This window comes from Lysinibacillus sp. JNUCC 51 (assembly GCF_015999525.1).
GTDB classification, from domain to species: Bacteria; Bacillota; Bacilli; order Bacillales_A; family Planococcaceae; genus Lysinibacillus; species Lysinibacillus xylanilyticus.
In genome coordinates this window covers 4,564,143-5,025,515 of sequence record NZ_CP065545.1, presented here as the reverse complement: position 1 = coordinate 5,025,515, position 461,373 = coordinate 4,564,143, and the positions used below count along the sequence as shown (strand labels likewise).

Here is a 461,373-nt window from a genome sequence, read left to right as displayed (position 1 = left end):
CGAAATCTTCACGTGGTAATCAATATCGCTTATACCGTCCAAATATGGAGGAAGTCAATGATAAGTGGTTATTACTTGAAACAAAATTACATCAAGCACTAAAAACAGATGTTTTAGAATTACATTATCAGCCTAAAATCAATTTAAAAACGAATACAGTGATTGGCATGGAGGCATTACTTCGCTGGCATGACCTAGAACTAGGTCATATGCCACCTGATCGCTTTATTCCATTTGCTGAGCAATGTGGGCTCATTAATGATATAGGAGTATGGGTGTTAAGAAAAGCATCTGCCCAAGCACGCACTTGGAATGAAGTACATAATTTAAACTTACGTGTTGCCGTGAACATTTCTCCGATTCATATTAGTACAACAGGTTTTGTAGAAATGGTACAAGAAGTTATTGCAGAAACAAAATTAGATCCGCACTTCTTAGAAATTGAGATTACTGAAATGAGTATGTTGGATTATACGGAAGACTTAATTAATACAATCAAGCAATTAAGAGCACTTGGTATTACGATTTCATTAGATGATTTCGGAACTGGTTATTCGTCGTTAAATTACTTAAAGACTTTCCCAGTAGATGTTTTGAAAATTGATCGTGCATTCGTTCGTAATATTGTGCCTGAAAAATCAGGCATTGCTATGATTTCAGCAATGATCTCTTTAGCGCATGCCTTAAATCTGCAAGTAGTGGCTGAAGGCGTCGAGGAAGAAGCCGAATTAAACGTTCTTCGGGAACATGGCTGCGAGTACGTTCAGGGCTATTATTTCAGTAAGCCGTTATCTGTAGGGGATTTTACGAGGTTTATAGTAGATAGTTACATGTAGACAATGTGGAGGATCTTGTCCTTATTTGAGGGCAGGATCCTCTAAGTGTTTATAATTATTTTAAAAAAACACAATACATATAGCCAATCCAATCTCTTTTAGGTTCATAATCCTTCGAAACTATTACAGATTTTGTTTCGCCTATTTAATAAATATAATTTATCAAAGGTAATTTTTTAATTTAACTAATTTTTGAAGGTAAATGGAAAATTTATGTTAAAATTTATTGTGGATTATTAACGTCAATTGGAGGGAGCGGTGACTTGAAGAAAAAAGTAATAATTATTGTTTCTTTCCTGGGTGTAATTATATTGTTGCATTTAACACCAAGTATGGCATTAAGAACACATATATTTTTTATGGGTTATCCAAAAGCCGCAATTTCTTCAGGAATTATTGAAGATAAAGAACATAATGAAGTAGATAAAGAGAGATTTGCTGAATTAAATGCCAAAGCATACGCCCTGACAAATCCTCCAGTAGAAAAAGCTACTCAGGGCGAATTAAGAAATTATCTTGTGAGGAAATTTGGATTTTTACATTTCGCAGAATACTTAGGTAATACTTAATAACCTTCGTATCATACGGGAGCTTTCGTATTATATAGTTCAGCCAGAACCTTGGTTGAACTTTTTTTATTTAGATTTAATCTGTCAGTAGCCAAGGTAAAAATGCACGGGGACGCCGGAAGTTCAATTGCTCAGAAATATTTATGTATTATGGCTAGTTAGAAGAAATTTAGTTACGGAAAAGTAAATTAAATTTTCTGATATTTCCCGAAAAATAATTGCATTTAATTAATTGTTTGAAATCATTTAACTGTTTTGATAAAGTTATATAAAATATTAATTGATGATGTGGCCAAGTAAGAAAGAATTGTGAAACAGAGAATATAGCATTTGCTGAGAGCTATATCACCGCTTCTTATCTGAAACCTACCACGGAAATGTTATGCAAACATAACCGAGTCGTTTTCGTTACAAAACGTTAGAGGGTTTTAAGTTTTTCTTAAAACTAAAATCAAGGTGGTACCACGTTAAGTCGGCACAAAGACGTCCTTATTTTTGAGGACAGCTTTGTGCTTTTTATTTTTTCAGTAGGTAAAGTTACAGAAATGGAGGAGAGAATATGACAACACAACAAAACGATTTTTCAAAATGGTACATTGATACAATTCAAAAGGCAGATTTAATGGATTATACACCAGTTCGCGGCTGTATCGCATTTAAACCAGATGGCTATGAAATTTGGGAACATATTCAGGAAGAGATGGACCGTCGCTTTAAAGAAACAGGTCATCGCAACGCCTATTTCCCTATGTTAATCCCTGAATCCTTCTTCCAAAAAGAAAAAGAGCATATCGAAGGTTTCTCACCTGAGCTTCCTTGGGTGACAGAGGCTGCAGGTGAAAAATTAGAAGAACGTCTAGCGCTTCGTCCAACTTCTGAAACGATGATTGGCCATCTCTATTCAAATTGGATTAAAAGTTACCGAGATTTGCCAGTCTTAATTAATCAATGGGCAAATGTTTTTCGTTGGGAAAAGAAAACACTTCCATTCATTCGAACATCTGAATTTTTGTGGCAGGAGGGTCATACAGCACATATTGATGAACAAGATGCACGTCAAGAAACGATGCAAATGTTAGCTATATATAAGGAAGTAGTAGAGGGTTTACTTGCCATTCCTGTTTATGATGGACAAAAAACTCCTTCTGAACGTTTCGCGGGCGCAGTTGATACATTTTCTATTGAAGCTATGATGAAAAATGGAAAGGCCGTTCAAGCAGGTACCTCTCACTATTTAGGGACAAAATTCGCCGAAGCCTTTGAAATTAAATATTTAAATAAAGCCAATCAGCATGAATATGTGCACACAACATCCTGGGGGACTTCCACACGTTTAATAGGTTCAGTAATTATGGTTCACGGTGATGAACAGGGGCTTATTTTACCGCCACGAATTGCACCAACCCAAGTTGTCTTAATACCTGTAGGTCCATGGAAAAAGACCCCTGAAATTATAGAGAAACTAGATGACCTTTTTGCGGCCCTTAAGAAGAAGGGAGTTCGAGTACGTCTTGATGATTCGGACCAATCACCTGGCTTCAAATTTAATGAATGGGAATTAAAAGGTGTGCCAATTCGTATTGAATTAGGACCTCGTGACTTAGAGAAAAATCAGGCATTGTTAAAAGCACGAGATGAAGATGAGAAACAATCCGTTGACTTGAATGACATTGTTTCAGCAATTGAAGCGGAACTAACAACAATGCAATCTCGATTATTTGAAAAAGCACGCAAATTCCGGGATGAAAACGCTCATACAAATATCGATACACTGAAAGATTTACAGCAGCACATTAACAATTCCAAGGAAAACGGATCTATTCCGGGCTGGGTTCTTGCTGGATGGTGTGGAGATGATGCATGCGAAGAAAAAGTGAAAGAAGAGACAAAATATACTACTCGTAACATTCCGTTTAACCCACCAACTACAAAAACGTCTTGTATTTGCTGTGGAAATGAAGCGAAACATACAGTTTGGTTTGCTCAAGCATACTAAAAAACTCTTGTTGTTTAGTTTTGTATAATTGTTCTGTTTGTTTCGATTTCGTCTGAACGATAGGCTGTTTATTAAATTCCTTGAAGATAGAGGTCATCTATTTGCGCTTGAATGGCTCGTAATACATCTTCTGTGATGTCCTCTATACTCTTATTGTGTCTTGTGCATTTCCAGCTATATTTGAATTACATGAGTAAAACAAACGTAGTAGGTATATACTTTCAATCCTGTTTTTGTTTGTTTACGGCTCGTTTTCCCCTGCATTTCTAGCTGAAATTGCAGGGTTTTTATCTTAATTGGGCCATATTTTTTCTATGTTTTCAAAAAAATGTTTGTATGCTAGAATAAAAACAGAACATATATTCTTTTTTAAAGGGTGAAAACAATGAGTTATGATTTAATGGTCTTTGATAAAGAGCAAACTCCAAACAATAAAGAAACATTTTTGCAATGGTATGATGAACAAACAAAGTGGGCTGAACCACATGATTACGCAACAATATCAGTTACAACACCAGCATTACAAAATTGGTATCAGGATATGGTGGAACATTTCCCCAATATGAATCTAGTGGATGAGGAATTATTGGATGAGGATGAAGATAACGAGTTAGAGAGTTATTTGACTGAATATAGTATTGGTTATGCCATAATTTACACAGCTTTTGCCTGGTCTGTAGCGGATGAAGCATATAGTACGATGAAGGAACTTGCAAAAAAACATGGTGTCGGCTTTTTTGATGTGAGTGGTGAGGGGGAGATTTTCTAAATCATTAAATCGTATGTCGAAAGGTGGATAAGAAATGACAGAAAATCTTAATGCACAATGGCAAGAGCAAAGAAAAACGTTTGATGCAAAGAATGCCAAAGCAATTAACGCCATGCATAAGCTAATGAAGCAAGTAAAAAAAACGGAGCCAACAGAGGTAAATTTGCGCATGCTTGTCGAAATTTTCTGCATGTTGCAAATGTATGAAGAGGCATACAAAATTTTTACGTCCGTCATGGATTTACGCAATAAAAAAGATCAGAAAAAATACGGGGCGATCAAATATTGGATTGACAATCCACAAAATGTAAAGTCATTATCACCACGTGTCATACAGGAGGAAGCAGAGATGAAAATACCATTACCAACATTTAAATATATGCCAAATCCAATACAAGCGAATATTTTTAAAACGGGTGAATTAGTTGTTTGCGACTGCTGTGAACAAGAAGTGAACATTTATTGTACAAAAGGCATTTACGCGATTGAAGAGGTTGAATATCTTTGTCCAAGCTGTATTCATAGTGGGCTGGCTGCGCAAAAATTTGATGGTCAATTTCAGCAAGATTTATTAAATTCCGAGCTTGTAAAGAATGATGACTATACAGATGAAGTGTTGCATCGAACACCTGGCTATATTAGTTGGCAAGGAAATGATTGGGTAGCCCACTGCACGGATTATTGCGCATTTATTGGTTATGTCGGCTGGCAAGAACTAGTGGAGATGGGCATTACGGAGGAGTTTGAACATTTTAATGGTCATACCAAAGAAGAGCTAGCTGCTACTTTGCGTAATAATGGCTCGCATCAAGGTTATCTATTTCAATGCTTAGAATGTCAGCAATACATTCTGTACTCCGACTTTGATTAAATCTAGGTTACATGGGTGAAATATGGGGGAGTTGATCTTGAATATGGAGAAATTGTACGAGAGCTACTACATTAGTTAGTGCGGAAGGTAATTAGAGGTACAAGGCATGTCATTTCTTTTTCATTGGTATATGTAGTCGTAACTTCATCCAATACCAAAATAAGAGAAGAGCAAGCTTTATTGCTCAGACACTTAAACTTCAATGATTATTTATATATTTTTTGACAATACGATTGGATAAAGAGTGGTGTATAGATGAAACAGAAAATTAAATTAGCCGTACATGAAGCCTACACGGCTATGTATGAGACTCTAGAGGACGAACAGATATATGCAGTTGTGCTAGTGACAGACGGTGATTGTGGTAGCCTCTATTTAACAATGGGAACGGAAAAATCACTTCTTCAAATCGGAGAAAGTTATGAGGACAACCCAGAAAACTATCGTTTTTTGAAAGATGAATTTTTGCATGAAGATGATACAGACTTGTTACAAAAAGTGAGCCGTGAGCTATTAGATAGAGCATTAAATGCTGGTGAGCACTTTGCAACACATAAAGTGGAAATTCATGAGGCAATGAGCAATACAATGTATGAGTTAAAACAAGAGGGCGTTCTTGATGAAAGCATTTTTGCATTTATTTCGGTAACGGATGATGCTGACGAGGAAAGGTTGGAAATAGCATCAGCCAAACGCTGTAATCCGAATCATCCATCGCTCCCTGCCTTTTTGCTTAATTGGCAGCAATAATTCATAAGAATTATCCGAAGCCATTTTTGGACACCCCTTTTACGATTAATAACTGCAGGAACAATGATTTTAGCAAAAAATTAATAGAAAAGTTAGGGCTGTTAAAAAAGATATTCCTCTTTTTAAAGGGAGGACAATACTGTGTTACGAAGTTGAGATTGTTTGTGTTTCTTACTTTAACTCTACAAAATTTAGCGTAAGGAACTGAAGCATTAGAAGATATTCAAGCGAAGAAATCATGACTGATTTTTACTGATTTAGAAGATGAATTTGATGCATAATGACCTTGAAACGGTCGCATGAGATAGTATTGCTAAAACGGTTATGGATATATTGCAAGGATACAATATTGAGTTGGATTTAGAAAACGCTTTAAGAGAGTATGAATGGTAATTGAGGGAGGAGCTACGAATATGGAAAAATTACGTACTGTATTACAAGATTTTGAACTTAAAGAAGCCGCAGATCAAATATTACATTTCGCTAAAAATTCAATTCGCGCTAAAGCGACACTAACTGCGGATGCAGAAATTCGAATGGGTCATTCTAAAATTGGAGGAGCACCTGATACACCTACAGATTTTGTATGGCCACAAACAAAGAGTGGGCAACCGCTCTATTTTCTTTGCCAGCTAAATTTAGCGGAGATAAAGCCTTTTGATTCGAATCATTTACTTCCTACCGAGGGGCTATTATCCTTTTTCTATGATGCTGTCGAACAGCCTTGGGGTTATGATCCCAATGATGAAGATGGCTTTCATGTTTTCTACTTCACGCAAGCAAATTTTCAGAGAACGGAACAACCCACAACTTTAAAGGAGTCTATTAATAGCGCGGCACTATCCTTTAAAAACGAATGGACACTGCCGTCATGGGAATCGCCTGATGGTCAAAAATTAACAGCCCTTTTAACTGAAGAACAGGCAGATGCTTATGATGACTTCTTGTGGAGAGATGAAACAGACATTACGGCACATCGCATAGACGGATATCCTAATACGATTCAAGGGGATATGTACTTACAATGCGAGTTAGTGACGAACGGTTTGTATTGTGGCAATTCCACAGGCTACGAGCACCCTTTGCGCAAGGAGCTAGAACCTAACGTAAAAGATTGGCAACTACTATTACAGCTTGATTCTGAAGATGATCTCGGCTATATGTGGGGCGACAGTGGAAGACTATATTTCTGGATTCGCGAGCAAGATTGTAGAAATAAAGCCTTTGACAAAGTATGGGCCATTTTACAATGTTATTGAAACTACTAGAAATTGTAGTAGTGATTTGAAAACTATTTCAATAAATAATTATGGGGGACAAGTGAATGAAAGCCGAACAATTTATAGAAAACGAAGCATTATGGCAACAGCTAGCACAAGAGCTCCTTGAAAAGCAATATACAATTGATAAAGAGGGCCATTATCCCGCTAGCATTCGCACGACCTCTTTTGCGCTTGATGCCTTCGACTTAACAGAGGTACTTTGCCATTACCAACAACTTGCATTATTAGAAGTATTACGTCAGGAGCTTGACTTTGAAACACAGCGCTACTGTCTTTCTCGTTTCACGCAAAAACAAAAATCTGTAGCATATTTGCCTTTGCTACGCTATTATGCCATCAATTTAAGAAAGTACGGTGCAAACTTTGAATCGTTAACGGTTGAGGAATTGTTGCGAACGATTAAGGAATTAGATGCGGAAACGTATAACAATTTACTCAAAATTGGCTCTGGCGATTTGCCAATCAATAAGCAACGAGCTGAAACTGATCTTATATATTGCTATGCAAATGATGTGCTAGCTACCATCTTGATTCATATTAAAGTAGAAACAGAGGAAGCGTATCGTGAAGCCATGCACTATTTAAATGCTTTATTGGAGGAGGATTTCCCGAAAAGCTATAGCATTCTCTATGAAGGGGAAAGTGATTTAGTGCTGCCAATTGAGCGTTTACCTGTCACACGTTCCCATCATTTTTTTGCAAAGGTATTGAGCTATCCAAGCCTACATACCGCGCTAGTGGAATATAGCTACAAAGCAATGGCTGAGTATCATTTTTACGGGGATGTTGCGGATGAGGAAGCGGCAATGCCAAGCACGTTTGCCGTTTTTGGTCTTGGTTTATACGATAAAAGTTATAGCAAACTCATTATCGACTATATGGAAATATGCGATGCTGATCATTCACCACCGACTGAATATTTTGCGAAAGCCTATGTGGAAAGGTGGGGGCTAACACCTGAAACATTGCCAATCTTTGCTTACATTGTTGCAACCGTGCCAACTGTTCCATACGAACCTTTCTTTGAACAGGCAATGAATACAGATGAAAATTTACAATGGCTTGAAAAATATATGACAACACCCTTTATCGAGCTTTGTCCAGTGATTTCACCTGAACAAAATGAACGTATGGAAGAATATAAAGATATGGATGTAGCATCATTACTGTATGCTTGCTTTGAAATTGTCCATTTGAATGACTTCACCAACCCAAAATTTATGCGGATTTTATCGCCATATCGTGAACGTTTTGAGGAAATATTGAAGGAGCTCATATCATGACAATAGAAAAAAATCATACATCGAACGAAAGAAACACTCGTTGATTTAGTCCATCAACATCAAGAGTAATTGAAGGAAAAGAATATATTTGATGATGAAATGTCGGCATTTGTATAGGAAAGCATTATTATTAACCAAACATCACAAAAGATACAAGATACTTGTTTAGCTAAAAAAAGTTGATTGAGAGGGAGTGAGATTATGCCAAAAAAATTATTGAATATGTTAGAAAAATGGTATGAGGAAAATCAACATGACAAAATTGTAGAAGCAATTGAACAATTGTCTAAGTCAGAGCGAGATTATGAAATAGTAGGTCATTATGGTCGTGCGCTTAATAATTTAGGGCGTTATCATGAAGCGTTGTCCCAGTTATACACAGTTAAAAAAAAGGGACAACAAGATGCGGATTGGCATTGGCGCGTAGGCTATGCCTATTTCTATATCCAGGAATGGCAAGAAGCACTGGCTGCATTTGAAAAAGCGAAGGAATTACAGTTTGATACTAGAACTGAAGAGTATATAATAGCGTGTCGAAATATTTCGAAAAATTCAGCGAAAGCGCTAGATGATATCAAGCTTGTACCTTTTCATGAGCGTGATTTCAGCCAATTTTGGGAAAAAAGCGATTATGCGGACAAAAATTATGTAGAAGTATCCCCCACTACTGAAATGATTGCTTCAATAGAAGAGGAACTTGGCTATAAATTGCCAGCAGATTATATTTGGTTTATGCAACAACAAAATGGAGGTATACCAATAAACACTTGTTTTCCAACGGCTATGCCGACTTCATGGTCGGAAGATCATGTGGCGATTACAGGAATTATGGGCATTGGTCGCGAAAAGACTTATAGCTTGTGTGGCAGTTTGGGAAGCAGATTTATGTTGGAGGAATGGGGCTACCCAAATATTGGCGTTGTCATAGCCGATTGCCCGTCAGCAGGCCATGATGTCATTATGCTTGATTACCGTGCATGTGGTGCAGATGGTGAACCTGCTGTTGTACATGTAGACCAAGAGGCAGATTACTACATTACTTTCCTTGCACCGAACTTTGCGACTTTTATTGTAGGTTTGGTGAATGAGGAAGTATTCGATACATCAGAACAAGATAAACTTGACGATTTGGATATGGTGAAACATGTACCATTCTCTCCTTTGTTACAGTCGTTATGTGAGAAAGCTGGAGAGAGAAATCAGATAGAAACAGTTATTCGAGGTATTTGTACGCAAATTGTAGAGGACAAAGGCTATTTTGCTTTACATGCTGATGAGCTATCCATGCTGATGTATGATATCCAGTTTTGGTTGTACACTGCTGCTAATCCGAAAGTGACACAAGCGCAATATTTAGCGGATTACGAGAATATCATTGCACTTGCACAAGGTTTCAGTACAGGAGGGTATGCCCCGGATTTTGTTTCAAGTTGGTTAAATGAACGCATAGAGCAGGGTGAAATTGTAAGTCAAGAGGGCTTATTAAGTTTTACAGCGGATAAGGTAGCTAATCTACATGCTCAAATAATGAATGAAGAACTAAAACCATTTAGATGGTTAGAACATGATAGTGGAAATATTTCATTCCTATTAGAAGCAGGCATTTATAAACAGGAGTTGTTTGAAACACGGGCAGACGAAGGATTCCAAGGTAACGGCTACGATTGGTGCTCGCTTGCGGATGTGTATTTGCAAGAGAAGTTGCCAGAGCTAGAAGGCATTGTGCGTTTCGACCCAGAAGCAGATATGTTCTGTGCATATGCCTGCGAAAAGGACGCTTTGTTGCGATTCGCTGTTGGATTTAAACAAGCATGTGAAAATGATGAACTGATACATGATTTATTTTCTAGGGCGATATTGGATTAATAAAGGGGAAAAGTAACTGGTTTTATTTGGATATTATTGAAGAATAGTAGATTTATTGGGGGAGTATAAGATGAAAGAAATCATTTTTTTAAAGGAAATGTATCAAGATAGTTATTATCCTAAATTTTTAGTTGATAAAATTAAAGATTTGTTGGAGCAAATTGTCCGCTATTTAGAGCAAGGTCCCTATCCATTAGAAGATATACAAGTAAAATTTGATGAAATTACACTTGCGATAAATGATTTAGAAGACGAGTTCTTAGAACATGACAGTGAAATTGAAACGGTTGCACGAGATAGTATTGCATTAACTGTTATGGATATATTGGATGTATATAACGTGAAGCTTGATATTGAAGACGCATTAAGAGAACGTGAATGGTAGTGTGTTTTGTTTAAAATAAAAGTTACGATGCTAGCCAATACACTATATTAAAAAAGTTTTTCAAAGAGGTTTTTTATTAATTAGAACTCAAGATAAAGGGGAATGGCCTATGCAAGATATTCGACCGACGTCACGCTGGCGCAATGCTAAAAGAAAAGAAGAGGAAGAATATACTGCTGGATTGATTGAGAAAGATGACTGTATTTACGCGGAATTGTTTCCAGATAGTTTTATTCATCAGACGGAAATGGTGCTAGAGCAGTATGCTGCATCCATTGCGAAACTGCCAAATCACCCAGATAGCTATCCTGCAATTATGAAATCTATTGAAACAGCGGTACTTGCCCTAAATGAGATTAATGAAGTAGGTGGAGGAGGATTAATTGAAACTGAAGAACGAGAGGAGCTTTGCGACTATTTTGACCAAGTGCTGATTCATTGTGGATTTGATATTGATGACCTTACTAAAAGCCAGAACCTTGGACGTTATGAGTTAACAGATGATTGGCGTGAGTGGTAATTAGAGGGAGGTGTACGTTTTGCTTGAATTGACGAGTGCAGTATGCGGAAAATCTTACAGGACCAAAGGGCTCTGGAGAGAATGTGCCAGCGTTAGTCAACAAGAAATAGACGGATTATAGCAAGATTGACCAGTATTTGGAGTAACGAGATACCGAACCGTTCATATGTGACGGAAGTAATTGATGAAGTAAAGGTTATCAAAAATATTTGTTAGAGACTCTTAGTTTGGTAGCTGTTGAGTATTCTAAAAGACAAACTCGATTGCTCTAGTTGGTCCTGCGCCCCTAAAGTTAGATTTTTAACTCTAACTTTAGGGGTGCAGGACCGTTTCGGTTTGTCTTTTTTTAGATGTTATCAAAAAATCGAGTAATCAGATGGAAAGCTTCATGAATGCCATTAAGGCTTTGACTTCTTGGGGAGGAGAAGCTCAGCAAATTTTATTCGTTTTAATGATCGGAGAATAAAATTAATGCAAATATCTCAAAATAAAAATTGACTGGACACTAAATGGTGTCATATAATTAAGACACCAATCAGTGTCCAATTCAAAAGGGGGAGGGGATTTTGAGCGACAAGACTCAAGAGCGTGATGTTTATGCTGCTATAGCTGATCCAACAAGACGTCAATTAATACGCTTGTTGGCAGATGCGGAAGAATTACCTCTTCATGAATTAACGTCTCAATTTGAAATGGGGCGTACAGCAGTTTCTAAGCATTTGGCTATCCTTAAAGATGCTGATCTCGTAATTGCTCGAAGGGTTGGTAGAGAAACGAGGTATCGGTTGAATGCCGGTCCATTGAAGGAAATTCAAGATTGGGTATCGTATTACGAAGGATTCTGGAAAGCAAGAATGGCTATATTAAATCTTATATTGGAGGAAGAAAAATGAAAGCAGATGTATCTTTAGATTATCAATTTACAAGTTCAATTGAGAAAGTTTGGAACGCATTAACGGATTCAGACACTCTTGCAAAATGGATATGGAAAAATGACTTTAAACCAATCGTAGGACATAAATTCCAATTCCGAGCTGAGCCAAATGAATGGTGGGATGGAATTGTCAATTGTGAGGTACTCAAAGTGGAAGAACCTCATACATTATCTTACATTTGGGCAAGTGCCGGAGAAACTACTACAATTACATGGACGTTGACAGAAGGTTCGGATGGAACTACACATTTACATCTTGATCAAAGCGGATTTAGTGAAGCAACAAAAGCTCGTCAAGGAGCAATCGAAGGAGCTAAATACGCTTGGATTAACAATGGTAATCAGCTCGAAAAAGTGTTAGCAGAGCTGTAAAAAAGATTTCTTCATTTTCTATGTTACCTACTTTTCAATAGGAACCTTTTAAGCAGGTAACACAGAATTTACATTAATTGTTGGACGCTTTTCGGAACACGGGAAGCGTCATTTTTTTTACTTCTTTCAGCAAAGGCTGAAATAGAGGAACTCAGTCTAAGTGCGCCACATCCTGTGGCAATTTATCTGTGCGAAAGCGAAGCGACAGCAACACGGTTTTATCTGTGCGAAAGCGAAGCGACAGCAACACGGTTTTATCTGTGCGAAAGCGAAGCGACAGCAACAACACACGACTGAGTGACCAACATCATGTTCCTGTCGCTGCGTTAGCACTACGCTTTCGCACAAAAAACATCTGTTGGCCTAAAGCCTCCGGCGGATGTCACGGAATCGGAAAGGAGTACTTTGTGCTTGCACAAAGCCTATTGCGGACACATTGTTTATCTGCGCGACAGCGGCAAGTGTTTTCTGCGCGAAAGCAAAGCGTCAGCTACAATTATGCCGAGGCATAATTGATTGTCATTCCAACACAACAAATACAGTTGAAGTTGTGCTAACATGACAGTACTAGATGGAATGGAGAAATTATCCGATGAAAATAAATCAATTAATTGCTAACAATCTAAATCGTTTAGATGTCGAGTTGCCAGAAGATCTATCTTTAGGAATTGCTGGTTTGTCTGGATCTGGTAAAACTACATTTTGTCAAACAATTGGTGAAGAATCTAAGAAGCGTCTCGTTTCTTTATTGCCAAAGGCTGAATATCAGTATTTGTTCCCAAATATTATGGAAACGAATTTCAGTGCCATCAAGATGGAACAAATGCCTTTAGTTCTTTTTCTCGGGAAGTCATCAATTTCTACTAATCCACGTTCAACAGTTGGTACTCATACGGGCGTTTTTAAAGAGGTTCGTGAAAAGCTTGCAGATAAGTTTGATCTTTCACCAGAGGTTTTTTCCTTTAATAATGCATTAGGATGGTGTACTGCTTGTAAAGGGCGTGGCACAACCAAAAACGTCGAATGTAAAAAGTGTGAGGGCAAGCGTTATAGTCCGGAAGTTGAACAATATAAGCTAGAATTACGGAATCAACCACACAGCATTTCCGATATGAACAACTTAAGTATTGAGGCGATTTATTCCCTTTCAGAGGAATTAAATATTAGTGAAGAGAGACAACATATTCTTAAAAATATTATCGATATGAATATTGGTTACTTAACTTTAAATCGGATCATGGGGACCTTGTCTGGAGGTGAATTAACTCGACTGTACTTGGCAGAATTTATGGCCGCTAGTGAAAATACCGTGATAATTATTGATGAAATATCTGTTGGTCTTGACCACCAAACTCTCTTGAAAATTTTAGAACAGATCAAACAATTGGGCTATAAAAATCAAATTTGGCTTATTGATCATTCTGATACAGTGCTCGATACATCGGATGAGCAACTATTCTTTGGACCTGGTAGCGGGAAATACGGCGGCAAAATCGTCGAAGAATCACCTCGTCCAGAGCCAATCCATTGTGAACGAAACCAGGCAATGCCTACAGAATACTATCAATTTCATGATCTGTACTGTCGTAATATTGAAATGGCTGAAATTCAAATTCCTAAAAATAGACTAGTAACCGTTACAGGCGAGTCTGGCTGTGGGAAATCGACTCTTGTCAATGAGTGTATCTCCAATGATTTCTTAAAACGATATCCAAAAGATAAACTGGTTATGGTAGGACAAGACCGAAACCAATCGATAACTAGCAGATCAACTGTTGCAACGTTTCTTGATATCAAAAAGAAAATGACGAAATACAGTGACGATATTGACGATATTTTCCAACGTTCCATTGAAGACATTATTGAGGAGCTTCCAAATGACGATATCGCTCATAAGCGCTTAAGTTTATTAATTAAACTGGGTCTCGGTTATTTAACGTTGGAAAGAAAAACACAATCTTTATCGACAGGTGAATTTCAATGTGTTCATTTAGTTTCTGAGCTGTTTTCGAACTCAAGAAACCCACATACGCTGTTTATTTTTGACGAGCCTTCAAAAGGTTTATCACAAAACATATTAAATCAATTCATTGATAGTGTGAGGGATATTCTCCAAGATGAATCTGTCTCTATTATGATGATTGAACATAATGCTTATATGATTGATAGCTCTGATTTTATCGTTGATTTTGGAAAAAGACAGCAGGAACCTATTCGACAACTTGATGTTGTTAGTCATGATGATTTTTTTAGTCAACATAACAGTACAAACAGTGATGCTCCATTGCATATATCTTCAACATTAACTTCAAAAAACGGCATCCATTACTTAGAAGACAATCATATTAGCTATTTTAAAAATGCCGAAAACATCTATAAAGGCGGTATTTTAAAAAGCTTATCATCAATGGCCCGTTTGATATATGGAGAGTATGAATCTGCAACAATTGCACCGGTCGTCGCCATTGATCTAGAAAGACACTTGTATAGTCAGTATAGTTTTTTATATGAAATCGGTGGCCTAATTAACCATATAGTGGCTGCACATCCGACGAATAAAGATACAAGAAGCTTCGATTTCTTTAGTCAGGAAAATCATTGCCCTAGCTGTTCCGGTCGCCTGCAAATTGAAGAATTCGATATTGATATAGTCATTCAAGACAAAACAGTGCCATTCTGGGATGGTTTATTACATCCAGACGTGATGGAAGTATTAAAATATTATCAATATCCGAAATTACAATTCCTTTTTGATGAGATCAAGAATGAACTAGGTCAAGATATTAGTAAAAGCTACAATGAGATGACAGAAGAAGAAAGACATACATTCCTATATGGCTATTGGGAAAAATCATTTTATGATAAAGCAAGTAAGTCTTCGAAAAAATGGGAAGGTTTTAATTTTATCCTTGGACGTTATATGGTTATTTCAAAATCAATTATTAAGGAGCAAATGAAAGAATCCAAAAAAATGATTGGCTGTCCAATCTGTCAAGGAGCCGTGCTAAACCATAAGAAAAAACTAACATTTGGGGACTCTGATATTCGTGAGCTTATTCATCAACCTCTCGACCAAGTCATAGAAACAGTAGGCAACCTACCACAGCTTGAAAAACTAAAAGCAATTGTTGGTGGCGATATGACTCTTACAGAAGATGTCTCATTACTTCAAAGAGAAACACAAGTGTCGTTAAAAATGCTTGAATTAGATCTAGCAAGCTTTGCGGGTTATGAAATAGTACTAAATAATGTTTTACCATTCTGGGACAAAATTAAAGATAATATCGAAGTAATAAGTAGCAAAAATCTAATTACAATCTGTGATTTTGCCAACATTGACGAAACGAGAGAAACCATTATCGATAAGTATTTCACTAATGGAAAATACAAAAAATTAACTTACGTCTATGAAGCATTTGGCTACAAAAAAATAGTGACACAAATTAATAAAATTAAAGCAAGCCATAAATGTCCATTCTGTAATGGAAAGAAAGTCATTTCAGAAGACAATCTCCATGATGGTGTCTATAAATTATCCGTACCATGTGTTAGTTGCTCTGCAAGTGGCATTAATGATGAAGGACGGAAGGAAATTGTCGAAGGCGTAGACTTACAAACATGGCTAACTGGCAAAGTAAGCGACGTTGTAGATGAAAGCTTACTCACGGAGGCTGTTGCAGATATTCCAATTTTCAACCGTATCCGAGAGTTGAATAAACGAGATATGATGGCAATTTATCAATGCCTTGAGCAAAATAATTAAAGCAAGCCATATGTAAGCTACCTATGACAGACTCATTTGTAATGATAAAATTGCAAATGAGTTTTAACATCTTTCAGCGGGAGTCCAAATATCTCTGTACCTGACGCTACGCTTTTGGTACAAAAAACATCTGCTGCTGACGCTACGCTTTCGCGCAAAAAACATCTGTATCTGTCGCTATGCTTTCGGTACAAAAGACATCCGCCGAAATAGAGGAACTCAGTCTAAGTTCGCCACGTCCTGTGGCAATTTATCTGTGCGAAAGCGAAGCGACAGCAACAACACACGACTGAGTGACCAACATCACGTTGGCCTAAAGCCTCCGGCGGATGTCCAGAATCGGAAAGGAGTTCTTAGGGGATGTTAGCCTAAAATCATCGCATCCATGCGATAACGGGTAACTGACCTGCATCGTGCTGCTGACGCTACGTTAACACTCCGCTTTCGCGCAAAAAACATCTGCAGGCCTAAGCACAAAGCCGATTCCGGACGCAATTATGCCGAGGCATAATTATAATTGATTGTTATTCTAAGAAGGAGCTTAGAAAAGTCATTAAAAAGGGGAAAGATTTGAATGTCAGAAATATTGGATTGGAAAAATAATGCTCAAGGGCATAAATTTATAGCTTCATTTAGTGGAGGTAAGGATAGTGTCTTAGCGTTATATAAAGCAATGAAGGTTGGAGAAGCGGTTGGATTAATCGTTATGCTGGAGGAAGAAGGGGAACGGTCCAGATCTCACGGAATGCCTCCGGAACTCATACGTGCTCAAGCGAAATCTATAGGTTTACCTGTTTATACTGCAGCAGCAAGCTGGATAGAATATGAAAGAGTATTTATGAGTCTTTTAGAAAAAGCTAAAAATCATGGTGCAGAAGTTTTAGTAACAGGAGACTTAGATATGCCTGAACATGGCTGCTGGCATGACAAGGTTACGAAGAATGCTGGATTAAAACTAGGCATGCCTTTATGGGAAATGTATCATCGTGAAGCTGTTGAAGAATTTATAAACTTAGGATTTGTTACAATCATTGTAACTGTTAATTTATCTTTGGGGATGCGCGAGGAAGATTTAGGGCGGACGTTAACCCATGAATACATAAAGGAGCTTGAAGCTCGTGGTATTGACCCTTGCGGAGAAGGTGGAGAGTTCCATACTACAGTATTAGATGGGCCAATTTTCAAACAACCTATTCCAGTTCGTAAATGTGAGATTATTAGAAATGGTGAATATGCTTTTTTACCTTTAGAACTTGCTCAAAGTGCTGAAAATCATAGGGAAATAGTGGAATAAAAACATACGGAGAATTACATGGGCATCATCTATCTATTTGAGGTGGGGTCTCATGTTTTTTTGTCTGCTTGCAAAAAATGTGTTAGGTGTCTTCGTTATCCTACGTGTCACCGACAAACATATGCTTAACCCTGTACTAGATTGAATGAAAACACAAACTTTTTAGTGTCTCTATTATTTTCAACTGACTGTATATTAAAGTGTTTTCTACATCTCAAAAACGTCACTCAGTCCCAAATCAGATGCGAATAATTAAAGGGTCACCGGAGGAGTGTGACCCTTTGTATATATTAGAAGGGAAAGGATAACTTTATATTATCCTAAAAATTATGAGCATTGGTGGCGGTATTGGGTATTAATAGAAGCCAATGAAGCTAGTGCCGACAATAATCAATAGAATGAATAGAACAACGATTAGCGCAAAAGCTGAGCCATTACCATAACCGCCGCCACTACCGCAGTATTCAGACATAGTTATTACCTCCTTTCTACAATATATAATATGATTAGTTGTTAAATGGAATTGCGATATTTAACTACTCATTGAATTTAAATTTTTTTAAAAGAATCCCCTAGTAGTTGTTCTGTCTATTTTATCTTGCAGGGATACAATTGAATATATTTTGCTTCAAAATCTTCCATGATTTCAAATAAACACTTAGTACTTCGACAATTTTATCAATCTGAAGTGATAACAACTGATTTTGCGTATTTATACACTACCTTTCTTTATACCTTAACTATGCCAAAAAGGGGAAATTAATGTATATATTGACCATTTGATTTTGCTTATATTAGTAAATTAACTAAATACTGATGCAATTGCGCAAGATATTTAAATAATACTCACTATGTGATATGATGGGAATGTATGTTTGGTTATTACAGGGTAGTAAAATTTAGGGGGAGAAATAATTGGGCGAAACAAAGTATAGGCAAGTATGGAACTTAGATAGTCTGTTCCAAGGTGGAAGTCAATCATCTCAATTACATGAACATATAAGATATTTAGAAAAAGAAATTTCGGAATTTGAAGAAAAAACAAATTTCTTAGATCTTCCACAAAGCATAAATGAATCAATTAATGTTGCTGTTTTAGTGGAATACATAGGAGATATTCGAACTAATATATCTCAAGCAAGTTCTTTTATAACCTGCCTTCTTGCTCAAGATTCTAAAGATCAGGATGCTATAATTTTGCAAGGGAAAATTACGATCCTAAATACTCGTTTTGAATCTGCATTAAAAAAAGTGAAAAATACGCTGGTAAAAATTGATCTTCATTTGTGGCAAGATTTATTGAATACTGATGTTTTAGCAAATTTTAAGTTTATCCTGAATGAATGGCGTGAAGATGGTGAGACAACCCTTTCAGATGGAGAACAAAATTTACTATCAGACCTTATGGTAGATGGATATCATGCTTGGGGGCAATTTTATAATTCTTTTATGAATACTATTACGATTAAAGTTCAAATAAATGGAGAACAAAAAAATTTATCAGTAGGTCAAGCTATCAACTTACGTTCACATCCTAATGAAGATGTTCGTAAAGAAGCCCATAATGCTTTAGAAGATACGTGGAAAGAAAATGAAGAACTTTTTGCGAAAATATTAAATCATATTGCAGGCTTTCGATTACAAGTTTACAAGAAGCGTGGTCTGGATAATGTACTACAAGAATCTTTAAATAAAAATCGTATGAAGGAGGAGACACTTGATGCGATGTGGTCTGTAGTTAATAAATTTAAAAAACCCTTCACTGACTACCTAAATCAAAAAGCAAAAATAAATGGCTATAAAAAGATGCAATCATTTAACTTTTGGGCACCTATTACAACAAAAAATCAAAAAATAGAGTACGAAGATGCTGTTAATTTTATTTTGGAGTATTTCAGTGAATTCGGAACAGAATTAGAAAATTTCTCTAGAAAGGCATTTAGTAAAGGATGGATAGAGGCTGAAGATCGTGCAAAAAAGTCAGCTGTTGCATTTTGTTCAGGATTTCCACTTTCGAAAGAATCAAGAGTTTTCATGACATTTGGCGGTACAATTACTGATGTTTTAACACTTGCTCATGAATTAGGACATGCCTTCCATAACGATGCAATGAAATCTATTAATGGAGTGAATAAACAATATCCAATGAGCGTTGCTGAAACTGCTTCAACGTTTTCAGAGATGATTATATTAGATGCAGCAATGCAAAAAGCTAAATCTACTAACGAAAAATTATTTTTACTTGATGAGAAATTAAAGCGTAGTGTCATGAATTTCATGAATATTCATTCTAGGTTTTTATTTGAAATGAAATTTTATGAAGAACGTAAAGAAGGAATTGTTTCATCTTCACGCTTAAACGAAATTATGCAAGAAGCAATAGATGAAGGATATGATGGTTCTCTTGATAATCCTTCACTGCATTCATGGATATGGACACCACATTATTATATTACACAATCTCCTTTTTATAATTTTCCATATTCATTCGGATATTTGTTTGCATTGAGTTTATTTGCAAAGGCAAAAGAAAAAGGTAAAGAATTCGAAAGATGTTATTTGAATTTGCTTCGCGATTCAGGGAGTATGTGCACAGAAGATTTAGTGATGAAACATTTAGGTGAAGATATCACTTCGGAAGCATTTTGGATAAAAGGAATTGAATTATGCATTAAAGATGTGGATGAATTTATCAAATTAAGTAGTGAGTGTAACATTATTTAAAGATAACGAAACCTTAATGATAAAGAAAATAAACCACCTTCATTAGTAAGTAGACTTTCCTGGTGGACTTATTGAATATGGTGAAAACATTATCTCGATGGTACTGGTGTTCATAGTATATTAAAGATTAAATTTCGAGATAAATAACGCTGCCTGGTCTGTGAGGTGTAATCAAAAAGAATACGCTATTTTGATCAATCTAACGGCATTTTATTTGTTAAGAAGAGTGGTGATAAAGTGGAATTGATATTTATTCGTCATGGCCAAGGTGAACACACACTAGCTTTTCCAAATAGCTTGCAAGTAAATAATCCTTCATTAACAGCATTAGGAATAAGTCAAGCGAAGTTGTTAAGGAAAAAGTTCACCTTAACGGAAGAAGATATTATATTTATTAGTCCTCTTAAAAGAACGCTGGAAACTGCACTAATTTGGACTTCGCATGTTGATTGTCGTAAGATAGTAAGCCCATTTGTTTCCCCACGAATATTTCCTTTCCACCCAAATGGAAAAACATTGCCTTGTGATAAAATCATTAATTTAGAAACAATCAAAAAGGATTATCCGAATCTAGAAATCGATATGAATGTGCCTCCTGATTTGTGGTCAGATGGTATAAATACTATGCCAGATAGTGATTTCAATAACATTGCACAACAATTTATTGCAAATTTGAAGTTATTGAAAAAAGATAAGATTTTTATAGTTTCACACGATGGTACTATCACTTCATATCGTCAATTGATTTCTGGCCAAACGTTATCCAGAAGGGACTTTCCTGATGAAACAGGATGGTTTCAAATTAATGTTGACTAATAACTATTACATTGTAATGAAAACAGGAGCTATTATTGAGAAATGGCGCAGGGAATAAAGTTTGATAAAAAGGGTCACGGGTTCATTAATTTTCGACCGGGCGAATGTAAATCCATGATACCTAGGTTTTACAGAGTTTATTGGCGTGCAAATCCGATATCTAGGGCTGGAGGGGTTGCAGCGAATTTTAACCGAAACCTCGTGGGTTATAGAAGATTCCCATGAAATTGATAAAGATCTATATTCTGTTTTCATTGAAGAAAGCTGAAGTCAAACAAGGCCAGGTTTAAGCTCCTGGCCTTGTTATGTTAGTCATTATTTATTTTGTGAATTTTATTATATTCAGAAAATAAAATTGACGCGAACATTAGAGCATGTTATGTTTAATACTAATTTCATAGCAATCATTACAAGTTTGAGTGAGATAACTTTCATTCAATTAAAAGGAAAATGGGTGTAAATCCCATGCTGTCCCGCAGCTGTAAATGAGGAGTTTTGTTTCGATTACCACTGAGTGATTACTTGGGAAGGTGAAGCAAAATCATGATTCATGAGCCAGAATGCCTGCTTGTAAAGAGATTCATTGATGATCTACGAAAGATAGGGAGATGGATGGGAGTTTACTCATAGTAAGTTATTCTGTCCTTATTCTTTTGAAATAAGGTTTTTTTTATGCCTTCTTTTAATAAGTAGATTCGTGCACCGCAAACAACGATAGGAGACAGAAAATGAGATTGACTAAGTATTTACTTCCTTTCATGCTTGTTTTGATCTTCAGTTTACTCACTGGCTGTACAAGCACTGATCATGAAAAGGGAGAGACAGCATCGAAACAACAGACAGACGAAAAAATGATAACGATTGGGTGGCCATTAGATGTAGGTCCATTAAATCCCCATACATATTTACCAAATCAAATGACAGCACAAGCAATGGTCTATGAATCATTGGTTGAATATAACGATGACGGAACAATTACGCCGAAACTAGCGGAAAGTTGGGACATCTCAGAGGATAAAACCTCTTATGTTTTCCATTTGAGAAAAGATGTTAAGTATTCTGATGGAACGGCTTTTAATGCAGACAATGTGATTCGTAACTTTAATGCAGTTTTAGCTAATCGTGATATGCATTCTTGGATGGGCATGGTCAATCATATTAAAGACGTTGTGAAAGTGGATGACTTTACAATTCGTTTGCAATTGGATGAACCCTATTACCCTGTATTAAACGAACTTGCCTTCGTAAGACCGTTCCGTTTTTTAGGGGAAAATGGATTCCCTAAAGGTGATACGACACAAGATTCAATCAAAGCACCAATTGGGACAGGCCCATGGGTATTAACAGAATACAAAAAGGATGAATATGCTTTATTTAGTCGAAACGAAAACTACTGGGGTGAAAAACCTCTTGTAGATAAAATAAAAGTAAAAATTATTCCTGATTCAGAATCTATTTCGTTAGCATTTGAAAACGAAGAATTAGATTTAATATATGGTCGTGGCATCATTAGTTTAGATAACTATACGTATTTAAAAGATAGTGGAAAATATAAAACCGCTACGTCTGAACCTTTGTCTACGCGAGCGCTGCTTTTTAATACACAGTCTGGACCATTGGCAGAATTAAAGGTACGTCAAGCGATTCAATATGCAATCAATAAGGAGCAAATGGTTGACAGTATTACACATGGTACAGAAAAAGTTGCCCATACACTATTTTGGGATGCTATACCATATGCCAATATTGATTTAGCTCCAATTTTATATAATCCGAAAAAAGCGCAGCAATTTCTTGATGAAGCGGGATGGACGCTACAAAAGGGTGAAAAAATTCGCTCTAAAGACGGACAACCACTAACATTAGATTTAATCTACATTGCAACAGATGCGATTCAAAAACCAATGGCGGAACTCATGCAAGGTGAACTAGCAAAAATAGGGGTACAGTTGAATTTAGAAGGCGCAGATGTGATGGTGGGTCTTCAAAAATTAATGGATAATCAAGTCGATATTAATTTCTGGCGTACAAATGGACCACCAACAGATCCACATAGCTTTGCTAATGAATCAGCTACACCAAACGCTAATGGTGTCTATGAAGCGAAATTAGGCTTACCAAATGCCAAAGAAATCGATAACAAAATTCATCAATTATTAGTAGGTACAGATGAAAAAGAGAGAGTGCAACTTTATACGGATATTTTAACCATGTTCCATGACCAAGCACTATTCTATCCTATATCTTACGAAACTAATAGCGTGATTTATCAGCCATATATGAAGGATTTTGCTCCACGTGCATCTGAATACGATATTCCATTTGCACAAATGGAGAAAGAAAAATAACTGTAAAAGAGAGAGTATGTCGATAAAAGACAACTCTCTCTTTATCATAGGATTGATTAGGAAGTGACAGCATGTATGAATCGACATGGATGTTTTGTTTAAAAAGAATTTTAACATTACCGTTTGTACTATTGGGTGTATCCATCCTGACCTTTGTATTTATTCGTTTCGTCCCAGTAGAACCTGCTGAGGTCATTCTTAGATTAGCAAGAGTTGCACCAACAGCAGAAGCCATTCAAACTTTACGAGAAGAACTTGGAACAGACAAACCTTTTTTTATTCAATATTTGCTATGGATAAAAGGCGTTTTGCATTTAGATTTTGGTACATCTTTTGTAAGTAAATTACCTGTAGCACATGAGCTATTCGCTAAAATACCCGCAACCATTGAATTAGCAGTTGCTGCATTTGTCTTGATTTTAGGAATAAGTATGCCATTAGGAATAATAAGTGCATTGTATAAGCATTCCATCATCGATAAAGTAATTAGACTATTTACGGTCATGAGTGTATCGATTCCAACATTTTGGTTAGGTTTTTTACTATTATATTTATTTAGCTTGAAATTAGGAATCTTCCCGACAAATGGGAAAGGTACACTAGCTCATCTAGTTTTACCTGCATTCGCATTGGCTTTACCAACGATTGGACTGTTCGTTCAGTTTATTCGTTCAGCTATCATTGAAGAATTACAACAGCATTATGTTCAATATGCACAGCTAAGAGGATTAAAAAACTCAGTTATCCTCGTCCATCATGTTTTGAGAAATGCTGTTATACCGCTATCTACTTTGTTAGGTATGACGCTTGGTAATTTACTAGGTGGTGCAGTAATTGTGGAGCAGGTCTTTAGTTGGCCAGGACTCGGTAGATATTTAATAGAATCCATTATTAATAGAGATTACCCAGTTGTACAATGCTATGTATTGATTATAGCTGTCATTTATGTGCTTACAAATTTATGCACAGATGTATTGCATCGTCTATTGGATCCTCATCTTATGATGAAGGACAGGAGAGATTGAAGTGAGCCTATTACGAAAAGAAAGAGCAAATATTAAAAGATTATTTAGTCTAACGATACTGCTAGTCATTGGCTTATTGGGATTGTTTGCGCCAGTATTAATGCCCCATGACCCTATAGCAGTTGATATATCAAAGAAATTTTTAGCCCCTTCATGGGACTATCCATTAGGTACAGATCATTTAGGAAGATGTGTTTTCTCACGAATGCTTTTAGGTATTCGCTATTCTTTAGGATCAGCGCTCGTCATTCAAATAGTAGCTATTCTTTTAGCTATCTTAGTAGGTGCTTTCGTTGCGCTAAAAAGAGGCATTGTAGATTATCTATTTATTCGAATATGTGATATATTATTAGCTTTTCCTACACTTGTCCTTGCATTTGGACTTTTAGGTTTATTAGGTCCTAGCTTAAAAAATGTGTTAATCGCACTTATTTTTACGCAATTTATTTATTATTCAAGATTGATAAGAGGTTTATTTATTGGGATGAATGAAAAAGATTTTATTCAAGCAGCAAGAATCAGTGGCACTTCAGGCATCAAATTAATCATACGCCATTATATCCCCAATTTACTGCCACCTATTGTTACAATAGTTGTTTTAGATATAGGAAAGGTTATTTTAGAAATCGCAGGCTTTTCCTTTATTGGACTTGGTGTGCAGGCCCCTATTCCTGAATGGGGAATGATGGTGAATGAAGGGAAACAATACATCCGTCAACATCCTGAATTAATGCTTTATCCTGGACTTGCCATCGTCCTTGTTGTGCTATTATTGAATCATTTGGCAAGTAGTTTTAAGAAGCTTGACTAGTAAAGGGGTAATTATGGAGAAAGTTTTAGAAGTGAAAGACTTAACTGTAAAAATCGGTGAGAAAAATATATTAACCTCAATCAATATGACAGCCTATAAAGGACGTGTCTTAGGGATTATAGGTGAAAGTGGTAGTGGAAAGACAATGCTTTGCCACGCCATCATGCAATCTTTACCGGCTGCGGCGCAAATCACCCATGGCCAAATCATCTACCAACAAGAAAATTTATTGAATGTATCAGCCTCTAAAATGAGAGTGTATCGCGGAAGGCATCTGTCTATGATTATGCAAAATCCGTCTACAGCTTTTGATAGTATTCAAACAATCGAAAGCCATTTTCGAGAATCATTAAAAGCTCACTTTGTGATGACTAAAAAAGAAATAAGACAGATTGCTATTGATGCCATGTATAAAGTCAACTTACCCAATCCAGAGAAGCTTCTGCACTATTATCCTTTCCAATTAAGTGGTGGAATGTTACAGCGAGTAATGATTGCTTTATCATTGGCGATAAAAGCTTCTATATATATTGCAGATGAGCCAACGACAGCCCTTGACACAGTCAATCAAAAACAAATATTAACACTTTTTGATCGTATTCGCTCAGAAGCAGAGGCTACTATTATTCTTGTGACACATGATTTAGGTGTTATTGCTGAACTAGCTGACGATGTGGCTGTGATGTATCAAGGCGAAATAATTGAGCACGCCAATGTCTATGATTTTTTTGATGAACCTCAGCATCCCTATACAAAGAAACTTTTACAATCAAGAATAATGTTTTAGAGGTGAAAAAATATGACGCTACTAGAAGTGAAAAATATAGAGATGCAGTATGCTCAAAGACCATTCATGTTCAAACGAGGACAGGAAGCTCCTGTATTACAAGGGGTGACATTTTCACTTCAGGAGGGCGAATGTTTAGGAATTGTTGGTCAAAGTGGTTCTGGCAAAAGTACATTAGGGCGCATTATTTTAGGAATTGAGCGACCAACAAAAGGTGAGGTTCTATTTCAAGGTATTAATCTTTACGAAACAACAAGTAAGCAAAAAAAAATAATACGTAGAGATTTACAGGCTGTCTTTCAAAACAGTTATCATTCATTTAATCCAAAGCAGACGATTTTTGAGATAGTAGAAGAACCTCTCCTTAATTTCGAACAGTTCAGCAAAACAGAGAGGCAGCATAAAGTAAAGGAACTGCTAGACTGTGTGGAGTTAGAAAGTACAATTGCTGAAAAAAACCCTTCGCAACTTAGTGGAGGGCAACAGCAACGTGTCAACATCGCAAGGGCTCTTGCTTTAAATCCAAAATTGATTGTATTAGATGAAGCCATTAGTAGTCTTGATATGATCCTGCAGAAGCATATTATACAATTACTACAAACACTGCAAAAAGATATGCAGCTTGCTTACATTTTTATTTCTCATGATTTACAAGCGACACGTTATATGTCAGACCGCATCGTCGTGATGGAGAACGGACAACTAGTTGAGGAGATTGGGAAAGATGTAGCATACAAGCATCCCGCATCTCTAGAGCTATACAATGCAATTTTGCCATCACATCCTCGAGAAAGAACTAAGAAATTTTTTCGATAATGAAGCGGGAAAGTTATTTTTACAAATATTATTGTTATAATAAGGAAAAATCTTATACAGTTGATAATGGAGGTATGGCATGAGGAAAGGTCAAATTCGAGCCATTGCTATTTGTGTATTTAGGAAAGGCGATTCAATACTTGTCGCTGAAGGCTTCGATGAAGTAAAGGGAGATCATTACTATCGGCCAATTGGCGGAGGAATTGAATATGGGGAGACAAGTTCTCAAGCAATAAAGAGGGAAGTACTCGAAGAAATCGGGGCAACCATAATGAACTTAAACTATTTAGGGACAATCGAAAACATATTTACATATAACGGTGACCTCGGACACGAAGTAGTTTTTATATATGATGCAGAGTTTATTGAAAAGTCCTTTTATGAAAAACCTTCTTTTTTCGGACAAGAAGATAATGGTGCAATCTTCAAATTGCTTTGGAAGCCAATTAGCGATTTTACAAATAATAAATTAGTATTAGTTCCAGACGGATTAGTCGATTTGCTTTAGATTACTAAATGAGTTAAGAGCCTTCTTACTTGTACATTGGGTAGTATACCTGTAGGTGGAGGTAATAATTCGATAAGGGATATTAGAATAATCAAGCTTTATTAAAAAGAAACTCTATTTTAATATGGTACCTGTAGATAGGACACTTGAAAAATAGTCTTTTATCTTCCTAAAAAATGATCAAACAACTTGAATAATTTTTTAAGTCAGTACAATTAGTACTGGCTTTTTTATATGTATAGTGATTATGAGGTTGGGAGAAGTGTGAAATAATATTGCTTAGAAGCAAATGAAGAAAAAGGTATCTCATCCATAGATGAAACACCTTTTCTTGAAGTTATTGAGCTAATCGTTGGATAAAGGCATCTAATTGTACAAGTGTAACATTGTCGTTCACTCCGAAAGTATTGTCACCTTTTCCAACTGTAACTTTATTGGAAGCTAGAATTGATACATAATTGTAAGCCCAATGCGTACTTGAAACATCATCAAATTGTACTGCTGCTCCTTGTTGTTTTAAATGGAATGCTTCCACTAAAACTTTCGATAATTGACCACGTGTCATCGGAGAACCAGGATTGAATTTTCCATTTTCATCCCCGGTAAAGACGCCGATTTTTTTAAGTGCTTCCGCAGCACCCGCATATTTAGACGTTGGTGTTACATCAGGAAAACTTGAATTAGTATTACTAGTATCTAAATGTAATTGTTTAGCTAGTTTAAGAGCTACCTCTCCACGCGATGCATAAACGCTAAAGTCGATTTCCTCACCTTTTACTTCTCCTAAATCATTTTCAGTGAAGTTTGCTACGCGTTTTGCCCCTACGTAACGAGATCCCCAGTAATAAGGATCATTGATTTTATCAATTTTAACCCCAGAGCTTGTAGTAGCTGAAATAAAGTTGCTGTCACCTATGTAAATGCCAACATGAGAAACACCGCTTCCCGAAGTATTAAAGAATACAAGATCACCAGACTTCAACTGATCTTTAGCAATCGAAGAACCTTGCTGATATTGAGCTGTAGATGTACGTTGTAGTGAAATCCCTAACCTAGAATAAACGATTTGTGTATATGCTGAGCAATCTATACCTGTCTTAATATCTGTCCCTCCATATTGATAAGGAACACCTATATATGCTTTTGCTGTATTTGTTATATCTGCTATTGTTGCCGCTTTCGCTTCATGAACACCCATTCCTGTAAAGAACATAAACGATGCGAAAATGGGTAATAATATTTTTTTCTTCATAACCTTACTCCTTTCAAAAAGCTTTTGTTTTTGAATAAAGTAAGAATAGCATGAAACAGGCATGAGTTATTTTTCATTAATATTACCGATTACTCTTAAACAGCAAAATTGAAACCTTATTTTTAACTGTGTAAAACTTCTGCAATAATCATGGGCAATTTTACTAAAAATTGTAGGAATAATTGGACGAAAAGGGTCTATAGTGTTAATTTGGATAATTAATATAACTAAATATTACCAGAACTCCAGTTAAGAATGACCTCTCGATTATTAACTGGTGGATTTTTATACTTTAACACCTATATTTTCTTTACAAGCTTTTCGACCATCTGCAAGCTGTCATTCATTTTTAGGCTGATTCGTAAAGATTGTTGCTATTAATACACTTTATATCTTTTCTTAAATAGTCTGTGGAATAAATATAAAATGACAGTTAATAGGCTCAGAATAAAAAATTGTATTGTTGATGTCAAAAATATTAATATAAGATCTGTGCCTAAAACAAGCTCACCTGGTGGCAATTCTTTAGCGGGCGAAGGGAATAAGAATATAAAGGAATAAATAAAGACAGAAGAAAAGAATCCTATATATATAGAAAGTAAGTATTTGTGGAATTCCAAATTAAATTTTATAAGCAAAAAGAAAATATAAATAGGTACAATGACAAAAGGAAGAAGAAGTTGCAAAAGTAACGAATTCAATAAATACTTGAGCAAAGCAAGCAATAGCAATATATGAGATAGATACTATTGCGTAGTTTATGTTATTCATTTTCATCCTCCACGATAAAATACATACAACACTTTAAATCTTAAAATCAACCTACTTTATAGTAAGACGAACGAAATGGTATGATGTTCCAATTACTCCTTCACCTAAGCTGCGCTATTAGAGAAGAAACATCAATCTTTGAGAAAACAGCTTTTTTTAAATTCAAAGAAAACGGATAATCAATAATATTGAAAAACAAATTAACATTATTGATTATTTTTATTCAAAAAATTAATTTTAATGTTCACATTTTTAATTTCTTGTTGTATAATCAAATCAACTAAAAGGAAAGGACTTCATTATGGCTTATAAAGTAATTACAAATTGTCCTGTCTGCAGTAAAACATTGAAAATTACAAAGTTGCAGTGCTCTCATTGTCACACGACGATTGAAAATGAGTTTGAATTATCTAAGTTGGCATCCTTATCGAAGGATCAGCTTCATTTTGTGGAAGTATTTTTAACATGCAGAGGGAATATTAAAGAAGTTGAAAAGGAACTTGGGATTTCGTATCCAACAGTTCGAGGCAAACTAACAGATATCATTTCATCCCTTGGATATGTGCAAAAGAAGAAAAATGAAGTAGACGAGAAAAAAGTTGTTACTATGTTGGAAAATGGCGAAATCACACCAGAAGAAGCCATAAAACTCTTAAAAGAAGAATAAGGAGGAATTTATCATGAAAGAGGAAATCTCAAGAGTGTTAACAATGGTTCAAGAAGGTAAGATTGATGCAGATAAGGCATCCGAACTGATTCAAGTATTAAAAGAGAAAGCAGAAACAGATGATAGCCTTTTAGAAACACCTACTAAATATTTAGATAAAACTTTAAAAATTCGTGTTGTATCAGCCGAAAATGATAACGTTACAGTCAATTTGCCATTAAAGCTTGTGAAGGTCGTATTAATGGCTGGACATAGCATCGCAGCGAGTATTCCTCAATCGGAAAAATACGTTAAAGATATAGATATAAACCTTATTATTGAAGCAATCGAAAACGAATTAGATGGCCAAATTGTTGATATTAAATCGGCTAACGGGGATACCGTTTCAGTCATTATTGAATAGTGATTGGCTTATGATGTACGTAAAAGTGAAAGCAAAAGACGTTCGGTTTACGATTCCAGTTCCATATGTTTTTCTAAACGTTGCTATTTCAATCTTGTCATCTAAATTTATTCAGCAATCTGCAAACAAATGGACAAAAGAGCACTTCGAAAGAAAAAATATAGACTTTACCATTCCCCTAATAGACAAAAAAACGCTAAAGCCTATCGTCCAGGAACTGAAGAATTATAAGGGAATCGTTCTAGTTGATGTTAAAGCTAAGGACGGTACTGAGGTTAAGGTTAGACTTTAAAGTTAACACCGACCAGTAAAAAGCCTAATTTATCTCGCTTCCAAAGCCGAGATAAATTAGGCTTTTATTTACTTTATAATAATTTGAATAGGATATACAAAATAAATCTTTATAAAGGATTCCTTTGATAACATTCGGTACTATGGGACATTCTACAAATAAGTGATAGCAGCACATGAAGCGGATAATCCTTAACAATTCAACGAATGCAGACCACTAATGTTGAAAAGAGGGCCGTTTTAGGTTCCTCCATCAAACGTCTTCAAATCCTCCAGCTTGTTACTTCAAAGACGTATCTCCTTTATAGAAACTAGCTGAGGTTCACTTAATATTAAACATACGAAAATGAATGGCTTTAACAATAGCGTTTAGAATGCTCTTTAGTACCCACTCAATTTGTTGCTTTATTATTGTACATAAATGAAATGTATCACCGTCAAACGTCAAAAAAATGTATTGCAATTATTGTTTAACATGCATAATATAAGTGTATAGTTATATATTAATTTATCACCTATAATTAGTTTAGGTGGTTTTATTTCAAATCATATATAAGTAAATGATTATATAAGGAGAGCATACATATGGAAAATACACTAATTGAAAAACAATTAAAAGCAGCAGCAGATTTGAACCGCATTAAATTACTTGCTTGTATGAAAAACGGGGAGGTTTGTGTATGTGATTTTGTGGATGTTCTAGGAATTTCACAACCTGCAGTTAGTCAACACCTAAGAAAATTAAAGGAGGCAGGAATTATTACTGAACGAAAGGTTGGGACATGGAAACATTACCGTTTAGTCGAGGAACAAACGCCACTTATGAAAGGTATTTTAGAACAAATTGAGCCTGTTAAAGGATGCACTTGCGGCTCTGACTGTACACCCATAAGGGAGGAAAATTAATGGGTAATGAATCTTTAACAAAACAGCTTTCATTTTTAGATCGCTACCTTACTCTTTGGATTTTTGTGGCGATGGGTATTGGCGTTTTATTAAGTATCACAATGCCCAATATTGGTGAAGCATTAGAATCCATGTCAGTTGGTACAACATCCATACCTATTGCTATAGGGTTAATTGTGATGATGTATCCACCTTTAGCGAAAGTTAAGTATGAGGAAATGTGGCGAGTATTTAAGGATTGGAAGGTACTTTTACTATCACTTTTTCAAAATTGGTTACTTGGACCAGTCTTAATGTTCTTTTTAGCGATCATCTTCTTACGTGACTATCCAGAGTACATGGCTGGGCTCATTATGATTGGTTTAGCTCGATGTATTGCGATGGTTATCGTTTGGAATGATTTAGCGCGTGGAGATCGAGAATATGTAGCTGGTCTAGTTGCTTTTAACTCCATTTTTCAGATCTTAACATATTCGATTTTTGCTTACTTTTTCTTAAATGTATTACCCGGTTGGTTTGGTTTAGAGAATTTTAATGTGTCCATTTCAATGTGGGAAATTACAAAAAGTGTTCTTATTTACTTAGGAATACCATTTGCTGCCGGAATACTAACACGATGGATAAGTATCAAAACAAAAGGGAAACAGTGGTATGAAGAAAAATTCTTACCAAAGATTTCACCACTTACTTTAATTGCACTGCTGTTCACAATAGTCATGATGTTTGCATTAAAGGGTGAGAAACTAGTGGAATTACCACTCGATGTTGTACGAATCGCTATCCCATTATTTATTTACTTTGTTGTGATGTTTGCAGTTTCATTCTTTTCTTCACGTAAAGTAGGTGCATCTTATCCCGTTACAGCGGCCCTTTCTTTTACAGCTGCTAGTAACAACTTTGAGTTAGCAATTGCTGTAGCTGTAGGTGTTTTTGGCCTTCATAGTGGAGTGGCCTTTGCCGCTGTTATTGGTCCACTTGTCGAAGTACCAGTACTCATCGGACTTGTTTGGGTTGCATTGCGCTGGCAGAAAAAATATTTTAAGAACATTAAATTATAAGAAGCACTAATATGATTAGCACACATGTTTCTTATGTACAGAGAACCCTTGCTATTAGTCAAATGGCTGACTTTCAGCCTAGTCCCAATTCGATAAAGTTACAAAAGAAATAAGGAAAAAATCGTGTGAAAATTAAGTATGATAATTGCATCAAATTAAATTACGTCTAGCTTGATGCTAGACGTAAAAAATACACTGTATATAAGGGAATGCTTATATTAAAAAATTTATAGAAAAGAAGGATTTATTTATGAAAACATTTTATGAAATTAAACAAAATAGTTCTTGCTGTACTACCGCTAAAGACATCGAGGTACAAGAAACCTTTAATGATTTAACTAAGGTATTACCTATTGTAATAATTGGTGCTGGTCCAATCGGGTTAGCTGCGGCAGCTCATTTAGTGGAGAAAAATCAATCCTTTATTTTATTAGAGGCTGGGAGTGAAATTGCTCATAACATTCGCACTTGGGGTCATGTTACACTATTTTCTCCATGGCGATATAACATCAATAAAACTGCTAAAATCTTACTCGAGGAAACGGATTGGCATGAACCTATCTTGGAAACATTACCGACTGGACATGAGTTAATTGATCTCTATTTAAAGCCTTTAGCAGAGTTAGCACAAATAAAACCTTTCATTCAATTAAACTCAAAAGTAGTAGGTATTTCACGTCAATTGAATGATAAAATGAAATCAAAAAATCGAGAAAATCAGTCCTTTAAGATTTATGTTGAAAAAGGGGACGACATAAGTATTATTGAAGCTTCAGCAGTGATTGATGCAACTGGTACATGGGGAAACCCTAACCCGGCAAACTCTACAGGTATTTGGCTACAAACTGAAAAAGCTTTAGCAGAACATATTGAATATGGAATACCAGATATAAAGGTGAACTCTTCGAGATACACAAATAAGAAGATTGCTGTTATTGGAGGCGGTCATTCTGCTATCAATACTTTATTATCTTTGGTTGAACTACAAAAAGAGAATCCTTCAACGAAACTTGTTTGGATTATGCGTAAAAACTCTGTAGATGAAGTATATGGTGGGAAAGAAAAGGATGCATTGGAAGCACGTGGCGCTCTAGGTATTCGTATTCAGGAATTAGTAGATACAGGGAAGATAGAAGTAGTTACACCATTTTATATTTCGATGGTGAAAAAGGATAAAAAAATAAATATAATTGGTACTTTAAATGACGAACAAACAGTATTATCAGGATTCGATGAGCTTATTGTAAATGCAGGAAACCGACCAGATTTTACAATTAATAACGAACTACGTCTTTCCATCGATACTGTAACAGAGAGTGTGCAAGCGTTAGCACCACTAATTGATCCGAATGTGCATAGCTGTGGAACTGTACGAGCACATGGAGAAGAAATTTTAAGACAGCCAGAAAAAGATTTCTATATTGTAGGCGCAAAAAGTTATGGCCGTGCACCAACATTTTTAATGGCAACAGGTTATGAACAAGTCCGATCAATAGCAGCCTATTTATCAGGTGACGTAGAAGCTTCGCAACGAATGGAATTAGAACTACCAGAAACAGGCGTGTGCAGCAGTAATCTTAATAAATCAAATACATGTTGTTAAAATATTCGACTGTTAGCTTTCTCTAGCAGTCCTTTTCTAAAAGGGGAAATTGAATGGACACAATTCTAATTCGTAAAATGGCACAAAAAGATTTAAAAGAGGTATTAAAGATCTATCAAGAAGGAATCGATACGGGGATGGCTACCTTTCAAACAGAAGTGCCAAGTGAATATGAATGGGATAAAGGACATCATGATACTTTGCGTTTTGTAGCAGAAGAACATGATGGAGTGGTTGGATGGATTGCCATTTCGCCTGTTTCTACCCGTGCAGTATATTGTGGGGTTGGGGAAGTAAGTGTTTATATTTCTAAAGATAGTAAAGGGAGGGGTATTGCCTCTAAATTGTTTAAAATACTAATTGCCGAGAGTGAAAAAGCAGGTTTTTGGACGCTTCAATCATCTATTTTCGCTATCAATACGTCCAGTATACAATTACATAAAAAAATGGGTTTTACAAAAGTTGGTACGAGAGAAAAAATTGCTCAATTACATGGGAAATGGCATGATACTATTATAATGGAAAAAAGAAGTTCAAAAATATTATAATTCAGTAAATATATTAATTATGTACTAGCCTTCTAATCTATTTAGTAAGGCTTGTTTTTGTATCATTTATTAATGATTTAGAGGTGAAATTTAGATATGGAGTACAGAATTTAAAAGCTTAGTACATTGCTCTTGATGATGAACTATATTTTATCATCTATACTATGTTCAGAGACTTACGATCCCCAAAATAATCTTAAAATCACTCCTGTTTTTCTTTGTTTTTTTTATGCCATCCTTAGAATCAACGATAAGTACTGTTTTTCTTATCCAAATTCTAATGTATACCGATTGAAATTTTATTGGAAAGGAGATTCCTTTTTCTTCGATTTCGCTACCATCACTATACTCTGTTTCTGTCCGTAAAAACCACTTATTGCCTATACCGATCTCTATAAATTTCAATTGTGCCTCCTTACAATTACATAATAAATTGATGCTCAGCTCCATTAGAAAAAATTACTCCGTTTTATTTCTTTTTTACTAACCATTGGTCGCAAATAGTTCCAGCGTGGTTGATCGCTAAATACAGAGGTTGGTATGTCCTAAGTTTTTTATATCTTTTGAAAATACAATATATACCAATTGTAAATCCTCACTTAAAAGTTTGCAATTACACTTCATTTAAAGGATATTCTGTATTAGAAAATCACGGTAAATCCGAGTTAATAATTTGGTCTCAGGAAACTTATTTTTATGCTCTAAATTTATTTAGTAATGGTAAAAAAGGTTGTTGTAGACCCACTCGATATTCGTCTGATATCATAGTTGAGTATTAATTAAAGGTAAAAGGTTAAGGGTATTTGAGGGGAATTTCTTCCCTCATTTTTAGTAAATAAACTCTTAATCGGAGGAGAAATAAATGGTTAGTGAGAGAGAACAAATCAGCAAAAAAGTTGCATGGATTGCACTTGTATCCAACCTAATTCTAATGATAGGTAAAATCTTCTTTGGTCTTTTTGGGGGGAGTGAGGCTGTATTTGCAGACGGGATTCACTCTGGTGCAGATGTAGTAGCTTCGATTGCTGTGTTAGCAGTTGTAGGTATCTCTAATAAGCCACCTGATAAGGATCATCCCTTTGGGCATGGTAAGGCAGAGGTTATTAGTGAAGCGATCGTTGGAATTATTTTAATAATAGTATCAATATATATATTAGTAGAAGCAATTTTAGCATTTTTTGATAAACCCGGTGTACCACAGTACAGTGCATTGATTGCAGCTATAATTTCTTACATAGCGAAAGAAATATTGTATAGATACTCCATTAAACAAGGGAGAAAATGGAATAGCAAGGCTATTATCGCAATTGCATATGATCATAAAGGTGATATTGTTGCTTCCCTTGCAGCATTTATAGGAGTCCTCTTAGCGATAATAGGAAATGCAATTGGATGGACATTTTTGTTATACGCGGACGCTATTGCAAGTGCTTTAGTAGCTTACTTTGTTTTTAGAATCGCAATGGAATTAGTTAAACCTTCTGTTGATGTTTTAATGGAAAAAAGCGTAGATCAAGATCTTTTAGACGGATATGAATCTACTATTCATGAATTTTATCAAGTAAAACGAATAGACAGACTCCGCGCAAGAGAACACGGTCACTATAAGATTCTAGACGTGCGTCTTTCACTTAATCATGATTTAACAATTAAACAAGGCCATGATATAGCTCGTGATATAAAAAATGAAATATTAAATAAATACCCAGATGTAGGGGAAGTCCTTATTCATATTAATCCTTACTATATACCTGATCAAAACTAACTTACAAAAAATTGCAGTTAAAAGCGTTAGTATTAAAGTGCACAGGGGAAATCTGAATGCTATCGATGAAATGGTTAAGTACCATACTGTCTGAATCCAATAAAACATAAAGTTGAATAATAATTAAAGAGCATGCTTTTTACTACATAAAGTAAAGGCCATGCTCTTTTTCATTTTATTAGAAAGAAGGTGCTCAATATTATCTTTTAAAGTCCTTTGGAAGGTGAGCGATTGAAGTGATATTTAGTTAGAGACGATTGTTCCTTACAAAATGTAACGTGCAAACTATTTTACATAAAACGTTCCGAAAGTTCGTAAGTAGTGAAAATGCTATTCGTTCACTATCTGGATACTTAATCAATTGAATAAAACAAGAATATTATACTAGTCCCAATGTTAATGAAACCTGTTCAGAACATCACAGACTTGATGTTGCTAACAAATTAAACATTAAGCTCCTTCCTCAATAAAAAACGTGGATGATTACATTCTTTATCGCCAAATAGCGGTTTTAAATCCTTTATTGTTATAGAGTCGGGTAGTTTATCATCGGTCTTTGCTGACTCAAACAAGTACTTAAAATTATAAGCAAGGAACAAAGAAGGTATTTTTCGGTTCACCAAACGAGGTTTTTTTTAATAAATTGATATTGGATATAGCGACGTAGTTGGGTCTTAGTAATTTCATTTAAACAGGTCGAACAACCATGATTCGTTAAATAGGTTAAGAGGGCTTTAAATCGTATCCATGACTCGTGACCGTATTGACTTAGTAATTTTTTCAATATCAATATATTAAACAAATTCATCAATAGCCACACATTTATTGATTGAACATTTATGGAGATAATCGGTATAATAATTAAAAAATTATATTTCTTTCATATTTTTACTCAATCTTACATTTATTATTATTTGAGGATTGGAGGCGGAATAAATAAAGAAGAAATTATTTTTTATATGTTTAGTTTTATTAAGTATTTTTCTCGTTGCTTGTAAGATAAATAAACAAGTTGATAATGAGGACTCGACGATTACTAAAAAGGTGAATGGACAAGAATTCATTCCAAAGGAGATAAGTCCTGGTAATTTTAGTGAATACGATATTAAACTAAAGATGGGGAACGATGGGAAATTTCAGCTAGAATCAACCGTAGTAGTCAAAAATTTATCTACTGATGATTGGGGACAATTAACTTTTTATTTTGTACCAAATATGTTTACAAAAAGTGTATCACCCGAACTAGAATATCCATCGACCGTCGATTTTTATAACATTTCAATTGATGGAAAAAAGGCAGAATATACACTTGAAGAAGATACATTAAACATTCAGCTTATGGAAAAGTTAAAACCTAATCAAGAAATTAAAGTTTATTTTTCCTATGTACTAACTCTTCCTAAAGAGGGGTTAAGATTCACAAAGAGTAATGTTGATAATTACCATTTAGCTCAATTTTATCCGATGCTTGCCACATATAGAAACCATCAATGGAACAAGGAAAAGTACCTGTTTAGAGGAGAGACCTATCATAACACATATAGCAATTTCAAATTAACATATGACATTCCTAAAGAGTACACCTTGGTATCTTCATTTGATCAAGAAGTATACCCAAGTCCAAACAAAGGTTTACTTGAAGTTGAGAATGTGAAGGAAATATTTCTTGCTATTTTAAAAGATCCAATACTAGTGGAGAAAAACGGAGGAACATCCATTAGAGTCTTTGGATTTGAGAAGCATAAAGAGGAATTATATCGAGAAATAGCGAACGAGGCTACAACCGCATTTAATTATTTTGAAGAAATAATAGGACCTTATCCTTTTAAACAATTAGATATTATTATAGATGGATTGGGGATGGAGTATCCAGGAATTGTGACAGCTCATACGATTTATAATAGTGATCCTGTCAATTCTGAGGCGCTTAAAAGTATGGTGGTTCATGAAATTGCTCATCAATGGTTTTATGGGATGATTAACAATGATCCTTTTTATAATGCATGGTTAGATGAAGGCTTCGCTGTATTTGCCACTGATCTATTCGCGTTTAAAAAATTGAACCTTAGCAAACCTTATACGAAGTACAGTATTGATCCTAATATGGTGCTTCCAGTGAATTTACCACTTGATCAATATGAATCAAAAATGAGTTCATATATCTATGGTAAGGCTCCCACAATGCTATGGGAATTATTTAATAAAAATGAGGGTTTAAAAGAAATTGAACAATTTTTAAAAAGTTATTATCAATTTTATAAATATAAAGAGATCGATTCCACAGAATTTATGAGATTCGCAAAATACTATTTTGATTTAAAAGATGACTCCATATTTGAGGGGTGGTTAGAATTTGAAAAGACTCAAAATGAATAATTAATTAACATATTTTAGATAGTTATAATTTGAATTTTAATATTTTTTATCTACATTTTAATCAAATGTAGAGGTTTTTGAGATTGTATTACAAAAACCTATTGATATGAGGGAGGACTTATCAAGCCTTATTAAATAAGTAAATCATTAAAAAGTTAGGTTAATTTTCAGATTATAGTATGCACATAAAATTTTAAGGAGCTATCAAAGATGAAAAAGATATTCACAGGTGTTTTCCTTGCTTTGATTCTAATCATTTCATCGTCACCTGCTTATGCAGCAAATGCAAACATTAAAATAAAGGTTGACGGTATAAAAGTTGTAACCGATGTGAATCCTGAAACCAAAAACAATCGTACAATGGTACCTTTACGTGTAATCAGTGAAAATTTAGGAGCTACGGTCAATTGGTCGGATTCCCAAGTGACACTTACTAAAAGCGATATACGAGTAATCTTAAAACTGAACAGTAATACAGTTATGAAAAACGGTAAAAAGGTGTTACTTGATGTAAAACCATATTTAAAAAATGGACGCATCTTCGTTCCACTTCGATTTCTTGCAGAAACATTTGATTGTAATGTCGATTATAAGGATTTGACAGTAAATGTCATTACAAAACCACTAGTTATAAATGGTGTAGAAGTGAAAGCAGTGCTTTATGAATACCATATGACTATGGGTGGAGTAGTAGAGCGAATAAAAGGGAATGCCTATGTAGAAGAAATGCATAATATTTTTGTAAAAAACAAAGGAAGTAAGGTAAAAGAGCCTTTAAATTATACATGGTCTGTTCACAGCACTACTCCAGGTGGTTACTATAAAGGTGGTCAATTTGATTTTATAGACCAAGAAGGGAAAAGCATAAAACAGTTTGATCTCTATACTTTAGTTCAAACTTTCGATGAAACTTTGCCTGACCCAAAAGTTTTGATTTATGATGCTACTGATGATCAATGGTATTTGTTTAACGATGCATCAAGTAATTCTATTTATCAGTTAATTGATACCGCTGCTAAGAACGGTTTTAAGACAACTATTGAAAATACAGTTCCATAAGGTAGATAAAAATGTATTTCTGATGCAATTAAAGGATGGTTCAAATTACGATAATTTGGTTGAAATTGAAGAACCTAATGGTGTTTCTCCTACAAGATATAGATATTTTACAATATTAGTAAAACAAAAGCCCTTATTCGTTTATAAGGGCTTTTGTTGTTTTATTCAAATTAATTACATACTCTTATAAAAACTACCTGAAAGGGGATGTTAATTTGAAAGGTACAAAGCTTACACTTTTTATAGCAAGTTTAGGTGTACTGTTACTGTTTTATTTGAATAACCAAATGACTGTGAGGCCAGGCACTATTTCAGGCAATGGAAATCCAGCATTGATAGTTGGTGCTTCATTGCTCCCGCTATTCATTTTCATGGTTATATTATGGGGAAGAATTTTTCAAGTGCATTCAATAAGTCAAAGCTTTTCAATTGCTGGAATAATTTTGACTTTCGTACACTTGATAATTGCTTTTATTTATCAAAAAATTTCTCTAGCAAATTATCGCGAAATTATTAAAGATGCATATCTGAAAAGTATGGGGAAGTAGATAGTCAATATCTACAACAAATTACAACAGGATTAACTATTCATGTAAACAACCAATATTTTAATGTCAATACATTCTAGATGTTTATCAGTTTTTGCAATTTTAATCGCCTTAGCTCTTTATTTAAGGGATACTCAAGAAAATAAGGTAGTAAATAGAGATGAAAAAGGGTGAAATACTTTTTATTTAAAAAGAAAACTATTTTAACAGTGAATTAAACCTCCCCTTATTTAGAGTAAAACCAGAAAAGCTAGCTCCCGAAAAACATGGATTTTTCTTAGACTGTCATCCCTGAGAATCATTAGAAAAATTACACGCTATGAATCAAAAGAAACGGCGATTATTGCTTGCAATATGAAACCACTCCAAATGAATATCTATTCCTACGAAATTACAAACTTTAAATAGAAACCTTTCAAATGTAAGAATTGTAAAAATATTCATAATAGATTATCATATTACGTAAATGCATTGATTGCAAAGGGAGGAGGATGACGGTGTTAAGAGCATTAAAAGTAGGTCTAGTTATTGAGCGAGCGAATCGGAAAAATTTAGTCGCACTTGTCGCAGTTGTTATTATCGTTTTCGGCTTTATGTTTTATATAAATGCACAAGCTCTTGGTAATCAACTTGTCGAGAAAAAGGGTGATTACTATTCAGCACAAGCTATACTTTCAAAGTTTCAAGTTAAAGATGCTTCAGAAACAGGTGACGGAAGCGAGTTATATAAGAATTTAACCAAACAAAAAAGCAATATTGCTTTACAAATAGCAGCGTTAACGATGGACAAACTATCTATGTATTATGAAACTTCACTTCAACTCGCAGAATTAAGAGAAGAGGCATTCGAATTAGAAGGATATGAAAATGTTGCAGAATTATTACCTTCTAAATTGCAAAATTCTATGGACTATCTTTATTTTAAGAGGATGAATGATGAGGGAAAGGATACAATATCCGATTTATTTCAGTATATGCCGTTTTTATTATTTTTCTTTATTCATGTTGGAGCTGGCTGGTACATATTTATAAGCTTCCATACAAGTTCTATTTTGCTTGATGACTTTGAGCATTCTAGTATAATTCAGGGCTTTCCTGTCCGATTTGATCACTATATTTTATCTAAATGTATTATTACTTTTTTATCTATAGTTACAAGCATTTTGCTCATTTTTATTTGTGCAATTCCATTGTGGCTATTAAATGGACTTGGTAACCCATTAGAGCCTGTAGCGATATATCTAGGAAATGCCACATTAATATCTACGATTCAATATATTGCAATGAGCATTGGCTATATGATATTTATTTCAATTTTTGTAATGCTGTTGTCGATTATTTTAAATGTGTTACTGAAAAATATGTATTTAACATTATTTGTACACTTTATTTTATTCTTTTTACCTATGATTTTCCCATCTCTTATTAGTTTAATTCCCTATAATCCTTTTAATTTCATGAACTTCAATGATATTTTACGAGGCTTACCTTTAGATTTAGCGAAGCCTGTTGATCTTACTATGAATTTAGGATTAATCATCATGTCTATAAGTATCATTTTAATGTTATTCGTTATTAAAACATTTTTCTCAACAGGAAAAATCAAAAGGGCATAGGGGAGGTATTATTAGATGTGGAGTTATTTTAAATTTGAATTCAAGCAGTTTTTTACGAATAAGAAAAACTTAGCAATCTATTTTTTGCTTGCTTTTACAACCTTTTTTTATGTATTTAAAATAGCGCCAACTTACAATCCGATTGAAAGTGTTGACTATGATGAAATTGAGGCGCGCTATTTAACACGTCAGGAATTTTTAGATCATATGGAGGGACAAGATTTAAACACGCTTCATCCTTCCGTTATTTATGCTATTGAAATATTTAAACAAGTTAACCCTATCGATAAAAAAAGATTAGATGCATTAGATGAGGGAAATTTAAAAAAATATGCAGATTTAACTCGTGATTGGTACTACTTTACGAATTCGTTTACATATAGAAACGAGGCAATTTCATATAACTCAAAGTATTTTATAAAAAATAACAAGTATGCTGAAGATGATGCCTTTTACGCCTATTTAGAGCAGGCTGTCCGTTATGATACTTATTCGAAAGCAGAATATGAATTATCATTGGAAATTTTTGAACAACGTACAGCACTTCAAACGTTCGAACGCCTATTAAAAGGAGTACTTCCTATTATTTTGATTGTCTGTGTACTTCTTTTATCAATTGATATAGTAAAAAAAGATCAACGTCATCCATCTATTTTAAAGGGATTTCCAATTAGTGATTGGAAAAAGCTACTTGTAAAAATGTTCGTTGCACTACTAGGTAGCGTGGTATTATTTGTACCGCTTATAGTTGGCATCTTTATCATAGGCTTACAATCCGGTTTTGGGAATTTCAATTTACCATCTCCAGTGTATGCAGCTTATCTCGATTGGCGTGTGGATGGTAAATTTGAAATGATGACATTAGGTACGTTTTTAGGACAATCCTTAATTTTGCTTTTCACCTGGTTTATCGTCATTATCAACGTTGTGCTATTTAGCAGTATTATTTTCCGCAGTGAGATGGTAAATTTCGCTGTTTGCTTGTTCCTTATTTTCGGTGAGAATTTTTATTCCAGCCGTTACATCGGTTATTTTTGGGACGTTCAGAACTATCCGACATCTTACATTCAAGTCGGACAAATTATTTCAAAAAGACGTAATTTTTATTACTTTAACGACCAATTAGATTTTACTTTAGGATTACAGTTGTTACTTGGACTAGCAGGGATTGTCATTTTTTTAATGATACTTATTGCATTAAATAAGCGATTTAAGCTCATTAAATAGGAGGGATAAAGTTGATTGAAATTCAAAATATTACCGTGCAATTTGGGGAAAGTAAAGTGTTAAATGATATTTCAATGACATTTGAGCAAGGTGAAATGATCGGGCTTGTCGCACCAAATGGAACTGGAAAATCCACATTTATGAATGTGTTAATGAATTATTTGAAACCGATGAATGGAAAGGTAGTTTTTAAAGATGGCCTAAGTTACTCGAATAAATCAAATGAAGTAAAAATTCATAAATTCGTGTCAATGATGCCAGACCAAAGCGACTTATATAATCACTTAAGTGGGCGCGAGCATTTAAAAATGTTTGCAACAATGTGGCAATCGGATTTAAAACTGATTGATGAAACAATCGAAGCATTAAATATGGGGCATTATGTGAATAAAAAAACAGGCACATATTCCCTTGGTATGCGCCAACGACTATGCTTTGCAATGCAAATTGTCACAAATACGGAAATTATGATGATGGACGAAGTAATGAACGGTCTTGATCCAAATAATGTAGAAATCATTTCGAAAATATTATTAAAGAAAAAGGCGGAAGGTAAGATTATTATTATTGCCTCCCATTTACTTGATAATTTAGAGAAATATGCAGACCGAATTTTCTTATTTAACAACGGGAAGCTAGTTGATACCAATCAAGTAATAGAAGGTTTTAGTCAAGCGCATATTAAAACTATTCGAGTGAAAAATCTGGAAAACAACACTAAAAAACAACTTCATGAGCTATTTCCAAATTTAGAACTTCAAACACTTACTAATGGAATGTCACTAATTCATTTACCAAGTTCTGAAGCAAGTTTATTAAGTACACTTACATCTTTTTTAGTCGAGAGAAATGTGGTGGATTTTGCATTTGGTAAAGTTACATTAAATGATTTGTATACAATGTATTATCACGAAGATAGCAATGTGACAGCGAGTTAAAAAGAACAACTACTATAATTATTATGACTAGGAAAGAGGTTGTAGCATTCTTAGTTATTACACTAATACAGACTTCCCAGGTTTAAGGGGGTGTTTGTGTCATTGACTTTTTACACAAACACCCCCTATGTCGAGGTTTTAGATCTCGCTTCTATGAGTGATTGGGGTAAGACGGATTGCTGTACATAATATAATGGGAAAAAAGGTAGTACTGTGAAAACAACAGAAAATTTTACCGACAAGGCAGACATATATGCAAAATATCGCCCTAGTTATCCTAATGAATATATAGATTATTTGTTTTCAGCTAATCAACTAAAAGGGGATCGGATTGTGGCCGATATTGGTTCAGGTACGGGGATATTTAGCCGCCAGCTACTTGATAGAGATTTAAATGTTATTGGAGTTGAGCCAAATGATGACATGAGAAAGATGGCTGAGCAATCTTTAAAACTATATTCTCGTTTTAAATCAATAAAAGCAACTGCTGAAAATACCACTTTAAAAGGGAATAGTGTGGATTTAGTAACTGTTGCCCAGGCATTTCATTGGTTTGATAAAAAAGCGTTCAAAATCGAATGTCAACGGATTTTAAAACAAAATGCAAATGTTGCTCTTGTTTGGAATAGCAGAGATTTAAATAGTCCGATTATTAAAGAGAATGCAGAAATTTGCCAAAAGACCTGTTCAAATTTCAAAGGATTTAGCGGTGGAATAGAGGAAACTCCAGAAGTTTTTAACAGCTTTTTTAAAGATGGAAATTATGAGTTTAAAAAGTATCAAAATGATTTGCTTTTTGATTATGAAGGTTTTTTGGGAAGGAATTTGTCATCATCCTATGCTCCGAAAAAAGATGATGAAGAGTATAAACGTTTTGTTTTTCTTCTGTCTGAGTTATTCGAAAAATACAGTAAGAATGGAAAAATTTTTCTCCAAAACATTACGCGAAGCTATCTAGGCAATATCTAAACATCCGAACATAATAATTTAGTATAGTGAATTATCTTATCCATAATATAAAACGGGGTTATGATTGTTTGAGCCTTTCAACTTAACTTTTCACACCTACATTTTTTGTTTTTGAGATAAATTGTTTTATTAATATGCCTAAAGGATATTGCAAATATGGATAATCACCGGCCTTTTCTACATCATTTTTATCCCTTTGATCTATTTTATGGCTGTGTAACCGCCATCTACTAACAATGTAGCACCTGTCATAAATTCATCTGAACATATATACAAAATATTAAATTTAATTCTACATATATTTGAATACTCTATCGTTTGTTTGGATAACATATTTTACGAACACCAAAATATGTAGTGGAATATAAATATTTACTTTTTGGCACATTATAACAGAGGCAAAGAAAGAGTCAAAAAGGATATCACACCTAGCAGTACTATTGTCAGGTGTTCCTGTTGTAATCCGGCATGGTCTTTAAAAATGAAAATGCCGTTTGAAGATTCGATTTTGTAGGAAAAAATCTTGGAGTGACAGATGCAATATGTGTAACCAACAATTACAGTAAATTAGGAGGACGAAAATATGACAAAAGATTTCTACACTACACTTAAAGAAAGACGTACTTATTACGGGATAAATAAAGAGGTAAAAATATCGGATGAAAGAATTAAAGAAATTGTAGAATTTGCTGTGAAATATACTCCGTCAGCATTCAACTCACAAACTGCACGTATTGTAGTATTATCAGGTGAGGCACATAATAAATTATGGGACATCACAACTGAAACATTAAAAAAAGTAGTTGGAGATAGAGATTTTTCAGCAACTCAACAAAAAATGGATTCCTTTAAGGCTGGTTATGGAACAGTATTATTCCTAGAAGATGAGGCTGTAGTTAAATCGCTTCAAGAGCAATTTGCTGCATATGCTGAGAACTTTCCAATTTGGTCAAATCAAGCATCAGGTATGCACCAATTAGTTGTGTGGGCAGGATTAGAAGCAGAGGGATTAGGAGCTTCTTTACAACATTATAACCCACTAATTGATGATGCAGTGAAAAAAGAATGGCATATTCCTGAAAATTGGAAGCTTATTGCGCAAATGCCATTTGGTAATCCGACGGTAACACCAGGTGAAAAAGAATTCCAACCACTTGAAGAGCGAATGAAATTTTACAAGTAATGTATAAGATATATAAACAGCCAGTACCTTATTGGAACTGGTTTTTTTATGGAGATCAACTCTGTAAATACAATAGTTTCTTTAAATAAGGAAGCATTCAATCAAACTTCATTTTAAACCCAACAAATTTTCTTTCGGTTTTCAAGAAGCCCCTACGTTTAAAGAAGTTAAATTTTCACAATATTCATTGATGCTTTTGTGATAAATAATAGCATAAATAAAAACTTGCATTGGAACCTAATGGGCATTCAAACCCCTTCCAATGCTTTATTTGTAGGAAAACAAAAAGCTTGTAACTTTTCCTAAAAAATTATGTTTTTGGATAGGAACTTTAAAGTGCCTATATCACTTTTTTCTTACTATAAAACTTAAAAGTGCGTACTTACTTTTATAAAGCACACTTCTTATAATACATTTGTAGATAACTTCTACTAGAGTTTTTTAAAGACAAAAGAATGGAGAATGATCCATAGTCTTTATGCTTAAGCTCTCTTTAAAAACTTAGTTTTCCAAGCTTAATATTTTCAAATCAGTAGGTGCGGCTTACTATGATTTAGCTGTCGCAAAAGGGATATTTCAAAAGGCTAAGCAGCAAGGAATTGGCATTGAAATTGATGTGTAATGGTAGAGTAAAATAATAAATTACAAAGCTCGATGTCTTTTAGATCTACTAATTGGTGAAGCTACTAAGGGTTAAGGGGTTGGTTCTTTTCCATTTAGTTAATCTGCCCCCATTCAAATAAGAGCATGTTTTGATCAATCTTTTTCAAAACATGCTCTTTAGATTTGTTCTCATATCAAGGTTACGATTTAAGTTGTAATTATTCAGTAAAGGACACGCCATAAATAAAAGGTAGCATATGATTCCCAGTTTTTCCATGGCAACGATATTTCTAAGATTTCATCCTTCGTAGGCTTTCGGTTCATATTATTTAATATTTTTATCGAATTAATAAGACCTACATCATCTATTGGAAAAGCTGTCTGGAACCTGAGGCAGCGCATCAGCACATAATTGGCTGTCCAAGGACCAATTCCTCGTATTTTAATTAAGTATTTTTCAGCTTCTTTAAAGTTCATTTTCATTAATTTTTCCCTCGATAATTCTCCACTTGCCATTAATCTAGCAATTCCTATGATATATTCACTTTTTCTTACCGTCATTTTAATATCCGCTAGGTCGGTAGGTGTTAACTGTGCAATTCGTTCGTACGATGGGAACACCCAATACTTTTTACCATTCCATTCGATGGAATCGCCAAATCCTTCTACAAATTGCTTCTTTAAGGAGTATGCGAAGGCTAAGTTAATTTGTTGCCCTAAAACTCCCCAACATAAAGCTTCAAATAAATCGGGAATGCCGATAACTCGCAAACCATTGAATTTTCGTGCAGGCATTTTAAGTAATGGATCTGCTTTTGCCATTTCAAAAAATGGCGTTAAATCGTTATCAAGATCAAACCATTCATGAATATATTTTACAATCTCTTCCCGTTGCCACTTTTCACTAGGTCTAGACTCCTTTAGGAATTGAACAACCATTTGTTCATTATTGACAACGCTAACCCGTACTAAGGACCGAATTTCCCCAATGGCTATAACTTTTGTAATTGTATCGTTCTCTATTTCATACATGCATTCATTTTTTTCCCTTGTTAGATAGCCTAGGTTTGCATTCATATCGAAATTTTCAGGTAATGTAATTACAATATCATCATTGACTTCATGCCATGTCACTTTTTCATTCTCCTCATCTTATTACGATTTTCTATTGTAACTTTACTTTATCACATAATAATCTTTACTAATTTTGTAATCTTGCTATTACATTCTAAACACCTTATTTTTTTCTAAATATGAGGTTATAGTGTTAGTTATTAAGAATGCAAAATAGGAGTTGATAAAAATGGTCCAAGATATAAAAACCCGTGTCGAAAACTTAAATTGGGATTCAATTCAACATGAATTAGATGAGCAAGGATTCGCAAAGCTTCCAGCGATTTTAACAAAAGAGGAATGTGAATTCTTCATTGAATCTTATCGTGAGGAACAGTCATACAGAACGACAATCAATATGACGAGATACCGCTTCGGGAATGGAGAGTACAAATATTTTTCCTATCCATTACCTGAAATCATCCAAAGTTTAAGAGAGTCCTTTTATCTCGAATTAGCCAAAACAGCCAATCGGTGGTTGGGTTATTTAAAGAAAACAGAACAGTTTCCAGATCATCTTCACGATTTTTTGAACACCTGTGAAGAATATGAACAAACTAGACCGACACCTTTAATATTAAAATATGAAACAGGTGGGTTTAATTGTTTGCATCAAGATTTATATGGCGATATATTTTTCCCGTTTCAAGTAGTATTTGTATTAAATCAACGAGATAAAGACTTTTGCGGTGGAGAGTCTCTATTAGTGGAACAAATTCCTCGTGCTCAGAGTAGGGGACATGTTATTACTTTAGAACAAGGCAGTGCGCTGATCTTTCCTACTAACCATAGACCTGTTCTTGGTAAAAAAGGATATTATAAAAATAGGGTTCGTCACGGAGTGAGTACGGTTACTTCTGGAGAACGATACGGTCTTGGAATCATTTTTCACGATTCTAAATAAAGTGAAACTTTGATCAGTGGGGGTTTTCTTCATCCCCCACAGATCATTAGTTAAACCAATCGGGCTTTTACGGGCTGTTCATCTCCCACCTAAACTTCTCCGATTTCTCTATGGTTTGAGGTTGGAGTCTTACAGCCCGTAAATGCGGAATAAAAAAATTAAATTTTATTATCTTGCTATTCTATTCCCAGAATTGTACATTCTGAATTTATAGATAGTATATTGTAAGGAGAGGTGAGATTAATGCCAGATAGTATCAATAACGGACATATAGAGAGCCATGATCATAGAGTTTCGAATGATGTGGAAATGATAACGGATGAAAAGTGGCAGGCAATTATAAATAATGATACAGCGTATAATAATCTATTTTTCTACGCTGTAAAGTCGACAGGGATATTTTGTAAGCCATCCTGTAAATCTCGCGTTCCGAAAAAAGAAAATGTATGCATTTTTCAAAACGCAGAACAAGCTCTACGTGCAAATTTTCGCCCTTGTAAACGTTGCAAACCCACTAATGAAAATCTGCCTGATAGCGAGTGGGTTGATGTAATTACGGAATACATTGATAAAAATTTCACAGAAAAATTAACGCTAGAATCGTTAGCAAATATTTGTCATGGGAGTCCGTATCATATGCATCGAACCTTTAAAAAGATTAAAGGCATCACGCCGGTTGAGTATATTCAACAAATTAGAGTACAAGCAGCTAAAAAGTTTTTGATTCAGACAAATAAAGCGATTGGAGATATCGCCATATGTGTGGGTATGGCTAACGCGGCTTATTTCATTACTTTATTTAAAAAGAAAACTGGACAGACTCCAGCACAATTCCGTCAAATGATCAAAATGGAGGAAAAGAACAATGGAAACAAAGAATAAACCCACCCTTTATTGGTCTTTACTAAAGTTTAAGGATTGGAATTTTTATATTGCATCAAGCTCAAATGGGCTTGTATTTGTAGGTTCACAGAACAATCCATTCGAGGAGTTGTTCGAATGGGCTAAAAAACGCTTTCCAGGAAGTCCTCTTGTTGAAGATGATGAAAAACTTGAACCCTATGTCGTTGAAATCACTCAGTATCTAGAGGGAAAGCGAAAAACCTTTACTGTTCCATTTGAATACGTAGGTACACAATTTCAGCAAGCAGTCTGGAATGCACTTTGTGAAATTCCTTATGGACAGACCAAATCCTACTCCGACATTGCAAATGATATAAATAAACCAGCAGCTGTTCGTGCAATAGGTGCGGCTATTGGGGCTAATCCGGTATTAATTACCGTACCGTGCCATCGTGTAATAGGAAAGAATGGCTCATTAACTGGCTATCGAGGAGGATTAGAAATGAAGACGATGCTCCTCGATCTAGAAAAGCAAGCATCATCTAGCAAAGAGTAGTTATTTCCGTACATTGAATGGAGGTTCCGTCATGAAAAATGATTTATTTTATAAAAGCCCGAAAACCATTCTGAATAAAGGGACTGGCTTTCTTTGTGGATATACTCATTCACTAAATCCTTATACAGGCTGTTCATTTGGGTGTTCCTATTGTTATGTTCGCCAAATGCCTGTAGCACTTTTTCGAGAAGAGGAATGGGGAAATTGGGTCGATGTTAAAAGCGGTGCTGCTAGTTTATTAAAAAAGGAGCTCCATCGCGCCAAAGCTAAAGGGAATGTCACTATATTTATGTCATCAAGTACAGACCCGTATCAACCAATTGAGCATAAGGAAAAAGTGACGCGATCTTTACTAGAAGTTATGGTAGAAGATCCCCCTGATTTCTTATTTGTACAGACTAGAAGTCCACTTGTAAGTCGAGATATTGATTTGCTACAACATTTTAAAGATAAAATTAGGGTAAGTATGACAGTAGAGACTGATAGGGAAGATATTCGCAAACATTTTACGCCCTATGCTCCTCCTATTCCAGCAAGGCTTAAAACACTCCAACTACTTACTGATTCAGGTATTCCTACACAGGTTGCCATCGCACCTGTATTACCAAGTAGCGAGCGATTTGCAGAAATATTGCGTCCTTTAGTAAACCGAGTATGTATTGACGATTATTTTATGGGGGACGGCAGTGGTGGTAAACGAACACACAAGATGGGCTTACAAGCGTTATATAGAAATTTGGAAATGGAAGAATGGTATGATCCATCCATCTATCAAATGGTATATAAACGAATGCGGCAGTATTTTTCAGAAGATGAACTATTCATTAGCCAGAAGGGTTTCGAACCGTAGCGTTATAAATAGTAATGAAATCGCTTTTATAACAGGTTTTGAATTTTTAGGTGATAAAAACATTAGATGAAATTATAGGGGTGTATTATGAAAAATAACAAACAGTTTAATTTTCACAGGCTTTGGCTAGGGCAGTCTATAAGTTTGTTAGGTACCCAGTTTACAGTAGTAGCTTTGCCTCTTTTTGCATTACAGGTACTAGAAACAAGTGAGGCGAATGCTGCCTTACTTCGTGGGATTATATTCATACCCTACCTACTTTTCGGATTAGTAGCCGGCGCTTTGATAGACATCCTTCATAGAAAAAAGGTTTTGCTAATTTGTAGTATATGTCAGGGCATTTTATTTTTATCAGTATTCATACTGACTGTAACAAATGTAATAACGTTCCCTTTATTAGTATTAATCATGTTTTTAAACGGAATATTTACTACGTTTTACAATATTGCAATACCTTCTTTCTTACCGGAAATATTAACAGATAAAGACAACTTAAAAAAAGGAAATGCTCAGCTAGCCCTTTCGGAGTCTCTTTCTATTGTAATTGGTCCTATGCTAGCAGGAATAGTTATTACTCTAGTTGGATTAACAGGCTTATTCACTGTTGACGCAGTAACGTATTTTGTTTGTTTTATGTGTGTATTATTTATTTCAAGATATAAACCGCATACAGAAGGCTCTTTGAAAAATGTAAATATAACATCGATATATAAAAACATATATGAAGGTTTGATATATTTTAAAAACCACCCTGTCTTGGAACCAATTGTAAGCTGTGGCGCTGTTTACGGGTTTTTTAAATACATATTAAATAGCATTTTAGTAATATTTCTTTATAAGGTAATGGGTCTATCTGAACTTGAAATAGGCTTTGTTATAGGCTCGGCAGCAGTGGGATTTTTAATAGGTAATTCGATACTCGTAAAAAAAAGTCAAAAATTTAATAATACAAAAATGCTTATTTATAGCGCTACTGTATCAGTTATCGGTCTGTCCTTCATACCGATAATGGGATATTTAGGAACCGTTTACGGAATAGTAGCTGCAAGTATTATACATGGTATGGGAGAAGGTGTATTTGGCCCTTACGCTGCAACCATACGACAACTTGCCTCACCAAGTCACATGCTAGGCAGAGTAAATGCTGTTCAGCGTACACTTAATTGGGGAGCTTGGGCATTAGGAAGTTTTGCTAGCGCATTTTTAGTTTCTATAGTTGGGCTTCAAGCTACGTTATTTATAGGGGGCTTCGGAACAACATTGTGTTTAATAGTGTTGTTAAGGCGAGGCGTAATAAAAGGAACCAACATTGAAAATACGAGTTCAATTTAGAGGAGATGATTATGATGTATAAGGTATCAAAAGGAACTGAAAAGGAAAATACACCACACGTTTTATTTATAGGGGGATGGACAAAGCCAATACAAGATGCTCTAGACAGGGGCTATACTGTTTCGTATATAGGATCTTACACTAAACACATATATTTCGATGGAACTATCTTAGAAAAGTGTTTCTTTAAAAAAGAAATAGACACAACAAACATACCTGTGTGTGTGTACTATGCTGTAGAATTGTACAAAGAGAAACCGTTTGATGTGGTTGTATCTTTCAACGAAGTAGCCTTAGATACAGCTTCTATAATTGCAAAGATTTTAAATGTTAAAGGATTTTCTTACAACGCTAATATGATAACCCGCAATAAAGACATGATGCGTGAAATTCTAGAAGGCAAAGACTTTTCGATAGATTCTATAGTTTGCAAAAACATAAAAGACATTGATGAATTTTTGAACAAAAAAGATAGTATTATTATAAAGCCCCCCATTGGCGCTGGTGGTAAAGGTGTATCTAAGCTAGACATAGGAGATGACGTAGAGGTATTTATTAAAGATAACGGGATTCAACTACCTATTTTAGTGGAAGAGTACGTTGAAGGAGACGTAGTTTATACAGTCGAAGCCGTTTCATATAACAAAAAACATTCTATACTAGCTATATCAGCTGAAATATTTAAAGAAGATACGTTTTTAATAAACTATACTATTATGCCGGCACCTATAGATGAATCTCAAAAAAAGTTAATCATTGAAAAAGTAATGCTATTTTTGGACGATATCCAACTGGAAAACGGCATTACTCATACAGAGGTAAAGATAGACAAACAAAATAAGCCAATAATCATAGAGTCTCAAGTTAGGATAGGAGGAGGCAATATTTGGAAGATGGTAGAACTAACAACCGGCATATCTCAATTCGGATACTATTATGATGCATTAGCTACTGAGACTATAGATGAATTTAGATGTGTACCTTCAAAGTGTCAAGCGATGTCTTTAAGCTTGATTCCAAAAACAGGTTGCTTAAAAGAAATCAAGTATGAAGGGTTAGCTAACATATCCGAGATCGTATTAATTGATTTATTAGTAAAAGAAGGCGACACCATACCAACTATTGTAGACAGTACAGGGCGCAAAGGATATATATTATTTACGGCTAATGATATAAAACATATGTACGAAGTTGCAGATAAAATATGTGACAATATAACATTTGTTTATCAGGATTTGTCTGAATGGAAACCTTCGTTTAAAAAAATTTAAAAGGATTGTGGCACATGACGGGTCTATTGTGGCTTTCTCGAATACTAATATTTATTTAGTAAATACACGAGAACCACAATCATGGGGGAGAGATTTAAATAATGTACGATAAAATCACATTAATTGATTGGCATTCCGCAACGATTAATCATTCGGAATATTTCGAACCTTATGGCGTGACGTCATTTAGTACCCGGAGGAGTTAAAAATTTAACGAACTTAATACAGCATGCCATAACGATCTTTTTGTAAATTATAAAAATTGCAGTAGTGACCATTTGTTTTCAAGACTTCCTAAAAACGGAAGGCTTTTATTTTACGCTGTGAGAGCGATCGAGATGGGCAACAGTACGTGTTAGTGAATCTCGATTACTCTCACAGCGTTATTTTTATTGTAAAAATTAGTAAATGGAAATTTAATAGAGTCAAAATTTAATTGTTATAATTAAGGGTGAAATGAACATTAAACTGCAAACTTACTAAAGAATAAATATTGATTTTAAACAAAGCCAGAATCCCAACTAATATAAGGTAAAGACATTTGTCCAAAAAAATAAAAAATGTCTTGAAATTCTTGTCCTCATATTTTCTAGATGTAATTTATTTTACTCTTCGATACTTAATTTCCTCTTTTTAGTTAAAAAACAAAAATAGAAAATAAGTATTATTATTACATTAGTGATATAATATAGTTATTTGAGTTTATAGAATGGAGACATGTTATGTTAAAACGATTATTCTTTGTAAGTTTTTTATTTTATCTATGTTCTTTAATTTATATAGGAGGTGGTAGCTACGCATATGCAAAAAATGAAGTAGTTTTTTTGGATGGTGGTACAGCCATAGATGGTAGAACTATGTTACCGATGAGAGGTATATTTGAATCATTAGGTGCAACTGTTGCTTGGGATGCCTCTAGCCAAACCGTAACAGCGAGTAGAGGTAAAACAACTATTAAATTAAAGGTAGGTTCTAATAAGGCAATAGTTAATGGTAAGGAATCTTTTCTAGATAGCCCAGCCAGAATTATCAACTCCACTACATTGGTACCAGTAAGATTTGTTGGTGAATCATTAAATTTACCAGTTGAATGGAATTCAAAACTAAGAGTAGTTAATATAAACACAGCAGGGAAAAACATTTTTATTTATGTTAATGATCCTACAATAAATACAGATAAGAATTCTAATGTTAATAAGTATAACCAATTGGTGGCTTTACATAATAACATTTTAGTTGTATATCAAAATTTAGAAAGGCAAGAATCATTATATCCTACATATTCTCAAGAATATCGTAATGTATTAGAGAAAGAGTCAAAGTTGCTCGAACTTCAAATAAAAGTAAACCAAAGAATGGAAGCAATATTAAATGCAATTATAAGACAAGGATAGAAAAGACATATTTTAATTACATTTATTCTAAATTATCTAAGCTTTAAACACCTGAAAATATTTTTGATAGATTTTGCTGGTGCTAATGCCGTTAACTCGAAATGGTATGCAAATTCTTATCCTGTTATTGTAAAAGTATTGCACAAATAAAAGGGAATAGGATAAATGATTAGCGATAGTTAGCTCTTGGCAACCAACTATCATTAATCTAAAGCTTGATAACGAAACAATTATTGAATTCGAAATGGCTAGAAGATAATTCCATTGTTGTGAAATTAGAAGATTTACAACATCAAATACATTCAACAAATTTAACAAATAATGAAGTCGTTGCGCTAAGAGATGAACTCTCGTGCAACGACTTCATTATTTAGATAAGAATGTAGTTACTAATAATTTAAACATAAACATTAACTCATTCCGCATTGCAAGACATGATTGGTTGTGTTCATAATAGCCAAACTTCCACGCCAAATAATAGAGAGCTTTCTACTCGAATGGAATTTATAGTATGCTAACCATAAGGAGGAGAGGAATTTTATGGTTAAACAATTGATCATCAGTGACGCAACTTATGAATTGGCAACTACTCGTCGCATTTTGGAACGCTTGCCCGAGGAGCATATGTCATGGAGGCCACATGAGAAATCAATGACACTTGGCGGGCTGGCCACGCACCTAATCAACCTGCTGAACTGGCAAATCGCGATTTTTCAGTTCGCGGAGTTTGAACTTTCGACCGTTCCGCAGCGACGGGAACCTTTGGAAAAACGATCTGACGTTATGGATGAGTTTGACGCAAACGTCTGCAAGCTTGAAAAGTTGCTCGCCGAATGTGACGAAAATACGCTCCGCGAAGAATGGACGCTACGCCATGGTGACCATATCATCCGCCGAGAGCCGCGAGCGATGGCATTCCGTATATTCGGATTAAACCACATGATCCATCATCGGGCACAGCTTGGGGTTTACTTGCGCCTACTTGATATTTCAGTGCCAGGCATTTATGGTCCCTCGGCCGATGAGGAAGCCAAATGAACTAGATTTTTGATTTGATAGGTGCAATAAACTTTTGTATAACACTCATTTTTTGTGCAGATGTATGTCACCATTTTAAGTACCTTGGACAAAAACTTTGATCAATAGTAAGTTGTAGAATAGCTAACCAAAACACTAGAGCAATTGCCATCAATCGTTTATCTGGACACCACAGCGATTGATGCGATCATGATCAGATAAGATTCTGAGGTACAAAAAAATAATGATTTAAATTATGATAGCAATAGCGCCCCCTGAATAACAGGTGGGCGCTTTTGGCCGTTTACATTTATCCTTTCTGTGCTTTAAAATTGTGCTGCTTCCCTCGGATGAATCCTCATCATTTGATATAATAACAAATAGATTTTTTAGAACGGAGCGATTTATATGAATGTAGCGCAAAAAGCGTATTTTGAAGAAAAGGAGCGTTCACTTGGCGTTCGTCTGAATGATGTACAAACGCAGGCGGTGTTGCAAACGAATGGACCGCTGTTACTATTGGCATCTCCCGGTTCAGGAAAAACGACGACGATCATTATGCGTATTGGCTATATGATTGAGGAGCTTGGTGTGAAACCTTCTCGCATAAAGGCTGTCACGTTTAGTAAGGCATCGGCAGGTGATATGAAGGCACGTTTTGCAAAGTTTTTCCCACATTTGCCACCTGTTGATTTTTCGACGATTCATAGTTTAGCATTTCAAGTTGTACGGCAGACACTTGAACGTCAGGGCATTACGTACGGCATCATTGAAGAATCGGACAAGCCTGGTGTTATTTCAAAAAAGGGAGTGCTTCGAGAGATTTTTGAACAATTAAATGGCTCAAAAATTACCGAAGATCAGTTAGACGAGCTAATGACGTACATAACATTCATCAAAAATAAAATGCTGCCAGAACAGGAATGGGAAATTGCAGAAGTAAAGGTGCCAAAAAAAGTTGAGATTTTACGACGTTATGAGGATTATAAACGCACAGGTAGTGAGCGTTTGTTAATTGATTTTGACGATATGCTATTAATGGCGAATGATATTTTCACGAAAGATCGAGGGGTGCTGGCGCAATACCAACGCCGTTACGATTATTATTTAACCGATGAAAGTCAGGATACATCACCTGTTCAACATGCAATAATTGCCAAGCTCGTCGCAGTCCATCATAATTTATGCGTCGTAGCGGATGAGGATCAGGCCATTTATAGCTGGCGTGGTGCAGAGCCAGATTATTTGTTGAATTTCCGTAAGACATATCCGGAAGCGCATGTTTTACTTATGACGCAAAACTATCGTTCATCTGCATCGATTGTAGAGCCAGCCAATATATTCATTCAGCGTAATAAAAAGCGTTATAACAAACAAATGTTTACGGAAAATCCTGCAGCAGAGCCAATCTCGTTTAAAATCCTAGAGAATTACAATTTACAGGCCAAATATTTAGTGGATCAGTTGAAAAATCTGTCTAAGCATGGTTCAACGGCTATTTTATATAGAAATAATATGTCAGCCATTCCGCTTATGGACGCGCTTGACAGAGCAGGTTTGACATTCTATATGAAAGATTCCACGATTCGCTTTTTCACGCATTGGGTCGTGGAGGATGTTATGAACTTCATGCGTCTAGCGTACAATACAAAAAATATCACGGTATTTGAAAAAGTTTACAGAAAAATGAATGCTTATATTACACCAACGCAATTGAAAGCACTGCAGAAAGTGCCAGGAGATGGGTGTGTATTCACAAAGTTATTAGAGCATGTTGAGTTAAAGGATTATCAGCCTGAATATATTAAACGGATTCGCAAAACATATTATAGCATTCAATTTGATAAAACAACGCCAACAGCCATGCTAGAGCATATCCGTTACGACTTTGGATATGAGCGTACTTTGAAGAATATGAGTGAGAAACTTGGTTTTAATTATGAAAATTTACTAGATATTGTAGACGTACTTGGTTTAATTGCTCGTCATACGTCAACAATGACCGAATTTGCAGGTCGTTTAATGCAACTTGAAAATTTAGCACGTTCGTCTCATACGAAAAATGAATTGAATGCAATTACACTGACAACGTTGCACAGTTCAAAAGGCTTGGAATTTGACCGTGTGTATTTAATTGACTTGATTGAAGGGATTTTACCTAGTGAGTCGGAAGAAGAAAGCGAGGAAGAAGCGCGACTCTTTTATGTCGGTATAACGCGTGCGATTCGCCATTTGGAATTAATTTCGTATAATAAGCGCTTTAAAACAAACGTAGTGCCATCAATTTTCATGAAGGCGCTAAAACAAATCGTCTCACCGGAGGAATTGCCAAAAAAAGCGCCAAAAAATCCGAGGAAAGCACTTAAGCAGTACCGAAATGAGCAGACGATTACAAACGAGTCAACGCTAATCGTTGGCTCAAAAGTAAAGCATATGGTTTTTGGAGAAGGGGAAATATTAGCTGTTTCGAGTAGCACGATTGAATTGTCATTTGCTTCAGGGATTAAGAAGTTTTTGATTGATACATGTTTAGAGCAAGGCTATTTAGAAGCGGTGGTAGATTGAATGAAGCGTATTCGGGATATTTTCGAATACGCTTTGTTATAGTAGTTCTATTTTGAAGGGGGAAAGGCGCTACAACTAAAAAAGCTGAGACGCATCAAGAATCAATAAAATGTACAGTCGCTTATCTCAATTGCTCTCATAGCCCAAAATAAAAAGCACTTAAAATACACGAACTATTTCCAGTGAATATAATTGAATAATTCGTGTTTGAATAGCAAAAATGCTATTCGTCCATCAGCTGGACACTTCACGATTCGAATAAAACACGAACATTGAAGTATCTATTAACGTAGCAAATAAAGATGTTTTCACTAAGAAACTCACCTTGAGAGATAATCATTTTAATCTTATTCTTATTATGGTTTAGTCAAAGTCAACACTGATGAAGGTCGTTTTAGAACAAATTCAGGCCTTATATATGTGCATTTGAGTTATGATTGTTGCCGTAAGGTTAAGAAGAGCTGTAAATAGTATTCATAACTTGTAACCGTATTTTTAAGTAATTTTCAATATACAAAACAAATTCTTTAATGGCAGCATTTAGTTGCAAGTATATAACCTCCAAATATAGTATTAATCATTTAATATTATCTGTACAAAATCATGCCATTATCGTAAAAATTAGAATATCTGGACATTCTTTTCTAAAATCAGATACAAGAATATCCAGACAAACATGTTAAATTTTTTATATAAACCAAAAAGAAATAGTTGTTGATGGATAAGACCAATATCAGTTGGATAAAATATTTGTGAACTTAAAGAGTTCAAATTTTCCAAGGATTGGGAGGTCTATATATGTCATCTGAAATGGGAGAAATACATCGTACTGGTCAAGACATTAACGACGAAATAGTACATTTTGGTGGGCAAGCTGAGAGTGTTTTTAGTTCATTAGCTGAACAAGGTCGACTTTCAATACAAAAGAAAGCAGACGAATTAGCTACACAGTATCTTGAAAGTAATCCTAATCCAGACTATTATGATTGTGTTAATTTTGTAGCAGAGGGAGTTTTGACAGCTGGGAGCGAAATAAAGGCTAGCAGTGGTTCTTGGGGAGAATCAGTAGAAGCAGCACTTGGTGCTGGTGTTGATGTTCCAGCAGCAAAAATAGCTTGTAAAAGAATATCGATGCATTAATTTTTGAAAAGCGTAGGCGTAAAAAGCTTATGCTTTTTGATATTTATTGATTTCTTTTATCCTCAAAATGTGGACTGCAAACTTCATATTTGGCTAGGGTTGAAAGAAGAGCTTAAATATTACCATTCAAACCTTAGAAAAGATTACATAGGGTTTGGAAAAATACCAAGTGTAAAAATTCTGTCATGAAAAATAAAATATCTTGGGTGTTAACCGCTACATAATCACCTTAGTAGTTCGTATTAGGATTTTTTCTCATGTAACAATCGGTCCAGTTTTGTGTAGTAGTCAAAGCCCAATTTCTCTTCTACAACTTCGAAATTGGGCTTTTTTATTTTTGGGTTTTCTTAACAAAGAATATTAACAGAACTTAGGAGAGGAACGCTGAATCCGTTAATTCATAAAAGAGAATTACTTGCTTAAATAGAAATGCATCGATTTTAACAATCTTTGATCTTCCACAATATCTTCTAACTTAAACCATTTTGATATTCTAAAAAAGGACGCTTTACTTAATCTTCAACAAATAGTGCAGCATTCTTGTTTGAAGGTTGTTTTAGTTATTTCGTTTGATGCTTGAGTGTCAACAACCGTTGACCCATCAACAATCATCAGTTCCTGGTTTAGCTGATGTGACAACAGTTGATTTACTAACAGAAGTAGGAAGCTTTTCATTTTTTATGAAAATCCACCCCAACTTAAAACTAGAATAAGTTTATTATTCAAAAGCGTTATCATCCATTAAACGTTTTGCAATAGTATATCCAATTAGGTATGCAGATGCAGACGTGTTACCATCTACTGTAAAAGGAATGGTTTGTGCATCAGCAACTATTAAATTATTGACGCCATGTACATTGCCATACCGATCTACAACTCCACCTTTATCAATAGGGGCCATTCGAAGAGAGCTTTGTTGATGGTGATTATGATCAAAATTTTCTTTAATAAAGTTTTCAAGTTCATCATCATTATCAATGGTCGCAAACGTTGGATTAACAAGCTGATAACTTGGGTCGAGTTTTGGAAGTTTCTCCGCAATACCTTTAATATAAACTCTATAAATAGACTTAATTGCTTCTAGGTCATATTCATTTTCTAAGAAACCTTCATCCGCAAGTACAATTTTTAAAGGGTCGTTATTTTGTATTTTAATGGATCCTTGACTTTTTGGTTGTAAAAATAAAATAGCAATAATTAAACTTCCTTCTGCAACAATCCCAATGAGTTGAACTCCTCTGCAGTGATTGTTATTAATATTAAGTGGATTTGGTAAGAAGGCGCCTCCTGTATAAAGGGAAAATGGATCGTTTTGAAGCTGAGGGATATCTTTTGGATTCACACTAAATGTAGCAGTGTTTAAGGTATGATTAGTCAAATGTTTCCCTACATTTGGATTGTTAAAAATAACGGGGATACCGGCCTGATGTAGGTTATTTGAAGGTCCGATTCCAGATAACATTAAAAGTTGCGCACTGTTTATACCTGCTGAAATAATTACTTTTTTACGGGCAAAAGCTTGGACCTTTTTACCTTCCTGTAGATATTCAATACCTATTGCTGTTTTCTCCCTAAATAAAATACGAAGTCCGGTTGACTTATAAACTACCCTTAACTTACGTCCATTCACCCCGTATCCACCAGGAGTCATAATGTCTGAAGATAAAAATGCGGTAGAAGAGCTTTCACGTTCTCCATTAATCTTTTGAAATAGTTGCCATTGAGTAAAAGGACCAATAGGGGTTTTTGGGTTATTATAGTCAAGAATTTGTTTATAACCTGTTGCTAGTTCGATCGCTGAAACTAATTTTTTCGTTATAATTGGTGGATTGTTTGGGGCTTGCCTGATATTTAAACGACCATTGAAGCCATGAAATTCAGGATTACTTGTTTCTCCATGAAAATTTTCTAACTGTTTAAAGCTACGAAGTGCTCGTTCAGGGGACCATAAGTTCCCTAAAAGACGTTCCCATTCTTTTAAAACAGCCGGTGTAGGTCTAACATACTGTTCACCATTGATTGAAGATCCGCCCCCAGAAAGCCGCCCCGTTGTCCATTCAAATTTTCTGTCATCTACTTCAGGTTGAGGCACTCCTTCACCTTGCCAAAAATATTCTGTGAAAAATTGCTCTTCTAGTTCAGGAGCGAATCTAGAATCTCGAATTGGTTTATCTCTATCATTGTTTTCTCCTGCCTCTAGGACTAAGACTGAGGTTTTTTTATCGTCTGTTAGTGTTTTAGCTATAACTGCCCCAGCTGGTCCCGTCCCGACAACAATAAAATCAAATGTATTGTTTGAATGTTTAGAATCCACTTCACTATCTCCATTTCTATTTTTATTTATCTTATGTAATCTGGAGGGGAAGAAGTAGGTAAAGTAAATCATACTATTAAAGTTAAAAAGGATTTGGGGATAGATAGAAAAAATTTTAGAATAAAAGGCGCTTGACGGTATAATTCCCAGCCACATTACGCACTTGTGAATATATTATTACTATAAAAATAAAAGGAGGTGAATAGATTGGAGCATGATAATCATTCACAGTCAGAAAAAGATTGCAGTTGCGCAAGTCCGATAAATTGTCAACGACTTGCTAATATCATCGGTGGGGAAGTTATTACTTCAACACCTGTTTGTGTTGTACAGCGCCTTCGCGATATTAAAGCTACCATTCTTGGACGAACTACTCGATCCCCTCTCGCACTTCCGTTTGCCCTATCTTTTGAAGGTATTTTGGCTAATACACTGAACCTTGGCGAGTCTGTTGTACTTCAGGAAGAAATTAATCCATTTATGAAAGAGCTTCAAAGGAGAGGACTTATTGTTACAGCAGTGCATAACCATTGGCTTTTTGATAATCCTAGATTAATGTACATGCATTGGGAGAATGTCGGGGATCCAACTGAATTTGCAAGAAAAAGTTTTAATGCAGCAGTTGCAGCAGGCTTATTTAAAAAGGAAAAAGGGTCAATATCTTAATGGTATATAAACAACAAGGCTCAATAGTATGTTCCTGTTATTCTCAATATGTTTTAGAGGCTACTAATTTGGTAGCCTCTTTTCAAGTGAGTATTGAATATTAATAGCGAAATGAATCGATTTATTAAGGAAAATATGTTACTTGGTACAAGTCAATTCTTAGAAAATCTAGAGAGTGGTTTATGAAGATGCTACGGACAATCGTTCAACGTTTTGGAAAGGACGGATTGGTATTGCACACAAAACATTCTGAGAACAGAAATTATAAAAGGGTCACTGAGGGTGACCCTGAATGAGGGAGGATGTGACGGTCAACCAACGCCACAACCGAATAAGTGCGTGCGATACACTCAATATTAATTTGTGCAGGTAGAGGTTACTTATACATAAAAAAAACGTAGCGTCGTCACACGCTACAGCTAAATAATATTAGGATGAATAATCAAATGATATTGTTCAGAAAAATTATGGCTAAATGTGATGTTTGTAATAGAGAGTTTAACAAGGATTATGTAGTTAACATCCATTGCAAAACATTCTTTTTGAAGAATTTTATTATTTTTTAGGAATATTTTATTATTACTTAATATGTGAGCTAATAAGAATAAGTGTAATTCCCGTAAATAGGCAAATAATTCTCGCCACAGGAATTTTATCAGCTAGTCCAAATAATGCAATTGCAGTCGTTACGATTAAAACTGTTGGACCAACCAAAGCAAGCATTGTATTAATATAGAATGCTTTTTCTAAATTATTTAACTTTAGCATCAACAATCCAGCACTTACTTCAATACTTCCAGACAATACACGTAAAATAACCATAGCAAGAACCGATTTTTCAATAATTGTCATCATCCAATCTTTATAAATAATTTTCGCTTATATTATAATTCTATCATTAGAATAATTATAGACTTTTGATTTAATGAAATATTAAAATCAATATATGTATGTTTCGTATCAAATATTCTATTATGTTTTATAGTGTTAGTTAATAATGATTTTCTAGTTAAATGTTCAAGGAATTTATTAATTGAATCAATTTCATAAATCCATTTTTTGTTTTTGAAAGTAAATAGTATAGGTGCATATAATAAAAACATAAGGATTTATGGGATTAAATACAAAATTGTTGCCCTAATTAGCTTCGAAAGATTCAAATTCTAAATTGTATATGCACAAGAACTTTTGGACATTTATATTTTTAATACGTTTATTTTGGAATGGTAATCTACGATAATGGATGGAATGGGATACATACATTTTGGCGTATAGATATTATTTGTTTTTAGAAAAAACGCTGATTTCTCCAGAATAAAATAATATAAAATAGGGAGGAGTAGCTGAAAAATGCTAAGATGCTCCTTTTACTATCGAAGGAGATTGCTCTATTTTTATTTAATTAAAAACGCTTAACGGCGCAATATAATCCTTAAACAATTTGAGTAAAAACAATTAGGGGGAAACTAATATGACAAAGAAAAATAAGGAGTTATCACTAGAACAACGTGAGGAAATACTCAGTACTTTGAAAGCCCGTTTTGAGAAAAACATGAACCGCCATAAAGACCTTGAATGGGCTAAAGTACAAGCTAAGCTCGAAACTAATACTGAAAAACTGTGGTCGCTCAATGAAATGGAGGGAACTGGCGGTGAACCGGATGTAGTTGGCCATGATAAAAACACGGGCGAATACATTTTCTATGATTGTTCAGTGGAAAGTCCTAAAGGTCGCAGAAGTGTTTGTTATGACCGTGAAGCACTGGAGTCAAGGAAAAAACACAAACCAGAAAATAACGCTATTGATATGGCAACTGCCATGGGCATTGAACTTTTAACAGAAGAACAATACCGGGAGCTACAGAAACTTGAAAATTTCGATATGAAAACGTCGAGCTGGGTGAAAACACCTGCTAATATTAGAAAGCTCGGCGGGGCCATCTTTTGTGATTATCGCTATGAAACTGTTTTTGTGTACCACAATGGAGCAGATTCCTACTATGCTGCAAGGGGCTTCCGCGGCTCACTAAGGGTCTAAAAATTTTGCATAGACAGAATAAATATATATTGTTTAGTGATGTGTCTTCAGGTCAACTACTCTGACTTGTAGACACTTTTTTTATTCATGTAAAAATTTCGCTCTATTTGGATAAATGACTGTTGATAAGGGAATAACTATTCACACTATTTAGGCGGTGAGTAATTAATGATTTCATCCATAAAAAGGCTTTTAATCGGAAGACCTTTGAAATCCAATGAATTAGGAGAACAGAAGCTCAACAAAACAAAAGCATTAGCGATCCTTTCTTCTGATGCTCTGTCATCAGTGGCATATGGTCCTGAACAAATTTTAATAGTATTAGTTACAGTCAGTACAGCAGCATTTTGGTATTCAATCCCTATCGCAGTTGGCGTAATAATTCTCTTAACAGCTCTGATCTTATCTTATAGGCAAATCATCTTTGCTTATCCTCATGGGGGCGGAGCATATGTGGTTTCAAAAAGTAATCTAGGTGTAAATCCAGGCTTAATAGCTGGAGGTTCTCTATTGGTGGACTACATATTAACTGTTGCTGTTAGTGTGTCTGCTGGCACTGATGCTATCACATCTGCCTTTCCCACCTTACATGGCTTTAATGTAGAAATTGCCATTGCTTTTGTGATTTTTATTACAATTTTGAATTTAAGAGGAGTAACGGAGTCTGCTTCCATATTAGCATACCCCGTCTACTTATTCGTTTTAGCGTTGTTAATATTAATTGGGGTGGGTATTTATAATATTCTAACAGGAGGAGTTTCGCCCGAACTACACACTCCAATTGGTACACCAGTGACGGGAATCAGTTTATTTATCCTGTTAAGGGCATTTGCTTCAGGAAGCTCTGCCTTAACAGGGGTTGAAGCCATATCGAATGCCATTCCTAACTTTAAAGACCCAGCTCCTAATAATGCTGCTAAAACATTAATGGCAATGGGAACCTTGCTTGCCATATTGTTTTCAGGAATCGTATTTTTAGCCTATTATTACGGAATTGCGCCAAGTGGAAAGGTAACCGTTGTTTCCCAAATTGCTGAAGAAACTTTCGGACGAAATTTTATGTACTTTTTTATTCAAGGAACTACAGCATTGATATTAGTCCTTGCAGCAAATACTGGTTATTCTGCCTTCCCATTGTTGGCGGTTAATCTCGCTAAAGATAAGTTTATTCCCAGAATGTTTCTGATGAGGGGAGACCGGTTAGGATATTCAAATGGGATCATCATACTTGGAATTGCTTCTATCATTTTAATCTTTGCTTTTCAGGCAGAAACAGAGCATCTTATTCCACTTTATGCAGTTGGAGTATTCCTTCCATTTACTTTGTCTCAATCGGGAATGATGGTTAAATGGCTGCGCGAAAAACCTAAAGGGTGGATTTCAAAATTCTTAATCAATACAACGGGTGCCGTTATTAGCTTTACGGTCACAATGATATTCTTATTAACAAAATTCTCGCAAGTTTGGTCAATTTTAATTTTTCTACCTATCATTGTCTTTCTCTTTCATCGAATTAGAAAGCATTATGAAGATGTTGGAGACCAACTTAGGCTCACAACTTGTGAATCATCAATAACCATTGAAGGTAATGTTATGATAGTGCCTGTTGCTGGCATGACTCATGTTGTAGAAAATTCCTTGAATTATGCTAAATCCCTTTCTCCTGAACATATTATTGCGGTATATGTGGCATTTGAAAGAGAAGACGAGCATAAGTTTGAAGAAAAATGGAAGAAGTGGCAACCTGATGTAAGATTAGTAACACTGCATTCTCATTACAGAAGTATCATCAATCCACTTTCCAAATTTGTTGATATTGTAGAGCATAAAGCGAGGGAAGGAAATTATAAGGTAACGGTTGTCATTCCACAATTTATTCCTAAAAAAGGCTGGCACAATATTCTTCACAATCAATCAAGTCTACTAATTCGTGCCTTCTTGTTGTATCGGAGAGACGTAGTAGTAACAACTGTACCTTATCATTTAAAAAAATAAAAAAACGAGACTTATTATCTCAGTTATTTGCATAAATACGGTTCCAAGATATTTTTGATCAAACTATTTTAAAGCCACAATAATTTGTGGAAAATGATAAGGACGATCAAATAGTTGAATTTGTTGAGGAAATAGACGAGGAATTTATGTCTGTTATTTATCGATTAAACGATAGGACATGAAGAGCATTAGTTAATGTATAATTTGTTTAGACAATCATATCTATATTATTTATTTGAAAAAATGAGCTGTCTGGACATTCTTATCCAAAATTTCTGTAGAATCTTGCCCATATACAATATAGAAACACTTACAAATACGAGTAATCCCATGATAATACCAGAAGAAATATTTTAATTAACTAAATAAATCATAACCCCATTCTAAATTAGAACGGGGTTATTTTATTAAGAAATGACATTTTGTAGCTCTTTCGCATTTTTCACTATTCCGCAATCTGGCGCTTTCCTGGAAACAAGGAAAGTGCCTTTTTGATTAATTAGAGTTCGAAACTATCAATATATTTTTTAGTTTGTTGAATATCCTTGTATGAAAAAATTTTTCAATGAACATAATAGAATATAGAATTAATAGATTTATAGGTGGGAGAGTGAAATTCATTAGGGCGGGTTTACTAAGGAGGCAGATTGATTAATTAAAGTTAGAAGTAGCAAATATAAATGTACCCCCAGGTCAATAGAAAAAGGTACTTTTGCAATAGAGCGACAAAAGTACCTAAACGCTTTATTTAAGGTTTTAAAACCACTTTAATACAGTCTTCCTGTTTTGTATCGAATATTTCATAACCATGTTTTGCTTTTTCAAGAGGGAGGACGTGTGTAATGATATCACCTGCGTTCACTTTACCATCAGCGATTAAGTTATAGACATGAGGCATGATATGAACAACTGGGGCTTGTCCAGTACGAATCGCTACATTACGCTGGAAAATATCTCCGAGTGGGAAGGCGTTGTATCGACCACCATATACACCGGTAATTTGGATAGTTCCTCCTTTACGTACAGCTTGACTGGCTGTGACAATGGCTCCCATAGCACCACTTTGAAGTTTTACGCCACTTGCAAGAAATTCGAGAGGCGTCATTTTTCCGCTCATCCCGACACAATCAATGACAACGTCTGCACCGCCCTTGGTAATCTCTTTCAGATATTCACCACAATTTTCATGGTCTTCAAAATTAACGATTTCGACGTTATTTGTCTTCTTTGCATGTTTAAGACGATACCCGATGTAGTCAACTGCTATTACTCTTTCTGCTCCTTTCAACCAAGCAAATTTTTGTGCTAATAGTCCAACAGGTCCGCAGCCAAGAATAACAACAGTATCTCCTTTCTTTACACCAGCATTATCTACACTCCAAAAAGCAGTTGAGGCAGCATCGGCAAGGAGAACTAGACTTTCATCAGGAACTTCAGATTTCTCTGGAATTTTGAAAGGGATAAAATTGCCATAAGGAACTCGCATATACTCTGCCTGTCCTCCTGGAAAACCGCCTGTTGTGTCTGAATAACCAAAGTAGGCACCCATTTCGCCATTATCGTTTGCATTATCACATTGACTTTCCAAATCATGATTGCAATACCAGCATTCCCCACATGCGATATTAAAAGGAATGACAATTCGGTCACCCTTTTTAACCTTCGTCACACCCTTGCCAACTTCTTCTACAATGCCCATCGGTTCATGGCCAATGACATAGTCCTGTCCAATATTTGGAATCATCCCGTGGATCAAATGCAAGTCTGACCCGCAAATGGCAGTAGTGGTTAAACGAACAATAATATCATCGGCTTTTTTTATTTTAGGGTCTTTCACTTCTTTAACCTCAACATTTTTTATACCTTGAAAAGTGACAGCTTTCATTAAAAAATCCCTCTTTTTCGTTTATTTTTTCGGTGGAGTAGGGAACATTCCTTTTCGATTCATGCTTTTAGGGAATAAATCCAACTGTGCAATACTAATCGCATTTTCGGCAGATTTAATATCCAGTTCTTTTTGACCTTCTAGATCATAAGGTTTTAACCATTCTTTTTTTAACATCAGTTCAGAAATTTCAAAGTATAAATCAACCATGACATCCAGCTGAGTTTTCATGATTTTCTGAAGAGCAGGGGAAGCTGTTTCTGTTAAGGCAATTGAAAGATTTCTAATACCCGTCTTGGTTGTTAGTAAAAACTCAAGAGCAATCCCCGAATCAGTTAGTTCAGGCATTCCAATTGAATTTATAGGATCTAAATAGTCTTCCATACAATTGTCCTCCTAATATTCTAATTCCGATTTAGAGTAGAGCTTAATCATAGCAGTGAGTGCTGGGGTAGATAATTTTACATTTTTGTCCAATAACGCTCTTAAATCATCATCAAAGACCACACCTTGACTCAGCTTCGATTTAAGTAAACTAGTTGTCATAAAGTTAATGACTTCATGAAATTCCATTGTTTCATGAAGTGCTAATTTTTTCTCAAACACGTAATTCGCACCTCCAGAATTTTCTTTAAAAAGTCTACCCTGTAGCAAGTCTATTTATACAAATTCGACTTGGATTAAATTGTCTTTCTAAAACTATATTGATAGCTAGAAAATTAAGGTGGTTTGATTGAAATAACTGTATGAAAAGAGAAGAGAACTTTGATTTAAAATTGAATTTCCTCCAGGGACGTCAATTGCATTTTAATCTTCTACTTTACCGAACGGGCTAAATACATTAACATATGGAACTTTTCATCCTTAACATGATAATCAAAAAAAGGTCCAGGATCTGTACAATAACCGATATTATCGCTTTGTGTTATTTGAAAGCCATTGACTAATAAATTCTCCTCTATGTAATGTGGATATAAAATGTGTTGGTGAGAATCTGGATATATGGATGAAATATTTTTCAATGAATTGGACGAACTTTCGTAATAAGAGTAACCCCCAACGATAATTGAATCGCTGTGGAAACGGTCTTTTAGAATAGGTATAGGAAACTGTGGATTGAGTAATGAAAAATCATTTGTTGTAAAACTGTCCACAAAAACATCGATACTAAGTGGTTTTAATGGAAGGTTTAAATCGGAATTCAAAATATAAAGTACGTTAAGTAAAGGATTGATACATTCAATCCTTTTTCTAACCTTCTTGAGCATCTCAAGTGAGTAGCCACTGAATACATAGGATGCACTCAAGTCAAAATTATCACTAAATTTGGGTAGTGTCACAAAAGCATCTATGTTAGTTTCCACAATTAATTTGTTTTTCAAATCTATATTTTGCAGTATTTTTTGAAACCAAAAGTTACTTTTTTCAAACAAATTTATCATCCCGTGATTCATCTCTTTAATTGTTTGTATGTCGTAAAAATAGGACGGGTATGGAGAAATCTCATACAAGTTAGCGGTGATGATAATACCTTCTTCAATAACTGCTTCGTAATCACAAGTACAAGTTAAATAACCTTTTTGAATGGAATTATTAATAATCGACACATCTTTCATTTCAAGTGGGATGTGGCACTTTGGACAATAGAGAATATTTACAAAGGATAGCGGGACACCTTTTAAATATTCCTTTTCGGACGCAGAATTTTTGGTGTGAATCGATTTATCAATTAATTGGATTGCCTTTGATAACTCGTCTTTTTTCTGGATTAACTGGTCCTTTTTATCGATTAGCAAGGTATTGTAGTAGACGAGATCTTCATGGTCCATGAAATTTGTAACACGCTGATACGATAGAATTTGTTGTATTTCTAGCAGTGAAAAATGGAGCTTTTTTAGCTTAGTAATAAAAGTCATATCATCGTGGCTCGATTGATTCATTTGATACTGAGTGTTTTTTTTGTCTGGAAGTAACAAACCAAGTTCGATGTAATAACGAACAGTATCGATTGAAACATCGAAAATCTTTGCAAATGTACCGATTTTCATAGATTCCCCCCAGTAAAAAAGTGGAGTAACTCCACTTTTTTTTTTGAAATGTGTCTAAAAAGTGAAAAAAAGACTATTGACCTTGAGTCAGCTCCAAATATTATGATAACTCCAATAAGTTTAAATAATCAGAATATTGTTGTGGTAATTGTAACATATCAGCCAACAAAGGAGAATTACTATATGGATAAAATGGATCGAATGGATACACTTTCATTGTGGAAAGCGACTGAAAACAGCTATAAAAAAGAGAATTCTCTTGAAGGAAATCAAGAGGCAGATGTCGTTATTATTGGCGCAGGATTTACAGGTCTTTCTTCTGCGTATCATTTACAAAAATTAGGGCGAAGCGTTATTGTGCTTGAACAAGAATCGATTGGATATGGTGCTAGCGGTCGTAACGGCGGAATGGTCTTACCAGGCTATAAACCAACAATGCAGGAGCTTTCTAAAAAATATGGGTCTGTCGAGGCGGAACAACTAAATAATCTTTCATTACTTAGTGTTGAGCTAGTAAAAGAAATAATAGAAGAGCATCAAATTAACTGTGATTTTAGAAGGACAGGTCATATTGTAACAGCTTTCAAGGCGAAACATTTTGAAGGGTTGAAAGCTGAAAGCGAATACTTAAATAAAAATTTCGGATATGAATCAAGTGTACTTGATAAAAGTCAGTTACATGAAGAGATTGATTCTCCAATTTATCATGGTTGCTTAGTTGACAATTCAAGCTACTCATTCCATCCGTTGAACTATGCAATTGGTTTGGCAGAAGCCGCTAAATCAGTTGGTGCGAAAATCTTTGAGTTTTCGAAAGCGCTATCAATTGAATATGACCAATCAAGTGTGAAAGTTGTAACAGCAAATGGGATTGTTACTGCGAGGGATATTATTGTGGCTACAGATGGCTACTCCGGGAAAATCGTAAATGAGTTAAACAAAGGTGTACTCCCTATTTCAGCACGTATTATTGCTACAGAACAGCTTCCGGAATCACTGTTAAATGCCATTATTCCTAAAGATCGTATGGTTTTCGATACAAGCAATTTTTTATACTATTTCCGTCGTACACCTGATAATCGAATGATTTTTGGAGGGGGGGATATCCGACCCAACTTAGGAGATAGCGTCTACCAGAGTGTTTATAATGCTATGGTTACAACTATGCCAAAATTGGCTGGAAGCAAGATCGATTACCAATGGGGTGGATTTATTGGCGTAACTATGGACACTTTTCCGGTTATAGGTAGATCTAAAGAAGGTGCCTATTTTGCAACAGGTTATTCTGGACATGGAGCATCGCTTAGCACTTTGTTCGGTAAATTATTGGCTCAATGGATTGTTACGGGAGATGCAGGAGGATATCGTTTTGAAAAGGAACGTTTAAAAACAATCCCATTTTATAATCAAAAAACGATGTTGGTAAACCTCGCACATATCGGATTCAAAGTGCTAGATAAAATTAGATAAGGGGGAGATACAAATGAAAATTGATATGTTTATTGATGGGAAATGGAGAGAATCGTTATCAGGTGGAAGAAAAGACATTTTAAATCCAGCAACTGGAGAGGTAATGGCTTCGGCTGCTAGTGGAACAGTAGAAGATACAAAATTGGCAATCAAGGCAGCTCGTGTAGCGTTTGATAGTGGCATCTGGTCAAATTTATCAGCAGATGAAAGAGCGAATTATCTTTATAAGATAGCAGATCGTCTTGAAGTAAAGGCGGCAGAAATAGCACTCTTGGAAACGGAAAATAACGGTAAGGTTATCCGTGCAACGACAAATGTGGATATTCCCGCTACTATTCAAATCTTCCGCTATTATGGAGACCAGATTAAACTTATTAAAGAGAAATCCTATAACCGCGAGGATTCTTCGGAAACGATTATTACTCAGGAACCGATAGGTGTTTGTGGTTTAATTGTCCCATGGAATTTTCCACTTATGATAGCTGCTCAGTCTATTGCTCCGGCCCTTGCCGCAGGAAATACAGTTGTACTTAAGCCTGCTGAAGTCACTCCTGTAAGCGCATACAAATTATTTGAAATTTTCGAAGAGGTCGGTCTTCCAGCAGGTGTGGCCAATTTGATTTTAGGACCTGGATCCAAAATGGGGAACGAGCTTGCTGAGAGTTTTGAAGTTGACCAGGTAACCCTTACCGGCGGAACAACAGCGGGACAAAGCATATTGAGAGCTGCTGCTGGCAATATGAAAAATGTCACGCTTGAGCTGGGGGGGAAATCACCACTGATAGTATTTGATGATGTGGATTTTGAAACGGCAGTCGAAAATGCAATGTTCGGCATTTTCCACAATGCGGGTCAAGTTTGTACAGCCGCTTCACGTTTACTAGTACACGAGACTATTTATGGTAGTTTTATAGAGAGATTGGCAGAACGTGCAAACAAAATTGTAATTGGCAATGGGGAAAGTGAGGTCATTGAAATGGGGGCACTTACAAGTGAGTCCCATATGAATGAGGTTTTACAATACATTAAAGTTGGAATTGAAGAAGGCGCAAGATTAGTATGCGGTGGTAATCGCATAACGGAAAATGGGCTTGATAAAGGATTTTTTGTCGCTCCAACGATCTTTGCAGATGTAAATTCGAACATGCGTATAGTTAAGGAGGAAATTTTTGGTCCAGTTCTTGTTGTAGAGAAATTTAAAGATGAGGAGGAGGCAGTCCAAAAAGCGAATGATTCCATTTATGGATTAGCGGCTGCTGTATTTACGGAAGATATGGATCGCGCAAGACGTGTGGTTAATAAATTGCGGGCAGGAATTACTTGGATAAATAGTTATCACTTAGCTTATATTGATAGCCCTTGGGGAGGGTATAAGCAAAGTGGAATTGGCAGATCATTGGGGGTTTCTGGACTAGAACACTTTATGGAATTGAAGCAGATTAATATTCATCAGAAAGCTAAGCCTGTAGGTTGGTATGAAAATTAGAGTTAACTTGCTAATAAAATTGAATATATAGGGGGATATGCCTATGGGGGATAAAGAAAATCGCCCTTCTCTAAAGAAAGATCAAGGAGAAGTATTAAATAACCTGGAGAAGGATTCAATACTAGGAACAAAAAGTATTCCTTCACTGTATTTTCGGTTTGCTTTAGCGGGAATCATGGCTAACTTGATTCTGGGGTTTTTTGCCCTTATTGATGGTCATTTCGTCGGCTTTTTTTCGGTTTTAGAAATTGAAGGGATCGGAATTGGTTTCACAGTCATGGTTATTACTCGTATGGTAGGGATTCTTTTTGGAGTAGGAGCAGGAGCAGTTATTTCTCTCCGACTAGGTAAAGGGAAGGTCGAAGAAGGTAGATCAATAATGGGTCAAACCCTATGGTTCACACTATTCGTCTCTACTTTGATAGCTGTATTAGGATTGATCTTTGAAAAAGAATTGATGCTATTATTTGGTGCGAGCAGTGAGTCTCTTCCTTATGCGATAGAATACAGCCGCCTATTATGGATTTCACTGCCATTAACGATATTAGCTGTTGTACTTAGTATTTTAACTACTATCGATGAAAAACCTATATTATCCATGAACAGTTGGTTAGTGGCTGCTGTTGTTGCCGTAGTTGTAGAATGGGTAATGGTTACGCAACTTGACATGGGAATGATGGGGTCGTCATGGGGCAACACAATTGCTCAATCAATTCCCGCCCTACTAATATTATATTTTTGGTTTGGTAAAACAAAACTGAAACCAAAAATGAAAGATATTAAGATTCAACTCAAAAAAATCGGTGAAGTGGCTTGGACGGGATTTGCCTCTTTCTCGGGTCTAGTTATGATGTTTTTTGCCATAATATTCATGAATAATTTACTTCAAGAACACGGTGGTGGGTTGCACGTAGCCGCTTTCACTATTCAAAACGGATATATTACAAACCTGCTTTCCTTAGCAGCGCTCGGTGGAATGACAGGACTTCAACCAATCATTAGTTATAATTACGGTGCTGGTAATTTTGATCGTGTTAAAGAGGCCATCAAGTTCGGACTCATTTTTACGACAATATTCTTTGTAATTTCTACTACTATGCTTATCATTTTTGCGGATCCAATAGTGGCGTTTTTCGCCAGCGGAGATTCAGAATTACATCAACTAGGTGTTTGGACAACTATCGTCTTTAATTTATTGTTTACATTTAATGCGATTAATACGCTTATTTCTGGCTATTACGAAGCACAGGAGCGAAACTGGACGGCAACATTTATTGTAGCAAGTAAAATGCTAGTGTTTATGATCCCGTTAATGTTTATACTTCCGAAATTCTGGGGTGTTGAAGGTGTTTGGTACTCAGCCCCTGTTGCAGAAATACCTGGTGTACTCATCGCCCTTTATTTTATAAGAAAAGAATTTAAATATTTAAATGGAATGAGTGCGAATAAAGAATTCAAATATTTAAATGAAATGAATACGAAAATAAGCTAAGTTTATAGAACTCTGCTAATCTATCAAACGAAAGAAGGTTGTTAAAAATGTTTTTTGCGAAAGAAGTAACAGAGGAAGAAGCTAAACAACTAAATGTTGATACGTGGGAACCATGGGTAGGTGAAACGGATAAAGGAATGTGGCACTTAGAAGAACAAGAGGTATTCTATGTAACAGATGGAGAAGTGTTCATTACGGTTGACGAAAAAAAATATCATCTTACGAAGGGATGGGTGGCTTCTTTAGCTAAAGATCTTGTCTGTGAATGGGATTGTCCTGTCCTTGTAAAAAAGAATTTTATATTAAACCAAGAAATTGATTTGAAATAAATATTGGAGGTGTACTATGGGAGTATCAAAAGTGGAAGCTGAAGTTGTATTTATTAATGGAGAAGTAATCACAGTAGATCAAAAGAATACAGTAACAGAGGCTGTAGCTGTTAAAGATAATCACATTATTTTTGTAGGTTTAAATAGTGAGGTTAATAGTTTTATAGGAGAAAAAACGAGTGTCATCGATTTGCAAGGAAAAACACTTCTTCCTGGATTTATAGATTCTCATATTCACTTAACGTATTATGGATTGAATCAATTGGCGATAAATTGTAAAGCTGAGCATATCGATTCCATTAAGGTTTTATTAGATGATTTGAAAAAGAAATCCTTAGAGACTCCTAAGGGTGAATGGATACGGGCTTTTGGATTCAATGAAACCGCTGTAAAGGAAATGAGGTATCCAACAATCGATGAACTGAATGCAGTTTCAGTAGAACATCCAATTATGATATCGCGTACTTGTAACCATATCAGTGTTTTAAATAGCAAAGCACTTGAACTAGCGCAAATAAACGAAAATACACCAGATCCTGACGGGGGAGTTATTGAAAGAGATCTTGAAGGGAAATTGACAGGAAAATTAATTGAAGCAGCAAATATGGAAATGAGCGATGTTGCAAGACATACAGAAGATGAACAAAGACAGGCTGTAAAAATTGCATCAGATCATTTCATTGCTTCGGGCTTAACAAGTGTACATGATGCTGGAGGACAAGGACCTGATAGTTTCCGCATACTGCAACAGGCTGTGAAAAGCAGGGATATTCGCGTCAGAGTATACGCAATGATATGTCAGATAAATAACTCCCAAGAATTTGTCCATAAAATGATGGAATCTGGTGTAGTAACTGGTACAGGAGATGAAAGATTTAAAGTAGGACCGGCAAAAATGTTTACAGATGGAAGTAGCACTGGGCCTACCATTGCGACCCGTAAGCCATACGACAGTGACCCAAACAATTATGGCATTCTATATCAAAGTGAGAAAGAAATTTACGAAGTTTTAGGAGAAGCACATAAAAAAGGATATCAACTCACTGTACATGCACAAGGTGATAAAGCCATTGAAATGTATTTAAATTGTGTGGAAAAGGCGATTGAGGAATCACCAAGAACAAACCATCGCCATCGAATTGAGCATGCGGGAATCTCATCGCCAGATTTACAAGAACGAATGAAAAAACTTGGAATTATACCGATTCCAAATCCTCCATTTCCGTATGAATTCGGAGAGATTTATGTAAGGCATTACGGTGATCGCGTTCAACATATGTACGCTGCCCGTGATTATATTGATCAGGGGATCATAGCAGCAGCTGGATCAGATGCGCCAGTTACTGATATTAACCCTTTATTAGGAATTCATGTTGCTGTTAATAGAAAAAGCCAGTCGGGTATGGATATTGGTTCCAGTCAATGCATAAGTGTTATGGAGGCTATAAAACTATATACTTGGAATGGTGCTTATGCGAGTTTTGAAGAAGATATAAAAGGGAGCATCGAGGTTGGTAAGTTAGCCGATTTAGTAGTCCTTAATGACAGCATTTTAAAAGTCAGCCCAGACCAAATTAAAGATTTAAAAGTAGAAAAAACTATGATCGATGGTGAAATTATCTATTCTAAAGAAAATTTTGTGGAACTAAATCGAGTATAGATTATTTGCTGAATACTCCTATACGCCAGTTTGTATGTATAAAAATCAAGTGATTTGTACCTATTAAATTATCACGGTGAACCTTACTATGAACGAATCCCCGAATAGTGGACCTAATCGGGGATTTTTGTGTTATTAAAAGGCAAAATCCCATTATACTTTCATTTGAGAATTTATTTTCCCAAAACGGTTGCATAAGTATAACCTCTTTTCATAATTAACTGTAACTCTCTTAGCAAAGAAATTATAACATGGTAAAATATAGATTGGTATATATATGGTAAATGAAGTGATTAACTATATTCAAAAATCTAATATAAGGAGCGAAAATACATATGGTGAGGAAGAGAAAAACGTTACCGAAAAATTTTAATGAACTAATTGAAGCAGGTGATATTGCGGCATTACAGGAGGTATTTACAAAGTGCGAGCTAGATGCATATGGTGGTTATAGTAAAACAACAGCCTTAAGCTTTTTCAATGTACCGGAAGAATTGGTTCGCTGGCTCGTGGAACAGGGGGCAAATATAAATGCGAGAGACAATTACAAAAGGTCGGCTTTACATAATCAGGCAATAAGTTGGCAGGGGAATATTGAATTGCTTCTTGAGTTAGGTGCAGATATAGAAGCCTTGGATTATCAAAACGAAACACCTTTATTTGCTGCGGCTACTTTTTTTAAACCAAATGCGGTGCGCACATTGGTTTCTAAAAGCGCAAATATTAGCGCGGTAAATATGATGAATGAGACGCCTTTGGACAAAGCTTTAGCAGTTTGTAGAAATATAAATATTGTTGATCTAGTGGAAGTTTCTGAGATTTTCCTGAGCGCTGGTATAGCTGTAACACCGAAAATGAAAAATTCTATTAAGCGAATTGGAAAAGACTTTGAATTTCACAGAGAAGGTTTTAATAAAGAATATTTGAACGAAACGGATGAGGCACTTTCCCGTCTTTATGAGCTATTTGATGTTCCACCAGTAGAGAAGCGAAAAACGCATGATGGTATGTCTCCAATAACAGTATGTACTAAGGGCTGGCAGGCGCAACATAATGAACTTTGGGATTTACTAATTCCTTCGCAAGGATATGCGCAAACTGTACAAGGAGAGGTTATTCGTATTACTGGTAAAGTCTCATACGAAATTTTAGATAACGGCGGCATTAACTGGGATAATGATTTTCGTAAAATGCTCAAAAGTTTGAACCATTACTTTAGCTTAGGTACGCCATTACATCCCGGTGCACTTCAGGAGTCTATCACTTTAGCGAAAGAACTTGACAATGGTGATGGAGATGAGGAACCTGCGAGACTATGCGAGTTGGCAGTGCAATGGGTACTTAGCAATCCGAATCCGATTATTTTAGAAAGCCCGAATATAAGCGCTAACATATTTAACGAATCCAATAAACATTTTTATAAACAATACTATCCCTTTGCTAAGCACTTAACGGCTAAGAAAAGGGGATAGTATGCCGTATTTGAAAGCAATGCTGCAATAATTATCAAATCTTTTAAAGAAAAATTCCTTGCTAAAAGTGAATTTAGATTTTTTTTACGTTTAAAGTTATCAGGAATGTTTATTGGTTCTGTAACATTAAGGAACATTGATTGGGAAGGAAAGACCGCTGAGATAGGATATTGGTTAGATGTTGATTATCTAAATAAAGGTTATATGTATGAAGCAACTAATTTTTTGTTAGACTATGCACAAATAAAATTAGGATTATTAACTGTTAATGCAATTACTTATGTAGATAATGAATCTTCAATAAAATTATTAAAGAAGTTAGGATTTGAATTTGAACAAAATATAAAAGACTATCCAAAAGAAATTTCTATTTATTCTAAACATTTATAAGGGAGTGAATTTTATGGAACTAGGGTTAGAAAGAAATAAAGTAAAATTGGTACCTTACGACAAAGATTGGAAAAAGGAATTTGAAAAAATAAAAGAAATAATTCATAATTCGACTGGTATTGAAAATGATAAGATCGAACATATTGGAAGCACTGCTATAAAAAATATAATGGCAAAACCATTAATAGATATATTGGTAGGTGTAGAGAACATTAGTTGCATTGAACCTGATTTGATAAAGAAATTAAAACAAATAGGTTTTTATAAATTAAAAGTGGAAAGGCAAAATGAAATTGTATTTGCTAAATTTACAGATGATACATTTAATAAAAAAACACACTTCATTCATCTAGTCAATTACGATGGGGAAATATGGAGAAATTTGATCTTTTTTAGAGATTATTTAAATTATGACGAGTCTTCGAGAGAAGCTTATGAGAATATTAAAAAGAAATTTGTTGAAATTCAGTCAGTAGGGATTGAAGAATATACTGATTCAAAAGAAGAATTTGTAAAGTATATATTCTCCAAAAGAACATAATAAGAATTAAACAAATCAAAACTATTATTTTTTGCATGTAAAAAGTACATCTTATATCAAATTTGTAAAAATTAAGAATGAAAAATTCCAAAATAATTCAATGCACCCTTATAAATAATTCAAGGTAAAAAGACTTTACACTCTATATAAAATAAATAGCCTAATAAGAGGTTGTGTTTTCAATAGTAGAGGGAAGATTATAATTACTAAAAGCTTCATAAATAAAAGCATGCTGTATCAGGCATGCTTTTTTGATTTTCAAAAATGTATGTTCTCATAAGTTATATAGACATTTAGATCAGTATATTTTATCTTTTTAACCAATCGAACAATGAATATATACATTTTTTATTCACTTTATAATAGTATAAATTACCGCAAAATAGAGTGGAATTTATACTATTATAAAAATATCGAAATGAATAAGTGTGTAATCTTTGTGTCCGAATATTTTCGAATTTAACAATAAATTAAGGATGAGCGTACTTTGTGTCCCGAAATGAGACATCTTTGTGTCCTTGTACATATGGGTAGTTGACGTATCCAAGCCCTCCTCCACGCAAAATAATTTTAGTTTACATAATATAAATTATAGGAAGTTACGTATCAGTGAAAAGTATACTAATAATAGTGAGACAAAACTTCTTTAATTGACCATAATTTAGACTTCGATAAATAAATCGTCATTCTTAAGTCTTAAGTATTCTTAAGTTCAATTAAAAAGAATCCATTTTCAAAGCTAGGCTTGATTAAAATGGATTCTTCTCAAGCAAATTCACATCTACTTGTTAAACATGCGATTACAATTTCAACGAGTAAATCTTTTATAAGAGTTTCAGCCATTGATCTGGCCCAATTCGCATTTTACTACCTCAGGATACTGATATGTACGCTGTAATTGATTAGCTTTTAGATTCTTAAGTAAATATATCCAGCGTTCATGTAGACACTTTTTTTCAAACAGTACGACTTTATTTCAAAGACACAACGATCTTACTACACGCTTTTTATTTATCCCACAATCTCATCTGCTACTATTTTTTATTACCAAATTAGCCGTTTCACTCGGATGGTTAAGAGGAAAATGATGACCATATGGAACAAAATCAACCTTACCAAGATGCGAAGGAGCAGAATAACCTCTGTCATAATCCCCCCAAATAATGTGAAGATTATACTTTGTTACTTCATTGAAATTACCTTGAACGTTTTTCAATAGTAAACTGTTAAGCTGAACCGTAGTATTTAAAATTCTAGGAGAAGTAAAACTGTTACTTATTTTTTCAATATAATGTTCAGGGATGCTCTCCGTACTTTCAAATAAACCATTACTTAATAAATAACGCTCTATCAAATTAGTAGTTGCCAATTTCAATGTCCATTTGTTTATAAATTGAGGAACATTTATCGATTTAGCATTTTTTTTAGCAACAGGTGGCTGAAGTAAAGTAATTGTATACTTCTTATCTATGTGCTTTTGTACTAATGCTTCCAAAAGAATATACGCACCAAATGAATGGCCAATTAGATGAGCACCGTTAGTAGCTTTCTCCAATAACTTTTTCACTACATTTAAATAGATATTTAAAAGATTTTTCTCTCGTTTAAAAGGAGAACGTCCCAAACCTGGAAGGTCCATAATCCATACAGGTCGACCCGTTTTTTCATGAAGCTCTTTCCCTAAAGGAAATAAATCCTCTCCATCACTTAATAAACCATGTAATAAAATAAACGGTTTACCCTCTCCTTGTGATTGGTAAATGGTAGTATTATTACATAATGTTCGTTTAAATAAATGACTGTACGGGCCATTTTGATACATCATGCGATAATCCAGATCAGCTATTACGGCTGGTAAAAATTTCATTACATTTGTCTCCTTAAACCAATCTTCTCCCATAATTTTTTTCGCTGAACCATTTGAAAATGTTCGATTTGTAATAAAGTTCAGCCCATCAGTAGGAATTTGGGTTATTTTGCTTACGCCACTATTCATAAGTGCTTTCATAAATGGCAATGGGGCAGAAATTTTAGGTGCAGTCATATTCATACTTTCTGACATAGCATCTAATAATTCTGAAATATTCTGATCATGTTGTTTATCTTCAACAAGTGTATATGTTTGTATAGCTGGTTGCTCCAATCTGAAAACCTGCACAATAAACTTTGCTAGTTCATCGTTTGCAATAAGTGGTAATCTATATTCCTTCCCTCCGGGAATCACTGGCATGAGCCCTTTTCGCATACTCATCACAAGCAAACCTAAGCCTCCTGTTTGCTCCGTACTCCCTGTTTTACTACTACCAACTACAGTTGGTGGATTAATTACTGAGAGCGGATAACCTACTGTTGATGCCTGCTGACGGATATAAAGATCTGCTAAAAACTTTGTTCTTTCATATGGATTTTTTATTTTCAAAAAATTGTTTCCTTCTTTAAACACATCTATCGCAATCTTGCTATTTTCATCATCAAAGGGACTCATATAGCCTACAACATGAATAAATTGTTGCAATCCCTTCAATTGATGAATATTTTTTGCGAATTCACTAATATGTTGGGCACCATTCAAAAATACGGAAGCTGCCTCTTTGCTTGTCGCTTGAATATCCATGGGGCCTCCTGCGTGAATAATCACATCCGTTTTCAATACCAACTCCTTATCTTCAGCACTTAGACCTAAGTCTATTTTCGTCAAATCACCTTCAATAAAGTGCATAACTGCCTCTTTTAAGATGCCTCTTTCTTGATAAATGCGTGTTGCTTTATTTTTCGATCTCACTAATAGAAGAATTGTAACATGCTCTTTGGCTAATTCCTTCACTAATTCCTTTCCAATAAAACCTGTTCCACCAGTTAAAAATACTGTTCTCATATAAATCCTCCTTTTAGTACTATTCAGTACTAATTTGATGTAAAAAAAATGCTTCTTTTATCGAAGCAAGTTAAAAAAATGATCTGCTGTTTTCATGATTACAGTTGCATCCTCCAGTGTTTCTGAAATAAATAGCGCTCCTTCTAGATTTGTAATAAAAAGAGATGCAACCTCGTCAATATTAATTGTCTTTCTAAATTCACCATTCTCTACCCCTTGTTTAAGTAATAGAGAAACTTTCGTTTGTAATCCTACAAAAAAAAGACCTATTTTTTCTTTTACTTTTGTGGCATTTGTAGGGCTTTGAATATAAAGCGTAATAAATGGACAGCTCCCCTTATATTCTCTCGTCTGAACTCCTTGTGATAATTGCTTTAAAAACAGTTGGATACGATCTTCAACTAATAATTGGTTTTGAGATAGTAAGCCATCAATTGCAGATTGATACATTTCAATCCAATAATCAACGACCCCTTCCAACAATTCTTCCTTATTAGAGAAGTGATAATACACATTAGACTTTGAAACTTTGCTTACACGAACTAATTCATCCATGCTTGTATAAGCAAACCCTTTTTCTAAAAATAATGTTGCAGCTACTTCAATAACACGTTTTTGATTCATTAATTTTACCTTTGTCATAATTAGTACTGTACAGTACTATAATAGGTATTGCAAGTATTTTTGTTAGTTTTAAAAAAAATTGGTCAAAAAAGCTATACTTTAATTGATTTTACTGCTAAAAATTAATCTCATTTTGAACAAAGTTGAACTGAACCCCAAAACTGTTTTGGATGGCTTGCAATTTTTCACTTGTGTTTTAACGCTAGGTTCATAATCCTTTTATATAAGCATTTATAAGACATTGATTATGTCCAAAACTAATTGGCTTTTTACAGCTTTAAATGACCATAATTTAGGGTTCGATGACTTCGTTCACTACTTAAATAAATTGTCACCCTTATAGTTCAATTAAAAATAATCCATTTTCAAATCTAAACTTGATTCTCAAGCAAATTCACATCTACTTGTTATAGATGCGATTACAATTTCAACGAGTAAATCTTTTGTAAGACACCTCGTTTCAGCCATTGATCCGGCCAGCTGCGGGGATTCTTTCTTCTTAACTTAATTGGTTTATATCCCAATGTCATCCTCAACGACTCAAAAGCAATTTGACCTAAACTCCTTAAGAGTATGTCCAATTGCTTTTGACACTTTTTAAAAATATAATCGCTAAAAATATTATACAACCGTTATTATTGAAGGTTTTCAACTGTTTTCTCATTTGTAGTTTCATCATTTTTACAAGTTACTTTCCTTGTAAACACACTAACAATTAAACTTACTAAAATATTTACACTTAATGCTAGGAAACCAATGTTGATATCTTGTATGTAAGATGGCCAGCTTGGAAACAGCTTACTTAGATGAGCACCAGTAGCTGCTTGCCAACCTACAATCGTGACACCCACAATAATCCCAGCAAAAACACCTTGTACAGTTAATGGATTTTTCTTCAAAAGACTACATACAACCGCTGGTACAAATTGAGTAACTAATCCGTACCCCATTAAGAATAATAACGTAATTGCTCCACCACCACTAAAAGTAAAGTAAAGTGCAACGAGTGCAATCACTGGAACTGAATAGCGAGCAATGATACCAATTTGTTGATCAGTAGTTTGAGGTCGAATAGGTTTTACAACATTTTTTGCAAGTAAAGTAGCTGCAGACATCAAAATCAATGAACCAGGTACAATTGCGGTTAATAACCCTGCTGCTCCAATAAAGCCAACGATGACTGGATTAAATGTTTGCGTCGAGATTTTAAATAATGCTAAATCCACAGCTCCTCCTTCTAACTCACGAACTTGTAAAATTGCTGCTGCTCCAACAAATATGATAAATAATAAAAATAATGCATATATAGGAAGCATAATCGCATTTTTTCTTAGTGCATTTCCACTTTTCGCTGAAAAAGTAGCAACAAATGTATGCGGCCACATATAAAACCCTAACGATGTTAACATTATCGTTGAGATATACCATGAGGCACTAAATCCTGTGTCTGGAAGCGTTAAAAATCCTGGTTTAACAGCTTCAATTGCTTCCCACATTGGTTCAATCCCACCATAATAATGTATAGGTAAGTAGATACCAAGGAATAACACAACACCAAGAATAAGAAAATCTTTAATAACAGCTGTCCAAGCAGAACCATGAATGCCTGAAACCATAACATAAGCAATCATAGCAATTGTACCAATCCAAATTGTTATTTTCGGATCAATCGTTCCATAGGAAGCTTCAGAAACTATAATGCCAAGTCCTTTTAATTGAATGACTAAATAAGGGATTAAAGCTGCTAACCCTACAATTGCTACAAGTGTGCCGAGAATTTTACTATTATATGCTTTTTCAAAAAAGTCCGATTGTGATAATAAACTATGTTTCTTTCCATAAGCCCATATTTTAGGTGTTAACCAGTAAGCAATTACATAGTTCAGCATTGCGATATTGTAAAATGCTACGCCACCTTTTCCATACATCCAACCACTTACCCCTAAAAATGCATTAGTTGTATAAATTTCACCGGCCATTAATAAGAAAATGAAGATAGATCCAAATCCACGGCCTCCAACACTCCATTGTTCAAGGCTCATATCTTTACCTCTACTTGCAGTAATACCTAAAAATAAAGCAATCACTAAGAAAATTGCAATGATTCCAACTGAAATGATCATATTATTCCACCTCCTCTTCTGTATCAGGATTTATACGATGAACTATAATCATTAAACCAGTTCCTAAAAAGATCCATAAAACCATCCAAAATAATAAAAACGGGAGACCCAAAATATATGGTTCGGCACTTTTAATAAAAGGAACTCCTAAAGGCATTCCAAAATATGCAATGAACGTGAGTAAGTAACAGACCTTTTTTTGTGTCATTTTTCCTATCTCCTTTGTATTCAATGAAATTTTACTCATTTATTAATTGTTGGAATCCGTTATCAATAAATAGACTATTTATATCTCTTTTATCAGGAGTAAAATTAACTTGTTTTTCACTATCTAGAAAATCAATTGTGTATTGTATAGTAGCCGCCACACCTAGTTTTAAAGCATCTTCATCTAGGTCAAAGTAAACATTATGATGTTCTGCCCCAATCCCTTCTTCGAGGTTTTGTATGCCCACGAATGCAAACACACCTGGGAAGTATTTTTCATAAAACGCAAATGATTCTGATGCCATCCATGCAGGGATTGAATGTAATGCATCTGTACCAATTGAATTTTTCACTGCATTAATCGCAATTTGTGCACAATCATTTTGGTTGTAGACAATTAAATCCGATTCTTTAGGCTCTGAAATAAATTCATAGGTGCAATTATGCAGGTCACAGACTTTTTCTAGAATTCTCTTAAATTCTTTTGCAGCATGGGCACCTTGGTTAAAATCTAAATATCTAGCTGTTCCTGAGAACTGTAAACTTTCAGGAATAATATTTGCTGCTGAACCTGAATTAATCGTTCCAATTGAATAGGTAATTGTATTAAAAGGATCTAGATTATTTAATCTCATCGCTCTTAAATTGTTATAAAAATCGGTAAAACAATCTAATGGAGCAACTGACAAATCTGGTCTAGAACCATGTCCACTTTGTCCTTTTATTAAGACATCAAAAACAAAAGAAGCTGCCATCCTTGGGCCTGGTTCAACAGATATTTTCCCAGTCGGTAGATCAGATTTTAAATGGATACCCCAAATTCCGTCTCCTCCAATTTCGTGTAATCGTTTACAGAGATTGTAAATTCCTCCACCCATTTCTTCCCCTTGTTCAAAAGCGAGAAGCACTCTCCCTTTAATATTGTTTTGGTGTTGAGTTAAGATTTTCGCTACACCCAAAAGCATCGCTGTATGTCCATCATGCCCACAAGTATGAGCTGCTTGGTCAGACTCTGAAAATACTACTTTTTTCTTTTTTAAATTATTTTTCTCTTCCTTCATCGGAAGTGCATCTAAATCTGCCCTAAGAATTAAAGTTTTTCCCGGTTTTTCACCTTGAATATAACCAATAATTCCTCCATTAGGGACCATTTCGTAATGAATGCCTAATTTAGTTAACTCCTCTGTAACCACTCTCATTGTTCTTACTTCTTGTAATCCGATTTCAGGATGTCTATGAAGATCTCTTCTTATCTCAATTACATAATCTTCTATTTCTATTGCAGCTTTTAATGCATTAATCTCATATTCGATTGTTTTCATTATCTTACACCTCTTCCAATTGATTTTTAGATTCGATTTCTTGAAATTCTATAGCGATTCTTTCAAGTGCTTCTTTTATAAGTGGTCTTGGTGAAGGGATACAGATTCTTTGGAAGTCTTCACCTTCTATTCCAAACAAATGACCATCCTCAAGTAACACATTGGCTTTGTTATAGATACGATCATGAACATCTTGAGCCGGAATACCATATCCACTAAAGTCCATCCACATAACGTATGTTCCTTCAGGAATCCTAACTTTAACTGTAGGCATTTTTTCAGCTAAGTAATTTTTCACATACTCCATTGTGTCGTCCATATATTCTGTTAGTTGCTCTAACCACTCTTCTCCTTCGTTGTAAACAGCTATCAGGGCAGAAATTGTAAACGGTGATGGTAACTGCATCCCCATTGTGTCACTAAATTTTTTTCTAATTTCTGGGTTTGAAATAATAACATTTGTACAGTGCAGACCTGCAACATTAAAAGTTTTGTTGATCGCTGTGCACGTTATAATATGGTCGGTACTTTTTGAAACTTTTGCGATTGGTATGAATTTTTGGTTTCTTCTAATGAGATCTCCATGAATCTCATCAGCTATAATAATCACATTATTTTCCTCGCATATATCTGAAAGCCTTTTTAATTCTTCGCACGTTAAAATCCTTCCGGTCGGATTGTGTGGGTTGCAGAGAATGAACATTGTTGTATTTTCTTCTTTTGCTCTCGCTTCAAAATCCTCAAAATCAATTGAATAGTAACCTTCAGCATCAAATTTCAACGCGTTATTTCGAACAACTCTCCCGTTACCTTCTATCGCAGCTGTGAACGGCGGATAAACTGGACGTTGAATAATGATACCTTCATCAGGTTTAGTTAAAGCTTTTATAGCTGTATTCAAGGCATGTACTGTTCCAGGGCTATATACAATCTCTTCTCTTTTGATTGTCCAATCATGTCTCTTTTTGAACCAATGTTGAATTGAATCAAAGTACTCATCTGGAAAAACAGAATATCCAAAAATACGATGATCAACTGTTTTATGTAGTGCATCTATCAATGGTTGTGGTGCGGGTAAATCCATATCTGCTGTAAATAGTGGAATGGTCTCACAGTCATATCTTTCTGTATAACCCATTGTTTTGATTAAATCTTCACCATCCCACTTTAAGGAATAAGTATTTCTGCGATCAACTGCTTCATCAAAATTATATTTCAATGTTACTCCCCCTTTTGTTGTACAAACATTCTACTTAATCGCATTTTTCGACACGTTTAGATTATTTTTTTCTCAGTTTAACACCTTAACTGTAAAAACGTCAATATAGATTTCAGAATATTTCTAAAATTAATTAGATTCAAAATGGAAGTTAAATATAGATTTCCTATATGTTAAAATTAAATTGGCTACCAATTATGGGGAGGAGGATTCATTGTGGATAAAGAGAAGATTTTTTATGAGCTAATGGAAACGATTTATGAGACATCTAGACTTATTAGTTCATACGAAAATATTCCAAGAAAATATGGAACAGAAGATGAATTGTATATGATAGAAGTTCATACACTCAACTTAATTGGAGAACAAGTAAAAACTACTACTTCTGAACTTGCAAAAATTAAAAATTGTACAAAAAGTGCTGTTTCTCAAATGGTTGATAAACTAATTAAAAAGGATTTAGTAATTAAATATAGGAATCTGGACAATTATCGAGAATTTCATATTGAATTAACACCAAAAGGCAAAATAGTTTATGAATATCATAAAAATCTAGATCTTGAGGAATATCAGAGTCATTTGAAGAACCTCGAGCAATTTACAGCAGAGGATTTTCAAAAGTATATTACAGTCTTAAACTTAATTAATCAAAGGACACAAAGCGTGCTTAATGACAAGAAATCAAAGGCGTATTAATTTTTTTGATTCTCTATACTATTTGATAATAAAAGGAGTGTTTCAAAGTCTAAATTGAACTTTGAAACACTCCTTTTTTACGATATAAATTGCTGTCATTTTTGCTGAAATCTCTAGCGCTTGTTTTAAACGAAGAATTCCTTTCTGGTGGCCGCTTCTGGTACAGTTAACGCCCTATTTCTTTCAATTAACTAATTATATTTATAATTTTCTGTTGCGCATCTTCCGCTTCAGGAAATGGCATAACAACAAACACATGATTCATTTTAGGATAAACAAAGGTTTTGATTTCAATTTCTTGTTCCGTTAGTTGTTCATCAAGTTTTATTGCATCTGGATACAAACATTCATGTGTTCCAATAAAATGAGTAATCTTCCCAAGTCCTTTAAAATCACCGTACATTGGACTAATCAATGAGTCTTTTAAATCTTTATCAGCTGCCCAAATCTTTGTAATGACTTCCATTCCTTAACTAGCTAACATCGGATCATTTTCTTCATATTCAGATATAAGAGGATTTTCAAAACTCATATCAACACATGCTGACAATAAAATAATATCTTTCGGTTGAGGTAAATGGTTCATTTTTAAAAGATGAGCCAGGCCAAGTGATATATTTCCGCCTGCTGAATCTCCCATAATCGTTAATTGATTCGAATTTTCAACAGTTGCAAGCATTTCTTTATATAGATTTAGAATTTTTGGATAGGTATCTTTATAGTTAAAATGAGGCACTTTAGGATAAATGGGAGCAATTATTTTTGCATTCAAAGATTGCGCCATTTTATCAAGGAACCACCAATGAAAATTTAAAGGTTGATTCGACCAAGCACCACCATGTAAATATAAAATAACTTTTTGCTTCAAAGACTCTTGATCATTTAATGTGAAAACCTGCATATCCTCGAATGCCCGCTCCTTGACATCGCTTAAAAATTGAACATCATCCCCAATTACATAAGGTTTACTATTTTCAGTTCCCCTTAGCTCCAAAAACTGTTTGGTGTTTTCAATACTAGTAAATCTCTCCTTATTACTTTCGTAAGTTAACAATTTTTCAAATTGAATACTTTCATCAGAACGTTCTCCGTTATAATTTTCTATACTCATTTTTTATTTTCTCTCCTTTAAACATTTTTATTGTTCATCTTGTTGATTCATAACACGGTATGATTTGAAATAGCTATTTATCTCATTATCAAAAGTCTTTAACAAGTTGGATAGATTTTCTTAATTTAACAAAGGCGTTTAATATCTATACCATCGTTTGCAGTTTAAAGATTTAACTATGCTTTAAGGTTTAAATAAATTATTTTAATTTCCCTTTTAAACTATTTAACAAATGTACCCCCTGAATTTTTCCATTCAACACTTGAAAGGCTTGTTTCTTTTTTTAGGCTGTTTTCTAAAAAATTGTTGCTGTGATTACGTAAAAACAGAGTCAAACTACAAAATGTGTAGAATCAACTCTGTTTTTATGTTTGATATTTCGTAAATCGATTAATTAACAAAAGCCCCTTATAATCATTTATTTGGATTTCCATTCATATTGAATATCAGCTAAATTTTCTTCATTTTCATGTCCTCTACCTATGATTTCAAATCCTTGCTTTTCATAAAATCGTTGTGCATTTTCATTTACTTCAAATGTGTATAATGTTAATCTCCCACTTGATTGTGCTTTTACTTTATCTAGTAATGTGTGACCTATACCGAGTCCTTGATAATCTATATGAATATATAGTTGGCTTATTTCCCTTTCATTATAGGCAATCATTCCAACTACTTTTTCATCAATTAACGCTAAATCTATTTGAAACTGTTCAGTTAATATATGATTTAAAAAATAAACGTGACTTTCAAAGCTATGAATTTCTTTCTGACCAATAGCTTGTTCCTTACTATCTCGCCACATTTCCACTGTTTGTTCAGCGTATTTGGGGCTATACTCAGTAATTATCATTTTATGTTTGTTCACTACAATACCTCCTCAAATTTTGGATACTGCTTTATATAATGTTTTCCTGATTTGAATTTAATGAATACTACCTGTTGCAGGTATATAAGCATTTATAAAACCATTTGTTAGTTTCTTTCACTTACCTGTCTCGTAAGTTAAATAGCAACAATCCTATTAGAAAACAGCCTTCTTTTATTTGTAGTTGTTCTCTCTCTTAATGTTACTGTATGAAACTTACTAGCTTAGTTCCCTCTTTAGCTCGATTCCGCTCAAACAAGAACATATGTTCACTACCCGTAAAATGGGCATTTTTCTTAAAAATTTTAAAAAAGGCAGCGAGTTTTACATTTACGGTAAGATAACTTTCCGTGTTGAAAGTATAGTGAACACTCACCCAATCATACCAAGACTTCAATGAGATTCATATTCCTCAGGCTTGTACTTTGCCTTCAGCTTAATTCTGATTCCACGTCACCACAGACCCATTGCTACCGATTTTCATACCAGCATTGTTAAGCGCTGTGGATCGTTTTCGTCGAATAGGAGTAAAAAACGTGGATAAGTAAGTTAAGTAGATAAAACTGAAGAAATATAAATATTAGATAAGCGCAAGAAATCAACGTTTCTAAAATTGATTTCTTGCGCTTTTTAAGGTTTTGTCCCGTTATGTCTATGCCTCTTTATTTTGTTAATGCTGAACGGTCTTTATCAATCACCGCTTCAATAGCCTGTAATTAACCAGTCTTCATGGTATACGTGTATATCGCCCCCACCATATGAAATAACAATCGTATCATCGATTAAAGGCTTTCGTTCATTCCATGAATCAATTGTGGTTCTGATGAAGGTACAACTTGTAAGTATTAACACCTGGCATCTTCTAACATCGTGATGCCTTTTCTTTTAAACATGTCACTTCTTCTTCTGTTTTCCCCTTCAAATCTACTCCACACTTTTTAACGATTCAATCATATTTATTTTGGTAACTTTTCTTCTAAGAAGTAAGTTAGAGATAATAGTCAGTAAGAACGAAAGTATTATAGAAACTACTATGATTAAAAGATTTAATTTATTTGGGATTTGTTGATGGGTACTTGATAGAGCCTTTACTATAATTTTATAGACATAGCCACTGATCGGTAAAGCAACAATTACTGCAAATGTCGTTAGGATGATGTTTTCTAAAAATATTAGTCTATTTATTTTATTTTTTTGATAGCCTAGAACTTTAAGTGTTGCAAGCTCACGATTCCTTTCATATATGTTGATGGAAGATATCGTATAGATGGCGCCAAAGGAAAGTATGATGGCGCTTGTAATAAACATGATAAATACAAAACTGTTTTGCTTCACAATATATTGAGCCGATTTTTTTAAATCATTCTTATCTGCAATTGAATCTACACGGCGATCTTGTTCAAAAAACTTACGAGCGCTCATTACATCTGTAGAGTTATATGCTTCAACTAAAAGTGAGGTAGGATTGTAGTCTATGTTAAAGCTCTTTAAATACTCTGGTGTAATATAGAATGATGGATTCGAATACTGTGTAGATATATTTAATACCTTCATATCTACTGAAGTATTTTTAAGCTCTGGCGCTGTGAACTTTATGTTGATAGTATCTCCTTGAGAAATATGATATTTGTCAGCGTAAGATTTGGGTACAAGCACACCGTTATTATTTAAAGATATCCTATCTTCATTTTCGTCAAAGAAATGAATGAGATTGTTTTCTTTTTCTGTAACAACTAAATTGGCGCTTTCTTTTTCATTATCTTTTATGAATTCAATAGGAAAAGTGGATAACAAATAACTATTATTAATTTCAGAAGGTAGTTTTACCCCATTAGAATTTGTGCCCATTTTGTAATCTACTCTTAGATCATAGGTATAAACATCTTCAATTTGATCTGCTACTTTTAGCAAGGATGCTTCGGTACCGAAAGCAGTAATCAATAATACGGTACTTACTACAACACCAATCGAACTTGCTAAGGCTTTTCGTTTATTTAAAAATATATTTCTCAAAATGAGTTTATAACTGTAGGAAATACGACTCCATAGACCTGGAATTCTTTCTATCAGTAGCTTTTTCATCTTCTTTGGCGGTTTAGGACGCATAGCCTGAGCTGCATGTTCCTTTAATATAGTTCTACCACTTAAGTAACATGCGAGTACCCCAAAAGCACTGGAGAAAATAATCGGTGGAATGATTGAAAATATAGAGAGTGAGAATTTAATATCAGGCAACGAGTAGGCTCTTGCACACGACATAGTTACTAAAGGAATAAATACTAAAGCGGCAATTATACAGCCTATGATTGAGCCTAGTATACCTGCCAGTACAGGGTAACCCATATAGTGAAGCATGATGTTGCTGTTTTTTACTCCTAAAGCCTTCATAATACCAACTTGATTGCGTTGAGAATCGATAGTTCTCGACATGGCGAGAAATAGAATAATCGCTTCAATCAAAAAAAGTACTATAGGTATAACCTTACTCATTAAGTTATTATTATTAATCGTTTGATTGATTTTAGAATAATTGAAAGTCCGTTCTTTACTTACTTGATCTAAATAACTAAGCTGCTTGGACTGTTCTTCAATTGATTTGCCTAATTTTTCAATATCGTAACCTTCTTTAGCATCAATGATGATTTCATTATAGTAAAAACCTTTTATGATTTCAGGTATTGTCTCTTCAGCAATATAAGCTACTCCGTACGTTTTATGGTCTTGAATTTCGTTCTTTTTTGCATATTCGACATTTTCACCTAAACCACTAATTGTAAAGTTAAAACTGCTTTCATTCGCATTTATCGTGATTTGTTCGCCGACACGATAATGATGTTCTTTTGCATAATGAGAATCTAATAAAATCTCATCCTTTTTTGATGGTATATTTCCTTCAGTTAAAGTAGGCGTATTTATTTCATTGTTTTCAGGGATCGAATGAATTTTTAATGAAGTCTTGTAATCTTCAAAGGTTTGCGTACCTTCAAAGGTATAACGTCCTTCGATTTTATTGATACCTTCAATTTTACTTAACCGAATCACATCATTTTTAGAAAGATGACTAAAATACACATTTAAATCGCTTAAATTATGTTTTTGAAAGTAATCTTTTGTATAAGCACTAAGGTTATTGCTGTAGGTTACTAATCCAGCGTAGAAAAAAGCACCTACTGCGACCACTAACAATATGGCCATAAATTGCCCCATAGACTGTTTTGTGTCCCTCAATAACTTTAAAAACAATTTCATGATTACCACTCAATCCCTTCAACACTTTGTTTATCCTCATTTATCGTAATACTTTCGATTATTCCGCTTTTTACTTTAATAATTTTGTCAGCCATAGGAGTAATGGCTGAATTATGTGTGACTAAAACGACGCATTTCTTCGTTTCCCTGTTTAAATCTTGCAGAAGCTTTAATACAGACTTGCCAGTTACATAATCCAAAGCGCCGGTTGGTTCATCACAGAGTAAAAGTAAGGGATTTTTCGCAACAGCTCTTGCTATAGCGACTCTTTGTTGTTCTCCTCCAGAAAGCTGGGAAGGGAAATTTTTAATACGATTCTCTAAACCAACTTTATGTAAAATATCTTTAGCATCCAGATGGTTTTTACATACTTCAGTGGCAAATTCAACATTTTCAAGAGCATTTAAATTCGGAATTAAATTATAAAATTGAAAGACAAAGCCAATCTTCTCACCACGATATTCTGTTAACTTTTTTTCGTTTAATCTTGTTATTTCTTGATTCCCTACAAACACTTGACCTGAGGTAGCAGTATCCATACCGCCAAGAATATTCAAAATCGTACTTTTACCAGCACCACTAGCTCCTAAAATAACGACGAATTCCCCTTCATTTATGGAAAAATCAACACCGCTAAGAGCCTTGATTGGGACTTCTCCTATTTTGTATTCTTTCGTTACGTTAATAAATTCAATCAGCTTTTTCATTTATTACATCTCCTCAAAAAATAACTCTAAAATAAACAACATTTGTCGTATATTTTAGAGTTACTGTTTATTTTCCTTCATTTTTTTCGATACACTTTATCAAGAAATCGTTGAGACAGCAAAATATTAGATATTTAAATCAAATTAAAAAGGATCTCAATCTACCGTTCTGCAGTTTCAATCACACTAAACATGGCGGTTCATCACTCTCCACCAGCTTCCATCCAATTGATGGACTATATGCATCAGCATAATTTTGTCCCTATTCGGTCGAAAGCAGTTAAATCTTTCTAATAATATATAAGCCGACCGTAATAAATATATACACATTTGGTAAAAAATACATTTTGTATTCCTGTATTTAAAAATAGATGCTTTATAAAATTTCATAAAGTCGAATTATTCGTTTTGGTTATTTAGTAGACATAATAAAATTATTTATTAAACAAGGCTGAATGATGAGTTATGAAGATCGGGGCTTAAAATATGTTATTTAGTTATGATCACTATTTCGATGAATTCTTTTATTATACTTAAGCATAGAAAAAGACACTTAAGCAAAATGCTTCCGGTGTCCTTTGACATTTTATGCAAGTTGGCAATTGAATGTTCGATATTTTTCCTCTTGTAGCCATAAAAAATAACTCAGAAGTCATTCCAACCTCTGAGTTATTTTTTGTTATTTAGTTAACGCCTTCATATCTGCCACAATCGTCTCAACTGGTACATCTGTTGTACCTGAATAATCCTTCACTACAATCCCATCAGCATTTACTAAGTAATAACTTCCCATATGTATAACTTGGTCCGAATTAGGATCGTTCTTTACTACTGAATTAAATGATTTCATTGCAAACTGTTCAATAAACTTTTGATCATAGCCAGTTAATAATTGCCATTTGCTTTCATCAGGTACTGAATATGTTTTTAAATAATTCGTTAAGACTTCTGGCGAATCAACCTTAGGATCAACACTAAAAGCTAGAATTTGATAGTCTTCCACGCCTTTATCCTGAAGTGCCTTTTGCACCTCTGTCATGTTATACGTCATTGGTGGACAAATGGAATTACAATTAGTAAAGATGAACATCACTAATGACGGTTTGCCTTTCATATCATTAAGGCTAACCTTTTCATTTTTTTGATTTATAACCGAAAAATCCTGTACTTCTATGTTCATTTCTGGTTCAAATTTATAACTTCCACAAGCAGTTAGAATGCTACTTAATATTAGTATCAACACGAGCAGGACACTGTTCCTTTTCATTTATTTGCACACTTCCCTTCAATTTACCATCGTTATTTATTGTATAAATTATCGTTACTTTATACAAGATATGAGCTTATCCTTTCATTTTTTTATGTCAATTCAATGTATATTGTACGATTTTGGTATATTACTTCCCTGTATTTTCTAAACAATTCACACTTTTTAAAAAATATTTTAAAGCTGTTTTTTAATATTTCGGTTATTTCCCAAGACATCACACAATTGTTATATAACAAAGATTTTCTCTTTTCCAAGCAAATCTTCCATTTGAAAATAAAATAACAAATTCTAAAAAATTCTCTTTCACGTTGAAATTTTCTCCTACATTCAAAATTATTATCATTACGCTATTATATGAATATTATTCTATGCAACAATCTCATTCTCTTTCATGCGGATTTTTTCTATTAAATCCTTATTATTTCTATGTTATTTTCACGTTCTAAAAAATGATTAAAAATTATAAAAACTCAAAATTTAGTATTGCATTATAAGAATCTTCCCCATAAAATAAGTGAATATAACGACGATGGATAAAGAAATATGTCGTTTGAAACAGAAATATATCACTTTAGGGGGAATAATATTGGCAAACATTTCTGGGAACAAAAATATAGATTCAGTTGACTATACTGCAATTGAAGCTATGGAATCGTTCAACACGTTCGTAAAAAAGAAGAATACCTTCCTTTTCTCGATCACAGCAGTATTTTTAACGCTTTATATTTTGTTACCAATCCTCGCTTTCCAACCTGTACTACAACAAAAATTTGTCGGAAATATTACGGGTGTTTGGGTTTATTCAGCAGGATTATTCATTATGACAATCGTTCTATGTACAGTATATGTGAAAAAAGCTGCTTCATTCGATAAAGCTGCGGCAGCAGTACTAGCTGAGTATCAGGCGAAAGGTGGAAAATAAATGAACTTAGTATCCGTTGGTTTCTTTTTAGCAATCGTTAGTTTAACTCTTGTAGTAACATATATTGCAGCGAAACGTACGTCTTCTGCAGCTGATTTTTATACAGCTGGCGGTGGTCTTAAAGGTTGGCAGAATGGCTTTGCGATCGCTGGTGACTACTTATCTGCCGCTGCATTTCTTGGAGTGTCCGGTGCGATTGCATTAACTGGTTTTGATGGATTCTTCTTCTCTGTCGGCTATGTAGTGGCTAACTTAGTTCTTCTTTATGTAATCGCGGAGCCAATGCGTAACTTAGGTCGTTATACTTTAGCAGATATGCTTACTGCTCGTTTTAATGAAAAACGCATTCGTGGGGTTGCTGCGTCAGGAACAATTATCATTGTAATCCTATATATGATTGCACAATTAGTAGGTGCAGGTGCCCTTATTAAACTATTATTTGGTATTGAGTACTGGATTGCGGTTTTAATCGTAGGTGTAATGATGACTACTTATGTATTATTCGGCGGAATGACAGCTACTTCTTGGGTGCAAATTATTAAAGCTAGCCTTCTTTTATTCGGGACAGGCGTATTAGCTACATTAGTATTAATTAAATTTGATTTCTCTCTTATGAAAATGTTTGATACAATCGCCACTGATCATGGTGAGAAATTCCTTGTACCAGGGATTAAATATACAAGTACAATTGATTCGGTTTCCATGATGATGGCGCTTGTTTTAGGTACATCTGGGTTACCTCATATTTTAATGCGCTTCTTCACAGTTAAAGATGCCAAAACTGCTCGTTCTTCTATTTCATGGACGACTTGGATTACAGCTATTTTCTTCTCATTAACTATTTTCTTAGGCTTCGGAGCATTAAATTTTGTAGGGATCGATAAAATTCTTGCTGAGAGTAAAGCTGGGAACACTGCAGCCCCACTTCTAGCTAATTATTTGGGCGGAGATGTGTTAATGGCATTTATCGGTGCAGTAGCATTCGCAACCATTCTAGCAGTTGTTTCGGGCTTAGTTTTAACAGGTGCTTCTGCGATTTCTCATGATATTTATGGAGAAATCATTAAAGGTGGTAAATTAACAGAAAAGCAACAAGTTGTAGCAGCTCGTACTGGTTCGATTTCTATTGCCATTGTATCCATTATCCTTGCACTATTTGCGCAAAACCTGAATGTTTCGTTCTTAGTGTCCTTTGCATTTTGTATCGGTGCTTCAGCAAACTTACCAGTTATTCTTTACACAATTTATTGGAAAAAGTTCAACTCAACAGGTGCTGTAACAGCGATGGTAACTGGTTTAGTATCATGTTTAGTTTTAGGGGCCATGGGGCCAAATGTATGGAGTCCAGTTGAAGGTGCGGCAATCTTTGTTGGTAATCCTATCGTACCGTTAGCAGTTCCAGCGGTTATTACAATTCCACTTGGTTTTATCGCAGGTTATTTAGGCACTGTACTATCTTCTAGCAAAGTACCACAGGCAGAAGCAGATCGTATTTATAAGGAAATTCGCGTGAAAGCAAATACAGGTGTATCTGTTTCCGATATCTCTCATTGATCGCTTTCTACAAGCCAAATAATTGTAAAAGAATATATCAATCGTCCTATCCTATATAATAAAAATAACAAGTTAAAAAACTCGATTTTCCATCGGGTTTTTTAACTTTTTTTGTAAAATTTTTACCAATTTATTTATCTAACAATACTATTCTCTTTCAAAAAAAGTTGATTTTCACTGAGTAAATAGTGTTTATTTTTTATAAAAAACCATTTTCTTTTTGAAATTTCATCCTAATTTCTTTCCTAAAAAATCTAGAAATGACCTAACTCTATTTACTTATCAGAATTTTCCGAAACCCTTTTATTTCTCATATTTGTCATGTATATTCTCTTTTAAGACTATTTTTCCAAAAGCTATTTTTTCATAATTTTTTCTGAAAAGTATTGCAATTTTGTGAACTCTCTCATAAAATGAAGATGTGAATTCACTAAACTAGCAAAATTAAGTATTTAAGCAGTAAAAATAAACACAAAATGGGGAATGTTAATGGGGAAGAATCAAGGCAATAAGGGCATCATGATTGACTATGATGCGATTGCAAATCAAGAATCGTTTAAAGCACTTGTGCGGAAAAAGAAATCATTTCTTTGGTCAATGACTGTATTCTTTTTAGCAGCGTACATGTTGCTTCCAATTCTTACTTCGTACACGAAAGTACTACACCAAAAGGCATTTGGGGAAATTACTTGGGTGTGGGTATATTCAGCAGGGCTATTCATCATGACTTGGTTCTTATGTCACTTATATGTAGCAAAGGCAAATAGCTTTGATAAAGAGGCAAAGGCGATTATCGCTGAGTACGAGAACGGAGGTGGCCGCCGATGAATAACGGAATGAGTTTTACAGCTATATTCTTCTTCGTAGCCATAGTTGGTTTAACATTAGTTATTACATGGTGGGCATCTAAACGAACTTCTTCTGCAAGTGATTTCTATACTGCAGGCGGTGGGTTAACAGGCTGGCAAAATGGACTAGCCATCGCTGGTGACTACTTATCAGCAGCATCTTTCTTAGGGATAGCCGGAGCGGTTGCATTATTTGGATTTGATGGATTCTTCTTCTCTATCGGTTATTTAGTAGCTTACTTAGTGGTTTTATATATCGTAGCTGAGCCATTACGTAATCTTGGTAAATTTACTTTAGCTGACATGATCACAGCGCGTTTTGATAGCTCTAAAGTTCGTGGTACAGCAGCTTTAAGCACTATTACAATTGTATTATTCTACATGATTGCACAACTAGTTGGTGCAGGAGCACTTATTCAATTACTTTTAGGGATCGACTATTGGGTTGCAGTTTTAATCGTAGGCTTTATGATGACGACTTACGTACTTTTCGGTGGTATGACTGCAACATCTTGGGTACAAATTATTAAAGCTTGTCTTTTAATGTTAGGTACCGTTATTATTTCATTCTTAGTATTAAAAGAATTCGGCTTTAGTATTGCAACGATGTTCAAAGAAATGGAAACTGCTACTGATAGCGGTGCAGCTTATTTGAACCCAGGTCTTAAATATCAAAATGGTATTGATACTATTTCAATGTTAATCGCTTTAGTATTAGGTACAGCTGGTCTTCCACATATCCTAATGCGCTTCTTTACAGTAAAAGATGCGAAAACTGCTCGTTCTTCAGTTATTTGGGCTACTTGGATTGTAGGTATTTTCTACATTCTTACAATCTTCTTGGGCTTCGGTGCAGCTAAATTCGTTGGTAAAGAAAAAATTATCGAAGCAAATGCTGCTGGTAACATGGCTGCTCCACTTCTTGCGGATGCGCTTGGTGGGGACATCCTATTCTCATTTGTATGTGCGGTAGCATTCGCAACAATCTTAGCGGTAGTAGCTGGTCTTGTACTTTCTGGCGCATCTGCCCTATCACATGATATTTACGGTCAAATCATTAAAAAAGGAAAAGTTACAGAGAAAGAACAAGTACTTGCAGCTCGTATCGGTTCTATCACAATCGCTGTTATTTCAATCCTTTTAGCACTTGGTGCACAAACATTAAACGTAGCGTTCTTAGTATCACTTGCATTCTGTATTGCAGGTTCAGCTAACCTACCTGTAATCATCTATACAATCTACTGGAAACGCTTTAATACAGCTGGTGCTATTACAGCAATGTTGACAGGTTTAATCTCTGCTTTAATTCTAGTTGCAGTTTCACCAAACCTTTGGAATCCAGTTGAAGGAAAAGCAATTTTCGTTGGTAATCCGTTAATTTCGTTAACGAACCCAGCGATAATCTCTGTACCACTTGGCTTCCTTGGAGGTTTCATCGGAACGTTGCTTTCTAAGGAATCAGATGCTAAGAAATATCGTGAAGTGGATGTTAAAGCAAACACAGGTATTTCTGTACAGGACGTATCTCACTAATATAATAGTGACCTCGTAAGTTAATAATACTTACGAGGTTTTTCTTTTTATTAACTTTTGGCCCTATGAGATTTAGCTGAAGTCCCCCAGTAAAGCGTACAGCCTGAACGGAAATAAATCCCACGTTATGGTATATTTACAATAACAAGGAGGAATGACAATGACACAATCAAAAGCAAAAAAGAAGCGCTCGCATATCAAGCGTACGAAAGGGAAAGACGTTGAAAAAAATCGCCAGTTCTCCCCTTTCAGTACACATGAACGTGTAACGAAAACTAAAAAAGAAAGCCTTGAACAAAATTTTACAAAATATAGAAAACACAACCACACCGAGGATGATTAGTGGTTGTGTTTTGCTTGTAATGAGACATCTTGATATTTAAATGTAATAAGCTTTGGAATAAAGTACAACGGATAAAGTAAAAGAAATAGGTTTGGTATCCACCACATAAGATCAAAATCAAGCTTTATTGTCCAAAAAGCAATCGCCTGTAGTCCTGAGCAAAAAGTTAGTGCAAGAGATAATAAGGCAAACGCTCTCCACTTTTCATTTTTATTTTAAAAAGGTAGAAACTTATAAAACCAGTAATTGAAATTAAAATATCTAAGGGAAAAAACGACCAATTCCATATTACTAATAATTCATTTTGATAATCCTGATATAAATACTCTTCTGGAATCAAATGAAAAAAAGTGACTAGCCAATAGAGTATAAAAAAGAAATCTGTAACTAAAAATAGTAGTCTTAAAGTTTTACTCATCTACAGCCCCCATTTAATTTTCTTTATGAACGTTTTCTTTAAGAATCCCAAGCATCAGAATGTCCACCATTTCCTGCATTGTATCCTGAAGCGAAATCATATTTCTGTTTTTTGATGCATGTTCCATCAATCGATAAAGCCCTCCAACATAGACTTCTATAAATATCTCTTTATTAAATGGACGTATTTGATTTGCAGCAATCCCTTCATCAATTAACGAAAAGATTCCTGTCCATTGCTCATGAATAAATTGATCGAGTATTTCCCATTGCTTAGGGTAATATCGTTGAAGCTCCTCTAAATATTGGAGCTGAGCAAATTGAAAATCTGCTGGAATGAGTACAAGACATTTCTGTAGTTTCTCTAATAGATTTAAAGCTGAATCATGCAATATTTCTTCCTCTTTCATCTTCAGTTCATCAATTGCAAGATTAATCATTTCATTTAGAAGTTCTTCCTTTGAGGGGTAATATCCATACAATGTTTTAGTACTCATACCCAGCTGTTTTGCTAATTCCCCCATCGTAAATCTGAAGCCTTTTCGTTCAGCTTCACTTATTGATACCTTTAAAATTCTATCTTTCAAGCTGATCACCTGCCTATAGGAAAACGAAAAAATATTTCCATTTTCCTTATTTTCCACTTAATGATAGTATTAAATGGAAATAATGTCAATGTTACGACAGTCTAACAAAAGTTAAATAACCCCAAAAGAATACCCCCGTCCTGTTTTGGATGGGGGTAAAATAAAGTTTTATTCTTTATATGAAATTACTTTTTGTAACTGATCATTAATATTTACCTTAGTTAATCCTCCGTGGTAACAAACCAAAGATTCAATATCGAGGTCTAGATATTTCTTTAAAGAGAGACGAGCCTCTTTTAAATCCAGTACGGTTGGTACATGAATTCCCCCAATTATTCCGTCAACACTGTACATCGAATCCCCGGCAATCAGTGTTTTACTTTGTTTCAAATATAGACTGATATGGCCAGGCGTATGCCCCGGTGTATGAATGACACGAATCCCGCCACAATACGACAGTTCTTGGCCGTCAGTCAAGGTACCATTTACTTTTCCCTTCGGTGGATTCTCTATGTGTCCATCTTTCAAAAGAGGTAAATCCCCCTGGATATAAGGCTTATCTAGTTCGTGAGCATAAACTTTAATATTCCTTCCATACTCCTGTAATATCTCAGGAAGACTACCTATATGATCTATATCCTGATGCGTCAAAATGATAACTTTTAGTTTGTCGAACGACACTCCTACTTTTTCCATTGCCACGCGTAAATCCTCTATTTGTCTAGGGAAACCAGTGTCGATTAGAACAGCCATTTCTTGATCCCATAAAAGAGTTGGATGAATAATATTTCCGTGAAATTCAAGCTGGAGCATCTCTACTCCCTTAGAAATTTCCATAACATTAGGCTCCTTTATAATTAGATTTTATTGATGTAAAAGAGTGGGTTTAGTTACATAAGAACGTCGAATGAATAAAGCTAATTTTGTATGTAATATTCTATATTACACAGTATTACTAATTACCACACTAACCTACAAATTAATTGAATAACACAAACATGCTATTAATTTTGACTCGCTACATAAAGTTGCTGCTGTTCTTCAACAATCTGTTCCAATTCCAGCGTAAATTTGAATTTACTGGAACACAAAATCTAGCAAGTTAATTTTTAGCATCCTGAAGAACGGTCCCGTTCCTCAAAAGCAGCTTCCGTAATGTTTCGAAATTGACTAGAACCGTTCCTACAATAATCGTCAAAGTTCCCATGCCTGTTAGCCAAGAAATATATTCATGATAAACGGTAACACCTAACATAACGGCAATTAATGGTGAGATATACAGCCATGTAGAAGGAAAAACAGGATTTGTTCGTGAGACAAGCCAATAATAAATGCTATGGCCGATCATTGAACCAAAAATAGTTAAATAAAGAAGAGAGCCAATTGAAGCTGGGCTTAAAAGATAATCAAGCTGAATGTTCTCCGTAAAAAATGATAAAATCATTAATAAAATCCCACCATGCATCATTTGCACTGCATTTAAAGCAATCGGTGATGACGTTTCAAATTTTCGGATGACATGCTTTGAATAAATCGTTCCGGATGCGTAAAAAAATTCACCCAATATAATGGCGAAACAACCAACCATCCAGAAGGGACTAATCTCAATCGAAAAACTTGGTAGGATCAAGAGCGTGACACCAATGACTCCGACGACACAACCTATGAATGATTTCCAACTTCCTTTTTGCTTCAATATGAATGTCTGAATAACTATGATCATCATTGGACCTGTAGCAGATAAGACAGCTGCAATCCCTGATGTCACATACTGTTCTGCCCAGTATAATGTGGTGAACGTCCCAAAGGTTAACCCTATTCCTGTAAAAAACATCTCTTTGCGAAATAATAACCGTATTGTCGTTTTTTCTCTCCAAACCATAAAACTAAATAGCAGCAAACCAGCAATTAAAAAACGAAGTCCAGCTGATAAAAATGGAGGCCCTCCCGCATCAACCCCAATTTTAATCGCTAAAAATGTCGTTCCAAAAATCAAACACATAAAGAAATAATTAATTATAACCATATAAAACTCCTCCTCTTTTTCTATCATAAAAGAAAGACGGTAGAACAGATTGAATAAGATAGAACAGATTACATTGGATCGTGGTACAATCGTCTTGAATAGGAGGAATCGATGTGAGTAAAGCGATTCAAAATGGAGATTATCTTTTTAAGAAAGTATATGATTATGTTTTGGACCGAATAGAACGTAAAGAATGGAAAGAACATGAAAAGATTCCCTCCGTCCGCCAATTAGCATCTGAAATGAATGTTCATCGATTAACTGTATTAAAGGCTTATCAATTACTGAAAAAGCATGACAAAGTTTATGTAAAAGATAAAGCAGGCTATTTTGTCCAATCAAGTGTGACGAAAAATCTTGAATATCTACATTTGGACAATCCAATTGTTTCTGCATACGTTCAAAAAAATCATTTATCTGAAATTCATCAATTACCTGTTTCCTATCATTTTTCTCAGGCATTAATTGATCCAAATCTTTTGCCTAATCATTATTTTTCAGATTACGTGAAGAAAGTGTTTGACCTTTATCCAAAAGTACTTGCAACCTACTCAACTGTGCAAGGTGATTTAGAGCTACGTGAAACACTCACTCAATATTTTATTAATCAGTATAAAACTCATCTTAATGCAGATGACCTGTTAATCACTTCTGGCTCACAGCAAGCGATTCACTTAATCGCTCAAACTTTCATTAAGCCAAGAGACGTCGTTTTATTTGAACGTCCAAGCTATAGTTCTGCAATTGATGTTTTTAGAGCACAAGGTGCCCAGATTGCAACGGTTGATATCCATCCAGACGGGTACGATTTAAAGCAGGTTGAATTATATATGAAACAATATAAACCACGCCTATTTTATCTCAACCCAACATTCCATAACCCAACTGGTTATACTGTTTCAGTTGAGCAGCGCAAAAAATTAGTAGAATTAGCTGAACAATATCGATGTCTATTAATTGAGGACGATGCCTATCACGACATATATTTTGATCATGCCCCGCCTCCACCAATTTACACATATGATACTGCTGGGACAGTCATTTATATCCGGAGCTTTTGCAAATATATATCACCTGGATTGAGAATTGCGGCTGTTATTTGTCAATCAACATTAATGAATTCACTACTAACAGTAAAATCGTTAGCTGATAATGGCTCACCACTTCTCAATCAAAAAATTTTCCTCCATTACTTTTCATCACTAAGATTGCAGCAGCACTTGGAGAAAATCCGGATCGCCCTACAGATTCGAAAGGAAATTATGGAGGAAGAGCTGGCAGTAACAGATTGGAAATGGACCAGTCCAAAAGGCGGGCTTAATTTATGGGTGCAACTCCCAGATAAACTTTCAACTGAATTATTATTAACCAAAAGTATTGAACAATCTATATCCTTTGTGCCAGGTCAAGTTTGTGATCCATTAAAACAACTTTCATCCTGGATACGTTTAAGCTATTCTTACACAAATGAAAAACAACTAAGAGAAGGGGTAAAAAGGTTTGTTGCAGTGGCGCAATCTCTTTAGGAGAGGGTCTTGGATAGTTTGCAAGGCTATATCAGGGCTTGCCTTCCTATTTTGCTCTACGAAAGTTGAGTTAATAAATAGATCATTTTTTAAACTTTCTCTTAAAAGTGGACGTTCTTTTTATTATTTTCATCAGCGATTCTGGCATTTTATAAAGGCTGTTTTCGTATAGATTGTTGCTGTTAAAAATTAAAAAGCAAGTTGCTTCTACACATTATGTAGATCAACTTGCCTTTTGTCTTTTGATTTTCAGTAAACCACCATTCAAATACAGCATCATACCTTGCCAGTAATCCAAAATAATAATCCCCCAATAGATGTGACCTTAATACGCGTTATTTTGATAGGGGTTACCATTCCCATAGAGGTACGATTCCAATTCTTTAACCTTGTTCCCGTCTAATTGGCGTGTAAGCCCGAATGTTTCGCCCTTTCCATCGTAATTTATTATAATGTCGAGATCGTGAAGTAATTCAGTGAAATACTTGAAAGTCTGTTTTAAGTCGTTATTAAACCTTGGTCTATCAGAATCTGGCGTGTCCGGTCTCGATAAAACATACTCAAGATGTCCCATCCAAATTTGAAGAACATTCAGGTTTTCAAAGTCCTTTTGAAGGTCATCGCCTTGAACCCGAAAATATTTCATTTCAGAAGTGAGTCTATCTGCCTTCGGATAATATTCGTTCACGTCGGTTGTTTTGGTAATATCTTTAGCGTGATAGGCAATCCAAGCTTCTAAAGTTGGTTCGATTCCATAATCGTTAAAGCCTTCGGGGGTTGAAACATCCTTCCACAGCTTCGCGTTGTTGACTTTAGTTTCTTCCGGCTTTACTTTTTCAATTTTAGATTCTTCCGGTTTTACCTCTTCGATTTTAGTTTCTTCCTTCGTACATCCTGTTAATAAAACAGTTACAAATAATCCTGTATATGCTATTTTCGTTAACTTCATAATTCGGCTCCTTCTATAGATGAAAAATCTCACCCTAATTACATCTATATTATAACTTAAAAACCAAATAATACCTATACTACCTAGTTAGTTAGATAACAACAATCTTTAAAAAAACAACCCTTAAAAAAAACACAGCTACTCTTTAATAGAACAGCTGTGTTTTTTACTATAAATTATAAAATATTGTCGTATTTCTTGTGATGATGCGTGCCGCTTCCTTTGTTGTAAGCCCCTTTATCGATGCAATAACCTCTACGGAATGATCAATCATCCACGGAGATGTTCGCTTATTGTCAAAAGGACCTTCAAAAGGCCATGGTCCATCTGTTTCTACCATTATCAGTTCGATTGGATATTTTTTAAGAAGCTGTTGAATCTCAGTCTCATACGTACAATCAGGCGTCACAGAAATGAAATATCCATTAGAAATCATCCGTTCAATCACTACCTCATCGCCTTTAAACCAATGGAAATGCGCTTTCGTTACTTGATGTTTTTCTAGCAAATCACAAACAATCCCCGCATCTTCATAAACAGCATGTAACACAATTGGTTTATTTAATTCCTTCGCCAATATTATAAACCGTTCTAACAATGCCACATACGGACGATCATCAATCGCCTTCTCCTGCCTCAAATAATAAGGCAACCCTACCTCTCCAATCGCCACCATTTCATCTGAGTGTTGGCGTATCCACTTGAATAACATCTCTTCCTCCGCAACACTAGGTAACGGTTGTTCAGGATGAAAGCCAAACGCTGCCTTTACCTTCGTAAAAGCTTTTGACAGCTTTAACGTCCTCTCGCACGATGGAAGATTCATACTAACCGCAATGACATGTTCAGCTTCCTCAAGCAAAGTTGGTATGTCTTGTTCCTTATACTGATCTAAATGAATATGTGCATCAATCAACATTCGCCTCATCCTTTTCTTCTTTTAAATACGTGAACAACTGTTGCTTCAAAGCCGTAAATGTAGCGGAATGGCGAATTTCTTCTTGTCGTGGCCTTGCAAAAGGTACTATCATTTCCTTTTTAACCGTCGCCGGACGTTTCGTGAGTACGATAATTCGATCAGCTAAAAAGAGAGCTTCCTCAATACTATGTGTAACGAACAATATAGATTTTCGATCTTTCTCCCATATCGATAATAGCCACGCCTGCATTTCAAGCCTTGTAAACTCATCCAGTGCAGAAAACGGTTCATCTAAGCATAAAATGGGCTTATTACTGACAATTGCGCGAATAAACGATACCCGCTGTTGCATACCGCCCGACAGCTCATTAGGATACGCATGTTCAAACGCTGCGAGCCCTACTTTATCTAACCATTCCTTGGCAAGTTCAACATTTGGTTTTCGATGAAGCTCCTCGACAATCGCGACGTTTTCTAATATCGTACGCCACGGTAGTAAGCAGGGCTGCTGAGGCATATAGCCAATCGTCCCTCTTTTTTGCTGGATATCTGTATCGTTTAATAAAATAACGCCCTTATCAATAGAAGTAACACCACCAATTAATTGAAAGAGTGTACTTTTTCCACTACCTGACGGACCGATAATCGCAACAAATTCCCCGTCCTTCACCTCAAAAGATAAATTGCGAATAACCGGAAGAGCATCAAAGGATTTATCAATGTTTTGAATGCTTAACATGGCGTCCTCTCCCCTTCACAACAAGTTTTTCTAATAATTGAATAGCACTAAATAATAATAAACTTAAAAATACGATGGCAAATATCGCTACAAACACTCGATCTGTTCGAAATGAAGATTGTGCTAATGTCATATAGACACCAATCCCCTTTTTCGCACCCAACCATTCCGCAATTACAGCTCCCATAACGCTATACGTTGCGGCAATCTTAATGCCTGAAAAAATCGCCGGGTACGCATAGGGCCATTCTAGCTTCCAAAAGGTTTGTGCTTTCGTAGCCCCAATCATTTCAAAATAATGCTTGAGTTCAGGCGAAGTTTGACGAAAGCCATCCATTGCCGAAATAACAATTGGGAAAAAGCACACAAGACAAATAATAATAAGCTTTGGCAATAAACCAAAGCCAAACCAAATGATTAAGAGCGGTGCTAGGACGAGCACAGGGACATTTTGTGACATAATGAGAATAGGATAAAACAGCTCTCGCACAAATGTAAAACGATGTAATAGCACGGCAACCGTTAGCCCACATAATATTCCGATGGCAAGACCTAGAAGTGCTAATTGAATAGTCGCTAAAGCATGTGGCACAAACGTCTCATACGATTGAAAGCCTTCTTTCAAAATGGAACTTGGTGTAGGCAATAGCCAATGTGGCACGTCTGCAAAACGGACAATAAGTTCCCATATGAATAAGAGGAAGGCGATAAAAATTATCGTCCTTCCTTGTTTAACAGCTTGCTTCATCACTGGTATTTCTCCGTTAGCGTATCCATTGTAATACCTGATGGCTTATATAAAATTTTCACTTGCGTAATGACATTGATAGCGCCAAGCTCAATCATCTTGTCATTCATTTTTTCAATGATTTGTAGTAAAGTCGATAGCTCGCCCTCCATTGTCGTTTCTAACGGATGAACTTCATATTTCACCCCTGATGCGTCTATAACAGCAATCGCTGCATCGACATACGGGATAACATCTTCATATTTTTCAGTTTTCGGGATAATTTGTACACTAATTAATGAGTTTGCCATACTACTTCGTCTCCTTTTTCGGTAAAAAGTCGTTTGTAAATGCTTGTTTTGCGTTAAATTCGCCCTCTAAAACTTTGTTATCTGTCATCCATTTCGCGTAGTTTTCCCAAACAGATAGCTTTTGCTCGCCCCATTGTGCAGCGTCGTCTTGATACTTATCTGCTAGCCATTCCTGACTTTTATGGACAAGGTTCTTATCTAAATCAGGTACCGCTTCAAGTAAAATATCAGCTGCTTCTTTTGGATGATTTATCGCATATTCATAACCCTTTGCTGCAGCAGCGACAAATGCTTTTACCGTCTCAGGATCATCCTTAATCATTTTTTCATTTGTAGCAAGTACAGGTGTGTAATAATCTAACTGATCGCTATAATCTGTTAAATATAGCATGTTTAGTTTTTCGCCACGCAATTCTGCTTCAATACCTGTCCATGCATAATAAATCCACGCAAAATCAATATCTTTTTTCATCATTGTGAAGAAATCTAAATCTCCCGCATTGACAATATCTAACTTATTAATATCTGCATTTTTTGTTTGCATTAGTGATTGTAGTACAGCCTTTTCAAGTGGTGCACCCCAGCCACCGTATGTTTTACCTTCAAAATCCTTTGGTGACGTAATGCCTTTTGATGCAGTGGATGCGAAGCCAGAAGTATTATGTTGAATAATCGCTGCGATCGATACTAAAGGTACATCCTGCACACGTGCCTGTGTAATCCCTTCCTGATAACTTACTCCAAACTGAGCCTTGCCAGACGCCACAAGCTGATCGGCTCCCGTTTCGCCAGGTAATAAAATATCAACATCTAAGCCCTGTTCCTTAAAGTAGCCAAGTTTTTTCGCTACATATAAACCTGTATGATTTGTGTTCGGTGTCCAATCAAGAACGACTGACACTTTCGTTAATCCTTTAGCATCCTTTTTAACCTCTTTTTCGCTACAGCCCACTAAAGTTAAAAGTACAGCCATCAGGATGAATAACCATTTTTTCATGCTGAATCCTCCAAGTAAGTAATGTGAAAGTGTTTATGAATGATGAATGTTTTTACCAGAAGAAAGCGAAGTCTGAAAACATAAAAAACGCCTAGGATTCTTCCCAGACGTTTTGCAAACAATATCAAAAACTTTTACTTTTTGAATAGATGTTCCCTACGCTGGTACGAGCCAAATCAGGTTCAAAGGGTCAGCGTCTATCGGACACAATCTCAGCTGGCAACACCAGCCCCCCTACATTCTTTCCATATGAACTTTTCGTGATTATTATACCCATACCTATCCGGAAATGACAAGGCTCGATTTACTGAAAGCGCCATAAATATTTTAACTACCTGTAAATATAGAAAAAAACCCTTTATTATATTGACAATGGAAACAAATTACAATAAAACTTGATTGATTAATCAATCATTTATTATGAAAGGAGTAACAAAATGAATTCGATACTTACTAATGATGAAAAAAAGAAAAGAAAAAGATCTACAATTTTAAATGCCGCAATTAAATTATATAGTGAAAATGACAAAAGTGGCCGAAATTGCTAAGGCAGCAGGAGTTAGCTTTGGCACCGTATTTACGTATTTTAATTCAAAAGAAGAACTTTATGAAGCGGCAATATTGGAACCCTTGGAGGAAATCAAACCATATTTTATTGAAATAGAAGAACGCTTTACAGGTGAGCCTCTTGAAATAATTAAGAAAATGATAGATTGTCATGTGCAACTTTTTGCAACGAGAAGTGAATACCTACGATTAATTCAACAGGTTCTTGCAAGACCTGAACGATTTCCAAAGCTTTTTAAAGAACTAGATGATTTTGTTAAATTATTCATAGACTGTATTTATCCGGTTATTGAAGCAGGTCAAAGGCTTGGTTACTTTTATGAAGAGTCACCTTCATTAATTACTTAGTCATACCTATCCATTTTAAACGGAATGCGTTTAACGTTTATCGATGAGTATACAAACAGGGTGTGGAAGGATATAACGAGACAAGCCCTAAGATTATTTGGACCTATCTCTAATTCATAAGCCTTTTCCATCCTTCTCATGTACCCAATAAAATTAGGAACCTCAAAAAACTGGGCGGCATCTATAGACAATATTTTTTTCCACATGAAAAATAGTTTGGATGATTTCCTTTTTGACTCCCCTAGCTATGCAGGCCTCAATTAGGAAAACATAAAAAGAGTAAATGAGACCACCACTTCCTTTATCGGAAAAGCGCTTACTTATTATACGAGGAGTGATTTATATGAAATTGAGAGATATCCATCCCAACATCAAACTTCGCCTAGTCATGCAATTTCTAGGCGGCCTTATTTCTATGGCTGTTATACCTTTTCTGGCAATTTATTTTACTCAAAATATCGGAGCTACTAAAACGGGTATTATTCTTATAATAATAGTGATTAGCGGGGGCATTGGAGGATTTATCGGAGGGCATATTTCAGATAAAATTGGGCGAAAAAAAATAATGATTTATGCTTAAATTGGTATATTGCTTTCGTATCTGTTTATAGCACTTTGTAATTCACCTTGGTTTAACCTTCCATATATTTCTGCCGCATTCTTTATCATCAATATGTTTTGTGGAGGAATGTTTCAGCCAGCCGCACAAGCTATGATTATTGATGTTACTAATTCCGAGTCGAGAAAGCTTGTATTTACAATTAGCTACTGGTTGGGGAATTTATCAACTGCAATTGGAGGAATCATTGGCGCATTTCTTTTTAAAAACTACTTATTTGAGCTATTTATTGGGATTTCACTAATTTCATTGCTATCTGTATTCATGACCATATTCTTTATCACAGAAACCTACTTACCAGAACCTTCATCTAAGACTTCTTCTACTCATAAGAAAGAATTTTCACTAGTAGAGATGTTTCAAACCTATTCAACCGTTTTAAAAGATAAGCTGTTTATGTTTTATATTTTAGGAGCAATCTTGATCTTTACCTTGGAACAGTCTTTATCGAACTATATTGGGATTCGTCTTGATAAAGATATACCCCAGCAATCAGCTTCATTGTTTGGTATTGATTTCATCGTGGACGGCACAAAAATGCTTGGTTTTCTCCGAACAGAGAATACTATTCTTGTAGTTCTCTTATCAAGTGTTGTATTATTCTTATTTAAAAAATGCAGTGATCGCTGGACTCTTGTTACAGGAATGCTAATTTTTTCAATATGTTTTAGTGTTTTGCTTCTTCAAATAACCTGTTGTTTCTTTTTATCGCCATGTTTATTGGAACAATTGGTGAGTTGATGTATATCCCTATTAAACAGGCGATGATAGGAGAACTTGCCCCATCAAACGCTCGTAGCACCTATATGGCTTTTAATAGCTTGACTATGTACGGAGCAATGATTATATCTTCGTTATTAATCATTATTGGAGAGTGGATTCGCCCCATATATATGAGCGGACTACTCCTTATTCTCGGATTAACTGGTACATTTTTGTACTACATAATAACAAAATCGCTATACGCTAAAGTTAGTGAACAGAATGAAAGAAAAGTACCTGTTTCATCTTAAAGGTTGTTTTTCCACCTATTTCGGAAATCGGTCGATATTATGTAATAAAACTTAGATTTTCTAACGACTTTATTGTTTTATTTAAGTTCGGGAATTTGTAACATTACAATCCCCCTTCTTAGATTGTAATATTACACTAGCACCAAGCTCATCGGTTTCCATATAACTGAAAATAGCCCAGTGCTCAAAGGAGCATGGGCTATTAATGTTATTTCTCTTCTTTTTTGACCGCAAAGACATTTGAAATGGCACCGTCTGTAGATATATCCACTTTAAAGGAGCCATTTGAATGGCGATCTGCTCGAGTTAATGCTTGCACATCAAGGATCTCTTGCATACCTTTTTCCGTTTCAATCATTAACTGTTCCTCATCAGTTACCTTAACTACAGCTACGATACGATGTGGGTTCGCTTTTAATTCTGTTAACACTTTTAAGCCGCGTTTTGCACGACTCGTCATCTCTACCTCGGCAACATTCATTTTCTTCACAGCACCGCGATGCGTCACAATCGCAACATATGCCGTGTCGTTTGGCGGTAAAACATTGACGCCGACTAATGCTTCTCCGTCTTTCAGTGTAATCCCTTTGACGCCACCTGTTTTTACGCCAGTTACCGGTAATTCCTCCATTGGGAAACGAATAGCATAGGCAGTATCTGTCGTTAACATTAATTCTGCATTGTCTGTCACAATACCTGCAAATATCATTTCATCGCCTGACTTAACATTCATCGTTTTTATTGGCTTCGAATAACGTGTAACAGCGTAATCCGCTAAAGGTGAACGTTTGATTTGTCCATCTTTCGTAGCCGTTAAAATATACGTATTGGCCTGTTCGAATGTCTCAAATCCATATACAGCTATAATAGATTCATCTTCCCCAGTCGGCACAATACTTGAAATATGCTGCCCAAGATCCTTCCAACGAATATCAGGTAGTTCATGAACAGGCTGATAAATATAATTGCCTCGATTTGTGAACAGCAGAAGATGATGCTGTGTATTTAAATTGGCTTCATATAATAAATAGTCGGAATCCTTCATCGCAAAATCCTGACCATTCGAAGCTGCATGTGAACGTGTAGATGTACGCTTAATATAGCCATCCTTTGTGACAGTCACTACAACCTCTTCACTTGGGACAAGGACATCTAACGTAATTTTGATTTCTTCAATTTCTTGTTCGATTTTTGAACGACGTGGCTCCGCAAAGCGCTTTTTAATGTCGAGTAGTTCTTGTTTAATAACACGAACAAGTTTTGCTTCACTATTAAGAATACCTTCAAGCTTAGCAATCAATTTATTTAACTCTTCCTGTTCAGCACGTAATTCTGTAATATCCGTATTTGTTAAACGGTATAATTGTAAACTAACGATTGCCTCTGATTGTACTTCTGTAAAGTCAAACTTCACCTGTAAATTCGTTTTCGCATCTCGTTTATCATTAGAAGAACGAATTGTTGCAATGACTTCATCTAAGATGGACAGTGCCTTGATCAAACCATCAACAATATGCGAACGATCTTTAGCTTTTTGCAAATCGTAAATGGAGCGGTTCGTCACGACTTCCTTTTGATGGGCTATATAAGAATCCAGTAACAATGGCAATGTCATCATTGTCGGACGACGATTATGGATAGCAATCATATTAAAATTATAAGCTACTTGTAAATCAGTTGTTTTGAACAAATAGTTTAATATTCCTTGGCCAGGAACCTCTTTTTTCAGTTCAATGACAACACGTAGGCCTGTACGATCCGATTCATCACGAATTTCCGCAATTCCTTCAAGTCGTTTATCTACACGTTGCTCATCGATTTTCTTCACAAGATTTGCTTTATTAACGTCATACGGTAATTCCGTAATAACAATTTGCTCTTTACCACCTTTAATTGGCTCAATGACTGCTTGCGCACGTACTATGATTTTACCGCGTCCTGTTTCGTATGCTTTTTTAATGCCATCAACACCTTGAATGATACCACCTGTAGGGAAATCAGGCCCTTTAATAACGGTCATTAATTCATCAACAGTAGTATTTGGGTTATCTAAACGCATAAGAACACCGTCTAGCACCTCATCAAGTGCGTGAGGAGGGATGTCCGTAGCATAGCCTGCCGAAATACCCGTTGAACCGTTGACTAGTAAGTTCGGGAAACGAGCGGGTAAAACAGTTGGCTCCATATCCTGATCATCAAAGTTTGGTACAAATTCAACAGTTTTCTTGCCAATATCGCGTAGCATCTCCGCCGCTATAGCAGACAGTCTTGCCTCTGTATAACGCATCGCTGCTGGTGGGTCACCATCAACGGAACCGTTATTTCCATGCATTTCGATAAGCATATGACGCGCCTTCCAATCCTGACTCATACGCACCATTGCTTCATATACTGAGCTATCACCGTGTGGGTGATAGTTACCTATAACATTACCGACAGTTTTTGCTGATTTACGGAATGGTTTATCGTTCGTATTGCCCTCTGTAAACATCGCAAATAAAATACGTCGTTGCACAGGCTTAAGACCGTCACGTGCATCAGGCAACGCGCGGTCTTGAATAATATATTTACTATAGCGACCAAAACGGTCACCCATAACTTCTTCTAAAGGTAAATCTTGAAATTTTTCCGTACTACTCATGCTTGGTCCTCCTCTTGTTGGATGAATTCATTATCTAAAATATTTGAATCATCCTCCATACCGAAGTCTACATTCGCTTCGATCCATTTACGGCGTGGCTCTACTTTATCGCCCATTAATGTTGTCACACGTCTTTCAGCACGTGCACCATCCTCAATTGTTACACGAATTAATGTACGCGTTTCAGGGTTCATTGTCGTATCCCACAGCTGGTCAGCATTCATCTCACCAAGCCCTTTATAACGCTGTAATATGTAACCCTTTCCAACTTTTTTAATGGCCGTTTGTAAATCATTTTCGGTCCAAGCATATTCAATCACTTCTTTTTTTCCAGTGCCTCTTGATATTTTATAAAGTGGTGGTAGTGCGATAAATACCTTTCCAGCTTCAATCAAAGGTCGCATATAACGATAGAAGAACGTTAACAGCAGCACTTGAATATGCGCACCGTCAGTATCAGCATCGGTCATAATAACGACTTTATCATAGGATGAATCCTCGACAGAGAAATCTGTTCCGACACCAGCACCAATGGCATGGATAATCGTTGAAATCTCCTCATTTTTCATAATATCCTGCAGCTTTGCTTTTTCCGTATTTATAACTTTACCACGCAATGGTAAAATCGCTTGGAATGTACGGTCTCGACCTTGTTTTGCAGAGCCACCTGCAGAGTCACCTTCGACTAAATACAGCTCGTTTTTCGCCGCATTTCGAGATTGTGCAGGTGTTAATTTCCCTGAAAGAATCGTACTGCCTTTTTTGCTTTTTTTGCCGTTTCGTGCATCTTCACGCGCTTTACGAGCCGCTTCACGTACTTGTTGCGCACGAATAGCTTTACGCACAAGAGATGCAGACAATTCAGCGTTTTCCTCAAGCACATATAAAATTTGCTCCGAGACAACACTATCTACTGCCGATCGTGCCTCACTCGTCCCTAACTTACCCTTCGTTTGCCCCTCGAATTGTAGTAAATGTTCTGGTATACGAACAGAAACAATCGCCGCTAAGCCTTCTCGAATGTCTGTCCCTTCAAGATTTTTATCTTTATCTTTTAACAGACCAATTTTTCTTGCATATTCATTAAAAACACGTGTTAACGCTGCTTTAGCACCTGTTTCATGTGTCCCACCATCTCGTGTACGTACATTGTTAACAAATGAAAGGATTGTTTCTGAGTAACCATCATTGTATTGGAAGGCGAATTCTACTTCAATTTCGTCTTGAATCCCTTCAACATACTTTACAGGATGAAGTACATCTTTCTCCTCATTCAAATACGCAACGAAAGCTTCAATGCCGTTCTCATAAAAGAAAACATCGCCTTTGCCTTCCTCGCGTTCATCGATTAACTCAATTTTTAAGCCTTTTAATAAAAATGCTGACTCACGTAAACGTTCTGCAAGCGTATCATAATTGTATTTTGTTACAGAGAAAATCGAATCATCCGGTAAAAAATGGACAAGTGTTCCTGTCTGTTTTGTTTGTCCAATTTCTTCTAATGTCGTCACAGGATGGCCACCGTTTTCAAAACGTTGACGATACTTTTTACCATCGCGGTGAATCGTTACTTCTAAATAAGTGGATAGAGCATTAACAACAGAAGAACCTACACCATGTAAACCACCACTTGTTTTATAGCCACCCTGTCCGAATTTACCACCAGCATGTAAAACAGTGAAGATAATCTCTGGAGTTGGTTTCCCCATTTTATGCATACCAGTTGGCATTCCACGGCCGAAGTCTCGAACGCTGATACTTTGATCTTTATGAATTTTGACAATGATATGAGAACCAAAGCCAGCCAGTGCTTCATCCACCGCATTATCGACGATTTCATATACAAGGTGATGAAGTCCACGGCCATCTGTAGAACCGATATACATGCCGGGTCGTTTTCGTACCGCTTCTAATCCTTCTAATACTTGAATGGCGTCATCATTATAGACGCTTGGTGACTGTTTATTCGCCAAAAATTTCCCCTCCAAAAAAACAAACGCATGTTCTATTTATATTCTCTACCTAATAATAATAGCATTTCCTGTCAATAGCTAGTGACAGGCCCAATAAATTTTAAAAATTTCTTCACAGCTTTATCGTTTTGAGCTTTTTACCGGAAGAAAAAGTTGCAATAGTTGTTTCAATATGTATTACTAACTTTCCTATTCCCCTTGACGCAGGATTATAAACATTAGTTGCATAAATAAAACAACATATGACTAACTTCTGCTCATCACTCTTTTTCAAAACGATACTAAACGCTGAAGGCTTTAACTTTCATTCAAAAGCATTTGAATATTCTCTGAAAAATATACAGGTACAGTAATAGATGGGTTTCTTCTGTCTAAAGAAGATTCATACTAGCTTACTCTAGAAATTAAAGATAGACTTCTATTCTACCAAAGGAATGAGTGATTGACAAAATTGCCATTTTACCTATATTTTTAGAAAGTGCTTTCATGCTGACTACATAAATCATGTCAAAAAGACTAACCTACATTCAAATACATCTAAAAATCCTTGAAAGATAGTTATCTTTTGTAATGAATTCAAGATACACTAAGAAATCTCCTTCATGACATTGTAGATTATACAGAAAAAGTGTAGAATTATTGATACATATTATTAGTACCAAGTAATAATCAATGAATGAAAGGAGTCCAAATATGCTAAATGGACTTATTATTTTATGTGCTTATCTAATCGGCTCGATCCCTTCTGGGTTATGGGTAGGCAAAATTTTTTATAAAACTGATATTCGTCAACATGGAAGTGGTAATCTAGGTGCGACAAATACTTTTCGTATTTTAGGAAAAAAAGCAGGAATAGTCGTAACGATTATGGATGTCTTAAAAGGTACAGCAGCCGTTTTACTCGTAGCTCTTCCTATATTCTCTGATGTCTCTATCCACTCACTAATACTTGGACTAGTAGCCGTAATCGGTCATATGTTCCCGATTTTTGCTGGTTTCCGTGGAGGAAAAGCGGTAGCAACATCAGCAGGAGTTCTCTTAGGATATTCATGGCCTCTATTTGTCTTACTATTTATTGCTTTTATTGTAACATTAAAAATAACGAAGATTGTAAGTTTAACTTCAATGATCGCCGCTTTAGTAGCACTTATTTATTCAATCGTTTATTATTTTGTTACAGGCGACTTTGCGCTGGGCATTTTAGTAGCTTGTTTATTTACCTTTATCATATACCGTCACCGAGCAAATATAGCACGCATTAAAAACGGTACTGAACCAAAGGTGAAATGGCTGTAACAAAGAGAGGAGCATTCTAATGAATATCGTACTAACAGATGAAGCCCTACAATGGTTTAAAAATGAGATGGAAGTAGAATCCGGAGATACTATTCGTTTTTATGCAAGATACGGTGGTTCCAATCCTTTTCACGAAGGCTTTTCTCTTGGTATGACACGAGAAGAACCAATCAACATTGGTGTAAAGACAGTTATTGACGATGTTACCTACTATATAGATGAAAAAGATTTATGGTTTTTCAATGATCATAGTTTATATGTAAATGTGGATTCTACAAATGACGAATTAAAATATGAGTATAAAAAATAAAGCAGTGTTTCCTTTCGTTCATACGAAGGGAACACTGTTTTTTTTATCAATTATGCCTCGGCATAATTGTGTCCAGAATCGGCTTTGTGCTTAGGCTTGCAAATGTTTTATGTGCGAAAGCGCAGCGGCAGCAACAAATGTTTTTTGTGCGAAAGCGCAGCGGCAGCAACAAATGTCTTTTGTGCGAAAGCGTAGCGGCAGCAAAGTGTTTTTTTCTGTGCGAAAGCGAAGCGACAGCAACAACAGGATGTAGGTCAGATAGCCGTTATCGCATGGAAGCGATGATTTTAGGCTAACATCCTTTTAAGAACTCCTTTCCGATTCAGTGACATCCGCCGTAGACTTTAACTTCTTTCGGCGGTTGTTTGGAAACCCACCCGCTGAAAGAAGTTAATTGAATTCTATTCCAACCTTGGTTTATCTTCTCTCAAAATTGTACATTCTATAGTTATGTAAATCTTGAGGAGGAATGAAAATGTCTATTTCTAAAATTACTGATACCTCCCAAAACCACGACGAACTGTATAGTTCTCTTTCTCAAAATTTGAAGATAATTAAAAATGCACTCGGGAATAGTGATGACCTGATCATACGAGAAATTACCGTTGGAAAAGCTGAAAAATATGCGTTCGCGATCATCTATGTAGATGGCTTAACCGATAAGATAAGCATTTCTGAATCTGTAATTGATAAACTAATGCTTGATATTGAGGCAAGTCAGGAGACAGAAACAGACAAGATTATTCGCTATTTAAGGGATTCTTGTTTAACAGTCGGCGATGTGAATGATATTTTCAATTTTTCAACACTATACAATTCGATTTTGAATGGTGATACGGTCATCTTATTAGATGAATCTTCAACTGGTATCGTGACAAGTACAAAAGGTGCTAAAGATAGGGCTGTTATGGAGCCTTCAACAGAATCGGTCATTAGAGGTCCAAGGGAATCCTTTACGGAAACATTGCGTACAAATACGGCTCTAATTCGTCGGAAAATTAAAAGTCCTAATCTATGGATTAAGTCCCGTATTGTCGGTGAAGTAACAAAAACAGATGTTGCTGTTATGTATTTAAATGACATTGCGAATGAAAAAATAGTTGCAGAGGTTCTTTCTCGATTAGATCGTATTAATATTGATGGTATTTTAGAAAGTGGCTACATTGAAGATTTCATTCAAGATTCCAAATTCTCGATATTCCCTACAATTTATAATTCAGAACGACCTGATGTTATTGCTGGTGAAATATTAGACGGAAAAATTGCAATTCTAGTGGACGGTTCACCGTTTGTCTTAGTTGTACCAGCTCTATTTACATCCTTTTTACAATCTGCTGAGGATTATTATCAGCATTGGATGATTAGTTTCCTTGTACGTATATTAAGGTTTTTCGGAATTAGCCTAGCTTTGGTGGCACCATCGCTTTATGTAGCTATCACCACCTTCCATCAAGAAATGCTACCAACTCCTATGCTGATCAGTGTTGCATCTCAACGAGAAGGAGTCCCCTTCCCCGCTGTTGTAGAGGCACTCATTATGGAGGTTGCATTCGAGGTGTTACGAGAAGCGGGTCTTCGAATGCCTAGAACCATTGGACCAGCTGTATCCATTGTTGGAACATTAGTGATCGGTCAAGCTGCCGTAGAAGCTGGAATTGTATCAGCCGTAATGGTTATTATTGTAGCATTAACAGCCATTTGTAGCTTTTTATTCCCCGCTTATGGCTTATCTAATACCGTTCGTGCTCTTCGTTTTCCATTAATGATTTTAGCATCAATTGTTGGATTGTTTGGTGTAATGTTAGGCCTTATGATCATCATCCTACACATGTGCAGCATACGATCTTTCGGTGTTCCATATTTAAGTCCATTCGGCCCATTAATTTTACAAGATCAAAAAGACGCGCTAGTGTTGTTCCCTCGTAGAGCATTATTGACTCGACCACGTTTAATTAGTCAAAAAAATACTGTCAGGGGTCATAAATATTTTAATACGAAAAAAAGGAATCAATCGAATATGTAAATGAGGAATAAACCATGTCAAAAATTAAGGCGATATGTTTACTAATGATTCTTTCTTTGCTTTTAAGTGGTTGTTGGAGTAAGCGGGAACTCAATGAATTAGCGATTGTGGCAGCATTAGGAATAGATAAAGTAGATAATGAATTTAAAATAACTGTTCAAGTTGTGGTTCCTGGTGAAATTTCCTCTAAACAGCCTTCTTCAGGACGATCACCAGTTATTACCTATCACTCAACAGGTGCGACGGTCTTTGAGGCAATTAGAAAAATGACAACAGTAACAGCTAGAAAACTTTATTTTGCTCATCTTCAAATAGTTGTGCTCGGAAACCAATTGGCAGAAGAAGGAATTAACGAATCGTTAGATTTGATTTCAAGAGATCATGAATTCAGAAATGATTTCGAAGTTATCGTTGCCCATGAAGCAACTGCCGATGAAGTTTTAAATGTATTAACACCTATCGAAAAAGTACCCGCTAATAAATTACTAAATTCTCTAAAAACGTCAGAGAAAACTTGGGGTACAACCGAATCCATTAAAATTGATGAATTAATCAATACTATAAATAATAAAACAACAAGTGTAGTCATTTCTGCCATTGAAATAGAAGGGAATAAAAGTGTTGGAATGGAGCAAACGAATGTTAAACGATCGAAATCTCCTGTGCTATTAAAGTACAAGGGCTTAGCTGCTTTTAAAAAAGGTAAACTCATTGGGGTTTTAACGGAAGAAGAGAGTAAAAGCCTAAGTTTTATAAGGGACAAAATACAAAGTACAATTGAAATTCTTGCTTGCCCCAAAGGAGATACGTTAGCAACAGAGATTACGCACTCGAAGACGAAAATAAAAGGTAAATTTGAACATGGGGCTCCCAAAATCGAAGTTCTTATAGATGTTAACCAAAATGTTGGAGAAGTTCTATGTAAAATAGACCTTACGAAAGAAAAATCGATTCACCTCATAAATAAAAAAACAGAAGAACTTATAAAAAAACGAATCGAAGAAACAATCCGTTCAGTTCAGCAAAATTACAGGGTCGATATTTTTGGTTTTGGTGAAGAACTTCATCGCACAAATCCCAAAGAGTGGAAAAAAATTAAAAAAGACTGGCTAACGATATTTCAAGAACTACAAGTGAAAGTTGATGTACATGTCAACACAGAAGGAGTAGGAACGATGGAAAACTCATTAGTGAGTAAGACGAAGGGAGAATAAGCCATGATTATGACGATATTCATACTAATAATTTCAGTTGTTATTGCCTTTGTCTTCATTCCAAAATTAAAAAAAAATAAAGAAACGAAAACGATTGTTATTTTTTCGACTTTTTTATTGATCGGCGCTGCATTAAATATTGCGGTCTCATTAAAGGTAAAAATTCCAAGCCCCCTTGATTTGATTACCTTTATTTTTTCACCTATTAAAGATTTAATCGTCTCCCTAACAAAATAATAAGAAACTTTATGTTAAGAGAAAGGGGTATCGTTCATATGGAAAAAGAAATAATTAGTTCAAGACAATTTATGATCATTACCCTTCTCTTTTCAATTGGGACAGCCATTCTATTTCTCCCTGCTAGTGTAACAATCGAAGCAAAGCAAGATGCATGGATTGCAGCTATCATTGGTGTCGTTTTAAGTTTACCATTATTAAAGCTTTTCGTTGCTTTCGGAAATAGAACACCCACCCTTACATTTGTAGAGGCTAATGAAAAGATATTAGGTCGTTTTTTCGGAAAATTTACTTCGATTGGCTTTATTCTTATATCCCTTCTTTCTGCAGGTGAATTATTATATTTCATTGGATTATTCATGAGAACGGAAATTATGCCAGAAACACCTACGATGGCTTTTGCATTTCTGTTCAGTATTATAATTATTTATGCTGCATTTCTCGGAATTGAAGTTTTTGCCCGTTCTGCAGAAATATTATTTCCTATATTTATGTTAATTTTTATTTTCTTTGTAATTTGTATTTCACCATCCATCAAGATTGAAAATTTACAACCAATAATGGAAACGCCAAAAAAATCAATATTCTTTAGTATGATTCGATTTATAAGTCTTTTTTCATTCCCACTTGCTGTATTATTAACGATTTTCCCTTCCGCAGTTAACGTCCAAAAATCTGCACAAAAAGGTTTTTACATTGGTTCAATTATTGGAGGGATTGTATTAGTTACTATCATTACACTGTGCATCCTTGTCCTAGGTCCAGAAAATACTGCTACTAGGACATTTCCAAGTTATTCATTAGCTAAAAGAATATCAATCGGGAATTTCTTGCAGCGTATTGAAGTTATTTTGGCAACGATGTGGATTATATCAATTTATATTAGAACTTTTATGTATTTTTATGCTGCGGTTATTGGTATCGGACAACTATTTAAAATCAAAAATCATCGCCCGCTCATTTTTCCACTCGGAATGATTATCCTTGGACTTTCACAAATTGTTCATCCTAATATCATTCATTCAGATATTTACAATAGAGACACATGGCCTATATTTTCCTTCGTTTTCATGGTTTTTTTACCACTAGTTTTATTAATAGTCGCGAAGATTCGTAAAATTAATGGTGATCAAGGAAATAATACGCAAAGTAATTGTATTACACAGAATGAAAGTAGTAGTAATAACGGAAATGTTACTCAAGGTACAGGTAGCAATAATAACGATAATTCTTCACAGAGTAATAGTAGTAGCAATGGCGGAAACGATACACAAAGTGAAAGTAGTAGTAATAACGATAATTCTACTCAAAGTGACAGTAGCAGTAATGGCGATAATTCTACTCAAAATGGAAGTAATAGTAATAACGATAATTCTACTCAAAATGGAAGTAGTAACAATACCGGCAATACTACTCAAAATAGTAATAGTAGCAACAATGTCGGTAATTCTACTCAAAATGAAAATAGTAGCAATAATGTTAATTCTATTCAAACTGATAGTAGTAACAATAGCGGTAATTCTACTCAAAATGAAAATAGTAACAATAGCGGTAATTCTACTCAAAATGAAAATAGCAACAATAGCGGTAATTCTACTCAGAATGATAGCGATACCGGCAATACTCCAAACAGTGAAAAAAATAAAGAGTCTCCAGAAAATTAACAGCATAGTGGCATAAAAAATGATGACCCTTATCATTTCATAGTCATCATGGAAGAAGACAATTGAAATTCTTGCTTGCCCTACAGGAGATACTTTAGCAACAGAGATTACGCACTCAAAATACCAAAATAAAAGGTAAATTTGAAAATGGAGCTCCCAAAATCGATATTCTTATAGATGGTAACCATAATGTCGGAGAAGTTCTATTCTCCCTCAAAATAATAAAGAACTTAATGTTAAGAGATAAGGGGTATCGGTCATATGGAAAAAGAAATAATTAGTTCAAAACAATTTATGATCATTACCTTTCTCTTTTCAATAGGGACAGCCATTTTGATTATCCCTGCTAGTATAACAAGTGCAGCAAAACAAGATGCCTGGATTGCGGCGATCATTGGTGTCGTTTTAAGTTTACCCATAGTAAAGCTTCTCGTTACTTTAGGAAAACGGACACCTACCCTCACATTTGTAGAGGCTAATGAAAAGATATTAGGTCGTTTTTTCGGAAAATTTACTTCGATTGGCTTTATTTTTCTATCCTTACTTTCTGCAAGTGATTTATTATTTATGATTGGCATTTTCATGAAAACAGAAATTATGCTAGAAACACCAACGATGGCCTTTGCTTTTCTATTCTGTATTATCATTATTTATGCAGCGTTTCTAGGAATTGAAGTTTTTGCCCGTTCTGCAGAAATACTATTCCCTATGTTTATTTTAATTTTTATTATTTTTGTAGTATGTATTTCACCTTCCGTCCAATTAGAAAATTTACAGCCAATAATGGAAGCTCCAGCAAGATCATTATTTTTTAGTATTATTCGATTTATGAGTCTTTTCTCATTCCCGCTTGTCATACTATTAATGATTTTCCCTTCTGTTGTTAATGTCCATCAATCAGCACAAAAAGGTTTTTACATTGGCAATATTCTTGGTGGGATTGTCTTAATTGCTATCATCACACTGTGTATCCTTGTCCTAGGTCCGGCAAATACAGCTTCTAGGACATTTCCTAGCTATTCATTAGCTCAAAGAATTTCAATCGGGAATTTTTTGCAGCGTATTGAAGTTATTATGGCAACAATGTGGATAATATCAATTTATATAAAAACTTTTATGTATTTTTACACTGCGGTCATCGGCATCGCACAAATATGTAAAATTAACAATCATCGACCGCTTATTTTTCCACTAGGAATGATTATCCTTGGACTTTCGCAAATTGTTCATCCTAATATCGTTCATTTGAAAGTATACGACAGAGATATCTTTCCAATTTTTTCATTCATTTTCGCGATTTTATTACCATTAGTCTTACTACTTGTCGCGAACATTCGCAAAATTAACGGTAATCAAGGGAATAATACAAATAGTAATTGTAGTATACAGAATGAAATTGGTAGTAATAACGGAAATGCTTCTCAAGTTGCAGCTAGCAATAATAACGTTAATTCTACACAGGATGAAAATAGCAGTAATAACGATAATTGTACTCAAAATGCGAGTAGTATTAATAACGTTAATTCTACTCAAAATGTAAGTAATAGTAATAACGTTAATTCTACTCAAAATGTAAGTAATAGCAATAACGTTAATTCTACTCAAAGTAATAGTAGTAGTAATAGCGAAAATCCTTCACTGAGCAAAAGTGATAACGCTTCAAGCAATTCTACACTGAATGATAGTGATACCGGCAATACTCCAAACAGTGAAAAAAATAAAGAGTCTCCTGAAAGTTAACAGCATAGTACCAACGCCTATGCTAATAAATGAGCATCTCAACGAGAAGGAGTCCCTTCCCTGTCATATATCATGGAGATTGCCTAAAGGTGTTAAGAAAAGCGGGTCTTCGAATGCCCAGAACCAACTAGACTTGCTTACTTTTATTTTTTTACGAAATAAAGATTTAATTGTCTCCATGACAAAATAATAAGGAACTTTTAAAAAAAGGGGTAATGTTCATATGGAAAAAGAAATAATTAGCTCAAGACAATTTATGATCATTACCCTTCTCTGTTCAATTGGGACAGCTATTTTAATTAGCCCTGCTAGTGTAACAAGTGTAGCAAAACAAGATGCCTGGATTGCAGCGATCATTAGTGCCGTTTTAAGTTTACTCTTAATAAAGCTTTACGTTACTGTAGGAAAACAGACACCTACCCTTACATTTGTAGAGGCTAATGAAAAAATATTAGGTCGCTTTTTCGGAAAAATAACTTCGATTGGCTTTATTATTCTATCCTTTATTTCTGCCGGTGAATTATTATATTTCATTGGCATTTTCATGAAAACAGAAATTATGCCAGAAACACCTATGATGGCCTTTGCTTTTCTGTTCAGTATTATCATTATTTATGCAGCATTTCTCGGAATTGAAGTTTTTGCCCGTTCTGCAGAAATACTATTCGCAATGTTTATTTTAATTTTTATTGTATTTGTAGTTTGTATTTCACCTTCCGTCCATATGGAAAATCTACAGCCAATAATGGAAACACCAGCAAAATCACTATTCCTTAGTATTATTCGATTAATGGGTATTTTTTCATTCCCACTTGTCATATTATTAATGATTTTTCCTTCTACTGTTAATGTCCATGAATCAGCACAAAAAGGTTTTTACATTGGCACAATTCTTGGAGGGATTGTCTTAATTGCTATCATCACACTAGCTACCCTTGTCCTAGGTCCGGAAAATACTGCTTCTAGGACATTTCCTAGCTATTCATTAGCCCAAAGAATTTCAATCGGGAATTTTTTGCAACGTATTGAAGTTATTATGGCAGCCATGTGGATAATATCAATTTATATTAAAACTTTTATGTTTTTTTACGCCGGGGTCATCGGCATCGCACAAATATGTAAAATTAAAAATCATCGACCGCTCATTTTACCATTTGGATTGATTATCCTTGGACTTTCACAAATTGTTCATCCTAATATCATTCATTCAGATATTTACAATAGAGAGACTTGGCCTATTTTTTCCTTTTTTTTCGCAATCTTATTACCATTAGTTTTACTACTTGTCGCGAAAATTCGCAAAATTAACGGTAATCAAGGAAATAATACACAAAGTAATTGTAGTACACAGAATGAAAGTGGTAGTAATAACGGAAATGCTTCTCAAGTTGCAGGTAGCAATAATAACGGTAATTCTACACAGAGTGCTAATAGCAGTAATGGCGGAAATGCTTCTCAAAATGTAAGTACTAGTAATAACGATAATTCTACTCAAACTGATAGTAGTAGCAATCCTGGAAATGCAACACAAGGTGAAAGTAGTAGAAATAACAGTAATTCAGCCCAGAGTGCTAGTAGCAGTAATGGTGGAAATGCTTCTCAAAAATTAAGTACTAGCAATAACGATAATTCTACTCAAAGTAATAGTAGCAACAATGCCGGGAATGCTACTCAAAATGAAAGTAGTAACAATGCTGGTAATGCTACTCAAAATGAAAGTAGTAACAATGCTGGTAATGCTACTCAAAATGAAAGTAGTAACAATGCTGGTAATGCTACTCAAAGTGCAAGTAGTAACAATGCTGGTAATGCTACTCAAAATGAAAGTAGTAACAATGCCGGGAATGCTACTCAAAGTGCAAGTAGTAGCAATATCGAAAATCCTTCACAGAGTGATAGTAGCAGCAATACTACACAGAGTGATAGTGATCGGGATACCGGCAATACTTCAAGCTAAGATAGAAATAAAAATTCATCAGAAAATTAAACAGCATAATGTTAAAAATGATGACCCTCAAATATCAAGGTCATCATTTTATTAATTGCTACAGTGTTAAATATGATATTCAATCTCATCAACGAAATCCCATTCGTATGGTGTTTCTTGGTAAACATAGTAGTTCAACCAATTCGAAAATAATAAATGTGTATGGGCACGCCATGAATTAATCGGTTCATTTTCTGGATTATCATGTGGGAAGTAATTTACAGGTACCTCAATATCTAATCCTTTCGCAACGTCGCGACTATACTCATCGGCTAAAGTTGTCGCATCATATTCAAGATGGCCAGTAATCATAATGTTTTTATTATCCTTAGATTGCACAATGAAAACTCCAGCATCTTCTGAATAAGAAAGTAATCGTAAATCAGGATGGCTTAGTACTTCATCAATTGATACAGATGTATAACGTGAATGTGGTGCCGTAAATAAATCACTAAAGCCACGGACTAAATCCACTGTTAAATCCGTAATGACATGAGAATATACACCTGAGCATTTAGCAGGAAGCCCAATTTTACCGATACCGTAATGATGGTATAACGCTGCTTGTGCACCCCAACATATATGTAAAACCGAAGTTACGTTTGTCTTGGACCAATCCATAATTTCTGAAATTTCCTGCCAGTAGTTCACTTCTTCAAAATCCATTTTCTCTACTGGTGCACCCGTAATAATCATGCCATCATAGCGGCGATGACGAATTTGATTGAAGGTCGTGTAAAATAACTGTAAATGTGATTTACTGACATTTTTCGATTCATGCGTAGCCGTATTTAAAAATGTAATATTTACTTGTAAAGGTGTATTCCCTAATAAACGTAGTAATTGCAGTTCTGTTTTTTCTTTTTCCGGCATTAAATTTAAAATTAATATATTTAACGGACGAATTTGTTGAGTTTTTGCTCTGTCCTCTTCCATAACGAAGATTTTTTCCTCACGTAAATGTTCTCCAGCTGGTAAGTTTTTCGGAATATTAATTGGCATCTTGCATTCCCCTCTCAATAATTTTTCTCTGTTAGAATCAATTAGTGCCTTAAGATCAATGCACGGGCCCTGCGCAAAGCTCAAATATCAAACGATAAATTAAAAAATCCCCCTCATTCCATATGAGATAGAATGAGAAGGATTTTTCCACGTTCACTCTTATCTCTCAAAGGATAAATCCTTTGCTGGAATTAGCACCTTTCTAACTTTAGTTAGAGGTTGCTGAAGCGTCATCGGGCCAAATCCCTCAACTTCTCATGATAAGATTATTTAATTAAAAAGAATTGTAACATGAACAATTAAGAATATCAATAAAACATAGAATATTTTGTTATTAACTATGCATGTCATTATGTAATTTGTTAAACACTAATTCTGAAGGGAACTATGTTTATTCTATGGTAAACATGCTGTAATTATGTTAACATATACCTTTAGTAACAGAGAGGAACGTGAATAGTTTGATTAATATTGAATTTCCAAAACCAAATGTGGTTATTCGCCAACGCGAACAAGATTTAAAACCAGGTGATGTACCAATTACACCGTACCACGGTTTTATTGATTTCCATAAAATCACACGTGAAAACGGTGGTATTTTCTTATTCTATAATGAAGAGAATGAGTTATTATTTGTCGGTAAAGCACGTAAAATTCGTCAACGTATTAAAAAACATTTTGAGGACAATGTGTCACCAATGAAAAATCATCGTGATGAAGTTTTCAAAATTGAAGTGTACGAAGTAGAAGATCCAATGGAACGTGAAATTTACGAAACGTACGCGATCAATAAATTCCGTGCTAAATACAATGTTGATAAAGTTTTTTATTAATATTTAACGAAAAAAAGAATCTGCTTGCCCTCTGTAATGTACAGGACGGCTTGCAGATTCTTTTTTTATACTTTCATTCTAAGAAAAATGCTTTACGTTCTTTAGTAATCCATTCCTCAAGTTCCGTATCATCGCTCTTTAACAGTCGATTGACAAGCACGTCATGCCATATATAATCCTCTAATAAATATATATGAACAGGATCATTTGTAATAAAAGCCGTTTCTTGATTTGACGGAGAGTGACCATAAATCATTTGCTTGCCATCTATCGATAAAATAAACCAATGAGGTGTAGACGCATTCTTTGTATAGCGAGTGATACGGTGTTGATCAATGGAAGCTATATGGTCCTCTACATACAAGGTAATTCCATGAACAGGAATATGCTTCGCGACCTCATGTATATCTTCTCGCAATTCTTCATACATATCTTCCCACATCGATAATATAACTTTTTTCTGCGCTTGTTTTAATAATGACTGACAATAATTGACGATTGCATCTTTCCCTTTTAGCGTGACAACCTTATGCTCCGCTTCCTGCTCTTTTATCTCTAATTTTTCTAATTGATCACTAATCGACGTAAAATTCGATTGCCAACGTTGCTGAATTTGTTGTAAAAACACAGCGACAGGAATGGAAGAGTATGTCGTTTGATCTGCCGTTTCTTCTTTCAGTACTAACCCTTTTTCAACAAGTACATCAAGTATGTCGTATATTCTTGCACGTGGGATACCGGAATTTTTACTTACTTGATAGGCACTCACATGACTATTTTGGACGAGTGCAGTATAGGCCTTTGCTTCATATTCTGTGAATCCCAGTTCTTTTAATTGGGCGATTAATAATTCCATCGAATCCCTCCATTACCTCTATTATAAGTTAAGGCCATGAAGATAAGCCAACGAAAAAATTAATCTTTACAGTTCTATAGAATTTAGTTACTATTTCAGTAGTAACTATTTAAAGAGGTGTAAGCATGCTATTTGAAGTAGATTTAAATGTAGTTATATTATTAATATCTTTTGGATTTTTAGCCGCCTTTGTAGACGCAGTCGTAGGAGGTGGTGGATTAATTTCATTACCTGCCCTTATGTTTGCTGGTTTAAATCCAGCGGCGGCCGTAGCGACCAATAAACTTGCCGGTACAATGGGAGCATTGACATCAACCATTTCCTTTTATCGCTCTGGTCAGCTAGAAATTCGTTCGGTTATCAAGTACTTTCCATTAGCATTTGTGGGATCACTTTTCGGAGCTTGGACTGTGCATTTAATCAATCCTGAATTACTAAAACCACTAATGCTCATAATGCTTGCAGCCGTTGCAGTCTATACAATCTTTAAAAAAGATTGGGGTTCAGTAGCTGCAGTCAAAAATTTAAAGTTTACACACTTAGTTTTATTCATGCTATTGATATTTAGCATTGGTTTTTATGATGGATTTCTTGGCCCAGGAACTGGCTCATTTTTAATTTTTAGCTTTTTATTAGTCGGCTTCGATTTCTTAAAGGCAGCAGGAAATGCGAAATTTTTAAACTTAGCAAGTAATTTAGCAGGTCTTTTAATGTTCGCCTACTTAGGTCAGATTCATTATGTCTATGGTTTACTAATGGGTATCGCACAAATTGCCGGTGCACTCGTTGGCTCACGTATGGCGATTAAAAAAGGTAGTGGCTTTGTCCGCGTATTGTTTATTTTCGTAACGATTACGTTGTTAACTAAAAATGCGTATGATTACATAGTTCTTCATTAAAAAACGCCGTAGATTCTTAGCTCTACGGCGTTTTTGCTTTCTTTGGGTGTTCGTTCCTTCATATGGGAGAGGTGTATCCGTCGGTTCGAGGGTTCTTTCCGTCGGTTGAGTGATTCCTTCCGTCGCTTCAGGGGGTTCTTCCGTCGCTTCAGTGATCATAGCCGTTACCTCGAGGGTTCTTCCGTCGCTTGAGTGATTCTTTCCGTCGCTTCGGGGGTTTCTTCCGTCGCTTCAGTGATCATAGCCGTCACCTCGAGGGTTCTTCCGTCGCTTGAATGATTCTTTCCGTCGCTTCGGGGGTTTCTTCCGTCGCTTCAGTGATCATAACCGTCACCTCGAGGGTTCTTCCGTCGCTTCGGGGGTTTCTTCCGTCGCTCGAGAGGTTCATTCCGTCGCTTTGAACGTTCTATCCATCAATTCAGAGATTCTATCCACGACTTCGGACGTTCTATCCATCTTTTCGGAGTTCTATCCACGACTTTGAACGTTCTATCCATCTTTTCGGAGTACTTTCCGTCGCTTGAGTGATTCTTTCCGTCGCTTCGGAGGGGCTATCCGTCACTTGAGTGATTCTTTCCGTCGCTCCGGAGGGTCAATCCGTCGATTCAAGTTTTATCCATCATTTCAGTGATTCTACCCACGACTTTAGACGTTCTATCCATCTTTTCGAAGGTTCTATCCACGACTTTGGATGTCCTATCCGTCGCTTCGAGGGTTCTTCCGTCGCTTGAGTGATTCTTTCCGTCGCTTCGGGGGTTTCTTCCGTCGTTTCAGTGATTCTTTCCGTCGCTTCGGGGGTTTCTTCCGTCGTTTCAGTAATTCTTTCCGTCGCTCCGGAGGGTCAATCCGTCGCTTCAGTGATCATAGCCGTCACCTCGAGGGTTCTTCCGTCGCTTCGGGGGTTTTTTCCGTCACTCCAATGGGTTCTTCCGTCGTTTCAGTGATTCTTTCCGTCGTTCCGAAGGGTCTATCGGTTCTATCCATCTTTTCTAACGTTCTATCCATCTCTTATTGTCTACAATATAAAACGCCGTAGATTTCTATCTCTACGGCGTTCTCTTAATTAGATAAATAATTTTTCATTTTTAAATTTATGACTTGTTAATAAGCTAACAATAACGAAAATGAAAAAGGACGCGACAATTGGAATTGTAACGGTATGCATGCCAAAGACAGAAGGATAAAAACGATCAATGATGATATATAAGGTCATACCCGAAATCATTGACGCAATCGCACCATATTTGTTGGCCTTTTTCCAATATAGTCCTAATACGACGGTCCAAATAAAGACTGCCTCAAGTCCGCCAAAAGCAAATAAATTAAGCCATACTAATAAATCTGGTGGATTTAGTGCAAAAACGATTACTGCTAAACCGATCACTGCTGTAACAATAAAACTTGCACGCTTGATTTCTGTATCATTAGCTGTTGGCTTTATATAATTTAAATAAATATCTTTTACGACTGTCGAGCTTACAAGCATCAGTAGTGCATTCACTGTAGACATCGTTGCTGCCATTGGTGCTGCTAAGACAACACCTGCTAAAAATGGCGGTAAAACCTTTAATGTCAGCAGTGGCATTACTTTATCACCAATTTCAATACCTGGCATCACTGGTCGTGCTAAAACACCAATTAGATGCATCCCAAACATGATTGTCCCAATGGCAATAGTGCCAATGATAATGGCTAAATGCATGCTTTTTGAATCTTTATAGCTCATTGCACGAACTGCGATTTGTGGTAGCCCCACAACTCCGACACCTATCAAAATCCAAAATGTAGAAACGTATAATGGCGTTAATTCACCTTCTGCTCCAAATGGAGACACAAGATTTGGATTCTCAGCGACAAGTGAAGCCATAATATTATCGATTCCTCCACCAGCGATGATTGTCCCAATTAATAAAATAATTGTCCCGATAATCATAATTGAGCCTTGCACTGTATCCGTCAATGCAACAGCGCGGAAGCCCCCTATAATTACATAAACTAATACGGAGATTGCAAAAATAAAGAGTGCAGTTGTGTAGTTTAAGCCTGTTAATGATTCAATTAAACGAGCACCACCTACCCATTGTGCCATCATTGCAGAAAATAAAAAGATGATAATACTAATGGCGGATAGGATGACTATAGCATGACTCTTATAGCGTTCTCGTAAAAAGTCTATTAACGTGATGGCTTGATAACGTCTTGCGATAATAGCAAATTTCTTCCCTAAAATCATCAAAACAAAATAACCTGCAGGAAGCTGAGCCATTGCAAGTAATACCCAGCCAAGCCCTTTCGTATAAGCTACACCTGGACCACCAATAAAGCTACTTGCGCTTCCATACGTAGCGATCATTGTCATAGCAAGGATGAAGCCTCCCATTTCACGACCACCGAGGAAGTATTCCTGTAAAAATGAATTGGAAGAGCGTATATGCTTATTTGACCAGATACCAATACCAAAGATGATGACTAAAAATAATAGCAGTGGAAAAATAACTTGCCAATGCATTATTGATCCACCTCCTCATCGTCAAATGGTACCTCTTTGAAAAAGAGTTTCATGACGATCCAGATTAAAATAATCATGAAGCCTGTCCCTGCAATACAGCTATAGAAAAACCATGCAGGGAAACCGAATACATACTTATAGTTTTTTGGATCACCAGAGCCTAGTCCATAGGCAAAGCCGTACCAAATGGCAAAGTTAACGATAACAAGCCCGATACCGATAAGCGCCTCTCGATGCGCAATTTTAAAGCGTTGATCTTTCAAAATAAAGTCCCCCTAACCTACTCTATTTTACTGATATGTTCGTATTATGGGAACCTTTGTGAGAAAAATAAATGTTTGATTAAAATAAGATTTAATTCTTTGCTTTTCTCTCGGGACATTATTTAAATTATTCAGATTATTTAGCATAGCCACTACAAAAAATGAAGGTAAAATGAAAAGGCATGAGTCCAGTAAAATACGAGGGCACTGAAAAACTTGCGTTTTTTTATAAATAAATTCGTTTTAGAGAAAGATAGGCCACTTTTTGTTCAATTTTGAACAGGAAACGCCCTATTTTTTTACCTATTTATTACCCTTTGCCATTCAGAAGCTTCAAGATTCTTTTTAGATTGACAGCGAATATCGTCGTTGCTCCCTGAATTCGCATGCCAAATGAACCCGCAGCAAATGCTTGATCGTACCCGTGTTTATTTTTTAACTCACTATTTTTTTGCTTCGATTTTATAACGTTCTCGAGCTAAGCGTTTAAATTCTTCTGTTTCTTGAAAAGCTTGTGGTCTAAATGTTCCTCTGATTTAATGGCAACAGAATAGGTTTTAGCTATTGCATCTTCTTTAAAACATCCTTCTCTGAGTGGACAGACCTTACATTTTTCAACGTCAAAAAAATAAACCATTCTTACACTTGCTCCTGGATGTGAATCTGGTTTTTTACTTTTTCTATTTGCTAAATGTCCTGCTGGACATACAAATAAACTTGCATCTTTATTAAAGTCAAATCCTTTTCCGTTTGCTCGCCTATTTTGAGTAATCATTGGATTTAACTTAGATATCAGTTGAATGCTTTGTTCTTTTGTATAAAGTAAATTGTTTTTCTTCCATTTTCTAAACAATATTTTGTTTTCAATTCTTCTAAAATGAATGGGAAATCCACTAGTTCGTTAATTTGACGAAGCATATTACTTTTGGCACGACAATATCGTAAATGGCCATATATGGACTTAAGTTGAAAGTCACTTGGTTTGAAATCATTGGGAACACCACCTGCAATTAGTCTCTCAATTATAAATTAAAAAGGCGAGGTATTCGACGATTGAATCGTCGAATACCTCGCTAAGTGGAACCAGATGAAGTTTTTCAGTGCCCTCGTAAAATACTGAACTCATGCCAGACAATTAGCTGCATAATAAAAACTCTACTTTAATGGGTCCTACATTAGGTGCTCTTTTTAATTTTTATAATTATTTGTGTAAAATAAAATGAAGAAAGATAATATTTACACATATTTTTAATTCTATATCTCTATCAAGTAATGTTTTTTTTCTAAAATCTATTAGATCTTTTTCTTCTACATAAATGATTTTAGATAAACTTTCTGTTGTTAACATGTAATCAGTTAGCAAATCATTCAATATTAATATTACTCTTTCTTTTACATTGAAATTTTCAAATCCAAAGTTTAACATTGTTAATTTATTATCAATTTCTTCGGACTTTTCATTTGTGATGATATCTGAATCATTCATTAAGTTTCCTATCTCGCTTACAGATAAATTTAATAATTTGGATAGTTGTTGATTATTTAAATTAAATTTTTTAACTAATTCTAGAGTTTGATCTTTAAGGTAGTCATATTGTTTTGAGTGATTAGATACAGCAAATAATTCCACTTCATTCTCATAATCTTCCATTATATCACACCTCGTCATTTATTTGTTAATCACAATATAGTATATGATCCCCTTAAAATAAATGCAAAGGGCCTAAAATGATATTTTAAATTTTTCTTCTTTCAAAGAATACAAAAAACTAGGACAATTGATATTTCAATTTTTCATAGGTAATGATCAGACTGGTAGAAGTCAAATTTGCTCGGATTGTTCAAAAAAATATGGTTAGTATTGAAAATAAATAGTATAACTCTTTTCATCATGATGCATTCTTTTTTATTAACTTCAATAATAATTTAATAATTATTTTTTATAAATCCACATTATACTAGCCCCAGCGAGATTAGAACCATAACCCGTTGTAGTAGTAACAGTACCAGTTAATGTGGAACGGAATGTATGACCATTAAGTTGAGCAATTTGAACCGATCCACTTTTTCCAGAAAGTTGTTTTCTGCCTTGTGATAAACCACTTGTTAAGTCCGTTGTAACTAATGCTCCAGAAAAAGATTTAAACTTATAACCTTTATTCATAACCACTTGGTAACTTATCAAATTAGTTTTATCAACACCGAAATTCACTTTAGCCACTTCTTTCGCTGCAGCAAAAGTTTCGTTTTTTTCATCCTCAGAATTCTCTGTATCCTCTTCAAACACTAAAACATTATTATCTTCATAAATCGGAACACTAATTGTTGTTTGGAAATCTTCTGAGTATTCCTCGGTTTCTAAATATTCTTCAGCTCCAGCACTATTTATTGGCATAAATCCAATAAATAGTAATATCGTTAAAACTAATTGAAATAAACTCTTCAATTTCTTACCCTCCCATAAAATGTGTATTAATCACATGAATTATTTAAAATTTAATTTTAAATATATTAAAGATATTGAAGTATTGTTAAAGTGTAGCGATAATACCATCATGGATACTTGTTACAGTGCTATCGTAGTCAAGTATTCCATTTAATTAGCTTTGGTCTTGCTTTTACCCGGGTATGAAAAAAGCATATCATTAGCTATAAATATTTAAAAATCAATTTTTGACATAAATTGAACAAAAATTGATAAAAGTCAGAAAATTATTTACTACTTTCTAATATGCGAATCTTCGAAATTGCAATATGAAACTGTTGCTAGGACAACACTTAAGGTCTTTTGAGAAATTAATGATATCAGTGATGATACTACTAAGAAAAAAAGGAAGTCTAGTAAAAACTAGACCTCTACATTTAATTTGAGGTATTAAAATTCTTTAGAGAACCCAATGCTACTAGTCTATTAAAGTTCAAAATCAAGTTTTGTTAATAATTGAACAAAACTTGATAAAAGTCTGAAAATCATCTACTGCTGTCGATATAAAACAAAGTTGTACTGTTTAAAATAAAGTCGCACTATTAATAAAACTGTACCCGGTATGATATACACTTTGAAAAGAGTCTATCCGATAGGGTACTTTTGTTTATAATGAGAAAGCGATTATTTATACTGAGGAATTTTAACGTCATTTTATTGCAGAAAATGAAAAAGAAAAATTCACAAGAACGATTTCTGAAGAGGCAGGTTTAGATGTTGAACTGATTAGTTTGAAGCGCATTAGTACAGCAGGAATGCATAGGCGTGCAGCTTATTGTACAACTGGAGTAGCTAGTCTACAAGATGCACGTAAAAAACGAACCCAGGTCTTCCGATAGAAAGAGAATTAAGTTTAGACAGAAAGAATTGCACGAAAAATATGCTAAAGAAAATAGAATGACTTAGTCAAATAGGAAAAACGGGAAATCGAAAAGCATCGATTTCCCGTTTTTCTTTTAATATCAGCTCGTTTTATTCCCAGTCTCTAGTGCTCAAAAATCTTTCTCTCCTTTCTTACATTAATTAGGAATAATATGTATAAAATATAAACCATTTTCATTAAACATGATTCTATAAATAGTTTCAATACAATATCAATAAATTAACAATTTTAATCAATATAGGTTTCTAATGAGCAGTAGGAAAGACTGTACAATCACAATGTAGGGTTGATTTCCGTTCCCCTTAGGGGCGTCGAGGCAACAAATGTTTTTTGCGCGAAAGCGGAGCGGCAGTATATGTTCTTCAAAAGGATTACTATGATTTCTTATTAAAGCTCCTGATAACTCTATTTAGTTATTGAATGTTCATCAATCGCTTGAACAGCTAGTTTCAACGCTTTAATTCTTCTTTCTAAAAGCGTTCTTTGAGGGCTACCGACCTTTGACTTCATATATATGGTCTCAATTGATGGTAATAAACCAGCGAGAACATTTCGCGATTTGGCTAAATCTTCTAGGGTACAATGATGGGGGCTTTGATTCCAAACGTTTTCTAGCATTGCTAAACCAATGCATACAGCTTTGAGTCGTTTCTTTACTAAGGTAGTATTTGCGCCTTTCTCGGTCATCTGTGACAAGGCATTTTCGAGTTTGCGGATTGTCGATTGTAAAGACTTTATTGACTCTAATTTTTCTCCATTTGTTACGTTTTCCATTGTAGTACTGCCCTTTCTTCATTTATTCTTTGATACTGAATATCGTTAAAAATCTGATTTCACTTGCAATATTTTATCATAATTAGACAGGAGATTCTCAACAATCTTGCGCAGTTGAATAGAGTCTTATATCCATTTATCTCCATCTTTAAGAGACTTCTTCGAATAGAGAATTAAGGAAACAATTATAGAAACAAAAAAACGCCTGAATCTCCAAGCGTTCTTTGTTATTTCGCAGCTTTCGCATATATTTGTAATGCTTTTTTATCAATTTTCCCGACACTTGTTTTTGGCAATTCATCGATGAACATAATCTTTTTTGGAATTTTATAGCGACCTAGATGTTTGCTACAGATTTCTTTGAGTTCTTCTAATATAGTATCTTGCTTATCCTGACAAACGATAATAGCTGCCACTATCTCTCCCCAATATTCATCTGCTACTCCAATTACCGCAACTTCTTGCACTAACTGATGGCGCAAAATACATTGCTCTACCTCCTGAGGATAAACATTTTCACCACCAGAAATAATCATCTCTTTACTGCGACCGACAATATAAAAGTCACCATCCTCATCCATCATGGCTAAATCGCCGGTTTTTAACCAACCATCATGAATGATTTTTTCAGTCTCCTGCTGATTATTCCAGTAAAACCGAAACATATGCTTTCCTCTAACAAAAAGCTCTCCTACTTCGTTTGGCGCACAGCTTTCTCCTACACTATTGATAATTTTAGCTTCATTGAATTGCATGCTCTTTCCGACGGCCCCTTTTTTCAAATAGGCTGCCTCTGGAGAAATATAAAAATTATTCGGCCCCGCTTCTGTTAAGCCATAGCCCTCTTTAAAAAATAGCCCCTTCTTATAAAAAGCATCATATATTGGATACGGGCATGGTGCACCCCCTGATAAAAAAACTTTCACTGAAGGGAAGCTGCTGTTCTTAAAGTATTCCGTCGCAATCATCGCTTGATACATCGTTGGAACAAAAAGCGATATCGTAGTCTTGTACTGATTAATCGCCTTAAGAGCGTTTTCTGCCTCAAACTTATCACCAATTACAACTGTACCGCCAGTCATTAGTAGCGGTATACATAAGGCATTCAAACCTCCTGTATGAAACAACGGCATATAATTTAACGTACAATCACTATCACTCAAACCCCAGCTAATAATTGTATTAATGGCGTTCCAATTCACAGAATTAAAGGATAGTACAACCCCCTTTGCCTTGCCAGTTGTGCCCCCTGTATAAATCATTAACCAAGGATCATTAAGATCTACTTCTCGAATGCTGAGAACTGCTCCTTCATTAACTAAACGAAGAGAATGCATATTTTCGAAAGATAAAGGGCAATTCATCTCTTCATCGTAAAGCAGTAAAGAAGGCGTAGCATCTATCAAAATATCATTTAATTCCTTCGTACTCATACGCCAATTTAATGGAACGTAGATAAGTCCTCTTAATCCGCAGGCGAATAAAACAGCAAAAAGATGGATGTGATTTTTCGCAAATACGGCTACACGACTCCCAGCCTGCAGATTTTGATGCTCAAAAAAATGACTCCATTTTGCAATTTCCTCAGTTAACTGCTGATAAGTCCACTGCTCCTTTGTTTCTAGGTTCACCAATGCTAGACGTTTAGGTGTTAGCGATGCACGTTTTAAAATCCAGGATTGCTCTACAAACATCTTGAAAGCCTCCTTATCACATCATAATTGCTCCATCCACATGAAGCGTGTGACCGTGGACATAAGAAGCCTCATCAGATGCTAAAAATAAATAAGCATTGGCAATATCCCTAGGTGTTCCTAATCTTTGCAGTGGGACGACTGAACGCATTTGTGCTAGCACATTTTCTGGCATTTTTTTCACCATATCTGTTTCTGTAAAGCCAGGAGCCACCGCATTCACGTTGATACCCTTGCGACCCAATTCCTTCGCCCATGTTTTAGTCATGCCGACAATAGCCGCCTTTGTGGCAGCGTAATTCGTTTGACCAACATTTCCATATACCCCGCTAACTGAAGATGTATTAATAATTTTGCCCCCGCCGGCAGCAATCATATGTGGGATTACCTCTTGTGTACAATGAAACACTCCAGTTAAATTCACATCAAGCACCTGTTGAAACTGATCTTCCGTCATTTTTGTTAACATTGCATCACGTGTAATACCTGCATTGTTCACTAAAATATCAACTCGGCCCATTTGCTCTATGACTGTTGTCACTAAGTTCTTGACGCTCTCTCTATCTGCAACGTCTACTTGCACAAATAGTGCTTGATTCCCTAATTGCTCAGCAGCTGAAACACCAGCATCCTCATTAAAGTCTGCAATGACAACGAATGACCCCTCTTCAATAAATCGTTCAGCAGCAGCATAGCCAATCCCGTTAGCAGCTCCTGTTATAATGGCAATTTTATTGTTTAAACGCATAATTTTTTCCTCCAATTTCTAAAAATGCTTCAATTTCAGTTGTAAGCTGTGGTAAATCGTCAATTAATGGGGAGTGGCCGCAGTCTTTTAAGCTGACGAACTGTGCGTTAGTACCTAAATCGAGTATTGTTTCGTCATTCATTCCTTCTGTTATGACGTAATCGCGATCCCCTCTTAACACTAAAATTGGAATGGTAATCTGTTGTGCCTCATGAGTGCCTTTGGAGACTTCATTGTCAACAGCACTTATATTGAAGACATTTAATGCATGATAAACTTCAGCTAAATTTCGTTGCGTCAGCATATCCTCCACATATGTCTGATAGTGTTCTGCGCTAGGCTGATTATGAGTGTAAATAAGTGCGTCCCAGACGGACTGTAAGCCCTGCACATTTTTCGAATCGTAGAAGCCTTGTACTAATTTTGTTTTAGATGTATCTACGAGTACCTCTTCATAGGTAAAAGCTCTCTTTAATGCAGTTTGATCGCCAGAACCTAAATCCGTGTAAAATGGATAGCCTCTCGTAGACGCAGTAGCTAGTAAAATAAGCTGCTGACAATAACCTGGATACTGAGCGACAAACTGCATACTTACAGCCCCGCCCGTTGACCAGCCAATCATGTCAAACTGTTTTAATTGAATAGCGTCCACAAAAAGCTTTACGTCATCGCTAAAATCTTTAATCGCGGAAATCGGTTTATGATAAGATGAACCACCAAAGCCTCGTAAATCCATCGCATAAATTGTATATTTTTCATCCAATGCATCGATTAGAACGTCCCAATGCTTGGAGGATGTCATATTACCATGAATTAGTAATAAAACACGTTCTCCCCCTTGGCGTTTACGATAAGCAATCGTTTCACCATTTGATAGCTGAACAGTTTTTAACATCACTTTTCCCCCTTATCCCCATTGAATTGTAATAGCTCCCCAGACATAGCCAATACCTGCACTTACAAGTGTGACGACGTCTCCATCATGGATTCTCCCTTCCTCTAATGCTAGCTGCAACGATAATATTTGGTCTATCTGTCCGATATGACCATAATCTTGCAAGTATATAGACTGCTCCTGCTTTAAGCCGAGTTCAGATAAAATATAATCATGAGCAGATCTTTTCATGTGAAGGATCGCTAAGTAACTAATATCCCCCTCAGTTAATCCACTTTTCGCCAAGGATGTTCGAATTACCTTCAAAAAATTGCTTAAAGATTTTTGCTCTAAGCGCTCCTTCATCCCAATTGGATCTATCACATCTAGCTGATACAATTTATTCTCTAAATCATCCGGCGTCAAAGGTTTTTTTGTACCACCGACAGGCACAACTACATCCTCTGAGAATGAGCCATCCGTCATAATATCCGTCTCTAATAAATGATTCTTGTCATAGTTTTTTTGTAAAAGGATAGCGCCACCACCAGCTGCTAAATTGTACATAAAGCGCGTTCGAGGATTGCTGTAATCGATAAAATCAACATTTCGATAGCCACCAGCTAGGAGTACAGTATGAATAGTATCATCCGAAGCCATTAAACTTTTCGCTAGTTTTAGTGCCATAATGGTCGTGCCGCACCTTAATTGCACATCAAATGCCCAAGCATTTACGGCCCCTAACTCTTCCTGCATTTTTATCGAGGCAGTCCACAAGGGATACTCCTTATGCTCCTCTCCCATATAAATCACAACATCAATGTCCTTCGGGTCGATATTAGCCTTGCGTATAGCGTCTTGCGCTGCCCATATTCCCATTTGAACCGTATGATCGTGCTCACCAGGAATAGGCTTTTCATAGATACCCATTTTTTGTCGAATAATATCCTCTGGAATATTGGAAAGCCTCGCAATCTCTTTAGCTGTCATTTTCGTTTGCGGAATATAGATTCCTGTACTTACAATGCCTACTGTCATTCAAATCGCTCCTTTTCCTGCGACGGGGCAACCGATGTTTGGTCTTTTTCCTTGTGCTTTAATCGCCATTTCCAAAACATCAAGCGCAGTGATCCAATAATTCCTTTTGGGAAAAAGATAACAGCTAAAATATATAGAATCCCAAAGAAGATAATCCAACGTTCAAATATTGGATAATCACGAGCTAGCCCTGAAAGTGCATGCTGTGCATATTCAATAACAGCCGATCCTAGTAATGGTCCAACTAATGTACCCACACCGCCAATAATCGTCATTAATAATGCATCTAGAGTTATGTCCATTGTCATCACACTCGTATTAACAAAGCGTAGTGACACAGCATATAAGGAGCCTGCTAAGCTTGCAACGGTACCTGCCACAATCGATGCAATCACTTTATAGTGCAAAGTGTTATAGCCTAATGATTTTGTTCGTTGTTCATTTTCCCGAACTGCAATTAATATTCGACCCGTTGGCGAGTTAACGAAACGATACAGCGCAAGAAAGATAACGACTAAGCATGCAAGTACGAAGAAATAAAACGTCATTCTATCTCTAAATATTTCAGGTGCTCTAAACGTAAAACCATCATTACCGTATGTGACAGAACGCCATTTTTCTGCCACTACTAAAAATAGTCCCGAAAAGGCTAATGTCAACATCGCAAAGAAGTGACTTTTTAATCGAAGTGTTAGTAAGCCCACTAAAAAACTAATGAAGCCAGCTAACAACACGCCAACGACGATAGATAATAAAAATGTTGAGAGTGTTGGCTCCATCTGTTTCAGCATGACAGCCGATGTGTATGCACCTAAACCAAAAAACATAGCGTGCCCGAACGACACAATACCTGTATAGCCAAGGAGAATGTCATAGCTCATCGCCAAAATACCGAAAATAAAGATTTGCGTTAATAAAATGATGAGCGTTCTTGAATCATTGACGAAAGGGAGAAGCACTAATATTGCCAGCATGAGGAAAAAGCCTACATACTTTAATGAAAGCTTATTTTTCATGTCGATCTCTCCTTTCTCATAGCAAATAAACCTTGTGGTCGGAAGATTAAGACAACGGCCATTAAAATCATATTGACCGCGAGCGAAAGCACTGGCACATAATAAGCCATAAAGCTACCTGCTAAACCGACTAATATAGCTGCCAGGAGCGAGCCTGAAAAACTGCCAAATCCTCCGATTACGACAACGATAAAGCCTAAAATCGCATACTCCATGCCCATTTCCGCATAGATGACACCTGAATACGGAGCCATTAACATACCGCTTAGCGCTGCTAGTGCCGCACCAACCATAAAGACATATAAAAATACCCGCTTTATATGAATGCCAAGCGCTTGTGCCATTTCTTTATCCTGTACACCAGCCCGAACGATTAGTCCAATCTTCGTTTTCTTTAACATGTATTGGAAAATACCAAAAATGATAAAACCTACTACGATAATAAATAATCGATATTTTATGATAATAACGTCTCCAATTTCCCAGCTACCCGTTAAGTAACTCGGTGTTTTCACTGCCACACCATTTGGACCAAAAACAACTTTAATCAACTCCTGTAGCACAAGCATCAGCCCTAATGTAATTAAAATTTGCTGAATATGATTGCCATACACAGGTGTAATAATTAATTTTTCTGTAATAAGTCCCAACAAAGCTCCTGTTACGACGGCACCTACAATACCAATCAGAAAGCTCTCTGTGTACATATACGTAAATATCCCAGCATAAGCACCCCAAACGAATAAACCACCATGAGCAAAGTTCAAAACATCCATTAATCCAAAAATTAACGTCAGACCCGCTGCCAGTAAAAAAATTAACATGCCAGTTGCCAGGCCATTAACAACTAAATTGACGAATAGTTCCAATAAAATACACCACCTTTATCCGATTCCAAGATATTTTCTTTTTAGTTCTTCATGATGGATAAGATCCTGCATTTTGCCCGAATGAACTGTTCTGCCATCATCAATCAACGTATACGTATCGCCAATTCGGCTCGCCATAATAAAGTTTTGCTCTACAAGAATGATAGACGTTTGTTTTTTCATTTCAACAATGGCCTCCATCACTTTCTCTACCACTATTGGCGCCAGTCCTTTAGAAGGCTCATCAATCAACATTAACTTACTATCGTTGATAAATGCCCGTGCCATGGACAGCATTTGTTTTTGACCACCAGAAAGATGTCCACCAGCCTTCTTCCAAAATTTCTTTAAATCAGGAAACAGCTCCAGTACATAATTTTGTCGCTCTAAAGTAGCTGTATCTTCTTTGCGCATGGCCACTTTCATATTTTCCTCTACAGTTAAATCTGCAAAAATACCTTGGTTTTCAGGTACATAGCCAATTCCTAATTTTGCAACTTTATAGGTCGGGCTTTTTTTAATAGAATGTGAACGAAATTCTACCTCGCCCTTAGAAGCTGGCGTTAACCCCATAATCGTTTTTAAAGTGGTCGTTTTGCCTGCACCATTTCTGCCGAGCAGTACACTTACCTGCCCCTCCATTGCCTCAAAATTAACCCCCTGCAAAATATGGTATTGACCGATATATGTGTGGACATCATTTAATTTCAGTAAGGTGTTCATCGTAAAGACCTCCTAAATATGCATTTTGTACGGTTTCATTTTTCATGATGTCCCCTGGTGTTCCATCCGCAAGAAGCTGGCCATTAAATAGCACCATAATCGAGTCCGACAAATCTAGAATCATATCCATCTTGTGCTCAATGAGGAGAATGGTTTTATCACCTTGATTTTTAATAGTGCGAATCACCTCTAAAATCGTCGGTACCTCCTCCAAGGACATACCTGCCGTTGGTTCATCAAGTAAAAGGATTTCCGTATCAAGTGCTAACAGCATTGCAATCTCAAGTTTTCTCTTTTCACCATGGGACAGCATTGTCGTAAGGGCATCTCTTTTATTATCAAGCAAGACAAGTGATAATAGCTCTTCTGCTTTTTCTGTAATCGCCTTATAGCTTTTATAATGGCGAAATAATTGATATCGAACTTTCTCCTTGGATTGCACAGCTAAACGGACATTTTCTAAAACCGTTAAGTTCGGAAAAACATTCGTAATTTGAAAAGAACGCCCTAGCCCCATTCGTGTTCTTTCAATAGCTGATTTTTGCGCAAGTGATTGTCCTTTAAAATAGACATCCCCTTCAGTCGGCTTTAACTCTCCACTAAGCAAATTAAAGAAGGTTGTTTTTCCAGCTCCATTAGGTCCAATAATTGACTTCAATTGCTTTTCCGGCATATTAAAATTCACATGGTCGACAGCTGTGTGTCCGCCAAAACGAATGGTTAAGTTTTCTGTTCGTAAAATAGGTTCCATCGTATTCTCCTTTCTAGTACTTCCATCTCTCTTCACCCATTCTCATTTGAAAGTGGGTGAAGAGAGACAGAAAAATATCTGTCTCATAATTTTACTTATTCAAAATGGGCGGTGCCGTTTCTTCAGGGCTAAGCTCACGAATTAGCACTGGTACCGGATAATCTACACCATCTTGTTTTTCTAGACGGATAGAATACATCGACTGTAATGCTTGATGGTCTTCTTTTCGGAAAGTCATTGTTCCTTTTGGTGTTTCAAATGACATCCCTTCCATAATGCCAATTAGTTTTTCCGCATCCGTATCGCCATCTGATTTTTTCAGAGCATCTACAATAGAAATGGCTGCAGACATACCTCCTGGCGTAAATAAATCTGGAACTTCATTGAAGCGTTTTTTATGTTCCTCCACTAACCATTTATTCACATCATTTTGTGGTAACGTATGATAATAAACAGAAAACCCTTCCATTCCGATTAATGGATTCATAAATTTCAATGCAATAATATCTGGTGCACCTGTTGAAATTTTAATGCCCTTTTCTTGAATTTTTAAATCTGCAATTTGATTCCACGGTGAGTTAGCGCCAGCCCATACAACAAATAAATAATCTGGTTTTGCATCAATTACTTTTTGCAAATTGGATGTAAAGTCAGTCGCTGCTGGATCTGCATATTCCTCTAAAACTATTTCTGCACCTAGCTTTTCCGCAGCTGTCTTAAACGCCTTCACCCCATCCCAGCCAAAAGAATAGTCCGGAGCAAACGTTGCGATTTTAACACCCTTCCCTGCGATCGCTGCCGCTGCTGCATAGGCATCCTGAGAAGAATTTCGACCTGTACGGAAAATATATTTATTAAATTCTGAGCCCGTAATGCTATCCGCTACGGCAGGCTCCACCACCATAATCTTTTGGTATTCTTCCGCAAGTGGTAAAACAGCTAGCGTATCACCTGAGCTCGAAGAACCTACTAGGAAATCGACCTTGTCATCTTCTAATAACTTTGTAGCTTTTTGAACCGCAACCTCAGGCTTTGTTTCAGTATCTTCATAGACAATTTCTATTTTCTTACCCTTAACCTCCATCGTACCGCCTGTAGCATAATCAATCCCTAATTCAAAGCCATTTTTTGTTTGTTTCCCATACGACTCCAGAGCACCCGTCAATGACGCAAGCACACCGATTTTAATAGTGCCGCCTTCTTCAGTAGTAGTCCCCTTTGTATCATCCTCTGAAGCTTTACCATCCGTTGAACTTTCCTTCGTCCCATCCGAATTACAAGCCACCATCAACATCGACAACATCAATAAAAGCACAAATAACCAATGCTTCTTCATCCCATATCCCCCTTCATAATAAGTTAAAAAGAAAGCGCTTTCGTTGCTATATCCACTATATAAAACTGTAGTTACAAATTAGTTACAAGATAGTTGGGTCAGGTTACTGAGCCAACTATCTCTGTCGCGAAAGTGGAGCCCAGCGCAACGACTGCGACAAAAAATCTTTAATATGCTGCAATGGGGAGCTCATTTTTCTGCGACGAAAGTGGAGCGGAGCGGAACGACAGTAGCAAGATCTCTTTCGCGAAAGTGAAGCCCAGCGCAACGACAGTCGCAAGATCTCTGTCGCGAAAGTGGAGCGTAGCGCAACGGCAGCTGCAAGGGGCTCTGTCGCGAAAGTGTGGTTTTTTCCGGGGATGAGGGTTTATCGAAACAGTTTTGAGATTTATCGAGAACTTTTGATTGTTTATCGACCAACTTTATTGATTTATCCACCAACTTTTTTAATTTATCCACCAACTTTTTTAATTTATCAACCAACTTTTGAAAAATATCGACATCTACCTTTATGCACGCTATCTGAGCGCACAATTTGCATCGCTTTTGACATAATCATATTTTCAAGGCAAAATTAAAAAAATTTAAAAAAAGCGGGAGAAATCAATGTTTCTAAATTGATTTCTCCCGCTTAAGGTTTTGACCAGTTTTATCCCAGATTGTCTAGCTCCTTTTCGGTATCAGTTAAAAATCATAACTATATAAAAATACGTTTAGTTTTTCTTCCGTTGTATCAAATTGAATTTCTTTTTCATCTATTCGATCGAATTTTTGACTGTCATAATATCCATAGTTACATCTAGTATCTGTATATAAATACAAAGATTTAACATCGGCACTTTCCATATAATTAAACAAATGATTCATTAGAGCCTTTCCAACCCCAAGGCCTCTGGATTCCCCCGAGACAATGAATAATTCTATACAACCTTGAAAATCATTTTCTTTTCCGTGTATCAGTTCTTTATATGCATCTTGAACCTTCCCAAACTCTTTCATGAATTTTTTATTTTCCTTTTTAGCCATGAGTACTTTAAGTATGGAATAGGCCAGACTGAAAATATTATGTGCTTTCTTTAAACGGTTTTTGTCTTCTTTTGAATTGCCTAAAATAATACCAATAACTTTACTGTCTTTTTCTGCTACTTCGCTAAATGAACTTTCTAAAATACAACCTTGTAGATAGATGTTCAATACTGTATCTAAAAATTTCTTATCCTTAATAAATTCATTAAAACCAAATGCTTCACCAATCAATTCTTTAACGGATTCATAGTCTTCTTTAACTATGCTTCTGTATATTACTTTATCCATGTTTATACACTCCTGAAGTAAATTTATTTTTCCTTGTAAATATCTTATTATGATAATAAGGTCTCCCCTAAGAGGAGAGTCAACAATTCTGTAAGGAAAAATATAAAGGAAGTGATTTCGGTGCAACATTTATTTTCTATTGGAGAAGTTTCGAAAATGAAAGACATTACTATAAAAGCGTTAAGATATTACCACAAAATGGGGATTCTTATTCCCAAAAACATTGATGAAACAACAGGATATAGATATTATTCTATAGATCAATTTATTCATATAGATATTATTAAAAGCTGCAGAGAGTTAAACACAAGTATCGTTGAACTTCAAGATATTTTTAAGAACTGTGATACTAATGAATTACTAGCATTTTTACAATTTAAAAAATATGAAGCAGAAGAAAAAATAAAGAAAATGCAGGACGTCATCGAAACCATTGATAACTTAAATATGAAGGTAGAGACTTCTAAGGAAATATTAAATAATGATGAGATCTCTATTCAGTTCCTTGAACAGCGTTCTGTAGTTGTTGCCCCTTGTAAAGAAGTAGGTAGTTTACAGGAGTTACTATACTATTCAGATTTAGAGAAAAGCATTCAAGATAAAGGCGGAAAAATGTCACTTGAAAGAGGGATCCTCTACAACGTTAAGGCAAAGTCTTATGTAGTACCAATGTATGTCTTTAGTAGTCTTCAAGGAAATTCCACTTTAGAAGCTGAACATAATATAAAAATATTACCAAAAGGAAAGTATTTAACGATAGCTTATAATAAAGAAAATGAAGAGGAACGTAGGAATAAAATAATTAAATATGTAAAAGAGAATAAGTTAAACGTTAAGAGCTTTATTGAAGTGGAGTTATATAATGATTTCTTTAATACAGAATCTTATAGTTGCCAAATTCAAATATTTATTGAAAATAATGAGGCAGTTAATTGTTAACCTTAACTTTAAAAGGTCACCCTAAAACAAACTTAGCTCATCACCAAAAGTTGGTGATGAGCTATTATTACGCTAGAAGACCAACATCAATCACGTATTGACTTCCAGTAATATATGAAGACGCATCTGAGGCTAAAAATAAAACGAGATTAGCTATTTCTTCTGGCTTTGCATAACGTTTCATTGGAACATTCTCCATTGTCTTTGCTCTTAATTGCTGTGCTTGTCCAGATGCTTTACCTTCTTCAATGGCAAGCATCATACTTGTATCTACATAGCCAGGACAAATAACGAACTCCAGCATCTACAACTTCTAAAATAGACGCTGATTTAATAACGCTTCCATAACCCACTAGAACAATGGCTTTCTTTGTTTCAAAGATATAAAATATGTATTCCCCACCGCTCAGGTTTTTTATGTCATATCCATCTTAGAGATTCTTATTTTAACAATAAATAGACAGCAAAAAATCCATTAAATAATGATTATTCATGGATTTCTTTCTGTCTATATTTAATTAATTAATAAGAAAAGGATATCAATCGATTTATTCCTCTACCCGATCCAACCATTCATGCATTAGACTATTAAACAAATTTGCTTGTTCAATTTGCAAGTTATGTCCAGCCTTATCTAAAATTGTGAAGGCTGCTCTTGGATATTTATCTAAAATGGCAAAAGCGTCCTTATAGCCAACCATGGAATCCTGTTTGCCTAGCAAAAATAAGCAAGGTTTAGCAAATGAAATCTCATCTACTGGAAAAGAAAAACTATAGCCCTTTTGGATTTTTTCTAAAAACTCCACATCCGCATTTTTTTGACCAGCCAATACTTCATTTGTGTAACGGTGACAATTATATTCATCTAAGACAACTAAATGGGAGCTAAAATCTTCAAGTTCCTGTTTCGTTAATGTCGATAAAAACGCTTTATCCGTTGAGACAATGCTTTGTGGGGGTACTGTTCGAGCTTGTTTATCAGGAATAATTAATGGACAAATAAACGCAGCCCCTAATATTTGTTCATGATACTCCCTCATGATTCCACGCACTAAATATCCACCATAAGACTCTCCTACTAATAAATAACGTTCGTTTGGTATTAAGGTGTGTATTAGTTCTACTACAGCCTCTAGCATTTCATCTGAGTTATGTATCTTTTCATAATCTGTCGTCTTGCCCATCCCTGGAAGGTCAATATAAATTCGTTTCCAGCCCTCTCTGTCTGCAAAAACGGGCTCCATACATCCCTTCATTAGTTGATGATCTGGCGAAAATCCATGGAGCATTACGATTGGTGTTCCGTCACCATTTATTTCATAATAAATATTCGCCTTACTTACCTTACAAAATGACATAGTAGTTCCTCCAAATATTATTATAAAGTGGATTTTCGTTCCGACTGGACGCTTTCCTGGGAGTCGCCCAGTCTCCAATCCTATTCAAGAACCATAATTACAAAAAATGGTTTTTACACAAAATAAACACTAGCCCATTATTAAATCATAAACAACCATCGTCGATTCCATTGGTGTTGTATTAAGTTCATTTTTTAATTGCTGCACACATTTTTCATACCATTTTAATGCAAGGGAGCGGTTTTGTAATTGATAGTAACTATACATCAACAATCGATAGCCTTCTTCCCATAATGAATCCTCACGAATCATTCTTTCAGCATAAAAAATAGCTTGCTTATAATTTTGTTGCCGCGTCGCATTTTGTGCTAATCTTTCCAGTACTTCAATATATAAAGATTGTAGCTTTTCTCGATCCCGTAGAAGCCAGTCTAACTGCTTTTTTTCAGCATAAAGAACATCCCTATAACTAGTTTCAGCAAGATGCAACCATTCGTTTGACAATTGTGGATCGAACTCCTCCATACCTAATTCATAAAAATAAAGAAAGCGTTCGATATCGATTTGCAGAAATTGAATTTGCTGCAATTGGTACATATTATTTTTCCGCTGAACGAAAAAGCTGTCCTGACGCGCATTTCTATTTGGCTCAAGTACCTTTAATAACGTATTCAATACAACTTTAAAATCTCGGTCTAGCGATTCAACATTCCGCTCTGGCCATAATGCCTGTGCAATCTCTTCCTTTGGCGTAAACCGATTACGATGACAATATAAATAAACGAAAAGCTCCTTCGACTTATCGCGCTGCCATTCTTTATCATCAAGCTTTTGTTGCTTTCTTACAAAGTCTAAACTTCCTAAAAAATTCACCTGCACTTCCTCATTCGGATAAACAATATTGTCCTCAACTTGAAAATAATTACGCATCGTCAAAATAGCAGCATTTTCCCCATCACATTTTCTACTAAATTGTAGAAGCTCATAAAAAATCATCCGATTCGGTGGACCGAGAATGGTTTTCCTTTGTAAAAAATAGTCATAGCCATTTGTGATGCACAAATGTGCAAACTGCTGAAAATAATGATTGAATTGCTGAGGATTATTTTCTTTGAAGGCAATGACAGATTGAAAGAATAGTACATGCATTTCACCATTTTTATCGCCACAGTCGTTGAAAAGTCGCTGTGCCTTTATTAATAATTGGTGTGCCCGTTCAAATTCATGCTGAGAAATAATAATTTTAACCTCAGCGATTAATATAATAGCAGTCATCCATGCATCTTGTACTTGCTCTGTTTCACGTAATCCAAGGGCTACATATTTTTTAGCAGAGATAATATCTCCTTGCACATGTTTGACAATTGCTAATCCCATGTATGGCTCGGCCTTTACGCGAGAAATATTAATGGTATTCATTAATGTAAGGGCTTTCTCATAAGCATTACAGGCTCCTGTGTAATCTGGAAAATCTACTAATAGTAAAGCATGTGCTTTGCGAATATAGCCAACAGCCTCAATAAAAACCGATTTTTCACGTAACCCCCTACGAATCCCATGCTGAGCTGCATACCAAGCATCCTTCCCTAGCCCTAATAACGCATAAACAAATGATGCTAACAACTCACTCTCTCTATGCGTAGCGACAAGCTGTGGCGGTAATTCCAATCTCTGCGTCAGTAATTCCTTTGCTTTTAGAAGCTGCCCAGTTCTTAATAATATTCGAACGTCAACATTTGCTCTTTGTAGCACTTCCTCCGGTAAAGCAACCTCTTCTGTAAAAATTCGTGCTCCCTTTGCCTTCCCTAAATTCACCAAGTTTTCTGCATACTGACGTTGCAATTCGAGAAGTTCTTCTTCGTTTAACGGCGTATGATTCGCTAACTCTAATGCTCTCTTTAAATGCGGCTCTGCCAATGCAGGCTGGATTGTATCAAGATAAATATGTGCCAAACCTGCTTGTGCTTTTGTCATAAAGAGATAATCATTCTTAGTTTTTGCGATGTTTGCACAATTTTCATAGGATTGCTTCGCTCTTTCATAATAAGCACGATAGCGGTGGCATTCTCCTTCATAAAAAAATAATTTGTAATATTCCGATTTTTCATCAGCTGTAAATCTATTTATTTTTTCTAATAACCACTCAAATTGCCCAGCACGAACTAGACTGTCAGCATGATTTTGTAATAATTCACCACAAAAATCCTGATCATTCGTTTTAAATGCATGATGAAGAACAGCTTGTATATTGTTTTGTTTAACATAATACAACGCTGCTTGTTTATGCAATGCAATATACTGGGGAGCATTATGCTGCCATTTTAGCTCTAAAAATCGACTGAACAAGGCATGAAAACGATAAAAACCATTCTTTGTGATCGGTTGAATAAATAAATGTCGCTGTACAAACAATTTTAACGCCTCTGCTATTTCCGAACCATAAAACTGTGTGATAAACTCCTCTGAGAAAGAGGGGAAAATCGCCAGCTTTAATAATACCTCTTGCTCGAATGTAGACAGCTTAAAATAAACTTCCTCCGATAAATAGGTGAAAAGGTCATTTGTAGAGATATTTAGCCAATGATCTAATGTCTCCTTGTTCCATTGTTCAGCTAATAAAGAAATACTAATTGCCCAGCCCTCAGTAATTTCTAAAACCTTAGATATTTCTCCTTCTGTTAATTGCACTGATACGTAATCCTCGAAAAAAACAGCGATCTCCTCTGATGAAAACGCCAATTCTCCTTCTGAAATAACGAGTAATTTTTTTTGTAGCTTTAATTTTCTCGTAATATCCCAATTCGGTAACGTTCTAGATGCGATGATAAAATGTACATTCGGTGGTGAAAATTCAATTATTTTTTCCATCACATAATTAATATGGAATACATGGTCAACAAGATGGTAGTCGTCTATGACAATTAAAATCTGCTCTTCGATTTCACATAAACTATTAACAAATAGCTTGAACCAACGATTTAGTTCCTCTATTTTCGGAAAACGGGATAATTGATTCCATGCATCAAATTCTTGACCGAAGCTCGGAACAATTCGTGTGATACTAAAAAATAAATGATTTAAAAACGGCAATATATTATCATCTTCCTCCGACACACTATACCAGGAAAATGTGCTTGATTGTGCATGTAGAAATTGTGTAAGGATTGTTGTTTTGCCATACCCTGCTCCACTATGAATAAGTGTGCAAGAATGGTTTAGGCTTTGTTTTAATGTTCTCATTAATGTAGCTCTACTAATACAATGATTGGACGGACTCGGTGAAATACATTTTGATTGGATAATAATGTCTGTAGTCATTTGGTGATAACCTCCCCATTCAGCTGGTTATGTAAGGTTACAAGTCTTCACTTTTAAATTATCGGCTCATAGTCATAAGGTGTGGTTGGTTTCCGTTCCTACAGAGTACCATTCTATAAGCCACTTTTTTGTTGCTGTCGCTTCGCTTTCGCACAGATAAAACATTGTTGTTGCTGTCGCTTCGCTGTAGGTTCACGGAACAACACGATGTTGGTCACGAAGGCAATATCACGGGGCAGGATCTTTTATCCTTCGTTCGGCTATTGCCAATCCCTAAGAAGTCACCCAGTTTCCACTCTAATCAACTAATATACATAGCATACTTTTTTTCTAAATTCATTCTAAACTTTTGATTATTAGTTAAATTATTGACAGTTTACCATATACTATATGTTATTTTACAGAATTGACTTCCTAAAAATAAAAAATCCCGATTATCAAATAATATGATAATCGGGATTTTGAATAGTATATTATAAAAGTTCTTTACGTAATTCAGCAGCTGATTTTGGTGATAACAGACCGAATGGAATATCGAATACTGTTTTTGCACCTTTATCTCCAGCTTGGTTTAAACGATGAGCTGCACGTGCAAAAGCTACTAGAACACTAGACGTGAAGTTTGGATTACTTTCAAGCTTTAATGAGAATTCAAGAATTTGTTTATCGTTAGCGCCGCTTTCACCACTGCGAATAACAAATCCACCGTGTGGCATACCAGTATGGTTTGCTTTAAATTCCTCTTCAGAAATAAAGTTTACTGTTGTGTCATACTCGTCAAAATAGTTTGGCATCGTCACAATTTCTTGTTCAACTTTTGCAGCATCTGCACCTTCTTCAAGAACAACCCAGCATTCACGTGCATGTTTTTCACGCGTTGTCAGCTCAGGATTTTCACCGTTGCGAACACGATCTACAGCCTCTTTAATTGGTAATGTGTATTGTACAGCGTTATTAACACCTTCAATGCGACGAATAGCATCTGAGTGGCCTTGACTTAAACCGTCTCCCCAGAAAGTATAAGTTGTACCTACTGGTAGAACTGTCTCTCCAAGTATACGATTTAATGAGAACAAACCTGGATCCCAACCAACTGAAATGACTGATACTTTACCAGATTTTTGTGCTTCTGCATCTACAGCCTCGAAAAACTCAGGAATTTTCGCATGTGTATCAAAGCTGTCAATTGTATTAAACCATTGTGCAAAGTGTGGGCCTTGCTCTGGTAAATCAGTTGCTGAGCCACCACATAAAATCATTACATCAATGTCATTTTGGAATTTTTCAGCATCATCCACTAAATATACACTTGCATTACTTGCAATGTTTACAGTTGAAGGATCGCGACGTGTGAAAACCGCTACTAATTCCATATCTGGATTTTGCGAGATAGCATACTCTACTCCGCGCCCTAAATTTCCATAACCTACAATACCTACTCGAATTACACTCATTAAAAATTCCTCCTCACGATTACGTGACTATGTGAAGCCTTTCACGTTAAATCTAATTACAATAATACGTTTTGTTAGGAAAATTCACAATAGTTTGAGTACGTGTTTTTCTCTATAAATCATACAAATTTTCTATGATTTTTATTCGTTTAAGGTATGAATACGGTTACATATTACTAATCTAACTTCTTTCAGCGGATTCACGGACATCAGAAAGGAGTTCTTAAAGGATGTTAGCCTAAACACAAAGTCGATTCCGAACGAAATTTTATCTGCGCTAAAGCAAAGAGTCAGCCTACAATTATTCCAAGGCATATTTGATTAACGAACCTTTAAGTTTTCATTAAAGCCTTGTAAATGAAGACTATTCGGACCGAATGTCTTGTACAATAAAACTAACGACAAAGGGGGCATGTTGAATGAAAAGTAATTGTTATTCACCTAACACAACATTGGAACAAGGAGAATTACTTGCTTGTCCATTTCAAAATGCACAAAAAAGTGCTAAAGCTCACATTGAAACTGATGCAAAGCACAAAAGATTTTCACCTAACAAACACCAATGTATAAGGGTTTTACCTTTTGACGTTATAGACGAAACCCTAAATATCTCCGTACAAAACCAACAAGTCGATGAGGTTAGCTTCTACCATAGCGGCAAGGAAATCGCACGCTGGTTGATTAAAAAAAGTGAATACAATAAGCTGTAGTTTTCCTTACAGTATCTCCTGCGCCAATTCAGAAAGACGCTTTTCATCCATAATGTGATAGCCATTCTTTCTCTTCTCTAAAATTTTTTCTTCACAAAATTGTGCAAGTACATATAATAAATGGCGATAGGAAACCCCTAAATATTCACAGATTTCAGTATGCTTTTCTTTATAGATTCCTTGATCTGACGAAAATTGAATAAATGCAGCAAGTCGATTTTCAAGTGGAAATGCTTGATTTTGTGTATATTTTGACGTCATTTTGAATGCCTTTTCCCCTAAAAACACACAAAGTTTACGTAAAAATAGTACATCCGTGAGTAACTTTTCTTTGCAGGACTGTGAAATCGAAAAACAAATCGTCTCGGTTACTGTCTGAATCCCCTTCGTATATCTTGCCTCATTAAGCAACTCAATTTCCCCCATAAAACGTGGTGCTTCCAAGTAATCGATAAGCGAGACCTTGCCATTTTTATGTGTCATATATAGCTTCGCCTTTCCTTCGATCATGTAGTATAACGTATCTGGAAATGACCCTTCTTGAAAAATCCATTCACCTTTGTCAAACTTACATATTTCTAGAAATGGATCAATTTCAAAAGAAAAAAAATCATCTATTGGATATTTATCAAGATAGTATGAACGTTCCTCAGCTGTCAGTATATGCATTATTTAACTCTCTCCTCCGAAAAAAATGTGAGATATCTCACATTATTGTACCGATGAACGTGCTATTATTCAACTTAGTTAAATTGGAGGTACGGAAAATTTATGAACAATCAACGATGGCTTTCTCAAAATTTCTTTGCATTTTTCTTTACATGGGGTATTTTCTTACCTTACTGGACTGGTTGGCTTGTAGATGCCAAACATCTCACTGTCTCACAGGCCAGCGTCATAATGGGCTGCGGTCTTTTAGCACGAGCAATTTCAAATCTATTTTTCTTCCCAACGCTTGCAAAATATGTGCACAAAAAACGACTAGTTAGTATTCTAGCAATAGGTGCACTAATCACGACTTTATTTTACTTACTAAGCACGAGCTTTATCTCGCTGCTTATTGTTACCCTTTTATTTAGCGTGTTCTATCCAGCACTGCTACCTGCAGTAGAAAGTAGTGCGGCAACGCTCGTACAGTATGGAAATGTACACTATGGTAAAAGCCGCTCCTATGGTTCCCTTGGCTTTGTCATTGCAGTATTAATCATTAGTATGATGACTGGTGCATTTGGCAATGACATAATCTTTTGGAGTATGGTGGTCGGCCTGATCGGTATGCTATTGATGCAGCAAATGGCTACACCTAAAGAATTACTCGTTGTACCTACGAAAGAACAACGTGCAAAATCATTGTCGATGAAAACATTATGGACTATTAAAGGTTTCCCTATTGTTTTATTAGTCGTTATTCTGTTGCAAGGCGCGCATGCTTCTTATTACAGCTATGGCTATATATATTTAGGTGATTTACATGTTGATCCATTTTATATGGGGATGATTATTAACATCGCAGTTATGTGCGAAATCTTATATTTTATGAAGGCAGATACACTATTTAAAAAATGGCGCTCTTCTTCTTTATTACTTTTAGCAGCAAGTGGTTCTTCGCTACGTTGGCTACTCATTTACCTATTCCCGAATGTTTGGGTATTTATCGCTTCTCAAACATTACATGCGTTATCTTTTGCTCTAGCGCATTTCGCTTTTATCAGCTATTTAACAAAAACATTGCCGAAGGAGCAAATCCCAAATGCGCAAGGCCTCTATTCTGCATTAGCGATGGGCTTAAGTACAGCAGTCCTTACATTTTTAGGCGGCTATTTATACGAGATTTCACCTGGACTATCATTTGCAGCAATGCTTATTTGTACTGTACCAGCAATCGGTATTCTGCTTGCTACTAGAAATAAATATCAATATTAAAAACAAGCAGGTGGAAAAGATAAGATCTTTTATCTTTTCCACCTGCTTTTTTATACGCTCACCTTGGATAATAAGAAAATCCTGGATATTTTACAACCGGCCACTTTTCCTTTCTCAATACATTAAGAAGTTCAGGACCAATATTTAAATTGCTTTGTACTAGTTCAGTTGGAGTAAGGGCCATCCATTGATTTAACGAAACATCCTGGAATCTATCACTTTTAAACATTTCAAGGAACCATAATGTCTCAGTACCGGTATTTTGAATGTAGTGACCATTTGCAAATGGTACGTAGCCTACATCTCCTGCACGATAATCGAATGTTCTAGCCACACCGTTTGCTGCAAATACGGTCATACGTCCTTGACCTTGAAGGTAATATTGCCATTCATCATTATTCGGGTGCCAATGTAGCTCTCTCATTGCACCAGGCTTAATCTCGACAAGCGCTGCGGCGATATTTTTAGAAATAGGAAAGTTTGTCGAATCCACAATTCTAACACTGCCACCAGGAGTTTTAATAGGCGTTTGCGCAAGCAGGCGATGCTTGAAGGTTTGGGGGACTGAACCGTAGGGTGATTGTACTTTTTGTGTGTCTATAGGTCCAGGAACTTTATCTTGAAAAATATAGACCTGTTCTTTCGGAATATGATTAAAAGCGCTCATTGGAACACCAAAATTGGCGGACAGCACATCTTTAGGAGTATGAGCAAACCAATCAGATATTGAAAATGTACTAAGATCTGAGAAATGTCCATCGTCAAACACCAGTAAAAATTCACAGCCATCTTCAAGACCCTGTATGGAATGAGGAATGCCTGGTGGGAAATACCATAAATCCCCCGGTCCTACATCAGCAATAAAATTACACCCATTTTGATCGACCGCCGTAATGCGAGCATGACCAAGAAGCATATACGACCATTCTGCTTGTTGATGCCAATGCAGCTCACGAACCCCACCAGGTGTCAAACTCATATTGACACCTGCTAATGTAGTAGCAATTGGCAAATCACGAGCAGTAATTTCTCGAGACCAACCGCCATTTTTTAATACCATATGCGTATCAGAAAAAGAGAACTTTAAATTTGGTACAAGTCCAGCATCTGTTTTTGGAGGGACAAGCATATCAGGGTTTTCCAGATCTCTCATAATATCTCTTGGCCCTTTATCTACCCACCCTGCCCCATCTTTCCGAATAGGCTGTGGTACATAAGAATAGCCATCTGGCATGTTCTCCAATTATTCACCTCTTCATAAAGAAATCGTTATTTCAATATGTATGGTACCTTAACTAGAATTATTCTTTTCCTTTCAGCTTAGTTGCGAGAATAGCAGAGGATGTTGCTGTTAAATAAATTTCTGTAGCTCTTAATTCTTTATGAATTAACCAAAAGTCCCTGACCTTATCAGGTTTCCCTCTCCATTCTTCAAGAAAATGTTCTACAGGCGTAAAATCGTCCATTAATAACATACCTCCAACAGCTAATGCTTCCAATAGTTGTACACCTTCAATCGTTTTAGCAGCAGCTGCATCAGCAAAAATAAATTGAAAAGGACCTTTTGCTACCTCTTCTTTCCAGTCACCTACTAAAAATTCTGCCTGCTGATGACGAATTGTTTGAGCAGTAGCATCGATTTTTTCCTTTGCATGATCCACTGAAACAAACTTTACATCTGGTGCAATGGTAGAAAGAATCCATGCACTGCCTACACCGTAGCCAGTCCCGACTTCAAGGATTGTTCCATGTGTGACTTAACCAACAAACACTGATAACAATCTTCCAGCCTCATCTGAGCATGAATACTCGAAATTATGTCTTTGGGCTAACATTTTACTAGCCTTCACCAATTCCTGAAAGTTAACATAATGACAAACCACCAGATCTTGTTTCATTGCCTTAACTAGTTGATCTGCTCTTTGTAATTCTACGACTTCTTCATAAACAATCAGTATTTTCAGAGCAACAATCTATACGAAAGCGGCCTTAATCAAAGAGTTTTTGTTATTATATCAATTTCTAAATTGTGACCACTCGACTTAAAATAACTATAAAATTTATATTGGTTTGAAAAAGTCGGTAAATCTTTAATATTCTCTTTTGGCATATCTGTTTTAAAAGAAATAACCTCACCGTTTTTTAATACACAAGTATACACTTCTTTCATTTCCACACCTTCCTGCGGTAAACAGAAAGACCGAATTAAACTACAGAAAATGTTTATGAACTCTGCCTTTTTGTTTTGATATATTGTGGATCGAATATTTAATTAAAGCACTCGTTAATTAAAGTGCAATTAATTCTCCACGATTATTGCTCTAATAAATATAATATTGGAAGTAAAATCAATCCTAGTAGAAAAAGCACTGGAATCAAGGAAACAATTAAAGCAAAAATTCTTAACTTCCCCTTTTGGCTAAAAAATGCAGTTAGAAATGAAGCAATTACTAATAAAATGATCACAATGTCCCCAGTTTCCGAGGTTCCATTCACTTCAATTTGTGTAATAAAAGCGAAAATAATGAACAAAGAAAACAATAACAATGAAATAATACTTAAATATCTTCTTAACACCCTTACTTCACCTCTTCTGCTCTTTTTTACAATCAACTAAATCACATAAACCGCACCGCTAGTTCAATAAGAAAGAGTTTCCTATGCACCACAATAGTCTTCCTCCGTTAGTTCATCAATATTAGGATATTTATTTACTTCACACACGAAAAGGCAAGTACAATTGGAATTCGTTGTCTTCTAATAAATTCATCTTCACTACTAAAATGTTCACGCTTTGGTGTACCTTCACGTAAATCTAGAACCGAAAAGCCAGCTTGTTTAAGTGCTATAAAATAATGTTCGATTGTACGATGATATTTAACCACTATTTGATCAATCCAAGGCTCTTTTCTTTCCCCCTCACGGAAATAGTCATCGACGATCCAATTACCATGTTTATCCCCTGATTGCTTACTAGCAAATGACGAGGTTGTAAGCGGATGCTGGATACTAAAAATAAATCTTCCGTTTTCTTTAAGTGTTTTATAAACATCTTTAAACAGGCGGTTAATGTCTGAAACATAATGGATAGCAAATCGAGATGTTACAAGATCAAATGCCTCTTTTGGGTAATCATATGACTCCATTGTTTCAAAGTGTATTGTCCCGTTTTGTTCAAGCATGTTAGAGCGTGCCACTTCCACCATTTGTTCCGAACCTTCCACTCCTGTGTACTTTTTTGCGCCTAAATGTAAGAGTTCTTTTCCGAAAGATGCATCACCACACCCTAAATCTAAAATGCAACTATTTTGAAAGCTCCCAATTAATTCATAGATAATCGGTCCTTCAATGGCATTATTTGGACTATCTTTTCTGTTTCTTCTAGTCATGTAATTTTTAAAAAAATCCGTTTGATCGTAAACGCTATATCCTTTAAATTCCAACGTAACGTCTCCCCTCTAATATTTGATGTCGGGCCATTCATCGCCAAATACACAAATTAATGTCTTCTATAGAATAGATGGTTAGGAAGTTTTTAACTTTAAAGAAAATTATATAAAAACCTTTCACCATAAACAACACCCTATTGAAACTGCTCTTGAATAGCAACAATCTTTTAAAAAGGCTGTTTTCGTAAACTTTATTACTTTGCAACAGTCTCTGCAAAAACAACCTTTCCTTAAAATTCTTTTTTAAAAGTGACACATCCCTAAATAGAGGTGCGATGTAGTTATTAATAAATTCGACTTCTTTTTTTGTAATGCTACTTACGTTCAACGGTTTAATCTAAAATATTTGTTTAGTAATAGCCATTGTCATTTTAAATCCTTTTTCAACATATTCACAGTTGGAATATTCTCAAATCATTTTACATATATTTACTTCGGGATAGCTTACCTTATGCATCGCCCCAAACGTTTTGCAGTTTGCTATCCCACCATTATTTTAATTTTTCTAATAATATTTAGTATCTAAAAAGCACAAACCCTTTATCAAATGCAAGTTCATTCTCTTTTAAATCTGAGCTGTAGTGTGTTCAAAGGCTGCAGCTTTTCATATTTATAATAAATATTAAATGAGGAGTTGTGCCGATGAATGGAGCATCAATTCCAGCTTTACTAAAGGCTGTCTTTATTTTCGTCAGTGGCATATTCAACAACAAATTTTAATAAAGTTTTAAATTAGATTTTAGAGCGATATTTTAATCGCTCTTTTTTCATTTGGTCTGTAAATGAATCAATTCATAGTTCTATTAACTTCCTGATTGTGTTATCCTTTTATTTCCAACAACCTTAATGTTAGGTGGTATCACAATGACTCTAAAGATTGTTAAAACGTTTTTATCTATCTTTCTTGTGTTTATGTATTATTTGGGCTTCTGGTCAGCTAAATCGTCTATAAAAATTACGTTATTCTTTATTATGATCCTCTTTATATATGAAGTTGGCATTGTAACTGGTAAGAAGCAAATGAACAAAAACTAACCGGAACTTCTGTACATTTTCCTTCGACTAATTTTCATAACTTTTTCTGTAACTCACTAAGGAATTTATAAAAAAAGTTTGTTACAATAAATTGGAAATTCTTTTTTTCGAAGGGAGCTTTTAAATGTTTAGCAAACTATCCATCATTTTCGCAATAATCGGTGCTGTTGTATTGAGTTTCTCTTACATCTATTCAACTAACTTTGAGATTTTTATGATATCTGGATTCGGTTTATTATTTGTAAGTTTATTGTTAAGTCTTGGAGCTGTATTTAAAAGCGAGCAGGGAAAATATAAGTTTTTTCCTGTTGTAACATTTTTCTTTTGTTGTTTCATCATTGCTTGGTATGACCCATTTCAAATTGTAAGATTACTAACTTGGATTAAGAATTAATCCTTTACGTTACATAAAGCATTTGTACCTGCCACTACTCTTTCGGTAAATAAAACACTTGTAGCTGAAAACTTCGCTTTCGCTACGAAAACATTTGCTGAAAGAAGTTAAATAATAACCGCTCCATATAAAAGACAAATCAAAAATAGGAGATGGATAACATGCATAATTTCCAAATTTTCTTCCTCACTTTATTTTTAAGTGTCATTAGTTTTTTTGCTTTAGGTGCGGTAGGATTCCTTGATTATATAGATGGTATAGTAATGTCTATTGGGCTATAATAGTTGCTTTACTTTCTATTATTATTAGCTTATTAGTGAGCATTAATAGACAGTTGAAAAAGAGAGTGTAAAATATTTTGTGTAAATGAATAAAACGACAAAAAAGGAAGACCTTTTCTTGGTTGAATTAAGTCAGCAAAACCAATCCTAAAAAAGAGGTCTTCCCTAATAAGGATTTAGGGGACTTTTAATATTTTATTTCCTGAGTATATCCCAAAATCCCTGTCTTAACATTTCGCTCACTTAACTAATTTTGGAATATATGAATATGAATGATTACATGGTTACCTTTACTAACCTTGATTTTTTCTCAAAAAAGACAATTTATCGGAAAAGTAGTAGCAATTGCATTATCTGCAAAAATATTATGGTAAAATATCTCTTTATTCTATAAGCTTCAAGAAAGAAGGAAAGATATGGATAAAGACAAATCAAAAAAGATAAAGAAGGATTTTAGCCCAAAAGACGCTATTTTTGTATTCTCTTCTTTTACATTTGTTTGTGTAGCTATCATTTTCGCTCTTATCGTTTATGATGTATTCACAATAGAAAATTTCCTATCATTTAATCAGCCATCCACAATAGTATTAAACGTAGTTCTCGCTTCAATCGGTCTACTTTTATTTGGCGTAATTTTAACATTGTATATCCCCTCGAAATACATAGACGAAACAAACAAAAGTTATCAAGACAATTCGTTGTTAAGCATTATTGCCTTTATGTTTATAGGGGCGTTCTTTGAAGAAATTTTGTTTAGGGGAATTATTCAAAATTTACTTCTTGTATTTCTAGAACACCAGTGGACCGCAATAATAATAACTACTTTACTGTTCTTAGGGATGCATACTCAATACTTCAAAAAACCTGTTATGTTAATAAATATAACCGTTCCAAGTTTAATTTTCGGATGGATATATTTTGAAACAAACAATATTTTAGTACCATTTCTTGTACATTTTTTCATGAATATCGGCATGACACTATTATTCAAATACAATTTAATAAGGGTTAAAAGGTAATTTACAAAAAACATCACACCCCTAAAGGTGCGATGTTTTATTCTTATTGTCTTTTTACTACCGTTTTACCAACGCACTCATGTAATATTTGCAAGCCGGCTTTCAACTCTTCATATGTTGCATAAGCATATGATAATCGAATATGCTGCGTATCTTGAGGATCGTAAATATAACCAGGATTAATGAGTACCTGTCGTTGTAAAAGCTTGGTAAATAACTCTTTATCAACGATTGGCTCATGAAACTTTAACCAAATATAAAAGCCACCTTTCGGCTTATCCCAACTAGCAATCTCCGTAAAACTTTCTTGTAATATACCCTCAACAAAATTAGCTCTGTGTAATAATTCTTTCCGCAAACTCTTAATATGCTTTTCATACTTACCAGATTGGAACCAATGCAGCACAATTTCCTGTGAGATTGCGCTTGATCCGTAATCTGTTTGCATTTTTATATCTGCTAACCGCTCAATAACTGTAGTTGGACCGATTAACCAGCCAATACGAAGTCCAGGGCTTAATGTTTTCGAGACACTCCCTATATAAAGGACTTGCCCGCTTTCATCTATTGATTTAATTGGAGCCGTTGCCGCTTCAAAGAGCAACTCATGATAGACGTCATCCTCTATGATGGGGATGCGAGACGCTTTACACGCTTCGTAAAGCGTCTTTTTTTCAAGCGTCGTCCACACCCCACCATTTGGATTGTTTAATGTTGGAACAGCATAAAATACAGCCTGCCTTTTTCTTTTCCGCTGGGCCAATGTTTGTGCAAGCTGTTCATCACGATCGATAGCTATCATTTGCATACCAACAGACTGAAAAGGATGGACTGAATTTAAATATGACGTCTGTTCCTGGAATACAATTGAACCTTGTTCAAGTAGTCCAACAGCAATCAACTGCAATGCTTGAAGTGCACCAGATACAATACAAATATTTTGCGGCTTTGCATGGATCCCCCTTTTTTTCACGTATTCACAAATCGCTTCTCGAAGTTTATCGCTACCTTGGGGTGATGAATAGCCTAAAGCTTTTGGCTGCAAAGAGAGCTCTTTCAAAGACGCTTCAATTTCAGCGGTCGGCAATAAACATGGGGCAAGCTCTCCAGTTCCCAATCGAATGACATCATCGCGCTGCTCGTATTCATTGATTAATTGAATGGTATGATAATTTGGCTTATGGATACTTGTGTCAATGTACTTTTGCCAATTTGGTTGTGTTTGTGTAATTAATGAATCCCAGGAACTTTGTGCTACATAAATACCTGAACCTACCTTCGATTCTAATATTCCAGCTGCTTTTAACTCCTCTAAGGCCTGCTGAACAGTACTACGATTGACCCCAAATTGCATAGCTAGCTGTCTTTGTGTCGGTAGTTTTGTTCCTGCCACCCAATCTCCACGTTCTATATGCTTAGTAATCCATTGAATAATTTGCTGCTGTAATGTTAATTCATCCTTTCTACTTGGCTGCCATTTCATTCTTATCACCCACCTCTAACATTCAAAATTGGGTGGCTTAAAAACCACCCAATTGGTCGTTTTCTTTTAGTTATAACATATTTAAAATGTTTAGTGAAAGGAGGAATTACATTGGAAGCATTTCTACATGGAATGATTTTAGCATTTGGACTTATTCTGCCCTTAGGTGTACAAAATGTCTTTGTCTTTTCTCAAGGTGCAACACAGCCACAATTAGTTCGTGCCTTACCCGCTAGTATCACTGCCTCAATTTGTGATACGCTTCTGATACTACTTGCGGTATTCGGTTTATCTGTAATTGTGTTGCAATTTGAGTGGTTACGCATCACCTTGATGAGTGGCGGGATACTTTTCTTACTTTATATGGGCTATACAATTTGGCGCTCAAATCCGGCATCTACCGATAATAACGAAGCACTTCCTGTAAAGAAACAAATTTTATTTGCGGTTTCTGTCTCTCTCTTAAATCCACATGCCATTTTAGATACAATAGGTGTTATCGGGACGAGTGCTTTAAAATATAGTGGGACGGAGCAAATGTTGTTCACTACTGCATGTGTTTTGATTTCTTGGTTGTGGTTTTTCGGTCTTATCATCGCTGGAGCATCATTGAAAAGACTTGATAGCTCTGGAAAGCTTATGAACATTTTTAATAAAAGCTCAGCGATTTTTATTTGTGCAACAGCTCTCTATCTTCTTAGTGGTTTACTATAAAAAAACTGGTTTTATTAAACGTAAATAGTTAAATAATGTACTTAATTGAATAGTATCCTATATACGTTGTGCTACAAGATACTACGCTCTTTTTAAGCTGAACTAATTTTGAGATTAGTTCAGCTTTTATTTATGATTTAAGATATATTCTGAAAATATATAATAAAGTCGTCATTCGACTAACGGTGAATGACACAAAATATTGAATCAGATTGGCAACATTAGAGAAGCGTGGAATAGAACGTAACAATTTATCATTTAGGATGTTTTTAATATGGCAGAAGTATTGATTGTTCCATACGATAGTGAATACAAGGAAGATTTAAAAAGACTTTCATACGAATGGCTTGAAAAATATGTAAGCGTTGAGCCTGAGGATGAAAGAATAATAAATAATCCGGAAGAAGTTGTTTTGGGGTGCAGTTCAGTTACAGAAAAGCTCCCGATTGTTGAATATTGTTTTAAAGTAAAGCACCGAGATAGTTTAAGTGAACTTATTCACAAAGTTATTTTATTATTGAATAAATGCAAGTGTCTGTTAATCGACATCCATCTGCTGACAAATCCTCATTCCTTAGTGTTCCTTCTAACTTAAATCCGAGTTTTTCTGGGATGGAACGACTCTTATAATTTGTTGATTCACACCTAATTTCAATTCTTCTAAATATGATTTGAATTAATCCAGTATCCAATTTCACATTTTGGAATATTCCAATCAATCCCCTGAAAGCTCGCTGCCCCAATAAATTCATCAGTATCTTTATGAAAGATAAGCAAACGAAAGCTTTCTCTTTTTAAAAAGTTGATATGAGCATTTCTTAGGTTAATCTCTGTTTCTTCAATACTAGGAATTTCTTGAGCAAAGGGCATCCAAAAAACAACAGTAGAGTCTCAGTGCCAAATGAAAAAAGCGAGGTATTCAACGATTTAATCGTTGAATACCTCGCAATGTGAGAAGATATAGACTTTTTCAGTGCCCTCAAATTAATAGGATTCTTTTTGTAGATTTTTAACAGGAACATTTAATTTGATTTTGCGATTAGTTATATAAACTCCCATTAGTATAAAAATTAATCCAATGATTAATTTCCAACTAATAACTTCATTTAAAAGAATATATCCCCAGAAAATAGCTGATACTGGTACTAAATATGTAGATATGGAAGCGAAATCTGGACTTCCCTTTTGAATTAAGTAAAAGTAAAGTAAATACGCTATACCTGATCCAAATACACCTATTCCAATTAATGCGCCTATATGATGCCATGATATTGTAGTTAAAATGTGAATTGGATCTTCTAATAATAGAACTATGAAACCACTACATATACTACCGACTAATAATGTACCTAAAGAAATTTGAAACATAGATATTTCTTTAAGATAACGTTTAGTTATATGGGTAGCTAAACCGTAGCAAAAAGTTGCTGTCAACATAGCAAAAAAGTTTAAAGAATTTACTGAAAAAACATTTGATAGATGTATATCTGAAAGAATTAAAATACCTATGAATCCAATAAATAAACCTATAAGTTGATTGCGATTGGAACGTATACCAAAAAATACAATCCCTAAAACCATTGTCCATAAAGGTTGAGTTGCATTTAAAACAGAAGCTAGATTACTAGTCATTTTTTGTTCGCTAAAACAAATAAGTGTCCATGGAATTACAGTATTTAGTATTCCTACAGCAATTAAAGGTATATATGGGATTTTTCCTTTAAAAGATTTACGGAAAAATGGTATAAGTACAATAAGTGTTATAACTCCAAAAGTTGAACGTAAAAATGCTACAACTAAAGGATTAAAATCTGCAACTAATACCTTGAAAAAATAGAAAGAGCCTCCCCAAATAAGACTTAACATAATGAGCGCAAGGTATAATTTACGAGACATTTCTTCCCCCCTTTTTATTTTTAATATAAGTAGTTTTTCGCTCAATACACTTCGTAAATTGAAGCAAAATCACCACCATTTAACAGAAGATGCATTTATTCATACGAATCCACAATTCCAGAAACTTGTGAAGAAAATGGGACTAGTGCAATCGATGTCACGCCGAGGAAACTGTTGGGATAACGCCCCCCAAGAATCCCTCTTCGGTCATTTTAAAGATGAAATCAATATGAAAGCGTGCTAAACATTAGAAGAAGTAAAACGAGAAGTGAAAAGTTATATGATGTATTACAACCATTATCGAGGGCAATAGAACTTGAAAAAGCTGCCGCCTGCAAAATACAGACAGCGCTCCAAAAGGTTGCCTAGCTTTTTTCAAAATGTCCTTTACAAAGGGTACAATTTAATGAACCATGTAGCCTTTTTTGCTATTGTTTTGAGTAATATTCCAAAATTCCTTTGTAAATAGATTCTGCAAATAGCTCAATATATTGATCATTTGTCAGTTTAGCTCGATCTTCACTATTTGATAGGAAGCCTAGCTCAACTAGAATGGCTGGAATATTCGTATTTGCAATTACAATGAAATTTCCTTTTTTGACCTTTCGATCTTTCATATTTACGTTTTTAACAATTTGATTGTTTACAAACGTCCCAAGATCAATGTCTTCCTGATGCATATCACCTGGTGTTTTAGCGAAAAATGTTTCGGTACCTTGCGCAGTAATATTATCTGCATAATTAACATGGATACTTACGAAAATCTCACCATAATTAGCATGTGTAAAGTCAACTCGGCCTTCTCGTGTAGGATACGTATCCCCAGTACGAGTCATTAAAACCTTCGCACCTGCCGCCTCAAGCTTTTGCGTAACAAGAGTACTGACCTTTAATGCAATGTTTTTTTCTGCAATAGTACCGACTACAGTTCCAGGATCCTTGCCACCATGACCTGGATCAATAATGATTATACGATCTTTTAACGCATTACCACTTTGATTTAATATCTTTAAATAAGATTTATGGACATACGCTTCTTGTCCGTTATAAATAACTTGTGCCCAATAACCGTTAATACTATTAACTTGAACATATTCACCTTTTTTCAACTTACATAATACTGTAGAAGTAGAGTTAGCTTCTTTGCGGATATTTAAATTATCAACTGTCACTCGACCTAGTAGATCACCTGAAACTGTCGGAGGAGTTTGGGTTGGATTCGGAATAGAAGGTTTTTCTACTTTCACATCCGCTGTACTATCTGCCACGATATAGCCCGGTACACCATTTACTACAGTTAAATAGTAACCATTTACTGTTTTATAAACAGGTAATTTCACTTTACTATTGATAGTCGAAATAACCTTTGAAGAAGATGTAGGTTTTACATAACTATTTATACTTTGTGTTGTAGTAACTTGCTTTTGAATATTCCCTAATGCATTACCATCTACATCTAAAAACTGTGCATACGTTTTATAAACAAAGGCAAAGGCATCATTATAGGAAACTTTTAACCAATCTCCTTCAACTGCATAGACTGATAGTTTACCACCTTTATTGATAGTACCTACAATGTTAGCTTTAGATGACGAATCTTTGGATTTACGAATATTTAATCCATCAGTTGTTGAGGAAACTAATCCAATGACCTGTGATGTATCAAGTACAGCTACACCTTTAACAGGTAGCTCCTTTTCACTTTTAAAGAAGCTATGCTGTTCTACATAGCCCGAAAGCTCACGGCCAACTGCAACATCTGCGAAGCTTGATTTATTGACAACAAAATTATTGATCTCTTCATAAGCTTCATGCTTTGGAGAAATATCTTCAAAACCACCACTTGCACTTGCATTATGTATGGTAAATATAGAAGCTGAAATGAATAAGATGCATAACATAAGACTGACTTTCTTGAAATACAATGTTCTATTTCCTCCCTTTCTATTATCGAGTAAATTTTAACAAAATATACCACTTAAAGCTACTATAATAATATAATCATTAGTATTTTTGGAATTTATAGGCCCATTACTAAAAGTTCTGGATGATGATATTTTTAAAATATAACTGTATATTGGTTGATTAGAGTGGAGGCTGGGCGACTCCTTGGGGATCGTTATTTAGGTTGCGCTTTTTAGTATTAAAAAATTTTTATTGACAATCTATTAGCTGGTTTAGTTTAAGTAAATCTCCCCACAAATGTATGATATTATACAGTTGAATAGAAATACAAATTAGAATTTGGAGGTTCAATATGAAAAGTGAAGATAAACAATATGCTTTAACTGTTATTGCCAATATATTAAAAGTAATGCACCGTAAAGAATATGAAAACATTTTAATTTATGTGGATGAATCTGAAGTGGATGATATTGGTGAGTTATTCTATTATGTCCAAGAAACATTAAACTTAAATGGATTTGATTCATTTGATGAATATGGAGCTCCATGTAATTTCCACCCAAAATACGAATATTCACAAATCAACTTCTATGAATTCAATGATAACAGTGGATTTGCTGTTGATTATGATTTAACTTCAAATTCTAAATTGGCAGATATGTGTTTGCAAATGGAGTTTTTATTTACGGATGACGGATTAAAAAGTGTTTTTATCACAGTTGACCCGCAGTAAAACAATAATTCGAAAGAATCGCTAGAATATGGATAATGAATTCAAGGAATTATTGAAAAAATTAATGAGTTTTTAAAACTATTAGGATAAAAAAAGGTACATTGAACTTTAGATTTTATGAAAATGATGGGTTATGCAGTATTATCAATATTCAAAAAACATATGAAACCTTAAAGAATACTTTGAATTTGTTATCAAAATGGGAATCTATATTTTGGAGAAGCAAGCAAAATCAACCAAGGTTATTAGTAGATATGGGATATTCAAATTCAATGTATTATCAAAGATTCAGAAGTTCGACTTTTGGTTGAATTAACGAATAAAACAAGAAATAACAACTTATAAATCTAAATATTAAAAGGAGAACATATGGAAATATACAATATTAATTTGAATATTCATTATTCTGCCCCGCAAGAAGTATGGCATAAGTTGGAGAGTTTATATAGAGAAATGCCTAACTGGAACAACTTTGTAAATAGCTGTCCACAGTGGTATGGTTCAGATGGTAAATTGATAGAAGTAAGTATTGAATCAAGTGGATTACAATTCTATGCTAAATTACCATCAGAAGAATGGAATGAATGGATTACATTATTTAAGAATAGAGCTACAAAATTATTGGGATATGAAGTTGGTGAACCAGAAGACGGTTTTGAATTTCACTATTATGATTAACCCTACAAATTCCATGTTGTCCATAAGCTTAATTTGAAAATACATAAGATACTTCGGTGTCTTTTTTATATCATCGACAATTCTTCCAATCACACCTAATTACTATTCAACTAACCTCCATCGTTAGTTCAATAAAGAAAAAAAGAGCTGCATAAGCAACTCAATGTTCTTCAAGAAAAGCACCCCGTTCGTACTATAAGTTCAGCTAGAGTAATCAATCTGGTTGACTATTTTTCATTCAATTTATAGATTGATAATAGCCCGGCACGAACGGAAGCACCCGTGGGACTAGATCCCGACAACTAAACTGTTCGACCTCTACTTGTTAACAGATGATTAGGCTGGTTGGGACATTACGATCTCGTATAACAAGCTAAATAGAAGTTACCGGTCAATACCCTACCTTAGGAGGAGATAAACTATGAATCCAGTAGTTGGTCTGGATGTCGCAAAAGGTGAAAATCAGGTTCAAATGTTCTTAGATAAAAAAATGCCCTATAAAAGCAGCGTGAAAGTTGATCATACGGTGGATGAATCACATTACTAAACGCGGCTCAGCTAGGATTCGCCACATGTTTTACATGGCCGTTCGCTGTTCAATTCGAGTTAGCCGTAAAAAGAAAATAACAGATGAAACCAGCACGAAACAAAAGATTACGAGCCTTCTACGATATAAAACGTGAGGAAGGAAAGCCATATAAAGCTGCCATAATTGCTTGTGCTAATAAGCTTTTACACTGGATTTATGCGATTTTAAAAACGAAAACACCATTCCAAGAAAACTATTGCGTTATTATATCCGGATATTTTCTCAATTTCTTTTTCGTCCTTAAATTCTTCGTTTTCGAACTTTACTTTAGCAGCAAGCTCTAAATCGTCGAAATTTTTTTGCCCTACGATTTCTATTAGGAAGAAGGAATAATAATAGAAAACTGTGTTCCCTTTCCCTTTTCACTTTTTATTTCTATATCTCCGTTTAATCCTTTTACAATACTGTATGCAATCATCGTACCTAGCCCGGTTCCCTTCTCTTTTATAGAATAAAACGGCATAGCGATTCGATTTATCTCCTCAGAAGACATTCCAATTCCTGTGTCAATAATATCAATCACAATACGATTCTTTACCTTTTTCACATTAATTCGGAGCATCCCTCCATTAGTCATGGCTTCAATCCCGTTCGTTGCAATGTTAATTAAACACATTTTTAGATTATCGGTGTTGGCATATATATAATAGGAACATTCATTATCGCTTTCAACTTTAACATTACATTGGATGGCAAGCGGTAAAATAACCTCTATTACTTGCTCAACAATTGGTCTAATATCTAATAATTCTCTTGCAACATTTTGTGGTTTTATAAGGGACAAATAATCGTTAATAACGAGTTGCGCTTTTTCTATCTCCATTAGCATGACTTGCAAATAGTCATCCTTTTGTGTTTCAGAGATTTCGTTTTTACTAAACATCTGCATAAATCCATATACTGTAGTCAACGGGTTTCTTATTTCATGGGCTATTGACGCTGCTAATTCACAAGTCACCATAAATTTTTCTGCACGGTGAATTTTTTCTTTCATTTTAAACCTTTCTTTCATTCCTTCAATTAAATAAAGAGACAATAAAACAGTCAGAATATTGATCACTATATAATTGAATAAAAAGTGAATAAAATCAGGTTGAACTTTATCGTTTATCCGTATTTGGTTCATTAAAGCGAATATAGAAAAGGAAATAGTGCAAAGAGACATAAGCAATAAGCTGAACAATATTTTTCTTTTTTTATAATAACCAGCAAGAAAATATTGGGATACCATAGTAATGGAAGTGGCCATAAAATATACAATAACTGCAGGGTAGACTCCGTCTCCGCCTAAGTAAAAACGGTAAGAAACAAATATAACAGTAATAAAAATAAAACTCCTAAAACCACCATAGAGAACAGCTAAAAGGATTGGGATAAGCCGTAAATCATATATGTATCCACAATTAAACTTAAACGGGAATGTCATACAAAGAATAATCGCAATGGATGAAAGAAAGGAAATTAAAATAGTATTACGCGCTTCTTTTCCATCTTTATCTAACCAAAATATTTGATAGAAAAAAATACAAATGATAATAATAAATGCATTTAATAATAATGTCGTTATCCCCATGATCAGCGCCCCTAAATTGAGTAATAAATGTTAGAAAAGTGATAAAACACAAATGGTTAAGATAAGTATAAACATTTTTTCAAAAAAAGAAAGATGTTGAAAAAAGTGTAAAAAAAAATTGACTAACCTGCTCCGTTAGCTCAACAAAAAAAGATGCTGCCGCTGCAACACCTTGTTTAACTCTTGCACCCAGTTAGTTGAAGAAGAGTTTGTTAGTCAGATATAATGATTACATTTTCTGCAACTTGCTTTTGACCAGTAGAATTAGGGTTATCAACTAAATCAAAGGATACTTTCTGTCCTTGTTTAAGGAATCTGAATCCATTCAGAAATCTTTCATTATCAGGTAAAATCGAACTAAAATGAACAAAAACATGATTTCCATCATCACCGTCAAGCATGTTACGACCATAACCCTTTTCATCTTTAAACCATTTAACAATACCCTCTCTTTTCATATCTCTTCGACCTCTAATTCATTTTTTTCTCAACACTGCTCCGTTAGCCTCACCTGTTAGTTTAAGTACGTCTCTTCAACAAAAGTAAATGAAATATTCTAAAAAAAGAAACTATTACTTCGATAGTTTAACTAAGTGGTGGCGAACTTTTAAGAGGAATCATAAGAAAAAAGAGCTGTCTAAAACAGCTCAAAGATCTAAGAAAAACATCCGTTAGTTTACATACATTTCTTCAATAATACGAAAGAGTCGTACTTTCATTTTAATTAACATTACTTATTTGATTTCCTCAGCCAACTCCAAAATAATTCCTTCTGGACCACGAACGTAGCATAATTTATAACTTTCTTCATATTTCTGTATCTCACTAAAGATTTCCGTACCCTTCTTTTTCAATTTGGCAACAACCGCTTCTATATCTTCAACAGAAAATGCAATATGTCGGATACCCAGTGTATTTGCAAAGGTTTGCTGAACATCTTTTTCATCTGACGGTGAATAAAACTTGATTAGCTCTATCCATGTCTGACTGTCTTTCGTTCCCAATCCTACACACGCTACTTTAGCGTCATTAAGCCCAACTGCATATCCCATTAAATCTCCATCCATTTCCCATTCGCCTTTCACCTCAAGTCCAAAATCGAGAAAAAACTCTTTAACGGCAGAGAGATCATTTACGATTACACCCACATGATCTATTCTTTGGATCTTCAAATTTCATACCTCCATTGTTTCTGTTATTTTGCAATATCCTGTATTCAAATTCTAGTATTAACAAAGGGGCGATTAATATAATAAGATACCAGGTTCCAAAAGCGTCGTTTGGTCGCCTTCCAAAAAATGTTATTCAATAATATGGCCCTATTGTTGAAAGTCACAAAATATAAAAAATGACGACTTCATACATACGTTGTTAAGAAGTAAACTATACTAATAAAGTACAAATGATTTTGTGCTTTATTAGTTTAGTTCGATTCATCAAAAAGGATTGGATACTTACAGAATTTAAGGTAGGAATTATTAAGAAAAGAAGGAGAGATACGATGTTCGATCAAGTTGCATATTTTATTTTTAGAGCCCTGGTAATTCTAACGGTTTTGGTTGTTGTGTTTGGAATCCCTCTTGGGGATACACTGATTAGAAAAAAATAAGACTGCATCCAAATGGATGCATTTTTTTGATTTTACATTTTGCTTCGTTTCTATAATAGATTTAGGGATTGGAGAAAAAAAGTGGACCATATTGAAGTAAATCCCTCCGGTAGTTGAAGAAAAATAGCGTCGCTTATTAAACAATCGCGCCTTATTGTGGAACAAGAAATGTAAGTTGTCTCACTATCTCATTTAATATTAGTTTTCCAGCCTTTTTGTAGTTGTTTTCGGATGTAAACAATTTGTCCAATATGGTAAGCGTTATGCGTAGACATATTTCCCAGTACCCCCCACCACTTTGCAGTCTCTGGGAAACCATTCACTTCACTTTCAACCTTTTCTTCAGTTAGTAGATCTTGCCACTGAAGCAGAACCTTTAGGAGGCACTCTTTTAAGTCAGCAAATCTTTTATTTTCCGGAACAATAAAGCTTTTATTATTATCACCTATTGGCGCAACAGCATTCAGATGAGATTTTTGGTACCTCTTTTGCCATGTCTCATTCCAGTAAAGTAGATGTTGCACAATTTCAGCGATACTGTTACTTTCATCGTTTGGTTTCCAAAACGCTTCTTCCTCTGACAAGTTTGCTACTGATTCCGAAAACGGAGCGTAAAAGCTAGGGTCGTTCGCATTTGCTAACAACTGATCGACCAAAACATCTTTAGCATGAGACACTTCAATCACACTCCCTTTTAATTACTGTTTCATCCTTATATATCTGTGAGGATATCCATTTATCAATCATAAAACCCTAAAATCTTTCATACTTTCTCCAAAAATATAGTGTGAAAACCACATCAAATTCTGCTTCATAATAGCTACGTGAACCCCTGGTTGATCAGAACTATATGCCATTCCTTTAAATATAATTAATTCTGTATCAACTTCCATATCCTTTAGACCCTGATGTAGCTCATATGCATTTGTAATTGGAATTCTTGCATCCTTTTCACCATGTTGAATTAAGGTAGGTGTACAGGCTGATTTAATATATGTCATTGGTGATGTTTTCCTATATAAATCTGGATCATTCCATGGAGTATTTCCTAAATGCATTCTAATAAAGTAAGGGATATCTGTATTTACATAATGAGTACTCCAGTTCGTAATTCCGCCCCCAACTGAAATAGCTTTAAACCTACTACTAAATGTAGCACAGAAAGCTGATATATATCCCCCGTTACTCCATCCCATAACTCCTACTCTATCTTTATCTACAATCCCTTGATCAACTAATTTATCCACTCCAGAAATAACATCATCGTAGTCAGCCAGTCCTTGTTTTCTATAGTTTGCTTTTAAAAATTCATTACCATAACCAGAACTTCCCCTGTAGTTTGGTTCTAAAACTATAAAGCCTTTATCGATAAACTGTTCGATAGGATATTTCTCATTAAAACAGTCTGAAAATATTGGAAAGGATGCCCAGGCCGGTCCACCATGGATTACCACTAATAAGGGATATTTTTTATTTGCGTCAAATTCTACTGGGGTTGATAAAACTCCCTCTATTTCAAGACCGTCACTACTTTGCCATGAAATTATTTCTCTGTTACTTTTAAGCCTTCCATTGAAAAAGCTATTCTCATTCGTTATTTTTTCATCGTCTAAATAGATTTCAAAGGTTTCATTTGTAATAGCCTTATTATAGGTTGAATGATTTCCATCCCTTGTTATTGAAGCATCCATTATAAAGCAATCTTCTTTTTCGCTTAACATTTCCACAGTGCCATCGTCAGATAGCAAACCAATAAGATAATTAGTTTTATTCTGCCATCTAATTAAAATTCCTTTAGATGTCCATCGTAATGGAATAACCGTACTATCAAAATCTGTTAAAGGTTGAATTAGCTCTCCATTATTAATATCATATATCTCTAGTGTACTGTCTTGTATATGAGTCTTATAGTAAGCCTTCTCCCTTATGCTTGCTGAGTAACATATTTTACTACCATCAGGAGAAAAGCAAACGCTCCCTCCCAACAACTTATCTATATTAATCTTTTGTAGTTCACCAGCTTTAATATCTAGTATGTATAGATTTCCATTAATATAATCTTCCATATTTGGGCTTGGTGTAGCCATTAATACAACCTTTTCCCCATCATTTGAAATATCAAACTCTTGGACATGAAAATCCTTACCCTCAGTTAGTTGATAAACAACGCTATTTTCGTGTTCATTTATCACTTTTTCTATTTCAATGTAATATAAACAATTATTCTGGTATTCCTTACCTATATAACGGAAATCTCCATATAGTTCCTTACGTTTCTTTATCGTCTTAGATTCTATTGACTGTGCAACATAATAAAAGCCCTTGCCAGTAGGCTCCCATTTGAAATTATTGACCCCTTCTTTCTCATCAGTAATTTGAACCCCACTATAACCATCTATGGACTTAACAAAGATCTGATTTTTCTTATTATGCCCATCACCAACTGGGCTAAGGTATGCGATATTTCTAGAATCTGGAGACCATAATGGGCAGGTACTATCTATATCCCTAGTTGTTAATGGGTAACACTGCCCCTTATCTTTTTCATATATCCATACATGATTCCTATATGTATTGTCATTCCAGTTAGCTGTCTTTTTGACAAATGCTACGTTATTGCCATCGTCACTTATGTTTGTATCTGATAAGGTTGGTAGAGAAATAATCTCTTCTATACTTAGATATGTTTTTTCATTCATTTTCTTTAATACCGCCCCTCGTTATCTCTCTCCCAACAAAGTTAGCAGGTACAGGGCTTAGTTCTAATTCTCTTGCCCAAACAGAAAGTTGACCTATGTGGTGAATTTCGTGAGTAATTATATGGTGTAAAATATCATCAAAAGTGTATTTATCTTCATCCCAAGAAATACTGACTAGTTGTTCTCTTAAACCTCCTAAATTTGTTTTTATAAATTCAGCTATTTCATTTCGTGTTTTATCTGAAAGAGATTTAACCTTTTCAAGTGTATTATAATCAGCAAACTGAAATACTTTATCTTCTTTGCCTTGAATACCACGAATCCAACTATATTCCACATCAATTATGTGAAAAAGTGTATATAATATATTCCCTACTCCACCCCTGCGTTCTTTTAATAACTCTTTAATTGTCAGTTGATTGCACCAGTCAAACCATTCATCTCTTACATGCCAGTTATATTCAAAGAATTTAATCATTGTAAGCACTCCAATCTAGGTTATTACATTATATTTCAATTTAAATACAACTATTTCCTTCTTCAGTAACTTGCACCGTTAGTAAAAAAGCGTCTTCAATTGTTGTAAGTAAAATAGAAAGTTTCACAAATGACAGAAAATAGATTATACTTAACTAACTATCATATTCAAAAAGGAGCATTTCCTATGACCGAGAATAATCATTCTGAAGTAACCCCAAAAAAAATCAGCCTGCAAGAGGCCGTGAAAAAGCAGCTTGAAAACAAAAAGAACCATTCCTCTTCTAATAAAGGAAAAAAGAAAGCTGACCTTTCAACAAAAAAAATGAAAAGCCAGCAAACGAAAAAAACAAGCAATACCCGTAGAAAAATGGGTGTCTAATTTACTGACAATATCGGAAGACATATTACTGTTGATTTTGTTAAAAAAGGACCGAAAAAGGGAAGAATACACGGGATTTCCACGGAATTAAAGTATCAGGCTTACAGATGGATAGATTGGACGTGTACAGGAAATCCACTCTAAATAAAAGAAATGAAAAAGCATTCAATGGTTGAAGTAACCCCTGAATGCTTTTAAATTATTTTATCCTTCTTTTCATTTTATAACGTGTTTAGCTAAATGCTTCGTAAAAAAAGAGCTGCTTATGCAAGTCAATGATTTTCAAGTAAAACACCCCATGGGTTCTAATTCACATATAGCTTCAAAACATTTCCCTGTTTTTCATACCTTCCATTTATTACTCCGATTCCATCAATTTTAAGTGAATCGACATTTTCAATGGGATTAATCTTTAATATTAGATGTAATTTAATTATTTTATGAAGTCCATCCTTACAATAGGCAATAACAGGTTGTTGTACAAAATAGTCTTCTTTGTTAATTCCAACTTTTATAAAGTTCTTATGTAAAAGCTTATTTTCAAATGAGACGATATTCATCGGGTCAAAAGATTTAGCAGTTATTTCACCTTCAATAAATAGATGAATTCCTTTTTGTTGTTCAAAGTTTTCAAATGTATTTTTTCTATTTTGTATAGCAAAATTAATTACCTCCTCTGTTTCAGGGCTTATTTCTATGTTACTTATTTTTATAACGTCATCCGAAAGCTGTTTAAATATATCGTATAATGTTTCCTCTTTACCCCAAAAACTTTCCTTCCATCCTGGTGAAAACTCATCTAGTAACAAACACATAAACAAACCTGAACTATAACAACTCTTTCGTATATCAGAAGTAGATTCATATTTGTCTTTAAGGTTTTGTCCATATTTTTTTAGAACTGATTTGTAAGCTATAGGGCTATTTTCTGAGTAAGCTTTTAGTTCAACATACCACGCAGGTCCTTCAATTGTTTCAATTAAATTTTCATATAATAAATTATTATTAAACTTAGCAGTTCTTTTTTCTCTCAAGGCAATGAATGTATTAAGATATTGTTTCTTTTTAATAATATTATTTTCTAAAACCGCACTATAAAGGTTGATTCTTTCCTGATTTCGTAATTCCACATTTTCTTTTGATAACGGATATGTGATTCCCAGAATTTCATTCGCAAACCGTGTTTCGCCTTTAACATATTGAAAACCGTGGAATAATTCGTGTACAAGAATAAAATATAAACTTTCGTAATCCTCATATAATTCTATATTTACAATTGCTGTTGGATAATCATTATAAAGAATAAGTGTACAACCCATAAATTGTTCATCCCAATTTAAAATTTGGTAATTACTTTGTTGATTTTTTTTCATTCTAGGATGGTTGAAAAGATAAACATAACTCTTATCATATAATGCATAAGCAACCGATTCAAAACCTGACCAATAATTATTCAAATTTGCATTTACTAAGTCTTCGGAAATTCGATCAAGATATTTATTCATTCTTTTTATCCTCCTTATAAAAATTCATTATGTCTAAATTCTCTTTGGGATGAAAAAAATCCTTTTCAAAACGGGGCTTATGCAACTATCCTGTACCGTTAGTTCAATAAAAAAAGAGAGCTGCCTAAGCAACTCCATGTTCTTCAAGTAAAGCACCCCGTTTGCTCAATAAGTAGTTTATTTAAGCAACGGTTGAAGACCTATTAGCAAGGGTGCATACACGATTAGTGGAATAAGCAAAATTACTACACCAATTTTTTTATTTCCCTTTTGTAATAGCAAAAGAGAAGTCATGAAAAATAATGGGTAAATAATAAAAGCAATTATTAATATACCATAAACTAATTGATATAGTTTTCCTGTAAATGCTCCCGTGAATGGGATTAAAATCCATTCTAGTATGCTAAACGCAATAACCAATATCCATAACCATTTAAGTGTCATCACTAATCACCTCAATATCCCTGATTGGTCAAAAAAGGTAAAAATTCTTATTTCACTTTATCACCGATTAATATTTATTAATTTTACCAAATAAACCTAGTTGCTGTTCAATTAAAGTGCTTCATTAGCTCAATAAGAAAAGCTCCTTTGTTCGAACTGTGAACTATAAATAATTGAAATAAAAAACAATTAATGTTCAGAATTTTCTTAATATATAATTTAGGTTATGTTATAATTTTCCTTATCGTAACAAGGAGGTATAAGTCCAATGGTAAAAAAATAATAAGAGAAAATCTTAAATTATTTTAATAACTTTAGAATATACATGTAGATTTTCTCTTTCATGAATGAATATATTGAAATGAGGAAAAATTCCATGTTAAATAAATTAAGTGATACTATTTATTATTTATCTAATCAAGATGATAGAGAACGACCAACATTAGGATTGGTATGTGGTAACCGATATAGTCTTATAATAGATTCTGGTAATTCTCCTCAGCACGCTAAGGACTTTTTACTAGAAATCTAGAATCTAAATGTACCACCAGTTAAATATGTTGTTATTACCCATGCACATTGGGATCATTTCTAAGGAATGAACGAATTTGATGCAACGGTTATAGTTAATAGTCAAACAAACGAAATAATAAAAGAATGGCAAAGTTTGTCTTATGATGATAGTTCACTTCAAAAGTATGTGACCACTAGTCAGATGAGTGCTATGTGTATGAAGATTATACAAACTGAGATGCCAAATAGGGACAGTTTTAAGTTGAAATCTCCAGATGTAATCTTTGAAAATACATTAACTATTGATTTAGGAAACAAAATTTGTATTCTCAAAAGTATCAAAAGTACTCATACGATGATTCTAAAATCATTTATATTCCTGATGAAAAAGTTATCTTTTTAGGTGATTGTGCATATGGTACGACCACAAATTCTTTATTTCATTACAAGCAATCATTGTTATCGCCTATGATTAAAGACATTCAAAAATTTGATGCGGAAATGTTCCTACTGGGACATGAATCTATCTGTGATTTAAATGAAATGAATATATATTGGGAAGAGTTAACAACAGCAAGTCAAGTTGTAAAATCCACCTCACTAGAAAATGCGATAGAGTCCTTTAAAGCAGAAAATAAACGGGACCCTAATGATAATGAAATATTTTTCATAAAAGCATTTGTTAATGACCATATTATTCAGTCACAATAGTTATCTAGAAAAGTAGCCCCCTCATTTGAATGAGGGGGCTTTTAACTGTCTACCCGAGCATTTTCTACGCTTAGCTAATCATTTCTTCTGTCGATCCGAGCAGTTTCCCGGCTCAAGCCAACCAGTGAATTTGAAACTTACCTGACACGAAAGATATTACAGTTTAAAATAAACAGTAACTTTTTCATCGAACACTTCTGTTTCCAAATATCTTTCTCCGTGATTGTCATCCGAATATTGAATATCATTTAACAACACATTAGCCTTGAGTAACGATTCATGCTGTTGGATGATAGTTGTTGCTTTAGAACTTCCAGCAATCGAAATCGATACATACTGTTCAACAGGAAGTTTCCATTTTTTGCGTGTATCTTGAATTGTGCGAATTAGTTCCCTAATCTGTCCTTCTTCAAGTAAGCTAGCTGTCAGATGAACATTCATAAGGACTCGACAAGAAGCATCTTCGGCTAAGATATAATGTTCCTTCACAATAGATTCAGTTAACACATGTGCCTTTAATAATGTTGCCTGTTCCCCATCAATCGTTAACGTAACTGAACCTGTTTGCTGTAATACATTTTTCTCCTCATCAGGTAAATTCACTACATAATCTTTTACTTTGTTCACTTTTGGTCCAAACGCTGCACCAGCCGTTTTAAAATTAAGCTTATAATGAACTGTTTCATATGCTGAAAAATCATTTGTCCAAACACATTCTTTTATATTTAATTCATCTTTTACGAGCTCGCTATATGGTTGATAATCTGTTAACTCGCCATCAACAGCGACAATCATTTCACTTACCGGCTGCTTTACTTTGATCCCTTGACTATTACGTATGCTGCGACCTAGCTCTACGATTGTTAATATATTCGCCATTTCTTTTTCAAGCTTTGTATTCAATAGTTGATCATTACATGTTGGGTAGTTTTGTAAATGAACACTAAATCCTGATAATTGTCGATATAAATCCTCTGCGATAAATGGAGTGAATGGTGCTAGTAATTGGCAAATTGTTGTTAGTAACTCATACAGTGTACTATAAGCACCTCGTTTATCCTCTGTCAGCCCATTTGCCCAAAATCTTGCTCGTGAGCGACGGATATACCAGTTACTTAGCTCTTCCACAAGCTTGCCGATTTCGCGTGTTGCCTGTGTAAATTGATATTCATCCATAGATTTTGTAACGATCTGGATTGTATGATGCAATCGAGAAAGTATCCAATGATCTAACTTTGTACGTGTACCAGTCTTTTCTGCATCGTATTGGAAACCATCTATTTCTGCATATAGCTGATAAAATTTGAACGTATTATCTAATGTATCTACTAGCTTTGATTTCGCATCCATCACAATTTTTTTTGAAAAACGTTTAGGATTCCAAGGGGAACTGTCGACTAAGAACGCCCATCGTAAAGCATCCGCTCCGTACTGCTCTATCAGTTCAACCGGCTCTAACGCATTCCCTTTACTTTTCGACATTTTCTGCCCATGCTCATCTAAAACATGCCCTAAAGAAAGTACATTTTTATAAGGTGCCTTTCCTGTAAATAAAGTAGAAACCGCTAATAAACTATAGAAAAAGCCTCGTGTTTGATCGATACCTTCGATGACCACATCAGCAGGAAATTGATTGTTAAAAGTAGTAAGGTCTCCAAAAGGATAATGATGCTGAGCAAACGGCATTGAACCACTATCAAACCATACATCAATCACTTCAGGTGTACGTTCCATGTCACCACTACACTTTGGGCAAGTACACACAACTTCGTCAATATACGGCTTGTGAAGCTCGATGTCATGTAAAGTGCCCTTTGCTAATTTTTTTAAAGATGCAATACTATTTGGCGCCTCTTCATAACCACAATCCTGACAAACCCACACATTTAACGGTGTACCCCAATAGCGATTACGGCTAATATTCCAGTCCACTAGGTTTTCTAAGAAATTACCAAATCTACCGTGTTTAATATGATCAGGATACCATGTAACTTGTTCATTATTTTGTAAAAGTTTATCTTTCAATGCAGACATATTGATAAACCAGCTGTCAGTCGCATAATAAAGCAATGGTGAATCACAGCGCCAACAATGAGGATAGCTATGCTCATATTTTTCCTTATCAAACAATAGCTCCTTTTTAGCGAGCATTTTAATGATTTCGACATCGCAATCTTTCACAAATTTACCATTAAGCTCTGGAACCTCTTCTGTATAGCAACCCTTTAAATCAACAACATTGACAAATGATAGCCCATTTTGCTGAACCGTCTTATAATCGTCCTCCCCATATGCAGGTGCGATATGAACAATTCCAGTTCCACTGTGCTCTGTAACATAATCCGCTAGTACAACGACATGACCCTTATCAACTGTTACATAAGAAAAAGGTGGGGTGTACGATACACCTTCAAATTCACGCCCTTCATGTTCACTCAACACTTCAACAGAATCAGCAAAAACTTTATTCACTAGTGATTTTGCTAAGATATAGACTTTATCGTGCTGCTTCACTCGAACATATATGAGCTTAGGATTCATGGCTAATGCAACATTGGCAGGTAATGTCCATGGAGTCGTTGTCCAGCCAAGAAAATATTCATCTTTATCCTTTAGCTTAAACATTGCCGTGACAGATAAATCCTTTACATCCTTATAGCCCTGTGCAACTTCATGAGAGCTTAATGATGTTTGACAGCTAGGGCAATATGGTGAAACACGGTGCCCCTTATATAAAAGCTTTTCCTTATGCACATGGCTTAAAATATTCCAAACAGACTCAATATAATCATTACTTAGCGTTAAATACGGGTCATCCATGTCAATCCAATAGCCTAGCTGCTCAGTAAAGGAGCGCCATTTCTTCTCATAGGTAAAGACACTTCCCTTACACTCTTGAATAAATTGTTCGACACCATATTTCTCAATTTCTTGCTTACCAGAAATACCAAGCTTTTTTTCCACGCCTAACTCTACAGGTAAACCATGTGTATCCCAGCCAGCTTTACGTTCAACTAAATAACCTTGCATCGTTTTATAACGAGCAACGACATCTTTAATAGTTCTGCCAAATGCGTGACCTACGTGTGGTAAACCATTCGCTGTTGGCGGTCCTTCGTAAAATACAAAAGGCTTATTGTCAAAACGGTTCGCAACAGACGCTTGGAACGTTCCTTCTTGTTCCCACAATCGACGAATCCTTGTTTCTCTTTCTACAGTCGTTTCTTTCTTCTCTTCAGCTTGCATGTAAATTCCTCCTATACTAATTGTATAAAAGGCATACAAAAAACCCCGTCCCAAGTAAGGGACGGGGTTAACCGCGAATACCACCCTAATTCTATTGAATCAACGTTCAATAGCACTCAGCAACGTACAATCATACGTGTTCTTTTTAACGGTAGACACCCGGATTAGCTTACTATGTTCAGCCAATCTTCTCAGAGAGGATCTTCATGTAACACCTGCACACCGACTTCCACCAATATGTCGGCTCTCTGTAGAACAAAATGAAACACTACTCTTTCTCATCAACGAATTTGTATGCTTTTATTGTCAATCATCTTAACAAACTAATTATTGTCTGTCAATAATTTCAAAGCACTAATATTGGTAGTAATTTTCCTATAATTCATCAAGACATGCTTCGATGCTTTTATGAAGAGTTGCGAACTTAGGCTTCCCATTTGTTTTAATATAAAAGCTTTTCACAAAGGATTTACAGTTAAAAACTAAAATTCTGTGATGCTGTACATCGAGCTGCTCTTTTTTTACTTTTAAAGTTGCAGGTAATTCTTGTAGCAATTTAATGATCTCTTGCTCCTCTAAACCACGTTCATGCATAGTGAAAATAGGTGTTAAAATCCGTTCATCTTCATTGTGAATGAAAGCATAATCTTCTTGCAAAATGGCGTTAAATAATGTGCCTACTACTTCAATATAAGAGTCTTTATTTAATTTCGGATTTTTCACCAATTCATCGATTGCATCAGCCATATGGGCAACACTATGAGCCCAACCTTTCACCGGCACGTAGCCTCTTACATCCTTTTCAGCTGATAAATATGCTAGTAAACGATCTTTACACTCATTTATGTTGTGCTCAGATAAAAAATTGTCTTCGTTATCTCTATATAAAATAAGTGCGATTAAGAGCGACGTAAATGTGCGGGTAAAAACTAAATCTGATTCCCCTTCTTCAATCCCTTTACATAATAAATTATTCAAACATTCCTCTAAAAGCTCAGTTAAGAGTGAATGCTCGAGTAAGTTCTTTTCACGAATCAATTCATAAAAAGACCCATAAATTAAGTTATCTCGTAGTTCACTATCTAATGAACCGATATGTAACATCATCGATTGTATGAGTTGAGTTTGGTCCTCTTGCTGCCATGTTTTATTTCCACTGCTTATGTTTGTTAGTATTTCTTTTAATTCAATTTCCTTAAGTAGGTTTTTATTTAGTATCATTTCCAATCTTTCTCCCCTTACCTTTTGTGAATTTGCATAATCGTCTGTTACCACACCAGCCGATCATACAAATACTTACAATAATTGTACACTAATCCAAATATAAAAACAGCAACTTAAATTCTTCTCATTATTCGAACACAACTCCGAATTGACTTTTTCTAATTTTTATCAGAAAAAGGCTCAATGACCGCTTTTTCGTTTGAAGAAAGCACAATATTCGTTGATGGGGTTCCATAAGGCATTGCCTCATCAATAAACTGCTCCAATGTTTCCACTGAATTGGTTGCAATTTTTACAATATAACTTATTTCACCTGCTACACGATAGCATTCAAGAACATCGGGATGTGCGTTACAAAAATCCGAAAGACTCCTACAATCAATTGATTTAAATAAAATAATAGCTTGAATGTCGCGATTCAACTTTTTTAAATTTACTTTTGCACTATAAGCTTCAATAATCCCCTGCTCTTCTAATTTTTTAACCCGCTCAATAACTGCTGGGGATGATAAATGAACTGTAGCCGCCAATTCTTTCATCGATATTTTTGCATTTCGCTGCAATTGCTGTAAAATTTCTGTATCTATTTGGTCCATATGAATCCACCTTTTTTAATAAATTAAATTTAATAAAATTCCTTTTATTATAAAGTAAAACATCTAAATTACATTATACAGATTCTGTCATTGAATAGCCTCATTTATTACAATTAAATATATAAAGGAGGCATTAACAACATGAAAAAAACATTATTACTATTGGCAAACGGTTTTGAGGCTGTTGAAGCGAGTGTTTTTACAGATGTACTTGGCTGGAATAAATGGGAGGGCGACGGTACAACAGAGGTCGTGACCGTAGGGTTACATCACCAATTGCAATGTACATGGAATTTCAATGTAGCACCCGAAAAATTACTTCATGAAATTTCATTAGAGGAGTTTGATGCCCTAGCGATTCCTGGGGGTTTTGAGGAAGCTGGATTTTATAATGATGCCTTTAGCGATGAGTTTCAGGCAGTTGTTCGTCATTTCGATGAACATAAAAAACCGATTGCTACGGTTTGTGTAGCTTCGCTAATTTTAGCCCATAGCGGAATACTACATAATCGCAAAGCTACTACTTATAATCACCCAACAAGTAAACGACTGGCACAGCTACAATCCTATGGTGCAGACATCGTCAATGAACGAATTGTTCAAACTGGACATATTATTACATCCTCCAATCCCGGCACTGCATTCGACGTTGCCTTTAGCTTACTAGAAATGCTGACATCTGAAGAAAATACAAAAAAGGTAAAGGACTTAATGGGATTTAAATAATTTAATGAAGCTGTCTCATAGCGTTAAGTTGAGACAGCTTCATTCCGTTTAATTTGATAATAAATGATGTAACTTCAATCCAAATTCTTTGCTTTTTGTAACCAATGAAATTGTTCTTGTTCTTCCAAAATTATTAATTGGTAAGGCAAAAAGCTGAAGATGACCGATATTTTTAGCCATAAGCTCTGGTACAATCGTAATTCCCATTCCAGAACTTACTGCTCCAAAGATAAAATCCCCAAAGTTTACCTCAGTAATAATATTAGGTGTGTAACCAAGAGATTGTATTTGTTCCACTATGTCCTTCCTTGAATCACAAGGAGCTTGATGAACAATAAGCGGCTCCTCACATAATTCTTCCAGATCGACTGCTGTTCTTGAATTAAAACGATGATTCAACGGAAACACAGCATAGTATGGTTCCGTAAACAATTCACAACTCCACAAAGATTCTCTCGAATATTTCGCATCCACAAAAACTGCATCAAGTCTACCTTTTTGTAAAGATTGCAACAGTTCATTTGAAGTATTTTGAATCATTAATGTTATAGGTCGATCTAGTTGCTTAAGTTCATTCATTTTATTTGGCAAATAGTAAGTAGCTAAGCTAGGCAGACCACCGATGGCAATTGGATTGCTCTGACTAAATTGCTGTAATTCGTCACGAATAGCTGTTATCTCATTCAAAACTGGTGTAATACGAGTGTTAAAACGTTCACCAGCCTCCGTTAATTCAATACCAATGGATGTCCTATGGAATAGCTCGATGCCAAGATTATTCTCTAAGTTTCGTATATGTTTACTTAGTGCAGGTTGGGAAAGATTAGTGATTTGAGCAGCTTTTGAAAAACTTTTCTGATTGGCTGCAGCAATAAAACTATATAACCATTCTACATTCATTATATTCCTCCACATCCTATAACGATTCGTTATACCCTTATAAAATAGTGATTGTTCCATATTCTTATTTTTCTAGTAACCTATTAAATATACAAGGTGCTTCGATTATAACATAACGTTATAGGTCGTCTATACTTAACATCTTTAATATTTTTGGAGGTTCACTATATGAAAAATGTTTTATTATTATCATTCGGTATGTTTGCTCTTGGATTTGATGCCTATGTAATCGCAGGGCTCCTTCCAGGAATTAGCGATACATATCAAAAAAGCACATCACAAGTTGGCCAGGCTGTGAGCATTTTCACATTATTTTACGCTATCTCAGCGCCGTTATTTTCTACTTTACTTGCAGGAAGACCAATTAAAATAATCTTAATATGGTCAATGCTTATCTTTACAATTGCGAATAGCATTACAGCTTTAGCTCCGACCTTTTCTATTCTTCTACTATCGAGAGCGATTGCGGGGACAGGGGCTGGTTTATTTTCACCATTAGCAGTTGCGGCCTCTTCAAAGTTCGTATCAAGTGATAAGCGAGGGAGAGCATTAGGATTGACTATTGGAGGAATGAGTATGGGAACAGTGCTTGGGGTTCCTTTAGGTATTTATATATCAAACTTATTTGATTGGAAAGTAACACTTTGGCTATTAGTTATGATCGGTCTTATTGCTGTTTTATGTATGTATATTTTCCTGCCCGATTTTCCAACAACGCCTCCCCCTACACTTAACGAACGATTAAAGATGTTCCTCGATAAAAGAGTAACTATAACTGTAGGTATAACATTTTTCGCCAGTGTTGCAAGCCTTGGATTGTATACATATCTATCTCCCCTTTTAGAAGAAATGACAAGCTCCAGTAATTTAATAATATATCTTTGGGCATGGGGATTCGGTGGGCTGGTTGGAAGTATAATGATCGGTTACATAATCGACTATTTCGGAAAACCAAAAACTTTGGTTACAATCATTTTATTTACTTTAACTTTATCCATAATTTGTTTACCATTAATGATTAACTTACCTATATTAAAGTACTTACCTTTCTTTGTCTGGGGAGCAATGGGTTGGGCATGTGTAGCCCCTCAACAACATATTTTACTATCATATCAGCCGAACAACGGGAGTTCGGCAGTGGCTTTAAACAGCTCTGTAAATTATTTAGGCAGTGCAATCGGTGCAAGCTTAGGTGGGATTGTACTATCCTTACAAATTGGAACAATAACATTGATATATTTCGCAGTCTTCTCTATGTTATTCGCCATTTGTTTACAGTTCTATAGTTTGAAGGGCAAATTTAGCGTTTAAACTTATTTAATTTATTGCGGTTCTAACTATGGATTTGATGATCCTATTCGTCACTTTGATGGTTAGAATCGCAATTTTGTGTTCCTAACTTTCTTTTGGTTGGGCTTTCCGTCGCTTAGGCCGGGTTTTCCGTCACTTCGATGGTTCCATCCGTCGCTCTGACGATTCTTTCTGTCACTTCGGTGGGACCTTCCGTCTTTGGAGATTCCTTCCCTCGCTTTGGCCGGTCTTTCCGTCGTTGGAGATTCCTTCCCTCGCTTTGGCCGGTCTTTCCGTCGTTGGAGATTCCTTCCCTCGCTTTGGCCGGTCTTTCCGTCGTTGGAGATTCCTTCCCTCGCTTTGGCCGGTCTTTCCGTCGTTTCGATGGTTCCATCCGTCGCTCTGACGATTCTTTCCGTCACTTCGGCGGGAACTTCCGTCGTTGGAGATTCTTTCCGTCGCTTTGGCTGGGCTTTCCGTCGTTTCGATGGTTCCATCCGTCGCTCTGACGATTCTTTCCGTCACTTCGGCGGGACATTCCGCCGTTGGAGATTCTTTCCGTCGCTTTGGCCGGTCTTTCCGCATTTCGATAGTCTTATCCGTCGCTCTGACGATTCTTTCCGTCACTTCGGTGGGACCTTCCGTCGTTGGAGATTCTTTCCTTCGGTTTGGCCGTTCTTTCCGTCGCTTCGATAGTTCTTTCCGTCGCTTTGGTGGGATCTTCCGTCGCTCTGACGATTCTTTCCGTCACTTCGGCGGGACCTTCCGTCGTTGGAGATTCTTTCCTTCGCTTTGGCCGGTCTTTCCGTCGTTGGAGATTCTTTCCTTCGCTTTGGCCGGCCTTTCCGTCGTTTCGATGGTTCCATCCGTCGCTTTGGAGTTTCTATCCATCGTTTCTGAAGTTCTATCCGTCACTTTGGCGTTTCTATCCACGATTCTGGTGGTTCTATCCATCACTTTGACGTTTCTATCCACGATTTCGGTGGTTCTATCCATCACTTTGACGTTTCTATCCACGATTCTGGAGGTTCTATCCATCACTTTGACGTTTCTATCCACGATTTCGGTGGTTCTATCCGTCACTTTGACGTTTCTATCCACGATTTCGGTGGTTCTATCCGTCACTTTGACGTTTCTATCCACGATTCTGGAGGTTCTATCCATCACTAAGCGTTATATGATGTATTACAATCATTTGAAAAAGTTGCCGCTTGCATTAATTGTAAACTCCTATGATCTGTAACTATTTGTAATTTATTTCGTCTATTTGGAAATAGAACTAACTTTCTGGAGGCAGTCTAATGAAAAAATTTTTGATTCTAATTTTGTTGGTAAGTCTGTTTTTAGTTTCTGCTTGTACAAATGGAAAAACGCAATCATTAGAAGCCTTTTATAAGGATGCAAAAATTGAAAGTATAGATAGAGTGGTTATCCAAGATGGTTCAACAGGTGCTTCGAAAACGATAAATAAGCAAGAACAAATCAATGACTTTGTTTCTCTGATTAAAGATATACAAATTACTCCGCAAGACAATCAAGAAAATCGTGTTGGATGGAGATATGGTATTACTCTTTTGGACAGTGAGAAAGAATTTAAATTCACACTAAGTGAAATTGACAACATCTACTATGATTCAAACCCAGATATTTATCCTATTGTAGATAACTATTACAAACAGTTAGAAATTTTAGAAGAGTAAAGCTTTTAAAACTTTTGACCTCTTAATGTTAAAGCCTTTTTTATGCATTTTGTAAGTTCTATCCGCCACTTTGATTAATTTCTATACCGACCAGTCATTTAGACAGAAATGGATAAAAAAACCGACTTCACTGTAAACTGTACCCTATAAGATAGACACTTTGAAAAAAGTCTATCCTATAGGGTACTTTTGTTTATAATGAGAAAAAAGATGTTGGAGTGGAATAAATGACGAAAAGATTATTTACTAAAAAAGAGCAAGAACAACTAAAATGTAATCCTAATATCCAGGCTATTAGTGATAAAGCGATTACTTATACTGAGGAATTCAAACGCCATTTTATTGCAGAAAATGAAAAAGGAAAACTCCCAAGAACGATTTTTGAAGAGGCTGGTTTAAATGTTGAACTAATTGGTTTGAAGCGCATTAGTTCAGCGGGAAAGCGTTGGCGTGCAGCTTATCGTACAACTGGAGTAGCTGGTCTACAAGATACACGTAAAACGAATTCAGGTCGTCCAATAGAACGGGAATTAAGTTTAGAAGAAAAAATTGCACGATTAGAAGCGAAAAATCGATTATTACAAGCGGAGAATGAACTTTTAAAAAAGCTCGATCTACTCGAAAGGCAGATGTTAAAGAAGAAATAACAATTACAACAGAACTAAAATTTGATTTAATCAGTAAAACGATTCAAAAATATAAACTAAAACGTTTAGTAAGTTATCTATGCGAAATCATGGGTGTATCTCGTTCAGGTTACTATAATTATTTCACAGAAAAATCAGCACAAAAGCGTGCAACCCATGAGTTAGCAGATAAAGCCATCAAAGATATCATTTTAAAAGCGTATCATTTCCGTGGGCGTAGGAAAGGTGCACGTCAAATTAAAATGACGTTAGAAAATCAATATGGGATTACATATAACTTAAAACGTATTCGCCGTATTATGAAGAAATTCGAGATTGTATGCCCAATTCGAAAAGCAAATCCTGCACGTAGAATGGCCAAAGCAACAAAAGAACATCGTACATGTCCAAATGAATTACAACGTAACTTCAAACAAGGTGTAGCAGGAAAAGTATTATTAACAGATATCACGTATTTGACGTATGGAAACGGCAAACGTGCTTATTTATCAACGATTAAGGACGCTGAGACAAACGAAATTTTAGCGTATGAAGTATCTGCTTCATTAAGTATGGATATTGCGCTCAATACTCTTCGTAAATTGAAGCGAAATCACCACCATTTAACGAAAGATGCATTTATTCATTCAGATCAAGGATTCCATTATACGAATCCAAAATTCCAGAAACTTGTGAAGGAAATGGGACTAGGGCAATCTATGTCAAGGCGAGGAAACTGTTGGGATAACGCCCCTCAAGAATCCTTCTTCGGTCATTTTAAAGACGAAACCAATCTGAAAGCGTGCGAAACATTAGAAGAAGTAAAACGAGAAGTGAAAAGTTATATGATGTATTACAACCATTATCGAGGGCAATGGAACTTGAAAAAGCTGCCGCCTGCAAAATACAGACAGCAGCTTCAAAAGGTAGCCTAGCTTTTTTTCAAAATGTCCTTTACAAAGGGTACACTTTACTGGAAATCGGTTTTTATTTTAAAGATTCCTTATCAGCCTACAATAAACAATTCACCGAAAAAAGTTAAATATTACTGACAATAACTTCGCCAGTTGTTGCGTCAATATACCGGATTGGTGATCTAGTATGTCGATCACAAGCTTGATAGACAAGTTGATAAGACTCTATTTCTTCATCATAATTTTTGTCCCAAACCAATTGAAAGTCGACATTTTCTAGAAATCGACGATACGCTTCTTCCGTAGAAATAGCTGGTTTTATAGGAATTTGGCTAAGTTCATCCAAATCAAAATTCGGTCCACTATAATAATCAATTTGACCTGTTGTACGATTAACAACGACGATAACCATATCAAGAATAGATATTCCTTGGCTATAATGGATATGGAAAATAAACGATTCTTTTTCACTTTCACCCTCTTCCTCATCTTCTCGAATTAATCGTTGAAGATAAGGATAGTAATCAGGGATTATTTTCATTAAAAAGTCTATTGCTTTTTGATAACATGCTTCTTGACTAAGCTGTAGATTTCCCAAACGTTCATGCATCCATCCAAAACTTCGTATTTCACCAGTTTTCTTTGAAATAATAGCTTTTACTGTATCTTCTGAACGCATTTTAAAAAAGCTGTTCATCGATAAGTCTTGCTCTCTCATTTTCCAGTCCCGCTTACGCCATACACTCCCTATCTCTGGTCCCATGTCTACTTCTCGAATATGCTCCAGTTCATCTGTTATACCAATGATCTCTTCATTCGTATATTCATTGGCAATCATATTAGTTGGCAATGGAGGAAGAGCAGCATAACATTCAGGCTTATTCTCATCACGAATAATCGTTAATGTTGGTTCTAAAGCATCTGCTTTAAAGTGTAAAAATGAATTTACCTGATATACGAGATGAAGACCATCTTTCTTTACATTGTAAACATCACGAGATAATTTTGATATTACTAGTTGTAATGCTAATGCATTGCGCACATATTCCAACAAAGCTTCCTTCGAAACTAGGCTTGAAGGGATTTTAGGGCTTATTTTCACTCCGTTGTATCTAAATCCAACAATATTTCCTAATGCATCAACATCTATAAAGCAACCAGCATGTTCTAACGGTAAATCCATGACAAATTGTTCAAAATAAAAACGATCCACTCTAGATAGATCTTCAACTTTTGAAAACGTCAAATCTTCCAGAGCAGATGGATAATGACTAAGTAAAAATTGTTCGGCACACTTTCTTTTTTTATCAATAGATAAAGATTCTGCATCAGAAACAGAGTCATTTTTTTCAATTGATAAGTATATGAGGTTTCCAGTGTAGTCTAACTCAACAGTCAGACTTTCATCTTGTTGTTCATTTGCCCATGAGAACATCACTCTCTCATCATTAGAATACTCTTCTATGATTAGTTTATAGTGATTGGGTAATTCAACAATTGATAAAGCGCGTTCTTTTAGTTTATCTTTATGCAAATCTAAGACCCCTTACAGTTATTTTCTATGTATAGACAAAAACCGACCTCCTAAGAGATCGGTTTTTATTTAAATGATTATTGAGCAGCTTTCGCGCGAAGAACCATTTGTAGGATACCACCGTGACGGTAGTAGTCTACTTCTACTTCTGAGTCGAAACGAGCTAAAGCTTGGAAAGTTTTAACTGATCCGTCTTCAGATTTAGCAGTAACTGTTAAGATTTCACGTGGTTTCACGTTGTCAGTAATGTTAACTGAGATTTCTTCTTTACCAGTTAAGCCTAAAGTATCAGCTGATTCACCTGGCATGAATTGAAGTGGAAGAACACCCATCATTACTAAGTTAGAACGGTGGATACGCTCGTAAGATTGTGCGATAACTGTTTTGATACCAAGTAAGTTAGTACCTTTAGCAGCCCAGTCACGAGAAGAACCCATACCGTAGTCGTTACCAGCAAGTACTACTAAGCCAGTACCTTGTGCTTGGTATTTCATACATGCGTCATAGATGTACTCTACTTCGCCTGTTGGCCAGTAAGTAGTGAATCCACCTTCTGTACCAGGAGCAACTTGGTTACGGATACGGATGTTTGCAAATGTACCACGCATCATAACTTCGTGGTTACCACGACGAGAACCGTATGAGTTGAAGTCACGGATTGCAACACCGTTTTCGATTAAATATTTACCTGCAGGTGTATCTTTACCGATTGCACCAGCTGGAGAAATATGGTCAGTTGTAATTGAGTCACCGAACTTCGCCATAACGCGTAAGCCTTCTAAGCCTTTAATAGCTTCTGGCTCTTTCGCAAGACCTTGGAAGAATGGTGGGTTTTGGATGTAAGTTGATTTGTCATCAAATGTGTATAGAGACTCAGTTGATGTTTCAATTGCATTCCATTTTTCGTTTGCTGTGAATACAGTTTCGTATTCTTTTTGGAATAATTCACGGTTAACTACAGTACCTAATACAGCGTTAACTTCTTCAGTTGTAGGCCAGATATCAGCGAAGAATACATCGTTGCCATCTTTGTCTTTACCGAATGAATCTTTTTGTAGGTCAACATCCACAGTACCAGCAAGTGCATAAGCAACAACAAGTGGTGGTGAAGCTAAGTAGTTAGCTTTTACAAGTGGGTGTACGCGACCTTCGAAGTTACGGTTACCAGAAAGAACTGATGTTACGAATAAGTCGTTATCTTTGATAGCGTCTTCGATTTCAGGAAGTAATGGACCTGAGTTACCGATACATGTTGTACAACCGTAACCTACAGTGTTGAAACCGATTTGGTCAAGGTATGTTTGTAAACCTGAATCTTCAAGGTAACCAGTTACTACTTTAGAACCTGGTGCTAAAGAAGTTTTTACCCATTTAGGTACAGTTAAGCCTTTTTCTACAGCTTTTTTCGCAACTAAACCAGCAGCGATTAATACGTATGGGTTAGATGTATTTGTACAAGAAGTGATTGCAGCAATTGCTACAGCACCTGTTGGGATTTCTACATCACCTTCAGCGAATTTAGCTACAGAAGTTTTTGCGAATTCATCTTCAGTTAAACCGAAACCTTGTGTACCTTGTGGTGCCACTACTGCTTCTTTGTAACGAGTACGCATTTGAGATAGTGGAATTAAGTCTTGTGGACGTTTTGGACCAGAAAGGTTTGGTTCGATTTCAGCTAAGTTTACTTCTAATACGTCAGTGTAAACTGGCTCTAAAGTTGGATCGAAGAACATGTGGTTAGCTTTTAAGTAAGATTCTACAACCGCGATGTGCTCTTCGTCACGACCAGTTAAACGCATGTAGTTTAATGATTCTTCGTCAATTGCGAAGAAACCACATGTAGCACCATATTCAGGAGCCATGTTAGAGATTGTCGCACGGTCAGCTAGTGGTAATTTAGATACGCCAGGTCCGAAGAACTCAACGAATTTACCAACTACGCCACGTTGACGTAATACTTGAGTTACTTTTAATGCTAAGTCAGTAGCAGTAGTTCCGTTTGGAAGATCGCCAACTAATTTAACACCGATAACTTCTGGGATTGGGAAGTATGAAGGTTGACCAAGCATACCTGCTTCAGCTTCGATACCACCAACGCCCCATCCAAGAACGCCGATACCGTTGATCATTGTTGTATGTGAGTCAGTACCTACTACTGAATCTGGGAAAGTTTCGAATGTACCGTCAGCATTTTCGTTTACGTGTACAACTGGAGCTAAATACTCTAAGTTTACTTGGTGAACGATACCAGTTGCTGGTGGTACAGCACGGAAGTTATCGTAAGCAGTTTGTGCCCATTTTAAGAAGTTATAACGCTCAGCGTTACGTTCGAATTCTAGGTCCATGTTTGCTGCTAATGCAGATGCATTACCATATTTGTCAACTTGTACTGAGTGGTCAATTACAAGGTCAACTGGAATAGCAGGGTTGATTTTGCTTGGGTCGCCGCCCATTTCTTTCATAGCAGAACGTAGAGAAGCAAGGTCAACTACTACTGGTACACCAGTGAAGTCTTGTAATACTACGCGAGAAGGTTTGAATGGTACTTCTGCTTCTGGATCTGCACCGTTACCCCATTTTGCTAATTCGTTTACGTGCTCTTCTTTGATAACATATGCATCATATTGACGTAAAACTGATTCTAATAATACTTTGATTGAGTAAGGAAGGTTTGAAACTTTTGCAACGCCAGCTTTTTCAATCGCAGCTAAGTCATAGTAATTATAAGTTTTACCATTAACTTCGAATGATGCGCGGCTGTTGTGTAAATTACCTTGTGCCATTTGCGGATCCCCCTAAATATCTTTTTGAAAAGGCCTATATAAATTGTTAAAGCATCTTTTCTCCAATACCCATATTAGCGCATTTATATTCATAAGTAAATTACATTAATATTATCTTTTTCAATAAGGATTACTTATGACCTCGGTTTGTAGCCTAATGTATTTAATTTTTTGATGTGCATAATATCAAGGTTTCGCTAAAAAGAAATTTTTATACCTATATAAATAAGTGTATTTAAATGTTTTTAACTGTGGTACAACTTGAGGTACAAACTGAGGTACGAGGAGTTTTTTATTAAAATTGTACCACAGCAATAAAATGGTAAATTAATAACTGAAATTTTGAATTCCCGAACAGGAAAATTTAATGGTAGGAAAAACAAACTTACAACTCGGTATTAAAATCCTGCAGCTTGTAAAAAAAAGTAAGTCATAATGAAGTGACCACTAAAAGTTATAGTTATCTCATTAGGCAACGGTTTGGGCATGAGTTCGATATTTATTGGATTCACGCCTTTTAATTTTGCTTTTATCGTCTTGTATTGTAATACGGTATGTATTTTTCTAATTTAATTTTAAAATGCACGATATTTATAGAAATTCTGATTTCACAATGCCAAAGAAATTCTCCATGACGGAATTGTCGTAACAGTTTCCATTACGAGACATACTTTTTTAATTCCTCTTGATTGAAGTGTGACGGTAATTTTTCATTTGATAGTGTTAGTCTTGATCTGAATGCATCTTTAATTGGTGCTCTTCTGTTAGGCGCTCTAAAGCCTATTCTAACATCTTTATAACAAGTAAGTACGATGGCCGAAAGCCTATTGTATACGTAATAATTTCACTGTTGAATAAATCTAAGTCAGTTGATAAATAACGTTTCTCTCCAAATAATTTAAATTCCGTAATATCCGTAACCCATTTCTCATTTGTTTCTTAAGCCGTAAATTGACGATCTAAATGGTTTGGCGCAATTTTACCTACTGTTCCTTTATACGATTTATACTTTTTTATATGAACAAGGCACTTTAAACCAAGTTATTTCATGATACGTTGATACTTCTTATGAGTCACTTTCTTCCCACGATTCACTAATTCGTAAAGAATACGACATAGCCATAACGACCTTCATGCTCATCGTAAATAGATTGGATTTCCTTTTTAAAATCTGCATCGGAATCAGTCTAATTCATTTTGCTCACATAGTAAAAGTAACTGCTTCGAGGAATTCCTGCTAGCTTTACAAATACTTCACCGGAAATTTATGCCTTAATTCATAGACTGCTTGTGATTTGTCTTGTTTGGTGATTGTTCCTTGTTTTGAATTAAGGCATTCAACTTTTTTATATACGCATTTTCCATTTCAAGAATGTATATTAAACGTATCTGCTGTTTCAATTAAGGATGTACCGTTTTCAATCATAAAATTTTGTACGTCCAGTTTAAACTGTTGTGTGTTTCAAAAGGCATCAAGGCCATTATGTTCATATTGTTTCACCCATATAATGATCATTTTCTTGTATACACCAATTGATTGCCCAATATCTTTATATCTTCCATTACCATTTAAATAGCGTTGAATAGCTTGTAGTTTTTTTCTGCAGTAAATTTAGACAAAAAACTGCATCTCCAATTGTTATGCGTTAATTGATTAGCTTTTAGAACTGGAAAGAATAATAAAAAATTCATGCTTCACAGGGAAGCACGAATTTTAGTGTGCAGGATAAAATACAATGAATTTTTTTAGTTTTTATAAAGGTTTAAAACGTTCTTCTTGTTTGTTTAAATAATTTTCCCACTCTTGATAGAAATCAGTTAAATCGGACTTGTCATTATTTAATATAAAATCCGACGTATCATTAATAATGTCTCTATTTACAAAGAGATTCTCAAGAATAGACGTTCGTTCAAAATCGTCCCAAATCACAGTTACTTTTTCATAAACACCTTCAATTTCATACGGTACTTCAGCATATAAAATATTATACTGTTCTTGATGGTTAAATAACCAACTTAGTATCAGATATAACCACTTCTCTCTAATAGCAGTAATATCTTGTAATGGTTCTAGTTCAACTAGTTCAACTAGATATTTTTCTACTAAAGATGATTCATGTTTGTATAAACTTCCCAAATCAAATAATGTAGTAGAAATCTCTTTTTCTTGTTCAATAAGTTTAACAGCTTTATCAATTGCTGCATCAGGTATTATAAATCCACACTTAACCCCAAAATATAATTCACTCCATGATAAATCTGTTATTTTGATAATAAACTCATAAGGTACAACAATAAATAACGAATTATTTACAAAATCATTTGTTTGAATTTCTCTTCTCATTATTACAATTTCCCTCCCTTTATAAACAATTGGTGCGTGACTTGTCCCTTACTATTTTAAATATATTCGAAAATACCATTAGATCCATTTACACTTCCTTTAGTCTTTAATCCAACGTATCTTGTTCCATCCTTTCCAATCCATGTGGATATTTTTCCTTTCTTTAATTGATTTAAAGTTGCCCAACTAGCAGCTCGATGATAGGTATCACTTTTTAAAGCTGACCCTATACGGGGAGCATTTTTAATAAAATTCGCAACAGCGCTAACTGTGTATTTAAGATATTTAATTTTTTTGTATGCTTGGTATCCTACATAAACATAATATACAGCCATGGGAATAAACTGAACAAATTCCCCATTCGGATCAACATTCATCACCGGATTATTATTCGCATAATTATAACCATTCAATGTTAAAGGATTTATTGCATCCCCACGAACTGGATCACGAGATAAAAACACACCTGTATCTGGGTTATAGTAACGTGCCATTAAATAGAAGTGCTTTGTATCTTCATCTTAACGATAACCAGCATATCTATAAGGGTTTATAGTTGGCATTGTACCGCTTTGGTTCATGATATTGCCCCATGCGTCATATGTGTATTGCGCCACAATGTCACCATTTGTATTCGTTAGGGCTAGTACATCCCCACGATAGTTCGTTAAATAGTAATAGGTTGAACCTAAAAAAGGCATCTACAACTTTCATTGATTAACCAAAATTATATTAATAAGCCAAATTTAAACAAAATTTAAACAAAATTTAAACTTACTTGCTTATTATTGGTCTTAATACATGGACTGATTGAGAGTGTCAAAAGGTAAGAAACGTAAGATTTTATTTTCATTAAGTATTGCTCTAACAAGCTTTGTTACGTTTAACGGAGTATCAAATGCATCAGCAGCAGTTCCAACAGTAGAAGAACGTGTAGCTTTAGATAATAAATTAGAAGTCAAACAAGCTTGCACATCCAATGAAACACTTCAAGATTGGAAAAAGTGGACAAACGACCATTCTTACAGCTTAACATCCATTCAACCTGAAACAGTTGGCAAACAAAAAATACCAGCTAATAAATTTCAAGATTTAGAGATGCTTAAGCCTTTATTGCATGATAAGCGCATCGTTTTTTTAGGGGAAAGTTCTCATGGTGTGGCTGAATTTAATCTAGCAAAAACGCGTATTATTCAATTTTTACACCAAGAAATGGGCTACAACGTTCTTGCCTTTGAAAGTGGTTTGGGGAATGCCATGAATGCCCAAGGTCAAATTGATAAACAAACAGCGCAACAAACGATGAAGGATGCTATTTTTCCCCAATGGTGGGCAAAAGAAACACTACCGTTATTTGAATATAGTAAGAAAACACAGCATACAGATAAACCTTTAAAATTAGCAGGCCTTGATATTCAACTGCAAGGTACATTTACGAACGGTGACTGGCTACAAAATAGTCAGCTTGCTAAACATTTCGATGAAGCAGAGAAGCAACTTGCAAAATGGAACTACAGTAATGATTTAAAAGGCTATCAAAAGGTAAAACCAGGAATTATCGCAGTATATAAACAAATAAAATCACAAGTACCGCTTAAAGAAAAAGAGTTAAAAGCAGCTTATCCAAGCGAGCCTCATATTGTAAAGCTTATGGAACGTACTTTTGCTGACCGTATCCGTTTTGCGGAGGAATATGTAGAATTAACAATTAAAACAACTATTGACCTTGAACAAGATAAATATGTTTCTTTTTTAAAGACAATGGAATGGCGTGACCAAGCGATGATGGAAAACCTACTTTGGTTAGCGGAAGAGGTTTATCCAACTGAAAAGTTTATAGTCTGGGCACATAATGACCATATTCGTAAAGCACAATCCGAAGTAAAGGGTTCCCCTGATTCTGTAAAATTAATGGGTGAACGTCTACCAGATATCTACAAAAAATATAGCTATGTACTTGGTCTTTATATGGCTGGTGGTGAAACTGCAAACAATCTACGCGAACCAATGGCTGTCTTACCGCCAATAAAAGGATCAATCGAGGATATTCTTTCATCGACAAATGAACCTTACACATTTATCGACTTACGCAACCGTCAAAATGAACGAGGGAACTCATGGATGTTTCAGCCACGCTTATCATATAGCTGGGGAAACATGGAGGAAAGTCTAGTTCCACGCGATCAATATGATGGCATTCTACTAATTGATAAAGTAAGTAAGCCAAATTATATAAAGTGAAACTTTAATCAGTGGGGACTTTCTTCATCCCCACTGATTATTAGTTGAACGAATTGGGCTTTTAATAAAAATAAAGAAATAGCAAACTATCGAAGCAGCTCATTCCGAGATGGGTTTTGCCCCATCCTCTTTCTATTCAAATGTGATTTGTTTGCCCATTAGGTTTGCCCTCCTATGGTGTGATATAATACTTTTGAGAAACCTCAAAGAGCATAAACCAATTCTGAGCTGTAGCGTCTGCAAACGCTGCGGCTTTTTCTTTTTCAATCGCCATGAACTATTTGGAACCTTTCCCATTTTCATCCGTAAATTAATTACAACAGTTTTTCTTTATTATTATTCGGAGGTATTTAAATGGACTCTTTTACGCTTATGACTTTTTCTTTAGCTTGTTTGTCATTTGTCTTTGCTGTTTCAGCTGATTCTAAAATCAAAAAGTCAGAAAAACGTATCGAAGAACTTGAAAATAAGAAGTAATTTTTAATACATAACTGGAGTATAGAGCGTTATTATAATCGCTCTATTTTCGTTTTATCCTCATATTGTTCATTAGTTTACTGTAGCGTGTGCAAACGCTGCGGCTTTTTTATGATATAATTTACAAAAAATGCATAACGAGGTAATGCAATGGACATATTTTCAGGATTATCAATTGGCGGAAGTCTACTATATTTCATTCCACCAATGCTATTACTACCTGTTGTTATGGTAGTATGCGCAGCGATATATAAAGTCCTATTGGGCAATATTTTACCAACCAAGATTTATAATTTTTTACTTGTCCCCATTGCCCTACTTGGATTCTTTATTTGGGCTATCCCTATGAATATGGGATTTTATGAGTTTTTTAGGGCAATGTTTTAATCGCTCTATTTTGGAGAAGAAGCTTTATTCAAAGTTGCTAAACCTTAAAAATTCCAATAGTTTCGTACTGAAGCTGTAGCGTCTGCAAACGCTGCGGCTTTTTTAACGTATAAGGAACTTCGATTTGCACAAATTAACGTTGAGTGTATCGCACGCACTTACTAGGTTGTGACGCTAGTTGACCGTCACATCATCCCTCTACAGGGTCACTTCCATCTTGAGTGACCCTTTCTTAGTTTCTTTACTCATATTGTGCAGTAAAATTAGTTGTCATCAACTTGTATTACATCAACTAATTCCCGTGGGCTTTCGTGCGGTCGAAGCGTAGAATTAAAGTATTTAATTACATTTTGAGCATTTTCTTCTGCCGATTTTTTAGATGCATTTTTCCTTAATGGTGTTACTCAAGTTCGACCTCTGTAATCGACTTCTATAACAGCTATATCCTCTTCCCATGTTGACTCTGTACCAACTTTTTTAACTATCATTTTCCACATAAGCTTGTCTCCTTTTAATTGCACATTTTCTTTCAATGGTTCAACAACTATTTGCTTTTGATTTCTATAATTTCGACTTGTACATTTTGTTCATTTTAGATAATTACCTGTGCATCTTCATCAGAATGAATACCTTCTATTTCTCTGATTTCTAAGCCCCTTCCATGTTGTGTACCAATATGTGATGCCACATATCCCAATACTTCTTCTTGTTCATATCCTTTTAAGCCCCAATAATTTCGAACTTGTTCAATGGCTCCTTGATAGGTTTTAGATTTTTTTGATTACTTACTAGTGTCGTTGGTAAATATAGGTAACTTCATGAGTATTACATAATAATTTCTAGTGATAATAAAACCTCTTCTGAACAGACTAACTTGAGGAGGTGAAATCCATGTCAAAAAATCGAAACAAGAACCAAACTGCTGACCAAATTAGACAAAAAATCCAGCAAGCTGAAGCTAACAAAAATCAAGCTTCTGGTCGTTTTTCAAATCAAAATTTTATGAGATCAAAGAACAACGTAGAATTAGGAACTGAGACTGATGCCAACCAAGTAAGACAACAAATTCAAAGTGTGGAAGAAGAGTACCTCCAAGGAGCTTCTGGCCCTAAAGCAAATTATGGTTTTGGAAATAACTTAAATTAATTTTTTATTCGGCAGATTTTTTCTGCCGGTTTTTGATTTTAATCCCCAAAATTTACCACTCAATCGTCACCTCTGCCCTAGGTTGCTCTGAATAAAACTTCCTCACAGTCATCTCAACAACCTGAGAATCATCGTGCTAAATAATCTTGTTGCATCCATCCTTGATGCCTTTAATCAAGTTATCGAGATCAGGCTTTGTTGTCGGACGTAATTCTTCACTCGCTTTAAGCTTTCTCTTTGGCCCTGTATGAATGGGCTGATTGATGGCGACTCGGACGATTTACCTTTTGAAGTCTTTGAAGTCCTTGCTCTTTGGTGCGTCATGCGTGACCACCTTTTTGCCATGTCTACTAAATCGAGGTCGTTCCTGTGGTTGAATGCCCCCTGGTATTTCAAATGTTAAAGTGTTCATATTTCCACTTCCTTAATCATCAAGCTTAATAAGCTGTAATCTGTTATTTACTTCACTTTTCGAACGTCGTTGATACACACCTGAACCTTAGAATCGAATCGTATCAGGCTTTACACCACGTTCCCAACTGACCGACTTCACCATCTGTTGTTTGTTTTTCTATTTTATTTTCTTCTTCTTTTTCTTCTTCTTTTTGTGCACGTATCGTAGACGTATCGTAAGAACCCGCACCATTACTGGATTCTGGATTCTTCATTTTCTTGCGTTACGTTATTGTGAGGTATCGTAATACGACTCGTAGACGTTACGTACAGAATCATTCGAGACTCCTTCGCCTACCCACTGAATTAATGAAGTATCTTTCACTTCTTTTAGTCCTGATTTCACACAATCAAGAATCGGTTTGCCTTCACGATACAGGTTGTATTTGCCCCAGTTTTTAATAGCTATTTCACGAGTTTCTTCATTGCTTGTGATGTTCTCTGAAGCGTTGTAGTAATGCTCCTACACTTTCCATTGAGTAACCCATATCAAAAGCTATTTGCTTTTTGGTAATTTGATAGATGCCAATTTGAGTCGTGCTTTCATTTGTCAGCAAATACAGGAAGAAGTATTTATCCTCTGCTGTCATTTCCTCAACCACACGAGGATCGTTCCAAAAAGTTGTATAGACGTATCTGAATTTTGCCATTTGCCCTCGCATCTCCTTTTAACGTAGTATTCAAATTTTTAATCACAGACTTAATTAACAATCCAACCTCATTATTTTTTATCAGCCTTACCAATAGCTCTATTTTGAAAAGTGGTTACAGGTTAGGAAATAAAAAATAATTTCCCAGGTAAGCGCAAGAAATGACAAGTTAAGTCTTACATTTCAGCACCAAGCGACTGATTTCATCGTTATCCTTCGCCTGCTGGAATATCCAAGCGGGTAGAAGGGCTTTATGGGTTACATTACTGTTCAACGATTAATTCCTCTTGGACCGTTTCATCTTCCACAACTGAAAAATCAGTTACATCGATAACGTCGCACATATCTTTAGAAACCTCTGTTTTTATAGTTTCATCTGCCTCAACAACTTTTTGAAGCTCGATTGATTTAGGAGCATACTTTAAAACTTCTTTAAGTACTGTCTTTTTGGTCATTGCGTCATAGTTGGTTTTCCAAGGGCTAGTCCAACCCTTCTGAACGGCTTGTGAGAACTTATGTGCATGCTTTTCAATACGTTCTCTAGTCCAGTAAACAAAATCGTATCCACCGTTTTTTAAGTGGTATACAGCATAGTAGCCAATTGGCTCACCTTCTGGGTTCTGTGAAGGAACATGTACTAAATCCTTGTGTAATCCATATGAGTATGAAAATTCATCTTCCTGGAACACTTCATGGGCATAAATAGCTTTGTACTAACCACTTCTGACCGCTAAATCGATTAATCCCTTATAACCTAACTGGAACTGAACCTGTTTGCCGTAAGGGATTAAATACGCTTGTCCTAGCCCTGTATTTGGTTCTACCCCTAGTTGAGCTGATTGCATAAGTGCTGCTACAAAACTGATTTGGTCGCATTCTAGTAGCTTTGGTGTTGTTCGAACTGCCGTTAATGCAATACGTGCGATACGATCAGCATCCATGTGTTTTGGTAAGGCGCGCTTAATTTCAGGACCCATCTTTTTTAAAAAGGCATTTAATGATGCTTCAGGCGAAACATGTTTCTGTACTTGATTTTGTGATTTGCTTTTAACTCATTTGTAGTAGCAATTTATTAAGCTTCCAATTTTTTATAGTTGAATCGTCTGGACAATGATTGTTTCGTTTATTTCTCGTAGATTTCAGGTGCCTCTTTTTTCAAACGTTGACTGTCTATACGATTAGAGACAATCGTTTTAAACGTAACTTCATGGCGTGGAGAATGCCCTTCTACAGCATTTTCGAGCTTAAGTTTTATCTGATTCTCATACTTTTTCTTTTGTTGCTCTAATGCTTTGATTTCGCTAGAAATAGTATCAATAGCATCTAAAAGAACATCGTCATCTTTTGTGAGCATGATGGCTGTACCATCATCTTGTGGGTACATTTTTTTGATTAAGTCATTCGCTGCATCCAAGCCATCAATTGGTGGAGCTACATCTTTTAAAACGTGATTCTCCCAGAAGTCTTTCTCTCGATCAATTAGGATTTGAATAAATTCCTCGTCACGTTCTATTTCTTTCCAAATGAATTTATTGCCACCAACAAGTACAGCTATATAAGCCTTTTCAAATCCTGTGACTGCAAGGTAATGGTGCACCTGACATAAATAACTTGCTGGTATTTCTTCACCCTCCCAACCATCTTTCGGATACTCACTAGCCGTATTACATTGAAGTACAGCCCTTTCTCCAACAACAACTCGGTCAAGGTTAGCTAGCATGAAATCATGTTCTGGATGGATCAACATTTTATTTAATCGACGTACTTTTTTCCCTGTTCTTTTAGCAAATTCTTGTGCAACAAAATCCACTAGTGCATTCCCAAAATAAACAGCTTCATTATCAACTTCTTCGTAATATTGTCCTGTCTTTTCTAAGAACACCTGGTAAGCACTTTTATATTGATTAAGTCCCATAATTGCGCCAACATCTGACCCACCGATACCAGCTCGACGAGCGTCTAACCACTCGACTCATATCAGTAGTCGAATTTTTTGCTAAAACCATGCAAATTACTTCCTTTCATGATATGATGATAAAAATGATTTTTCTTAAGCCACTATTGCGAGTAGTGGTTTATTTTTTTGTGCAAAATTCTGCGTTGTAACGATCCTCAAGATACGTATGAATGTTATCCTGGACAATGTCACCGTTTGGAAACTCCATATAATCGTCATTACTTACAATAAACGAGCCGTACAAATCCTTGAAATCTCTCTTAACATAGCAAATGTCGGTACATTATTAACTGTCAATCGTTCCTAAAACCATTGGATTTTCCACTTGATAGTTCATGTTCTCACCTACTTCCTTTTATGTATTTGATGGCATCCCATCAAGCAACTTACAGTGGCAAAGCATACCGGGGAGCCGGTCCTGTAATCTGCTTGACGTTGGCGAGTTTCGACTCGCAAACGTCTGATTTTGTGATATAAGGGGTATATACTAAACCGCACGGCTGTTTAATTGTTGCAACCAATTAAGCAGCTTTTTTATTGCCAACATGTGATTATCACTGATACCCCACTGGCTATGATGATTAGATTAACCCACATATCACACAAAACTCCTTATGTTTTGATCTCGGCCATCATCTGGCATATAAAGATAATTCACTAACAGCTTCAACACCCAAACCATCACTTGCCCACTAAAACCAAGCGCTCTTATAACGATAACTTTCCCCATTTTGTCTCATATTTTTATTCTTTCTCTTTTTCTTTTGCTAAGAACATCTCATATATCTCTCTACCATTTCCAGCCAATTCTCTATGTTAGGACTACTTTTTATTCATTTGAAAGACTACCCCTTTCCATGTGATTATCTAAATTAAATTTATTTATATATAATTACCAAGGAATTTTACCAATTGTATAAAGTTAGCTTTGCACAAAGGAAGAAGCTATAAATGCGTATAAATTAAGCAAATATAGAAACTGATAAAACAGATAACGAATGACAGTTGTTTGTTTTCAGTATGTACTTTTACCTCCAAATTACCTAGAATGGAAATATAGAGGGAGGATTTACAAATGAAAAAATTGATTTTTAGTGCTACATTAGTATTAAGCTTAGGATTAGCTGGATGCGGAGAAGACAAAGCTAAGGAAGAACCGAAAAAAGATGATGTCCAAACACCAGTATCATCAGACAAAACAAATGATTCATCAAAAAAAGATGAGAATAAGAAAGATGACGATAAAAAAGATGATGTCCAAGAAGATGAAAATTTAAAAACTATTAATACTTATACTGATAAAGAATTAGGTATTAGCGGACAAACTGGACCAATGAAATACAATATCGATGCCGTACAGTTAAAAAGAATTACAGTAAAAACAGAAGAAGCTGCAAATCTGTTTGATGTCGCTGTCGGAGAAGAAGTGAATGCAATTACTATTTCTATGAATGGTGAAAATACATCTAAAGAAGATATGAGTTTCTATCTGGGGCAAGCAGTAATCATAACGAATACAAAAGAACAACTAGAGCCGGATATGATTTTATCTGAACATATAGAAGGTGATTATCTTGGTCAAGTAGAACATGAAGGCTATAATGTTTATGTTCTAAAAAAATCAAAAGTTGAAGATTTAAAAACAATTGAAATTCGTGTAAGTGCACCCGAAAATTCCAACTTTGATAAACAAGGTGAAGATATTGTTCATACAATAGAAGTTAATAAATAATAAAATTAGTCACTCAAATGAGTAGCTTTTTAGATAAAGAGGATTAAATGATTAAAATTCATACATTACAAAACTTACAACAACGTGATGTTTTTGAATTCATGCACGGTGATTATAAACATGAACATTGGCATGAATCTTCAATTTTTTTAACAGAAGAAGCATTTGCTTTTTTACATCTACATATATATGAAGTTTTACCGAATTTTAATTACTTTGGCCCAAATTCAGTTAACCTTGAACAGTGGAATCAAATCGCTTTCACTGCATGTACTTTAAATAATTCAATGGACATCGATTTCATCCGTTTTTTTAACAAAATAGATGATTGGGTACAAAAAAATTTCAAAGAACACACTTGTTTCTCGATTTGTGGTCCATAAAAGTTTCATAATTTTTTAATATTCATCACAAAAAAAGACCAGGTACTCACATTTTAATGAGCGCCTGGTTATTTGTATATCCGTTTCATCAGCAATTTTTCTACTTGCGTTTTTTAAGCTTGCTTCGCAAAACTGAATTTCCTCATCTTCTCCTGCTGTTATTACATTTCAACTCCTATTTTGGTACTTCATAATAGAAAAGACTTCCATCATCTGTCCGACTCTCAAACTGTCTACCTGGTTGAGTACAAATTTTATTATGTGCCCAATATCGATATGTCTCACCCTTAAGAAACTCATTTTTTGATGTAGTCACACCCAATTGGATGTAACCTTATGCATTAACTCAAGAAAATATATACCTCAACAGTATTAAGTTCTTCTACGTATACAAAGTCCCGTCTTTCTACTTTGTAAAATGAATTTCCCAAACCTACTTTATCTCCTACATTAGGCAATACAGGTATCGTATTAGTAAACGTTTTAAGATGACATTTCCCATCTGCTTCACAATAAGTTATGGATAACTTTTTCATTGGCATTCACTCCTTCTACATTAATCATATTGTAGATGGATACCAATAATACAAAGAGACTACCAATTTAGTAGCCTCTCATGCTTTTTTTTGCGAAATACACGTACAAGCGAACAAGCTTATATTTATAAGGGAATTTTGTTTACACATTTCCGTGCGCTTTTGTTATTACTTCACAATATATAATTTAATACAGACTTTCGTGAACTTCGCTAGTGTTAGGAAGTTCACTATATTGAATACAAGAAATTTCGATCTTCTACACAAACACAAAAACAACAAAATATATTAATGCTGTAGGAACTACGTAAGAAGATATACCACTTAAACTCCATTTGTCTTCATCAAGTGTCCAAAGAAAAAGAAATAATGTTATCATGGTAATCCCAAATGCGTTCATAATAATATTTATTAATCCAATATCCCCCATCCCCTTTTCTATCCTTTACATTTAAATTAATATATTCTCCATACATTAAGTCCATGCTAAACGCTTGGTTGTTTAATCAATTAATGCATTGCGTTTACGTAGCACCTTATTGCGCGACATATACAATCGGTCTGCAATGTCTTCCCACTCACAACAGTTTTTTCCATATCCCAATACAGCATGTCCACTATGGTTTTTAAATTGTGATCCAACTGGGATTAGATTTCTTCGATCGTATTAACAATGTCCTTCAGCAATTTGAATTTTAAAACGTTGTGCTACATACGATATTCCCTATCTGTTCATTCCATACAAGAGGCTCTTAATTACCAAATTATTCCACAAGCCACTTTAATACCTCGTATTCGTCATCACCCGGTTGCAAATCTATACGTGGGTTATATGGTGCTGGATAGAATTTTTTCAATAGGCATATTTTTTATACCCATACCGACTCTCCCTTTAATAAACTCTCAAAACCACACCAAACTCGTCCCTCTCATAATAAAGTGTTTTGGCTGTTTGATGCAGTTTTCAAAACAAATGAAAAAGCACTCCATGCAGGAATGCTTTTAAAATGTATGTATTTTTTAATCCTCAGCCCCCATATGGTAGTCCGTTACTTTTGAAATCTTCTTCAACTCTTAATTTTAATTCGTTTTGTTTAGCTTCATCTAAATTTTCGAATAGAAACTTTAGTAGTTCTCTTTTTTCTTTGATAGTTCTAATAAGTTCTACTTTGTTTAATTTTTTGTAAGTTGGGTCTAACATTAACAAACTAGCATCTTGGCCTATAAATAATTTTAGCGCACGTATTTCTTTGATAGCGTTAACCATCCAGTGGTAGTCCGTAATCATTGAATCTAAAACATCTGATGTAATAGTTATTGTTTTCTCTTTTAGCATAGGTGCCCTCCTATGGTGTGGTATAATAATGTTGTAAGCACCGTCAAAGAGCATAATCCAATTCTGAGCTGTAGCGTCTGAACACGCTGCGGCTTTTTTTCTTCATATTGTTCAGTAGTATTGAGTATCAACCATTGCTATAAAAATTAGGATTAATAATAAAAAAGTTAAGTAAGTAATTTTGAATTTGTTAAAACTCCTGTATTTCGGGCGAGTTAACAGAGTAGTCTTTAATGCTACTTAATGCTTGTGCATCAGCAAACTGATGTTAAGAATACTGAACGAATTTCTATATTAAAACCTCCATTTATTAACTTTAAAGGTTATAATAAGGTATAAAAAATACTAAATTCTAAGGAGAATTATGATTGAAAATTCAAACCGGTAATACGCTAAATTATTTGAGAACAGAGGTAAATAAAAATATAAAAAAAGAAAGTCTCTTAGATTTATTTGGAATTGAAGATACACATAAAGACGAAAACGAAAACGAAAAAAATAACAAACCTAAACTTGAAATCAGATATGAAGATGGTTATATACGTACATATATTGTGAAAACAATTGGAAAAAAATTAGTTAGACTACTTATTAGGGAAGTAAAACAAACCCAAGAAAACATGAAAAATTTAAATGATATTTCTCACGATCTGTTGTTACAACAGCTTGAACAGTTATCTAATCCAAAAAAGCATGAACAGAATACTTCTATTTTTGAAAATAAAAAAAATATTTCTAAATATAAAACAGGTATTTGAGGACGATCGATGTAAACGATGATTAGAAATGATTATTAATACCTGAAGGTTTCACATCTTTTAAAGAGCTGTAGCGTCTGCAAACGCTGCGGCTTTTTCTTTTACTTATTTTTAAACAGTTATTTCATTCACCATCGGCTCACTGCCTGTAATGGTGAATGCTTTTAAATTTGCGTTATTTCCTCATTTTGTTCAGTAACAAGGTAAAAACCTATCACCTGTACTTCTTCAAAATTCATTTTCATAACTTTCATTTCATTTTATGTATTTAAAAAATCCTATCTTTTCAGAGAAGAATATTTAATTAAATTCTGTTTAATAGACGCATTACCAATCACCTTCCAATTTCAAATCATAAATTATTAGTATGTGAAAAGATTTTATATGTCTTTAGAAAATTTTAAAGAAACGTCTATGTTTCATGGGGTCAGCAACATATTTAAAAAGGGGGTGAAAAACAAAAATGAATAAAATAAATCCATCAAAATCTATTTGCGACGGTTGTTGTGAAGAAAATAGATTTAATTGGCCCCGTATAAAAGCTATTGATGAATCTTCGATCACACCTTCTCCTGTCGATATCCCAAGCGGAACTATTATTCCAACAATAAATAGATATTTCTATATTGTTACAGAGGATATTGATCTAACAAACGGATTAACCTTACTAGCCAATCTATTTTCAGATGATAATGGTAATCCAGTTACAGAATTCAAAATTTTCACTCCAAATGGATACATCAACCTTTACATTAATGCTGTGATGCAAGAGGGAGGTGCATATAAAGTAACCTCAGATTCGTTAATCCTTAACCCATTCAATGCAACTATTTTTGCTGGAACTCCAATAATTATAGAATCATTGGGATTCCAACAAATGTAATATAAAGAATCTTCTAAATAATACTTTTATCCTTGAAAGGAGGTGAAAAAAATGGCTCTTTCAATTATTAATATTCATGTAAATGTTAAAGGTACTTCAACTAGATTCTTTAATGTTTTAGCAGCAAATTTAACTGTCACTGCTGGTACCTCTATACCTGTAACCGACTTTCTAAACGATAGCGGCACTGCTGCTACTGCTTTTCCAGTAGTAACAAACGGGTACTATAATTTCTATATCAACGGTGTATTGCAAGAAGGTGGATCGTATACAATTTCTGCAACAGAGTTAGTTTTTAACGGAGTTACTGGTACAATCACAGCAGGAACTCCATTGGTAGTAGAAGCTGTAGAATTAGTTACACAAACTTAATAATTAATAATAAACAGCCACATCATAAGTTTTAAGTTTTCTAGCCTTTCTTCTATTTGATGCTTAGGGTCACTTTTATTCCAAGTGACCCTTTTGTTTTTACTATCAAACCTCAAAGGGCATAAAACAATTCTGTGCTGTAGCGTCTGCAAACGCTGCGGCTTTTTTTTATGTATAAGGAACTTCGATTTGCACAAATTATCGTTGAGTGTATCGTACGCACTTACTAGGTTGTGACGCTGGTTGACCGTCACTTCCTCCCTCACTTAGGGTCACTTCCAACCCAGGTGACCCTTTTAGTTTCTTTCCTCAGATTGTTTTGTAACTACTCAACTGAACAAAATCTTTCAGATATTCACTACTCATAACTATCAATTAATATTTTTCTTTACTAGAAATAGATTGCTTTTAATTTATCCATTTTGACCATATAATTAATAAACTAAAAGGAGGTTAGAAAATGAAACATAATCCTTTGAACCAATGGCAAAAAGAACATAATAAACGGGTAAAAGATTTCCATAAAAAACACTCTTTAGAAATAGAAAATGGCGAGAATGGAAATGGATTGTTAGCTAAGTGGGAAAGATTTGTATACAAAAAAGGAAAAGCTATTTTTAAAGCTGTCAAATAATAATTTTTTATTAATTAGCTGTTCTTTTCAGGGCAACGGGCGTAAAAGCATACCTTCTAGCAACCAGAAAATTACTCACAGTTCGATGTCACCTGTTACCATGTTAGTTGAATTTTAAACCACTTAGCAAAATTCTAGATTTTGTTAATATGAACCTCACTTTTAAGCTTCTATTTGAACATGGGCTTGTACTGGATCACTAGTGATTCCAACCGATTTGGGCAACATTGCCTTAATTCGAAATTTAGCTTTAGATGTGCTTTTAATGAATCAAGCTCGTCTTTCATTCTCATGTGCTTTCACTTATTGTCATGGTCTTCTAAATAGCCTTGTCTAGTTGTTAGCTATTTAATTCTACTTTCACTTTTAACATAGATGCCCTCCTGTGTCTCCGATGTGTTATTATTACTTATCAGACTAGCCTATAGAAGGACTTAGGGCTGTGGCGTCTGCAAACGCTGCGGCTTTTTCTTAAAAAGGAATGAAGTTATGAATCAATTGATCCAATATATCAGCTACATGCCAAGCTTGTAGGGAGTGCCATATTATCCCTTGACCTCTTTGCAAGCTCGGGTTTCTCAGGGGAGCTGATATGTATGAAAAATCGTTCAAAAGCCTATATTCGCCATCAGAGAGAGCGAATTATTCGAAAGAAATGGACTATTTTAAAAGATGTTTGGTTACAAGAAAGTGAAGACATGCCTGTACGCGGCAGATTGAGCAAAGGAAAAATTCATTGTTCTTGTAGAATGTGTCGATACGAGCAGTATCACTCGATTCCAAAAGCTAAACATAAAGCAAAATTAAAAGCTATGGAACAGGAAATAGACGATTATGTCTATTTCCTGTTTTATTTTATCCTCATATTATTCGTTAGTTTTCTGTAGCGTATTAAGATGTTGCGGCTTTTTTTATGTATAGGTAACTTGCAATTTGCACAAATTAATATCGAGTGTATCACACGCCTTATTTTGGCTGTGGCTTGACAGACACGGCCTCTCTCAACATGGTCACTACCAACTCAGTGACCTTTTTTGCATATTTATAATACATTTAGAGGTGCTTTAATTGACTATATTCGGAAAATGCTTATATATTGTTTTCTTTGTAATACTTTTATTATTTACAACAGTTTGGGATTATTTCAAAAGTGGTAATTTGGCTTTGCTTGAAAATTCTTTCTTTTCCTTTTGGGTAGCAAGTTTTTTATTCACGGCATTGCTCCTGAGAAGTAAAAAAGATGAAACGGAAAAAAGCTAAAACAAAAGCTCATTTGAATTTGAATATTCAAATAAGCTTTTTTCATATTGTTCAGCTAAAAAAAATTTTTTATTCGGTTTCTTAAGTCATCCACTATACATATCTCGCCATTTCAACATAATTATTGTGGTATTAAGCAAATCACCTTAGCTCTGCACCTTGTAAAATTTATTGGCTTTGAGCCACTCTAAAGAAATCAAAATATAGTATCCTTCGTTTCTCCAATTCTTCAGAGCCATTCCTTATTAAGGATATGGCTCTTTTTCCCATCCTTTTCACACATTTTTGTATTGTTCTAAATGTTTTTATATTCCATTACAAATTAGTCTTGTGGTAGCAACCTGTTGCTTTGCATCGGACCACATTTTTTCCACACCGCTATCCGCCCTACCCCTTCTCTACATAAAAACTCAGCATCTTCCGCTTCTTGTTTAGCCTTCTTCTTACAATGACAACCCATCCCACTTATTTTTCTACTATGATAAAGTTTTAAAATAAAATCTCTTTTTATTTATCATGACCCATGAATCATATTTTATTAAAATATACATACCTTTCATGTAAGGAGGAATTAACATCAAAAAAATCATCTTGTCCACTATTCTTTTGATAATTACAATTGGTATCTTCGTATTTTATAATCGTTATTCCCAACCTGTAACAGATATTTCCCCTTTTACATTCGTTTCGAACTCTGAAGATCAATTAAAAGAAGTAGAAAAGATAAATAAAAAAATCGAAGAAACTGAATTAACTAAAAAAATAATAAACGGTCTCATAGAACACGGATTTTCTCCAGATAAAAGAATTCTCTATACAATATATTCACCAGAAAATAAAGTTCTGACAATTTCACTATCCAACTTTGACGGGGATGATAAAACAATAAATTTAATAACCAACATTATTAACACAATTTCAAAAGAAAACAATCTAGACACTTTTTCAGTGGAGTTTTCAGAAGCTAAAAAATAATATTGTAAAACTTAAATCTTTACAAATCTCCTTGTAACTTTTATCTGATAAATAAGCATGTTAACGTTTTAGCAATTATTTATAGGTATTTTTTGCCGTTAGCGTTGCTTTATAGCAACGCTTTTCTAAACGGTATTAAACATTTCTTTCAGTTACCATTACAATCCAAATGCTCCGGAGTTGCCTAATTGAACTCTGTCTAGCATCGATACATATGAATAGTAGCTTCAAGATTTGCTTTTAAATATGTTGTTATTTCTATTTAGTAAAATTAGTTTTTTATTTGATCTTCTTGAAAATTACCTCGATCTCTCAAAACTATCTTCCAAGCCTTTTTTATCTGATGGATTAAACATACCTGGTGTATAATTGGTTACTTCCCCAATAGAACCAACTATTTCTCCTTCATACTCATATACATTTATGATGAGATTATCTCCTTCAAGGTCTTTCTCTTTTAATTTATATGTTGTTATATTAAGCACTTTTCCTATATAGTCTTCAATAATTGTTATATTTACTAGGTCAAGAATGGATAGAAAAATATACAAAAAAAAGAAAACATTTATTGGTACCTGAATATCGATAAAAGAAAAAATTCGCATATCGTTATTGGTTTCCGACCATAACGGTATGCGAAAAGAGAAAAAGAAACAAAACTTTAACACTAGCCTTGAAGCAAAACGTGTTCTGTTTTAAAAGCTACCATTGAATGGTGGAGAAAAAATTGTAGTTAAAGATAATATGATAATTAGCAAAAAAAAAATTTATTAAAGTGAATGATATCGAATAGTTGCTGATACACCGTTTGCAAAGGATCCGCCCGAAGTTGTTATTTCTACAGACAGAAGAGTACAACTATTTACTGAGAAATTTGACGTTGTAGTTGTACAACACTTTGGTGTAGTAGATGTACTAGGACCTGTAATAGTTGCTATAATACCTGTAGCTACCGGTGCAGTAAAACCACAATTTGTACTTAAATATATTTGTGCAGATGCAGTATCTCCAGCATTTAAGTTATGATCTCGTATATTAAGAGTTAAACTTGTTATAACTGCATTTTGAGGAACTACAAATGTATTTTTAATAAAAGAAGCTGAGGCACTCCCAATCCCAAGAAAATCATTGTTTGCAACTGATTGATCTGTACTTAAGTAAACTTCCATTAGTCCTTGGCCATTCGAACCTGTTGGACCAGTGGAACCAGTTACTCCTGTCGCTCCTGCGATTCCTTGAAGTCCTGTTGCTCCTGTCGTTCCTGTATTTCCTTGAAGTCCAGTTACTCCTGTCACTCCTGTTATTCCTTGAAGTCCTGTTGCTCCTGTCGATCCCGTTATTCCTTGAAGTCCCGTTGCTCCTGTCGCTCCCGTTATTCCTTGAAGTCCTGTTGCTCCTGTCGCTCCCGTTATTCCTTGAAGTCCCGTTGCTCCTGTCGTTCCTGTTATCCCCTGAAGCCCTGTTGCTCCCGTCGTTCCTGTTATACCTTGAAGTCCAGTTACTCCTGTCGCTCCCGTATTTCCTTGTAGCCCAGTTGCTCCTGTCGCTCCCGTTATTCCTTGTAGCCCAGTTGCTCCTGTCGTTCCTGTTATTCCCTGAAGCCCAGTTGCACCTGTCGTTCCTGTTATTCCCTGAAGCCCAGTTGCACCTGTTGCTCCTGTTGCTCCTATTCTCCCCTCTATTATTTGCAGACCTGTTGCACCTGTTTCTCCGTTTAACCCACTTTGAAATTTATTAATTTTCATTGGATCACCTCCTCCCTCTATTTCATAATATTTTTATTTGAAATAATGAAATAGACGTAACACTAGGTTATATAACTTGAAAAATTATATCTTATAGATTCATTATTTCATCATAAGCCCGTGATTTGGATAATCCCTACAACCGAAAAGAGTAATGTGATCCTGTAAATTAATTCTTTGGGGTTAATTTGTTTTGTTTATCATACCTCCAACGCATCTAGGTATTACAGCGTGTATTTACCTTTTGACTTAACTTTTACATTCTTATTTTTCAAAGGTCTTGTTTTGGTTGTTTCAGCTCGAGATTAACTTAAAAATAGCATTCATTACAATCGATAAAGTTTTACCTTAGTGCATACTATTGCCATCTTATTTCTATACTAGCTCATTCCTATGACCCAATGTATTTCCAGACGCATGCAAAATGCGATGCTTTAATTAAAGCATCGCACACATAAATTGATTAATATTTTATTTAGATTCCATTACTGCAAAGTAATTGTTTTCATTATCTGCAAAATTAAATACCCTACCTGAAGGCATATTTACCATTTCCCCAACAATAACGTTTTTGTTTAATAAGTCATTATATAATTTATCGATATCTTCCGAGAAGAACATTAAAGAAGGTGTACCAAGATTCAATTCAGGTTGCATCTTAGCAATTAATTCCTTATTGTGGAGTATAATTTTTGTCTCAGCTTCTTCAGTTGGAGAAATTTCAATCCATTTCATTCCTTGGCCGTTATCTTGCTCTGAAATTACACTAAACCCAACTTTTTCTGTCCAAAACTCTTTTGCTTCATTTTGGTTATTAACGTACAACATGATTTGACCGACTTTATTAATCATTGATTTTTACACTCCTTAAAAATGTTTTTAAACTTTTTTATCTAAAAAACTTTTTCTATTACTATAACGACTGTAAATGCTCATTCAAACGATCCCATGTCTCTGTGATGCCTTGTAGCATGCCCATATCCATAACGGTCTTAAGGGCTTCTGCAGATACATATTCTGCACGGTTTATCAACTTAGTCTTTCCACCCATATCGATGAATTCCAATGCTATCTCAGTTGACGGCATGGAGTCATTCGAATTGCCTTCAGCATCCGAAAAGTAATCGGTATAGCTGATTTTCTCAGGCTCATTAATCTCCTTATAAACCCCTTTTCCCCACGATTCCATACCAAAAAATTCACCTTGGTTTTGATCGACACACTTCATACAGTAGTGCCAAACGCCTCCTGGACGAAAATCAACGGTGCAGACTGGAATTTCCCATCCTCTAGGCCCCCACCAACGTTTCAGATGCTCTGGATCTTTGAACATCTTAAATACTAAGTCTCGTGGAGCGTCGAAAACGCGCTCTAGTATTAGTACGCGATCGTTTTCTATTCTGGATACCATTGAATTGTTTGACATTGCAATTCCTCCTTGAAGATGAAATGGTTTTATGATTTATCTTTTTTCTGCAATTCCTTCAAATATTCATCTAAATTATCGAATCTTTCTTCCATTACACTCTGGAAAGACTGTATCCAAGAATCCAGCGCTTGGAATGGCTCGGGTCGGAGCTTGTAGATTCGACGGTTAGCTTCAGCCTGCACTTCCACAATCCCGTTGTCGTTAAGTACTTTTAGATGCTTTGAAGTTTGGGGCTGCCTCAATCCCAATTGGTCGGCAATCTCACCCACGGTTAGAGGACCCTGGCGCAGGAGTTCGACTATATTCATACGATTTGATTCTGACAAAGCGCTCAAAATCGTTATGTTTACTCCTGGAGTTTTCCCTGACATGTCGCTCACCTCGTAAAATGATTGTCGCCGGTAAAGTATCATCTACATCAGCACAGGTTTATGATCCCGTTAATCAAAATATAACTTAAGGGGAATATTCCCGTCAAGGAATATTTTATTTACTCACCAGAATGCAAGGAAATTTTTTACCAATCCTATTTCAATAATTTAAAACGTAGGAATGTTTCATATGAAATATTGAATAAACCGACAACATACAGAAATATGCATATCATACCAAATGATCTTCCGTAAGTTATCCTTTTGAATGGAGCAGGATGGGATCTACCATTTGGTAAAAGTGATTATCTACAATCCACGCAAGTCAGCATTCCCCATATAGAAACCATAATGTTATACCAAATACAAGTTACTGCTTCGATCGTCAATTTTTTTACATAAAGATCAGCCAGGTGAACTAAACTTTTAAGTAACAGGTACTCATGTTTAAGCATTTTAGAACTTCTATAACCGGCCGCTTTTATCAAGTAAAAAAGTCCAATTTCTCAATTTTAATACTGAGAAATTGGACTTTTTAATTTTGCTGAAGCTGCAACATGCTTTGCTTTCGCTACAAAAAAATAGTAGCAACTAGAAATTATATTGTTCTCGCAATGATTTGAATTGTATGTGTAATAATAACTAATAACCCAAAAACAATACAACAAGTCGCTAGTGTACTCTTTTTATTATTTTTTTGCTTTACAAGACCAAAAATAATAAGGCATAATCCAATCGCAATAGATACTACTGATAGAATATTAGAAAATGGTGCACTTGATGTTATTGAAAAAATACTTTCTAATTGCATTTTAATTCTCCCTTATTCAGATTCTAAGTTTACTTCACTAAAATATGTACGCAGGGCACTTTGCACTGGCGTTGTATAAATCACTTCGTCCCCAGTACTTTGCTCCCGTTATTCCTGCAGCGTTACCTCCTCTGATCCATATACTTTTATACCAACAAAAATTTTCCTTTTCAATCTCTATTTAAAATAATACAAATCGATTTTCACTTTTTTCTTACTCATTCCTTACGAATTTATTAATTTTAATTTATTGCATTCAGTGAAAAACTAAAAGTAAAACTGCACATTTTAATAGTAGGAATTCAGTGTTATCAATCCTTATGTTTTTATTGATATGAACTATGTATGATGTTGAAAAATCTATTCTTATAAGGATAGTTTATTTCAAAAATGCTAATAACCATTTCTATGTAGCCAACACCCAAATTTCACCATGACGACAATCCGTTTAAAATTCGTATGAATCTGTCATTATGAGCAAATGCTTTAGTTATGTCAATATTTCTGAGTCCAATGCAGCGATTATGGTTTTTATTAAAAAATAATTTATTGAACGATTAATGCATAATGAACTCATTAAAACAGACATTATAGGATAGCATCCTTGTTAATTTATTTTTACTCAAAAAAGTGAAAATAACTCATCACCTTCTCTAGGAGGAAAAAATGAATATAAAATTACGTCTTAAAATTATGATTTTTCTTCAGTTTTTTATTTGGGGATCTTGGCTTGTTACATTTGGTTCATATATGATCAATACATTGAATTTTACTGGCGCGCAAGTTGGAATCGTGTATAGTTCTAACGGTCTTGCAGCCATTATAATGCCAAGTCTTATTGGTATTATTGCGGACCGTTGGGTAAAAGCAAATGTGTTATATGGAATATTACATTTCCTCGGTGCAATTATCTTATTTAGTGCTGCTGAAATTTCAGATCCTACAATGATGTTTTGGGTAATGTTATTTAACTCAATCGTTTATATGCCAACACTTGCTTTATCGAATACAATTTCTTATTTTTACCTAGAAGACAAAGGATTTGATGTTGTAAAGGATTTCCCACCTATTCGTGTTTATGGGACAATTGGTTTTATTCTAGCGATGTGGATTATTAGTCTTGCCAAAATTGAATTAAGTAATATTCAGCTATTCATAGCTAGCGGCTCTTCGTTGTTACTAGCACTTTACACAATTACGCTTCCTGCCTGCCCGACTTCTAAGGCAATAAAGGACAAGTCGTTAGTAAGTCATTTGGGACTTGATGCATTTGTTATGTTTAAAGATAAAAAAATGGCTTTGTTTTTAATTTTTTCAATGCTATTGGGTGTTGCACTTCAAATTACCAATACATTTGGAGATCCGTTTTTACACGACTTCGCGTTGAATCCTGATTATAAAAATAGCTTTGCGGTAAAATATCCAGCTATTTTATTATCAGTGTCACAAATTTCAGAGGTTTTCTTTATTCTGACCATTCCATTTTTTTTACGTAAATATGGCATTAAAAAAGTAATACTAATTAGTATGGTAGGATGGACATTACGTTTTGTTTTCTTTGGATATGGAAGTCCGATTGGCGGAGGCTTTTTACTTTTGTTGTTATCAATGATTGTTTACGGTTGTGCCTTTGATTTCTTCAATATTTCGGGGGCCATTTTTGTAGAAAAAGAAGTCGATCACCGAATTCGTGCAAGTGCTCAAGGATTATTCAGTACAATGGTCAATGGAATCGGCGCCTATGTGGGGGCTATAATTAGCGGAAAAGTAGTTGATTATTTTACAGTTGACGGAGTCAGGAATTGGCAATATATTTGGTTAGTTTTCGGGGCATATACGCTCGTTTTGGCATTCATTTTTGCAATAACTTTTAAATATAAGCATGACAGTAACGCAATGAAAGATGTAACAACGAAATAGTGATTTAAAAGGAAATAAGAGAGAGCCTTACCGTTTTCGGTGAAGGCTCTTACTGTATTACAAGATGGAATAACGTTTTCTCCACTCTTCAAGAGACATCTCATTAAAACTCTCAATATCATCTAGTCTCAATGGTGTAATTAATTCTAATGAATTACCATCTGGGTCTGAAAAGTAAATTGCAGCATGTGCATGAGGATAATTCGATAGTACTAAAGGTTGTTGTTCGGAAGTAAGGCCAAATTCTGTTCGAACCTCAATTCCAATTGAAGACAACCACTCTTTTACATGCTCAAGATCTTCTTCCTCAATTTTAAATGCCAAATGTCGGATTGATGGATGGTAGTTTACATGAACACTATCATTTTCCCATAATCCTAACCAGCTTTCTCCTTTAACGATCCAAAAGAAAGCAACTTTTCCTTTTTGATAGGCGAGTTCTAACCCTAATTTTTTGTAAAATACAATCGAGTTTTCTAAATTACTTACTGGTAAATGCGCTTCATATAAACCTTTTATCATGTCAATATTCTCCTATTCCATCATTATTTATGAAATAGTATATTAAAAGCATAAACCATTCACATCAATCTTTCGTCTGAAATATTAATAATTTCTAAATCAATTTAATTTCCTCATAGCTCTAAGTATAACATTTCACTTGGATGATTATTGCGTGAACTAATTAAATATTAGGGCGTAAATGTATCAATTGCCACAACAATAAGATAGATTGTATACATAATCATCGCGAATACGCTACCGATTCTAATTAATTTGATTTGAATATCTGATAACTCAGGGATTTCTTTGTATCGCCACCGATCAAAGAAGAAATAGCTTTCCTCCGGCTGATACAAACTCCAAATACAAAAGCCGTATATAGGTATGGAAAATACGATACTTATGAATAACACCTTTTCATCTCCTTTAAAACTTTTCTATTTATTACGATTAATTTCGCCATTTGTTTCAAATTTCCATTATTTTTTATATAGAACAGTTTACTTTTCGAAGGCAGTTACACTCATTGCTGCCTGTATAGAAGCGTCGAATACTGTGAAAGCAAATGAAAACGCCGTTGTTCAAGAAGGATAAACGATTCATAACATATAGAAACTAGATCAATTTATGTAGGACGCTAAAAATGGGAATGAAGCAGAAGTAAAGGTCATTCGTCAATATGGCGAACTCTATTTACGATGGTGGTTGAAGCTATTGTAGACCAATCGTGACTCTAGAAAAATGATCTATGATTTATAAGCTATACACGATGAAAATGCTGGAGCAAAATGTATTGAAGTGTATTCAAATATGAATGATTTCGGATGATTGTCCTGAAATAACGATTGACTCCCAACAGTGCGCTCGATGAACAGAGAGGAGCCTATGTTAACAGAATGCTTCCAGGCGTTGGATTAATACTAAAAGGCCTAAAATCAAGTACATTGACTGTAGGCCTCCCTTTTTTTAAAAAGATTCCCTTTCCTTTTTCATAACAATTGACTTTAATGTATGGCTTAATTCCTGAATACGACTAGTTGTGTTCGTCATCATTTCTAACATATTATTTTCGTTTTCCACTGAGTGTACAATTTCTCCTGTAGAAGTTGCATTTTGTTCAGTCATGTCATTTAGTTTTTCAATCTGTACTTGGATAGTTTCAAACTGAGAAATGGCGCTACTTAACTCATTCATCCCTCGAGTTAAATCTACATTGGCCATCGCAAATGAATCTTTTATGACATTGAAGAAGGTGCTCACGTCTTGTAAAAGCATTTCCCCCTGTTGCAACGCTTTTTCACCTTCATCAGAGCGTTGATGAGCTTCTGTTGATTTTTCGAACAATGTTCTCGTTACATTCGAAATACTTACCGTAATCGCCGCACTTTCTTCTGCTAATTTCCGCACTTCATCTGCAACGATGGCGAATCCTTTACCATGTTCCCCTGCTCTTGCCGCTTCTATTGCAGCATTAAGAGCCAGTAGATTCGTCTGTTCTGCAATATGCTGTATGCCCTTTAATAAGCTATCTACAGTTTTCAAGCTAGTCTGTAGCTCATTCACAGTTTCGGCTGTAGAACTCATAGCATGATTCATCACGCCCATTTGCACCATCGCATCCTGCATTTTCTCCCAACCTACTAAAATCTCCTGCTGCAGATCAGTAGATTTAGATACAGTATTCTTTGAAATCGCGAATGTTTCGGTAACAAAATGCACTGATTCCTTCATCGTGCCATGAATCATTTGCAGACTAGATGACTCCTGCTGAATACTTGCGGATATATCCTCAGTAGCTAAAAGAATTTGTTTACTCGTTCCAGTTATACTCTGCATAGTTTGTTGGAATTGTGTAACGTGCTCATCCAAGGCTTGACTACTTTTTTCAATTTCCTGAAACGTATTCTCTAGCTGATTTAATGACGCTTTCACTTCATTTTGCTGAATCGCAGCATGCTCGATTAGTTCATTACCCCATTTTGCGATTAAATAAAATGCAATAATAACACCATTCATGATCGCAAAAAGCGTAATGAAAACGATCATATTATTTGAGGGTCCTAATAATGATCCAGACTTAGCAATATAAAGAATTAGGAAGCTGATATTTGTTAGCACGCCAAAAAATACTAGTAATTCTTTCTTAAAATAAAGAGCGATAATGGCCACCGAACAAAGTAGAATATAATGTTTAGTTAATGAAAAGCTATCGACTAAAAATAACGTAAAGACAACACTCGAAGGAATCATTCCAAAAATAAAGCCTTTAACGTATGTATTAATAGGTAAAAAATAATTACAAACCGCTAATGCAATTACGGCAAGTCCAACAAATAAGAACATAATGCCCTTCGAAAGTATTAACGGTCCACAAATAAGCACAGCCAAAATTGAAATGATAGCTAAATTAACACGATGAACTTTTCTTGTGTCGTAGCGAATCTTTTTCTCCATAAGTAAATCCCCCTAAAAAATGAATGGACATTCAGTATATTTTTCTATTATTATAAAGTATAACTACTGCTTTTTGTAGATAAAAATTGCATATTAGAGAATAATTTACACTCAACAAAATTGAAGGGGGATTATTTACATGGGGAGAGTCCAACAACTTGCACCAAATTTTTATTGTATTGATACACATGATTTAAATCGGGAACAGCGTACAAGCTCTTATTTGCTTATTGATGAAAAAATTACATTAATCGAGACTTCTGCCAGTCCTTCTATGCCGTATATAGTAGAAGGCTTAGATGAATTGCATATTTCTCTAGAGGATATTCATTATGTAATTGTTACGCATATCCATTTAGATCACGCTGGAGGTGCAGGTTTGTTTTTACAAAGCTGTCCAAATGCTACTTTCGTTGTACATCCTCGAGGTGTATCTCATATGGTAGATCCTACCCGTCTAATCACAAGTGCAAAGAGTGTTTACGGGGCGGAGTTCGATCGTCTATTTGATCCGATTTTACCTATCGATATAGAGCGCATTATAGAAATCGAACATGAGGAAGTACTATCTTTAGGTCAACATCAGCTAACGTTTTATCATACTGAAGGTCATGCAAAGCATCATGTATCCATGCTTTATTCTGCAACGAATGGATTGTTTGTTGGAGATACAACTGGTGTGCGTTATCCAGAAATGGAGGGCGAATCAATTGATTTAATCATTCCCTCTACTTCACCGAATCAGTATGACCCAGATACAATGGAGCAATCTATCCAGCTGTATGAAAAGTTAAATGCTACAGAATTGTATTTCGGTCATTTCGGTGCATATAAAAATCCAGCCGAAGCTTACAAACAAGTGCGCTACTGGACACCGCTATTTTTAGCAGAAGGAAAAAAGGCGTTAACGGTATCTAGTGATTTTAAAGAACAAGTACAATTTTTAGATGGTCGCTTAAAGGCACTTTTGTACAATTATTTACAGGAAAATGGCATCGCAGAGAATCATCCGGTTTATCAAACAATCCCATTCGATACAGTTGTTTCAGCAATGGGGATTCTGGATTATCTAGAAAAGAACGACGCATAGAATGTTGTCCTTAACATGATTTGTTTAAAGATTCAGTAGAAAACTCATCTGCGAACTGTTTTAATACTTGATTGAGAGAATTCGTTTGCCCCTTCCTGTTTAAATGGCTGTCATTAGTTTTCTAAATATAGGGAAAGTAATGGTTTATCCTTATATTGTCATCTAATGAGCCATTCTAACTTACTGCTTTTATATGATCAAAAAGGTTAACCATCTCATACGGGGTGGTCTTTTTTGTTGTTTTAATCAAAAATGATAATAATGAATTGAGACTGATAAAAAAAGAGGCAGTTTCTCTTTCAGAAACTCTTTAATACCCCTAAATAAACTCATTACTACCCTTGTTGAATATGGGAAAAATTACACATACATAATAGCGTAAAAAATGGTAATATTTAATAGGTAAAGTATTCTATGGAATGAAATTGGAAAGGTGACTTTTCTCCAACAAGTGAAGTCGTTTTTTACAAACAGAGCAAAATAGTAATAAAATTATCCTTTACTTATCCGAAAGTTATCATTAAAAGAGGTGAGAAAAAGGGAGTTCCTTATTTTCAGGAGTTTGGTGGGAGTAACATTACCTATTCTTTTATCATTCATTTTTGAACTGCTTAAACCGATTGTTATTGTTGATGTTACTGGTATAATTTTAATAATTGGTATATTTATTTGAGAATACAATCCAACTTCAGTTAAAAAGCAAAAGAGTAAACATTTGGTTTGTTTAACTAGCGAGTGTGCTCTAAACAATACATAGATGAATGATGTCTTTTTTGTTTTACAGCAACAATCTTCCAGAACATAATCATTAACAAATATAAAAAGGAGTAACCCAATTGAAATTATTTTTAAATGTAACATCTTATTTAGTTACTGCTATTGCTGCAGTACTCGCATCTTTTTCTTTAGCAGATATTTATCATGATTTTAATGGTAATGATGAGTATAGGCTTTACCAAATTAATATCATCTTAATGTCACCTATTACTGTGATTGTTTCGTTTTTTATTTGTTATTTTTTAATAAAAAAAATTACTATCAAACCGATAATTTTTGGTACATTAATCGGCTTTTGGTTAATCAAAGTTATACCAATGGTTATCTTTTCATATAAATCATATCACTACAGATCAGACGAAGGTTACATACCAAACATCTATATTAGCAACATAATCGACCACTATATTCAGTTATTGCCAATCATTCTTGTGGTTTTATCTCATTTCTTATTAAAAAAATATAACAACTGGTTGCATATAAGTGGTTTTACACTTGGAGCAACTATCAGTTTCTTTACAACCTACGCAATAGTTCTTTATATGAGACATGTTAATAATTCATTAACTTCGTATCTTTATTTCGATAACATAGAATTAATGATAGTTATCGTTGGAACTACTATCTTCTCGATTTTAGGAAATATTATCGGACTCAAGAAATTTAATCAGACACATGAGAATTAATTTATCCCCCATAACTCGAACCCGGAGTGAATGTTTATTGTGTGAAAGCGAAGCGTATGTAGCTGACGCTTCGCTTTCGGTACAAAAGACATTGATCTGCAAACGGAATCGATTTCTATCAATATCTAGTAAGACCGATAACAAAACTACCTAATTTGCCACATCATCAACCTAGATTTCACATAATTATTAGCTGGAAAATACCTAAGCTGCATATGTAAAATAGCCAACTATCTGAAAAACTTTCGATAGTTGGCTAATCCTCGTACTTACCATAAAGGAGCGTTATTTTTTATATTTCGTGCTTACTTTGCTTTTTGCCGGATCATAATTTTTTAAGTCTTCGGTAAGAATTTTCTTACCATCAATCTCGTAATATTCAAACTGTCCTTTTAAATCATTAGCGAAATAAAGATAGACGATTTTGGGTTCGTTTTTAAAAGTTACTTCCACGTGATACTTCGGTATGCCAAAAAAGGTATACTTGCTTTCAAGAGTTATTATTTCCGATTCCTTATAGCCCCTTACTTCCGTTAAGTATTGCAATACTTTATCGGAAGCCTGATGTTTTTTAAATTGAACGAAAGCAACAGAAGCGAAAATAATTAATATTAGAATAGCCAGGATAATTAAAAATTTTTTTATTTTACCCACTCCCCTAAATATATTGAAATTTTAATCACGACTTTTGAATGATGTTAAAGAGGTCATAGTACTAGAATTTTTAATAGGTTCCGGCGTTACCCAGGACTAACTTGAACCTTTTAATCCTATATGCGTAAGATCAATTGAGCTGCCGTAATAAAGTGCTTGCCAAATAAATTTAGAGCAATAATTAGAACTAATTGAACTCAAAGGCTCTAGATTAATAATTTCATAAGTTTTTGCAGAAGAATAGTTGATACTCGCCCAGTTTGCTGCTCCTGTTGCGCCACTACTTGGACCATAAACATAAATCGTTTCCCCTACATAATGGCGGTTGCGATAATCCGTTAACGTATCTCTTTTGCCCGCTACGTCACCTACAGGATTTACATGGTATATACGATAATCAGGTCCCACAATTGCTACATGCCCAACAATTTTTGTTGAAGTTAGAAAGGATTTGCTTGAATATAAAACATCCCCAGCTTTCATAATTGTTGACGTGCCTGGATAGTAGTTTTCATTAGGAACACCTATAGGATTTATTTCAATATATGGATCCAGTTGATCAATTAATAAATGCAATAATCCCAGAAATTAATTTGTAGTCCCTCACACTAAAGAAATAGGAGAATATAACGCAAAATATTAGCAAAACGTTTAATATCAATAATGAGAAAAATGTAATTTGCAGTGTAACTTTTAAACTTTTCAAAATAACTAACTCCACTATAATCATAATCCGAGTGGTAACAAATCGGAACAATTTTCTACAAATTTCACTCTCAAAACCGCACCAAACTCAGCCCTGCTAATAACTAATCCCTTAAACTCCATTTGGTATCGTAATTTTCCTAACAATACATAGTAGACCTTGAACTAGCCTCCGATTGTTTATGGCTGTTTGATGCAGTTTTCAAAGCAAAAAACATCCCGGGGGATGTTAACTTCTAACAATTTCTATTCGTTTAATTTTATCTCTTGCAACAAAAGAGACTCGATTTTCCCAGAAAGGGAAAACTAAAAATTTATCAGCAGTATTACTATATAGATAGTTGAATGCAGCAACATGACTATCCCTGTTTAATTCAAATTCAATAAAAGGCAATGTTTCACCCTCTGTTAAATATACTTGCGCTCTATATTTATACATATCACACCCCCATCCAAATCATATGGTTGAAAGATAAAAATTATGTAATTTATATCCCATATAAAAAGCCTTACTGTGTTAAGGATAAGGCTCGTCAACTGCAGTATAATACTTAATTGTCGAGTTAGCTCACTTTTAGAACGGTGGTAGAGCTACACCACGTTATATTTGTAAAGCGAATTGTGTATTTATAGCGTATTTCCGAGCACTTGATGCTCAGTAAGTTTGTTTTAGTAAGTTTGACTGAATTATGGAAAGTGGATGAAGTTCACATGATAACCACTCCTTTCAAATTTCAAACTGTAAAAACAAAACTAATCTATAAATGTAAAAAGCCACACCTGGTTTGATGTGACTCAAATTCAAATCCTTAAGCTAATCTTAAAATGACAATAGACGCGCTGATAACCTGAGTGCCTCCAATAATTGTATTTAATAAAGCTGTTGGGTTTGGATGAATATTTCTCAAAGTAAGAACATCCGATGCATTTAAAGTAGTGATTACTTGACCATTTTGCGGGTCGGAACCACCATTGCCTCCGTAATTGGAACCTGCAATTTGGTTGTCGCCATTGAAAAGGGAAAATGCAAAAGGGCCACCTGTAACAAACACCTCGTAGGTAATAAGATAAATACCCGTTTGATTTATTATGATAGGTGCTGTTCCTGGTACATGTGTTACAAACCCTGAAGGTGTTATATTGCCATTTGTATTGAAAGTAACTGAACCATTATTCGGGATACCTGGTTGAGCAGTTGTATCATAAATATAAGCAAACCCTGGAAGACCTGTACCTAAATGTTGTTGTGGGACTTGTACTCCTGGAACATTTTTATTATTACAACTTTCTTCGCAATCATCATGAATTCTGCTAAATTTTTTATTAGTTGAACCCTTTTCACTTCTATTGAAACTTTCAAAACTCATTTTGTCACCCTCCTTATTATTACATTATTCAATGAAGGGAGACGATTATGATGAAGGGAATCCATTTTAACATCTTATTCTTAAATAAAACATATAAGCTAAGTCAATCGATAATCTCTTAAAAAATTTGAGCCGGCCGTGTATGTCTTGCTCCGAACAATTTATGGAGCTCAGGTCGGTCGTTGGTCTGTCTTTCCCTAATATTTAGGATTTGATAAATACCAAGGGAGGAAAACCTTACCGCACTGCCCTACCTCCGAGTTTACATTATTTTTTTATCTAACCTAAAATTACGAAAGTTTAGCAAGAATGGAAAATATCTATTTTGCTTTATTTAAGACTTATGAAAGGAGTTTTTATATGACAAAAAAGAAATGAGTTTTATTAATAAGGGTATATTTATTATTGCTATTTACAGCACATCGACACTGAAGCCAATGCTTATTGCCTTTTATCGAAGTTTTGCCTCTAAGCTCTACCATTTTAATTTCCGGCACATCACTGCTCTTTTAAACGCTCTAAAGCCGATCGAAAATCCTGACTTTCCCCTACTTGACGGAAATTTTTAAATGGGTTGCTCACTTTTTTCATTCTCTCCAGTACAGCGGGAATAGTAAAGTCGTCTGGTGTTAAATGCTCATTTACCTCCTCCCAGTGTAATGGTGTTGCCACTAAGCCTTTTTCGTTGCCACGAGTTGAATATGGGGCAATAATCGTTTTGCCTTCTGCATGCTGTACATAATCTAAATATAATTTTTGATGTCTATTCTTCTTTAAACGCTCGATGGTATACAATTCTGGTTTTTGTTCACATAAAAAACGACAGACAAATTCAGTAAATACTCGCACCTCTTCATAAGTAAAGGCATTTTCAGGCAACGGTATATAAAGCTGTATTCCCTTACCTCCTGACGTTTTAACAAATGATTGTAGCTTAAAATAATCGATAATCCCCTTTAAATCAAGAGCTCCAGTAACAGCAAGTGAAAATTGCTCAACGGAAGGAGGATCTAAATCAAAGACAATCTCAGTCGGACACTCTGTTTGCAACGTTTGAAATGGTATGTGCAGCTCTAGTGCCAGCTGATTGCCTAGCCATAATAATGCTTCAAGATTGTTGCATACAAGATAATGAATATCGTCCATCCATCCAGTAGAAACAAACCCAGGTATTTTCTCGGGACTACTTTTTTGATAAAAGCTTTCACCAGGTACCCCATGTGGAAAACGAATTAATGTAAGAGGGCGATTACGAAGAAAGGGTAATAAATACGGAGAAATCATTTGCAAATAATGCAAATATCCATCCTTAGTAATACCGATTTCTGGCCAAATAGGCTTATCAGGATGCGTAATCTGAACCGAATCTGGGATAGGATAAAGCTGTCGTTGCATATGCTGCCAATGACAGTCCTCTGGCAACATCTCCAGTCGAAATGCATGAAAACGCGGTTCTCGACATTTGCTTCCATCGAAATCAATACAAGCTATATCAAGACAAATGGATGGCTCCAGCTCCCATGTTTCATTATTCCTCTGTCCATTTGACTGAAAAAAAGCAATGAGTGTTTTCCGCTCTTCCTCTGACATTCCATGTTTAAAAATAACTACTTCAACTAGCCCCCCTTGTTGATAAATACTGCCATGAAAATAACCATTGCTATGATCATATTTCGTCACTATGACCGTTACATATCTCCAATTCTTTATTTTTAACCAATGGTTCGAGCGTGTATCTCCTATCCATTTACTTGTTTTCTTCTTTGCAACCATTCCCTCTCCATTGTAATTCTTAATAGCCTGCCAAAGAGGTTCACTATGCTCCATACTACTAATCACTTGTAATGGACATTGATCCTCATAATTGACAGTTGCCGGGAGCTTTAAAGTTGTAAAAAGCTTAGAAAGTTGCTGTTTGCGTGTTTTTAAATACTTATTTGTCAGCTGCTCCCCTCTATAGCTCAGTAAATCAAACGCAATATAATGACAAGGGAAGGTTTTTGCATGAGTAGCAATAACTTCTTTATTTTGCATCCGCCCTCTTTTTTGGACTTGAGAAAAATCACTATTGAAGTTATTCGTTAAATAAACTAACTCACCATCAAATGTTAATGGTAAATATTTTTTAACTTTATTAAATATACTTTTGCAAAAATCGAGTATCTCTGGAAACAAGTGATTTAAGTTATTGCCATTTCTGCTTATTAACATTGGCTGTTCGTCCCAAACTAACATACATCTAAATCCATCATATTTTGTTTCGTACATCCACTCCTCACCAATTGGTGTTTCGAGCACTTCTGTTAATAGCATTGGTTTCATTTGAATACCTACTTTGCTTTTTATCTTCAGTTTTTGACGATTTCACTTTAAGATACATAAAAATAAGCAAAATATATCATAGTAAGATAAACGAGGTGATACAAATGCATACAGTTTGGAAAGGCAGTATCTCATTTGGTCTTGTCAATATACCGGTAAAACTACATGCCGCTACAGAAAATAAAGACATTAAATTGCGACAGCTCCATAAAGAATGTCATACACCTATCAGCTATAAAAAGGTTTGTGAAGGCTGTAACCAAGAAGTAAAAGATGAGGATATTGTTAAAGCATATGAGTATGCTAAAAATAAGTTTGTCGTATTAGATCAAGAAGAGTTAGAGAACTTACGGAAGGAAAATGAAGATAAGGCCGTTGAAATCATTGATTTTGTGAAATTAAACGAAATCGATCCAATTTATTTTGAACGCACTTATTTTTTATCCCCTGATTCGACTGGCGGGAAGGCTTACTCCCTATTACGTCAAACATTAGAGCAATCTGGAAAAATAGGCGTTGCTAAAATTATTATCCGTTCAAAAGAGCAACTAGCAATTGTACGCGTTTATCAAAACGCTTTAGTAATGGAAACGATTCATTACCCTGATGAAGTAAGAAGTGTTGGTGATGTTCCAAATGTTCCAAGTGAACCAAACATTGTTCCAAAAGAGCTAGAAACCGCACTGATGCTTGTCGATCAATTAACAACAGAATTTAATCCAGAAAAATATACAGATGATTATCGTAATGCTTTAATGGAGCTAATAGAGGAGAAAAAAGCTACTAATACAATTTCGACTAGTGATAAACGTCCAGTACCTGATAATGTAACGGATTTAATGACAGCACTTCAAGCTTCATTAGAGAAAACGAAAAAGCCAGCAACAAGAAAACGAACGACGAGAACGAAGAAAAATGCTTAAAATGTACACGTAAGAAGCGTATCCATTGTTTATGGATATGCTTTTTTAAAGAATTTCCCTTTTACTAGTTACGACCAATAGTTTGTCACTATACATTCCATATTTGTGAAAAAAATTAGGCTTGCTAATTTCCTCAAAATAACGATTCCATTTAAACATTTTTATAAATATTGAAAAAGTCGGTTTGTAATTGGACTTTTCCAAACCGAGTTTTTGTAACGTGAATCTCTTTATTATTCGATAGATTCTGATGAAATAATTTGTATCTAAGAAAATAATTAAGTCGGCATTCGAAAAGCTTTGTACTACCCAGTCCTCATTATGAACGCCCTCAATAATCCACTCTTTCGTATGAATAATATTATTCAAATAATCGACTTTTTGTTGATCGGTTCTTCTAATATCACCAGAATTTTGTCTTATCCAAACGACATTATCTAACTCATAATATGGAATATTTAATTTAGCGGATAATTCTTTCGCTAATGTTGTTTTCCCACTCCCAACAGAGCCAATGATATGTATCCTGTTCTGAAATTTCTTGTTCAAATGACCCCCTCCTATTCTTAAGAGTTTGTTAATTTTAGGTTAAACGGAGATACTTTATAAGATGACTGGAGTAGAGGCTAGGTGACTCCTTGGGGATCAACGGCTCATCGGACGCCCCGCTCCCAGGAAGCTTTGCTCTGTGCGAAAGTGAAGCGGCAGCAACAATCTTTTAACTGCGCGAAAGCGAAGCGGCAGCAACAAATGTTTTCTGCGCGAAAGCGAAGCGGCAGCGATAAAAGCACCCCAGCCGTAACGAAAATCAACCTCATATTTGTAATAAGAATCTAATTTGTGCAAATATTGGATTTGTTATACAATATCTCTTAAAAAAGATAAAGGTGAAGGAGTTAGAGGTATGTATCAAAATGAGTTTAGTGGAAATTTAGAGAAATATAAAAACCCTATTGAATATGATGTACTTCATGAAAATTATAACGTAGATTTATATTTTATTGAAAATCTTCTTAGCAATAATAACGATACGATAATTGAATTAGCCTGTGGCACTGGTCGGTTAGCTATTCCACTAGCCAAGCAAGGATTCAACGTTTATGCAGTAGACATCCATGAAGGGATGCTTCAATTGGCAATTGAAAAAGCGAAAAAACAGAATGTACACGTGCATTTTTCAGTGCAAGATTGCACGCAGCTTCAACTACCAATAACATCAAATTTTGTCTATATGACAGGTAATGCATTTCAGCATTTTTTAAGTAATGAAAGTCAAAATGCTTTATTCCAATCCGTTAAAAAGCACTTACAGCAAGGAGGAGAATTTGTATTTGATACGAGAAATGCTCTACTAAGCGAACTGTCTATCGTGGATGAATACGAAGAAAGTTCAGTAAATAGTAAAGGTGAAAAACTAACTATTCAGCATCGTGAAGAATATGACCCTATCACACAAATTTTAACTTGCCGTTCTATAAATAAGCTAGAACACGCTACTTTCGAAGATTCAATTCGACTTCGCTATACATATCCAATGGAAATGAAGAGGCTATTAGAACAATATGGGTTCGAATTGTTACACATATATGGCTCATGGAAAAAAAGTGACTTTACAAAAAATAGTCCGTCTATGATTGTACACGCACGATTAATAAAGTAAAACCCCAAAATACAAACAATTGTTCTGAAACTTTGTTATAATTAAGAAAAAATTAGGAGCTATAAAAGATGATAAATATTCGTGAACGCATGGAGCATTACAGTATAGCTGGCCTAAGTCTTGTAGCTATCGAAAAGGGAAAAATCAGTAAAACGGATCATTTCGGAGTTCTAGAAGCAGGTACTGATAGAAAAATTAATGAAGACTCCATTTTCAACGCTTGCTCGATCAGTAAGTTTCTAACAAGCGTTTTAGTGATGAAATTGGTAGAACAAGGGATCGTGGACTTAGATGAAGATGTTAATAATAAACTATTTTCATGGAAAGTTCCTGGCAATCAATTTACAAAGCATAAAAAGGTTACATTACGAAACTTACTATGTCATCAATCTGGGATTGTGGATCCTGAAGGCAGTTTTATGCCCGTAGATTCATTTAAGGAAATGCCATCCATAGTTGAAATATTGAATGGTAAAACTCCTTATTGCCATACTTCAATCGAAGTGACTTATGAGCCTGAAAGTGAATTTCACTATTCTGATGCAGGATTTTGTCTTATTCAATTATTAATAGAAGATATAACGCAAAAACCTTTTTCTCATCTTATGAATGATTTTATTTTTAAGCCACTAAGTATGAAAAACAGTACTTGTTCAACCTCTCTTTCAGCATCAAATTTGGATAATTTCGCATGTGGTCATGACCAAAATGGAGATTTAATTCCAGGGAAATATTCTATTTACCCTTACCTTGCAGCTTGTGGTATATGGACTACCCCAAGCGATTTAACAAAATTATTACTGGATATTATGAATGCTGTCAAAGGACAAAGTAATATTGGCCTTACGTCAAAACAAATAAATGAACTGTGCCGCTCACAGGGATGTAAAGAATGGACGGGCCTTGGAGTATTTCTAGATAGCACGGACCAAAAGCTCGAATTTTCCTCTCTTGGCTGGGGTGTTGGGTTTCAATGTATGCTCGTAGCCTATCCGCACCTCGAGCAAGGAATTATTATGATGACCAATACTGATACAGGTATGCATCAAATGAAGGGAATCATGGGTGAAATCTATCATTCGCTTAATTAAGAACTGAAAAAGAGGCATGCTATTTTATCTTAGGGTGACAACCTTCAAGCGTATGTAAATAAATGGACCAAACATATTATATAAAAATATGCTTGGTCCATTTTTTATGATTCTGTTCGTAACGATTGTTGTTTTACCTTGTCTTACTCAACTAAAGGGCAATTTCTGTAAAGTCATCCGTATATTTCAGTCATTTACTTTGCCTTAAGGTCTAGGTGCTTATTCCCCTACCATACCGTCGTTATCATTGTCTTTCATATATGGGTATAACCAGTGATCACTAGTTATTGGCATGCTATAACCTGCTGCTTTTGCTTCTTTAATCGTTACTTGACCATTTCCATCTGTATCAACACTAGAAATATCATCAGTGCCTTTCAAAGCATTGGACTTATTAGAACTTGTTGACTTATTTGAGTTAGTTGATTTACTTTCAGTTAATCCTAGAGATTTATTTATTTCATCAGGGTTGCCGTTATCAAACTCATCTACAATTTTATTCCCTTTTAAAGTGTAAGTGTACTTGTAATGAGAAGGAATCTGCGTTTCCGTATTAGGATATGTGATTATTGCTTCAAAATTAGTAGCTCCACCAGCTTTACGAATAGCGTCTTCCATATATGCTTGATCACCATGTCGGTTAAGCGTACTATCTTGTGGCGTAATATTATAAGCATTTGATACCCCACCAAGAGAATCTGCAATAATGTGTCCTTCATCTAAATCCGCTCTTTCGACACCAGGAACTTTTGCTTCATCAGCGTAGTATCTGCCAGACGATGTTACAGGTTCGGTACGATCATCTTGTAGAACAATTTCTTTAGCAATGACACGGATTAATTGCCCGTGTTCATTCGTAAAGGACCAATATTCTCGGTCCCCAAAACCAATGTCAACGACGACGTTAGATTCACGATGTCCAGACAAATTACCACCATCAACTTCAATTAGTTTGTAACCTTTGAACAGTTGATCTTTTGATTGAGTTGATGTTTCCTCTACTACTTGTTTTTCAGTCGTAGTTTTTTCTTTTTCACTATTTTTTGTAGTTACTTCTTGTGAATCAGCTTTCCCATCAGTATTCGATACATCTTCTACGTTAGTACAACCAACTATAAAGATGGCAGTTAAAAGTAAGATTAAATAGTTTATTTTCTTTTTCATTTTAGGACTCCTTATAATAAACATTCTTAAGATCTTTGAATAAAACATAAATTAACATTGTTACCTATTTAAATAGTATATTACAATATTAATATTATTACAGTAGATACTTAGTACGAAGTATGTAGTGTTAATTTCCAATAAAGATTAGTAGAGTCCAATGCATTATATTTTTCAAATATAAAATTTAGCTATACTAGCTTATGGCGGAATATATTCTGTTGTAAAAAAGATGTTATTTAGTAATATCGGTTCTAGTACTGAAAAAGGCACAATTCCAATTCACGAATTTAGCCCAATTGTTTAATATTAAAGACCCGAAAGCCACCGCTAGCTTAATTACACTCTCTTAAAACCTAAAGTATATTTCAATCGTACGAACAGGAGACTAATATCCTACTTTTTGTTCTGTCTATATACAATAAAAGTAAGTCCATTTAATATAAATGTAATAATGAGAAGAACTGCTGTGGCTATCACTACTGCACGTGTTGTGTCCATTAGTGCCGACCAATCCTCAATTTTTACTAAATGATAATTATAGAAAATCTGAAAACTAAGTGATATAGCACAGGCACTGATGCTGATAACGGAAAGGACGCCCCAATTCTTATGTTCATGTTTTTTATTTCGCATAAGATTAATAACTGGAAGTATCCAAGCGATTAGTCCAAGTAAGAGACTGCCAATATTAAGCCAACCAATCATATCTAATCCCTCTTTCCATTTTGTATTGTTGTCTAACAATACTTAACGGTAAATCGTGGGAAAGGTTTCAAATATAAACACTAACCATATTTAATTAACCTGTATTATTCAACAATATGGCTTAAATTTTGAACAACTAGTTGAATAAGAAAAAGATGGGATCTCTGCGGAATCCCATCTTAAGTAAAGCACCCGTTTGTAGAAATCATTGCTGAGCATTGATTAAGAAAAACACTTTTTCAATAAAGTCTTTTTGTGTAACTTTCCTGAAGTCTTTCAGCAATTATATCAACACTAGAGTTTGGAACCTTAGCGTGTTCAAATAAAATTTTAGCAGCAGATGGTAATGTTTCTTATTAGCACAAGAGGACGGTTCCCATAATATCTTTTTTATGGTGCTTTGTCGGTAAGTTATCATCTAGTTCTTTCGAACGTCTTACGTGCATTGGATTCACCATGACAAGTGGGATTCCATATTGATCTAAGAAATAGGCTAAGTTCATCCAGTAGTGACCAGTAGGCTCAATCCCTATCATTACTTCAGTTTTCTTAGCTTCCTTCATCGTTTGAAGAATCTTTTCATACAAGTTTTCGAAGCCTTCTTTCGATTGATGTACCGCAAAGGCTTTTTCTATTACTCGCCCGCGTTCATCGACAAAGCATGCGTAATGAATACGCTTGGCAATATCCATACCGACAACGAGTGTATTTTCAGTAACTTGATTAATTTTGTTATTCCATTTAAAATGCATAAAGGAGTCCTCCTTGTTTGATGATGGGTCAATGGTCGTTGACACTCATGCATCATACTAGAGGGCTCCTTTTCTTTCAAGACCTCGAACATCCTTCAAACAGGAACGCTGCCCCGATGTCGATATTGCTCCCGATATTATAATAAAGTTTAAAGAATTACGCCTGATACATCTCCTTTCAAGACTTCTTTTTCATTCTGATTTTTACATAAAAAAGATGCAACAAACGCTGTTCTATTATTTTCTTGCCTTTCGTATTTCTCAATTTTAACTATACAAAATATTGTATCTCCTGTAAAAACAGGTCTTAAAAACTCAAAACTCGTATTACGAGCCAGTACGTTATGGTCTCCAGCTATTTTTGTTGGCAGAGTTGCCGTTAGTAACCCTTGAATGACAAGTCTTCCTTGTTCATCTGGGGTTATATGATGAATCCCTTCATCCCCTGAAATCTCAGTAAATAATTCAACATCCCTTACTGTAAAAGTTCGTTCAAACGTAATTATATCTCCTGCTTTTAATGACATTTATAACTCCTCCCACTGTCTGGCTAATCACAATGTGAATATTACATCAATACCAGACTATTTAAGGTAATATATTCCACGTAAATCTAAAAAAACCTTCTTCAACTAATCTGTCCCATTCGTATTATAAGGTCAGCCAGATATCGAAAAACACCCCAAAAGTTAGATTTATTACTCTAACTTTTGGGGTGCAGCACCCTTAGTAATTTAAGATATAGGCTTTTCTTATTAGGCTCTTATGGTATATAAATCATTTAGCCTCTTTCTTCACCTTATAATGCATTTGCACCATTTGACCATAGCGTTGTGTATTTACTAACTTCAAATCTTGAAATGGATTATTATCCTTAAACAATGGAATTCCAGAGCCTAAAAGATGTGGTGTAACTGTAATAATTAATTCATCTATTAACTGTTCCTTCATAAAGGCATCGAGAATTCCCGCTCCCCCAACCATCCAAATTTTCGACCCTTCCTGCTCCCTTAATTTTTTCGTAAACGCTACTACATCTTCATTCACAAACTCAACATGTTCGTTTTCACCACTATGTGACGTTGTGAATACATAACATTTTTTATCGTTATAAGGAAAAGACTCAATATGGTCTACAACCCAATCATAAGTTCTTTTACCCATAATAATGGTATCGATGGATTGATACATGTCGGAATAGCCGGCATCCCCTTCTCCCTCTGCTTCTTCTAGCCATTGTAAATCATCATCCTCTTTGGCAATAAATCCATCCACACTAGTCGCAATATATAAAATAATTTCTCGTGACATAACGTCATCTCCTTTTCTCTTTTGTAAAACTCATGAACAATATTTATACTAAATATAAAACATGACAACTACTGGCATGATTTAATGAAAAAGGGTGAAAAAATGTCAAAAGCAAAACGATTATTAGATATCCTGCTTTTTGTTAGTGCAAAAAAGAAATTTACTGCACAGGAAGTTGCTGATGAATTCAATATATCGATTCGTACAGTTCATCGATATATTTTAGATTTAAGCGATATGGGTTTGCCTATTTACGCTGAACAAGGACGAAACGGTGGCTATACCGTCCTAATGAGCAGACTCCTTCCCCCTATTTTATTTACAGAAGATGAGGTCGTTTCGATTTTCTTTGCGTTTCAATCACTACACTATTACCGCAATTTACCTTTTAATACGGAAATTAAATCCGCTTCTCATAAGCTTTATAGCTCACTTCAAGAAGAAGCGAAGGGTAAAGTGGATAAACTTCAATCCTACATCGCATTTTGGAATCCTAAACGAGCAATTGAAACACCTTTATTGAACGCTGTTTTAGAGGCAGCCATTGAAAACAAAAATCTACATATTCAATATGAATCCAAATCAGGTACAACTACGAAATATATTCACCCTATTGGTGTTTATGCTCATGATGGATTATGGTATATGCCCGCCTTTGATTTCTCTAAACAAAAAGTATTATTGTTTCGTGTAGATCGTATTCTTTCTATTGTAGAAAGCGAAGAAAACAAAGAGGAATTTTTAAATTTGGAGGAGTGGTTTGGCAACACCTACGAGATTAAACAACCCATTCGTTTACATGTACTATTATCAAGGGAAGGTGTACGTCAATGCAAAAGCGAACCAAGCTTTGAAGATTTAGTCGTCATAAAAGAAGATGGCACAGGTCTTATTGATTCCATTATAGACAAAGGTGAGCTTAATTTTATTAGCTCCCTCTTTTATCGACTTGGTGTACATGCTCAAATTGTAGAACCAAAAGAATTAATCAATATTTTAAGACAGCAGGCAAAAGACATCCTATCTATGTATCAAGAAAATGATTAATGGAATATGACGATTTTGTAAGATTGGCGTAACATTCATCGTTACTACTTTATGGATAATTTCCTTATACTTTGTAAGTGAGGAGGAGATAACATGCAACCAATTGAATTAAATAAACGAATTGATACATTAGATTATTTAAGGGGCTTTGCTTTATTAGGAATTATATTAGTAAATATTCCGGCATTAATGTGGATTAATCCACCAGAAACATCTATAGATATTGGATACAATAGATTTTTAACACTTTTTGTGGAAGGAAAGTTTTTCTCCATTTTTTCATTTTTATTTGGTGTTGGATTTTATATTTTTATTTCACGAGCAATGGCTAAAAATAATAACGCTAATCTTTTATTTATTAGAAGAATGATTATCTTATTGTTAATCGGACTTGTACATTTTTATTTCCAACCTGGAGAAGCATTAACCGTCTATGCAATTTTTGGCTTAATAGCGTTACCATTTTACAAAGTTCGAAAAGAGATAAACGTAACTATAGGGCTTATACTTTTAGCAGTAACAGCATTTTATGGCATCAAAATTGCTATGCCATTTCCGCTTATTTTACTGGGATTAGCTGCTGGGCAGTATCGAATTTTTGAAAAGATCAACGACAATCGTAAAAGCATATTTATCTTTACTGTTATAATGTTCTTTATTAGCATAGGGGGCTTGCTGTATCAATGGCATTATGTCCCTGAAGCAATGGTAAACATTGACAATATGACAAAAGATGAATTTACTGAACATGTGACAAACATTGAAAAGTTCTCATTAATCGGGCTACAATTTAGCCCATTTGTATCGGCATTTTATGTAGGATTATTAATACTTTTACTGCAACAACCTTTATTTCAGGCTTTGCTTTCACCATTAAAAGACTATGGCCGAATGGCATTAACAAATTATTTAGGGCAAACAGCGCTAATCTTACTAATTGGCAATGCCTTTCATCTAATTGGCAATATTCGTTTTATCCAATCTCTTTGGATATGCATAGGCATTTACATTTTCCAATTACTGTTTAGCAAAATTTGGCTTACATTCTTTAAATTCGGTCCTTTAGAATGGTTGTGGCGCATGGGTACTTATTGGACAGTTCCTTCATTGCTTAAAACTTCTACTCATTCTAAGGAACGCTCCTAAGAGAGTATAGTAAATGTTGAAAACATGGCGAATACCCAACAGAAAGTTTTTATTCTTCATAATATGGTAGTGTACCTAATTTCGCTTCCAACTTGCTCACATCTTGGGCAAGAAACACACCCCCATCATGAAATAATTATTTTTGGTCACTTTACATATAGGTAAAGTGACCTCTTTTCATATACTCTCAAAAATTTACTTTATATAAAAAACCGACAAAATCATTAAGATTTTGTCGGTACTCTGCTTATTTAGCAGCCCAAATATCTATTTCTAATTTAATGTCAGGGAGTCCTAAAGCCGTAATATAAGCAATCGTCATAGAAGGATAGGGATCTCCAAACATTGATTCCCATTGTTGATAGAAATCATCCCAATTTATTTCTTCCGTTGCCCAAATATTGGCCTTCACCACATTGTCTGCGTTTAGTCCCTCTGACTCTAAGATAAATTGAATATTTGTCAATGTATTTTTAACCTGCTCAGAAAGTGATGATGGCAATTCACCGCTAACCCCTACTCCAATCTGTCCAGATAATGCATACATTGTTGCATTCTTAGAGATTATTGTAAGATGACTATAATTTCCAACTGGGCTAGGTACTTGGATAGGATTTTTACGTGTTATTTTATGATTCATTGTTAATCTCCTTTAGGTTTTTATTTTTCTAAAAAAGGGCAGACTCGTCCCTTAACACTTAATTTTAGAAAAAAACAGCTGTTGAGAATCCAATACCCATACTTAAAAAACGTATTGATCTTTTTTTCATTTGGATCCTCCCCCTTACCTAAAGTTATTTTCAAATTACCATGTTTTTCATAAACAATCAAATCTCTACACTTTTAATTCATTTTGCTTTTTGGTGAAAATTTTCACTAATCCCAATAAGCAATAAATCAAACTTGACACAATAACACTATAAAATAACACAGTGATTGAAGTTGGCCCCCATACTTTAGCAAACTCCCAATTCGAGCCCCCAGCTAAAATTTCCGGTAACATAGTGATAAGTGCTAAAATTATTGCAACACTTAATAAATGAATAAATAATAATAAAGTCCGTTTCATATTCAAAGCAACTTTAATTCGTTGTTTTTTAACAATTTTACTCAATGTTGTTAGCAATAGAATGCTTAAAAACATCCCAAAACCTACAACAATAACACATAGAAGTGAGACAATTTTATCCAACTTTTGAAGGTTATCTGAATGCATAGCATTTACAGACTTCCCTTCCCATAAATCCATTACACCTTGACCAATCGCCGTTGTATAGCTCGAGTTCATATTGGATAATATGGCCACTCCCAATTGTTCATCAGGCTGCATAATAAAATAAGATGTAAATGTCGGATTTTCCCCGGCATGTAATAAATATTGTTTTTTGTCTCTTTCTAGAACGCCCCATCCACTAGCATAGTATGTATCCTTATCGAAAGGCTCTACAGATTGATCAGGGATATGTGATTCTTGAATAATTTTTTTATCAATCGAATAAATTTGACTATTGCCTAACTGCAGCTTTAACCATTTTGCTATATCATTTGAGTTACTTATAATATACCCAGCAGGCACATTTCCACGGTAGATAGGTGGTGTGTATTTCTGCTCTCTCATAAGTCCTATTTTATAGCCTGACGCCATCTCATTAGATTTAACTTGATGCAGCCCAACAAATGAATCATTCATGTTAATCGGCTCTAGTATTTGCTGTTTGATATACATATCAAAGGGTTGTTTTGAAACCTTTTCAATAACGAGGCCCAAAACATCGTAATTGAGTGTTGCATATTCATACGAACTACCCGGTTTTCTATTTAATGGCTGATCAAGCAATTGTTTTACAGTTAACTCAAGAGCATTCCGTTCGTTACTTTTAGGGATATTATAAATAGTGTTAGTAGGTATGCCACTTGTATGATACAGTAACTGATTAATAGTAATTGCCTGGGGCTCACCATTATATTTTAACTTTAACCACGGGAGATACTTTCGGACATCATCAGAGCGTTTGAGTAAGCCTTCCTTTTCCAATTTTAGAATGGCTAGTCCCGTGAATGCTTTCGATGTAGATCCAAGTTCAAATAATGTATCAGAGGTAACTGGTGTTTTCGAATTTACATCAGCGTAACCAAATCCTCTTTCATAAACCGTTTTCCCCTTCTCAACAATCACTACTGATATCCCTGGAATTTTACTAAGCTCCTTTTGCTCTTTAACAAATTGATCAATCTTTTGAATTTTTTCAGTTGAATCTGCATTTACGATTGTTGGCATTAAACTATAAAAGGCTACAATCATTGCAATAATAAGCATATAGATTTTTAATGATGGTTTCATTTTCATTTCTCCTTTAAGTCGATTACAAGGTAATAAATTTCCTTTATAACATCGTTAACTATAACAAGCAATTAGTACCAAATCCATCGTTTTACATGACTAAAAACATCACAACATGACAGTTTTGTAACATAGAATCTAAAATAAACACAAAAAGATCAGATTCCCATTCTAAAAAATGAGAACTGATCTTTGTTCATGATAGCAATTAGGATTTAAATTTCTGCTCTTAAAGCTTTACCCAGCTGGTGTCCAAGTCCAAAATAATGACGGAAATTATAAATTAGTGGGCTCCATTTATTTGGATCAATATAGTTTTCTTCAACAATAATTTCCTTATGTGCGTGTACATGTATTACTTGCGTCTCAACAATGGCAAAAAAAGGAGCATATTCAGGAATTCGAATATGTTTCACTCTAGCCTCAAGTTGAATGGGACACTCTGCAATTCTTGTAGGCTTTACTGATTTAGACTCGGCTGACGTTAAATTACTAATTTCATATTTATCTTTTTCAAATGTAAATCCATTCACTCTCTTATATTCAGGAACGGGGTTTTTCCCTGTAAAAGGAGCTATTTTTTCTACATTCTCCCATAATGAAGGATCTGGAACATTAATGACACATTCAGGATGTCGTTCTAAATTTTCAATGGCCTTTCCCCCTAGCCCAATTCCTAAAATAACACAATCTCCTAACACCCATGATGATGAAAGAGGGCTTATATTTACTGTGTCGTCTTCATTTAGCGTGGTTAATAAAATCACAGGTGTCCCGTAGTATAGAATTTTTGGATTAATTATTTCCGTATTAGCAATTTGAGTCATTTTATCTCCTCCTATCCGTACTTACAATTTTCATAGTACAAGATAAATATTTCAATTTTCATCGAAATATGGATTACGTTTTAAGACTTATACTTTATATTAAATGAAATAGAAAATGACCAGGCTCAACATTAATGAAGTGCCAGGTCATTTCCTTTTCGTTATCGTTTATTTTTAATAACAACTTCAGTTACAGCTAACGCTTTTCTTGGTTTAATATTTTCCATAATAATATCCGCGATGTCATTAGGATCCATTAGTGTCTTAGTTTTTTCCTCAGAAAACACTCCGTCCCAAAATTCTGTTCTCATCCCCCCCATATATACAGCACATACATGAATAGAAGTATCACTTAATTCTAGCGCTAGACTTTCTGTAAATCCTCGTACACCAAATTTACTAGCACAATAAACAGATTCCGTTACTTTACCTTCTAGACCAGCTGTTGAAACGATATTGACGATTGTTCCTTCATTTCGTTCTTTCATACCGTTTAACACTTCTTGTGTGCAGAAAATTGTTCCTTTTAGGTTAATATCAATCATTTGATGAACTGAATCCTCATTCAAGTTTTCAGCATGCTCAAAATAGCCAACACCTGCATTATTAATTAACAATTGAATAGATCCAAATTCCTCTTGTATAGAATGAATGACTTGAGCGACCATTTGTTTCGAAGTAACATCGACCTCATAAATAGAATACCCATTGGTTAAAGTTTTAGCTGTATTCTCAAGCTTTGATTTCGTTCGACCGAGTAAACAAATGTGATTTCCTAAAGACGAATATTTTTTAGCAAGCGCTGCGCCTAAACCACTGCCAGCCCCTGTTATAACCACGATATTTTTGCTCATATTGATCATCCTCTCTCGCGGTTAATTATACCAGAATTGGAACTTCTATCAATATCATCACACCTGCCTATTCAATAAAGTACCGATCCCTGTCGCCCTTATGACGCTCAATAATCTCAGTTATATAATAATGCCTCTGCATAATTTCATCCGGAGGCTTTAACTTCTTAGGTAATCCACTTTTCTTGATGCATTCGCCATAATAATTTAACGATTTTGTTGGGTTGTACTCCATTATTAATTTCGAAATAAAGAACCTGTTAGAATCCATATTCTTCAAATTACAATGTAAATGAATATAAGAGCATTACAAACGACCTAAAACTAAGAGATCTATTGCAAGTGAATTTAACATATTGAGGTTTCGGCATTTATTATTTTGCCATTTTCGTCATTAATATAGTCCGTTCCATTCTCACAGTTATCTTTATTTTCCCATTTAACAATATATTCGTTTCCTTTATGACTAACTGACTTAATTTCAACTTTACCTATGTTTTTTGCTTGGCTTTTTAACACAACTGATTTTGCCTGTTCTTCTGATATTTTTGGCATCGACTTTTGATTACATCCGCACATTACCATAATCAAGGATATACATAATATTGTAATTATCTTCCTCAAATATTTTCACCTCCATATCCACTTAGATTTTACAAATATATCCACGATACACCATCTTTAAAGTAGAGAGTATATAGGAGATACTTCTGCAAGGTAGAAAGTAATAGCTCAATCACTTGCTAAAGCAGAAAGATTTAGATAGTTCTTTTAATCAATTTCTACATTTTTATAGAAAATTGATTAAAACGCTTAGAGCATTTCAATAGGTGCTGAATACTATGAGTATGTAATCTGCAGATTATAAATCTTTTATTTTGAAGGAGGTGAATATCAATTGCCTTTAACTACTGGTCCAATTGAAAATACAGGAAATCAACCAGCTAATGCAGCTAGCGTTCGTATCAAAATTCTCAATCTAACAAGTGGTACACTAACTGGAGTAGTAAGAGTTTTTAGACTTAACGGTACTAGACGATTACTATCAAGTACTCCATTTGCTGTAAATGCCAATGCTTCTACTTTTATAACTCGAAGTGTAGCAGGTTCTTTTCAATATGAAGTTGAAATCGTTCCTGATCAAAATGGCGGATTATATAGTGTATACGGAAGAACAGCTTTAGGTGTTATTATTGCTGCTCAAAGGGTTTTGAATTCAGAATTATCAGAGTTTTAATAATAGAAACAAATCTTTACTAACATTCTTCGTTTAAAGTATTTAAAGGAAAATCAAGTGGGGTACATTTGAGATCAAACTTCTCCATTGTACCCCCATTTACACAATGCTAAATAAGTAACGAGCTGAGGATCTAAATTTAATTAAATTTGTTCAATCCTGATCAAGACACTTCTCTTTTATAGTTCCCCCGATTCATTCACTTTTATCAAAAAAATGAAGATGATACCTACCTAAAAGCACATCACTTCCCAATTAATAGTAGTTATTTCTTTAGAAAGATAAAAAGTTAATTAGGTATAAATAACCACACCATTTTTGTTCATTTCGACGCATATAAGTTCCAATTCATTGATACTCCCATGTCAATCGACACTTTTATGTCATTTTTTGGTTATTCAATACATATATTATTATATTTATAAACAAAACGACATAATTTCATCGAATACAGAATATAATTTTGGAGGGTGTTAAATGAATACAATTAAATCTTTAATTTTCCCCCAAGACTTGCATAAATTAAGCAAAACTCAACTCAAAGAGATTTGTAATAAAATGGCTTTAGAAACATCCGGCAATGTTAATGAATTAGCAAGTAGAGTGTGGAACTCTTTTGAGCATATTGAAGGCGATGTTCTTAAAATGATCAGCAATAATATTTTCTCTGGAGCAGTTTCTTTAGCTTGGTACCAGGCGATAAATAATACTGGTTTAAAAGGTTTTAAACAAAGTATTATTGATAAAATGCCTTTTAATCCTTTTGAAACAGTAGTTACTCCAAACAGTGAAAATGTTCCTATTGATCCTACAATTATTGCCGCTGCTGAAATCGAAGGTTCTCAAGCATATTATTTAAGATTTATTCATAGAACTGGTGTTAATGTTGATTACTATTTAACTAACCGAAGAGAATACATTAAGCACGAAATAACAACAGTTTATATTGATGAAGACAAGGGAATAATTGAAGTACGAGCAAGTTCAGCTGTTGCAAAAAAAATTATTGCTTGGTTAACTAAAATAGTCGATGATAAATATGAGTTCAAACAACATGATTTTTTAGAGAAATATGGGGGTACTCTTGAGTCTTTAGCTGATACACTTCAAGGAAGGCTTATTGATGCTACAGGAAGACCAGCAGGATTAGTAAATACATTTGAAGAAACACAGGGTCAATCAATTGTGAGTATACTTTCTGCCATTGATGAATACTATACTAGTGGAGAATTATCAATTCTTGAGCAAAATTTAAATAGCGAAGATATTACCGGCATTTTAGAAACAACACCTTTTACTTTGTTACTTTTAAGTGGTCTTGAAACAATAGGATTAGGTAGTATTAGAGAACTACGAGGTTTACCTTTATACAATTATTTAGAACCTTACCTGTCCAAACAAAAAGGGTCCATATTATTTGAACATAGTGTTAATGGCGTTAAACAAGAATATTCTATTCGAATCGGCGTCAATACAAAAACATTTAAGTTCAATGTATTTGCGTCTGAACCTGTATTGGATTATATTAGAGAAAAATTGATTTACCAAATTTATTCTGCGAGGTAAAAGTATTGAGCAATTTAAAGCCATGGGAAATTTCTCAAAAAATAGATAATGCACTAGAGGCAATTGCTAACAGTAAAATTGAAAAATTTTACCATAGTTATATTGCAAACATAACTAACTTACCTCTTGGAGTAGTTATCGATAAATTATCTGAATTAGAAAAACAAGAAGCGCTCATTATAAAATTAGAATTTCACTGCGAGGAATGTAGTAAAAGTATTATAACTGCTAATAAATCTGAACTTGAAAATATTGATTCCATTTCTTGCAAGTATTGTGGTTCAGAAAATTGTTTCGATCCCTTAAACGCAATTCCAATAATTGAATTAAGTAAGGATTTCAGACAAAGTTTTTCAAAAAAAAAATTAATAACAAAAAGGAAAATGTCGGGATAAGTAAACAAAATAAACCTGAGAGCTTAAGAGAAATTATTGATCTTTTAGCACAAGAAAATTCTGAACAAGTATTAGAGAAAGTATCAAAACTCGGGCAAATTACTATTATCTTAGGAGATGGTTATATGGGTGAATCTAGTAAATATGGTGGTCTAACTTTTGGAGAAAACAAAGGTAATATAACTATTGAAAACAATGGTACACTCAATCAAGGGATAGCAAGCCTTCCTAATGACATTATCAATGCTTTACAACAGCTTCACGAAGAAATTCAACACCTAGCAGAGGAACAACGAGAGATTGCAGAAGCTAATTTCGAACTTCTTCAAACTCATATAAACAATGGAGATAAAGAGAAAGCTAAAAAACCATTAGAGAAATTAACTAGTATACTAGGTGTTATCACCTCTATTATATCTATCGCTTCTGCCTTAGGACTAGGAATTCCTTTAAAATAATAAATACTGACAAAACAGGGGTACAAAAATAATTTGTACCCCTGTTTTGTTTTTTATCTAAATATATTATGTTCATAAATGCGTTATCTATAATTAAGGTTTAATAATTTTCTGGAATGCAGACATTAAGCTTTCCTTTGATTTGCATCAAACTTTAATGACATTCATTTAAGGTATTAAAGGTAAATAAATCGGGGTACATCTGGGGTACATTAAAATTTATTGATTTGTCCCCCACTACATTGGAACTTTTAAGTAAATAAAATCGGGCAGGTGTAGGTTTCTTATTTTTTAGTTAACACTATTTATTACCTCAAATTATTAAATAAAATTTAGTAAAAGTCACTCATTATTTTTTAAAATGAGTGACTTTCTATTTTTTACCAGATAATAGCTAATTTATTCTCCTCATGCTTTCTTTTGTAACATCAATGCCGAAAGTTTGCAATTTGATCGAATGTGTTCAATGTAGTAATTTGCTATTTTGTGTAATGTCTTGTTGTCCATACGTTAGCATTTATGTAATTTTATCTACTTTATCCAATTACATACTGACAACACTTACCATTATTGATACAATTTAATAGTACTAACAACATATACAAAGGAGTTTACTTTACAATGAAGAAAAGATTAATTTTCAGTGCAGCACTTGTACTAAGTTTAGGTTTAGCTGGATGCGGAGAAACAAAAAAAGACACTACACAACCCGTACAAGCAGATGCAGAAAAAAGCAAGGAACAAGAAGTTCAAAAATCAAAAACTTTAGCTATCGGCGATTCTGCTGAATTTAAAGATTCTAAGTTTACATTAAAATCTGTAAGCACAACTGACGACCGTAATCAATTCGATAAAACAAAACCAAATAAGGTAATTAAAGTTGAATATGAATTAGAAAATTTGTCTGATAGCGAGTTACCTTATGGTATGGATTTAACTGTATATGATGGGGCTGGAAATAAAATGGAATTATATGCTCTAGATAACAGTATGGGGGCCGTTGCCAGTGGTAAGAAGGTTCAAGGTGTTCAACACTTTGGTATCATGGAAGGTGGAAAAATCGAAATTCAATATAAACCTGTTATTTCATTCGATGATCCAGCAGTATTTGAAGTAGAAGTTAAATAATGTATGTTCTCCACAGATTATTGCGGAGGTCTTATCACAAGCCACTACACAAATTGTAGTGGCTTTTATTTTCATATGAAACTATTCATCGCTTCTTTTGTCTCAATAGAATACACCTCTTCTTTATGAATGACTGGCTCATTTCTGTCTATTCTTATCTCGTTGCCTGAAACTCGTTTCATTCTACCTCAATCAGTCTTCTACATACTTGCTAAAATTTAGTGGTTTTTCATTTAGTGGGTTGATTTGCTCAGCGTGTTTCAACAATGCGAGATCATTTCGTCTGTAGTGTTAAAGCGCCTAATCCATTTAACGCTTGTTGGAACGCTAATAAGCGAATAAACGATACCATATACATCTTGTTTCATTCGTTCATCTACAAGTTTTAATGGTTCTAGCGTTAGGTATTCTTTGTTAAACGAATCTGAGCAAGTGATAATTCAAAAACGTATTGATCGAGTTGTAAATTTGGAGCTACAGGGTTCATAGCAGATACTAACTTGGAAAGATATAGACTTCAAAATTAGAAGATGATGATTATGTATTTATTACTGCGAACTTAGAACCAATAAGTAGTAGTTACATCGTTAAAATGTTTAATGCCTTAAAAAATAGACCATCAAATAGAAAGATTTTCTGCACATATATTGAGACACACTTTTGTGATTATTTTAATAGTAGAAGGTGTAGCTGTAACAACGGTGGCTAAAATAATTGGAGATACACCTGAAATGGTGATGAAGGCATATGCGCATTCACTTGATTATGAAGAACTTAGAGCTACTAAAATTCTTTCATCATTGATAAAACTCAAGTGAATCACTTTTTTTAAGCAAATTTGGGGTACAAAGTGGGGTACAAGTTATTCTTGTACCCATTAAACCTTGATATATAAGCATTTGTAGAACTATCTAAATATATTGTGTTCATAAAGGTAATCATACGAAAGATCGACGAACAAATACTCATGATCGTTAATAGCAATCGAAAATGTTCTTGTAATTTCCCCTGTCTCGATATCTCGATAAAGCTCTGAGATTTCTCCGCTTTGATCATTGCGCATTTTAATAATTGTTTGTAAGAAGTATGGACGCCAACTCCAATTTTTATTGATTGCTCTTGGTTGCAATTCCCACTGTCCATCTATACGCATTACGTTCGGAGATAATTGGAAGCCATCTTCATTACAAATATATACTCGGAACGAATAACTATCCAACAGCTGGGCTAGTTGCTCTAAATGTGTGATGTTGTCACTAGAAGGTTTAACACGATGGACAATCGTTTCTAGCTCCTCCCTCAACTTTTTCAACTCGAAATATTGCACCTCTAAAATTTTCTTTTCAGAGGTAATAAACTGCTGGCACTCTTCCTTAAAACGCTCCTTTAAAATATCCTTCTCTACGAATGTCATTGCCGGGTTTGCCAAATAGCGGCCCTGATAAAACCGGCCCCCATTTTTCCAAGCAAACTGTAATTGATAAACAGTTTCGATTCCTTCAAATAAGAGATTTGCGCCAATTTTATAAGCAAGACTACCTATTGCCGAGATCATATCTGACTGTGCAGACCAAGAATCATAATTTAAATCTCGAATATTGACTTTTAAAATTTGTGGTGATAATAAAGCAATGTGCTCTAAATGACTCTCCGCTCCCACTTCCTGAACGGCAATTTTGACACCAAAAGTCGTAAAGTAACGTACTGCATGGTGCAGCTTATGAATATCACCTAAAAAACGATGCTCAGAAACAACTAATACAATTCGATGTAAATCCTCTTCACTTATATATTGTTGAATAATATTAAAATGACTTTCACCAAAATCCTGCATCAGTAAGTTCGGGTTACTAGGAATATAAATATCAACATCCTGACCGATTTCTTCTACTTTGGCTAATGCAGCATGTAGAATTTTATGTTCCATGTCAATACGATATTCTTCTGGAATATCTTCGTTATTCACAAAGTCTTTTAAATTAATTTGTTGACCCTCAATTTGTAACTGTCCGGAAATTTCGTAGGCAATCACCGTATGCGCATCCGCGCTAAATATAGGTTGAAAATACCCATGTATCTGATCTAAATTTGTTAAAACTTCAATTGCATCCATTGTCGAAACCTCCATACATGATGTTATCCAAGAATAACATTACATTCACAGCTCATTACTTGAAAAAAAGCTCTCTGAATGTATAATAATTTGTTTAAAGTAAATTGGCAACTTCACATGGCGTTATTTTATGGAATAAATCTGTCCTAAAATTTAACAAACTCCCACATATCTGATTTATTAATAAGTCTAAATAGCCCTCAAAAGCTCTTCTTACAGGCTTTCTGTTCATCCCTTTAAAGCACAATGTAAATTATTTCTTCTGATAACAGACTAGTGCTTTAACCTGCAGGCTTATGTTTAAGCGCATTTTTTCAAAAATTTTATCACTATTAACGACTTTTTCGCAAAACAGGTTGCTTAAGTACGATTGCGAAACTCAATATGCACTCATTAAATTTTCATGTATTACTGTGTAAGAAAATCCCACAGAATTCCTTTATCATTATAACTTATGCAACAATTCAATGTGAAAGCCATGATAAACTAAAGGTTTTTATCCTATATCCTAATTATTCAGCCTTTCACCCACTCCAAATTATTTAGTAAAAAAAGCAGTATTCCTAAGTAAAGATAATACCCTACAGGAATACTGCTCATGACTATTCTGACATAAAGAAATACCAAATAATCGTAATTGCAATTAATGATAAGATAACTGCAATTGTTACACGAAGTGGTGAAATTGGGGCATCCCCACCTACTCGACCTGTTTGTCCGTTTACCATAAATCGATAAATTTTCTCTTTGTAGCGGAATGAAGAAAGCCAAATCGGCAACATTAGATATTTGTATGTAATATCATCATGAGTTGTTGAGAAATGTAAATTGGATACTACATCCGCGTTATGTTCCCAACGTATTTTTGAGGTAATTTGTGCATTCAAATGATTTGAAATTTCCCTCTTAGCCTGACTCCATCCGTCCTGTAAACCAATACTGTAGCGTTCTGATAAAAATCCAGATACATATTCTGGTTTATAGGCTTTATTATTAAGTAAATTAAAGGGTTCTATCTTTCGCATCATATTACGATCATAACGAGTTGTCGCACTTATTAAATGATCATCAATAAATTCCTGATAAAAACCACTTGTAGAATACCAATCTGTTTCAGTTCGAGTATTTCCCTCTTTGTCTGTAACTGTGCGATGTCTACCATATCTTGCGGAATACCTTGAGCTTGTTTTTGTATCAAAAGTCCAATATGGAAGATAAACCCCTTTGAATGAATCAGGCTTTGCACTATCTTTTGCTGCTCTTGGTGTAAACCATCTTCCCTTAATCCAACTTTGGAAGTTCTCACCGGCTTGCTTATCTGTTATCTCAAATGCGCATACCCCGTTCGGTGCTAGTGTATTTTCAGCACTAGCCTCCATAACCTGATTAGAACCACAGTATGGGCAACTATCAGCTACCTGTAATGCATCATAAATCGTTTCTGCCGCACATGATTTACAAATGACTGTTTTTTTCTCAACACCCCAGTTAAAATTCCCACGTTTTTCAGCCATTGCAAAATCCATTTCCTGGGCAACTTTTTCCTCTTGCTTTTCTGGGGCTGCAATTTCAGTCTCATAGCCACAATAAGGACATGTTAGCTTTCCAGTTGCTGGGTTAAATTCAATGGATGCACTACATGATGGACACTCAGCGTCAAAATCAAGCTTTACTTGTTTAGCATTTTCAGCATCTTGCGTTGGCATCATTAGTCATCTCCTTACTTAACATCATTCTCATCAAACACATCACCACATTCTGGACAGAATTTTGGTGGGTTTGCAGGATCCTCTGGATGCCAACCACATTTATCGCAAACGTATTGTAATGCTCCTGAAGGTTTTTTAGCACCACATTCGCTACAGAATTTGCCTTTGTTGACAGCACCACATGTACAAGTCCATCCTTCTTCTGCTGGTTTTGGTGATCCACAATTTGAGCAGAATTTACCTGTATTTTCGCTACCACATGCACATTTCCATGTAGCTGAGTTCGTCGCTGTTTGTCCTTGCTGGGCTGCCTGTTTATTTTGCTCATTCATTTGATAAAGCTGTCCTGCATTAACACCACCTGCTTGTGTCGCCATGTTCATGCCCATAAATCCTGCCATGGCACCACCATCATTATTGGCTGCTGCAATCATTGCTTCTGCCTGAGCACCAGTTAAATGAGCCGCAGCCATACCTGGATCACGCATCACTGCATTGCGTTGTAATTGTTTAATCATTGCTTCATCTTCTTCAGACGCTTTTAAAGAACTAATGCCAAATGATACAACTGCTAAACCACGAGTTGCTAGCCATTTCTCTGATAGCACTTTATTAAGAGCATCTGCAAGAGCGACCGTATGCGCAGGAATTTCACTATAACGTACTCCGCTAGCTGAAATATGTGCAAAAGCCGGCTGTAACGCAGTCATCAATTCCGTTTTTAATTGGCTATCGATTGCATCTCTTGTAAATTCACGCTCAACGTTTCCACACACATTTGTATAGAATAATAATGGATCGACAATTTTATATGAATATTCGCCATGGCAACGAATAGCAATATCAATATCTAGACCGATATTACGATCGATAACTCGGAAAGGAATCGGTGCTGGTGTCCCATATTTATTTCCTACGATTTCTTTTTTATTAAAATAATATACACGCTGATCCTTTGCAGGTTCTCCTCCAAATGTGAAGCGTTTACCAATCTGCTTGAATGTTTCCATAATACCTTCTGACAAATCATTGCCATACATTATCGAAGGCTCTGTGGATGTATCATAAACATACTCGCCAGACTCCGCAGAGAACTCCACAACTTTTCCTTGCTCGACAATCATCATACATTGACCTTCATTTATAGCAATAATAGAGCCATTACTAATAATGTTGTCATTGCCTTTATTTGACCCTCGTTTAGAGGTACGTTTAAAACCCTTTGCCACAAGAACATCCGCTGACAGTGACTCACAATAGAAATATTCACGCCATTGATCTTCTAGAACACCTGCTAATGCGCCAACTCCTGCTTTTAATAAACCCATATTTATTCCCACCTTCAACTTATATACTTAAAAAGTATTTTATCATTAAAAATAAACTAATCATTATGTAGTACGCATAAAAAGGACATTTTGTTTCATTTTTTTAAACTTCTCTATAAAAAAGAGATAGCTCCTAAGGAACTACCTCTTTCGTATTGTTGTACAAAAGCGTTTTTTAATGGATCACAGCGTTTCTTATGAAAATGCGGAAATAGCCACAAGCACCCAGGCAATGATAAATAACAGACCGCCAATTGGGGTAATTGCTCCAAGCTTTTTCACGCCTGTAACAGCTAATACATATAAACTACCTGAGAAAAACACAATACCTGCCACCATTAAGTATCCTGCCCAAGAAAGCATACTAGAAGCTCCTAAAAGGGCATCACTCGATAAAATACCGAGCCCTAGTAAACCTAATGCATGATACATATGGTATTGCACCGCAGTTTCCCAAACGGTAGCGTAGTATGGTGTCGCAAATTTATCTTTTAATGCATGTGCTCCAAAAGCGCCTAGCACGACACCAAGACAAGCCATAATTGCACCTATCGCCAATAAAAGTTCCATGTATGATTCTCCTATTTCGTCTCACGTGCGATTTCTTTGTATTTCGCATCCCATGCCGGATCAATTTTACTTAAGGACACCGGACGTAACGTATCTTTTTGCGCTAGAATATGTACTGACTGAGCAGTCGCTGCAATCGTGCCATCTTCATGTAAAATTTCATAGCCATAAGTTGTACGTAGACGATCGTGCTTTTCCACCCATGTACGTACCGTTGCCACTTGTCCATAGTGCATAGCAGCCTTATAAGAAATGGATAAATCCATCACCGGAGATACATAACCGTCTTTTTCTAACTCAGCATACTCAAATCCTGCATCATTTACTAACTGAGAACGGCCTATCTCCATCCAAATGATATAGTTCGCATGATACACAACGCCCATTTGGTCGGTCTCAGCATATCGAATTTCAATTTGTTTTTCACTAACAAACATTTTCTTCACCTCGTCCTACATTATAGCGTAAAAATATTGATTTGGCGGTGTTTTTGCTCTGTTGATTAAGAAAAGATAAAAAATCTGTTTTTACAAAAATTCGAAGTTCAAATATAGAAAACATTTGGTTATAAATGTTAGTTTCTGTTTTTACCCCTTGTACTCCACTTATTTGGGGTACACATAAATATAAAATTATATGACACCGAGCATGTGCAAAATTTTTGCCAGAAAAAAAAGCCACTCATTAATTTTTTAATGAATGGCTTTTAAACGCTCTATAATTATTTCCTCTACTTGTGTTTTTAAAGCTTGCTTGGCAAAACGTTTCAGCTGTTTTACAGTCACATCACTAAAAATTCATCTATACTTACCTACTTGACTACCTCTATATTTTTCTTAGTAAGTATACTTTTTTTGTAGTAACTATTTTGTATATTTTTTTAATGTTGTTTTCTTAAAGATTGTTGTTTGGTTGATTTAACAACGTTAAGGAATCCGCTGTATATGCAAGTTTTTATTCAAAATATGATTCAGTGCAATTTCTTTTGAACAGCATTGAAAGCTTTGTTGTATCTAAGTTCAAACTTTAGTGCATAAAAAGGTGTACATGAATGAAATACAGAAAAACACTTAATACATGGTAGACAACGTTTTAAGTGTTTTATTTCGTCCCAAAACTTTCATTTGGGAACGTTATTTAAAGTTATTTTGGATGTATCATTCAGAAATGCAAAGTGGATTTTTAGTGGTACTTTAGCCAAGAACCTTCAAGTTGAATTATTTCTCCACCTTTTATTACACGATAAACTTAACTCCTCTATTTGGTGTAGATTTATTTCTTACATAAAAATCACCTAATTGAATGACAATATCGTAATCCCTTTGTTCTGTAAATATTCTTCTAATTCATCATAACGTTGTGCATGAATATTTGAGCGTATAGTAGGAAAAATTGCGAAAAAAACAATATAACTTCTGACAAAAATACTTACAATTATTCGTGCCAACTTTCTTCTTTTTCGACAGATTATTAATGTTGTAGTAACAGCCGCTATTAACACATAATTACAATACCTATTAGAAATAATAAATCTACTGGATGCAAAAAATCCCCCTCACACCTCAATAATTCTTTGCCAATTAAACACTCGTAGTTGTATGTAATTTAATTATCGTTCCCAAAGCACCGTTTGGTAACAATTCTCATAAATCTGACTAGCCCCACTAAGAACATTCCTCATATCAGTGTCCACCATATTTTCATCTTGGATATCATTAAATGCAATACGTTTTTGTTGCCCCGATACCATACTTGGCTGTAGATGCAGCAGCTGTTAGTGAATCAAGCTCATCCTTCATTCTCATGGTCTTACACATGTTGTCATGATTCTTCTTTATTGCCTTGTCTAATTGGTAACGATTTAATTCTGTTTTCTCTTTTAACATAGGTTTGCCCTCCTACGGTGTGATTTAATAATTTTGAGAAACCTCAAAGGGCATAAACCAATTATGAGCTGTAGTGTCTGCAAACGCTGCAGCTTTTTTATTTTTAATCTAATTTCCGAGTCTATCAACTATTTAAAACTACATTTTCAACATAGTTATAGTAGTGTTAAGTAAATTCACTTAACTAACTTACAGTGTGATCACTCCTGTAATTACTTTTTAGCCATTTCTTCTTAAGGAGATGGCTCTTTTTCATCCTTTTCTCACATTTTTATAGTTTTACAAATGTTTTCAATTCCCATTACATACATTAGTTTCGGGATAGCACCTGTTGCATGGCATCGCCCCAAGTTGTTTTGCATTAAGCTATCCCGCCAATACATTTCACATTTTTCGTTGTAGTGCGTGACGACATTGCGGCTTTCTTAATGTATAAGGAACTTCAATTTGCACAGATTAACGTTGATTGTATCGCACGCACTTACTAGGTTGTGGCGCTAAATTGTTACGTCTAAACAAAACTAAAGGTTGGTTAGTTTCTCTGCCAATGCATGTGGATTATCCTGAAAAATAATTTTGATTAAAACAGACAAACCGTCTCTCCCCAGTTTAAAAGCTGGGGATTTTTTTTGACTCTTTCTTCATACTGATTAGTAAAACTGAAGGAAGTTCAGTGAGAATATTTTTTTATTTCATTTCGAATTGAGAAAGTCTAGATACCAAGGTACATAATTAAGTAAGAATTTATCTAGATGGAATGGCCATTGCTAAAATAGAACTTCTTGTCCTTTTAAACCATTGGTAAAATAGTAAGTAAACGAGTCCGATTTCAATCGCATCTCCGCCATAATACATAATCATAGCACCTAGTTCTGCCTGTTCGGTGGGGACATGATTAGGTGGATAAGCATAAATATGTTTGGACAATATCGAATGAGCCGTTAATGCTACTAATAAAACAATTGAGCGAAAAACATAAGATAGTTGATGTGGAGTTGGATCGATATATATAAAGGCAATGGTAAACAAAAAACCTGCTAGAAAAATATGAATGTGAATCAAAATAAATAAAAGTGAACTTTCGTGCATCATGTTAAAGAGTGGTGTAGTATAGAGCAACCATAAACCACCTACATTCAGAATAGACGCTATGATTGGATTGCGCACAAAACTAAAGTAAGAATTTCGTAGTATACAGGAAATACGACGAGCCATTTCCACTGGGATAGATCTCAAGAATAGAGTAATTGGAGCTGCAAGCGCGATAAGGATCGGTGCTAGCATTCCAAGCAATAGATGACCAATCATATGTGCTGAAAAATTAACATGTGTAAGCTCTGCTAATGGACCGATTAATGTTACAATGGCACATATATGCCCAAGAATCCAAAATATTGTGCGAAAATAAGGCCATTTTTTTTTATGTTGATTTGAGAGAATGACTGCAACGAAATAAGTGATAAAAGAAATCATAAACGGCAAAACTAATATCAGCTGTACAATGATGGAGACATTTTGGGTGTAAGTTTCATGTGAATGCAAGGTTGAATCCTCCTAACGTTTTTGTTGGTTAGTTTGTATTAGTAAAACAATACCAATAACAATTAAAATTGCTGCTAATACATTCCAACCTAAATCATAGGGAAGAATATTGACTTTATAGCGTATTTGATGTAACCTCATGAACTTGTGTTGAATGATACCATCGTATAGTTGAAACGCTCCTGCCCCAAGAAAAATACCTCCAAGCCATCTTTTTAACCAAAATCCACTTTTCCGATGAAGATCAGCAAGTAAAAAGGAAGAGCCAATCGTGGCAAAAAAGCTAAATGCGTGAAATAATCCATCAGAGACTAATCCGATATTAGCAGTGGATTTATCATAGAAATGGTGCCAATGTAATAATTGATGGAAAATTACCTCGTCTATAAATGCCACTACGCCAAAACCAAATAATAAACCTGTCCACATATTACGTTGCCCATACTGAAAACGGTTTTCGTGTTTATGTTTTTTCTCCTCATGCAAATTAGATATGGTCAACCCAATCACCTCAATTAAAATTTTAATTAGTTTATCCATGAGGTTAAGAGATTTAAACAATTTACAAGACTGTCACTAGTAATATTACGCACTTATTAGGTTGTGGCGGTAGTTGATTGTCACGGCCTCCCCTCACTAGTCACCTAGGGTCACTTCCAACTCAGTGATCTTTTTAATATTGTTCATTAGTAAGCTATAGCATTTGAAAAGTTTATGCTTCATCAATGTTATTTTTGGACAGATTTTTTCCTCATCATTTTTAATTTCAATTTCAAAGTAAGATATATGGCTTAATTAAATATTTGTAATACCAGTACACTATAAGAAACGGGAACAAATAAGAAAAAAATGTTAGATAAATATTCCATCCATTTGCGTAAATAATCCATCCCACATAAAAACATAATAGTTCTAACAAAGTGGTGAGTAGAGACATAAAAACAACAACAAAATAAGGATTCTTACTTGTCCTAATGAAAAAGACTAAGTAACAAGCCAAGATAGGATAAAACCCTAACTCAAAAGGTAAAGATGCTAGATTTTTTTGTTTTGGAAATGGTGTTACCTCCCAAAAACCAAAATAATAAGCTACTGTATTTACAAAATAGGAAATTACACTAGAAAACGGAGCAACTAAAATCAATAACAATTTATCTTTTTTAAAAAGATGCACTATACCAATAAACCAAGGAAGAACAAAAGCCAAGATTATATTTGAAATCATTATCATACTATCCTTTTTTAGGTAGTATATACCGAACCTTTAATTTTAAACTGTTTTACTTCTGAAACGATCATCGAAGTTTCAAGTTTACTTGGGTCTACGCCCTTACTTCCTTACCGACTGTCAACCACCCTATTCAATTGTCACCTCGGCTCTAGGCTGTTCTGAATAAAACTTCCTCACATTCATCTCAACAATTTGAGAGTCATCATGCCAAATAATCTTGTTATTACTTCCTTTCATGATATGATGATATAAAAAATTGAGCAGGTGCAATACTACAAAATCATCATAAAAAAAAGTCACTCATTATTTTTCAAATGAGTGACTTTTGTGTATTATTTATTATCTTCTACATATTTCATTGCACGAGATAGGAGTGCTGTCATGTGAGCACGAGTTAATTCGTTATGGGTTTAAATTTTTCATCAGAATATCCAATTGTAATACCAGCTTTTGCTGTAGCTAGTTTAACGTAATTGCAAATTCCGAGTTCGGCGAGCCAGCAAATACAACTGTTCCGTTCTTTGGCAGTTTTACTTTGTTATTGCCGCTCACAACAGTAAAATTGACGCATACACCTTCCTCATCATACACCGCGAACGAACTCTTTGATGGCAACGCCACGGTCATCGTTTTCCCTGCTGCCGCTTGTGGGATCGTAAACCATTTCGCATGCCCATTTGCTTGCAGCGTAACTTTGGATGATTGGCCTGCATCCAGCGGTTTTACGTTGGATTCACTTACAAATAAAGATCCGGACATCTCCATATATTCATCTCCGCCTTCTGTATAGAAACGGGCTTCTGACGTATCCCGGCCACCCATCACAGGTATTTGGAACTGATGCATCGCCGTGTTAGGGCCTGTAATTTTTCTGCTTTCCCAATAGCCATCTATGCCTTCTTTGCTATTAATTTGTGTGGTAGACATCATTAAATATTGTATAGAACTAAATTTCTCGCTCACAAGATAGAAGTTTACACCTTCCCGCTTCGCCCATGCTGCAGTGGTTTCCTTAGATAGCACATTGTCTTCTAATTTCTCGGCTACATATTGAGTAATCATTACTTGCCCTAAGCCTGGTAACGATATAAATGTGCTCTCCTTCAAATATGTTCGTCTATTCTTCTCTGTGACGAAGTTGAACTTGGAGGTACCTTCCGCGTTAATAAAGCTTCCATCCGCAGTATATACATATTTTGCTTCTGGAATAGATGGTAAGATCAGTTCCCCATTCTTAGTAATTTCTATTTTGAATTGACTGAAACTATTGCCGTAAAAACCCGCTTGCTTTGCTACGTCTTGAGGCATCTTGGCCTTGACCGGCTTGCCAAAGGATTTGTTCGGCTTGATATCCTTAATTGTGCCCTTCTCTTTAAGCGCGGCGAGCAGTATATCAGTCGCCATCAGTTGATTTGTAGTGCTGCTACCACCGGAGGACAACACAGCAACTGCCATCTTCTGTTCAGGAAGTACGACCAGTGAAGCATGTTGCAGTGCCGTGTCGCCACCTTTAGCCAAGCCCTTTATCCCATATTCACTGAATGGATATAGTTTCACACTATCCCAGCCAAGACCATAGTTGACAATATTACCTCCATCCCCTGGCCACATTCCTTTTTTATATTCCTCTTGCTCCATCGCCTTGACTGCCTTATCAGAGAGGATTCCTTTTTCCTGTCCCATAAATATTTGTGAGAATCGCACCATATCTTCTGCTGTGGAAGAGATCCCTCCCGTACCAATCACATTCACCGATTCAGTAGGAAGTTGCCCTTGGAACGTTGGAAAATAAAGACCAGCTCGCTTATCATCTTCCCATTTGTCCTGCGGTGTTTTCGTATTATTTAGCTTTAAGGGTTCTGTAAACCGTTGATGTATAAATTCGGTAAAGCTCATACCGCTGACTCTTTCCACCATAATCTCGGCTAGCGTAAAACCGTCGTTGCAGTATACAGAGAACGCGCCAGGATCCGCCTTCAAACTCTGGTTGGACAATTGCTGCAACAAGTTATCATGAGCATAGGTATCATTATCATTAAATAAAAATGAATTACTAAGCGTACTACCTTGTAAGCCGGAGGAGTGGTTCAACAACATACGTGGCGTAATGCTTTTATAACGTTCGTCTTTCATTTTGAAATCAGGAACATAGTGGACAACAGGAGTATCCAAATCGACTTTTCCTTCGTCGACCAATTTCATCACAGCCGCCGTTGCATACATTTTACTGACTGAACCAATCCCGTATAGGGTATCTTTGGTCAGCGGCTGTTTCCCTTTCATATCGTTCTTGCCTGCCTGACCCGACAAAATAAGCTTGCCATTATCAATTAGCGCATACTGCACGCTAGTCGTCTCATAGGATTTCGTAAGTAAAGTAGCTTTCTCTGCCGCGATCTTTTTAAGTTCTTGAATAGCCAATTCTTGGCTGGCCACAACCGTAGTTTGACTGGTAGAAGACGCCATCGCCCCCGTTGATAGGCTCATCGTTAACGCTAAAGTAGCAGCTAACACCGCAGATAGTTTATTTTTCATAAAAGAACTGCCTCCTTGATTTCTAGACATACACTTTCTAAAACAATAATTAATGCCCCACAAATAAAATTTTTTTGTTCACTTTAATACCTTTATTGCCCCCCTTAATCAAGAAATATTTACCATAAATAGAATATCAAAGTTTTATTTACTCGTAAATACAATGATAGACTGATACCCTATCAGGCTTAAGACTTATTGTTAATAATGACTAAGTAAATAATAAAGACCCGTTCGGCAATTAGCTTTGCTGGTCATCTTCTATTTTGCAGCTACTTATTTGCAAGTTCGCAAGTGTAGCTGTTTTTCTTCTTCTTTGGCTGCTTCAGCGCCAAGAAGTGTACTGGTTTTAAGTCACCATAGCTTACCGTCTGGCTGAATCTTTGCCCTAAAATATGCTAACGCTTACCATGCTAAGGATAAGGCTCGTCTATTGCGGTAAACTATTTAATTGTAATTGCCAAATTAGCTCACTTATTAAATCTCGCTAGTGCTGCGCCACGTTATATTTGTAAAGCTAATTGTGTTTTTATTTATATTATCAGCCTTACCATTAGCTATTGGAAAAGTGGTTACAGGTTAGGAAATAAAAAAAATTTCCCGGGTAAGCGCAAGAAATGACAAGTTTAGTCTTACATTCCAACACCAAGTGACTTATTTCATCGTTATCCCCCCGCTTGCTGGAATATTTAAGCAGGTAAAAGGACTTTATGGGGTACGTTACTGTTCAACGATTAATTCCTCAAGGACTGATTCATCTTCCATAACTGAATAGTTACTTTTAAACGAAATTTGGGTACAGAACATCCAACTCCCTATTCTCATATCAGGGCGTATTCAGATGTTTCAGTAACTGGAGTTGATTATAGTGAAGCTACTTTTTACGATGAGGAAGGAAATGTAATTAAACCGTCAATCGATAATGATACTAATTTAATAACACCTTTTACTTAGTGGTAGCACTGGTGGATGTTGGAGGTAACGGTCCAGGTTATAACAAGAGGTACAGTGTACGTTGGACTTCTTGCACCTTCTGTAGATATGAGATTTAAGGCAGATTTTTGTAATATAAGGAGCTTATGACAAAATCTCCAGAGTTTACTCGACAGCTATAGATGCATATGAAATGAATTTTCTAGTTCAAGGTGTATTTCGTCCAAAGGAAACATTTAATTATTTGGCATATGGTGAAATAAAAACACAAGAATATGTAATAAATATGGAAATCTTCACACAAATTATGTATATTTAAGATTAAGTAATGATACTTAATGGGTGGATTCTTCACTGTAATCACCTTAACAACGAGAGAAGGTTATTTAAGTGGCAATAGAAGGTTTATTCGCTCTAATTATTGAACCAGCCTTATGGTCTCTAATTGTATTTTTTGGCTTTCAGACAATTATTGTTATCTTCAATATGGCTGATACGAAAGCAAAAAAATATTCAATCGTCACTAGTGTCTTAGTGTTTTTATTAGTTATTTCAGATGATATTATGAGATTAATATCAATTTGGAATATCTGAATAAAAAAGTTGTTCAATTTTATTTTGTAGACAGACTCAAAAAATTTAAAAATTGTCTACAAACTGAACCAGGTACTCTTTTAAGTACCTGGTTTTCATTTATTTAGATATTCACTAATTAATTCTTCTACATTCGCTTTTAGAGCTTGCTTGGCAAAACCCCATCTTCTCCTGCTGTTTTATATTTACATTACTAAAATATTCAGATCAACTTAACCACCTATAAATTTTTCTTAGCAAGCATACGTTTCTAGTATATAGTCACTTCTTAAGTCTTTTAACCATAAACGATATTTATGAAGAACTTTGACATTATAAGCTTTTCACCTTTCATTGCATTTAAAGTCTCATCTAACTATTTATAGGTGCGCATTCTCCTTATTGGCTGTTTGATGCAGCTTTCAAAGCAAAAGAAAAAGCCACACCAGTTAGATGTGACTCATAATATTATTTTCTATGTAATTTAATCCTTTTGATTCAACCTTGGCCTTATTCAAGGAAACCGATATTACTTTATTCACTATACATTCACGGTAAATACTCGCACCAGAAATGAACCCTTTTTCTTGGATCACTTCAACGATTTCTCCGAATGTTTGTTTTTCAATTTCAAAATCATAAAATTTAGGTTCTTCCTGATTATTTAATCCTTCTAAAATATCTAATATTAATTTTTCCTTATCCAAAACAATGCTACCTCCAATCTATTTAATAATATAGAATAAAAGGAAACTTTTGTCACTTAAAGACTCCTTAATAAAAAGCCTTACCGCAACAACCACCCTTTGAGTTTTCATTATATTTGTTCAATTTTGAGCTGTAGCGTATGTAAACGCTGCGGCTTATTCTTTCCGAACCAAATAATTTGTTATAATTCGGTAAAAAAGAAAGTGGACAGTTTTTGTAGGGAGTCGAATGTTAAAGTAGCTGATATCTATAGTGTATTTAAGGGGAATAAAAAGCTTTTATATCATCAAGAGGAGTTCATCCTAATAGTATTGGATATTATCAAATGGCATTGGCTCTTAGTAAGCTCGGATATTCCCCGTTATAGCTAGTGGCTTTCAGTATAATCAAGTCCTTTTTGTTCTATGAGCTGTTACTTATTATTAGGCTTGAGGCTGACCATCATTGTCAGCCTCTTACAACATTTAAGGCAAATACTGAATAATCAATGGATGAGAAACTCTGATCGATACTAACTTTTCAAAACAAAACAAAAACACACCTAAGGATATCTTGCAAATTTATTAAACTTATTTCTTTAGGATAACTATTAATTCATCCTCCTATAATAACCTCTTCTCGCTGGTTTGATAAATGTATTTGAGGCCATGTAAATAGCAACAAAGAAAATCTATTTCCTAATAAAATAAATAATACAACATCGAGAATTCTTTTTTATATTTCATATATAACCTCCTCAAAAATAGAATTTTAATTTCCTCTTTTCAGGAGAATTACAACGTATTCATCTTATTCACATATTCAAGTTCTTTATTTCTTTTCCAGTAGTGTTTTTTGACAAAAGATAAAATGATCGTTAGGATTCCAAACGTGTAGATGATCAGCACAGTAGCCACGAAGCCATAAAACACCATTAATTCGTCTAAGATAGAAACCTTTAGGAAAATTATCGTCTTCAGATAATTTTTCGGATGCTATTGTTATAGAGCCAGATGGAGCTTGTTGTTTCTGTAAGGAATTCCCTGAATAATCTTCAGGTTGATCCAAATACTCTATCCTTAGGTGCGGTCCTAGCTCAAGCGGACACAATTTCAAACCAAGTTCCTCAGCTTTTTTAAAGATTTGATCCGTGTTAGCTCCATCAGGAAAACCAAGATCTCCAACAGTTAGTTCAACAGTATGTAGGTTGTATTTCTTATCACAAGTCGTAAATTTATCATCAGTAAATAACTTCTCACCATACTCATTCATCAAGATAGAGTACTGTTGCAATTTCTGAATAAGCTGTGATTTAGTAAGTCCACCAACTTCCACCGTTCTGGTGATAAATGGGCAATAAGGGTATATTTCATAATTATCAAAAGGCAATTATAGTCACTCCTATCAAATTTGGTACACAGTTTGAAAATACAATATAAAAGATTATATTTAATCATTCTACAATCACCTATAATTCCCCTTTTTAATTAACCTAGGCTGTTAGTTGATAGAATAAAAAAGTATTAAAAAAAGCAGCTTTCCAGTTACTTCATCATCTGACCAAAAATCCAATTATTACTCTAACAATTGCCATTCCCAAATTTTCTAGAAAAACAACTTTTATCACTTTTAAAAAAACCTTTTATTTTTCATTCATTTACTTTAATATTGATAAGGGCACCCCCAAAAAAGAGATAGAGGTGCTTTATGTACGGTATTATTAATTATGAAATGTTTTTATTAACAGGGATTTTAATAAATCTAATCCCTGGTGCGGACACCATGTATATTGTTGGTAGAAGTATTTCACAGGGTAGAAGAGCTGGTATTTACTCTGTGTTTGGTATTATTACTGGCTCCTTAGTTCATACGTTATTCGTTGCTTGTGGCTTATCGATCATACTTACAAAATCTATTGTTTTATTTAACACCATTAAAATTATTGGAGTTATTTATCTCGTTTATTTAGGGATTAAAATGATACTTGATAAGTCAAACATCGGTTTCGAAGCATTATCAAATAAATTAAACTTAAGAAAAATTTATATACAGGGACTTTTAACAAGTCTAACGAATCCAAAAGTTTCTTTATTTTTTATTGCGTTTCTCCCACAGTTTATAGATGTTAAGGCATCAGGTCCAATTGCTTTTTTAATTTTAGGACTTACTTTTACAGCAACCGGACTACTATGGTGTTTATTTGTTGCTTATTTTTCCTCGTATGTTACTAAAAAGCTAAGAGGAAACCAAAAGGTAGGAATGATTCTGAATAAGATAACAGGAATGATATTTATTGGAATGGGGATAAAGTTGCTTCAAACGAAAGCCCCGCAATAAATTTGAGTATAACAATGCCCCCTATTTAAAAAATGTTATATTAGATTTAAAATAGTTCACTTTAATTGAACAGTCCTTTCAAATTGAAGGGACTGTTTTCTTATTTATCCACTTCTTCTATTGCACATTTCTCTCATATTTTTCATTAGTTTAATGTAGGATGCGATGACGTTACGGTTTTTTTATTTTTTAATCTATTTCACAGGCAATTCACTATACAAACATAGCTATCACATCATAATAATAATAAGGTAAAGCTAATTTAGCCTTACTCCTCCTAATCTTTTTTCTAAGGGTCACTCCTATCCCAAGTGACCCTTTTTTATAGTCTTATCTCACAAAAATATATTTTTTAATCCCTACAGCTAAATGGTTTAACACCCCACTTCTCTTCAACAGCTTACATATTATAGATTATAGAAAGGAGGGATATTTTATGGGGTGCTATTATGGTGGCGGATATGGTGGATATGGTTCATCATTTGCTTTAATTGTTGTTCTATTTATACTTTTAATTATTATCGGCGCTACTTTCATGAATAGAGGGTATTAACATTTTCGATTAAGGGTTGCCCCCAGCCTGGTGACCCTTTTAAAGTTGCTTTCCCTCCCTCATATTGTTCATTAGTTTACTGTAGAATATGGTGACAACAGTGCCTTTCCATGATGAAATTTACATAAATTACATAACAAGGTGATAATACAGAAAGAAATAATTTGATTAATAAGGCTTATGGTGAGGATTCCTTAGCACCAGGTGAATTAGGTGGATCTATGGCAAATGTAATACCCATTAAGCACGAGCTCATTTTTCGAGTTCACCACTAATTTTGACTGTTTGTACGAATAGTGGTGAACTAGTTTCAATGAAAGTTAAGAAAGTTTATAAGTTTAAATAGTCTATACATTGGGGCACATCCAACCGAGTGACCCTTCATTAGTTTTCTTTTATCATTAGTTCATTAGTTTAAGGTATCATTTGACGACGCTTGCGCTTTATTTTTTAATCTATTTCACAGGCAATTCACTATACAAACATAGCTATCACATCATAATAATAGTAAGGTAAAGCTAATTTAGCCTTACCCTCCCAAATTTTTTTCTAAGGGTCACTCCTATCCCATGTGACCCTTTTTATTGTCTTATCTCACTAAAATGTATTTTTTAATGCCTATAACTTAATGGTTTAACACCCCACTCCTCCTTCATAGTTTACATATTATATATTGTAGAAAGGAGGGATATTTTATGGGATGCTACTATGGAGGCGGATATGGTAATGGTTCAACATTTGCCTTAATTGTTGTTCTATTTATACTTCTAATTATTATCGGCGCTACTTTCATGAATAGAGAGTATTAATATTTCCGATTTAAGGGTCGCCCCAGCCTGGTGACCCTTTTATAGTTACTTTACTCAAAACTACCCAATAGGACAGACTTCGGTCTAGAAACAGTGGCTAATTATAAGTATTGAAAATATAATATTCACTATTCTTCACTCCACCTTCCTTTTTGTCCAAACAACTGCATTCGATATGAATAACTTATTAATATGAGAGGAGGTGAATATAAATGGCAACATTTGAAATTGGCTCTAGAAGTCTTTTCAATTTCCGAAACGAACGCTTTTTCCTATTTGTTGAAGATGAAGTTACAGTTCCAGAAAAAGGTATAGAGATTGATCCAGTTAATATCTATGAGATTGACCAACAAACTTTCAATTTTATCAGAGATGAAGGTGATACACCTGTCATTCGACCAGTTATTAAACTTCCAACTATACCGCCAGGATTTGAATTAGAACGAAAATGTATTTTTACAGTTGATAATGCATACTACGTAATCTATGATTTAGAAAATGGAACTGACACCAATGTTCTCTTAAGGATCGGTGCAGCATTATTTAATTCATTGAGAAATTCTGGTGTGCGTGAATGTATTCCTCAAGACTTCATTAATTAATAAATTCGAATTATATATTGAGCACAACTTTGATACTGACTGACATGAGGACTTATTGAACAACCTAAAAAAAGGCGCCCCCCCTTAACTTTTCCTCATACAGTTCATTAGTTTTTATTTCCCTTTTTACTTAGATAGCTTATACTTCATAGTAATGAAAGGGAAGATCTTCAATGAACAACAGTTTAATATCAAAATTAAAAGTCTTTGCAAAAAAATTAAAACAAAATTTATTTGTACTTTACTTGTCCTATAAAGATCCCAGATCACCATGGTATGCAAAACTTGTGGCAATACTCGTAGTTGCATATGCTTTTAGTCCAATAGATTTAATTCCAGATTTCATTCCTGTTTTAGGGTATCTTGATGATTTAATAATTGTACCTTTGGGAATTGTCTTCGCTTTAAAATTAATTCCACCACATGTAGTAGAGGATAATGAAGAAGCTGCAGAAAAGTTAAAACTATCTGGAAAACCAAAGAATTGGTTTGTTGGGATACTTTTTATAATTATCTGGATTATCTTTGCTGCTTGGATTAGTAAAATTATTTTTCATTATATTTAGAGAAATGTTCAGCAAGATTACTCCTTCCTTGCTGAACATTTTCTTTTCAATATTCACATATCCACCTTCGCAAATTAAGGAAGTAAAGCCTTTGATTTACTTTCTTTTCATTTTCCCAAATTTCTCGTTACCACGTTTAAAATTACCCGTAATTTTAGCTAATAATAACTGTACTGCTGTTATATTATTTTCAACCTCCTTAATTCTTGCTATAAGACGCTCAGCCTCTCTATCTTTTACATTTTTTATTTGTTTCCCTTCATAATATATGACAACCGTTCCTTTTTTCGTTATTTGATAATCAAACGGTTCTTCACTTAATCTGTTTCGTTTATCTATATCGCTCACTACACCGCCCCCCTAATTCTTTTAGTTTCAAACATTATATTCAAATAAATATGTTAATTCACTTGTTTTCTTTAATTGTTTTCATCCTCAGTTTGTACCTGGTAATAAAAAATGGCATCCCTAATAATTACAAACAGTAAAAGGCTAACCCTCGTTTGTAGAGTACTTTTTACATTTTCATAATGAAATAAAAAAGAGACACCAACAAAACAGGTAATTCTTCTGTCTGTTAGTGCCTTCAGAAAATTTCGTAAAGACTCGTTCCCTCTTTATTTACTTTACATTTACATCAAAAACAAAAGTTTCTTTCCCCTTATTCCATGTTGCTTTAAGTACATAAATATAATATCCATCTCCCATAGTCATAGTTAATTTATTATCATTTATCTCAACATTATCATTTGTACCATCTTCATTCAGTTTAGTTACTAAAATAGAAATTGGGTTTTGATCAATTTCAAATTTTATTGTATCTCCTTTTCCTACTTCTAATGTTTCGAATGCATCTGCTAATCCATTAATATCAAGAGAACTTAATGTATTAATTTCAACATCCTTTTCCTTCCAATGGTAATCTCCTTGCATCATGGGATAGTTTTCACTATCTACAATTACTTTTCCTTCTGGTTGAGCAATAGGTTTATTGCATCCATTCAAAATAATGGCAATCAGTATGACGAAGATTACCCTATACATTCCAAATTCCTCCTTTTTATTTCCGAATTTTATTATATGTACAAAAAATTAACTCTCACTAGATTATAATATGGTGTTTAGTGAGTTATCTTCAAATAAATATATAATTAAAAATGAATCAATAAAGAAGGAACTGTAAAATATTTAAACTCTGTAATATTTGGGTTGTATCAGGCATTTTCCTTATACTTTTATCTGCAATAGGTAGTCTTTTGAATGTTCTACCCGACTTGGCAAGTACCGGTACAGTATTCACTTCTTCAGGAATAATCTAAAAGAGATCCACTTGATAGAAAATAAATTATTAATTATTAGCAATTTCTCAAATCGTTTTAGTAGAGAAACAAAAATGCGATATGTTAACGACTTTTCGTGCTTACTTTAAAATCTCCCATAAATTATACTATCCCGTTGTAATTTAATGTTGTCACCATTTCTATACTGTTCATTTCTTTCGATTAACCCACATAGTGTTTATTAAAGTCATTGTTAGCATGATATTCTCCAAGTAAAAACTTCTGAACATAAGTTAACCTATTCCCAATTTTATGTTAACATATTATCAATCCAATTATTGGGGGTGATTTTAATGACTGAAAAGAATAGAATATTACTTAGCTCAGTTAGTGGTTTAGCATTATGTACATTAGGAGGATATAGAATCTTTACAAACAACTTAGAAGCTATGTCTATACTAGTAGCATATATATTCTTGATTTGCGGATTAATTGGTTTTGTTTCTAGTGTTGTAAAGTTGTTTAGAACTTCTTGAACTTAGCGTTGCTTTATTGTAACGCTCTTTTCTTAATGCTATTGCACATCCACTCTCAAGATTCACTTAGCTCACCTACGCAAATTGATAACCTCTTTTCCGCTTTTTCACTGTCCATATTTCAGACATACCTTAGTTGAGGTTTTTTCTATCAACATAAGCCCAACAATATGCTCTACAACTTACAGTTCACTTTTTCTTTCTAATCCCCTTGCAAGCAAGAGGGTTTTGTAGAATACAAAAAAGTCACTCACGTTTACTAATGAGTGACTCAGGCTATCGTAAGAAAAAACTAGCTAATTATTTTATACCCTTAAAAGATTCAGTTTGCTCCTTGATTCCTTTTTCTGCAGCAAATCTTTCAATACTAGATGCACCAAAGAATCCAGCAATTCCATCTACTCTTTCAATAATATAAGTAGCATCTTCCGGTTCTGCAATTGGACCTCCATGGCAAATTGCTAATATATCAGGATTTATAGACTTACCAGCATTAACAATTTTTTGGATTCGATCGACACAGTCATCTAAAGTTAATGCTGTTTGTGCACCAATCGTTCCTTTTGTTGTTAATCCCATGTGGGCCACTAAAATATCTGCACCAGCTTCAGCCATTTTCTTTGCTTGCTCTTCATCGAAAACATATGGAGTAGTTAGCAAATCTAATTCATGGGCTTTTCTAATCATATCTACTTCTAAATCATAGCCCATTCCTGTTTCCTCTAGATTTTGACGAAAAACACCGTCAATTAATCCAACTGTAGGGAAATTTTGAACGCCACTAAACCCTTGATCTTTCAACTGCTTTAAGAAAACACTCATTACTTTAAAAGGATCTGTTCCATTAACACCAGCTAGTACTGGGGTATCCTTAACAACTGGTAATACTTCATTACCCATTTCAACAACAATTTGATTAGCATCACCATATGCTAATAAACCAGCTAGTGAACCACGTCCAGCCATTCTATAACGACCTGAATTATAGACAATTAGCATGTCGGCCCCTCCAGCTTCACTACTTTTAGCTGTAATTCCGGTACCAGCGCCAACTCCTAGAAGAATATTTCCTTTATTAATTTCTTCTTTAAAACGTTTCAATATTTCTTGTCTCTGTAACATCATCGTTTTCACGCCCTTTATTTTCTATTAATTCAATTAATTTTTTCGCTGCACCTAGTGCAAACTCCTCGCTATTTATGTCCGCATTAATTTCAATCATTTCCACTTTACTTTGGTCAACATTTTCTCTTAATGTATTAAATAACATCCGGTCTTCCTCTAAACCGTAGAAAGGCAGCCCTTCAACATCAAGACCTGAGAGTCCTTTTAACGGCAAAAATAATGCCGTGTGCCCTTTAGCTAATGATAATTTTTCAGCAATTACCTCACCTATTTGCTTGTTCTCTTCAACAGACGTGCGCATTAAAGTAACAGTCGGATTATGCTTATAAAATTTTCGGCCTTTAAATCTAGCTGGGACAGAATCAAATGGACCAAAGTTCACCATATCTATTGCACCCACTGATACCACCTGAGGAATTTGTTTTATTGAAGCTGCTTCTAAACGATGCGGTCCAGCTTTCAATACACCCCCAATTAACTCATCGGCCCATTCAGTGGTTGTAATGTCAAGTACACCATCTATAAAACCATTAGCTATTAAATTCTCCATTGTACGACCACCAACACCTGTTGCATGGAAAATTAATACCTCATAGCCTTTAGCCTCTAAGTAATCTTTAGCCTGATTAATACATGGTGTTGTTAGTCCAAACATAGTTGCAGCAATAAGGGGCTTCTTTTTCATTATCGTTTTATTTTCAAAGTTAAGCATACCTGCTATCGCAAATACTGCATTCGTAAATATTTTAGTCGAAATTACATTTAAACCAGCAACGTCTACTACTGACGGAATCATTATGATGTCGCTAGTCCCTACATACGGCTCCGTATTGCCAGAAGCGACTGTTGAAACCATTACTTTAGGAACACCAATTGGTAAAGCTCTCATGCCCGTTGTTACAATAGATGACCCACCAGTACCTCCAAACGATAATACACCATCGAATTTACCTTCTTCATACAATTTCGGCAAAAGCACTTCCATCCCTTTTGCAAGAACTGCAGTAGCATTTGCTCGATCTCTTTTTGCTGCAATTTCATATATATCTTCTCCAGCTGCAGCAGCTACTTCAGCATTTGATATGTCAGGCTCAAAAACTGGGTTAAAAACACCTGTATGAATCGTGAAAGTATTGAAACCTAACGATTCTATCAACTCTTTTACATATAAATATTCTTTTCCTTTTGAATCAAATGTTCCAGCCAAAGCAATTGTTTTCATATCAACTCTCTCCCTTCTTGATCTTAAAACGTTAAATAATCATATAAGAAAGCGGTTTCATTTATTACTCCATTCCATGATAACGTATTATTTCGGGAGAGTTAATGTGTTTTTGTTCTATAAAATTGTCTCTTTGTTATATTATCAATTATTTCTTGGCATAATTGCGTCTGGAATCGACCAAAGGCATTAGGCCAACAGATGTTTTTTGTGCGAAAGCGTAGTGAAACGTAGCGGCAGCAACAGATGTTTTTTGTGCGAAAGCGTAGTGCTAACGTAGCGACAGCAACAGATGTTTTTTGTGCGAAAGCGTAGTGCTAACGTAGCGACAGCAACAGCACGAAGTTGGTCAATCAGTCGTTGTTGTTGTTGTGGTTACTGCCTCTTCGCTTCACACAGATAAATTGCCACAGGACGCGGCGTACTCTATTTCAGGGGGTGTCCAAACACCTGCTGAAAGAAGTTAAATAGTTTTTAGGTGACACACCTTTATATTTTTTAAATATTTTACTAAATTGGGTGTAATCATGATAACCTACCATTTCAGCAATATTATTTAGTGGTAATTTTTCTAATTTCAAAATTTCGATTGCCCTATTAAGTCGAAAATTTATAAGATATTCTGAAAATGAAATACCCACCTCATTTTTGAATAATGTGCTTAAATAAGAACGAGACAAATTTAATATTTCTGCCACTTCATTTAATGATATTTCATCCATATAATGCAAACTGATGTATTTCTTAATAAAATTAATATAATCAGTTTGACTTCCTAGACCATCAGTAATTTTACCGATTAAATCATCAAACTGAAAATCGTTGGTTTCCTTAAATGACTTAGTAATATGTATGAGAGCTTGTTCATTTGGAATCCTTTCAAACACAGAGCCCCCGATATAACCCATAATCGTAGTATCATCATACATATATTGAACATCTATTGGTTTATTTACCGGGCCACCGTAAATCATTTTAATAATGTTCGGATTTAGTTCATTACATCTTTTAAAAATATTTACCGCCATCTTTTTGGCAGCTTGTAAAGATAAAATCTTTTTAGCCCCTAACGATCCACCATTCGTTAATCCTAAGTGAACACAAATAATATCTGCACCAGCTTTTATCATACTTATTGCTTGCTCTTCGTTAAATACAAAGGCTACAGTAAACAATCCTTTTTCACTTGCAATACGAATTGCTTCTACCTCTTTTTCATATGTAATTCCTTGTTCTTCTAAAGCTTCTCTAAAAAGCCCATCTACTAGGCCTATACTTGGGTAATTATTAATGCCTGCAAAGCCTTTTTTCTTAATCAAATCGATATAGCTATCTAATTCAATTGTTGGATCTGTTGCACATAAACCAAAACAAACTGGAATTTTTTTAATCATAGGTAGGATCTCTTTACATGCAAAATCCATGACAACTTCATTACTATTTGCATACGGTAAGAAACCAGCTAATGAACTAACCCCCATTAATCTGAATCGTCCTGAATTTAGAGCTAAAATAAAATCTGCGCCACCTTGTTCTGCGTATTTAGCAGTCATTCCAGAACCAGCAGCAACACCTAAAATATAACTATTTTTATTAATTTGTTTTTTAATATAATTGTTTATTTCATACTTCTTATTTAGCTCTTCCTCCATATAACCTTCACCTCTATTAAAGTTATGAATGATTATCCTCTTCTATTGTAATGTACATTTTACTTAAGTTTTCCATAGTCTTTTTACATCGACCAACTCTTGCCCATCGAATTCCATTCTGTAGATGTCTGGCTTTGTTGTTTGTAGTAAAAAGTTCAAATCGTATTTACTATCATAAAACTCCATCATTAATGTCATAACTGCCCCATGTGTTCCTATAACTACTTTCTGTCCTTGGTATGTATTTAATAATCCTTTTAATACTTTAATAGCACGTTTCTGGCAGTCAGCATTAGACTCGCCTCCCGCTAAAGCATAGGTTGGGTCAGAAAATGACTTTTCTAATAAAGGGTATAGTTCCTTGTCAGAAATTCGCTTATCTCCAGCAATAAATGTTTGCTCCTTAAGGTCTTCAAATACAATTACTTCTTTTTCTATTTGTTCAGCTACTTTCTGAACAGTTAGGATTGAACGACTATACGGGCTCGAGATAACAATATCAATGCCCTCTTTTTGTAGAATATCAGTTATTCGTTGAGCGTCTATCCTACCTTTTTCAGTTAATTCTCTCGTTCTCTCATTTCCGTCTTTTGGTGAATCGCCGTGTCGGACCATATAAATGAATGTTTTCATAATGCCTCCTATTGTGCTTGAGTTTTAGACCTAAAACCATTTATGTAACGAAGCTAAAATCATATTGCTCTAAAGAACTTCTACTGTTCATCTTCTGATATTGGTAAAACTGTTGAATATTTAATTTCTCGTAAAGATAAGTTCGTTTGAATGCGAGATATGCCCAGTCTATTTAATTTTCTTATAAAACGATCTAATTCTTTTCGATCCCTAATAACAACCTTTAAAAGATAATCATACTCTCCTGTTAAACAATGACATTCTAATATTTCTGTCATTGTTTTTAAGGCATTTTCTAAAGCTTCTAATTCCTTCGCTTGATGAATATTTGTACTCATAAAAACATAGCACAACAAATCGAATCCCAGTTTTTCTTGATTTAAAATGGCAACTTGTTTGTCAATAAACCCTTCACTTTCTAAACGTTTTATTCTTGTATGGGTTGCCGGTGGGGACAAATTCACCCGTCTCGCTATTTCTGCATTACTTATCTGTACTTCTCTCTGCAAAATATCTAGTAGTTGAATATCAATACTATCTAATAATTTTCTTTCAACATCTTTCATGCATTTTTCCCCCTTTTTTTATTCGAAATTCGAGCTACAATCGACAACTATTATTAATTATATTCCGTTAAATCCAATTATTCTTACTGTTATTTTGTTTTTTATTTATCACACAAAATATTATACAGTTAGAATATTAAAAATGTTATTATTCTTTTATCCAAAACCTCAATTATACATACAGGAAATAAAGGAGAGATAGTGATTTGACGAATGTCTATGTTTTATTAATGCTTTTAACTAGTTTACTTTGGGGAGGCAATTTTGTAGTTGCCAAATCTCTTGTGGATCATGCCTCTCCTTTAACATTAACGAGCCTAAGATGGATCATTGCCGTCGCTGTACTTTTTCCAATAGTATGGTGGAAAGAAAAAAGATTGCTTCCCTCTCGAGATGCCCTTCTACCTTTATTTTTAATGGGCGTTTCAGGTGTAGTATTGTTCAATATCTTTCAATTTTTAGCATTGGAAAGAACTACGTCGACGAATGTTGGCCTTATTTCAACATTAAATACTATTTCAATTGCATTTTTTTCATTTGTTTTTCTAAAGGAAAAGATTAATATACTCCAAGCATTTGCAATGCTACTTTCCCTGTTCGGTGTTCTTCTCGTACTTTCAAAAGGGAATATCAGCCTATTATTATCTTTTCATTTTAATGTAGGTGATTTATGGATGCTTGCAGCTGTATGTGTATGGGGAATTTATTCTGTTTGTAGTAAATGGGCAATGAAAACTACCTCGCCACTAATGTCTAATTTGTATTCAGGAATATTTGGACTTCTTGTACTATTGCCGTTTAACCTTAATGATTTTACTATTTCTAATGGTAATCATTCTTTTATTCTATCACTTTTATATACAGGATTTATCTCCACTGTCGTTTGTATGGTTCTTTGGAGCATTGGAATTCAAAAATTAGGGGCTACAACATCTGGTGTATTCCTTAATTTCAATCCGATTTTCACTGCACTTCTAGCATTTTTATTTTTAGGAGAGAGCATCTCTTTGACTCAAGGGATTGGGGGATTGATTGTCATTATGGGATGTTATTTATTTACCCATTTTAAAAATAAAGCAACTTTCTTAAATACCTCCCTTTCAAATTAAGACAAAAACATTAATAGTAGTAGTATAGAAAAAGTGTCAACACAATTTGTTGACACTCTATCGAAAATCAATTATGCCTGGCACAATTGCGTCTGGAATAGGCTTTGTGCTTAGGCCTGCAATTTACAGATGTTTGGAAACCCGCTGAAATAAGTTAAAGTGAATTATATTTTTTCACTTCTAAAGGAATAGATATTATATATAAATCAATAGCATATGTAGTAATCGTAATCCCTTTACCTTCTTCAGTAAATTTTGCTTGAAGAAACCGCTCCGAAACTTTTCTTTTTCCCCATTTTTTAGGGAACCATTCAAATCCTGCGAACATAAATATTAATCTACCTTCTTTTTACTAAATTTGTATTATATACTTGTCCAAAGGGGCGCTACTTAAAGTATTTATTAATCTCCCTGTGTGTTTTTGACAGAGTCACTAACACCTTTCCTTAGGTACATAAAACGGGTTTGACAGAGAAAACGGAGGTGTATCATAACTAAGCAATCACGCTAAAAACTATCGTACGAATTTCTATTTCTCTAGCCTTTAGCTCACCCTTCAAAAGATTAACGAATTAGAATTCGCCCATTTATTATATACCACCTTCAGAATCATTTGCTGCCGAAATATCGCCTCCGTGTAAGAAAAAAATATGCAAAGCAATCGTTAATTCAAGACCAAATGATTATTACGAGTACTCCCCGCGATACAGTGGTTTGAAGAAATGAGGCAATACCTTTTCCGGACTGCCTCCCCCTGATTTTACCATTTATCTCTGAAAAGTATTTTTTTCGTTAGTTTCTTGACTATATAGTTACTATAGAGCTTATAGTGTATTACTGAAATAATTGTTTGTATGAAAAACATTCTTTGATAAATTTAGGAGGAACATTGATTATGTCAGAAAGTATCAAATTAAGACCGTTAGAAAGAGAAGATCTAAAATATGTTCATAAATTAAATAATGATTCTAGAATCATGTCATATTGGTTTGAAGAACCTTATGAATCTTTTGTAGAACTACAGGATTTATTTGAAAAGCATATTCATAAACAAAGTGAAAGACGTTTTATAGTTGAAAAAGAAAAGGAAATTCTTGGGCTCGTGGAATTAGTTGAAATTGACCTGATCCATCGCAATGCAGAATTTCAAATTATTATTGATCCTAATTCTCAAGGAAATGGATATGCCTACTCTGCTACTATTTTGGCAATGAAATACGCCTTTCATATTTTAAATTTACACAAACTATATTTAATTGTTGATAAACAAAACGAAAAAGCCATTTACATTTATAAAAAAGCTGGATTCCATATTGAGGGAGAACTTAAAGAAGAATTTTTTACTGAAGGTAAATATCGAGACGCCCTTCGCATGTGTATATTCCAATATGAGTTTAATAACCAAATATAGCTATACTTGCCCTTCTATGTTTTTTATTGCTTATATGAAACGTCATAGAAGGGCATTATCAATTGTTAGCTGTAGCATATTACTTCACTACGACTTTTTTAAATTCAGTCAAATTTCCTCAAAAAGTTAATAACCTCATTCAAACAAGGAGATGATTGCAACAATCCACGCTGCTATCACAAGTAATAAAAACCACCAACCCATAAACTTTAGGAACATTTTAAAAAATGGTTTCTTTTTGAATTCATCTGAAAAGGAACTCATCTGTATAGCACCCTCAGGATGCTTCAACAGCATATAAGAAATACTGCCGAAAATTAATGTAATCAATATTGCCACAATAAACACTTCCAATAATCCCACCTTCACGTTTAATTCATTATCCATCTGACAAAACCTCGAAGTGTTTGTTCATTTTCGTTTACACACGTAAATTTCCCAAACAAATACTCTTTTGCTATCAGCTTGTATATTTTACTATTTTCTACTCTATAAATCTCCCTTTTTTTTGAATAATTATTCTTCCATACAAATCTTCATTCCACTTTGTTAGCAATGTAGCCTTATGGATGCTTTTTGATTCAATTAGTGAGTCTCGACATTTTTAGTAATTCATCTACTGTTAACCAATCATGACCTCGCACATATGTTCTAACAGCGTCTATTGAAAAGAATATTATTGAAGTTCAATTTATGAAATTAACTGATGATTAACTAATAAATTTAAAATACTAAACATTCGTGCTGATTTTATTTCTTCTTCCTCTTTCATATGTTTCTATAACGATATTATTCCTTTTAAGATGACTTCTCTTTACCCTTCTTGTTCAGTCTGAGCGTTTTTCCAATAAGTGTTTGCTCCATTACTTGTTAAAGTTGCATTTTTCGGTACTTGTTTCATTATTAGTAGAACATTTAGTAAATCCACTGACGATCCCATTGAGTTTAGTATTATCAAGAATTTTATTGTCGAAGTTAATAGTCCATATATACTTAAAATAAGCGGGAAAATTACTGAAATAATTATAAAAGGAGCAATAGTAATGAACATATATCTTGCTTTTGAAATCTTCTCTTCCGTCATTACAAAAGCTCCGAATAGAGTAAGCCCTACAGAAGTTTTTTCCGATTTCATAAAATTAGGAATGAACATCAAATGAAGTAATTCGTGAATTATTAATAGAAGGACTATCCCCAAAATAACGCTTAAGTTAATGTTTATTGATATTCCACCGGATGTAAATCCAAAATCTCTCCAAGAAATACTAGAAAAAATATTTATTACCCCAATAGAGATCATTGAAGCGACAATCATTAAAGGGATAGATAACAATATAGCACTTATTAAATTTTTAGGTTCTTTCATTGGAATCCAACCATTTTTAATTAAATCTAAATGTAGATTTGGGTTACTTTTTGGCAATTTGTATAGTAATTTCATTTAACCCCTCCATCTAAATCACGAGCTTTACAATCTATTGATTTTTAATAATTTCTCTTAATTGAAAAATGCCTTCGTTAATTTCGTCGAGTGAAGCATAGCCATAAGAGATTCGTATAAACTGTCCCGATTTTTCAGCATAAATACTACCGGGATTTAGAAGAATATTGTTGGATAATGCTTTTTCGAATAGTCTTTTCACTTTAAATTCAGGTTTTATTTTAACCCATATGAACAATCCACCTTTTGGGATGTCCCATGTAGCATAAGGACTCAAATATTTGTCCATTGCTTCTAAAGCAACTTTTCTACGAGTCTTAAGTTGTTCTCTTACTTTATGAAGGTGATCATCATAGAAATTACTAGATAGTCACTCTGCAGCAACTAGCTGAGAAAGCGTGCTTGATCCATAATCGGATTGCATTTTTAAATCTGCTAATCGATTAATGACTGACTCCGAACCAACTATCCAGCCAATGCGTAATCCTGGACTAATGGTTTTTGATAAACTCCCAACATATAATACATTTCCGTAATGGTCCATTGCTTTCAATGGTATAGGTGGTGGATTATCAATCCATAAATCACGGTACACATCATCTTCTATAACTGGCAGTTGCTCTCTTTCACAGTATGCAATTAATTTCTTGCGTCTGTCTTCCTCCATTAAGGCACCTGTTGGATTATGGAAGGTTGGAATCGTATATAAAATATTCTTCCCTTTTTCCTTTATCGGATAAATGGAATCAATAATAATTCCCTCATTATCCATCGTTAATCCTTGCAGCTCCATCCCTGCAGACTCAAAAACAGTCAACGAGTAAAGATAGGAGGGCATTTCTAACAATACCGTCGAACCTCTTTTTAGGAGTCCGATTGAAATTAGATGTAAGGCTTGGAGCGCACCAGAAACTACAAGAATGGACGACGTAGAAGCCTCTATTCCTCTTACCTTTAAATAGTCACTAATTGCTTGGCGTAATTTTATATTTCCTTTTGGCTCTTCATAGCCAAATGAGGTTAAATGATTCGAAACCTTCTGCACGATGACTTTCATCTCTTCTAACGGGAACATCTCAGGTGATAGCTCCCCTTTACTCAATTGAATAAGATTCGTATTCGATTCCGCTTCGTTAATCTCCTGCACCATTGAAACACTAGGTTTATGAATGCCTACAGTGACATTTTCATTCCAGTTAGTTGAAGATTTTGCACCCATCAAAGTCCAAGTATTATTAGTGACGACTGTTTCCTTCCCTGCTTTACCTTCCAGTAGCCCGTCTGCCATTAGTTCCTCTAATGCTGTAATAACCGTACTACGATTAACCCCAAACTGTTTTGCCAGATTACGTTGACTTGGTATGGGACTGCCGATTGCCCACTCCCCTTTAGCAATTTTTTCTTTTATAAAATCAATAATTAATTGATATTTTGGTTTTTTCATATGTATGCCCTCTTCTGAACTGGTTGGTTTTTATTATTTTAACCTGTTGGAGAAATTTTACCAAAATCCTATTAATATTGAAAACATGAATTTAATTGGTTGGATAAAGAGGTGTATTCATGTTAAAAACATTAGATATTAAGATTATTTCGGCTCATTTCATAACAATCATTTTATGGGCAACAGCTTTTCCAGGAATACGGGTGGCATTGACGGCATATTCACCTGAACATATATCACTTTTACGATTATTAGTCGGCTCATTTGTATTAATAATCATAGCAATTATTACAAAAACTCCTTTACCTGCGTTAAAAGATATTCCCATTATTTTATTTCTTGGCTTTTTAGGTTTCACCGTGTATCAAGTAGCGCTAAATTACGGAGAGCAAACGATTAGTGCTGGCGTTGCAAGTTTACTTGTTTCAACTACCCCTATATTCACCGCTTTATTAGCAGTAATCTTTTATCGTGAGAAGCTTGGATTATGGGGATGGGTAGGTTCGTTGCTTGGATTTTCTGGTGTAGCATTTATTACAGTTGGAGGTTCAACAGAAGGTTTTTCTTTTAATACGGGGATTATTATCGTTTTAGTAGCATCCCTTTCAGAAAGTATTTACTTTGTTTTTCAGCATCGTTACCTAGAAAAATACGGAGCTATTCCCTTCACAATGTACGCGATTTGGTCAGGTACTATTTTTATGTTACTTTTTTCACCTGGCCTTGGTGAAGCAATTTTGAATGCGCCGTTAAATGCAACATTAGTCACTTTGTATCTTGGAATTTTCCCAACAATCATTCCTTATTTTACGCTAGCCTATGTTACCTCACGAACAGGAGCAGCTGAAGCTACAAGTACGCTTTATTTAACTTCTGTTTTTGCATTTCTTATCGCATGGATTTGGCTTGGTGAAGTTCCACATTCTTCAGCCATAACAGGTGGCTTGGTTACTTTAATAGGTGTATTTATTTCAAACATAAAGAAAGAAGATGTTATTAATGCGCAAAGTATAAACTAACTTGAATAATTGCTCCATTGATCATTACAACAGGTATTATTTCCATACCTGTTTTCATTTTTTAAGAGGCATTTTCTAACCTTTCACATAATAAAAACCTTTCACACTTGAGGTGAAAGGCAATTAGCGATTTAGATGCGAAAAAACTCACTTGAAATAAAAATTCATCGCGTTTTGATAAAGAATTTTTTCCGCTGATATTGTATCAAACAATTCTTGAATTAGTTCGATATCTGCATAAGTAAAAGGTCTTTTCGCTCGTGTAGACGGCAAATCTGTGCCGAACATTAACGCCTCTGGATTGACAGCATGTATTGATTTCAAAGCATGTTTTACATCGAGCTCCACACGACCAAAACCTGTAGCCTTTACTCGTACACCTTTTTCTACGAGGCGTAACAAATGAGGTAAGCCTTCCTCAGATAACCCCAAATGATCAATTGAAATCGCTGGTAATTTTTCAATCGTTGGTGCAATTTCAGACAATTCTTTTGCGTCGATATATAATTCACTATGCCAGCCAACTAAATCATAAACACGTCTCGCAAAATAATCGAGCTTCGTTAAATCTTCGGAGCCGCCACGTTTCACATTGAATCGTAGTGCACGAACACCTTTTTTATGTAAGTCCATAATCTTATCATCTGTCACCGAAAATGGTAGCTGCGTAACACCACAAAATGCAGATCCCATTTTCTCTAAAGCATTCACTAAATAAGCTTGGTCAAAGCCTTGAAAAGAACCTGATACAATTGCACCGCCGACAATATTATAAGCTGCTGTTTCTTTTTGGTAATCCTCTACAACATAGCTAGGTGGTACATATCCTTGATTTTCAGTAATAGGGTAATCAAAATCAATAATGTGAAAGTGTGCATCAAAAATTCTCATATTTCCGCCTCCTTACTTTTACGTTATCAAATAAAAAGCATAAAGAAAATTTATGTTTTTTTATATAAACCTATAATTTATTCTTATCATCTAGCGTACTCTAGTCGTTATAGTAATGCAAATATTCCTCCATCAAAAATTACTTGTGCTTCCAGATATAATTAACGCACTATAACCTGCAATCATAATCCATATTGCTTTCTCTTGCTTATCCAAACTAATATCATGCTGCTTAATAATAAAATTACACACAAAAATACGCCTATAATCATTCCCATTTCTTGTTGCCTTCTCTCTCTCCATTTTTTAATGTAAGTACAAATATTCATTACTAATACCGTTTTTACTTACTTCAAATTACATCGCATCCACGTTCTCAATATTACGAATACCTAAATACGCAATTATAACTCCAACTGCAGCTAGTCCCAATTGAAGCGGAATGAAGTTCACCAAGGGCATTTCTGGGTTATAATAACAAGCGATTGCTACCACAAGTAGAGATGAACCAATAGTGGCCGGAACAGAATAATTACGCATCCCAAAATACAATGGAATTAAGCTTGTTCCTGTTGTGGCAATAGCAAAAGGTATAATATTTATGACTTCACCTATGAACTGGTTTGCAGTTAATGTAAATGGAACGATAGGAAAATAAATATTAATGATTGAAAACAGACCGGCTACAACAATATTTGACAACATCATAGTCATGAATGTTAAAAAAGCGATCAAGGCCAGTTTACTAGCAATCAGTTTCTTACGACTAACAGGATAAGTGAACATAATCAAAATTGTTCTGTTTTTATATTCTTCGATAACTAGTTTCGCAATTAATACAGAGGCAAACACAATAAACGTTGCCCTCACACTTGCGCCAATGAGTACATAAACATCTTGATAAGTTGAAATGGGTATATCCCCTTCTCTCTGTGCTATATAAATAACGGAGCACACTACTGCAGTTATAATGATGTTTGCGATCATCGCACCTTTGACATACCAACCTAAGTTAAATTTCTTCATTTCCAGCTTTAGTAGATGTAGCATAGAACCATTTCTCCTCTTCAGTTAGTTAATGCATAATAATATAAACAATATTCAAGATGTTGAAAATTGGTAGACCATAACTATTCTTATATTCATTAATTAGTAAACGTAATAAAATAATAGCTAAAACAATCGTCAATATTGTTTTAAAAAGAATATTCAATAATGGCATTTGTCCTATATACTCTGAAAACATCAGTCCACTTACAACTTTAAACCCAGACGGTACAATACTATCCTCAGAATAGGTTGCCATAATAAAAATGATTATTCCTGTAAAATATTTAGATAAATGATATTTTTTCCATCCTAGTTCCAGCAGTTTAAACATGGATTCTCTCTCCGTTCGTTTATTAAGCCTTTTCTTCTAAAGAGCTATGTATTTTATTGATATTTTTAATCGACAGTAGCTAACATGAATTGATATCCTTCCAGCACAATCGATCTAAAGAAGCAATAGAATTTCACCCTTTTTCACATACATATTTACACCTGAAACGACCCCTTTCATGTACTTAATTGTACGAATCGATCATCTCTTTTTTCTTTCTCATTCCTTACAAATTTATTAATTTAAAGATTTCTTGTATGTATAATCAAAAAAAATGTTAGAACACTTACTAATAATTGAAGTGCAGTTCAAAATAACTTTATTAAAAAAATACCAGGCTCAAATTATTGAGTACCTGGTATCTTTAGTTCAGTTTACCTTTTGAAAAGTTTATATTAAATGATGGTTAATTGTTAATACAGAAGTTTTTACGGTTCTTTACTCAATTCAACATAAAATTATGTATTCTCTATTACGCTTATACCTAACTTCGTGCTTTATTACTTTGGTCTGTCTTGTTAGTAGCAATATAAACACCTACCAGCACCATTACCATCCCAACGATTTGTATCAATGTAATTGAACTACCATAAGCAATAACTGCAAGTAATGTTGCGACAATAGGCGTCAAATTCAAATACAAGCTCGCTTTACTACCTCCTAAGCTCTCTACACCCTTGTTAAAAATAACATAGCCTATCAATGTCCCACATACAACCATATAAAACATTTCAATCCAACTTTGAACCGACATACCGACTACTTGACTCCAACCACCCTCAAATACTGTACTGATTGCTAAGAAAACAGCACCAGATAACATCATAATAGTATTCGATAATATCACTGGTATACCTTTAAGCATGGATTCACCCAATAATGCATAAATAACTCCGCATAAAAGAGCCCCAACAAAAAGCAAATCCCCTAAGTTAAAAGCAAGAGAAAACAAATCAGAAAGTGACCCTTTGACGATAACAATAATTACTCCAATCATCGATATAGCTAGACCTGTTCCAGCTTTATTGTTCCATTTTTCTTTACCAAATATGACGGCCCCTAGCATCGTGAATACAGGCAACGCAGCTATTATTAAGGCACCGTTTGTCGCAGAAGTATACTTCAATGCCGTAAAAAAGAAAGCGTTATAACCAAAAATTCCGACAAATCCAATAAATAATAAACCTTTCCATCGATTTCTGATTACTTGCCATTGCCATTCTTTCTGAATTGTTGTGATTATAACGAGTATTATTCCAGTTATGCCAAAACGTAATGTAGCTGCAACAAGTGGCGGAACTTCCGTAATAACATGCTTCGCTGTCGCAAATGCTCCACCCCAAAATAATGGAACGAGCAACATTAATAAATACATGTTTTTTGATTGATTTTTGTTCTTATTCTCCATTTTTTTATCCTCCTAATCTTTTGAATAACGATCATATGTTTAAAAGTTTAAACATATGAACATTAACTGTAAAAAAGAACAAATCAATAGCTTTGCTCAATAGACTGAATTAGCTCTTTGATTTGTTTTAGAAACTCATTAGAACTCAATGAATAGTATTTTTCATTCCCATTTCGGTTAAAAGTAATCAACCCAGCTAGTCTTAAAATTTTCAAATGATGAGAAACAGCTGGTCTAGAAAGCTCTATTCTTTCTGTTAGTTGATTAACATTTAGGCTTTCATTTGTCAGTAAGAGCATAATGATTTGTTGACGATTAACATCACCAAGTGCTTGGAAAATCGGGGTTGATAATTTAAACTTCTCTAAAACTTGTTCTTTGTTATTGCAATTAAAATTTCCCATAATACCCATCCCTATGTTTAAATTTTTAAACATATTTATTTTTAATTAAAAATCATAATTTGTCAAGATTCCCATCATTTTCACTATAAATCATCTAAATAAAAAAGCTAGGCTCACAAAAAATTGTGATTACCTAGTCATTTTTATGCGTGTTCATTTGTTAACCATGACATTACTAGTTTAGCATATTATTCTATTAAATTCCAAATAAACCATAAAATAAATTTTCATACTTGGTATCAATGTCTGAATTCATCAACCATACTTGAAAGCTTCATTAGTGTTTTCCAATTACGGACAGTTGCTGGAATTTCAAGCTTTATTAGGTTATTACCGAGTTTGGAGTTTCGAATGCTGTCATATAATAAAAGATAAACATCTCTTCCATCTATGACACTTAGTTCTCTTTCGTTTGCATAGGATAAAAACTTGTCACTATTGACCTTCGAAGGGGCTGACGGCAACAAAGCAACATGCAGGCATTCCCCTTTACATGATTGAACAGCTTCTGAAATCAGCTGATCTGAAAAAGGTGATTGACTGACAATTTGCTGTAATTCTTCTGCAGTCCTAATGACAACAACACTGGATATCCCAAAATCCACTTTAATTTTATCGTGAATTCTCGTTTGCAAAAGCTCCTCAACTTCGTCTGATTCAAAAAGGATGTTTCCGCTTTGGATATAAGTCTTCACATTATGTAATCCTAGTTGCTCAAGAGAACTTCTTAATTCTGCCATAATGATTTTATTATGCCCACCTACATTAATACCTCTTAGGAATGCAATATATATAGTCATACTATCCCGCCTTTCTATTTACATTTTATTTACTAAAAATAGTTACATCCTTATATTGCTTCAAAGGCTGATCCTCTAGAAAATCAATAATCATCTCATTAAAAATATCTCGGCGCATCGTACTTAATGGGTCGAATGCATTTTTAAATAATGCTAGTTTTACATTTCGAATATGGTTAAAAATAATCCGAGATCCTTTCCCTTCATCTATTCCCGTAATAACTTTTCCCTCACCACCCATTACAAGCGTAGGCGACTTTATTCGATGCAATTTATCAGTATGAGTTGGAAAAGGTGCTTTTTTCATTGCAAGCAACATCTTCTTATCAATTGAAAAAGACTCTCTTAAAATCCGTTGAGTATAAGGATCCTCCTTATAAAATTTCATCATAATATTAATTATTGTACTGTATGGAAGCAGACTAAATATAAAATTTGAAATCGACAGTACCCAGCTTGCCGCAATGGTTGGCATCTCACTATAACTATTGGAGATTACTAGTTTATCTATATATGTTGGGTATTTAATTGCAAGTAGAGTAGCCAATTGACCGCCTTGAGAAACACCGATGACATGAATTTTGCTAATTCCAAGTACATCTAAAAAACATTTGATATCCTCCACAATAATATGATGATCATATTTATTATTCGGGAATTCCTTTGTTGTATCACCATGTCCTCTATAATCAGGCATAATCATTTGATAGCTTGAAGAGAATGCTTCAAATTGAGGCTTCCACATTTTCCATGATGCACCACTGCCGTGTAAAAATAATATGGGCGTTCCTTGACCTTTAATTTCGTAATGGATTGTGATATTGTTCGCTTTTACTTTTGGCATAAAATATCCCCTTACTTTTTATTATCACCTTTTCGCTCTTCCCACTGAACTAAAATTTTCTTTGTCTGTTGGATAACAAATTCAAAAAACTCGATACTTTCATCGATTGATGATACAGCTTGTTCCTCAAGAACTAAATTTTTTGCTCTACGCAAATATTGTGCCATCATCGCACCTTGTGCAATACTCGTATGCAAAGTCGATGTCCATGCGTCTGAGTGCAGTTGATAAAAATCTCGCTTGCTACCAGGAATCCCTACTTTACGAAATAAAGAAATTTGAACACCTTGTCGAACGGACAATGATGCCATTCCTTTACTAATTTGCAAATCGTTCACCATATCATCGAGTGACTTTGGAGCACCTGATATCAACAAGTATCCCCATATCTTACCTAGTGACCTTGCACCACCTGTGGACTCAATATAAGTTCCAAAATCCTCAATTAATACCTTTTGTTCATCATTTAATATTATGTTTTTCATAGTATACCTCTTATTGTTTAATGCGTTTAATATATATTAAACATACTGAATGCAATTTGTAAATTAGATTTAGGTATTATCACCAAAAAAAGACACCCATAAATATGAGTGCCCTTATACATTTTTTCTTATCGGTAAGAATCATGTGTAGGTTGAAACAATTCTTCCTCTGATTTTCTAACTACAGAAAAGTGTTCGACGTTGTAATGACCATGAAGTGTATTGTTATGATGCTTTATAATTTGTTCTGCACCTAAAATATCACTGTCCGCTGTTGAATGACCATCACCCACTAACGTGACATCCAAACCATTAATAGTCGCAGTTCTTACAGCACTATCGATACAGTGCTGTGTCGAACAGCCCATTACAACAACATGTTTAATTTCTTGAGATTGTAAATGATTTAGCAGCCCCGTCCCATGGAAACAATTCGTTGCTTTTTTATCGAAAATCTTTGCGTCCTTAGGTACACGAATGCCATTATGAATATCGAACCCTGTCCCCTTACCTTCAGCAACATCGCGATCCCTTACAAAGACAACCGGAACATTAGATTTTATTGCTTTGTCAATGACTAAATTAATATTTCTAATTAGATTTTCTTTATTAAAAACTGCTTTCTCTTTCTCATTGCCATCCATTAATTCTTGCTGAGCATCAATAATAAGTAGTGTTTGTTTCAAATAATTTTCCCCTTTCAATTTGAGGAAACGCAATATAATTATTAATTAGATGGTTTCCCCTTTTTACTTATCACGTTAACATAATTTTTAATCATAATATCTACCCCCTAAATGAAATTGTCATTTAAGACTAATTAATTTTATCACTTTCCCACAAAAGGTAATAGCAGGTAAAATAGAACGTTTCAAACCACATCATTTCATTAATTTTTGACACTATTACAATGCTCAAGTATATAAGTCATGCATTGAATAGTGTCATCAATACGTTGTTTTTTCGAATTACAATAGCGTATATTGGACCCTTCACGAATACTGATTGCTTCATTAATAATATTGTGAAATTCTTCAGGTAAATGATGTAATGCATATTTACAAGCATCTACTTTTGAAACAATATCTTGTTCTTGCAGTGTGTAAAACTGTCGTAATATACCTGTTATTGACCACTCTACTTCTAAATCAACTAAATTATTTGGTATCAAAAAGGCTTTATATTTTTTTATTTTTTTCAATCTATTTGACCAATAACTGTTCATATTTTCTAAAACATAATCACCAAGTACTCTCTCATCTAAACTGAAGTTAAATATAGCTATATCCGGTCCTATAATGGTGATCCCTTTATTTTTTAAAATCCACCAAGTAATTGGGTTAATATCATCCTTACCCCATATTGTTTTGCCTTCATTTACCTTTAAACAATTTTTTACCTCACTTTGTTTTTTCCCAACATCAGCAACTAGTAAATAACTTCCATCCATCCCAATTTCCTTATATTTCTGATTTAATTCCTTATGTAGATTGGATATTACTTTCACATCTTCTTCGGTTAAGGATCTATTAACTACGGCAATAAAATCGATATCACTAGAACCGTCTATGTAAGCGTCAAGAGCAATTGAGCCATGTAAATAGAACCCTTCAAGCGTATTCGGTATTTTACTTTGAAATAGTGTTATATATTCATTTAAAACTTTTCGAACTTGAGTAGGAACTCTAGAATTCATAAAAACTCTCCTTTTAATCAAATAATACTTATATTACCAAAACACTCGCTATATTTTCCATTAATTATGCAGTTATCATCAAAGTGTAGGGTTGATTTCCGTTCCGACTGGGCGCTTTCCTGGGGGCGTCCGATGAGCCGCTTCGCTTCGCTGCAGGGTCTCGGGCCAACACGATGTTGGTCACGAAGGCGTTATCACAGGACGTGATGGTTTTAGCCTTCGTTCCTCTATTGCTAATCCCCAAGGAGTCGCCCAGTCTCCACTCCAATCAACTTATTTACATGGCATTAGCCTTAGAGAAATGTTATTTCTACTTATGATAATGAATCAATAATTTTTTATAAAACTTAAATAGACTAATCAATTTTAATTCCACCTGTTTATTTATTGGAGTATCTTTTAAAAATTCATTGGGTATTCTAGGGATTAGATAAGGAGTGGGGGAATTTGTACACAGGTTATATACAAGTAGTTGTTCAAACGGTTATTACTTTTTTCGTTCTTCTGACACTTACGAGATTTTTAGGTAAAAAACAACTAAGTCACTTAACCTTCTTTAACTATGTAACTGGTATTACAATTGGTTCTATTGCAGCCAATATGGTAATTTTAAAAACAAATGTATTCATAAAATTTTTAATAAGCTTAATTGTTTGGTGTGCGCTTACTACTTTAATTAGTTACATCGCTCTAAAATCTGGAAAAGCAAGAACATTACTTGATGGACAACCGACAATTGTTATTAAAAAAGGGAAAATAGATAGAAAAGCTTTAGCCAGCACTAAAATTAATATTGATGACCTTACGATGATGATTAGACAGTATCAAGTTTTTTCAATTACAGAAATTGACTATGCAATATTAGAACCAAATGGCATGCTTAGTATTTTGAAAAAGCCAGAATTTCAAAGCACGCAAAAGATAGATTTAAAAATCTCCCCTTCACCTCCGACATTTATACCGATAGAAATCATCACAGACGGGAAGCTATTACCAAAAAATTTACAGGAAGTTGGAAAAAGTCGAGAATGGTTAGATAACGAATTAGAAAAGGTAAATATCCACTCAATCGAAGAAGTTTTCTATGCAGAAATTCAAACGAACGGTAAAATATTTATCCAAAAATTCGATTAGGGAAATTCCTTTACCAAGTTGCTCCTTAACACTTAATACTTGACAAAAAAATTTTTTTATGCAATAATTTACATTTAAAGAATTTATTTGTACAATAGGATTCTCCTGGCCAGGGGAATCCTATTTTTTTTGAAGGAGTGTATTTGCATGAACAAAGGTGAATCCAGTTTAACTTCATTAATCTCAACTTTTAGTAGAGCTTATCATAGTCAATTCGATACCCCTAAAATTTTTGATGACTATCTAGCTCAAGAATTAATCTCAGAACAAGAGTTCAATAACATTCAAACAAATATGGTACAAGGCATCCAGTTTTTTAACAAAGAAATCGCAGAAAAACTAAATGGACAAACTGAAGAGCTATTAAAATGGATTGTGCAAACTCAACTCTCTCCCACTCCCTTGGCACGTGCTGCATATTGTGAAAAAGTTTTGTTAAATGAAGTTATGTTAGGTTTACATCAATACGTCATTCTCGGAGCAGGATTAGATACGTTTTGCTTAAGACACCCTGAATTTGAAAATATTTTGGAAATCTTTGAGATTGATCACCCTGCAACACAAGAATTTAAAAAGAAAAGATTGGTTGAAGTTAATTTAAAGCTTCCAAGTAATGTACATTTCGTTTCGATGGATTTCACAAAAAAGTTTTCATCTAAAAATTTATTTGATAGTGGCTTTGACAATAAAAAAACTTTCTTTAGTCTATTAGGAGTTTCATATTATTTAACAAAAGAGGAAACTTCAAGCTTACTTGATCATTTGTTTGCAAATGTGCCATCAGGAAGTTCCATCGTATTTGATTATGCAGATGAAAAACTATTTAAAGAACAAGGAATTTCAAATCGAGTAGATAACATGGTGAAAATGGCTGCAGCTAGTGGTGAACCGATGAAATCGTGTTTTACTTATGAAGAAATGGAAAAAATGTTAGAAAACTCAGGTCTACTTATTTATGAACATCTTGCACCAGATAAAATTAATGAACTTTATTTTGACAATAGAAAAGATTATCTAACAGCCTTTGAAACAATTCATTACGTTCATGCTGTGAAAAAATAATTTAAGCTTGGAGGAATTACATGCAACTTTATCAATTGTCTAAAGAGAATGGTAAAAATATAACACAGTTTAAGTCAAATTTTATTATGTCTCGCATTATTAACATAGAAGCATCAGCTAGTATAGGGTGCATGTATTTAGAAGAAAACGGTGTTATTGGCTATCATCAAGCTGTAGTTCCTCAGCTTCTCTTAATTATCGAAGGCGAAGGTTATGTAAGAAATGAACAGGAGCAATATTATCAAGTCCAGCCTGGAGATGTAGTTTTTTGGGAAAAGGGCGAATGGCATGAAACAAAAACGGATAAAGGTTTAACTGGCATCGTGATAGAATCTGAACAATTAAATCCCGCAGCTTTTATGCCTTTAAAATAGCCTACAAATATTATCAATTATGCCTCGGCATAATTGCGTCCGGAATCGGTTTTGTGCTTGCACAAAGAACTCCTTTCCGATTCCGTGACATCCGCCGGAGGCTTTAACTTCTTTCAGCGACACGCTGAAAGAAGTTAAACTATTTCTCAGGCAATTAACTATGCAAGAATATCATCGTATCATATCTTAGTAATGTAAGATTGGTTTAGTCTTACACCTTCGAAGCTTTGTTACTAATGGTCACTTATAATAATAAGTGGCCCTCTATAAACTTTCTTGTCAGGAAATAGTGTTTCAATATAGTTTATTGACAAATCCCTAGAATTTTTCCATCTCGAACATACAAGATAAATTTCATCTCTTCTTCTCTATACTCCTTAATAATTGTCTGGGGAAATTTAGTGAAATCGGAAGAAATATTGCTTCTACTTCTTTTTATATTGGTTTACTCTTTATCTTTATATTTTTCTTTAAAAGTTTGACTCAGCTCACTCCACACATCAAATTTATTTCCGTCTAAATCGTAAAAAACAAAATTTCTTCCCGCATGCCCCCTATTTTCAACTTCTCCAACTGTAATTCCTTTATCTCTAAAATTTTTATGGATAGTCTCTAATGCACTTACTCCATCAACCTCAAAGGTAATCGAAAAATGTTCTTTGCCGTAGCAATCAATGAAATTCGAGTTTTGATTGTTCATTGATCTAACAAGAAAAAAACTTTGATTGGCAAAATTAAGAATAACCTTATCACTATCTCGGTAACTACATTCTGCTCCCAATTTACTTACATACCACTCACAAGACAGTTCTACGTTGCTGACTGGAATATAAGTAGTTCCTATTCTAATTATCGTTTCACTCATCTAATCATCCTCCCTAATGAAATATTCCATTTTCAACTTTTATATCCTTTTAAGTCAGCTATCATTTCATACAAAGATAAAAAACTAAACAACACTTTTGACGTTCATAAAATGACCAGACTCAAAATGAAGTTCTGGTCATTTCATTTTGAGCAATTATTGGTCACTATACTTGAATGTTTTTAAGGAAATGATAAGTGTCACAGCTAGACATCCCAATAAAAGAAGTAAAGATTCTCCCCATGTACTAAAGTTATTTAGAAATGCAGATTTAATTCCATTTAAAAACCATTCAAACGGATTTACTATACTAATAAATTGTATAAGGTTTGGCGCTTTTTCCATTGTAAAAAATGCATTACTACAAAGTAGCATTGGTATCATTAGTACATTTGCAGTCATACTTAAATGTCCCTCGTTTTTCACGAGACTTGAAATAAAAAAGCTGAGAAAAACAAAACTTAATGAAGCTATTAGGATAATTGGTGTCATAAATAAGAGGATCTTAAATGAAAAATTTAGTTGATTGATAACGATAGCGAATAAAAGCACGATATAAGATAAGATAATCGCTACTATAGCCCATGAACTAGAAATACTGATTATATATTTCCATAAAGGCATTGGTGTAGCGTGAAGTAAGTTATAAACCCCTCTTTTTCTTTGCGATAACGCTATAAATGCAGTGGTCATAAATGAATAGAAAAATACACTAACGGCAATGATTCCTTCTACATAATCTCCTGCATAACTCGGTAAAAATATTTTTAACGCAATAATTGCGGCAAATGGCATTAATATTGACCAAAATAGTAAATACATATCCTTTATGCTGGATTTCAAATTTAATACGAAAACAGTCTTCATTTTCTCTCTCTCCTCACGTCGTTAATTCAAAAAATAATTCTTCTAAATTTTGAGTTTGATAGTGCTCCATTAAGCAATCTGGTGAGCCATTTGCCATTATTTTTCCGTGATGCATAATCAACACTCTGTCAGCTACATTCATAACCTCCAACATATCGTGGGAAGAAAATAAAACGGCAACCCTGCTATCTTTTAATCGTTTAATAATCTGTTGAATGTCTCTTTGGCCTCTTGGATCCAATCCAGCTGAAGGTTCATCTAAAATTACTAATTTAGGATGATGCAATGTTGTCACGATAATCGCAAGCCTTTTTTGCTGTCCTAATGACAATCTAATAGCAGGTGTTTTTTTGACCTGCAATAAATCAAAAGCAGTAAGTTTTTCATCAATTTCATTTTTTGTTAGCGAAATTCCATAGAATGCCGCAAATAATTTCACATTATCCTCTACAGAATAACCTTCGAAAAAAGGGGTTGATTGAAGCTGCGTACCTATTTCTTTTTTGTAATCAGATGTCCAGTATTCAATCGTTCCACTATCCTGAGGAATAATACCAAGAAGCATACCAATAGTTGTTGTTTTCCCAGCACCATTTGTGCCCACTATTGCTACTATCTCACCTTCTTTAATGTCGATGTTTATATGATCAACGACACATCTAGCTTTATAATTTTTTGTTAATTGATTAGCACTAATTAGCTTTTTCATATTTTCTCCCCTTACTTAATATTGTATATTCAACGTTGAATATATAGCTATTTTTTAACTCCCTCATTCGAGAGAGTCACTTTTTTTCATAATTTCAATAGCTTGATGGACAAATTTTGATTGTACTTTAACAATTTCAAGCATATTATCAAATGCTAATTGTGTTAATGCTGGCAGTTCTCCTTGCATAGCAATCAATTTCGCCTCATAACCAGCATTGATAGCCTTTTCTTCTTGTTCCAAAATTATTTTCTGCTTTTCTAATGCATCCACCGCTATAGCTTTTGGCAGTTTAAATGCAAAGGATACCCCAGAATATAAAGTGGTAGGATAAACTACAGAGGATTTTTCCAGAGCCTCGATAATTAATTCTTGCTCATGCGCCCTGCCCTTTTCAGTAATTTGGTAAATTGCTTTTTGTCTATGACCCGTGGATTCAATACTAGCCACCTCTATATAGCCATCTTTTTCAAGCTTCTTTAAAGCATTATAGATCGAGCCGATTAGTACACCACCCCATCGTTCAGCGTCACTTAATTCAAGCATCACTTTAATATCATAGCCAGTCATTGGTTTTAGCCCCAACATAGCAAGAACTAATAGTCTTGTCATAATAATCACCTTTTTATATTCAACGTTGAATAAACTAAATATACAGATGCTTCATTTTTTTGTCAATAGGCTTATTAATTAGTTATATGCTTTAAAATCATTATTCAAAAAAAACAAAAAACATTATAATAATGTTTTTTATGATAAAATGGATGATATTGCACTATCAAAGGGCATAAACCAATTTTGGCTGTAGCAAATTTAATTTTGCTACAGTCTTTTTTATTTAATTGTGTCGGGATTTGTCTTTGTGCTTTCGCTACTGAAAAGAATTTCTGAAAGAAGTAAAATATAATGCACACTTGCATTCCCCATTTTCTAATTATCTTTTTTTGCATTTAATTTAATGTTTCACTAAGATTATTGCTTACTGGCCAGGCATTTTGTAAAAATTCATTAAATGTTAGTATATTCGGTTCATCTGAGCGAACTTTTAAATTTATGGCTGATGTAATTATAGATTCTGAAACATGTTGGAGAATTCTGATCGAACCATCCTGTATTTCGTTCTCAATAGCATTTTGACCTAAAATCGCATAACCTGTTCCGTTCAATACGGCACGCTTTATCATCTCATCGCTTCCCCCAACCATAATAGTGGACTGAGGTTGAAATTCGGCTTTTTTGAAGTATTGTTCTATGATATTACTGAAACTACAATGATAGTCACAGGAAATAAAGGTATCTTCACTTAGAATTTCATGAAAACTTCTTTCTTTGCTAATTCTAGAAGAAGCAACTAAAAAAGCCTTTTCCTCTTCTAAAAAAGTTTTACTAATATCGTTATCATTACACTCATTCGCAATAATAGCAATATCCGCTACATGGTCTCTTACACTTTTAATAGCATGTACACTATTTAGTGGTAGAAGACTTATTTTCACAGTCGGGTATATTTCCAAATAAGCTTTTACAATCGGTGAAAGGTGTTGAGTACAATAATATTCAGAAGCAGCAATAGTCAGAATGCCAGACGGTCCATGTAGTTCTTCCATGTCTTTTTCTATCTTATCTATAAAAATAAATAAGCTATCGACATGGTCTTTTAGCTTTTTTCCAGCAGCTGTTAGAAGAGTCTTTTTTCCAACTCTTGTTAATAGAGTGTGCTTCAGTTCTTTTTCTAAAGACTGTATCTGCAGCGTAATAGTTGGCTGTGTATACCCTAATCTTTTGGCAGCCTTTGTGATATTTAATTCTTCTGCGACCACTTGAAAGGTTTTCAAATTCCTTAGTTCCATTTAATCACCGTCAACTTTCCCCTTATTCCCACATTATAAATCTGTATTTCTATTATAAAGTAATAATTACCCTTCTTCCATTTAAGAAATAATGAGTGTTATGCAAGGCCGAATTAAATGTTTTTATTACTATAACTATTGTTCAACTATTAAATTTTTTTATAGTAGTCATTTGACGTTTTTTCTGAATTGAGAGAAAATTCTCTCAACATCAATGGAATGGGGATGAGATTATGATTGATTGGAAAAACATTAATGAAGAAGGCTTATTAGCTCCCACAATGGCGAAGGATTTTCCAAATCTGCAAGTAGTAAAATCGGAGGGATTATTTTATATAGGAGTCGACGGTAAAAAGTATCTAGACTTTACTTCTGGTATTGCAACAGAAAATACAGGGCATAGACATCCAAAGGTAATTTCAGCTATTAAAGATCAAGTTGATCATTTAGTTCATGGTCCTATCGGTATTATTAATTACGATTCAATTATTCTATTAGCTAAGAAATTGAGAGAGATTTTACCAGATCCATTAGATTGTTTTTTCTTTGGAAACAGCGGAGCAGAATCAATTGAAGGTGCAGTAAAATTAGCAAGACATGTAACTAGAAGACCTTACGTTGTTTCTTTCATTGGAGGATTCCATGGAAGAACGATGGGAGCGCTAAGTCTTACTACATCAAAAAGTAAATATAGAAGGAATTTACCGGTTGGAGCAAACATGACATATCAATTACCTTATGCTCAATTAACGGAAACACCCAAAGGTTTAAACCACGATGAATATTGGTCAGAACATGTTGAAAAAGATTTTGAACGTTTATTTAATCATCAAGTGTCTCCGGATGAAGTCGCAGCTGTTATTTTAGAACCTGTTCTCGGAGAAGGCGGTTATGTTATCCCCCCAATAGCATGGTTACAAAAAATAAGAGAAATCTGTGACCGATACGGAATTTTATTAATCTTTGATGAAGTTCAGACTGGTTTTGGTCGAACTGGTGGCTGGTTTGCGGCAAATCGATTTGGTGTGACACCAGATATTATGGCGATTGCAAAGGGAATTGCCAGTGGCTTGCCCCTTAGCGCAACAGTATCTTCAAGGGAGTTAATGGAACAATGGACAATTGGTAGCCATAGTACTACATTTGGCGGAAATCCTGTCGCATGTGCAGCCGCATGCGCTACAATAGACGTTTTGGAAGAAGAAGGTTTAGTGGAAAATGCTAGAATATTAGGTGACTATGCATTAAATAAATTAATACATTTAAAAGAAAAACATCCCACGATTGGAAATGTTCGTGGAATTGGTTTGATGCTAGGAATTGAAATTATTCATCCTGAAACACGAGAACCAAATGGTAAGGGCTTAATGAACATCCTGGAGAAGTGTCTGGACAAAGGGGTTATTTACTATTTGAGTGGTAACAAGGGAGAGGTAATTCGAATGATGCCTCCATTAAATATAGATAAAGAACATTTAGAATTAGGAATTTCTTTACTTGACGAAGCGATTACCGAATACGAATTAGAATTAAGTTTCGGGGGTGAATAAATGAATATACTGGATACTTTTGTTCTTCTACTATACTTCGGTGTCTTAATGATTATCGGAATAATCGGCGTTAAAAAAGCGAAATCTGAAAAAGATTTTGTACTCGCAGGAAGTCGTTTAGGGTACTACAGCCATGTCGGCTGTTTATCAGCTGTTATTATCGGTGGTGCGGCTACTATGGGTTCAACGACATTAGGCTATAATTTCGGGGTTTCTGGTCTTTGGTTTGTTTCGATGATGGGCTTTGGTATAGCTGCCTTGGGTCTTTTCGTCGTTAATAAAATTGGAGGTTATGAGGTTTTTACAATTAGTCAGTTACTCGGAAAGCGCTTTGGAGAAGGTACTCAACTTATCAGTGCTATTGTTACAGCCATCTATACCCTTATGGTCGTGGTAACACAAGTAATTGGTATGGGAAATGTTATTCACGTGTTACTGGGCTGGTCCCTTATTCCATCTATGATTATTGGCGGAGGGATCGTTCTCTTTTATACAATCCTAGGTGGAATGTGGAGTATTACCTTAACTGATATTATACAATTTATAGTAATGACTATTGGTGTATTTTTTATTATGTTCCCGTTTAGCGTAAACAGTGTCGGAGGGTTAACAGCTCTATTTGGTAGTGTGCCAGAAGCGCATCTTAGCCTTACAAATATCGGCTGGGATCGTATCTTCCAATACTTTTTATTGTACTTCTTTGGTTTAATAGTTTCTCAAGACATCTGGCAGCGTGTTTTTACAGCAAGAAATCAAAAAGTAGCGAAAAGGAGTGCCATTTCTGCCGGTTTATACAGTGTTTTATATGGTTTAGTACTAAGTATTGTAGGTATGTGCGCACTTGTGCTACTTCCAAATCTAGGGGACTCTCAAGCGGCGTTTACTAGTCTTGCATTAGAAATTCTCCCACCTGGCTTGTTGGGGCTTGTTCTTGCTAGTGTTTGTTCTGCACTAATGTCAAATGCTTCAGGTGCTATCTTTGCCTCTGCTACCCTAATTACTAACGATATTATTAAAGTTTACGTAAAAAAAGATATGACTGATAAAGATATCATTAATACATCTCGAATTGTCATACTTGGCTTAGGTGTGTTAGCAATCATTTTCTCGGTATGGATTCAAAACATACTAGTAGCATTAGATATGGCCTACGCAATTTTATCAGGTGCTATCTTCGTACCTCTCATCATCGGTCTTTATTGGAAGCGTGTAACAAGTAAAGCGGCTTTCTATTCTATTATTGCTAGTTCACTAGTTATCTTTATTTCATTTATAATTTTCGGAATTACATCTACACTACCAATTATTTATGGTTTAATTACTGGACTCGTTGTTATTGTTGGTTTCACACTTATTATCCCCGTAAATAACATTGAGGTGAACAAGGAAAATACGTCCATTTATAAGTAAATATTTTTAGAAAGCAACAAGTTCATAAGACAGTCTCAAAGTAAGCTGCACTCCAATAGTTAGACACAACTAACAATTGGAGTGCAGTTTTTTAAGACGAAATTTAGTTTAAAAAAGTTAATTGAGGAATTTGCTATGATTTGGTAAAGCAATCTGCTCAAATTCAGTCGCTAACTTATGCAAATTTCTAGTAAGCTCTTCCCCTTTCATTGGTAATCCATGTCCTGTAATAGCAACTGAAGGTTTTAGTGCCTCTAATTTTTTTACGGAATCCCAAGCAGCCTGCCAATCCGTCGTAAAATATCGTGGCGGTCCACTAATTTCCTTTTTTTGTAGCACCACTTTGTAAAGCGACTCTTGTTTAACCGTAACAAATGCATCTCCAACAATTAACGCTCTATCCTCTTCGCGAAATAAAGATATATGCCCTGGCGTATGGCCAGGAGTATGAATCCAACGAAAACCATCCATATATGGAATACTCCCATCGGACGGGAGCGACTCAACGTTGTTTCCTAAGTTAATGGCTTTATTCGGGAAAATTGATGATACTTTCGCTATTAAGCCACCATTTACAGCAGTATCAGGTTCAGGATAATTTTTTATATCAGTTAAATAAGGTAATTCTAAAGAATGGGCATAAACTGGCATACCCCAATGTTCAATTAGATCAATTACCGCCCCAACATGATCAAAATGCCCGTGCGTTAATATTAATGCTTTAGGTCGACTATTCGATCCAAACCTCTCCTCAGCTATTGAAATAATTTCCTTTGCACTTTTTGGCATACCTGCATCAACTAATACGAACTCTCCCTTATGAGGTTCACCGTAAAATACGATATTAACAATTTGAATTGTATGCTGGTATAAATCAGGTAATACTTCTACTCCATCTCCACTCCAAATTGATGTCGCTGGAATATATTTAAAGTCACTACCATAATTCATATCTTTATCCATGGAAAACCCCTTCTTCCTTCATTGAATAGATAATAATATTTTTCCTTTAGACAGTAAAAATATAGCAAGAAAAAAATGGATTAGATTTAAAGCTACCAACTTTCCTATATTTCCACATAGCAATTTTCCATTAAACACAACAGACTTGTCGGCATGGATGAACTTTATATTCCTTTTCAAGAAGTAAATAATTAAGAAACTTTCAGAGCCAACTCCCGCTTCATGTCTTTAATCTTATCAATCACTCGTGCAAGAGCCACTACGCCAATCAACAAATTTTATCCTTGCCCTTGGTAATAAGTAATAAAATAGTCACATTGTATATACTTACCTACAAATGTATAATTTTACTATCATATACCAAAAGTGAGTGATTCTGATATAAACTGGGGGAAATAAAAATATGGAGAGGAACGTGATGGTTTGAAGATCCTTATGTATATTGTAGGAATTATCGTAGTGATTGTGGTATTGCTTATAGTAGGTTTAATAACAGCGAGTAAGCGAAATAAGAAAAATGAAAAAAATTTACGATTAGAAATGGAGATGGCTAACCCTTTACCGAAGGAAAAACAGCATTTGCTTGCCTACGGTGCCAATCTTGCTCTTTACCGCACTGATTCGCCACGGATACTGCCGATAGATGTAGATAATGAAACTTTGAGGGAGGTCCTTTCTTCATATTGGGACGTTCATAATAAGGATGAGGCTGCAGAAACCTTGGAATGGTTGCTTACGGAAGGACATCGTACGAGGTTTGATCAGCTTCTTATGGCATTGAAAGCCGGCCAGTCTTTTACAGAGGAGGAAGTGGGAAAATCCCAGGAATGCTATGAATCAGCCCAAGAAGCGATGATGAAGAAGCTTTCCTTTGCGAAATCCGATTTTGACCAGGTTAATACCATTGCTGCCTGGGATTTTGACCGAGCTGTAAATGTTGCAAGATGGAGCTACATAGTTGGATATATTACCGAGGAACAGGCATGGGGCTATATAACACGAGCAGCTGATGCCGGAAGCCATTTCTTCCAATCCTGGAAGGACTATTTTATTTCATTCGCATTTGGCCGGGCCATTGCTTACGAGGGTGACATTTACGACATCATTTGGAATGGAAAAGAATTGCTTAATGAAAAGGACTCGATTTGGAATGAATTTAATATTAAGCGATCAACGGTACGGGAATCTGTAACATTGGACAAGGTATAAGGAAAAAAGAATTATAATTAATTCAAAAAACCTGCTAGATATTTAGCTATTTTCTTAGCCAAAATCTAGCAGGTATATTTATTTACGAACAGCTTCAAATGTAATTAATGAATGCTCCTTTGAAGGCTTCTTGTTATAAACATATTCAGCCGAGCAAGTAATATCAGAAAAACCTATGCTTGTTAATATGTGCTGGAATTCTTCTATGCCGTACCATCTTAACGGAAATCTTTGTAACTCTGTATCAATTAATTTACCATTTCGCCATTTTTCATATTTTAAAACGGTTAGCGTATATTGGTCGATCCAGTTCATTTCAACGGCTTTTCTTTCTATTGCAATTCCATCCTCTTGCGAAATTTCATAGTAGGATGAAGTAATTTCCCCTGTTCTCCAGTCTGTAGGTAAAAGCATGTCTACAATTAGGCGGCCTCCAGGTATCAAATGATTATACATGCATTTTAATGCATCCATCGCATCTTTTGAATTCTCGATTAAACAGAACGAACCTGTTGGCATAACAATCGCTTCATATTTTGAATCTAATGAAAAATTGCTTAAGTTACCTTCATATAGATTTGGCTTGAATCCTCTTTCTTTGCAGTGTTTTCGGCATGTGTCTAACATTTCGGGAGAGTAGTCGATCCCCTCAACATTATATCCATTTTCAAGTAAAGGGATTAAGAAGCGTCCAGAGCCCACTCCTGCTTCAAGTACCCTCCCCTTAGTTCCTTTTACTCGTTCAAGATAATATTCAATATCTCCACCAATAGAATATCCTACTGGTTTTGTCAAATCATAAAGTTCTGTACATAAAGGTCCGTAATTACTATACATTTCAATTCCTCCGATTTCATGCAGAAGAATCTATTATTCTTACTTCTTCCACACCTTATATTTGTTTGTTGGAAAAATAGAGCTGACTTTCATATTAAATCACTCACTTTCTGTATAATATAGTAAAATTATACATAATAAAGGAATGCAGTTCAATATATTTATATTTTAATAATCACCACTGTTTGTGGTTGATTTCCAATCCGACTAGGTGCTTTGCCGCTGACGCTTCGCTTTCGCGCAGTTAATACATTGTTGCTGTCTGTAACGCTGGTGCTCAGGTGTACTTCCCAGTCTTAACTCCGTTCAATTTTACATAAGGCATATGTTTTATCATTCCAAACTATAGATGCTTAGAATAATTTATTTATAGACCTCATTCTAAAAGGGATTGGTTTCCAATCATTTCTACAATATAATGTACAAATTAGCATAAATTATCAAAAAACATTTATTGTTTATCTTTACTATTATCACTAGAGAGGGGCTATAGTATGGATTATTTTGAAAGGATTCAAAACTCAATTGAATATATTGAAGAGCATTTACAGAATGAATTATTAATTACAAAAGTATCATCAGCATCTTATTTTTCAGCTTTTCATTTCCAAAGGCTTTTTCATGCAATTACTGGATTTTCAGTTCAACAATATATTAGAAATCGAAGGCTATCTGAAGCTGCCTTATTATTAGAAACAACATCAAAAAACATATTAGAAATCGCAATTAGTTTTCAATACGGTTCGCAAGAGGCATTTACACGAGCTTTTGCAAACTATTTTGGGGTAACTCCCTCGAAATACACCGGAAAGTTAAAAATACCACTCCCCTTCAAACAAAATTAAACTTTTTGGTTTATAAAATTAAGGGGGAATTAACAATGAACAAGCCTGAAATTGTTTACCTCAAAAAAAAGCTTATTACAGGATATGTATACAAAACTACTTTACAGGACGAAAAGTATTTTATAGATATTCCTGAATTTTATTTTGATTTCGGTAAAAATCAGTACTATGAGCGTATTTCTAACAAAACTGCACCGAATATGGCTTTCGGAGTTTCTACTCAATTTCAAGATGATGGACGATTTTCCTTTATTGTTGGCGAAGAAGTAGAGAAATATGATTATTCTATAAATGACGACTTCGTCAATACTCAGATTCCTGAAGGAAAATATGCGGAATTTAAAATTGATGGCTCTGTAGAATCCGTTCAAAATACTCGACGTTATATTTACGGGGTTTGGTTACCAAATTCAAATTACGAGAGAAATAACGGACCTGACTTTGAAATTACAGACGTAGTAAATTCTATATTTCCAAATGCTATGAAAATAAAAATTTATATTCCAATCAAGTGAAAAAAATTTAATAAAAAATAAGGAGAGTATACTATGAATATAGAAAAAGTGTTTGCAGAGTTCCCATTATTAAGCTCCGAAAATATTGTGCTAAAAAAAATTGAAGATGCACATTTACCGGAATTATTTGCGATCTATGATAATGAAAAAGTCTTTGAATATTGTGGGATAATCCCGAAACATAATATCCAAACAGTGGGTAAAATGATCGGTCATTTTGACAGAGATTATCTAAAGAAAAACCGAGTTAAATGGGGCATTTTTCAGAAGTCTCATAGCGATAAATTAGTAGGCATTATAGAAGCAATGGATTTTAATCAAAAAGTGAATATGGTAACGATTGGTTACTTTTTTGCAGAGGACTATTGGAGTAAGGGCCTTGCAACAGATGCAGTTAATATACTTGTCAAATTTTTAATTGAGGAAGTTAATATAAATCGTATACAAGCAGAGGTTATGCCATTAAATGAAGCATCTAAAAAGGTTCTCCTGAAAAATGGTTTTTTTAAAGAAGGACTTTTAAGACAAGCTACATTGTGGTCTGGTAAAGGAGTTGTAGATTTAGAAATATACGGATTGCTTAAAGAAGAGTACAAGGGGAACTAAATAATTAGGAGACCTTTCGTCAAAGGTGCATACACTCATAATTCTTTCGGACATCATTTATGAGATAATGAATTTATATTAACAACCGAAAGAGTGATTCTAATGTCTAATGAGCATAAACCTATCAACATGCAATACCGTAACAAGCGAATAGCTTATTTGATAGCTATTGTGATCACAATTTTATTAGGCCTATTCTCTAGAAAATGGAGTAGTCTTCTGCCGTCATTTGTAGCGCAGAACGCTGGGGACATGCTATGGGCTATGATGGTCTATTTCGGATTTCGATTGTTGCTAGTGAGTAAGAGCACCTTAACAGCATTTTGGCTCAGTTTTTTCTTTAGCTTCGGCATTGAATTTAGCCAGTTGTATCATGAAGACTGGATTAATCAGATTCGTGGAACAACGCTCGGGGCTTTGATACTTGGCAAAGGTTTTCTTGCAGAGGATTTAGTTCGATATACAGTAGGAATAATAGTTGCTTCTGTATTAGATAAGGTGACACTTAAGTTCACTTTTCGAAGTTAAATAAACAATTAAATGAAAAATCGCTAGGAAATTTTTAGATTCTCTAGCGATTTTGTATTTAGGGTTATAAATTAATGAACCTTATGTCATCATTCTATTCATTAATCCAATTGATTATTTCCCTATCAAAAATATCTGGTTCTTCAAACATTGGGTTATGGCCACTTTTTTCAAAAATGACCTTCTTCACATTTTCATAATCAATTATATCCCAAAGAGAAACAGGAGCGACTAAATAATCATATCTACCTAACCCTACAAAAATAGGTTTATCTATGTGAGCCATAGATTGGATTAGATTACGTTCAGCAAAAGCTACACCCCAAAGGTAATCAATTATTTCCATATTGGTATATACGCCATCCCACATATAAGCAGCATCGAATGTATATTCATAAAAGCTATGAGCACCCATACGAATACACATATGCACAAATCGTCTTTCTGGATCATTGTGAATATCATTTTGTAAAAAAGCAATATCATGCTCGAATTGCTTTGTACGCTCGGTACTGGCAGTCTCACTAAAAAATGAAAAACTTTGCTGTTGTCTCTCTTGACTGTTTGTCGGTGCTGAATTTAATAAAATAACCTTCTGAACATATTGAGGATATTTTTCGGCATATGCCAAAGCCATAAATGCATGCCCTGAATGTCCTAAAATGATGAAATCCTCGAGCTTCAACAATTGCCTTGCTGTTTCGATATCCTCAACAATTTTATCCAAAGTATAATCTTCTTTCTTTAAAGAACGGGGAGGCTTCACAAAACCTCTATGATCTAAGAAGATAAATTGCAAATGTTTATATAAATTTTCCGAGAACAAGCGTGGATAATATATACTGCTACCCACTACCAATATCGGCTTACCTTGCCCCTTCACACAACATTTTAAATCAAATCCTTCACTAAAGATGCTTTGATAATTATTCATTATAATCGTCCTCTTTTCTTTTTATATAGAAGAGCTTCATATTGTGCTCTTCTTTCTATCACTCCCTTTCTTTTTTACATTCCCGTGTTTTCTCCATAGAACGCTCAAGCATTCCGATTCACCTCGATTATTATTTTATAAGTAATATTTAAAGTTAAAGTGGAATTTTTTAAAAAGTACTTATTTGGCTCATCACCATAACGTGTGGTTGATTTCCGTTCCGGCTGGGCGCTTTGTCGCTGACGCTTCGCTTTCGCGCAGTTAAAACATTTGTTGCTGTCGCTTCGCTTTCGCACAGTTAAAACATTTGTTGCTGTCGCTTCGCTTTCGCACAGTTAAAACATTTGTTGCTGTCGCTTCGCTTTCGCACAGTTAAAACATTTGTTGCTGTCGCTTCGCTTTCGCACAGTTAAAACATTTGTTGCTGCCGCTTCGCTTTCGCACAGTTAAAACATTTGCCGCTGACGCTTCGCTTTCGCGCAGAGCAGAGCTTCCTGGGGGCGTCGGGGCAACAGGATTGGTCACGAAGGCGTTATCACAGGACGTGATGCCTTTAGCCTTCGTTCCCCTACCCGCTTCACTCGCGATGCTCGCTCCAGGGTCTCGGGCCAACACGATGTTGGTCACGAAGGCGTTATCACAGGACGTGATGGTTTTAGCCTTCGTTCCTCTATTTGCTGATCCCCAAGGAGTCGCCCAACCTCCACTCCAATCAACTTATATACAAGGTATATGTTTAACAAATGTAATAACAACTTTTGGTGATGAGTCACTTATTTTCCAAGTATACAACAATAAATTATTACCTTTCAAACGTTTCTAGTATTCTTATAGCGGTAAGTGTAAAATGATTAAAGATTAGAAAAATACAGAAAGTTAAAGGTCAGAAGAACATGGATAAACGATTACAACACATTATTACTTTAAGAGAGAATGGCCAATTGGAGGAAGCAAATCAATTAATGGTAGCACTAGTTCAAGAACAGCCTGAAAATGGATACTACCAATTTCATTGTGCATGGACATATGATTCATTAGGAAAAGAAAAAGACGCTGTCCCTCACTATGAAAAAGCGATTCAATTAGTTCTTGATCCCGAAATTTTAGTAGCCGCTTATTTAGGACTAGGTAGCACCTATCGTACATTAGGGCAATATGAACAGTCGAAACGTATTTTTGAAAAAGCACTAAGTGAGTTTCCAGAAGCCGAACATTTAAAGGTATTCTATGCGATGACTCTCTATAATCTTAGTGAGCATTCAAAGGCTATGGAGACTTTATTAAATATTGTAATTCAAACTACTAATCATAAAGAAATTAAAGATTATAGCAAGGCCATTAAGTTTTATAGTGATAAGCTAGATCAAACTTGGGAATAACACAATAAAAGATCAGGCTCCAATTTGTGAACCTGATCTTTTCATTTTTTATTTCACTATATTTGTTTTTTTAACGGTAGAAAAAATTGCCACAAATAATATTGAAATTATACCGCTAAAGAAAAATAAATAACTTAAAGGAATTAAAAAGAAGTTTCTTTCTACAAGTGTTCCATCAGGCAATATTTCATCACCAATAATTCTCTTCATAAATAAACATAAAACTCCTATTACAATCGGTAAAGTTGCAAGTATATATTTTTTCATCATTCTATCCCCACTATTCATTATTTTCATTTTTTCTGTATTCCAAAATGTCACCTGGTTGGCAGTCTAAAACTTCGCATATTTTTTCTAACGTAGAAAATTTAACGGCTTTTGCCTTTCCGTTTTTCAAAATAGAAACATTCGCCATTGTAATGCCAAGTTTTTCCGATAATTCTGTAACACTCATTTTTCTTTTTGCCAGCATGACATCGAGATTTATAATGATAACCATCGTTTACACACCTCAAATCGTTAAATCATTATCCTGCTTTATCTCACTTGCTTTTCTTACTAAATAAGAAAGCATTGAAGTAAAGACCGAGATCACGATTGCAAAGAATAAAATAAGTAACATAATTACTAGGACATCCGTGTGGTAGCTACCAATTGCAAAAATATAAAGTAACGCAGCTACGTATATAACACCTTCGATCATGGCTAGCACGCTTATTATTTTCAATCTATCTGCGTTCGCTACCGTAAAATCTTGATTGGAGCCAATATCCGTACATATTTTCCATCCTAAAGTTAATGCTATAAAAAACGGAATCCCCGTTATCCACATAAATGCAATAAATGGTTTATACAGCGCTAGAAGTTCTTCCGAATCTAGCAAAACTTCCTTCCCTGTTTGAGGTCCAACATAAACACAGAATAATAAACCAAATAAAGCACAACATATAATTATCAATTTTAACCATCTTGATAATTCTTTTTGTTTCATAAAGCACCTCTTTCATAACCTGCTAATGACATAATAGCTTGCCATTCATTCCAAGTCAATAATAATTTATCGTAAAACAATAAATTATTATTGTTATCAAAGATATCTTCCCCTCTTTTCACCCGAAATGCTTGTTAAATACGAGCAATATGATAAAATAAGAACATGCATTCGCTCTCTCTTGATTTTCCTAACGGGAATATTTTGTTATGTTAATAAACTGGGTGCGAGAACTTATCTTCAAATATAATATTTAATGTCGGATAATCTGTAGTTTTAACAAAAGTAAAACGGCTGCTAGTAAATGCAACCGTCTCTTTTTTATATCTATAGGGCCTTGGAAGCTTGATGAATTAGTGCAGCGACCATTTTATCCATTTGTGCAAAGCGATCGTCTTTCGTTTGACCATTCACGTATCGATAATAGATTTGCTGACATATTACAGCTAATTTAAAGTAGGCAAATGTAATATAATAATCGATGGCTGATACATCACGCCCGCTTTTCTCTGCATATCGATTAATGAATTCCTGACGTGTGTAAAATCCTGGTAAAGTAGTTATTGGTGGTTCTCCAAATGCGTATAATAGCATTTTTGGATCATCCGCATGCATCCAGTAGCTCATGGCTACACCTAAATCTGCTAATGGATCCCCTACAGTTGTCATCTCCAAATCAAAAAGGCCAATCATTTCAGAGTAATCGCTTGAAAACATGGCGTTGTTAAGTTTGAAATCATAATGAATTATAGTTGCTTCATGATCAGAAGGTACATGATCCTTTAACCACTTTGTCAGCTTTGCTACTTCTGCATACTCTGCCGTTTTCGCTTTGTCATAGCGCTCAATCCATCCATGTACTTGTCGTTCCATAAATCCTTCTGGCTTCACCATATCCTTTAGTTTCGTTTCCTTATATGGTATTGCATGAAGAGCTACAAGTGAATCAACCATCTTTTCTGATATGAGCCGTCCTAAATCCTCCGTATTCTCAGTACCGGGTGGGAAATGAGTGTCAAGTACGATACCCTTTTTGCGTTCCATTAAAAAGAAATCACTGCCAATAATCTCTCGATCTTCAACGTACACAAAAGGTTTTGGTACAGCAGCCAAAAATGGATGTAATGCTGATAAAATAGTAAACTCTCGTTTCATGTCATGCGCTTTTTTAGCGACTGGCCCATGTGGAGGTCGACGAAGAACGACTTCAAATTCACCTACTTTTAGGCAATAAGTCAAATTTGAATGTCCTGCACTAAATTGTGAAATTTCTAGCTTCCCCTCTGGTAACTCCGGAAATTGACTCTTTAAAAATGAATGTAATTTCACTTCATCAATACGTTCACTTGCCCTTACTTGTATCGTATCCATTGTACCCCTCCTATCAATTATGCCTCGGCATAATTGTTGCTGACGTTTCACTTTCGCTACAAAAGACATTTGTTGCTGACGCTTTGCTTTCACTATAAAAGACATTGGCTAAAAGAAGTTAAACGATTGAGCTCATACCACCATCTACAACTATAACATCCCCCGTAATATAATCTGATGCAGCCGCGGCTAAAAATAATGCTACGCCTTTTAGGTCATTTTCAGATCCTAAACGCTTTAACGGCGTCACTCCCATTAAATAATCTTGTCCACGCTCAATTAAGACTTTTGACATTTTTGTTAGAAAAAATCCTGGGGCAATCGCATTTACATTGACGCCATATGGCCCCCATTTTACGGCTAAATCTTTTGTTAGAGTGATGACTGCGCCTTTACTTGCGTTATAGCCAATTGTATCCATGAAATCAGGTAATGTACCACCAAGCCCTGCAACCGAAGAGATATTGATAATTTTTCCACTCTTTTGTTCTAGCATTATTTTGCCAACAGCTTGGCTCATTAGAAATGTACCATTGACATTAACATCGAAGACTTTTTGCCAAGCCTCATACGGCATTTCAACAGCAGGAGTGCCCCAAGACGCCCCACTGTTATTTACTAAAATATCAATTTGGCCGAATGATTCAAGCGTTTTTGACACTACGTTAGCTATATCTTCTGGCTTTGTAACGTCACATGCAAGAGCTAATGTTTGTACACCTAATTCAGCTAATTCTGCTGCTACCTCTTCGCATGCCTCGACCTTCCTTGAGCACAGTACAATGTTAGCACCTGCTTCAGCAAAGCCTTGTGCAATTTGGGCTCCAAGACCACGTCCTCCCCCTGTTACGATAGCAGTCTTCCCCTTTAAGCTAAATAAATCTAGTACTGTCATTTAACCAGCTCCTCTTGTTTATTAGCATGCTTTTTCAGCTCCAGCTTGGCAACAGTGTTACGATGCACTTCATCTGGTCCATCTGCTAATCGTAATGTTCGAGAATTTGCCCATTGTGCCGCAAGCGTCGTATCAGGTCCTACTCCAGCAGCACCGAATGCTTGAATTGCTCGGTCGATAACTCGCAATGCCATATTTGGCGCCACTACTTTGATCATAGCAATTTCTGCCTTCGCCTCTTTATTTCCTACAGTATCCATCATATACGCTGCCTTTAGCGTTAGTAGTCTTGCCTGCTCAATATCTATACGGGACTCCGCAATACGCTCACGCATTACACCTTGGTCTGCGAGTGGTCGATGGAAGGCGTGTCGCTCCTGTACACGCACACACATTTCCTCTAATGCACGTTCAGCTGCTCCAATAAGACGCATACAATGATGGATACGACCTGGCCCTAAACGTCCTTGCGCAATTGCAAAGCCTTTTCCTTCTCCCCATAATATATTTTCAACAGGTACTCGAACATTAGTAAATGTCACCTCACCGTGACCTTCAGGTGCGTGATCATAGCCAAATGCCGTAAGCATACGCTCTATTTTTACTCCAGGTGTATCCATAGGCACTAAAATCATCGACTGTTGCTCATAGATAGGTGCTGTAGAATCTTTATGTTTCCCCATAAAAATTGCGATTTTACAGCGAGGATCCCCAGCTCCTGTTGTCCACCACTTATGTCCATTTAAAATATAAAAATCACCATCACGTTCAATACTTGCTTCGATATTAGTTGCATCACTTGACGCGACTGCAGGCTCAGTCATTGCAAAGCAGGAACGAATTTCTCCACGTAATAACGGCTCTAACCACTGTTTTTTCTGCTGTTCTGAGCCGTAACGCACAAGCACCTCCATATTTCCCGTATCTGGCGCATTGCAATTAAACACTTCAGGAGCAAGTAAAGAGCGTCCCATAATTTCACATAAAGGTGCATATTCTAAGTTCGTCAAACCTGCACCATATTCGCTATCCGGCAAAAATAAATTCCATAAGCCCGCTTCTTTTGCTTTGTGCTTTAATTCCTCCACAATTGGTGGAATCGCTCCCCAACGATTCTCCATTGCCTCTACCTGTGCAGCAAACACTGCCTCATTTGGATAAATATATTGTTCCATAAAATTTGTCAGCTTCTCTTGAAGTTCTACTACTTTTTCGCTATAAGAAAAGTTCATAAAAAAGCCCCCTTTGTTTGAACATCAAAATGATAAATGAATGAATATTCATTTTTATTCTTCCATTAAATGTTACCGCTATATTTCTTGTAAATCAATGTCTATTGAACGAAAATTTGAATTTTATAGAAAATTCGTACTTAAGATATTGTTTAGAGTGGATATAAAATCTCATTACAATAATAAAATTCAATTCGGAAAACTATTTTTCCATAATATGTATCATTGAATCAGAATAGCGTTTTTTCATAACGTGTGGTTGATTTCCATTCCGACTGGGCGCTTTCTTTGGGGTTGTCCGATGAGCCAGTTCTTCTTGGTAAGTCTGAAAAGAACGATAAGTAGGATAAAAAAAGAGTAACTTCTCATTCAAAGAAGTTACTCTTCTCAATCAAATCAATCTTCACGTCACTTTTCTACGTAACATAATCAAGAATACGATTGCTTTTTTCAACCTTGCTCATTTAAGTTTTTCCATATTCTAAAGCATCTTGCCTATCTTTATAATATCAGTGAGCAATTGACGAATAGCCAAAGGAAGATGTCGATTTTTTAAATACACTACATAAACATTTCGTCGTAAGTTGGGACATTCTATTTCTTTTTGTGCAATAGTTTTTGCTGTAGGACCTTTTAAATAATTTTCTGGTAGAATGGTAATCCCTAAATTTTCACGAACGAGAGATACTGCCGTTTCAAAACGTTCAATTTCAAATTGGATATTAATGTTTTGGTCAGCCTTTTCAAATGCATCTAAAATATCATGTCTCGTTTGAAAGCCTTCTGTACTAATAATAAATGGCTCATCACTTAAATCGGCGATGGTCAGTTTCTCCTTCGCCGCTAATGGATGATTTAATGGTAAAACGGCTACAAGTCGCTCTTCATATATGCAGTTAACTTCTAGTTCTTCATCATCCATGATCTGATTTGTAATAATTAAATGTGTTTTATAACTTTTGAGGGATTTTTCGACACGCTTACTTCCTAAAATATCTACTAGATGTATCATCATTTGTGGATATTCCTTTTTATACTCCGTAATGACTTTTGGTAGCCAATGCATAATCGACTCCATAACCCCTATCGTTATTTCACTTGTACCACGAACAATTACCTCATCCATTTCTATTTTTAAAACTTCCATGTTTTTCAATATAACTTTTGCTCGTTCATATAAAAGCTCGCCTGCTTCTGTTAATTGAAGATTCCTCGTATTTCTTTCAAGTAAAAGTGATCCAATTTCTTGCTCTAATTTTTTAATAGCATTACTTAGAGAAGGCTGAGAAATATGCAGTTTTTCAGCCGCCTTTGAGAAATTCATTTCCCCCGCTACTGCAATAAAATATTGTAATTGTTTAATATCCACAACAAGATCCCCCTTATTTATAGTTTTAAACTATAGATTAATATTAATTATATATTAGATATTATAATTATGTGAATATATAATCTATTCATAAACAATATTTTCACTACAATAATATTGTAAATGGAGTTGATAAAGATATGTATACAATGACAGATCAAAAACAATGGAAAGGTCGTATAGATTCTACTACTAATACGAGTAGTTTCCGTTTACATCAAAAAGTGAAAAGAATTCCTATTAATGATGTAAGCGCTTCAGATAATCAGCATGCCGGAATTGTTGGCTTTATTTGTGATGAAGGTGTACGTCGTAATCAGGGACGTGTAGGGGCAGCGAGTGGACCTAATGCTCTGCGTGAAGCATTATCTAGCTTACCTTGGACATTTAATGATGAACAGCAGATTTTAGATGTTGGCAACGTTCTTTGCCTTAACCATGCGCTAGAAGAAGCACAGCGTGAACTCGGCGAAATTGTCGAAACATTGCTAAATAAAAAATTACAATGCGTCGTACTGGGCGGTGGACACGAAACACTATACGGACATTATTTAGGCGTTCGTGCAGCATTACCTAAAGATGCGAAAATTGGGATTGTTAATATCGACGCTCATTTCGATTTACGACCTTACGATGAGCAGCCGTCGTCTGGCACAATGTTCCGTCAGATTTTAGAACAGGATCCACATGCCGATTATTTTGTTTTAGGCATACAACGTTTTGGCAATACAAAAGAGCTGTTTGATAAAGCCAATGAGTTGAATGTAAATTATGTGTTAGAAGATAATATGACGCCAGAAAATAATGCGGAAATCATGCAGGATCTTCAGCAATTTATGGATAACCATGATTATATTCTCTTAACGCTCTGTATGGATGTATTAAATGCTGCATTTGCACCGGGTGTTAGTGCTCCATCACCGTTTGGTCTAGATTCAAAAACTGTGCGCACGATAATTCAAAAAGTAACTTCCCACCCGAATACACATTCTTTTGATATTTGTGAAGTAAATCCTTCACTGGATGAGAACGGACGCACAGTTAAATTAGGTGCTTATTTTGTTTATGAAGCACTAAATCACTTACTTAGGAGACATGGTTCATGATAGAAATTAATCAAATTACAACAGTATTTCTAGCAGTTGCACTATTCGCATTAGGCGGATGGCTCATAAATAAAATTGGTTTTTTAAAACGTTTTTGTATACCAGCACCTGTTGTTGGAGGCTTACTATTCGCCGCATTGACAACTATTCTAAAAACAACTGGCGTATTAGAAATTTCGCTTGATACGTCATTACAAAGCTTATTTATGATTACGTTCTTCACAACTATTGGTTTAGGAGCAAGCTTTAAACTTGTGAAGCTTGGTGGAAAATTATTAATTATTTATTGGTTGGCTTGTGGTTTCCTAGCATTAATGCAAAATGTTATTGGTGTATCCCTTGCAAAGCTAATGGGTATTCATCCATTAATCGGTATGATGGCTGGTGCTGTTTCTATGGAAGGTGGTCATGGTGCCGCTGCAGCATTTGGACAAACATTAGAAGACTTAGGTATTTCATCAGCCATGACTATCGGTGCGGCTGCGGCTACATGTGGTTTAGTTGCTGGTGGCTTAATCGGAGGTCCTATTGTAAAGTACTTAGTCGGTAAATATAATTTAACGCCGGATGAACAAGAAACTGAAGAAGTTGATTATGAAAATAAAAACGAACAAATTACATCAGATTCATTCTTTACACAAGTATTATTAATTACGTTCTGTATGGCTGTAGGTACATATGTTGGGACATTATTCTCAGAAGCTACTGGCTTCGTACTACCTGGCTACGTTGGTGCAATGTTTGTAGCTGTACTAGTGCGCAATATTATGGATAAAATAAAACCTGACGCGATTAATATGAAAAGCATTTCTTTAATCGGCGATGTGACTTTAGGTGTCTTTCTGTCAATGGCGCTTATGAGTATTAAACTATGGGAAATTGCGGATTTAGCACTTCCACTATTTATTATTGTTTTCGCACAAGTATTCTTTATTGTCTTATTTAGTATCTTTGTATTGTTTAAGATTCTTGGAAAAAATTACGATGCTGCGGTAATGGTTGCCGGTTTTGCTGGTCACGGTTTAGGGGCGACACCAAATGCGATGGCCAATATGTCAGCAGTTGTCCAACGCTTCGGTCCATCAAAAAAAGCATTTCTTGTAGTACCAATTGTAGGAGCGTTTTTAATTGACGTATTCGGTATTCCAATTATTATAACGACTATCAATTTATTTAAATAATAAAGAAGCCGTGCAATTGTCATGATTAGACAGTTGCTCGGCTTCTTTTATTCGCTTATAGATTATTGTAATATTTCACTAACAGTTACAAATTCGTAGCCTTGCTTTTGCAAGTACAGAATTACGTTTTCCAAACCGTTTGCTGTCGTTTGATGAATATCATGCATTAAAATAATGCTGCCATCTTTCACTGATGCTTTCACATACGTTAATATTTTATCAGCATTGCGATGCTTCCAATCTAGCGTATCAATTGACCATAGAATAGAAGGCGTCGTAATGACAGAACGGACTTTATCATTCGTTGCACCATATGGTGGACGGAAAACCGTTGGATATTGATTGATTGCTGCATAAATAGCGTTGCTAGTTCGATCAACCTCTTGTTTAACATTTGCTGTCGATAAGGTTGTTAACTTTGAATGGTTCCATGTATGATTGCCTATTTCATGGCCCGCCTCATAAACTTTCTTTACGATTGCTGAATTTTTAGAGGCATTTTGCCCAACCATAAAAAATGTTGCCTTTGCATCATATTTCTTTAAAGTCGCTAAAATTTGTGGGGTAACCTTTGCATCTGGCCCATCATCGAATGTTAAAGCCACACGCTTTTTTTCCCCTTTCGCTACTGGTACACCTTTATTGTATACTTTATTACCAGGGATTTGGATATTTGCCAGCTCTGAAGCTTTAACATAACCCTTTTGTTCACCTGCTTCTACATAGGCCCAGCCAACTAGCGTCGTATATTGCTGAACGACTGTTTTATTGGCAATCGTACCAAGAACCTCGCCACTTGGGCTGGCAGTTAAACGAAGCACAGCACCATTAGCAGCATTTACTCTTTTTTTTGTCGCAATAGGTTTCTTTAAAGAATTTGTTGCAACATAGCCTGTTTGATGACCATATTGGACAAATGACCAACCCCCAGGTGCTGATCCATATACAAAGATAATACTGTTTTCATTAAGTAGTCCCGCTTTTTGTGCACTTGGACTAGGATATGTAAATAAAGTTGTTCCACCTTTTTGCGTCACTAAATATTTTTCAGATGTAATGCTTACTAATGCAGCCGTTTCTACATACCCCTCTAGCTGTTGCACTTTAATTCGAGTCCATTCCTTACTTACAGGTGTAGCGGTTACATAACTACCTTTCACTACTTGACCGATTTCGGTACTTTCTACGGAAGGCTCTACATAAACTGCTGTGTCTTTAACGACTGATTGGATAACGGATGTACTCTCGGCTTTTGCAAAAGCATTATCAACAAACACAAAACTGATTAAAAATGTCAAAATAATAGCATAGGGAAAAAGTTTTTTCATTGTTCTACACCGACCTTTTCATCACAGATGTCTTTTCTCATATGTTTTTGTATAGGATTCGACTCTAATTATAGAATAATAGATTATTCCAGAAAATAGTAGGAATCAACTAGTTTTTTTCTTTAATAAATTTACGTTTTTTGGTAGCCAGGATTAACGGCATATTGTTAAATTGTTTGTTGATGCTAAAAAGTTTTCGCCTTTTCTTCATCAAAATTCCCCCGTGGACATCACTTATTTAATACGTACCCCCCCTTTTAAATCCGAATATTCCCAATGAATATCGTGTTAGCAATTTTTTCTAACTTTCATTATAAAAGGCTCTCAAAAAGCCTTTTTTGGGTGCTTGAGCAGTGCACCCTATTAATAAGACGTTTGAAATGATTTAAAAGTTATTATTTTTTCATATTTTTTCCTCCTATAGCATCGTACGCCATAAGAGCATCGTCAATATGGAATGGTGGGGTCCAAGCCTGCCCATTCGCATTAGTTGTAATGAAAATATATTGTTTACCATCTTTTTCGATAATAGAAGCTAAGCAAAGACCTGCTTCAGGTGTGTAGCCCGTCTTCCCTCCCAATATCGCGCCTTCCTCACCTGGTATTTTCGCTAAAAGTGAGCTTGTTATCGTTAATTCATTTGGGACATGAGTCATATAACTTTTCGAAGTTAAGATTTGATAAAACGTAGGATTTTTAATGGCATAACGAAATAGCTTACTTATATCACGGACACTGGAGACATGAGCGGGATCATGTAATCCGCTGGCATTGACAAAATGGGTATCGTTCAGCCCTAATTCCTGTGCTTTATTATTCATTAGTGTTACAAATGCTTCTTCACTACCCGCCATCATATCTGCAAGTGTTCCTGTAGCATCTGCTCCTGAAGCAAGCAGTGTGCCATATAATAAATCCTCTATCGTCACAAAATCTCCTGCCTTAAAGCCCGCCATGGAGGCATTTTGAGCAGTAAATTTAGAAATCGTTTGTGGTGTAACGATTGTTTGCTTCTGCAGATCATTACTCATTTCAATGGCGACAATCGCAGTCATAATTTTCGTTAATGATGCAGGATAAATAATGTCGTCTGCATTCTTTTCGAATAATACATCTCCTTTTTCATTCAACAACAAAGCATTTTTACTATGTAACGAAGGTAGCTCTACTTGCGTTTGTTCAGGTGTTTTATTTGTATAATAAAAAAAGAATACAGCTGCACATATAAAACAAAATAAGACAAATTTTTTCATAAAAAAACGCCCCCCACACATTATAATAGGAGGCAATTATGAATATTCCTGTAGGAAATTTATGAAGAAATTCTTATGGTTGATTTTTATTAATAAAAATCATCGAAATCCGAACAAATTCTCGTTATGTCTTTATTCGTTAATTTAAAAAATACATCCTGAGATACTTCTAACCTCAGTGCATCTTCTTTCTTTAAATCCGCATATATTCCTCGTAAAATACGACCTGTTAGACCATGTGAAATAGCTATAACTTTCGGTATATGTTGAATGTCTTCTAGCCAAGCACTTAGCCTATTCACTACCGCGTCATAAGCTTCTCCATTAGGTGCATTAAAATACCAATTATACACGTCTGTGTTATGAAAAAGATTGGGCCAAGAACTTTCGATTTCTTTCGTTGTTAACCCAGCCCATTGTCCCACAGCAACCTCGGTTAAACGATTATCTTTTTCAACATTCTTCAAATCATATCCAATTGTTTCACAAATTATTTCAGTGCTTTGCATGGCTCTTCCTAATGGACTCGAAAAAATCTTCCATTCATTTGGATTTCCAATTAAACTTTTTAGCATTAAAGCATTTTGTTGTACTTGATGTACACCCATTTCTGTTAATGGAGAATCGAGCTCTCCTTGGTATCGTCCTTGTGTATTAAATTCAGTTTCACCATGACGAAGTAAGTAGATCGTTTGGTTCAATATTGTTTACCCCTTTCAGAAACTACCATATCAGGCTCTATTATTTGGATTTTAATAATAATTGTAGGAAAAATGTTCTCTTTATTTAAATAACGTATCGCAAAGTATATAATTTTAGAAACCTTTTTCATTAAATGAGATAAATTCCTAATTTTAATAATAAGAAGATTCTTTTTAATAGGCAATGAACAAGCTTAACGAATATTTTTATATATCATCATGTCTAATTCCGATACTATTCATTAATACCACAGCTTTTTTTGTTAAATTAAATTGGAAATGAACCTTCTCTAACTTTAATGGATTAAACTGAGGATTCACTTCTTTAAAATCGTTTAATGAAAATCCATAATGTTGAAACACTGGTTCCGTAGTGTTTCCTGGATCGGGAAACGGACTTTTTAGCAGTTTCCCATTTATAGCAGGAGTCAATTTGGAAATATAGCTAAGAGGCAGGCTTGCCTGATTGCCATTGCTGTCTTCTACTGTGACTGTAAAATCTATTAGCTCCTCCTGGCTTTTCTTCTCTGCTTCTTTTCTACCATCTGCAAGTGAAAAAACGATAGAAGTGTTCTGCCCAATAGACAGTCCTTTTTCAGGGAGAGTCATCGTGTAAAAGGCTGGGGAAGATTGATTATTTAAATCCCATCCTAAACGAACAGCATAATAATCTGCTTCGTCAAATTTCATTTTGACTTTTTCCTCTTTCCATTCCTTCAAATTCTTGCCGAACAGTCTACCACCTGGAATAGTGGTAGTGTTGAGATCAATATCTTCATTAAACGTAGCAATAAAGGATGTTTGTGAATCAGAATAATTAGTGATATACATAGTATCAGGAAGCCATTCTTTAGCGTAGCCTAAATCTTTAAACACCTCTTTGTATCGTTTCTTTTCTTTCAATGTAGTATCTAAGAAAGCGGATATCAATACTTTAGCGATGGTTTCTTGCTGATCGCGTGGCATAATTTGCTTTAAGTTAAAAAGTTGATTAGCTGTGCCTGCTAAATCACCTCGTTCCCATCCTTCATTGAATTGCCCATGATTGGCTCCGTAGATATAGACAGACGCACTCATATAATCATCCTTATTAGTATAGGTAATCCGATTAAACTGATTAGAGCTTTCGAAGCTACTCACGTCCATATCATGCGCCCCATGAAGTGCCAAATAGTTTATGTTTTTTAACGGGAGTGGTTTCCCCGATGGTAAAAATTGACCATCAACACCTGCAATTGAAATCAGGGAGCGGATAGAGAAATTATAATCAAATTGAATGTTGCCGTTATTAGGAGGATGTTCCAAGTCGTTAAAAGCGGCAGCAATTGCGATCGCTTCTCCACCTCGGGAATGCCCAATCAGCGCAATTTGTTTCATATCTACTTTTTGATAAAATAAATTATCTTTATGATTGTTCCATTCTTTCCACGTCTGTAAATGCTCCAGCAATAATAAACCTCTTGCTGTATTCTCATTCTTTAGTGGACTGACCACAAATAAATCATTAAAGGGTGAACTATTAAGGAAATTTTCATCTACAGATACAACAATATAGCCTCTACTTGCAAGAAGGTTCCCTAAATAATCGTACCCCGTATCAGAGTAATCTGTCATTAAATGATTACCATGAACAATCATTACTAATGGAAACTGTCCTTTCCCTTCTGGATACCATACATGACCATTTAATGGCATTGCTTCAGGTCCAAAACCGAGTGTTTTCGTTCGAATAGAAGACCACTTTTCTACAAAATGGCTAGCATCAACTGGCTTAGTTGTCAAAGAGGTTTTTTGATTAAATTCTTCTCGATAAGTATTCGCACTGCCATAAGTGAGCTTTTTAACTGGATAATCACCCGGTTTCGCGGGATTATTAAGCAAAGTATTATCATAATGTTTCGATGTTTTAAGCTGCTTTAAAATAAATTTTGGGGTATTTACGTCTCCAGGTTGAATCAGCCAATAACTACCTACCCCAATTCCAAGAGTCAGCATACATAAAATTACGAGAACGCTAGTTTTTCTATATTTGGTTGCATTTTTATAGCTGCCCTTCATCCATTTGTAAATTAGTGCACCCCACAAAGAAACGACAACCGTTATTAATAAAATAAATGGAAATGTGATAAAGCAGAGCAAAAGAAATGTAAGTGAGGTGAGCAGTACCCAGATAAAACGACTTGGAATTTTTTTCACGACATGTAATAAAAGAGTGATAAAACCACTTAACAATATAACAGCTAAAATAAACACGAGCATTCCAATAGCAAAATCAAAAAAACTGCGTTGGTGCAATAAATATTTTCCTTGTATCAAAATCAATAAAAATGCCAAAGTACTTAATGCGATTGCTGCACCTTTCCATCCTAATGACAATGGCTTTAAACTCTTTCCATTTTCATAGAGCTTTCTTACAAGATAAACACTCTTTTTCTTTAATGCTTGCAAATTTTCCAATCCTCCTGGTCTACAATCTTTATAAAGAATATTCTATTTGTAGGTTACAGGATGACTCTTTCCTGACGCTTTCACTTTTCTTGCAATAATCTTACAAATAATAATTGGTTAGGCTCTCAGCATTTTTTGGTAGGGATAGTATGAAACTTGTCTGGTTATCAGTTGTCAGAGTAATTTCTCCACCATGCTTTTCGATAACTTGTTTGGCAATCGCTAGTCCTAATCCTGTTCCTCCATCGCTCTTACGCGATTGATCACCACGTACAAAAGCTTCAAAAATATTTTCTTTAATTGCTAGTGGAATGCCGACCCCATCATCTTGAATATGAATTTCAATGCCTTTTTCCTTTGTAAACAGCTTCAATTGCACAATTGTTCCTGGTGGATTATATTTTAATGCGTTAGAGAGAATATTAGAGACAGCTCGGTATAACCATGTAGCGTTGAATGTAAAATTGATTTCACCCTCAGGAATATCAAATTGGAACATAAATTTCTTTTCTATAAATACCTCATAGTACTCTGCAGCGATTTCTCTCATGAATTCTGCTATATCTGCAGTTTGAACTCTAATAGGATAATTAGGGCTATCCAGTTTAGATAATTCAAAGATGTCGTCAATGAGTACTGATAACAGCTCAGCTTTATCAGAGATTAAACGTAAAATCCGCTGTCTTTGCTCTTCTTCGTTAATTAATCCTAATTCCAGCGCTTCGATATACCCTTTAATGGAGGTAATCGGTGTCTTTAGGTCATGAGAGAGATTCACAAGCATACGTTGCTTATTTTCTTCTAATCGCTGTTTTTCCTTTTCCACTTGCTCTAGTAGTTTTGCCATAGCATTAAAATCATCCTGAATTTGAGCAAGCTCAAAACTTGCTTTAAAGTTTAGTCGTTTATTGTATTGCCCGCGAGCAATTTCTCGAATACCGTGTGCAATTGAACGAAGCGGAGTGGTAAGACTAGAAGCAGTCCATTTTCCAAAAATGTAAACGGCTATAGTTAATAATGAAAGGAATAGAAGAAGTGTTTGTATAAGCATTTTATAAAAGATTTGTTCTTTATCTTGGTTTTCTTGGGCTGTTTGCGCAAAATAATTAAGAATCTGCTCATTTAATACAAATAATGAAAAAGCCGCAATAATAGAAATTGTAAGGAAGAAATAAATATATGTAATAATCAATAAATGTTGGAGTCGATTCGGTGACTTCATGGGCTCAACTCATCTTTCTTGGCAAACCGATACCCAAGGCCGCGAATGGTTTTTATATATACTGGTTTTCTTGGACACTCTTCGATTTTGTCACGAAGTCTGCTAATTTGGACCATAATTGCATTGTCGTCAGCAATATAATGTTCATTCCATGCACGTTCAAAAATTTGTTTTTTAGTAAAGATGCGTCCTGGCTCACTCATCAAGAGCTTTAATAGTTTATATTCTCGAGCACTAAGAGGAATCCCTTTTTCTTTGATATATAGTACACATTCGTGGTGAGACAAAAGTAAATCCCCCAACTTCAATTGAGAGGGCGGTTGGATGGATAATAAGTCATTAAATTCATATGACCTCCGCAATTGGGCTTGAATTCTAGCAGTTACTTCTAAAGGACTAAATGGTTTAGAAATATAATCATCTGCACCTAGCTTTAGTCCTGTAATTTTATCGTAGTCCTGATTTTTGGCAGATAGTAAAATAACAGGAATTTTATATTCTTGACGAATCATTTGTAGCAGTTGATAACCATCGATGAATGGCATCATAATATCTATAATGGCAAGGTCAACTGCTTGATTTTTTAACTGATTGAAAGCTTCCTTGCAATCGTACGCTTCTAATGTAGAATATCCTTCCGCTTTCAAATAAAGTTTTAGCAGATCTACAATATCGGGATCATCATCAACAATCAATATTGTTTTTGACATAGGTTAACCTCCTTCATTTATCTGTAATATATTCTATTTATCTAATATTCATTTCCTTTTTGATGTTAGTATTGAAAGGTAAATGAAAGATTTCTATTAGTCCCATTTAATTTGTCGGAACAGTTAGTACTGAAAATATTCTTCGAAACAATTTTGTTTGAGGCTATATGTTTGGCCTGCTTTATTGGTTGTTACAAAAAAGCTGTGCTATCCTATAAAAAAAGACCGTCTGTATCTAGCTTTGTGATAACTAACGGTCGCTTGAAACTACTAAACTATTAAAATAATAGATGTAGAATTACTAAATATTCTTAATCCTTCATACACCAGCACATTTCTATATTTTGTTCCAATATGAATAAAGGAGCTGCCAACATCAGTCATATAATCGCTGCAGCAATCCCATCTCATAGCCTCTTGCTACTGCCCCAACCCTTGACTTGACATCAAGCTTTTGGTTAATAGCCGCCATATGATACTCTACCGTGCGCTGGCTCATCGCAAGTTCTGTTGCAATTTCTTTATTTGTCTTCTCCATTGCGATTTGCTTTAGTACTTCCTTCTCTGTCGGCGTTAATTGATCAGCTCTCGGTAATGTAGTCATTTTCTCCGGGACGAGCCGCAGTCCAAGCATGCTCTGCCGAATGGCATTTATAATTTGTGGATAGGTCGCTTGTTTGGATAAATAGGCATGAATCCCAATCTCGTAAGCTTTATGCACATATTCATCATAGACATAGCCTGACAGCACGATTAGCTTGATTGCTATATCGTAGGTCCGCTTTATTTCTGTTGCCAGGTCGAAGCCAGTCATACCAGGCATTGAAATATCAATAACAGCTACGTCCGGTTTAAGTGTATCGATACATCTAAGCAACTTGTGTGGATCATTGAATGTCCCGATGACCCTCATATCCTGTTCACGCTCCAGCCGGTTCTTCAATCCTTCCATGACGAGCGGATGATCATCGAGCAGTAGCACCTTGATCGGTTGTTCCATATTTCGTTTCACCTCCCTGTTTCGGTAACCTAATGCGGATAATTGTCCCACAGCCAGCATCCGAGTTTATCTCGATTCTACCTCCAAATTGGGCGACTTGACTACTAATCGTGACAAGTCCAAATCCTCGAGAATCACTCCGAATACCTCTCATGTTTACTGGATCGAATCCAATGCCATCATCGCTTATCTCTCCGCAGATCGCATCATCAGTTTCCCATAACCGAATCTCCAGCTTCTGCGCCTTCGCATGCTTAACTACATTATTGGCAAGCTCTCGTACAATGCGAAATACCGTCATCTTGTATAATGAAGGCAATGTTTCTGGCAGTCTGTTTTCCAACTTAATCGTTGGTCCACCGTTCTCTTTGACTATCCTAGCGAGCCAGAGCATTGCTGCACCCAACCCTGCCTGATCGATAATATGCGGGTATAAATCGTCGCATAACACTCGAATGTCTCGTTGCGTATCGTACAAACATTTCAACCAGACGGCGGTTAGACCCTTGTCGCTCTGACCTGTATCGTGCAGTTCTTCCAGATCACGTGCAAGAAAGATCAGATTTTGCAAAATATGATCATGCAAGTAGTATGATATTCGAATCCGCTCTGCCTGCTGTGCTTCTAGCAATCTGAAATCCGAGTCCCCCGATAGCCCATTTCTCGCTTCACGCAGCTCGTCAAGTAAAGTAGCACCAGTTAGCAGACGAACGGTTTCCAGCCTCACTTTGTCGATTAGGCTTAGCTCTTCCGTTGTAAAGGACGTTTTATTTTTTTTCGCACCAAGTCCCAAATAGCCCATGACCGTTCCATCGGGCTGAACAAGATCCTTCACCTCTGCGAATAAACTCTGGCCAGGTTGATGGAAATTGGTTATTTCCTGCATTTCGGCAAATGGACCTGTTCCGTACATAATGTCTTCTTTTCCGCGATTCCAGATGAAGTAAAGTCCTTCAATGTCTGTCACGCTATGGATAAGTTCTGCTGGCATTCGTAACAGGTCATGACTATTTCGATATTCAACGAGCCTAATTGACATTTCTAGCTGATGCTGATTTAGACGATCTTCCCGCTTCTCACGTTTCCGTTTGAAACTATATAGACTGAGCCGATGCAGCAGTGTAAGGACGGCGAACGCACCGCACAATGTAAGTGTTGTCAAAGATGCACTAGAGCGAATAAGCGCGGCAATCAGTAGTGTCGCAAACCCTGCATACAAACCATGGATAGCTAAGCCGGGTAGATAGAAACGAATGTCGAGCATCTTCTGTCTAGTCCATAATGACAGGATGGAAGCTGGGAGGACAATGAGACCTAACAATGTCATATCCGGCAAGGCAATGTTTTCCCCCCATAACAAATCAGGGAGCGCATACAGAAACAGGTATGGCATCAGCCCAAATGTCAAAGCCGTAAGAAATATCAACATCCGGTTTTTTTCAGCGCGATCCATTGAGCGCCAGTATACGATTGCAGTGGCGAATAGTGCTAACAATATACCAATCAGAGCGATATGAAGAGCATTCCGAGTCCACCCCGGGATAGCTCCCATCGAGAAGACTAGTAGGACATATATGGCTAACAAAGCAGCCAGTACCCTGTAAGTAGCCATCGCTGAACTAATCCATTTTGGGACAGAGCGAAACACAAAGACTATAAAGAAGGCAAACAACATGTATGGTAACCAACTTGCAACGACGGGCAACATCAATCCGGTAAGCGTAGTCTCCGTCGAATAGACAGACAGCAGCGTGACCGCCATGAATACATTTAGTGCATAAAAGCGGCGTACCATATAGGACTCGGGTTTGTTCCGATAAGCAACAAGCCCTATGGTTAGTAGAGTCAGCTCTGCGCAGGCTACGAATAAGCTCTTATAAACATCCGACATTCCTGGGGCGCTACGCAATTCGAATTGGCCAAAACCCTCGCGCTCGAACTGAAGGGTACCTAATCGCTTCAGATAAGCGCGATCACCGAGCTTCATTACTTCCGGCTGTTGACCGTTGACCGCTAGAAGCTTATCGCCCATACGGATATCCCATCTTCTCGCCTGACCAGCGGAATCGATAGAATCTACGATCCAGGTGCCACTATCTTCGCGAAACATTAAGCCTGTATATGGATTCAGTAAGGTAATGGCATGAATATAAATCGCAATAATCAGGAATAACAAGGCTGAACTGTAAACTGCCAAATTATATTTGCGTGCAATTCCCGGCAAATTGCTCACCTCTCTTCAAGTGTATTACTTTTAAACAGCTGATGGAGTACGTGATAAACTATACCGCTTCACACGCCAACCAAATACAGAGTAATTATTCCCCATACAAAATTAACGAACAGATGTAGCAGAATAGCGCCGTATATATTTTTACGTAGCTTAACCAATATTTCTTCCGGGATGAACATGGCAAGCGGTACGAACGACCAGTTCATCGGGATTTGCCACATATGATAAAACTGAAAAATAATTGCAATCCATAACCAGTCGAGTCTGAGGCGTCCTACTTTACGCAGCAAATAGCCCCGAAAATAGATTTCCTCACCAATAAAATTGCCAATCAGACCAATTAATAACAAGAACAATGGAAAATCATAGTATCCCTGATTGAAAATATGCCACTCTCCCATATGGAATGCTGAGAATCCGTTTAGCCAGTTGAACAACGGTGGAAACACGTATTTCATATAAGGCAGCGATACCAACGTGAACAATATCGTCAAGATTGGAAAGACGATCAACAATCCTTTCAGGTCGAGCCTAGCGAAGCCAAGGTATACGAGCGATTCCTTGAATGAAAGCCGATCCTTGTAACGCAGCATTAGGAACGGTACTAGCATATGCCAACCAATGGACATGACGGCGAGCGCAAAGAACTGTACATATGCAGCGGATATGCCCAGCCATTCCATCATTGGCTCGCGTAACGGATAAGTAAACAAGTACGCGAACAGACCGGGCAGCAATCCCAAAAACAGATAGAAAGCAATTTCTTTCTTCGTTTTCGCCTCAAACTTACGGACAAAATGGACGTAGTTCGGATCGGACAAATTAAAAAAATTGACGAATTTACGGTAAATTATGGACATAGCGAAATCCCTCCATATAATCTCAAAATGAGCGTTAATTTCTTGAAAGCTCTTTGATCATAGCTGACTTCGCTGTCAATAGAATCCGTAGTTCACTTCAATTTTTGGCCTGCACACGCATTATTTTTTGCGTGATCACGCAAAGATCCCAGTATTGCTTTTTAGCACGCTCAAACTTCTTTTTACATTCATGTTACATTACAACTTATTCAATATTTAATTGCTTGATGGAACATGCCCCAGCATGATTGTTGCTGCCGCTTCGCTTCCGCACAGAAAAACAATGCGTCCGGAATCGGCTTTGAAGCGGCAGTTTTCTTTTGCGCGCAAGCGTAGCATCAGCGCAGATGTTTTTGTTGTTGGGGCATGTCTCTTAATATTTACCATTATTAATTCCTATATATAATTATATTGAATATATTTATAAATACACCAAAAATATCAAACTGATAATAAATTCAGATATAGAGGTTGAATCCTTTAAAGCCACAGTTATATGCACATCTAATCTAAGACGCAAAATATGAATTAGAAGAAGTCCCACCATCTTGGAATGTTTTCTTCTCACATAAAACTTTAAGGTATTTTATCCCATATAAACGGGCAGTAAAAGTACAATTAGAGAATAAAAATAATCAGTGAGGGATGAAGAACCCCCACTGATTAAAGTTTTGATTTATTAAAACAAGAGAATGATATAGACAAATCCAAAGAACAAACATAATGGACTGTACATCCAAGTATCGTATTTAGCGAACTGTGAATGTTTTATTTTTTTAAAAACCCCAACATATTTAAAATCACCAATCGCACGAATAGTAAAAACTATAGCACAGACAATACTTCCGATTTTAGATAGACTATTCGCTTGAAAGCTCTGGAAATAATCACCTTGAACAACTATTATGATACTAGCCAGTAGAATAAGAATAGCAACGAATAATGTTCCCCATTTTCTTGGGGTAAATGCAGGTTTATGCTCTCCTTCTTTTACTGGGATCACAGCGGAAGAACCCCATCGACCTCCAAAAGCCCAGTACATATGCAAAAAACTGATAAACCACAGAAACCCTACAGCTATAAATGGTAAAATTGATTTCATATATTTACCTCCAATGTCGTAATCCCCAAACATACACTACCGTATGTTATATTAAAAATTTTGTCCCTTCAGGCTCTATAACCATATTAGGGACGTTTATAATCATGTAATTAATTATGTCTCGGCATAATTCCGTGTCATCTGCCGGAGGCTTTAACTTCTTTCGGTGGATATTTGGTCAACTGCTGAAAGAAGTTAAAAGCTTCACCATTTTATCAATTTCAAAATTAGGATTTTCTTCAAACCTTGTCATCCATCCTACATACGTTAAATAGGCAAGTCTTGCTCTATCAATCGATTCAGCATTGTCTATGCCCTTTTTTTGATACAATTTCGCAACACAAGAAATTCTTTGTTCTTCAATATTCACTAAGCGTGCTGCGACAACAGGATCATATTTTGCCCAAGTATAAATTCCAATCTCCATTTTTTTATCCGGATTAAAACTAATTTGGAATAGCTGTTCTAACGATGCATCCTGTTGCTCCATACTTTGAACAATCAGCTTTGTAGCATGTACTTCCCAATACTCAAGCATAGAATCTAACAGCTCTTGATGGTCACGAAAATAGTGATAAAAGCTCCCTTTACTTATTTTTAGTAATCGAGCAAGTGCTTCGATGCGAACTTTATGTATTCCTTCATCAGCTAATTGTTGTAATCCTGCTTTTATCCAATTTTCTCTCGTTAATTGCATAACTTCTCTCCACTTAGATACGGTAGCGTATGTTTTTTGTTAGATTACTACCACTTTCATTTTTTGTCAATTATTCACTCCCTTATTTTTTGGAACTTTAATGTTATTGCTGATCGTTACATTTATAGTCATGACCCTTGGTAAAATACATGCGCCTACTAATATAATCGCTAAAAGTTTTTTCATCTTCAATCTCCTTTTTTGGTTACTTGTCTTTGACTAAGGGTTAAAATCACTTTTGTTTATTGATTCATATTTATCCACAGCTAAGGCCAAGTTTTTTTGATTACTTGACCTCAATGACAACTACAGAAAACACTCGTAACTGCCGTTCCACTTTCGCTACATAAATAATCGCTGAAAGAAGTTAAAATGTATTATCAAATAGATGTTCTGCTACACCTAGTAAAATATCTTTCTCTTTAAACTCCATTAATTCTTCTCTTGTAATCGACTTCTGTTGAATTAAACGGTTTGATTGAATAGTCACGAGCTTTTCAAATATGTTCCGTATATATCGACCGTTCGAAAAGTTTGGAATTGATTCGACTGGAATTTGATGCAATTGTTCCTTCATATGATGTGCAAATACGTCACCATACTGGTAATCATTATTTTTACAAAGCATGGCAAAAATATCGTAAAGCTCATCTGTGCTAAAATTATCAAACTGCACAAAATGATTGAAGCGGGATTTAAATCCTGGATTGGCAAGCAGAAATTCCTCCATGAGCTCTGTATAACCAGCAACGATAATAACTAAATCATCTCGTAAATCCTCCATCGCCTTTAATAGGCTATCAATCGCTTCTTTACCAAAAGCGTCCTGTTTATCATTGATCAGTGAATAGGCTTCATCTATAAAAAGTACGCCACCTTTTGCTTTATTCACAACTTCCTGGACCTTCAAAGCTGTCTGGCCAACATATCCCGCTATCAAGCCTGCACGATCTGTTTCCACAAAATGCCCGCTTGAAAGTACACCAAGATGCTTATATATTTGGCCTATGATACGCGCCACTGTTGTTTTTCCTGTACCTGGATTTCCAGAGAACACTAGATGATATGTTATAGGGAAGCTTGTTAAACCATGGTCGACACGCAAACTTTGGATTTTTATGAAGTTAATTAGATTATGTAATTCCTTTTTGGCATTTGGAAGTCCTACAAGTCCATCCAGCTGCTTCTGTAATTTTTCAATCTCTCGCTCTATTTCTGGTGTTATTCGTAAACGTTCACCGTTAATGAATTCACCGCTATAAATAATTTTTCCTTCTTCATTAAAGTAATCTCCTCGACCGTGCTTTTCTCCATTTACAAGGTCTCCGATATAGGAAGCTTGTCCATTAGCATAATAAAGAGTACCATGTCCGGTCATCGCATCCTCTTTAAATTGTCCCTCAGATACTAGCTCACCTTGCCTGGAATAGTTCTTACCTTTACCATGTTTCATATCCTCAAAGAAATAACCTTCATACTGAAGGGATGTTACACCCTTTGCGAGCTCCTCAGTACTTGGCGATTCTGGTGCATAGTAAAGCTTTCCAGCACCTTGCATATGATTCCAAATAAAATCACCTTCATATTGAAAAAAACCACTTGGATAGTATTGTTTTCCCTTTCCTTTCTTCATCCCATGGACAAAATCACCCTCATATTGCGGCTGATTTAAATGTGGATACTGTTCACGAGTCTCTTTAAATGGAGCAATAATATCTTCCTCATAATACAAAATCCCGTATCCTTCCATTAAATCATTACGAAAATGCCCCTCGTAATATACCTGACCATCCTTATATAAAATTCCATTACCTTGTTTTTTATTTTGAATAAATTCGCCCTGATAAATCATTTGGCCTTTTAAATACATGATGCCGTTACCTTGCTTCATATGATTGACGAATTCTCCCTCAAATAAAAGCTCACCTTCTTCGTCAAATAGTGTACCCTTTCCATCATAAACATCATGACCAAAGTCATTTTTCTTCACACCGCCACGATACATTAATGTACCATCTGGATATAATATATCTTTTTCTTCATGATTATATGTCATTTGATTGCCACCCTTTATCCATTCAGTATATGCTTAATTATAGCGTGGAAAAGAATACCTATGCGCGAATTTTTAGAATTCAAGGAGTATAAAATGAAAAAAAGATATAAAATATTTATTGGCATCCTAGTACCTCTTATCATTTTATTTGTATCAACAATATTTTTAACCCGTGATTCAACTTTTGATAAGGAGGTAATTGAACGACTTGATCTTGAACAAATTAATGAAATTGAATTGATCCGTTCCTCTGATAACAAAACAATCACAATTACAGATGCAGCTAAAATCAATCAAATAATACAGCAATTTGAAGATCAGCCGATTCGAAAAGTCTATTTTTCCAATTCAGATTATGACGAGGCTTATTGGGTAACGTTACGTACTAACGATAAACGTGAAATTGGCATACGATTAGATGACTCAAAACATTTATTCGTTTATTTATACGAAGAAAGCTATATGAAAGATTACAAGCTTTTAGATAATGTTAATATGGCCTTTTTTGAGGGACTTTTTGAAAAATAATTCATTCTTAAACGGTAAAAATCCGCTTCGATTAGTTTCTACGCGGATTTTTATCTTCTATTTTGTTTTTATATGTAGCGATAATTTTGTTGCATCGATTTAATCGTTTCAATGATCTCTTCTCTAAGCTCAATTGGCTCTAGCACTTCAATGTTTGCCCCTTGGCTCAGCAGCCACATTTTAATACCATGTCCAAAAACTTCTGCCTCAAATAAATATTGCCCATCTTTATCGGATACTATTTTTGCCGTTGGTAAGCGATCTAATACAGCTTGCGGAGATGTTCCTTTAAAGATAAATTTTATTCGCATCAGCTCGCCAGCATGCATTAACTGAATGCGTTTGCGAAATTCTCCTTCTTGAAAACGTTCGGCATATGGAATTTGAAATTTTTTATCAAGCTCAAGAAAATGCTGTATTCGGTCTACTCTATAAACAATGGGCAAGTCCTTCTCATGCTTATTATCATTAGCAATTAAATAAAAGTAGTATTCTGAGAAAATGACAGCGAGTGGTTTTAAAATCTTTTCTGTAGGAATTGTTTCACCTTCACGTAAATAATCAATTTTAATGATTTTCTTTTTTTGAACCGCCTCTGATAGAACCCAAATTAAATGCAGTAGCGATTTTTTATGATTTAAATCTACGTACAAATGCTTTTCATTTAAAATAATATTGTGAATAAATTCCTGCTTATCCGCCGCAACAATCGAAATAAGTTTATCTATAATATCGCTCATTTCTGATTTTAGCAGTGCTCTTGATTCGATGAGAATTTTAACAATCGCTAAAACTTGCTCCTTCGATAAAATACTCTCTCCTTTATTCGTTAGCCTGTACAAATTTTCTGTCCGCACATATTCTAAATGGCAATCCAATTTAGCTTTTTCCAGATACGCTCGAATTTCATTCAAATCCCGTTGAATGGTTTTTTCACCAACATTATGTGTAAATGCTTCTTGTTTTTTGTTAATTCCTTGACCATCCATCAGTCTGTCGAACATTGAAATGACGCGATAGCCTTTGTTTTGTTGTGAATCTACCATATATCCCACTCTCTCTTCAAAGTTACTTCTCTATTATACAAAAAGAGGTGGACACTATTAGTCCTTTTAACTACTTAATTTCTATTTTATTGGTATAATTGCCACTACATACTATACTTTTGTTATAATTCACTTTATTTTTACAGTTAATTCCGCATTGTTAGACAAAAAGGACTCCAATCTTGGTGATTGAAGTCCTTCATTATTATATCAATGAAATAAGGTGTCACATTGAATAAAGTCTGACCCTTAAGCAAAGCTAGGGGGCTGATTTCCGTTCCAGTCTTTAACGGATTATTCCTTCACTCTTACCGCTGTCCCGTATGCTAATACCTCTGATGTGCCATCCATAACAGATGATGTGGAAAATCTTATCGCAACAATTGCATTTGCTCCTAGTTGTCTTGCTTCTTCTTCCATAGCTTGCGTAGCAATTTCTCGGGAGCGAACGAGCATTTCTGCATACTCTTTCATCTCTCCTCCGACAATATTGCGAAGTCCAGCCATCATATCGCGGCCAATATTTCTCGATTGTACCGAATTACCTTTTACTAAACCTATAGTTTCTACAATTTCTTTTCCTACTACAATATCTGTTGTTGATAGTAACATACAATACCCCTCCTATTTTTTATATTTTTCAACAGCTTGAACTGCTTCAGCAATGGAAGTCGTAATCACTCCCGTGCGCTTAATCAAGCCAATAACAAATAAATTACGATAAACAAACTGATTTTCAATTCCGTCCCGTACAAGTGCCTCTATTTTCAACATATTGTCCCGACCTTGTTGACGAACATCTGTAAATACGCCTACTATTGGTCGATTCAGCATCGCAAATGCACCAATCTCCGCTGCTACACCTGAGTCAATCTCAACGCCATCTAAAACGGCTACTAATACATCACTATTTTGCAGCATCTCTAAATCCGCTTGCGCAATCGCTAAGCTATCTGCATATGCCGTTTTATCATTTATCGCATCATTCTCCTGTGGTACGTATAATTCAATACCTGGTACTGCCTCTCTAATTGCCGCAGCGAGCTGCTCATTGACTAAACGATCTCCTAAAGAAAATAATCCATTTGCTAAGTATGCCTTCATAATAAAACTCCTATTCCAATGTTTTTTCAAACACTATTTTATGTCGATCTTTTTTATCCACAAAAGTTGAGACAATATCAAATCCGTGTTTAAGATTTGTGATAAGCATTGCTTTTCGCTCATTTCTTCCATATGTACGAACTTTTATCAATTATGCCGAGGCATAATTGCGTCCGGAATCGGCTTTGTGCTTGCACAAAGAGCTCCTTTCCGATTCCGTGACATCCGCCGGAGGCTTTAACTTCTTTCAGCGGGTGTTTGGACATCCGCTGAAAAGTAGCTTAAATCCACATTCATTTCACCACCTATAGAAGTAGGAGACTTCTGCTGAAAGAAGTTAAAGCCAAGTGCCTGTAGATGTTCATGTTGCCACCTCATTAATTGACTGGCAATTCCCTGACCCCGTTTCTTTTCATGGACACCTCCTAACCAGCTATAAAAAATGCCATCAGGGTGTGTGTAACCTATTTTAAAGCCTATGATATCTTCATTTTCTACTGCTAATAAACAAACGAGTCCTTCTTTACTCTCAAGTTTTTCTAGTGGTAGATTTGCTCCATCAAATACATGTGCATGAATCTCCTGTAATTGCTTAAACCAATCATATGGCACGCCTTCAATTGTAACGATATGCATTTTTATCACCCCAATCTCTACAGTCATTCATTATAGCAGAAAAGGTTTAACTATAAGATTGAACATTGTAGTATTGTTAGTTTTCTTGAAAAAGTTTTAAATGAGGATTGCACGTGGATTGAAATCAAAATTCTGGATGTTGCTCCCTTAGAAGGAGCTTACGATGTTCGGTCTGATTCAAAAGAATCTGGTTAATAAAAAATCTCCCACTATTATACGAACCCAAAGACACATCATTTGGATATACTGTTCGTCTTAGCGGGAGATAATATTCTATCATCCGATTGTTTCTACAACGTTTCCTTGCTGATCTTTAATATACGTTTTTGCAATTTGAATGGAAAGCCCCGGTATAGAGGATACTTCAAACTCTTGTTCTTGCGGCATCAAATTTTGATTTAGTTCCATAACTGCCTTGTCATTTAATGTGATGGTAACATCCGCTTCTTCCACGCTATACCCACATTTTTCTCCTGGCTCAAATACAACTCGTATTTCTCGACCAACTAAAGTTAGTCTTTTCCCTTTTAAAACCCGTCCGCGTAATAGTTTGCCGATTATTCCTGCTTGTTTTGCCCCCAACGTAAACTTATTAGGATGTTTACTTAACAATCCCTTTTTCCCCTGCTCCCAAGCTAGTTGGTCCACAAATAAATAGCCAGTATTAGAGCCTTCTTCTGCCATTCCTTTTTCTACAGCTTCGGCAATGGATGAAATCTGTAAAAGAGATGCACGAGATAAATCAGTAACATAGCTCGGGATATACTCAAGACCTGCATTTAGTACACCAATAGTATTCCAAGTTTGCATCGCCTCAAGCTCATCTCCTGTAATACCTACCATTTGAATAAACTCCAACTGTCCATTTGGTGTATCAATCGCAGGCAACTCAGGATCTATCGTAAATGCAAGCGCCGTTAAAAGAGTGTCAGCTCCTTGGCAGATTGGACCATTGGCATCCAAATAATCGCCTGATCTGAAAACATTGCCACTATCAAAAACATATCTTCCCATGTTTTGCAGCAAATTCAACGCCCACGCTGGTGGCTCTTCCTCATCTTCATTTCTTGCAAGACGAAATGTTAACTCAAACCCATATCCGCTGTATTCAGCATCCTCCGACTCTTTTTCATATAATTCAGAAAATCCATAAGTTACAAAATGCCAGTGTGGAACTGGTGTCTCACTTTTATAGGCGCTGATTCCTTCAAGCGGATCTTCCCCTCCTAATAAATATGGAATAACGGTTCCATAATGCTTCGGCTCCTGGTCTCCGTAAACTTTTAATAATTCCTGATCAATCGCTTCCCAACCAGATGCATTTACTTCTTCGCTCATCAACAACGCCTCCTATGTATTTCTATTTCACCTATAATTCTACTATAAAGTATATAACGTACTCCAAAGAGAATAGTACCCAATTTAATGCCTCCAATTTTACTAGATTTTTTTCATTAATCGGTGGTGGAATCGAGTATATTTACAGGGGCAAGTTACTAAATCCTATGACAATCTGTAGAGATGGGCCTTAATATGAAGCCTCGACGGATATCTAGATGCGCCGAGGCTTTATGATAGCGGGGATAAAAAATAATTAGAATATATTAGGTTTCTCCTTAGCCGTATAACATTGCTGGTGAACGCACACTTTGTAAATAGTCTGCCAGCTTCCCAGCATATACTTTTTCTAAATAAGGTAATTGTGCGATACAATGAGGTGTCATTAATGCTGGGTTTTGACAAACTTTCAGACCACCAACCTTTAATAGCATCGCCACAAATTGCGAACAAAAATAGGCACGCTCTCTTCGAACCTCTTTTTGCATCATTACTCCAAAGAGCCCGATAAAATTATATTTATATCGATCGCGATTCCAATACATATATTGTACGATTTTCATCATCTCTAAGTATTGATAATGAGATATTTTACAACGATAAATTACACAATCAGCCGTTTCAAATAGCCCCCTTTCTGGATCTTCTCGCAAAAAGCCCCCACTTAAAGGATTGTTTAATTGTCTACGTCCAAAGCTATACATCTCATAAAGCCCCTCATCAAAAGCAACGGACGCATGGTTCATCTCTTTTCCAGTATACATGCCTATAGCTTTTGATAATAATGTACCTGTTTTTGTTAATACTATGTAAATGGTGTATGCCATGTTCTCACCTACTTCAATTTTCTTCCTATTACCAATACGTTTTAAATATTCAAACGGTTTCATTAATTTCCTTTTTTTATAAGTATATATAACAAAGTTAATTTTTTTCTTAATAAGAAATGAAGATTTTCTTAATTTTTCATCAATTTTGGATTTTTATTTTTAAGCCACCTTTATTTATATGTTTTGAATCGTATTCTTATGTGATTCACTGATTTTTTTCTATAGATATGTACGAGAAGATATTAACTATGATTGTCAAAGTATGTGGTGTAAAGTTTGAGGCTTTATAGGGGGCATTTAGTTAAAGTTCAATGGTAAAGACTTTCATATACTTTTTAGTTCGTATATTGATAGTACGTTTATTGACTATTATTTTTATCTGTCGTATTGGATTGTCATCAGCTTTAATTGGAGCAGGAATGTGATTTGCTACCACAACATTTACTGATTATACTCTTCATTAAACCCCAATTGTTAGACACAATCGGGGTTTAATTTTCATACTAGCAATTTTTCAACTTGCGTCGTTTTCATTGCCGGATATTCATATCTTAATTCTGTATCGTCACCTGGGTGTTGTAACAATTATTTTGATATATACTTATCGCTTCTTTTAAAAATATTTGCTCCTTTTCTGTAAAAGGATTAGGAAAGTTGAATGATTCTGTGGATGGTAGCTTTTTTTCAACCAAATCTAAATTTCCTTTCAAGGTTTCATTCATAAGTTGCAGAAGTGTTTTAACTGTTTCTTGAGCTTCTTTTGAAGAAGGTATAGCTTCTGTAAGTGTTAAATGTTTAATTTCTGATAAAACTTTAGTCCATTTTCTATCTAGATCGATTTCTTCTGATTTATTTATACTAAATAATTCATCAGTTATATCTGGAAAGTGTTCTTTAAACCATGTTTCAGTATTTTCAGCAAACATTAATTTTTGAAGCATAGCACAAAATATCTCGATATTGATGATTTCCTCATCTTTCACTGTTTCAATAAGGTGGTTTATATCAGATAATATATTTATAATTTCAAGTTTTTTTGCTTCAAATAACTGTTTTTGATCGTTTAAAGATTTTAAGATAATTTCACCTTTAACAGTGTTTTTTTGCAGTATGTCTTTAATTTCCTTTAGCGACAAGCCTAGAAACTGTAATGACTTAATGTTTTGTAAAGTAGATAGGTCCTCTGTAGTATATAATCTATGTCCACCCTCTGTATAATCACTAGGTTTCAGTAGGTCTATGCTGTCATAATATCGAAGTGTTCTAATACTAACACCAGACTTTTGCACAAGTTCACCTATCGTAAAAATACCTTTCCTCGACAAATTGTTCTCTCCTTAATGATTGACTTTAAAGTATCTTATAACGGGATAAGAAAACTTTTTTCCATTTAAAGTATAGATTGCTGCAATTAAAATTAATATTGTTTCAAGAATAATAAGTGTAAAAGAAAGGATTGAAACTGTGCTCCATTTTTTAGAAATAAAAGTTAATAACAAAAAAACTGGAAAGAAAGTAAAGTGAAGGTTCATCCCTTCTTTTGCATGCTCAGCAAAATATTTATTCTTATTCCTTGATACTAAGTATACCAATATTGGCAAAATAAAGGTTAATAATAGCGAGAGCAGATGCATTAAACTTGCCAATCCTCTGTTTAGTAAAGTCTCTTTTTTCATTGTACTTTTCCTCCAATAGCATATTTGATTGTTACCTTCTAAAGTGAGTAACTAAATTCAATCATAAAAGGTGACGCTACTGGAGATTCAAGGACAAATAATAATTTTTTTATTAAACACTTACATGTCAGAATTCGCGTTCGGATTTTTTGCGGGATTTAATTTCAATTAAGGTAGTGAAGTGAAAGGATAATGATGAAATTTCAATTAGAATTGTTTGTTGAAGATTTAAATGAAAACAAGTGATTTCTTTAAATTTTTCCTATGTTTAAATACTTCATCAAATATAGTTGTTGTTATTTTTAGTTTTTCCTATTGTATGATATAATTGCTTTACTGACTAACCTAAGCAAGACAATATTAAGCTGTAGCGATGCCGTACGCTACAGCTTTTTTGTATTCTCCTCCTCAAGAATTATTGCTTACCAAATACTCCTCTGCTAGTTGCGGATTTTTGTATATTGCCATGCCCGTTTTCAATTTATTAAAGCCGATCTTTTCGTAAAAAGGTTCATTTCCTGTCGTTGCAATTAACTGAATACAAGAAACATCTGCTAATTGCTGAATGATGTCCTCTAAAAGAGTTCTGGCTATCCCACTTCCTTGATAATTTTTATGTACTACAACATCATAAATCGCAGTCAATCAATTATGCCTCGGCATAATTGCGTCCGGAATCGGCTTTGTGCTTGCACAAAGCACTCCTTTCCGATTCCGTGACATCCGCCGGAGGCCTTAACTTCTTTCAGCGAATGTTTGAAAAACAACTTCAACCAGCATTCATCTAACCACCTATAGAGATCAGAGACTTCTGCTGAAAGAAGTTAAAGACACCATCTGAAAGAGCTCTCGCAAAACCTATAATTTTATGATCTTTTACTGCGAAAACTTGGTGTATACTTGCATTGAAAACTTTTTTTATTATGCGTTCGTCATGTTTCATCCATCCTACTGATTGATAAACTTCTTTTAACATTGTTAGCTCGTATTCCTCTACTTCATATTTAAGCAACACCATTTTCCATTCCCCCTAATTTGTTTGTCATTTCTTTAAATATATACATGTTGCTTACTATATTTCACCATCAAATTAAAAATGAATACATATCTTTTATAACCCAAGCCTCTTGACGAACATTTGTTCCGATATTAGAATAATAAAAAAGGAGGCAATTTTATGCAAAAAACGAACACCATTGAATTAGTACATTTTTCAGAAGAGTATGTGGATATTTTGAATGACTTCGAGCTTCCGGATGAACAAAGTCAATTTACTGCCCTTCCAAAAGATATTTCAATTGAAATGGTTGGACAATATCCGATTGTTATTTTGAGTGACAATGTACCTGTAGGATTTTTTGTCCTGCACGCAACAGAAAGAGTAAAAGAGTACTCTAATAATCCAAAAGCTATGCTGCTTACTGCATTGTCTGTTGACCATAAACAACAAGGAAAAGGGTACGCAAAAAAAGGGATGCTAGCACTGCCTGAATTTATTAAAAGAAAATTTAAAGATTGTAATGAAGTTGTTTTAGTCGTTAATCATAAAAATATTCCGGCTCAACATTTGTATTTAAAAGTTGGCTTTGTCGATAACGGGGAAAGAAGAATGGGACCTATTGGCGAGCAAATTGTTATGAACCTAACTATCTAATAGATTTTTAAAAATCACTCGTCATGACATGAGTGATTTTTTCTGTTTGTCCCTAACTTGCGGGTATTAGGATACAAGGAATTTGAACCTACACATATAATTGTCATTGCGGATAGACTGTTTTGACAATCAACTATTAAAAAAAGAAAGTGGCAATGAAATGTGTAAGGGTTCCACTTCATTTCAAATCTCCGAACATAGTTTACATAATAATCTTATTCATTCACCCCTTTATTTGGCAAGTTCTAATGGTAACTCTCTTGCTACTCCGTAAGAAGTTTAAATTGATCCGCTCGATTTAATCATCTCCTCTTAAATGCTCCATACAACTTTTAGCTCTTAAAACTTCTCAAATGCTTTATCATCTGTCTTATCCTTCTGAACCACTTTTAACTCGTCACTTGACAGTTCTCATGTCTTCCCATCATATCCTCCTGTAATCGAGCACAACACACTTGTTGCGGAATTGAAAATGTTACTATATCCTACCTTCTGTTTCATTACATATATTTCATTAATTAATTGTAAGTTTTGCGGATAAAAAATCATCTTTCTCTCACACTAATGGTGGAGGTGAGATGATCATGGGTAATAATAAACATAAAAATAATAAAACTCAAGACAACAAAAAACAGCAGAATCAAAATCAAAATGCTAACAGAGAACGTAAAAATGAAAACAGAGAAGAGTTCGGTGAAGAAGTAGATTTCAGTAGTATTCAAAATGAAAATAAACGTTAATTAATTTTGAACTAACCCCCAATATTCATCTTAGAAAAAGGTGTGTATTGGGGCTTTTTTTTTATTCTGTAAACATCGACCTTGATCCATTTTAAAATACAAAAAAACCCGGAAATTATTCCGGGCTAATTACCACTTACTTTGTTCCTCCATGACATACTGTCTCGCTTTTCGCATTCGATCTTAAGAATAACCTAAGACAACCGTGCTTTAGCTTTCAGTTGATGGTTATTCAGAGTAAACGATCAATCGTACTCATCGGGTTAACCCTCCCAGTCATATTGGTTGAAGTGAAAATCTTTAATAGTATAGATTAATTATTATTTTTTATACGCTTTTTTGAAAAAAATCAATATGTTCTTTTGCTCCCCAATGTTATGCCTGTTACGAAGGTTTTTCACCTTTTTTATGATATGAATTTATCTACTACCAAAGCCGCGGCACAATAAATATCTACTGGTATCCATAAGAGCCATCCTATCATCCAGTTTAATTTTATATATACATTAGGTGGTATTATTTTCAATGATGTTTTTGTATTTCCTACGGGTTCACTTTTTTTTCGTACCCCTTCAGAAATATTCTCAACCTTCAGTTCTGCTTGAGTTAAATTAGGATTATGAAAATCAACCTCTAAAAATGCGTATTAAGGATTTAAAATCGACAAATTTCACACTCCTTCGTGTCATCCTAATTCCTTAACAAATCAATTCAATTAAAAGCTTAATTGCACTTGGCATTTGGCCTATTATATTCTCAAGATAGTAATAACATGTGTGTATGCACTATTAATTTACAAAGTTTTGCAATGAGTACAATTAATATGTCGATTATTGACGTGAAATTTTAAAGGGTGTTTTTTAATACTCACTAAAAAAACACAACTATAAATTTTTTTCTTATAGTTGTGCTTAGGTTAATTCATCTCTAACCACACAACAGCTTACAATGCCATATGTTGGACGTGGTACAAATTTTTAAAATTGGTGTAGTAGCATCACCTATAAATTGAAGATCTAGTCTCGAAGTCCAATTTTATTATATTTTATTAATCTCTAAAACTATTGCTGAATGATTACGTCATCGATTTCACTCGTAGCAATTTTTAAATTGATTATTTTATTTTCTTGTAATTTAGGATTACTGTTTCCTAATTTTCTTTTCAGCAATGATTGATGCTTTTTACAAGTATAGGGAAATGTAGTTGCTAACTCTTTATGCGTGGCAAACCGTTTTCTTTCTTTTAAATTTGCTAAAAACCGAAAAAGTCTTTTTTGTTCGATTCGTATGTGATAGAAGATTGGATGAAGTTCAGATAGTCTCAATACTATTTTCCTCCCTATTTTAAAACTAGTAATAAACTTTCTAGTTATTAATATGCTTTTTTAGTTGAATTCGTTCCAAATGGATTTTTAATACATTCCATCTTACTTCTTGGTGCAAATTTGGTAATAATAAGAAAATAGTATGATGGGCGGTTGGTAATCTTTCGTGTATTCTTGATGAAGTTGATGAACATATCAATATATGATTAAGAAAACAATACAGAATGAAGGAGAGTGCCTTATGAATGAAATCATAGAGCAGGAGAAAGACTTCGGATTTGCTAGAGTTTATGCTATTGAACTGCTGTTTAAAGAAAAGCCAGTAGTGGACCGTGAACTACTCTACAGCAAGATAGAACAATACATGGGGAAAACAGATCGCCCACAAAATGAAAAGAGTGGGTCGCTAGCAGTATGGGAGCCCTATGAGCAACATGAGAAAGGCGAAATGCTTCACTTCTTTCATTTGAATTATATGGTGAAATATGCAGAGGGAGAAATGCCTGCACAAACAATGCTTACTGGCATGAATGTAGGTCCGATATCTGATTACGAAGCCGCTTTGCAGCAAAGTTGGCATTGGAATGAAGCAGGCCAAACGTTGCAAGAGTGTAGTCACGCGTTGCTACTTGTCGATATGATGGCATCTGGACTGGAGCCTCAAAAAAGATTGGAGCTACATACGAATGTTCTTCGGGCAATAGTGGAAACGGTCCCTTGCGCTGCGATTTATTTTAGAGAAAGCAACAAGTTAGTCGAGCCATCCGTATTTTTGGCTGCTATTGATGAGGGAGAAATGTTGTATGGAGCATTGAACATTCGGTTCTACAATGTTGAGGGCACTGGCAGTGAACGCCAGGAAGGTCTCATGGATTCCATTGGGCTTGCTGCACTAGGCATTCCTGATGTGCAATGCCACTTCTATGATATGGATACCAATGAGGTCGCAGGCTGCTTGACTAACTTTGCTTATTATTTATTTAATCAAGGTGATATTATTACAGATGGCGAAACGATCGGTTTTACAGAGGAGATGCGTTGGCGCTGCGAGCATCAATATGCATTAGCTGTTCCGCACCGTATAGTCATTGATCTTGATCCCGGTGAGGGCAACTATGCAGGTCACTAGAGTGGGTCTGAAGAATAGTTGCTCCTTTGGGTATATAGTGGTGTAGGTTATTGACCATCTTATTTAACTATTTCAATAAGTTTTGAGGACACAATGATAAGACCATTCTTAATTGCTCTAACCTCAAAAACCTACGCCCACTAATTAGACGAAGGTTTTTGAAGTTAGTAAAACAGGCCTAGTACCTGTCATTTGTTATTGCTTATTTGATTAATCAACAGCTTTTCCACTTGTGATTTAAGAGCTTGATTTGCATAACGGAGTACTACATCATTACCTGCAGTGGCAACTTGCACGTCACTAAAGTATTCATCTACTGGTTGCCACCCTACTACTCGTATATGTTGCTGTGCAAGTTCTCGTTTTAGATTAAAATATTCTTGTCTTAGATCCTTTAGCAGTGAATCCATCATTGGAAGAAATACCGTTTTCATTTTAAACTGCTCTAATTTACAATAGTCAACCTGCAATGATTTAACTGCTAGTTCTAACAAAAGATACTTATGAAGTAACTGTCTTTCGTCTGCTTTAATCATAATAATCAGCATCCAACTGAGCTGATTGAATACTTTGGATTGGAATACTTTTCGTTTTAAGTAGTGTTTCAAGTATGAGTTCATTAGTATTAATCGATTTGATTATTCCAGTCCACTGTGTGATTTTGTAGTCTTTCCACTCTTCTAATTTTATGTCCAATTGCTGATTAAAAGCTCGATCGATTGTATTCTGTAGGTCTTCCAGTTCCCACTCAGTCAATTCTCTTGGCTGTTCTGTACGCTCTTGTTTGTACTCTCTAAGAAGCTCCAAATGCTCCGGCAACATCATCGATGCCCATTTAATATTACCTCTGTCTTGTATCATAATAAATCACTCCTATGCCAAATGACCACCAACTAAGCGATCTCGATTAATAGCTGTACCAGCTTTTGTGAAAGAAACTGCCCTTAATATTGCAGTAGCTCCAAACCTGTTGCGTATTGCGTCCATTGTAGGACCGATTATTTGACGCTGTGGCTTACGTTCATCAAATAAATCCAATTGAATGCTATGCTCTCTCTCTAAGTTGGATATTCGGACAGATAACTGCCGAGCTGGTTCACCTGCAAAATGTTTATCCAGTAATTCAATACAAGTTTTATACATCACAAGTGTTTCGCTTGTTGGTACTGCAATCGTTTTAGATCGATGGAACCCTTTGGTCATGGCGTTTCGACTGTAAGAAAGACCTACGCTGATTGTACGGCCAACAAACCCTGCATCACGTGTGCGTTTCATTACGTCTTCACACATTTCTAGGAGCACTACAGAGATTTCTTTTCGTGTGTGATAATCCCTCATCAGCATTTGGCCCTTTCCAAAGCTTAAAGTGCCGTTTGTTATTAACGGCTCCCCTAATTTGGATAGATCTATTCCCCATGCATGATAATAGAGTTGATTGCCCATTACACCAAAGCGCTTTTCTAATTCCTTTAGATCTGTATTAGCCAAACCACCGACTGTTTGTATCCCCATAGCATTTAAATTTGCTTCCATCTGTTTACCGATTCCCCACATTTCAGAAAGGGGTCGAACTGGCCATAATTTCTTTGGAATATCTTCATACGTCCATTTAGCAAAGCCTGTTTTCTTTGCTTCAAGGTCTAAAGCTAATTTGGCTATTAACATATTTGGTCCCATACCTACTGCACTAGGTATATTAAATTGGTCAAGAATAGCCCTTTGTATTTCCTTAGCCGTTTCTTCAGGTGAACCCCAAAGCTTTTCAGTACCGGTTAAATCAACAAAACTTTCGTCTACACTATACACATGTATAGCATCAGATGGGACGTAATTAGAGATCAATTTTGTAATCGTCATCGACATTTGAATAAAGAAACTCATTTTAGGCTCAAACAATCTAATGTCAGGATGTTTAGGTATTTCATAACGACGACTACCAGTTTTGATATTAAATTTTTCTTTCATTAAGGGGGATGCAGCAAGCACTACGCTACCTGGTTGGTCAAAATTTGCTACTACTGCAACTGGAGTTTTTAAAACATCTAGCCCATGTAACATCGCTACGATACTGGCGTAAAAGCATTTCATATCGATACACATAATAGGTCGATTTGGCATATCATCGTAATTCATACAACTTCACTCTCTTTCCGATAAACAGGAGTAACAGAAAGAATATTATTTATGATATAGGATCGTTTTCCCTGTTTTGCAAAAAAGAAGGCTTGGAATGTTTCGCCAGCAATCTTGATAGTTCTTTTTGTTACTCCATCAGATTTAGCTAAGTGCATCGTATTCGCAATTAGATTATGTTGTATTACTTTAACTAATTGATCATCTCGCATCTCGATTTCCTCCCAGTACCTCACGTATTTTTAATAATTAATCACAACATCAAATGAAAATTTCCCTTTTCATTACTCTACGCAAGAACACCTGTTTGTATACATATTAGAACATCTGTTTGCATTTTTGCAAGATTAAATTTATGGAAATAAAAAAAATCAGGCTCAAATTCCTAAAAAAAGCATTAGCTTTTAAAGTGTCACTGAAATGGTGCTAGCTACTTTTATGTTTAATCGACGGATATATGTCTTTCGCAAGGACACCCTAATAAGGAAGTGGAGATGAGTGATTAATGGTAACTAGGTTTTTATTATTAATACTATTTGTTAGTTTTAATTTTCCAACCGGTGCTTCAGCTGAAGTTCCACTTAAAGCTGCTTTTATACGGGACCACCAGCTTTGGATGAAAGAAGGCGATAAAGAAATACAGCTTACAACAAGTCAGTATGTATCCTCTCCACAGTGGTCAAAAGATGGTCAGTATATTGCCTATTTAGCAGGTGACGAGAATGGAGAAAAAACGTATCTGTATATTTATGATTTAAAGAAAAAGGAAAGCTATCAACCGTATCCATCAATTGAAACAAGTAAAATTAAATGGTCACCAACGTCAAATCGACTAGCTTATATTTCGCGTGGTGTTCTAAATGTTACAAAAACAAAAAATGGACGACCACAAGGTTTTGAAAATGTATCTCTAGGTGTTAGTAATTTTGAATGGTTCCCCAACGGAAAAGAGTTTATCGTTTCATCTCAATCTAAATTGCTTCCTACTGGATGGGAACCAGTTCGTCTTTTTAAAGTGCCAGTAAATGCTAATATTGACCCGAATAAAATAAAGCTTTTTTACACCATTCAAACAAATACAACCGACTTATTTGCTATTGATGCAGAAGCTTTTAAGTGGAGTCCTGATGGAAGTTGGGTTAGCTTTCTATTAACCCCCACTGCATCTTGGTCGAATGATAGCAATACACTATCTGTACTTTCATCAGGAGGAGAACACTTTCAAATTATAGGAAAAATGCTTGGGTATGAAAATTGGATAAAGTGGGCTCCTACAAAAAATCAACTTGCCTTCATATCGGGGGAAGGAAGATTTTTCGTTGTAAACAAAAATACTACCGTTACAGAAATTCCTAAATTGAATACACGGAAGGAATACACACCTAAAGGATATGTTGACCTTGATCTGGAATGGTTTTCTCCAGATGAAATAATTGTTGCTCGGGCAAAAGAAAACAAAGAGTGGAAAGAGGGACCAGTTCCAACTATGTTTACAGCGCTATATGTAATTAATATTAAATCAGGAGAACAAAAGCAGCTTACATTCCCAAAGAAAAGCAAAATAGATAAAGCACCTCAAGTGGTTGGTTCAACTATTACTTGGTATCGAACATCTAAAAAAGAAGACCAAGGAGATGTTTGGGTTAAAGATGGAATAGATGGTCTAGAACATCGATGGTTAAAAAATGTAGAATCTGCACCAACTTTTTTCCTTGAAACATCCACAAAGCGATAACAATGATCATGGACTAAACGTTTGATTAAATCCTTTATCGTTAGAATACACCCTACAATGCGATTAAGTAGTTGCACTAAATAGGGATTGGAGAAAATATTCCTTAATATAATTTTTAGCGATAAAGTGAATACATGTTTTATACAGGGAGAATTAATTGAACAGGAAGCTATTTTTATTGATGGAACAAAGATTGAAGCGATAATTTTAAGCATCATGGATGGATGGTAGGCAGGACAGCCCTCATTTCGAAGGAATGGTTCAAACGCTTCGGACGGGATACTTTTAACTAAATGGTGGACATGGAAGGTAATATCATTCTTTTGTAAATTCACTTCTAAATCTAATTGATTCATGTTATAATCTTTAAACATAAGGATCCTTCTTTCTGTATAATTTTGTTGTGGTGACTTAATTTTATCAGAAGTGGTCCTTATTTTTTATGAAAAAAAAAACCTAAATTACAATTACAAGTTGAACACTTTTTTCAAAAACACCCCAGAGGTTCCTTTGTCTTCTGTTCGTCGGTCGGCATAGGTCGTTCAACCTGTGTTGGCTAGATCTGCAAGGCGCTTTCCCTTGCGGATTTAGCCAATACAGGTTAGGATTTGCCGCTGACTGATGAACAGGAGACTTTTCTGTTTCGAGGGAGGCTCAAGGGGTGCGGGGTGTCCCCGCAATCTTTAAGCGACAAGTTTCTGGAGTTCCTCCTCAAACAGTTCATTTGGTGTCTTGTAGTCAAACATTTTTCTTGGTAGGTTGTTCATAGCTTCCTCAACCATATGAATCTGCGTCCGGCTATAATCCTCAATCGCATGTCCTTTAGGAATGAAACGACGGATGATTCCGTTGTGGTTCTCATTCGTTCCACGCTCCCATGAAGAATAAGGATGAGTGAAATAGATATCTATCCTATCACCAAACATTTCTGACAACCCCGCGAATTCAGAACCATTATCTGCCGTGATTGATTTGAAGACAGTAGATGCATATTCACCAAATTCTTTGAGGACTGAAGAGAGTGCGTAGTTAACTGAATCAGCGTCTTTCCCGTCCATTTTTACAATGAATTCACGACGGGTTTTACGTTCAATCAAGGTTAATAGCACATCATCTTCTTTATCCTTGCGCCCTACGACGGAGTCAATTTCAAAATGACCGAATTCTTCACGAGATTCAACGCTATCAGGACGTTCTTCAATACTTTTACCGAGAACCGTCTTATTCGGGCGGTGCGTTTTCTTAGTACTCTTGGTATTTCGACGTACCTTTAAGAGAAGGTCACTGTTTCGAGTTTTTAGAAGACCAAGCGCGATATAGTGATAAAGCGTCTTTGTTGAGACCATTTCCTCCGGAGAAAACAACCCTTTGAGCTTCGCGAGACCAACAATCGCATCTGGAGACATGGTCTTTGTGCGATCAAGTAACAGTCCGTCAACGAACGATAAGAATGCCTTCACACGTTCAAACTTCAACGGTTTACGAGAACGAGCCACGTTTCGATCAGTTGTAGCTTGACCTGTTTCCGCAAGATATTGCGTCGTGTAGATATGTTTTCCGTTAATTTTCTTTACTTGAGTGGTCGTGCCACGAGCGAGTTCATTGTAGATTGTCCCACGCGAAACCTTGAGTTTTCGCGCAAGCTCGCTCTTATTTGTAATTCCAGCGTTCAAGTAGCCTTGAAGTTCTCCACGTTGGAACTGTGTAAGGCGTGGTTTCTTAATGCGTGTTTTTATGTTATCCTGTTCTAGCATCGTATTCGAAATCCCTTCTTATTGATTGGTGTAGGAACCTCAATAATACACGATTTCGCGTACGATGTTTTTATTTTTCTAAAGTGTTCAACTTGATTGTACTATTCGCCATGAAAAAAAAATTTAAAGCCGGTGAAATTTTACTGATTGTAAAATTTCACCGGCTTTTAGTTTAGAGTTAAATCATAATATATATAATTGAATCAATTTCATAAATCACTTTTTTCAAGAGCTTAGACTGCTCCTATTAAGAAAATTTACGTTTTTAAAAATTATGCTGCTTGAGTTTGTGATTGTAATAATGCATTCAAACGATCCACCGCTAATTTGCAGGCATTATAAATAAACGTCACTAGGTTGAAGTGAAGTTTGGCTTTTCTTCCTGTTCTGTGACGGATGTTGTTTAACTGAAAATATTGTTTTAAATAGGCATTCACACGTTCAACGGCTGTGCGCTCTTTATACAGTTGTTTCCAAAGTTCAGAGCCACGTGCTGGATACGTGAATTTTCGTATATCCGTGTCAGATTTGATTTTGAAAACCTTCTGACAGAGGGAATCATTACGTAACGGACAGGTTACACATTCCTTTGGTTTAGTGAATTTTAGTGTTCGATACTTTTCATCAAAGCTGTCGTAACAGTAGCTGTGTTCACGTACACAGGTCGGTCTGAAATGTTCATCAAAGCCAAGGTACTCTCCTTCATTGCGGACATTATATGGAATAACTGCACGCATTTGATACGTATGTAATTGACTGTGAATGGGCTCGTAATCATACCCTGCATCCAAAATAGCGGTCGTAAAATGTTCTAGAAATAGGTCTTTTCCTTTCTTTAAAAGAGGAATCGCTGCTTTACTATCCGACAAATTGGCAGATGTCATGAGGCGTCCAACAATATATTGACTCTTTGTAGCCACCGCGAGATGTCCCTTAAAGCCAAACCAAAACGTGTTTTTGCCATCACTGTTCTTTTTAATGCCCCAATTCGGTTCGATGGGCGCATCTTGCCACAATGTTTCTAGTGATGTATCGAGTTGGTCCTTGATCTCTTTTTCATAAGCTGACTGGTTGGCTTTGATTTCTGCTTGTTCCGTAAGCCAAGCCTCGCGTTCTTCTTTTGATTTTCGTCCACGTTTTTTTGGTGGTACAGGCTCTTTTTTCTCCGAGGGCTTTGCCGCATCACGTGACTCAAAATGTGTGGCATCAATCGCGAGGTGTTCATCATAAAGAAAGCCTTCTATAAAGGCAGTTTGAATCAATGTATCTTGCATGTGGTCGAGAACATCTGATTGACTGATGACATCGATCATACGTGAATAAGACGCTTCAGATGGAACCACGTCTGAAACGAGAAAACCGCAATCGAATCGAAATAAAGGATCGTTGACTAAACGTTTGATTAAATCCTTGATTGTTGGAATCCGTTCGACAATACGAATAATGAGTGATTGTATCATCGCACCGTAATTTAATTCACGTGGGGCACCACGTAACGTCTTTTTGGAAAACAGCTGAAAAACGGGCTGCACGTCGAAAGTGGCGAAAATTTCATCAAATCGACGTGAACTTTCCATTTCCAATAATTCTTGGATGCCAAATAGGCTCATTTGTTTTACAATAGTCATAGGGCATTCACCTCATTCAGTATGGTTTAGTTTAGTCGCTACCATTATACCGAATTGGGGAGGTGCCCGTTTTTTATTGTTTTAGAACCCTTGATACTAAAGGGATTAAAATTATGAAATTAACTCAATTGTTAAAAAAATAATAAAGTCATTTAAAATTAAATTGTCGATGATGCTATTCAACAAACGGGAAGGAACTGTTGGGGAACTGAATCTGATGAACTTTGGGAGGGCTGAAATTGTCCATCGAGAAAATCCTATCGATTGTGGCAGTATTATTTTTTTTGAGTTATTTCATTTTTTTTCTCATACTTCACTTTAAGAAAACAGGCTATCATCCTATTCGACATGCTGTAAGTGATTACGGTGTCGGTGCTACAAAAATTTATTTTTAATTTACGCTTGGTTCAGCAATTTAGGGGCATTGTCACTTTCTATCGTGTTGTTGAGTGTAAAAGATCGCTTCTCCATATCCGCGTCCATTCCGATTTTAATCATTCTAATGGTCATCTCCCGTATCCTCATGTTATTCTTTCCAACTGACCTAGAAGGAGAAAAACTTACGGTTCGAGGAAAACTCCATTACTTATTTGCTATTCTTGCGTTCGCTTTTTCCTATATGGTCATTGATTGTGGAGGAAGTCAATTAAAATTACTGGAAGGCTTTAAAGATCTAAATCTATTTTACATCATAACCATGATTTCTTCTATCTCGCTTGGGGCTGTTATTGTAACGATGTTCAAGCCGTTGCGATTTATCTTTGGGATTTGTGAGCGAGTGTTCCTGTTGTCAATCAACATTTGGTTTATTGTCGTAAGCATCTGGCTCGTTTACCTTCTATGATAAATGAATGTATTGGTAGAAGGTTTTTAACAATTAAACAAACGCGCGTGATTGTTGCTTTTAATTTAATGTCACACAGTTACATGTATAGAAATCAAACGGATAGAAGAGCTTAATTAAATTCGCTCTATCTATCCTCTTTTTACCACACATCTAAGCCTTCAAGCATTGCCATGCAACTAGCGTAAAAGCTTTTATATTACTACTCTCCAGAAACTATGGCTTGTTTAATACGGAAGGAAATAATAAAACTGATCAGTACGAAAAGTAATTGAAGAAACAATGCCAAAAGAATCCTCGTCAACAACCCAAAATTCAGCGATTGACTAACACCGATAAGGGCTCCGCCAATCCCGATGCTTAAACCCGGACTAAATGCATCAGTAAACTGTAGGCTGGCGGATATCTCTCCCTCTTCACCTGATTTAGCGTGTTGCAACGCAATCGCTCCAGTGGTAGGATGTGCCAAACCTATACCAAATCCAGTAAAAAGCTGTGAAATTACTGCAAATATAATTGTAACTCCAGCAATCATAAACCCTAGACCCACCGATACCCGTTTCTTTCGCCCCTTTCCATTGTCTTTAGCATCGAATTTTGACTGTAGCCAAGCTGCAGTTGACCAACTTAATGCACCTGCAGCCACAATTAAACCTGCCAAATCTGCAGGAAGCATTTTCACATCTGTCAAAGCCAAGACAACATAACTTTCGGTCGCATTATAACAAGCAACAAAGAATCCTCTTGAGGCAATAGTAGCAGGCAAACCTCTTCTGGCACTTAAGGTACCCTCCGGCAGTAGCTTTTGCAAAGGCTTGCATCATGATAAGTAATCCTACTACTGAAAGCATAATTCCTTTCCAATCGGTTATGAAACTTAGCCCAGCCAGCAACAGTCCCGTTCCTATTAAGCCCTTTCTTGAAAAGCGCCCTTTAATGGAATAACTAAAATATGGGCTTATTCCTAAAATCGCTTATAGCTTGTTGAACTAACGCACATGTTACTTTAAAAATAAAAATTTTTGTTATTTCTTTTAATAGTGTCACACTTCCTAATCCCTAATTGTCTTAGTTTTAGAGATATTAATCTTGTATTTAAGAATATTAGGAGGGTTTATTTATGAAAATATTACTTGCTGGCTCTACCGGTGTAATAGGAAAAATGGTGATTCCGATGCTAATAGAAGAGGGGCCTGAAGTAATCGGGATGATTCGATCAGAAAAACATGTTAAAGCAATGCGAGAAATAGGGGTAAAACCAGTAATTGCAGATGCGTTTGATCGAGATAGTGTTTATGCAGCCTTAATTGAAACACAACCTGATGTTGTAATGCATCAACTTACTGCACTGGGTAGTGGCGATATAAATGATAATTCGAAAATAAGAATAGATGGAACAAGAAACCTTGTTGATGCGGCTAAATACGTAGGAGTAAAAAAGATAATTGCACAAAGTATTTCATGGGCTTATGAGCCTGGGAATACGCTAGCTACAGAAGAAACACCTTTAGATACCAATGCCTCATTACCTCGCAAAAAAACAATTGAAGGAGTTATTTCATTAGAGGAAAAGGTAAAAGAAATGTCTGAGTTCGTTATCCTTCGCTATGGTACATTGTATGGTCCTGGAACTTGGTATTCAGGTAACGGTAAAATTGCTAAACAATTACTGAGTCAGGAATTATACGCAACAGATGGGATGACATCCTTTATCCACGTAAAAGATGCAGCGAAAGCAGCTGTATTAGCTTTAAATTGGCAGTCAGGTTCTATAAACATAGTAGATGATGAACCTGCAAAAAGCTCTATTTGGCTTCCCTATTTTGCTGAAGTTATTGGGGCCCCCCTCCCTCCTATAAATGATATATATAATTCTTGGGAACGAGGAGCATCAAATGAAAAAGCAAAAAAACAATATGGCTGGGAACCTATTTACCCTTCTTGGACAAAAGGATTTAAATCGTTACATCATTATTAATAATAAAATGAACTACAATATAAGAAGGTTAAATTTATGAAAACAAATAAAATTTATAAGCCTTTTATTTACACTGTCCTAATTGGACTTTTTAATTCTTGTTTCATATCGTTTATCCTTGTTTCTATAAACTCAGGATATAGTCATTCGTTTTTAATTCATTGGCTACCAATGTGGGGAGAAGCATTTTTGTGTGCTATACTTTGTGCTTACATTTTTCCACCGATTATAAATAAACTTATGACATTCATTACTTTTGTAGAAAAATGATAGATAAAGTTATAAAATAAAAAAATTGATATCCCACGGATTACGGTATGCATAACATTAGAAATGGAAGGGATTATCGTGTTGATTAATGATTTAAATATAGAAGACTTATATAAAGAATATAAGAATTATGGTTTAACCATAGCATACTATTTACTTGGTTCAATGACAGATGCTGAAGATATTGTTCAAGATACATTTTTGAAATTAAAAGAACATGAAAAGAGCGAGAAAGATATTACTAATTTAAAAGCTTATATAAATAAAATGATCGTTAACCGCTGTATGAATGAACTAAAATCAAGTAGAAAAAAGAAAGAAACTTATATAGGTACTTGGTTACCCGAACCAATACTACAGACATTCAACAGTGAGCCTCTTGAGAATCTAATCCAGTCAGATCAATTAAGCTATTCATATATGGTTCTTATGGAAAACCTTTTACCTAAAGAGAGGATAGCATACGTATTAAGAAATGCTTTAGGGCTAAAGCATAGTGAGATTGCCGATGTTCTTAACACAACGACTGTTAATAGTCGTAAGTTATTGAGTAGAGCACAAATTAAAATGGGAAGAAAAAGCGAAAAAGATTTGACTGTTAATCTTCAGAAAACTTATATAGAACAATTTATATGGGCATTATCCAACGGGGATATTCATGGAATAACCCATTTGTTATCTAATGATATTCTATTTGCAGCTGACGGAGGAGGTAAAGTAAGAACGGCAATAAACATCATTGAAGGTAAAGAGCGAGTATTAGCACTTATTTCAGGAATAGCAAAAAAATTTTACTTTGGAAAAAGCGCTACTGCAGCTATAATAAATAATCAATATGGAATAGTAGTCACTGAAAATGAAAAAATAACAGGCATTTTTTGTTTTGACTGGAATTCTTCATCCCAAACAATTAACAAAATTTTCTATGTAGTAGATCCAAGTAAGTTAAAATATAATCCTAATTAGGGATGCGTTTGTATACGGAAAGTTCTTTTTAAAGAACTTTCCGTATTCATTTTCACAATACTACTCTATATTTTAACAAAACGTTCCTCAACAATCTGGCCCGATTACTGTAAAAGGCACAATTCCTTTTCAAGAATTGCGCCAGATTGTGGAATAACTATTACTTAAGATATTTAAAATATAGCTGTTTGATTGCTGAAGACTGAATAGCCTTAACAGGGTGGAATGCCCTTCAATTTAAGGCATGAGTCCAATTCAATATCGAACTCATGCCCAAACCGCTGCCTAATGAAATAACCGTGTCTAACTTTTAAAGGCACTTAAAAAAAAAACTAAAAAGGTGATTTTATCAAATGGTCTATTTAACAATGCTACATTTTGATTCTTTTCATTTTTACAAAAAAGAATAAGTGGTTATAACATGATTTTTAATTGTATTTTTAAAAAATAAGCCACTCAACATAGTGAGCGACTATACAAAATTTTCTTAGATGAAAAACCATGATTATAACGGCGGTTTCCCGTTTTGATATTAAATTTCCCTTTCACCACCGGCGAGGCTGCGAGTACGATACTACCGGATTGCTCAAAAATTATCGATAACTGCAATGGGATCTTTCAAGACATCTAGAACTTCTAGCATAGCAATACGCCTTGCGTAAACACACTTCATGTCAATACAAAAAATGTCCTTATACGGCAGATTGTCGTAATTCATATCACCTCACGCTTCCGATGCGTAACAGGCAATATTGCTAGAACATTGTTAATAATAAACGTGCGCTTCGCCTGCCTCGTAAAGCAAAATGCTGTAAAGGAATCACCCACCAACTTTATGATTTTCACACGCCTTTTTGTAATGACACCAGACTTAGCTACATACATCATGTTAACTACTTGTTGACGCTGCTTTACTTTTATTAACTGTTCTTTCATCCTGCTTGCTCCTTTTCACTAGCTCTGTTACATGCAGTGAACACAACAGAGCTGTTCTTTAAAACAGAACTAACGTTTGCATTTATATTATACGCACATACGCTCTTGTTTAGAAGAGGGAATTTCAGCTAATTTTCAAGGAGCTACATAAAGTGGGCGTTCGTATAAGCCTAAAATAGCCTTTGTACATATTCTGTGCTTAAGACAGGTAATCAATTATGCCAATGTTGGTCACTCGGGTGTTCACAAAATGTGAAGTTCTTAGCCTGAGTTCCTTATACCAGTGGATGTTTAGACACCCGCTGAAAGAAGTTGAAAATTAATTAGAAAGGATGTAATTATTAGCTCGAATATTGACTATACTTCGTCATCAACCCAGTTCACTTTTGATGTAAATGACAGCACTCTTTTTAAAAGAGATGATCGGAATTTTATAAATGTTCTAGGTATAGAACAATTAAATACGTTAGAAAATATATCTTTACTTGATATTTTTCTAAGTAAGAACAAGGTGATAGAGCCTCACTATCATCAAAATGCAGCAGAACTTGTTTATTGTATTTCTGGTGCTGCCATTGTTTCTATATTTAATCCTTTTACAAAAGAGCTTCAAAACTATCCTATCGAGCCTGGCCAAGTCGCCAATGTACCTCAAGGATGGTGGCATTATGAAATAGCTACTGAGAATGACACGCATTTACTGGCTATTTTTGATGCTCCAACACCTGAAGTTATTTTAGGTTCAGATATATTGAAATTTACACCTTCCAATGTTATGGCTCACACTTATTGTTTAGATGAAAATCAGTGGAAGAAAACAATCGCTCCTATTGTACCGTCAACATATATTGGTCCACCTAAAGACTGCAACCGTGTAAAATCAACTTCTGAAAAGCAGAAAGAGCAAAAGGAGCAAAAAGATCCTCATCATAAACATAAAAATAAGTATAGACCTTCACAATTTACGAACCCATATCCGCCATATCAATATCCAAATATGAATCCATATATGAATCCTTATGGCTCAAATCCTTATGGCTCATATTATTAAGCAATAGTAAAAAAACGCAAAATCGTAATCGTTCATACGAGTGTCTGACTCGACATCATAAGCTCTACACCTTTCATCGCATAAAAATAAATAAAAAGGAAAATCTATAGTTTAAGTCATAGCTTCGTTATTACTAAAAGAGGTGTAGAAAATGGAATTATTTCCAGTAATCCATACTAATTTTTGGGATGCTGTAATAGCCGTTCCAGCTGTATTAATTATTACACAGCTCATAAAGGTGGTTATGCATGCTCAGCCTAAATATGTTCCCGCGATCGCCCTTGCTATCGGCTTGATTATTTCTATTTTCATTAGCCATAGACATAATCTTATTGCAGGAATATTTATGGGCTTTTTTTATGGTTACGCAGCTATCGGCAACTATGCCGCATTAAAAACAACCATTAATAGCTTTAAAAGTAAGCAATTAAAGGAATAAACCTTTTGCTCATCTACAAAATAAATAAAGTGTAACAATAAACAAAGGGTGATTTTCACTCCGAGTTGGCGCTTTCCACTTTCAATCTCCTCGTCATTACGTTCCTGCGGGGCTTTTAGCGCAAGCTAATCCCGCAGGAGTCACCACTCTCCGTGAAAAAGAGATATGCTTGATTATTTTCATAAAAGCTTACCATAGAGAAAAAGGCTTTATGCATAAACATATGCCGTGTATATAAGTTGATTGGAGTGGAGACTGGGCGACTCCTTGGGGATCAGCGTCACAGATGAGACCCTGGAGCGAGCATCGCGAGTGAAGCGGCTCATCGGACGCCCCCAGGAAAGCGCCCAGTCGGAACGGAAATCACCCCCACGTTATGATTATTAAACTTTTTATTACGGATTAATAAATCCTTTTATTGTAAAAAAATGATTAGAATTTCATTTATCAGCACATCCTAATCTCAAATAAATGAACGAGAACATGAGTTAGGACGTGTAACTATGGAATTGGTAAATTTAAATCTAGCAACACTACGCTATAGGGAAATTTTTAAGTTATGGACACAGATCGGCGTTAATAACGGCTATATAGCTTCAAATCATGCATTTTTCAAGTACGCTGTTGATAAAAAATTGAAGGCTATTATCGTGGATTTTGTGCAATGTTTAAAAGAGGAAAATAAACAGCTAACAGTGTTATTAAAGGAAAATGGGCTACTTGCTCCTACTACATCAATCGACTACAGACAGTTGAAAATGGGTAATATCCGAGGAAAAAAAGCCATTAATGATACAGAAATTAGCGCCATTTTATCGATGAATATAGCTTCTTCACTTATTTCAGTTAGTCAAGCTTTAGAAATATCTGTTAAGCAGAAGCATACTGCAAAATATGGAGAACTTCATATGAGGTATGCCATACTTGGCGCAAAACTAGTACGGCTTAGTAATGACAAAGGTTGGCTACTAGCCCCTACAACAATGTAATGTTAAGAAGCTCTCGTTTTCAACAAAACGAGAGCTTCTATGTTTTTTCCTACTTATCGACTTCTTACAAACAACAGCTTGTACCACTGATTCACAATGAACGGTAGCACAGACAAGCTATAAATAAAACCTAATTGTGCGGTACTTAATGTGGCAACCTCAAACACACTTGTAAGTATTGGAATAAACAATACTGCGTGTAAGCTTAAAAAACCGATTAAGAATGCAAGCCAAGTATATTTATTTGAAAATACTCCAATGGCGAAGATAGATTCTTTAGCTCTAGAGTTGAAGCCATGTACTAATCGTGACAAACATAATGTTGTAAATGCCATAGTGCTCGCCGTTAAAGTATCTCCCGTTGACAATCCGATTTCAAAGGCAATAGTTGTAGAAATTGCAATTAGTAATCCTTCGAGTACCACTTGAGTAGTAAATGCTTTATTTAATAATGGCGTATGGATATTTCGGGGCTTGTCCTTCATTGTTTTTTTATTATTCGGCTCTAGTCCGATTGCAATCGCTGGTAAACTATCCGTTAATAAGTTAATAAATAATAGATGCACAGCCGCAAAAGGAACTGGTAAACCTAATATTGTTGCATATAAAACAACAAAAATGGCACCTGCATTCCCAGATAATAAGAACAAAATAGCGTTTTTAATATTCGTATAGATACTCCTACCGTTTGCAATAGCCTTTACAATCGTTGAAAAATTATCATCTGTTAGTATCATAGAGGAGGCATCCTTAGCGACCTCTGTGCCGGTAACGCCCATTGCCACACCAATGTCAGACTGTTTTAGGGCAGGGCCGTCATTAACACCATCTCCTGTCATAGCGACGACATGTCCTTTTTCCTGCCACGCTTTAACGATACGAATTTTTTGAGCTGGTGTTACTCGGGCATAAACAGAAAAATCATTAACCTTTTCTTGAAGCTCCTGATCTGTAAGGCCTTCTATTTCATGCCCTTCAATCGCTTCAGATGGATCATTTAAAATCCCGATTTGATTGGCAATAGCCGTTGCCGTAATTTTATGATCCCCTGTAATCATCACCGGTTTGATACCAGCTTTTATACATTTTTCAACCGCACCTTTAGATTCTCTTCTTGGCGGATCCATCATCGCGACTAAACCAACAAAGATTAAATCTTTTTCAGCTCTTGCATCAATTGCTTGATTTCCCTTTACTTCTTTGTAAGCAACTGCTAGAACCCTTAACCCATTCATAGAAAAATCACGATTTACCGCTTCGATTTTTTGGCGTTGTTGTTTTGTAATATTAACTATACCTTTTGAAGTTTCTATTTTTATAATTTTAGGAAGAAGGACATCTAGTGCTCCTTTTGTAATCAAAATAGATTGCTGATTGATATTATTTACAGTACTCATGAGCTTTCTATCTGAATCAAAAGGGATTTCGGCGACCCTTGGAAAATGATCTCTTACCAGTAATTCGTCAAAACCATATTGCTTCCCTAGTTTTACGAGTGCCATCTCAGTAGGATCACCGATTTCCTTGCCGTCCCTTTCCACAGCATCACTACATAATATTGCCTTTAACATAAAATCTTTCTCAAGTGCATTTCTAGTGTTTAACTGATCATGTGGAATAATTTTTTCATCCACATACACCTCTTGTACAACCATTTTATTTTCAGTTAATGTTCCTGTTTTATCTGAACAAATGACAGATACACTTCCAAGACTTTCAACAGCATAAAGCTTTCGAATAATGGCATTTTCCTTCGCCATTTTTTGTGTCCCAAAAGCTAGTACAATGGTAACAATCGAGCTTAATGCTTCTGGAATTGCTGCAACGGCAAGTGAAACCGCGAACATAAACGATTCTACTAGCGCACGTCCTCTAACAAGGTCAATTACGAAAATCGCTAAACAGATTAATGTAATCCCTAAAGCTAATTTTTCTCCGAAATGATCCAAACTTACTTGTAGAGGTGTTTTCTTCTCTTTCGCAGTATCTAGTAAATTTGCAATTTTGCCGATTTCAGTTTGCATTCCGATAGCTGTCACCATGACAATACCACGACCAGTTGTCACAAAGCTTCCAGAGTATACCATGTTCTTTTTATCAGCAACAGTTACATTGCCTTCCTTGATAGGGTCGATACTTTTCGCTACAGCAATTGATTCACCTGTCAGCGAGCTTTCATTAATATGCAAATTATGACTTTCTAATAATCTCCCATCTGCATTTATATAATCGCCAGCCTCCAAATAAAGAAGATCTCCAACGACTATATCTTCCGAAGAAATTTCAATTAGCTGATTATTTCGCATTACTTTGGCAATTGGAGAGGTTAAGGCTTTTAAATTATCCAAAGACTGTTCTGCCTTGACATGCTGTACAGTGCCTAGGATAGCGTTTAAAATAACAACAATCATAATCACAATCGTGCTCCCTACTTCTCCTAATAGAAATGAGACGAAAGCAGCGATGATTAAAATAATGACTAATAAATCTTTAAACTGTCCAAAGAAAACGGCGAATGCACTAGTTTTTTTTCCTTCCTCTAATACATTATAGCCGTATACTTCTTGCCTCTTTTGAACGTCATAATCACTCAATCCTTGATCTGTCACGTTCAAATTTTTCATAACTTCAGCTGATGATTGTTGATGATATTCTGACATTCGATTCCCCCTCCATTTGAAATTATTAGACAATTATACCTAGGTATAATTGCATCTGGAAATCCGATTCCGTGACATCCGCCGGAGGCTTTAGGCCAACAGATGTTTTTTGTGCGAAAGCGTAGTGCTAACGAAGCGGCAGCAACACGATGTTTTTTGTGCGAAAGCGTAGCGTCAGCGGCACGATGTTTTTTGCGCGAAAGCGAAGCGTCAGCGGCACGATGTTGGTCACTCAGTCGTGTGTTGTTGTTGTTGCTGTCGCTTCGCTTTCGCACAGAAAGAAAACCTGTTGCTGTCGCTTCGCTTTCGCACAGATAAATTGCCACAAGACGTGGCGTTATTAGACTGAGTTCCTCTATTTCAGAGGATGTTTGGACACCCGCTGAAAGAAGTTAAATAACTCACAGCAGCCACCCTATCCCGAATTTCTTCTCACTGACTGAATTCAGGAGAAAATGCTGTTATTAGTTTATAAGTTAGATTCCCAACAGTAGACCCCTTTGAATTAACTATCTTAGGCAGAGAGAAACTTATATATCCTAAAAATAGTATTGAATCATCAGACTCTCTATCTACTCGAGCCCCTAAAATACTTTAACTACAACAATCTATTCCTTGCCCTATTCCAGTATGATAATAATCGATATAGAAATTAAATATTTGTTTATAGGTGAAAATATAATATAAAGTGAAGCTTGAATCAGCGGGGTTTCTTTATCCCAACTGTAGAAAATCGTGATGACCATTAAACCAAATGTGCGCACAAAAAAGACATTTGGAATATGGCTACTCCAAATGCCCTTCGTCATATGCATAGACTCCCTACAGGCCAGTCTTGCAATTATTTTATTGTTTTATTCGCGACTAATAAATAATCAAGTGCACTCATTCTAGTAAGCTTATGAGTAAATTTTATAGCATCTGCCTGCGAGTCAAACATAAAGTTTTCGAGTTCGTCTGTTGGTATATATTGATCAGCGATTTTTCGTTTTAGTTTTCGTACAGATAATGTGTGTGAATCCTCTTCATATAAAATAATAGCACCCACATTTCGGTAAAGCGTCTGGTCAATCGTTGCGACAACTTTCACATTTTTAAATTCTGTTAAATCTATCTGCATGTATTTACCAACCTCCTCTAAACTTACATTCTATCTCTCTATATAATTGTCCTTCTTTTTCAGTAGCATTTTCTGGATATTCCATCCAAAAATCCACTCTGAAAGTTCAAGACAATAACATGTGGTTGATTTCCGTTCCGACTGGGCGCTTTGCCGCTGACGCGCAGAGCAGAGCTTCCAGGGGGCGTCCGATGAGCCACTCTAAACTATAAATTGTTGTGAGCCGATTTCAGCCCTAGCTCAGCCTCATGTGAAACTGGCGCTCTTTTTAAAGAGAAAATAGCACAGCCAAGAGCACATAAAACTAAAATGGCACCGAAGCTAGCTAAATGCGTAGCCGATCCTGTAAAAGCAAACATAGCTCCACCAACAGCTGACCCAATAGAGATACCGATTTGTAATGCAGCTGTATTTAAGCTTTGTTGAATATCAGAAGTTTTTGGATCCGCTTGTATTAAATAATTTTGTAATGGCGGTGTAAGTGCCCAGCTAAGTGCACCCCATAAAACTGTTACGACTAAAAAGAGTGGTAAAGCAATAATTGTGTAAGGAATACTAAATAATACAACGGCAAATGTAGAGACAACAATTAGAATGGCTTTACCAGTACCAATTTTGTCACTTAGCCAACCACCTAGAGCATTCCCACTAACAGACGCTATTCCGAATATTAGATAACAGATACTAATCCAAGAAGCACTCATATCAAATGCTTCTACTAAAAATGGTGTTAAATATGCGTAAAGCATATAATGACCAGCAAGCATAAATAGTGTTGTTAATTGTGCACTAAGGATTTTTAAATTGGCTAGTGATTTAATTTGAGCCTTTAATGGGACAACTTCCCCAACTGGCATTTTTTCAAGCAGTAACGCAATAAGAATCATAGATACAGTTGAAAGAAGCGCTATTCCTAAAAACACAGCTCGCCATCCAAATGCTTCTGACACAAATATTCCCATTGGCACACCGATAACAAGTGCAGAACTTACACCTATGAAAACAAGTCCTAAAGCTTTTGCACGATGCCTTGGTTCAACAATTTTTGTTGTAATTGTTAAAGATAAGACGATGACCAATGCTGTACTCATTGCTGTGAAAATTCTAGCAATCATGACAATCAAGAATGTTGTACTAAAAAACGTCATAACATTACCTAAAGTAAAAATAAATAAAGAAATAAGATAAAGGCGCTTCCTTTCCACTTTTGCAGTTAACGATAAAAGGACAGGCGCAGATATTGCATAGACTAGTGCAAATATTGTAATTAATTGTCCCGCTGTTGCTAAGGACACATTTAAATCCTCTGCAATTGTAGGTAATATACCACCTACAATTAATTCCACCAATCCTACGGCAAAGGTAGTAACGGCAAGAATATATACTCTCCAATTCATAGTAATCACCCTTCTGTTTACGCTTTCATTTTTGTAGGGAGATATAAAAAAAATCCTGACTACAAAAATGAAGCAAAATTTTTGTAGTCAGGATTTTATGGTTCCTGGTAGAGACCCTCAATCCATATCATTGAGGTTATACATATTCAAATATTCACGTTAGCTATATTAGCATATTGAATTTTGCATGACAACAATTTTTTATTATTCTCATCTCTCTCTTCCTTATCATCTATAAAATTGGTTCACTCTAGCACTTTCAATCATTGAATTGCAAACGTTTTCCTAATAAAAAAACATTTTAAAAGAGAGAAATTTTTAGATTTTACTTATATTTTTTTAAGTTTGACCATACATACTAATATAACAGAACATTGCGAGGTGATTGTTTGCGTATATTAGGTTTAGTATGCTATTTTTTATTGTTGTTTTATGGTGTAGAACCAGTAGTAGAAGAGCTCTCAATCGATAAACAAGCAATCATTACTCCTAGTCTCAGCAAACAGCAAATCCCCATAAAAGAAACAGTTGAAAATTCAACAGTTTGTGTCTATTACCCCACTTATAAAGTTTGTAAACCATTATAAGCCAACTAAAAAAGTGAAAAAAAGAGGCAACTCTTTTTTTCACTAACAGTCAATTTATTTTATTTTGGACCGATATGGAAACGATTAAACGGATATACTGTTAATTTAGCTTCACCATAGATGGCATCTTTAGAAATTAAGCCATAATGACGGCTATCAGAACTTCTTAAACGGTTGTCCCCCAGTACAAAATACTTACCCTCAGGAACCTTTTTTTCATTTAATAATTGCTCTAAATTGAAATTTTCTGTAATACGTAATTGATTCGGATCATCTGTTTGACGATTCACATAATCTTCTTTATAAGCTTTACCATTTACATACAAAACATCGTCTTTCATTTCAACTGTATCACCTGGTAGGCCAATCACGCGTTTAATATATAGTTCATCTTCTGTTGGTGATTGAAAAACAATTTGATCAAAGCGTTCAATTTTACTCATTTTACTTACAATAATAATATCTTTATCATGATAAGTTGGGTACATAGAAGCCCCTTGCACTTTAATCGGTGCAAATAAAAATTGCTTACAGCCTAAAACAACTATAGCTGTAATTACAATAATTTTAAGATAAGATAGTATTTCTTTTTTGAAACTTGTTTTCTCTTGTTGCATGCTCATTCCCCGATACTGTTTTTTTTATAGTATAACATTTTCTACAGTATATTGACGAATTAATCACATAAATTGTTCCAAATTCACAAAAATGACTCCTCACCATAACGTGAGGTTGATTCCGTTCCAACTAGAAGCTTGGATGATCAATTTCTCTTGAGCTCCAGGGTCTCATCTGTGACAGTTCAGCCCTAGATCTGCTCAGGTCCAAGCGAAATCTGATCGGGTTAGCCCTAGATCTGCTCAGACCCAAGCGAACTGATCGGGTCAACCAAAGATATGCTCAGGTCCAAAGGAAACTATTCGGGTCAATCCAAAATCCGTTCATACGTTTCAACAAATGACATCCCTAATTTTGGGTAATGGGCCACAAAAATAGACAAAGCCTTAGCTTTGCCTAGATGCATTTTATTCTTTTGTTTTTCGAGTATGAATGGTTACTTTGCGTAGTAGAGTGATGCTGCTATTAATTAAGTCGAGCGCTAAACCAATACCTGTACGTAATGCAACTACTAATAAAATTGTGCCTATAATCAACACAATCACTCCCTCGACCATTTCTAATAAAATTATACACTTGTATTCTGAAATTTCAAATATCTACAGAAATAAAAAAACCATTCAACTAGGCATGCACCCTACCTGAATGATTTTTTTAGTTTTTACATGAAAATTTTCAAACACAATAGTTGTAAATGTCGCATAGCTGAACTGACTCGACTTTGTTGAACCTTACGCTTAGGTACATAGCTTTGCATGCAATTGTTTACAGCTGTATACCTAAGCACCTGGGTCCTCCCATTCATTGATCTCCCTCCTTTCATTGTCAATAGATTTACAGCCATAATATTCAAGTTGTCACTCCTAAGCATTTATTGCAAATGGGCTTTTAAATCCGATTTGATTTTCTCTAGCTCTGTCTCTTCAGGGATAAAATACCATATATTATTAATCCTTTTGCCATCTCCCTCTTTAAACGACAACTGATCAATATTACCATCCATTTGTTTATAAATACTTTGCAGTTGGATTAAGTCCTTCATCGTAAAATTCATACGAACATTTTCTCCTACTACATCAAGCATATCTGTAGCCTTTAACAATATAGATGGCGTCGAGGCCTTTTTCAAAACCGCTTCAATAATTTGTCGTTGGCGAATTTGACGACCAAAATCACCGCGTGGATCCTCATAACGAATACGTGAAAAAATTAATGCATTATCACCGTCTAAAGTGATCTCACCCTTTGGATAATGGTATGTGTTATAGGTTAAATCCATGTCATTATCAATCGTTACCCCACCAATCGTGTCGATAATTTGCAGGAAGCCTTCCATATTAACAAACACATAATAATCAATTGGTATATCTAAAAAATGCTCTACCGTGTTGACCGCCATCGGGACGCCTCCATATGCATAAGCATGGTTGATTTTATCGACGGAATTATGGCCAATAATTTCTGTACGTGTATCTCGAGGTATACTGAGCATCTTCATCGTGTGTTTTTCAGGATTCACCGTAACGACAATCATCGTATCTGAACGCCCACTATCATTTTTACGTTCATCCACCCCAAGCATTAACACAGAAAATGGGTCTTTCTTTGTCACTATTTTTTGTACTTCATTTTCATCACCTGTCGCTTCAACTAATGGTGTATTTATTTTATTCATCGTTTTTTGGATTGTATAATAAGCAGTACCTATAAAAATTAAAAAAATTGTTAATAAACTACCTATTATCCATAGCCAAATTTTCTTCTTGCTCTTTTTTTCCTTAGAGCGTTTCGTATTTTTTTCCATACATAAGTCCTCTCTTGCAAAAAAATTTATCCCTCTTTTTGACGTTTTAAGTTGGAAAAAAGTTAATATAGTCTAATTATATGCATATTGGACGAAAAAAAGACGTAGACTAGTATTTACTAAATGCACGATATTCCATTCCTTTATTTGTAAATCCCTTCCTTTATTTAGTGTTAGCTAACTTTATGACAAAGAGCCTACTGTGATTCCTCTATACGAGGTGGGAAACTTTTGTAGCTGTGTTTAGCTTTCGCTACAAAGGCAAAAGGCTCAAGCTTTACAGTACCTTGAGCCTATTTTAATGATGATGCGCCATATTTTTTCTTCATAAAAAGTCGTTCTACTCTGTAATATTAAAGACAAGTAAATGTACATGATAGTTTATTACATCATAACTTGTTTAAAATGTTGTACTTATAAAAATGTACATTACTAAATGCAATTTTAGTGGTGTACGTTTTTTTATTTTACTTTCATTTCAACTGATTTAATAAATGGTTAAATAATTTACAATAAACTAGAAAAAGTTAAAATTGAAAGAATCGACGGAGGAGGAATCTGAGATGATTGATGTACGTGAGCCGATAATTGTAGAGTTTCCTTTGAAAGGAGAATGGTACTCTCCTAATACTCCAGGGACAAAAATTCCGAGTCACGGTACAAACCAATTAGGATCAAGATATGCTTATGACTTTATACAAGTGGATTGGGAAAGAAAGGGCTGGCCCGCCTATCGCATTAGTTTGGCACAATATCTACTTTTTGGGGTTCCCCTAGATGAATATTACTGTTGGGGGCAAGAAGTATATGCTCCTTGCGACGGGATCATTGTCCAAGCAGAGGATGGTTATAAGGAACGAACACGAACAAAATTGCTTTCAGATATGTCTAACGCTTATAAAAATGCTCATTATTTTGACCCGAAAAAAGACGACATATAATCAGTTGCTGGCAACTACATCATTATAGTATGTGGCGACAATGTATACGCTGGATTAGTCCATCTTCAAACAGGGTCAATTCAGGTTTCAGTTGGTCAGTGTGTAAAAAAAGGTGAAATTATTGGTAGAGTTGGTCATTCAGGTAACTCCTTTGCTCCGCATTTGCATTTTCAACTAATGGATAGTAGTGACATAGCTATTGCAAACGGATTGCCTCTTGCTTTTGAACAATACGAATTATTTAATAATGGCATATGGGAAAAAGTCAATAATGGGATTCCAACAAATAAGGAAAGAATAAGATTTCAGAAATCTAATGAATGGGGATAAAATAAAACTGCATAAAGTTTCCCCTTACGGCAAATCAACAATTTTTCTAGCCCATTATTGAGCTATCCTGCATCGTTCGTATTATAAGGTCAGCCAGATATTTCTGGTTGATCATTTTTTATTTGGTTTTATTATAGCAGTAGCCAGGGTAGAACGTAACTGCTCGTGGGGCTTGACCCCGTCAACTAAACCGTTCGCCCCCTACTTGCAGAAACATGATTGAGGCTGGTTGGGACTTAGATCTCGTATAACAAGCGAAGCTATGACACTGCATGGAGGATTAGGGGTAACTGGCAAACTATGATTCTAGGAGGAGATTAATAATGAATCCAGTCGTTGGTCTGGATATTTCAAAAGGAAAAAGCCAGGTTCAAGCATTCTTAGATAAAGGCAAACCATATCGTAAAAGTTTTAAGGTGACTCATACTTTAGAAGGTCTTAATGACCTTGTAATATTTTTAGAGGATGTAAAAAACGAGGCTGGTATGAAGCCTACAATCATTTTAGAAGCCACAGGACACTATGGTGCTCCTGTCATACATCATTTAGAAGAACGAGGATATTTATTGATTATTATTAATCCGTTAATTTCATATAAGGCAAGAGGATCGAGTTTGAGAAAAGTAAAAACGGATGCCATTGATGCCTATCTTCTTTGTGAATTGTTCTATAAAGAGGAATTAGAGCCATATAAAAAGCGTGGCGTTCAGTTATTAAATCTTCGTAACCTTACAAGACAACATGAAAATATAACTGGCGTAATGATTCAAACTAAGTTGCAATTTCAGGCAGTCCTTGAACAGGTATTTCCTGAATATAAAGGGGTTTTCGGAGATTTATATTCTAATGTTTCACTATTAACTCTTTCAGAGTTCCCTTCTTCAGAAGATATTTTGAAAGCAAGTGAAGAATCCATTACAGACAAAATATATGAATTATGTAAGAGTAGGTCCATTAGATGGGCAAATGAAAAAGCTTTACAACTTAAAGCAGCTGCAGCTCGTAATCCTTTTGAAAAAACAGTTTACCAGAGTCATATTTTAAGTCTTGATATGTATATAAAGATCCTTCTTCAATACAAAGAGCATCTATCAAAGTTAGAGTCAGAAATAGATGCCCTCGCTAAAGAAATTGAAGAATATAGTATTATCAAATCTATCCCAGGTATCGGTGAAAAGATCGCTGCAACGATTATTTCTGAGATTGGTGAAATAGATCGATTTAATAATCCTAAAAAGCTTGTGGCTTTCGCTGGAGTTGACCCAAGTGTTTTCGAATCAGGTAAATTTTCAGCGACCAAGAATCGAATTACAAAACGAGGTTCAAGTAGACTTCGTCATGCATTGTTTATGGCTGTTCGTTGTGCAATACGGGATTGCAGAAAAACTAAAACAGACGATACAATCATTCCTCGAAACAAGAAAATACGTGAATTTTATGATAAAAAACGTGAAGAAGGAAAACCTTTTAAAGTAGCGATAATAGCTTGTGTTAATAAACTCTTACATTGGATTTTTGCCTTATTAAAAAACAAAACTACGTACCAAGATTTAGCTTGATAAGTAGGTACAACTAAATCAAACAAAACCTTCCAAATACAAACTTTAGGACGGTTATTTGTCATGCACTTTTTTAGTATAGCATGTGCCTATTAAACTTTTAACAGAAAATTATTGACAAACTATTAGCTGGTTTAGTTAAATAACGGGTTATACAATACTTTTATTTTTAAAGCATTCTAAGTTATATCTTTAATCAAAAATTAAAGCTGAACTAATACAAAAATTAGTTCAGCTTAAAAAATAGCTATAATGTTGCATGTTGCATATTGTATACAGGATACTGATGTATTAATTACTTTATTTCAATGGAATATCCAATTCAATATTTTTTCCAATAGGATTAAAGTAATAGTTTAAATATATTTTTGCTTTGCCATCATAATTTTCAAAGTTCTCCGTCGCATAAAGATACTGCTCATCATCTGAGTAAGAGCCACCTGTAAATTCTAACGGTGCGCCATCTGCTTTTACAGCATTATTTAGAAACGAATGTCGCACTCTATCATCCCATTTCTTTGCAGCAACGGATACACCTTGCTGCGTTACAGAAATATCCCAATCCAAATATTCAGGCTTCGTTAGTACTTTTTTTGTACCAAAATCAACTTCGATAAAATCCTCGCCCTTTGGAACGGCATGAACAGCTCCAATTAATATTTTGAGTGAATCTGAATCATGGAAATAGTTACTTTGTAAATTTAGTGTGAAGTTGCCGTCGCGAATATTTCGGCTTATATACATGGCATTTTTAACGACCTCTTCTCTTCGCTCCCCTTCTTCTGTCTCGACCGCAATATCATCAAGTGCTAAAATTTGCATTGTATTCGCTTCGTCTAATTCTATATCGATTGCCATTCTTAATGGAGAACGGCGAATTTGTGTAATCGTAAATTTCTGACCACTGACGTCTACAGTACGATTCGCAGTAATAATTTTTTCCTTTGCGATTTCATTTTGTAGTGAAAACGGTATCGTAATTTCAATGTTCCCCTTATCTTTTTCATAGAAACGAAAAACCACTTTAAAATCCTTTGAAGTATAAGCGAAAGGCTCTGAAAAACTATAATCTACTGAAGAAGAGAAGCGCGTTTGACTTGATTGATTGCTTGTAAATGAAGCTCCACCTTCAATTTCTTTATCCCCTTGGAACAATTTAACTTCCTCCAAGTGTAATTTCGACATATCAAATGTTGCATCGGCGTCATAGTAAAGTACTAATCCCGAATTATCTGCAATCACGCCTTGCAATGTAAGTGATAGACCGTTTTTAGACTGCGTCGTATTGATTTCTTCATAGTATCCATTGTCCACAATATCTTTTATCCCTTTATCTCTTACAACCGCTAATACAATTTGTTGAAAGCCGGGAATTTTTGCAACATAGCTAGCAATCGTAGGAGAAACACGAATTGAAAATAATAGGCTAAAGCAAAGCAAAAAGGCTATCGCAACTGGAACAATGCGCTTCTTTGTTCTTTTTTCTCGCTGAACTTTACGAAACATATCCATTCGAACTTGTTGAAGTTTCTCCTTTGGAACGTCAATCTGTTGTTTACTCATAGCCAGTCCTCCTTTTCTCCAGCGAAGTTTCTTAGCTTCTTTAGAATGTGATGAAGCTTAGACTTTACAGTACCCTCCGGAATTTGATTTAGCTCGGCAATTTCTTTGTTTTTTAGTTGCTGAAAATATTTCATATAAACGAGTTGCTGCTCTGACAAGGATAAATGTTCCAATAACCGCTCCATATCAGAGTAGATGACCCACTCAACTAGGTGATGTTCCTCAATTGAAACGGTTGGTTGGCGTTTTCGTAAATGGTCTTTACAACAATTGATTAAGACGCGCACGAGCCATGTTCTGGCATATTCGTGCTGTTTAACGGTATGCATTTTTTTCAGTGCCTTGTAAACCAGGTCCTGCATCACGTCTAAAGCGTCTTGCTCATTTTTCAGATATGTAAAAGCCATACGATATAAAATATCTTCATCCATTTCAATAAGTGAAAGAATCGCTTGATGATCCCCACGAACAGCACGCTTTACGATTTCCAATTCCATCCTTTTCGCCTCCTTCCCTAATTAGACTCAGCGATGCTTCATTTCGTTCAAAAAATTTAAAATTATGTATGAATCCCTCATCCCGACATAAAAAATAAGTACTTCTGGATATACACGACGAATAGAGGCTGGGACATAACTAGCTTCATTAGTGAGAAATCCGAATTTGAATTCATTCAAATTCGGATTTCTCTATTTTTTATGTTGTCTCCATATAGCTATTAGCTAATGGCTGTGAATTTTCTTAAATTCACGGCCATTAATGCGAGGCCCATCTCGTTTTCAACCTTCGATTTTCCTCTCACAGAAAATCGAGTGAAACGCAAATTAGCCTTCAAGAATCCAAAAACTGGTTCCACGTCAATTTTGCGTTGACGATAAATGGTACTCGTTTTTTCTTCTGAAAGCTTTACTCTTACATATTCTTTTTGTTGCTCCCACTTCTCATTCACGATTAACTTACGATTATTTCCCCCTTTTGCTTTCGTACATAACGAACGTAGGGGGCATCCGGAACAGTCCTCACATTCGTATATCTTAAATTCACGCGTGAAATCATACTTATCCGTTTTCGTGGAACGATATTTAAATACAAGCTGTTGTTGGTTTGGGCAAGTGTATCGATCATGTTCTTTATCATAATCCCAGTTCTCTGTATTGAATTCGTTTTGCTTATGCTTTTTCTTCTGTTCTTTTACATACATGTTATACGTGATTAAGGCTTCTCGCTTACGGTTCGAAAGGATATCATCATAATTTTGTTCACTGCCATATCCAGCATCTGCGACGATGTGTTTTGGTAACTTAAAATAATGTTGTTCGATTTCATCTAAAAATGGGATTAATGTACGTGTATCCGTTGGATTCGGAAAAATGCTGTAGGCAAGCGCATACTGACCTTCTGTTGCCACTTGTATGTTATAACCTGCCTTCAATTGACCATTTTTCATATAGTCATCTTTCATACGCATAAATGTTGCATCCGGGTCTGTTTTCGAATAACTATTTCGTTCGTCAAAGATTTCGAAGTCTCTTTGATATTTTAGTTTGCGTTCAATATAGTCGATCAATTGTTTGCGAGCCTGCTTTGGGAATTTCCGTTCCGTTCTTAAAGCCTTTCGCTCTGCTACATCCGATGACTCTTCAATTTTTCGATCATATTCAGAAATCACTTCATCAACTTTTTCGACCATTTGAGCGAGGTCTTCCAATGCTAATTCCTTTTCACTTTCCCGTTCAATTTCTGGCATGATTTCTTTTTCAAGCAGCTCATCGTATAGCTGGTTTGACTTTTCAATTAGTCCGTTATGAAATTTCTCAACCGACTTTTTCCACACGAATGTAAATTTGTTCGCATTCGCTTCAATCTTTGTTCCATCAATAAAAATAGCTTCCTGGTCAATTAATTCTCCCTGTACCAGCTGGCAGCGGAATTGAACGAAGCATTGACGAATCAACTCTTTTACCTCTGGTTGGACACGGAATCGGTTGATTGTGCGGTAGGTTGGTTCATGCCCTTGAGCTAACCACATCATCCGAAGACTATCTTTTAAAAGCGCTTCAATTTTGCGCCCTGAGAAGACAGATTGCGTGTAGGCACATAAGATAATTTTAAGCATCATGCGTGGATGGTAGGCAGGACAGCCCTCATTTCGAAGGAATGGTTCAAACGCTTCGGGCGGGATACTTTCGACTAAATGGTGGACATGGAAGGCGATATCATTCTTTTGTAACTTCACTTCAAAATCTAAAGGCAAAACTAATTGATTCATGTTATAATCTTTAAACATAAGGATCCTTCTTTCTGTATAATTTTGTTATGGTGACTTAATTTTATCAGAAGTGGTCCTTATTTTTTATGAAAAAAATTTAAAGCCGGTGAAATTTTACTAATCGTAAAATTTCACCGGCTTTTTAGTTAAGAGGTGGGTTTTGTCCCAGCCTCTACTTATTTTCCACAGGTCGATTGAATAGCTGTTGACCATGGCATGTATTTATTTAAAATGTTTCCGCTCTATTGAAATTGTACATTCTGCAACTCCGTGATGAGATTCATCATCACAAAAGCGAACTAGCGTCTATGCACATGCTCATACTAGCATAAAGCTTACATTTCATTGGCAATCTGTTTGACAATCTCATCAATAGTTGGGATAGCTGAAGTTTTATTGGCCTGTGTCAAAATACTAAAGATATACCATTTACCACTTTTTCCTTTTACATAACCACTTAAAGAATATGTTCCAGAAATATAGCCAGTTTTAGCAGATACACTATAGCCCTTCATACGATTTTCTAAAGTAGCACCAACAAGGCTACCTTTTCTTCCTGCATGGGGTAATGCGTCTAAATATGAGTTATACCAGGATTTACTTTGAATTTTATATAATAATAGACTTTCTTGCATACTATTAACTCGATTTTGATGACTTAAACCTGAACCATCTTCAAAGTACCACTGATCCATATCAAGCCCAATTTCATTACCGTATGTTCGAATTACTTGGATGCCAGCTGACCAGCTTCCTTCCCCAAGGAGCTCACGCCCTAGTTGTTTTGTCAACATGTCTCCCATACCATTAATGCTTAACTTTAAATATTTGAAGTTAATATCAGTTAATAGCTTTGAATACGAAATACTTACTCGCTGTGCATTTTCAGGTACCTTACCAGTCTCAAAAGGCATTGATTGGATACCTTTGGCTACTAATTTTTCACGAAATACATCGAGAGTATACTGAGTTGGATTAAAAACAGTTACATATGTATTTTTCTGTGAACTTGCTGGTAAGTTACCAGTTACAATGATTCGATCTGTACCATATTCTCTTGTAATTTTTACAGTGCTTTTCTCACCCTTGTTAACAATTTTTGTTTTATTGTCAACTGGAATAGTACTTGCAAACGGAACAAGCTGAACATTAGCCGTAGTGCCAACCTTTGTGCCGGTCACTTTCACTTGCACAGTTGCAATATCATATTGATCATTTGGAGAAATCGTTAACGCTGAAATACGTGAAGCATAAGGCTCAGCCTCTTCTTGAGGTACAATCCCCTTTGGTAAACGATCTGTATCAAACCAAGTATCATCCCCGATTAAGGAACCCGTAATTTTTTTGATACCCATTTTTTTCAATCTTTTAGCAAACGATTCTAAATGACTAGGTAAAAGTGTTGGATCTCCTCCACCCTGTAAATAAATATTACCTTGAAGTACACCATCTTCGATCGGTCCATCGATGAATGTCTTCGTAGCAAAGCGATAATCAGCTCCTAATAAATCCAATGCAGCGGCACTAACTAAAAGCTTATGGGTAGAAGCAGGGCGTATCATTTTTTCACCATTATTATTGTAAAGTACATTTCCTGTTTTTGTATCTCGTACGGTAATGCTGTACTCATTGTCCTTCCAATTTTTATCAATAATGCTATTCACTTTTGTTGTCATAGTTTGCTCACTAGCACCTGCCTTCTCAACAAAGATGGTGGTCAAGTAACAGACCATTAAAATCATTATAAACTTTTTCATAGCCCCTCCAATTCGGAAAATTTCCACTTTTCTTTCTTTTATTCTACGGAAAAAATTGTCATTTTACAACAAAACACTTTTTTATTTTACAAAGAATAGTAGTCATCTTTTTTATTCGACAAGAATAAACTGTAATAGCTAGCTAAATCATTTCGGGAAAGGAGTTGTTTATAAATGGGTGCTAAATGGATAAAGATTTCAGTCTTATATTTAGTGATTGTTTTGGCTTTTGGACTGTTTATGCATTATACAATTCAACTCGAATGGACGGCGACACACGCACACATCGGTGTAGTAGGTTGGCTGACAACTGGTTTAATCGGTTTAATTTATTCAATATATAAAGATGCAGCCGAGACAGGACTGGCCAAAGCACAATTTTGGTTCTACAATCTCGGATTACCGTTCCTCTTGGTCGGTATGATGATGGTTCATATAGATGTACCACACTGGTTATTTGAGCTCTTTGTATCTGGTGGCGGTATAGCGGTAGCAATTTCAGTGCTGTTCTTTTTCGTCAATGTCTTTAAAAATGTAAGATCTTAAATAGAAAGCCCCACTTTTTTCGAAAAGTGGGGCTTCATTTATACTATTCTCCCTGTAACCATTCAAATTATTATTGCAATGAATTCGCCTGCATTTGATACATTTTTTCGTAAATGCCACCTTGTGCTAATAGCTCATCATGTGTACCACGCTCAACAATCTTACCTCGATCTAAGACAAGAATACGATCTGCATTTTTAATAGTAGAAAGTCGGTGAGCGATAATGAAAGTTGTACGTCCTTTTTTCAGGACATCCATCGCATGCTGAATAATTTCCTCTGTTTCCGTATCTATATTAGAAGTAGCCTCATCTAAAATTAAAATAGCTGGGTCAAAGGCAAGGGCACGCGCAAAGGAAATTAACTGACGCTGTCCAGATGACAATGTGCTCCCCTTCTCAATAACAGGCTCATCATAGCCATTTGGCAAGTTCGCCAAAACACGTTCCCCACCAACTGCCTTTAATGAGGTTTCTATTTTCTCTCGTGAAATTTTAGGATTGTTCAGGCTAACGTTTGAAGCAATAGTACCTGTAAATAAGTATGGGTCCTGTAGAACAATACCCATATGTTCACGCATTGTTTGACGAGGGACAGAAGTGATATCAATTCCATCAATCGTAATTTTTCCTTTAGATGGGTCATAGAAACGGAACAATAAGTTCATAATAGAACTTTTCCCAGATCCTGTATGACCTACTAAGGCAATGGTTTCACCTTGGTGTGCTTCAAATGAAAGGTTTTTCAATACGTAATCATCATTTTTATAAGCAAAGGAAACATCTTCGAACACCACATTTCCTTTATATCTAGGTAAACTTTTTTCAGATACTGGCTCCCCATTAATATCTAACACCTCAAAGACACGCTTTCCTGCAACAAGTGAGCGCTCTAGCTGAGAAAATTGATTGACGATATTCGTTATAGGATTAAATAATCTCGTTAAATAATCGACAAAGGCATATAATGTCCCTGCAGAAATAACTTCCGTTGCCGTAAATGATTGTGTACCAAAGTAAAAAATAAAGATCGTAAACATAAGAAGTCTTAATGTATTAACAAGGTTGAAAGATGTTGCAGAATCAAGGAAGAGCAGCTTACGTTCATATGCATAATGCTCATTATTCATGTCATCAAATTCCTTCGTCATTTGCTGCTCACGACGGAATGCTTGAATAATCGTCATCCCTTGAATCGATTCATTAATCATTGCGTTAATATCGGCAATTTTCGTTCTAATAACATCATTATATTTCGAGGCAACTTTACGATATAAAATCATCCATAAATAAACGACTGGTACCATAGCCAATGCTAGGAATGCCATTTTCCAATTTAAAATGAAAAGTGCGATATAAACACCCACAATAGAAATTAAACTCGTAACGAAGTTTGAAAGTACTTGAACATATAAATTTCGAACAGCCTCGGTATCATTCGTTACACGGGCTACAATTTTCCCTGCTGGTAAATTATCGAAATATTGAATTGGCAATGTTTGAATATGCTCAAATACATCCTTACGTAATTTTTGTACAACACGGTTGGCACCCATTTGTAAGTAGATGTACATAAAATAGCGTAAAACAGCTGTAGCTATTGCTAAAAGTAAATATACAACTAATAGCCAAGTAATTGGTTTTAATTCAATGCGGCCAATTGTCATGTAATTATCAATGATATGCTTCGCAATAAAAGGCCCAACAAGCTCCGTAAAGACGGCGATTGTTAAGAAAAATAGTCCAAGTAGTATCGGTTTTTTAAAATACATTGCATAGCGCGTTAAACGTTGACTCGTACTCATGAGGCACCTCCTTCTAGCTGCTGACGGTCAAATTGCTCTTTATACCATCCTTGTTGTGCAAGAAGCTGCTCATGTGTTCCCTGCTCTACAATTTGGCCTTCATCTAGCACGATAATTAAATCGGCGTGCTGAATTCCTGATAAACGATGCGTTGTAATAATCGTCGTTTTATCTTGTCGTTCTCGCTGTATATTTTCAATAATTCTTGCCTCTGTTTTGGCGTCTACAGCAGAAAGCGAGTCATCAAGCATTAAAATTTCAGGGTCTTTAATAAGCGCACGCGCAATTGAAACACGTTGCTTTTGACCACCTGAAAGAGATACACCCTTTTCACCAACAAGTGTTTCAAGGCCCATTGGTAAATTTTTTAAATCCTTTTCAAAGTATGCTGCACGAATCGCCTGTTGCAATTCAGCCTGTGTAGCATCTTCTTTCCCAAATAAAATATTTTCACGAATAGTCCGTGAGAATAGAACATGATCCTGTGGAACATAGCCAATCCAGTCAAGTAACTGCTCCTTCGTTTGTGCAGTAATATCGACTCCATCAATCGATAGCTGCCCCTCACCAATTGGATACTCGCGTAATAATTGTCGTAGGAAGGTCGTTTTACCCGCTCCTGTTTTACCAACAATCCCAAGTGTTTGCCCCTTTTTCAACGACAACGAAATTTCCTGGAGGTTTTTTACCTGACTCATCGGATATTGAAATGTTAAATCATCAAAGCCAATCGCATTCGGTGTCGCAATCGTTCGCGGATTCGAAATATTCCGAACATCTGCCTCGTAGTTTAGCGTTTCTTGTACACGATCAAGAGAAGCATTACCTTGCTGCATCACATTTATAAGTTCCCCAATTGCAAAAATTGGCCAAACTGCTAGCCCCAAGTAAACATTGAACGTTACAAGCTGCCCAACTGTCATAGCATCAGCCGCCACTAGATGAGCACCATAGCCAAGCGCTACAACATAACTAATTCCAGTACCGACCTTCGTAATCGGCCCGAATAATGCGTTAATTTTTGCGGTATGCATATTTTTTTCATATACAATCTCGCTCATCTCCGCAAAATTTGTTTCGTCCTTTTTTTCTTGTACATATGCCCGTACAACTCGCACACCTGCAACCGACTCTAGAACACTATCATTAAGCTCACCAAAAGCATCCTGCGCCTTCATATAGCGTTCATGCACAATTTTCCCTAAATATTGAATAAGGATGGCCATGATCGGCACTGGCAGCATTGCAAAAAAAGTAAGCTTCCACGAAATCATAAAACCCATGGCAAAAATAATAAAGCCCATATAGATTGTGGAATCAATCAATGTCATAATCCCGAATCCAGCAGTCAGCGACACTGCGTTTAAATCATTCGTCGCACGTGCCATTAAATCTCCGGTACGGTTTTTCTCATAAAACGTCGGTGTCATGCGCAAAAAATGCTCCATAAGGTTTCGACGTAAAATTTTCTCTAGGTTAATGGCCCCTTCAAATAATCTGAATTGCCACACAAAATTAAGGACATAGCCCCCAATCATGATACACACAAAAATCAAAACATACTTCGTTAAAAGAGCTGGTGTCATTTCTCCAGCAGTCAATATATCAATAATTGACCCTAGTAAATACGGTGGAACAACTTCTAAGCCACTTGCTATCATTAATAGCACAACAGCTACAGTATATTGCTTCCAGTATTTTTTAAAAAACCAACTTAATTTACTTAAAACATCAAACATACATTATAACCTTCTTTCTCTAGTGCTGTTAAAGCTGTGCTACCCACTATCCATAAATATCTTGATGAAAATCATTTTTTGTACTTTGTTTCGCATACACATGCACTCCTTTTTTGTTGTCACTACAACCCTTTTTTGCAACAAAAAAGACACATACCCCAAAAAAGAGCATGTGTCTCTTCATAAAAGGCCAGGAGTTACCCATGCCATTTATTTACAACGAAAAATAAAAATGTTAGAAGACATGGACAATGTATGCAGTTGTACTTTGATATGATACTGATAAAATTAACATCGTCATGCCCTCCTTTACTTAAGATTGTTATAGTGTTATTGAAGATTATCACACTTTAGAAATATTTGTCAACCAGCTCACTGTTATTTTTTACATTTTTCAGGAAATAATTAACGCTTTAAAGTATCGAATTGCTAAAAGTGAAAATATGGGGACGATAAGTAAGAACTAAAATTTAGAATTAAAAACTACAACTATTTGTATTGACTTTAACGTCACGTAAACCTTTATGGTTAGTTTGTATTAACCTAAAGGAGGAAATAAACATGCATGAATTTTATCAAATGCCCTTATTTGTAAAGCTAAAAGTAAGAAATATTGAAAAGTCAAAGGAATGGTATGCTAACGTACTAAATTTCAATTCAGTATTTGATTTTCCAGATGCTAACGGAACAACTTCAATGACACATTTGAGAGGAACAAAGTACCAAGATTTGATGTTATTACAGGCTAAAGAAGTCAGCACCTCTGACTCAGTCATTATTAATTTATTCTCTAGTGATATTAACAGTATTTATCAAGCAGCACTAGATAATAAAACGAATATTATTCAACAACCGACAGTTCAACCTTGGAATGCAAAAGAATTAACTTTAGAAGATCCAGATGGTTATGTTTTTACAATAACGGAAAGTGTCGATACCAATAAAGACTTTGATACTGTCATTGACAATGTTAAAGATCAATTATAGCTTCCACTATTTCAGCGGATGTTTGGACACCTGCTGATAAGTTCTGGAAGACCCTATCGAACAAAGCCAGTTCGATAGGGTCCAAATCGATTTATCGGAACAATCTTGAGATTTATCGGAACAAATCTCTGATTTGTCGCCTAACTTCAATTTATTGCTCAACTTTTTTAATTTATCAACTAACTTTTTTAATTTATCAACCAACTTTCTAAATTTATCAACCAACTTTCTAAATTTATCAACCAGCTTCTAAATTTATCACCTAACTTAAATTTATCGTCCACTTCACAAAAAAACAAAGAACCGCTAACCGTCGCTAGCCAAAAAAAGGGAGTTATCCAAGCAGCAACCTGTTATCTAACTAGACTTTCCTCTCGCGAATAGCAAATATAGAGATTTTTGCTCACTATAACAACTATCGGTGTACTAGTAATATGCCAATGCCACAATCTCCGTCCTTAGCAAGTTGAATATAAGTTGAAACGTCGTTTACTGTTTTGAATTTTACTGTGTGCTTTCTAAGGCCCCAGCCCTATAACAATAATAATTATTATTTAGTAATTTATGAATTAGTAGTGGCAGTTTTTCCGTTAACGGGCTTTCCGCATAACGGATTAACCGTTATCAGATTTTCAGTCAACGGTGTAATAGTGTTTGATTACTAAAGAGCTTCTCCTCCTTGTTAGATATATACATATTAAGAGATGATATAGGGACATTAACTACGAAGTAATTTGACAGGAAATATAAGAAATATATTTTTCTAAATCGATAGTTTACTAAAATAGTATTTTAGAAGAAAACATTTGAATCAAGGCTGGTAAAACGGAGTAAAATATAATAAAAAAATCATGTCATTTTAAATTTGATCTCTCTTTGATATATTTGAATCCATATAACTATAGAAATATATCTAAAGTGGGTATCTCATGATACACTTTTTAATATAGAAATTTAATAAGGAGTCTTTACTTTGAAATCATTTTTAGCTGTTGGAATTGGCGGATTTTTGGGAGCCATTTGTCGATATAGCCTTGGTCTAGCACTTTCAAATAACGGTGGTTTTCCATTTGCAACACTTTGCATAAACTTAATTGGTTGCTTTTGTTTAGCATGGCTATTTACAACGTTTACAAAGCGTACTCCTATTATTTTAGGAATTGGTACTGGCTTTTTTGGTGCCTTTACAACCTTTTCGACATTCTCATTAGAAACGCTATTACTTTTACAGGATAGTAAATGGCTACAAGCCGTTCTTTATATTTTAGTGAGTGTATTTGGCGGTTTAGCTTGTGCTTGGCTAGGATTTAAGCTTGCAAAGGGGCGCATCGTATGATAATTATTGGTATCGGTGGATTTTTGGGTGCACTAACAAGATTTTATCTTGGAAAATTGATTGTCCATACATACCCATGGGCAACATTTTTTATTAATATAACAGGTTCTTTTGCCCTTGGCTTTCTATTTGCATTACATCCAAGTGATTGGATTTGGCATTTTATAGGGCTTGGATTTTTAGGAGCCTATACGACCTTTTCAACATTTGGTTTTGAATGTTTGCAACTATTAGAGCAAAAAAAATGGAGACAAGCGATTATTTATATATGCACTACAGTTTTATTCGGTTTACTTTTCGCAGCACTTGGCTTTTTCCTTGTGTAGCAGCATTTATGAGAAACTAGAGGTGATTTTTTGACACAGCCTTCCATCGAACAATTAAAAGCGCTCGAAGCTGAAATTGAACAAACACTAAATACTTTAATCAACCTAGAACTAGAAGAAAACTTTCCAGAAATGAATACACGTTTTGCACAATTGCTTGCAAAGGTTCAAGCAGCTCAGTTAATTGATTATAAACTTGATGTCCTCGTTGACCCACAAGCATTCGCAACAGAAACATGTATTCTACTACAAAGTTTGATAGAGGCAAAGTCTAGACCACATAAAAGACAACGACTTCTAACGCATCGTATGATTTTAAAAATATGGCTGCGTAAAAATCAACGCTTTATGAACGAATTTTTACCACAAATGTTTTAGGCGCTCTCCATTTTAAAGGGCGCCTCCTTTTAAGTTGCAACACTTCTTTTAAATCCCCCTTCAATTGTTATATTAAGTTTTCACAACCGTACTAAAAATTACATTTCCTCTGACCCTTGTTACATGTTCAATTTTCCTCAATAAATTTTTCTGAATATAGCTTTAAAACAAAATTCGAATAAAAATATGTTGCAAATATCGGTTTTTTATTATAATATTTATTATTGTGAAAAAAAATAATATATTTGCTTCTTATCAAGAGAGATGGAGGGACTGGCCCAATGAAATCTCGGCAGCGGAACTTATGAATAAGTTACTGTGCCAAATCCAGCAGGCAAAGGCTTGATAGATAAGAGGAGTGTTTTATAAATATAAGGCCTCTTCTTGTTATCACAAGAAGAGGCCTTTTTTCGTAAAAAAGAATAGACATTTTTTGGAGGTAGACATGAAGAAAGAAAATCCATGGGCGCTCATCCCATTTGTTGTTTTTTTGATTTTATTTATTGGTTCAGGTGTTATTACAGGTGATTTTTACGCCTTCCCTGTCATTGTAGCCATTTCCATTTCAGGCGCTGTGGCTCTTGCGATGAATCGAAAAGAATCGTTTGCGCAAAAGGTTGATATTTTTTGCAAAGGCGCAGGAAATTTAAATGTCATGCTGATGGTTATTATTTTTCTTTTGGCTGGGGCCTTTTCAGAAGTAGCGAAAGGTATGGGGGCAGTGGATTCCACTGTTAACTTTGCTTTATCGGTCGTTCCGCCAAACCTGCTTGTCGTAGGCTTGTTCATTATTGCCTGCTTTATCTCCCTATCAATGGGTACATCGGTAGGAACGATTGTTGCACTAGCGCCAATTGGAGTTGGGATTAGCGGGCATATCGACCTTCCTATGGCTTTAGTAATGGCAGCGATTGTTGGTGGTTCGATGTTCGGTGATAATTTATCTTTTATTTCAGATACAACAATTACTGCCGTTCGCTCACAGGGCGCACAAATGAAGGATAAATTTAAGGTTAATTTTTGGATTGTGTTGCCGGCCGCTATTGTAACGAGCATTATTTTAGGGGTTATCACAATGGGTGAAACGGGACAAGTTGAGCATTTAAGTTATAGTTGGATAAAAATTGTTCCCTATGTTTTGGTTATTATTTTAGCGTTAGCTGGAATGAATGTTTTCCTTGTTCTAGCAACTGGGATTGTTCTCGCTGGGGCTGTTGGTTTAGCGGATGGCAGCTATCAATTAATGAGCCTTTTCCAAAAGATTGGCGAAGGAATGGCAGGCATGTATGAAATGGCATTCCTAGCAATATTAATAGCTGGAATGGTTGAGGTTATTAAGTTTAATGGAGGAATTGACTTTCTACTTCACCTTGCGACACGAAGAATTAAATCGAAAAAGGGTGCTGAATTTGGCATTGCTGGCCTAGTGGGCTTAACTAATTTATCTACTGCCAACAATACGATTGCAATTTTAATTGCTGGTCCGCTTGCAAAAAATATTGCTGATCAGTATGAGATTGAGCCGAGAAAGTCCGCAAGTATATTAGATATTTTCTCTTGTACGATCCAAGGCATTCTTCCATACGGAGCCCAATTCCTGGCAGCCGCAAGTGTAGCCGGCATATCGCCAGTGAGCATGCTACAATACTCTTTCTATCCAATCCTTATTGGAATTTGCGGAATCATCGCTATCCTTATCGGATACCCAGCAAAAAAGACAGCCTGATTTCATCACTTAAATAATATTGATATTACATTAAAATAATCCAATCGTTTTGAGAAAAGATTAATCAAAACGATTGGATTTTTTATTTGGGGTAATTCTGTAAGAACGTTATGAACACCTGCGTTACGTTAATTATCTGATTTGAACCGTCCTATACGGAACCGTACTTACAGTGGTATGAGAGGTCAGGGGTTAATCCCTCTCTCTTTCTCCATGAGCTGAATACGGTTCCGTATTGTTTGTTTGATAATTATATTCGGAATTTCCAAGGGGTTGATGTAAAATAATTGGTAATAAAATTTAATACTTTTAGAAAAGGTAGGTCTTGATGAATGAGCACAGTATATAAATCTTTAATAATCGCAGTAATTGTTGGACTCTTAATTTATATAGTTGAAGATTTTCATTTGAACTTTATCTGGATGTTTTTATTGTTATATGCCCTTTTTACTATAACTAATTCAGTAATAGATAAACTATTTAAAACGAGATGACATTCTTGTATAAGCCTTTATTGATCGTAGGTAACTTTTCTCCATATTAGTTCAGTGATGATTTCATGATACTATAATGTTCATAAGATTTTGATATTATTAGTTTTTAATCGCATAAAACGCTTATGTAATTAACGTTTTTCCATGGTAAAAAATCATCATATTGATACTTTCAATTCTTTATAAAAGAATAATCTTTTATAACTTCACAAATTTCCACATTATATTGCATGTACCATTTTTCTTTTCCGAATTGCTGTGCAACTAGATGTTTTGAATTTTCTCTCCACGCATGAATAGCCTCTAGTGATTCCCAATAGGATACAGTAATGCCCTTCCCTTCAGCATTTCTGGAGCTTTCTACACGGATAAAACCGGGCTGTTTTTGTGCTAGTTCATCCATTACTTCTGCCATTTTGGCATAGCCTTCTCCATCCTCGTCTGTTCTTTGTGATGTGAAAATTACGGCATAATATGTTTTCATAGCTATTTACTCCCACCTTTTTATGTATTATTGTAAACGATAAATACTTATACGAAAATCGAAATATGAAATGCAGAAAGGGTTGTGACGAATGGGTATTAATCCAAATATGGCTGAAATCGCTTCGCTTCTTGGAGAAACTTCTAGGGCTACGATGCTTGCTAGTATGATGGATGGTCGTTTTCATACTGCCAGTGAATTAGCTTATATGGCAGCTATTAAGCCTCAGACTGCTAGCTTTCATCTTGCAAAGTTAGTAGATGGTAAACTTGTTAAAGTAGAGAAACAAGGCCGTCATCGATATTTTCAATTAGCAGACGAAGAAATTGCTCATTTACTAGAATCTTTTTTAGCGATTTCTCCTCCACCCGAGGTACGCTCTTTAAAACAATCTAGCCAAATGAAATTATTACAGGGTGCAAGAACTTGCTATGACCATTTAGCTGGTAAACTAGGTGTTCAATTAACAGAATCATTGCTTAACGCAGGTTATTTAAAACTAGAAGAAAAACAGTTTCTTATAACCTCTGAAGGCGCACAATTTCTTACAGATTTCGGTCTTGATTTAGATGATTTAAAAAGAAAGCGACGATCTTTTTCCCCTGCATGTTTGGATTGGAGTGAACGACGTTATCATCTAGCTGGTGCTCTTGGTCAAGGGATACTTGCACATTTATTAAGTTTGGGTTGGGTGACTCGTGTCCCGTCTATTCGTGCCATTAAAGTTACCGAAAAAGGAAGCACTGGCTTTAAAGAAGTTTTTCAGTTAGATATATAATCGGGCACAGGGCGCTGTCTTCTTTCCGCGGATAGTCTATACTCGACTCTCCGCGGATATTTTTTTAGCGTTAGTTGTAAAATTACGGTTCACTAAGTAAATACCAACAATTATAAACAGCCCTCCTACGACTAACGATGGCTTAAATGGTTCATCTAATAATATCCAGCCTGTTATCACGCCGAAAAAAGGAGCTAAAAACAAAAAGGCACTCGTTTTTCCAGGATCACTATTTTGTAAAAGATAATACCAGCCGGCAAATTGCACAATTGACGAGAAAATGCTAAGCCATAATAAAATGAAAACTGAATGAACATACACAGTAAAAAATGGTTGTTCTAACACGAAACTTGCCAATAAAAGTAATAAACCACCAAAAAGCATTTGATAGGCAGATAGCACCCATGTATCAAATAAAACACCCCATTTTTTAGCCAGTAGTGTCGCAATTGCCCAAAAAACAGCTGACAGAATACCAAAAAGAATTCCGATTTCCCCTTCAATCTGCATACCCATTGTAATCGTAACACCAATTAGCCCCAAGAAAACACCACACCATTGATACAATCGGTAACGCGCTTTCGTAAATATTGTAGCAAATATGACGACAAGCAAAGGATTCGTAAATGTTAGAATAGAGGATTCGCTTGCTGTAATCGTCCGTAGGCTTAAAAAAATACAGCCCATCACACCCGCAGTTTGAAATGCTCCAATAGTTAAAATTTTCATCCAGCCTTCTTTTGAAGTTGGATGAGGTCTTAACGCGAACACGACGACAGCCATCATTATCCCTGCAAGTATAAAGCGAAGTGCAGCCAATAATAGTGGTGATGCATAAGGCAATCCCAATTTAACAATGGCAAATGAAGATCCCATTAAAAATGTCGTTAAAACTAACAATACTGTAAATTTATAAATATTCATTATTTGTCCCCCTATTTCTATATTTAAGAACATTATAGATAGGAAAAACTTCAACTCTTATCGAACTATGGAATACATATAGCGGAGGAAGGAACTTTTTTCAGTTTCATTTCATTTTTTTAGCGTATACTTAGTTGAATATTGTAAATAGGAGGAAGCTGCCTTGAAAATATTACTAGCAGAAGATGATGCACGGTTAAGAAGAAATATCGTTCATATTTTAAAGAAAGAATTTCACCATGTGACTGAAGCGGAGAATGGCCAGGAAGCGCTAGACCATACACATACGGAGCAATATGATCTTGTTATTTTAGATTGGATGATGCCGCACCTTAGTGGAATTCAAGTTTGCCAGCAGCTTCGAAACACTGGGTTCAATGGTAGTATATTAATGCTAACAGCGAGGGACGATACAGAAGACATTATTAAAGGTCTTGATAGTGGCGCAGATGATTACATAGTAAAGCCCTTTAAAATAGAGGAATTGTTAGCTAGAGTTCGCGCGTTACTACGAAGAAAAGATAAAGTGATAGAACAGGTTATCCAGATCGATCAATTACAGCTGAATGTAGATTCTCGTGTGTTTTTGTACAATAATGAAAGTATTGATCTAACTAAAAATGAATTTTTACTTTTGGAGTATTTATTTATTAATAAAGGTCGTGTACTAACTAGAGAACAAATTTGTATTTATATTTGGGGCTACGATTACGATGTTTCGAATAATTCCTTAGATGCTTTAGTCAAGCTTGTTCGAAAAAAAATTGATGATGGTCAATCCAAATCACGTATTCAAAATGTTAGAGGGATTGGCTATAAACTGAGGGAAGACTAATGTTTCATAAAACGAAAAAAAAATTATCCTTTTTGTATGCAACGCTTTACTTATTGTTATTTTCACTATTCGTTATTGTTCTATACTTTTCCCTAGTAAAATTAATGGAAAATCAACAAATAAACGAATTAGAAGACTTTTATGGTAAGCAGGAGCACGATTTCTTTGAACATGTTAATGCCAACACTAAAACTTTAAGCTATGATCCAAATCGCAGTTTTTTTTACTATATTTACACTAAGGATCATAAGTTTGTCCATGGTGACGAATCTTTCAAGGGACTGAAAAATCAGCTTGAAAAAGCGTTTGGCAATAGGAATCCAGATGAGAAGCTCATACAGCATTACGAATGGCAGGAAGAACATTTTCTACTTCTAAAAAAGCCAATTCTCAACAATGATACTGTAGCAGGCTATATTTTCGTTGGTAAATCTGTGACGTCGCAGCATCATTTTTTCCAAATGACAAAGTATTTACTAATATTATTAACTTGTATTTCAACGGTCTTAATCGGTCTACTGGCTTATTATATGGCTGGTAAAGCGATGGTACCTATTCAATGGTCGTTCGATAAACAAAAAAAATTCGTATCCGATGCATCTCATGAATTAAGAACACCACTAAGTATTTTTTATAGTTCACTTGAAATATTAGAAGCTGAGGAAGCTAAGCAATTAAGCCCTTTTGGAAAAGAATTGATTGCAGATTTAAAAGATGAGTCTGAAATAATGAAAGAACTTATAGAGAAACTTCTGTTCTTAGCACGACACGATCAGCAGCAGGTCTCCATTCAAAAAGAACTTATACAGTTATCAACTTTACTCAAAAAAGTGAGCACGAAATTCCAAAGGATTATGCCTCCTGAGATACAGTTTTCTTCCGAAATTCAAGAAAACATCGAGCTGCTTGGTGATGCTTCAAAGATACAAGAGCTGCTCTATATTCTATTAGACAATGCGATACGATATACAAATAATGGAGCAATAACACTGACCCTTTTAAAAAATAGAGATTCTGTAAAAATTACTGTTGCTGATAGCGGCGTGGGTATGACTGAACAGGAATTACCTTTAGTCTTTGAGCGATTTTACCGAAGTGATGCGGCTCGTCAACGCAACGGCACTGGCTTAGGTCTTGCCATAGCAAAAGCAATAGTGGAGCAACATGATGGAACAATTTATGCGACAAGTAAAGTAGATCAAGGAACTACATTTCATATTGAATTTCCTATATAAGAAACGGGGCTTTTTATAACAGCCCCGTTTCCTTTTAATTATTGTGTGACGTTGAAATGTTCTCTTTTCATGAACTGGCTTATTGTTCTCGCTACTAGCACTAACATCATAATTCCCCCAGAAACTACATAAAACATGATAATTAATGTATTTTCTGTATCCGTTCCAATTAGCACTCCATGAGCAAATGATAATACCCATGCTGGTAACACAAGAAAGTGTAGCTTTTTCCATAACGAGCGATTCATTGTTCGAATCCATAAATCTGATGTCATGATTACCATTAAAAATAAATAAAATGCTATTGTTCCAAGTGCCGATGGAAGAGACTGATATTTAGCAGAGAATGGAATTAAAATCCCTATTATACTATAAGGCTCATATTGATCGATTAAAAGGACTAACATATGCGCTATTACGGTGATTAATCCTAGCCATCCCGCATTTTGATGGATATGGTAAATTAAATTTTTATGGGATTTGACGAATGATGATTTTCTCAACAAACCAAATATAATGGAAATTGTGAAGTAAAAATACGCTAAAAACCCTAATAATCGAATCCATTCCCACGTACTGATGATCATTTATTTCACCCCCGTCATCATCCAATTTGATGCTTGCCCTTCTTTTACAATAAAGCGAGCACTTTGTTGACAATTATTTTCGAACCATTGCTGCAATTCACCCTCATCCATAAGAAAGCACAGTTTTGCACCAACCTCTGCATCACATAAAGAGGACGTTACAACTGAAGCTTGTAATACTTCCGTATTGGCGATTTCACCTGTTTGTCCGTTTAATAAATGATGTTTCTTCGTGGTTCCATGCATCCAGCTTCGATAAACTCGATTAGATGTAGCAATAGCACCTGTTTTCAGCTTAATCGAGCTAATTTCCTTGTCGCTATCCCAGGCATCTGCAACACCGATTGTCCAAGTTTTTTCCCCAGATGACCACATTTTCATATCCCCTCCCCCGTCTATTAGTCCGAAATTAGGAGATACCTCTTCTTCAAGCCAATTCGCCAATTTTTCAATGGCATACCCTTTGGCAAATCCACCCAAATCAATTTCCTCCGGTGCTACCTTCATCACTTGCTCATCGCCTAGAAATTGAAATGGTTGATCTGCAATTAGAGGTTTGTTTTGAAATGCCTTACTTTTAGCTACATCAAATGGGAAAGATTGAATGTAGCCATGCTGTTCTAAATGGCGTTTAAGAAACGGTGAGAATAAACCATTGGAAAGTTGATAATGTTTATCCGCTTGCACTAAACAATCATAAAGTAACGAATTAATGCGTAGCGTTTCTCCAATTTCTAAATCATTAAGTTGTGATAATTCATTATTTGCTTGAAATCTTGACCATTCTTTTGCTACGTATTGAAGCCATTTCTCTGCTTTTTCTTTCCATACGAAATCAACATCTTTTGGCATAGCAATATAAAATTCAGTGTTCATTATTTGTAAAGTTAGTGTTTCCATAAGATCAACCCCATTAAGTTCTTTTCGTTTTGCGCTCGCTTTTGACAGCAGGTTGACTTGTAATTTCAAAGTTTGTCCAATCCAGTTGTACTAGTTCTTTTTCTTTTTTCGTCATATTTTTCTGATCTACTTCCTGAATATTATTTGTACGTGTAGTTTCGGCTTCTGTTGGGCTGTTAATTTGGGTTAATAACGATGCGGATAAAAGTATCCCTGACGCACCTAAAACCCATTTTGCCTTTTTTGAATCTTTCATAGTGCTTCCCCCTAATTTGTAATTGGCTGGCATACAAATGTTTGATAATTTTCTTGCCACTCTACTATATAACCTAAGCCATTTGTTATTGTACTAATAGGTACATATAACTCTTCATTTACATAAAATGCTTGTGCAGGAGATGGTGTTTTCACATTGTTATCATAAACAACGTTAGTACCAGCACGGTAAATTAATTCATTTGATTGATCTTGGATGGCTAAAATTTTACTTTCTTTATAAAAGGTTACTTTTGCTCCTAAAGCCTGCGCTACTGCTTTTCCTGGCACAAAAAATTCCCCATCTTTTGGTATAACAAAAATGCTCAGCTCCTTCTTTGTACCTTCTACCTTTAACGTAACCTTTTGAGAGCTTGTGAAAGGTAGCACTTCTTTATCTACAGCAACTGTTCGTGTCCAAATATTCCAAGTACCTTTTTCACTTACAGCGTCTTGAAAGTAGTAAGTTTCACCTTCTTCTTCATCGTCATCGTAATATTTCTCATCGTCATCATCGTCGTCTTTATAGTCCTTATATTCTTTATACTTTTCATGTTTTTCATCTTCATGTTCATGGTCATCTGCATGTACGACTACGTCATTTGTTATGAAACTTGCCAATATGAGAACTAGAACAAGACTTATTTTTTTCATCTTCATCTACAACACTCCTTTCCTTTGACTTCATTGTAGGTTTTAAAAATGATACGAGACTGAATTTATCAAATAAATTTTTACATACAACAAAAGCCATTTCTACGGTCAGATTTCTCTGCTTAGAAATGGCTTATTTCATAAATCTATTATTGTTTTGACATTATCTTGGTAAAAACTATCCTACAATTAAAAAATTTAAAGTAACTTTTGATATACTCTTTATATTCACTTTAAATTTCTAACACTCAATTTTTGAAAGGAATATATACCTTAAATGAAGGTTAACATTAAAATTATTGAAAAACTTAAAGAAGAATCATGTACATTTAACATTCACAAAGTAACGTCCTTTATTCAAGATATCGTATCAACTCTTGAAAAAAGCACTGATAACTATTTAATAGCAAATTCTACATCGAAAAACGAACAAGAAAAAATATCTTATTCCAATATAATTTATTTAGAATATCTTGAACGAAAAATGTTTATTTACACAAATGAAAGTATTTTTGAAATAAAAAGCCCTTTATACAAATTAGAACATGATCTTCCCAATAACTTCATCAGAATCTCAAAAACTGTCATTATCAATATTCATTTTATAAATAAATTTTCGGTTAAACCTAATGGAAATCTTGAAGCAATTCTCTCTAATGAAGAGAAAGTAATTGTGTCAAGAAAATATGTATCTTCTTTGAAAAAGATACTCACAAAATATTCCAAAAATCCACTTATGTATTGATTTTTACCACATATGTCTATACGTATTTCTTTATTTCCTCTTTGGTGCCATTATGAATAACATCAAAGGAGGCAATAAAGAATGTATAACATTATTAAAGAAGTACTTTTAGGAACGCCACTATGGGTGTGGATATTATTATTTATTTTAATAAAACGAGGTATCGCTATTTCCCAGGAAAGACCAATTAATTTATCTAAAATGTTTTTAGTTCCATTCATATTTATGCTATGGGGATTTGAAAAAATAATCACTCAATTTCCGCACTTAGAATATTGTTTATTAAGCTATTTCATTTTCATTTTTCCTGGAACTTTAATTGGTTATTTGTTGTATAAAAAATATCAAATTTTCTTCAAACAGGAATCAATAATCATCAGAAAGAAGTGCTATCTTCCATTAATCATTATCCTAATAAATTTTTTGGTGAAGTATCTCTTAAATGTAACTTTAGGTATCTCGCCATCATTTTATACTGACATTTCATTTAATATCATTTATTCTGCCATAAGTGGACTATCTATAGGACTTTTCTTCGGGGGAATTCTTTATACAAATTATGTACAAAAGGAATTAAACAAACCTATCTTATTTTGAGAGGAAGGCATTTCGTTGCAATTAAAAAATAGACTATTTACAGGTTTAGGCACTGGTGCATTTATTTATATGATAGTTTTACTATCGAGAAAAAATATCATTTCTTCAGAAGCTGAGATTATTAGTGTGTTAATAATCTCAGCATGCGCAGGTATTTTTACAATCATTTTTGACATTGAAAAAATTAACTATTTGTTTGCTTTAGTAATCCATCTTATCATGATGTTTCTAGTAGTCTTTTCTATATCTTTATATAACAATTGGTCAGATCATTTTCTAAGCATAGATTTTCTTGGTGGGTTTTTATTACTCTATTTGTTTGCTTGGATCATAACACTTACTAAGACTAAAAAAGAGGCGAATGAACTCAATTCCTTACTAAAACAGATAAGAAATTATTAACGAATTTACCGAAAGAATTCTCCTTCCTCAAGCGTATGAAGGGTGCTAGCCTAATGGTAGGTAAGAGAAGAATTGATGTTGGTCACTCAGTCGTGTGTTAGTGTTGCTGTCGCTTCGCTTTCGCACAGATGCGTCTTAGACTGAGTTCCTTTTTTTCACCACATGTTTGGATACTCGCGCTGAAAAGTGACTTAAACCGCATTTATCTCACAAGCTATAGGGGTGGGAGTCTTCTGTACCTGTCGCTACGCTTTCGGTACACAAAACACTTGTTGAAAGAAGTTAAATAAAAGTCTTAATACAAAATATCCGTCATGGCTAATCTCTCTAGAGCCAAATCTATAATTCGTTAATGGTAAAAGCTTGTGGCAATTTCAAGTGCTTTTAGTGGCTCTTTGATTGAATCAAGCGTATAGACAAGTTTTTCGTCCTGCCAAACAATTATATTTCCTGATTTATAAACATCTAAGCGTGCAAAACCATTTTGTTTTGGAATAGGAAGCATATGTGTTTCTAAAAATTGGACTGCCTGTTTAGCAAGCTTCAAGCCCGCTTCTGGATTTTCTGTTCGTGTATGTGTCGCTAATGCCCATCTTCCCTCATTCCAACCAGTCCATAACGAACCAGCTCCAGCATCCTGATAACCTTTAATGTTATAGCCAAGATCAACCTTTTGACCACCATTTTGACTAAAGTTCTGATATGAAATTTGCTCATTTGCTTCTTTAGCATTCGGATATTGCTTTACTACTAGTCTTGCAATAATCGTAGCTGTCTGTGAATTTTTAAGCTTTATATCATTGATTGGTAAAACCTCTTTACTTTCAAAAAACAGTACTTCAACTTGGTTAGTTTCTGCATTCGTTGTTGCCGTTAAAAATGAACCTTTTGTTATCGGAAGCCCTATTGGTAAAATGATAGGTAAATCAGTTTTAAGCTGGTCCTTAATATTTTTTAGTGCCCCAGCCTGTGTATTAGATGCTACTGTGTTTCTCGTATTTGTTTTGGGCGGTGCCTGTTGATTTTCATGTGATTCATGTTCTTCAATTTGTGACTTATTCGGCACATTCGGTTGTTGTTCTTCTTGTTGCTTGTTCGGCACAGATTCTTCTTTATCAGTGCAAGCACTTATTATACTGAAACTTAAAAGTATGAAGGTGAATATTATTTTTTTCATGGCATTGGCCCCTTTTATTTTTTATCCTTCAAGGAAAGAATACCTTTTATCTTCCATTTTTAAACCATGAAGAACAGCTTTGTCATTAATTAATCCGTGATATATCAAAGTTGTTAGAATTCATTATATCCACTTATCCGCCTCCTAAAATTATGATTCGGTTATTAGACGTGAAATTATCATCGTAGTTTCATCGTTTTTAAATCCAATTAAAGGTGTTGGGCGCTACCATACAGTTATAAAGCTTTTTAGTTGCTGAAAATACAACTTTTTTATTGGTTGCCCTTTTTATAACATGTGAGTTTCTCCCTCCTTAAACAAAAAGGTCGCAACCATGTAGGGCATGTCTCCCTTCACCATGTTGCGACCTTGAAAGAAATTTATTTAGTCAATGAAAATTGAAATGCGTTCACCCTTGGACAATTTTGCGCTAGGTTTAATGATATGATCATTTAATTGAATCGTTCCTTTTTCAATTTTTTTGATGATCTGTGATCGACTCCAATCTTCAATTTGGATTGCAAGCACTTTATCAATTCGATGTTTTCCAATCACATCGTCTAATACAATGTGTATCACCTTTATTCCTTGTTCTACTAAGCTAATTATCGGAATCGTAGATAATAATGAAGTTTCTTCTTTCTGCTCCTCAACTTTAGTAACATGCTCTGAAAACGTTTTATAAATAGCAAGCTTTTTATTCCACGTATGATTTTTTTCACATTTATATATTGCATATTGATATATATTTTTTCCGTTTGAGTTATGCCTTCGTACATTTGTATCCGTAAAAACAGATAATTTCCCACACATTTTGCAGTGCTTCTTGACAGTTCGTTCTGGTATTTGAGAAAGCTTCCATCGGAATGTAATATTTAACATTAATCCTTCACCTCTTAAGATAAAGGTACGCAAGCATCTATTTGGATATTTCGTAGTACAATGGAAAATTTATAGTATAAATCGAGTAGGAGGGAGTGATTAACTCCCGACCTCTCACACCACCGTACGTACGGATCCGTATACGGCGGTTCCATGTAGTCTGACGAACAGCGATTTTGTATCTCCCTATTCGTTGTGCTTTTCGGTCTCTCCTTGCCACTTGTATTCTCAGCCCTCTTAATGTCTCCCATGGGATTCACCATTTCTTCCACTAAATAAGTCCATCTTTGGATTGTCTGCTTCATCGAATAAGTGAAATTTGAGTTTATTCCACACTCCTTCATGGTTCGGTCCTTCCCATGTTAACGGTACTATGACCTCTGCTGACTTCTGATGGTTCAGCTACTTGTCATCAAGCAGGTTATGAAGGGTACTTCACGTTTCCATCAGACCTCCCCGGGTAAGCGTATGCACTTTCACACCATCTATCCGCCTCATTTACTCGATATGACCTTCGACAGAAAGGATTTTGTGTTGTTATGCACACTCATCCAATCATACCTAGCCTACTATGAGGTTCGTGTTCCTCGGACCGGTGTTTTGCCTCCAGCTTCCTTCAGATTCCGCGTCGCCACGGACACCCTTGCTCTTGGCTAACCTCTACTTCTGTCTTCGGGGTTCGGGACTTGCACCCTATAGTTCATACGCATGCCGGGCGCACATAAAAAAGGAGGTCCTACACAAGGACCTCCTGACGCATTGAGACTACAGGGTTGCTCGGTTCCTTTGTAATGAGAAAAATGGGCATACTACCCCCTTGAAAAAAACACTGTTTTTTTGAGGGCAATGCTATCCAATTTATTGATCATTACAAAGTAAATGTTGGCATACGTGTTCTCCTGTATCCTTTCCATCCAAATAGATTCATCCTATATTACCATATAATTACATAATAATTCAAATAGAATACCCTATTTTGTTATCAATTACTTAAGGCTTTAACAAAATTCGCCCAACCGAGTTTCTATCTTCCATTTTAGAATGTGCCTTAGCTACATCTTTTAAGGGATACACATGGTCTATTTTTATTGAAAAACCGTCATTTGCAACCCACTTTTGGAAATTCTCCATATATTCGGGCCAATATTTCATATACGGAAGTCCATTTGTTCTTGTTAAAAATAGAGAACCTTTTTCTTGAAGTTTCATTAAATCAAATGGCGGAACATATCCACTTGACTGACCATACATCACTAGATAACCTCCTAAACCAAGACTATTCAAATTTGAATCAAAGGTATCCTTTCCAACCCCATCATAAACTACACGGACACCCTCTCCATTTGTTATTTCTCTAACTCTCTCAGAAATGTTCTCTTTTGAGGAAATCAAAACGATATCTGCACCAGCTTCAAGCACAAATTTCGCCTTTTCTTCTTTTGATGTTACACCGATTACTTTTCCTCCTCGAAGCTTCGCCATTTGGCATATTAAACTTCCAAGTCCGCCAGCTGCTGCTTGAATTAAACACCATTCTCCTTCTTGAATAGGATAAGCTTTATGTGTAAAGGCATAGGCCAAAAATCCCTGTGTCAGTCCGGCTGCTGCTTGTTGATCAGGAATATCTATATTTATTGGAATCATTCTCTTTGCTGAAGAAATTACATGGGTTGCATAGGTTCCCACGCCTCCACAGATTACCCTATCTCCGGGTTTTAAATGGTCAACATTTTCACCTACAGCTTCAACAACACCCATACATTGACTACCAATCGTAATCGGCAGGTTATTATTGAAACCTGCTTCCTTTCCATAAAATTTTTGCTTTACCAAGTCACCCCGTCGCATCTGAATATCAAGGAAATTCACAGAGGCAAACTTTACTTTGACGAGCGCCTCATCTTTACCTATTTCAGGGATATCAAGCCATTCTAACTGCATTTTTTCAGGACCCCCATATTCATAAATACGAACGACTTGCATCTTTTCTTGATCTCTCATTTTATCCTCTCCCCTATATTGTTTCCTAGAAACCATATTACCACTTTATGAATCAATGTCAATATTGTTTCCAAGAAACTTTGTGAGATTGCTTTTTTCTTGTATACTATAGAAACAGGCTTATTTCTTAATAAATTTATGAAAAGGTGAATAAACGATGTACGAAAATACAGAAAAGGATGCTCTTGTTTTTCAAATCATTAAATTAACAGAGCAAATTTCGAAAAGATTTGCAGACGGAGATGACGAGGAAAAACAATGGATGGCCCAAAAGATTAAAAATCCAATTTTAAGACAACTTTTGCCGAATATAACTATAATGATGTTACATGTTTTGGAAGCAGTTGGAAAATTCGGGCCCATCAATGGCATTACAATCTCCAAAGAAATGGAAATTCCAAAAGGAACCGTTTCAAAAATCACACGCAAGTTAGAAAGTTTGAACCTCATAAGAAAAGAGCAACTGCCCGATAATAAAAAGGAAATTCTCTTTTCTATTACACCACTCGGATATGAATTGTTTGAGGTTCATAAGGACCTCCATGAGCATATAGAAAAGAATGTAATTCATTTTTTAAATAAATACCACTCTAATGAATTGGATTTTTTAACTAGAGTTTTAGAAGACGTCTTAAAACAATCATTGGTTCAATTAGAGGAATAAACTACCCCGACTTACCATCTCTATGGCTTCCAGAAACGATTAAACGGCTTGAGTCCTTTAGCATTCATATCTCAAGCCGCTTAAAAGGAGGAACCCACCCGAATCAAAAAAATTAAAATTGGACAATTACCTCCTTCACTTTCTACATTGATACATATTATAAGTATAGAAAGGAGGAATACATCATGGGATACTATTATGGCGGCTGTGGTGGCAATAGCGGCTATGGCGGCGGCTCAACATTCGTTTTAATTGTCGTTCTATTTATTCTTTTAATTATTGTCGGCGCTACTTTCATGTATTAGTAAACCTTTTTTGTTCACAACAATGAAAAAATAGGATATAACAAATGAACCTAACGCCTCCTTATTCTAGAGGCTGGGACAAAACCCACCTCTTAACTAAAAAGCCGGTGAAATTTTACGATTAGTAAAATTTCACCGGCTTTAAATTTTTTTCATAAAAAATAAGGACCACTTCTGATAAAATTAAGTCACCATAACAAAATTATACAGAAAGAAGGATCCTTATGTTTAAAGATTATAACATGAATCAATTAGTTTTGCCTTTAGATTTTGAAGTGAAGTTACAAAAGAATGATATCGCCTTCCATGTCCACCATTTAGTCGAAAGTATCCCGCCCGAAGCGTTTGAACCATTCCTTCGAAATGAGGGCTGTCCTGCCTACCATCCACGCATGATGCTTAAAATTATCTTATGTGCCTACACGCAATCTGTCTTCTCAGGGCGCAAAATTGAAGCGCTTTTAAAAGATAGTCTTCGGATGATGTGGTTAGCTCAAGGGCATGAACCAACCTACCGCACAATCAACCGATTCCGTGTCCAACCAGAGGTAAAAGAGTTGATTCGTCAATGCTTCGTTCAATTCCGCTGCCAGCTGGTACAGGGAGAATTAATTGACCAGGAAGCTATTTTTATTGATGGAACAAAGATTGAAGCGAATGCGAACAAATTTACATTCGTGTGGAAAAAGTCGGTTGAGAAATTTCATAACGGACTAATTGAAAAGTCAAACCAGCTATACGATGAGCTGCTTGAAAAAGAAATCATGCCAGAAATTGAACGGGAAAGTGAAAAGGAATTAGCATTGGAAGACCTCGCTCAAATGGTCGAAAAAGTTGATGAAGTGATTTCTGAATATGATCGAAAAATTGAAGAGTCATCGGATGTAGCAGAGCGAAAGGCTTTAAGAACGGAACGGAAATTCCCAAAGCAGGCTCGCAAACAATTGATCGACTATATTGAACGCAAACTAAAATATCAAAGAGACTTCGAAATCTTTGACGAACGAAATAGTTATTCGAAAACAGACCCGGATGCAACATTTATGCGTATGAAAGATGACTATATGAAAAATGGTCAATTGAAGGCAGGTTATAACATACAAGTGGCAACAGAAGGTCAGTATGCGCTTGCCTACAGCATTTTTCCGAATCCAACGGATACACGTACATTAATCCCATTTTTAGATGAAATCGAACAACATTATTTTAAGTTACCAAAACACATCGTCGCAGATGCTGGATATGGCAGTGAACAAAATTATGATGATATCCTTTCGAACCGTAAGCGAGAAGCCTTAATCACGTATAACATGTATGTAAAAGAACAGAAGAAAAAGCATAAGCAAAACGAATTCAATACAGAGAACTGGGATTATGATAAAGAACATGATCGATACACTTGCCCAAACCAACAACAGCTTGTATTTAAATATCGTTCCACGAAAACGGATAAGTATGATTTCACGCGTGAATTTAAGATATACGAATGTGAGGACTGTTCCGGATGCCCCCTACGTTCGTTATGTACGAAAGCAAAAGGGGGAAATAATCGTAAGTTAATCGTGAATGAGAAGTGGGAGCAACAAAAAGAATATGTAAGAGTAAAGCTTTCAGAAGAAAAAACGAGTACCATTTATCGTCAACGCAAAATTGACGTGGAACCAGTTTTTGGATTCTTGAAGGCTAATTTGCGTTTCACTCGATTTTCTGTGAGAGGAAAATCGAAGGTTGAAAACGAGATGGGCCTCGCATTAATGGCCGTGAATTTAAGAAAATTCACAGCCATTAGCTAATAGCTATATGGAGACAACATAAAAAATAGAGAAATCCGAATTTGAATGAATTCAAATTCGGATTTCTCACTAATGAAGCTAGTTATGTCCCAGCCTCTTTTCTTACGATTAGTCAACCTTATTTAAAGAATAATTTATATTTTTATGAGTGTGAAGTGGTGAGGGATATCCCTCACCACTTCACACTCATTTTTAGATACGCCAAAAAGACCTGACGATTTTTATTTTTTTCGAAAGGTCATTATGATATAGTTCTATGTAGGTGATTATGATTTTTGAGCTGGTAGTGCGGACTCATAATCGTAAAGAATGCCATGCGTCAGTAACTGAAATGTCACTTTCAGAAACTTATTGATGCAGGCGATGATCGCAACCTTATGAGGCTTCTTCTGAGGTTGCTTTTTTAATTTGTAGTAATAGTCCACAAAATGATTCGGTTTTCCTTTAGCCATAAGCATGGCGCACACCATAAAATATAAAATCTTCCGTAAATGTTTGTTTCCTCGTTTATTAATCCTGTCTCGATATTGCGTATTCCCAGACTGGTACCGCATAATATCAATGCCTGCGTAAGCATTCAGTTGTTTCGCATTTTGAAAGCGGCGGATGTCACCAATCTCTCCAATTAATCGGCACGCCGTTGAATCGCCAATCCCAGGAATCGAACGAAATACTAGATATTCTTTTCTTCCTTCCGACAATTCCACCATCTGTTTCACAAGCGCATCTTTCTTCTCTAGTAAATCCGCAATGCGAGCTGCGTAATCTCGTGCTTGATCACAACGAATATCTGTGGGTTTAATCGCTGGGTAACTATTTTCAGCTGCTTCTAATAATGTAATAGCTTTAGCCTCCGCACGCATTAGCGATAGTTTTTTTCGCGTATTGCCCTTTAAACGATTTTTAATAATCGTTTTTGAATGGGCCTGTAAAAGTGTTGGGTGCGGATATAGTTGTACAATATTTAAAAATAGTGCTGAACTCGGTGTAACCAGTTTTTCTAATTCTGGAAAACTCAACTGTAAAATGGCATGCATTCTACTTTTGAGTAAAATGATTTCTTCGTCAATTTCATCGTAATAACGAGTCAGTGCACGCATCTGTTCATAATAATCGTCTTGTATGTACGTTGTTTTGCGTTCCATTTTGAAATGTGTCTTCGCGAGTTCATGGGCATCACTGATATCGGTTTTATTGCGACGCATCGTTGCCATCTGTAAATTCGCTTCAAGTGGATTCATGCGGCAGTATGCATAGCCGTACTCTTTGAAAAACGCTTCGATAGATTTTGAATAGATGCCTGTTGCTTCAAATACGATATCTGGCGCTTGTCCATCTTGCTTTGTCATCTCTTCCATTCGTTCGTGTAATCGCTCGAAATCACCCCGTGTATGATGTAGCACACCTTCAAACTCACATTGGCGGTGACCATCATAAATCGCAACGGTACTTTTTCCTTTACTGACATCTAACGCAATGACATGTTTCATCTCATTCTTCTCCTTTTGACCAATCATAGAAGCCTTCACAGTACCTTATCGATTCCACTTTCTTATACACGATCTCTTGGATCCAACATACTAAACTGATTCATATAAGGGCATGAAGTTAGCCGGTTTTATATACGGACTCACAAATGGTCCCAGAGGCTGGTCGGCTTTTCTTCACTTCTACTATAAAAAAATAGTAGCACAAACCATGGCCTTGGTTTGTACTACTAATGTTAGTATGTTTTACATTAGCCTACTACATATAGTTTGAATATAGATACAAATCTATCCTAATGCTCTTTTTTGAAATCAAATTGTTTTTCATTCATTTCTGTTAACCAATTATCACCAATTGTCTTCCAATTTCGAATCGTCATCATTCTCTTTAATAAAATTGCTTTACATTATAACAAGTAATTCAACTATACCCGTTTAATGATTTTTAGAATTTTTTTTTATTTTTGTATAGATGTTAACTGAATCAATTTCATAAATCACTTTTTTCAAGAGCTTAGACTGCTCCTATTAAGAAAATTTACGTTTTTAAAAATTATGCTGCTTGAGTTTGTGATTGTAATAATGCATTCAAACGATCCACCGCTAATTTGCAGGCATTATAAATAAACGTCACTAGGTTGAAGTGAAGTTTGGCTTTTCTTCCTGTTCTGTGACGGATGTTGTTTAACTGAAAATATTGTTTTAAATAGGCATTCACACGTTCAACGGCTGTGCGCTCTTTATACAGTTGTTTCCAAAGTTCAGAGCCACGTGCTGGATACGTGAATTTTCGTATATCCGTGTCAGATTTGATTTTGAAAACCTTCTGACAGAGGGAATCATTACGTAACGGACAGGTTACACATTCCTTTGGTTTAGTGAATTTTAGTGTTCGATACTTTTCATCAAAGCTGTCGTAACAGTAGCTGTGTTCACGTACACAGGTCGGTCTGAAATGTTCATCAAAGCCAAGGTACTCTCCTTCATTGCGGACATTATATGGAATAACTGCACGCATTTGATACGTATGTAATTGACTGTGAATGGGCTCGTAATCATACCCTGCATCCAAAATAGCGGTCGTAAAATGTTCTAGAAATAGGTCTTTTCCTTTCTTTAAAAGAGGAATCGCTGCTTTACTATCCGACAAATTGGCAGATGTCATGAGGCGTCCAACAATATATTGACTCTTTGTAGCCACCGCGAGATGTCCCTTAAAGCCAAACCAAAACGTGTTTTTGCCATCACTGTTCTTTTTAATGCCCCAATTCGGTTCGATGGGCGCATCTTGCCACAATGTTTCTAGTGATGTATCGAGTTGGTCCTTGATCTCTTTTTCATAAGCTGACTGGTTGGCTTTGATTTCTGCTTGTTCCGTAAGCCAAGCCTCGCGTTCTTCTTTTGATTTTCGTCCACGTTTTTTTGGTGGTACAGGCTCTTTTTTCTCCGAGGGCTTTGCCGCATCACGTGACTCAAAATGTGTGGCATCAATCGCGAGGTGTTCATCATAAAGAAAGCCTTCTATAAAGGCAGTTTGAATCAATGTATCTTGCATGTGGTCGAGAACATCTGATTGACTGATGACATCGATCATACGTGAATAAGACGCTTCAGATGGAACCACGTCTGAAACGAGAAAACCGCAATCGAATCGAAATAAAGGATCGTTGACTAAACGTTTGATTAAATCCTTGATTGTTGGAATCCGTTCGACAATACGAATAATGAGTGATTGTATCATCGCACCGTAATTTAATTCACGTGGGGCACCACGTAACGTCTTTTTGGAAAACAGCTGAAAAACGGGCTGCACGTCGAAAGTGGCGAAAATTTCATCAAATCGACGTGAACTTTCCATTTCCAATAATTCTTGGATGCCAAATAGGCTCATTTGTTTTACAATAGTCATAGGGCATTCACCTCATTCAGTATGGTTTAGTTTAGTCGCTACCATTATACCGAATTGGGGAGGTGCCCGTTTTTTATTGTTTTAGAACCCTTGATACTAAAGGGATTAAAATTATGAAATTAACTCAACTAAATAAAAAAACAAAAGAATCCATTTTGAAAAAGTTTATCAAAATGGATTCTTCTCTACATATTAATTTTCCAAATTCAACTACATAGATATAGTTTTGGTTGCAACTGTTTGTTGAAATGTTTGATCATGCTCAACAAAAACCATTGTTGGATTAAATTTTTGAATCAGCTCTTCAATCTGCATGCGCGAATAAATATCAATAAAGTTCAACGGTTCATCCCAAATATAAATATGCGCTTTTTCACATAAACTTTTAGCTATAAGAAGTTTTTTCTTTTGTCCACCAGAATAATGAGATATATCTTTCTCAAATTGAATTCGGTCAAAATCCATTTTACGTAGGATAGATTTAAATAACGTTTCATCAATCCCATGCTCTTCGATAAAGTCCGATAACCTTCCCTTCAAATGAGAAGTATCTTGTTGAACATAGGAAATAACGAGACCTGAACCTACATACATCGAGCCTGTATGCTGTATCGGATCTCCTTTAATTAGTTTGAGGATACTACTTTTTCCGCTTCCATTCTTTCCATCAAGCACAATTCGGTCACCTTGTTCCAGTTTAAAGCTAATTGGCTTATTCACTATTTGATTATCGTACTGAACAGACACATCGGCCAAAGCAATCAATTCATTTGAATGAAACGCCAATGATTCTAATTTTAATGACTCGGTTTTTTCCACATTTTTTAGCAGCTTTGACTTTTCCTCAATAGCTTTTTGTTGCCTTGATTCAATGTTCTTCGCTCTCTTCATCATCTTTGCTGCTTTATGGCCTACAAAACCTTTGTCTAACTTAGAACCTGAATTCGTTGTTCCATTTTTGGAAGCTTCCACTTGGTTTGACCAACCTGATGTACGCTTTGAAGACTGTTTTAATCTCCCTATGTCTTTTTGTAGACGATCATTAGTTGCCTCTTCATGTTCCTGCTGTCTATCAAAATTTAATTTCCAAGAAGAATAGTTACCACTTTGAACTTCAATATTTGCTCTATTTATAGATAAAATATGGTCAACACAGCCATCTAAAAAGTTTCGGTCATGTGAAATTAATATAAACCCTTTTTTCTTCCTTAAATATTCAGAGACCATCTTTCGTGCTTCCGTGTCTAGATGGTTGGTTGGTTCATCAATTAATAGAAATTGACCCTCCGTTAAAAAGAGTGCAGCAAGCAACACCTTTGTCTGTTCTCCATTTGATAATGTTTTAAAAGGTCGATACATGACCTCGGCATCAACGTCTAGATAGGATATTTCACGAAGAATTTCCCAATCTTCTGCTTGGGGGCAAATTTCTTCCATGATTTCATGAGTATATTTGTTTTTATCCGATACTGGATAAGGGAAATAATTAAATTCCACCGAAGAATTGATTTTCCCACTATACTCATAATTCCCTAATAATAAATTAAAGAATGTTGTTTTTCCTCGTCCATTTCTACCGATAAATCCAAGTTTCCAATCCGTATCTATTTGAAAGTTTACATTTTCAAAAATATTGTCAAAGCTACTTGGATAAGAAAAAGTTAAATTTTGAACTTGTATCATTGACATGATAATTCCTCCTTTGTATATCTACAATTTTTACTTTTTATACAAAGTCGGCATATCCATCCATTCTAAATTTCTCCGTATAAGTTTGATGGATATTAACGACTTGTACGGAGTAATACATGCGTAACAATAGTGTCTGAATCGCTCATTTTTAACTCTCCTTTCTTTATTAAAAATTACTGATATTAACCATGAGAGAATAAAAAAATCCTCCCAATTTAAAAATTGGAAGGATTAGTCTTTCACTTAATAGTAAATAAGCTCTATTTTGCCATTGGAACCATGACAAAGAAAGTGTAAACTGATTTATAAAAATAGACAGACTAATCCTATATTTTGTAGTTTGAAGTTTTTCATTTCAAATAAAAATACAGATTAGTTAATCATTGTCCATTCATCAGTCCTCTCATAATTGTATTTTTATAGTAACAGATTTTTTTATGGAATACAATTCAGTATCATCATCACATCAAATTATTGTTGTTGAATGATTATCCTTGCTCTACACTTATGAATTCCTTGAGTTCTGAGCACCCCATTTAAAGAAGTAGCACTGATGATATAGGACATCCATGCAAAAGGTACTCAACCATCCCCAGGTAATTCCCTAAGTGTGAAAAAGAAAATAGCAAGGCTTGACAGTGCTAATCCAGTCCAATCAATTTTAGCAACTACACGTTCCTCATTTTTTATCTTTAACATAATGAAACATAAAACTATACCAATTACACAAATAGGGGGATTAACAAAGAATAGCCATCTCCATCCTAAATTTTGTGTAATAACTCCTCCTAGTACAGGACCTATTGCTGTTGATAACCCTTGCTCACACCTAAAATAAGTACAGAAATTCAAAATGTCTGCTTTGAACTGCACCCCAATTAGCAGACATTTTTTTATATTAATCAATGGAAATGACTACACAATCCTTTCGTATAGTTCTACAAAAGGAATAGCATTTTTTCTTGTTTAGGGGAAATATTTTTCCTCAGCTGCTGATCTAAGTTAAAATGTGACCACCTTCAACATGCAGAACGGTTCCAGTGACGAAACTATTTTGTAGCAAGTATAGTACGCTTTGTGCAACATCTTCAGCTCTCCCTATTCGTTTCACAGGAAGTTTGTTTTCAACAGTAGCATAGAAGTTATTACGTGCTTCTTCTGGCATTTTGCTACGAGAAGGTGTGTCAATAATACCCGGTGAAACGATGTTTACTCGGATCGGAGCAAGTTCTAATGCCAAAGTCTGACCTAGATTCGAAACTGCCGCATTGACTGCACCTAGCATCGCTGAACCAACCATAGACTTGTAGGCTACAACCCCAGAGAATAAAGTGATTGAACCGTTTGGTGAAATTTTCGAAGCACCGTATTTCGCTGCATAATATTGTCCCCAAAACTTATTTTCAAACAGTTGTCGAGCTTGGGCTGTATCCGTTTGGAGGAATGACCCGCCGGATGTTTCTGCCGCACTTATCACAAGATGATCGAACTGACCGATTTTTTCAAAGAAAGACTGTACTTGCTGTTCTTTTGTTGTATCTAGAGTAAAAGCCGTTGCTCTAACCCCTAGTTGCTCTTTAGCAATCCGTAATTTTTCTTCGGAACGACTGGCAATAATTACTTCTGCCCCTTGAGCTACTAGCTGTTTTGCTGATTCCAAACCAATTCCAGAACTTCCACCGATAATTACAACTTTTTTATTTTTTAACATGTTTTTACCCTCCTATGGATTTACTTAATAGACTAAAAATTCAATACCTCTTGCAGGTGTATATCAAGTTCAGATACAAATTTTTCAACCTTCGGATTTTTGACTACATCATAACAAGAGAAACTCTTTAATGGTTTCATACCGAGAAATTTCTGTATACGATGTAAATGGCTTAATGCATCTTCTAGGCCGCTTCCTTCAAAAAATTGACTTGGATCGTTAAATGCTTTTTCAGGAGCATTCCAGGTAGTCGAAAACATATATTTCTTTTCAGTCAATAGCCCGCCTTTTCCATACTGATCAGCACCCTTGAAAAATAATCCATAAGCATATACTTCATCCATATACGTCTTCAATAAGCCAGGAACACTGAACCAATAGATAGGTGTTTGGTAAATGACAATATCAGCCCAAATAAATTTTTGTTGCTCTTCTTCGATTTTATATCCATCTTGAATAATTGTTGTTTTTACACTGTTCTTTTCGCTTAAAAAACTGACCAATTTGTCCATCAATGTTTGGTTCAAATTCCCCTCTGCTGAACTATACTTCTGGTGCCCGTTAATAATAAGTATATTTTTCATCTCTATCTAGCTCCTTTAATTTCGTGATCCTTTAATAAACCGCCTAGCACTTAGCTGGTAACCAATAGCCATGTTCAAATCGTTTGTTACATCTGAAAAATAACCATGAAAGCGACTCTATTGTACCGATAGCAAAAGCACTGATTAACAATGCTAATGGTAGTTTGTTTCGTTGATTTCACGTACTAATTTTAATCACCTCCTCCATAAAGGGATTGAATAATAAGTTCAACGATATTATATATAAAGTAACTTCATTTAGGGAAGTAGTGATATTTAATACATTAAGTTACTAAAAATATACTATTGTGATATGATAAGGGAAAACTCGTAAAAAAAATTTAGGGAGGATGTTTCAGATGAGTGATATTGAGCCAGTCGTGTTGACGAAAGGGGCACCAGGTGAGACTTGCCCCATTGCTAAAACGCTTGATGTAATTGGGACTAAATGGACCTTTTTAATTATTCGTGATCTACTTGTAGATGGAACGATGCGATTCAGTGACCTTTTGAAATCAATGGATGGAATTAGCCCGAAAACACTTTCACTTCGTCTTAAGTCACTAGAAGATCATGGAATACTGGAAAGGAAGGTATATCCAGAGGTTCCCCCACGTGTGGAATATACATTAACCGAAAAAGGAAAACAGTTGGAAGGTATTTTCATTGAATTAAAGAGATTTGGATTAAATTTATAAAAGATTTAATTAGGTGAATGTAGAATACAGTCATGTATACAACCTGGTTTAAAGAGACAAGGATAAAACTGGTCAAAACTTTAAAAAGCGCGAGAAATCAAGTTTAGAAACGTTGATTCTTCGCGCTTTTCTGATGTAAATTTTTCTAATTCCCTTCCTCTTCAACCTTTCTATTATTGTGTATCAATTGATTTAAAATCGTCAGGTTATCAACCTTTTTACAACAATAGAGTTAGCTATATCTGATAATACATTTGCTGCCTAATCAGATGCACTTAAACGTAAAGAGGACTATTTTAATATTACATAAAAAAAAGACAATTCAAGATAACGGTAAGATACCATAAAGCAATTAAACTTTATGATATCAAACACATCATCTTGAACTGCCCAGCAAATTGCAACAATTATTTAGATGCTACATTCTCATCTTTGGAGTAATTATACTTAGAACGATCAACTGGAGTATAATCTTTTGGCGTATAGAATCTCAATAAGTCACCATTCACGACTTTATCAGATAATTGCAATTTAAGATCTACTTTATCTTTCATAGTTTTCGCAGACTCTAATCGACTATCATCATCTTCTAGTAGTAAACCTGTTTTATTATCATAAAATTTCCCATTAACCGAATAAATAGTAGGACTGACAAAACCGCCATTTCTAAATGGTACAACTTCATCATGCTCTTTTGATAATAAGTCGGAACCAAATTGAACAAATTTTTGTGTATCAATTCCTAGTAAATGTAATAACGTTGGAAGAAGGTCTGTTTGGCCACCATAAGTATGGTTAGTTCCACCTTGCATACCTGGAACATGTATAAATAATGGTACGCGTTGCAAATTAGCATTTTCATATGGTGTAATTTCTTTTCCAATGACTTGTCCCATCGCATCATTATGATTATCTGAAATACCGTAATGGTCACCATAAAGAACGATCATCGAATTATCATATAATCCTGATTCTTTTAATTGATTGAACATTTGTTTGATTGCTTCATCTGCATAACGAGCTGTTTGGAAATAATTGTCTACACTAGAATCCCCAGTATTAGCTTTATCAATTGTAACTAAACTTTGATCCATTTTATATGGGAAGTGGTTCCCTACCGTAATTAATTTCGTATAGAAAGGTTGTGGTAACGAACTTAACATACTTTCAGATTGTTTAAAGAATGGTTTATCTAACAATCCGTATTCAGCCATATTTTCTGAAGAACCCGTGTCATAATAACTTGCATCAAAGAAGTGTTCGAATCCAAATGATTTATAAATCTCATTTCGATTCCAGAAGCTTCCGTTGTTACCATGGAATACAGCAGATGTATAACCATAATCTTTTAAAATACTAGGAGCTGCTTGATACGTATTTTGTGCTTTTGTAATATAAGCAGATCCTTGTGGTAATCCAAATAAAGAATTTTCTAGCATAAATTCTGCATCGGAAGTTTTACCTTGACCAGTTTGATGGAAGAAATTATCAAAATACATTGTATTCTTATCTTTTGCTAATGAATTTAAAAATGGTGTAACTTCTTCACCGTTTAATTTATAGTTAATCAGGAAGTTTTGGAATGATTCTAAATGTAAATAGATAACGTTCATTCCTTTTGCTTTACCAAAATATTCTTCATTAGGTTTGGCATAGTTAGATTTTGTATAGTTCATCACTTCTGTAATATCGCTACTATCCGCCAAAGCTCTCTGTGAAGTTGCTTTCATCGTTTCTACTGAATCATAAATCGTATAGTTATACATTCCTAGATATTTCACAATATAGTTTCTATCAAAACCTCGAGATAATAGTTGCGGACGATCAGCTTCAGCTAGTCCTAAATTTAGGATTGATATTGCTAATGCAATAGTAATGATTGCCGTTGCTTTTTTATATCCAAAACGATTGCTATCTTTTTGTATTTTTCTTGAGAATCGTAAGTAAAACATTACAAATACATCCACAAAGAACAAGATATCAAAAGGCTTTATTAAAGTAAGAACACTACCACCTAAATCTCCGAAGTTCTGCGTTTGTGTAACTGTAGGTAATGTAATGAAATCACTAAAAAATCGGTAATATACAACATTGGCATATAAAAGAATAGACATCAGAGTATACACTACAACTAATGATGTATATTTTCTCTTTCCTTTAAATAAAAATGATATTCCTAGAAACAGCATTGCTGAACCTAGTGGATTTAATAGTAAAAGGAAATGTTGAAGGAATCCTTCTACGCCTAGTTTAAATTGTGTTGTTTGAGTGATGTATGTTTTAATCCATAACATTACTACAGCTAATAAATATATCCCTATAAATTTGTTTAATAGGTTATCTTTTTTACTTATTAAATTTTTCATTTTTGCACCTACCTTTTACTTATTCAATTATGTCTGGAGCATAATTGCCTCCGGAATCAGCTTTGTACTTAGGCCTGCAGATGTTTTTTGCACGAAAGCGTAGCGGCAGCGGCACCGATGCAGGTCAGTTAGCCGTTATCGCATGGATGTGATGATTTTAGGCTAACATCCTCTAAGCACTCCTTGCCGATTTCATGACATCCGTCGAAGGCTTTAGGCCATCACGAAGCCGGTCACTTAATCTAAGGACGTTATGTTCTTAGAATTAGTTCCTTTATTTCAACATTTGTTTATGCACCAGCTGAAAAAAGTTAAATTAAATCTAGATATATATTAACTTAGATTATAAGTATTTCATTAAAAAAATGTTACTTCACAATAGCTTTTTTCGTAGCTATTGTATACTACTCCCCTTATAGACTTCTGTCAAGTTGTTAAATATTGCAAAAGACAATTAGTATAATTATCGTAAATCTTGTCATAAAAACACCCCGAAAACGTTAGCTTTTTAACTAACGTTTACCCGGGATATTAAGCCATTACTCTTTCTTTTTTATCTCGTTAATTTCAACCACGCAATCGTTTCACAATGTAGCTTACCAAAATATAAAAACTTGCTTTCCTCTATTAACACTATATCATTCAAAACGTTCTTTCTTTTGCTGCTTTTTTTGTTACTCATTCAAATTTAACTTCTTCATTATGATTTTTCAAAGATGATGTTTATATTTTCTTCATCACATTGTATTCTATTTAATCCATATGTTACACCACTGTTGTTTTTTCACTTGAAATTATTTCCTTACATATCATCTCTATTTCCTGTGAAAAGGATTTTACTTGGAAGGCATCTGAATATATTTTGTTCTCCTGTGAAGCCACTACTTGTTGCAATTTGTCTTCATATGTTTGTACAAAATGATCAAGCGTTGGACTTTTCAATTTCAGAGCTTTAGCCCACTCCTATGTTTGAGGATTAAAGTTCAATATATGCGGAACCCTTTTATACTATTTCACTGCCCTGTTTACAAACCTGAACATTATCGATAGGTATGAACTTATACCATAATAGTTGCCCCATCACAGCCCCAAATGTAGACTTGAGAAAATAAAAACGGCTGAAGTTCTTGTTTACAAGAATCTCAGCCGTTTGTTTTCGAAGGTGGAAGTTTATATCTAATTAATATTACCTGTTGGGTATAATGTAGTTCCTCCAATAGAAACTTTTATTTCATTAGATAATGGAACATTGTATTCATCAATAATTGTTCTCCACCATTCCCATGCAAGACCTGTACATTCTCTTGCATAAATTCTAATATTTTTTGCATTAGGCGGAAGTGGTATTACTGTAGTGAAATGAGCTGTTTTATCTTTCCAGCTTCCATCCCAAGTTTTATGGGATAGAACTTCATTCCCGTTTTCATCATATGAAATTTCATCCCAAGCTACTTCAAATTGAGCAACATATGCACCGTAATGATCAAGGATGATTTTGCCTTTAGAATATTCTGTAGCTGTCGTCTCAATATAATCTGTATTGTTATGAACAGCAGCAATTGAATTATCCTTTAAGAAAACACTTGTATATGATATTGGGTATGCTGGATTTTTAAGACTAAATTCCGCATTATCTTTAATTATTTCTCTAATATCATTAAAGTCCTTTGAGACAACCTGATTATGCTTTTGTGAATCTCCGCCTAATACTACAGCAGTAAAGGAACTTTCTTCAAATATATCTTTGTACTGTGCACTAGTTTCTATATTAGTATTAGCATCCTTCAGTAAGGCTTTAAAAGCAGCTTGTACATCCTTGCTTTTAGAGCTTGTTTCTAATTTTACATAAATTGTTCTGCCATAAGCAACATTTGAGACCATAACAGGAGGGGCAGCATTACTTACCCCTTTACGAGCTAACTCTTCAAAATTGACACTATCATCAAAAAGGTCTGATGGATTGTTAGGTTGTTCTGCACTTACGGTATAAAATATTTGTTTATATGCCGCAACCATCACTTTTTTCTCTCCATTAGCAATCGCATTAAAGTCAATTCCCAGTGAATTGTCAAGAACTTGGGCGTTAACATTCAGAGCGCTTGCTATTTGGGATTTGCTATAAACCATAGATTCTGAATATTGTAGTCTTGCAGGTAAAGTATGGGTTGTAGAATATTTATCACTCCATGTAGATACTAATTCATCTACTGCCCCAGATACATTACCATATGTTGGATTATCAACAGTTATAGTATTTTCTCTTTTCATTCCAGGTAAATCTATGCTAATATTTAGCGGTTTTCTTTTAGCCACCAATAAACTAGGTTGATTGTCTACAAAAGCTTTGTTTGCAAGTTGTAATGCTCCTGGATATGTACGATTGGCCATAGAATCAATAATTGAAATATCCACCGGCGAAGTTGTAAGTGATTTTTTGTTACGTTCAACCACTATAAATTTATCACTTGAGTGAATACCTTCTTTTGGAACAAAACTATTAATCTTGTCACCATTCACTGCTAAAACTTCGCTGTTATTGTAGTTCAGGTTTGCAATACCAGTATCAATATCATTAGATTTGCTATTTTCACTAGCTACCTTAGTATCAAGTGTTGCAGCAAAGGAAATAATCGGATAGTTTATAATGCATAAACTAACAGATAAACAAACTAGAATTTTTATTACTTTAAAATAATTTCGAATTCCCATATAACCACTCCTTTTTTAGGAAATCATACCACAAAAGTACTTTTTACAAATATAGTAGGTTAGCACCATTTTTTACTATCTAAAGAGTATTCATAGCAAATATGACACATTCTAATTTTCAGTTCAAACTACTATAGTAGCAACATATACGTATGGCAACTATTCCTTCTTTTTAGAGTCACTGACAAATTAAAAGATATTATTTATATTAAATTTTTCTAATTGAGTTCATCTATTGCAATTAAATCTATTGGTGCGTGACAGGTAGCCTCTTGCCTGTCTTGTACATGTCTGCCGTTACTATCGGTCTACCTAACGCTAACTAAGGAAACTTTTTAGAATTTATCTACGGATAATAAAGAATTTTCTGTACAGACTAATTTCAGGAGGTGAAATCCATGAATAACAACCAAAATTTTAACAAAAAAACCCCAAATGCAATGAGCTCGATGAACCAAGAATTTGGGAATGAAACTGATGTTAATGAAATTAAACAACAAATCCAACAAGCAGAAGCTAACAAAAAACAAGCTTCTGGAGCAATGAACTCGATGAATCAAGAATTCGGGAATGAAACTGATGTTAACCAAATTAGACAACAAATTCAACAAGCAGAAGCTAACAAAAAACAAGCTTCTGGTCAATTTGGAAACGAAAACGGAACAAAATAAGTTAAATTATCATCCTCAACCGGCAACCTTTTTTCTGCCGGTTTTTTCTATTTTACTCATTAGCCATAATATCTATCCGTTAAATTTATTGCACATTAAAATCCTTCACAAAAAGTGTCTGCTTCCTCATAAGCAGACACTTTTTATAATAAAAACTTTTGATTTAATCTATTGCATCAAAATGACTGTAGGAAATGGGGTTCATTTCACTTCGAAGCAACCCCTTACATACATTAGTTATTTTGAAACTATTTTTCAAAATGTTTAGTAACCATAAAAAAATTTTAGTTCATATAGCTTAATGACAACGAGAATAAGAATTAAGGATAATATCTATCAAATACACGGAGGTTATATGAAATTTAACATTATCGCCATGTGTTTATACTATGGCTTTCGAGTCGATTTTCTGTTTTTTACGTTTGTTCTTGTTCTTTTTCTTATACCACCACATATAGATACCAGTGAACATCAGTATAGATGGAGTAAGGCCACCGATAGCATACAAAATTTTAGTAAATAAACCACCAAAACTACCAGTATGTAATGGTAGGTGCCATGTTTGGTACATAAGCCCACTATTTACATGCGGATCTAGCTTGCCCACTACTTTTCCGCTATACTGGTCTAACCATACTTTTACATTTCCATTGCCCGGATCATATGAATTACTGATACGAAATTCAACTGCGCCTTCTTGGTTTCCACTTTCCACTTTTTTGGGCATTCTAACTTGCATAAGTGTTCCCTGAGGTACTTCTTTTTCAGCCATACTGAATAATTCATCAAGTGGAAGCTTACCACTTGGCAGGACTTTTGAGATTAGCTGCTCTTCTGGAGGCATCACCTTTGCTTTTGCACCAAACCAACCAAAAATCATTTCATCATACGCGAAAAGCGCTCCTGTTAATGAAACAACCAATAAAAATGGAATGGAAACTCCACCAATGACTTTGTGTAAATCATATTGCCGTACATAAGGGTTGGCATTACGTCTTATACTAAACCCGCGTGCCCATTTTTTAATCCCAGGCCACCATAAATAAACTCCTGATAATGTAATGAAAAAGAACATAAATCCAATCATACCGATGATTTGCTCACCATTGAAATCTTTTAACAGCAACTTTTCATGAAACTCCGTTATTAAGTTGAATATTGCTTTATCCCCTAATGTTCCATTTATGTATCCTGTTCCTGGATCTACAAATATGTTTAGTTGTTCTTCTCCTTCCTGAAGGCGGAATAAGTAAACTCCTCGAGCGTTAGGTTCACTTGGAGTATATACACGGTCAATCTGACCTTTTGGATGTGCTTCTGATACTGCCTGCAAGGCTTGCTGATACGTTACTTTTTTACCTTCCGTTACTTTATACAAATCAGGATGCAGCATGCTGTTTAATTCAGGTTCAAAGACTAGCATACTTCCTGTTAAGCCAATCAATACTATAAAAACCCCTGCTATCATACTAAGCCATAAATGAATTTTTGAGATGATTCTACGTGTTTTAATAAAAATGCCTTCTTTCCAAAAGTAATATGAAATTATGAATCTAGTCAATAATATAAAAGAGAATGATTATCATCGTCAATTAAAAATATAAAAACTATTAAAAATATGCTATTATATTTATCAACATTCACATTTAATAGTTATAAATATGCGAATGACTGATTGGTACATTAGGAAATTAGTATTAATTAATACATTTTATTAGGTTGGATATGATTTGTCACAAAATCATTATCAAAATACATTTCTTTTTCAAGATATAGTTTATATAGATTGGAGGAGTTTTTTGTTAAGTGATTATTTAGGTGATATTTACCTTCCATACTTTGATGATCCATTGCCTTCTAATCGATTAAGTAAAAGGTCAAGCTTATGGAAATGGTGGCCTAAATTGCATTATAAAAAGCCATATCCGATTGGATACGACTTTTAATTAAGCATTATTTTTAACTTATCTTTTAGACAGCTAACTATACAAAAAACATTAATTACATAATTTTTCTAATAAGATGAATAACTCCTTTACCTTCTATAACTGTACTAACAATCGTAGAAACGAGGGAAAATTCGGTAATATGCTTAATTACAATAATAATTGCTATTATGGCGGTGGCTATGGTGGCTCAAAAATTCGTTCTAATTGTCGTTCTATTTATTCTTTTAATTATTATTGACGCAACTAATGCCTAGGGGCTTTGTTATATCAATCACAAATAGCGAGAATAATGTGTAGTGCTTATTTAAGGGACACTTTTTACAAGGGTACCTTTTTTCATTAAAGCTCTAGAAATATTTTGAAATTTTTTTAAAAATAACAATTTATTAAGTAGTTAAATATCGCAATCCCTATTGAAAACTTTACATATTATAAAATTAAAGAAAGGAGGGAATTTACTATGTCTGGATACTGTGGTAGCGGTAGTGGTTATGGTTATGGATCCGCATTTGCGCTAATTGTTGTTCTATTCATTCTTTTAATTATTGTCGGCGCTAGTTTCTTGAATAGAAGTTACTGCTAATACCTAACACCGCCACTAATGCTCATAACTATTAGGATACTAAAAATTTATCTTTTCCCTTCTAATTTTTCTAAGGGTCACTATCCTCCGGTGACCTTTTTAATTTTTCCTCTTTCAATGTCACAAATAAATCTTTAAAAAAAATCGCATCATTTCCTTCCTCGCTAGGCAAAAAATTTTTTTACTTTCACTAAATGAATGATTTCGAAGTATGAGAATAGTCGGATCAATACAAACTGATAGTAACAGTTGTTTCGCTATAACCCCATCTATTAGGAAAATCATGAAGGGAGCATTCATAGATGCCATTTGTCACCGTATTTGGAGGAAAAACCTTTGAAGTGGAGGAAGGAAAAAAATTAGTATTAGCTCTTGAAGATAATGATATAAATATTTTTCATCAGTGTGGCGGAATGGCAAAATGCACCACTTGCAGAGTAGAGGTATTAGCTGGTGAATATAAGGATATTTCTAAAATAGAAAAAAACGCCTTTGCTATTAAAAATATTGATGAGAATATATATGAAGACTGTTTGCGGCTATCTTGTCAAATTCGTGTAATAGGAGACATTACAGTTCGGCCTATTTTAACCTTGGAAAATACACAGGGCAATAGAGGTCCAAGACCAGCAGATTAACCAAGAATCGATTAATAATTCAAACTTAAAAAGATGTGGTAATTAGTTGAGTCAATTTATACAATTTCATTTTATCTATATCCTAAATATAAGAAAAATTTTAAAAACGCAGGCTAAAATGATCTGACCCAAAAATAGCCAATTGAAGAAGAAAAGGTTCTTTTGATACACGTTTTTGGAATACTGAATGGCAACAAAAGAACCTTAAATTAAAGATTGCGTTGGTTACTCTGAAACTATTTTAGTAACCATAATAAACTTTAGTGCATATAATCAAGCTTTTCTAGACCAAATAACAACTGGAATAAGAATTAAGGATAAAAGCCCCCCTGCTAATGACAGTGTCGCATAACTCGCATTAGCCACTACCATTCCCGAGAGAGCACCACCTGAAGCCCCTGCTAGTGCAACTAAAACATCAATTTTCCCCTGTGTTTTTGCACGTGTGGAAGGCTCAGTCGAATCAACTATTTGAGCAGTACCACTAATTAAGCCAAAGTTCCAGCCCAATCCTAGTAAAGAAAGCGCTACGATTAATAGAACCATAGAATCACTCGGTGCGAATGCTGCTAATAAACCTGCACATAACAGAGTCACTCCAGAAGCAATACTCATGGCTGTTCGTCCGATTTTATCAACAAGAACGCCTGTTACGAGCGATGGAAGATACATGGAACCAACATGAAAACCTATAACAATCCCAACCTCCGATAAACCATGACCATGATGTTTCATATGTACTGGTGTCATCGTCATTATAGCAACCATTACAATCTGAGTAAGAACCATAACCGTTGCACCAACTGTAAGACCTCTTTTATTGATAGCTTTTTCACTAAGGGATTCCGTATTATTTCCATATTCATTTTCTCGTCTGTCCGCTTCTATCATTTTTGCAATTTCTAATGGATCCGGACGTAACATAACAAAAAGGACAAGACCTGCTAAGATAAATGCTGTTGCAGATAAGATAAATGGACCTGCAAGTGACGGAACACCAATGGAAACAGCAACTTTCCCCATAATTTCTACTAAATTCGGCCCTGCGACAGCCCCAAACGTTGTCATCACCATAGTTGTGCTGATAGCCTTTGCTCGTTGCTTATTATTGGCTAAATCTGTCCCTGCATAGCGTGCCTGTAAATTTGACGCAGTCCCTGCACCATAGATAAATAAAGATGCGAATAATAAAATGACACTATTCGTAATAGCCGCAATCACAACACCGATTGCACCAAGTCCGCCTACAAAAAAGCCTGTCGATAAACCTGTACGACGCCCATAACGTTGTGAAAGTTTCCCTACAATTAAAGCCGCACCAGCCGATCCTAAAGTAAATAAAGCGGACGGCACTCCCGCATAGGCATCTGTCCCAAGCATTTGCTGAGCTAAAAGTGCCCCTACCGTAATACCTGCTGCAAGCCCTGCCCCACCAAAAACTTGTGATAGACTAACAACGATTAGCACTCGCTTATATAAACTCTTTAGCTTTTCGGGTGAATCAATATATGTTTCCATGGTTCCTTGTGCTTTTCCAAGCATCTTGCAACACCTTCTTTCTACTTTCTACTACATCTGTACGCAGAAAAAGCTTTCTTCTGTACCGGGGACAAAAAACGAAATGATAGTTAAATTAAGGATGCGGTTGTGTTTGTTCGTCTATATTCGTTCATATACACAATCTATCAGTTTTTTTATAAACTGCAACATATATGCAAAAAAGAGTAGAATTTCCTTATACTTGAAGCACCACATACCTTTCTGGTTTTAGTGGCACTCCTTATCGGACCTCACGCTCAGCCAACACCTTAAGGTTTGGGCTTTCCCGTTCGGAAAATATCAATAAAAATGTAGACTTAATTAAAAAATAAGAACTGTCAAAAACTGTTTACAAATTTGACAGTTCTTTTCTTATTTATACTTCATGAGCATGCATAACAACATTCTTTTTCTTTGAATATAGTAAAAAAGTGATGGTTAAACTTAAGCTAATAATACCAAAAACAAGTCCCAACCCACTTAAACCAACTAAATCTAGCATCATGCCTGTTGACAATAAGACGACCTGAAAGATGACAGAATCAATCATATTGCGGAATGAGAAAAATCGGCCATGAAAATCTTTTGGCACTTGCTTTTGAAAAATCACCATTGTCGTCGGGAAAAAACAGCCTACTGAAAAACCAAAAACTCCAAAAGCCACTAACGCCAAAAATTTTATATCAGAGAATATTAGCATTAGCTCCATCGAACCGATGATAAATGCTAATGTAAAAAGTAGTGTTCTAGTGTTCAGCCGTTCTGTAATCAATTTCAAACCAGCTGCACCTAGCATAAAACCTATACCCTCAACTGTATATAATAATCCTGATATTGTCGTTGAATGATGAATCTCAGAAATTTTCATTATAACTAAATTAAAGGATCCTAAAAATAATGTTGGAATTAGCATTAAGACAAGTGTCATTAATACAACGGGGTGCTCCTTCACCATCGGTAACACCTCTTTAAAGTTGCCCTTTGCCTTTGTTGATGACGATTGATTTGCTGTTTCATCTAATTGTAGGAAGTTCGTAATAACAAACATCATCACATAGACAATAAATGAAATGATGTACAACCATTTCAGCTCAAAGAAACTTAGCATGAATCCCGCTGCTGCAGTACCAATAATCCTTGAAATCGTTCGAGCATTCATTTGCCAAGCATTTAATGTAATTAAATCCTTATCTTTTACAATAATTGGAATAATAGATTGTAGAGCAGGCATATAAAAGGCTGCTGCTATTTGTAACGAAATTAAAAAAAGAATCATCCAAATAACCGAATTTGTATAAAGTGCTATAAACATAAATAAAACACTTATAATTCGCCCTACACTAGCCCATTGTATAACTGTTTTCTTCATTGACCTGTCAATAATACGCCCTGCCAACGGACCTACTACTAAACCGGCCAATATACCACAAGAAATAATTAATGATTTGTAAAAATCCGAGGGAACGACCTCTTGCATAAAAGCGAGATTACCTATAATCCCAGCCCACAAGCCAAGACCAACAACAAATTCACCTAATAAAATTATCCATACATTCCGATTACGCCACATTAAGTATCTCCTTGTTGTTTCATTTATTAATTAATAAATAGTAACAAAATTACAAATATTAGTACATAGTCATTTTACAATATTTCATTCTTTATATCCCCTTAAAATATTTTCATTATAATTATGTATTATGAGATCTTGCTCAATAGACCTTTAATTATGTATATTGCCTTTTTCGAATCACACCCAAAAATATTGCCATTATAAGGAAAGCAATAAAAAAACACCGTTTGATTCCATTATCAAACGATGTCTGTTGTAAACAAACACTACTTTGTTTGCATAAAGCTGTTTAGTAAGTTTTAATCGGCAGACCCGGCATTTAGCATTTTATAAGGAGCTTCAAAACTGACACTAAGCAAAATAAATTAGAAAGTCCTCGCTTTCAAATTATAGTAATTTTCTTACAAGGCGGCGCCAGCCTATCCAGAAAATAATTACCACCATCCCTGCTCCAACCGACTCTGTCAGTTTCCATAAAAGTATAAGAATAAGCAAAATAATTAACGGAAGAATCGTTAGCTTCAAATCGTCTAACTCTTTCATTCACGCATCCTTCTTTCTCATTCAACATTTTCTTTCTTAGCATAAACTACTATTTATTGATATTTTTCGAGAAAAAATATTACTCAAACAACCTCCAATAGCGCAAAACACCAGCATTTCTAGTATAAAAACTATTGATGATTACTCACAAATATATATTTTTGTATAATTTTTAAGATAAAAATCTCCCCCATCCTCCAAATAAATGACATGGCTAGTGCTTATCTTCATCATATTCTGAAGGTAGCATAATGGAAACCTCATACTTTGTTATTTCACTTGATGGTAATGCATATAAATTTTAGTGTTTTTTTGTAACAGCTTCACCACGAATAATTGTCACAAAATGATGTAGTATTCTACAAACAGTTGATGGTGACAGCACTGTGAGATCTTACAAAAAACAGTCGCTTTCTTCTAAACAATCGCGATTATTTTTGCGTTCAACATATATTTAACCTTCCGCATATTTCAGCTGGTACTTTTCCGTTACTAGGCTAAAGAACGAGGCAAGAACTTGCTGAAATAGCATGCCAAACACTACAGGCATAACCGTTTTTGCAGGGAAGTACGTAGTGGCTATTACAACCCCTACAGCAATATTACGCATCCCTCCTGTAAAAACGAACATCGTAATAATGCTTATATCCTTCCAAAGTATATGCCCTAATATTAAACAAAAAGCATACCCTGATACGGCAAGTAAAAATACGACTAAAATTACACTAACAAGCTCCAAGCTAATATTTTTAATGTATGGGGCAATTGCACTACTATTAATCATTACAATACTAAATAAACTAAGTTTTGAAAAAGGTGCTAATTTCTTTCCAAGCGTCAGCTCAATTTCGCCTTTAGTAAACTCATTTAACGCTACACCTATAAGAGAAGGCACGACTATCATCCAGAGTAAATCTAGAATGAGACCAATAGTATCAATTTCGATTGTTTGCCCTACAACAATATGAAGTAATGCAGGAATGACAACGGGTGAAATAAGTGTATCTATTAAAATAATTGCAAGACATAACGCAAGATGCCCCCTACAAATACTAACCCAAATAAAGCTCGTTACTCCTGTTGGCACAGCTACTGCTAAAACAAAACCAATTGTAAAAAGGTGATCGTGAAAGATGACGGTTGATACAAAATAAGCCCAAATTGGCATGAGTATGTGTAAAAATGCAATAACAACTAATATAACTTTTGGGTATTTTTTAAGACTTTTTATTCCTTCAAAATTCATGCTTAAACTACCTGCAAATGTCATAAAAGCAAACAGCCACGGCACTAAAAATAATAGCTGGTGCCCTACATTCTCGAACAATACACCAATCACTAAGCTAAGTGGCGTTAAAACAGGCATCCATTTTTGAAGGTATTTATTTAAACTATTCAACATCTCTGTATATTCCTTCTTTCTTATAAGAACAGTTTTCTCTAGCCTCTTTTTTGTAAAATTAATTATGCCTCAGCATAATTGCGTCCGGAGACCTTAAGCCAACAGATGTTTTTTGCGCGAAAGCGTAGTGCAACGAAGCGACAGCAACAGCATTAAGTTGGTCACTCAGTCGTTGCCACAGGACGTGGCGTTCTTAGACTGAGTTCCTCTGTTTCAGCAAATATTTATATGTAACGGAAGTGAAACGGCAGTTACAATTATTTTCTGTAGTGAAAGCGTAGCGTCGGCTACAAATGTCTTTAGCTGAACGAAGTTAAACAAGAAAAATTTGCAGTTTTTATCCATATCCTGCAAACTATTAACATAACTAGCTAGAAAGGATGACTGAGACTAATGAAAAAATTAGTGTGCGCTTTATTGCTTCCCCTACTTGTTGTGGCAAGTGGATACACTGTACAAGCAGCTGGCTTTAAAGATGTGCCAGAAGATCACTATGCGTATGAAGCCATCTTGTGGGCAGAAGAATATAATATCGTTAATGGCTATGCAGATGGTACATTTAAGCCCAATGCAACAATTACAGAGCAGCAGTTCGCAAAACTACTGGCGAACTTTTATGAGCTTGAATCGCCATATGACGAGTTGAAAAAACAGACTCCAGCTAAAAACTGGTCTGATGAATTTTACAATCGACTTGCAAGCTATGGTGTTCCATTAAACGGCTATTTCGATAACACTATTCGAGCAGCTAGTGTGAAGCGCGGTGTTGTAGCACAGGCAATTACCCATTTAGCAAATGGTAAAAGTGGATTAGATCAATCTATACAGTTTTTACTCGATTATTATATTTCCACTGGCCAAAACCCACAGTATGAAAACCGCAATTTACAGAAGTTTTTTGGTGTAACTAACAATATGACACGAGCTCAAGTCGTGACAATGCTCTATCGTATGGATAAAAGAAATTTTTATGAAATCTCAGAGGATGCGCAAGCTCTTCATGAAAATAAGAGTAATACTTCTTTAAATACGAGAGCGAAAAATGGCCAAAATCAGCTAGATAAAACAATGCAGCTAACAACACCTTCAAAAAGTGCTTGGGATGGTACCTATTTGTATTACTATAAATGGGGTACAGGCTCAACCGATTTTAATCGCCGAGATGCCTATATTTCAAACACAACAAGCAAAAGCTTTAATATATTCATAACTGCCAATGATGGATCAGCTGCAGGGAGTGTCGATGGGACAGCAACGATCACTTCTAGCACTAAGGCCGTAATGAATAAATCCTCAAATGGCAATCGATGTGTATTAGAATTTGAGCGCCTTAATAATGCGCTTAAAATTACCGAGGTAGATTGTCGGACAATGCATGATGAAGGAACTAATTTTTCTGGGACTTTAAAGAAACAATAAGTTTTCCAAAGGTCCGACTAAGAATCTCCAAACTTATTAAGGAACATCCTTGAGGTACTTTTATATTCACCACAATATCCTTCCATGGTGAAAAGAACTAAAAAGTGCGAAATGAATTTAAAAGAATCATTCGCACTTTTTTAAATTATTTTGAACTTACTTCCTCACCTTTCCAACACTATGATTTTTCCCTTACTAAATATGCAAGAGTACTGTCTACATAACATTGCGTTTTTCGTGTGCTTTTTTTGATAAGACATTGCATAGTCTTAGATCAATCAAAATGGATTCTATACAGTTTTAATTATAGATGTCTGGGTCCAATAATTATGCTCTAAAACTTCTTATACATCTTCTTGGCGATCTCTATAAAATCAGCAAGATACGGAGATATGTGCTTATCCTTATGCCATGCGATATCCGTAAAAATATCTGCTAATTTCATTGATGTAGTCAGTTCTTTTAAATTATTGTTTTTTAACTCCTTCTCCACCACCATTTTGGGTAAGAATGTAATACCTAAGCCTGCCATCACGCATTGCTTAATAGCTTCAATACTTGCAAATTCAATCATTTGTATCGGAAGTGCACCCTCCTGCTGAAGATGGACTTCCAATTGATTACGGTAGGAGCAACCACTTTCTGTCAGAAGCATCGTTTCATTTGAAAGTTGCTGTAATGAAAATACCTCTCTATCCGCATTACTATCAGTAGATGCACTGACAAATACTAATTGCTCTTGAAGAAGTCGCTCACGATGTAACATAGGTGTTTCCTTGTATGCATCTGTAATAAACGCTACATCGAGATCGCCTGATTGTAATAAATCTTTAGCGATTTCCGTAGTATGTACGGGCTTAAAAATGATTTTCACCTGTGAATGGGCTTTCTGAAATTGTTGTAAAATACTCGGCAGACGGTAGACACATTGACTTTCCTGTGCACCTATTTTTAACACAGCTTGTCCTTGTTCATTTAACATAGCTTTTTTCATATCTACATTTAAATCAAGCATTTTTTGAGCATACTGTTGTAATCGCTTGCCCTCCTCCGTAAGGGTAATGCGTTTTCCCAGTCTCTCAAAAAGAACAACACCTAGCTCCTCTTCAAGCGATTTAATTTGTGCTGTTATACTTGACTGTGCATAATCCAGTAGCTGTGCTGTCTGCGTAAAGCTTAACGTTTCTGAAGCAGTTAAAAACGTTTGAAGCTGTTTCATATCCATTTTTTTCACCTCTAAATCGTTTTTTTCGATTCATTCCATCGAAACATTCAGCTTTATCGATAATAAAAATAAGTTTACACTAATTATAGCCCGAAGGATAGAGGAGGATTCTCATATGAACATTACAACATTTATTGGAAGCTCTAGAGCCGATAGTAATAGTGAACAACTTGCTGACTATGTGTTAGAGGGCATTAGACATCAAAAAATTGATCTAAAAAAAATAGTTATCGAGCCCATCAACGATTTACGTCATGATGACAATGGCTTTCAGTTTGTAGAAGATGATTATGATCAAATTATCAATGCGTTTTTAACAAGTGATATCGTAGTTTTTGCAACACCTATTTATTGGTATAGTATGTCAGGAATAATGAAAAACATGATAGATCGACTAAGTCAAGCTATTCGAGATGAGCGTTTTCCACAGCTTAAAGAAAAACTACAAACTACCGAGGCTATTGTTCTTGCTGTTGGTGGCGATGAACCCTATATAAAAGGTCTACCAATGATTCAGCAATTCCAATATATCTTTGATTTCTTAAAGATGCCGTTCTCATCTTATATTATCGGAGAAGGAAACAAACCTGGTGAGATTGCTCATGATGAACAAGCACTGATGCAGGCATCCATATTAAATAAACAGTTAAAAGCACGTATCTATCCCATTTAAAAAACGACCTAAAAGCGGCTATGCTTTTAGGTCGTTTCATTATATTGAAAACAAGAAGGTCGAGGAAATTTTGGTGAATATTAAGGTATCCTATTAAATAATAATATGCCCTACGGCAAAACGAAGGGTTGATTTCAGTTCCGACTGAGCGCTTTCCTGGGAGTACCTTAACACATAAACTAATGTTAAATTTTTTCCGCTTCTGCCGGAATGTGTTGAAATGTTGTAACATCAAATAGCCCTGTATCTGTCAACTTTAACGCAGGGATAACAGGTAATGCGACAAATGAAAACGTCAATAAAAAATGGAAATCTAGTGTTGGATTAAGTGCGTGTAAGGCGTTATGTAGACTTGCTAATTGCTTCTTAGCCTCATCAGCAGGTGCATCCGTCATTAAGCCCCCAATTGTTAATGGCATTTCCGCTAAAATCTCGCCATCAGCTACGATAACAAAACCACCTTGTATTTCTTGAATACGTGACAAAGCAAGTAACATATCTTCATCATTCGTACCTACTACTAATGCATTATGCGAATCATGAGCTACAGTAGTGGCCACTGCCCCTTTTCGTAAACCAAAGCCTTTCACAATTCCAAGACCTGTCGTATGCAAATCGTGATGACGCTCAATAACTGCTAGCTTTAGTAAATCCTGTTCAACTGATGGTACAAATACACCATCTTTCACAGGTACATCTATTACTAAATGGTTCGTAATAAGCTGATTTGGTATAATTTCCATTACATTCGCCTTTGTACCTTTTTGGAATGGAATGCTAAGCTGGTCCTTCGTTACATTTGGTAAATGTACAGAGTGGTGAATATGTGCAGGTACATTAGGCTCTATACGATTCGTTAACATCACACCGTTTTCAGCAACCTTTTCACCATTTTTCCAAACTGACTTTGCACGCATATTGTCGATGTTCTCGATTAATACAAAATCCGCCTTATAGCCTGGAGCTAAAACGCCTCGATCATATAAACGATAACACTCAGCTGTGTTAACAGTAGCAAGCTGAATAGCCTGCAACGGCTCCATCCCTTCCTCAATGGCCATTGCCACATCGAAGTTAATACTACCTTCATCCATTAGCTCGTCAACGTATTTATCATCAGTACAAAAGCCAAAACGGCGAGCATTTGTTGTATTGACAGCAGGCAATAAATCACGTAAATTTTTTGCTGCTGAGCCTTCACGAATAAGTACATACATCCCTTGCTCAACTCGATCAATAGCCTCCTGTGCCGTTACACATTCATGATCAGTATGGATACCAGCAGCACGATAGCCCGTAATTTGATGACTATTTAAGCCCGCACAATGCCCATCTATAACTAAATTTGCCTGTTGTGAAAGGATAATCTTTTCAAGCATGCCTGTTTCACCATTTAATACAGCCGGAAAATCCATGACCTCAGCTAAACCTCGAACATCTTCGTGCTTTAAAAACGGCTCTAAATCAACAGCCGTCAGCTTTGCTCCTACATTTTCAAAATGAGTGCCAGGAACACTAGATGGCAGCATAACAAAGATATCCATATCTGCTTTTTTTGCATCGTCTAGCATAAATTGAATGCCCTCCGCACCTGCAACATTTGCAATTTCATGAGGATCTGTAATGACTGTTGTGATGCCATGTGGAATCAATATACGGCTAAATTCTGCAGGTGTTAGCATCGACGACTCAATATGTATATGTCCATCAATCAGACCTGGTACCACATATTTTCCTGAGGCATCCTCTTCTTTTTTTGCTTTAAATCTATTCATCGTATCAAGCGCTACAATTTGTCCATTGTTAACGACGATATCTGCCTTTTTCCACGTCAATGTAAAAACATCTGCAATTTGTGCGTTACGTAAAATAAAATCCGCCTCAATTTTCCCTTGCGAAGTTAAAATATTTTGTGCAAGCTGTTGTAGTTTGTTGGACATTCTTTGCACTCCTTTTTTCTTTTTGAATTATCATGCATGAACACTTGTCTAATTTCAAGTATTCTCAAGTAATCTAAAAAAACGACCACATATTAATGGTCGTTTGTAAATTCGAGTTCTTTAGGCGGTTCCCCTTTTTTATTCATCAAGCGCATACGAATTGGTTCGATTTTTAGTGTAATCATTTCATCATGATTCCCGACGAAAATGCTTGTGAAAAATTCAGCTAACTTATTTTTTAATCCGTCCTCTAGAATTTCTGTTAGCTTTCCTTCAATTTCAACATACGTATCACCAAAGCCTCTATTTTCGTATCCATATAATATATGTGTATATGGGTTTTTGCGAAGTTCCTCCATTTTTTCGGAATGTTTATTTGTTACTGTGTATAATATAAAATCTTCATGTTGGAATGTCATATAGCGTGAGTACGGTTTACCATTCTCAACTGTTGCCATCGTTCCTATTTTCTCTCGGTTTAAAACTTCTAATATTTCATCTCGAACAGAGGTCATGTCATCTCATCCTTTCTTATCTCCTTTTATTTTGTCCTATTTTATCGAGTCTAACCTTATTTTTTGAAAAATATGAAATGACAATCTTCAGCTTATTTTTAAATTTATTGCTATAATGACTTGTTGGACAACACGATTTATTAGAATGAGGTATTAATGATGAAGGAAGCTTTTTTCGCACGGTGTCTGTTCTTCTTAACAGGCATTTTGGTTTTATCCTTAGGTATAACGTTAACGATTAAAGGTCAGGTTTTTGGCGTTGGCTCGTGGGATGTGTTACATATCGGGCTAGCTAAAACATTCGGATTAACTATCGGTACTTGGTCAATTCTCATTGGACTAGCCATTTTAGCATTTGATATGTTTTTCACGAAGAAGTTCCCACTGCCTGGCACATTTATAGATATGTTTTTAGCAGGTATTTTTATTGATATATTTAACTATTGGATACCAGATATAGATGGTTTTTGGATGCAGCTATTTGCTTATATTTCTGGCTTAATATTACTTGGCTGGGGCTGTGGTATGTACATGGTGGCGAATTTAGGAATTGGTCCTCGAGATACATTGATGCTTCTAATGGTCCATAAACTCGGCTGGAGTGTCACACGTTCTCGAACAACTATGGAAGTAACTGTCGCTATACTTGGTTTTTTACTTGGTGGACCTATTGGAATTGGAACGGCTCTAATGGCATTTGGTCTTGGTCCAATTGTACAATTTGCTTTAACTTTTAACGAAAAGTTATTTTTGAAATGGACTGGCGTGAAAAGCGCTGTGGTATAAGCTTACAAGACAATGCAAAAAAGTGCATTGTCTTTTTTTATTCAGTTGTAATATACAATTGAACTATATATTATGTGAACTTGTTTACAGCAGTTTATAGAATAAACAGCAAGGAGCCACTTACAGAGTGTAAGATGGCTCCCTTTTTCTATTATTCTGTATCAGATGGATTTTTCCCAGTAGCCTCGATTACTTCAGGGGTCCCATCCACTGTGTCGTCCTCCTGCACATTTTCTGCAGCAGGTGGTGTGATCGTCACTAATGTATAGTCATCTTCCTGTAAAATTTCAAAGGAATACTTTTGACGAATATCCCCTACATAAAGCGATGTTCCGATGGCTACATCAGTAACATCAATCTCAATTGTTTCTGGAATTTCTGCTGGATTTACTTTTATTCGAACTTCGCGATTAGGCTGTAATAGGAATCCACCATCTGCAACTCCAATAGCTTTACCGGTAACATTTACTGGAATATCAACCTCTAGTTCCTCGGCCATATTAATGGACTTGAAATCTACATGCTTAACATTGCCCTTTAACGCACAGCGTTGTACTTCTGTTAGTACTGCGTTAATCTGTTTACCGTCTACATCTAATTGAAAGACATTTTTATTGCCGAATTGAGCTAACATTTTTGCAAATTGTCTGGCATCCAGTGATACTGCTGTTGATTCCATTTGATAGCCATATACAACGCCCGGAATTGCACCGATCTGTCTAAGATGAGTTAATGATGATTGACGCCCTTTATCACGTTTTTTAACAGTTAAAACAGTATTCATCACATTTTCCCCTTCCATGGAAACTAGTCTCATAAAAGGTTTTGCCCGTTCTATAGATTTTTATACATAAGCACAAGGTTGTAGCTTTCTCTAACGTTCGCGCCGCTTCAGAAGTTCTATCAAAAAACTACACTTCAATTGTTCGGGCTAATGAACAGTTGAAGTGTAGTTAAACATGTACTTACAAAATTGTTACTTTGTTATCTAACAATAAGTGTAAATCATGAAGCTTTTTAATTTCAAAATGTGGTTGAATATCACTTGTATTTTCAATATTACGTATGTTAAACCAGCATGTATCAATTCCAGCTTGCAGTCCGCCTTTAACATCAGATGTTAAGGAATCACCAATAATCAGGGTTTTATCCTTATTGATATTATCGATACGTTCAAAAACATAATCGAAAAAAGCTGGCATTGGTTTTTGATAGCCTGTTTGCTCCGAGATAAATATCCCATTGAAAAAATGTGCTAAATTTGCATCCTCTAGTCGTTTATTTTGGGTAATTGTTTTACCATTTGAAACGACATATAACTCGTAGTTGTCGGCAAGCTGTTCGATTACTTCATAAGCACCGTCAACATAATGATGCGCCTCTTTCAAATACTTTTGAAAGATCGCTTCAAAGTACTCCCCATCTACATCTATACCAAATTCCTTTAAAGCAATCGAAAATCTAGTGTTATGTAATTCATCTTTAGACACCTCACCACGTTCAAAAGCACGCCACATAGATTCATTAATCTCCTTATAACGTGCAATCATCGTTGGAGTTGCTGCAATATTTTCCTGTTTAAATAAACGGTCAAGTGCTGCATCTTCAGCTAAATCAAAATCTAATAATGTGTCATCAACGTCAAACAATAATGTTTCATACTTTGTCATTTCTTTTCCTACTTTCTTGGTGCTGTATTACCAATTTGCTCCTTCTATCATAACGTTTTCTGTGAAAATAAACAGTAAATCTACCTACTACTCTTTTTTTACAGAATATTAGAAAATATCTTACGCACTAAAGTTGCTAATAATATTTCCTTCAATGAGTAATAAAAATGATCAACTTGCCTAAAAATAGGGACTAATCCCACTATTGATATCAATACACTAATGGGGATTACTGCATTTAGAACATTTAGATGAACTTTATAAGGTCTAAACAGATTCAACTTTGGTTTAGCTTACAACAACAACCGAAGCAACCACTTAGGAGCGTTTAACGAGCTTGTGAGCGTTGATAGTGGAGCAGAGGAATTGTTTACACAGGATGTACGAATGGTGCTATTAAAGCCATGTGTGGGGATACAGGGGGTGGTTGAGAAAACATAACAAAAGGACTTGCATATATGAGAATCAATCATAAACACAAGTCCTATTCTTATTAAAGTAAAGCCCCCACCAGGTAAAATATGATTCTTCACAAATTCTCTGGTATTCGCAGTAAGTAGTTGATAATCCTACTTATTAATTTCCTCATATTGTGTAGTAAAATTCTTATTACATAAACCAACATAACATCTAAAACACAATATTTGCGAAGCCATTAAATAATTCAAATCTATTAAAATAACCAGAATTACTTTTCTTTTTTATTTCGCAACACTACATTAATAATTATGTAGATGAAACTTAATAAAAGAAGAAATAAGCCACCTAGAATGATTAATCCTATCAATTTCAAAACTATGCTCCTCCTTCCTATACGTAAAGCTGAACATTATCTTTCAGATATTCATTCAATATAGTGATGAAATTTAAAATCCCACTTTTGTATATCTATTAAAAATAACCTTCTACTCCTTATTATTCAAGTAAACTGCACCGTTAGTACAATAAGAAAAAAGAGCTGTCTAAAACAGCTCAATGATCTTTAACTAAACATCCGTTATTTTAATTACATTCCTTCACATATCTAACATATAAAATTGCATAATCTGAGTAAAAATAATAAAATCGTTTAATTTAGATAGATTAATAATTCATAATCTCATCCAAAAGTTAAATTGTTATTAAATTCAACCTACCATTGAAAACATCCAAGTTAATGTCATAATAATAAAAGCAGCAGCTATACACATCCAAAATATATTGCTTCTTGTAGATGCCTCACTATTATTAACAGTCTTTTTGATAAAACCTGTTAAGTTCAAGCAGAATACAATTGCAAAAACAGGATTAAGTAAAAATGAAAGTGCTAAAACAAAATCTATAAATTCCTCCACTTAATACACACCTCTATCCCCTTTATTTAACTAATCGACTATCTACATACTTTTTCTTTTCGGTGATATCGAAATTATAGCATTTGTTCTTCAACTAACCTGCGTCGTTCGTTCAATAAAAATGAGCTGCACATGCAACCTAATGTTCTTCGAGCAAAGCACCCCGTTAGCCATCCATGTAGCGCAAAAACCAGCACTCCATCACAGAAAATGAAAGATGATTAAGTTCTTTCATGGGAGTTTAAGAAGAACAGCTACGCTTATTCAACAAATACATTAATTCTGCATAAATCGGATTGTGTTCAGACAGTGGTCATCTGATTTTACATTTTTACCCATATCATCATATTACATAATACTCTACTTGAATTGAACTACTATATAAAATAATAATATATAAGCATTCCCTTAATTCCAGGTCATTATAATTTGCAAAGTTATCGATTTATGAGAGAATAGAATGCTAGAAAGGAAGATGTACGAATAATGACCACTTTACCTAAAATCACACCATTGTTTGATCCATGGGAAGCTTATTTAGATGTCGAACAGCATGGACAAATGACTCTATCAAATATTGAATTTACAACAACTACTCTATGTAATATGCGCTGTGCACACTGCGCAGTTGGTTATACATTACAAACTAAAGATCCAGATGCTTTACCAATCGAACTAATCACAAAGCGTCTCGATGAAATTCCACACTTAAAAACGCTTAGCATTACAGGCGGAGAGCCAATGATGAGTAAAAAATCTGTACAAAACTACGTACTACCACTATTAAAGTATGCGCATGCTCGAGGAGTCCGCACACAAATCAACTCAAACTTAACGTTGGAGCCAGAGCGTTATTTACTGATTGCCCCCTATTTAGATGTACTACATATTTCACATAACTGGGGTACTATCGACGAATTCGTTGAAACAGGCTTTGCTATGATGGAGCGAAAACCAACTTATGAACAACGTGCAGCTTTATTTCAACGCATGATTGATAACTCAAAAATGCTTGCAGAGCACGGTGTAATGGTATCAGCGGAAACAATGTTAAACAAAAAAACTCTACCATATTTAGAGCATATCCATAATCAAATCATCAACGAAATGAACTGTGCACGCCATGAAGTGCATCCGATGTACCCTTCAGATTTTGCAAGCGCTCTTACGTCTTTATCACTTGAAGAAACTCGTAAGGCGATTCATCATCTACTTGATGTTCGTGATAAAAACACTTGGATGCTATTTGGTACGTTACCTTTCTATCCATGTAGCACGAATGAAGAAGATCAAAAGCTCTTAAAACGACTAAGAGAAGAAAAAAACGTGACGATGCGTAATGATCCAGATGGTCGCTCTCGCTTAAATGTTAATATCTTTACAGGAGATGTCATTGTGACAGACTTTGGCGATACACCTGCTCTTGGGAATATTGTGAACGACGAGTTACCAGCAATTTTTGATAAATGGATGGCAACAGATTTAGCGAAATCACTAAACTGTCACTGTCCAGCAGTAAAATGCTTAGGTCCTAACGTTCTTGTTCAAAATATGTATTATAAAGATACGCAGTTTGTTAGTGGCTCTGCTAAATTGTAAAAGAATAAATGTCCAATGCAAATGTATGCATTGGACATTTTTTTCTAGGATTTATGAAATTTTCGCCTTAACAATAAATACTACTAAATATCCGAATATCGGGTAGCTTCAATTTGGTTAAAAAGTGATAGATAGAAAAATTATCTATACCTTTACTACTTTAATATGTGAGATCATTTTCTACGGCTAATACTTTCACCATTTGATCAGTAGGAGTCATTTAAACTTGCTAATTCTCTTTTAATGATTCTAGTACTTATTCACGAGTTTGAACTTTTTATTCTTTCAATTTCCTCTCTCGATATACCTAATAAATCCATTATATCTTCAATCGGTTCATGCAGTTTTAGTAATTTTTTCACTAACTCTATTTGTGCTTGTTTACGCCCTTGCTCTAATCCTTGTTCTCTCCCTTTATTGATTCCATCAATATAGCGAGCTTCTTCATCTAGGATATACTTTAAGCGGGACTGGTATGCAAGAATTGTTTCAGGGGTTTGACTAATTTCTTCCCATGTATCAAACGCTGCACGTAAGTTTTCATCTTTCATTGCTAACTCCTCCAATTCACGATATATCTCTGCATATACTTTCTTTTTACGACCATCGACCATACCAAGTAATAACAACCATCGAATTAAGATATCATCAAGTGCAACCAATTTTGCTTCATGCCAGAGAGTAATAAACTTGTTCATCTCGATAAAGTGGATTTCCAGAACATCTTCTTCTTGCATTAGCCTTGATAATGTACTGTCTTCATACATATGAAAAGTACTATGAAAATCTTTGTTATCTTTAAACATTGTAAAATTGCATATATTGATCGTAATTCACTGTAGCCCATACCTCTAACTAATTGGGAATCATACTTTTTTGCCCAATAATAGAGCGTTCTCTTTACAAAGAAGCTATGTCCACGTGCGGAACATAGCTTCTTTTTTGTTATTTTCTTCTACCATCGCATTATATTGTCTTAATTATTTGCTGTACTTCCTATTATAAGATTCATAGAGTTCCTTCGCTAGCAAATCCGAAGCCACTCTTGTTGTTTTGTAGGTTTTACGTAAGTACTCTTGCCGCTAATGCTGTGTCGTTCATATTAATTCCTTCGCAATTAGCTTATAAGTATTCATGCGACTTTCTAGTGCGTATTGATTGCAGTTTAGCATCACTTCGTCAAATCCATAATGCTCTTGCTCTGCTACTAAAAATTTAGCGATTTCCTTAGGAGTTCCGACAAGATTGGCTTTTCGATTATTGGCGATTGTCATTCTATCCAACTCCGTAAGTGGAAAATCCTTTGCTTCCTCAGGTGACATCGCTTGGATGATTTGTCCCTTCATGAGATGCAGACGTGTAATATCAATCGGCTTTGCCAAATATTCCGCTTCCTCTAGCGTATCTGCAACTGTCGCCGCATAGGTAACGATAATTTGAGGCTTCTCCATGTAATAGGAAGGTACAAAGTAATCTCTATACGTATCAAATATATCCTTTGACATATTGCCAGTGAAAAACTGTGCATATGAATAACCCACACCGAATCGTCCTGCCTGTATAGCGCTTTGACCGCTAGACCCAAGTAACCAAGCCTCAGGTAATTGGATATTAACTGGTGCCGCTATCACTTGATCATAGACATGCTCGCCTGTTTTTTGATTATTCATCAGTTTTAAAGTTATTTCGAGCTTATCGTATTGCTCAGTAAAATGTTGTCTTCGACCCTCTGCTAATGCATAAATAGAGGCATGGTCACCACCTGGGGCTCTGCCGACGCCAAAATCTATACGATTCGGTGCCAAGCCACTTAATGTTTTAAAAACCTCTGCCAGCTTATATGGAGAATAGTGCATCATCATAACGCCTCCAGTACCGATACGAAGACGTTTTGTTTTCGCCGCTAAGTAAGCCGCTGTAACTTCGGGAGCTGAACTTGCCAGTGAATGACTATTATGGTGCTCCGCTAACCACATACGATGATAGCCAAGTTCTTCACCTAAAAGCGCTATTTGTTCTGTACGCTGAAAGGCTTCCTCAGCGGTATGACCTTTTGGTATAGGCATTTGATCTAAAATACTTAATCTCATTGAAAACACCCTCTCTGTCTAAACACTCCCTTCTACTGTATTATAGGAAGATCTTTTTACAAAGCAAAAGACCTTACTCATAGGCGAGCCGCTTTGAATGCCATGTTTCATAAACCATGCCAATTAGCAACCGGTTTTGTACGGGGCTCAATACGACATCATTAAACTTCATTGCATATGCAGTAAATTTTTTTGTTTGTTCATCCACTACAAACTGTAAAATGGCATGGCCTCTCTCACCTTCAAATGTAATATCACCTGATAATTCGACAACATGCTCACCTGTTTTTGCCTGATAATATCGCCAATATGGTTCAAAAAATGCGTAATTAAATGCATTACGAACAGATACTTCTGAAAAATTCCCTAAATACCCTTCTTTTACTGTATCGATATACTCATTATCAGTTATATCTTTTTTAGCATTATATACAAATCCGACAAGTAGCCCCATAAACACAACACAAATAAATACTCTTACATGATTTCCTAAACTCAAATGTCATCACGTCCCCTTTACGCAAAAAACATCAACACCTACATAATACATCAAAATATACACATAAAGTAGAATATTTTCGCTTTTTATAGAATTTTAAAATATTCAAAAAGAGTTGATTATCGAAATTAATAGCGGAATATTATTTAAGCTATTTACAGTCACTTTTCATTTCGCTATTATCAGAATATTATTATAGAAAAGAGATGACCTACCGTGCCCTTTGATTTAGATGTAAATATTTTACTCATTCTTATTTTTTTTGGCTTTCTAGCCGCATTTATTGATTCTGTTGTAGGAGGCGGCGGACTTATTTCATTACCTGCTCTTATGTTTGTGGGTCTTCCACCATCTGCAGCAGTGGCAACTAATAAGTTAGCGGGCACTATGGGGTCATTAACGAGCACCATTACATTTTATCGCTCTGGAAAGTTGGATATTAAAGCGGTCTATAAATTGTTCCCTTTTGTATTTATAGGCTCCATGATTGGTGCATGGATTGTCCATCTTATGAACCCTAGCGTTCTAAAGCCGCTTATGCTTGTCATGCTAGCAGCTGTGGCTATTTATACTATTTTCAAAAAAGACTGGGGTAGCATTTCTACCTATAAAAAACTGACACCAAAGCGTTACGCACTTTTCGTAGTGATTATAACTTTAATCGGCTTCTATGATGGCTTTTTAGGACCAGGGACAGGCTCGTTTCTACTATTCGCCTTTTTAATGGTTGGCTTTGACTTTTTAAAATCAGCAGGAAATGCCAAGTTTTTGAATTTCGGAAGTAATATCGCTGCCCTTATTATGTTTATGTACTTAGGGCAAATAAATTATGCCTATGGTTTACCAATGGGACTTGCGCAAATTGCAGGAGCTATTGTTGGTTCTAAATTTGCCATTAAACGTGGTAGCGGGTATGTACGTAATTTATTTATCGTTGTAACAATTCTATTACTTTTGAAAAATACATATGACTATTTTTCATGATTCTTTATATTTAAAAAACGAAATAAAGCGGTGCAATTAATATAATTGCACCGCTTTATCGGTTTCGTATATATGTTGTTTTATGTAACACTACTTTAAAATCACAAGTGGTAGTTTATCGATAATATTGACTTTTACCTTTTTCTTTTACTGATACTCTTAGCTTCCAAAGCTCTTTAGCCAACTGAAATACTTCTTCATCATTCCCATCTTCAATCGCTACTTTTCTTGCCTTAAAAAGAGCATTTGCAGCAGGTGATAAATCAGGACAATCCACTACCCATTTTTTATAATCTTCTTTAAAAGGGGCTGTTTCGCTCCAAAGATAATTATGTTTTAAAAATGCTGTACCCACTGTATTTCTATTAAGCTCTTGTTTATATCGAAAAAGCTCTTTATCATCGTTACCTAATAATACTATTTGCTTACCATCTATAAATACAAGTGAAATATCTTCTTTTTTTAAGATAGTTTCATCATCTCTAAGTTTTAACATAACTTCCTCATCGTAAATAGTCATTTCTAAGCTTTCATGAAAAGAAAATAATGTCACCACAATTCCCACAAGCAATCCAAGAACCATTGTGATAAAACTTACCCATGCTCCATTATAAGATGCAATCAGATTTAAAGGCCCTTGGAAAGGTACCCACGGTAAAGTACTAGCCCATTTAGCAATACTCGGAAGAAACCAACCAAGCACTAAACCGATAAGTGGGAAACCAAGCCACAAAATCACTTTATCAGTTTTAGAAAAATTTAACAATGTATAATTATTATCCAAACTTTTAGCCATCATTTCACCTTTATCTATTTAATAATAGGTAAATAATAACACCAAATTAATATACTGTCAAAACGATTCGTTGTGTTCTAATCGCTTTCCCTCCCTGCATAAATTGAGCATTCTCATGGAAATTCCATCGTTCCCCATAGTTATTTCAATATCATGCTCCTTATAACACCCGGGTAAAACCATTTCCAATTGTAACCAGCTTACTCTTTCCCCTTTCTATGCAATAGCAAAAGGTTTATAATTTGCTATGATTTTTCACCAAAATAAAATGGACGGTAAAGTGAAACTTAAATCTGCGGAGGTTTTCTTATCCCCACTGATTTTTAGTCTTCACTATCGGGTTTTTACGGACAATTAATATAGGATAATGAACCAGTTACTTATCATTGATGTTAACAAAATAGAATAAGTTTTTTTACCTATCAACTTTTTTCCACCTTTCACACGTCTAGTAGTTGTATACAATTTGAAAATGTTAATAAAGGAGCTTCTTTGGACATGAAAACAAGAAATGCATTTCAACATGAAGAGATATTTGTCCAGTTAATTCGCGAACAGAAAGAGCGTTTTTATTTGCTCGCGTATAGCTATACGAAAAATGAACAGGACGCACTTGATGTTGTACAAGACAGTATTCAAAAAGCAATGCTTTCTCTCGATCGACTAGAAAATGTCGAGTATATGAAAAGCTGGTTTTATAAAATAGTCGTACGTACATCTATAGATTTTTTACGTAAGCATAAACGCTTACAAGTGACAGACGATGATACATTGCAATTTTTAACACCTGCACAAGAGGATGTCTACGAAAACGTTGATTTAGAGCATGCGTTAGATGACTTACCTGTAATGTATCGTGAAGTTGTTATATTACATTATTTTGAAGATTTAAAACTCGCTGATGTTGCAAATATACTTAACATTAAGCTGAGTACTGCTAAATCACGTCTTTATAAAGCATTAAAACTATTGAAAATACAGTTGGAAGATGTGAAGGGAGAAACAGCACATGGATGAAAAATTAAAAGAATTAAAAAAACAATATAATGAGGTATCTATTCCAAAGGAGCTTGATTTTGTGGTTGAAAATGCCTTAAAACAAGGTAAAAAGAAAAGAAAAAAACGAGCACCACAATGGTTACTTGGATCTGCAGCGGCTGCAATGCTTTTTACAGCTGGTTTAAATGTCAGTCCTGCAATGGCACGAACACTTTCAGATATTCCTGTTGTTGGTAGTGTCGTAAAAGTCTTAACATGGACTCAATATGAAGTAAAAGAAGAGACATATGATGCAGACATTAAAGTACCTTCTATCGAAAACCTAGAAAATAAAGATCTTGCTAATGCATTAAATGAGAAATACCGTTCAGAAGGTAAAGCTCTTTATAATGACTTTGTTGCCGAAGTTGGTGATTTAAAGGCTAACGGTGGGGGCCATTTAGGTGTAGATAGTGGCTACGACGTAAAAACAGATAATGACCAAATATTGTCGATTGGTCGTTACACTGTTAATACAGTTGGATCATCTTCTACAACGATGCACTACGATACAATTGATAAACAAAATGAGATTTTAATTACACTACCAATGCTATTTAAAGACAAAAGTTATATTAAAACTATCAGCCAAAACATTATTGAACAAATGCGTGAGCAAGCTGCATCCGACTCAGATAAAACATACTGGGTAAAAGGAGGAGGCATTCCTGACGAAGAGCTTTTTGACGAATTTAAAGTTATTAAAGCAGATCAACAATTCTATATTTCTGATAAAGGTAAGCTTGTTATCTCCTTCGATAAATACGAAGTAGCACCTGGCTATATGGGTGTAGTGGAATTCGAAATCCCTACCGATGTCCTAAAAAATGATCTTGTAAGCTCTAAGTATATTCATTAATCATTAGCGATAAAGTAGTGAAACTTTAATCCGTGGGGGTTTTCTCCCACGGATTTTTAGTTTTCATCAATCGGGCTTTTTACGGGCAGGGTTTCTCCCATCTCACTAAGAGGTATTTGACAATTCAATCGTCAGATACCTCGCTTTTTTCTAAAAAAAACTTGGACAATGGGCAATACGTTTATTAAAATTCTCCTTTTCAGAGTAGTTTATTACGCTTATAATCCTCTCACTTTTTGTCTAAGCTAAAATGTATCAATTAACGTTAGAGGGTTTTCATATGAAAGGTCTAGGATCGATTAGTATTTTACATGTTGTCTTCTTATCTATGACTGTTATTGGCTTAAAAAATCACGTGACAATTATTCCCCCACTACTCGACTTTGTAGGGAGAGATGGTTGGGCATCTGTATTAATGGCTACAGTTATTATATTCTTCTGGTTATTTCTTTTAGTTTATATACAAAAAAAGACGAATCAAGAACCTATTAGAGACTGGCTAGAAACGAAAATCGGGAAAATAGGATCTACAATTGTCATCTATATTATAGTTATTTATTTACTTATTCTAGCTGCATTTACAATGGTTGAAACATTACAATGGATAAGCTCAACGTTTTTACCTGAAACACCGTCTATATTTTTATTACTCATTTATACGATTCTGTGTGTTTTACTCGTTACAACTAGCTTACAAACCATGGTTATCTTAAATGTCTTTGTATTATTCGGTGTAGTAGTCTTTGGTTTTTTTGTAGCTTTTACAAATTTACAGGTAAAAGAATACGAGTTATTACGTCCATTTTTTGAGCATGGTTTCCAACCCGTTATAAAAGGGATGATTTACCCAGCATCAGGATTTATTGAATTAATAATACTGTTATTTTTACAGCATCAATTTAAAGAGCGCCTTCGTTGGTATCATTTTGGCATCATACTTATTATTTTAATGGGACTTACTTTAGGTCCACTCCTTGGAGCAATTGCAGAATTTGGTCCAACCGAAGCTTCCAAGCAAAGATATCCTGCATACGAGGAATGGGGCTTAGTATCGATTGGTCGCTATATTGAGCATCTTGACTTTTTCTCTATTTATCAATGGCTTACTGGGACATTTATAAGAGTTAGCTTCCTCTTATATGTAATAGCGGATTTATTGAAAATGACCGGGGACCCGAAGCAAATATGGAGAATGCTAGCTCCACCCTTTTTTATTCTTTGTCTACCGCTAATTATTTTAAATGAAAACATATTTTTGAGGGTGAAAGGGAACTATATATTAACAATTACTTTTATTTTCTTTTTTCTTCTGTCAATTTTTTTCGTCATAGTAGCGTTCTTTTCAGGTAAGTCTTCTAAGAAAGGACAATCTGAAAAACAAGAAATGGAAAGTGGTGAATCATAATGCCTCAGCAGGAGAAGGCTATAGACCTAAACACCTTAAAAAAACTATTTCAAAAATCAGGAGATATTCAATTTCAGGAATTTACTTTTAATCAAAAAAAGGTTCAATTCATTACCTGTGATGCGATGGTAGACCTGCAAATGCTCCATGAAGTCATTATTCGGCGTGTTCAATATCTTTATGACAATTTAGCTGATACATCCTTAGAAGAAAATATTACAAATCAACTTCATATTCCGACGCTTGAAAAAATCAAAGATATAGATGAAGCCATTAACTTTGTATATACTGGTTTCCTGCTGCTTTATTTTGAAGAGGAAGATCTTTTGTATGCTAGTTGTATTGCTAAAAAACCTAATCGAAATCCTGAAGAAACGAGGATGGAGGTTCTCGTTAAGGGACCAAGGGATAACTTTATTGAAGACATCCGTGTCAACATTGCATTAATACGAAAACGTTTACCTACAAATTCATTTTGTGTAGAAAAAATGGAGTTAGGCAAACGTTCAAAAACAAGCGTGGCTATTCTTTATTTCGATGATATTGTCGATATGGATATTTTACATGGAATTAAAAAACAACTGGCGGCTGTTGACACAGATATTATCTTTAGTGGAGATATCTTAATGGAGCGAATTAATAAAAACTCCAAGCTCTTCCCAAAATTTGATTACACGGGACGACCCGATTATGCTATTCAAGCTCTTGTTAGAGGACGCTTTCTAATTTTAGTCGATGGTGTAGCATATGGCGTCATCACACCTGTAAATTTATTTTTATTATTAAAATCCGCTGAGGATAATGAATTTCCTATCGTTTTCAGTTCTATAGAACGACTTTTGAGGATCCTTGGCATTTTAATCGGATTGTTATTGCCTGCATTTTGGCTCTCTCTAACGACATATCATCAAAATCAGCTACCATTCCAGCTTTTAGCAACAGTGGTCCAATCAAAAACAGGCCTACCTCTCCCCTCCTCTCTCGAAATGCTAATAATGTTACTAATGTTTGAATTGTTTCGAGAAGCGGGCTTACGTCTACCTTCTGTTATTGGTGGTACGATAAGCGTGGTTGGTGGTTTAATCATTGGTGATGCAGCCATTCGTGCAGGTGTGACAAGTCCAGAAATGATTGTGGTTATTGCGATTTCTACGATTGCATCATTTACTCTTGTGAACCAATCTCTAGTAACAACTATCAGTATATTGCGTGTAGCGTTCATTCTTGCCAGCGCTTTCTTTGGTTTATTTGGATTTTTCGTCTCACTGTACTTTACACTTCTTTACTTATGTAATATCCGGATCTATGGGTACTCTTACATGAATCTTGCAACAGATTTAAATTGGACAACTATTAAAAAATCGATCTTCCGCTTATCACCTAAAGGCTACGATGAACGTAATAAAGCACTTGCACCCCAAGATAACACTCGTTCTTCTAAAAGCAAGAAGAAGCAATAAAGAAAAAAATAATTTTTTTTTCAAGCTTAGCTACTTCACTACTTCTTTCAGGATGTTGGGATGTTACTGAAGCTCAAAGTGGAAAAAACTAGAGCAGGATGAGAAAATCTCATTAACACCTAATTCTATTAGTAAATTAAAAATTGACGTTAACAAATTAAATTCTGGCCGTAAAACATTTACAGGAACAATTAATGAATAATCTAAAAATATCCCCTCATATGTACATAACTATTTGAGAGGATATTTTAATTTTATTCACATTCCTTGTTTTTTACGCGACAGCGGCAAATGTTTTTTTGCGAAAGCGAAGCGGCAGCAACAAATGTTTTTTGTGCGAAAGCGAAGCGGCAGCAACAGATGTTTTTTGTGCGAAAGCGAAGCGACAGCGGGCAGGAAGTTGGCCACGCAGGCACTATCACAGTACGTGATGGTTTTAGCTTTAAGTTCCTCTATAGTTCCCTTTAGGATAGCTTTTCCTGACAACAATCTTCAAAACTTTTAACATATCTTCACATTTTGATTTGCATTTGACAATCAGCATGCTATAATTCATATATAAAGAATTGAATAGCTTTTGACATTTTTGTCAAAGGGGAGTAGCTAGCAGATGTAAATAAAGCATCTGATTTCACATTCGTCATTACATGGTTATTTACCATCGGGTGTGAAGGCATATCTTGGCGTACAGATATTCTGTACAATAACCAATTAATTAGCTTAGCAAGACCTTTGCCTATTTTTTAGGCAGGGGTCTTTTTATTTTGCCTAAAAAAGCAAAGACTAAGTTAAAAGCAGTTTATTCATTTCTGTTCAAAGTATAAAGGAGGAAATACATTTGGAGGCAATTATACTAGAATACGCATGGGTCCTCGTCGTATTAATTGTACTGGAAGGTTTATTAGCTGCCGATAATGCTGTTGTTATGGCCGTTATGGTTAAACATTTACCAAAACATCAACAGCAAAAAGCTTTGCTATATGGTTTAGTGGGAGCATTCGTTTTCCGCTTTGCTGCACTATTTCTTATTACAACGCTCGTTAACTTCTGGCAAATTCAAGCTCTAGGTGCTGCCTATTTATTAATTATGTCAACGAAGCATATTTATGATTCGCGAAAAGCCGCACAAAATCCCGAGGAAGTTCATGAGCCTAAAAAACAATCTGGTTTCTGGATGACTGTATTAAAGGTTGAGTTTGCTGACATTGCCTTTGCCATAGATTCAATATTAGCTGCTGTTGCCATTGCAGTTACATTACCTCATATCGGTAATTTTGATGTTGGCGGCATTAATGCGGGGCAATTTGCAGTGATGTTTTTAGGTGGTATTATCGGTGTTATTATGATGCGTTTCGCGGCTCGTTGGTTCGTGAAAATTCTCGATCAATTCCCATCACTTGAAACAGCTGCCTTCTTAATCGTTGGTTGGGTTGGTGTAAAGCTGGCTGTTCTAACATTAGCACACGAAAAACTAGGTATAATTCCACATGAATTCCCACACTCAACAGTATGGAAGGTTATTTTCTGGACTGTATTAATCGGTATTGCTCTTGGTGGATACTTAGTTGGTGTGAAAAACCAAAGAAAAAATGTAAAATAATCAAAAAACATTACCTGGTCTTAACGAAGACCAGGTATGTTTGTATCACCATATCAAGGATACTGTACTACAATAAGACATTAATACAATTTTTTTAAAAGTTGAATCTTTTTCTAATTTGACTCGTATGTTACTATATAGAAGTTATTTTACAAAACGAAAGGATTCTTCCATATGGCGTATGCTAAAAACCAAAACTTAAATAAAATTTTAAAACACTTTGCTTTTATGTGGGTATTGACAGTTGTCGGAATGTACATAGCAACATTATTACCCCCAGCAATTGTCATGCCGCTATCTATTATTACAATTGTACTTCTTATCATTGCCTGCTTTGTGCGAAGTCTGAAGCTTGCTAATTCCATTATGTATACAATCCCCTTTTTAATGGGAATATTATTATTTTGGACAACACAATTTTACATTGCGGAGCTAGGACAACAGCTTGTTTTACTTGTTTTCGTAGCAACCGTAGCTATTTTCATTGTGCTAGCACTAATTGGTATGATGATGAATAAAGACATTTCAAATTGGGGAAGCTATTTATTCACTGTCCTAATCGTCGTAATTGTATTTTCATTAGTCTTTATGTTTATCCCTGTTAGCAACATGGTTGCATTAATTATTGCGGGAATAACTGTACTACTTTTTAGTCTCTATACTGTTTATGACTTTAACCAAATCCGACATAATCACGTTTCAGATGCTGAAGTAGTAGGTATGGCTTTAAATCTTTACTTAGATTTCATTAATTTATTTGTCAATCTTTTAGAAGTCATTTGGCGTTTAAAAAATGAATTTGATTAAATTCCCTAATTGAGAATAAAAATCAATTGAATTGCAACACTACCCTTCTTCGCTGTATACTATAAGAGATGCAGTAGGTATTTACTGCAAAGGGAGGAAAACTTTTATGTTATCTGAAAAACTACACACAGCACTAAACGAACAAATGAATTTTGAATTTTACTCTGCGCATGCTTATATGGCAATGGCGGCATACTGCACAGATCAAGATTACGATGGCTTTGCCAACTTCTTTTTAGTACAGGCTGAAGAAGAACGCTTCCATGCGATGAAATTTTATAATTTCCTAAGTGATATGGGCTACCGTGCAACAATCCATGGCTTCGACAGCCCAGATAATCATTTCGAGTCTATTTTACATGCCTTCAAAACTGGCCTTTCACACGAGAAAGAAGTAACTCGCCGTATTTATCATTTATCGGATATCGCTTTAGATGAACGCGAGCATGCGACAATGGCTTTCTTAAAATGGTTTATTGATGAGCAGGTAGAAGAAGAATCAACATTCGACACGTTAATACGTAAAATTGAACGTATAGAAAATGATTCTAACGCTATCTTTATGCTTGACGCTGAGCTAGCGACACGTTCATTTACACCAGATGCTGAAGCATAAAATTAATTAGCCGAATTACAAGAAGCTACTACGTTTCCTAAAGATTTTTCTCGGAAACATAGTAGCTTATTTTTTGTAGATTCAAGCTTATCTTCAACCTTCTCTTTTCTTCTTTATAGTAATATAGGTTCTCGAATTTCTCCATCGAATGCAGCACGATAAATAGTATAGATATCTTCTCGCTTAAGCGGCATCGGACTACGTGCTAAGATTCTTGTTTGCTTTGTCGCATCATCAGTTAGTTGTTCCAGTGCTAACTCTGGTATATTAAATCCTTTTAATGTTGACGGAATATTAACATCTTGAACAAGTTGCTTTAATGCATCTACACATTTAGAGGAAGCCTCTTCTTGCGATAAATATGCAGATGAAATACCCATTGCATCTAAAATATCTTTCATACGTTTTTCGCAACTTTGACGAATATAACCCATTACATATGGTAATAGAACTGCATTGGAGTCTCCATGAGCAATATGGAACTGGCCACCAAGTGGATAAGCTAAAGCATGTACTCCTGCAACACCTGCATTGAAAAACGCTAATCCAGCCAAATAACTGCCATAACTCATATCCGAACGAGCCTGCTTATTTTGACCGTCATGCACAGCAGTCCGGATAGAGCCACTAATTAATTTAATGGCTTGTAGTGCAAGTCCATCAGTTACTTCATTGGCATTTACAGAAACATAGGCCTCTATTGCATGTGTTAAAGCATCTACACCTGTAGCAGCGGTCACTTTTGGTGGTAGAGAAATCGTTAACTCAGGATCTACAATGGCGACATCTGCTAATAAGTAATCATGTGTAACAACATCCTTAGTTGTTTCAAGTGACAGTACTGAAATATTTGTCACTTCTGATCCTGTTCCAGATGTAGTTGGGATTAAAATCTTCGGTAACCCTTTATTTTCAAGAGATTTTGTTCCTGTTAAATTTAAGTAATCTGCCACTTTTCCATCATGTGTTGCTAAAACCGCAGCAAGCTTCGTTAAGTCTAATGCACTTCCACCGCCTAAACCAATTACTAAATCAAAATGATTCTGTCTTGTAAATTCAACTAGTTTTTCACCAATTGCGAGCGGTGGCTCAGGGGCAATATCGGTATAAATAGTCGTTGAGTACCCATTGTCTAGTAAAGGCTTCTCAATACTATCTGTTAAACCTAACTCTTTTAAAAATGGATCAGTGATAATTAATATATTATTTGCTTTGAATTTTTCTACTTCTAGTAGTAGCTGATTCAAACAACCCCAGCCTGTATAGCTTATAGGGGTAAAGGTTAATTTATGCATAATTATTCTACTCCTATCTATTCATAATAGTCTTCTGCCTATTTTCTATATGACTAATGATTAATTGTTATTCCAAATCACTAGCTTCATTTCAGTCATTTCCTCTACTGCATATTTGATTCCTTCTCGACCGGTTCCGCTTTCTTTAACGCCACCATATGGCATATGGTCCACACGGTATGTCGGGACGTCATTTATTATGACACCTCCGACTTGTAATTTCTTCGAAGCTTTAAAGGCCGTCTCAATTGAGGGTGTAAAAATCCCTGCTTGTAAGCCATAATTTGAATCATTAACAGCATCAATTGCTTCTTCTACTGATGAAACAGTATTGACAATAACTACAGGTGCAAATATTTCCTCACAAGATACACGGCTAGTAGAAGATACGTTAAATAACACTGTTGGAAGTAAAATATTGTTTTCAATACGACCACCTGTAAGTACTTCCGCACCTTCTGCTAACGCTTCGTTTATCCATGTGACAGCTCGCTGCTGCTCAGTTTCTGAAATCATCATGGATAAATCTGTTGTTGCATCAAGTGGGTCCCCTATTGTTAAGCGTTCTACTTTCTCTTTTAGTTGCTCTAAAAATTCATCAATTATTTTCTCATTTACATATATACGCTGTAGGGAGATGCAAACTTGACCTTGATTTGAAAAAGCTCCCATAACAATTCGATCCATGATTTTATCGAGTTGAACCCCTTCATCAACAATAACACCAGCATTTGAACCAAGTTCTAATGTAACTTTCTTTAAGCCAGCTCGATTGCGAAGAGAAATACCTACTTCAGGACTCCCTGTAAATGTAACCATCTTTACTTTTGGATGTGCTAAAAATGCATCCCCTACTAGTTTTCCTTGTCCGGTTGCTATGTTAAATGCACCTGCTGGTAAATTTGTTTGTGCCAATAGTTTTGCTAAAAAATGAGCAGATAATGCTGTTTGTGTTGCAGGTTTCAAAACGATCGTATTTCCGGCTGCTAATGCTGGTCCAACTTTATGGGCTACTAAATTTTGCGGAAAATTAAACGGTGTAATGGCCGCAATAACGCCCAATGGTTCGTGAATTGTATAACCAAATCGACCCTCTCCACTTTTAGATGCATCCATCGGAATCATTTCACCAGATAGCCGCTTCGCTTCTTCTGCTGCAAATTTGTAAGTTTCAATCGTTCGATCAATTTCAGAATACGCATATTTTAACGGCTTTGCTGATTCTAGTGAAATAATTCTTGCTGCCTCTTCTCGATTTTCGGCAAATAGATCAGATAGTTGTTCTAAAATCTCTGCTCTTTGAAATGCTGTTAAGTCTGCCATTTCTGATTCTGCTGCATGAGCACTTTCAATTGCATGCTGTATATCATCTTCAGTTGCCATAGCAAATTGTGCTATTACCTCTTTTGAGTAGGGGGCATAAACCTCCACATATTCATTTGTCATTTGCCATTGTCCATTAATAAATAAACCTTTTTTCAAGATTTACTCACTCCTCCCTCTAAATGGTTACGTATTCATTTCTGAAAATAAGAAAATGAATACGTAACCATTTTGGTGTAAAAAACAAACTGATGTTTATCAGTTCATTTTTTACACGTCGTATTTCTTGGGAAGAGTTTAACAGATTCTGTTTGCTGGATGCAAGCACTTTTATTCTCCATTACCTCAAATAATTTTTCAATAGCAATAAATCCGAGGCTCTTTTCAGATTCTAAGCCTACTGTTGTTAAGGCAATCGAATGGTGTTTACTAAGCTCCACATTATCAATGCCAATAACATTAAAATCTTTAGGGACATGAAAGCCCCTTTCTAAACAAAGATTTAATATTTCAATGGCGATTGCATCTGTTGCTGCACAAATAGCTGTAGGTTTTTTAGGGAGCTCAAGCATTTCTTCAAAAGCTCGTTTAATATCGTCTTTGTTAGTATTTGTAAAAAATATCGGTAATGTTTTCGCATCTATACCGTTATCCTTTAATGCATTATTAAAGCCCTTGTACCTTTCATAAAAAGTACTTATTTCATGTGGACCGCCTATCCAACATATATCTCGATGACCTAAAGATAAAATATGATTCGTCGCTATATAGCCTGCTTCCACATTATCAATCTCTACAAAATGCCTATTTTCCTGATGCTTACGATTATACATAATAAATGGGATACCTAGTTTTTCAAGCTTGAAAAATAGGTCATCTTTGTATAACATAGACGATAAAATAATCGCATCAGCCTTCGTTTCCAAAACAGAATTATAAATGGAATCTATATTATCTTCCGTCCCAAAATAGACATTTACTTTATAGCCGCGAGCGTTAACATAATTGACAATTGCAGTTGTCGTATCAACAAAAAAAGGATTATGTAAAGGCCCTGAAATCAATGTAATAATGCCTGTTTTTTTCTGAACAAGCGATCTTGCAATATCATTTGGAATATAGTTTAATTCTTCAATTGCCTTCATTACTTTTTCAATTGTTTTCGGCTTTACGAGCTCAGGAGTATTTAACACTCTTGAAACAGTTGTTTGAGAGACACCCGCATATTTTGCCACATCTTTTGAAGATACCAAAAAACCACCCACTTCATCTTTGTATGCCTATTTTATATCATTACAGAAATAATGTTAATAGATAGGGTCCGTGCTTCCTTTAGTAGCTATAAGAAAAAAGCCTTATTTAGTTTTATATTGCGTCATTTAATCCTGAATAACGGAAAACTTCAAACTACATAATCAGAACCACCAGTCTAACTGGTGGTTTGCTCTACGCGTGAAACGCTGGGGTACTGGCCCATGTCTAAAGACACACTGAAAGGTCCGCCAACCGCACTCCGTTTTCACGCTACCACTAAAGTGGTTTTATTATTTTCGCTTTTTTACTTGTATTTCTTCTCCTGTAAATGGATCAATGAATTCTTTCATGGTCATTTGATCCTCAAGTATATCCTCTTGCAATTGATTCTTTATATATTCTTGTATAATTTTTCTGTTTCGTCCTACTGTATCTACATAATACCCGCGACACCCAAACTTCCTATTCCCATATTTGTATTTCAGGTTCGCATGCCGATCGAATATCATTAAACTACTCTTCCCTTTTAAATAGCCCACAAACGATGAAACACTTATTTTTGGTGGAATACTCACCAACATATGAATATGATCAGGACAGGCTGTAGCTTCAATGATTTCCACTCCTTTTCTTTCACATAACTGGCGAAGAATTCTACCTACATCTGCTTTGATTTGTCCATAAATAATCTGCCTTCTATATTTTGGCGCAAAGACGATGTGATACTTACAATTCCATGTCGTGTGTGCTAAACTTTTATTATCCATTTGGAGCCCCTTTCGTACGAAGTCGGTTGACCAGACCTGATTTCATTGTACGACCGGGGTTTTTTTCTTGTCCATAGCTAGAAGCTCTTTGGAACCCCTCGCATAGCAAGGGGTTTTCAAAAGATACAAAAAAAACGTTCTAAAAGTATAAATTACTTTTAGAACATTTTCTTTTATGTCTATTCTTCATATTGAACATCAAGTTTTTTCGGTATTTCTGGTATATCGTTTGATTTTACATCTACTTCTGCTAAAGCTAGCGTATGTAATGGATATTTTTTCTGAACATCGAAAGGAATCGCGGTGTTCTCCATTTTATTGTTCATTTGACTGCGTGCAAGTAGACCATTATTCGTCAGGTCAATGCTCATAATGCTATTAATTGTTTCTTTCAGCATTTCAATATCCTTTGCTTTCAGTGGCATTTGCTCGTCCATTATAAATGGTTGAATATTTTCTTTAATGTAGCCCTGCGCTTCAATCAAACAAGAAAATTCATTTAATTTATTTGCGTATAACTTTAATTGGCGCTTTTCCTTTAAACGTTGGTGATTTAGCTCTTGCACTTTTTGCTCAGTACGTTCCAAACGTTTTTTCGTTATTTCCATAAGATAACTTTGTATTGAATGAATGGACTGAAGCATTACGGCCTCCGCTTCTTGCACTTTTTCAAATTGTGCAATACAAACAACTTGTTGCTCATTTAGCTTGAGAACACGTTCCTTGAAAAATCCATTTTGTGTATGCTGACCAAAAATAGCCTTCATAAGACCTTTTCCGTGAATTTTTTTATGCTGGGCATCCAATCGGTCATATTCACGCATATATTCACTATGCATATTACGATATTCTCGTAACATTTGTTGATAAAAAACAGCCTTTTCTGTAAAGCTTTCCACGATTTCATCTTGTAAATAATCATTTTGTGAAATGGTTTGTAAAAGTTGGTATAATGTTTGAACATTTTTAAATACATTGGCAACCTGCTTGTATTCTTGCTCATATTCCGTCACAATCGCTAAATCACGTTGATAACGTGAAAATTCGTATTGTGAATCGCCTGCATATTTTTCAATGTTCTCAACCGCAGATTGGAATGGATCTCTTTGTGGAATAACAGTTAATTCGAAGCGGAATCGTTCAAGCCATTGCAAGAAGCGAATTAAAATGCCGTACGTTTTCTTATCACTATTTTCTGCTACTCGATGAATTTCTGATATTAATTGCTCATACTGACTTTTCTCCCAAAGCTCCTCACAATTAGTCTGTTTAGCTTCAATCGCTTCTCTTGCAGAGATAGCAACAAAATCACTTATTAAATGTCCAAATCGTTCTCTCTCAGAATTAATAAACGCTTTCGTATTTTCATTTGAATCTATGGCATTGATGACACAAAGAGGCTCTACACCTTTGTTTTTTAAAGTTTCCATCAATAATATTTCAGGGTAAATAGCCATAGAACCTGAGCGTAATACCCAAAAGATTTCGTCAACACGGTTCATCAATGCTTCCGGGAAGTAAGCCATCTCTCCTCCCCCAGCTTCCAATGAAACAGAATCAATAATTGTCACTGATTTTAATAAATCATTTTTCAAATATACTTCTAGGTAATCTAAATGTTCTCGTAGTATTTGAGATGCAAAAGTATCGCTAGTTGTCAATATTTCTAGCTTGCTCATATCGAATATTGCTACAACGCCATCTAAAAAATACGCCTTTATTTCCTCATTTTCACCGTATCGCAAAAATGTATTTACCCCTGTTGGATGCTGATCACTAACAGGCAAAACCTGTCGTCCTAAAAGCCCATTCACAAGTGTTGTTTTTCCAACACGCTCTTTCCCAACAATAAGAATCATCGTTTCGTTGTTAGCATCTTGAATGATACGATTTAAGTGTTTAGCTGTATCTTTTACATATGTATTTTGTACAATAATGCCATGTAATTGTCGCAAATGATCAACAAGCTGTGGCAAAATATTATTCGCTGAGGCTGTATATTCGATCGGCACATTATCAATATTTGTCATCCCCAAAACCTCTTTTCTATGTATCTAAAGTTATTATAAAGGAAAATATTCTTTTTTTAATACATAGTACTAAGAATCAATGACAAAAAAGGACAATATACTTAAAGTAAACCGTCACAAATAGGTAATAAATCTCACTCTTTAAAACCTACTATCTCAGATATTATTAATTATTCAGCCTAAAAGAAATAATAATTATTATTATAAATTTGTCAGAGCGGCAGTCTTCGCTTTATTCTTCAACACCTGCCATACGCGCGTAAACTGCACCAAGATTTGGCATTCCGCCTTGTGCACCAAATTTCTCCACTGATAATGAAGCTGCGATATTTGCAAAATACACTGCCTGATCCAATGATTGCCCTTCTACTAAAGCATAAGCGAGTGCACCGTTAAACGTATCGCCTGCACCTGTTGTATCTATTGCTTTTGTCAAATAGCCCGGAACGTGAATAGGATATTCACCATCAAAATAGTGTGCACCATTACTACCTAACGTCACAATCATTTTATTAGGATATTTTTCGAGTATTTGTTCAATATCATCTCCAAAAATTTCTGCACACTCCGTTTCATTTGGTGTGATATAAGTAATATCCTCCATCCATTGCACATCAAAATTAGCAGCCGGTGCTGGATTTAATAAAACAGGTACATTCGCTTCTTTACAAAGTTTTATTGCATAAGCGGTCGTTTCCGTTGGGATTTCTAGCTGCATAATTACCATTTGACTTTTTTGAATAATTTCTTTCGCTGCCTCTATATGTGCGGGCATTAATTCATAATTTGCCCCAGGCACTACAATGATACGGTTATCGTTATTGTAGATTAATATATTAGCAATCCCAGTAGGTGCCGATACACTTGCAATAGTCTCAGTTTGAACATGCTCTTGCTGTAAAACAATGCGTAATGCTTCTCCAAAACTATCGGCACCCACACAGCCTATCATTGTAACTTCACTTCCAAGACGTGCTGCAGCAATTGCCTGATTTGCCCCTTTTCCTCCTGGGATCGTTTGAAAATCTTTACCGAATATAGTTTCTCCCTGCTTTGGAAAAACCCCCATTTGTACAACTAAATCCATATTTATGCTACCTATAACTGTAATCATCATTTTACCTACCTTCCATCTTATTTTTTCATTTTAACTGAGAAAACAATAGAAAGACAGGTCATTTACATTTGAAAATTATGGAGCACAGATAACATTACCAATAATATCCAGCGTCCATTAATCCAAAAGCAAATCAAACTCATACCATTATATTTTCAATTAAGTTTTCCCTTTCCTTGCCTCTAATTCAATTTTTCTATCACAATCTTCACAGGAAAATTTTCCGTTCATATTTTGTTTATATAGTTTATATTTCCTTGTCCCTTCTACAACTTTAAATTCTTTCTTACAAAAAATACAATGCATCGAATAGCTAATCATAATATTTCCTCCTTTAAGCCGATGTAGTATTTTTGGGTATATAGTACAAAATACAATGAAATCGAAAATAAAATACTTATAATACCGAAAATAATGGCCGTCATTTGAAGCGTAAATAATTCTGCAAACAGACCTAACAGTAAGATAAATGAAATTTGTAAAATATTTTGAAAAATATTCGCAATACTACCGAATCTCCCCATCATTTCAGGCGGTACATATTGCTGATAAAACGTTTCATAACCAGTATTACTAAATGCCATAAAAAAGCCTAGAAAAATAAAACTTACAAACGACAAAATACTCGATGTCGAGGCATAAAAAGCTGTATAAAACAGCATTGTCAGGAACAAGCCAATAACCATATATGACCGAGTGGACATTTTTTTGGCAAAGCTTGCAGCAACCATTCCCCCTATAATTGCTCCAGCTCCTGCACTACTCACAAAAGCACCATATAAGCTATCAGATAAAGCCAAATCTTGTTTCATAAATGTTGCTTCTTGAGAATCAAGCGCAAATGCAATCATTAATGCACTTTGAAACAGTAAATAAATTGTTAAAAATAATGAATTTTGTCGAATGAAAGCTATCACAGCTAGATAGTCACTTTTTAATATTTGCCAAGTTATACGTTGTTGTGAAGATTCTTTCACATCATCTACGTCAGGTAATAAGTAAATAATCATAGCACAAACAAAAAATGTAAAGCTGTTGAACCAAATTGTAACCGTTGTATTAAAAAGCATGATGAGGAGTCCTGCTAGAGCTGGACCTACTAAAAACGAGCCAGAATTAAACGTGCCAAGTATTGCATTAAATTGTTGTCTATCTTCTGAGGGAACAAGCTTTGTAATATAATATGTACTACTAGGTCCAAAAAAACTACTCGCTATATTCGCTAAAAATAACAGCGTATAAATGAGCCAAATAGATTCCATAAACGGCATACAAAAAACAATGAAACCTCGTATAATATCAGTTGCAATCATTAACTTACGTTTATTCATACGATCAATGAACGAGCCAGCTACCAAACTTGTTAAAACTCTTGCTGTTGGTCCGACAATAAAGATGCCAGCCATCGCTGCCGGTGATTGTGTTAAATGCCATACAAATAAATTTAGCGCTACAAGGTAGATCCAATTCCCTAAATTTGAAAAGCCTAAGCCCCCAATTAACAAACTGTATTTTCGAAGGATTTTCAATATAGTTCCTCCCTTTATACTTTTTACAAAAGCTTTTTCTGGTAAATGTTTAAATGCTCATCTCTATACTGTGTAATTATTTTCCGTTCCTACTTATATAGAAGAGATTCGTTTTAATCCTAACTTTTAGTGACGAGGCAACAAAATGGATAACATTCCATTTTTTTCCGAAACTCTATTTATATATTATCAAAATATTACATCAATTTGTCGTTCTTTTTAAAATAAATAAAAAATTAACTATAGCTGTATTTTTATTATGTAAAGTGGTAATAACCAGTCATTTACTATTTAAGGAGTTTTTCTTTACTACCTGATCAGTTTTGGCCCTCACCCGATCACACCGTCTTGAGGATTTCCTCCTTCACTCTACGCAATTCCTTCTTTAATCAATAAAAAAACTGAAGACACCATATCGGTCTTCAGTCAAAAGGTAAACCCTTCATTTATTAAAATGCTATACGTTCTGCTTCGTAAGCAGCAATATGTTCTTCGTATTTAAAGGTTAAAGCAATTTCATCCCAGCCATTCAGCAATGTTTCTTTATAGTAAGGGTCGATGCTAAATTTATAAATTGCACCATCTTCACCCGTTACTGTTTGTGCTTCTAGACTAACTTCCATCTTGTATGGATTTTCTAAGCCTTTAGCTAATATTTCATCGCACTCTGCTTCAGTTAGTTTGATTGGTAAAATCCCATTTTTGAAGCAGTTATTATGAAAAATATCTGCAAATGATGGAGCAATTACTACATTGAACCCATAGTCTAAGATTGCCCACGGTGCATGTTCACGAGATGAACCACACCCGAAGTTATCTTGTGCTACTAAAATTTTGGAGTCTTTAAACTCAAGTTTGTTTAATACAAAATCCTTAATTTCATTGCCCTCTGCATCAAAGCGCCAATGGTAAAATAAATACTGACCAAAACCTGTACGCTCAATTCGTTTTAAAAACTCTTTCGAAATAATTTGATCTGTATCGACATTTTTACGATTAAGTGGTGTTATCACACTATTTACGATATTAATTGGTTCCATTTGCAATCATCCTTTCCGTGTAAATCAATTACGCCTTGGCGTAATTGCGTCCTGGATTTTGAATTGTGCCTAGGCCTGCACGAGGCAGGTCAGTTAGCCGTTTTCGCAGGATGCGAAGGTTTAGGCTAATATCCTTATTTTGGCTCCTTTCAAAATCCGTGACATCTGCCAGAGGCTTTATCTTCATTCAGTTTTAATTTTGTATTTGGTAATCTACTGAATAGAAATTACAATCGTAATAATCTCACCATAAATATTCGTTGAATGAAGATAAAAATTACACAGTTTCCTTTACGAATTCACGAACGTCCACAAAGTGACCAGCAATTGCTGCTGCAGCTGCCATTGGCGGTGATACTAAGTGTGTACGAGAACCTGCTCCTTGACGTCCCTCAAAGTTACGGTTTGACGTTGATGCACAGCGTTCGCCCGCTGGTACTACATCATCATTCATTGCCAGACACATTGAGCAACCTGTCTCACGCCATTCAAATCCAGCATCTGTAAAGATTTTATCTAATCCTTCTGCTTCTGCTTGTATTTTCGTCGAATATGATCCTGGCACTACGATCGCTGTTACATTTTCATGCACCTTACGCCCTTTAATAACATCTGCAGCTGCACGTAAATCACTGATGCGGGAGTTAGTACAGGAACCGATAAATACGTGTTGAATATCGATCGAAGTTAATGGTTGACCTTCCTCTAAGCCCATGTAGGCAAGTGCTTTACGAAGAGCAGCTTTATCTGACTCATCCTCATAATCTGCCTGTGTTGGAACATTACTTGAAACACCTGAACCCATTGACGGATTCGTTCCCCAAGTGATGATTGGCTCAATTTCTTCTGCTTGAATGATTCGAACTGTATCATAAGTTGCATCATCATCGGATGCTAAGCTTAACCAATAATCTGCAGCTTCCGCAAACTTTTCTCCCTGTGGTGCATGTTTGCGTCCACGAATATAGTCAACAGTCGTTTGGTCAGGAGAAATTAACCCTGCCTTTGCCCCAGCCTCGATTGACATGTTGCAAATTGTCATCCGTTCTTCCATAGAAAGTTTGTGGATAGCCTCTCCAGTGAATTCCACTATATGTCCTGTGCCGACACCGATACCGAATTTCGAAATAATCGCTAGAATAATATCTTTGGCAGCTACACCTACAGGGAGCTCACCTTCTACACGAATTTCCATTGTTTTCGGCTTGTTTTGCCATAAAGTTTGTGTTGACAATACATGCTCTACCTCAGAAGTACCAATACCGAAGGCAATCGCTCCGAACGCACCGTGGGTAGACGTATGGGAGTCGCCACAGACAATCGTTTTACCAGGCTGAGTTAAACCTAGCTCTGGTCCAATTACGTGAACAATTCCTTGGTCAGGATGCCCCATACCTGCAAGCTCAACGCCAAATTCTTTAGCATTTTTTGCTAACGTTTCAATTTGATTACGTGCAATTGGATCATGTATCGTTGGTAAATTTTTTGTAGGTACGTTATGATCCATTGTTGCAAAGCTTAAATCTGGGCGACGCACTTGACGTCCGTTCATCCGTAGTCCTTCAAAAGCTTGCGGAGAAGTTACTTCATGAATTAAATGGAGATCAATATATAACAGGTCCGGTTTGCCCTCTTCCTGATAAACGAGATGTTTATCCCAAATCTTTTCAATTATATTTTTGCCCATTATCTTCACCTATTTCTTAAATGTATGTTGTCATAATGCTTTCTGAAACAAAACTTGTATCAATCTCGTTAATTACTTTATCTGTCCATTCATTCGTCGATAGTATACGACTGCCATCACGTGCAAGATCTGCCGTGAAATAGCCATCATCAAATACTGCACTTACAGCCCGTTCGATTTCTGCAGCCTCTTCTTTTAAGCCAAATGAATATTGTAGCATCATTGCAACTGAAAGAATTGTTGCTGCTGGATTTGCTACGCCTTGGCCTGCAATTTCTGGTGCTGAGCCATGTACTGGTTCATAAAGACCAAAATTATCTCCGCGAATGGATGCAGATGGTAGTACGCCTAAAGAGCCTGTAATAACAGATGCTTCATCACTTAAAATATCTCCAAACATATTTTCAGTAACTACTACATCATAATGACCAGGGTTTGTAATTAATTTCATAGCAACTGAGTCTACTAAATTGTGCTCCACTTGCACATCTGGATATTCTTTTTTCTTCGCTTCTACAACTTCGCGCCATAAACGACTTGTTTCAAGTACATTTGCTTTATCAACAGAGCATAATTTGCCTCCACGTAAACGTGCTAATTCAAAGGCATTTTCAACAATACGCTCAACTTCTGCAGTTGAGTAAACAGTTGTATCAATCGCGCCATTCTCAGTACGCATACGTGGTTCCCCGAAGTATACGCCGCCTGTTAATTCACGTACAATCATTAAATCGACGTTTTCAGCTACTTCACGCTTTAATGGTGAAGCATCTAGTAAGCTCGGGAACGCCTTTACTGGACGTAGGTTTGCGAATAAGTCAAAGTGTTTGCGAATACGTAGTAATCCTTTTTCTGGACGTAATTCTGGCGGATTATTATCCCATTTCGGACCACCAACGGCTCCAAGTAAAACTGCGTCACTATTTTCACACATCTCAATTGTTTCATCTGGTAGTGGATTATTGTGTTGGTCGATGGCAGCGCCTCCGATTGTTGCATAACTTAAATGGAATGTA

At 35.3% G+C, this 461,373-nt stretch carries 440 protein-coding genes, 19 pseudogenes, 5 riboswitches and 2 other annotated features (2 of these 466 running past the window's edge); of the genes and pseudogenes, 202 read left to right on the top strand and 257 right to left on the bottom strand.

Translation table 11 applies throughout. The features are described 5' to 3' along the window. From JNUCC51_RS24295 to JNUCC51_RS24220, 16 genes are all read left to right on the top strand, one after another. A protein-coding gene (locus JNUCC51_RS24295; protein ID WP_337990157.1) for a putative bifunctional diguanylate cyclase/phosphodiesterase crosses the window boundary here: on the top strand, positions 1-836 show its final stretch. It extends 868 nt beyond the left edge of the window; only the last 836 of its 1,704 coding nucleotides appear in the window; the start codon falls outside the window, past its left edge; the stop codon is at positions 834-836. A gap of 263 nt (positions 837-1,099) precedes the next feature. Then, positions 1,100-1,405, top strand: a complete 306-nt coding sequence (locus JNUCC51_RS24290) for a YjcN family protein (protein WP_337990156.1) — start codon at positions 1,100-1,102, stop codon at positions 1,403-1,405. A gap of 274 nt (positions 1,406-1,679) precedes the next feature. After that, positions 1,680-1,899 (top strand) — a binding site (T-box leader). Positions 1,900-1,964: 65 nt separating this feature from the next. Then, positions 1,965-3,401 carry a proline--tRNA ligase gene (gene proS, locus JNUCC51_RS24285; protein ID WP_337990155.1) on the top strand — a complete coding sequence of 479 codons (1,437 nt, stop codon included), beginning with the start codon at positions 1,965-1,967 and terminating at the stop codon, positions 3,399-3,401. 385 nt (positions 3,402-3,786) lie between these two features. Then, entirely contained in the window at positions 3,787-4,170 is a 384-nt protein-coding gene (locus JNUCC51_RS24280; protein ID WP_337990154.1) for a hypothetical protein, read from the top strand. Positions 4,171-4,204: 34 nt separating this feature from the next. Further along, entirely contained in the window at positions 4,205-5,041 is an 837-nt protein-coding gene (locus tag JNUCC51_RS24275) for a CbrC family protein (RefSeq protein WP_337990153.1), read from the top strand. Positions 5,042-5,296: 255 nt separating this feature from the next. Next, a complete protein-coding gene (locus tag JNUCC51_RS24270) occupies positions 5,297-5,791 on the top strand; it encodes a DUF4303 domain-containing protein (RefSeq protein ID WP_337990152.1) in 495 nt (164 codons plus the stop codon). Positions 5,792-6,204: 413 nt separating this feature from the next. Continuing rightward, complete coding sequence (locus JNUCC51_RS24265; protein ID WP_337990151.1) at positions 6,205-7,050, top strand: YwqG family protein; 846 nt, start codon at positions 6,205-6,207, stop codon at positions 7,048-7,050. A 65-nt stretch (positions 7,051-7,115) separates the two neighbouring features. After that, positions 7,116-8,357 carry a DUF6138 family protein gene (locus JNUCC51_RS24260; protein ID WP_337990150.1) on the top strand — a complete coding sequence of 414 codons (1,242 nt, stop codon included), beginning with the start codon at positions 7,116-7,118 and terminating at the stop codon, positions 8,355-8,357. A 201-nt stretch (positions 8,358-8,558) separates the two neighbouring features. Continuing rightward, on the top strand, positions 8,559-10,223 hold the full coding sequence (locus tag JNUCC51_RS24255; RefSeq protein ID WP_337990149.1) for an Imm51 family immunity protein: 1,665 nt from the start codon (positions 8,559-8,561) through the stop codon (positions 10,221-10,223). A 70-nt stretch (positions 10,224-10,293) separates the two neighbouring features. After that, entirely contained in the window at positions 10,294-10,608 is a 315-nt protein-coding gene (locus tag JNUCC51_RS24250) for a DUF5713 family protein (RefSeq protein WP_337990148.1), read from the top strand. A 109-nt stretch (positions 10,609-10,717) separates the two neighbouring features. Then, positions 10,718-11,128, top strand: a complete 411-nt coding sequence (locus tag JNUCC51_RS24245) for a hypothetical protein (protein ID WP_337990147.1) — start codon at positions 10,718-10,720, stop codon at positions 11,126-11,128. A 566-nt stretch (positions 11,129-11,694) separates the two neighbouring features. Then, positions 11,695-12,021 (top strand): ArsR/SmtB family transcription factor, encoded by a 327-nt coding sequence (locus JNUCC51_RS24240; protein ID WP_049665307.1) that lies wholly within the window; start codon positions 11,695-11,697, stop codon positions 12,019-12,021. Beyond that, complete coding sequence (locus tag JNUCC51_RS24235) at positions 12,018-12,434, top strand: SRPBCC family protein (RefSeq protein WP_337990146.1); 417 nt, start codon at positions 12,018-12,020, stop codon at positions 12,432-12,434. Before JNUCC51_RS24240 ends, JNUCC51_RS24235 begins: the two co-directional genes overlap by 4 nt. 160 nt (positions 12,435-12,594) lie before the next feature. After that, on the top strand, positions 12,595-12,735 hold the full coding sequence (locus JNUCC51_RS24230) for a hypothetical protein (RefSeq protein WP_337990145.1): 141 nt from the start codon (positions 12,595-12,597) through the stop codon (positions 12,733-12,735). A gap of 291 nt (positions 12,736-13,026) precedes the next feature. Further along, positions 13,027-16,197 (top strand): ATP-binding cassette domain-containing protein, encoded by a 3,171-nt coding sequence (locus JNUCC51_RS24225; protein ID WP_337990144.1) that lies wholly within the window; start codon positions 13,027-13,029, stop codon positions 16,195-16,197. A gap of 574 nt (positions 16,198-16,771) precedes the next feature. Further along, complete coding sequence (locus JNUCC51_RS24220) at positions 16,772-17,491, top strand: Dph6-related ATP pyrophosphatase (RefSeq protein ID WP_337990143.1); 720 nt, start codon at positions 16,772-16,774, stop codon at positions 17,489-17,491. A gap of 355 nt (positions 17,492-17,846) precedes the next feature. On the opposite strand, the gene JNUCC51_RS24215 is transcribed toward JNUCC51_RS24220, so the two are convergent. Beyond that, positions 17,847-17,963, bottom strand: coding sequence for a YjcZ family sporulation protein (locus tag JNUCC51_RS24215; RefSeq protein WP_100542355.1), 117 nt, complete (start codon positions 17,961-17,963; stop codon positions 17,847-17,849). A gap of 443 nt (positions 17,964-18,406) precedes the next feature. Between JNUCC51_RS24215 and JNUCC51_RS24210 the strand changes: the two genes are divergently transcribed. From JNUCC51_RS24210 to JNUCC51_RS24175, 8 genes are all read left to right on the top strand, one after another. Beyond that, positions 18,407-20,215, top strand: coding sequence for a M3 family oligoendopeptidase (locus JNUCC51_RS24210; RefSeq protein WP_337990142.1), 1,809 nt, complete (start codon positions 18,407-18,409; stop codon positions 20,213-20,215). A gap of 237 nt (positions 20,216-20,452) precedes the next feature. Beyond that, positions 20,453-21,031, top strand: a complete 579-nt coding sequence (locus tag JNUCC51_RS24205; protein ID WP_337990141.1) for a histidine phosphatase family protein — start codon at positions 20,453-20,455, stop codon at positions 21,029-21,031. Positions 21,032-21,425: 394 nt separating this feature from the next. Next, a riboswitch (cobalamin riboswitch) is annotated at positions 21,426-21,617 on the top strand. Positions 21,618-21,759: 142 nt separating this feature from the next. After that, positions 21,760-23,379 (top strand): nickel ABC transporter substrate-binding protein, encoded by a 1,620-nt coding sequence (gene nikA, locus JNUCC51_RS24200; protein WP_337990140.1) that lies wholly within the window; start codon positions 21,760-21,762, stop codon positions 23,377-23,379. 71 nt (positions 23,380-23,450) lie between these two features. After that, positions 23,451-24,404 (top strand): nickel ABC transporter permease, encoded by a 954-nt coding sequence (nikB, locus tag JNUCC51_RS24195; RefSeq protein ID WP_337990139.1) that lies wholly within the window; start codon positions 23,451-23,453, stop codon positions 24,402-24,404. A 1-nt stretch (position 24,405) separates the two neighbouring features. Further along, positions 24,406-25,215, top strand: a complete 810-nt coding sequence (locus tag JNUCC51_RS24190) for an ABC transporter permease subunit (protein WP_337990138.1) — start codon at positions 24,406-24,408, stop codon at positions 25,213-25,215. 13 nt (positions 25,216-25,228) lie between these two features. After that, complete coding sequence (locus JNUCC51_RS24185) at positions 25,229-26,002, top strand: ABC transporter ATP-binding protein (protein ID WP_337990137.1); 774 nt, start codon at positions 25,229-25,231, stop codon at positions 26,000-26,002. A gap of 12 nt (positions 26,003-26,014) precedes the next feature. After that, positions 26,015-26,818 carry an ABC transporter ATP-binding protein gene (locus JNUCC51_RS24180; RefSeq protein WP_337990136.1) on the top strand — a complete coding sequence of 268 codons (804 nt, stop codon included), beginning with the start codon at positions 26,015-26,017 and terminating at the stop codon, positions 26,816-26,818. 79 nt (positions 26,819-26,897) lie between these two features. Beyond that, positions 26,898-27,326: an NUDIX hydrolase gene (locus tag JNUCC51_RS24175; protein WP_337990135.1), complete on the top strand. Its 429-nt coding sequence runs from the start codon at positions 26,898-26,900 to the stop codon at positions 27,324-27,326. Between the two features lie 337 nt (positions 27,327-27,663). On the opposite strand, the gene JNUCC51_RS24170 is transcribed toward JNUCC51_RS24175, so the two are convergent. Next, on the bottom strand, positions 27,664-28,578 hold the full coding sequence (locus tag JNUCC51_RS24170; protein WP_337990134.1) for a C40 family peptidase: 915 nt from the start codon (positions 28,576-28,578) through the stop codon (positions 27,664-27,666). 1,072 nt (positions 28,579-29,650) lie between these two features. On the opposite strand from JNUCC51_RS24170, the gene JNUCC51_RS24165 reads away from it, so the two are divergent. From JNUCC51_RS24165 to JNUCC51_RS24135, 7 genes are all read left to right on the top strand, one after another. Beyond that, the gene (locus tag JNUCC51_RS24165; RefSeq protein WP_018393054.1) at positions 29,651-30,016 is read left to right on the top strand and encodes a DUF2089 domain-containing protein; all 366 of its coding nucleotides are present in this window, start codon (positions 29,651-29,653) and stop codon (positions 30,014-30,016) included. 13 nt (positions 30,017-30,029) lie between these two features. Beyond that, positions 30,030-30,419: an SHOCT-like domain-containing protein gene (locus JNUCC51_RS24160; protein ID WP_100542345.1), complete on the top strand. Its 390-nt coding sequence runs from the start codon at positions 30,030-30,032 to the stop codon at positions 30,417-30,419. Between the two features lie 10 nt (positions 30,420-30,429). Then, a complete protein-coding gene (locus tag JNUCC51_RS24155) occupies positions 30,430-30,711 on the top strand; it encodes a hypothetical protein (RefSeq protein ID WP_337990133.1) in 282 nt (93 codons plus the stop codon). Positions 30,712-31,295: 584 nt separating this feature from the next. Continuing rightward, on the top strand, positions 31,296-31,616 hold the full coding sequence (locus JNUCC51_RS24150; RefSeq protein WP_049665280.1) for an ArsR/SmtB family transcription factor: 321 nt from the start codon (positions 31,296-31,298) through the stop codon (positions 31,614-31,616). Further along, a complete protein-coding gene (gene arsB / locus JNUCC51_RS24145) occupies positions 31,616-32,674 on the top strand; it encodes an ACR3 family arsenite efflux transporter (RefSeq protein ID WP_337990132.1) in 1,059 nt (352 codons plus the stop codon). The genes JNUCC51_RS24150 and arsB overlap by 1 nt, the downstream gene beginning before the upstream one ends. Positions 32,675-32,924: 250 nt before the next feature. Continuing rightward, on the top strand, positions 32,925-34,277 hold the full coding sequence (locus JNUCC51_RS24140) for an NAD(P)-binding domain-containing protein (protein ID WP_337990131.1): 1,353 nt from the start codon (positions 32,925-32,927) through the stop codon (positions 34,275-34,277). Positions 34,278-34,330: 53 nt separating this feature from the next. Further along, complete coding sequence (locus JNUCC51_RS24135) at positions 34,331-34,825, top strand: GNAT family N-acetyltransferase (RefSeq protein ID WP_337990130.1); 495 nt, start codon at positions 34,331-34,333, stop codon at positions 34,823-34,825. Positions 34,826-34,993: 168 nt separating this feature from the next. On the opposite strand, the gene JNUCC51_RS24130 is transcribed toward JNUCC51_RS24135, so the two are convergent. Continuing rightward, entirely contained in the window at positions 34,994-35,230 is a 237-nt protein-coding gene (locus JNUCC51_RS24130) for a DUF3977 family protein (RefSeq protein ID WP_337990129.1), read from the bottom strand. A gap of 457 nt (positions 35,231-35,687) precedes the next feature. On the opposite strand from JNUCC51_RS24130, the gene JNUCC51_RS24125 reads away from it, so the two are divergent. The 9 genes from JNUCC51_RS24125 to JNUCC51_RS24085 all read left to right on the top strand — a co-directional run bounded on the left by JNUCC51_RS24125 (position 35,688) and on the right by JNUCC51_RS24085 (position 46,506). Continuing rightward, the gene (locus JNUCC51_RS24125; protein ID WP_337990128.1) at positions 35,688-36,590 is read left to right on the top strand and encodes a cation diffusion facilitator family transporter; all 903 of its coding nucleotides are present in this window, start codon (positions 35,688-35,690) and stop codon (positions 36,588-36,590) included. A 1,044-nt stretch (positions 36,591-37,634) separates the two neighbouring features. Further along, the gene (locus tag JNUCC51_RS24120; protein ID WP_337990127.1) at positions 37,635-38,966 is read left to right on the top strand and encodes a M1 family metallopeptidase; all 1,332 of its coding nucleotides are present in this window, start codon (positions 37,635-37,637) and stop codon (positions 38,964-38,966) included. Between the two features lie 210 nt (positions 38,967-39,176). Then, positions 39,177-40,025, top strand: coding sequence for a copper amine oxidase N-terminal domain-containing protein (locus JNUCC51_RS24115; RefSeq protein ID WP_337990126.1), 849 nt, complete (start codon positions 39,177-39,179; stop codon positions 40,023-40,025). A gap of 215 nt (positions 40,026-40,240) precedes the next feature. Next, positions 40,241-40,573 carry a hypothetical protein gene (locus JNUCC51_RS24110; RefSeq protein ID WP_337990125.1) on the top strand — a complete coding sequence of 111 codons (333 nt, stop codon included), beginning with the start codon at positions 40,241-40,243 and terminating at the stop codon, positions 40,571-40,573. 491 nt (positions 40,574-41,064) lie between these two features. After that, the gene (locus JNUCC51_RS24105; protein WP_337990124.1) at positions 41,065-42,189 is read left to right on the top strand and encodes an ABC transporter; all 1,125 of its coding nucleotides are present in this window, start codon (positions 41,065-41,067) and stop codon (positions 42,187-42,189) included. A 15-nt stretch (positions 42,190-42,204) separates the two neighbouring features. Further along, entirely contained in the window at positions 42,205-43,416 is a 1,212-nt protein-coding gene (locus JNUCC51_RS24100; protein ID WP_337990123.1) for an ABC transporter permease, read from the top strand. An 11-nt stretch (positions 43,417-43,427) separates the two neighbouring features. Continuing rightward, positions 43,428-44,354, top strand: a complete 927-nt coding sequence (locus JNUCC51_RS24095) for an ABC transporter ATP-binding protein (protein WP_049665261.1) — start codon at positions 43,428-43,430, stop codon at positions 44,352-44,354. Positions 44,355-44,567: 213 nt separating this feature from the next. Continuing rightward, entirely contained in the window at positions 44,568-45,323 is a 756-nt protein-coding gene (locus JNUCC51_RS24090; RefSeq protein ID WP_337990122.1) for a class I SAM-dependent methyltransferase, read from the top strand. Positions 45,324-45,906: 583 nt separating this feature from the next. After that, positions 45,907-46,506 carry a nitroreductase family protein gene (locus JNUCC51_RS24085; RefSeq protein WP_337990121.1) on the top strand — a complete coding sequence of 200 codons (600 nt, stop codon included), beginning with the start codon at positions 45,907-45,909 and terminating at the stop codon, positions 46,504-46,506. An 825-nt stretch (positions 46,507-47,331) separates the two neighbouring features. Here JNUCC51_RS24085 and JNUCC51_RS24080 read toward each other — a convergent pair. Then, positions 47,332-48,243, bottom strand: a complete 912-nt coding sequence (locus JNUCC51_RS24080; protein WP_337990120.1) for a DNA-3-methyladenine glycosylase family protein — start codon at positions 48,241-48,243, stop codon at positions 47,332-47,334. 169 nt (positions 48,244-48,412) lie between these two features. Here JNUCC51_RS24080 and JNUCC51_RS24075 point away from each other — a divergent pair, with 169 nt between their 5' ends. The 10 genes from JNUCC51_RS24075 to JNUCC51_RS24030 all read left to right on the top strand — a co-directional run bounded on the left by JNUCC51_RS24075 (position 48,413) and on the right by JNUCC51_RS24030 (position 60,094). Then, positions 48,413-49,126 carry a 2OG-Fe(II) oxygenase gene (locus JNUCC51_RS24075; RefSeq protein ID WP_337990119.1) on the top strand — a complete coding sequence of 238 codons (714 nt, stop codon included), beginning with the start codon at positions 48,413-48,415 and terminating at the stop codon, positions 49,124-49,126. Between the two features lie 243 nt (positions 49,127-49,369). Further along, positions 49,370-50,008: a bifunctional transcriptional activator/DNA repair enzyme AdaA gene (locus tag JNUCC51_RS24070; RefSeq protein ID WP_337990118.1), complete on the top strand. Its 639-nt coding sequence runs from the start codon at positions 49,370-49,372 to the stop codon at positions 50,006-50,008. Then, positions 49,992-50,525, top strand: coding sequence for a methylated-DNA--[protein]-cysteine S-methyltransferase (gene adaB / locus JNUCC51_RS24065; protein WP_337990117.1), 534 nt, complete (start codon positions 49,992-49,994; stop codon positions 50,523-50,525). The genes JNUCC51_RS24070 and adaB overlap by 17 nt, the downstream gene beginning before the upstream one ends. 31 nt (positions 50,526-50,556) lie before the next feature. After that, a complete protein-coding gene (locus tag JNUCC51_RS24060; protein WP_337990116.1) occupies positions 50,557-51,375 on the top strand; it encodes an SPL family radical SAM protein in 819 nt (272 codons plus the stop codon). A gap of 87 nt (positions 51,376-51,462) precedes the next feature. After that, a complete protein-coding gene (locus tag JNUCC51_RS24055) occupies positions 51,463-52,707 on the top strand; it encodes an MFS transporter (RefSeq protein WP_337990115.1) in 1,245 nt (414 codons plus the stop codon). A 14-nt stretch (positions 52,708-52,721) separates the two neighbouring features. Beyond that, the gene (locus tag JNUCC51_RS24050) at positions 52,722-53,978 is read left to right on the top strand and encodes an ATP-grasp domain-containing protein (RefSeq protein WP_337990114.1); all 1,257 of its coding nucleotides are present in this window, start codon (positions 52,722-52,724) and stop codon (positions 53,976-53,978) included. 722 nt (positions 53,979-54,700) lie between these two features. Next, complete coding sequence (locus JNUCC51_RS24045; protein WP_337990113.1) at positions 54,701-55,372, top strand: copper amine oxidase N-terminal domain-containing protein; 672 nt, start codon at positions 54,701-54,703, stop codon at positions 55,370-55,372. 540 nt (positions 55,373-55,912) lie between these two features. Then, on the top strand, positions 55,913-56,410 hold the full coding sequence (locus tag JNUCC51_RS24040; protein ID WP_337990112.1) for a DinB family protein: 498 nt from the start codon (positions 55,913-55,915) through the stop codon (positions 56,408-56,410). 387 nt (positions 56,411-56,797) lie between these two features. Further along, positions 56,798-58,954: an ATP-dependent helicase gene (locus tag JNUCC51_RS24035; protein WP_337990111.1), complete on the top strand. Its 2,157-nt coding sequence runs from the start codon at positions 56,798-56,800 to the stop codon at positions 58,952-58,954. 798 nt (positions 58,955-59,752) lie between these two features. Further along, complete coding sequence (locus JNUCC51_RS24030) at positions 59,753-60,094, top strand: hypothetical protein (RefSeq protein WP_337990110.1); 342 nt, start codon at positions 59,753-59,755, stop codon at positions 60,092-60,094. A gap of 718 nt (positions 60,095-60,812) precedes the next feature. Here JNUCC51_RS24030 and JNUCC51_RS24025 read toward each other — a convergent pair. Next, the gene (locus JNUCC51_RS24025; RefSeq protein WP_337990109.1) at positions 60,813-62,408 is read right to left on the bottom strand and encodes a GMC family oxidoreductase; all 1,596 of its coding nucleotides are present in this window, start codon (positions 62,406-62,408) and stop codon (positions 60,813-60,815) included. A gap of 207 nt (positions 62,409-62,615) precedes the next feature. Here JNUCC51_RS24025 and JNUCC51_RS24020 point away from each other — a divergent pair, with 207 nt between their 5' ends. Continuing rightward, positions 62,616-63,074: a DUF1259 domain-containing protein gene (locus JNUCC51_RS24020; protein ID WP_337990108.1), complete on the top strand. Its 459-nt coding sequence runs from the start codon at positions 62,616-62,618 to the stop codon at positions 63,072-63,074. 579 nt (positions 63,075-63,653) lie between these two features. On the opposite strand, the gene JNUCC51_RS24015 is transcribed toward JNUCC51_RS24020, so the two are convergent. Further along, a complete protein-coding gene (locus tag JNUCC51_RS24015; protein WP_068984284.1) occupies positions 63,654-63,929 on the bottom strand; it encodes a YqhV family protein in 276 nt (91 codons plus the stop codon). A 616-nt stretch (positions 63,930-64,545) separates the two neighbouring features. On the opposite strand from JNUCC51_RS24015, the gene JNUCC51_RS24010 reads away from it, so the two are divergent. Together JNUCC51_RS24010 and JNUCC51_RS24005 are read left to right on the top strand one after the other, a co-directional pair. Next, on the top strand, positions 64,546-65,112 hold the full coding sequence (locus tag JNUCC51_RS24010) for a DUF4256 domain-containing protein (RefSeq protein WP_337990107.1): 567 nt from the start codon (positions 64,546-64,548) through the stop codon (positions 65,110-65,112). Positions 65,113-65,280: 168 nt separating this feature from the next. Continuing rightward, entirely contained in the window at positions 65,281-67,107 is a 1,827-nt protein-coding gene (locus JNUCC51_RS24005) for an APC family permease (RefSeq protein WP_337990106.1), read from the top strand. 748 nt (positions 67,108-67,855) lie between these two features. On the opposite strand, the gene JNUCC51_RS24000 is transcribed toward JNUCC51_RS24005, so the two are convergent. From JNUCC51_RS24000 to JNUCC51_RS23985, 4 genes are all read right to left on the bottom strand, one after another. Further along, the gene (locus JNUCC51_RS24000) at positions 67,856-68,992 is read right to left on the bottom strand and encodes a zinc-dependent alcohol dehydrogenase (protein ID WP_337990105.1); all 1,137 of its coding nucleotides are present in this window, start codon (positions 68,990-68,992) and stop codon (positions 67,856-67,858) included. A 21-nt stretch (positions 68,993-69,013) separates the two neighbouring features. After that, positions 69,014-69,376, bottom strand: coding sequence for a spore coat protein (locus JNUCC51_RS23995; RefSeq protein ID WP_337990104.1), 363 nt, complete (start codon positions 69,374-69,376; stop codon positions 69,014-69,016). A 12-nt stretch (positions 69,377-69,388) separates the two neighbouring features. Continuing rightward, positions 69,389-69,598 carry a spore coat protein gene (locus JNUCC51_RS23990; protein WP_301136054.1) on the bottom strand — a complete coding sequence of 70 codons (210 nt, stop codon included), beginning with the start codon at positions 69,596-69,598 and terminating at the stop codon, positions 69,389-69,391. A 209-nt stretch (positions 69,599-69,807) separates the two neighbouring features. Beyond that, a complete protein-coding gene (locus JNUCC51_RS23985) occupies positions 69,808-71,040 on the bottom strand; it encodes a MerR family transcriptional regulator (protein ID WP_337990103.1) in 1,233 nt (410 codons plus the stop codon). 183 nt (positions 71,041-71,223) lie between these two features. On the opposite strand from JNUCC51_RS23985, the gene JNUCC51_RS23980 reads away from it, so the two are divergent. The 8 genes from JNUCC51_RS23980 to JNUCC51_RS23945 all read left to right on the top strand — a co-directional run bounded on the left by JNUCC51_RS23980 (position 71,224) and on the right by JNUCC51_RS23945 (position 79,880). Further along, positions 71,224-72,510 (top strand): NAD(P)/FAD-dependent oxidoreductase, encoded by a 1,287-nt coding sequence (locus tag JNUCC51_RS23980; RefSeq protein ID WP_337990102.1) that lies wholly within the window; start codon positions 71,224-71,226, stop codon positions 72,508-72,510. Positions 72,511-72,523: 13 nt separating this feature from the next. Continuing rightward, entirely contained in the window at positions 72,524-73,996 is a 1,473-nt protein-coding gene (locus tag JNUCC51_RS23975) for an aldehyde dehydrogenase family protein (protein WP_100542522.1), read from the top strand. 43 nt (positions 73,997-74,039) lie between these two features. Beyond that, on the top strand, positions 74,040-75,488 hold the full coding sequence (locus JNUCC51_RS23970; RefSeq protein WP_100542521.1) for an MATE family efflux transporter: 1,449 nt from the start codon (positions 74,040-74,042) through the stop codon (positions 75,486-75,488). A 47-nt stretch (positions 75,489-75,535) separates the two neighbouring features. Beyond that, positions 75,536-75,817: a cupin domain-containing protein gene (locus tag JNUCC51_RS23965; protein ID WP_337990101.1), complete on the top strand. Its 282-nt coding sequence runs from the start codon at positions 75,536-75,538 to the stop codon at positions 75,815-75,817. 31 nt (positions 75,818-75,848) lie between these two features. Next, the gene (locus JNUCC51_RS23960) at positions 75,849-77,477 is read left to right on the top strand and encodes an amidohydrolase (protein ID WP_337992292.1); all 1,629 of its coding nucleotides are present in this window, start codon (positions 75,849-75,851) and stop codon (positions 77,475-77,477) included. Positions 77,478-77,812: 335 nt separating this feature from the next. Further along, on the top strand, positions 77,813-78,949 hold the full coding sequence (locus tag JNUCC51_RS23955; protein ID WP_337990100.1) for an ankyrin repeat domain-containing protein: 1,137 nt from the start codon (positions 77,813-77,815) through the stop codon (positions 78,947-78,949). Positions 78,950-78,976: 27 nt separating this feature from the next. Then, entirely contained in the window at positions 78,977-79,339 is a 363-nt protein-coding gene (locus JNUCC51_RS23950) for a GNAT family N-acetyltransferase (protein ID WP_337992291.1), read from the top strand. A gap of 13 nt (positions 79,340-79,352) precedes the next feature. Further along, positions 79,353-79,880, top strand: a complete 528-nt coding sequence (locus tag JNUCC51_RS23945) for a GrpB family protein (RefSeq protein WP_337990099.1) — start codon at positions 79,353-79,355, stop codon at positions 79,878-79,880. Positions 79,881-80,904: 1,024 nt separating this feature from the next. Here JNUCC51_RS23945 and JNUCC51_RS23940 read toward each other — a convergent pair. From JNUCC51_RS23940 to JNUCC51_RS23915, 6 genes are all read right to left on the bottom strand, one after another. Then, the gene (locus tag JNUCC51_RS23940; protein WP_337990098.1) at positions 80,905-82,755 is read right to left on the bottom strand and encodes an alpha/beta fold hydrolase; all 1,851 of its coding nucleotides are present in this window, start codon (positions 82,753-82,755) and stop codon (positions 80,905-80,907) included. Between the two features lie 57 nt (positions 82,756-82,812). Further along, the gene (locus JNUCC51_RS23935; protein WP_337990097.1) at positions 82,813-83,379 is read right to left on the bottom strand and encodes a TetR/AcrR family transcriptional regulator; all 567 of its coding nucleotides are present in this window, start codon (positions 83,377-83,379) and stop codon (positions 82,813-82,815) included. A 635-nt stretch (positions 83,380-84,014) separates the two neighbouring features. After that, a complete protein-coding gene (locus JNUCC51_RS23930; protein WP_337992290.1) occupies positions 84,015-85,496 on the bottom strand; it encodes a sodium:solute symporter family protein in 1,482 nt (493 codons plus the stop codon). 7 nt (positions 85,497-85,503) lie between these two features. After that, a complete protein-coding gene (locus JNUCC51_RS23925) occupies positions 85,504-85,710 on the bottom strand; it encodes a DUF3311 domain-containing protein (protein ID WP_337990096.1) in 207 nt (68 codons plus the stop codon). 31 nt (positions 85,711-85,741) lie between these two features. Next, complete coding sequence (locus JNUCC51_RS23920; RefSeq protein WP_337990095.1) at positions 85,742-87,031, bottom strand: amidohydrolase; 1,290 nt, start codon at positions 87,029-87,031, stop codon at positions 85,742-85,744. A gap of 4 nt (positions 87,032-87,035) precedes the next feature. Continuing rightward, a complete protein-coding gene (locus JNUCC51_RS23915; protein WP_337990094.1) occupies positions 87,036-88,250 on the bottom strand; it encodes a MalY/PatB family protein in 1,215 nt (404 codons plus the stop codon). A gap of 216 nt (positions 88,251-88,466) precedes the next feature. Here JNUCC51_RS23915 and JNUCC51_RS23910 point away from each other — a divergent pair, with 216 nt between their 5' ends. Then, the gene (locus JNUCC51_RS23910; protein ID WP_337990093.1) at positions 88,467-88,946 is read left to right on the top strand and encodes a MarR family winged helix-turn-helix transcriptional regulator; all 480 of its coding nucleotides are present in this window, start codon (positions 88,467-88,469) and stop codon (positions 88,944-88,946) included. Between the two features lie 187 nt (positions 88,947-89,133). On the opposite strand, the pseudogene JNUCC51_RS23905 reads toward JNUCC51_RS23910, so the two are convergent. The 5 genes and pseudogenes from JNUCC51_RS23905 to JNUCC51_RS23885 form a co-directional block, all read right to left on the bottom strand. Further along, a pseudogene (locus JNUCC51_RS23905) lies at positions 89,134-90,057 on the bottom strand (alpha/beta hydrolase fold domain-containing protein). A gap of 418 nt (positions 90,058-90,475) precedes the next feature. Beyond that, complete coding sequence (locus tag JNUCC51_RS23900; protein ID WP_337990092.1) at positions 90,476-90,925, bottom strand: GNAT family N-acetyltransferase; 450 nt, start codon at positions 90,923-90,925, stop codon at positions 90,476-90,478. 924 nt (positions 90,926-91,849) lie between these two features. Then, a complete protein-coding gene (locus JNUCC51_RS23895) occupies positions 91,850-94,174 on the bottom strand; it encodes an ABC transporter permease (protein WP_337990091.1) in 2,325 nt (774 codons plus the stop codon). 2 nt (positions 94,175-94,176) lie between these two features. Then, entirely contained in the window at positions 94,177-94,881 is a 705-nt protein-coding gene (locus JNUCC51_RS23890) for an ABC transporter ATP-binding protein (protein WP_337990090.1), read from the bottom strand. 679 nt (positions 94,882-95,560) lie between these two features. Beyond that, positions 95,561-96,148: an SCO family protein gene (locus tag JNUCC51_RS23885; RefSeq protein WP_337990089.1), complete on the bottom strand. Its 588-nt coding sequence runs from the start codon at positions 96,146-96,148 to the stop codon at positions 95,561-95,563. A gap of 649 nt (positions 96,149-96,797) precedes the next feature. On the opposite strand from JNUCC51_RS23885, the gene JNUCC51_RS23880 reads away from it, so the two are divergent. The 5 genes from JNUCC51_RS23880 to JNUCC51_RS23860 all read left to right on the top strand — a co-directional run bounded on the left by JNUCC51_RS23880 (position 96,798) and on the right by JNUCC51_RS23860 (position 101,351). Beyond that, positions 96,798-97,073 carry a DUF485 domain-containing protein gene (locus JNUCC51_RS23880; RefSeq protein ID WP_443137021.1) on the top strand — a complete coding sequence of 92 codons (276 nt, stop codon included), beginning with the start codon at positions 96,798-96,800 and terminating at the stop codon, positions 97,071-97,073. Next, positions 97,074-98,627 carry a solute symporter family protein gene (locus JNUCC51_RS23875; RefSeq protein ID WP_337990087.1) on the top strand — a complete coding sequence of 518 codons (1,554 nt, stop codon included), beginning with the start codon at positions 97,074-97,076 and terminating at the stop codon, positions 98,625-98,627. Between the two features lie 489 nt (positions 98,628-99,116). Continuing rightward, positions 99,117-99,455 (top strand): DUF485 domain-containing protein, encoded by a 339-nt coding sequence (locus tag JNUCC51_RS23870; protein ID WP_443136969.1) that lies wholly within the window; start codon positions 99,117-99,119, stop codon positions 99,453-99,455. Positions 99,456-99,463: 8 nt separating this feature from the next. Then, positions 99,464-101,008 (top strand): solute symporter family protein, encoded by a 1,545-nt coding sequence (locus tag JNUCC51_RS23865; protein ID WP_337992289.1) that lies wholly within the window; start codon positions 99,464-99,466, stop codon positions 101,006-101,008. A 160-nt stretch (positions 101,009-101,168) separates the two neighbouring features. Continuing rightward, positions 101,169-101,351 (top strand): ribosome rescue factor BrfA, encoded by a 183-nt coding sequence (locus JNUCC51_RS23860; protein ID WP_337990085.1) that lies wholly within the window; start codon positions 101,169-101,171, stop codon positions 101,349-101,351. Here JNUCC51_RS23860 and JNUCC51_RS23855 read toward each other — a convergent pair. The 4 genes and pseudogenes from JNUCC51_RS23855 to JNUCC51_RS23840 form a co-directional block, all read right to left on the bottom strand. Continuing rightward, positions 101,348-101,769, bottom strand: a pseudogene (locus JNUCC51_RS23855) (DUF5360 family protein). The gene JNUCC51_RS23860 and the pseudogene JNUCC51_RS23855 overlap by 4 nt on opposite strands. Positions 101,770-101,782: 13 nt before the next feature. Beyond that, a complete protein-coding gene (locus tag JNUCC51_RS23850; RefSeq protein ID WP_337990084.1) occupies positions 101,783-102,355 on the bottom strand; it encodes a TetR/AcrR family transcriptional regulator in 573 nt (190 codons plus the stop codon). A gap of 168 nt (positions 102,356-102,523) precedes the next feature. After that, positions 102,524-103,192, bottom strand: a complete 669-nt coding sequence (locus tag JNUCC51_RS23845; RefSeq protein ID WP_337990083.1) for an MBL fold metallo-hydrolase — start codon at positions 103,190-103,192, stop codon at positions 102,524-102,526. Positions 103,193-103,457: 265 nt separating this feature from the next. Further along, a complete protein-coding gene (locus JNUCC51_RS23840) occupies positions 103,458-104,381 on the bottom strand; it encodes a DMT family transporter (protein WP_337990082.1) in 924 nt (307 codons plus the stop codon). A 113-nt stretch (positions 104,382-104,494) separates the two neighbouring features. Here JNUCC51_RS23840 and JNUCC51_RS23835 point away from each other — a divergent pair, with 113 nt between their 5' ends. Further along, complete coding sequence (locus JNUCC51_RS23835; protein ID WP_337990081.1) at positions 104,495-105,907, top strand: aminotransferase-like domain-containing protein; 1,413 nt, start codon at positions 104,495-104,497, stop codon at positions 105,905-105,907. 325 nt (positions 105,908-106,232) lie between these two features. Here JNUCC51_RS23835 and JNUCC51_RS23830 read toward each other — a convergent pair whose 3' ends face one another. The 6 genes from JNUCC51_RS23830 to JNUCC51_RS23805 form a co-directional block, all read right to left on the bottom strand. Then, entirely contained in the window at positions 106,233-106,856 is a 624-nt protein-coding gene (locus JNUCC51_RS23830; protein WP_337990080.1) for a hypothetical protein, read from the bottom strand. A 169-nt stretch (positions 106,857-107,025) separates the two neighbouring features. Next, entirely contained in the window at positions 107,026-107,775 is a 750-nt protein-coding gene (locus JNUCC51_RS23825) for a TatD family hydrolase (RefSeq protein WP_337990079.1), read from the bottom strand. Continuing rightward, positions 107,765-108,514 carry an ABC transporter ATP-binding protein gene (locus tag JNUCC51_RS23820; protein ID WP_337990078.1) on the bottom strand — a complete coding sequence of 250 codons (750 nt, stop codon included), beginning with the start codon at positions 108,512-108,514 and terminating at the stop codon, positions 107,765-107,767. Before JNUCC51_RS23820 ends, JNUCC51_RS23825 begins: the two co-directional genes overlap by 11 nt. Continuing rightward, complete coding sequence (locus tag JNUCC51_RS23815) at positions 108,492-109,262, bottom strand: ABC transporter permease (RefSeq protein WP_268639629.1); 771 nt, start codon at positions 109,260-109,262, stop codon at positions 108,492-108,494. The genes JNUCC51_RS23820 and JNUCC51_RS23815 overlap by 23 nt, the downstream gene beginning before the upstream one ends. Then, a complete protein-coding gene (locus JNUCC51_RS23810; protein ID WP_337990077.1) occupies positions 109,262-109,552 on the bottom strand; it encodes a thiamine-binding protein in 291 nt (96 codons plus the stop codon). Before JNUCC51_RS23810 ends, JNUCC51_RS23815 begins: the two co-directional genes overlap by 1 nt. A gap of 1 nt (position 109,553) precedes the next feature. Next, positions 109,554-110,549 (bottom strand): ABC transporter substrate-binding protein, encoded by a 996-nt coding sequence (locus tag JNUCC51_RS23805; RefSeq protein ID WP_337990076.1) that lies wholly within the window; start codon positions 110,547-110,549, stop codon positions 109,554-109,556. 136 nt (positions 110,550-110,685) lie between these two features. Beyond that, positions 110,686-110,795, bottom strand: a riboswitch (TPP riboswitch). A 249-nt stretch (positions 110,796-111,044) separates the two neighbouring features. Between JNUCC51_RS23805 and JNUCC51_RS23800 the strand changes: the two genes are divergently transcribed. The 4 genes from JNUCC51_RS23800 (at position 111,045) to JNUCC51_RS23785 (ending at position 113,096) form a co-directional block, all read left to right on the top strand. Beyond that, positions 111,045-111,464: a TetR/AcrR family transcriptional regulator gene (locus tag JNUCC51_RS23800; protein WP_337990075.1), complete on the top strand. Its 420-nt coding sequence runs from the start codon at positions 111,045-111,047 to the stop codon at positions 111,462-111,464. Between the two features lie 343 nt (positions 111,465-111,807). After that, positions 111,808-112,044: a hypothetical protein gene (locus JNUCC51_RS23795; protein WP_337990074.1), complete on the top strand. Its 237-nt coding sequence runs from the start codon at positions 111,808-111,810 to the stop codon at positions 112,042-112,044. Between the two features lie 9 nt (positions 112,045-112,053). Continuing rightward, complete coding sequence (locus tag JNUCC51_RS23790) at positions 112,054-112,824, top strand: MFS transporter (protein WP_337990073.1); 771 nt, start codon at positions 112,054-112,056, stop codon at positions 112,822-112,824. Then, positions 112,797-113,096, top strand: coding sequence for a hypothetical protein (locus tag JNUCC51_RS23785; RefSeq protein WP_337990072.1), 300 nt, complete (start codon positions 112,797-112,799; stop codon positions 113,094-113,096). The genes JNUCC51_RS23790 and JNUCC51_RS23785 overlap by 28 nt, the downstream gene beginning before the upstream one ends. A 208-nt stretch (positions 113,097-113,304) precedes the next feature. On the opposite strand, the gene parC is transcribed toward JNUCC51_RS23785, so the two are convergent. Further along, the gene (gene parC / locus JNUCC51_RS23780; protein WP_337990071.1) at positions 113,305-115,737 is read right to left on the bottom strand and encodes a DNA topoisomerase IV subunit A; all 2,433 of its coding nucleotides are present in this window, start codon (positions 115,735-115,737) and stop codon (positions 113,305-113,307) included. Then, positions 115,734-117,710 carry a DNA topoisomerase IV subunit B gene (gene parE, locus JNUCC51_RS23775; protein WP_337990070.1) on the bottom strand — a complete coding sequence of 659 codons (1,977 nt, stop codon included), beginning with the start codon at positions 117,708-117,710 and terminating at the stop codon, positions 115,734-115,736. The genes parC and parE overlap by 4 nt, the downstream gene beginning before the upstream one ends. Before the next feature lie 693 nt (positions 117,711-118,403). Here parE and plsY point away from each other — a divergent pair. From plsY to JNUCC51_RS23735, 8 genes are all read left to right on the top strand, one after another. Continuing rightward, positions 118,404-119,006, top strand: coding sequence for a glycerol-3-phosphate 1-O-acyltransferase PlsY (gene plsY, locus JNUCC51_RS23770; protein WP_337990069.1), 603 nt, complete (start codon positions 118,404-118,406; stop codon positions 119,004-119,006). A gap of 19 nt (positions 119,007-119,025) precedes the next feature. After that, positions 119,026-119,316 (top strand): HesB/YadR/YfhF family protein, encoded by a 291-nt coding sequence (locus JNUCC51_RS23765; RefSeq protein ID WP_337990068.1) that lies wholly within the window; start codon positions 119,026-119,028, stop codon positions 119,314-119,316. A 475-nt stretch (positions 119,317-119,791) separates the two neighbouring features. After that, positions 119,792-121,339 (top strand): spore germination protein, encoded by a 1,548-nt coding sequence (locus JNUCC51_RS23760; protein WP_337990067.1) that lies wholly within the window; start codon positions 119,792-119,794, stop codon positions 121,337-121,339. A gap of 14 nt (positions 121,340-121,353) precedes the next feature. Then, positions 121,354-122,553, top strand: a complete 1,200-nt coding sequence (locus JNUCC51_RS23755; RefSeq protein WP_337990066.1) for a Ger(x)C family spore germination protein — start codon at positions 121,354-121,356, stop codon at positions 122,551-122,553. A 3-nt stretch (positions 122,554-122,556) separates the two neighbouring features. Continuing rightward, positions 122,557-122,790, top strand: coding sequence for a hypothetical protein (locus tag JNUCC51_RS23750; RefSeq protein WP_337990065.1), 234 nt, complete (start codon positions 122,557-122,559; stop codon positions 122,788-122,790). Between the two features lie 38 nt (positions 122,791-122,828). Beyond that, positions 122,829-124,454: a GerAB/ArcD/ProY family transporter gene (locus tag JNUCC51_RS23745; protein ID WP_337990064.1), complete on the top strand. Its 1,626-nt coding sequence runs from the start codon at positions 122,829-122,831 to the stop codon at positions 124,452-124,454. Positions 124,455-124,715: 261 nt separating this feature from the next. Next, the gene (locus JNUCC51_RS23740) at positions 124,716-126,194 is read left to right on the top strand and encodes a GerAB/ArcD/ProY family transporter (RefSeq protein ID WP_337990063.1); all 1,479 of its coding nucleotides are present in this window, start codon (positions 124,716-124,718) and stop codon (positions 126,192-126,194) included. Between the two features lie 223 nt (positions 126,195-126,417). Next, positions 126,418-128,151 carry a GerAB/ArcD/ProY family transporter gene (locus JNUCC51_RS23735; RefSeq protein WP_337990062.1) on the top strand — a complete coding sequence of 578 codons (1,734 nt, stop codon included), beginning with the start codon at positions 126,418-126,420 and terminating at the stop codon, positions 128,149-128,151. 96 nt (positions 128,152-128,247) lie between these two features. On the opposite strand, the gene metA is transcribed toward JNUCC51_RS23735, so the two are convergent. Further along, entirely contained in the window at positions 128,248-129,183 is a 936-nt protein-coding gene (gene metA / locus JNUCC51_RS23730) for a homoserine O-acetyltransferase MetA (RefSeq protein ID WP_337990061.1), read from the bottom strand. A 156-nt stretch (positions 129,184-129,339) separates the two neighbouring features. Next, positions 129,340-129,450, bottom strand: a riboswitch (SAM riboswitch). A 194-nt stretch (positions 129,451-129,644) separates the two neighbouring features. Here metA and JNUCC51_RS23725 point away from each other — a divergent pair. Beyond that, positions 129,645-130,016 (top strand): nucleotide excision repair endonuclease, encoded by a 372-nt coding sequence (locus tag JNUCC51_RS23725; protein WP_337990060.1) that lies wholly within the window; start codon positions 129,645-129,647, stop codon positions 130,014-130,016. A 73-nt stretch (positions 130,017-130,089) separates the two neighbouring features. On the opposite strand, the gene JNUCC51_RS23720 is transcribed toward JNUCC51_RS23725, so the two are convergent. Beyond that, the gene (locus tag JNUCC51_RS23720; RefSeq protein ID WP_337990059.1) at positions 130,090-130,872 is read right to left on the bottom strand and encodes a TrmB family transcriptional regulator; all 783 of its coding nucleotides are present in this window, start codon (positions 130,870-130,872) and stop codon (positions 130,090-130,092) included. A gap of 125 nt (positions 130,873-130,997) precedes the next feature. Here JNUCC51_RS23720 and JNUCC51_RS23715 point away from each other — a divergent pair, with 125 nt between their 5' ends. The 3 genes from JNUCC51_RS23715 to JNUCC51_RS23705 all read left to right on the top strand — a co-directional run bounded on the left by JNUCC51_RS23715 (position 130,998) and on the right by JNUCC51_RS23705 (position 132,807). Then, positions 130,998-131,771: a TSUP family transporter gene (locus JNUCC51_RS23715; RefSeq protein ID WP_337990058.1), complete on the top strand. Its 774-nt coding sequence runs from the start codon at positions 130,998-131,000 to the stop codon at positions 131,769-131,771. Positions 131,772-132,042: 271 nt separating this feature from the next. Continuing rightward, a complete protein-coding gene (locus tag JNUCC51_RS23710) occupies positions 132,043-132,255 on the top strand; it encodes a hypothetical protein (RefSeq protein WP_337990057.1) in 213 nt (70 codons plus the stop codon). A gap of 243 nt (positions 132,256-132,498) precedes the next feature. Then, complete coding sequence (locus tag JNUCC51_RS23705; protein ID WP_337990056.1) at positions 132,499-132,807, top strand: hypothetical protein; 309 nt, start codon at positions 132,499-132,501, stop codon at positions 132,805-132,807. Between the two features lie 27 nt (positions 132,808-132,834). Here JNUCC51_RS23705 and panF read toward each other — a convergent pair whose 3' ends face one another. From panF to JNUCC51_RS23625, 16 genes and pseudogenes are all read right to left on the bottom strand, one after another. Beyond that, entirely contained in the window at positions 132,835-134,280 is a 1,446-nt protein-coding gene (panF, locus tag JNUCC51_RS23700; protein WP_337990055.1) for a sodium/pantothenate symporter, read from the bottom strand. Continuing rightward, a complete protein-coding gene (locus JNUCC51_RS23695) occupies positions 134,280-134,543 on the bottom strand; it encodes a YhdT family protein (RefSeq protein ID WP_337990054.1) in 264 nt (87 codons plus the stop codon). Before JNUCC51_RS23695 ends, panF begins: the two co-directional genes overlap by 1 nt. Before the next feature lie 310 nt (positions 134,544-134,853). After that, positions 134,854-135,378, bottom strand: a pseudogene (locus JNUCC51_RS23690) (transposase); the annotation flags it as partial. Positions 135,379-135,744: 366 nt separating this feature from the next. Beyond that, positions 135,745-136,194 (bottom strand): HTH domain-containing protein, encoded by a 450-nt coding sequence (locus JNUCC51_RS23685; RefSeq protein ID WP_337990052.1) that lies wholly within the window; start codon positions 136,192-136,194, stop codon positions 135,745-135,747. 282 nt (positions 136,195-136,476) lie between these two features. Beyond that, entirely contained in the window at positions 136,477-136,989 is a 513-nt protein-coding gene (locus JNUCC51_RS23680; protein ID WP_337990051.1) for a hypothetical protein, read from the bottom strand. Positions 136,990-138,316: 1,327 nt separating this feature from the next. After that, positions 138,317-138,685, bottom strand: coding sequence for a hypothetical protein (locus JNUCC51_RS23675; RefSeq protein ID WP_337990050.1), 369 nt, complete (start codon positions 138,683-138,685; stop codon positions 138,317-138,319). A 227-nt stretch (positions 138,686-138,912) separates the two neighbouring features. Then, positions 138,913-140,379: a class I adenylate-forming enzyme family protein gene (locus JNUCC51_RS23670; protein ID WP_337990049.1), complete on the bottom strand. Its 1,467-nt coding sequence runs from the start codon at positions 140,377-140,379 to the stop codon at positions 138,913-138,915. A gap of 16 nt (positions 140,380-140,395) precedes the next feature. Then, entirely contained in the window at positions 140,396-141,127 is a 732-nt protein-coding gene (gene fabG / locus JNUCC51_RS23665) for a 3-oxoacyl-ACP reductase FabG (RefSeq protein WP_337990048.1), read from the bottom strand. After that, positions 141,111-142,022: an intracellular short-chain-length polyhydroxyalkanoate depolymerase gene (gene phaZ, locus JNUCC51_RS23660; RefSeq protein WP_337990047.1), complete on the bottom strand. Its 912-nt coding sequence runs from the start codon at positions 142,020-142,022 to the stop codon at positions 141,111-141,113. The genes fabG and phaZ overlap by 17 nt, the downstream gene beginning before the upstream one ends. 12 nt (positions 142,023-142,034) lie before the next feature. Continuing rightward, entirely contained in the window at positions 142,035-143,039 is a 1,005-nt protein-coding gene (locus tag JNUCC51_RS23655; protein WP_337990046.1) for a 3-oxoacyl-ACP synthase, read from the bottom strand. After that, the gene (locus JNUCC51_RS23650) at positions 143,036-144,055 is read right to left on the bottom strand and encodes a branched-chain amino acid ABC transporter permease (protein WP_337990045.1); all 1,020 of its coding nucleotides are present in this window, start codon (positions 144,053-144,055) and stop codon (positions 143,036-143,038) included. The genes JNUCC51_RS23655 and JNUCC51_RS23650 overlap by 4 nt, the downstream gene beginning before the upstream one ends. After that, complete coding sequence (locus JNUCC51_RS23645) at positions 144,052-144,924, bottom strand: branched-chain amino acid ABC transporter permease (RefSeq protein ID WP_337990044.1); 873 nt, start codon at positions 144,922-144,924, stop codon at positions 144,052-144,054. Before JNUCC51_RS23645 ends, JNUCC51_RS23650 begins: the two co-directional genes overlap by 4 nt. A 15-nt stretch (positions 144,925-144,939) precedes the next feature. Continuing rightward, positions 144,940-145,647 (bottom strand): ABC transporter ATP-binding protein, encoded by a 708-nt coding sequence (locus JNUCC51_RS23640; RefSeq protein WP_337990043.1) that lies wholly within the window; start codon positions 145,645-145,647, stop codon positions 144,940-144,942. After that, positions 145,622-146,398 (bottom strand): ABC transporter ATP-binding protein, encoded by a 777-nt coding sequence (locus JNUCC51_RS23635; RefSeq protein ID WP_337990042.1) that lies wholly within the window; start codon positions 146,396-146,398, stop codon positions 145,622-145,624. The genes JNUCC51_RS23640 and JNUCC51_RS23635 overlap by 26 nt, the downstream gene beginning before the upstream one ends. 91 nt (positions 146,399-146,489) lie before the next feature. Next, a complete protein-coding gene (locus JNUCC51_RS23630; protein WP_337990041.1) occupies positions 146,490-147,734 on the bottom strand; it encodes a substrate-binding domain-containing protein in 1,245 nt (414 codons plus the stop codon). Positions 147,735-148,418: 684 nt separating this feature from the next. Beyond that, positions 148,419-149,048 carry a GNAT family N-acetyltransferase gene (locus JNUCC51_RS23625; RefSeq protein WP_337990040.1) on the bottom strand — a complete coding sequence of 210 codons (630 nt, stop codon included), beginning with the start codon at positions 149,046-149,048 and terminating at the stop codon, positions 148,419-148,421. 120 nt (positions 149,049-149,168) lie between these two features. Between JNUCC51_RS23625 and JNUCC51_RS23620 the strand changes: the two genes are divergently transcribed. Further along, a complete protein-coding gene (locus tag JNUCC51_RS23620; RefSeq protein ID WP_337990039.1) occupies positions 149,169-149,987 on the top strand; it encodes a MerR family transcriptional regulator in 819 nt (272 codons plus the stop codon). Between the two features lie 67 nt (positions 149,988-150,054). Here JNUCC51_RS23620 and JNUCC51_RS23615 read toward each other — a convergent pair whose 3' ends face one another. The 4 genes from JNUCC51_RS23615 to JNUCC51_RS23600 form a co-directional block, all read right to left on the bottom strand. Further along, the gene (locus JNUCC51_RS23615) at positions 150,055-150,291 is read right to left on the bottom strand and encodes an SDR family oxidoreductase (RefSeq protein ID WP_337990038.1); all 237 of its coding nucleotides are present in this window, start codon (positions 150,289-150,291) and stop codon (positions 150,055-150,057) included. Positions 150,292-150,535: 244 nt separating this feature from the next. Next, on the bottom strand, positions 150,536-151,345 hold the full coding sequence (locus JNUCC51_RS23610; RefSeq protein WP_337990037.1) for an alpha/beta fold hydrolase: 810 nt from the start codon (positions 151,343-151,345) through the stop codon (positions 150,536-150,538). A gap of 129 nt (positions 151,346-151,474) precedes the next feature. Further along, the gene (locus tag JNUCC51_RS23605; RefSeq protein ID WP_337990036.1) at positions 151,475-154,663 is read right to left on the bottom strand and encodes a BTAD domain-containing putative transcriptional regulator; all 3,189 of its coding nucleotides are present in this window, start codon (positions 154,661-154,663) and stop codon (positions 151,475-151,477) included. A gap of 473 nt (positions 154,664-155,136) precedes the next feature. Then, complete coding sequence (locus JNUCC51_RS23600) at positions 155,137-156,117, bottom strand: diaminopimelate dehydrogenase (RefSeq protein WP_337990035.1); 981 nt, start codon at positions 156,115-156,117, stop codon at positions 155,137-155,139. Between the two features lie 419 nt (positions 156,118-156,536). Between JNUCC51_RS23600 and JNUCC51_RS23595 the strand changes: the two genes are divergently transcribed. Beyond that, entirely contained in the window at positions 156,537-156,827 is a 291-nt protein-coding gene (locus tag JNUCC51_RS23595) for a hypothetical protein (RefSeq protein ID WP_337990034.1), read from the top strand. A 6-nt stretch (positions 156,828-156,833) separates the two neighbouring features. Here the strand turns inward: JNUCC51_RS23595 and yeiL are convergent, their stop codons facing one another. Beyond that, a complete protein-coding gene (gene yeiL, locus JNUCC51_RS23590; protein ID WP_337990033.1) occupies positions 156,834-157,496 on the bottom strand; it encodes a transcriptional regulator YeiL in 663 nt (220 codons plus the stop codon). Positions 157,497-157,598: 102 nt separating this feature from the next. On the opposite strand from yeiL, the gene JNUCC51_RS23585 reads away from it, so the two are divergent. After that, positions 157,599-158,750 carry an MFS transporter gene (locus JNUCC51_RS23585; protein WP_337990032.1) on the top strand — a complete coding sequence of 384 codons (1,152 nt, stop codon included), beginning with the start codon at positions 157,599-157,601 and terminating at the stop codon, positions 158,748-158,750. A 58-nt stretch (positions 158,751-158,808) separates the two neighbouring features. Here the strand turns inward: JNUCC51_RS23585 and JNUCC51_RS23580 are convergent, their stop codons facing one another. From JNUCC51_RS23580 to JNUCC51_RS23560, 5 genes are all read right to left on the bottom strand, one after another. After that, positions 158,809-159,984, bottom strand: a complete 1,176-nt coding sequence (locus tag JNUCC51_RS23580; RefSeq protein ID WP_337992288.1) for an oxalate decarboxylase family bicupin — start codon at positions 159,982-159,984, stop codon at positions 158,809-158,811. Positions 159,985-160,051: 67 nt separating this feature from the next. Continuing rightward, positions 160,052-160,438: an O-methyltransferase gene (locus JNUCC51_RS23575; protein WP_337992287.1), complete on the bottom strand. Its 387-nt coding sequence runs from the start codon at positions 160,436-160,438 to the stop codon at positions 160,052-160,054. Between the two features lie 305 nt (positions 160,439-160,743). Next, complete coding sequence (locus JNUCC51_RS23570; protein WP_337990031.1) at positions 160,744-160,920, bottom strand: hypothetical protein; 177 nt, start codon at positions 160,918-160,920, stop codon at positions 160,744-160,746. Positions 160,921-161,063: 143 nt separating this feature from the next. Continuing rightward, on the bottom strand, positions 161,064-161,327 hold the full coding sequence (locus JNUCC51_RS23565; protein WP_337990030.1) for a histidine kinase: 264 nt from the start codon (positions 161,325-161,327) through the stop codon (positions 161,064-161,066). Positions 161,328-161,461: 134 nt separating this feature from the next. Further along, a complete protein-coding gene (locus JNUCC51_RS23560; protein ID WP_337990029.1) occupies positions 161,462-162,193 on the bottom strand; it encodes a class I SAM-dependent methyltransferase in 732 nt (243 codons plus the stop codon). Between the two features lie 870 nt (positions 162,194-163,063). On the opposite strand from JNUCC51_RS23560, the gene JNUCC51_RS23555 reads away from it, so the two are divergent. Next, positions 163,064-163,234 (top strand): hypothetical protein, encoded by a 171-nt coding sequence (locus JNUCC51_RS23555; RefSeq protein ID WP_337990028.1) that lies wholly within the window; start codon positions 163,064-163,066, stop codon positions 163,232-163,234. 1,091 nt (positions 163,235-164,325) lie between these two features. Then, a complete protein-coding gene (locus JNUCC51_RS23550) occupies positions 164,326-164,928 on the top strand; it encodes a CPBP family intramembrane glutamic endopeptidase (RefSeq protein ID WP_337990027.1) in 603 nt (200 codons plus the stop codon). Between the two features lie 43 nt (positions 164,929-164,971). Here JNUCC51_RS23550 and JNUCC51_RS23545 read toward each other — a convergent pair whose 3' ends face one another. Continuing rightward, entirely contained in the window at positions 164,972-166,411 is a 1,440-nt protein-coding gene (locus tag JNUCC51_RS23545) for an aminotransferase-like domain-containing protein (RefSeq protein ID WP_337990026.1), read from the bottom strand. 111 nt (positions 166,412-166,522) lie between these two features. Between JNUCC51_RS23545 and JNUCC51_RS23540 the strand changes: the two genes are divergently transcribed. Further along, positions 166,523-167,125, top strand: a complete 603-nt coding sequence (locus JNUCC51_RS23540; protein WP_337990025.1) for a LysE/ArgO family amino acid transporter — start codon at positions 166,523-166,525, stop codon at positions 167,123-167,125. A gap of 274 nt (positions 167,126-167,399) precedes the next feature. Continuing rightward, positions 167,400-167,720: a hypothetical protein gene (locus JNUCC51_RS23535; protein WP_337992294.1), complete on the top strand. Its 321-nt coding sequence runs from the start codon at positions 167,400-167,402 to the stop codon at positions 167,718-167,720. On the opposite strand, the pseudogene JNUCC51_RS23530 reads toward JNUCC51_RS23535, so the two are convergent. Both JNUCC51_RS23530 and JNUCC51_RS23525 read right to left on the bottom strand, forming a co-directional pair. Beyond that, a pseudogene (locus tag JNUCC51_RS23530) lies at positions 167,632-167,998 on the bottom strand (GNAT family N-acetyltransferase); the annotation flags it as partial. The gene JNUCC51_RS23535 and the pseudogene JNUCC51_RS23530 overlap by 89 nt on opposite strands. Positions 167,999-168,109: 111 nt before the next feature. Further along, positions 168,110-169,021, bottom strand: coding sequence for a DMT family transporter (locus JNUCC51_RS23525; protein ID WP_337990024.1), 912 nt, complete (start codon positions 169,019-169,021; stop codon positions 168,110-168,112). A gap of 46 nt (positions 169,022-169,067) precedes the next feature. On the opposite strand from JNUCC51_RS23525, the pseudogene JNUCC51_RS23520 reads away from it, so the two are divergent. Next, positions 169,068-169,334 (top strand): annotated as a pseudogene (locus JNUCC51_RS23520) (integrase core domain-containing protein); the annotation flags it as partial. Positions 169,335-169,449: 115 nt separating this feature from the next. Here JNUCC51_RS23520 and JNUCC51_RS23515 read toward each other — a convergent pair. Next, positions 169,450-170,946: an N-acetylmuramoyl-L-alanine amidase family protein gene (locus JNUCC51_RS23515; protein WP_337990023.1), complete on the bottom strand. Its 1,497-nt coding sequence runs from the start codon at positions 170,944-170,946 to the stop codon at positions 169,450-169,452. A 332-nt stretch (positions 170,947-171,278) separates the two neighbouring features. Between JNUCC51_RS23515 and JNUCC51_RS23510 the strand changes: the two genes are divergently transcribed. From JNUCC51_RS23510 to JNUCC51_RS23495, 4 genes and pseudogenes are all read left to right on the top strand, one after another. Further along, positions 171,279-171,659: a DUF7668 domain-containing protein gene (locus JNUCC51_RS23510; RefSeq protein WP_337990022.1), complete on the top strand. Its 381-nt coding sequence runs from the start codon at positions 171,279-171,281 to the stop codon at positions 171,657-171,659. 369 nt (positions 171,660-172,028) lie between these two features. Beyond that, a complete protein-coding gene (locus tag JNUCC51_RS23505; RefSeq protein WP_337990021.1) occupies positions 172,029-172,337 on the top strand; it encodes a hypothetical protein in 309 nt (102 codons plus the stop codon). Between the two features lie 421 nt (positions 172,338-172,758). Beyond that, complete coding sequence (locus tag JNUCC51_RS23500) at positions 172,759-172,884, top strand: hypothetical protein (RefSeq protein WP_337990020.1); 126 nt, start codon at positions 172,759-172,761, stop codon at positions 172,882-172,884. Next, positions 172,877-173,117: pseudogene (locus tag JNUCC51_RS23495) on the top strand (IS110 family transposase); the annotation flags it as partial. The gene JNUCC51_RS23500 and the pseudogene JNUCC51_RS23495, both read left to right, overlap by 8 nt. A gap of 125 nt (positions 173,118-173,242) precedes the next feature. On the opposite strand, the gene JNUCC51_RS23490 reads toward JNUCC51_RS23495, so the two are convergent. The 6 genes from JNUCC51_RS23490 to JNUCC51_RS23465 form a co-directional block, all read right to left on the bottom strand. Continuing rightward, a complete protein-coding gene (locus tag JNUCC51_RS23490; protein ID WP_337990019.1) occupies positions 173,243-174,499 on the bottom strand; it encodes an ATP-binding protein in 1,257 nt (418 codons plus the stop codon). Between the two features lie 212 nt (positions 174,500-174,711). After that, positions 174,712-174,957: a cold-shock protein gene (locus JNUCC51_RS23485; protein ID WP_337990018.1), complete on the bottom strand. Its 246-nt coding sequence runs from the start codon at positions 174,955-174,957 to the stop codon at positions 174,712-174,714. A gap of 276 nt (positions 174,958-175,233) precedes the next feature. Beyond that, positions 175,234-175,671, bottom strand: coding sequence for a VOC family protein (locus JNUCC51_RS23480; RefSeq protein ID WP_337990017.1), 438 nt, complete (start codon positions 175,669-175,671; stop codon positions 175,234-175,236). Between the two features lie 625 nt (positions 175,672-176,296). Continuing rightward, the gene (locus tag JNUCC51_RS23475) at positions 176,297-176,785 is read right to left on the bottom strand and encodes a DinB family protein (RefSeq protein WP_337990016.1); all 489 of its coding nucleotides are present in this window, start codon (positions 176,783-176,785) and stop codon (positions 176,297-176,299) included. 66 nt (positions 176,786-176,851) lie between these two features. After that, entirely contained in the window at positions 176,852-178,807 is a 1,956-nt protein-coding gene (locus JNUCC51_RS23470) for a S9 family peptidase (RefSeq protein ID WP_337990015.1), read from the bottom strand. Beyond that, entirely contained in the window at positions 178,800-179,285 is a 486-nt protein-coding gene (locus JNUCC51_RS23465) for a DinB family protein (protein ID WP_337990014.1), read from the bottom strand. The genes JNUCC51_RS23470 and JNUCC51_RS23465 overlap by 8 nt, the downstream gene beginning before the upstream one ends. Before the next feature lie 186 nt (positions 179,286-179,471). Here JNUCC51_RS23465 and JNUCC51_RS23460 point away from each other — a divergent pair, with 186 nt between their 5' ends. Beyond that, the gene (locus tag JNUCC51_RS23460; protein ID WP_337992286.1) at positions 179,472-179,666 is read left to right on the top strand and encodes a hypothetical protein; all 195 of its coding nucleotides are present in this window, start codon (positions 179,472-179,474) and stop codon (positions 179,664-179,666) included. Between the two features lie 305 nt (positions 179,667-179,971). Here the strand turns inward: JNUCC51_RS23460 and JNUCC51_RS23455 are convergent, their stop codons facing one another. Together JNUCC51_RS23455 and JNUCC51_RS23450 are read right to left on the bottom strand one after the other, a co-directional pair. Beyond that, positions 179,972-181,171 (bottom strand): hypothetical protein, encoded by a 1,200-nt coding sequence (locus JNUCC51_RS23455; protein WP_337990013.1) that lies wholly within the window; start codon positions 181,169-181,171, stop codon positions 179,972-179,974. Positions 181,172-181,348: 177 nt separating this feature from the next. Next, positions 181,349-181,615 carry a hypothetical protein gene (locus JNUCC51_RS23450; protein WP_337990012.1) on the bottom strand — a complete coding sequence of 89 codons (267 nt, stop codon included), beginning with the start codon at positions 181,613-181,615 and terminating at the stop codon, positions 181,349-181,351. Positions 181,616-182,449: 834 nt separating this feature from the next. Here JNUCC51_RS23450 and JNUCC51_RS23445 point away from each other — a divergent pair. Beyond that, a complete protein-coding gene (locus JNUCC51_RS23445) occupies positions 182,450-182,839 on the top strand; it encodes a hypothetical protein (RefSeq protein WP_337990011.1) in 390 nt (129 codons plus the stop codon). A gap of 156 nt (positions 182,840-182,995) precedes the next feature. Here JNUCC51_RS23445 and ileS read toward each other — a convergent pair whose 3' ends face one another. The 3 genes from ileS to JNUCC51_RS23430 all read right to left on the bottom strand — a co-directional run bounded on the left by ileS (position 182,996) and on the right by JNUCC51_RS23430 (position 187,905). Further along, positions 182,996-186,085, bottom strand: coding sequence for an isoleucine--tRNA ligase (gene ileS / locus JNUCC51_RS23440; RefSeq protein ID WP_337990010.1), 3,090 nt, complete (start codon positions 186,083-186,085; stop codon positions 182,996-182,998). Positions 186,086-186,139: 54 nt separating this feature from the next. Next, positions 186,140-186,379: a binding site (T-box leader), on the bottom strand. An 81-nt stretch (positions 186,380-186,460) separates the two neighbouring features. Continuing rightward, the gene (locus JNUCC51_RS23435) at positions 186,461-187,306 is read right to left on the bottom strand and encodes a DUF2785 domain-containing protein (RefSeq protein ID WP_337992285.1); all 846 of its coding nucleotides are present in this window, start codon (positions 187,304-187,306) and stop codon (positions 186,461-186,463) included. 161 nt (positions 187,307-187,467) lie between these two features. Continuing rightward, a complete protein-coding gene (locus JNUCC51_RS23430; protein ID WP_337990009.1) occupies positions 187,468-187,905 on the bottom strand; it encodes an Lrp/AsnC family transcriptional regulator in 438 nt (145 codons plus the stop codon). 141 nt (positions 187,906-188,046) lie between these two features. On the opposite strand from JNUCC51_RS23430, the gene JNUCC51_RS23425 reads away from it, so the two are divergent. Next, positions 188,047-188,631 (top strand): DJ-1/PfpI family protein, encoded by a 585-nt coding sequence (locus JNUCC51_RS23425; protein WP_337990008.1) that lies wholly within the window; start codon positions 188,047-188,049, stop codon positions 188,629-188,631. A gap of 48 nt (positions 188,632-188,679) precedes the next feature. Here the strand turns inward: JNUCC51_RS23425 and JNUCC51_RS23420 are convergent, their stop codons facing one another. Then, a complete protein-coding gene (locus JNUCC51_RS23420; protein ID WP_337990007.1) occupies positions 188,680-189,531 on the bottom strand; it encodes a LysR family transcriptional regulator in 852 nt (283 codons plus the stop codon). Positions 189,532-189,699: 168 nt separating this feature from the next. Here JNUCC51_RS23420 and JNUCC51_RS23415 point away from each other — a divergent pair, with 168 nt between their 5' ends. The 5 genes from JNUCC51_RS23415 to JNUCC51_RS23395 all read left to right on the top strand — a co-directional run bounded on the left by JNUCC51_RS23415 (position 189,700) and on the right by JNUCC51_RS23395 (position 194,082). After that, the gene (locus JNUCC51_RS23415; protein WP_337990006.1) at positions 189,700-190,842 is read left to right on the top strand and encodes an MFS transporter; all 1,143 of its coding nucleotides are present in this window, start codon (positions 189,700-189,702) and stop codon (positions 190,840-190,842) included. A gap of 198 nt (positions 190,843-191,040) precedes the next feature. Further along, positions 191,041-191,517, top strand: coding sequence for a hypothetical protein (locus tag JNUCC51_RS23410; protein ID WP_337990005.1), 477 nt, complete (start codon positions 191,041-191,043; stop codon positions 191,515-191,517). Beyond that, positions 191,453-192,064 carry a hypothetical protein gene (locus JNUCC51_RS23405; protein WP_337990004.1) on the top strand — a complete coding sequence of 204 codons (612 nt, stop codon included), beginning with the start codon at positions 191,453-191,455 and terminating at the stop codon, positions 192,062-192,064. Before JNUCC51_RS23410 ends, JNUCC51_RS23405 begins: the two co-directional genes overlap by 65 nt. Before the next feature lie 58 nt (positions 192,065-192,122). Beyond that, positions 192,123-192,521, top strand: a complete 399-nt coding sequence (locus JNUCC51_RS23400; RefSeq protein WP_337990003.1) for a hypothetical protein — start codon at positions 192,123-192,125, stop codon at positions 192,519-192,521. A 227-nt stretch (positions 192,522-192,748) separates the two neighbouring features. Further along, positions 192,749-194,082, top strand: a protein-coding gene (locus JNUCC51_RS23395; protein WP_337990002.1) for an IS3 family transposase whose coding sequence is annotated in 2 segments (ribosomal slippage) — positions 192,749-193,130 and positions 193,130-194,082 — 1,335 coding nt in all. Because the reading frame shifts where the segments join, the coding sequence is not laid out codon by codon here. A gap of 103 nt (positions 194,083-194,185) precedes the next feature. On the opposite strand, the gene JNUCC51_RS23390 is transcribed toward JNUCC51_RS23395, so the two are convergent. From JNUCC51_RS23390 to JNUCC51_RS23365, 6 genes and pseudogenes are all read right to left on the bottom strand, one after another. Then, positions 194,186-195,595: a YcdB/YcdC domain-containing protein gene (locus JNUCC51_RS23390; protein ID WP_337990001.1), complete on the bottom strand. Its 1,410-nt coding sequence runs from the start codon at positions 195,593-195,595 to the stop codon at positions 194,186-194,188. Between the two features lie 77 nt (positions 195,596-195,672). Beyond that, on the bottom strand, positions 195,673-198,378 hold the full coding sequence (gene acnA / locus JNUCC51_RS23385; protein ID WP_337990000.1) for an aconitate hydratase AcnA: 2,706 nt from the start codon (positions 198,376-198,378) through the stop codon (positions 195,673-195,675). 468 nt (positions 198,379-198,846) lie between these two features. Then, a pseudogene (locus JNUCC51_RS23380) lies at positions 198,847-199,998 on the bottom strand (IS3 family transposase). 133 nt (positions 199,999-200,131) lie between these two features. Then, a complete protein-coding gene (locus JNUCC51_RS23375) occupies positions 200,132-200,722 on the bottom strand; it encodes a DUF2247 family protein (protein ID WP_337989999.1) in 591 nt (196 codons plus the stop codon). Between the two features lie 56 nt (positions 200,723-200,778). Next, positions 200,779-201,216, bottom strand: a complete 438-nt coding sequence (locus JNUCC51_RS23370; RefSeq protein ID WP_337989998.1) for an RHS repeat-associated core domain-containing protein — start codon at positions 201,214-201,216, stop codon at positions 200,779-200,781. A 27-nt stretch (positions 201,217-201,243) separates the two neighbouring features. Further along, positions 201,244-201,423 (bottom strand): RHS domain-containing protein, encoded by a 180-nt coding sequence (locus tag JNUCC51_RS23365; RefSeq protein WP_337989997.1) that lies wholly within the window; start codon positions 201,421-201,423, stop codon positions 201,244-201,246. Between the two features lie 115 nt (positions 201,424-201,538). On the opposite strand from JNUCC51_RS23365, the gene JNUCC51_RS23360 reads away from it, so the two are divergent. The 4 genes from JNUCC51_RS23360 (at position 201,539) to JNUCC51_RS23345 (ending at position 204,973) form a co-directional block, all read left to right on the top strand. Next, on the top strand, positions 201,539-202,963 hold the full coding sequence (locus tag JNUCC51_RS23360) for an erythromycin esterase family protein (RefSeq protein ID WP_337989996.1): 1,425 nt from the start codon (positions 201,539-201,541) through the stop codon (positions 202,961-202,963). A 354-nt stretch (positions 202,964-203,317) separates the two neighbouring features. Further along, positions 203,318-203,440 (top strand): hypothetical protein, encoded by a 123-nt coding sequence (locus JNUCC51_RS23355; RefSeq protein ID WP_337989995.1) that lies wholly within the window; start codon positions 203,318-203,320, stop codon positions 203,438-203,440. 150 nt (positions 203,441-203,590) lie between these two features. Beyond that, positions 203,591-203,827, top strand: coding sequence for a hypothetical protein (locus JNUCC51_RS23350; protein WP_337989994.1), 237 nt, complete (start codon positions 203,591-203,593; stop codon positions 203,825-203,827). Between the two features lie 891 nt (positions 203,828-204,718). After that, positions 204,719-204,973 (top strand): hypothetical protein, encoded by a 255-nt coding sequence (locus JNUCC51_RS23345; protein ID WP_337989993.1) that lies wholly within the window; start codon positions 204,719-204,721, stop codon positions 204,971-204,973. Between the two features lie 52 nt (positions 204,974-205,025). Here JNUCC51_RS23345 and JNUCC51_RS23340 read toward each other — a convergent pair. The 7 genes and pseudogenes from JNUCC51_RS23340 to JNUCC51_RS24905 form a co-directional block, all read right to left on the bottom strand. Beyond that, positions 205,026-205,226, bottom strand: a pseudogene (locus tag JNUCC51_RS23340) (RusA family crossover junction endodeoxyribonuclease). Between the two features lie 27 nt (positions 205,227-205,253). Beyond that, positions 205,254-205,385: a hypothetical protein gene (locus JNUCC51_RS23335; RefSeq protein WP_337989992.1), complete on the bottom strand. Its 132-nt coding sequence runs from the start codon at positions 205,383-205,385 to the stop codon at positions 205,254-205,256. 103 nt (positions 205,386-205,488) lie between these two features. Beyond that, complete coding sequence (locus JNUCC51_RS24915) at positions 205,489-205,641, bottom strand: hypothetical protein (RefSeq protein ID WP_443136968.1); 153 nt, start codon at positions 205,639-205,641, stop codon at positions 205,489-205,491. Positions 205,642-205,726: 85 nt separating this feature from the next. Then, a pseudogene (locus JNUCC51_RS24910) lies at positions 205,727-206,076 on the bottom strand (replication protein); the annotation flags it as partial. A 263-nt stretch (positions 206,077-206,339) separates the two neighbouring features. Then, positions 206,340-207,059: pseudogene (locus JNUCC51_RS23325) on the bottom strand (recombinase RecT); the annotation flags it as partial. 140 nt (positions 207,060-207,199) lie between these two features. Beyond that, on the bottom strand, positions 207,200-207,991 hold the full coding sequence (locus JNUCC51_RS23320) for a YqaJ viral recombinase family nuclease (protein WP_337989991.1): 792 nt from the start codon (positions 207,989-207,991) through the stop codon (positions 207,200-207,202). A gap of 160 nt (positions 207,992-208,151) precedes the next feature. Beyond that, complete coding sequence (locus JNUCC51_RS24905) at positions 208,152-208,241, bottom strand: hypothetical protein (RefSeq protein WP_443137020.1); 90 nt, start codon at positions 208,239-208,241, stop codon at positions 208,152-208,154. A gap of 867 nt (positions 208,242-209,108) precedes the next feature. Here JNUCC51_RS24905 and JNUCC51_RS23315 point away from each other — a divergent pair. Both JNUCC51_RS23315 and JNUCC51_RS23310 read left to right on the top strand, forming a co-directional pair. Then, positions 209,109-209,765 carry a hypothetical protein gene (locus tag JNUCC51_RS23315; RefSeq protein ID WP_337989990.1) on the top strand — a complete coding sequence of 219 codons (657 nt, stop codon included), beginning with the start codon at positions 209,109-209,111 and terminating at the stop codon, positions 209,763-209,765. 47 nt (positions 209,766-209,812) lie between these two features. Then, complete coding sequence (locus tag JNUCC51_RS23310) at positions 209,813-210,148, top strand: hypothetical protein (RefSeq protein WP_337989989.1); 336 nt, start codon at positions 209,813-209,815, stop codon at positions 210,146-210,148. Between the two features lie 341 nt (positions 210,149-210,489). Here JNUCC51_RS23310 and JNUCC51_RS23305 read toward each other — a convergent pair whose 3' ends face one another. Together JNUCC51_RS23305 and JNUCC51_RS23300 are read right to left on the bottom strand one after the other, a co-directional pair. Then, positions 210,490-210,684 carry a hypothetical protein gene (locus JNUCC51_RS23305; RefSeq protein WP_337989988.1) on the bottom strand — a complete coding sequence of 65 codons (195 nt, stop codon included), beginning with the start codon at positions 210,682-210,684 and terminating at the stop codon, positions 210,490-210,492. A gap of 1,027 nt (positions 210,685-211,711) precedes the next feature. Continuing rightward, positions 211,712-212,020: a hypothetical protein gene (locus JNUCC51_RS23300; RefSeq protein WP_337989987.1), complete on the bottom strand. Its 309-nt coding sequence runs from the start codon at positions 212,018-212,020 to the stop codon at positions 211,712-211,714. Positions 212,021-212,388: 368 nt separating this feature from the next. Between JNUCC51_RS23300 and JNUCC51_RS23295 the strand changes: the two genes are divergently transcribed. The 6 genes from JNUCC51_RS23295 (at position 212,389) to JNUCC51_RS23270 (ending at position 216,902) form a co-directional block, all read left to right on the top strand. Beyond that, positions 212,389-212,778, top strand: a complete 390-nt coding sequence (locus JNUCC51_RS23295; RefSeq protein ID WP_337989986.1) for a hypothetical protein — start codon at positions 212,389-212,391, stop codon at positions 212,776-212,778. A gap of 463 nt (positions 212,779-213,241) precedes the next feature. After that, complete coding sequence (locus JNUCC51_RS23290; RefSeq protein WP_337989985.1) at positions 213,242-213,661, top strand: DUF4183 domain-containing protein; 420 nt, start codon at positions 213,242-213,244, stop codon at positions 213,659-213,661. Positions 213,662-213,712: 51 nt separating this feature from the next. After that, positions 213,713-214,033: a DUF4183 domain-containing protein gene (locus JNUCC51_RS23285; protein ID WP_337989984.1), complete on the top strand. Its 321-nt coding sequence runs from the start codon at positions 213,713-213,715 to the stop codon at positions 214,031-214,033. Between the two features lie 460 nt (positions 214,034-214,493). Further along, complete coding sequence (locus tag JNUCC51_RS23280; protein WP_337989983.1) at positions 214,494-214,667, top strand: hypothetical protein; 174 nt, start codon at positions 214,494-214,496, stop codon at positions 214,665-214,667. Positions 214,668-215,263: 596 nt separating this feature from the next. After that, entirely contained in the window at positions 215,264-215,554 is a 291-nt protein-coding gene (locus tag JNUCC51_RS23275; protein WP_337989982.1) for a hypothetical protein, read from the top strand. Positions 215,555-216,533: 979 nt separating this feature from the next. Continuing rightward, positions 216,534-216,902 (top strand): hypothetical protein, encoded by a 369-nt coding sequence (locus JNUCC51_RS23270; RefSeq protein WP_337989981.1) that lies wholly within the window; start codon positions 216,534-216,536, stop codon positions 216,900-216,902. Between the two features lie 299 nt (positions 216,903-217,201). Here the strand turns inward: JNUCC51_RS23270 and JNUCC51_RS23265 are convergent, their stop codons facing one another. The 6 genes from JNUCC51_RS23265 to JNUCC51_RS23240 all read right to left on the bottom strand — a co-directional run bounded on the left by JNUCC51_RS23265 (position 217,202) and on the right by JNUCC51_RS23240 (position 221,258). Continuing rightward, positions 217,202-217,507 carry a hypothetical protein gene (locus JNUCC51_RS23265; RefSeq protein WP_337989980.1) on the bottom strand — a complete coding sequence of 102 codons (306 nt, stop codon included), beginning with the start codon at positions 217,505-217,507 and terminating at the stop codon, positions 217,202-217,204. A 165-nt stretch (positions 217,508-217,672) separates the two neighbouring features. After that, on the bottom strand, positions 217,673-218,647 hold the full coding sequence (locus tag JNUCC51_RS23260) for a collagen-like protein (protein WP_337989979.1): 975 nt from the start codon (positions 218,645-218,647) through the stop codon (positions 217,673-217,675). A 471-nt stretch (positions 218,648-219,118) separates the two neighbouring features. Beyond that, positions 219,119-219,499 (bottom strand): VOC family protein, encoded by a 381-nt coding sequence (locus JNUCC51_RS23255; RefSeq protein ID WP_337989978.1) that lies wholly within the window; start codon positions 219,497-219,499, stop codon positions 219,119-219,121. 61 nt (positions 219,500-219,560) lie between these two features. Next, a complete protein-coding gene (locus JNUCC51_RS23250) occupies positions 219,561-220,073 on the bottom strand; it encodes an SRPBCC domain-containing protein (RefSeq protein ID WP_337989977.1) in 513 nt (170 codons plus the stop codon). Between the two features lie 29 nt (positions 220,074-220,102). Next, the gene (locus JNUCC51_RS23245; protein ID WP_337989976.1) at positions 220,103-220,447 is read right to left on the bottom strand and encodes an ArsR/SmtB family transcription factor; all 345 of its coding nucleotides are present in this window, start codon (positions 220,445-220,447) and stop codon (positions 220,103-220,105) included. A 598-nt stretch (positions 220,448-221,045) separates the two neighbouring features. Next, complete coding sequence (locus tag JNUCC51_RS23240; RefSeq protein WP_337989975.1) at positions 221,046-221,258, bottom strand: hypothetical protein; 213 nt, start codon at positions 221,256-221,258, stop codon at positions 221,046-221,048. Between the two features lie 666 nt (positions 221,259-221,924). On the opposite strand from JNUCC51_RS23240, the gene JNUCC51_RS23235 reads away from it, so the two are divergent. Further along, a complete protein-coding gene (locus JNUCC51_RS23235) occupies positions 221,925-223,178 on the top strand; it encodes a nucleoside permease (RefSeq protein WP_337989974.1) in 1,254 nt (417 codons plus the stop codon). Between the two features lie 57 nt (positions 223,179-223,235). Here the strand turns inward: JNUCC51_RS23235 and JNUCC51_RS23230 are convergent, their stop codons facing one another. From JNUCC51_RS23230 to JNUCC51_RS23220, 3 genes are all read right to left on the bottom strand, one after another. Beyond that, the gene (locus JNUCC51_RS23230) at positions 223,236-223,700 is read right to left on the bottom strand and encodes a VOC family protein (protein WP_337989973.1); all 465 of its coding nucleotides are present in this window, start codon (positions 223,698-223,700) and stop codon (positions 223,236-223,238) included. A gap of 170 nt (positions 223,701-223,870) precedes the next feature. Further along, complete coding sequence (locus JNUCC51_RS23225; protein ID WP_337989972.1) at positions 223,871-224,095, bottom strand: DUF6199 family natural product biosynthesis protein; 225 nt, start codon at positions 224,093-224,095, stop codon at positions 223,871-223,873. 553 nt (positions 224,096-224,648) lie between these two features. Beyond that, positions 224,649-226,136, bottom strand: coding sequence for a methyl-accepting chemotaxis protein (locus tag JNUCC51_RS23220; protein WP_337989971.1), 1,488 nt, complete (start codon positions 226,134-226,136; stop codon positions 224,649-224,651). Positions 226,137-226,275: 139 nt separating this feature from the next. Here JNUCC51_RS23220 and JNUCC51_RS23215 point away from each other — a divergent pair, with 139 nt between their 5' ends. After that, positions 226,276-227,226, top strand: a complete 951-nt coding sequence (locus JNUCC51_RS23215) for an MBL fold metallo-hydrolase (protein ID WP_337989970.1) — start codon at positions 226,276-226,278, stop codon at positions 227,224-227,226. 836 nt (positions 227,227-228,062) lie between these two features. After that, positions 228,063-228,689 (top strand): hypothetical protein, encoded by a 627-nt coding sequence (locus JNUCC51_RS23210; RefSeq protein WP_337989969.1) that lies wholly within the window; start codon positions 228,063-228,065, stop codon positions 228,687-228,689. A 285-nt stretch (positions 228,690-228,974) separates the two neighbouring features. Here the strand turns inward: JNUCC51_RS23210 and JNUCC51_RS23205 are convergent, their stop codons facing one another. From JNUCC51_RS23205 to JNUCC51_RS23185, 5 genes are all read right to left on the bottom strand, one after another. Next, positions 228,975-229,343, bottom strand: coding sequence for a DUF3139 domain-containing protein (locus JNUCC51_RS23205; RefSeq protein WP_337989968.1), 369 nt, complete (start codon positions 229,341-229,343; stop codon positions 228,975-228,977). A gap of 96 nt (positions 229,344-229,439) precedes the next feature. Continuing rightward, a complete protein-coding gene (locus JNUCC51_RS23200) occupies positions 229,440-229,919 on the bottom strand; it encodes a hypothetical protein (protein WP_337989967.1) in 480 nt (159 codons plus the stop codon). A gap of 358 nt (positions 229,920-230,277) precedes the next feature. Next, positions 230,278-230,487, bottom strand: coding sequence for a hypothetical protein (locus JNUCC51_RS23195; protein ID WP_337989966.1), 210 nt, complete (start codon positions 230,485-230,487; stop codon positions 230,278-230,280). 370 nt (positions 230,488-230,857) lie between these two features. Continuing rightward, complete coding sequence (locus tag JNUCC51_RS23190) at positions 230,858-231,415, bottom strand: collagen-like protein (protein WP_337989965.1); 558 nt, start codon at positions 231,413-231,415, stop codon at positions 230,858-230,860. Between the two features lie 498 nt (positions 231,416-231,913). After that, complete coding sequence (locus JNUCC51_RS23185; protein WP_337989964.1) at positions 231,914-233,737, bottom strand: DNA ligase D; 1,824 nt, start codon at positions 233,735-233,737, stop codon at positions 231,914-231,916. Between the two features lie 104 nt (positions 233,738-233,841). On the opposite strand from JNUCC51_RS23185, the gene ku reads away from it, so the two are divergent. Beyond that, complete coding sequence (ku, locus tag JNUCC51_RS23180; RefSeq protein ID WP_337989963.1) at positions 233,842-234,660, top strand: non-homologous end joining protein Ku; 819 nt, start codon at positions 233,842-233,844, stop codon at positions 234,658-234,660. Between the two features lie 45 nt (positions 234,661-234,705). On the opposite strand, the gene JNUCC51_RS23175 is transcribed toward ku, so the two are convergent. Further along, a complete protein-coding gene (locus JNUCC51_RS23175; RefSeq protein ID WP_337989962.1) occupies positions 234,706-235,209 on the bottom strand; it encodes an AAA family ATPase in 504 nt (167 codons plus the stop codon). A 355-nt stretch (positions 235,210-235,564) separates the two neighbouring features. On the opposite strand from JNUCC51_RS23175, the gene JNUCC51_RS23170 reads away from it, so the two are divergent. Beyond that, the gene (locus JNUCC51_RS23170) at positions 235,565-236,320 is read left to right on the top strand and encodes a class I SAM-dependent methyltransferase (RefSeq protein ID WP_337989961.1); all 756 of its coding nucleotides are present in this window, start codon (positions 235,565-235,567) and stop codon (positions 236,318-236,320) included. A 68-nt stretch (positions 236,321-236,388) separates the two neighbouring features. Then, positions 236,389-237,411: a serine hydrolase domain-containing protein gene (locus tag JNUCC51_RS23165; RefSeq protein ID WP_337989960.1), complete on the top strand. Its 1,023-nt coding sequence runs from the start codon at positions 236,389-236,391 to the stop codon at positions 237,409-237,411. Between the two features lie 219 nt (positions 237,412-237,630). Here the strand turns inward: JNUCC51_RS23165 and JNUCC51_RS23160 are convergent, their stop codons facing one another. The 5 genes and pseudogenes from JNUCC51_RS23160 to JNUCC51_RS23140 form a co-directional block, all read right to left on the bottom strand. Beyond that, positions 237,631-238,575, bottom strand: coding sequence for a DNA/RNA non-specific endonuclease (locus tag JNUCC51_RS23160; RefSeq protein ID WP_337989959.1), 945 nt, complete (start codon positions 238,573-238,575; stop codon positions 237,631-237,633). Positions 238,576-238,971: 396 nt separating this feature from the next. Further along, positions 238,972-239,283 carry a hypothetical protein gene (locus JNUCC51_RS23155; RefSeq protein ID WP_337989958.1) on the bottom strand — a complete coding sequence of 104 codons (312 nt, stop codon included), beginning with the start codon at positions 239,281-239,283 and terminating at the stop codon, positions 238,972-238,974. A 377-nt stretch (positions 239,284-239,660) separates the two neighbouring features. Continuing rightward, positions 239,661-240,035: pseudogene (locus tag JNUCC51_RS23150) on the bottom strand (IS110 family transposase); the annotation flags it as partial. A gap of 149 nt (positions 240,036-240,184) precedes the next feature. Beyond that, positions 240,185-240,562, bottom strand: coding sequence for a hotdog family protein (locus JNUCC51_RS23145; RefSeq protein ID WP_337989957.1), 378 nt, complete (start codon positions 240,560-240,562; stop codon positions 240,185-240,187). Between the two features lie 250 nt (positions 240,563-240,812). Beyond that, positions 240,813-241,346, bottom strand: coding sequence for a dihydrofolate reductase family protein (locus tag JNUCC51_RS23140; protein WP_337989956.1), 534 nt, complete (start codon positions 241,344-241,346; stop codon positions 240,813-240,815). 102 nt (positions 241,347-241,448) lie between these two features. On the opposite strand from JNUCC51_RS23140, the gene JNUCC51_RS23135 reads away from it, so the two are divergent. Both JNUCC51_RS23135 and JNUCC51_RS23130 read left to right on the top strand, forming a co-directional pair. Continuing rightward, positions 241,449-242,393, top strand: a complete 945-nt coding sequence (locus JNUCC51_RS23135; protein WP_337989955.1) for a helix-turn-helix transcriptional regulator — start codon at positions 241,449-241,451, stop codon at positions 242,391-242,393. A 93-nt stretch (positions 242,394-242,486) separates the two neighbouring features. Continuing rightward, positions 242,487-243,539: a DUF418 domain-containing protein gene (locus JNUCC51_RS23130; RefSeq protein ID WP_337989954.1), complete on the top strand. Its 1,053-nt coding sequence runs from the start codon at positions 242,487-242,489 to the stop codon at positions 243,537-243,539. 247 nt (positions 243,540-243,786) lie between these two features. On the opposite strand, the gene JNUCC51_RS23125 is transcribed toward JNUCC51_RS23130, so the two are convergent. From JNUCC51_RS23125 to JNUCC51_RS23105, 5 genes are all read right to left on the bottom strand, one after another. Continuing rightward, positions 243,787-244,179, bottom strand: a complete 393-nt coding sequence (locus tag JNUCC51_RS23125) for a RidA family protein (RefSeq protein ID WP_337989953.1) — start codon at positions 244,177-244,179, stop codon at positions 243,787-243,789. Positions 244,180-244,374: 195 nt separating this feature from the next. Beyond that, positions 244,375-245,880: a serine hydrolase domain-containing protein gene (locus tag JNUCC51_RS23120; RefSeq protein WP_337989952.1), complete on the bottom strand. Its 1,506-nt coding sequence runs from the start codon at positions 245,878-245,880 to the stop codon at positions 244,375-244,377. Positions 245,881-246,095: 215 nt separating this feature from the next. Continuing rightward, complete coding sequence (locus tag JNUCC51_RS23115) at positions 246,096-246,707, bottom strand: flavin reductase family protein (protein WP_337989951.1); 612 nt, start codon at positions 246,705-246,707, stop codon at positions 246,096-246,098. Between the two features lie 161 nt (positions 246,708-246,868). After that, positions 246,869-247,561, bottom strand: coding sequence for an SDR family oxidoreductase (locus tag JNUCC51_RS23110; protein WP_337989950.1), 693 nt, complete (start codon positions 247,559-247,561; stop codon positions 246,869-246,871). 348 nt (positions 247,562-247,909) lie between these two features. After that, on the bottom strand, positions 247,910-248,185 hold the full coding sequence (locus tag JNUCC51_RS23105; RefSeq protein ID WP_337989949.1) for a hypothetical protein: 276 nt from the start codon (positions 248,183-248,185) through the stop codon (positions 247,910-247,912). A gap of 274 nt (positions 248,186-248,459) precedes the next feature. Here JNUCC51_RS23105 and JNUCC51_RS23100 point away from each other — a divergent pair, with 274 nt between their 5' ends. The 6 genes from JNUCC51_RS23100 to JNUCC51_RS23075 all read left to right on the top strand — a co-directional run bounded on the left by JNUCC51_RS23100 (position 248,460) and on the right by JNUCC51_RS23075 (position 253,163). Next, entirely contained in the window at positions 248,460-248,798 is a 339-nt protein-coding gene (locus JNUCC51_RS23100; RefSeq protein ID WP_337989948.1) for an ATPase, read from the top strand. 477 nt (positions 248,799-249,275) lie between these two features. Further along, complete coding sequence (locus JNUCC51_RS23095) at positions 249,276-250,364, top strand: hypothetical protein (RefSeq protein ID WP_337989947.1); 1,089 nt, start codon at positions 249,276-249,278, stop codon at positions 250,362-250,364. Positions 250,365-250,369: 5 nt separating this feature from the next. Beyond that, the gene (locus JNUCC51_RS23090) at positions 250,370-250,759 is read left to right on the top strand and encodes a hypothetical protein (protein WP_337989946.1); all 390 of its coding nucleotides are present in this window, start codon (positions 250,370-250,372) and stop codon (positions 250,757-250,759) included. A gap of 125 nt (positions 250,760-250,884) precedes the next feature. Continuing rightward, entirely contained in the window at positions 250,885-251,217 is a 333-nt protein-coding gene (locus tag JNUCC51_RS23085) for a hypothetical protein (RefSeq protein WP_337989945.1), read from the top strand. 621 nt (positions 251,218-251,838) lie between these two features. Next, a complete protein-coding gene (locus tag JNUCC51_RS23080) occupies positions 251,839-252,345 on the top strand; it encodes a DUF4352 domain-containing protein (RefSeq protein ID WP_337989944.1) in 507 nt (168 codons plus the stop codon). A 662-nt stretch (positions 252,346-253,007) separates the two neighbouring features. Continuing rightward, entirely contained in the window at positions 253,008-253,163 is a 156-nt protein-coding gene (locus JNUCC51_RS23075; RefSeq protein WP_337989943.1) for a hypothetical protein, read from the top strand. A gap of 89 nt (positions 253,164-253,252) precedes the next feature. On the opposite strand, the gene JNUCC51_RS23070 is transcribed toward JNUCC51_RS23075, so the two are convergent. From JNUCC51_RS23070 to JNUCC51_RS23020, 11 genes are all read right to left on the bottom strand, one after another. After that, positions 253,253-254,458: an EAL domain-containing protein gene (locus JNUCC51_RS23070; protein ID WP_337989942.1), complete on the bottom strand. Its 1,206-nt coding sequence runs from the start codon at positions 254,456-254,458 to the stop codon at positions 253,253-253,255. Between the two features lie 602 nt (positions 254,459-255,060). Then, positions 255,061-256,164, bottom strand: a complete 1,104-nt coding sequence (locus JNUCC51_RS23065; protein ID WP_337992284.1) for a TFIIB-type zinc ribbon-containing protein — start codon at positions 256,162-256,164, stop codon at positions 255,061-255,063. Positions 256,165-256,178: 14 nt separating this feature from the next. Next, positions 256,179-257,495: an SPFH domain-containing protein gene (locus tag JNUCC51_RS23060; protein ID WP_337989941.1), complete on the bottom strand. Its 1,317-nt coding sequence runs from the start codon at positions 257,493-257,495 to the stop codon at positions 256,179-256,181. A 195-nt stretch (positions 257,496-257,690) separates the two neighbouring features. Continuing rightward, positions 257,691-258,065, bottom strand: coding sequence for a DUF423 domain-containing protein (locus tag JNUCC51_RS23055; RefSeq protein ID WP_337989940.1), 375 nt, complete (start codon positions 258,063-258,065; stop codon positions 257,691-257,693). Between the two features lie 11 nt (positions 258,066-258,076). Further along, the gene (locus JNUCC51_RS23050; RefSeq protein ID WP_049664899.1) at positions 258,077-258,502 is read right to left on the bottom strand and encodes an acyl-CoA thioesterase; all 426 of its coding nucleotides are present in this window, start codon (positions 258,500-258,502) and stop codon (positions 258,077-258,079) included. A gap of 1,278 nt (positions 258,503-259,780) precedes the next feature. Continuing rightward, a complete protein-coding gene (locus tag JNUCC51_RS23045; RefSeq protein ID WP_337989939.1) occupies positions 259,781-259,951 on the bottom strand; it encodes a hypothetical protein in 171 nt (56 codons plus the stop codon). Between the two features lie 744 nt (positions 259,952-260,695). Next, positions 260,696-261,493, bottom strand: a complete 798-nt coding sequence (locus JNUCC51_RS23040) for a cytochrome c oxidase assembly protein (protein ID WP_337989938.1) — start codon at positions 261,491-261,493, stop codon at positions 260,696-260,698. Positions 261,494-261,505: 12 nt separating this feature from the next. Beyond that, positions 261,506-261,922: a DUF2243 domain-containing protein gene (locus JNUCC51_RS23035; protein WP_443137019.1), complete on the bottom strand. Its 417-nt coding sequence runs from the start codon at positions 261,920-261,922 to the stop codon at positions 261,506-261,508. Positions 261,923-262,265: 343 nt separating this feature from the next. Beyond that, positions 262,266-262,718, bottom strand: a complete 453-nt coding sequence (locus JNUCC51_RS23030; protein WP_337989936.1) for a CBO0543 family protein — start codon at positions 262,716-262,718, stop codon at positions 262,266-262,268. Positions 262,719-262,850: 132 nt separating this feature from the next. Beyond that, positions 262,851-262,907 carry a hypothetical protein gene (locus JNUCC51_RS23025; protein WP_337992283.1) on the bottom strand — a complete coding sequence of 19 codons (57 nt, stop codon included), beginning with the start codon at positions 262,905-262,907 and terminating at the stop codon, positions 262,851-262,853. A 276-nt stretch (positions 262,908-263,183) separates the two neighbouring features. Next, positions 263,184-265,259 (bottom strand): serine hydrolase domain-containing protein, encoded by a 2,076-nt coding sequence (locus tag JNUCC51_RS23020; RefSeq protein WP_337989935.1) that lies wholly within the window; start codon positions 265,257-265,259, stop codon positions 263,184-263,186. Positions 265,260-266,385: 1,126 nt separating this feature from the next. Here JNUCC51_RS23020 and JNUCC51_RS23015 point away from each other — a divergent pair. Both JNUCC51_RS23015 and JNUCC51_RS23010 read left to right on the top strand, forming a co-directional pair. Further along, positions 266,386-266,511 carry a hypothetical protein gene (locus tag JNUCC51_RS23015; RefSeq protein WP_337989934.1) on the top strand — a complete coding sequence of 42 codons (126 nt, stop codon included), beginning with the start codon at positions 266,386-266,388 and terminating at the stop codon, positions 266,509-266,511. 71 nt (positions 266,512-266,582) lie between these two features. Beyond that, entirely contained in the window at positions 266,583-266,786 is a 204-nt protein-coding gene (locus JNUCC51_RS23010; RefSeq protein ID WP_337989933.1) for a hypothetical protein, read from the top strand. A gap of 428 nt (positions 266,787-267,214) precedes the next feature. Here the strand turns inward: JNUCC51_RS23010 and JNUCC51_RS23005 are convergent, their stop codons facing one another. Further along, positions 267,215-267,472, bottom strand: coding sequence for a YjcQ family protein (locus JNUCC51_RS23005; RefSeq protein WP_337989932.1), 258 nt, complete (start codon positions 267,470-267,472; stop codon positions 267,215-267,217). Positions 267,473-268,283: 811 nt separating this feature from the next. Then, on the bottom strand, positions 268,284-268,841 hold the full coding sequence (locus tag JNUCC51_RS23000; protein ID WP_337989931.1) for a helicase: 558 nt from the start codon (positions 268,839-268,841) through the stop codon (positions 268,284-268,286). 318 nt (positions 268,842-269,159) lie between these two features. Between JNUCC51_RS23000 and JNUCC51_RS22995 the strand changes: the two genes are divergently transcribed. The 5 genes from JNUCC51_RS22995 (at position 269,160) to JNUCC51_RS22975 (ending at position 272,319) form a co-directional block, all read left to right on the top strand. Continuing rightward, positions 269,160-269,789: a LysE family translocator gene (locus JNUCC51_RS22995; RefSeq protein ID WP_337989930.1), complete on the top strand. Its 630-nt coding sequence runs from the start codon at positions 269,160-269,162 to the stop codon at positions 269,787-269,789. A gap of 436 nt (positions 269,790-270,225) precedes the next feature. Next, entirely contained in the window at positions 270,226-270,342 is a 117-nt protein-coding gene (locus tag JNUCC51_RS22990) for a YjcZ family sporulation protein (RefSeq protein WP_337989929.1), read from the top strand. A gap of 695 nt (positions 270,343-271,037) precedes the next feature. Beyond that, the gene (locus tag JNUCC51_RS22985; RefSeq protein ID WP_337989928.1) at positions 271,038-271,151 is read left to right on the top strand and encodes a YjcZ family sporulation protein; all 114 of its coding nucleotides are present in this window, start codon (positions 271,038-271,040) and stop codon (positions 271,149-271,151) included. A 212-nt stretch (positions 271,152-271,363) separates the two neighbouring features. Further along, on the top strand, positions 271,364-271,753 hold the full coding sequence (locus tag JNUCC51_RS22980; protein WP_337989927.1) for a spore coat protein: 390 nt from the start codon (positions 271,364-271,366) through the stop codon (positions 271,751-271,753). A gap of 173 nt (positions 271,754-271,926) precedes the next feature. Then, positions 271,927-272,319, top strand: a complete 393-nt coding sequence (locus JNUCC51_RS22975) for a YkvA family protein (RefSeq protein WP_337989926.1) — start codon at positions 271,927-271,929, stop codon at positions 272,317-272,319. A 96-nt stretch (positions 272,320-272,415) separates the two neighbouring features. Here the strand turns inward: JNUCC51_RS22975 and JNUCC51_RS22970 are convergent, their stop codons facing one another. Both JNUCC51_RS22970 and JNUCC51_RS22965 read right to left on the bottom strand, forming a co-directional pair. Then, a complete protein-coding gene (locus JNUCC51_RS22970; protein ID WP_337989925.1) occupies positions 272,416-272,667 on the bottom strand; it encodes a hypothetical protein in 252 nt (83 codons plus the stop codon). 273 nt (positions 272,668-272,940) lie between these two features. After that, the gene (locus JNUCC51_RS22965) at positions 272,941-273,363 is read right to left on the bottom strand and encodes a hypothetical protein (protein ID WP_337989924.1); all 423 of its coding nucleotides are present in this window, start codon (positions 273,361-273,363) and stop codon (positions 272,941-272,943) included. A gap of 589 nt (positions 273,364-273,952) precedes the next feature. Between JNUCC51_RS22965 and JNUCC51_RS22960 the strand changes: the two genes are divergently transcribed. After that, a complete protein-coding gene (locus JNUCC51_RS22960) occupies positions 273,953-274,135 on the top strand; it encodes a hypothetical protein (RefSeq protein ID WP_337989923.1) in 183 nt (60 codons plus the stop codon). Between the two features lie 300 nt (positions 274,136-274,435). Here the strand turns inward: JNUCC51_RS22960 and JNUCC51_RS22955 are convergent, their stop codons facing one another. From JNUCC51_RS22955 to JNUCC51_RS22935, 5 genes are all read right to left on the bottom strand, one after another. After that, positions 274,436-275,257, bottom strand: a complete 822-nt coding sequence (locus JNUCC51_RS22955) for a phosphoenolpyruvate hydrolase family protein (RefSeq protein WP_443137018.1) — start codon at positions 275,255-275,257, stop codon at positions 274,436-274,438. Then, positions 275,223-276,482, bottom strand: a complete 1,260-nt coding sequence (locus tag JNUCC51_RS22950; RefSeq protein ID WP_337989921.1) for a Tm-1-like ATP-binding domain-containing protein — start codon at positions 276,480-276,482, stop codon at positions 275,223-275,225. Before JNUCC51_RS22950 ends, JNUCC51_RS22955 begins: the two co-directional genes overlap by 35 nt. A gap of 431 nt (positions 276,483-276,913) precedes the next feature. After that, positions 276,914-278,134 carry a phosphoenolpyruvate hydrolase family protein gene (locus JNUCC51_RS22945; RefSeq protein ID WP_337989920.1) on the bottom strand — a complete coding sequence of 407 codons (1,221 nt, stop codon included), beginning with the start codon at positions 278,132-278,134 and terminating at the stop codon, positions 276,914-276,916. Between the two features lie 63 nt (positions 278,135-278,197). Continuing rightward, positions 278,198-278,767: a histidine phosphatase family protein gene (locus JNUCC51_RS22940; RefSeq protein ID WP_337989919.1), complete on the bottom strand. Its 570-nt coding sequence runs from the start codon at positions 278,765-278,767 to the stop codon at positions 278,198-278,200. Positions 278,768-278,847: 80 nt separating this feature from the next. After that, positions 278,848-279,333, bottom strand: a complete 486-nt coding sequence (locus tag JNUCC51_RS22935; protein ID WP_049664859.1) for an Lrp/AsnC family transcriptional regulator — start codon at positions 279,331-279,333, stop codon at positions 278,848-278,850. Between the two features lie 230 nt (positions 279,334-279,563). Here JNUCC51_RS22935 and JNUCC51_RS22930 point away from each other — a divergent pair, with 230 nt between their 5' ends. Beyond that, positions 279,564-280,442 (top strand): DMT family transporter, encoded by an 879-nt coding sequence (locus tag JNUCC51_RS22930; RefSeq protein ID WP_337992282.1) that lies wholly within the window; start codon positions 279,564-279,566, stop codon positions 280,440-280,442. A gap of 154 nt (positions 280,443-280,596) precedes the next feature. Here JNUCC51_RS22930 and JNUCC51_RS22925 read toward each other — a convergent pair whose 3' ends face one another. Further along, positions 280,597-280,770, bottom strand: a complete 174-nt coding sequence (locus tag JNUCC51_RS22925) for a hypothetical protein (protein ID WP_337989918.1) — start codon at positions 280,768-280,770, stop codon at positions 280,597-280,599. Between the two features lie 567 nt (positions 280,771-281,337). Here JNUCC51_RS22925 and speG point away from each other — a divergent pair. Continuing rightward, complete coding sequence (speG, locus tag JNUCC51_RS22920) at positions 281,338-281,853, top strand: spermidine N1-acetyltransferase (RefSeq protein ID WP_049664852.1); 516 nt, start codon at positions 281,338-281,340, stop codon at positions 281,851-281,853. A gap of 135 nt (positions 281,854-281,988) precedes the next feature. Here speG and JNUCC51_RS22915 read toward each other — a convergent pair whose 3' ends face one another. The 3 genes and pseudogenes from JNUCC51_RS22915 to JNUCC51_RS22905 all read right to left on the bottom strand — a co-directional run bounded on the left by JNUCC51_RS22915 (position 281,989) and on the right by JNUCC51_RS22905 (position 284,738). Further along, complete coding sequence (locus JNUCC51_RS22915; protein ID WP_337989917.1) at positions 281,989-282,240, bottom strand: hypothetical protein; 252 nt, start codon at positions 282,238-282,240, stop codon at positions 281,989-281,991. Between the two features lie 427 nt (positions 282,241-282,667). After that, positions 282,668-283,294 (bottom strand): DUF3267 domain-containing protein, encoded by a 627-nt coding sequence (locus JNUCC51_RS22910; RefSeq protein WP_337989916.1) that lies wholly within the window; start codon positions 283,292-283,294, stop codon positions 282,668-282,670. A 34-nt stretch (positions 283,295-283,328) separates the two neighbouring features. Then, a pseudogene (locus JNUCC51_RS22905) lies at positions 283,329-284,738 on the bottom strand (aminotransferase-like domain-containing protein). 119 nt (positions 284,739-284,857) lie between these two features. On the opposite strand from JNUCC51_RS22905, the gene JNUCC51_RS22900 reads away from it, so the two are divergent. After that, positions 284,858-285,757, top strand: coding sequence for a DMT family transporter (locus JNUCC51_RS22900; RefSeq protein WP_337989915.1), 900 nt, complete (start codon positions 284,858-284,860; stop codon positions 285,755-285,757). Between the two features lie 147 nt (positions 285,758-285,904). Here the strand turns inward: JNUCC51_RS22900 and JNUCC51_RS22895 are convergent, their stop codons facing one another. The 10 genes from JNUCC51_RS22895 to JNUCC51_RS22850 all read right to left on the bottom strand — a co-directional run bounded on the left by JNUCC51_RS22895 (position 285,905) and on the right by JNUCC51_RS22850 (position 293,666). Further along, positions 285,905-286,648, bottom strand: coding sequence for an amidohydrolase family protein (locus JNUCC51_RS22895; RefSeq protein ID WP_337989914.1), 744 nt, complete (start codon positions 286,646-286,648; stop codon positions 285,905-285,907). Between the two features lie 357 nt (positions 286,649-287,005). Next, positions 287,006-287,698 carry an ABC transporter permease gene (locus JNUCC51_RS22890; RefSeq protein WP_337989913.1) on the bottom strand — a complete coding sequence of 231 codons (693 nt, stop codon included), beginning with the start codon at positions 287,696-287,698 and terminating at the stop codon, positions 287,006-287,008. A 25-nt stretch (positions 287,699-287,723) separates the two neighbouring features. Beyond that, positions 287,724-288,029 (bottom strand): hypothetical protein, encoded by a 306-nt coding sequence (locus tag JNUCC51_RS22885; protein ID WP_337989912.1) that lies wholly within the window; start codon positions 288,027-288,029, stop codon positions 287,724-287,726. Positions 288,030-288,513: 484 nt separating this feature from the next. Continuing rightward, positions 288,514-289,437: a DMT family transporter gene (locus tag JNUCC51_RS22880; RefSeq protein WP_337989911.1), complete on the bottom strand. Its 924-nt coding sequence runs from the start codon at positions 289,435-289,437 to the stop codon at positions 288,514-288,516. A gap of 83 nt (positions 289,438-289,520) precedes the next feature. Next, the gene (locus tag JNUCC51_RS22875) at positions 289,521-289,841 is read right to left on the bottom strand and encodes an ArsR/SmtB family transcription factor (protein ID WP_337989910.1); all 321 of its coding nucleotides are present in this window, start codon (positions 289,839-289,841) and stop codon (positions 289,521-289,523) included. 239 nt (positions 289,842-290,080) lie between these two features. Continuing rightward, a complete protein-coding gene (locus tag JNUCC51_RS22870; RefSeq protein ID WP_337989909.1) occupies positions 290,081-290,641 on the bottom strand; it encodes a DUF1697 domain-containing protein in 561 nt (186 codons plus the stop codon). 25 nt (positions 290,642-290,666) lie between these two features. Continuing rightward, a complete protein-coding gene (locus JNUCC51_RS22865; RefSeq protein WP_337989908.1) occupies positions 290,667-291,485 on the bottom strand; it encodes an alpha/beta fold hydrolase in 819 nt (272 codons plus the stop codon). A gap of 11 nt (positions 291,486-291,496) precedes the next feature. Beyond that, on the bottom strand, positions 291,497-291,970 hold the full coding sequence (locus JNUCC51_RS22860; RefSeq protein WP_337989907.1) for a GbsR/MarR family transcriptional regulator: 474 nt from the start codon (positions 291,968-291,970) through the stop codon (positions 291,497-291,499). Positions 291,971-292,098: 128 nt separating this feature from the next. Next, positions 292,099-292,656, bottom strand: coding sequence for a cysteine hydrolase family protein (locus JNUCC51_RS22855; protein ID WP_337989906.1), 558 nt, complete (start codon positions 292,654-292,656; stop codon positions 292,099-292,101). A 203-nt stretch (positions 292,657-292,859) separates the two neighbouring features. Then, positions 292,860-293,666 (bottom strand): aminoglycoside adenylyltransferase domain-containing protein, encoded by an 807-nt coding sequence (locus JNUCC51_RS22850; protein WP_337989905.1) that lies wholly within the window; start codon positions 293,664-293,666, stop codon positions 292,860-292,862. Positions 293,667-294,113: 447 nt separating this feature from the next. Here JNUCC51_RS22850 and JNUCC51_RS22845 point away from each other — a divergent pair, with 447 nt between their 5' ends. From JNUCC51_RS22845 to JNUCC51_RS22835, 3 genes are all read left to right on the top strand, one after another. Next, positions 294,114-294,800 carry a YetF domain-containing protein gene (locus JNUCC51_RS22845; protein ID WP_337989904.1) on the top strand — a complete coding sequence of 229 codons (687 nt, stop codon included), beginning with the start codon at positions 294,114-294,116 and terminating at the stop codon, positions 294,798-294,800. A gap of 147 nt (positions 294,801-294,947) precedes the next feature. Then, on the top strand, positions 294,948-295,862 hold the full coding sequence (locus tag JNUCC51_RS22840) for a class I SAM-dependent methyltransferase (RefSeq protein ID WP_337989903.1): 915 nt from the start codon (positions 294,948-294,950) through the stop codon (positions 295,860-295,862). A 20-nt stretch (positions 295,863-295,882) separates the two neighbouring features. Further along, positions 295,883-296,236, top strand: a complete 354-nt coding sequence (locus JNUCC51_RS22835) for a cupin domain-containing protein (RefSeq protein ID WP_337989902.1) — start codon at positions 295,883-295,885, stop codon at positions 296,234-296,236. Between the two features lie 445 nt (positions 296,237-296,681). On the opposite strand, the gene JNUCC51_RS22830 is transcribed toward JNUCC51_RS22835, so the two are convergent. The 5 genes from JNUCC51_RS22830 to JNUCC51_RS22810 all read right to left on the bottom strand — a co-directional run bounded on the left by JNUCC51_RS22830 (position 296,682) and on the right by JNUCC51_RS22810 (position 300,512). After that, a complete protein-coding gene (locus JNUCC51_RS22830; protein ID WP_337989901.1) occupies positions 296,682-297,101 on the bottom strand; it encodes a VOC family protein in 420 nt (139 codons plus the stop codon). A 156-nt stretch (positions 297,102-297,257) separates the two neighbouring features. Further along, on the bottom strand, positions 297,258-297,968 hold the full coding sequence (locus JNUCC51_RS22825; RefSeq protein WP_337989900.1) for an ABC transporter permease: 711 nt from the start codon (positions 297,966-297,968) through the stop codon (positions 297,258-297,260). 13 nt (positions 297,969-297,981) lie between these two features. Beyond that, on the bottom strand, positions 297,982-298,677 hold the full coding sequence (locus JNUCC51_RS22820; protein WP_337989899.1) for an ABC transporter ATP-binding protein: 696 nt from the start codon (positions 298,675-298,677) through the stop codon (positions 297,982-297,984). A gap of 63 nt (positions 298,678-298,740) precedes the next feature. Further along, a complete protein-coding gene (locus tag JNUCC51_RS22815) occupies positions 298,741-299,289 on the bottom strand; it encodes a PadR family transcriptional regulator (protein WP_337989898.1) in 549 nt (182 codons plus the stop codon). Between the two features lie 338 nt (positions 299,290-299,627). Then, positions 299,628-300,512: a LysR family transcriptional regulator gene (locus JNUCC51_RS22810; RefSeq protein WP_337989897.1), complete on the bottom strand. Its 885-nt coding sequence runs from the start codon at positions 300,510-300,512 to the stop codon at positions 299,628-299,630. A gap of 248 nt (positions 300,513-300,760) precedes the next feature. On the opposite strand from JNUCC51_RS22810, the gene JNUCC51_RS22805 reads away from it, so the two are divergent. Both JNUCC51_RS22805 and JNUCC51_RS22800 read left to right on the top strand, forming a co-directional pair. Continuing rightward, positions 300,761-302,077 carry an aspartate aminotransferase family protein gene (locus JNUCC51_RS22805; RefSeq protein WP_337989896.1) on the top strand — a complete coding sequence of 439 codons (1,317 nt, stop codon included), beginning with the start codon at positions 300,761-300,763 and terminating at the stop codon, positions 302,075-302,077. Further along, entirely contained in the window at positions 302,078-303,487 is a 1,410-nt protein-coding gene (locus JNUCC51_RS22800; RefSeq protein ID WP_337989895.1) for a sodium:solute symporter family protein, read from the top strand. Positions 303,488-303,604: 117 nt separating this feature from the next. Here the strand turns inward: JNUCC51_RS22800 and JNUCC51_RS22795 are convergent, their stop codons facing one another. After that, complete coding sequence (locus tag JNUCC51_RS22795) at positions 303,605-304,450, bottom strand: MBL fold metallo-hydrolase (protein WP_337989894.1); 846 nt, start codon at positions 304,448-304,450, stop codon at positions 303,605-303,607. A gap of 435 nt (positions 304,451-304,885) precedes the next feature. Here JNUCC51_RS22795 and JNUCC51_RS22790 point away from each other — a divergent pair, with 435 nt between their 5' ends. Further along, complete coding sequence (locus JNUCC51_RS22790; RefSeq protein ID WP_337989893.1) at positions 304,886-305,659, top strand: DUF1266 domain-containing protein; 774 nt, start codon at positions 304,886-304,888, stop codon at positions 305,657-305,659. 78 nt (positions 305,660-305,737) lie between these two features. Here the strand turns inward: JNUCC51_RS22790 and JNUCC51_RS22785 are convergent, their stop codons facing one another. Further along, entirely contained in the window at positions 305,738-306,496 is a 759-nt protein-coding gene (locus JNUCC51_RS22785; protein WP_337989892.1) for a class I SAM-dependent methyltransferase, read from the bottom strand. Positions 306,497-306,990: 494 nt separating this feature from the next. Here JNUCC51_RS22785 and JNUCC51_RS22780 point away from each other — a divergent pair. The 3 genes and pseudogenes from JNUCC51_RS22780 to JNUCC51_RS22770 all read left to right on the top strand — a co-directional run bounded on the left by JNUCC51_RS22780 (position 306,991) and on the right by JNUCC51_RS22770 (position 308,990). Continuing rightward, a pseudogene (locus JNUCC51_RS22780) lies at positions 306,991-307,856 on the top strand (AraC family transcriptional regulator). A 33-nt stretch (positions 307,857-307,889) separates the two neighbouring features. Beyond that, positions 307,890-308,462 (top strand): GNAT family N-acetyltransferase, encoded by a 573-nt coding sequence (locus JNUCC51_RS22775; protein ID WP_337989891.1) that lies wholly within the window; start codon positions 307,890-307,892, stop codon positions 308,460-308,462. Positions 308,463-308,564: 102 nt separating this feature from the next. Next, positions 308,565-308,990, top strand: coding sequence for a ribosomal maturation YjgA family protein (locus tag JNUCC51_RS22770; RefSeq protein ID WP_337989890.1), 426 nt, complete (start codon positions 308,565-308,567; stop codon positions 308,988-308,990). Positions 308,991-309,084: 94 nt separating this feature from the next. Here the strand turns inward: JNUCC51_RS22770 and JNUCC51_RS22765 are convergent, their stop codons facing one another. After that, positions 309,085-309,924 (bottom strand): alpha/beta fold hydrolase, encoded by an 840-nt coding sequence (locus JNUCC51_RS22765; protein ID WP_337989889.1) that lies wholly within the window; start codon positions 309,922-309,924, stop codon positions 309,085-309,087. Positions 309,925-310,817: 893 nt separating this feature from the next. Here JNUCC51_RS22765 and JNUCC51_RS22760 point away from each other — a divergent pair. Next, complete coding sequence (locus JNUCC51_RS22760; protein WP_337989888.1) at positions 310,818-311,303, top strand: tetratricopeptide repeat protein; 486 nt, start codon at positions 310,818-310,820, stop codon at positions 311,301-311,303. 48 nt (positions 311,304-311,351) lie between these two features. Here the strand turns inward: JNUCC51_RS22760 and JNUCC51_RS22755 are convergent, their stop codons facing one another. From JNUCC51_RS22755 to JNUCC51_RS22725, 7 genes are all read right to left on the bottom strand, one after another. Then, positions 311,352-311,573, bottom strand: a complete 222-nt coding sequence (locus tag JNUCC51_RS22755) for a DUF3955 domain-containing protein (protein ID WP_337989887.1) — start codon at positions 311,571-311,573, stop codon at positions 311,352-311,354. A 10-nt stretch (positions 311,574-311,583) separates the two neighbouring features. Further along, positions 311,584-311,802 carry a helix-turn-helix domain-containing protein gene (locus JNUCC51_RS22750; RefSeq protein WP_134024234.1) on the bottom strand — a complete coding sequence of 73 codons (219 nt, stop codon included), beginning with the start codon at positions 311,800-311,802 and terminating at the stop codon, positions 311,584-311,586. 12 nt (positions 311,803-311,814) lie between these two features. Further along, on the bottom strand, positions 311,815-312,294 hold the full coding sequence (locus tag JNUCC51_RS22745; protein ID WP_337989886.1) for a DUF2975 domain-containing protein: 480 nt from the start codon (positions 312,292-312,294) through the stop codon (positions 311,815-311,817). Positions 312,295-312,621: 327 nt separating this feature from the next. Then, positions 312,622-313,665 (bottom strand): phosphotransferase family protein, encoded by a 1,044-nt coding sequence (locus JNUCC51_RS22740; protein WP_337989885.1) that lies wholly within the window; start codon positions 313,663-313,665, stop codon positions 312,622-312,624. A gap of 118 nt (positions 313,666-313,783) precedes the next feature. Next, positions 313,784-314,560, bottom strand: a complete 777-nt coding sequence (locus JNUCC51_RS22735) for an SDR family oxidoreductase (protein ID WP_337989884.1) — start codon at positions 314,558-314,560, stop codon at positions 313,784-313,786. Then, positions 314,557-315,792, bottom strand: coding sequence for an acyl-CoA dehydrogenase family protein (locus JNUCC51_RS22730; protein WP_337989883.1), 1,236 nt, complete (start codon positions 315,790-315,792; stop codon positions 314,557-314,559). The genes JNUCC51_RS22735 and JNUCC51_RS22730 overlap by 4 nt, the downstream gene beginning before the upstream one ends. Positions 315,793-316,273: 481 nt before the next feature. Then, positions 316,274-317,161 (bottom strand): LysR family transcriptional regulator, encoded by an 888-nt coding sequence (locus JNUCC51_RS22725; RefSeq protein WP_337989882.1) that lies wholly within the window; start codon positions 317,159-317,161, stop codon positions 316,274-316,276. 140 nt (positions 317,162-317,301) lie between these two features. Here JNUCC51_RS22725 and hutG point away from each other — a divergent pair, with 140 nt between their 5' ends. Together hutG and gltS are read left to right on the top strand one after the other, a co-directional pair. Then, entirely contained in the window at positions 317,302-318,267 is a 966-nt protein-coding gene (gene hutG / locus JNUCC51_RS22720) for a formimidoylglutamase (RefSeq protein WP_337989881.1), read from the top strand. Continuing rightward, positions 318,264-319,448 carry a sodium/glutamate symporter gene (gene gltS, locus JNUCC51_RS22715; RefSeq protein ID WP_337989880.1) on the top strand — a complete coding sequence of 395 codons (1,185 nt, stop codon included), beginning with the start codon at positions 318,264-318,266 and terminating at the stop codon, positions 319,446-319,448. Before hutG ends, gltS begins: the two co-directional genes overlap by 4 nt. A gap of 62 nt (positions 319,449-319,510) precedes the next feature. Here gltS and JNUCC51_RS22710 read toward each other — a convergent pair whose 3' ends face one another. The 13 genes from JNUCC51_RS22710 to JNUCC51_RS22650 all read right to left on the bottom strand — a co-directional run bounded on the left by JNUCC51_RS22710 (position 319,511) and on the right by JNUCC51_RS22650 (position 335,058). Continuing rightward, entirely contained in the window at positions 319,511-320,776 is a 1,266-nt protein-coding gene (locus JNUCC51_RS22710; RefSeq protein WP_337989879.1) for a polysaccharide deacetylase family protein, read from the bottom strand. Between the two features lie 395 nt (positions 320,777-321,171). Continuing rightward, entirely contained in the window at positions 321,172-322,029 is an 858-nt protein-coding gene (locus JNUCC51_RS22705) for a D-alanyl-D-alanine carboxypeptidase family protein (RefSeq protein ID WP_337989878.1), read from the bottom strand. Positions 322,030-322,118: 89 nt separating this feature from the next. Next, positions 322,119-322,730, bottom strand: a complete 612-nt coding sequence (locus JNUCC51_RS22700; RefSeq protein WP_337989877.1) for a histidine phosphatase family protein — start codon at positions 322,728-322,730, stop codon at positions 322,119-322,121. 207 nt (positions 322,731-322,937) lie between these two features. Continuing rightward, on the bottom strand, positions 322,938-325,178 hold the full coding sequence (locus JNUCC51_RS22695; RefSeq protein ID WP_337989876.1) for an alpha/beta hydrolase family protein: 2,241 nt from the start codon (positions 325,176-325,178) through the stop codon (positions 322,938-322,940). Positions 325,179-325,278: 100 nt separating this feature from the next. After that, a complete protein-coding gene (locus tag JNUCC51_RS22690) occupies positions 325,279-326,400 on the bottom strand; it encodes a sensor histidine kinase (RefSeq protein ID WP_337989875.1) in 1,122 nt (373 codons plus the stop codon). Continuing rightward, entirely contained in the window at positions 326,397-327,110 is a 714-nt protein-coding gene (locus JNUCC51_RS22685) for a response regulator transcription factor (RefSeq protein WP_337989874.1), read from the bottom strand. The genes JNUCC51_RS22690 and JNUCC51_RS22685 overlap by 4 nt, the downstream gene beginning before the upstream one ends. Positions 327,111-327,486: 376 nt before the next feature. Beyond that, positions 327,487-328,110: a response regulator transcription factor gene (locus tag JNUCC51_RS22680; RefSeq protein WP_337989873.1), complete on the bottom strand. Its 624-nt coding sequence runs from the start codon at positions 328,108-328,110 to the stop codon at positions 327,487-327,489. Next, positions 328,076-330,334 (bottom strand): ATP-binding protein, encoded by a 2,259-nt coding sequence (locus JNUCC51_RS22675; protein WP_337989872.1) that lies wholly within the window; start codon positions 330,332-330,334, stop codon positions 328,076-328,078. The genes JNUCC51_RS22680 and JNUCC51_RS22675 overlap by 35 nt, the downstream gene beginning before the upstream one ends. 68 nt (positions 330,335-330,402) lie before the next feature. Further along, positions 330,403-331,203 carry a CPBP family intramembrane glutamic endopeptidase gene (locus JNUCC51_RS22670; RefSeq protein WP_337989871.1) on the bottom strand — a complete coding sequence of 267 codons (801 nt, stop codon included), beginning with the start codon at positions 331,201-331,203 and terminating at the stop codon, positions 330,403-330,405. Positions 331,204-331,419: 216 nt separating this feature from the next. Further along, positions 331,420-331,590 (bottom strand): hypothetical protein, encoded by a 171-nt coding sequence (locus JNUCC51_RS22665; protein WP_337989870.1) that lies wholly within the window; start codon positions 331,588-331,590, stop codon positions 331,420-331,422. 292 nt (positions 331,591-331,882) lie between these two features. After that, the gene (locus JNUCC51_RS22660; RefSeq protein ID WP_337989869.1) at positions 331,883-332,305 is read right to left on the bottom strand and encodes a DUF3995 domain-containing protein; all 423 of its coding nucleotides are present in this window, start codon (positions 332,303-332,305) and stop codon (positions 331,883-331,885) included. Between the two features lie 178 nt (positions 332,306-332,483). After that, positions 332,484-333,002: a TetR/AcrR family transcriptional regulator gene (locus JNUCC51_RS22655; RefSeq protein WP_337989868.1), complete on the bottom strand. Its 519-nt coding sequence runs from the start codon at positions 333,000-333,002 to the stop codon at positions 332,484-332,486. Between the two features lie 367 nt (positions 333,003-333,369). Continuing rightward, on the bottom strand, positions 333,370-335,058 hold the full coding sequence (locus JNUCC51_RS22650; protein WP_337989867.1) for an AAA family ATPase: 1,689 nt from the start codon (positions 335,056-335,058) through the stop codon (positions 333,370-333,372). Positions 335,059-335,151: 93 nt separating this feature from the next. Between JNUCC51_RS22650 and JNUCC51_RS22645 the strand changes: the two genes are divergently transcribed. Then, positions 335,152-335,586, top strand: coding sequence for a hypothetical protein (locus JNUCC51_RS22645; RefSeq protein WP_337989866.1), 435 nt, complete (start codon positions 335,152-335,154; stop codon positions 335,584-335,586). A 68-nt stretch (positions 335,587-335,654) separates the two neighbouring features. Here the strand turns inward: JNUCC51_RS22645 and JNUCC51_RS22640 are convergent, their stop codons facing one another. The 10 genes from JNUCC51_RS22640 to JNUCC51_RS22595 form a co-directional block, all read right to left on the bottom strand. Then, entirely contained in the window at positions 335,655-336,632 is a 978-nt protein-coding gene (locus tag JNUCC51_RS22640) for a helix-turn-helix transcriptional regulator (protein ID WP_337989865.1), read from the bottom strand. A gap of 294 nt (positions 336,633-336,926) precedes the next feature. After that, positions 336,927-337,244, bottom strand: a complete 318-nt coding sequence (locus JNUCC51_RS22635) for a YbjQ family protein (protein WP_337989864.1) — start codon at positions 337,242-337,244, stop codon at positions 336,927-336,929. 12 nt (positions 337,245-337,256) lie between these two features. Beyond that, complete coding sequence (locus JNUCC51_RS22630) at positions 337,257-337,736, bottom strand: nucleoside 2-deoxyribosyltransferase (RefSeq protein WP_100543689.1); 480 nt, start codon at positions 337,734-337,736, stop codon at positions 337,257-337,259. A 237-nt stretch (positions 337,737-337,973) separates the two neighbouring features. Continuing rightward, entirely contained in the window at positions 337,974-338,372 is a 399-nt protein-coding gene (locus JNUCC51_RS22625) for a GNAT family N-acetyltransferase (protein ID WP_337989863.1), read from the bottom strand. A gap of 276 nt (positions 338,373-338,648) precedes the next feature. Next, on the bottom strand, positions 338,649-339,710 hold the full coding sequence (locus JNUCC51_RS22620; RefSeq protein ID WP_337989862.1) for a suppressor of fused domain protein: 1,062 nt from the start codon (positions 339,708-339,710) through the stop codon (positions 338,649-338,651). A gap of 278 nt (positions 339,711-339,988) precedes the next feature. After that, entirely contained in the window at positions 339,989-340,600 is a 612-nt protein-coding gene (locus JNUCC51_RS22615) for a hypothetical protein (RefSeq protein ID WP_337989861.1), read from the bottom strand. 491 nt (positions 340,601-341,091) lie between these two features. Further along, positions 341,092-341,865 (bottom strand): MerR family transcriptional regulator, encoded by a 774-nt coding sequence (locus JNUCC51_RS22610; RefSeq protein ID WP_337989860.1) that lies wholly within the window; start codon positions 341,863-341,865, stop codon positions 341,092-341,094. A gap of 12 nt (positions 341,866-341,877) precedes the next feature. After that, positions 341,878-342,216, bottom strand: a complete 339-nt coding sequence (locus JNUCC51_RS22605; RefSeq protein ID WP_337989859.1) for a magnetosome magnetite crystal formation protein family — start codon at positions 342,214-342,216, stop codon at positions 341,878-341,880. Between the two features lie 408 nt (positions 342,217-342,624). Then, the gene (locus JNUCC51_RS22600) at positions 342,625-342,861 is read right to left on the bottom strand and encodes a GNAT family N-acetyltransferase (protein WP_337989858.1); all 237 of its coding nucleotides are present in this window, start codon (positions 342,859-342,861) and stop codon (positions 342,625-342,627) included. Positions 342,862-343,000: 139 nt separating this feature from the next. Next, on the bottom strand, positions 343,001-343,234 hold the full coding sequence (locus JNUCC51_RS22595) for a hypothetical protein (RefSeq protein ID WP_337989857.1): 234 nt from the start codon (positions 343,232-343,234) through the stop codon (positions 343,001-343,003). A gap of 159 nt (positions 343,235-343,393) precedes the next feature. Here JNUCC51_RS22595 and JNUCC51_RS22590 point away from each other — a divergent pair, with 159 nt between their 5' ends. Next, complete coding sequence (locus JNUCC51_RS22590; protein WP_337989856.1) at positions 343,394-343,870, top strand: GNAT family N-acetyltransferase; 477 nt, start codon at positions 343,394-343,396, stop codon at positions 343,868-343,870. A 584-nt stretch (positions 343,871-344,454) separates the two neighbouring features. Then, positions 344,455-344,610 carry a hypothetical protein gene (locus JNUCC51_RS22585; RefSeq protein ID WP_166672163.1) on the top strand — a complete coding sequence of 52 codons (156 nt, stop codon included), beginning with the start codon at positions 344,455-344,457 and terminating at the stop codon, positions 344,608-344,610. A gap of 1,061 nt (positions 344,611-345,671) precedes the next feature. Here the strand turns inward: JNUCC51_RS22585 and JNUCC51_RS22580 are convergent. Continuing rightward, positions 345,672-345,935, bottom strand: coding sequence for a hypothetical protein (locus JNUCC51_RS22580; protein ID WP_337989855.1), 264 nt, complete (start codon positions 345,933-345,935; stop codon positions 345,672-345,674). Positions 345,936-346,176: 241 nt separating this feature from the next. Between JNUCC51_RS22580 and JNUCC51_RS22575 the strand changes: the two genes are divergently transcribed. Beyond that, positions 346,177-347,064, top strand: a complete 888-nt coding sequence (locus JNUCC51_RS22575) for a DUF4261 domain-containing protein (RefSeq protein WP_337989854.1) — start codon at positions 346,177-346,179, stop codon at positions 347,062-347,064. A 188-nt stretch (positions 347,065-347,252) separates the two neighbouring features. Here JNUCC51_RS22575 and JNUCC51_RS22570 read toward each other — a convergent pair whose 3' ends face one another. The 4 genes from JNUCC51_RS22570 to JNUCC51_RS22555 are packed head-to-tail and all read right to left on the bottom strand — an operon-like array spanning position 347,253 to position 349,409. Next, positions 347,253-347,600 (bottom strand): YhjD family protein, encoded by a 348-nt coding sequence (locus tag JNUCC51_RS22570; protein WP_337989853.1) that lies wholly within the window; start codon positions 347,598-347,600, stop codon positions 347,253-347,255. After that, on the bottom strand, positions 347,593-347,925 hold the full coding sequence (locus JNUCC51_RS22565; RefSeq protein ID WP_337989852.1) for a YolD-like family protein: 333 nt from the start codon (positions 347,923-347,925) through the stop codon (positions 347,593-347,595). The genes JNUCC51_RS22570 and JNUCC51_RS22565 overlap by 8 nt, the downstream gene beginning before the upstream one ends. Before the next feature lie 12 nt (positions 347,926-347,937). Then, positions 347,938-349,197, bottom strand: a complete 1,260-nt coding sequence (locus JNUCC51_RS22560; protein ID WP_337989851.1) for a Y-family DNA polymerase — start codon at positions 349,195-349,197, stop codon at positions 347,938-347,940. Next, positions 349,194-349,409 carry a transcriptional regulator gene (locus tag JNUCC51_RS22555; RefSeq protein WP_337989850.1) on the bottom strand — a complete coding sequence of 72 codons (216 nt, stop codon included), beginning with the start codon at positions 349,407-349,409 and terminating at the stop codon, positions 349,194-349,196. Before JNUCC51_RS22555 ends, JNUCC51_RS22560 begins: the two co-directional genes overlap by 4 nt. A gap of 293 nt (positions 349,410-349,702) precedes the next feature. On the opposite strand from JNUCC51_RS22555, the gene JNUCC51_RS22550 reads away from it, so the two are divergent. Further along, on the top strand, positions 349,703-350,932 hold the full coding sequence (locus JNUCC51_RS22550; protein WP_337989849.1) for an alpha/beta hydrolase: 1,230 nt from the start codon (positions 349,703-349,705) through the stop codon (positions 350,930-350,932). Positions 350,933-351,108: 176 nt separating this feature from the next. Here the strand turns inward: JNUCC51_RS22550 and JNUCC51_RS22545 are convergent. The 3 genes and pseudogenes from JNUCC51_RS22545 to JNUCC51_RS22535 all read right to left on the bottom strand — a co-directional run. Continuing rightward, positions 351,109-351,306, bottom strand: a pseudogene (locus JNUCC51_RS22545) (IS5/IS1182 family transposase); the annotation flags it as partial. 309 nt (positions 351,307-351,615) lie between these two features. Continuing rightward, positions 351,616-352,686, bottom strand: coding sequence for an IS30 family transposase (locus tag JNUCC51_RS22540; protein ID WP_337989642.1), 1,071 nt, complete (start codon positions 352,684-352,686; stop codon positions 351,616-351,618). 272 nt (positions 352,687-352,958) lie between these two features. Then, a complete protein-coding gene (locus JNUCC51_RS22535; RefSeq protein WP_337989555.1) occupies positions 352,959-354,314 on the bottom strand; it encodes a transposase in 1,356 nt (451 codons plus the stop codon). Between the two features lie 239 nt (positions 354,315-354,553). Here JNUCC51_RS22535 and JNUCC51_RS22530 point away from each other — a divergent pair, with 239 nt between their 5' ends. Together JNUCC51_RS22530 and JNUCC51_RS24900 are read left to right on the top strand one after the other, a co-directional pair. Continuing rightward, a complete protein-coding gene (locus JNUCC51_RS22530) occupies positions 354,554-354,709 on the top strand; it encodes a hypothetical protein (protein WP_337989848.1) in 156 nt (51 codons plus the stop codon). 44 nt (positions 354,710-354,753) lie between these two features. Continuing rightward, entirely contained in the window at positions 354,754-355,158 is a 405-nt protein-coding gene (locus tag JNUCC51_RS24900; protein ID WP_443137017.1) for a DUF998 domain-containing protein, read from the top strand. A 202-nt stretch (positions 355,159-355,360) separates the two neighbouring features. Here the strand turns inward: JNUCC51_RS24900 and JNUCC51_RS22525 are convergent. Beyond that, positions 355,361-356,066, bottom strand: a pseudogene (locus tag JNUCC51_RS22525) (MFS transporter); the annotation flags it as partial. A 212-nt stretch (positions 356,067-356,278) separates the two neighbouring features. Between JNUCC51_RS22525 and JNUCC51_RS22520 the strand changes: the two are divergent. The 3 genes from JNUCC51_RS22520 to JNUCC51_RS22515 all read left to right on the top strand — a co-directional run bounded on the left by JNUCC51_RS22520 (position 356,279) and on the right by JNUCC51_RS22515 (position 358,372). Further along, positions 356,279-357,136, top strand: a complete 858-nt coding sequence (locus JNUCC51_RS22520; RefSeq protein ID WP_337989847.1) for an NAD-dependent epimerase/dehydratase family protein — start codon at positions 356,279-356,281, stop codon at positions 357,134-357,136. Positions 357,137-357,172: 36 nt separating this feature from the next. Then, positions 357,173-357,406 carry a DUF2798 domain-containing protein gene (locus JNUCC51_RS24895; RefSeq protein ID WP_443136967.1) on the top strand — a complete coding sequence of 78 codons (234 nt, stop codon included), beginning with the start codon at positions 357,173-357,175 and terminating at the stop codon, positions 357,404-357,406. A gap of 78 nt (positions 357,407-357,484) precedes the next feature. Then, a complete protein-coding gene (locus JNUCC51_RS22515; RefSeq protein WP_337989846.1) occupies positions 357,485-358,372 on the top strand; it encodes a sigma-70 family RNA polymerase sigma factor in 888 nt (295 codons plus the stop codon). Positions 358,373-359,086: 714 nt separating this feature from the next. Here the strand turns inward: JNUCC51_RS22515 and JNUCC51_RS22510 are convergent. Beyond that, the gene (locus JNUCC51_RS22510) at positions 359,087-359,308 is read right to left on the bottom strand and encodes a transcriptional regulator (RefSeq protein WP_337989845.1); all 222 of its coding nucleotides are present in this window, start codon (positions 359,306-359,308) and stop codon (positions 359,087-359,089) included. 340 nt (positions 359,309-359,648) lie between these two features. Here JNUCC51_RS22510 and JNUCC51_RS22505 point away from each other — a divergent pair, with 340 nt between their 5' ends. The 3 genes from JNUCC51_RS22505 (at position 359,649) to JNUCC51_RS22495 (ending at position 361,787) form a co-directional block, all read left to right on the top strand. Next, positions 359,649-360,359, top strand: coding sequence for a cupin domain-containing protein (locus JNUCC51_RS22505; RefSeq protein WP_337992281.1), 711 nt, complete (start codon positions 359,649-359,651; stop codon positions 360,357-360,359). Positions 360,360-360,510: 151 nt separating this feature from the next. Further along, the gene (locus JNUCC51_RS22500) at positions 360,511-360,798 is read left to right on the top strand and encodes a hypothetical protein (protein WP_337989844.1); all 288 of its coding nucleotides are present in this window, start codon (positions 360,511-360,513) and stop codon (positions 360,796-360,798) included. A gap of 503 nt (positions 360,799-361,301) precedes the next feature. Next, positions 361,302-361,787, top strand: coding sequence for a DUF3231 family protein (locus JNUCC51_RS22495; protein WP_337989843.1), 486 nt, complete (start codon positions 361,302-361,304; stop codon positions 361,785-361,787). 53 nt (positions 361,788-361,840) lie between these two features. Here the strand turns inward: JNUCC51_RS22495 and JNUCC51_RS22490 are convergent, their stop codons facing one another. The 4 genes from JNUCC51_RS22490 to JNUCC51_RS22475 form a co-directional block, all read right to left on the bottom strand. Next, the gene (locus tag JNUCC51_RS22490) at positions 361,841-364,447 is read right to left on the bottom strand and encodes a cation-translocating P-type ATPase (RefSeq protein ID WP_337989842.1); all 2,607 of its coding nucleotides are present in this window, start codon (positions 364,445-364,447) and stop codon (positions 361,841-361,843) included. A 620-nt stretch (positions 364,448-365,067) separates the two neighbouring features. Next, positions 365,068-365,256 carry a hypothetical protein gene (locus JNUCC51_RS22485; protein ID WP_337989841.1) on the bottom strand — a complete coding sequence of 63 codons (189 nt, stop codon included), beginning with the start codon at positions 365,254-365,256 and terminating at the stop codon, positions 365,068-365,070. Positions 365,257-365,288: 32 nt separating this feature from the next. After that, complete coding sequence (locus tag JNUCC51_RS22480; protein WP_337989840.1) at positions 365,289-365,567, bottom strand: hypothetical protein; 279 nt, start codon at positions 365,565-365,567, stop codon at positions 365,289-365,291. Between the two features lie 206 nt (positions 365,568-365,773). Next, positions 365,774-366,964: an MFS transporter gene (locus JNUCC51_RS22475; RefSeq protein WP_337989839.1), complete on the bottom strand. Its 1,191-nt coding sequence runs from the start codon at positions 366,962-366,964 to the stop codon at positions 365,774-365,776. Positions 366,965-367,028: 64 nt separating this feature from the next. Beyond that, positions 367,029-367,128, bottom strand: a riboswitch (purine riboswitch). Between the two features lie 225 nt (positions 367,129-367,353). Here JNUCC51_RS22475 and JNUCC51_RS22470 point away from each other — a divergent pair. Continuing rightward, positions 367,354-367,551, top strand: coding sequence for a hypothetical protein (locus tag JNUCC51_RS22470; RefSeq protein ID WP_337989838.1), 198 nt, complete (start codon positions 367,354-367,356; stop codon positions 367,549-367,551). Between the two features lie 59 nt (positions 367,552-367,610). Here the strand turns inward: JNUCC51_RS22470 and lepB are convergent, their stop codons facing one another. The 3 genes from lepB to JNUCC51_RS22455 form a co-directional block, all read right to left on the bottom strand. Further along, complete coding sequence (gene lepB / locus JNUCC51_RS22465) at positions 367,611-368,168, bottom strand: signal peptidase I (protein ID WP_134024382.1); 558 nt, start codon at positions 368,166-368,168, stop codon at positions 367,611-367,613. Positions 368,169-368,576: 408 nt separating this feature from the next. After that, the gene (locus tag JNUCC51_RS22460; RefSeq protein ID WP_337989837.1) at positions 368,577-368,705 is read right to left on the bottom strand and encodes a hypothetical protein; all 129 of its coding nucleotides are present in this window, start codon (positions 368,703-368,705) and stop codon (positions 368,577-368,579) included. Between the two features lie 335 nt (positions 368,706-369,040). Continuing rightward, a complete protein-coding gene (locus tag JNUCC51_RS22455) occupies positions 369,041-369,973 on the bottom strand; it encodes an LCP family glycopolymer transferase (protein ID WP_337989836.1) in 933 nt (310 codons plus the stop codon). Between the two features lie 563 nt (positions 369,974-370,536). Here JNUCC51_RS22455 and JNUCC51_RS22450 point away from each other — a divergent pair. From JNUCC51_RS22450 to JNUCC51_RS22440, 3 genes are all read left to right on the top strand, one after another. Continuing rightward, positions 370,537-370,914, top strand: a complete 378-nt coding sequence (locus JNUCC51_RS22450) for a hypothetical protein (protein ID WP_337989835.1) — start codon at positions 370,537-370,539, stop codon at positions 370,912-370,914. A gap of 18 nt (positions 370,915-370,932) precedes the next feature. After that, positions 370,933-371,244 carry a M23 family metallopeptidase gene (locus tag JNUCC51_RS22445; protein ID WP_337992280.1) on the top strand — a complete coding sequence of 104 codons (312 nt, stop codon included), beginning with the start codon at positions 370,933-370,935 and terminating at the stop codon, positions 371,242-371,244. Between the two features lie 323 nt (positions 371,245-371,567). Continuing rightward, positions 371,568-372,803, top strand: a complete 1,236-nt coding sequence (locus tag JNUCC51_RS22440) for an IS110 family RNA-guided transposase (protein ID WP_337988372.1) — start codon at positions 371,568-371,570, stop codon at positions 372,801-372,803. Positions 372,804-373,103: 300 nt separating this feature from the next. Here the strand turns inward: JNUCC51_RS22440 and JNUCC51_RS22435 are convergent, their stop codons facing one another. The 4 genes from JNUCC51_RS22435 to dacB all read right to left on the bottom strand — a co-directional run bounded on the left by JNUCC51_RS22435 (position 373,104) and on the right by dacB (position 378,392). Beyond that, positions 373,104-374,366: a DUF4179 domain-containing protein gene (locus JNUCC51_RS22435; RefSeq protein ID WP_337989834.1), complete on the bottom strand. Its 1,263-nt coding sequence runs from the start codon at positions 374,364-374,366 to the stop codon at positions 373,104-373,106. Then, positions 374,363-374,863, bottom strand: coding sequence for a sigma-70 family RNA polymerase sigma factor (locus JNUCC51_RS22430; RefSeq protein WP_134024374.1), 501 nt, complete (start codon positions 374,861-374,863; stop codon positions 374,363-374,365). The genes JNUCC51_RS22435 and JNUCC51_RS22430 overlap by 4 nt, the downstream gene beginning before the upstream one ends. A 221-nt stretch (positions 374,864-375,084) precedes the next feature. Further along, complete coding sequence (locus JNUCC51_RS22425; RefSeq protein ID WP_337988393.1) at positions 375,085-376,653, bottom strand: IS1182 family transposase; 1,569 nt, start codon at positions 376,651-376,653, stop codon at positions 375,085-375,087. Between the two features lie 317 nt (positions 376,654-376,970). Continuing rightward, a complete protein-coding gene (gene dacB / locus JNUCC51_RS22420; RefSeq protein ID WP_337989833.1) occupies positions 376,971-378,392 on the bottom strand; it encodes a D-alanyl-D-alanine carboxypeptidase/D-alanyl-D-alanine endopeptidase in 1,422 nt (473 codons plus the stop codon). Positions 378,393-378,566: 174 nt separating this feature from the next. On the opposite strand from dacB, the gene JNUCC51_RS22415 reads away from it, so the two are divergent. Beyond that, positions 378,567-378,938: a hypothetical protein gene (locus JNUCC51_RS22415; RefSeq protein WP_337989832.1), complete on the top strand. Its 372-nt coding sequence runs from the start codon at positions 378,567-378,569 to the stop codon at positions 378,936-378,938. A 70-nt stretch (positions 378,939-379,008) separates the two neighbouring features. Here JNUCC51_RS22415 and JNUCC51_RS22410 read toward each other — a convergent pair whose 3' ends face one another. Continuing rightward, positions 379,009-380,742 (bottom strand): ABC transporter ATP-binding protein, encoded by a 1,734-nt coding sequence (locus JNUCC51_RS22410; RefSeq protein ID WP_337989831.1) that lies wholly within the window; start codon positions 380,740-380,742, stop codon positions 379,009-379,011. Then, positions 380,739-382,481 carry an ABC transporter ATP-binding protein gene (locus JNUCC51_RS22405; protein WP_337989830.1) on the bottom strand — a complete coding sequence of 581 codons (1,743 nt, stop codon included), beginning with the start codon at positions 382,479-382,481 and terminating at the stop codon, positions 380,739-380,741. Before JNUCC51_RS22405 ends, JNUCC51_RS22410 begins: the two co-directional genes overlap by 4 nt. Positions 382,482-383,042: 561 nt before the next feature. Between JNUCC51_RS22405 and JNUCC51_RS22400 the strand changes: the two genes are divergently transcribed. The 5 genes from JNUCC51_RS22400 to JNUCC51_RS22380 all read left to right on the top strand — a co-directional run bounded on the left by JNUCC51_RS22400 (position 383,043) and on the right by JNUCC51_RS22380 (position 387,234). Beyond that, a complete protein-coding gene (locus tag JNUCC51_RS22400) occupies positions 383,043-383,468 on the top strand; it encodes a VOC family protein (protein ID WP_337989829.1) in 426 nt (141 codons plus the stop codon). A gap of 973 nt (positions 383,469-384,441) precedes the next feature. Then, positions 384,442-384,804, top strand: a complete 363-nt coding sequence (gene crcB, locus JNUCC51_RS22395) for a fluoride efflux transporter CrcB (RefSeq protein ID WP_337989828.1) — start codon at positions 384,442-384,444, stop codon at positions 384,802-384,804. Then, entirely contained in the window at positions 384,801-385,130 is a 330-nt protein-coding gene (gene crcB, locus JNUCC51_RS22390) for a fluoride efflux transporter CrcB (protein WP_049664607.1), read from the top strand. The genes crcB (JNUCC51_RS22395) and crcB (JNUCC51_RS22390) overlap by 4 nt, the downstream gene beginning before the upstream one ends. A 30-nt stretch (positions 385,131-385,160) precedes the next feature. Next, a complete protein-coding gene (locus tag JNUCC51_RS22385) occupies positions 385,161-385,508 on the top strand; it encodes a hypothetical protein (RefSeq protein ID WP_337989827.1) in 348 nt (115 codons plus the stop codon). A 249-nt stretch (positions 385,509-385,757) separates the two neighbouring features. Then, positions 385,758-385,864: riboswitch (SAM riboswitch) on the top strand. A 77-nt stretch (positions 385,865-385,941) separates the two neighbouring features. After that, on the top strand, positions 385,942-387,234 hold the full coding sequence (locus JNUCC51_RS22380) for a Na+/H+ antiporter NhaC family protein (protein ID WP_337989826.1): 1,293 nt from the start codon (positions 385,942-385,944) through the stop codon (positions 387,232-387,234). Between the two features lie 666 nt (positions 387,235-387,900). Here JNUCC51_RS22380 and JNUCC51_RS22375 read toward each other — a convergent pair. Next, positions 387,901-388,212, bottom strand: a complete 312-nt coding sequence (locus JNUCC51_RS22375) for an antibiotic biosynthesis monooxygenase family protein (protein ID WP_337989825.1) — start codon at positions 388,210-388,212, stop codon at positions 387,901-387,903. Positions 388,213-388,303: 91 nt separating this feature from the next. Here JNUCC51_RS22375 and JNUCC51_RS22370 point away from each other — a divergent pair, with 91 nt between their 5' ends. Then, entirely contained in the window at positions 388,304-388,990 is a 687-nt protein-coding gene (locus tag JNUCC51_RS22370; protein ID WP_337989824.1) for an ArsR/SmtB family transcription factor, read from the top strand. A 36-nt stretch (positions 388,991-389,026) separates the two neighbouring features. Here the strand turns inward: JNUCC51_RS22370 and JNUCC51_RS22365 are convergent, their stop codons facing one another. After that, positions 389,027-389,914 (bottom strand): DMT family transporter, encoded by an 888-nt coding sequence (locus JNUCC51_RS22365; protein ID WP_337989823.1) that lies wholly within the window; start codon positions 389,912-389,914, stop codon positions 389,027-389,029. Positions 389,915-390,077: 163 nt separating this feature from the next. On the opposite strand from JNUCC51_RS22365, the gene JNUCC51_RS22360 reads away from it, so the two are divergent. Both JNUCC51_RS22360 and JNUCC51_RS22355 read left to right on the top strand, forming a co-directional pair. Continuing rightward, a complete protein-coding gene (locus JNUCC51_RS22360; protein WP_337989822.1) occupies positions 390,078-390,749 on the top strand; it encodes a response regulator transcription factor in 672 nt (223 codons plus the stop codon). Beyond that, positions 390,749-391,984, top strand: a complete 1,236-nt coding sequence (locus tag JNUCC51_RS22355) for a sensor histidine kinase (RefSeq protein ID WP_337989821.1) — start codon at positions 390,749-390,751, stop codon at positions 391,982-391,984. The genes JNUCC51_RS22360 and JNUCC51_RS22355 overlap by 1 nt, the downstream gene beginning before the upstream one ends. 38 nt (positions 391,985-392,022) lie before the next feature. Here JNUCC51_RS22355 and JNUCC51_RS22350 read toward each other — a convergent pair whose 3' ends face one another. The 4 genes from JNUCC51_RS22350 to JNUCC51_RS22335 are packed head-to-tail and all read right to left on the bottom strand — an operon-like array spanning position 392,023 to position 394,386. Next, entirely contained in the window at positions 392,023-392,571 is a 549-nt protein-coding gene (locus JNUCC51_RS22350) for a ferric reductase-like transmembrane domain-containing protein (protein ID WP_337989820.1), read from the bottom strand. Next, the gene (locus JNUCC51_RS22345; protein ID WP_337989819.1) at positions 392,572-393,471 is read right to left on the bottom strand and encodes an FAD:protein FMN transferase; all 900 of its coding nucleotides are present in this window, start codon (positions 393,469-393,471) and stop codon (positions 392,572-392,574) included. Between the two features lie 13 nt (positions 393,472-393,484). Then, positions 393,485-393,727, bottom strand: coding sequence for a hypothetical protein (locus JNUCC51_RS22340; RefSeq protein WP_337989818.1), 243 nt, complete (start codon positions 393,725-393,727; stop codon positions 393,485-393,487). 11 nt (positions 393,728-393,738) lie between these two features. Beyond that, a complete protein-coding gene (locus tag JNUCC51_RS22335; RefSeq protein WP_337989817.1) occupies positions 393,739-394,386 on the bottom strand; it encodes a copper amine oxidase N-terminal domain-containing protein in 648 nt (215 codons plus the stop codon). Positions 394,387-394,657: 271 nt separating this feature from the next. On the opposite strand from JNUCC51_RS22335, the gene JNUCC51_RS22330 reads away from it, so the two are divergent. The 3 genes from JNUCC51_RS22330 (at position 394,658) to JNUCC51_RS22320 (ending at position 396,124) form a co-directional block, all read left to right on the top strand. After that, positions 394,658-395,125, top strand: coding sequence for a LytTR family DNA-binding domain-containing protein (locus JNUCC51_RS22330; protein ID WP_337989816.1), 468 nt, complete (start codon positions 394,658-394,660; stop codon positions 395,123-395,125). An 81-nt stretch (positions 395,126-395,206) separates the two neighbouring features. After that, positions 395,207-395,722, top strand: a complete 516-nt coding sequence (locus JNUCC51_RS22325; protein WP_337989815.1) for a DUF6622 family protein — start codon at positions 395,207-395,209, stop codon at positions 395,720-395,722. Positions 395,723-395,737: 15 nt separating this feature from the next. Then, positions 395,738-396,124: a DUF3021 family protein gene (locus JNUCC51_RS22320; protein WP_337989814.1), complete on the top strand. Its 387-nt coding sequence runs from the start codon at positions 395,738-395,740 to the stop codon at positions 396,122-396,124. A gap of 349 nt (positions 396,125-396,473) precedes the next feature. On the opposite strand, the gene JNUCC51_RS22315 is transcribed toward JNUCC51_RS22320, so the two are convergent. The 3 genes from JNUCC51_RS22315 to JNUCC51_RS22305 all read right to left on the bottom strand — a co-directional run bounded on the left by JNUCC51_RS22315 (position 396,474) and on the right by JNUCC51_RS22305 (position 400,184). Further along, positions 396,474-397,301 carry a hypothetical protein gene (locus tag JNUCC51_RS22315; protein ID WP_337989813.1) on the bottom strand — a complete coding sequence of 276 codons (828 nt, stop codon included), beginning with the start codon at positions 397,299-397,301 and terminating at the stop codon, positions 396,474-396,476. Between the two features lie 384 nt (positions 397,302-397,685). After that, positions 397,686-398,183 carry a DUF1062 domain-containing protein gene (locus JNUCC51_RS22310; protein ID WP_337989812.1) on the bottom strand — a complete coding sequence of 166 codons (498 nt, stop codon included), beginning with the start codon at positions 398,181-398,183 and terminating at the stop codon, positions 397,686-397,688. Between the two features lie 990 nt (positions 398,184-399,173). Then, positions 399,174-400,184 (bottom strand): quinone oxidoreductase family protein, encoded by a 1,011-nt coding sequence (locus JNUCC51_RS22305; RefSeq protein ID WP_337989811.1) that lies wholly within the window; start codon positions 400,182-400,184, stop codon positions 399,174-399,176. 157 nt (positions 400,185-400,341) lie between these two features. Between JNUCC51_RS22305 and JNUCC51_RS22300 the strand changes: the two genes are divergently transcribed. The 3 genes and pseudogenes from JNUCC51_RS22300 to JNUCC51_RS22290 form a co-directional block, all read left to right on the top strand. Beyond that, on the top strand, positions 400,342-400,848 hold the full coding sequence (locus tag JNUCC51_RS22300) for a MarR family transcriptional regulator (protein WP_337989810.1): 507 nt from the start codon (positions 400,342-400,344) through the stop codon (positions 400,846-400,848). A gap of 185 nt (positions 400,849-401,033) precedes the next feature. Next, a complete protein-coding gene (locus JNUCC51_RS22295) occupies positions 401,034-401,153 on the top strand; it encodes a YjcZ family sporulation protein (RefSeq protein WP_100543746.1) in 120 nt (39 codons plus the stop codon). Positions 401,154-401,377: 224 nt separating this feature from the next. Beyond that, positions 401,378-402,937: pseudogene (locus JNUCC51_RS22290) on the top strand (IS1182 family transposase); the annotation flags it as partial. A 275-nt stretch (positions 402,938-403,212) separates the two neighbouring features. On the opposite strand, the gene JNUCC51_RS22285 reads toward JNUCC51_RS22290, so the two are convergent. From JNUCC51_RS22285 to JNUCC51_RS22260, 6 genes and pseudogenes are all read right to left on the bottom strand, one after another. Further along, positions 403,213-404,436, bottom strand: a complete 1,224-nt coding sequence (locus tag JNUCC51_RS22285; protein ID WP_337988445.1) for an IS110 family RNA-guided transposase — start codon at positions 404,434-404,436, stop codon at positions 403,213-403,215. A gap of 550 nt (positions 404,437-404,986) precedes the next feature. Continuing rightward, positions 404,987-406,342, bottom strand: coding sequence for a transposase (locus tag JNUCC51_RS22280; protein ID WP_337989555.1), 1,356 nt, complete (start codon positions 406,340-406,342; stop codon positions 404,987-404,989). Positions 406,343-406,552: 210 nt separating this feature from the next. Next, positions 406,553-408,031 carry an Lsa family ABC-F type ribosomal protection protein gene (locus JNUCC51_RS22275; RefSeq protein WP_337989809.1) on the bottom strand — a complete coding sequence of 493 codons (1,479 nt, stop codon included), beginning with the start codon at positions 408,029-408,031 and terminating at the stop codon, positions 406,553-406,555. A 571-nt stretch (positions 408,032-408,602) separates the two neighbouring features. Next, a pseudogene (locus tag JNUCC51_RS22270) lies at positions 408,603-408,856 on the bottom strand (MFS transporter); the annotation flags it as partial. A gap of 175 nt (positions 408,857-409,031) precedes the next feature. Then, the gene (locus tag JNUCC51_RS22265; RefSeq protein WP_337989808.1) at positions 409,032-409,745 is read right to left on the bottom strand and encodes an SDR family oxidoreductase; all 714 of its coding nucleotides are present in this window, start codon (positions 409,743-409,745) and stop codon (positions 409,032-409,034) included. A gap of 32 nt (positions 409,746-409,777) precedes the next feature. Next, positions 409,778-410,329 (bottom strand): NAD(P)H-dependent oxidoreductase, encoded by a 552-nt coding sequence (locus tag JNUCC51_RS22260; RefSeq protein ID WP_337989807.1) that lies wholly within the window; start codon positions 410,327-410,329, stop codon positions 409,778-409,780. A 359-nt stretch (positions 410,330-410,688) separates the two neighbouring features. Here JNUCC51_RS22260 and JNUCC51_RS22255 point away from each other — a divergent pair, with 359 nt between their 5' ends. Continuing rightward, positions 410,689-411,027, top strand: coding sequence for a winged helix-turn-helix transcriptional regulator (locus JNUCC51_RS22255; RefSeq protein WP_337989806.1), 339 nt, complete (start codon positions 410,689-410,691; stop codon positions 411,025-411,027). 407 nt (positions 411,028-411,434) lie between these two features. Here JNUCC51_RS22255 and ltaS read toward each other — a convergent pair whose 3' ends face one another. The 3 genes from ltaS to JNUCC51_RS22240 form a co-directional block, all read right to left on the bottom strand. Beyond that, positions 411,435-413,393 (bottom strand): lipoteichoic acid synthase, encoded by a 1,959-nt coding sequence (gene ltaS, locus JNUCC51_RS22250; RefSeq protein ID WP_337989805.1) that lies wholly within the window; start codon positions 413,391-413,393, stop codon positions 411,435-411,437. Between the two features lie 765 nt (positions 413,394-414,158). Then, positions 414,159-414,335 carry an opine metallophore biosynthesis dehydrogenase gene (locus JNUCC51_RS22245; protein ID WP_337989804.1) on the bottom strand — a complete coding sequence of 59 codons (177 nt, stop codon included), beginning with the start codon at positions 414,333-414,335 and terminating at the stop codon, positions 414,159-414,161. A 234-nt stretch (positions 414,336-414,569) separates the two neighbouring features. Next, on the bottom strand, positions 414,570-416,102 hold the full coding sequence (locus JNUCC51_RS22240; RefSeq protein WP_337989803.1) for a thiol-activated cytolysin family protein: 1,533 nt from the start codon (positions 416,100-416,102) through the stop codon (positions 414,570-414,572). Positions 416,103-416,500: 398 nt separating this feature from the next. Between JNUCC51_RS22240 and JNUCC51_RS22235 the strand changes: the two genes are divergently transcribed. Beyond that, the gene (locus JNUCC51_RS22235) at positions 416,501-416,773 is read left to right on the top strand and encodes a gamma-type small acid-soluble spore protein (protein ID WP_337989802.1); all 273 of its coding nucleotides are present in this window, start codon (positions 416,501-416,503) and stop codon (positions 416,771-416,773) included. Between the two features lie 382 nt (positions 416,774-417,155). Here JNUCC51_RS22235 and JNUCC51_RS22230 read toward each other — a convergent pair whose 3' ends face one another. Next, entirely contained in the window at positions 417,156-418,217 is a 1,062-nt protein-coding gene (locus tag JNUCC51_RS22230; protein ID WP_337989801.1) for a PepSY-associated TM helix domain-containing protein, read from the bottom strand. 672 nt (positions 418,218-418,889) lie between these two features. Here JNUCC51_RS22230 and JNUCC51_RS24890 point away from each other — a divergent pair. The 3 genes from JNUCC51_RS24890 to JNUCC51_RS22220 all read left to right on the top strand — a co-directional run bounded on the left by JNUCC51_RS24890 (position 418,890) and on the right by JNUCC51_RS22220 (position 419,943). Beyond that, positions 418,890-418,976 (top strand): YjcZ family sporulation protein, encoded by an 87-nt coding sequence (locus JNUCC51_RS24890; RefSeq protein ID WP_443137016.1) that lies wholly within the window; start codon positions 418,890-418,892, stop codon positions 418,974-418,976. Positions 418,977-419,182: 206 nt separating this feature from the next. Further along, entirely contained in the window at positions 419,183-419,305 is a 123-nt protein-coding gene (locus JNUCC51_RS22225) for a YjcZ family sporulation protein (protein WP_337989800.1), read from the top strand. Positions 419,306-419,607: 302 nt separating this feature from the next. Then, complete coding sequence (locus JNUCC51_RS22220) at positions 419,608-419,943, top strand: 2Fe-2S iron-sulfur cluster-binding protein (RefSeq protein WP_049664522.1); 336 nt, start codon at positions 419,608-419,610, stop codon at positions 419,941-419,943. Between the two features lie 273 nt (positions 419,944-420,216). Here the strand turns inward: JNUCC51_RS22220 and JNUCC51_RS22215 are convergent, their stop codons facing one another. The 5 genes and pseudogenes from JNUCC51_RS22215 to JNUCC51_RS22195 form a co-directional block, all read right to left on the bottom strand. Then, a complete protein-coding gene (locus JNUCC51_RS22215; protein ID WP_337989799.1) occupies positions 420,217-421,485 on the bottom strand; it encodes an MFS transporter in 1,269 nt (422 codons plus the stop codon). Between the two features lie 42 nt (positions 421,486-421,527). After that, a pseudogene (locus JNUCC51_RS22210) lies at positions 421,528-421,616 on the bottom strand (IS200/IS605 family transposase); the annotation flags it as partial. Between the two features lie 242 nt (positions 421,617-421,858). Continuing rightward, positions 421,859-423,052 (bottom strand): MFS transporter, encoded by a 1,194-nt coding sequence (locus JNUCC51_RS22205; protein WP_337989798.1) that lies wholly within the window; start codon positions 423,050-423,052, stop codon positions 421,859-421,861. Between the two features lie 390 nt (positions 423,053-423,442). Continuing rightward, positions 423,443-423,598, bottom strand: a complete 156-nt coding sequence (locus tag JNUCC51_RS22200; protein WP_198516273.1) for a hypothetical protein — start codon at positions 423,596-423,598, stop codon at positions 423,443-423,445. Positions 423,599-424,052: 454 nt separating this feature from the next. After that, complete coding sequence (locus tag JNUCC51_RS22195) at positions 424,053-425,000, bottom strand: bile acid:sodium symporter family protein (protein WP_337989797.1); 948 nt, start codon at positions 424,998-425,000, stop codon at positions 424,053-424,055. Positions 425,001-425,393: 393 nt separating this feature from the next. Between JNUCC51_RS22195 and JNUCC51_RS22190 the strand changes: the two genes are divergently transcribed. Beyond that, a complete protein-coding gene (locus JNUCC51_RS22190) occupies positions 425,394-426,419 on the top strand; it encodes an S-layer homology domain-containing protein (RefSeq protein ID WP_337989796.1) in 1,026 nt (341 codons plus the stop codon). A 334-nt stretch (positions 426,420-426,753) separates the two neighbouring features. Here JNUCC51_RS22190 and JNUCC51_RS22185 read toward each other — a convergent pair whose 3' ends face one another. Beyond that, positions 426,754-427,644 carry a LysR family transcriptional regulator gene (locus tag JNUCC51_RS22185; protein ID WP_337989795.1) on the bottom strand — a complete coding sequence of 297 codons (891 nt, stop codon included), beginning with the start codon at positions 427,642-427,644 and terminating at the stop codon, positions 426,754-426,756. A 115-nt stretch (positions 427,645-427,759) separates the two neighbouring features. Here JNUCC51_RS22185 and JNUCC51_RS22180 point away from each other — a divergent pair, with 115 nt between their 5' ends. Beyond that, positions 427,760-428,317, top strand: a complete 558-nt coding sequence (locus JNUCC51_RS22180; protein ID WP_337989794.1) for a flavodoxin family protein — start codon at positions 427,760-427,762, stop codon at positions 428,315-428,317. Between the two features lie 185 nt (positions 428,318-428,502). Here the strand turns inward: JNUCC51_RS22180 and ade are convergent, their stop codons facing one another. Both ade and JNUCC51_RS22170 read right to left on the bottom strand, forming a co-directional pair. Further along, positions 428,503-430,257, bottom strand: a complete 1,755-nt coding sequence (ade, locus tag JNUCC51_RS22175) for an adenine deaminase (protein ID WP_337989793.1) — start codon at positions 430,255-430,257, stop codon at positions 428,503-428,505. A 92-nt stretch (positions 430,258-430,349) separates the two neighbouring features. Beyond that, positions 430,350-430,772, bottom strand: coding sequence for a pyridoxamine 5'-phosphate oxidase family protein (locus tag JNUCC51_RS22170; protein WP_337989792.1), 423 nt, complete (start codon positions 430,770-430,772; stop codon positions 430,350-430,352). Positions 430,773-430,931: 159 nt separating this feature from the next. On the opposite strand from JNUCC51_RS22170, the gene JNUCC51_RS22165 reads away from it, so the two are divergent. Continuing rightward, the gene (locus tag JNUCC51_RS22165) at positions 430,932-431,558 is read left to right on the top strand and encodes a YczE/YyaS/YitT family protein (RefSeq protein ID WP_268637284.1); all 627 of its coding nucleotides are present in this window, start codon (positions 430,932-430,934) and stop codon (positions 431,556-431,558) included. A gap of 151 nt (positions 431,559-431,709) precedes the next feature. Here the strand turns inward: JNUCC51_RS22165 and JNUCC51_RS22160 are convergent, their stop codons facing one another. From JNUCC51_RS22160 to JNUCC51_RS22150, 3 genes are all read right to left on the bottom strand, one after another. Continuing rightward, complete coding sequence (locus JNUCC51_RS22160; RefSeq protein ID WP_337989791.1) at positions 431,710-432,342, bottom strand: 50S ribosomal protein L25/general stress protein Ctc; 633 nt, start codon at positions 432,340-432,342, stop codon at positions 431,710-431,712. Positions 432,343-432,523: 181 nt separating this feature from the next. After that, on the bottom strand, positions 432,524-433,228 hold the full coding sequence (locus tag JNUCC51_RS22155) for a YjjG family noncanonical pyrimidine nucleotidase (protein ID WP_337989790.1): 705 nt from the start codon (positions 433,226-433,228) through the stop codon (positions 432,524-432,526). Between the two features lie 1,127 nt (positions 433,229-434,355). Then, on the bottom strand, positions 434,356-434,562 hold the full coding sequence (locus tag JNUCC51_RS22150) for a hypothetical protein (RefSeq protein ID WP_337989789.1): 207 nt from the start codon (positions 434,560-434,562) through the stop codon (positions 434,356-434,358). A gap of 486 nt (positions 434,563-435,048) precedes the next feature. Here JNUCC51_RS22150 and yfkAB point away from each other — a divergent pair, with 486 nt between their 5' ends. Further along, positions 435,049-436,161 carry a radical SAM/CxCxxxxC motif protein YfkAB gene (yfkAB, locus tag JNUCC51_RS22145; protein ID WP_337989788.1) on the top strand — a complete coding sequence of 371 codons (1,113 nt, stop codon included), beginning with the start codon at positions 435,049-435,051 and terminating at the stop codon, positions 436,159-436,161. A 260-nt stretch (positions 436,162-436,421) separates the two neighbouring features. Here yfkAB and JNUCC51_RS22140 read toward each other — a convergent pair. From JNUCC51_RS22140 to JNUCC51_RS22130, 3 genes and pseudogenes are all read right to left on the bottom strand, one after another. Next, positions 436,422-437,110 (bottom strand): annotated as a pseudogene (locus JNUCC51_RS22140) (Rpn family recombination-promoting nuclease/putative transposase). A 148-nt stretch (positions 437,111-437,258) separates the two neighbouring features. Beyond that, complete coding sequence (locus JNUCC51_RS22135; RefSeq protein ID WP_337989787.1) at positions 437,259-438,251, bottom strand: LLM class flavin-dependent oxidoreductase; 993 nt, start codon at positions 438,249-438,251, stop codon at positions 437,259-437,261. Positions 438,252-438,324: 73 nt separating this feature from the next. After that, positions 438,325-438,750 carry a hypothetical protein gene (locus tag JNUCC51_RS22130; protein ID WP_100543792.1) on the bottom strand — a complete coding sequence of 142 codons (426 nt, stop codon included), beginning with the start codon at positions 438,748-438,750 and terminating at the stop codon, positions 438,325-438,327. A gap of 216 nt (positions 438,751-438,966) precedes the next feature. On the opposite strand from JNUCC51_RS22130, the gene JNUCC51_RS22125 reads away from it, so the two are divergent. Beyond that, entirely contained in the window at positions 438,967-439,734 is a 768-nt protein-coding gene (locus JNUCC51_RS22125; RefSeq protein WP_337989786.1) for a TSUP family transporter, read from the top strand. Between the two features lie 115 nt (positions 439,735-439,849). On the opposite strand, the gene JNUCC51_RS22120 is transcribed toward JNUCC51_RS22125, so the two are convergent. Next, entirely contained in the window at positions 439,850-440,530 is a 681-nt protein-coding gene (locus JNUCC51_RS22120) for a YqeB family protein (protein ID WP_337989785.1), read from the bottom strand. 498 nt (positions 440,531-441,028) lie between these two features. Here JNUCC51_RS22120 and sigV point away from each other — a divergent pair, with 498 nt between their 5' ends. The 7 genes from sigV to JNUCC51_RS22085 all read left to right on the top strand — a co-directional run bounded on the left by sigV (position 441,029) and on the right by JNUCC51_RS22085 (position 448,315). After that, positions 441,029-441,547: an RNA polymerase sigma factor SigV gene (gene sigV / locus JNUCC51_RS22115; protein ID WP_337989784.1), complete on the top strand. Its 519-nt coding sequence runs from the start codon at positions 441,029-441,031 to the stop codon at positions 441,545-441,547. Then, positions 441,540-442,427, top strand: coding sequence for an anti-sigma-V factor RsiV (gene rsiV / locus JNUCC51_RS22110; RefSeq protein WP_337989783.1), 888 nt, complete (start codon positions 441,540-441,542; stop codon positions 442,425-442,427). The genes sigV and rsiV overlap by 8 nt, the downstream gene beginning before the upstream one ends. 280 nt (positions 442,428-442,707) lie before the next feature. After that, on the top strand, positions 442,708-443,832 hold the full coding sequence (locus tag JNUCC51_RS22105; protein WP_337989782.1) for an endospore germination permease: 1,125 nt from the start codon (positions 442,708-442,710) through the stop codon (positions 443,830-443,832). Further along, positions 443,832-445,292: a spore germination protein gene (locus JNUCC51_RS22100; protein WP_337989781.1), complete on the top strand. Its 1,461-nt coding sequence runs from the start codon at positions 443,832-443,834 to the stop codon at positions 445,290-445,292. The genes JNUCC51_RS22105 and JNUCC51_RS22100 overlap by 1 nt, the downstream gene beginning before the upstream one ends. Positions 445,293-446,130: 838 nt before the next feature. Beyond that, positions 446,131-446,892: a TerC family protein gene (locus JNUCC51_RS22095; protein WP_337989780.1), complete on the top strand. Its 762-nt coding sequence runs from the start codon at positions 446,131-446,133 to the stop codon at positions 446,890-446,892. A 174-nt stretch (positions 446,893-447,066) separates the two neighbouring features. Then, complete coding sequence (locus JNUCC51_RS22090) at positions 447,067-447,699, top strand: Bax inhibitor-1/YccA family protein (RefSeq protein WP_157804255.1); 633 nt, start codon at positions 447,067-447,069, stop codon at positions 447,697-447,699. A 106-nt stretch (positions 447,700-447,805) separates the two neighbouring features. Next, positions 447,806-448,315 (top strand): ferritin, encoded by a 510-nt coding sequence (locus JNUCC51_RS22085; RefSeq protein WP_100543800.1) that lies wholly within the window; start codon positions 447,806-447,808, stop codon positions 448,313-448,315. Between the two features lie 113 nt (positions 448,316-448,428). On the opposite strand, the gene JNUCC51_RS22080 is transcribed toward JNUCC51_RS22085, so the two are convergent. The 11 genes from JNUCC51_RS22080 to leuB all read right to left on the bottom strand — a co-directional run. Then, a complete protein-coding gene (locus tag JNUCC51_RS22080) occupies positions 448,429-449,610 on the bottom strand; it encodes an iron-containing alcohol dehydrogenase (protein ID WP_337989779.1) in 1,182 nt (393 codons plus the stop codon). A gap of 60 nt (positions 449,611-449,670) precedes the next feature. Beyond that, positions 449,671-451,092 carry an aldehyde dehydrogenase family protein gene (locus tag JNUCC51_RS22075; protein WP_337989778.1) on the bottom strand — a complete coding sequence of 474 codons (1,422 nt, stop codon included), beginning with the start codon at positions 451,090-451,092 and terminating at the stop codon, positions 449,671-449,673. A gap of 104 nt (positions 451,093-451,196) precedes the next feature. Then, a complete protein-coding gene (locus tag JNUCC51_RS22070) occupies positions 451,197-452,186 on the bottom strand; it encodes a LacI family DNA-binding transcriptional regulator (protein WP_337989777.1) in 990 nt (329 codons plus the stop codon). Between the two features lie 291 nt (positions 452,187-452,477). Further along, on the bottom strand, positions 452,478-452,954 hold the full coding sequence (gene tnpA, locus JNUCC51_RS22065) for an IS200/IS605 family transposase (RefSeq protein WP_337989776.1): 477 nt from the start codon (positions 452,952-452,954) through the stop codon (positions 452,478-452,480). Between the two features lie 179 nt (positions 452,955-453,133). Continuing rightward, complete coding sequence (locus JNUCC51_RS22060; RefSeq protein ID WP_337989775.1) at positions 453,134-454,984, bottom strand: dynamin family protein; 1,851 nt, start codon at positions 454,982-454,984, stop codon at positions 453,134-453,136. A 232-nt stretch (positions 454,985-455,216) separates the two neighbouring features. Beyond that, positions 455,217-456,098 carry a ribokinase gene (gene rbsK, locus JNUCC51_RS22055; protein ID WP_337992279.1) on the bottom strand — a complete coding sequence of 294 codons (882 nt, stop codon included), beginning with the start codon at positions 456,096-456,098 and terminating at the stop codon, positions 455,217-455,219. A gap of 162 nt (positions 456,099-456,260) precedes the next feature. Beyond that, entirely contained in the window at positions 456,261-456,422 is a 162-nt protein-coding gene (locus JNUCC51_RS22050) for a hypothetical protein (RefSeq protein WP_337989774.1), read from the bottom strand. Next, positions 456,419-457,630: an MFS transporter gene (locus JNUCC51_RS22045; RefSeq protein ID WP_337989773.1), complete on the bottom strand. Its 1,212-nt coding sequence runs from the start codon at positions 457,628-457,630 to the stop codon at positions 456,419-456,421. Before JNUCC51_RS22045 ends, JNUCC51_RS22050 begins: the two co-directional genes overlap by 4 nt. 449 nt (positions 457,631-458,079) lie before the next feature. Then, on the bottom strand, positions 458,080-458,670 hold the full coding sequence (gene leuD, locus JNUCC51_RS22040) for a 3-isopropylmalate dehydratase small subunit (RefSeq protein WP_337989772.1): 591 nt from the start codon (positions 458,668-458,670) through the stop codon (positions 458,080-458,082). A 277-nt stretch (positions 458,671-458,947) separates the two neighbouring features. Next, on the bottom strand, positions 458,948-460,357 hold the full coding sequence (gene leuC / locus JNUCC51_RS22035) for a 3-isopropylmalate dehydratase large subunit (RefSeq protein WP_337989771.1): 1,410 nt from the start codon (positions 460,355-460,357) through the stop codon (positions 458,948-458,950). 16 nt (positions 460,358-460,373) lie between these two features. Next, positions 460,374-461,373 carry the 3' portion of a 3-isopropylmalate dehydrogenase gene (gene leuB, locus JNUCC51_RS22030; RefSeq protein ID WP_049664474.1) on the bottom strand. It continues 101 nt past the right edge of the window, so 1,000 of the gene's 1,101 nt are visible here — the last part of the coding sequence; the start codon falls outside the window, past its right edge; the stop codon is at positions 460,374-460,376.

Bases quoted from the DNA above. Each gene is read 5' to 3' on its own strand.
- JNUCC51_RS23065 (WP_337992284.1), bottom strand. From the start codon at position 256,164: ATGCCAACGCAAGATGCTGAAAATGCTAAACAAGTAAAGCTTGATTTT.
- JNUCC51_RS23250 (WP_337989977.1), bottom strand. From the start codon at position 220,073: ATGTCAAACAATTCAATGGTATCCAGAATAGAAAACGATCGCGTACTA.
- JNUCC51_RS23300 (WP_337989987.1), bottom strand. From the start codon at position 212,020: ATGCTAAAAGAGAAAACAATAACTATTACATCAGATGTTTTAGATTCA.
- JNUCC51_RS23625 (WP_337990040.1), bottom strand. From the start codon at position 149,048: ATGGATAAAGTAATATACAGAAGCATAGTTAAAGAAGACTATGAATCC.
- JNUCC51_RS24895 (WP_443136967.1), top strand. From the start codon at position 357,173: ATGAAAACAAATAAAATTTATAAGCCTTTTATTTACACTGTCCTAATT.
- JNUCC51_RS22900 (WP_337989915.1), top strand. From the start codon at position 284,858: ATGTTAAAAACATTAGATATTAAGATTATTTCGGCTCATTTCATAACA.
- JNUCC51_RS22575 (WP_337989854.1), top strand. From the start codon at position 346,177: ATGAATGAAATCATAGAGCAGGAGAAAGACTTCGGATTTGCTAGAGTT.
- JNUCC51_RS23110 (WP_337989950.1), bottom strand. From the start codon at position 247,561: ATGAGCAAAAATATCGTGGTTATAACAGGGGCTGGCAGTGGTTTAGGC.
- JNUCC51_RS23580 (WP_337992288.1), bottom strand. From the start codon at position 159,984: ATGCCAGATGGCTATTCTTATGTACCACAGCCTATTCGGAAAGATGGG.
- JNUCC51_RS23570 (WP_337990031.1), bottom strand. From the start codon at position 160,920: ATGAAAGAAGTGTATACTTGTGTATTAAAAAACGGTGAGGTTATTTCT.
- JNUCC51_RS23815 (WP_268639629.1), bottom strand. From the start codon at position 109,262: ATGAAGCAAGCTGTTAAACAAGGAAGGACGATAATTTTTATCGCCTTC.
- JNUCC51_RS22120 (WP_337989785.1), bottom strand. From the start codon at position 440,530: ATGGCTAAAAGTTTGGATAATAATTATACATTGTTAAATTTTTCTAAA.
- JNUCC51_RS23125 (WP_337989953.1), bottom strand. From the start codon at position 244,179: ATGAATCATAAAATAACACGTAAAAATCCTATCCAAGTACCTAGCCCA.
- JNUCC51_RS24170 (WP_337990134.1), bottom strand. From the start codon at position 28,578: ATGAAGAAAAAAATATTATTACCCATTTTCGCATCGTTTATGTTCTTT.
- JNUCC51_RS23255 (WP_337989978.1), bottom strand. From the start codon at position 219,499: ATGATTAATAAAGTCGGTCAAATCATGTTGTACGTTAATAACCAAAAT.
- JNUCC51_RS22450 (WP_337989835.1), top strand. From the start codon at position 370,537: ATGATTGATGTACGTGAGCCGATAATTGTAGAGTTTCCTTTGAAAGGA.
- JNUCC51_RS22770 (WP_337989890.1), top strand. From the start codon at position 308,565: ATGTCTAATGAGCATAAACCTATCAACATGCAATACCGTAACAAGCGA.
- JNUCC51_RS22805 (WP_337989896.1), top strand. From the start codon at position 300,761: ATGATTGATTGGAAAAACATTAATGAAGAAGGCTTATTAGCTCCCACA.
- JNUCC51_RS22560 (WP_337989851.1), bottom strand. From the start codon at position 349,197: ATGAATTACGATGATATGCCAAATCGACCTATTATGTGTATCGATATG.
- arsB (WP_337990132.1), top strand. From the start codon at position 31,616: ATGGGTAATGAATCTTTAACAAAACAGCTTTCATTTTTAGATCGCTAC.
- JNUCC51_RS22785 (WP_337989892.1), bottom strand. From the start codon at position 306,496: ATGTATAGTAATTACGGACCTTTATGTACAGAACTTTATGATTTGACA.
- JNUCC51_RS22060 (WP_337989775.1), bottom strand. From the start codon at position 454,984: ATGACAAATATTGATAATGTGCCGATCGAATATACAGCCTCAGCGAAT.
- JNUCC51_RS24140 (WP_337990131.1), top strand. From the start codon at position 32,925: ATGAAAACATTTTATGAAATTAAACAAAATAGTTCTTGCTGTACTACC.
- JNUCC51_RS24015 (WP_068984284.1), bottom strand. From the start codon at position 63,929: ATGATGACAATTATTGAAAAATCGGTTCTTGCTATGGTTATTTTACGT.
- JNUCC51_RS22425 (WP_337988393.1), bottom strand. From the start codon at position 376,653: ATGTTTAAAGATTATAACATGAATCAATTAGTTTTGCCTTTAGATTTT.
- JNUCC51_RS23605 (WP_337990036.1), bottom strand. From the start codon at position 154,663: ATGACTACAGACATTATTATCCAATCAAAATGTATTTCACCGAGTCCG.
- JNUCC51_RS22495 (WP_337989843.1), top strand. From the start codon at position 361,302: ATGGAATTGGTAAATTTAAATCTAGCAACACTACGCTATAGGGAAATT.
- JNUCC51_RS22735 (WP_337989884.1), bottom strand. From the start codon at position 314,560: ATGACAGTACTAGATTTATTTAGCTTAAAGGGGAAGACTGCTATCGTA.
- JNUCC51_RS22830 (WP_337989901.1), bottom strand. From the start codon at position 297,101: ATGAGTGAAACGATAATTAGAATAGGAACTACTTATATTCCAGTCAGC.
- JNUCC51_RS23955 (WP_337990100.1), top strand. From the start codon at position 77,813: ATGGTGAGGAAGAGAAAAACGTTACCGAAAAATTTTAATGAACTAATT.
- JNUCC51_RS22185 (WP_337989795.1), bottom strand. From the start codon at position 427,644: ATGGATATGAAACAGCTTCAAACGTTTTTAACTGCTTCAGAAACGTTA.
- JNUCC51_RS23735 (WP_337990062.1), top strand. From the start codon at position 126,418: ATGGAAAAAGAAATAATTAGCTCAAGACAATTTATGATCATTACCCTT.
- JNUCC51_RS23810 (WP_337990077.1), bottom strand. From the start codon at position 109,552: ATGGCAAACTCATTAATTAGTGTACAAATTATCCCGAAAACTGAAAAA.
- JNUCC51_RS22915 (WP_337989917.1), bottom strand. From the start codon at position 282,240: ATGGATAATGAATTAAACGTGAAGGTGGGATTATTGGAAGTGTTTATT.
- crcB (WP_049664607.1), top strand. From the start codon at position 384,801: ATGATAATTATTGGTATCGGTGGATTTTTGGGTGCACTAACAAGATTT.
- JNUCC51_RS23640 (WP_337990043.1), bottom strand. From the start codon at position 145,647: ATGAACACCTTACTGAAATTAAATGATGTCCACACATATATCGGTCAA.
- JNUCC51_RS24125 (WP_337990128.1), top strand. From the start codon at position 35,688: ATGGTTAGTGAGAGAGAACAAATCAGCAAAAAAGTTGCATGGATTGCA.
- JNUCC51_RS23240 (WP_337989975.1), bottom strand. From the start codon at position 221,258: ATGCAATTAGAAAGTATTTTTTCAATAACATCAAGTGCACCATTTTCT.
- JNUCC51_RS23995 (WP_337990104.1), bottom strand. From the start codon at position 69,376: ATGGAAGACTATTTAGATCCTATAAATTCAATTGGAATGCCTGAACTA.
- acnA (WP_337990000.1), bottom strand. From the start codon at position 198,378: ATGGCACAAGGTAATTTACACAACAGCCGCGCATCATTCGAAGTTAAT.
- JNUCC51_RS22965 (WP_337989924.1), bottom strand. From the start codon at position 273,363: ATGTATAGGGTAATCTTCGTCATACTGATTGCCATTATTTTGAATGGA.
- JNUCC51_RS24045 (WP_337990113.1), top strand. From the start codon at position 54,701: ATGTTAAAACGATTATTCTTTGTAAGTTTTTTATTTTATCTATGTTCT.
- JNUCC51_RS23965 (WP_337990101.1), top strand. From the start codon at position 75,536: ATGTTTTTTGCGAAAGAAGTAACAGAGGAAGAAGCTAAACAACTAAAT.
- JNUCC51_RS24000 (WP_337990105.1), bottom strand. From the start codon at position 68,992: ATGAAAGCTGTCACTTTTCAAGGTATAAAAAATGTTGAGGTTAAAGAA.
- JNUCC51_RS23400 (WP_337990003.1), top strand. From the start codon at position 192,123: ATGAAAAAATTTTTGATTCTAATTTTGTTGGTAAGTCTGTTTTTAGTT.
- JNUCC51_RS23215 (WP_337989970.1), top strand. From the start codon at position 226,276: ATGGGGAGAGTCCAACAACTTGCACCAAATTTTTATTGTATTGATACA.
- JNUCC51_RS22440 (WP_337988372.1), top strand. From the start codon at position 371,568: ATGAATCCAGTCGTTGGTCTGGATATTTCAAAAGGAAAAAGCCAGGTT.
- JNUCC51_RS23535 (WP_337992294.1), top strand. From the start codon at position 167,400: ATGGCAGAAGTATTGATTGTTCCATACGATAGTGAATACAAGGAAGAT.
- JNUCC51_RS23980 (WP_337990102.1), top strand. From the start codon at position 71,224: ATGGATAAAATGGATCGAATGGATACACTTTCATTGTGGAAAGCGACT.
- JNUCC51_RS22180 (WP_337989794.1), top strand. From the start codon at position 427,760: ATGAACATTACAACATTTATTGGAAGCTCTAGAGCCGATAGTAATAGT.
- speG (WP_049664852.1), top strand. From the start codon at position 281,338: ATGTCAGAAAGTATCAAATTAAGACCGTTAGAAAGAGAAGATCTAAAA.
- JNUCC51_RS22400 (WP_337989829.1), top strand. From the start codon at position 383,043: ATGCATGAATTTTATCAAATGCCCTTATTTGTAAAGCTAAAAGTAAGA.
- JNUCC51_RS22690 (WP_337989875.1), bottom strand. From the start codon at position 326,400: ATGAAGTCACCGAATCGACTCCAACATTTATTGATTATTACATATATT.
- JNUCC51_RS22220 (WP_049664522.1), top strand. From the start codon at position 419,608: ATGCCATTTGTCACCGTATTTGGAGGAAAAACCTTTGAAGTGGAGGAA.
- JNUCC51_RS22535 (WP_337989555.1), bottom strand. From the start codon at position 354,314: ATGACTATTGTAAAACAAATGAGCCTATTTGGCATCCAAGAATTATTG.
- JNUCC51_RS22540 (WP_337989642.1), bottom strand. From the start codon at position 352,686: ATGCTAGAACAGGATAACATAAAAACACGCATTAAGAAACCACGCCTT.
- JNUCC51_RS23820 (WP_337990078.1), bottom strand. From the start codon at position 108,514: ATGTTAAGCATTCAAAACATTGATAAATCCTTTGATGCTCTTCCGGTT.
- JNUCC51_RS23265 (WP_337989980.1), bottom strand. From the start codon at position 217,507: ATGCGAATTTTTTCTTTTATCGATATTCAGGTACCAATAAATGTTTTC.
- JNUCC51_RS23195 (WP_337989966.1), bottom strand. From the start codon at position 230,487: ATGTATAAATATAGAGCGCAAGTATATTTAACAGAGGGTGAAACATTG.
- JNUCC51_RS23145 (WP_337989957.1), bottom strand. From the start codon at position 240,562: ATGTCATTAAAAGCAGGAGATATAATTACGTTTGAACGAACTTTTACA.
- JNUCC51_RS22260 (WP_337989807.1), bottom strand. From the start codon at position 410,329: ATGAAAAATATACTTATTATTAACGGGCACCAGAAGTATAGTTCAGCA.
- JNUCC51_RS22980 (WP_337989927.1), top strand. From the start codon at position 271,364: ATGGCAACATTTGAAATTGGCTCTAGAAGTCTTTTCAATTTCCGAAAC.
- JNUCC51_RS23170 (WP_337989961.1), top strand. From the start codon at position 235,565: ATGTATCAAAATGAGTTTAGTGGAAATTTAGAGAAATATAAAAACCCT.
- JNUCC51_RS23305 (WP_337989988.1), bottom strand. From the start codon at position 210,684: ATGAAAAAGTTATCCATAACTTATTGTGAAGCAGATGGGAAATGTCAT.
- nikA (WP_337990140.1), top strand. From the start codon at position 21,760: ATGAGATTGACTAAGTATTTACTTCCTTTCATGCTTGTTTTGATCTTC.
- JNUCC51_RS22255 (WP_337989806.1), top strand. From the start codon at position 410,689: ATGAGTGATATTGAGCCAGTCGTGTTGACGAAAGGGGCACCAGGTGAG.
- JNUCC51_RS22215 (WP_337989799.1), bottom strand. From the start codon at position 421,485: ATGCTTGGAAAAGCACAAGGAACCATGGAAACATATATTGATTCACCC.
- JNUCC51_RS22840 (WP_337989903.1), top strand. From the start codon at position 294,948: ATGAACAAAGGTGAATCCAGTTTAACTTCATTAATCTCAACTTTTAGT.
- JNUCC51_RS23135 (WP_337989955.1), top strand. From the start codon at position 241,449: ATGTCAAAAGCAAAACGATTATTAGATATCCTGCTTTTTGTTAGTGCA.
- JNUCC51_RS23280 (WP_337989983.1), top strand. From the start codon at position 214,494: ATGAAACATAATCCTTTGAACCAATGGCAAAAAGAACATAATAAACGG.
- JNUCC51_RS23060 (WP_337989941.1), bottom strand. From the start codon at position 257,495: ATGGGTTTATTAAAAGCAGGAGTTGGCGCATTAGCAGGTGTTCTAGAA.
- rbsK (WP_337992279.1), bottom strand. From the start codon at position 456,098: ATGATTACAGTTATAGGTAGCATAAATATGGATTTAGTTGTACAAATG.
- JNUCC51_RS22190 (WP_337989796.1), top strand. From the start codon at position 425,394: ATGAAAAAATTAGTGTGCGCTTTATTGCTTCCCCTACTTGTTGTGGCA.
- JNUCC51_RS24115 (WP_337990126.1), top strand. From the start codon at position 39,177: ATGAAAAAGATATTCACAGGTGTTTTCCTTGCTTTGATTCTAATCATT.
- JNUCC51_RS23555 (WP_337990028.1), top strand. From the start codon at position 163,064: ATGACTCTAAAGATTGTTAAAACGTTTTTATCTATCTTTCTTGTGTTT.
- JNUCC51_RS23160 (WP_337989959.1), bottom strand. From the start codon at position 238,575: ATGAAAAAGAAAATAAACTATTTAATCTTACTTTTAACTGCCATCTTT.
- JNUCC51_RS22985 (WP_337989928.1), top strand. From the start codon at position 271,038: ATGGGATGCTACTATGGAGGCGGATATGGTAATGGTTCAACATTTGCC.
- JNUCC51_RS22340 (WP_337989818.1), bottom strand. From the start codon at position 393,727: ATGAAAGATTCAAAAAAGGCAAAATGGGTTTTAGGTGCGTCAGGGATA.
- ileS (WP_337990010.1), bottom strand. From the start codon at position 186,085: ATGCAAGCTGAAGAGAAGAAAGAAACGACTGTAGAAAGAGAAACAAGG.
- JNUCC51_RS24010 (WP_337990107.1), top strand. From the start codon at position 64,546: ATGACAAAGAAAAATAAGGAGTTATCACTAGAACAACGTGAGGAAATA.
- JNUCC51_RS22745 (WP_337989886.1), bottom strand. From the start codon at position 312,294: ATGAAACAAAAAGAATTATCAAGATGGTTAAAATTGATAATTATATGT.
- JNUCC51_RS24260 (WP_337990150.1), top strand. From the start codon at position 7,116: ATGAAAGCCGAACAATTTATAGAAAACGAAGCATTATGGCAACAGCTA.
- JNUCC51_RS24245 (WP_337990147.1), top strand. From the start codon at position 10,718: ATGCAAGATATTCGACCGACGTCACGCTGGCGCAATGCTAAAAGAAAA.
- JNUCC51_RS22335 (WP_337989817.1), bottom strand. From the start codon at position 394,386: ATGAAGATGAAAAAAATAAGTCTTGTTCTAGTTCTCATATTGGCAAGT.
- JNUCC51_RS22835 (WP_337989902.1), top strand. From the start codon at position 295,883: ATGCAACTTTATCAATTGTCTAAAGAGAATGGTAAAAATATAACACAG.
- JNUCC51_RS23375 (WP_337989999.1), bottom strand. From the start codon at position 200,722: ATGAGAAGAGAAATTCAAACAAATGATTTTGTAAATAATTCGTTATTT.
- JNUCC51_RS23355 (WP_337989995.1), top strand. From the start codon at position 203,318: ATGGACTCTTTTACGCTTATGACTTTTTCTTTAGCTTGTTTGTCATTT.
- JNUCC51_RS22280 (WP_337989555.1), bottom strand. From the start codon at position 406,342: ATGACTATTGTAAAACAAATGAGCCTATTTGGCATCCAAGAATTATTG.
- JNUCC51_RS22995 (WP_337989930.1), top strand. From the start codon at position 269,160: ATGTACGGTATTATTAATTATGAAATGTTTTTATTAACAGGGATTTTA.
- JNUCC51_RS22860 (WP_337989907.1), bottom strand. From the start codon at position 291,970: ATGAAAAACATAATATTAAATGATGAACAAAAGGTATTAATTGAGGAT.
- JNUCC51_RS23655 (WP_337990046.1), bottom strand. From the start codon at position 143,039: ATGACAGTAGGCATTGTAAGTACAGGAATCTATATTCCGCAAACGAAA.
- JNUCC51_RS22405 (WP_337989830.1), bottom strand. From the start codon at position 382,481: ATGTTTGATGTTTTAAGTAAATTAAGTTGGTTTTTTAAAAAATACTGG.
- JNUCC51_RS23070 (WP_337989942.1), bottom strand. From the start codon at position 254,458: ATGGATGCAATTGAAGTTTTAACAAATTTAGATCAGATACATGGGTAT.
- JNUCC51_RS23865 (WP_337992289.1), top strand. From the start codon at position 99,464: ATGAGTTTTACAGCTATATTCTTCTTCGTAGCCATAGTTGGTTTAACA.
- JNUCC51_RS22490 (WP_337989842.1), bottom strand. From the start codon at position 364,447: ATGTCAGAATATCATCAACAATCATCAGCTGAAGTTATGAAAAATTTG.
- JNUCC51_RS23875 (WP_337990087.1), top strand. From the start codon at position 97,074: ATGAACTTAGTATCCGTTGGTTTCTTTTTAGCAATCGTTAGTTTAACT.
- JNUCC51_RS23550 (WP_337990027.1), top strand. From the start codon at position 164,326: ATGGATAAAGACAAATCAAAAAAGATAAAGAAGGATTTTAGCCCAAAA.
- JNUCC51_RS22090 (WP_157804255.1), top strand. From the start codon at position 447,067: ATGGCGTATGCTAAAAACCAAAACTTAAATAAAATTTTAAAACACTTT.
- JNUCC51_RS24100 (WP_337990123.1), top strand. From the start codon at position 42,205: ATGTGGAGTTATTTTAAATTTGAATTCAAGCAGTTTTTTACGAATAAG.
- JNUCC51_RS23165 (WP_337989960.1), top strand. From the start codon at position 236,389: ATGATAAATATTCGTGAACGCATGGAGCATTACAGTATAGCTGGCCTA.
- gltS (WP_337989880.1), top strand. From the start codon at position 318,264: ATGATAGAAATTAATCAAATTACAACAGTATTTCTAGCAGTTGCACTA.
- JNUCC51_RS24255 (WP_337990149.1), top strand. From the start codon at position 8,559: ATGCCAAAAAAATTATTGAATATGTTAGAAAAATGGTATGAGGAAAAT.
- JNUCC51_RS24235 (WP_337990146.1), top strand. From the start codon at position 12,018: ATGAAAGCAGATGTATCTTTAGATTATCAATTTACAAGTTCAATTGAG.
- metA (WP_337990061.1), bottom strand. From the start codon at position 129,183: ATGCCAATTAATATTCCGAAAAACTTACCAGCTGGAGAACATTTACGT.
- JNUCC51_RS22775 (WP_337989891.1), top strand. From the start codon at position 307,890: ATGAATATAGAAAAAGTGTTTGCAGAGTTCCCATTATTAAGCTCCGAA.
- JNUCC51_RS22650 (WP_337989867.1), bottom strand. From the start codon at position 335,058: ATGACATATAATCATGAAGAAAAAGATATATTATATCCAGATGGTACA.
- ltaS (WP_337989805.1), bottom strand. From the start codon at position 413,393: ATGAAAAATTTAATAAGTAAAAAAGATAACCTATTAAACAAATTTATA.
- JNUCC51_RS22765 (WP_337989889.1), bottom strand. From the start codon at position 309,924: ATGAATAATTATCAAAGCATCTTTAGTGAAGGATTTGATTTAAAATGT.
- JNUCC51_RS23035 (WP_443137019.1), bottom strand. From the start codon at position 261,922: ATGTGGACAGGTTTATTATTTGGTTTTGGCGTAGTGGCATTTATAGAC.
- JNUCC51_RS22960 (WP_337989923.1), top strand. From the start codon at position 273,953: ATGACTGAAAAGAATAGAATATTACTTAGCTCAGTTAGTGGTTTAGCA.
- JNUCC51_RS22350 (WP_337989820.1), bottom strand. From the start codon at position 392,571: ATGATCATCAGTACGTGGGAATGGATTCGATTATTAGGGTTTTTAGCG.
- JNUCC51_RS23945 (WP_337990099.1), top strand. From the start codon at position 79,353: ATGGAACTAGGGTTAGAAAGAAATAAAGTAAAATTGGTACCTTACGAC.
- JNUCC51_RS22480 (WP_337989840.1), bottom strand. From the start codon at position 365,567: ATGCAGATAGATTTAACAGAATTTAAAAATGTGAAAGTTGTCGCAACG.
- JNUCC51_RS22620 (WP_337989862.1), bottom strand. From the start codon at position 339,710: ATGAGCGAAGAAGTAAATGCATCTGGTTGGGAAGCGATTGATCAGGAA.
- JNUCC51_RS23045 (WP_337989939.1), bottom strand. From the start codon at position 259,951: ATGTTAAAAGAGAAAACAGAATTAAATCGTTACCAATTAGACAAGGCA.
- phaZ (WP_337990047.1), bottom strand. From the start codon at position 142,022: ATGTTAAAAACTGTTCAGCTATCAAATGGTGAAACGATTGCTTATCGT.
- JNUCC51_RS22375 (WP_337989825.1), bottom strand. From the start codon at position 388,212: ATGAAAACATATTATGCCGTAATTTTCACATCACAAAGAACAGACGAG.
- JNUCC51_RS22730 (WP_337989883.1), bottom strand. From the start codon at position 315,792: ATGAACTTTTCTTATAGCGAAAAAGTAGTAGAACTTCAAGAGAAGCTG.
- JNUCC51_RS23670 (WP_337990049.1), bottom strand. From the start codon at position 140,379: ATGTTTGTAGAGCAATCCTGGATTTTAAAACGTGCATCGCTAACACCT.
- JNUCC51_RS23315 (WP_337989990.1), top strand. From the start codon at position 209,109: ATGAAAAAATTGATTTTTAGTGCTACATTAGTATTAAGCTTAGGATTA.
- JNUCC51_RS22165 (WP_268637284.1), top strand. From the start codon at position 430,932: ATGAAGGAAGCTTTTTTCGCACGGTGTCTGTTCTTCTTAACAGGCATT.
- JNUCC51_RS23370 (WP_337989998.1), bottom strand. From the start codon at position 201,216: ATGGCACGTTACTATAACCCAGATACAGGTGTGTTTTTATCTCGTGAT.
- JNUCC51_RS23350 (WP_337989994.1), top strand. From the start codon at position 203,591: ATGGACATATTTTCAGGATTATCAATTGGCGGAAGTCTACTATATTTC.
- JNUCC51_RS23925 (WP_337990096.1), bottom strand. From the start codon at position 85,710: ATGACACAAAAAAAGGTCTGTTACTTACTCACGTTCATTGCATATTTT.
- JNUCC51_RS22670 (WP_337989871.1), bottom strand. From the start codon at position 331,203: ATGTCCATAATTTACCGTAAATTCGTCAATTTTTTTAATTTGTCCGAT.
- JNUCC51_RS22345 (WP_337989819.1), bottom strand. From the start codon at position 393,471: ATGGAAACACTAACTTTACAAATAATGAACACTGAATTTTATATTGCT.
- lepB (WP_134024382.1), bottom strand. From the start codon at position 368,168: ATGCAACAAGAGAAAACAAGTTTCAAAAAAGAAATACTATCTTATCTT.
- JNUCC51_RS23800 (WP_337990075.1), top strand. From the start codon at position 111,045: ATGCCGCAATTAAATTATATAGTGAAAATGACAAAAGTGGCCGAAATT.
- JNUCC51_RS24105 (WP_337990124.1), top strand. From the start codon at position 41,065: ATGACGGTGTTAAGAGCATTAAAAGTAGGTCTAGTTATTGAGCGAGCG.
- JNUCC51_RS22910 (WP_337989916.1), bottom strand. From the start codon at position 283,294: ATGAAATTACTATACAAATTGCCAAAAAGTAACCCAAATCTACATTTA.
- JNUCC51_RS23795 (WP_337990074.1), top strand. From the start codon at position 111,808: ATGAAATTGAGAGATATCCATCCCAACATCAAACTTCGCCTAGTCATG.
- JNUCC51_RS23055 (WP_337989940.1), bottom strand. From the start codon at position 258,065: ATGGAACTTTTATTGGCGATAGGTGCAATTATGGCTTGTCTTGGTGTC.
- JNUCC51_RS23085 (WP_337989945.1), top strand. From the start codon at position 250,885: ATGGGTGAATCTAGTAAATATGGTGGTCTAACTTTTGGAGAAAACAAA.
- JNUCC51_RS22205 (WP_337989798.1), bottom strand. From the start codon at position 423,052: ATGTGGCGTAATCGGAATGTATGGATAATTTTATTAGGTGAATTTGTT.
- JNUCC51_RS22750 (WP_134024234.1), bottom strand. From the start codon at position 311,802: ATGGTTATCATTATAAATCTCGATGTCATGCTGGCAAAAAGAAAAATG.
- JNUCC51_RS22590 (WP_337989856.1), top strand. From the start codon at position 343,394: ATGCAAAAAACGAACACCATTGAATTAGTACATTTTTCAGAAGAGTAT.
- JNUCC51_RS24265 (WP_337990151.1), top strand. From the start codon at position 6,205: ATGGAAAAATTACGTACTGTATTACAAGATTTTGAACTTAAAGAAGCC.
- JNUCC51_RS24060 (WP_337990116.1), top strand. From the start codon at position 50,557: ATGAAAAATGATTTATTTTATAAAAGCCCGAAAACCATTCTGAATAAA.
- JNUCC51_RS24135 (WP_337990130.1), top strand. From the start codon at position 34,331: ATGGACACAATTCTAATTCGTAAAATGGCACAAAAAGATTTAAAAGAG.
- JNUCC51_RS23630 (WP_337990041.1), bottom strand. From the start codon at position 147,734: ATGAAGAAGCATTGGTTATTTGTGCTTTTATTGATGTTGTCGATGTTG.
- JNUCC51_RS22155 (WP_337989790.1), bottom strand. From the start codon at position 433,228: ATGACAAAGTATGAAACATTATTGTTTGACGTTGATGACACATTATTA.
- JNUCC51_RS22930 (WP_337992282.1), top strand. From the start codon at position 279,564: ATGCTTTTAACTAGTTTACTTTGGGGAGGCAATTTTGTAGTTGCCAAA.
- JNUCC51_RS24250 (WP_337990148.1), top strand. From the start codon at position 10,294: ATGAAAGAAATCATTTTTTTAAAGGAAATGTATCAAGATAGTTATTAT.
- JNUCC51_RS23230 (WP_337989973.1), bottom strand. From the start codon at position 223,700: ATGATAAAAGGTTTATATGAAGCGCATTTACCAGTAAGTAATTTAGAA.
- JNUCC51_RS22415 (WP_337989832.1), top strand. From the start codon at position 378,567: ATGGGTGCTAAATGGATAAAGATTTCAGTCTTATATTTAGTGATTGTT.
- JNUCC51_RS24055 (WP_337990115.1), top strand. From the start codon at position 51,463: ATGAAAAATAACAAACAGTTTAATTTTCACAGGCTTTGGCTAGGGCAG.
- JNUCC51_RS24185 (WP_337990137.1), top strand. From the start codon at position 25,229: ATGGAGAAAGTTTTAGAAGTGAAAGACTTAACTGTAAAAATCGGTGAG.
- JNUCC51_RS23755 (WP_337990066.1), top strand. From the start codon at position 121,354: ATGTCAAAAATTAAGGCGATATGTTTACTAATGATTCTTTCTTTGCTT.
- JNUCC51_RS22665 (WP_337989870.1), bottom strand. From the start codon at position 331,590: ATGGTAAATATTAAGAGACATGCCCCAACAACAAAAACATCTGCGCTG.
- JNUCC51_RS23500 (WP_337990020.1), top strand. From the start codon at position 172,759: ATGAATCCAGTAGTTGGTCTGGATGTCGCAAAAGGTGAAAATCAGGTT.
- JNUCC51_RS22200 (WP_198516273.1), bottom strand. From the start codon at position 423,598: ATGAAAGAGTTAGACGATTTGAAGCTAACGATTCTTCCGTTAATTATT.
- ku (WP_337989963.1), top strand. From the start codon at position 233,842: ATGCATACAGTTTGGAAAGGCAGTATCTCATTTGGTCTTGTCAATATA.
- JNUCC51_RS24905 (WP_443137020.1), bottom strand. From the start codon at position 208,241: ATGGAGTTTCCAAACGGTGACATTGTCCAGGATAACATTCATACGTAT.
- JNUCC51_RS24215 (WP_100542355.1), bottom strand. From the start codon at position 17,963: ATGTCTGAATACTGCGGTAGTGGCGGCGGTTATGGTAATGGCTCAGCT.
- JNUCC51_RS22315 (WP_337989813.1), bottom strand. From the start codon at position 397,301: ATGAAAAAAATAATATTCACCTTCATACTTTTAAGTTTCAGTATAATA.
- JNUCC51_RS22975 (WP_337989926.1), top strand. From the start codon at position 271,927: ATGAACAACAGTTTAATATCAAAATTAAAAGTCTTTGCAAAAAAATTA.
- JNUCC51_RS24155 (WP_337990133.1), top strand. From the start codon at position 30,430: ATGATGTACGTAAAAGTGAAAGCAAAAGACGTTCGGTTTACGATTCCA.
- JNUCC51_RS22890 (WP_337989913.1), bottom strand. From the start codon at position 287,698: ATGCTACATCTACTAAAGCTGGAAATGAAGAAATTTAACTTAGGTTGG.
- JNUCC51_RS22455 (WP_337989836.1), bottom strand. From the start codon at position 369,973: ATGGAAAAAAATACGAAACGCTCTAAGGAAAAAAAGAGCAAGAAGAAA.
- JNUCC51_RS22355 (WP_337989821.1), top strand. From the start codon at position 390,749: ATGTTTCATAAAACGAAAAAAAAATTATCCTTTTTGTATGCAACGCTT.
- JNUCC51_RS23235 (WP_337989974.1), top strand. From the start codon at position 221,925: ATGAATATAAAATTACGTCTTAAAATTATGATTTTTCTTCAGTTTTTT.
- JNUCC51_RS23610 (WP_337990037.1), bottom strand. From the start codon at position 151,345: ATGTCATTTTGTAAGGTAAGTAAGGCGAATATTTATTATGAAATAAAT.
- JNUCC51_RS22325 (WP_337989815.1), top strand. From the start codon at position 395,207: ATGTATAACATTATTAAAGAAGTACTTTTAGGAACGCCACTATGGGTG.
- JNUCC51_RS23860 (WP_337990085.1), top strand. From the start codon at position 101,169: ATGACACAATCAAAAGCAAAAAAGAAGCGCTCGCATATCAAGCGTACG.
- JNUCC51_RS23485 (WP_337990018.1), bottom strand. From the start codon at position 174,957: ATGAAAAGAGAGGGTATTGTTAAATGGTTTAAAGATGAAAAGGGTTAT.
- JNUCC51_RS22885 (WP_337989912.1), bottom strand. From the start codon at position 288,029: ATGTTTAAACTGCTGGAACTAGGATGGAAAAAATATCATTTATCTAAA.
- JNUCC51_RS24180 (WP_337990136.1), top strand. From the start codon at position 26,015: ATGACGCTACTAGAAGTGAAAAATATAGAGATGCAGTATGCTCAAAGA.
- JNUCC51_RS22680 (WP_337989873.1), bottom strand. From the start codon at position 328,110: ATGGAACAACCGATCAAGGTGCTACTGCTCGATGATCATCCGCTCGTC.
- JNUCC51_RS23415 (WP_337990006.1), top strand. From the start codon at position 189,700: ATGAAAAATGTTTTATTATTATCATTCGGTATGTTTGCTCTTGGATTT.
- JNUCC51_RS24030 (WP_337990110.1), top strand. From the start codon at position 59,753: ATGTCATCTGAAATGGGAGAAATACATCGTACTGGTCAAGACATTAAC.
- JNUCC51_RS22615 (WP_337989861.1), bottom strand. From the start codon at position 340,600: ATGAAACCGTTTGAATATTTAAAACGTATTGGTAATAGGAAGAAAATT.
- JNUCC51_RS22235 (WP_337989802.1), top strand. From the start codon at position 416,501: ATGAATAACAACCAAAATTTTAACAAAAAAACCCCAAATGCAATGAGC.
- JNUCC51_RS22625 (WP_337989863.1), bottom strand. From the start codon at position 338,372: ATGCATATCGTTACAATTGAAGGCGTGCCATATGATTGGTTTAAGCAA.
- JNUCC51_RS24225 (WP_337990144.1), top strand. From the start codon at position 13,027: ATGAAAATAAATCAATTAATTGCTAACAATCTAAATCGTTTAGATGTC.
- JNUCC51_RS23985 (WP_337990103.1), bottom strand. From the start codon at position 71,040: ATGAAAATCGGTACATTTGCAAAGATTTTCGATGTTTCAATCGATACT.
- JNUCC51_RS23470 (WP_337990015.1), bottom strand. From the start codon at position 178,807: ATGAATGAAAAAACATATCTAAGTATAGAAGAGATTATTTCTCTACCA.
- JNUCC51_RS23650 (WP_337990045.1), bottom strand. From the start codon at position 144,055: ATGAAAAATAAGCTTTCATTAAAGTATGTAGGCTTTTTCCTCATGCTG.
- JNUCC51_RS24270 (WP_337990152.1), top strand. From the start codon at position 5,297: ATGAAACAGAAAATTAAATTAGCCGTACATGAAGCCTACACGGCTATG.
- JNUCC51_RS22950 (WP_337989921.1), bottom strand. From the start codon at position 276,482: ATGAAAACAATTGCTTTGGCTGGAACATTTGATTCAAAAGGAAAAGAA.
- JNUCC51_RS23275 (WP_337989982.1), top strand. From the start codon at position 215,264: ATGAAAAATCGTTCAAAAGCCTATATTCGCCATCAGAGAGAGCGAATT.
- JNUCC51_RS23345 (WP_337989993.1), top strand. From the start codon at position 204,719: ATGTCAAAAAATCGAAACAAGAACCAAACTGCTGACCAAATTAGACAA.
- JNUCC51_RS22925 (WP_337989918.1), bottom strand. From the start codon at position 280,770: ATGTTCGCAGGATTTGAATGGTTCCCTAAAAAATGGGGAAAAAGAAAA.
- ade (WP_337989793.1), bottom strand. From the start codon at position 430,257: ATGTCCAACAAACTACAACAGCTTGCACAAAATATTTTAACTTCGCAA.
- JNUCC51_RS22160 (WP_337989791.1), bottom strand. From the start codon at position 432,342: ATGAATACTGTTTTAACTGTTAAAAAACGTGATAAAGGGCGTCAATCA.
- JNUCC51_RS22800 (WP_337989895.1), top strand. From the start codon at position 302,078: ATGAATATACTGGATACTTTTGTTCTTCTACTATACTTCGGTGTCTTA.
- JNUCC51_RS22195 (WP_337989797.1), bottom strand. From the start codon at position 425,000: ATGTTGAATAGTTTAAATAAATACCTTCAAAAATGGATGCCTGTTTTA.
- JNUCC51_RS23525 (WP_337990024.1), bottom strand. From the start codon at position 169,021: ATGTCTCGTAAATTATACCTTGCGCTCATTATGTTAAGTCTTATTTGG.
- JNUCC51_RS23750 (WP_337990065.1), top strand. From the start codon at position 122,557: ATGATTATGACGATATTCATACTAATAATTTCAGTTGTTATTGCCTTT.
- JNUCC51_RS24150 (WP_049665280.1), top strand. From the start codon at position 31,296: ATGGAAAATACACTAATTGAAAAACAATTAAAAGCAGCAGCAGATTTG.
- panF (WP_337990055.1), bottom strand. From the start codon at position 134,280: ATGCATTGGCAAGTTATTTTTCCACTGCTATTATTTTTAGTCATCATC.
- JNUCC51_RS23490 (WP_337990019.1), bottom strand. From the start codon at position 174,499: ATGGGGATAACGACATTATTATTAAATGCATTTATTATTATCATTTGT.
- JNUCC51_RS23260 (WP_337989979.1), bottom strand. From the start codon at position 218,647: ATGAAAATTAATAAATTTCAAAGTGGGTTAAACGGAGAAACAGGTGCA.
- JNUCC51_RS22080 (WP_337989779.1), bottom strand. From the start codon at position 449,610: ATGCATAAATTAACCTTTACCCCTATAAGCTATACAGGCTGGGGTTGT.
- JNUCC51_RS22430 (WP_134024374.1), bottom strand. From the start codon at position 374,863: ATGGAATTGGAAATCGTAAAGCGTGCTGTTCGTGGGGATCATCAAGCG.
- JNUCC51_RS22105 (WP_337989782.1), top strand. From the start codon at position 442,708: ATGAAAGGTCTAGGATCGATTAGTATTTTACATGTTGTCTTCTTATCT.
- JNUCC51_RS24050 (WP_337990114.1), top strand. From the start codon at position 52,722: ATGTATAAGGTATCAAAAGGAACTGAAAAGGAAAATACACCACACGTT.
- JNUCC51_RS22585 (WP_166672163.1), top strand. From the start codon at position 344,455: ATGGGTAATAATAAACATAAAAATAATAAAACTCAAGACAACAAAAAA.
- JNUCC51_RS23510 (WP_337990022.1), top strand. From the start codon at position 171,279: ATGAAAAGTGAAGATAAACAATATGCTTTAACTGTTATTGCCAATATA.
- JNUCC51_RS22945 (WP_337989920.1), bottom strand. From the start codon at position 278,134: ATGGAGGAAGAGCTAAATAAGAAGTATGAAATAAACAATTATATTAAA.
- JNUCC51_RS22435 (WP_337989834.1), bottom strand. From the start codon at position 374,366: ATGAGTAAACAACAGATTGACGTTCCAAAGGAGAAACTTCAACAAGTT.
- JNUCC51_RS23050 (WP_049664899.1), bottom strand. From the start codon at position 258,502: ATGTTTGTTAGTGAAAAACAAATTGAAATTCGATATGCTGAGACCGAC.
- tnpA (WP_337989776.1), bottom strand. From the start codon at position 452,954: ATGGATAATAAAAGTTTAGCACACACGACATGGAATTGTAAGTATCAC.
- JNUCC51_RS23890 (WP_337990090.1), bottom strand. From the start codon at position 94,881: ATGAAAAAGCTGATTGAATTTATTAACGTAACGAAAGAATACAAAATA.
- JNUCC51_RS23760 (WP_337990067.1), top strand. From the start codon at position 119,792: ATGTCTATTTCTAAAATTACTGATACCTCCCAAAACCACGACGAACTG.
- JNUCC51_RS22240 (WP_337989803.1), bottom strand. From the start codon at position 416,102: ATGGGAATTCGAAATTATTTTAAAGTAATAAAAATTCTAGTTTGTTTA.
- JNUCC51_RS22655 (WP_337989868.1), bottom strand. From the start codon at position 333,002: ATGCAATTAACGAGAGAAAATTGGATAAAAGCAGGATTACAACAATTA.
- JNUCC51_RS23675 (WP_337990050.1), bottom strand. From the start codon at position 138,685: ATGGAAAACGTAACAAATGGAGAAAAATTAGAGTCAATAAAGTCTTTA.
- JNUCC51_RS22850 (WP_337989905.1), bottom strand. From the start codon at position 293,666: ATGAATTCTAGAGTTCCTACTCAAGTTCGAAAAGTTTTAAATGAATAT.
- JNUCC51_RS23745 (WP_337990064.1), top strand. From the start codon at position 122,829: ATGGAAAAAGAAATAATTAGTTCAAGACAATTTATGATCATTACCCTT.
- JNUCC51_RS22825 (WP_337989900.1), bottom strand. From the start codon at position 297,968: ATGAAGACTGTTTTCGTATTAAATTTGAAATCCAGCATAAAGGATATG.
- JNUCC51_RS22645 (WP_337989866.1), top strand. From the start codon at position 335,152: ATGAAAAAAAGATATAAAATATTTATTGGCATCCTAGTACCTCTTATC.
- JNUCC51_RS23970 (WP_100542521.1), top strand. From the start codon at position 74,040: ATGGGGGATAAAGAAAATCGCCCTTCTCTAAAGAAAGATCAAGGAGAA.
- JNUCC51_RS22170 (WP_337989792.1), bottom strand. From the start codon at position 430,772: ATGACCTCTGTTCGAGATGAAATATTAGAAGTTTTAAACCGAGAGAAA.
- plsY (WP_337990069.1), top strand. From the start codon at position 118,404: ATGCTAAATGGACTTATTATTTTATGTGCTTATCTAATCGGCTCGATC.
- dacB (WP_337989833.1), bottom strand. From the start codon at position 378,392: ATGAAAAAGTTTATAATGATTTTAATGGTCTGTTACTTGACCACCATC.
- JNUCC51_RS22660 (WP_337989869.1), bottom strand. From the start codon at position 332,305: ATGAAATCAATTTTACCATTTATAGCTGTAGGGTTTCTGTGGTTTATC.
- JNUCC51_RS22935 (WP_049664859.1), bottom strand. From the start codon at position 279,333: ATGAAAGATGTTGAAAGAAAATTATTAGATAGTATTGATATTCAACTA.
- JNUCC51_RS23870 (WP_443136969.1), top strand. From the start codon at position 99,117: ATGGGGAAGAATCAAGGCAATAAGGGCATCATGATTGACTATGATGCG.
- JNUCC51_RS23840 (WP_337990082.1), bottom strand. From the start codon at position 104,381: ATGGTTATAATTAATTATTTCTTTATGTGTTTGATTTTTGGAACGACA.
- JNUCC51_RS23435 (WP_337992285.1), bottom strand. From the start codon at position 187,306: ATGATACTAAATAAAAACCTACTTAAGGAAATTGAATTAAAAGAAATA.
- parC (WP_337990071.1), bottom strand. From the start codon at position 115,737: ATGAGTAGTACGGAAAAATTTCAAGATTTACCTTTAGAAGAAGTTATG.
- JNUCC51_RS23505 (WP_337990021.1), top strand. From the start codon at position 172,029: ATGGAAATATACAATATTAATTTGAATATTCATTATTCTGCCCCGCAA.
- JNUCC51_RS23190 (WP_337989965.1), bottom strand. From the start codon at position 231,415: ATGAGTTTTGAAAGTTTCAATAGAAGTGAAAAGGGTTCAACTAATAAA.
- JNUCC51_RS22265 (WP_337989808.1), bottom strand. From the start codon at position 409,745: ATGTTAAAAAATAAAAAAGTTGTAATTATCGGTGGAAGTTCTGGAATT.
- JNUCC51_RS23310 (WP_337989989.1), top strand. From the start codon at position 209,813: ATGATTAAAATTCATACATTACAAAACTTACAACAACGTGATGTTTTT.
- JNUCC51_RS22685 (WP_337989874.1), bottom strand. From the start codon at position 327,110: ATGTCAAAAACAATATTGATTGTTGATGATGATCCCGATATTGTAGAT.
- yfkAB (WP_337989788.1), top strand. From the start codon at position 435,049: ATGACCACTTTACCTAAAATCACACCATTGTTTGATCCATGGGAAGCT.
- JNUCC51_RS22500 (WP_337989844.1), top strand. From the start codon at position 360,511: ATGGAATTATTTCCAGTAATCCATACTAATTTTTGGGATGCTGTAATA.
- JNUCC51_RS23880 (WP_443137021.1), top strand. From the start codon at position 96,798: ATGGAATCGTTCAACACGTTCGTAAAAAAGAAGAATACCTTCCTTTTC.
- JNUCC51_RS23895 (WP_337990091.1), bottom strand. From the start codon at position 94,174: ATGAAATTGTTTTTAAAGTTATTGAGGGACACAAAACAGTCTATGGGG.
- JNUCC51_RS22310 (WP_337989812.1), bottom strand. From the start codon at position 398,183: ATGTTAAATATTACATTCCGATGGAAGCTTTCTCAAATACCAGAACGA.
- JNUCC51_RS23285 (WP_337989984.1), top strand. From the start codon at position 213,713: ATGGCTCTTTCAATTATTAATATTCATGTAAATGTTAAAGGTACTTCA.
- JNUCC51_RS22285 (WP_337988445.1), bottom strand. From the start codon at position 404,436: ATGAAACATGTCATTGCGTTAGATGTCAGTAAAGGAAAAAGTACCGTT.
- JNUCC51_RS22875 (WP_337989910.1), bottom strand. From the start codon at position 289,841: ATGGGAAATTTTAATTGCAATAACAAAGAACAAGTTTTAGAGAAGTTT.
- JNUCC51_RS23940 (WP_337990098.1), bottom strand. From the start codon at position 82,755: ATGAGAACAGTATTTTTAACTGGTGGAACAGGTTTTATTGGAAAGGAA.
- JNUCC51_RS22940 (WP_337989919.1), bottom strand. From the start codon at position 278,767: ATGAAAACATTCATTTATATGGTCCGACACGGCGATTCACCAAAAGAC.
- JNUCC51_RS23720 (WP_337990059.1), bottom strand. From the start codon at position 130,872: ATGGAATTATTAATCGCCCAATTAAAAGAACTGGGATTCACAGAATAT.
- JNUCC51_RS24035 (WP_337990111.1), top strand. From the start codon at position 56,798: ATGAATGTAGCGCAAAAAGCGTATTTTGAAGAAAAGGAGCGTTCACTT.
- JNUCC51_RS24915 (WP_443136968.1), bottom strand. From the start codon at position 205,641: ATGAAGAATCCAGAATCCAGTAATGGTGCGGGTTCTTACGATACGTCT.
- JNUCC51_RS23430 (WP_337990009.1), bottom strand. From the start codon at position 187,905: ATGGACCAAATAGATACAGAAATTTTACAGCAATTGCAGCGAAATGCA.
- JNUCC51_RS24175 (WP_337990135.1), top strand. From the start codon at position 26,898: ATGAGGAAAGGTCAAATTCGAGCCATTGCTATTTGTGTATTTAGGAAA.
- JNUCC51_RS23245 (WP_337989976.1), bottom strand. From the start codon at position 220,447: ATGTCAGGGAAAACTCCAGGAGTAAACATAACGATTTTGAGCGCTTTG.
- JNUCC51_RS22755 (WP_337989887.1), bottom strand. From the start codon at position 311,573: ATGATGAAAAAATATATACTTGCAACTTTACCGATTGTAATAGGAGTT.
- JNUCC51_RS23220 (WP_337989971.1), bottom strand. From the start codon at position 226,136: ATGGAGAAAAAGATTCGCTACGACACAAGAAAAGTTCATCGTGTTAAT.
- JNUCC51_RS22865 (WP_337989908.1), bottom strand. From the start codon at position 291,485: ATGCCAAAAGTAAAAGCGAACAATATCACAATCCATTACGAAATTAAA.
- JNUCC51_RS23785 (WP_337990072.1), top strand. From the start codon at position 112,797: ATGTTTATTGGAACAATTGGTGAGTTGATGTATATCCCTATTAAACAG.
- JNUCC51_RS23130 (WP_337989954.1), top strand. From the start codon at position 242,487: ATGCAACCAATTGAATTAAATAAACGAATTGATACATTAGATTATTTA.
- sigV (WP_337989784.1), top strand. From the start codon at position 441,029: ATGAAAACAAGAAATGCATTTCAACATGAAGAGATATTTGTCCAGTTA.
- JNUCC51_RS23600 (WP_337990035.1), bottom strand. From the start codon at position 156,117: ATGAGTGTAATTCGAGTAGGTATTGTAGGTTATGGAAATTTAGGGCGC.
- JNUCC51_RS23020 (WP_337989935.1), bottom strand. From the start codon at position 265,259: ATGAAAAATAAACTATCTGCGGTGTTAGCTGCTACTTTAGCGTTAACG.
- JNUCC51_RS22870 (WP_337989909.1), bottom strand. From the start codon at position 290,641: ATGACTATATATATTGCATTCCTAAGAGGTATTAATGTAGGTGGGCAT.
- JNUCC51_RS23425 (WP_337990008.1), top strand. From the start codon at position 188,047: ATGAAAAAAACATTATTACTATTGGCAAACGGTTTTGAGGCTGTTGAA.
- JNUCC51_RS23465 (WP_337990014.1), bottom strand. From the start codon at position 179,285: ATGATTAAATTCTTTGAATATAACTGGCATGTAAGAGATGAATGGTTT.
- JNUCC51_RS23460 (WP_337992286.1), top strand. From the start codon at position 179,472: ATGACCGAGAATAATCATTCTGAAGTAACCCCAAAAAAAATCAGCCTG.
- JNUCC51_RS23805 (WP_337990076.1), bottom strand. From the start codon at position 110,549: ATGAAAAAATGGTTATTCATCCTGATGGCTGTACTTTTAACTTTAGTG.
- JNUCC51_RS22100 (WP_337989781.1), top strand. From the start codon at position 443,832: ATGCCTCAGCAGGAGAAGGCTATAGACCTAAACACCTTAAAAAAACTA.
- JNUCC51_RS24040 (WP_337990112.1), top strand. From the start codon at position 55,913: ATGGTTAAACAATTGATCATCAGTGACGCAACTTATGAATTGGCAACT.
- JNUCC51_RS22275 (WP_337989809.1), bottom strand. From the start codon at position 408,031: ATGTCAATGATACAAGTTCAAAATTTAACTTTTTCTTATCCAAGTAGC.
- JNUCC51_RS24085 (WP_337990121.1), top strand. From the start codon at position 45,907: ATGACAAAAGATTTCTACACTACACTTAAAGAAAGACGTACTTATTAC.
- JNUCC51_RS22740 (WP_337989885.1), bottom strand. From the start codon at position 313,665: ATGGATACGATACAAGTAAGGGCAAGTGAACGTATTGATGAAGTGAAA.
- JNUCC51_RS24890 (WP_443137016.1), top strand. From the start codon at position 418,890: ATGGCGGTGGCTATGGTGGCTCAAAAATTCGTTCTAATTGTCGTTCTA.
- JNUCC51_RS22475 (WP_337989839.1), bottom strand. From the start codon at position 366,964: ATGAATTGGAGAGTATATATTCTTGCCGTTACTACCTTTGCCGTAGGA.
- JNUCC51_RS23595 (WP_337990034.1), top strand. From the start codon at position 156,537: ATGAAAAGTAATTGTTATTCACCTAACACAACATTGGAACAAGGAGAA.
- JNUCC51_RS23715 (WP_337990058.1), top strand. From the start codon at position 130,998: ATGCTATTTGAAGTAGATTTAAATGTAGTTATATTATTAATATCTTTT.
- JNUCC51_RS22550 (WP_337989849.1), top strand. From the start codon at position 349,703: ATGGTAACTAGGTTTTTATTATTAATACTATTTGTTAGTTTTAATTTT.
- JNUCC51_RS24280 (WP_337990154.1), top strand. From the start codon at position 3,787: ATGAGTTATGATTTAATGGTCTTTGATAAAGAGCAAACTCCAAACAAT.
- JNUCC51_RS22640 (WP_337989865.1), bottom strand. From the start codon at position 336,632: ATGGTAGATTCACAACAAAACAAAGGCTATCGCGTCATTTCAATGTTC.
- JNUCC51_RS23120 (WP_337989952.1), bottom strand. From the start codon at position 245,880: ATGAAACCATCATTAAAAATCTATATGCTTATTATTGCAATGATTGTA.
- JNUCC51_RS22795 (WP_337989894.1), bottom strand. From the start codon at position 304,450: ATGGATAAAGATATGAATTATGGTAGTGACTTTAAATATATTCCAGCG.
- JNUCC51_RS22815 (WP_337989898.1), bottom strand. From the start codon at position 299,289: ATGACAAGACTATTAGTTCTTGCTATGTTGGGGCTAAAACCAATGACT.
- JNUCC51_RS22880 (WP_337989911.1), bottom strand. From the start codon at position 289,437: ATGGAGAATAAGAACAAAAATCAATCAAAAAACATGTATTTATTAATG.
- JNUCC51_RS23015 (WP_337989934.1), top strand. From the start codon at position 266,386: ATGAATTTTCTAGTTCAAGGTGTATTTCGTCCAAAGGAAACATTTAAT.
- JNUCC51_RS23290 (WP_337989985.1), top strand. From the start codon at position 213,242: ATGAATAAAATAAATCCATCAAAATCTATTTGCGACGGTTGTTGTGAA.
- JNUCC51_RS23825 (WP_337990079.1), bottom strand. From the start codon at position 107,775: ATGTTGATTGATGCACATATTCATTTAGATCAGTATAAGGAACAAGAC.
- JNUCC51_RS23635 (WP_337990042.1), bottom strand. From the start codon at position 146,398: ATGGAACCTATTTTACGAACAGAAAACTTAACCATTCGTTTTGGCGGA.
- JNUCC51_RS23935 (WP_337990097.1), bottom strand. From the start codon at position 83,379: ATGAATCAAAAACGTGTTATTGAAGTAGCTGCAACATTATTTTTAGAA.
- JNUCC51_RS24220 (WP_337990143.1), top strand. From the start codon at position 16,772: ATGTCAGAAATATTGGATTGGAAAAATAATGCTCAAGGGCATAAATTT.
- JNUCC51_RS23885 (WP_337990089.1), bottom strand. From the start codon at position 96,148: ATGAAAAGGAACAGTGTCCTGCTCGTGTTGATACTAATATTAAGTAGC.
- JNUCC51_RS22990 (WP_337989929.1), top strand. From the start codon at position 270,226: ATGGGGTGCTATTATGGTGGCGGATATGGTGGATATGGTTCATCATTT.
- JNUCC51_RS23455 (WP_337990013.1), bottom strand. From the start codon at position 181,171: ATGAATAAATATCTTGATCGAATTTCCGAAGACTTAGTAAATGCAAAT.
- JNUCC51_RS23830 (WP_337990080.1), bottom strand. From the start codon at position 106,856: ATGAAGTTAACGAAAATAGCATATACAGGATTATTTGTAACTGTTTTA.
- JNUCC51_RS22410 (WP_337989831.1), bottom strand. From the start codon at position 380,742: ATGAGTACGAGTCAACGTTTAACGCGCTATGCAATGTATTTTAAAAAA.
- JNUCC51_RS22635 (WP_337989864.1), bottom strand. From the start codon at position 337,244: ATGTTACTATCAACAACAGATATTGTAGTAGGAAAAGAAATTGTAGAA.
- JNUCC51_RS22300 (WP_337989810.1), top strand. From the start codon at position 400,342: ATGTACGAAAATACAGAAAAGGATGCTCTTGTTTTTCAAATCATTAAA.
- JNUCC51_RS23450 (WP_337990012.1), bottom strand. From the start codon at position 181,615: ATGACACTTAAATGGTTATGGATATTGGTTATTGCGTTTAGCATACTA.
- JNUCC51_RS22820 (WP_337989899.1), bottom strand. From the start codon at position 298,677: ATGAAAAAGCTAATTAGTGCTAATCAATTAACAAAAAATTATAAAGCT.
- JNUCC51_RS22595 (WP_337989857.1), bottom strand. From the start codon at position 343,234: ATGGTGTTGCTTAAATATGAAGTAGAGGAATACGAGCTAACAATGTTA.
- JNUCC51_RS23615 (WP_337990038.1), bottom strand. From the start codon at position 150,291: ATGCTGGAGTTCGTTATTTGTCCTGGCTATGTAGATACAAGTATGATG.
- rsiV (WP_337989783.1), top strand. From the start codon at position 441,540: ATGGATGAAAAATTAAAAGAATTAAAAAAACAATATAATGAGGTATCT.
- JNUCC51_RS23335 (WP_337989992.1), bottom strand. From the start codon at position 205,385: ATGAACACTTTAACATTTGAAATACCAGGGGGCATTCAACCACAGGAA.
- JNUCC51_RS23920 (WP_337990095.1), bottom strand. From the start codon at position 87,031: ATGAAAACAATCGAATATGAGATTAATGCATTAAAAGCTGCAATAGAA.
- JNUCC51_RS24075 (WP_337990119.1), top strand. From the start codon at position 48,413: ATGGTCCAAGATATAAAAACCCGTGTCGAAAACTTAAATTGGGATTCA.
- JNUCC51_RS22760 (WP_337989888.1), top strand. From the start codon at position 310,818: ATGGATAAACGATTACAACACATTATTACTTTAAGAGAGAATGGCCAA.
- JNUCC51_RS22565 (WP_337989852.1), bottom strand. From the start codon at position 347,925: ATGATACAAGACAGAGGTAATATTAAATGGGCATCGATGATGTTGCCG.
- JNUCC51_RS22710 (WP_337989879.1), bottom strand. From the start codon at position 320,776: ATGAAAAAACTTTTTCCCTATGCTATTATTTTGACATTTTTAATCAGT.
- JNUCC51_RS23685 (WP_337990052.1), bottom strand. From the start codon at position 136,194: ATGGAAGATTATGAGAATGAAGTGGAATTATTTGCTGTATCTAATCAC.
- JNUCC51_RS23545 (WP_337990026.1), bottom strand. From the start codon at position 166,411: ATGAAATGGCAGCCAAGTAGAAAGGATGAATTAACATTACAGCAGCAA.
- JNUCC51_RS22085 (WP_100543800.1), top strand. From the start codon at position 447,806: ATGTTATCTGAAAAACTACACACAGCACTAAACGAACAAATGAATTTT.
- JNUCC51_RS23585 (WP_337990032.1), top strand. From the start codon at position 157,599: ATGAACAATCAACGATGGCTTTCTCAAAATTTCTTTGCATTTTTCTTT.
- JNUCC51_RS23140 (WP_337989956.1), bottom strand. From the start codon at position 241,346: ATGTCACGAGAAATTATTTTATATATTGCGACTAGTGTGGATGGATTT.
- leuD (WP_337989772.1), bottom strand. From the start codon at position 458,670: ATGGAACCAATTAATATCGTAAATAGTGTGATAACACCACTTAATCGT.
- hutG (WP_337989881.1), top strand. From the start codon at position 317,302: ATGTATACAATGACAGATCAAAAACAATGGAAAGGTCGTATAGATTCT.
- JNUCC51_RS22790 (WP_337989893.1), top strand. From the start codon at position 304,886: ATGTATATTGTAGGAATTATCGTAGTGATTGTGGTATTGCTTATAGTA.
- JNUCC51_RS22605 (WP_337989859.1), bottom strand. From the start codon at position 342,216: ATGAAAAAAGAGACTTTACTAAACAGAGGATTGGCAAGTTTAATGCAT.
- JNUCC51_RS23320 (WP_337989991.1), bottom strand. From the start codon at position 207,991: ATGGGACTTAATCAATATAAAAGTGCTTACCAGGTGTTCTTAGAAAAG.
- JNUCC51_RS22705 (WP_337989878.1), bottom strand. From the start codon at position 322,029: ATGAAAAAATTTGTCTTATTTTGTTTTATATGTGCAGCTGTATTCTTT.
- JNUCC51_RS23765 (WP_337990068.1), top strand. From the start codon at position 119,026: ATGAATATCGTACTAACAGATGAAGCCCTACAATGGTTTAAAAATGAG.
- JNUCC51_RS23115 (WP_337989951.1), bottom strand. From the start codon at position 246,707: ATGACTCAAATTGCTAATACGGAAATAATTAATCCAAAAATTCTATAC.
- JNUCC51_RS23155 (WP_337989958.1), bottom strand. From the start codon at position 239,283: ATGATTGGTTGGCTTAATATTGGCAGTCTCTTACTTGGACTAATCGCT.
- proS (WP_337990155.1), top strand. From the start codon at position 1,965: ATGACAACACAACAAAACGATTTTTCAAAATGGTACATTGATACAATT.
- JNUCC51_RS22955 (WP_443137018.1), bottom strand. From the start codon at position 275,257: ATGTTACAGAGACAAGAAATATTGAAACGTTTTAAAGAAGAAATTAAT.
- JNUCC51_RS23365 (WP_337989997.1), bottom strand. From the start codon at position 201,423: ATGCCTTTTTTAGGTTCAACCTATTACTATTTAACGAACTATCGTGGG.
- JNUCC51_RS23185 (WP_337989964.1), bottom strand. From the start codon at position 233,737: ATGAAACCAATGCTATTAACAGAAGTGCTCGAAACACCAATTGGTGAG.
- JNUCC51_RS22295 (WP_100543746.1), top strand. From the start codon at position 401,034: ATGGGATACTATTATGGCGGCTGTGGTGGCAATAGCGGCTATGGCGGC.
- JNUCC51_RS22630 (WP_100543689.1), bottom strand. From the start codon at position 337,736: ATGAAGGCATACTTAGCAAATGGATTATTTTCTTTAGGAGATCGTTTA.
- JNUCC51_RS23845 (WP_337990083.1), bottom strand. From the start codon at position 103,192: ATGGAAATTTCTAAGGGAGTAGAGATGCTCCAGCTTGAATTTCACGGA.
- adaB (WP_337990117.1), top strand. From the start codon at position 49,992: ATGGAAACAAAGAATAAACCCACCCTTTATTGGTCTTTACTAAAGTTT.
- yeiL (WP_337990033.1), bottom strand. From the start codon at position 157,496: ATGCATATACTGACAGCTGAGGAACGTTCATACTATCTTGATAAATAT.
- JNUCC51_RS24160 (WP_100542345.1), top strand. From the start codon at position 30,030: ATGAAAGAGGAAATCTCAAGAGTGTTAACAATGGTTCAAGAAGGTAAG.
- JNUCC51_RS24005 (WP_337990106.1), top strand. From the start codon at position 65,281: ATGATTTCATCCATAAAAAGGCTTTTAATCGGAAGACCTTTGAAATCC.
- JNUCC51_RS22135 (WP_337989787.1), bottom strand. From the start codon at position 438,251: ATGAGATTAAGTATTTTAGATCAAATGCCTATACCAAAAGGTCATACC.
- JNUCC51_RS23740 (WP_337990063.1), top strand. From the start codon at position 124,716: ATGGAAAAAGAAATAATTAGTTCAAAACAATTTATGATCATTACCTTT.
- JNUCC51_RS22485 (WP_337989841.1), bottom strand. From the start codon at position 365,256: ATGACGAAGGGCATTTGGAGTAGCCATATTCCAAATGTCTTTTTTGTG.
- JNUCC51_RS22050 (WP_337989774.1), bottom strand. From the start codon at position 456,422: ATGATTAGCTATTCGATGCATTGTATTTTTTGTAAGAAAGAATTTAAA.
- JNUCC51_RS22570 (WP_337989853.1), bottom strand. From the start codon at position 347,600: ATGATTAAAGCAGACGAAAGACAGTTACTTCATAAGTATCTTTTGTTA.
- JNUCC51_RS22305 (WP_337989811.1), bottom strand. From the start codon at position 400,184: ATGAGAGATCAAGAAAAGATGCAAGTCGTTCGTATTTATGAATATGGG.
- JNUCC51_RS22370 (WP_337989824.1), top strand. From the start codon at position 388,304: ATGGGTATTAATCCAAATATGGCTGAAATCGCTTCGCTTCTTGGAGAA.
- JNUCC51_RS24070 (WP_337990118.1), top strand. From the start codon at position 49,370: ATGCCAGATAGTATCAATAACGGACATATAGAGAGCCATGATCATAGA.
- JNUCC51_RS23975 (WP_100542522.1), top strand. From the start codon at position 72,524: ATGAAAATTGATATGTTTATTGATGGGAAATGGAGAGAATCGTTATCA.
- JNUCC51_RS23080 (WP_337989944.1), top strand. From the start codon at position 251,839: ATGAAGAAAAGATTAATTTTCAGTGCAGCACTTGTACTAAGTTTAGGT.
- JNUCC51_RS22510 (WP_337989845.1), bottom strand. From the start codon at position 359,308: ATGAAAGAACAGTTAATAAAAGTAAAGCAGCGTCAACAAGTAGTTAAC.
- JNUCC51_RS23095 (WP_337989947.1), top strand. From the start codon at position 249,276: ATGAATACAATTAAATCTTTAATTTTCCCCCAAGACTTGCATAAATTA.
- nikB (WP_337990139.1), top strand. From the start codon at position 23,451: ATGTATGAATCGACATGGATGTTTTGTTTAAAAAGAATTTTAACATTA.
- leuC (WP_337989771.1), bottom strand. From the start codon at position 460,357: ATGGGCAAAAATATAATTGAAAAGATTTGGGATAAACATCTCGTTTAT.
- JNUCC51_RS23030 (WP_337989936.1), bottom strand. From the start codon at position 262,718: ATGATTTCAAATATAATCTTGGCTTTTGTTCTTCCTTGGTTTATTGGT.
- JNUCC51_RS22365 (WP_337989823.1), bottom strand. From the start codon at position 389,914: ATGAATATTTATAAATTTACAGTATTGTTAGTTTTAACGACATTTTTA.
- JNUCC51_RS22520 (WP_337989847.1), top strand. From the start codon at position 356,279: ATGAAAATATTACTTGCTGGCTCTACCGGTGTAATAGGAAAAATGGTG.
- JNUCC51_RS22895 (WP_337989914.1), bottom strand. From the start codon at position 286,648: ATGAGAATTTTTGATGCACACTTTCACATTATTGATTTTGATTACCCT.
- JNUCC51_RS22555 (WP_337989850.1), bottom strand. From the start codon at position 349,409: ATGCGAGATGATCAATTAGTTAAAGTAATACAACATAATCTAATTGCG.
- fabG (WP_337990048.1), bottom strand. From the start codon at position 141,127: ATGCGTTTAAACAATAAAATTGCCATTATAACAGGAGCTGCTAACGGG.
- JNUCC51_RS24165 (WP_018393054.1), top strand. From the start codon at position 29,651: ATGGCTTATAAAGTAATTACAAATTGTCCTGTCTGCAGTAAAACATTG.
- JNUCC51_RS22225 (WP_337989800.1), top strand. From the start codon at position 419,183: ATGTCTGGATACTGTGGTAGCGGTAGTGGTTATGGTTATGGATCCGCA.
- JNUCC51_RS22330 (WP_337989816.1), top strand. From the start codon at position 394,658: ATGAAGGTTAACATTAAAATTATTGAAAAACTTAAAGAAGAATCATGT.
- JNUCC51_RS24275 (WP_337990153.1), top strand. From the start codon at position 4,205: ATGACAGAAAATCTTAATGCACAATGGCAAGAGCAAAGAAAAACGTTT.
- JNUCC51_RS23420 (WP_337990007.1), bottom strand. From the start codon at position 189,531: ATGAATGTAGAATGGTTATATAGTTTTATTGCTGCAGCCAATCAGAAA.